This is a genomic window from Lacibacter sp., from assembly GCF_057361365.1.
In genome coordinates, this window is the sequence record NZ_JBMQSG010000022.1 from 230,687 (window position 1) to 682,279 (window position 451,593).

Here is a 451,593-nt window from a genome sequence, read left to right on the forward strand (position 1 = left end):
GCTTTCATCGCCGCTCAACACTACTTCTTCCTTCACAGGCTCAACAATCTTTGATTCATCAATCACTGGCTTACCTTCTTCGAGGTAATCTTTCAAAAACTGGCGAATGGTGGGAATCAATTCCTGCCAATCCGTATCGGGAGTAGAACGTGTAAGCGTTACAAAATTGCTGGCAATAAACACAGCTTTCACGAAAGGAAAGCCAAAAAGTTCCTGCGCCAGCGGCGATGCATCGGCCGTTGCCACTTCAGGAAAATCTATGCTTTTACCAGGATACAACAGCTTGTTGGCAACAAACTTCATTGTTTCCGGGTTAGGGGTCATTTCTGTATAAATACTTATAACGGGGTTGCCTGTTTGTATCATATCGTTGAAACTTTAAGCTGCAAATTTAGCAACAAACAGTGGGTTTTTGAGGGTCTTTTATCATTTTAGCAGTTTTATGACGATTGATTGCCGAAACCCTTCGGTAATCGTAAATTAGAGGTATTAAAACAATAGGTCATGTTAGCACAGAAAATTGAAACGGAACTGAATCAACAGGTCAAACTTGAAGCCGAATCGTCTCAAATATACCTTGCCATGGCCAGCTGGGCCGAAGTAGAGGGTTACAGCGGGGTTGCCGCTTTCCTGTACAAGCATAGCGACGAAGAGCGTATGCACATGCTTAAACTTGTAAAATATATTAACGAACGTGGCGGACATGGAACAATTCCGGAATTAAAAGCTCCTTCCATAAAATACCAAGGCATAAAAGAATTGTTTCAGCAGGTGCTTGATCATGAAATACTGGTGAGCACAGAAATCAACAAACTCGTAGATAGTTGTTTGCAGGATAAAGATTATACAACTCACAACTTTTTACAATGGTATGTGAGCGAACAAATAGAGGAAGAAGCATTGGCCCGCCGCATCATGGATAAATTAAAGCTCATCGGTAACGATAAAAGCGGTATGTATCTTTTTGACCGGGATGTTTCAACGATGGGTGCCGAAGCAGCCAGCGGACGACCAGGGGCTGGACATCATTAATTTTATTTTTTGTTGAAGGATGGTGCTGTTTTCTTGCAGTGGCCATCCTTTTCTTTTACTTTGAGAGAAAGCGATCAGTTTGTTTCTTCACTTTAAAAACCTGCTTCATGCAAAGAGAATTATACGGATGGCACAGCCCCGCATTAAATAAAGAAATGCCCATTGCTATTTACGGTCATTATGGATTTGCGTTGTTAATGGTGCCCACGGCGGCAGCTGACTATTTGGAATATGAACGCTTCCAGTTGATGGATACATTACGTCCTTGGGTTGATGCTGGTAAGCTGAAAATTTATTCCGTAAACAGCATCAACACCGAAAGCTGGATGAATAATGAAATGGAAGGCGCACACAAAGCCATTCGGCAAAACCAGTTTAACGAATATATTTTTAATGAAGTTGTTCCTTTCATTAAAACCAATACATCGTTCGATACACCCATTATTACCTGCGGTGCATCGTTTGGTGCATTGCATAGTATGAATTTGTTTTTAAAACGACCGGACCTTATCAATGGCGTTATTGCTATGAGTGGCGTGTATGATCTTATGGAATACACGAAGGGGCATTATGATGAACAGGTGTATTATAATTCACCAATGCATTATATGCCCAACTTAACTGATCATGCGGTGCTTGAACAAATTCGCCAGAGTAGTCATATTCATATTTTCAGTGGAAGTGGTGCGTACGAAGATCCCTCCAGCAGTGGCCGCTTCGCAAAAATTTTATATGATAAAGGCATTAATTATGAGTTAGACATCTGGGGCGAAGAATGGCCACACGACTGGAATACATGGCGTGCTTTATTGCCGCATTACCTGGAAACAAGATTTTAACATAAGATTTTCCATTCATCAAATGCAATCAACAATCTGTTGGTTGCATTTGTAGTTTTAGTAGTTTTCATTTCCTAAACCAAAACGCATGAGAAAGTTATTGTTTCTTTTTTCAACTACTCTTTCATTACTCTCTGTTACTGCACAACAAAAAGATACCATTAGCAAAGAAGACCTGATCATTGCAGCCAAGGTAATGGGTCTTGAGTTTACTGAACCCGAGCGTGATAGCATGTTACGTAATGTGCGGGACAATCGCATTAACTATAGCAGGATGCGAGCCTTTTCGCTTAATAACAGCGTGCCCATGAGTCTTTGGCAAAGCCCCGTATTACCAGGTATGCAGTTTGAAACCAAACAACTCCCTGTTTTGTGGAATATTCCGTCCAATGTTTTTATGCCAATGAACAAAGCTGATCTTGCTTTCTATAATATTCTCCAGCTCGCATCGCTTATCAAAAACAAAAAGATCACTTCGGTTGATCTCACGAAATTTTTTATTGACCGAATCAGAAAATTTGGTGACACATTACAATGTGTTATTTCTCTAACAGAAGAGATCGCAATGCAGCAGGCAAGAAACGCTGATGCAGAAATAGCGAAAGGAAAATACCGTGGACCCTTGCATGGCATTCCTTATGGTTTAAAAGATCTGTTTGCAGTAAAAGGAACAAAAACTACATGGGGTGCTGCTCCTTACCAGGAACAAATAATTGAAGAAGATAGTTATGTTTATACAAAACTGAAAGATGCAGGTGCCGTGTTAATTGCAAAGTTTACACTCGGTGCATTAGCTATGGGCGATTGGTGGTATGGCGGCCGTACAAAAAATCCATGGAACTTAAACTTTGGTTCATCCGGTTCATCTGCTGGTTCTGCTTCGGCAACAGTAGCCGGGCTTGTTCCCTTTGCTATTGGTACAGAAACATTGGGTTCTATTGTTTCGCCATCAACTGTATGTGGCGCAACTGGGTTGCGACCAACATTTGGAAGTATCAGTCGTAGCGGTGGCATGACGCTTTCCTGGAGTCTTGATAAACCCGGACCTATTTGCAGAAGTGCGGAAGATGCAGCTGTTGTGTTTAATTATATTCACGGAACAGATGGAAAAGATCCCGGTGCAGTGAATATGCCATTTAATTATGGCATGAAAAAAGACATCAAAAAATTACGCATTGGTTATGCAAAAAATTTCTTTGATCGCATTAAAGACACAAGTGCGAACGAATGGAAAGTGTTGAAGGCGTTTGAACAAATGGGCATCAAACCAATACCAGTCAATTTTCCTGATAGCACATCTTACCCATTTGATATTGTTGGTATCATTATCAACGCCGAAAGTGCCGCTGCATTTGATGAATTAACAAGAACAGATATGGACGATAAGTTGACACGTCAAAACAGGAACGATTGGCCCAACTCTTTTCGTACAGCAAGATTAATTCCTGCAGTTGAATACATCAATGCAAACCGTCATCGCTATTTGCTGATGCAACAAATGAAAACATTTTTTGAAACCGTGGATATTGTTATTACACCAACCTATGGTGGAAGGCAATTGCAAATCACAAATCTTACCGGTCATCCTGCATTGGTATTGCCAACAGGTTTTAATCAACGAAATCTTCCAACAAGTATTACGTTTCTTGGTAAGTTATACGATGAGGCAACATTATTACAGGTAGGAAAAGCTTTTCAACTTGCAACAGGTTGGGATGATGTGCATCCACCTATGTTTAAGCAGTAAAAAATTGGGAGCATTATTTGGCTGAAGATAACACCAGTTCTTCTTTCTTCAGCTGCCTGTCATAAACAAAGGTGCCGAGTGGCAACCATGCAGCAATAAAAGCAAAGAGAAATTTTTTGAAAGGCCAGTTGTAATATTCTTTCACATAAAAAGCTAAGCCAACATAAACCACAAACAATAAACCATGTGCCCAGCCTACATATTTTACAGCTAGTGGCAGGTCAAACATATACTTCAAAGGCATGGCAATTAATAACAGTATTAAAAAAGAAATACCTTCTGCAATTCCTGTTTTGCGTAAAAGTTGGAGCGGTTTCAGATTCATGTTATAAAGAAGATCAGTGATTACAATCTGTAGTGTGGCAATGATTCGCTTTTTTGCAAAAACGATGGTTGAGCATATGTGCGGTGATGATCAAAGCAACTGCCGGTATCACAAATACAAATGAAGAATAAGGAAATTTTATAAACTGGTTGAGTGTAAACAACAACATACCTGCTGAGAAAGGGACCAGTGTTCCCCAATGATGATGGTGTTTTTTATAACCATGCCATAACGTAGAGAAACCGATTACAAAGGCCGCTCCTATTAGAACGATTTCCACAAACACGTTATGGATAATGTTGATCCCGAAAAGAGGAAGGCTGGTAATAAACAATGGCACAACAGCACAGTGTATGGCACAGGCTACAGATGCGGCGATTCCCAAGGCTTCCCAGTTAATACGAAAGTTCATAAAGGACAGCAAAAATACATATTTGCAATTATGTTGCAAATTTTATTTTGTTAAGAAATTCGCCTTTGTTCACTTCGTACCTTTGCGCTTCATTTTACAGATATGTCAAAAAAGTTGTGGTTTTACCTGGGTTTCTTTGTTCTGTTAACGGCTGTATTCTTCCTTGCTATTTTCTGGGGTACAGATCTCTGGCGTAAAAAATTGCCCACCATGAACGAGGTAAAAGACTTTGCTTTTGTAAACCAGTTAGGTGATACCATCAGCAACAATAATGTAGCAGGCAAAGTACAGGTAGTCGAATTTTTCTTTACAACGTGCACAGGCATTTGTCCAAAAATGAATACCAACATGGCGGTGATCGCCAAAGATTTTGCTGATGAAGAAGATTTTATCATACTAAGCCATACGGTTGATCCTGATAAAGATTCGGTTGCCCGTTTAAAACAGTATGCTGATTCAATGAAGATTGATCCAAAAAAATGGATGCTACTAACGGGCACTAAAGAAAAATTATACGAAGCTGCCCGCAAAAGTTATTTGCTCGACGATCAAAAGAACGGTCTTGATCCTATTGCCGACCAGTTCATTCACACGCAACTTTTTGCTTTGGTTGATAAAAGCGGCAAACTGCGTGGTATTTATGACGGACTTAAAAAACAGGAATTGACCAAGCTGAATGAAGACATCAGTCTTGTATTAAAAGAGAGCTATAATGGACCACGCTTTGTGAACGGAATTTTTCAGAATAATCCTAATTAAGTAATTTTCAGTATGAGCGAAGCGATCAAAGACTTGTTGAAAAAAAATCACATGAGTGTGACGGATAGCCGGTTGCAGATACTCGACATGTTCTTTAATGCACCGGGTGCTTTGGAGCATGCTGATATTGAAAAGAAAGCAAGTGATAAAATTGATCGTGTTACTATTTACCGCACATTACAAACATTCGAAGAAAAAGGAATCATTCATACAATCCCTACTGCAGACAATTCGGTGAAATATGCTTTATGCAAACACGATTGCGAAGAAGGTCATCACCACGATAACCATGTGCATTTTGTTTGCGACAACTGCGGTAAAACCATTTGCCTCGATGATGTGTTAGTGCCTGAAGTAAAATTGCCGAAAGGATTTCAGCCGCAAAAAAGTAATATGGTAGTGAATGGCTTTTGTAACGATTGCCGTAGCTAGAGCTAAGAGTTCTAAAAAGAAGAAAAGTTTTAAGAGAAGCATGTAGTGCTTCTCTTTTATTTTGTGTGCTTGCTAATTAGCGTAAATCGTCCCATTCTCTTTTACTCTTTTCTCTCTATTCAATTCTTGGCCAAAAAAAATGCCCTCCCGTAGAAACGGCAGGACATGATTAATGTTCTGATTTAGCACTGCAAATATCGGTATTAATTAATTAAGATTGTCCATTTCTGTTTTGGTAAAATCCATGAGCGTTTTAATATGGTTTGGCGAAAAGTCAAATTTCAGCCCTGCAGCTTCATATAACTGGGGTAATGTTTTAGTTCCGCCAAGAGCTAACGCTTCCATATAATGCGTTAATGCTTCTTGCTGATTTTGTTTAAACTGCATCCATAAACCAATTGCACCGAGCTGGGCAATACCATATTCTATATAATAAAACGGCACTTCAAACAAATGCAATTGACGTTGCCATTCATACGGTCTGAATTGTTCAAGTCCTGAATAATCAATCAAACCAGTACTGTATTCATTTGCCAATGCCATCCATTTAGCACCACGTTCTTCGGCGGTATGCGCTGGATTTTCATATAACCAATGTTGAAATGCATCAATACGGGCAATCCACGGCAAAATGGTCAGCACACGTTCAAGCTGTTTGAACTTTGCACGGCGCAACTCGTCCTTATCCTTAAAGAAAATATCCCAATGCTCCATGCTGAATAATTCCATTGCCATACTGGCTACCTCTGCTATCTCTGCTCCATATTCTTTAAAGCCGGTTAATTCAAGATCATGTGTAAGGAACGAATGAACTGCATGGCCACCTTCATGCACCATAGTAGTCACATCATCCAATGTGCCGGCTGCATTCATGAAAATAAACGGTGCACCGGTTTCAGCTAACGGCATATTGTAACCGCCAGGAGCTTTTCCTTTGCGGCTGTCGAGATCGAAACGTTTCAGTTCATTCATCTTACGCAAACAATCAGCAAAGAATGGATTCAGCTTTTCAAAACATTCGATTGTTTTTTCGGTCAATTCTTTTCCATTGCTAAACGGCTGCAACGGCTCGATGCCCTCCGGCTCCGCATCCATATCCCATGGACGTAACTGATCCACACCAATCGCTTTCCGTTGTTCTTCGTAAATAATTTTCACCAACGGAATCACATGTTGTTTTACTGCTTCGTGAAAATTGAAACAATCCTGTGGCGTGTAATCAAAACGACCAAGTTCTTTAAACTTATAATCACGGTAATTGTTGAAATCTGCATTCAATGCTAATTGGTGACGTTTCTCAACAAGCTTATCAAATAATGTATTTAATGCTTCACGATCCTGGTAGCGACGGTTTTGAATTTTCATGTACACTTCTTCACGCAACTTTCTATCAGGGCTTTCCAAAAACTTGCCTGCCTGTTGCAACGTGTATTCTTTTCCGTTCACTTCAACCGTCATTTTACCAGCAATTTGTCCAAACTGTTGCTGCATCACATTCAATTCGCTCATGATAGGAATGTTCGCTTCACGAAAAAGATCAATGCTTTTTTTGATGGAACGCAGGTAAGTAAAATATTTCTCAGCATCAAGTTCTTTGGTGAATTCACATTCAACCAATTTACGGTTGAGTTTATCTGCATAAGGTTGCATCTTGGGTGCAATCTCAATATAGAAATAGTTGAAGGCTTCTTCCAGTTGTTTATTCTCGGTGTCGCAGGTCATACGCACTTGTCGCCAGCAGGCATCTTCGCTAATTACTGCTTCCACTTCACTGCTGTCTTGTAACCACTGCTCGAGTTCTGCTTTACTTTCAATTGGCCGCTCAAGTAATTGTTTGAAATATGGTTCAAGTGTTTCCCATGTTGTGATGGTAAAATCTTTCGGCAAAAACTTTCGCTCAATAGGTTTAATATCTGCTGTGAGTAACATAGACAAGTGTTTTAAAAAATGATGCCGGTAAGTCGGTAAGCATGTAAGAAGATTTACTTCCCGCCTTCCGCCTCACCGGCAAAAATGTATTTCGTAAGAATTAATCTTCTTTCTTCTTCGCTGCTTTTTTTGGAGCGGCTTTTTTCTTTGGCGCTTCTTCAGCAGGTGCTTCTTCAGCTTTTGGTTCTGCTTTCTTTTTAGCAGCTTTTTTTGCAGGTTTAGCTTCTTCTGCCGAAGCTTCTTCCACAACCGCTTCTTCCTCTTCTTCTTCAGCTACCTCACTTAATTTAATTTCAATTCCTTTTGCGCTGATGATGCCAAACCACTTTACCATCTTCTTCATATCGCTTGTGTACACACGCTCAAAATCAAGATCGGGGTACACTTTTTCGAAATAGGCTTTAATGGCTTTTGCATCTTTTTCATCGGGCAACTTGCCCCCCGCAGTTTCCATTGCTTTAAAAATATCGGTAAGGTTTACATTGTCACGAACAGTGTATACTTCAATACTTTCTAGGTGTGAGAACTGGTGCTGACGTGTAGAAGCAAATTTTGTAGAATTATCATCGAGTGAACGCACAATAGCGCCATCGCTTTTGCTGCTAACGAGTTCGAACAAGCCGGGCATTCCGGTAACTGCAATTAATTTTCCGTATTCCATAATTTTCAATTCAAGGGGTGCAAGTTAAAGGTTTTCGTTTAACCTCATTTTAATTTCGCCCAAACAATGAAGCCCCTTTTTCTTCCTTGAATGAGCCCAAATTAAATCCAAATCATACCAATTACGGGCCAATTGGTCATCTTTAACAGGTCTTTTGTAGTACTTTTTATGAAAATCGGCGTTATGGTACACACATTGAGTAAATAGAAGAGGTAAACTATTTATATTCGTTTATAACTTAAAAGCCAAAATCCTAATCTTGAGCTTGCTACAAACAAAGGACGTAAATCTAAATCGAGTTTCCAGTAAACAGGTGGTGTCGTTTATACACGATAACCAGTTGTATAACTTACATGATTTTGCCAGCCTGGAATCTTTCTGTCCTAAATCGAATTGTACAAAAGCCTTTTACAAGCATCATAAAACATTTCACATCCGTGAGCGTATTGATAAAGTGTGGGATGCGTATAAAAACATTCACCCGAAACAAGCATGGTGTGGTAATATGCTGCAATTTGGTATGCAGTACTGCCGTAACAACAATGCCATTTCTTATATCGATGATGAATATGCGGGTGCAAAAGCAGGACAGATTGTTCTTATTCGTGTAAAGGCGTTGGGTGGTTTAGCAAAAGTGGCCGTTGGTCATGAAATTACTGCTGTGCACGAAGAGGAATATTGCCTCGAAACAAGTTACCTCGTAAAAGGAAAATCATTGGGCAGCCAGCGCATTCAATTACGCACTTGTAAAGATGGTTTTACCGAAATTTCGCACCATACCATTTACAAAAGCGGTTCGTGGCTGCGTGATAAACTCATATATCCTTTCTTTCACACAAAGGCCATTCGTGAATTTCACAGCAATATTCGTCGGTCTTTAGGCATCTCCTGATATCATTTTCTCCCATTCTGTTTGATTAGAAGATGGGGCGTATTGGGAAGCCAGAAGAAATTGCAAAAACAGTTGCTTTTTTATTGAGTGATGAAAGCAGTTTCACCACCTGAAGTTTAATTGCAGTTGATGGCGGTTATGTTTGTCAGTAAACGAATGTTTAGGCTATTCATTATTTTTGGGGCTTTATGGAACAGGAATATCATAAGATCATTATCATTACAGCTCCCTCGGGCGCAGGAAAAACCTCAATCACCAAACGGTTGATGAAACATTTTCCGCAGCTTGCGTTTTCTATTTCTGCAGCTACACGCAAACCAAGAGCTCATGAAAAAGATGGTGTTGATTATCACTTCATGACCACAGAAGCTTTCCAGGAAAAAATTCATGAAGATGCATTTATGGAATGGGAAATGGTGTACGAAGGAAATTATTATGGTACACTAAAATCAGAAATGAAACGCATCTGGAACAACAATCAAATTCCGGTGCTTGATATTGATGTAAAAGGAGCCATTCATATTAAAGACCTTTACCCTAAACAAATACTTACCATTTTTATTGAGCCCCCTTCCATTGACGAATTAAAAAGGCGGTTAGAAAGCCGGGGTACAGAAACTGCCGACTCATTACAGGCGAGGGTGAGCAAAGCATCGTACGAAATATCCTTCAAGCATTCTTTTCAACACGTGATCGTGAATGAGAATCTTGAAAAAGCAATTGCAGAAGCCATTACCATTGTTGGCGACTTCATGAAGGCTGACTAATCCACACTTGTAATTCCTGCTAAAAACACTATTTTTAATTACTATGAATTGGGTGCTATTGATATGGATAGGGGTAAGCATGTTATTTGTCGGCTTTTTTGCCGGGTTGCAAACTGCATTTGGTTCACTTAATCGTTTTTCTGTAGAACTTAAAAAAAAGCAAGGTGTGGCAAGTGGCCGCATTCTTAGTTTCTTCATCGAAAATCAAAGTCGTTTTATTGGTGCACTGCTGGTAGCTGTTACATTATCGCTTGTAGTGTTTGTGTTGCTGGTGAATCGTTTTTTTGATCCGCTGTGGAAACAAATGCCCACACAAATCCGTAACTCGGCTTTACGTATTATCATCGAATTATTAACCGCCGGAATTCTTGCATTACTGGTGCAAGTTGTATTTAAAGCCATCTTTCGTAAAAAAAGCAATGCTGTACTGTCGTTCTTTGCACAGTTGGTGAGTTTGCTTTACAGTTTCTTTTCTCCAGTTGCTTCTTTGTTTGTGGGTTTAGCAGAGTGGATTCTTAAATATTTATTTGACGTTCGCATAAGCGATAAGAAGGAAGCATTTACCCGTGTTGACCTGGAGCATTTTATTCAGCAGGGTAAAGATGATAATGAAGAATCACAGGATATCAATACGGAGTTGTTTGAAAATGCATTGTCGTTGCCTGGTGTTAAAGTGCGTGAATGTTTAATTCCACGTAAAGAAATAATTGGTGTGGAAACGTCTGCCAGTATTGAAGAGGTGAAGCAAAAATTTGTTGAAACAAAGCTCAGCAAATTGATCGTGTACGAAGGCAACATCGACAATATTCTTGGCTATGTTCATCAACTTGATCTTTTTCGCAAGCCTGCCGAAATTAAATCAATTTTACTACCCATTCCTGCAGTACCTGAAAGCATGGGGCTTACCGATCTTATCAGTCAGTTCACCCGTGAGCGTAAAAGTATTGCCTGGGTAGTTGATGAGTTTGGCGGCACCAGTGGAATTGTAACCATGGAAGACCTGCTGGAAGAAATTTTTGGCGAGATCCAGGATGAGTACGATACCGAAGAGTTTGTTGAAAAACAGCTGTCCGACAATGAATTTATTTTCAGCGGCCGACTTGAAACAGATTATCTCGCCGAAAAATATAACCTCGACTTTAAGGAAGAAAGCGATGCTGAAACCCTCTCGGGCTATATTGTTGAACACCATGAAACCATTCCTGTTGCAAAGGAACGCATCATTATCGACGACTACGAGTTCGATATTCTCTCCGTAAGTGAAACAAGAATTGAGACGGTAAAAATGAAGGTTCTACGCTAGGTATATTTCTGTAACCAGTTACAATTCGCTTATTCCGTTTATGTAAATCCCCGACATCTACGAAATCTTTATTTTATCTTTTCTTAATAGTTAACAACAAAACAAGAATTATGAACAAGCGTTTCGCAGTAGCCTTATCAGCTGTTTGTTTGTTAATGGGCACAGAAATTTCGGCCCAGGCAAAATCGGGAACCCCCGCTCCCGCTGACACAACGAAAAAGGCTCCCCCAAAACCCGCCGGTATTACCGACAAAGTAAAATCAAGTAAGAAGCATTCCGGTCTGTTTACACTCTACCAGGATACCGTAACAGGCAGTGTACAGATGTACGTAAGGAAAGACCAGTTAAACAAAGATTTCATTTACCAGAGTTTTTCCGTGAGTGGCCCTACCAGTTTATTTCTGAATCAGGGTATGCACCGTGCAACATTGGTATTTAAAATGAAGAAAGCTTTTGACAAGATCGAGTTCTCAACTGTCAACACGAATTTCTATTACGATCCAAAAAATGCCGTAAGCAAAGCCAACAATGCAGATGTGGCTGATGCAGTTTTCTATGCCGATAAAGTTGGAGCTGAAGATGCAGACGGTTACCTCGTAAGCGTTGACCAGTTATTCCTGAGCGATAAGCTTGATCCGGTAAAGCCAATTTTCCCACCAACTATTCCTCCGGGAGCTGTCTTTAATCTAGGCGGTTACAATCCAACAAAAAGCAAGTACAGCAATATCCGTTCATACCCTAACAACAGTGATGTGGTGGTTGATTTGGCGTATGATAACCCGATGCCTTTTAACCAGGGCGGAAAAGATATTACTGATGCACGTTTTGTGCGCATCAAACTCCAGCACTCATTTATTGAAGTGCCGGTGAATGATTACCAACCCCGTTATGATGACCCACGTGTAGGTTTTTTTACACAGGAAGTGGATGATCTTACGAAGAACGAGATTATTAATTACCGTGATATGATCAACCGCTGGCACCTGAAGAAAAAAGATCCTTCAGCAGCATTGAGCGAACCGGTTGAGCCAATCACTTTCTGGGTTGAAAACACCACACCGGTTGAATACCGTGAAATTGTAAAAGCTGCCGGCGAGCGTTGGAACGAAGCGTTTGAAAAAGCAGGTTTCAAAAATGCAGTGGTGATGAAAATCATGCCTGAAGATGCAACATGGGATCCTTCAGATATCCGTTACAATGTGATCCGTTGGGTATCTTCTCCCTATCCTCCTTACGGAGCGATCGGGCCCAGCTTTGTAAATCCAAAAACAGGACAGATACTTGGTAGTGATATCACCATTGAATGGAGAAGCGGTGCTGAAACCGGTTTTCTCGATGTAACTGAAGAGAATACTGCAGCACCTGTTAGCCTTCAACAAAAGATGATGGAAAATATGCCATCGCACATGCGTAAGCATTGGGCATCTTGTGCTATCGGTTCTGAACTTGCACAACAGTACGTTGCAGGTTCAACACTTCTTACAACAGCCGATGCTCCTCCTGCCGAAGTGAGAAAAGCGCATGAGCAGTTTTTATATTATCTCATCTTACATGAAATGGGTCACACTCTTGGTTTGAACCATAACATGAAAGCCAGCCAGATGCTGAGCCCTGCTGAAGTGCATAACACGGCCATCACCCAAAAATTAGGATTGCAAGGTTCTGTAATGGATTATCCTTCAATCAACATCAGTAGCGATAAAAGCAAGCAAGGTGATTACTACACCATGAAACCCGGACCATACGATCTGTGGGCTATTGAATTTGGATACCGTGAGTTTGCTCCAGCACAAGAGCAAGCTGAGTTGAATAAAATTCTCCGTCGCAGCCATGAAGCCAACCTTACATTTGGTAACGATGCTGATGATATGCGCAGCCCCGGCAACGGAATTGATCCTCGTGTAATGATCAACGACATGAGTAACGATATGGTTACCTATGGGGAAGACCGTATCAAATTTGTGAATGGCGCCATGAGCAAACTGTTAAATAAATATGCGAAAGGTGATAAGAGTTACCAGGAAGTACTGATCCGTTATAATGTCCTCAACAACCAACGCTTCCAGATGGCAAATGCTATCAGCCGTTATATTGGTGGTGTACAGGTCGACAGAAGTTTCCCGGGTCAGAACAATGGCGGAAAACCATTTGTGATCACACCCGTTGCTTATCAAAAAAGAGCCATGAATTTCCTGGCAACTTATGTGTTTGCGCCAAATGCATTTGAGGCAGATCAACAGTTATTGCCTTACCTGCAGGTTCAACGTCGTGGTTATAATTTCTTTGGTGCACCTGAAGATCCAAAGCACACTTCACTTGTGCAGAATTTCCAAACAAATATTCTTGCGCAACTGTTGCACCCAACTACATTGCGTCGTATCAACAACAGTGCATTGTATGGTAATACCTACAGCGTGGCTGATGTAATGAATGATATTGCCAATGCGCTTTTTAAAGCAGATGCTGCTGGTGCAGTAAATGTGTACCGTCAAAACCTGCAGACAGAATTCGTGAAAGGTGCAACAGCAATTGTAGCAGCACCTGCTGGCTTTGATAATCCTTCAAAAAGTGCAGCTTACAACACTCTACGCAAAGTGAGAACCATGCTTGGTACAGCCGTTTCGCCTAACGAGCAAACGAGAGCTCACCGTGGTATGCTCATGTTTATGATCGATAAAGCATTAGCTACAAAATAATCAGTTTCGAACTGTTGATTAAAGGCGGCCCGGATGGGCCGCTTTTTTTATGCCTGTAAAACGGAGGACAACCTTTTTTTGCTCATTCATTTCGGGTTACATTTGCAACTGAAATCATTAACCGTGTCGGAAACAAAATCAGAACGTCGATCAATTATTCAACGCATTCGTGGTGCAAGAGGTGAAGAAAAAGCTGAAATGAGTTTTATTGATCACCTCGAGGAACTACGTTGGCATGTTGTAAGAGCAGTGATCGCTATCATCGTTGCATCGCTGATCGTGTTGTTCAATATTGATTATGTGGTGAACAATATTTATATGGGACCGGCTCATGCAGATTTTGCTACCTACAAATGGCTTTGCAAAATTGGAAACTGGCTGCACGTTGATGCACTTTGCCTTGCTGATTTCAGCATCAAGTTCCAGAGTAATGCCATGACCGAACAGTTTCTTACAACTTTCACCGTTGGTTTTACTTCTGGTTTTATTTTAGCCTTTCCTTATGTGTTCTGGGAGATATGGAAATTTATTCGTCCTGCTTTGAGTGATAAAGAACGCAGTGGTACCACAGGCGCTATCTTCTGGATTTCTTCTTTATTCTTCCTTGGTGTTGCGTTTGGTTACTTTGTACTCACGCCATTCATGGTTAATTTTTATTCAACTTATTCACTCAGTCCGTTGATCGAGTTTCGCCCAACGATCAGTGATTATTTTGAAAACCTTATTTATTTAACTGTTGGTGTGGGATTACTATTCCAATTACCGGTAGTTGTAATGCTGCTTACAAAAGTTGGAATGCTTACGCCTATTACACTTCGCCGTATCCGCAAATATGCATTTGTGGTAATTATTATTATGGCGGCCATTATCACACCATCAACTGATCCGTTCAGTCTTGCATTGGTTACAATTCCTTTATATGGTTTGTATGAATTCAGTATTATGCTGAGTATGCGTATTTACAGACGACAAATTAAGAAAGAAGATATTGAAGAATGGAGTTGAGTGGAAGCCGAAAGCCGGTAGTGTTGAGTGAATAGTTGCAGAGAGATGCTACCTTTGTAAAAGTAATTAGCCGTTATCATTTTTAAACTGTTCGTTATGCAAATTTTTGATATGAGTAAACCCGTGGCAATTGGTTGCGATCATGCAGGGTTCGACTACAAAGAAGACCTGATCTCTTTTTTGGAAGGAAAAGGAATTATGTTCAAAGATTTTGGTACTTACTCAAAAGAGAGTGTTGATTATCCCGATTTTGCTCATCCCGTTGCATCGGCAGTTGAAAATGGTGAAGCTGCATTCGGCATTTTATTATGCGGCAGTGCCAATGGCGTTGCCATTACGGCCAACAAACACCAGGGTGTGCGTGCCGGTCTTTGCTGGGGCGAAGAAATTGCACAATTAGTGCGTGCACATAACAATGCCAACATCATCTGCATTCCTGCCCGTTTTGTGCGTGAAGGCGATGCAGAGAAAATGGTGAACACATTTATGACCACCGAATTTGAAGGTGGCCGCCATGGTTTCAGGGTGAATAAAATTGCCTGCGCTTAATAAATTCCGGTTCACAACCGCTCATATATCTATCCCGCCAATGGCGGGATTTTCTTTTATATTCGGCCTTCTAAAAAAAAATGCATGAGGACATTCTTCTTGGCAGCACTTAGTTTGCTTGCTTTTTCTGCATCGGCCCAAAAGAAAAATAAAACGGCCGAGCAATTTTCAAAAACAATCACACAACAGGATCTGAAAACGCATTTGTACATTCTTGCCGGGCCAGAAATGGAAGGTAGAGAAACAGGTACAGCAGGTCAGCGTAAAGCAGCTGAGTATTTAAAACAACAGTTTCAACGCATTGGCATTGCTCCTGCTAACAATGGCAACTACGAACAGTTTTATCCATTGTACAAAGACACGCTGAAAGAAGCAACTGTAACTGTGAGTAACAAAAGCTACGAGTTTGGTAAAGATTTTTCTGCGGCACTCAACAGCATCATTACTACGCAACAGTTTTTCAGCGAAGTGCTGTATATGAGCAAGGTTGATACTACAACCGATATTCGTGGAAAAGCAGTAGTGATCGTCGCAAAGAACGGGACACAGCTTCCTGCTTTCAACGACATCAATAAGTTGTATAGCCGCCAGCCAGCTGCCATTTTATTTGTGGTAAACAATATTGATAAACAACCTTCACCCCGTGTTGGTCGTTTAAGTATGAACCTTTATCGGAACCGTCAAAATCCGTTGGTGGTTCGTATTTCAGAAGCAATGGGTGAGGCATTATTGAAAACTGATTTTGCCACTGCAAAAGCAGAAAAGCTTGAAACAAAAACCGTTGCTACCGAGTTAATGCTCAACTTTAAGAAAGACTTTGATGTTACACAAGCATCGAACGTGTTGGGTATGATCGAAGGAACGGATAAAAAAGATGAGTGGATCATTATTTCTGCGCATTACGATCATGTGGGCATTATCAATGGTAAACTTCACCCCGGTGCTGATGATGATGGCAGTGGTACAGTTGGTGTGCTTGAAGTAGCGGAAGCATTTGCAAAAGCAAAAGCAGCTGGCAAAGGTCCACGTCGCAATATTTTATTCTTAGCTGTGAGTGGCGAAGAAAAAGGTTTGTGGGGAAGTGCTTATTATGCTGATCATCCTGTTTTCCCGTTAGAGAAAACAAGTATTGATATCAATATCGATATGATCGGTCGTAAAGATGATAATATCAAATCACTCGATACAAACAATCATGTTTACTTAATTGGTGATGATAAACTCAGCAGTGAGTTACCACGTTTTGTTGACAGCATCAACAACATGTACATCAAAATTATTACCGACAGAAAGTACAACGATCCAAAAGATCCGAACCGTTTATACTACCGAAGCGACCATTACAACTTTGCTGCGAAAGGAGTTCCTATTGTTTTCTTCTTTGATGGTATTCATAAAGACTATCACAAGCCAAGCGATACACCTGACAAGATCAATTATGATCTGCATGAAAAACGTACCAGACTCGTGTTCTTCCTTGCATGGGATGCTGCTAACCGTAACAATATGTTTGTAAGAGATATTCCATTGAACGTTCCTCCGAGATAATAACATTGACTTGAAATAAAAACAAACCCCGGCATTACTGCCGGGGTTTTTGGTTTTTCAACCTATACATCATCAATAGTAGACTTTTTATTTTCCTACTTGTCAGGAAAGGAAGAGAATCAACAGTTGTGCTGCAATAATCCGCAAGATCATCGTTAATGGATAAACCGTTGCATAAGTAACAGATGCAACTTCATTCTTTGCTAATTGTGCAGAGAACGCTAATGCGGGTGGGTCGGTACTGGCGCCTGAAAGCAAACCACACACTTCAAAAAAAGTTTTACGAAATACATAGTGTGCGATCATACCAACGATCAACAATGGAACAATGGTAATTGTAAGTCCCATTACTATCCACAGCCAGGCATTGTTGCCGCTTAATGCTGTTTGCAGATTTGCACCACTGCTTAATCCAACACTTGCAAGGAATAAACTGATGCCTAATTCACGCAGCATTAAATTGGCACTGTAAGTTGTGTATTGATTCAAATAAAGCTTGCCACCATAGCGGCTCAACAACAAGGCGATGATGAGCGGACCACCAGCCAACCCAATTTTCACCGGTACAGGCATGTTAAAAAAGAACATGGGGATACTACCAAGCAACACACCAGCTACAATGCCGATAAAGATGGGCGCTAGATCAGGCACATCTAAACGTTTCAATTGGTTGCCGATTGTTTTGGTCACCATATCAACACCTTCTTTAGTACCAACTACTTTTAACTGGTCACCCAATTGCAATACGATATCACCATGTGCTACCATTTCCACTCCTGCACGACTTAAACGTGTTAATGTGAAATCGTGTTGATGCAAGGCAGCAATATCGCCTAGTCTTCTATGTGTAACATCGGCCTGCGTTACCACAACAATGCGGGATATCAATTCGCTTTGCGGCACTTCTTTCAAATTCATTTTACTTTCTTCGCCAATGATCATCTTCAACACTTCCAACTGATCTTTATGCGCTACAACTAACAGCACATCATTTTCGCCTAGATGTGTTTGTGGTGTTGGCGTAACAACTGTTCCGTTATGAAATAACCTTGAAACAACGATGGGTTCTTTCAGCAATTCAAATATGGTACGTAGTGGTTTACCGATGAGTTGTTTATTCTGCATGACTAAATGAACAGAAACCGGTTTGTTCGATTTCAAAACATCAAGTTTGCGATGGAGTTCCCGTTCCTTTTCAAGGTTAACACGAAAAATCAGTTTTAGAATAAGGATAGCGCCAATAATTCCAAACACACCAAACGGGTACACCACTGCATATGCTAAAGTGATAAACGAAGTATCTTCTGCAGCGAGATGCAGATCTTTTGCAGCCGCTTGTGCTGCACCAAGTCCTGGAGTATTGGTTACCGCACCACTCATTACCCCGGTAAGCGTGGCAATAGGTTGTTGTAGCAAGTAATAAAACACAACAACAATGAGTACACCAAGCGCAACTACTAATGCGGCTAACCCATTCGTTACAGCTGCATTTTTCTTCAATGATGAAAAGAAACCTGGCCCTACCTGCAAACCAATGGAGTAGACAAAAAGGATCAATCCAAATTCTTTCAGGAAATGTTCAGTCTCTTTATTGATGTGTATACCGAAATAAGAAACTGCTAAGCCCATAAATAATATCCAGGTAACACCTAATGAAATGCCGAAAATTTTTAAACGACCGAGCCAGATGCCGAGTGCGATGACGATACCGTAGATGATGACTGTTTGGGGAATGCTTTCTTCGGTAAGAAGTTTGATAAACCAGTTCATAGAAATGAAATAAGATGCGTAAAACTAAGGTTGGTAAAAAAAACAAATACTAATCACAATCACAGTTGAAACTTTTTTTAAACATATTCTGCTGAAAATGCAGCTTAATTATCCTGTACTGTCATGCTGTAAGTCCAGCTGTCGTGCCACATTAATCCGCCAAAAAACACACTGATAAATTCAAAAGGAACTAAACGCAAAAGCGATCGTACAAAAGCTTTTCTATATCCAAGAGCTGAACCATCTACCTGTACAACTTTTGTTTTAGTGAGGAATTTGCCCAATGTTTTTCCTTTTGCTCCTTCCAACAGGGTATAATATAAAATGTATGATGCAACAAAGGCCAACAAAAAGATCAACTGTACAGCACCACCCGGTAAACTTTGCTCATTAAATTTCAACAGGTAAGCGAATGACCCTGCCACTAATCCAAGGAAAAGATTTACTAAATAAAACGCAACAAGGTCAATTGTAAAATTTAGTAATCGTTGCCCAATCGTCGCAAATTTGACCTTTGGTTCCGTAAAATCTGAAAGCAGGTTTGCTTGTTCCATAAGTTTTGTTTGCGATGATGCATTCAAATTAATCCTTTCTTTTTGCTTAAAACAAAAAAGCCGCTCTGTAAAATTCTACGGAGCGGCTTTATGAAGTTTCTTTTTATTCTTATTGACCAAGTATCCATGCAAAGATCAATGGCGCCACAATTGTTGCATCGCTCTCTACAATAAACTTTGGTGTATTGATATCTAGTTTGCCCCATGTAATTTTTTCATTGGGCACCGCACCACTGTAAGAACCAAATGATGTGGTTGAATCGCTGATCTGGCAGAAATAACTCCAGAACGGAACATCATGCCATTCAAGATCCTGGTACATCATCGGCACAACACAAATTGGGAAATCACCGGCAATACCCCCACCGATCTGGAAGAAGCCAACACCTTTTCCCCCGCTGTTCTGGCGATACCAATCGGCCAGCCATACCATGTATTCAATACCATTCTTCACTGTGCTTGCTTTCAGTTCATTCTTGATCACATAGCTGGCGAAAATGTTTCCTGTTGTGCTGTCTTCCCAACCTGGCACAACAATCGGAATATTTTTTTCCGCAGCAGCTACAATCCAGCTGTTCTTGGGATCAATTTCATAATACTGTTTTAGATCACCACTCAATACAGTTTTGTATAAAAATTCGTGCGGGAAATAACGTTCGCCTTTTTCTTCTGCTTCCACCCATTGGCGATGCAAATGTTTTTGCAAACGACGAAAAGCTTCTTCTTCAGGAATACAGGTATCGGTTACACGATTGTAATGGTTCTCTAACAGATCCCACTCATCCTGTGGTGTAAGATCTCGATAGTTAGGCACACGCTTGTAATGACTATGTGCAACAAGGTTCATGACATCTTCTTCCAGGTTGGCACCGGTACAACTAATGATCTGTACTTTATCCTGGCGAATCATTTCTGCTAAACTTAAACCAAGCTCAGCAGTGCTCATGGCTCCTGCCAGTGTGATCATCATTTTACCACCTTCGTTCAGGTGTGTTTCGTATCCTTTGGCAGCATCTATTAATGCAGCAGCGTTGAAATGACGGTAATGATGTTGAATGAATTGTGAAACGGGTCCTTTGTTCATTTTTTAAATTTTAAAAGTGACCGCCTTCAGATCCCGACCCAAGTGCCGGGAGACTTTGCGAATCCCGATTTTTATCGGGAGCGTAAAAATAAAGATTCTAAAGTTTTACCCTGATTAATTTATCCATAAAAAAAGCCCCCCGATCAGTACGGGAGGCTATTCCAAAACAACACCTGTAGTGTATTAATTTTTCTTTTTTGTTTTACTGATTTTTGAATAATCACCGTAGGTTGACACTTTGTAAATAGCAAAGCATTTTGTTTCATCCGTTTTTACGAGATAGAACAATTCACCTTGCTTGCTTATTTCAGCAATATTTAAAATTTGTTTGTCTTTTGTTAGTGCTGTTACAGCTTCTGCTGCCAGGAAAGTCATTTGTTTTAACTGGATAGAACGATGCACCGCTTCCACTGCCCCATCAGCTGTGTACCATGCCAGCATACGATCTTCATTTAATTTGAAAGTGGCAAGATAATAACCGTCTTTTTCTGTCCAGCTAACCTGTGTGGCATCAGCGAATTGCTTTTCGAACGCTGCCATTACTTTTTCATTTTCAACAGGAGAAGGTGAGGCCCAGGCTGATGCAGCGATGACTACTGCACACAGCATTGCAAATACTTTTTTCATAATTTATATTTTAAGGTTTAATGATTAATGACTCTTTACAGAAATCATTGAAGAGTCAAATGTAGTTGGCGCCATATAGTAGTGCAACCTAATCTTGACAAAAGGCTGTTAACACATCCTTCATAGTGATGAACGGATGCAACAAGTGTAACACGGACATGCCCAAATAGTAAAATCCTTTACAGCAAAGGGTTTCAACCACTCTTAAAGAAATGGTAAATGCCGAGTGCACGGTTAAATGGTAAAAGCGCAAAGGATGAATGGAAACGACTTTACTGTTTTTTACATAACTCCAGCCAATCTTTTACACCCTGTACAATAGCTGCTGCCATTTGTTTTCGGTAAGTGGGATCAAGTACATTGGCTTCATCTTCCGGATGACTGATAAACAAGGTTTCTACCAGTACATTAGGGAATTCAGTAAAACCATTAAGAATAAAATTGAAATTCCCGACATTACCATACTCACCTAAACCTATATCAAGCATGCGTTGCAAAATTGTTTTGGTGAGCAGACGATAACCGATGTGTTTATAGTAAGTGCTCACGCCTTTTATGCGTACAGGATCGGCGCTGCTGTTGAGATGAATGCTGATAAGCAAATGAGGATTTGCATGCTGAAACACCGTATAGCGGTCATGGTTATCGTAGGTAGTGTCTCTCGTTCTTGTTGTAACCACTTTTGCTCCTTCTGCTTCCAATGCAGTTTGCAATTCTTTGGCAATAGCAAGCGTCATATCTTTTTCCATCACACCCGTTAACCCAAAAGCACCTTTATTACTACCACCATGACCTGCGTCAATTGCTATGATGAGATTATTGAGTGAAAGGATCGGAGGTTGACGTTTAATCCTAATAACAAGATTGTTGCCATTGTAATAAATGCGATGACCCCAATGTTGTGTATGTTTCAGATCGATACTGATGCGAAAAATATCGCCGTCGATTTGCTGGTAAGAAACATCATCGATCTCTTTAGTGTTGCCCATTTGTGTGATCCAGTTGGTATTTGATGTTGCGCCAAATACATCCACTACGATCTTTGATGGATTTACTTGCTGAAATGTTTGATAAGGCAATCGTTCAGTTAATGCAAGAGATACATAATCAAAACTACTATCGCCCCAAACACGCATATTAGCTGTAAGTGATGAAGGCGTGTAATTATGCTCAAGCACATTCACATGTTCGTCTTCAATATACGCCTGCCTGTTTTTACTCAACTGCACACAATATTTATTCCCCACCTTACTTACTGCTTTCAGCTTCACAAGCGAATCAACATAACCCATCTTTGTTCCGCCCAACCTGTCTTCACCAAGCCCGAGAAGAATGTAGGGTATCTTTCCTTTTGTCTCCAACAACAAGCCATTTGAGGGCATCATTGCAAAATTGCTCTTACTCGTTGCTTCAATCGGATCGTTTACAGCTTTTGCCCAAACCATCAATTTCAATTTCGCTGGTTTATCAGCAAACAGATCATCTTTTTCTTTCACCACATATTCCATTTGGTAAATGCCTTTCACAGCATTTGAATCTTTCACATAGATTTCTTTGAATGCAGTTCCGTTTTCAAGTTGCACTACAGAACCAGGCAGGGCTTTAACCGTCATCTTTAATTTATCTCCGGGCTTAACTAATAAATGATCAGCCTGGGGCTCTATCCGCCAATAAGCAACGGTATTTGTTGTGAGTGTTTTTTCTTTTTCCGGTAATTGATAATTAAAAAAGATGCGCTTCGATTCTTTTGCTCCCTGAACATTTGATGCTTCCAATAAAAAACTGGTATCACCTTGTTTAAGATTGAGCTCAACAGCAAATGCACCGGTCGGCCACACTTTGGTTTCGGTACCGTTTACTGTAAGTGTACAGCCTTTGCAGGTAAGTCCGGTTATAAATTGTTTTGAACCCGTAACAGCGTTCTGCGTTTTTGATGGCGTAACGGTACGCAAAAAAACCTGCTGCGCACTTGTTGTATAAAAAAGCAAAAATGATATAGTAAATAAAAGAAGACGCATAATGTAAGTTGAAATAAAAAATCCCTTGCAAATTAGCAAAGGATTTTTAAAAGGATGTGGTAAGTCATTTTATCGAATGACTTACCGGTGTGTACAGTGTTACAACGGATATTTTCCGTCGTTTCTCAGCTTGGCTACGATTCGCCTTCTAGCTTCTTTAGTATTATAAGGATCAACTTTTGTAAAACGTTTCAGACCCAGTAACATCATGCGATGTTCATCGCCTTCAGCAAATGAGTTGATGGCATCTTTTCCAAACTTGTTGATACGATCGGCAGCATCATATAGATAGGTATGCATCATATCCAACTCGAACTGGCAGGCTGTTTCACCTTTTTCTGCAACCATTTTTGCTGCACGCAATAAGGCACTCTCCGCATTAAATGTTTGAATGGCCATATCAGCAATATTCATCAATACTTCCTGCTCATGTTCAATTTTCATCATGAATTTCTGCACAGCAGCTCCTGCTGTTAACATGATGGCTTTTTTGAAATTAGCGATGGCTTTAAATTCTTTGGCGAACGGTGTTTCATCTTCACTACCGAAATCTGGAATGCTCATTAATTCTTTCTGCACATTCATAGCTGCATCCATAATTGCCAAACGACCTTTCATTGCACGCTTCAACACCATATCAACGGTGAGGAGTCGGTTGATCTCGTTTGTTCCCTCGTAGATGCGGTTGATACGACTATCACGGTATGCTCTTGAAATATCATATTCATCACTAAAGCCATTACCACCGTGAATCTGCACCCCTTCATCCACCACGTAATCCAGCACTTCACTTCCATCTACTTTCAACATGGCACATTCAATTGCATATTCTTCAGCAGCACCAAGCAACGCTTCGTTGAAAGGTTTGCCCGAAGCTAAAAGTTCATGCTCCATGTCGTCGATCCACTTACTGGTGCGGTACAACGCACTTTCACAAACCCAGATACGGGTTGCCATTTCTGCCAATTTGTATTGAATTGCACCGAAGTTGATGATAGGTGTTTTGAATTGCTCACGTGTTGCTGCATAAGTTAGTGCAATGTTCAACGAACGCTTAGATCCACCTAAAGCAGCTGCCGCTAATTTCAAACGACCAATGTTGAGAATGTTGAAAGCGATCACATGACCTTTGCCTCTTTCACCTAATAAATTTTCAACCGGCACTTTGCAATCCTGGAAATACAATTGCACAGTTGATGAACCTTTGATACCCATTTTATGTTCTTCCGATCCCTGTGTAAAACCTTCCATGCCTCGCTCAACAATAAAGCAGGTGAAATCTTTGCCATCGATTTTAGCGAACACAGTATAAACATCAGCAAAGCCACCATTGGTGATCCAGCATTTTTGTCCATTCAGAATGTAATGCTTACCATCTTCACTTAATACAGCTGTTGTTTTTGCACCAAGTGCATCACTACCGCTGTTTGGCTCCGTTAAACCATAAGCTCCTTTCCATTCACCGGTTGCTAACTTGGGAATGTACTTTGCTTTTTGTTCGGGTGTGCCGAAATATAGAATAGGTAATGTGCCAATGCCTGTGTGTGCGGCAACGGCTACTGAAAAAGAATAACCACCACCAAGTCCTTCGTTTACCAATGTTGCTGTGATAAAATCTTTACCTAAGCCACCATACTCTTCCGGTGCTGATGTTCCGAGTAATCCCTGCTCACCAGCTTTGTCCATTAGCGAAGGCATGAGTCCTTGTTCCATTTTATCAAGGCGGGCAACAAGTGGTAATACTTCGGTATCAAGAAACGTTGCACACATTTCTTTTACCATCACTTGTTCTTCGTTAAAATTTTCAGGCGTAAATACATCCTGCGGAGAACTGGCTTTGATTAACCATTCGCCTCCTTTTAATGTTGTTGCAATCGTTGCGGTACTCATATCAATAGTATTTAAGATTTAGTGATTGAATAACTACTTCAAATTATCATACACGATCTGTAACACTTCTTTACAGATATCAACTCTGTCGGCAGGCACACCAATTAATGCTTCGTTCAATGTGTTGTTGGCCACGTTCATTGTTTCCTCTTCAAGCTTTCTTCCTTGTTCAGTTAAAAACACCTGGTTAATGCGACGATCATTTTTACTGGCTACACGTTTTACCAGTTTAAGCTTTTCAAGATTATCAACTAAACGGGTAATGCTGGGTTTATCACGAAACGTTGCGTTGCACAGATCCTGCTGACTTAATCCGTCGTTCTTCCATAAATGATAAAGAACGCTCCATTGCTCAACGGTAATTTCAATTCCGCCCTGCTTCATGTTTTTCTGCAAACGGCGAGCTATTGCCGTGCTGGCTTTGCCGGTCATGAAGCTGTATAATTCGCCTTTTTTAAATTGGTTGTTTGGCATATAGTTGTTTATGCAACTACTCAAATATAATAATACTTCCCGAAAGCTGGCAACTTTTTTATTTAAAGAGTATCTTAATGTTTACTTCCCCTCCCTGCGCAAAGCTGTTCCCATTTTTTACCACCAAAACCAACCCAACATGACCATCGATCAGGCCGCTCCTGTTTCGCAGGAAGAGCGTATTGTAATTCTCGATTCTCTGCGGGGAATTGCTATTCTCGGCATTTTATTAATGAATATTCCCGGATTTGCCCTGCCAGACCCTGTTTACCACGACCCATCAGTCCTTAACGAGTGGGGCAACATCAACTTCAAAACATGGTATTTTATTGAATGGTTTATGGAAGGAAGTCAGCGGGCATTATTTTCCATGCTATTTGGCGCAGGTATAATTTTGTTTATCAGCAGGCAGGAAAAAAAGAATGAGGGTCTCTGGCCGGCAGATTATTTTTTTCGCCGCCAGCTGTGGTTGCTTGTGTTTGGCCTCTTCAATGCATTTGTGCTGTTATGGTTTTGGGATATCCTTTTTCATTATGCCTGTATTGGTATGATTGCCTTTGCATTCAGAAGGATGACTCCAAAGGCGCTTATCATTGCTGCAATTATTTCTCTTGGCTTACAAACAGTAAGAGATAATGTGGATGCATACCGTGATCGGAAAATGATAGCAAAAGGAGAAATGATCGCTAAGATGGACACAACCATACACAAACTGAGTGATAAGCAAAAAGATGAACTGGGTGAAATGACTGCTTTCAAAGAAAAAACAACCGAAAAAGCCCGCATCAAAGAAATGAACAAGAACCTGGCTATTGTGAGAGGTGATTATGCGGGTTTTTATGATTATCAAAGTGCAAGAAGTTTAAGAGGTGAGTTGCATTACACCTACTTTGGTATATGGGATATTTTGATCTTCATGTTTTTAGGGATGGCATTTTTTAAGTCAGGCATTTTAACCGGGCAAGCTTCCACAAAAATTTATTGGGGCCTTTTTATAGGAGGACTTGGTATTGGTTTGGTGCTTTCTTACTTCCGATTACAACCCTATATAGATCATACCTTCAACGAATTTGATTACCGTAAAAATGTGCTGTTTGAATTCTATGAAATTTCACGGGTGTTTCGTTCTATTGGAATTTTTGGATTGATCATGTTGTTATACAAATCGGGCTGGTTCAAATGGTTCTTTGCTTTACTCCGACCGGTAGGGCAAATGGCATTTACGAATTACCTGATGCAATCTTTTCTTGTTGGCTTATTTTTTTATGGTGTTGGCTTTGGTATGTATGGCAAACTAAGTCGCTTCGAAATGTATTATGTTGTTGCTGCAACATGGTTGTTGCAAATTGTATGGAGCCATATCTGGTTACGGTTTTTCCGCTTTGGTCCGCTTGAATGGTGCTGGCGCAGTTTAACGTATTGGAAGAGGCAGCCGTTTCTGAAGTAATTGATAAAAGCCTGTTGTTAATTCAGCAGGCTTTGCTGTTTATTGTGCATTTATTCAGATACTGCATTTGCAACTATCTTTGCTCCTTCAATGCCGCAATTACACCGCAACGATATACTTAACCTTTTTTCGAAGATCACTCCCCGTCGTGCATGGAACATGACGAAAGTATGGAGCAGCTACCAATTGAGCCGCTTTCTGCAAAAGCCCGTGCAATGGGGTTATCCTATTTCCATTTCGTTTGAGCCAACTACAAGCTGTAATCTGCGTTGTCCTGAATGCCCCAGCGGCTTACGTGAGTTTACAAGACCTACAGGTATGTTGCAGAAAAGTTTTTTTGAACAGACCATTGATGATATTCATAAGGACTTACTCTATCTCATCTTTTATTTCCAGGGCGAGCCTTTTCTGAATCCTGAGTTTTTGCCAATGGTGAAATATGCGGCGCAGAAAAAAATTTATACGGCTACGTCTACCAATGCACATTATTTAACCGACGAAAAAGCAAAACAAACTGTTGAAAGCGGTTTGGATCGTTTGATCATTTCGATTGACGGCACAACGCAAGATGTGTATCAGCAATACCGTGTCGGTGGCAAACTTGATAAAGTTTTGGAAGGTGCAAAGAATATTGTAAAGTGGAAAAAAGAACTCAACAGTAAAAAGCCATTTGTTGTTTTCCAGTTTTTGGTGGTGAAGCCAAACGAACATCAACTGGAAGAAGTTAAACAACTGGCGAAAGAGGTAGGCGTTGATGATGTGTGGTTTAAAACTGCACAGGTGTACGATTATGAAAATGATCCGAATCAACTTATTCCAACGCTCAACAAATACAGCAGGTATAAAAAGAATGCTGATGGGTCTTATTCTCCAAAAAACAAATTACAAAACCACTGCTGGAAACTCTGGCATGCAAATGTGATCACATGGGATGGTTTAGTGGTTCCATGTTGCTTTGATAAAGATGCAATGCACCAGCTGGGTAATTTAAAAATGCAATCGTTCAAACAAGTGTGGCATAATGATAATTACAAACAGTTTCGCAGGGAACTAATGACCAGCCGCAAGAACATCGACATCTGCGCCAACTGCAGCGAAGGTTTAAAAGTGTGGGAAGAATAACCTTCACGATCTTGCGGCAACTATTTCACCTCATTTCTTTTCTCACTCATCTCATTCTCTTGCTCCAGGCAACCTGCTGAGAGTTTTTGCCGTGTATACTTGTTCAGAGTACAGCTATTCACTAATAAGTATAAAACTATTCAAATGAGAACGCTAGTATCACAATCAGCAACGCTATTGATTTGCGCAGCATTTCTTTTTTCCTGCAAAAAAGATAAAAATGATGGACCAAAAGTTACAACAGTAAAAGAGTGGACCCTTCCGTTAAGTGCAAAAAATGAAAACCCTGCACCAGCTGGCCGAACTGAAACAGGCACGTTTATATTACGTGTCATGAGTGATAATTCTGTTCAATATAATATAACGGTTAATGGTCTTGCCGCAGGCGATGCGTTAACGTTGTCACATATCCATACAGGCAATCCGGGAGTGAACGGCGGGGTTATTTTAAATTTTGCTCCAACATTTAGTGGTAGCACTGCTTCGGGCTCGGTGGCAAATGTGCGCCAGACTTTACTCGACAGTTTAACCGGTGGCACTGCTGAATTGTATGTAAATGTTCACTCAACACAAGTTGGCAGTGGCTTAGTGAGATCGCAGATAAACAGCACCATTCAATGGGCACAAGATATTGTTCTTTCCGGAGCGAATGAAATGCCTGCTGTAACAACAACTGCAACAGGTATTGCACGTTTTCGTTTAACTACTGACGGTAAATTGTTTTATGTTGTGAATGTGACCGGTTTAGGAGCAGGCGACGGCACACTTACAGCCGCACATATTCATAACGGTGCTGTGGGTGCGAACGGATCTGTGTTAATTGGATTAGCAACTAGTGCTGCAGACTTTGGTGTAGATAAACAGCGGCAACTAACTGACGTGGAAAAAGCCGGCATCGATGGCACAGGCGCTTTATATGTAAATGCTCATTCTAGTATTTATACCGGCGGCATTGTAAGAGGCCAGATCAGGTAACAAATTTCATTTCAAATTTAAACCGGGCTAGGCCCGGTTTTTTTATGCCTGGAATTGATTGCTGTTTTTATTTGTAATTTCATTTCATGGCATCATTCAGTAACCGTTTACGACAGATCATTCTCTTAGTTGTTCTAATTGCTCTCGGTTTATTACTTGTAAGAGAGCTTTATATTTTTCTGCCGGGTTTCCTTGGCGCTATTACTCTGTATATTCTCAGCCGGGGTTGGTATCGTTATCTTGTTAATGTAAAAAAATGGAACAAAAGTTTAGCGGCCACAACTTTTATGCTCGGCTTTCTGGTGCTGTTTGGATTGCCGGTGTACTATATCATCAATTTACTTTCGCCAAAAATTACCGAGATATTTGGTCATTCCGATGAAGTAGTGCAAGGCCTGAAATCTGTTTCAGCACAAATAAAAGAATGGACCGGCCAGGAATTATTTACTGATCAGAATGTTGCTGAAATGCAGAAACGTGTGGCGAATTTTTTCCCTGCGTTTTTGAACAGTACTGCTATGATACTTTCAAACCTGGCCATGATGTTGTTTGTTTATTTCTTTATGCTCACGAATGGCAAAACAATGGAAGCATCGTTTGATTATTTTTTGCCGCTGCATGAAAAGAACATTGATATACTCGCCAAAGAAACAATCAGTGTTGTTAGAGCAAATGCTATTGGTATTCCGTTGATCTCTTTTATACAAGGCATATTTGCTATGCTCGGTTACTGGATATTTGGCATAAATGAATTTGTGTTATGGGGTTTTATTACAGGCGTGTTCGCCTTCTTTCCCATAGTTGGTACAACGTTGATTTGGGCGCCGCTGGTAGTGTTCCTGTTTTCGCAAGGACATACAGGGCAAGGTATAGGTTTGCTGATTTACAGTTTACTCATCACTGGTAATGTTGATTATTTCGCCCGTATTACGTTAATGAAACGATTGGGTGATGTACATCCTTTGGTTACAGTGCTAGGTGTAATTGTTGGTTTAAGTTTATTCGGATTCTGGGGTTTTATCTTCGGTCCGCTACTCATCAGTTATTTTATGCTGTTGTTTAAAATTTATACCAATGAATTTGGATCAATTAATCCGGAAGCAAATCCAAAAGATATTGAAAGTACTGGCTAAGAGTTTGAAAGAAGGGAAAAGAGATGAAAGAGAAAACACCAATTTATTTTTGTGCATATCGATGAATTAACTAACCTAGTAATTAATCTCTGTATTAAAATTCATTCACGCATTGGGCCGGGTTGCTTTGAAAAAGTTTATGAAGAGATTCTCTACTACGAATTATTTCAAGCGAATATAAAAGTTGAACGACAACTGTTGTTACCTATCATATATGAAGAACTAAACATCAAAAGAGCATATAAGCTCGATCTATTAGTTAACGACATGCTCATCATTGAACTAAAATCTGTACATCCGCTTCCACCTGTTTATTTCAATCAACTCCAGACGCATCTTGTTCTCACCAACTTAAAACATGGATTACTGTTAAATTTTAAGGTGCCGCTCATGAAAGATGGTATACACAGGATTTTTAATAACAAAGGGCGTGAAGCCATATAAACCTTTTTTCTTCTCTTTTACTTTTTTCTCTCTTTTAACCTCCTAGTTCTGCATTTCTCTGATCCATTTTGAGATCAATGCCATTCCTTCTTTATGAATACGGTTGCGGCCAAGTTCAGGCATAGCAATACCTACATCAGTACTATTCATGCGATACAATAAAAATGATTGATTGGGTTTACCCGGTTCAATAGCATATTTCAAACTGCCACTTCCTCTTCCTGCAGCAACAGGTGTTTTAAAAATGCCAAGTGCTGTTTGATTTGTTGTGTGAATATCGAGGAACATTCCAGAAGTGCTTGCCGGACCGTTGGCGTTATGACAATGTCCGCAGTTGATATCAAGATATGCTCTTGCACGATCGTTAACTGTGCCGCTTTTTTCATCATCCCATTTTGCATTAGCAGGAATTCTTGTAGAAGGCAAATCGATCATGTTATGCTGTTGCCAGTATTGTAATTGATTTTGTTTACCGCTTTCATAAACGTAATCACCATTGAGGTGCCGTGCAGCAATGCCAATCGGTACAATCGTATCTCTGCGGCTATGGCAACCTTTGCATTGCGGTTGGTTGGGAACTACGTATTTCGATTTTATTTTCTTTCCAGCTGCATCAATGTATTCAATCGTTGTAACATCGCCGATGGGTTCAAACAGAGCCTCCGTTTGTTGTTCGTTCCAGAGGTATTGATAAGTATGCCAACCATCCTGCACATGCACCAGCAAACGTGTTTCAATGATTCGTCTTCCAAGTTCCGGTTTACGAACGTCATGATAGAAATAAAAATTCTTGATCAATACTGTACCCAAGGGCATTTCAAATACATTGTTTGCATTATAGCTGATCTTTTTACCTGCAGGTAATTTTATGAATCGTACTTTCTCAGCATAGTCGCTAAACAAAGGAGTAATAAGATCGTATAGAATAATACCGTCTACAGGTTGCAGTTGTTTGAGTTCACCTTTGAAGAAATTGTATTCGCTGAGATTTTCATGAAACTGAAAATAAGGATCGCTCTGTTTGTTGTTGAATGCCAAAACAACAAACATGCAGGTTAACACAACTACAGTAACGATCAGTTTCTTCATGGTTCGAAAGTAAAATATTTATCCTGTCACCCCGACGAAGGAGGGATGTGCCCGGCTTTATAACACTATTCAACAGATTCCTCGTTCCCCGGAATGACAAAAACAATCATCAATTCTTCAACTCAACCTTTGGCACAGCACTCAATGTGCAATCATGCTTTGATGCATCACGACTGATATTCTTAAAGCCATTCTCTGCATCAAGGTTAGCAAAGCTTTGATTGTTATTGTTTCGTATACAAATCTCAGCGGGGTTTTTTATATCAACAATGCCATCGTATTGAATATGAGGTACGTTCTTTCCGAATCTTAATTTGAAACGGTACATCTTTCCCATCCTGCCTTTGCCCGTTGCCCTCACAGCTTCACGTTCATAACTGTTATTAAAAATATTGATCTGCGTTGGATATGGATAATAACTGCTGTCCTTAATTGGATTTTCAGTGATGTAATAACTCACAACAGCTGTACTTGCAGTGATGTTGTTGATGATCTTATTCTCAAACACATCAACATGATTTGTAGCAAGGATCATTACACCAGTTCCCTGTGGCACTTTGCCCACAATATTTCCCTTTGGTGCAAAGTTGATATGATTGTTGTGATGTACATTGTTTCTGAACACACGCACATAACCGCCTTTCTTTTGTACAAGATCAGGCAGGTCAAAAATTAAAATACCTCCTGTGTTATTGGTTGCTTCATTGTCATACACATCAGCATACAACGAATTTTCAATTTCAATACCGGCAACATTTTCTGTTGCTTTTGAATTACGCACAATGATATGGCTGCTTTGTCCCACATAAATACCGGCATCACTTGCTCCACGTGCTTCGCAACCGTCGATCAATACATTAGTGCATTGCACTGGATATAAACCATAAGCACCATTCTTACTGTTGGCACCTCTGGTCCATTCTGCTTTTACATGTTTAAAAGTTATTCCATCAACATATTGCGTTTTTACTGCATCACCTTTGGTATCCTGCACAGTTACATCCTGTATCGTAATATTTTTTCCATTGGTCACTTTTATTCCTTCGGCACCACTTACCTGGTTGGTAAAGTTGAGAATGGTTTTATCCATCCCCCTTCCTTTAATGGTTACATTCTTTTTTCCATCGAGCCACAAACTCATGTTAAGTTGAAAAGTTCCTTCCGGCAATTCTATAACAGAGTTGTCGGCTGCGGTTACAAACTGTCGTTGCATTTTCTTTTCTTCTGTGTCCTGGGAGAAAGCAGTTGCAGTTGAAACCAATAAACAGGCAGTAGATAAAAAGCGTAATTGGCGAAGCATAACAAGTAGATAGGTTAAAGACAAATTACAAATTCTTTTCACTGCATGAATGGCTTTCGCTAACTTTCATTTCCTAAATAATTTGCTATGTCATTCAACGGAAAAACAGTTTTTATTACCGGTGCATCAAGAGGCATTGGTAAAGCCATGGGTTTAAAACTGGCGAAAGAAGGTGCCAATGTTGTAGTTGCTGCAAAAAGCGTGGAAGAAAATCCAAAACTCGGCGGCACTATTTTTTCAGCTGCTGATGAAATGACTGCAGCAGGTGGCAAAGGACTAGCCATTCAACTTGATATCCGTTTTGAAGAACAGATACAGGCAGCCGTTGAACAAACTCTGTCAACATTTGGTGGTATTGATATACTCATCAATAACGCATCTGCAATTTCTCTAACACCAACAGAACAAACAGAAGCAAAACGTTTTGATCTGATGCACAGCATTAATGTTCGTGGTACTTTTTTAATGACAAAGGCTTGCATTCCGCATTTACGCAAAGGAAAAAATCCGCATATACTTACGCTTTCTCCTCCTGTTCATTTAAAACCAAAATGGTTGGCGGGTCATATTGCATATACACTTACCAAGTTCAATATGAGTATGATGACGCTTGGCTGGGCCGAAGAGTTGAAGAAAGATGGTATTGCTGCAAATGCTTTGTGGCCTCGTACAACAATTGATACTGCCGCTGTTCGTAATTTATTAGGTGGTGAAGCATTAGCGAAGATGAGCCGTACGGTTGATGTATTGGCTGATGCTGCACATCTTATTCTCAGCAAACCATCAAACACATGCACCGGCAATTTATTTATTGATGAAGATGTCTTTGCTGCGGAAGGTATTACCGATTTAAGCAAGTACAGTGTTGTGCCGGGTGGTAAGTTGTTTACGGATTTATTTGTTGATTGATGCCACAAAGACACGAAGACAGAAAGAAACACAAAGAAAACTGATTTTTGCTTTTCTCCTTTGTGCTGTTTTGAGGCTTAGCGTCTTCGTGGCAAAAAAATGAAATACCTATTAATACTTCTGTTATTCGCAGCCTGCAAAACAAAGCCTGCTATGCAAAACGATGCAGTTAAAATACATGCCTTCCGATTAAAGCCTGGACAGGATCTGAAACAGGAGATTATTTCTTATGTGCAAACACATAAGATCGAAGCTGGTTGGATCGCTACTTGTGTAGGGAGTGTTACCCAATACAATCTTCGCTTTGCCAATCAGCAGGATGGTAATAATGCAACCGGTCATTTTGAAATTGTAAGCCTTGTCGGAACTGTAAGCATCAATGGCTCGCACCTGCATATGAGTGTGAGCGACAGTACAGGTAAAACAATCGGCGGGCATTTACTCGACAGCAATCTTGTTTACACTACTGCTGAAATTGTTATCGGCGAAGGAAAACAATTCATCTTTACAAGAGAGAAAGACGGCAGCACGCCATGGGAAGAGTTACAGGTAAAACCGAAACAGTAAACATGCTCAGCCGTTTGCAATTCATCAGTCTTTTTTACACTGCAGCATTATTGCTGTTTACAGTTTACTGGGCAAATTATTACGATGCATACAGTGGACACTCAAAAGGTGAAGAGTTGTTCACTGCATTGGTCGTGTTTGTATTGATTACATTTTTCTATTTCGTGGTGTTGCAAGTTTCCGTTAATAAAAACAACTGGGCACTAGCCCTGCTTCTTCCTGTCATTAATGCTATCATTACCTTTCTTATTACTGTAGTAGTATTGTGGCTGGGTTCTTTTGATGGAAATCCGAAAGAAGATATTTTGATATTCGGAATTGTTTATACGTTGCTTTCTTCAGCGATAGGATTGCTATTGTGGAAGAAAACAGAATAAAAAAAACCGGAGATTATCACTCCGGTTTTTTATTATACATCTCATTCATTTACTTCATCACATCCTTCGGAACTTCTCTTTCCAATAAGTTTTTATAAATAAACAGTGCTATTTCATTTTGCGAATGAAGATTTTGATTTCCTCCCCAGCCATGTCGGCCACCGGGGTAAAGCATAAACTCAAAATGCTTTTTCTTCTCTTGTAATTTCTTTATCAGTTGCATACTGTTTTGCATGTGCACATTATCATCCATTGTACCATGATAAATGCGCAACAGACCCTTGTACTGATCAAGATAAGTATACACTGAAGAAGATTTGTAACCTTCAGGATTTTCTTTCGGCGTATCCATAAAACGTTCGGTGTAATGACTGTCATACAAACTCCAGTCCGTAACGCTTCCACCTGCTAAACCATGTGTAAAATAATCGGCGCCATAAGTAAGTGCATAAGCACTCATATACCCACCGTAGCTGAAACCGCTGATGGCAACTTTGTTTTTATCAACGCCTGCATTTTCAATTAGCCATTTTACAATGGTGATCCAGTCTTTCATTTCCCAGTAGCCAAGGTTGCGGTGCATATAGTTCACACCTTCTTTACCAAAGTGGCCGCTTGCACGGTGATCCATCGCCACCTGTATCATCCCTTCTTTTGCCCACCATTGTTGTTGCATATTCAATGCCCAGCCATCAGTTACAGTCCCTGCATTAGGACCACCATAAATGCTGATCATTACAGGATACTTTTTATTCTTGTCGTAGTTCGCAGGCCATACAATACGTAATGGCAGATCGTATTTGCCATCTTCACTTTTAACACGCAGCAATTCGGTTTTTGCGATTGTAGTTGTAGCAAATGCCTCACCGGCTGCAGTTCCTAATTCACGAACTACTTTGCCTTTGTTGTTCACCACAGCCATCACATCAGGTGTTGACACATTTGAATAGCTGGTAACAAAATGTGTACCCATTGGCGATACACGAATATTACGATGTGTGAATTCACCAAATGTCAGGCGCATTAAACCACTGCCATCAAATTTTACTTTGTACAGATCAAAACGGGCGCTGTTGTCTTTACGGCAAGTGAAATAAACAATTTTGTTTTTTTCATCCACAAGATTTACAGCAGTTACAGTGTAAGCACCGGTTGTGATAGCGTTGATGCGCTTACCGCTCATCTCATGCAAATACAAATGATTCCACCCTGTGGCGTCGCTTTGCAAAATGAATTGCTTGCCATTTTGCAAAAACGTGATTCGATTCTGGTCGTCAAGATCAACCCATGTTTTTTGTGTTTCATCATAGATTACTTTCTTACTGCCATCAGCCAAATTCATTTCATACACTTTCAGGTTATCCTGTGTGCGTGGCATCCATTGGATCCACAATGCACTGCCGTCGGGTTTCCACAAAGGCATACCAAAATACTGATCATCCTTTTGGTTAAAGTCGGCCCACACCGTTGCACCACCATCAGGATTTACCACACCAACTTTTACTTCCGGATTTTTATCGCCTGCTTTGGGGTAGCGTGTGCGTTCAATAAAACCATGCTGTCCTTCTTCGCTGTAAATCGGGAACATTGGCACTTCATGTTCATCCATCCGCATGTAAGCGATCTTCTTGCTATCAGGACTCCACCAAAAACTTTTATAACGGCTTGCACGACCAAGAATTTCTTCGAAATAGACCCAGCTTGCATAACCATTTAAGATCACATCACTACCGTCATTGGTGAGCTGTGTTTCTTTTTTTGTATTGAGGTTGATGCTGTAAAGATTATTGTTGCGTGTAAAGGCCACGTATTGTTTATCGGGCGAGAGAACAGGATTTTTCTCTTCATCATTATTATTGGTCAAACGTGTTTCTTCGTTTGCCATTTTTAAAAACAGGTCCTTTTCTTTGTAAATGATCTCAGGCACCACCACCATGATATGCATATCGGGCGCTTTGTAATCAGTTTCTTTTCCTGTTTTAATGTCGTGCACATATTGTTTTCCTTCTCTCCGGATGACGAAACTGTTTTCGCCTGCCCATTCTACAAATTGTGGCAAGGGTTTCGTGACTTTTTGTGCTGCTCCTTTGAGCATTTGTTCAGTAGTTAAAGCTGTTTGTGCCGATGCAGCAAATGCTGCTGCTATAAACAGCGCAAGAAATCCATTTTTTCGCATGCGTGATTTTTTTAAGGGAATGAAGATAATTTTTTTGTTGAGAGTTTATTACTCATTTGGATGAATGGAATAAAAAAGCCGCAGCTGAAATCAACTGCGGCTTTGAAATGAGTTATCGACTATTTTTTCTTCCCGAGATTCACCTGTACACCAAAGTTGAGATTAAGGCTTCCCTCTGAATGCTTGATTTGTTTCAAATCTCTGTTATAAGTTAGTTGTGAAAACAGGCCGATTCTCGGCGATACAAACCAGATAATGCCTGCTCCTCCACCAGCATTCCAGATTTCAGAATTGTAACCTTGTGTATTACCATTAACAAATTTTGTTTTTTCAGATATCCAAGTATGTGAAGCCTCTAACGTCAGGTATGGTCTAACAGATTTTTTGCCAATATAGTACTTCGAATATGCTTGTATTCCATAGCGGTTGGACATGCCCTTTGTAATATAACCGGACATTCGACTTCTTGTCATTCCAAATAAAACACCTGCTCCAACTTCCCAATTGTCTATTACAAAAAATCCAACATTAGGATTGACTTCTATAGAGAAGCTCTTGATTAAACCGTTTGAAATATTGCTGTGCTGCCCGCCACTATTACTTCCAAATAATCCATTAATGTTAATCGTTCCTTTTTCTGTTTGTGCATTAGCTGCAGTCCACAATGATAGTAGCAGTGTTGTTAAGTAGAATATTTTCATGTGTTATAATTTTTGAGCAAAGAAACCTGCAGACACTGTTATAAAAAACCAAACATGATGAATGATGATTTCTTTTAACATATGTAAAATAAAAAACCGCAGTTGTTCCCAACTGCGGCACACTTATTTGAATATTGTAGTTCCCAAGAATAAACTACAAACCATAAATTGAATACTATTCAGCTGTCTTCTCCGGTCTCATCATGGGGAATAACAATACATCCTGTATAGAAGGTTGATTCGTCATCAGCATCACCAAACGATCGATGCCAATACCAATACCACTTGTTGGCGGCATACCATATTCCAGTGAACGTAAGAAATCATAATCAATGAACATTGCTTCATCATCGCCACGTTCTTTCAACTTCACCTGGTCTTCAAAACGCTCACGCTGATCAATAGGATCATTCAACTCGCTATAAGCATTCGCTACTTCTTTACCGTTGATCATTAATTCAAAACGTTCTACCAGTCCGGGTTTGCTGCGGTGCTTTTTTGTAAGTGGACTCATCTCGATCGGGTAATCAATAATGAATGTTGGCTGAATACATTTTGCTTCACTTGTTTCACTGAACAATTCGTCAATAAGCTTTCCTTTACCCATGGTAGCATCAACATGAATATTGAGTTGCTTGCAAACTCCACGCAAACCTTCTTCATCCATTTCGCTTACATCAATGCCTGTGTTTTCTTTAATTGCATCAAAAATAGAAATGCGTTTGAACGGTGCTTTAAAGCTGATGGTTTTATCGCCCACCTGCACATCGGTTGTACCGTGCAATGCAATGGCAATACGCTCTATCAATGTCTCCGTTATATTCATCATCCAGAAATAATCTTTATAAGCCGTGTACCATTCGAGTACTGTAAACTCTGGATTATGTGTGCGATCCATTCCTTCGTTACGGAAGTTGCGGCTGAACTCATACACCCAATCGAACCCACCAACAATCAAACGTTTTAAATACAACTCATTTGCAATTCGCATGTACATGGGTACATCCAATGCATTATGATGTGTAGCAAACGGACGGGCAGCCGCACCACCAGGAATAGTTTGTAAAACCGGTGTATCAACTTCCAATGCACCGTGTTCATTTAAATATTCACGAATGGTGTTGATAAGAACAGTACGTTTTACAAACGTGTCCTTCACCTGTGGATTAATAATAAGATCCGCATACCGCTGACGGTATTTGAATTCAGGATCAGTTACAGCATCAAAAGTTTGACCTTCTGCCTCTTTCACCACCGGTAAAGGTTTCAATGATTTTGTAAGAACAGTGAGTTCTTTTACATGTAAACTGGTTTCGCCGGTTTTAGTAGTGAACACATATCCCTTCACGCCAATGATATCGCCAATGTCTAATAATTTTTTAAACACCACATCGTACAATGTCTTGTCTTCACCGGGGCAAATATCATCACGACGAACATACACCTGCAAACGACCATGACTATCCTGTAATACAGCAAAGCAAGCTTTACCCATATCACGCACACTCATAATACGACCTGCAATGCAAACATCTTTGTACTCTTCTTTGGATTCTTCGTTAAATCCAGCTTTAATAGCGGTTGAATAATGCGTAACCGGATATAACGGTGCCGGATATGCATCGATGCCCAGTTTGTTTAATTCAGCTAATTTTTCTCTGCGGATAAGTTCCTGTTCGCTCAAATGTGTACTCATAACGATTTGGTTGCTGTGAAGTCCTGTTGTTTGGCTTCGTTTTAACAGCCCGCAAAATTACCGTAAGTACAGCAGATGAGCAAAGCAAGTATCTTCGGCACAGAATATGCAACGTTTTGCATTGAAAAACCGTTTAATAATGAAAACAATCCAACAGATGAAGCGAATTGTCCTCTCCCTTACCCTTGCGGTATTCCTGTTAAGTTCATGCGAAGTTTTAAGTCAGTTACCAAGCGGCATACCCGGCGCAAGCGGTGTTACTGAAGCCGAAGCCGGCCAGGGTATTAAAGATGCGTTAGGCCAGGGGCTTGGTCGTGCGGTGACCAATCTTAATAAAACCGATGCTTTTTTTGGAAACGACTTTTACAAGATTTTACTGCCACCTGAAGTACAGAAGGTAGAACGTACGCTCCGTAATATCGGTCTGGGCAAAACAGTAGATAAAGCCATTTTGCAGATCAATCGTGGTGCAGAAGATGCGGTAGGTTATGCTACACCCATTTTTGTAAATGCCATTAAGCAAATGACCATTACTGATGCAATCAATATCATCAGGGGACCAAAAGATGGCGCAACGAATTATTTTCGTCAAAAAACAACAGAGCAACTGATCACTGCGTTTTCACCTGCAGTTAAAAATTCATTAGATAAAGTAGAAGCAACAAAATATTATGGTGACCTGGTGAATGGTTACAACCGCTTGCCCACAACACGCAACAAACTCAACCCCGATCTTACAGCTTATGTAGTAGGCAAAGCAGTTGATGCATTGTTCGACCAGATAGCTAAAGAAGAATTAGAGATACGTGAAAACCCTGTGAAGCGTACAACAGAAATTATGAAGAAGGTGTTTGGTGCTGTATGGAAGTAGGATGATAGTTTAGCAATTAAAAGAGATAAAGAGAGGGGTTGCAGTTTTTGCAGCCCTCTTTTATTATGTATTTTCTATTGGCAAAACCTGGCTTAAAGAAAAACGGGCAATCCTAATTCCAAATTACCAATTTCTTTTTTACTCCTTCCTCTCATTCATCTCTTAGCTCTGTTTTTTACCTCGTCAAACTTCTCCTCATAATCTTCTCTCATTGTTCCCATCAGCCGATCCCAGAATAAAAAGTATAAGCCATAGTTTCCAGTGAAGTATTGGTGATGTTGATTATGTGTTACAGAAGTGTTGATCCATCTGCCGATCCAGGTGCGTTGAAAATTCTTAGGAAATAACTCCCACCCTAAATGGCCGTACACATTGTAAAACATCTGAAACAAAAAGAAAAAAAACAAATGTGCTTTTGTAACAGGAATTGTATAAATAAGTACGATCAGGATGCTTACTTCAAGTACAGCCTCTAACGGATGAAAAGAGAATGCTGCCCATGGCGAAGGATTTGTACTCTTGTGATGTATAAGATGAAAAATGCGGAAGAGCCTGGGATGATGCATGAGCCGGTGTATCCAGTAAAAATAAGTATCATGAATAAGCAACATCAATGGAAAAGCCAGCCAGAAATACAATTGCCTGTGTTGATTGATGTCTTTATAAAACGTAGTTGTCTTTCTTATTTCTGCATGACCAAGAAAAAACCATGGGATAAAAGCAAAAAGAAACATGGTAAAAAGCGAAAAAGAAATTTCACGTTGATAATCCTTTCCTGAAGGAAAACGCAGCTGAATTTTTTTAAACGAAATATGCTTGCGAAGTAAAACATACCACACTAAAAAGGCGAACCCGGCAACAAGAATATAGCGCACCGCAATTACAAGAAAATAACTGATCCATGTACCATCTGGCTGAAGCATAGTATAAAGTTAATGCTTGCTTTATTCGGAATCAGAATAGTTCCGTTTAGATAGTTGATCCTTTTATTTTGATCGGCGCTTTTTTTCATGCCACTGTTTATATTTTGCAAAACGTTCCTTGTCGCCATTAATAACGTATCGCTTTCGTTTGAAAATCTGAAAAAGACTATACCCAAAAAACAATGGTGAAAGCCAGATCAAAAAATTTGCGTCGCCCAAGCCATTATTGAATATGGGTATTACACCCGTAACCATTAAATAAATGACGGCCATTCCTGCAAGTCCCAGTATCAACCCTATCCAGTTAAATTCCCGGTAACGGATGGAAATAATATCGGAGTAAGGTATTTCCAGGGGTTCATAATAACGGCCTTTTCTTGATTCCTTATTTGTTCCTGGCATTACATGAATGGAGCTGTCAGTTATATATTGCAATTGACCCAGTATTATTTTTCCTCCTTTTGTGATCACTTTCACCATGGGGAACTCATCCCTTTCATTCAGGAATGTTGCAGCGGCATTACTTTTTATTACTGCAAGTAAAAAAAACAAAAGGAGCAACTTCGGTTTCATAAGTCGATCGATAACTTGATTGATGGAACGCTAACACGGCTGATGCTATTCTTTTGCATTTGCTGAATCACCTGATTATATGCAGAGAGGGTAAGCGCTTTCTTTTTATTTTTTGCAGAAGAAATAAATAAGGGAATACTTGTTATTGCTGCGGCAGCTCCTACCAACAACAATACAGTGCCGGTATTAATGTTCTTATTTGTTTGATTGCTGACGCCTTCCCCGGTTATACGTGATACAATTATTTCAGCCGTTCCTACGGTAGCACCAGTTACAACCATTGCCGCTCCTGCAACAGATAAGATGGTGCCTCCTGTTAAAAAAACGATTGCTCCTGTTAACTGTCGTTTTCCTTTTAGCTGAAATTGTTGTTTTGTAAGATCAGGAATAGTATCTGCCTGGATGGAAGCGGCAGAAACAGTGTTTATTGCTGTTGCAACAAACAACATGAGAAGTAGCTTTTTCATACACTGAGAGTTGATAGTAGTTGATGATATAACACGGGTTTTATACCGCATCATTTTCAACAGCTAAGCTATTTCGGGTATGAAGCAATTCCTAATCGATGTCTGCCTGAAGCGGAAAGAAGGTTTGCAGTTTTTGCAGAATAGAGGCCAAACGAAAGATCTTTTATGAAAATATGCAATCAACTATCGGCCAGTAATACCTGCCAGGCTTCATTTACTTTTCCGGCATCTAATAACTCCTTTGCATATTTATGCAATTCCTTATCCATCTCATCGGGGTTGATGGAAAAATACTGGATGATATTTGTCAATCGTTCATCGTCAAATGTGGCATCAACTGTTGGATATTCGTGTACGTTAGCCAGTTGACCAAGATTGTTTCCAGTAAGAACGGAACTATTTCGAACGGTTTCAGGCAACGCATCAATACCAATGCCGAGTTGGGTGTTGGGTTTGGCAACGTGAAACAAACTCTGCTCATCAACCTTGCAATACCAATCGCCGCCGAGGCGTGCAATATGATGCAGCTTGCGTTGATCGATCATGCTAGCCTCTGCGTTGAGAATGCTGTCATCCACATGCATGCGCACCACTTCACAAATGACTAAGTTGCCGGCACCACCTTCGCTACCCAGCGGTTTTACTTCCACCACTTTGCATTCCATCTTTACTTTGCTTTCTTTCACCATGGGCGGTTGCACAAGAGTTGCAGCTTCCTGTGTAAAACCTGCTTTCACAAATTCATTAACCTCTTTTGGAAATTCGCAACTGCTGAGACTTACCTGTTGCACCATATCATAATCAACAATGTTGATGACTACTTCCGGAACTTCAAGCACATTTTGTAATGTATGCTTCGTTGTATTATCTCTCACTCTTCTTGCCGGCGAAAACACAACAATCGGCGGATTGGAAGAAAATAAGTTGAAGAAACTAAACGGGCTGAGGTTTACATTTCCTTCTTTATCTATTGTTGATGCAAAACAAACAGGCCGTGGTGCAACAGCATGTTGCAGCCATTGTTGTTTTTGCATGGGAGGCAGTTGTTGAAAGTTGATTAACACAGTTATGGGTTAAAGGTTATGAGTTACGGGTATGAACACCCGGCTGTTTTTTGATCTGTACTTTTTCTTCGGTTAACCTTGTTTTTACTTTTTTCATTAGCTCGCCTATCTGGCCGCCTAACAACCTGGCGTCATCACAAAAAGCTACACCTTCCTTTTCGTCAATAAATTTCATTCGAACTATGAAACAACCATTATTTCCTATCTCATCGCAAGAACCTTTAGCCATTCGAAGAAAACGATAAAAGTCAGGATTGTTGTTATATTCAAATCCTTCAGCAATATTATCCGAAACAGACAAAGCAGCGCTACGTAGCTGATCTTTTAAACTAAAGTCTTTTTGAATAAACTTGTTTGACTCTGCCAGGTTGTAAATCTTTTCAGCAAGGTCTTGTGCTTTTTGCCACACAATCAAATCTTCGAAAAAGGTAATTTTTGCAGTCATAAGTTATGGTTTGGATAACAGGTCATACAAATTAATCAGCACGATTGAATTATACAACCCTTAACCCATAACCTTTAACTCATAACTTCTTCTTAGCGAGTATCGAAAAATCATCTTCCTCTCTCACAATTGTATTACTCAATCGCCCTAAGCCATCAATTTCCATTTCTACAATATCACCCTCCTGTAACCATTGTTCAGTATAATTCGGATCGTTGAGTTTGCCCGTGCCGTTGAGTTCTAAGAAACAACCTGTACCAACAGTACCACTGCCAATTACATCACCGGGAAAAAGATCAACACCATAGCTTGCACGTTCAATGATCTCTGCGAAGGTCCAATCCATATCAGCTACATTACCTGCACTCACCTGTTTACCATTCACCCAGCATTTCATGTTCAGGTTCCAGTTCAACCCAACATGATTTTCTTTTGCAGGTACTACATATTCTTTCAGTTCATCCAATGTTACCAACCACGGACCAATGGCAGTTGAAAAATCTTTACCTTTTGCCGGACCAAGATTCAGCAGCATTTCTTCCATCTGTAAACGGCGTGCACTGATGTCGTTCATGATCATCAATCCACCAATGTATTCATCGGCTTCTTCTGCACGAATGTTACGGCCGTGTTTACAGATAACGATGGCAACTTCTAATTCAAAATCGAGTTTTTCAAAATGATCGGGCATGCAACGCACATCACCGGGACCTTGAATGCTATGATGATTCGTAAAATAAAAAATGGGGTATTGATCAAACTCAGCGATCATATCAACCTTTCGGTTTCTTCTCGCTGCTTCAACGTGCTGACGAAATGCATAACCATCCCTGCAACTCGAAGGCATAGGCACAGGCGCCAACAATTGCGCATCAGCCACCGGAAAAACATTGCCCGGCATTAAACGTCCTTCCTGCACAGCTTTTAAACTTGCATTGGCCAGCTCAAGATATTCATCCCAGTACTGTAAAAACATATTCATGCTTGTTGGCAGATCGGGATGCAGTGTGTCCATATCATATACCATTCCGTTATGAAGAGCCGCTAACTGTTCGTGTTCATCTTTTAAGTAGGAGATCAGTTTCATATTGTCAATCGTTTTGTTCTGATGTGAAGAGGGCAAAGGTAGATAAATCAACAGCACAGAAAATTCATTAACTTGATTGCATGAAGAAGTTTGTTTCCATTGCCTGCATCATCATTGCAATCGTTGCCTTGCAAAACAAACCCGAGCCTGAAACAGCATGGATACGTATCAATCAACTTGGCTATTTACCCAATGGAACCAAAGTAGCAGTTTGGTGCAGTAAGGGTGAGAAGGAAATTAGTAATTGGGAATTAGTTGATGCAGCTACTAATAAAGTTGTGTTTAAAGGAACAGCCGGGAAGAACTTCGGCGCTTACGGACCATTTAAAGAAACACATCGACTCAACTTTTCTGCTTATAAAAAACCCGGGACCTATTATTTAAAAAGCGGTGCAACAAAATCACCAACCTTTAAAATAGCCGATGATGTGTACAAAGGCTCTGCTGATTTTTGTTTACGATACATGCGCCAGCAACGCAGCGGCTTCAATCCTTTTTTGAAAGACAGTTGCCATACTCAGGATGGTTATACGTTGTACGGAGCGGCTGCTGGCTTACCCGACAGTACATTTATTGATGTGAGCGGTGGCTGGCACGATGCCAGTGACTATTTGCAATACTCAACAACAAGCGCCAATGCCACGCATCATTTGCTGATGGCTTACCGTGATTTTTCAAATGTATTTACTGATGAAAAACTGGCGAATGGATTAGATGGAAAAAATAATTTGCCTGATGTTTTGGATGAAGCGAAATGGGGATTAAACTGGCTGATGAAAATGCATCCTCAACATGACTGGATGTTTAACCAGCTGGGCGATGACAGGGATCATATCAGCATGCGCATTCCAAAAATGGACTCACAATACGGAAGAGGTTTTCAACGTCCCGTTTATTTTATCAATGGCGAAAAACAACAGCGTGGAAAATTTTTGAACAATACAACAGGAACAAGTTCAACTGCTGCAAAGTTTGCAAGTGCATTTGCATTAGCACATAGCTTACTGCAGACAGATAGTTTGTTCAGAAAGGGCAGCGACAGGAAAAGTTATTACGATAAAGCGTTTGATGCGTATAAATTCGCTTTGCAAAAACCCGGTGTTACACAAACTGCATCTGTTAAGGCGCCTTATATCTATGCAGAAGATAATTGGGTGGATGATCTTGAACTTGCAACTGCATCCATACACAATATGGTCATTCAATCAAAAGCCGTTGACAATGGTTATTATCTCGTGCTTGCTGTTGGTCATGCAAAAAACGAAAAGATCACACCTTGGCTGGGTGCTGATACAGCAAGTCATTACCAATGGTATCCGTTTATCAATCTTGGTCACTATGAAACCATCAAACAACTGAAAACAAAAACACACGGACCGGGTGCTGGTTACTATAAAGAATTTGTAGAAAGTTTTTGGAACAACAGTGATAGTCTCACCGGCTTTTACAAGGAAGGTATCAACCGTGTATGGAACAAAGCCAGACAAAATGCATTTTACCGTGGCGTTCCTTTTATCTGGTGCAGCAATAATTTGACGGTAAGTTTTGCCATGCAATGTTACTGGTACAGGCAGTTAACCAACGATCAGCAATTTGCAGAACTGGAACAGGCGAATATCGATTGGCTCTTTGGTTGCAATCCATGGGGCACAAGCATGGTGTATGGTTTACCCAATTGGGGCGATACTCCTGTTGATCCGCACAGCGCATTTACGCATCTCAAAAATTATCCTATTGATGGCGGTTTAATTGATGGCCCGGTTTATACCAGCATTTTCAAAAGCCTCATTGGGCTAACACTGTACCAGCCCGATGAATACGAACAGTTCCAAAGTGAGTTAGCTGTTTATCACGATGACTATGGCGACTACAGCACCAACGAACCAACAATGGATGGCACTGCATCACTCATTTACTTATTGGCAGCGATGGAGGGGCAGGCCAGGCCAAAAAAGTAAATGCCTCCGCAGGAGGCTTCCGGTACGATCGTGCTGCAATTATTCGTGGTGATACTACAAAAAAAGAACTCGCCATAGTTTTTACGGGTCATGAGTTTGCAGATGGAGGAACAAGTATCCCGCAAACATTGAAACAACAAAATGTAAAAGCATCGTTTTTCTTTACGGGAGATTTTTATCGCAACAAAAAATTTCAACCCATTATTCAACAGTTAAAGAAAGAAGGAAATTATCTCGGCGCACATTCTGATAAACATTTATTGTACAACGATTGGACCAAGCGTGACAGCCTGCTTGTTAGCAAGCAAGAATTCAAAGAAGATCTGTTGCAGAATTATGCAGAGATGAAAAAGTTCGGCGTCAGCAAAACAGATGCGGCTTTCTTTCTACCGCCTTACGAATGGTATAACGATTCCATTGCTGCATGGACGAAAGAAATGGGTTTGCAACTTATCAATTATTCGCCGGGAACTAGATCAGCTGCTGATTATACCTGGCCGGAGTTGAAGAATTACCAAAGCAGTGAAGTTATCATTCAATCCATTCTCAACTATGAGCAAACAAAACCGGCTGGCTTGAATGGTTTTATTCTTTTGCTGCATATTGGTACTGATCCAAAACGCACCGATAAATTCTATCATCGTTTACCTGAATTAATCCAATTATTGAAAACCAGAGGTTATCAATTCAAAAAAATAAATGAACTATTGAATTGATCTCTGCGAAATCCTCTGCGCTCTCGTTTCTCTCCCGGTAGCTATCGGGATAAATGCGCTTAAAAATTCCGCTTACATTTGCGTTCTATGATTACTTCTATCAACGATTTCAAGAACGTTTTCTTTATTGGCGTAGCAGGAACAGGCATGAGCGCCATTGCACAATATTTAAAAGGCATTGGTAAAGAAGTGAGTGGCAGCGATCGCTATTTTCATCCTGGCGAACCAAATGAAACAAAAGAAAAACTGGAAGCAGAAGGCATAAGTTGCTTCTTACAAAACGGGAAAGGCATAACTAATGAAACAGATTTAGTAGTTGTATCCACTGCAGTAGAAGATACGGTTGAAGAAGTAATCAAGGCCAAGCAACTCAATATCCCGATCATAAAACGTGCAGAGTTACTGGCCATCATTGCAAGAAGCAAAAAAACAATTGCCGTTGGTGGCACCAGTGGCAAATCAACTACCAGTGCTATGTTGTTCGATATATTGCAGCATGCAGGTATACAACCAAGCATTATCAGTGGTGCAGGTTTAACCAGTATTATTAAAGAGGGAAAGATTGGTAATGCTAAAGTAGGTGCAGGTGAGTGGCTGGTAATTGAAGCCGATGAAAGCGATGGCAGCATTGTTAACTATACACCTGAAGTTGGATTGCTCATCAACATTGATAAAGACCATAAAGAGATCGATACACTTATCGAAATTTTTGAGCAGTTCAGAAAGAACACTTCGCAGTTTTTTGTGGTCAATCAATCGCATGCACTTGCAAAAAAATTATCTGCTAATCCTGCACATAATTTTTCTGTTGATGTAACTGATGATGCAGCGTATCATGCAACCGACTTCCTACAAGATGGCTTCAGCATTTCATTTGAAATTACAAATAGCGGAAACTCTACTCACCACTCACCATTCACCATTCACTCTTTGGGCCGCCACAACATGGAAAACGCCCTCGCTGCTGCAACCGTTGCCAACCTTATTGGTGTTCCGTTAAGCACTGCAGCCGAAGCGTTGAAAACGTACGAAGGTATTTATCGCCGTCACCAGATCATTGGACAAAAGAACAATGTATGGCTCATTGATGATTATGCACATAACCCAGCCAAATGTGCGGCGAGTATTGAAGCCTGTCAGCCTATTGCAGAAAAAGTAATCGCCTGGTTTCAGCCGCATGGCTACGGACCAACAAAGTTCCTACGTCATGATTTTGTGGAAGAGATCAGCAGAGCACTTCGTCCGCAGGATGAAATATGGATGAGTGAAATTTTCTATGCCGGTGGTACAGCTGTAAAAGATATTTCGTCCAACGATCTCATCAACGATCTGAAAGCAAAAGGTGTAAATGCTTTTTTTGTTGAAGACCGCAACAACCTGGTTGAAAACATGCGTCCTCATTTTACGGAAAACTGTGTGCTGTTGCTCATGGGTGCCCGTGATCCTTCGCTGGAGCATTTTGCAAAATCGGTTTGGGAGAAGTTGTGACGGATGTGTGATTGGGGAATTGGTTTTTTGATCATGCCTTTTTTTCTTCTGCCTTAAGCCTTATGCCCTTCGCCCTCAGCATTCTCCTAAAATTCTGTTGCATCTGACAACCATCAGCCTTTACTGGCTTGCCGTTCCCCGAATTGGCCTAAATTTGTGCCGCTTACAAAATTTGTAAAAAGAGGCAAACATGAAGATGAATATCGATACGCCAATTCCTATCATTGACGGAACAACAATTACACGTAAAGAGTTTACGGAAAAATATCTGAGGCCACAGAAACCTGTTATTCTCCGTGGTTTGTGGAAACAATATCCTGCTTATGAAAAGTGGACGATGGATTACTTCAAACAGTCCATGGGCGATATAAAAGTGAAATTATTCAGCACCAAGAAAGCCAATCCTAGCGAAACGCTGAGCGTGGCACATGCTGAAATGAAATTCAACGAATATCTTGATCTCATCGAAAAAGAACCCACCGATCTGCGTTTGTTTTTATTCCCCGTATTTAAACACAAACCTGAGCTGCTGAAAGATTTTGGATATCCTAAGATCACCGGCCGCTATATCAAGATACCGTTCATGTTCTTCGGACCGAAAGATTCCGTTACCCGTATGCACATGGATATTGACATGAGCAATGTGTTTCTCACACAGTTTACAGGCAAACGTCGTGTGGTATTGTTCCCTCCCGATCAAAGCGACTTTTTATATCGTCTGCCATTCAATGTGCATGGTTTGGTTGATATTGATAAACCCGATTTTGAAACTTATCCTGCCATGCAATATGCAAAAGGTTATACCGGTTATCTTGAGTATGGCGATACGTTGTATATGCCAAGCGGTTACTGGCATCATATTGAATATGCAGAAGGCGGTTTTGGGTTATCTGTTCGCACTATTGGTGCAAGTATGGGTACTATCTTGACTGGATTATGGAATGTAACCCTCCAGCGTAAGTTCGATGATATCATGTTTAAGATCCGTGGGCAAAAATGGTTCAACTATAAAAAGCAACTGGCTATGAGGCGTGCAGAAAAAGCGATGCAAAAGATACAAGCCACCGCTTTGCAATAATTGCAGATCATATTCTTGAAGAAGGGCGCTGATGCGCCCTTTTTTATTAGCATTGTTTGAGAAAGAAGGTTATTTTTATCATCACTTCAACCATCCACTATGCCCCGTTACGAAAACGGTAATCTCACAATTACGTACACTATCATCGCTATCAATATTGTTGTGTTTATGATCATGGGCTTACAGGGAGCAGGTGTTTTTGAACCCAATGGCTTAGTTCATCTTCGCTGGGGAAGCAACTATGGCCCGCTTACAACCAGTGGCGACTGGTGGCGTTTGTTAACTGCAAGTTTCCTGCACTTCGGTGTTTTTCATCTGCTGTTTAATATGTATGCCTTTTTTTCGGTTGCTGTATATCTTGAACCGTTGCTGGGCAAATTAGAATATCTCAGTATTTATGTTTGTTCTGCCGTGCTTGCCAGTATTGCAAGTTTGTATTGGCATAACGAACCGGTAAACAGTGCCGGTGCTTCGGGTGCAGTGTTTGGAATGTATGGTGCGTTCCTGGCATTGCTTAGTTTGAAATTGATTCCTGTAAAAACAAACCGCTCTTTCCTGCTCAGCATTTTGCTTTTTCTCTTGTATAACCTCATTTCCGGAATAAGGGGTGGAATTGATTTAGCAGCGCACGCCGGTGGTTTACTTAGCGGTTTGGTAGTTGGATACCTGTTTGCATTTGGTATAAAAAAGCAAATAAAGAAAGCAACATTATGGATGGTGCCAGCGGCTATGCTTGTAACAGCTTTTATTGTCGGATTGTACCTGCAACAAAATAAAGTATCAGCAGAAGATCGTTCTCAGCTTCTTCGTGAAATAAAAAATGATAGTTATCCTGATGTAGAGCAATTTCATAATTTGTATGAACAGTTTGTGGCGGTGCAGCACGATGCCTTACAGATCTATCATGAATATGGCGATAATCTTTCAGGTTTATCAAAACAAACACAGGATCAGTTTATGCTGAAACTGGAGCAGGTAAACAGTCTTGCGGACAGAATGCTGAAACTGAATGTAGGTGATGAAATGAAAGAACAGGCAGCCACAGTAAAGCGTTATGTTGATCTACGCAAAAAGGAAATGGAGCTTACTATAAAAATGTCGGAACAACCTGCTAAAACAGATACACTGAATTTGGCAAGAAACGAGGTAAAGAAAAAAATAGATAAGGAACTGTTGAAGCTTGAATAAAAGTAAATAGGGCGGCCATGGCCGCCCTATTTACTTTGAGTGCAATGTTTATGCTCCTCTTTGTGCACCGCCAACATGCTTGCCGGCATTATTTGAACTTTTTGTGTTCGCCTTACCGCCACCCTTTGGCGCAATAAACATCGATGATTTATTACCTGCAGGTGCGTTCTTCTTTTTATCTTTTTTATTCTTTCCCGTATTAAACAACGACATAACAAAAAATTTTAGTGAGTGATGATCCTGTTGCTGGCAACAGGAATGTGAATATACCAATTCTTTGGTTAGTCAAAAATAAGAGAAGTACAATGAAAAGCTAATATCCTTGTTTATCGGAATCGAAACGCAAATCATAAATCCATCATCCGTAATCAGCAATCTCTTTTACTCTTTCCTCTCCTTCAATCTCTTAGCTTATCTTCGTAGGAATGGTAGAAGTTGGTCAATACAATCGTCTTATCGTAAAACGTTTGAAAGATGCAGGTGCCTATCTTGATGATGGCGCTGAAGGAATACTGTTACCTAAGCGTTTTGTGCCCCGTGGTACAAGAGCCGGTGACGAGCTGACTGTGTTTGTTTATCATGATGGGGAAGACAGGTTGATTGCAACTACACAACATCCTACAGCAGTAGTGGGTGATTTTGCATTGATGAAAGTGGTAGGCACAAGTTCGCATGGTGCTTTTTTAGATTGGGGTTTGATGAAAGATTTGTTTGTTCCCAAGAGCAAACAAATTTCCGCTATGCGTTTAGGTGGTGAATATTTAGTGCATGTGTATATTGATGAACAAACGGGCCGTGCTGCAGCCTCGCAATACATTGAACATTTACTCAGCAATGAAGAACTGACAGTAAAAGAAAAAGATGAAGTGGAACTCATCATCTATCGTCAAACTGAGTTAGGCTGGTCGGTGATCATTAACAAAAAACACATTGGTCTTTTATTCTTTAGTGATGTGTTTCAACCGCTCAACATCGGCGACAAAGTAAACGGCACCATCAAAACCATTCGTGAAGATGGAAAGATCGATGTTACCATTGGTAAGCAAGGTTACCAGCGGGTGGAAGATGAGGCAGAAAAAATTCTGCGCCTGTTAGAAAACAGTAACGGCTATCTTCCCTACCACGATAAAAGCGATCCTGAAGAAATCTACAATTTCTTTGGCATGAGCAAGAAGGCCTTTAAGATGACGATTGGCAAGCTCTACAAAGAGAAGAAAATTGAGTTGACGCAGACGGGTATTAAAAAGGTTGAAGAATAGTTTATAGAATTGTCAATTTAACTGCCTTCAATGTTTTCTGTTGCCCGGTTTTGATCACCAGTACATAGTTCCCAGCCTGTAACCTGTTGCTGAATCGTATTTGCTTTGTTTGTCCGGGATTCCACATTAGCAAATTACTTTCTATCAATCTTCCTTCTGTATTATACAAGAGCCAATGATAGCGACCTGCATCAGTGTTACCGAGATCAATTGTCACCATATTAGAAAGGACAGGATTAGGGAATAATTTAAACCCTTCAATCCTTACTGGTTCATCAACTGAAGTAACAACGCCGGTTTTAAGAAGCACGGTTTGTATGTATGCGTTTTCATCAAGATCGTTTAATTCTACACCTGAATTTCTTGCAGCTAGTCTTCCATTAATAAATACAGGCGAGCCTTGCGACGTATAGGCGAAACTGATAATCGAGTCCTTGTAAATGTCAGAACCAAGCATTGTTTCGTTGAAAGGAGAAGCCACCCTGAATACTTTTTTGGCGACAAAATTTGTGTCGAACTGGACAGTAATAGCATCCGACAAACCAGCGTGTGCAACATTTACCGTGTCAATTAAAACGGGGATAAAACTACTTCCTGAAGCATAAAGCATTTTGTTATACGACTTAATAGTAGTAAATGCAAAGTCGGGTTTGTTCTCATTTTTAGAATATAGAATCCGGTGTTTATAATAGTTTAAAGCCGTGTCAACCCCCAGCATAAAACGAACCTGGCTATTACTGTCAGGAATGATCAGGCTGTTGTTGAAATAAATGGAGTCTTTCGAATTAACTTTTCCAAGTAATAAAAACAGCTTATTACCTACTTGTGCACTTGTTCGGTTAATGCTGTTTAATGGACCAATGGTTGCAGAACCAAGCACACTGGTAAAGTTTGTGTTTGTGGCTAATAAGTATAGCTTACTGTTTATATTCGTTTGTTGTGGGTTGATGATGGAATAATTGAAGGCAGCATTTATTCCATTATTAAAAAGAAACGAATTTCCTGACGAGCCCTGGCTGATGTTGCTTATCCATAGAACTCTGAAGCTTTTGCTTAACGTATCAGCAATAACATCGGTGAGTGACGAGAAAGAGGTATTTGTCGACGCTGAAAACTTAACGGCATCCATAATAGTGCCCGAGGTGTCAATTCGGGCCACATAAATTCCTCCAGCGTTGGTAAATGATTTGCCGGGAACAACAAGGCTGATCGAAGTTGCTGCACTTACTACAGCCATGCTTCCATCAGAAAAAACATCGAACATAGGTGCTGCACTGAAAGGTGGAGGGAGTAGCAATACCTTAAACTTCCCGTTTTTATCAAAGATCAAAAATCCAGTGCTTTGTGGCGGAACAGCATTAATAAAATAAACACTTGTGTCAATACGCATGTAATTGTTTGCACCGCTGTTTCGTGGACCTACTAATGCAAACGAAACATAAATCTGTTCGTTTCTTGATGTAATTTTTTGAATCACAAAATTCGCAAAGCTGTGATTTAATCGCTTATACCAACTCACCTGTTCTTTGTTGTTCATGCCAACAAAAAACAGATCACTTTTTGCCAGGTTGCTTACAATGTTTAGCGAATCGATATCCAGAGCTGTTCTTCCTTTTGCAAGACCAACAATAGCTTTACTGCCGTCAGAAAAATATTTTACATAGTTGGTGGTTTCGCCCCTGTCTGCATTCGTTTTCATTGCCCCGCTTAGTATATTGAGTGAGGTGTCGATTATCCATGGATTCCAGATATTATCTGCCAGGTGTAGAAAATAAAGCTTGCCTTTTTTATTCGTAAAAAAAGCAGGCGTTACAGTGGGGCTTTCATAAGGCGTATGTTCACCCAGCCACACAACTTTGCTTTCACTTAAATCTTTTCTTGTTTTAATCACAAAGCTTTTGCTCGGCTCGGCGATATCAATTTTTTCTTTCAACCCATATACTAAATCAACCTCCAGAGTTTGAGGAGTAATGCCCTTTACAGGCAAAGCATTATTAGCTCCGGTAATGCGGCCACGGAAATAATAATAATTACTATCTGCTGTTGCATGACTTAAACCCACTCTATGAACGAACCCGCCTATTCGCTGAATATTCAAAGGCTTCACCTTGGCCGTTACGAAATTTGTGTCCATCACTACCAGCACACTCTGATCGCCAACGGGGACATTAAAACCATCAACATTATAACTTCCGGTATTACCTGAACCCGCCAGAATCATATACAGGGAGTCGCCTTTTTCAGATATGGCAAACCCATTGTTTTCAATCCATAAGTTATAACCATAGCCTTCCCCATTTGGATTAAGGAGTTTATACTGAAAGTTTGAGAGTGAAGTGTCTGTTTTTATTAGTATTTGATAATTCGAGCGCACAGGAAAATTAATTACTTGCGAAGCAACCTGTATGCTTTCGGTGGTAACTGTGTTCAATAAAAAGATCAATTTGTTGTTTGCAGCAGGTGCAGAACTAATTAAGGTAAATGTAGTTGAGCCCGGCGGTAAAGAACTCAACGTTTTATGCCCTTTAAAATTTCCAGCGGCATCGATAAAAAGAAATAATGTTCTATTTAATGCGGCAGCATCATCTACCAATGATTCTTCGAAGTAAAGTGCATTGGAAATGTTGGAACTTTGTATACCGCTAACATAAAGAATATCTGACGAGGGCATAAGCTTTGGAAACGGGAGAGAGTTTTTTCGCACCCAATTAATTCCGCCTGCGATGGTATCGATCTTTAAAATAAGTGATGTAGGGGTTGTTGAAGAATAAATATTATAGGTGACATCATCAATTTCTGTTGTTTGATAGATCATCATGCTCAAATAGAGTGATCCTTTATGAAACACAAAGCTTGAAAAAAGCTCGGACCCTACGTCTCCAATTTTTTTGCTCCATACTACTTGGCCATCGGCATTCGTCTTTACGACAAATACATCCTCACCTCCATTACTTGTGAAAATTGTTTGATTGTTGATTACAAGTGCACCTTTAAATGTGCCGGCATAATAAATATTCCCGGCACTATCTGTAGCCTGCGCCTGCATTTGCGAGAATGGCTCCTGGTAGCCCAATAGTTGATTCGATAATGTTTGGCTGAAAACTGAAACAGAAATAAAAAAAGTGGCAATAAAAAGGGTCAACTTCTTCATGGAATCGGCTTATGGAATACTAAAAGTAAACCATTCACAAAGAAAAAAATGGATCATGAGATTCAAAAGCTCAACCTGCAACCTGCATTTTTTTTTCTGCAGATTTTAAAAAACTGTACAGTAACACAGTTGTTGAAACGGGCACTCATTTATAATTAAAATCTGCACACTAAGAAAGCGTCAGTCTCAACTCAACTAATCTAAATGCCCGAAAAAAATATTGAAAATTTTAAAAAAAAATTTAGCAACAGTCTTACACCGCTGCCGATTCACACACATAAGTAGGCACAATACCCGTTGCACGAATCCTTGTTTCCGCATCATCGGGCAAAGTGTTACCCGATAGTACAAGTACTGTATCCAATCCGAATTTATTTCCGCCCAGTATATCGGTATGCAAAGTATCGCCCACCATTAAAATATCTTTTTTGCTGATGGGTGTTTTGTTTCGTTCACGCAACATGTCGTAAGCGAACATAAACATCTGCGAATCGGGTTTTCCAAAGCGAATGAATTTTTTGCCGACAATACTTTCAATCATGGTAGCTACACCGCCAATTGCAATTGATACATCGTTACTTCCAGTAACAGGATAAATATGATCGGTATTGGCAACAATGGCAGGAATAGTTCGCTTACGTAAAAGATTCACCGTGCGGTTCAGATCATCAAACCAGTTAAAGCCTTCATCATCCAATAACACTAATGCATTTACTTCATTGATGTTGTATTGCGTGATAGCACTTACGGGCAATGTATGCAACCCTGAACTGTCAATATAATGTGCAGAGCTTTCAGTACCGAGGTAAGCAACAATACCATCATTCACTTTCAGATCAAGATATTCTTTCGCCAGCATGCCCGATGAAATGATACGATCGTGTTGAATAATATCTAATCCTATACGGTGATAACTTTCGGCCAGCTGCATGGGGCTTCTCGACGCATCGTTTGTAACAATAAAATATTCTTTGCCTTGTTGCTCGAGATATTCGAACGTTTTATCCATGCCGGGAATCAAGCCATTATAACTTTTAATTACGCCAAAGGCGTCGAAAAAAATTATTTTGTATTTATCCACCACCGATTTAAAGTCCTGAACCGAAAACATGCCGTTGTTGATTTTAAGTGTATTGCTTGCTGAGTTTCTTAGTCGGTGTTTCTTTTATTTTCAATGCCTTGATCAGTTTATCAGCATCAAAATCACGATCAACTGATGGGAGATAAATATCAAAAGCTTCTGCTCTTAGTTTTTTTGCATACTGTTCGCTGAAAAAATAATTACCGTCTTTGATCACATAATTCAATACAAAAAAGCGATAGCCTTCCTTCAGGAAACGAAGTTCATCAGCCGTTAATGGATTTACCTTATGATATTCTTCAAGGAAGATGATAAAACGATCTTCCATCATGGTGTTGATATAATAGCTGAACACTGTTCTGTCGCCTGCATCACTAACTACCCGACTGAAGAAATAAAAATCCATCATACGGCTGCTCATGCGGAACCAATCATAATCCCAACGTGAATACAACTCGAGTTTGTCGGTAACGGAAAAGTTGCCGATGTTCCAATCGATAAAAACAGGAATCGTTTCAAAGGAGGCAGCATTTGTTTTCAACCGATTCTTTAAAAACAACTCGCAATGGTATTTGATCATGTCGGCCTGTGCCCTTGTGCCAAACTGTTTTTCATCTGCTTCCACCTGCTCCATCAACGTATAAATATCGGTGCGAAGTGTTTTGGATGATTTAGGTAAATTATTCCGAAGCTTCGAACAGGCTTTATGAAATCGTCCGATCTGTTGTCCAAACCTTCGGATCAGCTTTTCATCTAATCGTTTGGGCAATCGTTGCATTACACGAACAGGATTATAAAACACCACCCATGCATCTGTTTTCTTCGTTCGGTAATGATAAGTGTAAACCCGGTTGTTTTTTAATAACGATTTTGCCAGCAGGTTTTCAAAAGGATATAACAGGTTGTTTGAAAGCGTATGAATAATGCGATGATCTTCCTTAAAATGTTCGTATTTACCAAAGAAAGAAAGCTTGGCGATCACAATATCTTCATCTTCGAATGTGATACGGTAAACATGATTGGTACTTACCATTGCACTGATCTCTTCGATATGTGCAATCTTTTTAGTTACATCATATCCTTCCCAGGCTTTATGAATAATTTTTAATGTTTCAGTCATAGTTGTTCTGCAAATTTTGCCACTAAGGCGCTAAGCCGCAAAGATATAAGTCAGGCAACAAGGCACAAGAACCAACATCATAAATCCTGCATCCGAAATCAGACATCCTCCTTTTCTCTTTCTCTCTTTCAACCTCTTAGATAATTTCAAAATATCTCTTCAACTCCCAATCAGTTACCTGTTTATTGAACTGCCTGCATTCCCACAAACGGGTTTTTGTAAAATGCTCCACAAACTCATCGCCAAATAAATCTTTTGCAACAGAAGAATGTTGCATATGGGTTGCTGCTTCTTGTAACGAAGAAGGCAATACACCATTTTCTTTATCGGCATAACCATTTCCTTTTGTTGCAGAAATATTCAACGGCAACTGATGTTTAATACCGTACAAGCCTGAGGCGAGTGAAGCAGCAATGGCTAAATAAGGATTGGTATCGCTGCCGGGCACACGCATTTCAACTCTTGTATTTTTTATAGTTGGATGCAATACACGAACTGCAGTTGTTCTGTTATCAACTCCCCAGGTAAGAGTTGTTGGTGCCCATGCGCCTTCTACCAAACGTTTATAACTGTTGATGGTTGGAGCATACATTGGTAACACATGTGGCAGGCAATAAAGCAACCCTGCAACGTAATGTTTCATGAGCTCACTCATGTTATCTGCATCTGATTCGCTATAAAAAATATTTTCTTTTGTGGCGGGGTTCCAAAGACTTTGATGAATATGCCCGCTGCAACCCGGCAACTGTTCATTCCATTTTGCCATGAACGAAGCCATGATACCATGTTTGTAAGCAATTTCTTTTACCGCCGTTTTAAACAACACCGCTTTATCAGCTGCAGCCAATGTGTTGTCATGTACTATTGCTGCTTCATACACACCCGGACCGGTTTCCGTATGAATACCTTCAATAGGAATATGAAATTTGTTGAGCTGATCAACAAGATCAAAATAAAAATCACTTTGCAACGATGTACGCAACACAGAGTAACCGAACATACCTGTTGTAAAAGGCTCCGGTTGTACAAACTGTTTTTGTTGCAGGCTGTGCGGACTCTCGTTAAAATTGAACCATTCAAACTCCTGCGCAAATTCAGCATGATAGCCAAGATCATCGCATTGTTTTATTATTTTCTTCAACAAGCTGCGACTACAGGCTGCAACATTCGCTTGACTGAAATCGGCTAAAAAGAAAGGAAGATTATTTTGCCAGGGAATGGTACGAAGTGTGGACAGATCAATATGCGCCTGCCTGTCGGGGTAGCCAGTGTGCCAGCCCGTTAGTTGCACGTTATCATAAGCAGCATCTTTACTATCCCAGCCAAACACCACATCACAAAAACCAATGCCGCTTTCCAATGTATCGAGCAATTTTTGCTTACTGATCACTTTGCCACGCAATACGCCATCAATATCAGCAAATGCAAATTTCACCTGTTCGTGATTGTGCTGCTGCAGATAGGCAATCAATTCCTGTTTCGTCATGTAGTTATCGTTTATGCTGTTTACAAAGTTGTAGTTTCTGAAGGGTATTTCAAAGTGAAAAGATTGATACCAAAAGCTTGTGCATAAGGCTGGCCGGGGATTGAAAGTTTGGGAACGTGATTATTATTGATGGAACTGAACTTTCCGGTTTCTTTATACGTAATTAGTGATATGAAATTGTTGCAATACTGCATACTGATCCTTTCCTTTTTTGCCTGCAGTAAGAAAGCGACCAATACTACAGTAACAACACCTCCTTCGTCAACAACAATAAACACATGGCTGGCGCTTGGCGATTCGTATACTATCGGACAAAGCGTGTCAGCAAATGAACGATTTGCAAACCAAACAACAGCACTGCTGTTGCAACAAGGTATACAGGTTCAAACGCCCACATATATTGCCACAACGGGCTGGACGACCACAAACCTTCAGGCATCCGTCAACTCAATCAACCCTGGCAAACACAGCCTAGTGAGTTTATTGATTGGTGTAAACGATCAATACCAGCAACGGGATACAGCAGGTTACCGCCAGCGCTTTACCGGGCTTTTGATAAAAGCCATTGAACTGGCTAACGGAAAAAAACAAAACGTGTTTGTATTATCCATCCCCGATTATAGTGTTACGCCTTTTGCAGCTTCATATGATACTGCACAGATCAGCAAAGAAATTGATTGGTTCAACAACATCAACCTGCAGGTAACACAGCAGTATGGTTGCCCATATCTTGATATTACTCCATCATCACGTGAAGCCCGTTATAACAGTAGTCTCCTTGCATCTGATGGGTTGCACCCTTCAGGCACGGAATATAAACGCTGGGCCGACAAACTTGCCCCCATGGTAGCGCAGGTATTGAAATGATTAAGCATGTAAGCCTCCGTCTTCTTCTCACATCGAAACCATAATGGCTAACTTACATACCAATGAAGTATTTCAGGCACACTCTTCGTTATACTTAAGCATGGCCAGACCAACACATCGTTACAGCACAAGGAAACAAACAGGAGATTCAAAAGCAAAGATCTCCAAAGAAAGTCTTCGTGAAGCACTTATCCTGTTTACTTATTTAAAACCTTACCGTGGCAAGTTCACGCTTGCACTGGTGTTTATTGCAGTATCAGCATTTACCACCAGCCTGTTTCCATTTCTATTGGGAAAAATGATCGACACCGCTTCACCCGGCGCTGATGTTCCCGGCATCAACACTACTTCGCAATTTGGTTTTAATTTAAAAGATATTACGCTCACGTTAAATCAAACATTGCTACTCATTTTTGCACAGCTTAGTTTGCAAACAGTTTTTTCATTCATGCGTGTGTACCTCTTAACGGCAGCAGGAGAAAATTCACTGGCGGATATGCGCAAAGATGTGTACAGCAAACTCCTCACCATGCCCATGAGTTTTTTCACCGAAAAAAGAGTGGGCGAATTAAGCAACCGCATTTCAAGTGATCTTTCGCAGATACAGGATGCCATATCGTTTACGTTGGCTGAATTTCTTCGGGGCGTTTTTACACTCGTCATTGGTTTGTTTTTTATTTTCTGGATCAGTGCAAAACTTGCACTCATCATGTTAGCAGTTGTACCTGTTATTGCAGTGTTAGCAGTTGTGTTTGGTATGCGCATACGTAAGATGGCACGCAAAGCACAGGATCAACTGGCAGATAGCGGCACCATTGTGCAGGAAACATTTCAAGGCATTTCCATTGTAAAAGCATTCACCAGCGAGTTTTATGAAATTGGCCGGTATGTAAAAAGTATTCAATCGGTAGTGGCTACGTCTATCAGCAACTCACGTTATCGTGGTGCGTTTATTTCATTCATGATCTTTAGTGTGTTTGGCAGCATTGCATTTGTGATGTGGGTAGGTGTGGGCATGATCCATTCAGGAGAGCTCACGTTGGGATCACTCACTATGTTTGTTATTTTCTCCATGTTTGTGGGAGGCACATTTGCAGGCTTTGCCGATATGTTTTCGCAATTGCAAAAAACATTAGGCGCCACGCAAAGTGTACGGGAAATTCTAAGATCAGAAGGTGAACCTGTTGCATTAACCGATATTGAAGTGGAACCGCAACATCGCCTGCAGGGAAATGTTCGGTTTGAAAATGTGGCCTTCAGTTATCCCGGTCGTAAAGATGTGCCCGTGTTAAAAGATCTTTCACTGAGTGCAACCAATGGTGAGCAGATCGCTATTGTGGGACCAAGCGGCGCAGGCAAATCAACTATTGCTTCCTTGCTCTTACATTTTTACGAACCCGATCAAGGCACATTGTTTTTCGATGAGCGACCGGCATCATCCTTTCCTCTTTCGCAACTACGCAGGCAAATGGCTTTTGTTCCGCAGGAAGTATTGTTGTTTGGCGGCAGCATTAAAGAAAACATTGCCTATGGTAACCCGCATGCAAGTGAGGAAGAAATTATGGCCGCTGCTAAAAAAGCCAATGCGCATTTATTTATTCAGCAGTTTCCCGAAAAATATGAAACCATCGTGGGTGAAAGAGGAATTAAACTGAGCGGAGGGCAACGCCAACGTATTGCCATTGCACGTGCCATTTTAAAAGACCCGGCTATTTTAATTTTAGATGAAGCCACATCATCACTCGATAGTGAAAGTGAGCAACTGGTACAGGAAGCATTGGATAATCTGATGAAGGGCCGCACTTCATTTGTGATTGCACATCGTCTTTCCACCATACGCAATGCCGATAAAATTGTACTGATCGATAAAGGTATTGTGTCCGAAAGCGGCACGCATGGTCAACTGATGGCACATAATGGTCTTTACCGCAAACTCAACGATATGCAGTTTGAGTTTGGCATTGTTACACAATCGCCCCCCGTGCAGGAAGAAGAAATGGAAGAGGAAGAATAAGGTCGGCCGGGCTTCGACGGTCTGACTACAGCTCGATTATGCGGTGATTACAATCCGCATTCGCCGCATAGATTGCGGCGAATAATAGCTGATGCGGCGAATAAATCGTATATTCACCGCAAAACACGAAATGGCGGTTTATATTCACCAGTTGACCAATTGGCCACAATTTACCTGGGCCGAGGAGCAAATCAGTCCGTTACTGGTTGAAGCACGGAGACGTCAGGATCGCCTTCTTGGTCGCATGCAAGGATTGGGGTTCAACTTTCAAACCGAAGCAAACCTTCAAACTCTTACCCTCGATGTTCTCAAAACCAGTGAAATAGAAGGCGAACAACTCGATGCAGAACAGGTTCGGTCATCAATAGCCAGGCGGCTTGGCATTGACGTTGCCGGTCTTGTGCCAACAGATCGCCATGTTGAAGGCATTGTGGAGATGATGCTGGATGCCACCCAACAATTTTTTCAGCCGCTATCAGAAGAAAGACTATTCCGATGGCACGCTGCTCTGTTTCCCACCGGTTATAGTGGCATGTACAAAGTCAAGGTTGCGTCCTGGCGGGATAATACAAAGGATGATCCCATGCAAGTTGTATCAGGTGCTGCAGGAAAAGAAACAATACACTTCCAGCCTCCTGATGCAGAGCGGTTGCCACATGAAATGAAACAATTTATTCGATGGTTTAATGAGCACACAACTATGGATCCTGTACTCAAAGCCGGGCTGGCACACATGTGGTTTGTAACTGTCCATCCCTTTGATGACGGGAACGGTCGCATTGCCCGTGCCATTGCTGACCTGCAATTGGCCCGGGCCGACGATTCCTCCAAACGTTTTTACAGCATGAGTGCTCAAATAAGAAAAGAGCGCAAAGAATATTATCATGTGCTGGAAACAACACAAAAAGGATCGCTGGATATTACAACATGGCTACGCTGGTTTATCGAATGTTTTAACCGATCCCTGCTGGCAACTGACGAAACGCTTGCGGCCGTACTTCTGAAAGCACGCTTCTGGGATAAATTCAGCAGTACAGAATTAAATCAACGGCAGCGTATGTTGCTGAATAAATTACTCGACGGTTTTGAAGGAAAACTGAATAGTTCCAAATGGGCGAAGATCAGCAAAACCTCATCCGACACAGCATTGAGAGACATCCAGGATCTTCTTCAAAAAAAGATATTAGTAAAAGAAGTTGGTGGAGGCAGAAGTACCAGTTATATATTGAATGAATTTTAAAGCATCGCTTACTTCTATTCAGGTTGAAATTAATGCACCCCTTCCTTACTCCAGTCCAAAACAGTTTTATCGATCTCAAGATCAATATGGCAATCGTTGCAGTTGTTGATGAGCAGGCGGTACGATTCAACCGCAACCGGAAAATTATTTTTCTTTAATGCCTTACGAATATCATTAATGGCGGGCGCTAGTTCTTTGTTGTATGATTGTTTAAAAGGTCTTACCAGTTTGCGGTGTTCATCAAACTTTCCGGTGAGTACCTGCAGGGTACTGTCCATCCCTTCAAGCAACCAGAGGGCATAGCTTGAGTCTTGTTTTCGCAGGTACAATCCAAGGTTGTCGCTGTACATGGCAAGATCGATCATGTTTTCATCCAGGTCTTTATTATTCGCCACTGCATGGTTGCATTGTACAAACAAACAGGCCGAAACCACAATCACACATACTACCAACAGTGCTTTCATAGTATGAAAATAAAAGCTCTGTTTCAAACAGAAAAACAGTGTTGACTTTCTTTTACCGCCTTTCTTTTCTGCACATCATTCAATAAAAACAAACGGCCCTTAAAAAAGAGCCGTTGCGTTATACTATACCTTCTCGATCATCCTTAACTGTTTTTAATAATCCGGAAGTTTGCCATCATACCCATATCCTCGTGTTCTAACTTATGACAATGCAGGAGGTATAAATTATCCATGCCCGTCATATAGTTCGCTTCACTGTCAAAACGAATCAGCACTTCCACTGTTTCTGCATCTTCCAGTAACACCGTGTCTTTCCAACCGGCTTCCCATGGATATAAACGACCACGACCTCCCGTTCTGCTGATCACCTGGAACGAATTACCATGTATATGCACCGGATGGGGAGCATTGCCATTTGTTTTAAAACGCCAGAGTTCTGTTTCGCCAAAGGGCACTTCCCAATCAACACGGTTCATATCAAATTCTTTTCCGTTGATCTTTGTCATACCGTCAAAACTAAACTCCCGTTCACGCACAGGGTTGCTTAATGGAGTAATAGTCGATAAGTTGGGTGATGGAAAAGTATAATCCAGCACATCATTGCCTGTTACACGAAACTCCAGCAGATCCCAGCCGGCTCTTAAATCACGCAACATGAGTTTGCTTCCATCGCTCAATGTCCGGAAATCAACCAATACATCGAGCCTTTCTGCCGGTGCAATATCCATTCTCGTTTGCTCTGTCATCGTAGCTAATAATCCACCATCATTACCTATCAATTTCATGGCAGTTCCATTACCAAGCGCCACGCCGAAAATGCGGCTATTCGCTCCATTGAGAATGCGGAAACGATACACAGCCCTCTTCACTTCAAGGTATGGACTGCGTGTTCCATTTACCATTGGTATCTGCCCGTTAAAACCCCCAGTTGTTGGCTTGTAAGTAAGGTTGCCGTTTTTATCAAGTGTTGCATCACGCAGCACCAATGGAATTTCAAATTCACCAGCCGGTAAATGAAGATTTACTTCTTCTGTATCACGAATAATAAACGCACCCGCCATACCAAGGTTCACCTGTTTACCTGTGAGCATATGCGGATGAGGATGATACCAGTTTAACGCAGCTCTTTGTTGCACCGTGAAGTTGTAATGATGCGAACCTCCTGTGGGTACATGCAACATCGGTCCGCCATCATTCATGTGATCAACGATCATACCATGCCAATGCGTAATGGTTTCCTCCGGGAGATGATTGATCATCGTTATGTCCACATTGCTGCCGCTGGACGCAACCAACGTTCTTGCCGGGTAATCGCCGTTATATGTCCACACATTACTCAGTTTACCGCCCCCAATATCAGTAGTGGCCGTTTTGCAATCGAGCACTTGTCCGTTAGCGGCAACAACAGCCGGCACTTTCAGTGGGTAACGGGTTACAACCACGCCGGGTTTTGCCAATAAAAAATCAGCACGTTCTGCCATAGGTTCAACAATGTCTTTGCGACATGACCACAACACGGTGGCACCCAGTGAAGCAGAGAAAACGGAAACAAAATCTCTACGTTTCATAATTGTAAGTTTAGTATCAGCAATTGCTGCTGTATAAAAAAGGGGGATAGTAAGAGCCGGTAAAATAGAGAGCAATGCGGCACAGGTCAATGAACAAGGTCAAACTGTAATGTGACTGATGTCAGAAAAAAAAGCAGGCATTAACATTTGCCCAACGCTCTTGTGTTGCTTGAAAGGAATAATTAATTTTATTCAGATGCTTCGCTTATTCATCACATCCTTTTTACTCATCATACTGCAGCAATCACATGCACAAAAACTCATGCAGCTGCCGGCCACTATTGATCAGCTGGCCGAACCGCTGCAGGTGAAACAAAAAGCCGGCATCGGTTTTATGCGTTTTGAATTTGGCGCCTATCGTTTGCTCAACAGCAGGAAAGGATGGACCGGCAAAACCAACACAACAGTTGAACGACAGGATATAATCTCCCGGCTTTTATCGAATGTGAAAGAGGTAGAGCAAAGCATAAAAGAACAACGCTCGTTTAAACTTTTACGGAATGATACTGATACAGCCATTGTAAACATGGCTACCGCCAGCACGCTTTATTACAGTCAGCCCAAGAACAACATCTTTGGCCGCAACGAAGGCGATGCAACCTACAACCGGGGCAACACAGATCTTTTCACAACCATCCTCGGGGCCGATACCAGCGACTGGATCTTCAGTACCTCGCAACAGCAAACGGCAGGCATCATCAATGTGTCAAAAGAAGCAATGGGCATACTCACCAACGGTGTGCGTGAAATTGAACTGGTACCGGTCGATCATTATGCCGATGGTAAGAAAGCCATGTATGTACTCGGTTATCTGTTCATGGAAAACAAGGTGCCCATTGCTGCCCTGCAATTGCGTGGCTTACCACTCATGGCGCATAAGCAGATGTTTGTGTGGTTGCCAAAGAACGAAAGCAACCAAATGCAGTTTGTAATTGCCGCTGTTGCAACCGCATTAATGGCTGTGGCGCAAGAATCCGTTGCCGCAGGCGGCTAAGCATTACAACAAACCGGCAATAATAATAAGCAACAAAAAACATCCTTTGCTTGCAATTTGCTGGGGAAAGCCCTACCTTCTCCTGTTGTAACCATATGGCAGATGCCGGTTACAATTCTTCCCTCCCTTCTTCACATCATTTTTTTAAACCCAAAACCAATTGTACATGAAACAGATCTTTGCATTTTTTTGTCTCCTCTTTGTATTCGCCTCCTGCAACAATGGCGGTACCAAAACTGCCGAAACAACAACTACAACAGAAGCACCCGCTGCTGCCGAAGTAACATTGCCTTACACATTGTCATCACCCTACAGAAACTGGAGCATCGGCAGCAACGAAAATGTAGCTGCTGCTATGAACGGGTTAAAAGCGTTTGTTGATAAAGATTTTACCGCACTCGCCGCAATGGTTGGCGACTCTATTGAACTCGATTTTGATAATTACCAGGCAAAACTCAGCCGTGATAGTGCGATGAAGTTTTTTACGGATGCCCGCAACATGTACAAAGAAATTACCATTACCATGCATGATTATGTATCGGTAGTTTCTGCCGATAAAAAAATGGAATGGGTAACACTCTGGTACAAACAAAAATGGGTCGACAACAAAGGTGTCACCGACTCCTCAAATATCATTAACGACATCAGGCTCGAGAATGGAAAGATGGTGGAGCTCGATGAAAAAGTAAGTAGGTTTCAGAAGAAGTAAATGAAACTTGATGTTATAAAAAGCCCTCCGGTTGCGGAGGGCTTTTTTGTGAAGTATCTTTTTTGATACCAGCTTTTGTGCAGGCAAGGCATCACCTGTTGCGTCGCAATCCTTTCAAAGTTCCGTTTTCATGGCAACAGGCCCATTCATACAAACATCATTTACAGGAAAATATTTTTGGATAATGCTATCTATACATCTGCACGCTGCCACAGGGAATCGCAACAACAGGATATTTTAATGGTATTGGGCAACCTCCGGAAGGCTGGTTGGAATAACGGTAGCCTTGGCTGCTGCGTACAACATACCAATTTTCCTGGTGCCAGGCGGGGTTGTAAACATTTGGAGGGTTACCGTTCGCAAACTCTTCTCGTGTAACAAGCACTCTTCCACTGGCATCATAAGTTTTATATTGTGTTACCGAGGGGTTGCCGGCCCCATCCAACGTTACTACTCGCCAATCGCCAACGATATTTGCTTTGTATATCTCAGTTGAATCAATCTCCGGCTTAAACACGCAAGAAAGGTTTTTTGTAAATTCAGTTCCGTCAAGATCTCTCTTAAATCCAAGGTTAATATCAAATGTAAATTCCTGCATTGAAGTCGACGTTACTTTGATCATCCTGTTGCCCCCTGCTAAGGAAGTAGTATAATTGATTCGCCCATCGCTCACAGATTTTATAATAATGTCATCACCCTCTGCAGGAACAATATCTGTAATCAAAGGATGTTTTCCCAGGGACGATACATAAGGTTGATAAGGTTCTTTCAATTTAGAAGTATACTGTGTAGCCTTTGCATAAATCTTCCCCACTTCCTGATCCTCCATTGCTAATTCATTTTCCGCTTCAAAGGCATTGTTTAAATCAGCGTGAAGATTCCTGTCCGTTGTTTTTATATTTCGATATTGAACGTTCATGAAAATCGCCTTTTCCGTGTTGTTGTAAAATTCATTGGCCATTACACGGTACGTGTTAACATCTGTTATATACTCAACGATTCCCGGTAGTGAACCAATAATTTGCACTTGCCTGATCACTGCCTCTCTCAAAAGTATAAAACTGATAAGCGAGCCCGCAAGGATTAATGCCGACACTGGATTTGGCGCCACGAGCAGGGAATACAAACTGCCAGCGATAATTGGTATTTGCACCAGGCAGGCTATTTCAAGTGTCACAAACTTTCTCGCACTGGCCATTAGTCTTTCAGCTGCATCACTTAAGCCCAAACCCTTCGTCAACATGTTTGTTGATTTTCTCAGGCTTGGCGAAAAATCCGAAGGTTTCGGCATAATTCTCTTGAGAATATAGGCGAGCTGTCCTTTATCATTTGCCTGCAATTTCGCAAACTGTTCATCCCACTCCTGTTTTAGCTGGTTAATGATCAACAAGGTTTGTGGCGAAATTTGATAATTACTTCCGGTAATTGTTTTGGTAATAGAATCTATGCAGCTGTTCCGCTTGGTAATAAACTCAGTGATCACTACTTGGGCATCAGCAATGGGCGTATAGTCTCGTACAGTAATTGACAAACTGTTTGAATTCTTGATAGATGGAATCGTTACAGTTGTTTTTCCGGGAGCAATTGCAGGCAAAAAGAAAACATACCCCGAATCACCATCTGCATAAGCTTTAGCTTGTATAGAACCCAGGTTTATCGTTACTTCCTGCTGTGTCAGCTTCTTGTTTAGTTTGATCTTCAGAGCATCACCAGGTAATGCAAATGATGAATCTATCGTAAGGGTGGTGGGTTCTGTAACTTCTTCAACTAATTTTTCTTTTTTCTTGCAGGAGTAAACGATCATCACAAAAAGAGCCAATAACAAATAAATGCAACGCTTCATAACGCAGAGTTTTGGGTACAGCAATTTATTTCATAATCTGTTCCCCGGCAATACCGCCAAAGGAGTATTTTCCCCGTCCCCTCTCTGATACAATTCGTGGCCTCTTCTATACGTCAAACAAACATGAGTGCAGCGAATGCTCTTCCAACTTAAAACTTAGAACTTAAAACTTGCAACCTTCATCTGCATTAAGCACGCCGCATTAAGCATTAAGCACTCCGCATTAAGCACTCCGCATTAAGCTTTCCGCCTTCGTATCTTTATCACATGTGTTACTACAACCAATGCAAAGTCACACGTGCCGAATACATACGCCTCATGGCCATCGAAAAAGAGATCAAAAATCTTCTCTTTTTAAATCGTCCTGTGCAAAGCGGTTTCGATTACAGCGATTGGCCCGTCATTGTCCCCATACATAACGGAACGGATATCGACATCCAACTCATGCATTGGGAATACATACCTCCATCCATTCACGATGCCGATGAATTAATAGCAGCACGCAAAAACTTCACCTGGCTCAATGCAAAAGGAGAAAATATCTTTGTCAATGAAAAAGGCCGTGAGTCCATGTATAAAGAAGGTGCCGAATCAGGACGTATTCTGGCATTATCTACCGGCTTCTATGAATGGCGGCACATCCCTAAGATCGGCAAACGTGGCCAGCCCTTAAAAGAAACAGAAAAGATTCCCTATTACATTACTGTTGAGGGTAATGATGAATACTTTTTCATGGCAGGTGTTTCCCGTGTATGGCACAATGTCGAAATGAACCAAAACGCACCCACCTTCAGCATCGTCACAACAGAAGCAAATGAGCTCATGCAAAAAGTTCATAACACAAAACGAAGAATGCCACTCATCCTTCCGGCCGAACTCGCCTGGGAATGGATACAAAAAGACACACCATTGGAGCGTGTCGCAGAGCTGGCAAAGTATCAACTACCCACTGCAAAAATGAAAGCATGGCCCGTCGCAAAAAACTTTTTACATAGCGAAACACCTGGAAAGGAGTTTCAATATGATCATCTTCCACCCCTATGAACATCAGCGATACTTTCCATATCGAAGTCACCACACCCAAAGGAAAATTCCGCATGGAAGTAGAGCATTATTACGGCAGCCCGCAGGTCCAACGCTTTAAGATCAAGGGAAAAAACGATCGTCACATCTTAATGGAAAAACGCCTGGAACTAAAACGCCAGCCTTGGAAAGTAACCAAGGTTGATATCAGCACCGGCAACTACCAGGAAGCTGCCATGGCTTTAAGAGATATGCAGGATGCCATCGACAACTACTTAAATCGCCACAACCAAAAACCGGCCTTTAACGTCAAGCCATATAAAAGATAAAAGCGTAATGCTTACTTTTTTTGCCAGTCTTTGAAAATGATCTTCATCAATGCTCTCGAAAGTTCGTTAAAGCTGTTGGGTTTTTGCAGAAAGTAAGCTGCACCCAGTTGCAATGCATTCATCATATCTTCTTTTTCATACGAAGTTGAATAGACAATCACGGGGATCTCTTTAAGCGTATCATCGTTCTTTAGTTCAATTAAGCATTCCTTCCCGCTCATCTTGGGCATATTCAGATCAAGAAATAGCAAGTCGGGTAACAACAGGCCATCCCTGAGTTGATGAAGTGCGTCTTCCCCGTTGCAGGCCATTTGAAAAGTAAAATGTTCATCAATTTCCAGCAATGCATTTACAAACAATTCCTGGTCATCTGCATCATCGTCAACAATAAAAAAACGTTTGACCAATCTCACCATAAATATTAAAAATATTAAACATACAACATTTTAGCCAGGTACAAAATGGAATCATTTCAATGCTCATGAAGTTTAGGGGATTGCTGGTCTTGCAGCAGTTCATTTCCGCCGCTCATCTGCGCCCTCGCCTGCAACCACAGCATAAGTGTAGCGCAGAGTCCAGCAACTACAGAAATTCAGAACCCTTGAACTCCGGAACCACGGAATTATAGAATTAAAGAACTAAGGAACTACACAACAATGATCAGGGAGGTAAGAAAAAAACATATTACAATAGCATGGCATCATTTTTTAAGCATATCGATTGCAGAAATAAAAAAATTGCAATGCCTAAGAAGTTAATGAAAATTGCCAGCTATAATGTTAACGGCGTCAACGGCCGCTTGCCCGTGCTTCTTCGCTGGTTAAAAGAATCATCGCCCGATATTGTTTGCTTACAGGAGTTAAAAGCTCCCGATGAAAAGTTTCCGCAAAAGGCCATTGCAGATGCAGGGTATAAAGCCATCTGGCACGGACAAAAAGCATGGAACGGCGTAGCCATTCTTGCCAGGAAGACTTACGACCTGCAGGAAGTGGGTAAAGGTTTGCCCGGTGATCCACTCGATTTACAGAGCAGGTATATAGAAGCCATAGTGAACGGTCTTCTGATCTGTAACCTCTATCTGCCAAATGGCAATCCTGCTCCGGGGCCAAAGTTTGATTATAAATTGGCCTGGTTTAAGCGCCTTCAAAAAAGAGCAAAGAGTTTGTTGAAATCAGGAATGCCGGTGATTTTGTTGGGCGATTTTAATGTCATTCCTACCGATCTTGATGCCCGCAAACCCGAAAGCTGGGTCAAGGATGCGTTGTTCTTCCCGGAATCAAAAAAAGCTTATGCGGCCCTGCTGAAACAGGGATGGGTCGACAGCTTAAGAGTATTATATCCCGGGGAAAAGTTGTTTACCTTCTGGGATTATTTCCGCAACGCTTTTGCAAGGGATGCAGGCATACGTATCGATCATATTCTCTTAAGCCCTGCATTGAAAAAAAACCTGGTCTCGGGAAATGTCGACCGTCAGGTGAGGGGTTGGGAAAAAACCAGCGACCATGCGCCGGTTTGGATCGGGTTGAAACGTTAGGTCATTTTCCTTCGCACCGAAATATGATCCCTTCTACTTCAAAACTCCAGAACTTCATAACAAACCAACTGTCGTCTGCCCGGAGTCTTCCTTAGGAGACTTCGGGATTCAATTATCTGTGTTCATTCATCTCCATCCGTGGTTTTATTCGTGTCAATTCGTGTAATTCGTGGTTAAACTATTCGTCATGGCCCTCACTAATAGTCTCATCAGTAGTCCTATAACGTGACTCAAACACAAATACAACCTCCCTTATTCAACCTAGCATTGCATCTATGAAATCAACACAACCCCTCGAAATCTTCTTAATGAATGATCAACCTTTCACCTGCCCTCATTGCGGAGCACGATGTGAAACGCTTGCAGATTTTTATCACACAAATGCGAAAACGTTTATACAGGCTTGCCTAAAAAGCGATTGCACTTTTACAGTCTTTGAAGAAGAAAATAATGATTGAAGAATCGAATTAGTAAGGAGCTATTTTTAGCCTTATAACATTGTGCTTCGATGCTTTTCTAAATAGAAGTCGTTACCCTGAGTTAATTTTCTTATGTGCTCAGTACCACTCACGCCAATTAAATGTAAGTCTGTTTTTCTCAACGTGTCAGAAAGAATAATTTTTCCTTTGCTGTCAAAAGAGATAAGCTTTTGATCAAACAATGCATCATATGTGGGAGATAGAAGTATGCCATTATCTACATCTAATCTCTCTTCATTTGTAGCATCTTTCCACGGTAAAATATGCGAAGCAATAAGAATTTCTTTTTTTGTGTATTCTGTAACAGCACATTTAAATTCCCAGCGAAACAAAATACTTTTTCTATACGCTCCTTGTCCCACTCTTGATTTCACAAGTCCTCTCCTTTCGGTTACATCGGGAATATTAATCCCGTATGCGGCTTGCTCATCTTGCACAACATTAAGCTTAAGTTGATCCGAAGGAATCAGTAAGTGCTTACCAACTCGTTTAAAGAAAAACTTAATGGCAGTTCGTTCTTTACCCTCTCTGTCAGGTCCCTGAAAAAAGTCAAAATCTACAAGCTCTAATTCTGCATCAAAACGCACCAATCCTTTCGCAACATAAATAAACAAGAAAATCCTTCGGCCATTCTTTAGATGATCTTTAAGAGCTAAGTTTCCTCTTATAAACGACATATCATTCACTTGCCCTTCACCTGTATAAGAAAAGATATCATCATTCTCCCATTGATCTTTATATCCATGTTGATGACCGGCGTCTCCAGAGAAAATAAAAATATAAGGCACACTTGCAGAAGGAGATATACCACTTTGTCTCGACCCTCCATATTCGTCATGAATAGCAGTGCGTTTATAAATCTGGTTTAATATAAAGGGGGTTGTCTTCAATGTGGCCTATAATCATACAATATAGCTAAAAGACAGATTACCGAAGTTTCTGCCTTCATTATGATAAATAAATCTTACCCCTTAATTTTAAATCGAAACAACACTTCTTTTACCCATGAACCCCTATCGTAGGCAGCGACTCGCAAGCACAGCTGAAGCATTTTGCAAATTCTTTCATGACCCGGCAAAACCGGGTTTTAAAGGCTCAACAGATCTCGAGAACTTATCAGAAGAAGAAAGCTTATATTTTAAGCAGATAGTTGAAACACTATTACAGAAACAAGTAGCACCAACGGAGTGGCTCAAAAATTGTTTAGAAGACAAATCCCTTGATCATCTAGCACTGTTCCTAATTGGCTCGGATACATTTGCTCCCGATTTAAAAATTTCTGTGAATAGTAACACAGCATTTACATTAACCGTTAAGCATGGCATAACTCTTAACGACAAAAAAGACTTCATGCGCTCTTTGCAGCTTCTTTACAAAAGAGGTTACCAAAGTCAACCCGCCGATTTACAATATTTAAAAACAAGCTACGATCAATTAAAAAACGAATACCAATGTTTGGCCTGGAGTCTTGCACGCTTTGCGTATAAATTGAACGACGCATCATTAATCGAAAAAGCATTCCTTTATCATATGCCCTTGCTTACTATTGCATCATTTAAAATGGGTCGCCCTTTTGGTATTAACTATCACAATCTGTTGGGTATTGCAAATAATGCACTGCAACATTACCGTTCCCATATAGAACTCCTCATTCATGCTATGGATACTTACGATGTATTCTACGACATCGAAAAACGGGATCATAAGAAAACGTTTAAACAGCGTATGGAAGATTATTATCAAACAATACCTGCACAAGACCCCGATATTACACAAGTGGCATTCCTGTTATTTCCGGAGTTGAGTGAAGTAACCGACACTAGTCCCTCTTAAGAAACTCACCACAATTACGACAGTACTTATCTCTTTGTCCCACTTCGGATTGACACTTACCGCAAACTGTAATGGGTTGTATAATATTTTTAAACTCGATCGCATTAACCGCATAAAACTCATTCGGTATTTCAGCAATAAATCTTGACTCGCTACCTAATTCTGTAATAAGATACAGCTCATCTTTTGCTCGAGTAAGCGCTACATAAAACAATCGTCGTTCTTCTTCCATCAACATATCATGCTTCACATCTTTCACAACCCGAAACACAGCATCATCCAGCCATATATCCGGGAAGCCGCCGCTGCCATCAGTAAGACCGATGATAAAAACAACCTTTGCTTCCAGTCCTTTCGATGCATGAATAGTCTTGGCAGTTACTTTCAGCCTTGCATGGTATAACGCATCACGGTAAGGCTGGTACATTTTGCTGCGGCGGTATAACACCAATATATCTTCAGCACTCATACCTTCCTCCTGCAGCTGTCTTACTTTGTTCACCAGGTATTCAACACCATCATCATCCATTTTTTTACTTCGGTAAATTTGTATTTTACTCGGCGTTTGTTTAAAAGCCCGGATGTCTTTATCAATCTGAAACTTATTGTTCCTGATTACTTGAGTACTCGCACCAACAATCGTTTGAGTGCTTCGGTAATTCACCTCAAGCTGTATCAATTCCGATCCCGGGAAATGCTTTTGAAAATTCACGATATAATCTACCTCCGATCCTCTGAAGCCATATATACTTTGCCAGTCATCACCTACGCAAAAAAGTTGCGTCTCTGGAGTAAGTAACAACTCAAGCAGTTTCACCTGCAAGCTGTTCACATCTTGGAACTCATCCACCATTACAAATTGATACTGCTCATGATAAGCGGTTCTTAGTTCAGGGTTATTTTGCAATAGAGCTATCGTCTCAAGTATCAGATCATCAAAGTCTAAATAAGAACGGTTAACACAATACTGTTTATGTGCCTTCAACAGTGGTATCGCTAGTTCATAAAATACACGAACACGCTCATGCTGATGTTTGGCTGCCCGTAACAATACATCATCTTCGCTGATCGCATCTGCTTTCAGCATCGATTGTACCCGCATCACCATTTTCAAAAACTCTTTTATCTTATCCTGGTAGCTCTTAAACTCTTCTTCATAGTTCAGGGCAGCAATCTGCGAAAGCTTGTCAGTAATCTTGCCCATCACAATACGTTCGAGTGCAAGGTTAAACAAAGTCGAATCATGTGTCATTGCTTCAAACGTTTTCACACAATTGCGTCCTGCAATTTCAAACTGCTCTTCTTTGTTGATTGTTTTATAGCTTTTATCGCTGATGTGCTCTAAGTAAAGATTGGCTTGTGGAATATAGAAATCCGGTTGAAACGGGAAATCCTTCATATTTACAACCGGCTCATAGTGGTACTTCACGTTATGCCGAAACAGCCAGTCGGCAATATCCCTTTCCGATTTCGATTTCACCTTTTCCCCTTTCAGTGTGGTATAAGTAATATGATTGGTAAAAAGTTTACTCTTAATTGTTTTGTCAACATAAGATTTGTCAACATAAAAATCCAAGATATACCGCTTCAGCTTAAGCAGGTATTGTACATGTTTACACTGCTCCAGCAGCATCTTATGAAAAATATTATAACTATTTTCAGGCGCAATGGTTTTGTGTTCTTCGCCTTCTTTTAGTTCATCCGTTTGTTCCTCAATCAGCAGCCTGAACTTATTGTCAAAACCGGCACCACCACTGTTTTTTAAAATCTGGTAACAAAGTGAGTGAAAGGTCCGTACGGTTAAATTGGCAATCCACCCTTGTTTGCGGTTACGCCGTTCCTTTTCAATCGTCTCTTTTGTTACATGTTTGTCATTAATGAATGCTTCGTAACTGCCTGTTGCATCACCTGAAATGATCAACCGGTCAATCATTTCATTGGCGGCATTCTTAGTAAATGTAATGGCTAGTAGAGAAGAAGGTTTTACCTGCTTTTCGCCAATAAGGTAAAGCAGTTTTTGTATCAGTGTTTTGGTTTTGCCTGAGCCTGCTCCGGCCAGCACCAGCAGGCGCTTACTCTCCGAAACAACAGAGCTCTTTTGTTTTTCATTCAGGTTCGATAAGTGTATCATGCGAATTAGGGTTAATAGTAATTCGAAAGATAATGGATTTTACATAGTAGGAATAGTAAAAAAAGTACTTATTAATTCGAAGGTTGATCTAATTTTCGTCTAATAACAGAGTGAGTTTTGTCTACCTAATTATCTTTCAAAACACTAATTATCAATAACTTATATTTGTTCTTGGTCTAATAGTTCGTCTAGTATTCGTCTAAACTTCGTCTAGTTTATCTGGGCTATCCGTAACCCAAAATCGGCCCTCATTTAACTTAATACGCCCTTCGGCTTTCATCGCTTGTAACAGGTTCTTTATTGTGCATACGGTTGAATCGCCAATAAGCCAGATGCGTATTTTCTTTGGCGGCGTTGCAAAGAGAAAGCAAATAACACAGAAGATTAAAATGTAAAGACGGCTTTGTTTCATACTAGAAATTAATGAGCAATTAACAAAAGGCAAAACCAATAAAGACTTGTTTAGATGAAGGAAGGCACCTAATTCCTGAATCCTGGTTCCCAATTCCCCGCATCCTACATCCTGGATCAGAAATCAGGCATGATCAAATTATTTCCACGGATCCCAGCCACTAAGTATTGTAATTGTATTCAGCTTATTTACTTCTTCAGCAGTTATCGTTTTTGCCCAGCTTACACGATTGGTTGTAGCGGCACCTTCACCCTTGTTACCATATTCAGCAAATGTTGTGGTGCTTTCGTTGGCAGCATTACCCCAGTTATCCCATCCGGATTTATTAACGATTGCACTAAGCTCACTATTTATGATCAGCACTTTTGCATATGGTCGCCATGGCCTGCCAAGATAAAATGAACCAGTTGCAGCATTTCCGGTAAACCTGCAATTGCGGAATACGTAACCAAAGGTTTTTTGTTGGGGTGTTGATGCTGCTGTGAAATAGCCGCCTCGTTTACCATAGATCACACAACTATCAAATAAGGCTGTTGATGATCCGAAAATAAAATCAACGGTTCCTTCAATATAACAATCGAAATAATATTGGCGGCTTTCGTTACCATGTGTATAGAGTGTATCCTGGAATCCTAAAAAGCGGCAATGAAAAAAACGTGCTTTATCGGCAGTGATGCGTACAGCCACAGCCTGCCCCACAGGACCTGCTTCATTTTCGAACGTGATGTATTCTGCAGTAAAGTTGTTACCGAAAATAAAAAAGCTCGATGAACCTGATGTGCCGATCTCTTTTCCTGTACTGTCTTTGCGTTGTGCATAATCATCAAACGTAAGAATGGTGTTGTTCAGTTCTTCACCAATCATGTGCACATTCATTTTTGCTTCGGGCAAACGGAGCTTCTCTTTATAAATTCCTTTCTTTATAAAAATAACTGTTACGGTATTGCCTGAATCAGGAACGGCATTGATTGCTTCCTGTACAGTTGTATAATCGCCGCTGCCATCTTTAGCCACAATAATTTTTTTCTGTTGCGCATATACTTGTGCAGTAGCAAACAACAACGAAAGGAAAAAAACAAAACGCATCATCATCTGTCTGTTTATTGGTTTAGTTAACGGCAGGCTTAATTTAAAACCTTCTGCAGGAAAGCCGCTGTTACATCAACAGTTTCATCAACCCATGGGTGAAATAACCAGAACGGATGCACCATTACATCAAATTTATGCACCTGTGTATAGATCTTCCACTCGTTCATCATACCAATTAATTCATCCTGTCCTGCATGAAACCGTGAATAACCACTGTTTAAAAAAAGTATGGGCAATGCTGTTGCCTGTTTGGCCCAGTAAATAGCCGATGCTTCTTTCCAGGTCAACGGATGTGTTTCAAACGAACCGCCCAGCCATTCAATATCGGGTGAATTTGGTTTGCGTACAAGGTTAAGTGATGATGGTGCAAGAAAATCAAGCACACCATCAATATCAACAATTGCTTTTACTGTACTGCTTGTTCCTTTGTTTCCATGGTCACCTTCAAACTGCGGAAGATTGTTCGTCATACCAACCAGTGATGCCAGTTGTCCGCCAGCCGAACAACCGGAGATAGCAATGCGGTTTGTATCGATATTATATTTTGCTGCATTTGCTTTTACCCAGCGTATAGCTGATTTTATATTGAACACTGCTGCCGGATATTTTGCTTCAAGCGATAACTGGTATTCAACCGGTATGGTTACAAAACCTTTTGCTGCCAGCATTTGCGCCATGGGCACCTGCATACTTCTTGTGCCCGATCGCCAGCCACCGCCATGTATCATAATGAGTGCAGGATAAGTTCCTTTTGCAGCCGGAGTAAACACATCTAGATGTAAGTCTCTTTTACCAAATGCGGTTTGTGGCAAGGTTGTATAAACAAGATTACGATGTGCAATAACATTTGCAGGCAAACTATCTTTTGCAGGAACAGCATACGGAAAGTCTTTATGAATTTGTTTGTACACATTGGCCACACTGTAACTGCTGTCGACAGGTATAGGTTTTTGTTGTGCCTTTGCACATGTACATGCAACAACAAAAAGTAACGTTAGCTTATACATTTTTAGTTTCATTGTTTTGTGTTGAAAGAGGAATAAGAAAGAACGGGACTGTGGAAACAGTCCCGAAACTCAACTATTGATTACTCGAATGCTTGCCTAAACATCTTTATTGATAACCTTCATTTTGTGCAAGGTTAGGGTTTGCTTTACGTTGTTCGTTTGGTATGGGATACAGCTTGCGGAAGTCGGCAGTAACCGTTGTTTTAAATGCCCATGTGCCGGTGAAGAATGAACCAAAGCGGATCATATCTGTTCTTCTGCAACCTTCCCATAAGAATTCCCGTACACGTTCGTCTTCCAGTATTTTTAATGTGATAGCTGAAAGCGTGCTTGCATTGCTGCGTGCTCTTACCTGGTTTACTAAACCCACTGCTTCTGTTGTAGAACCCGATAAGCGGAAGATGGCTTCTGCTTTCATAAGTAATACATTTGAATAGCGTTCCAGTATGAGATCATTATCTGCATTAAAGCCCGACCATTTTGCACCAATGGGTGTGTACTTTAATACTTTGTATCCTTCATTATCCTGTGCGGCCACAATATCCTGTACGGGTATCAACACCAGTTGTGTTCCGTTCGGATATTTAAGTGGCGTACCATCGAGATAAAACTGCGGACCATACTGGATCATAGTTTTGCGTACATCCTGGTCTTCGTACCTGTCCAATGCAGCCTGCGTGGTGCTGTAACCATTTGCCGGACCAAAAGGCAGGTTGTATTTCAAACGATCTAAACCATTTTGTGTGTAAAGAATAAACTGGTTGTTACCTGCATTTTGCGTGGGGTCTTTTGTAAACGCTGAAATAATTTCCAGTGAACCCGCCTGTGTTGGTGATGCAAAGTTGTCGATCACTTTTGGCGTAAGGCTGTAAGCACCTGTGTTGATCACATTATTACACATGTCAATTACTTTCTGCCATTGTGCTGTGCCGGTGTACACCTGTGCATTGAGATACATATACGCCAACGCCGTGTAAATTGATTCTTTGGTAAAGCGTGGATAATAAGAAGCACGGTTTACATCTTTCACCGAAGGAAGATCAGCAACAGCTGCCAGCATTTCTGTTTCAATGAATTTATATACTTCTGCTCTTGCTGTTGTTTTAGGGAGATCTTTCGGATCGATACGTGCAACAGTTACCAATGGTACATTGCCCCAGTTATCCATGGCAAAGAAATAACCATAAGCACGCAATGCTCTTGTTTCAGCAATCAGTGCTTTCAGTTTGTCTTTGTTAGGCGATGCCTGCAAACTTTCCATTACAGCATTGGCCGTTCCAATTTCCTGGAAAATATTTACCCATGCACGTGCAATGGTTTTGTTATCGGCATCCTGTTTATGATTGGTGAGATCAACATTCGCCTGGTCGTACCAACCACCGCTTGCACGGCCGGGCACAATAAATTCATCGGTGCTGAATTCTTTCATGCGCCATGGATCACCTATATCAACATTCAATGAAAGCAGTTGATAAACGCCCACTACAGATGATAATGCGGCTTGTTCATTCTGGTAATAATTGTCGGGCGACAGGCTGCCGAATTTTTCTTCTTCGAGTTTTGTGCAACCTGCAAGCAGTGTACTTATCAGCAGGCCTGCAGTAATTATTTTGAAACTTTTGATCATCGTTAAAAGTTTAGTTGTTCATTAAAAGTTCATGTTAAATCCAATGCTGAAACTGCGTGCTCTTGGATAGCCGAGGTAATCAATACCTAATGGTGCAGTTCCTGTTCTTGATACTTCTGCATTTACTTCGGGATCAACACCGCTGTATTTGGTGAAGAGCAACAGGTTTTGTCCCGATACAAATACATTAGCTGATGAGATGAAAGTATTCTTTACTTGAATGTTGTAGCTAAGGTTTAAATTTTCCAGTCGTACAAAACTTCCATCTTCAATCCAGCGTGATGAATATGTTTTTGGTGCATCACGGTTCAACCCACTCTTCAGTGCCGAAGCCAACACATTTTTACCAGGCAGGTTACTGAGGTAACTCATGTTTGCTGCTGTAAGATTAAATACATCGTTGCCCACCGACCCCCTGAAGAGAAAATTTAATGTCCATTGTTTGTAACGGAATGTATTTACCAACCCAAAGATGAATTTTGGTTGTGCACAACCAATGATGGTATCGGCACCTGTAGACAACACTTCTTTTCCGTCTTTAATGCCAAGAAAACGTGGACCCCAGAATGTGCCCAAAGGCTGTCCGGGTACAATCAGTTGCGCATACTTGCCAAGCGATACAGTTCCCTGCAATGGTGCCATCAAAATATTGGTGCCACTGAACTGTTCATTGGAAAGGCTCAATACTTTGTTCCTGTTAAAACTGATGTTGAAGTTTGACTCCCATTTGAACGTGTTTTTATCAATGATCTTTCCTGTTAATTCAATTTCAACACCTTTGTTTTCTACACTACCCACATTTGCAAGTTGTGTACTTACTGCAGTTGGTGATGGCACAGGTATGCGCAACAACAGGTCGGTTGTTTTCTTTACATAATAATCAACTGTACCACGCAACCTGTTATCAAACAACGTGAAATCAACACCGGCATCAAACTGTGCTGTTTGTTCCCATCTTAAACCGGGGTTTGCATATTGCTGGGGAAGTACTGTTGTAATGCGTTGTCCGCCCACAATATAACCTGCTGATGTTGCACCCAATGTTTGTTGCGATGCAAGGTTGCCAATTTCCTGGTTACCGGTAACGCCATAGCTCACACGAAGTTTCAGATCATTCACTGCTTTTACATTAAAGAATTTCTCTCTTGAAATTCTCCATGCAGCAGAACCGGAAGGAAAGGAACCCCATTTATTACCGGAGCCAAAACGGCTTGAACCATCACGGCGTAATGTACCTGTCAACAGGAAACGATCATCGTAATTGTAATTTGCTCTTGTGTAAAAAGAGATCAGCGTATTGGTTCCTTTAAATGTATTTACACTGGTGATATTGCTTGCAGCCTGTAAGCTGTACCATTTAAATTCATCCGATAAAAATCCTGTAGCACTTGTGCGGTTGCCTTCGCTTACAAAATATTGGTAAGAATAACCGGCAATTGCTTCCACGCCATGTTTGCTGAATTGCTTATTAAAGCGAAGCAAGGTTTCAAGCAACTTACTATTGTCTTCCAGTCGTTGCACGTTTGCGTAACCGTTAGTGCCCTGCCCAATAAGATTTGCTTTGCTGATGTATGAATTACGGTTGATGTTTTGATTGGTGTAACCAAGATTTACATTCACACTTAACGGATCCATGATCTTTAACGTTGTGGAAAGATTGCCAAGGAATCGGTTATTGGTTAACTGATCAAGTATCTGGTCTGAATAAGAAACCGGGTTTACCCTGTAAGGCGGAACGAAATAATAATTTCCGTTTGCATCACGAACAGGATATGTTGGGTTAAACACCAATGCTTCATAATTCATGCTTGTTCCAAACTCACTACCTACGGTATTTGATACCGGTGCCTGTTTTGAAAATGTTTGTCCGTAGTTAATACGCATATCAAACGTAAGCCGGTCGTTCAACGCAGAGTGGTTAATGTTTACCCGTGCATTTGTCCGGCTGAGTTCTGATGCAAGCATTACACCTTGCTGTTTACCGAAACCAATAGAAGCACGATAGGTTGTTTTATTTGCACCACCCGACATGGAGAGATAATGATCCTGCGAAAAACCTGTTCTGTAAATGAGATCCTGCCAATCGGTATTGGCTCCTTTATCATCAATGGCTAAACCAAGTGATGCAACACCTTTGCGGTAATCGGCAGCTGAAAGCACTTCAAGTGTTCCTGCAATTTTTGATATAGCTACTGATGAACCAACAGAAATTTTTGCTTTACCTGCAGATCCTTTTTTGGTCGTGATCACGATAACGCCGTTTGCTGCCCTTGCACCATAAATAGCTGTCGCTGATGCATCTTTCAACACTGTTACCGATTCAATATCATCTGGGTTCAATGTCATTAATGGATTTGTAGGTTCCTGGTCGAACACATCAATACCATAGTTATTGATATTGGCCTGGCCTACACCAGCACTGTTTGAAATAGGAACTCCATCAATTACATACAACGGATCGTTCGATGAAGTGAGTGATGTACCACCACGCACTCTTACTGTATTTGAACCACCGGGCTTACCACTATTGGTTGAAATATTTACACCGGAAACTTTACCCTGTATACTTTGTTGCGGGCTCAACACCATTCCTTCATTAAAATCTTTATTGCTGATGGATGACACGGCACCAGTTAAATCTTTCTGGCGTTGCGTACCATAACCAACCACAACAATTTCTTCGGTTGTTACCGGTTTTAATTTTAAGGTGATGGTGAGGTTACCGCCATTGCCAATATTTACTTCCTCATTTTCGTAACCCACAGAACTGATGACAAGTGTCTTCTTCCCATCGGCAATGGATAAACTAAACTCTCCATTGGCACCTGTTGTTGTACCAATGTTGCTTCCTTTAACGGTAACGGAAGCAGAGCTCACCGGTTCGCCTTTTTCATTTACAACCCGTCCTTTTATTTCAACAGGAGGTGGTGGTGCCGGAGGCAAAGGTTTCAGATTGATTTGCGGTTCAGCTTCTTTTGCTTTCACTACAATCACTTTGCCTACAATACTCCAGGTAAAGGGTTGGTTTTTAAAACAAAGCTCAAGCACTTCGTCCAGGGGTTGATTGTTAGCAACCACCGTCACCTTTTCGCCTTTGGCAAGCAACTGGTTTTCGTACCAGAAGTCATAACCGGTTTGTTTTTTAATGACCTTGAAAACTTTTTGCAGTGATACGTTTTTCTCAGACAGACTGATGTTCTGGGCATCAGTTTTTGCACTTACATGTAAGCAAAATGCAAACATCAGAAAGGCAATCAGTTTCATAATCCGCAATGTTTTGGTGAAGCCCCGGGCACTGCACTGCCGGAGCATGGGAGCAAACAATTTCATACTTTTGTTCGGTTTGGGTTAAACAATAAAAAGTCTTACACGATTGAATTACTGGCTTAACCTGAATTTCTTCCGCTCCGGCTGCAACCCGGGGCGGTTTTTATTTTTGGTAGCCTTGTCTCAGATGTTTTTCTTCAGTTGCAACGGAATGTTTTCATGGCATAACAGTGAGCTTTCTGCCTTGCAGCAGAAAATGAATTTTGTTGAGTTCAAGTATTTTTAAAAATTCTGAGAGGTTGGTGTTGCGTGAAAGATCGGCAGTGAATGTGCGTTTGGGTACTGCACCTGCATAATGTACATCCACATCGTACCACTTGCTCACCTGTCGCATAATAGTTTCGAGGTCGGTATCATTAAATGAAAAACGGCCGTTCTTCCATGAAAGAATTTCTTCCATATCTGCATCGTTGTTTACCTGTAATGTGTTGGTACCTGATGTTTGTGCCTGCTGCCCCGGTTTCAATATTCCTTTGTTGGTTCCTTTGCTGATACGCACGCTACCTTCCACTAAAGTTGTTTTAACTGCTGCTTCGTCGTCGTACGCATTTACATTAAAGTGTGTTCCCAGCACTTCTACGGTTGTGCTGCCTGTTTGTACAATAAACGGTTTGGCTTTATTCTTTGCTACTTCAAAATATACTTCGCCTGTTATTTCCACTTTACGTTCGTTACCGGTAAATGCAACGGGGAAACGAATAGAAGAAGATGCGTTCAACCAAACCTGTGTTCCATCCTGCAAGGTTAATTTGAACTGGCGGCCACGGGGTGTTTCAACGCTGTTGAAACTGTTGGCAGCAGTTGCCCCCGCTTGTGTATAATTGAGCTGACCGCCTTGTTTCATTGCAACAGCATCGCCCAGATCGGTAAGCATACCATCCTGCATAGTATCAAGTACGATCGATGAATTATCAGCAAGTTTTAAAATTGCTCCGTGAAGAGCAGGAGCAATATCACCTGCCTTATCGATCGCCGTTTTTACAACTGAATTTGTATTCTCTGCAGATTTGTTATTGCTTGTAAAAAAGAAGACGGATAAAATAAGAAGTGAGACTACAGAAGCAGCTATAGCAAAGCGTTGAAGAGTTGTGCTTCGTTTCCATAACGATAGTTTCACTGCTGGTCGTTGCTCTAATATGGATTGAAAGATTTGCTCAGCTTTTTCTTCATTCAGCTTAGTCCCGGGTTGAACCTTATTCCACTGTTCACCTAAAAAGGATTTCAGTTCCTCATCATGAGTTCCCGAATTGATCAATTGATAAAATTCTTTTTCCTCAGCTGAGGTAAGTTTATGCGATAAGTATTGCGCAAGCAAATAATGCAATCGTTCTGTTATCATGGCAAAATAGTTCGGACCGGAAAACACAGTCCCTTATTATGCAGACAACCGCCAGGAAAAAAAGGATTAGATGATTTAGAAAAATTTTTTGATCAGGCAGAGCAGGAGCATGCCGGCTGCCGAATATCCCTCCACGTAGAGTCTTATCTTCCGGAGAGCATTTGCCAGGTGAACCTTCACTGTGTTATTTGAAATGTTTAATGCTTCGGCAATTTCTTCTTTACGCAGGCCCTGCTCTTTGTTCAAACGATAAACTATTTGTTCTTTGGGTGTAAGTTGTGATGAAGCTTCGTGGAGTTTTGCCAACAGGTCTCTTTCGTCAATTTGTTTATCCATTGAAACGAGCAATGCTTCCTGAAGCCCGGGTTTTAATTCCACACATTTTTCACGGGCCGTTTTTTTCAAGGCATTAAAGCAACAATTCCTTGTGATGGTAATAATCCATGCTTCCGTGTTTTCGATTTTCAACAATTCTTCTCTTTTGAGCCAGAGTTTTAAAAATACATCCTGCGTTATATCCTCTGCTTGTGTAACCGTGTGAGTAATATGAAGGGCATAACCATAAACAGCATCCCGGTACCGGGAAAACAAAAGCTGGAATGCCTTCTCATTTCCCTGGGCAACATCCCGGTTCATTTCATGATCGCTGTATGGCAATGAATAACGCATTTGTATTGGCAGATCGTTTTGTTGAATCGGGTAACTCGTTGCCTGCGTGTATGGTCGCTTTCAATGCGGTTTACTACAAGATGTAGCTATGGCAGAAAAGTCTGTTTGTGCAAGCAATTCGTTTGATTAACAGAACAAGTGTAATCAGATTTCGGAAGAATTGAAACGAAGCTTCTGTTTTTTATTTACGCAATCGTTTTCGTAAATGCTCTTTAAAACGTATTGAATGATCCTTTTTCAATTAACGAAGCAGCTGTTTTTACCTCCTGTAGGCAGGGCTACTTTACTTGTATTTTATCCAGCATGTTGTTTGCATGTATAAAATATATACTAACAGTAGTTATAGTTCTTACTGTAAACTTTCTGTAAGAACATCTGTTTAACTCTTGTTTACATTTATTAATGGCGTTTCTTTGCGCCCTCATTCGGAGGTTATTAATTATGACAGCGATTATTCTTTTCTTCACTATCCATTGGTTCCTTAGTTTGTTTTTTCATTCCTTCTTTCTTCATCGTTATGCATCCCACCAGATGTACACGGCTAAACCAGGTTGGGAAAAAACATTTTACTTCTTAACATGGTTTGTGCAGGGTTCTTCTTTCCTGGTGCCACGTGCTTATGCTGTGATGCACCGCATGCACCATGCGTATAGTGATACAGAGAAAGATCCGCATTCACCACACTTCTTTAAAGATATCTGGCAAATGATGATGCACACAGCACGCATCTTCAGTGGCTTTGTTACCGGTAAAAATATTCCCGATCCTGAATTTACACGTGAGTACCTGCCTGTTTGGGATAAGCTCGATAAGTTTGGTCATAACAATATCACTCGTGGCTTCTTCGTACTGGGCTACATCGCTTTCTATTATTTCTTTGCACCAGGCTGGTGGTGGTTCTTATTATTGCCTGTTCACTTTTTTATCGGGCCCATACAAGGTGCTATTGTAAACTGGTTTGGTCACAAGCTCGGTTACCGCAATTATAAAATTGAAGACCACAGTAAGAACACAACACCATGGGGTGTATTGATGATGGGCGAACTGTTTCAAAACAATCACCACAAGGATAAAGACAATGCCAACTTTGCACGTAAGTGGTATGAGTTTGATCTAACCTTTGTGATCATGCGTATCATGCATGCGTTGCGTATCATTCGTTTAAAACCTGTACACCTGCCACAGCAGAAACAAAAGAACTGATCTTTATAATTTCATTTTGAAAAGCCATCGGAACATCCGGTGGCTTTTTTGTTTGTGTGGGATGACGTCTGTGCTTTTCTGTGTTCATCGGTGTTAAAAAAAAAGAAGTGTGCACATTGCGTTATTTGTTGCATCAGCATTTGCTAATAAACCGTTAATGTGTTTCCGTGATAAGCGGAAGCCGCTCATCATCTATTCATTACAGTTTTGTACATCTGTTTTCTAATTTGCCTTCGTGCAACACATTGAGTTTGTTCATAGCGATCATTTCGAAACTAACTACCACCGGCATCACGTGTCGGGACCGTTATCTTTATTTATAGAATTTTTCTGGCAAACAAAGTTTGAACATCTTTGGCAAAAGTACCCTGAAGGTTTCAGCGATGTGTTGTTTCCCAACCTTGGCTATTCCTATCTCATTAATTTAGGTACGCCTTACGATATGCAGATAGGTGATAACCGTCAGCAGATGCGTGGCGATGGTTTTTTGCCAAGACTCAATAATATTGAAGCTTTTCATCGTCCGGGAAATTCTGTGTTCGGTATCAAGTTTAAAGTAAGCCCGGTGATCTTTGAAAAGAAAGTAAACTTTTCCGAATACAGCGGCACTATGTTTCCATTGAGTTATCTCATGGATCAACAGCTCATCAACGGCATTAAACATTGTGGCAGTTTTGAAAAGCGTGTACAAATACTTACTACGCATTACGAAGATATTATTGAACAATACCGTGGTTCGTTACAACCGATCAATATTGTTACAGATATTCTGCAGAAAGCAGTGATCAATAATAATTTCAATACAACTATTGAAGATCTTGCTGCACACTTCAGTATTTCCACCCGCACATTACAACGCTATTTTGAAACAGGCACAGGTGTAAGCAGTAAACAGGCTTTACAGGTACTACGTATTAGAAAAGCAGTAAGTCATATCATCAGTCGCCCGCAAACATTTCATTACGGCGTGTATGGCTATTACGATTATAGTCACTTCCACAAACATCTCCGGCAGTTTTTACAGAAAGACAGCCTGGTGCATTTACAACCTCACTTACAGTTATTGCAGATCGCAAGAAAGAAAGAGTTACGTTAGTTTCGCCACAAAGTCGCTAAGACAGAAAGTATCACGAAGAAAACAAGTTGAATTGGCAATGGGCAATTGTTAATAGGCAAGACCAATTTGCTTATTGCATATTGTGTATTGCCTGCTTTTTTCTTTGCGATCTTTGTGCTTCCGTGTCTTCGTGGCAACCAAAAAAAGAGGGCCGATAAGAATACCAGCCCGTTATCAACATGAGAAAAAATGTAGACTTTCTCTCAAAGTCAGTGTTGTAACTGTCTTTGAAAAATTATGTTATTGCGCACGTTGGCGCTCTTCTTCAGATGCAGTTGTTCTTTTTCTTGCCTGTGCCACTTTATTACTACCAAAGCGATATGTGAAACTGAGATTGGCTACTCTTGATTCACGGTATGCTCTCCATATTTCAACATAGTTATTATAGGTGATGGTTGCTCTTGGCAAATTGGTCCAGAAAATATCAGTGATGTTGAAACGCACCTGGCCTTTTCCTTTCCACAACATTTTTTGCACACCGGCACCCACACCCCATTGCGGACGCATAGCCATAAAACCGTATTGACCACCGGAATTATAGTTACCAAACAATTCACTTGTCCATCCTTTTCCAAATGTGAACGTATGATTGCTGCTGAGGTTAACAACTACTTTACCATTGTCTAGTGTTGTGCCGGCAAGGCTTCCGTTGAAGTGATTATAAAATACGTTGGCGTTGTTCATCATGTTCCACCACTTATTCACACGCACAGGGGCAGCAACGGTTAAACCATAGTAATCCGATGAAGAAAGATTCACTGGTATCTGCACAGTAATGTTATCATCGCTGGGGATATTCGGGAACGCATCTTTAAATCTTGTGATCACAACATTCTGGTTATTCTTTGTGCGGCTGTAACCAAGTGTGAAGTTGATGTTCTTTACGGTGTAGTTTAATTCATAACTCCAGGTAAACTGTGGCAATAGGTTTGGATTACCGGTTGAGTAAGTGGTTACATCAATCAAAAATAAGAACGGGTTGAGTTGAGAGTAATTTGGTCTGTCGATACGACGACTAACTGATACACCCACAGTTTGATCTTCTTTAAGTTTATAATTAAAGAAGGCGCTTGGGAAGAGTTGGGTGTATGATGAATCCCAGGTAATGTTTCCTTTAACCTGTTTTGTTTTTACATTGGTATTTTCTGCACGCAGGCCGACTTGGAAATCAAACTTCTTATATTCTTTTTTAAAGTTGCTGTAAGCCGCATTGATGTTTTCATCGTAATAAAAATGATTGGTTTTATTTTCATCATCAACAGGTGAACCACTGCTCACATCAAAGAAACGTGCATCATTATCGGCATGTACCAAACTGGTTTTAAAGCCAGCTTCAAAACGACTTTTGTTTTTCAGGGGTTGTGTATAATCAGCCTTTGCAGTTGCAAGACGAAGGTTGCCTTTCTGGAAACCATCGAGCGTATAATCAGGTTGCAGTTTTGTTCCGTCAAGCTTGTAGTATTGAGTTGCTATTCGGGAATTATTATCTGATCCGAAATACCCCATATCAATATCAGCTGTTAATTCTTTTCCGGTGCTGTCGAATGTGTGTTTGATGTTTACATTGGCAACAGCATTCTTGTTTTGGTTTTGACTACTGTTTTGTGTGCGGAAGGTGAACATCGGTTGCTTGGAAGCATCGCTTACAACAGAGCTATTATTATTATATGGGCGTATAAAATTCATGTTGCTGTTTACAACAAAACCGATCACTGTTTTTTTAGAAGGAAAGAAATCGGCACCAATTCGTAACGTGTGCAGATCTAATGGGATTTTTGTGTAGTTATTTTTTTCATCTTTTCCCGTAAACACTCCCGCACTGGTAAAGAAATTACGATCGAGTAAGAGATGATTCAGATTCATCCGGTAAGCATAGTTATACCCACCAAACAAATTCATCTTTTTATTGCGGTGATTGAAATTGATACCACCGTTTGCTTTGGGATAAACACCTTGCCCGTAACCTGCAGTAATTGTTCCATTAGTTCCATAACGCTGATCTTTTTTCATGCGGATATCAATGATGCCTGCATTACCCGCCGCATCATATTTCGATGATGGGTTAGTGATGAGATCAATCCGTTCAATAGCATTTGAGGGAAGGCTACGCAGATAGTTAACAAGATCAGCTCCACTCATGGGTGATGGTTTTCCATCGATCATAATGATGACGCCGCTACGGCCACGCATGCTGAGATTATCATTTGCATCAATTAAAATTCCGGGCGAGCGTTCCAGCACATCAAAAGCCGAACTACCTGCATTTACCACGCTGTTGTCAACATTTACTACAATACGATCACCGAGCCTTTGAATAAATGGCTTCTTACCACTTACTTCAATTGTTTTTAATTGTGTAGCGGAAGGTTGCAGTACAACATCAGCAACAGATGCTATTGTTTGATTTTCTGAAATAGTAACTACAGATGAAAATTGTTTCTCGTGGTTGATAAAACTTGTGCGGATGATGTAAGAACCAAGTGGAATGCGATCAAACTCTACTAAACCTGCTTTATCAGATAAGGCTGTTTTAACCAATGAAGAATCTTTGATTCTCAGTAATTCTGCTGTTGCGTTTTCAACAGGTTTTTTATCCTGGCTAAAAATAATTGCTGTTATTTTTCCACGTACAGATGTTTGCGCAAAGGAGAATGCTGCAAAAAAAAGGATGATAAGGCTTAATGTAATTCTCTTCATTTGTTCAAGTGTTATACACCCGAATCAATGGTAACTTGTTTAGTGTGCAGCAATCTGCAAAGCACTATGATGATTCGGTTTACACAAATGTTGCTTAAAAACGAATTACATCGTAGTGATTAGTGACAGAGTGTTAAATAAATGATTAAATGGAGTTAACGATTGTTAAGCTCTGTCAGTATTTTACCAAAGTGAATATATAAGAAAAAAACGTCGGCTATTAACGACCCATGTAAACCATAAGTATTTGTACATCACTAGGGTTTACACCTGATATACGTGATGCTTGTCCTAATGTACGTGGTTTAATTTTTTTAAACTTCTGCAATGCTTCTGTACTTAAAGAAGAGATTTTATTATAATCGAAACTGTTTGGTATTTCAAGATCTTCCAATTGGCTCATGCGTTGTACCAGTTCTTTTTCTTTTTCAATGTACACATCATACTTCACCTGGATTTCTGCCTGCTCCATTACTTCGGCGGTAGGCGTTCCCGTTAGTTCCTGCAGGGTTGGAGAAGCTTCGATCAGTTTATTTAATTGTATGCCCGGGCGAAGTAAAAGCTGTAAAGCTTTTTGCTTTTGTGTGAGCGGAGCACTATTGTTAGCCACAAGAAACTCATTGATCTCTTCAGGAGCTAATGAAACATCAGCAAGTCTTGATTTTATTTGTTCCACCGCTTCTAGTTTGCTGCGGGTTTTGTCCATACGTTCCTGCGAGGCAAGACCCATTTTATAACTGAGTTCAGTTAAACGCAGATCAGCATTATCCTGTCGCAACAGTGTTCTGTATTCTGCACGACTGGTAAACATGCGGTAAGGTTCATCGGTTCCTTTGCTGATAAGATCATCGATCAATACACCGATGTAGGCGTCACTGCGTTTCAAAATAAACGGATCTTGTTCCGTTGCTTTTAAATGCGCATTGATGCCTGCCATCAAACCCTGGCAAGCCGCTTCCTCGTATCCAGTGGTTCCATTGATCTGGCCGGCAAAGAATAAATTCTGTATTTGCTTTGTTTCGAGTGAATAGGTCAATTGCGTTGGAGGGAAAAAATCATATTCTATTGCATAACCTGGGCGGAACATGCGTACGTTTTCAAACCCCACCACATTACGAAGTGCTTCGTATTGCACTTGTTCTGGCAATGATGTGGAAAAGCCATTTACATAAATTTCCACTGTGTTCCATCCTTCAGGTTCTACAAAGAGCTGATGACGATCCCTTTCTGCAAAGCGGTTGATCTTATCCTCAATGCTCGGGCAATAGCGTGGGCCTGTACCTTGAATTCTTCCCTGGTACATAGGACTACGATCAAACCCAGTCTTCAAAATATCATGTACATTCTGGCTCGTATATGTAATAAAGCAGCTGCGTTGTTGTTCCGGTTTTATCACCGGTACATCCATGTAAGAAAAACCAGTGATTTCTTCGTCGCCTTTCTGTTCTTCCATTTTGGAATAGTCAAGACTGCGGCCGTCGATTCTTGGCGGGGTACCTGTTTTCAATCGATCGCTTTCAAAGCCGAGTTCAACTAACTGCTCCGTTATCCCTGTTGCCGCTTTTTCGGAAATACGTCCACCTCCCAATTGCTTTTCACCAATATGAATAACGCCATTCAGAAAAGTACCACTGGTAACCACTACGCTCCGGGCTTTGATCTCATGACCTAACCCAGTTATAACACCGTAACAGCGACCATCCTTCACCAGTAATTCTCTAACCATGTCCTGATAGAAACCCACATTAGGCGTTTGTTCCAGCATTTCCCGCCAGGTCGTAGCGAAGAGCATCCGATCATTTTGAGTGCGAGGGCTCCACATGGCCGGGCCTTTTGAACGATTCAGCATCCTGAACTGGATCATACTTTTGTCGCTAACTATTCCGCTATATCCACCAAGGGCATCAATTTCCCTTACGATTTGTCCTTTGGCAATTCCGCCCATGGCTGGGTTGCAGCTCATTTGAGCAATGGTCTGCATATTCATGGTAATAAGCAGAACCTTACTGCCCATATTTGCTGCCGAGGCGGCAGCTTCACAACCGGCATGGCCGGCACCCACAACTATCACATCGTATTCGGGAAACATAATAAGCTTTTGAGCCTGCAAAGATAACCTCTAATTAGGTGAGAAGAGAAGCTGTTTCACGTGGAACATCAGGGACATGCAAAGTCCTGAACTAATAATCCTTTGCCTCCTGCTGCCAGGAACGACACTCCCATACGTCCAAATTTTGGATCGAGAAGATTCATCCGGTGACCTTTGTCAGGAACTCCATTATCAATTAACAAGGTAATTAGAGCTTCCAGCCCGTTAAAAGAACCGACATATACGTTTTCCGCTCCGCAGCTGTATTTTCCAGCTTCCTGTAATCGCTGAACAAACGTTTTACCGTTTGAGGAAGTGTGAGAAATAATGCCACCCCTTTTAACCAGATCATTAGCATGAAACCGGGAAGAATTTAAAAGACCGTTATCTGGCAAAACAATTGGCAGAGTTAATGGAGCTTTCTTTATATCCGTTTCCAGACTTTTGCTGTAAGCCGACTTAGCCTCCGGAAACTGAACCAAAAAATCCGCTACAATTGTCTCCCAAAACCTTCTAGGGTTTTGCCGAAAGTAATTAGTCCAGTAAAACAACTCCTTTTCCGAGGTAGACAATCCGGTATATAAACTATTCGTCGCCAATTGGCGTAGCAGAACTGAATCGTATTCATGTTTTAGTTGAAAAGCTTTGTCTTTCAATGTTAAAACACCTTGACCGAACCCCGCTAAAATCTGGAGCATAAATAAACTAAAAAGTAATCTTTTCACGTGGAACATTTGTTATTTCAGGAAGTATAAACGCAAATAATGCTCTTCCCGTTCCCTCATCTTCTTAATTTGTTGTGAAGACTTATCTCCATAGCCTGTTAGATGGAGGCATCCGTGAAAAATAACCCGATGTAGTTCCTCCTTAAATGAAGTTTTAGTCAGCCGGGAATTGTCTCTTATCCGATCAATACTAATATATAACTCTGCTTGAATTGCATCGTCCCTTTCATTAATTGGAAACGTGATGATATCGGTATAATAGTCGTGTTGAAGAAAATCTCTATTGATTTGCAAGAGAGCTTCATCCGTGCAGAAAATAACATTTACATATTCAAGCCGACACCCTTCTTTCAAAAACAGCTGAACCAGGAAATCCTTTAATCTGCGCCGATCGGCAAATGAAAACTTTACGTCCTGGTAAAAAAAATTAACAGCGGCTTTCTGCATAACATCAAAATTCGGAAAAGTTTGACTTCAGGAACCAATACTTTTGCATCTGAATATGAAAAGATTATCTGAATTGCAACCGGGGCAAAAGGCCGTCATAATATCTTTTGAAAATGACGAAATTTTTCTCAAGTTGATGGAAATGGGATGTGTACCTGGTGAGGAAGTGTCTATGGAGATGCAGGCCCCTCTCGGCGATCCGATTAGCATAAAAGTGGCGGGTTATAGATTAAGTTTACGAATTGAAGAAGCCGAAAGCATCGTGGTTAATCCACTTAACTAATTATAAATCAATTGTTTAATGCAAATAGGATTGTACTTTGGTTCTTTTAATCCTGTTCATACAGGGCATCTTATTATCGCTCAACATATTCTTAACGAATCTGATCTTTCCCAAGTTTGGTTTATAGTATCTCCCCAAAACCCCTTTAAGCAACAAAAACAACTCTTAAATGAGTATGACCGATTACATCTTGTAAACCTTGCTATTCAAAAAAGTCCGTTGCTTAAAGCTGTAGACATAGAATTTCGATTACCGAAACCATCTTACACCATTACTACTCTCACGTATTTAAAAGAAAAATATCCCCAGCACTCGTTTTCCATCATCATGGGAAGTGATAGCTTGCAAAACCTGGAGAAATGGAAAAACGCTGAACACATCATGCAAAACTTTCCCATCTACGTTTATACAAGGCCCGGCTTCACCGTTGCCAATCATCAGGTTAAAGAATTGCACACATTAAATGCTCCTCTCCTGGAAATTTCGGCTACACATATCCGTGAGTTGATTGTCCGTGGAAAATCTATTCGTTTTCTTGTTCCCGATGTTGTGGCAGACGAAATAGAATCCGCAGGTTATTACAAGCTAAAAAATCCATCCTAGCAGCAAACACACTACTGCAATAATTGGAGGTGGAATTTTCGAAATTGACAGAAGGATTGTTGTAGAAAAGATAACAATCAGGTTTAAATAACTGATCGCATTCATTTCAAGGATAGAAATATCTCTTGCCACGTAAAAGGCAGAAGCTGCCATTAACCCCACAGTAGCAGCATTAATTCCCTCAAGTGATCTATAGACAACTGCATATTTTTTCAAATTGTTCCAGATCGGGAAAAAAAACAAGACCAATAATAAACTCGGAAGAAATATCGCCACTGCGCCGATGATTGTACCAACCACCTGACTTTCTTTTCCAAGATCACGCATGGCCATTCCCCCGGTGTACGATGCCATTGAAAAAACGGGACCAGGAATCCCTTGTACAAAACCTGCACCAGTCAACAGTTCTTCACCCGTCATGTATTGTGTTTTTTCCCTTATCACATATTGCTCGTACATCATTGGAACAAGCACCTGTCCTCCACCAAAAACCAAACTTCCAAAACGGTAAAAATTTTCAAAGAGATTGAATGCCCTCCTGTTTTCCCATTGTTGTTTTCGTGCTGTTTCACTCAGAAACCCGGCAAGCACAAAAACGAGAGCAAACATCCAGATATTTCGCCATTTTATTTTTTTACGAACCACCTCATGTTGTGGAATCCGTTGCTTATGAAAATTGGTAACAACACCAGCAAAAGCAAGAATTATCGGAAACACCCACGGTGTTTTAATAAACAGGTATACCGCTATTGCGGCCACGATCATGATAACCCGGGTAATTGTACTTGTGACCGCTGTTTTATAAGCATTCCATGTAGCATAAATAAGGAAGCCCACCGCCATGGGTTGAAGAAATTTGAATATATCGGTATGTAGCGCCCGCTTGTCGAGGTAATGCACAAAAAAAGACAAAGATCCCATAATAAAGCACGCAGGAAAAATCCAGATAAACAAGGTCATCACAGCTAAGGGCAGACCTCCTCTTTTGTATCCAATTAAAGTAATGGTTTGTGTAGAGCTGGCGCCGGGCAAGAGTTGACAAAAAGAAATAATTTCAGTGAGTTCGTGCTCAGTTACATCACGGCGCTTCTTTACAAAAATTTTCATCAACATCCCGATATGACCTTGCGGGCCGCCGAAAGCGGTAAGCGTATAAATTAGTACCGCTTTTAAAAAAGGGATGTGTCGGATAAATTTCAGGTCGAAGGATTTAATGTGTTATTTCTTTAAACCAATTTCCCGTAAACGTTCATCAAGATATTCACCCGCCGTGGCATCAGGATAATGTTTCGGGTTCTCGTTATCAATGCAACTATCCAAACAGGCCAAAGACATGTTGCCTTTAGGGTGAAGAAAAAAAGGAATAGAAAACCTTGATGTATGCCACAATTCTCTTGGAGGATTAACAACACGATGAGTTGTTGACCGTAATTTATTATTTGTGAGACGTTGCAACATGTCACCTACATTGACAACAATCTGCTCCGGTAACGATGTTACGCCCACCCAATCATTTTGTTTGGTTAGTATTTGCAGGCCATCGGCAGATGCGCCAACCAACAATGTAATCAGATTTATGTCTTCATGTTGCTCGGCCCTTATTGCACTCTTCGGTTCGTTCGTAATCGGTGGATAATGTATTGCCCTTAATATCGAGTTTCCGTTTCGCACCCAACTATCAAAATAAAATTCATCAAGTCCAAGGTACAAAGCGATGGCTTGCAATAATTTTTTTCCCGACTCCTCAAAGGAACGATATGCACTGTGAAAAGTAGGATTGAATGCAGGAATTTCTGAAACCTTCACATTCTCCGGGTATTCCTCAGGCACATATTCCTCTCCTTCTGCTTTTTGTCCATATTGAAAAAACTCCTTCAAATCGGGAGCATCACTACCTTTTGCATGTTCCTTTCCAAAAGATGTGTATCCACGTTGACCCGCCAATTCCGGGATTTCATATTCTCTTTTCTTTTCAAGGGGAAGAGAAAAAAATTGCTGCACATATTTATATAGATCAGCAATCAGATGATCGGGAACGCCATGGTTCTTTACAGCAACAAAACCAACTTCTTCATACGCCTTCCCTAGCTCGTTAACGAACTTCTGTTTCAAAACCGGGTCACCACTTGTAAATTCGGCAAGATCAACTACTGGAATTGTCATAATTAAAGTTTTTAATTATAAAGTATTGGTGTATTTCAATTAGGTTTGGTTTGCAAAAATTACAAAATTGATTGAATCAACGAAAGGTTTTTTCCTTGTATTAATTTTCACCCAGTTTTTATTCACTGCGTGCAAGCCATCCTTCCTCTCACATATTCAGGAATACGAAAAAGAATTTACCAATGCCGACAGCATTCCTGATTATTCACAACTGCGATTCTGGGCTGCTCACCCATTCAAAAAAGATCCTTCCGATAGTATACCAAAACCATTACTGACAGAACGCAGAGATAGTTCAGCAGATGTGTTCTTTATTCATCCCACGACATTAACATCAAAAGAATTAGCTGGCACTGTTTGGAATGCACAGTTAAACGATGCTTATCTAAATACAAAAACGGATTATGGGTCTATACTTTACCAGGCAACCGTCTTTAATGGAAGTTGTCGTGTGTTTGCACCTAGATACCGACAAGCACATATCTATTCCTTTTTCTCAATTGATTCTCCTCAGTCAAAAGCCGCTTTGGAACTTGCGTATGCTGATGTGAAAAAAGCGTTTTCTTATTATCTCGCAAACCACAATAACAACAGGCCCATCATTATTGCGTCGCACAGCCAGGGAACCTATCATGCAGGAAAGCTGTTAGAAGAATTTTTTGAAAACAAGCCCCTAAATAACAGGCTTGTTTGTGCATACATAATTGGTTTGGGAGTGCCTGAAAATTATTTTTCAGTTTTGCAGCCCTGCCAAACACCTACACACACGAATTGTTTTGCTACATGGCGCACATTTCGGGAAGGATATATTCCTGACTATGTGCAAATAGAAAAGGGACAAATCAAATCAACAAATCCATTGACCTGGTCGCAGTCTGATTCAGCTGTTTCAAGAAAAGAAAACAAAGGAGCTGTCTTATTTAAGTTTAATAAACAATACAAACATACAAATGGCGCAAGAATTCATGAGGGAGTTGTATGGACAAACAGACCTAGATTTTTCTACGGCATTTTTATGCGAACGAAAAATTATCATGCAGGTGACATAAATCTCTTCTATTATTCAATACGGAAAAATGTGAGAGAAAGAATTGATGCGTATCGAAATTCCAACAGCCTTTAAAGCAGTTATTCCAATGACTATAACCCGACAGCTGCAAATTGTAATACTGGTTGCCTTTATAATTCGTCTTCTTCTATTCTATTTCTTTCCACTTCATATGACCGATTATATGCTGATAAATTCAGCAGCGCAAAATCTCATAGATGGGCATGGAATGGGTTTTATCAAATCAACATCCGAGGATTTGTCAAACTTCTATTTTGAGGGATTACGTTTGTGGCCCCCCTTGGTGACCTCCCTTACAGCACTCTTTTTAAAACTTACTGGCGGGCACCCCGCAACAGAATTTTTAATGATGACGCTCGTTCTTGTTGCGCTTGTATCGATACTCTACTTGCTCTGTAAAGAAATTGGCTTAAAACCCGTTTACATCATATATATTTTTATCGTACTCGCCCTTAATCCGGAATTAATCAAACGGCCCGGCTTTAGCGACCTAACAGCTGCTTTTTTTTCCATATGGGCAACATTCTTCATGGTAAAACAGCTAAACAATCACAACTTTGTCGGAGCCTCTCGAGTCTTATTGGGCTCATTCATATTTTTTTTACCTTCTGCCTTTCGTTATCAATATTATCCTATTAGCCTCTTTTACCCCTTATATTTAGTTGCATCAGCATTGTATCTTAAAGACAAAAATCTATTAAAGCGCTCGACACTATCGGTATTCCTGGTTCTTCTATTCATATTTATCCAAGAGGCGTTCCTTTCTGTTTACACAGCTCAACCAATTAATCAAGCCGTTGCTATGGACAAAACAGGCTTTTTCCCTTTTAACCTTCAAAATACCTATCCTTTCTTTTTTAAAGCATTTATCAATATTTCATATATAGAAAACACCTGGAAAGATATTATTTATCCGTCCCGGTTTTATTATTTCACCTTTTCTGCAACCTGTCTCATTGTCTTTGTGACTTTCGCTTTGCGAATATTGCTTTCTACTCTACGAAATCAAAAAAAACAGGAAAATCAACAGCAGCAAAGAAAAACCCTCTCTGTCCTTTCATTCATACCATTATTACTACTACCTGTTTTGATTTTAGTAGCATTATCATTAACCCACAATAGTCGCTCAGGAGCACCAAATGGGTGGACTTATGTTAATGAAGGGAGATATTATATTTTACCGAGCCTATTATTATTATTGCTTATGTTCTGGACGGTGCAGAAAATATGGCCAACCGTGTCCATTACTTTTAAGACAACATTTAAAACATTGTTTATCATTATAATGATTTATAACCTCGGTCTTACGTTGAAATTTGGTTACAACGTAATAACTAACAATATTCCAGACAAAGAATTAAGTAACAGACTTGACAGGGCTGCAGTATATAACTATCTCTGTACCTTATCCAAAGATGAAATGCCTACCGTGGTAACTTATAGCGAACCCTATTTTTCGTTTTTTCCTTATCTCAAAAACGTAGCAATTACAAACAAAATTGACCAGATCACTGATGTTAAGTTAAAAACTAGGAAAAAAACACGTTTACTTATCATCTGTCAAAAAGAAAAGTCAGAACAAGAAGCAGCCTTTTTGCAAAGCTATAATGCCACACCTATTCTTTACAGACCAAACTGTATTATCTATTCCACTATCATCAATCCTGAATAGTCTATAAACAGCACCGTCTTATTTATCTTTATCATCTAATATGAGCAGCTCCGCAATATTTATCATTATTCCATCCTTTAATGAAGAAGCTGTACTTCGCTCCACTATAGAACAGCTTTTATATAAAGGCTATAATCTAATCGTTGTAGATGATGGCTCACAAAATAACCAGTCAAAATTTATTGCCGAGCTTCCCATTACTTTTATTCGTCATCAACAAAATCTTGGACAAGGCGCAGCACTTGAAACGGGAACGCAATATGCTTTAGGAAAAGGTGCCGACTACATTGTGCATTTTGATGCAGATGGTCAGCATAATTCGCACGACATTGAACATTTACTCCAGCCAATTTTAAATAACAAAGCTGATATTGTCTTTGGTTCCCGCTTTCTCTCAAAACAGTCATCATTACCTTTCGCCCGTTCTATTCTCCTTACCTGTGCCCGTTACGTAAATTTTATTTTTACAGGACTTTTACTTACAGATGCACATAACGGCTTGAGGGCCTTTAATAGAAAAGCAGCAGAAGTAATTCGCATTACAGAAAACGGAATGGCGCATGCATCTGAAATATTATTGTTGGTTAAAAAACACAAGCTAAAATTTACAGAAGCGCCTGTTGACGTGCAGTATACAAATTACTCAAAAGCAAAAGGTCAATCGGCCTGGAACAGCGTTCGTATCCTTTTCGATTTACTTTTACATAAACTATTGCGATGACACCCATACAATTCATACTCATCATCGGATTCCTCTTTACGGGATTATTTTACTTTGTTCGTCTACGTAACCGAATTGCAGATGTATTGCTGCTCTTTATTCTGGTAACTGCAGCCGTATTATTCATTCTATTCCCCGATTGGACAAGTGTGTTGGCTAAAAAGCTCGGAGTTGGCCGTGGTACCGATTTGGTGCTATACATCGGTATTGTGCTGTTCTACTTTGTAATATTGAAATTATATGCACGTATGCGCAAGCTGGAACAGCAGATCACTGAACTGATCAGAAAACAGGCCATAGATGAAACTGAAAATCTATTGAAGAAATAATTTACTTAATCACAAACGTTTCAAGCTTGGTCTGTGTATCAACATTCACTGCAAGCAAATCAAATTTCACTCGAACCTTATTTGCAATCATTCCTACATTTTTTGCAAACAAATACCAAATATCATTTTGCTGAAAAGGAAAGCCTATGTCTGGATTCACTTTGATTCGAATACAATCTTTAAAAGTATTTCCATTAAATGAAGTATCAAACTTATTACTAACTATCGTATAAGTTACATTTACAGTAGCTGGGTTTCCGCTAACCGTAACATTCTTTGTTTCACTCCAGCTCGCACCTGCACTCAGGTTATCCTTTAAATATAAAAGTTCAACTTGATTCGTTAAGGACGCCAACGACGATATCCTTGAATAATCATTCCCAACCTTTACATAATATTCATTTGCGCCAGCAGAATTTGTAAACACTCTGAATGTTTTGCCATTTGAAATACTGTCTTTTGAGGTAGCTTTAAGTGTATAAGTCCCATTTGCAGAACCGGAAGCAGTTGTCCCAGTTGTAGTATAATTCCATTCACTGCCAGTAGTAGTTGGCTGATAAGTAGAAGCAGGTGTGGGATCAGGAGTTGATGGCTTCTTACAATTACCGGCAGTAAGAACAATAAACAGTATCGTACAGATAAAAAGCGTTTTTTGCATGGTTCAGGTTTTGTATAAAGATAATAAAACGCCTTTGAGCGCTGCTTGTTGCTTAAAACTCACAGTTCTTCGGCGTACGAGGGAAAGCGATCACATCACGGATGTTACCCATACCTGTTACAAATTGCACCATGCGCTCGAAACCTAACCCAAAACCTGCATGTGGCACTGTACCAAACCTACGTGTATCGAGATACCACCATAATTCTTCAGCAGGCACATGCATTTCTTCCATACGCTTCATGAGCTTATCCATGCGCTCTTCACGTTGTGAACCACCAACAATTTCACCAATGCCCGGTGCAAGAATATCCATGGCGGCAACCGTTTCTTTTCCTGGTTCGCAACCATCATCATGTCGCATATAAAATGCCTTAATAGCGGCAGGGTAATTTGTAACGATAACAGGTTTTTTAAAATGCTTTTCAACGAGGTAGCGCTCGTGTTCACTCTGCATATCAATACCCCACTTCACTTCGTATTGAAACTTCTTCTTTTTATATGCAGGTGATTGTAATAATATATCGATCGCCTGGGTGTAAGTAATACGCTCGAAATCGTTGTTAAGTACAAACTCAAGTTTTTCGATCAAACCAAATTCACTGCGCTTGTCTTGTGGCAATTGCTTTTCTTCATCGGCCAAACGTTGTGCAAGAAACTCAAGGTCTTCCCTGTTATTTTCCATTGCATAACGAATGATGTATTTGATAAACTCTTCTGCAAGATTCATGTTGTCTTCCAGATCACAGAAAGCCATTTCTGGTTCTATCATCCAGAACTCAGCAAGATGGCGGGCTGTATTTGAATTCTCTGCACGGAAGGTTGGACCAAATGTATAGATCTCACCAAACGCTGTTGCGCCCAATTCACCTTCAAGCTGCCCACTTACAGTTAAGTTTGAAGAGCGTCCAAAGAAATCTTCTTTGAAATTTACGGTACCATCTTCATTACGTGGAGGATTATCAAAAGGCAATGTTGTTACACGAAACATTTCACCTGCACCTTCTGCATCACTTGCAGTAACGATCGGTGTATGCAGGTAAACAAACCCCTTTTCATTATAGAATTTATGCACTGCAAATGCTAATGCATGACGAAGACGAAATACCGAACCAAATGTATTGGTGCGAAAACGTAGGTGTGCTATCTCACGCAAAAATTCAAGACTATGCTTCTTGGGTTGAAGCGGATATTTTTCAGCATCACTGTCTCCCAGTATTTCCAAAATGCTTGCCTTCACTTCCAGGATCTGACCTTTGCCCAATGAAGGAATGACTATTCCTGTTACTTTCAATGATGCAGATGTGGTAATTCTTTTCAGCAATTCATCATCAAACTTGCCCAACTCAAGCACCACCTGCAGGTTGTTATTAGTGCTGCCATCATTCAACGCAATAAACTGGTTATTGCGAAACGTACGCACCCAACCCATAACCGTTACTTCCTGTTGCTGTGGTTCCTGGCTAAGCAATTCTTTGATTTTAACCCTTTTGTTAAACATAAACGCTGAAATTTTGAGCGGCAAAGATAATTATTGACCATCACTAAGCTTTCATTTTCTGTCGTATGACTCACATTCTGATTTTTGTTAAAAGAAACTGCGCCTGTAATTTTTTTTCCTTTTTTCTGATTTTCCCGTAACATTGCATTGGATTCCGACTGATATTTACAAATCCGATCTTCCAAAAGCTCATCAAATTCGGTCGCTCCAGGTTCCCTTAACTTATTTCAATACATACTTTCAGATCTAAAAAAAAGTCCAAGACTTTACCATTCCGTGTTAATGAATTAATCTTTTATGTACGACATTCTCCAATTGAACGATATGCTCGTTCCTGAGTTGCTGGACGTGGCCGAACAATTAAAAATTGCTGGTGCTAAAAAACTCGATAAGCAACAACTCATTTATAAAATACTCGATAATCAAGCTGTTATGGCAAGTGAAAACAAAGGCACAGACGAAAAAAAGCGCAAACGTATTGTAAAGACAACTACCGCCTCAGGCACAGAAGAAGCAGTTGTTGAAAGTGGCGATAAAGATGTTGCACCAAAAACCCGTAAAAAGAAAGAAGAAGCTCCGGCAGCTGCGCCAAAAAAAGTGCTTAAAAAAGCTGAAATCCCTCAACCTATTATACCACCAGGTTTTACCTTGCCAGGTGAAGATGATTTTGTAGCCGGTCCGCCAGAGATGGAATTAGGCGAGCAGTTAGCAGAATCAAACCAAGAAGCTGAAAATCCTCAACCGAATGAGCGCCCCCAAACGCATCAACAACAACGACAATTTCCGAATAAACGTGAACAGGCTTTCAACATTGAGTTTGATGGTGTAATACAAGGTGAAGGTGTATTGGAAATGATGCCCGATGGATATGGCTTCCTCCGCAGCAGTGATTACAACTACCTGTCGAGCCCCGATGATGTTTATGTTTCTCCGTCTCAAATAAAATTATTTGGATTAAAAACCGGCGATACGGTTTATGGTTCCGTTCGTCCTCCAAAAGAAGGTGAAAAATATTTTGCTTTATTAAAAGTTGATACGATCAACGGAAAGCGTCCTGATGAAGTGCGTGACCGTGTTCCATTTGATTATCTCACACCGTTGTTTCCATACGAGAAATTAAATCTTTCTACTACTTCTAACAACTACAGCACACGTATCATGGATCTGTTTACCCCAATTGGTAAAGGCCAGCGTGGATTGATTGTTGCCCAGCCAAAAACTGGTAAAACAATGTTGTTGAAAGAACTTGCAAATGCGATTGCGGAAAATCATCCCGAATGTTACTTGATGATCGTATTGGTTGATGAACGTCCTGAAGAGGTAACCGATATGGAGCGTAGTGTAAAAGCAGAAGTTATTGCCAGCACATTTGATGAACCTGCAGAAAAACACGTGAAGGTTAGTACCATCGCTTTACAAAAAGCAAAACGTTTGGTTGAGTGCGGTCATGATGTAATTATTCTCCTGGATTCTATTACACGTTTGGCACGTGCACACAATACAGTTGCGCCATCAAGTGGTAAAGTATTGAGTGGTGGTGTTGAAGCAAATGCAATGCAAAAGCCAAAACAATTCTTTGGTGCTGCACGTAAAATTGAAAATGGCGGATCGTTGACCATCATTGCAACAGCACTTGTTGATACAGGTAGTAAAATGGATGAGGTGATCTTTGAAGAATTTAAAGGAACAGGTAACATGGAATTGGCTCTTGATCGTAAACTTGCCAACAGACGTGTGTTCCCTGCAATTGATATCGTTGCTTCAAGTACTCGTCGTGATGATCTATTGCTCGATAAAGACACATCAAAACGTATGTGGGTGTTGCGCAAACATTTGGCCGATATGAATACGGAAGAAGCCATCAATACGTTATTACAACACATGCGTGGTACAAAGGATAACAACGAGTTCCTCATCAGCATGAATGGTTGATAACTTTAAAACACTTATTATGAAATACTTTTTTCTTTCAGCATTATTATTTGCAATGATCGGTTGCGGCGATTCGCAGCGATCAGATAATGAAAAACAAAGCAGTGAATCGAAGATTGAGATCAAAGGCGATTCTGGTGAAATAAAGATCAGCGAAGAAGGTATCTCTATTAAAGGAGATGATTCCGGAAGTATAAAGATCAATTCTACCGATGGTATTAAGATTGAAGGGAAGGATGGAAAAGTTGAGCTTAAAGCCGGAGATGGTGGAAAGATAAAAGTGGAGAAGAAGGGAAAAGAAGTAAATATCCAGATCAAAGAAAACTAAACATACCAAAGTCCTGTAGAAAACTGCAGGACTTTTTACTTTGTACTATGCTTCAAAACTTCGGTAATATCAGCAGGGCATTCGGCATGCTTGCATTTCTTGTGATGTGCTACGCCTGGTTTTTTACCAGCAACCTGCAACTCTTTCAAACTGCCAAACAACTTACAATAGTCTTCTTCTGTATTTCTCTTTTGCTTTGGCTTATCTCCATTGTTGTGGCCAGGCGAAATAAATAAATTAGCGTGTTGTAGTTATGGCTCTCCAAAAAATAAATATCGACGAGTTTTTATCTCTTGCTACTACTTACCCGGTGTTGGACGTACGCAGCCCGGGAGAGTATAAGCATGCACATATTCCTGGAGCACATTCATTTCCCTTGTTCTCTGATGAAGAACGTAAAGTGGTAGGCACTGCTTACAAACAACAAAGCAGAGAGGAGGCAATCAAGATCGGTCTTGCCTATTTTGGCATGAAGATGCGGGGCATGGTGGAAGAAGCAGAAACAATAATTGCCAATTGGCAAAAAGCAAGAGGCAAGGATTTGCCTGTTGATAATTGCATATTGGTTCACTGCTGGCGTGGAGGCATGCGCAGCGGAGGCGTTGCCTGGCTTCTGGATCTTTACGGATTTAAAGTGTATACACTTGCTGGTGGATATAAATCGTTCCGCAGATGGGCGCTTGAACAGTTTGAACAAACTTATTCCTTTCGCATACTGGCAGGTTTTACGGGCTCGGGAAAAACGCCATTGCTGGAGAAACTCGGAAAAAGCGGTGAGAATATAATTGACCTTGAAGGGTTGGCACATCACAAAGGTTCGGCTTTCGGCAATTTGGGTATGCCGCAACAACCATCGCAGGAGCAGTTTGAAAACAAGCTGGCACTTGCCCTATCAGCTGCACGAAAAAAGGCTGATCCAATTTGGCTTGAGGACGAAAGTCAGCGTATTGGCGATGTAAATACTCCCATCAACATCTGGAAACAAATGCGCACATCACAGGTATATTTTATTGATATCCCTTTTGAAGAGCGCCTGCAACATATTGTAGCTGAATACGGAAAACATGAGCGTGAGCGACTTGTAAATGCCATCATTCGCATTAAAAAGAGGCTGGGAGGGTTAGAAACCAAGGAAGCGATCAATGCACTTGTTGAAGACCGTGTGGAAGATTGTTTTCGTATCTTACTCACCTATTACGACAAGTGGTATTCAAAGGGTTTGCATAATAGAGAGGGCCTTGAGGCGTTATTAATAAAGATACCCTGCGAAACCGTACAGGAATCCAATATTAAACAACTTTTACAGCTGCAGGCTTAGCTCAAAAACCAGGTCATGAAAAACTTTTTACTTCTTTTCCTTTTTTGCTTCTTTTCATTCTTTGGCAAATCGCAAGTTGTAACGGGCGTGTACAAAGGAAAGATGGTTTCCGATAGTTTAAAATACACGGTTGATTTTGAACTTACACTTAAAGAAAAAAACGGCGAACTGTATGGTTACTGTCAGCGCCTGTTTTTGATCGACGATGTATTGTACTATAATCTCGTAAAAGTAAAAGCCAGGATAAAAGACAACGTGTTGATCGTTGAAGATGAAAAATCCGTTTCCAACAATTTCAAAGAAAAAACAAAGGGCATTAAAACTGTTTATATGTTCAATGTTCAAGACATTGTTGATACAGCATCCGTCTTACATGGAGAATGGAGTACATCGGCGTGGCGAAATAATTATGCATTGCCGGGTTCATTGATTGTAAACAGGGAACGTAATTACTTAGCAACACAATTATACAAACGACTGGAAGAAAAGCAGCTCTCAAAAGAAATGTTGTTTGATGAAGCTAAACCTGTGTATGTATCAACACCGACAAAACCGCAACCGACAGATGTGGTTACAAATCAGCCGAACAACAAGCCAACAGTTAATACAACAACGCAAAATAAACCAGAAGTAGTAGCAACAAAAGATTCCTCTGCGAATGCTGTCGTTGTTACTAAGCCGCAGGAAACAAAACCCAAGCCCAATGATGTTGCAGTAAATCAAAACACAACAACGATTTCTCCTCAGAACAAACCTGTAGTTACAACACCGAAGGATACAGTAAACAAAACTTCTGTTGCCGTAAATAATCCGCAGTCGTCAACCACTAAACCGGTTCAAAACTCAGCAACTGGAAATACAGCAAAAGATACGGTGAATAAAACCTCTGTTGCTGTGAACAACCCACAACAACAAACCACAAAACCAACTACTGCAGCAGCCAATCAGCCAATTAACAATAAACCACCAGTGGTTACACCAACCCAAAACCAGGCTATCGCAAACAATACAAACAAACCAAACAACACTGCTAACAACAGCGTTGTAACACAGCAGCAGAATAAACCTGTACCAACAAAAGACAGTATCACTAAAACATCGGTCGCAACTAATAACCCCCAGCAACCAACAACAAAACCACAACAGCAACCAGTTACAACAAACAAGCAAACTGTAACGCCACCAACACAAAACCAGTCAGCTGCTGCTAGCAATAACAAACCTGCAACAACGACTCCACAACCAACCGGCTCAGTTGCTTCTAATAATAAACCAACCTCCAACACTGGTACAACAAATAATCCGCCACAGAATTCAACAGCGGCCACAACTAAACCCGCAGAACAAAAACCAACCACACCTGTTGTAACAAATCCCGTTACAACCAATCCAAGTCAATCTGGAATTTCAACAATAGGCAATGTTGCAACGGGCAACGTTACCGACAAACCACAAGTTGGAGATGGCAAACCACCCGTTATCAACAACCCTGTAATTGTAAAACGCCAGGTTGAAATTATTGAGGCACTTGAAGTATCTGAAGACAGTGTAGTGTTATCACTGTATGACAATGGTGAAATAGATGGCGATACCGTGAGTGTGTTCCTGAATAATGAACTTATTGTACCGAAGGTTGGCATTAAAGCAAGCGCATACAAAAAAACGATTGCTGTCAAAAAAGGAGAGGTGATTCAGCTAACACTTTTCGCAGAAAACCTCGGAAGCATTCCACCAAATACCGGTTTGCTGATTGTTACTACCGGCAATGAACGTTACCTGGTGAATTTTACTTCAACGCTTAATAAGAGTTCTTCCATTGTGTTGAAACGAAAAGAATAACAGCATAATAGCAATTGAATCTTTTTCTTTGTAGTATGAAATTCGCTCTTGCAATCGGCCTGCTCTGCTGCACTCTTTTTTCATCGGCGCAAAATATTGCTGGCCTATGGCGTGGGCGATTCACAAGTGATCATCCGTTACAACAGGGTACTGACTACAAATATGAATTACTCCTCTTCCAGGAAGGGAATTCAATCACAGGTTATTCTTATTCCACACTTGTAAATGGTGAATACTATGCAGTTTGTGAAGTAACCGGCAATCTATTTGATGGCTACATGGTTATTACCGAAAGAAAAACTATTTACCAAAATCCGCCGGGGCCAGGCGGTGTGATGCAAACACATATTCTCTTTTTGAATTCAGAATTGAAAGAAACAAGCGGGGAGTGGAAGCAGGCAAATAAACGACAGACGCAATTGTTTGAAGAAAGCGGAAAAACTTTTTTGAAAAGAGAAGAAGATCCATCGAAGTCGGGTTTATTAAAAGTGTTGAATGAAAAAGGTGCCGTGCAAATGGAAAATTCTTCAGCTCCTAAACAAGAACATTTACTCAATAACGACTCCGTTAAACTTGCATCAAGAACAGTTGAAATTGTAAAAGCAATCGAGACAGATGCTGATTCTGTTTTAATTGAATTGTATGATGATGGCTTAATTGATGGCGACAGTGTTTCCGTTTTTAATAACAATCATGTTTTACTGAATAGCATTGGTCTCACCACAAAGGGCATTAAACAAACCCTTGCAGTTCCGGGAACGCAGGAAGGTTTACTGCTAACATTGTTTGCAGAAAACCAGGGAACTATTCCGCCAAACACGGGTGTGTTGGTTGTAAAAACAGGAGGCATGGTTTACGAGATCAGGTTTAAATCAGATAACAAGAAAAGTGCTGCGGTTCGCATTACAAAAAAGTAACAGGATCTGGTTTACATTTGCGCATGCATTCAGAAACGATAAGACTCACTAAATTTTCACGTGGTGCCGGTTGCGGATGCAAGATTGCACCTGCAGTACTTGAACAAATACTTCAATCTTCATTATCAACCCTAACCGATAAAAATTTGCTGGTTGGCAACAGCAGTAAAGATGATGCAGCAGTATATGATCTTGGCAACGGAATGGCCATGATCTCAACAACCGATTTCTTTATGCCCATTGTTGATGATGCATTCAGCTTTGGCCAAATAGCATCAGCAAATGCTATCAGTGATGTATATGCCATGGGTGGAAAACCATTACTCGCCATTGCCATACTCGGCTGGCCCGTTGAAAAATTACATGCTGCTATTGCCCAACAGGTATTAGATGGTGCACGCACAATTTGTAGTGAAGCAGGCATTACTTTAGCTGGTGGGCACAGCATTGATTCACCGGAGCCATTTTTTGGTCTGGCAGTAAGTGGAATGATTCAGGTATCACATCTCAAGCAAAACAACACTGCCCAGGAAGGAAACGTATTGCTGCTAACAAAACCAATTGGCGTGGGCGTGCTTAGTACCGCTGAAAAAAGAGATGCGTTGAAGGAAGAACACAAAGGAATTGCTTCAACACAAATGAAACAACTGAATAATGTTGGTGAACTACTTGGTAAACTTGATGCTGTTACTGCCATGACCGATGTAACAGGTTTTGGTTTGCTCGGTCATTTAATTGAAATGTGCGAAGGCTCTGGCGTTTCTGCAGAGTTATCTTATCAACACATACCATTCATTGCAGCAGCAAAGGAATATGCTGCCCAACGTATAGTGCCTGATGCTACTTACCGTAACTGGAATAGTTATAGCAACAAAGTTGGCTTTGGTTCGGGTGTAAATGTGATGGAAGCGTTTAATCTTTTACCCGATCCGCAAACCAACGGAGGATTATTAATTGCTGTAAAAGAAAAACAGCTAAATGAAGTGCAGAAAGTTCTTGCTTCAAATAACCTGGCTGTGTTTACACAGCCCATTGGTCGAATTATACCGAAAGCAGACAAGGTTGTGCAGGTTTTAGCCTAGCGTATTGCAATAACAGCACCCGATGATTATATTAGTTGCCTGTAAACAACTTAAACCAACTTTATTATGGACGCAAAAACGATAGCCTGGGTAAGCTATCTTACCATTATTGGCTGGATCATCGCCTTTGTTTCTTACGGCAACTTAAATCCTAAAACATCACTTGCTACATTTCATTTACGACAAAGCCTTGGAATCATTTTATTGGGTGTAGCATGTTCAATTCTTTTCAGAATGCTATTTTGGGGCTTTGCATTTATTGGCTTTTTATCGCCGATTGTGTGGATACTTCTTGTTGTACTTTGGGTGCTGGGTTTGCTGGGGGCTATTAATGGAGAAGAAAAACCAGTGCCGGTGTTAGGCCCTTTGTTTCAGCAATGGTTCCAGTTTATTAAATAAGAATTTGTAATTCGTAAAACGATCTATAAAAGCTTGTCGATGCGTTCGGCGAGCTTTTTATCTTTTGCGGTCACCACGTCGCCGGCATCGTGTGTACTGAGCCAAACTTCAACTTTATTCCACACATTGGTCCAGAGCGGATGATGATTCATCTTCTCTGCTTCCATTGCTACACGTGTCATAAACGCAAAGGCTTCTGAGAAATCTGCAAATTCAAATTTGCGATAGAGCTTATTGTCTGTTTCTGTCCACATATGCTTTCAATTGAACGAGGTTATAAAATAAGGTGTTGCTTGTTCTTTATTTTTTCGTTGGTTAACTCAACCACCAGTTGCACACCGGGAATACTTCTTATATCACTAATCAACTTTTTCTCATCTTCTGCTCCCGGTAAATCGCCTTTTGTTAACCACAAATAATCAAGATGCTTAAACTCCGGGAGTAAGTATTCTCCATCAAATTGATTTTTATAGAGATAATACTCCAGTACCATATTCGGTTCTTTGTATTCGAATACAGAAAAATAATATTGCCTGTTCTTCTTTGCTAATTGAATTTCAATATCATCATTCAACCTGAAATCGAAACGCATTGATTGGTTTACCTGCCATACAAACTTCTGGCTCTCCATAGGAGCCATTACACCAAGCAGAAGCGTGTCTTCAAAAAATTCTTCTGCCAGCAGTTCGTTATCGATTTTGAGTTTCATGTAACCGAAGCGCTATAATCTTCTATTAAAATACGATATCAAATTCAAGTTCATCAATTCCACGCTTCACTTTCACCTTCGTTGCGTCGCCCTTTTTAAATTTACTTAATACCTGCATATAAGCTTCAACAGAGCTCACATTAAATTCTCCAAGCTTCGTTACAACATCACCTGCTTTTAATCCTGCCTTCTGTGCGGCACGGCCTTCACTCACACCATCCACTTTTACACCATTTCCGCTAAATGTATAATCGGGCATAATTCCCATACTAACTGTAAAACGGGCAGATGTGGTTGTTTGCTGCTCCCTTGTTTTTGTAAACGCCAACTTTGGTTCCTTGCTGCTTCGGGCTACTAAACGTGTGATATATTTTACAACCAATAACTGGCCATTGTAATTGATCTTATCAAAGTCATCACTCGGCTTATGATAGTCAGTATGCAAGCCTGTAAAGAAAAATAAAACAGGAATATCCTTCCTGTAAAAAGAAGTGTGATCGCTGGGACCTGTGCCGCTGCTGTCAATCTTAATCGAGAAGACAGGTTTCTTTTCATTGATGAGCGTACTCCATGTAGGTGACGTGCCAATGCCTCCAACAGTAATTGTTTTTGCTGTATCGTTAAAACGGCCAACCATATCCATGTTGATCATGTAGTTTACCGTGTTTAAAGAAATAGTAGGATGATCAGTAAAATACTTTGATCCATATAAACCCAACTCCTCGCCGCTGAATGCAATAAAAAGATAGTTGTTGGTTTTAATACCTTCTGTTTTTAATAATCGGCTTAGCTCAAGCAAGGCAGCTGTGCCGCTTGCATTATCATCAGCGCCATTATGTATAGCTGCGGCACCGGTGTTTCTTGAATTATTATCTTCTCCATAACCTAAGTGATCGTAGTGTGCACCAATGATGATGGTGTTTGCAGCATTGTTATTGATGTAACCAACAACATTATGCCCTTTCCTGATCTTATCGCCTTGCTCCACCTTAAGTTTAATATCCTGCATAGCCGATGGATCAGCAGATAATTTATCTGCAATACGCTTGTTCAGCCAAATAACAGGAATGGTTGATAAAGCAGATCGGTCCTTTACATCATATTTCAAACCCGTTTCTTTACTGCCGCTGTTGAAAAGGATCAAGGCTGTGGCTCCTTTTTGCACCGCATCTTTTTCTTTTGTACGGATTGCGTTCACTAAATCGAAATGCGGATTGTTTTCATTCTCGGCAAGCAACTCTTTGATGTCCCAAAACCAGGCGCCACCATTTTCATGCAAACTTGGGGAAGCCATTGCTTCTGTTTTTCCATTGGCACTCCAACTGAATGGAAAGAAGTCTTTATCAACCTTTAGATGTTCGTCGTTAATAATAAAAAAGCTTGATGGCAATATTTGCTTTCCTTCATTTATTTCAAATGGCTGAAGGAACCCGTTCTCGCCTTTTGCTTCAATTCCGTTTTGCTCAAATTGCTGAACAATGTATTTGTATGCAAGTTCTTCGCCTTTTGTTCCGGTTCTTCTTCCTTCCAGTTTATCATCGGCCAAAAAACTTGTGTGGTTGCGAAGATTAGTCAAGCTCAACTTATCAGCTTTACTTTGCTTTTGCGCAAATGAACCAGCAGTAACCAAAACAAATAACAAGAGCGAAAGCACGTTTTTCATGTAGTAAAATAATTATGGGGTCAAAGGTAAAAGATGCAAGCCATCCGTGTAAGGTTGCTCAGAAATTTAAACAGCATTTCACAAGGCATGCTAATCTTTCCAACTTCGTAAATGGCTCAATCTTTTTGCACCTACCTTTGCAGCTGCTTTCATGACCACAAACAAAATTCATATTGCATTAGTTGGCAACCCCAACAGCGGCAAAACCTCGTTGTTTAACAGCCTCACCGGTCTTAACCAGAAAGTGGGCAATTTTCCCGGCGTTACAGTTGATAAAAAAACAGGCGAGCTGAATTTAAGCAATGGATTTAACGCAGAATTGATCGATCTCCCCGGGTCTTACAGCCTCTATCCCCGCCGTGCAGATGAATGGGTGAGCTACCGGGTGCTGATGAACCAGGACGAAGAGGTGAAAGCAGATGTGGTATTGATTGTAGCCGATGCCAGTACATTAAAGCGCAACCTTCTTTTTGTATCGCAGATCATTGATCTGAAAATTCCTGCCGTGCTGGCACTTACCATGATGGATGTCGCCCGTAAAAAAGACATCATCATCGATCTGAAAGGTTTAGAGCGTGAGTTGGGTATTCCCGTTGTTCCGGTAAACCCGAGGAAGAATAAAGGAATCGACATCCTGAAAAAAACGGTGGAAGCAACTGCACGACATCAATACCGCCCGCCGGCTTTCGATTTCATTCCAAATAAAAACCTGGCCGCTGAAGCCGTAGGCGAAGTAAAAGAGATCTTACCCCATCTCAGTGATTATGCCGCCATTCATCACCTCATTAATCATGAATCGTTTTTGTTGAGTGCAGACATGCAGAACAAGATCGAAAGCATTGAACAACGAAACAAAGTTCAGCATACACGCATCCAGGCCGAAGAGATCATGCAGCGTTACCAGCGCATAAAGCAAATTGTTCAAACAAGCATTACCGAAGAGTCGCCTGTAAAAAAACAATTGATTGCAGAAAAACTCGATCGTGTATTGTTACACCGGTTCTGGGGTTATGCCATTTTACTTTCGGTACTTTTTCTTTTGTTCCAAAGTATTTTCTGGGTAGCATCATACCCAATGGATATTATTGAATTGTTTTTCCTGAAAGCTTCAAACTGGTTTAGTAGTTGGCTACCGGCTACATGGCTTACCGATCTGTTTATTAACGGTGTGCTGGCGGGATTAAGTGGCATTTTTGTTTTTGTTCCGCAGATCATGATCTTGTTTGGTTTGATTACTATCCTTGAAGAAACTGGTTACATGGCACGTATTGGTTTTCTCACCGATAAGATCATGCGTAAGGTTGGATTGAATGGAAAAAGTGTGATGCCAATGATCAGTGGCTTTGCGTGTGCAGTGCCAGCCATAATGAGTGTGCGCAACATTGAAAATCAAAAAGAGCGTCTACTAACCATATTGGTAACGCCACTTATGAGTTGCAGCGCACGTTTACCCGTGTACACTATTCTTATTGCATTGGTGATTCCTAAAACATATTATCTAGGCTTTTTGAGTTTGCAAGGGTTAGTGATGATGGGGTTATATGTATTTAGTGTAGTAATTGCATTAGTAGTTGCGTACGTGGCCAAGCGTTTTATTAACCTGAAAGAGAAGAGTTTCTTTATTCTCGAATTGCCTTTGTATCGTCATCCACGTTATAAGAATGTTGCCATCACCATGATCGAAAAGGCAAAAATATTTGTGTTTGACGCCGGTAAAATTATCATGGTCATTAGTCTTTTATTGTGGGCGTTGAGTTCTTACGGTCCGGGTAACAGAATTGAAAAAGTAAATACGGAATATGCTCAACGTATTCAGGCAAATCCCACGCAAGCCGAAACTTTAGAAAAAGAAAAGCAAACGGCCTTACTTCAAAATTCATACGCCGGTGTAATGGGTCAATACATTGAACCGGTTATTAAACCACTTGGGTATGATTGGAAAATTGGTATTGCGCTAATCACTTCATTTGCCGCACGTGAAGTATTTGTGGGAACAATGGCCACGCTTTATTCTGTTGATAGTGATGGTGCCGATGAACAAACGCTTCGTCAGAAAATGCATGCTGCTGTAAAAGCCGATGGAACAAAAGTGTATACGCTTGCAACAGGTGTTTCGCTAATGATCTTTTATTTGTTGGCCATGCAATGTATGAGTACGCTTGCAATTGTAAAACGGGAAACCAGGAGTTGGAAATGGCCCATCATACAGTTGACGTATATGACAGGCCTTGCTTATATTTTAAGTTTGATTGCTTACCAGCTATTGAAATAATTCGGGTTGCTGAACTTACGCAACGCATAACTCCTAACTACTTTTCCTACCAACTTACGGTGCTTCGTATCCTGCTTACAAGATTGCTGTAAATACGTTGCATCATTTCAGCCATAGCTTCTTCTTTTGTTGGTATGCGTTGATTGCTGCCACGATTGATAAGCGCAACGTCGCCGCTTTCCAATGCACGCTTGTCACCACTGTATTCAGCGTATTCATAAACATAACGATATTCGGATGGTAACTGATCCCATTTAATTTGATTGCGACTCACAGCATCGGTAATGATCACATTCATATCGGCATCAGCGTTCAAAATTCGTTTTGTTACACGCACTGTTGCTGTTACTGTTGAATAGATAGGGCGACCGGAAGTATCTTTTCCTGTTTCCACCTGTTTGCTACGGTTATAATTGCGTGATTGATCAAGCGGCTGATCAAAACGAAGATTACGCCAAACAAGGTCTACCACAAGATCAGGGCCAGCATTCATGCTACGCAACTGGTATTCATCAAAAAAACGTGCAGGGTTTGTTGTTGAATTTTGTCCGCCGAGATCACGAATAATATTTGCCTGGTGTTGACGATCACGTGAACCGTATTGATTCCAACCCCAGTTATTGCCTCCCATGCCAAACTGATCATATTGAATCTGGTTGATGAGTACGTTTACAACACTACGGTCGAATGCTTCTTTCATTTGAAGTTTGGTGTCACGATAGTTGGGAACATATTGCTGTGCACGTTGAAATGCGTAGTAAGCTTCTTTGTTGTTTTCTCTTGTATTTAAGTTCAGTTGTTCAACACCTAATTGGTAGTAATCGGCAGCAGCAGAATCCTTTGTTGAAACAAGACGGGGATAAACGTTTGCCGGTTTTAATAATCGAACAGCGTATGCACTCTGGCTAATAGTTTCGTACATACGGTGAAGTCCTTCCAGTTCAGGAATGATCTTATTCCATTTTTCAGGAGCAGCATCGTATTGATAATTATTGAGGCGCTGCATTGACTTGGTGTAAGCATTGTTATACACCTGTTGCAGATCGGCCACGATCTTATCATCTGCACCTTTTTTATTTAACCGGGAAATGAGAGTCGAGAGATCTTTTTCATCGCTATAACTTGCAGAACGGCTTCCCCTGCAAGCAGAAAATAGGATGGCAATAAAAACAATGGGTAAAATTTGTTTCATATGTGGATGGTTTTTCTATTTACATTCAAAATAAATACCGTCTCTTGCGTTCAGGTAATGTTTAACAAATATATACGGATATTAAAATTCTATCTTAGGTTCAAAGTATCGCCACAATAACGAAGAAAGCTTGCGGGTTAGTGTCCATGCTTCGTTGTTTCTGTTCCAGCTCTCATCCTTATTATTTTTAGTAATAATACATACCACATAGGGATGATGGGGGGCGTTCACCAACATCACTTCGCTTCGGCTGGCGTTTACTGCACCATTCTTACTAAATACTTCTACTGTTGGTGGAATGGATGATAACCCTTCTTCATCCCAATAATTTCGCCCCAACAAACGCATCATGGCAATGCAGCTACTATCGTTAAAGATTTCCTTTTTATAAATACGCTCAAATATATTCGCCATTTCAAAGGGAGTAGTTTGTCCCCAACCATACATCGTTCTGTTTTCTTCCCGGCCTGGGGTTCGTGAATTAACTCTTGTGTTTTTATAACCAAGCTCCTGTAATAGTTCATTGATGCGGGTGCCTGTGCCAGCTAAACTCTGCAACCACAAGCTGGCAGTATTATCACTGGTGGTAAGCATAAGCATCATCACCTTCGAAAGATCTATGGCCTCATTGCTTTTGTATGAACCAAGTATATCGACACCTGCATAAAGCAGTGAATCTTTGTAAACAAGCGATTGATGATAGTTCAATTCTCCCTTGTTGATTTTATCCATAATACCGATGAGTATCGGCACCTTCACCATGCTTGCAGTTGGAAAAACTGTATCGGCATTTATAGCTACAACTTTCCCGGTCTTTAAACTCTTCACGTAAATTCCAATGTCGCCATTGAAACCTCTGATCGCTTCTTCTATCTTCTTCTTTAACTTATGATCGGTTTTTTGCGCATAGGATATCTGCATTCCTAACAGGAACGAAAAAAGAATAGCAACAACTCGCATATATTTTATTGAACAGATGAGGGATCGAGTTTCCAATCCTTAAAATCCCTGGTATTCCAGGCGGCTGGCCTTGCATGTACGCCGGGCGTAAAGTCGAAGTGCACATAATTCACGCCTTTTGTTTCAAGTAAGTTGAGTGCAGCAAATGAAAGATATTGTTCAGCCCCGGAATTGCCCGCCCTGTCGGTTAGCCAGGTGGCTTCAGGAATTTTTATGTAGAGCGTATCGTTTGATATGCGATCGAATTGCATTTTAATTTCGCTGTACGTTTTGTTTACACCATTTACAAATGCCTGTGGAACTGTAACGGAATCCTTAGGAGCAAATATCTTCTTCTTCTCTCTTGCTTCGGCACTGCAATCCCAAACTATTACAGTATCTGTTACAAACCATTGTTGTGGCGGCTCAGCATCTGCTGCAGCTTTGTTTTCGTTGGAGGCTTCGTTGTTGCAGGCCACAACTAATGCAACAAGACAAAGGGCTAAGAGATATCGAATCATATCTTAAAGCTACATAACACTTGTGAAGATGCGTAATGAATGTTTAAATTCGTTTAAATTTTCATTATGGGTAAACGGAGTTCCTATTTAGACCTGGTATTAAACCCCTTTAACCTCTTACGTACAAAACGTATCCTCAACGTAAATCCCACCGTTACTCCCGAACGTAAAGAACCCGAACACATAAATTTATACGTGTACGATTACGATTTTGAAAATCTCCATCAAGAGAAACTGGCTGAAGCAAAGGATTGCTTTCGCTACAAACATTCAGCCAGTGTAACCTGGATAAATGTGGATGGTATCAGGCGAAAGGATATCGAGGATATTTGTAACCATTTCAATATACATTCATTGGTGTTTGAAGATATAATGAGTATCGGACAGCGACCTAAAATGGATGATATTGATGGTACCATCTTTTGCCTGTTGAACATGCTTTATTTTAATGAAAAAGATGCCGTTGTTGAAACAGAACAAATATCGATTGTGTTTGGTAAACAGTTTGTAATCAGCTTCCAGGAAGATGCTTCACGTGATGTGTTCAATCCACTGCGGGATAAACTTCAATTCAGAAATAACAAGATCAGGCAAAGCGGAACTGATTATTTGTTCTACTCGCTTATTGACATGATCGTTGATAATTATTTTGTGGTAATGGAAAAGTTGAGTGATAAAATAGAAACACTGGAAGAAGATATCATCCGTCATCCAAATAATCGATCATTGGCAAAGATCAATCACCTCAGAAAAGAAATGATCGTATTAAAACGAAATATCACGCCGGTTCGTGATATGGTGAACGGCATTCTTAGAAGCGAAAGTCCATTGATAGAAGAACGAACGGAGAAATACTTTAAAGATATTTACGACCACATTGTTCAGGCAAATGATCTTGCAGAAAACTACCGTGATATGATGATGAACTTGCATGATCTTTACTTAAGCAACGTAAATCTCAAGATGAACGAAGTGATGAAAGTTATGGCCATCGTAACTTGCTTGTTGGCACCTGCAACTGTTATTGGAGGTTTGTTTGGGATGAACTTTGATGTGATTCCGTATGCTCACCATCGGTGGGGGTTTTATATAGCATGCAGCCTGATGATCCTGATTCCACTGGCGATGCTCTATTTTTTCCGTAAACGAGGTTGGTTCTAATTTTCACAACAAAATTTTTGTATGAAATTATTAACTGCATTATTGTTTGCTTTCTCTCTTGTGAATGTGACTGCACAACCTGTAGAGGAAAAGATCAAAGCATTGGGTTTACAATTACCAGCAGCCAGTAAACCAATCGCCAATTATTTAAAGTTTGTACGTTCGGGTAATCTTATTTTTCTCGCCGGACATGGACCAACAAAAGCTGATGGCACAAACATCACTGGTAAAGTTGGAAAGGATCTCTCTATTGAACAAGGTTATGAAGCAGCAAAGATTACAGCATTAAGTCTTATTGCAACATTGAAAGATGCACTTGGTGGCGACTTATCTAAAGTAAAACGAATTGTGAAAGTAAATGGCTATGTTAACTGTTTGCCTGATTTTACAGAACAACCGAAAGTGGTCAATGGCTGCAGCGATTTACTGGTTCAAATTTTTGGAGACAAAGGAAAACATGCAAGAGCAGCCATGGGTATGGTGGCATTGCCTTCGAATATTGCTGTTGAAATTGAAATGATCGTAGAAGTAGAGTAGTACTATTAAAAATGCTCCATGCTTTTGAGCATTTCATATTCTGTTTCGAAACTACGATGTTTGAACCAACCAATAATACCACCACCACCAAGCCAGAAACAAACTTCCATCACTAATAATAACACACCCATTGCAGTAAAATAAAAACCAGTGAATGCCTGGGGATCAAATACAAATTGTAATAGCTTAATAACAAGCATAGATATCAATCCCTCTCTCAACACACCGTGATAGAGAATATATTTCCACTTGGGAATCGTTCTGCGCTTTTCCCATAGCTTCAAAAACTTCCTTTGCCTTTGAGTAAGCCTGTAAGGATGATAATTACGAAAGTCGTTAAGTGGCACCGAGGTTTATACAGTTGGTTTTGGTTGTTTAAAAATCGGAACAGTGCTGCAGGGTTCTCCGTACATAATGCTTTTCGCTATAGGTCTTAATTTATTCGTGATCTCCAGGTAAGCCGCTTCAGGTATTGGTTCGTCACCACATCCCTTTACTACTACACGTTGATCTTTATAAACAGTTGTATCAAGCGTTGCAATTGCTTCCATCAGTTTTTTCTTCTTCCATTCTTCTGCCGATCCCAAAAACAACTCCCTTGCTACAGGTTGTAATAACGATGCTACCAGCATATAAGCCCACATGGGAATAATGGCATCGGCACTGCAACTGATCAATACAACTTTATCTTTATACGCACTTGTATCTGTTTGCTGAAGGGAGGCCCTGAATTCTTTTTCTTTGATGATCAGGCCCATGAAGAGGAAATCTTTCAGATCGAATAACACAGGCTCTTCCTTCGGTATCCAGGCTTCCAGGTCAATGGTTTGCAATGCACTTTCAGCTACTTTATTTACTATCACTTCGCTCATATCACTTAATTGAGATAGTAAATTTACTCCAAATATGCAATTTCCTTTTTTACCATTTCAGGGTATCGTATTTTTTCATGGTTACACTCGTAAAACTACTGTGCATAAAAATGGGCATAACTATCGTTATGCCCATCGACCTATTTGAATCCGTTGACTATTAATAGAATTTAATTCTCCTGTCTTTTACTTTAGCTGCCTTGCGCAAAGCTTGTAATGCCGCATTTGCTGCGTTTTGTTTTAAGCCGGCTTCCATTTGTAAACGACGATCGTTATAAGCGGCGTTGCCGGCTGGCTGTAAACCTACATTTTCAGTACGAATTACAAACACCGCTGTGCTACCAGCGATTGGTTCGCTGCTTTTTCCTTTTACAGCAGGGTTAAAGGCTGCGCCAGTCACTTTTGGCTCCATACCTACTCCCGGAATAAACGGAGAGAAAAATGAAATACTATCGGCACGTAACACATTTGTCTTAAAGCTTGTTGCAATCTGGTTCAGATCACGGTTGTTACCGATCTGTCCAATAATTTGCGCAGCTTTCTTTTGATTGCGTACAATACTTTCAACCTGGATGCGTGCAGTTTTTGCATCAGGCGTACCTTCTTCTTTTTCTTCAGCAATTAATGCTACCACCACTTTATCACCAAGTGTTGTTGGTTCTGATACATTCCCTACTTTATTTTCATATACCCATTTTACGAGGTTGCGTGCACCACCTAATCCGATAATTGAATAGTCAGTAGGACGAACTTCCGCAACACGTGGTACTAATTTCTTTTTTGTAATTGCTTCGTCAAACTGATTTGCATTACGAGCTTCCGATGCAAACTGTGCAGCAGCAGTGCTAGCAGTGCTGATGGTTTCATCACTTGGTTGAATTGCACGTGAGAAATAAGCAATTTTATATGCAGGCTCAATTTTCTTTTGCTCAAGAATTTCAACAAGGTGATAACCAAAACTTGTCTTCACCACTTTTCTTTCACCTGGCTTACCATCAAGCATAATGAATTGTGCAAACTCTTTTGCAAAAGTCGTAGGATCTTGAATTTGCATTGAAGCAAAAGTCATTTCACCATTGTTTTGGCGACTACCGTCAGATAACGGATTATACTTCTGAACCAATTCACCCCAATTTGCTCCGCCGCTTACAGCATTTTTAATACTATCAATCAATTTAGATGCAGCGCTATCGGTTCTGATTGCCTGGCCTGTTTGCTGATCCATTACCCCAACAAGAATGTGACGACATTTAATTGAATCAGGCAGATCACGCTTTGCAATCATTTTTGCAAGCACATAATTATTACCATCTTGGTACGGTCCAAATACGCCACCTACAGGAAGGTTACGGATAGAATCAGCATTGGGAACCTGTAATGCAGATTTCAAAATATAACCATCGAAATAAGCAGTAGCCGAACTGTTTGCCACTACAAATTGCGCAGGATCGGTTGATGTAGCAAAAGCCGATTGCTGTTTATTTACTTCCGTTAAAGCAAAATTTGAATCAGCAGTGCTGGGAGCAGCATCAAAAATTACATAAGAGATAGAACGGCTTTCTTCCTGCTTAAATTCATTTTTATGTTTACGTACATACGTATTAATATCTTCATCAGTAACTTTTACTGCACTATCACTGATGGTTGTATAAGGAACAGAAACATAACTGATAGATGCAATACTGCTCTGATCGTTAAGATCTTTATCACTTAACCATTTTGGATAAAATACACTGCCTCCTAAAAGAGCACCATATTTTGTGCGCAATCCATTTTGTACAATATAATCGATGATGTTCTTCTCAACATATACACGTTGAGGATCGTTTGCTTTCTTACTCTTTAATGAATTGATAAACTGGCGTGCAGCATTTGCATCATAAGCACCTGTTTGCTGATCCCGGAATTGCTGAGCCAATGCAGGCGGAGGATTACTTCCGTACAATGCTTCATTCATATCCGCAGAAGAAAACGTTAATCCTAATTTTTCATATTCAGCAGTAAGAATGGTTTCTTCAATTTCATTACTCCATAACATTTCAATGAGTTGCTGACGCATTTCATCATTTACATCCATTCCTTGTGCACGGTATGCATTTTCCATTTCTGTTAAACGATCGCTGAAAACATTTACATCAATATCTTTCCCGTTAACAGAACCAATAGATGTAGGTTGCGATCCGGCACCACTTCCACGGCCGGCAAAGTAGTCAGTTAGAATAAATCCGATAAGGCTCAAAGCAATCACAGCAATACTCACGGCTGCATACTTTTCACGAATCTGCTGAATAATGGACATAATTATATATTGTACGTTATAAAAGTGAGCGGCAAAAATAGGGGAAAAAGAGGTTTGAACAAATTGTGGAAAACTCCCGTAAACAACACAGGACAAGGGTTTTAGCAAAATGACGTGCTGTTTTCGAAAAACCTCATTTCTGTAATCCCCAATGGGCTGTTGATAAACGCTTCACCCTGTGGATTTCATCGAAGTTAAACGGGGATAAGTTCGTGTATGTTTCGTTAGCAGAAATGAAAATGGAAGGGTGGCTTGCTGACTACGTTAAAAACCTCCTCTTTATCCTCGTTCCGTTAACAGCAAATTTCTATGAAACAGGATAGTGAGTTGTACAAGGGTTTTTGAATCCCCAAATGTGTATAAACCAGCTCAATCCTTATTGCTGCTTACTTTCCCACTGTGAATGAGTTGGGAATAACTGTGAATAAACCAGGCTTCGTTAAATTTGCAAAAGAAAATCACCTGTAGATATCCACGAATTCACATACATAATAGTAATAGATTATTAAATAAATAAGTATCTATTAAGACATATTACGGTAAAACAGCTAACTTTTTTTATCCTAGTTTCGATTCAAATTTAAACAAAGCCAGATGAACACAATGCTTGTAACTGATCCAAAGATAAACGTTGAAAAAAATGGATTTTTAAATATTGAGGTAGATCCGGAATTAGATTTGTTCGCCGAAATTGAGCGCCTCAAAAAAGAAAAAAATGCCATCATCCTCGCCCACTACTACCAGGAACCGGATATCCAGGATGTTGCAGATTATATCGGCGATAGCCTTGGTCTTGCGCAAAAGGCGGAAAAAACAGATGCTGATATGATCGTTTTTGCCGGTGTGCATTTCATGGCCGAAACGGCAAAGATTCTGAACCCCAGTAAAAAAGTGGTGATCCCTGATCTGAAAGCAGGTTGTTCGCTGAGCGATAGCTGCCCTCCGCCTTTGTTTGATCAATTCAAGCAAAAACATCCTGATCATCTCGTGATTTCCTACATTAACTGCAGTGCAGGCATTAAAGCATTGAGCGATATTATTTGCACCAGCAGTAATGCACAAAAAATTGTGGAAAGTCTACCAAAAGAACAAAAGATCATTTTTGCGCCCGATAGAAATCTCGGAGCTTATATCAACAAAGTGACAGGCCGTAATATGGTGCTGTGGAATGGAGCATGCATGGTGCATGAAATATTCAGCGTTGAAAAAATCACCAAACTAAAACTCCGGCACCCAAATGCAAAAATTATTGCACATCCTGAGTGTGAAGAACCCGTTTTAAGAATGGCCGACTATATTGGCAGTACAACCCAGTTACTCAGCTTTACGGGCAAGGACAGCAGCCAGGAATTTATTGTGGCAACTGAAACAGGCATCCTGCACCAGATGATCAAGAATAATCCCCACAAAACCTTTATTCCGGCTCCTCCTGATAATTCCTGTGCATGTAATGATTGTCCGCACATGAAGCGGAATACACTCGAAAAAGTTTACTTGTGTATGGAATATGAAATACCTGAAATTACAATGGATGAAGAATTGAGATTAGCAGCGAAGAAACCAATTGACAAAATGCTGGAATTGAGTGCGCAGTTTGGTTTGATACAAAAGGACTAAAATAAAAAAGGGGCCAGATAGAAATCCTGCCCCGTTTTAAAATCCAATATCCTATGAAAAACCGAGTGTAAGATAAACACGTTTTCGAGAAAGCGAAAGACTTTTGCTTATTTTTTTTAAACAATAGCTGTTTTTGCTTATAAAAGCTGTTTTGCCTTCTCTAAATCGGCCGGAGTGTCGATGGAAACGCCAACAGGCTCAGTTACAGACATCCGAATGCGATAGCCATTTTCTAAAAGACGGAGCTGTTCAAGTTTTTCAGTTTGTTCAAGTTGCGAAGCAGGGAGAACTGTAAACTTCAACAAAATATCTTTCCTGTAACCATACATACCGATATGCTTATAGTAGACCACGTCGGTTGAATTATCTCTTTTGTAAGGAATAACGCTGCGGCTGAAGTAAAGTGCATCCATCTGGCTGTTCACCACCACCTTCACACAATTAGGATCGTTGATCTGTTGTTCTTCAGCGATGATATGCATTAGTGATCCAACCTGTACAGAATTATCCTGGAAGATGTTGCATAATTTTTCGAGTGAAGCTCTTTGCACAAATGGTTCATCGCCCTGCACATTGATCACTACATCCACATTTAATTCCTTAACGGCTTCTGCAATACGGTCGGTTCCGCTTTCATGTTCTTTATTACTCATGACCACTTTACCTCCGTTCGATTGAATCTCATGGAAAATAATATCACTATCGGTTACAACTATCACATCCGTAAACAAACCGGTTGCTACTGTATTTTCATACGTGTGACGAATAACCGTTTTATCACCCAGCATCTGCATCAGCTTGGCAGGAAATCGTGTGGCCGCATAACGGGCAGGTATAACAGCAATAATGCGCATGGAACAAATGTAAACGAACTTCAAACAATGCTGCCTAAATGAAATGAATTAATACATTTGTTGAGCAAATTTTTAAACCCCCGGCCATGCGTTTTCTCAGAATTACAGCTATTTTATTTTCTACAGTTGTTTTACTATCCACAACAAACAAAAAACCAAAATGGGTTTCGTTGTTTGATGGAAAAACACTCAATGGATGGAAAGTTGGAGCCAATGCTGAAACATTTAAAGTTGAAGACGGAGCAATTGTGGTAAATGGAAAAGTGGCCCATTTGTTTTATGATGGAAAAGCAGGAAACCACGACTTTAAAAATTTTGAATTAAAGCTTGACATCATGACTATGCCCGGATCTAACTCCGGTGTATATATTCACACACAATACCAGGAAAGTTCATGGCCAAAGAAGGGTTATGAAGTGCAGGTGAACAATTCACAAAGCGACTGGCGACGCACAGGTGGTTTATATGCCATACAGGATATAAAAGAACCACCCGCAAAAGACAACGAATGGTTTACGCTGCACATTGTTGTGAAAGACAAGAACATCAACATTTCAGTGAACGATAAACAACTTGTTGATTATACAGAACCAGAGAATGCAGTACGAGAAAAAGGGATGGAAGGCCGTTTACTCAGTAGTGGCACTATCGCTTTACAAGGTCACGATCCTAAAAGCAAAGTATTGTATAAAAATATTAAGCTGAAAGTGCTAGACTAATTACTCTTCGTAAAATTCAATCGGTAAACCGTCAGGATCGGCAATAAACGTAAATCGTTTGTTGGTAAATTCATCAACACGAATTGGTTCAGCTTCTACATTGTGTTGTTCCAAATGTTTTAATACTGGTTCAAGATCATTTACTGCAAATGCTAAATGACGTAAACCTTGCGCTTCCGGTCTTGATGGCCGGGCCGGCGGTGATGGAAATGAGAACAACTCAATGATATATTCGCCATTTAAAGCAAGATCGAGCTTATAAGAATCTCTTTCCTTGCGATACACTTCACGTATAATTGTGAGTGGAAGAACTTCGGTATAAAATTTTTTCGAGCGTTCATAGTCCGAACAAATGATGGCAATATGATGAACCCGTTTGATCATTATTTAATAAGTTATAATTTGATCTTGATACCGCCATTTACAACAAACCCATCAACAGGTGCATAAATATCACGGAAGGTTGGGTTGTTGATGGAACCGGTATAGATCGTGTCAAATTTTGTTTGTCTTGTATTTAAGAGGTTTTCGAAATTGATAAAGACGGAAAAACGTTCCCAAAGTTTTTCTGCCATAAAACCACAGATCCAGTAAGGCTTACCAGTGGCACCATCATTCAATAGCTGTTTGCTGAAATAATAAGCTTCTAAACCCAGCTTTAATTTTTCTTCGATCTCGTACATCAATACATTATTCAACCTATGTTTTGCAACCAAAGGAAATGTCGTACTGTTTCCGTTATATCGTTGCTGCACATCAGCCAATGTATAACCTACGAACAATTTAAAATCGGCATACGATATTTTCACATTTGCTTCGATTCCCTTTGTATCAATAAAACCATTGGGTTGTTGAAAACGATAGACACTATTCACATCACGAACAAGCACCAACGGGTTATTTACTTTGGTGTAAAAGAAAAGTGTGTTGACAGATAATTCAACTTCTTCACCAAGTTTTGTTTTGTAATTGAGATCAAGATTACCGCCAATCGATTCTTCAGCTTTTGTATTTGCCACATCAATAGGCATTACATTACGAAAATGGATACGCTCAGCATCTTCAGTAAACACTGTGGGCGTTTTGTAACCAAGACCGCCACCAACACGCAGGGAGAATTGTGGAGTGAATTTAAACAACGCAGAAATTCTTGGCAATGCAAAAAAACCATATTGATTTTGATAATCTCCACGCAAACCTGTTTCCAAAATAAATTGTTCGGTTGCGTTCCATGTGTTTTGCACAAACAAGCCAACAGTAGTGTGTGCATAATTTACTTTAGAACCAGCTGCAGGTTTATTTTGTGTAAACTGATCGGTCCACAAATTCATACCGGTGATCCACTCCAGTTTTTCATTTTCATGACGATAACTTGCTTCGCTGAAAGATGCAGTTTGTAAACCGGCAAACTGAAACCCAGGAACCGCAATACTGCGATCGTAAAAACTTACACTGTTCTTTAATGAAAATTTCGATTGCGGATTGATGTTGTAATCATAACCAGCCTGGGTGCTGATACGTATTGTTTTATTTTCTTCGAAATAAAGATTGCTGTTTGCGGCAGGGTCTTTTATATAATTCAGATCACCACCGATCCTGTCTTCAATGGTTCCATTTACACCTAAATGAAGCGTGCTGCGTTCATTTAAATAGAAAAACAATTTAGGATTGATTGTATATCGTCTGAATTTTGGAATGGCTGTTAAACCAATGTCAGCAGGATCATAAGCCGTTCCTAAATTGAATGAAGCAAACAAAGTGGTACCAACTTTCTTAAACTTCTGCGAATAGAAACCACTTGCATCTAAACCCAGTGCAGAAGTTCCGTTTAATAAAAAGTTGAGCTGACGTTCTTCACCGGGTGTTCTTGAAACAAGATTCACCAAACCTGCAATAGCACCGCCTCCATACAAAGTAGAGGATGCGCCTTTGATCACTTCCACTTGCTTCAGATCAAGCGGAACAATTTGTAATAGACCAAGTCCGCCTGAAAAACCGGAGTACAACGGAAAACCATCACGCAGCAATTGCGTGTACTTTCCATCAAGACCTTGTATGCGTATGCTGGAGTTATAAGATGTAGCAGAAGTTTGCTGTGTTTGTATACCGGTGCTTTCATTCAGCATCATGCGAATATCACCCGGCTTCATATTTCCTTTTTCTTCAAGCTCTTCACCGGAGATGGTTTCAATACGAGTGGGAATATTAGCAATATACCTGCTGGTTCTGGTGGAAGTGATGATGATCTCTTCTTCCTCTTCATGATCCTTTTCTTCAAGTACAACAATAAGTATATTATCACCACTCATCGGCAACTGAACAGAAACGGTTTTGCTTTCATAACCTACATGCGAAAACATTACTTCATAAACAGCAGCAGGAAGATTTTTTATTAATACCACGCCATTACTATCTGCAACAGCAGACTTGTTCAATTGCTTAATAATCGCTGTTGCTGCTGCAAGTGGCTGATCACTTTCATTTTTTACCAGCGCTTTTAAATTATGCTGGGCATTAACGGAGAAAGACGACAACAAAAGAATAGAAAGGAAGAAAAGCAATCTGAAGACTTGCATAAAGTTGATGAAAATTTGCTGCGAAGATAAGGTGCAGTAAAGTAAGCGGCGAAATGCAGGGAATAAGTAGTAATTAGATAAAAAATGTCGAATGAATAAAATTGGATTGTACTAACAACAATACAAAAAGTATAACGTTAAATTATTGGTTTTCAATTCGGAAATTTTAAACAGTCAGCATCTTATATCATATATATTTGTGTTGTGTGTAACCATAACCTTCAATGCAAGTACTCTACATAATTTTTACAATCTTAATAATCATTGTCCTAATTCGACTGCTATTCCGAAAAGTATTTGACTTGCCAACTTATTCAGGTAAACTCTTGACAGATAATTCAACTGTTGACAACCTAATGCCAGAAGAATCTTTTTGTCAGATAGTAAAAATGACAAAGGATAAGAGTAAGAATAATTATCAAATCCAATGTCAATTGCTGACAGACTATCTAAGTGGTTTAAGTGGAAAGGAAATTATTCAGTTTGACAGAACCTTTACTTTACTTATGGCAAAGTCATACAGTTTTAGATTGTGGGAACCAGCTTACTCCCTAAACGGCGGTTGTTCTGACGATGCTTTTGAATATTTTCGTTCGTGGCTAATTGCACAAGGGAAGAACAAATTTTATTGGACAATTAAATATCCTAGACTGTTGCTATTTGTTGGTGTGAAAGAATTAATTGAAAACTATGAAGGCATTGCTTATTGTGCTTACGAAGCATATCACCAAAAAACTGGACTTGAGATTCCCCAAAGACAAGACATTGAATATGCAGATGGTGGACAAATGTTTAAGGAAGGTGAAGCATTCCTTCGGTATCCAGAACTTGCATTATTAGCTTGGTGACAAATGGCTACATACAACATTGGGTTTTATGCAAGTTGGGCATGACCTGCAAACATCAGCCAATTGAAAATCCAGGCTGTGGTTCGGGCAGGACGAATAAAACTCAACTTTATATTTTCTATCAGCAGCGGTTGTCGGCGGACGGAAAACTAATTCCCAACCTGCATAAAGCCCTGCCCGTTGTGCGTAATATTTGCTCAATGCTTCGACCATTCTTTACAATTTTAATTTTCATTATTTATTTATCGGTTGGTGTCCTCACCAACCGAAATTGACAACACTAATCACAGTACATTGCTTACGATACACACCAACACCAAAAACAAAAACGCCTGCCACTCGGCAGGCGTTTCTTAATAATTGAAATAATTAGTTCTTTGGTTTCACAGGAGTTGAATAAGCCGGTGGCTTTATCTCCATCGCCGGCAGTTTCTTCAACTGCTCCATCAATTCTTTTACAGCACGCTCGAGTTGCGGATCACGACCATCCTGTAATGCTTTTGCATCCTGTCGCACTTCAATATCCGGTGGCACACCTTCATTTTCTGCTACCCACTTTCTGTTGATGGGATCGAACACTGCATTATCCGGCGCCGTTAGAGCGCCACCATCTACCAATGAATAATGCACGGATGATTTCACCAATCCACCCCAGGTGCGTGCACCAATGAGCAAACCTGCTTTCTGCTGACGGAATACCCATGGGAAGAAATCACCACCTGAACCAGCCTGTTCATTGATCAACAAAACTTTGGGACCAAGAATACCCGCTGGTAATTTCATGGGCTTGCCATTCGGCACTTCGTTGGTGAGTGATGCACGGATTGTACGTGTCATCAAATCAACCATATAATCATCTAACAAGCCACCGCCGTTAAAACGCTCATCTATCACTGCACCCAGTTTATCCTGCTGTGCAAAATAGTAACGGTTGAAACTGACAAAGCCGCCACCACCGGTGTTAGGCACCCACACATAAGCAAGTTTACCACCCGATAAACTATCTACTAACCTGCGGTTATCCTCTACCCACACACGTTGACGCAATGCATTTTCATTACGCAATGGTTTTACAATTTCTTTCCAGCTACCTTCAAACGTTGGTTTATTGTTGATGTGTAATAACGTTTGCACATCGGCTGTTCCATCCAACATTTTATAAGGATCATCGTTTGCTGTTAACTCTTTTCCATTGATACCAACGAGGTAATGACCGTTTTGAATATTTATTCCCGGACGATCAAGCGGACTGCTTAAGCCGGGGTTCCAGCTTTCAGTAGTATGGATGCGTGCAATTTTCCAACGACCGTTTTCAGCAACAAGATCGGCGCCTAGTAATCCAACACTTGGAGCATCCACTTCAGGAAAATCACCACCAAAAACAAAACTATGTCCCACACTCAATTCGCCATTTACCTGGTCGAGAATGTAAGTAAGATCTGCCCTGTGTTTGATGTAAGGAATAAGTGGAGCATAACGTTGATACACTTCATTCCAGTTGCGACCATGCATATTGGGATCGTAGAAATAATCACGCTCATAACGCCACGCTTCTTCAAACATTTGTTTCCATTCTTCACCACGATCCAGTTGCATGCGCAGATCGGTCTTTAAATTTTTTCCGTCGTTTCCATTTGGTCCACCTGTGTTGATCACTTTCCAGGTACCCATTACACTTGCCAGCATTTTCTTTCCATCATTAGAAACAGAAACGCCGTTAGCGCCGGTTAAAAACTCCTTCGCTTCTTTTGATTCCAATGTAAACTTGTGCAATACAGAAGGGCGGTTAGCGATGCGCTCATTGATGAAAACAGTACCTGCAGGTCCTGCAATCACATCAAAGTAATTTCGTTTGGGAATGGGCAATGGAATAGTACGACGATCGATTCCATCAAAATCAATTACTACTCCTTTATCATCTTTTGGTTTCTCGGTTGCTGGTTTCGTTTCTTCCTTCGGTTTCTCTTTTCCGTTTTCTTCCGGTTTTGCTTCTGTTTTTACTTCCGGTTTTGGCTCGGGCTTCACTTCTTCTTCATCACTTGTTGGTTTAAAGGGTGATTGATCGCTCTTACGCAAATTGATCACATAGGCTTCGTATTCTGGTCGTGCATTTTGAGAACTGGTATTGGCCCAACCACTACCTAATGCCACTTCTGTACTTGCAAGAAAATAAAGATGTTTGTTGTCTTTATCCCACGCCGGGCAAAACGCATCTGCAAAATTATTGGTGAGTAATTTTATGGTTTTGTTTTTTACATTATACACGCTGATGTTCCGCAACATATTGCTGCTGGTTTTGCAGTAAGCAAGCCATTGCCCATCAGGGCTCCATGTTAATCCCATTCCGCCACGTTCAAGGTTCATACCACCAACGTCGGCGGTTGTAACAGTACCGGTAGCAAGTTCTATTATACGAACCCGTACATCATCATCTGCAAATGCAATGAACTTTCCATCAGGACTCCAGGTTGGTTCCCATGCCATTTTTGATTCACCAATGGAAATGCTGCGGTTTTTGCCCATGCCATCCTGTGATGTAATGATTAATGCATAGCCTTTTCCTCCCGCATCTGAAAACCACGCCAGTTCGTTGCCCAATGGTGACCAGAGAGGAACACGATCAGCAGTACCAGAGCTTTGTGTGATGTTTCGTACATCACCATTTTCCGCAGGTGCTGTAAAAATTTCACCTCTTGCTTCTACAATTGCACGCTTGCCGGTTGGTGAAAGCGAAGCCCATGAAATTCGGCGACCCACATTTTCCCAACGAGGCGTTGCCCATGGAAAGTCGCCGACAACAGTTATATCGATCTGTTTATTATTACTGCCGTTTAGATCCATGCGGTGCAACCAGCCCTCTCGTTCATACACTAACGTAGAGCCATAGCCGCTTAACCATTTTACATCGGCACCAGTAAACTTAGTCAACTGTGCAAGTGTGCCTGCTCCCGGGGTATAACTCCAGATATTTGAAACGCCGCCATTGCGATCGCTCATGAAATAAATTTTATCGCCAAGCCACAAAGGTTGCAGATCGGTACTGCGTTCGTTGGGCAATAGTGTTTCACTGAAATCAGTAAGGTTGAGAATTATGAGTGGCGTGTTTTGTCCACCACGATAGGCCCGCCATTCTACATCCCAGCGATCCATTTTATCGATGACCATACGTTTTCCATCTGCTGAATAACTACCATCGAAACCCCATTGTTTAGCCAGCAATGTTGATGGTCCGCCTGCAACAGGCACACTCCATAAACGCATATAGGAAGTTGGTGCTGTTTCCCGTTCGGATGAATATAATACCTGTTTACCGTCGTTGCTCCAGCCACGTGCAGCTGAAGCTGATGGGTGCCATGTAAGTCTTGTTGCTTCACCACCTTTGGCTGATACCGTGTACACCGCCTGGCTTCCGCTGCGGTTGCTTGTAAAGGCAATCCATTTTCCATCGGGAGAAAAATGCGGATCGGTTTCTACTGCAGGCGTGCTGGTTAAACGTAATACATTCTGGCCGTTGAGATCGGCCACCCACAGATCAGCGCCGTAGATAAATGCAATTTGTGTGGCACTAACTGCTGGCTGACGTAAGAGCCGGGTGCTTTGTGCATGAAGTGTTTGTACCGATAGTAACAACACGCATACGAAGAGTGTAAAGCGTTGTTGTTTTACCAACGCAACACTGCTTTTGGATTTCAAGTAAATCATGAAATGAAATTTGATGTGAATTGAAGAGACGGTAATAAATATAAGTGCAAAAAATCGTGAAAGCAAATAAGACTAAGCAATAAAAAAGGAAGTACAGTTTTGTACTTCCTTCGTGTTTTTGCGTCTTCGTGGCAAAATTTCTAACTGAACAAATACTCCACATCTTCCCTGCTCAGGCTCTTCACAAATCCATTATCATCGGCAATCAAATCACGGGCAAGAGAACGCTTGCGTTCCTGCAGTTGTAATATCTTATCTTCAATGGTATCCTTACAGATCATTCGATATGCAAAGATGTTATTGGTTTGACCAATACGGTGTGTACGATCAATAGCTTGTTGTTCTACAGCAGGGTTCCACCACGGATCAACAATGTACACATAGTCAGCGGCAGTTAAGTTCAAACCCACACCACCGGCTTTTAATGAAATAAGGAATACTCTTGTCTCTTCATTGTTCTGGAAATCCTGTACTGCTTTTTCACGATCAGCAGCTGATGTACTACCATCAAAATACACAAACGGAATATTCAACTCTTCGAGTTTTTCTTTGATCAATGCAAGCATACCAAGGAACTGTGAGAACACCAAAGCTTTGTGGTTACCCATGTTCTCTTCAAGCTCACGTACCAACTCATCAAGTTTAATTGAATGATTCGGCAACTTCTCTGCTTCATTTAAAATGAATGGAGAATCACAGATCTGTCTCAACTTCATCAACCCTTGTAAGATGGTTAATTGCGATTGACCAATACCCACCTCTTCAATGGTGCCAAGAATTTTTGAACGGTATTCGTTTCTGTATGCATCATAAATTTTGCGTTGCTCAGTTTCCATTTCGCAATACAAAATGCTTTCTGTTTTTTCCGGAAGATCTTTTGCTACCTGTTCTTTTGTACGGCGGAGAATAAACGGAAACAACAACTTGCGTAAATGATCTTTCTGTTCCTTCTCACCAAACTTATCAATAGGTGTTGCAAAATCGTTACGGAAATGTTCAACCGTACCGAGCATACCCGGGTTGAGGAAGTTCATTTGAGCATAAATATCAAACGTGTTATTCTGCAACGGCGTACCACTCATACACAAACGATGTCTGCTTTTCAGCAAGCATGCTGCCTTTGCAACTTTACTATTCGGGTTTTTGATGGCCTGGCTTTCATCGAGCACTACGCAATCAAAAGCCTGTTCACTTAATAATTTAATATCGCTTCGGAGTGTACCATAAGTTGTGATCACTACATTGAACTGATCAAAAAATGCTTTATCCCGGTTGCGTTGTGCACCGTGGTGGATATGATAGGTGAGTGTTGGTGTAAACTTTTTGATCTCATTTTCCCAGTTATACATCAGCGTTGTGGGACAAGCCACCAATGCTTTCAGTTTTCCATTTTTTGTATGCGTATGTTGTAAAAATGAAAGTGCCTGTATTGTTTTACCCAAACCCATATCATCAGCAAGTATTCCGCCCCAGCCAACTTCACTTAAAAAGTTGAGCCAGTGAAAACCACTTTCCTGGTAAGGACGAAGAATAGGTTGCAGGTGTGCAGGCGGATCAACTTTTTGAATATGCTTGAATTCACGCAGCCGCTCATACTTTTCTTCGAGCTGAATCATTAACTCTTCTTCATTCCTGTTTTCATATAGTTCATCGATAACACTGATATGATATTTTGATAAACGAAGCTGATCTTGTTTGTTTTCCCCAACACGGAAAAGCATGGAGTAACGCTTGATCCATTCTTCGGGCAACACACCCAATGTTCCATCCTGCAATTGCACAAGTGATTGTTTATTGGCCAATGCTTTTTTCACTTCTGCAATGCTTACACTCTGATCGCCAAATACCACTTTCACTTTCGCATCAAACCAATCAACACCATTGCTGATGTAAATTTCAGTTTTTGGTTTCGCTGTATTGAAACGGAAATTCTTCAGTACTTCCCAACCTTCAACCGGTACTTTCATTTCCTTCATGGCATCTACAAACAAAAAGAACCAGTTGTTCTTTAATACTTCGGCGCCTTTCAATGCGAGCTGTGCACCACCTTCGGGTTTTATAAATTGAGAATGAAGTTTCTCAACCTTTTCAATAAACTCATTTTCTTTTTCACGGTTGCGGCTTACAATAATCAATCCTTCATCACCGGGAAGAATAATTTCATCTTTATCGGTCGGTCTTACTTTATATCCTTTGTAGCTGAATGTTGGCAGCATCACCAAATAATCACCACGTTCCTGCAATTGCAACGTAATATCAGGCTCTCCCGATTTTACTTCTTTGATCAATGCCTGGTCGAACTCCACATGATAATCACGTGCAATTTTCAAGGCTTCTTTTTCAAGAAACGTAGAAAGATCACCGTTGCTGATCAACCTGTTTTTGTTTGATGCAAAATCAATCACCAATTGTGCATCTTCCTGTTTCTCCCATGTGCGTGCTTCGTTATTGAATAGAAAAATGAGCGGACTGTTCCAGTCATTTTCATGCACATCCATTGCCACACTGTTGATCTTCACTTTGCAACTCCACTCCCATTTATTCTTTTGTTGCTTTAATTCAAAGAATGGTTTCAGGAATGTGCCTGTGGTGGAAATGGGAACAAGATTTTTTGTTTTGAATTCTTTTCCTTTCGGTAACAACAACACCGGAGAATTTGTTTCTGCAAATAACTTTTGAATGCGGGGTAATAAATACTCCAGCATTAATGTTTTTGTATCTTCAGGAAGATCATCTTCTTCATGATGAATAATGTTTTCCCAAATACCGGAGAAAGGAGAATTGCGATTTACAAATTTGCTGATTTCAGCCGGCTGTAACCTGCGCAGCAATTGTAACAACAGTTTATCATTTTCAGAAAGATCGTCTGTTTCAATAAACTTGCTGACATCTAATTTTTCAACTGTACCAGTGAACTCGGCACCATCATCATCCACTTCGCCTTTCACCACCTCAATACTGAAGTAAGGAAATTGTTTTGTGTTATTGTTGAGCACAACGCCAAGTCGTACGGTTTGTTTTATTTCTTCAGCTGTTTCAACTTCTGTTTCCGCTTCAGTACTTACAGCAACAGCTGCAACAGGTTCTGGTTTTTTTAAAGTAGATGGTTCAACACGTTTTACTGCCGGATCCAGTACACGTAGAAAAGGTTTCCCGTCTTTATAAATGAATTCAAATTTTTCCTGCCAATTGTCGTTCAGGGAATAACCATAAATACCCAACAGTTTTCCTTTTTCTTTATCCATATTCCTGATACTGTCGAAATACATTGGGCCGTGTGCATTCAGGAGTTGAATAAACACAATGGCCTTATGTTCACAAATAGCATGTGCATTTTCGCCACAAGTGCAGGAAGTATCGAAATTACGCTCATCGTTTTTCTGAATAGTAACCGGCCAGGTTTCACCATTCATTTGCAATTCTGCTTTTACACATTCATCTTTTGCGGAGAGAATAGATGCTTTTTTGCTACGTAAAAAAACTTCGGCATCATCTAAAGCAGCAGCTGCTGTGAGTGTACGGATGGTTTTGAGCTCAATATTTTTCATCTTCACCACCGTATGGCGCTGATCGTATTGCAGATCTTTAACCCCAAGGATATTTTTATCGATGAGATCCTGTAGTTGAAACAAAGAAGCCACTTCGTGCCGGCAAATATCACCCAGATTGTACGGGCAGCTGCAACGCACATTCATGGCGTTAGCATCTTTGTACTTCTGTATATACACTTTGTAAAAAGTAGAGTAAGAATCATCACGTACACGAAAAACAACCGTGCCCATAAGTTCATCATGCTCTACCAGTTCAGCAAAACCAATAGCATGAATTTTTTTTCCTCTACGGATCACTTCTTCGGTACCGTGATTATAAGCGAACTTCAACAAATGTGGTAAAGCCAAGCGAATTAATTTACAATTTCAGAATACGATTCAGTTTCGCCTTTCGTGAAAAAACGGGGTCGTTCAGAAAAGGGTAATCTGCAAAAGTAAAGGCTTTAAATGCACATTTCCCGTTAAAAAAGGAAAGAAATATCAACAGCAGCCATCTGATTGCTGAACAGGAAAAGCTGCTTATCTTTACAGGTTTTGTTTTTGCGAAACAGGAAACACGAATTATAAAAAAAGAGAAGAAAGAGAGTCGCTGATTAACACGAATACCCCAGACCCATTTGATAGTTGCCTGTTGATTTCTTATCCTTTCATCAACATACCTTCGTTGTACAATGGCAGCACGTTAGCTACATCGGGTGTCATACAAAAACGAATGTCTTCAATTAAACCAAAACGGTCAACCAAACGATGATAATGCGTAAGCTTTGGCGCAAAGCCATGCAGGTCATCTTTTACTTGCTGGTATTGCAATTCTGCAGTAAGTGAGCTATCGCAATGAATAGTGAAGTTGTCTTTAATGCGGCTGATAACTGCACCGGCAAATAATGTATCTTCTAAATTGTAACGGTCTTTCCAGCCGGCACAACCAAGTACCACATTTTTATTTTGTTTGATAAGGAAATCGCACACTGCACTTAGGTTGGGAAACGAACCTGTGATGATTGTATCCGCTTCATTATCCAATGCCATCTGCAACAAACGTGTTCCATTTGTTGTGGTTAGCACCAACGTTCTGTTCTCAATAAAATCACGACCGTATTCAAGAGGCGAATTGCCATGTTGCAAGCCTTCAGCAATTTGTCCATCACGTTCGCCGGCAGCAATGCTTCCCTGGATGTTTTTGCTAAGAGCAATTGCTTTCGCTACTTCATCAACAGGAATTACACATTGTGCTCCATTGTGTAATGCAGAAGCAATGGTGGACGTTGCACGAAATACATCAATGATCACTACTACTGCATTACGCAGTTCATATAGATGTAATAATGCAGGTGAGAGACAGGTATAGAGCGTGGGTTTATTATTTGCCATGGGCGGCAAAAATAAGAAAGAGCAGTGAATGCTGCCCTTTCAGATAAGATTGTTATTTGCGAATGTTTTAATGGCCAAGTACGAGTTTTCCTGAAATTGTTTGATCCGCATCAATAACACGATAACTGTAGTAGCCTTTGCGTAAATAAGAAAAAGAAAACTGTGCTTTACCGTTTGTTACTGTTGTTTTGAAGATGAGCTGTCCCATTGCATCGTACAACAGGAACTGGGCTGTTCTGTTTTGAGATTCTTTATTATATAACGAAAGGTTGTTGCCATCTTCATTGCTCCATACTTTCCATTGTTTACTTTCTTCACCCTTTACAAATACAATAGACGAACTCACCTGGTGATTATCGAGATCCTTTTGAATTAAACGATAGTACCAACCGTAAGGGCCGGCATTGTTATCAGCAAAATTATAGGTCTGTGGTTGAAGTGAAAATTCTTTGCCTTTTATAAAACCAATGCGCTGAAAACTTTGAGTTGTTTCACCACGCTCAACGACAAATCCATCGTTATTTAACTCCTGTATTGTATTCCAATCTAATTGCACCAATCCGCTGTTCATTCGTTTGGCTTTTAACTCGCCGAGCGTGATGGGTAAGGTTACACAACTGCCAGAAGCAACTGTTTGCATTTCAGTACCTGAGTTCGGAGGATTGAAACATGTGGCATCATCACAATAGGAAATTTTATCGGCGCCAGCTGCAATATCATTACTCGACAAGGTTCTTGAAACAGCTCCATTTGCTATAGCATAATGCATCACGCTGCCGGGTGCAATTACATGACCCAAACCGTGTGCATGACCAAGTTCATGAAGCGCCACCGATTCAAAATCAAACTCACTGCCCGAAGGTGAAGTTGCTGCAAAATTCCAGGTAAAGCCGGTAACAGGTACATCACGGAATTGAATATCCATATCTGCAAGCCACCATACAGTATTGGCTTGGTTGCAACCTGCATTTGCGGCCGCACTAAAATTGCTGGTACACACACCCAGTGTACCGGAAGGAAGTGAAGAGCTGAGGTAAACAGCATTAACACCATCGTTAGCGGAAGCGGCTACAGATGTTGTACCACTTGCACGAAAGCCAACGCCTGTGGCACAACGCCAGCTTATCAATGCCCGGTTAAAGGACGCAACAGCATCGGTATTGGCGGCAAAGCTTGTATTGAATTGAAAAGTATAACCACCAATACCATCGAGATTGCGGAGGTAATAACGCTGACGTGTAGCTGAAGCAAAGCCCGAGAAATTATTGTTGATATCGATGTGGCTGTACTGAACATTTAAATTAGAAGAGGATGTGCTGCTGCCATTAATATTAATTGGGCCAGTACCAGCACCTGATGGAACTTTTACCGTAATACTGTTATCGCTCCATGAAATAATATCGCTTGTTTGTGATGAAGAGATGAATGTAGCACCTCCATCATCGGCATTACTGAAGTATACATCGCCTGGTGCTGCTCCAAACCCGCTTCCATTTATGGTAATTTGGTCGCCGGCCACAACAGTTCCCGCTCTTGATGTGCCTGGAGAAAAAGAAGTGATCGCCATTGTTCTGTTGGCAATAGAGGTTACAAGTGCAGGATTATATTTTTTTCCTTCGGGAGTTACTGCATCTGTTTTGCTTATCTGTTTAATGCGGCCGAGTAATTCTGTTTCTGTCATCCTTTCATTCTTCACTGCATCAACAAACAAGTTTTGTTGTTGAATAATTGCACCCTGTGCGCCTGCATATGGTATGGTTTGTAAAGCCTGCGGATTTCTCTTCCTTAATTGATTGCTTTCTTTTTTGCTTGTTGCTGTTTTAAGAAACAAAACATACTGCATGTTCTGTTGTAATTGCAGTGAAGGATAAACAACGGTTGAGCGATTTTGATAAACACCACCTTCAGTAATAACATACACTGTTGGTAATGACCGCTGGTTTTTTAGCCAGGCAATCACCGTTATTTTGTTAATGGTATAAACCTGCATATTGGCTGAATCAATAAAGCTTTCTTTTTCACTCACTACTCCACTGATTACTACATCAGACGATGATACTCTTTCCTGTAAAGAAACAGGCAGCATTAAACACTGCGAAAATACTGGTGAAAAAAAATTAGCGAAGGATAAAGCAATAAGCAATAGGCGCATTCTTGCTGGTTTCATCAGGGATACGATTTATGTTACAAGTATAACCAATAAAGGTTATTTGCACAAAATATCCACGGGAGGGAAACACTTAAATTATAATAATGCCTGCCATTTCGTGCTTTCCGCATACTCACGAATCGTATTGTTTCGTTTCTCGATGAGTAGTTTCATATAATTGCTGAGATAAATACGACTGAAGATTTTTCCAACCGAACCATAAGGAGCTTCAAAGTCAATTTTGTCGATCATGATGGTGCCGTTGTTCACCTCTTTGAAATGATGCTTGTGAGTATAAGAAATAAAATCGCCTTTCTCCATAATGTCTTCAAAGTAGTCGGGACTTTTCATTTCATTAATCTTCACTGTCATGAACCTTGTTTTAAACAAGTGCTTCGCTTTCCATGTAACAGATTCACCTTGGTTGATAAGACCCGAAGTAACACCGCCAACAGCTTCCTCGTTATTATCCTGTTGCGAAATTTTATGCAAACCAATGTGCCTGCTTAGATCAAACACACGATCAATGGGCGCAGCAATAAATGTGGTAACGTGAATGGATGGCATAGAATATTGATGATCAGTTTTGGTTGATTCGACCGCTTATTAACAGCAAGAATAATGCCTTACGTTATCTGGAAGCCTTTACAGGAAAGGAATTTTCACCACTTTTGCTTTCAGCAGTTTATCTCTTACTTCCACGTATATCTCTGTATCAAAGTTTGCGTGGGCTGTTGCAACATAACCAAGACCGATTGCTTTTTGCATGGAAGGTGATTGCGTACCACTTGTTACTTTACCAATTTCATTACCATCAGCATCTTTGATCTTATAATCATGACGGGGAATACCACGATCGATCATTTCAAAACCTACCAGTTTACGCTTTACGCCATCGGCTTTTTGTTTTTCTAAAATATCTTTCACTGTAAACTCTTTGCTGAATTTTGTGATCCAACCTAGCCCGCCTTCTAATGGCGAAGTGGTATCATCAATATCATTGCCGTACAAACAAAAACCTTTTTCTAAACGCAGTGTATCTCTTGCACCAAGACCAATTGGTTTAATGCCTGATGCTTTGCCTGCTTCAAAAATGGCATCCCAGATTTTTTCAGCAGCACCGTTACTATCTTCAAAATAAATTTCAACACCACCTGCACCGGTATAGCCCGTTGCACTAATCAAAACATTTTCCACACCGGCAAAAACACCTTTTGCGAAAGTGTAGTATTTCATGTTCAGAATATCAATATCAGTAAGGGGTTGCAGAATTTTGGTGGCGTTAGGTCCTTGTATCGCCAGCAAACATGTTTTATCGCTGATATTGTGCATCTCAACATTGCTGCTGTTAAACTGTTGTATCCAGTTCCAATCTTTTTCAATATTACTTGCATTTACTACCAGCATGTACACTTTATTTTCTTCAATGCAATACACAAGCAGATCATCAACAATGCCGCCTTGTGCATTTGGTAAACAACTGTACTGTGCTTTTCCTGCTGTTAATTTTGAAGCATCATTACTGGTAACCCGTTGAATAAGATCCAACGCTCCTTCACCTTTCAATATAAACTCACCCATATGGCTTACATCAAACACTCCTGCGTTATTACGCACAGCAGCATGTTCATCATTAATACCGGTATAAGAGATGGGCATATTGTAACCGGCAAATTCAGCCATTTTTGCACCAAGAGCGATATGTTTCTGTGTGAAGGGAGTTGATTTCATTTTTCTCATGTATAGTGGGCACAAAAATAAAGGAAGCAATAGATTGACAACAGAAAACTTTTAAAAACTGAGGTTATGCGCAAACGGTTGAATGTATAATAAAACAAAAAAGGAGCCATTGGCTCCTTCTTAAATTCCTTTTTTTGAGATCAACGTAAGTAACCCAGCATCCAGAGAATGCCATAAATTATTGCTACTATAAAGAGACAAATAAAAATGGTTTCGCTGATCTTTTTAATTCTTGACATCATGATAAGGAGTATGTATTGATGCAACAGGAAAACCTCTTGCAACAATGATGATAAGGTAATTGCTAACAGGGCTTTTAATGATCTACGCTGATGATACGTGTCACCTTCCAGCCCTTGTCTGTTTTTTTCCAGGTGTGAATGAATTTAAATACACCGCAATCCATCTTTCCATTTTCTTTATGACAGAACCTGTGTTGTGCGATCTGCACAATACCATAATTTGGAATAACGTATACTTCCATCGTCTCTGGCAGTAGTTCCCTTGTAAGGTCCGGTGTGGCAGTTTTCATTCGTTTGAACGCAGCAACATTATCAGCATAAGAACTAAGCCCGCCTTTATCATGGTAAAACTCCAGGCTGGTATCAAGATAACTGCTAAATGAATCAATGTCTTTGTTAAAGTGTGAAAACCAGCTGCTGTCGAGTTTAAGCACAAATGCAAATAATTCTTTATCCTGGTGTTTTTGATTGGCCTGCTGTGCATGTGCTGCACCGAAAATTAGAACAGCAATTAAAAAGAGCGTGATGAAACGAAGTAGTCGCATAAAAAAGGGTTAATGGTAATGATGATGATTTTGTGCGTCTGAAAAAAAGCCCCTCCGTTTTTTACAAAACTTCGGGGCCGTTGGCTGTTCCAACTTTAACCGAGGTTACAATGCGTTAATGGTCATTGGCTGAATGATCACTGATTCATTGTTAGGTGTTACTATTCGTTCAACAATTTGTTTTGACGGTGTTGCCGGAGCTTTAATTGTATCGGGGCTGTAACGGTAGCGTAAACTGTCATTCTCTTTTTTCTGGTTCTTCAACTTCTCTTCACGCTCCTGTAATTCTTTCTTTTCACGTTCGATACGCTCAAGTTCGCTTTCGATATTGTCTTCTTCACGTTCAACCTTTTCAATTTTATCTTTGCCATCAACACGCTCCAGGCCTTCTTCTGTCATTAAGTATTCCACGTTTGTATCGTTCCAACCTGAGTGGCTCCACCTGTTATCATCTTCCCACTCCCAATCGCCACCACGACCATTAAACGTAATGTTGTGCCACTCTAAACGATCAACACTTCTGTCGATGTAAATTCTCTTTCCTACCGGAACCTCTATTGTAACAACAACACGTTGGTTGCGGAATTTTGATTCTTCACTAACGGTGAAACCTTTGTCGAGTGAAAGCACACTGTCTTTAAAATTCACACTATATTTAATTGATTGTGCATTTGTAAGTGCTTTATCTCTTGATGCACCTGAACTACGTTTATCATATCGCACATGATAAAGACTGTCGGTACTCTTTACGATGCGAAGACGAATGTTGTTGATGTATAAACTATCGCCATCCATGCTAAACACTTCATCCATACCAAATCCACGTCCATACACTTTTACTTTTGCTGTTGGAACTTTCACAACCATTTTACCTGAAACAGGTTGAGCTATTTCAACTGTTTGCTGCTCTTGAGCTGAAACACGGAAGTTGTTGAAGAATGAAGAAATAAGTGTGATGAAGCAAATCAATCCAACAAACCAAAGGAAGCCAAAGGTGTAACCTAAATAAGGGTTGCGGCTTTTTGTACCAATGATCTTACGGATAACCCAGGTTAACAATGCAACTACAGGTACAAGTAAGAACAAGAGTAGCGTGCCCCACGCAGCAATATTTTGCCATGTGCCTTCTAAAAAGAATCCTTTGAATGGAAAGGCAGCAACACCGCCAATAACGGCACCTATTAATAACATCAGCAACACAAAGGCAATAGTTCCTGCAACAAATAAGAAGAATGCTTTGAACAATACACCAATGGCGTGACCAATACCGCTTGTTGTGCTGCGCACGATGGGTTTTGCTTCAACTGCAAAGGCTTTGCTTTTTGTACCAAGTTCAGAGCCCATTTGTTTTGCCCCTTCTGAAATAGTTGCACTTACACGTTGTGCTCCTTCCTTTAATTCTTCGCCCATTTGTGCAGCTCTTTCTTTAATAGTTCCGCCTCCGGCCAAATCTTCCTGCACAGCATTTTTAATACTGTTCACATCAATTTTTTCACCACGCATCTGCAATTTATCTGTTGCACTGCTTGCCATAGGCAATACGATCCAAAGGATAACATAAATCACAAACAGAGTACCGCCAAAGCCGCCGAAAATGATGTTCGGTTCAAAATCAAAATCGAACATGGCGTTACGGAAAATAACAGAGATGATGCTAAGGATTAATGGTAAGCAGAATACCACACGTGGTACCCATACCGGTATATTAAAATAGTTAGCTAAACCGCTTGCAACACCACCGAGGACTTTATCATCGGGGTTGCGAAACAAACGCTTGCGGATGTTTGATTTAAGATCTTTCAACGGTAATACCGCCCAAAGTACAATGTAGATAAGTACGCCTGTACCAAAACCACCAAAAGTGATCAGCGCAAAGAGAATACGAACTACTGTAGGATCGATCTTTAAATAATGAGCCAAACCGCTACACACACCACCTAGAATTTTATCGTTGGCGTTACGGCCAAGACTTCCACGAGGCTCATCCGCTGCTGTGTACGCTGTTGATGAAGTAGATGATGAGGTTGAACTGTAATTAGAAGAATTAGTTGCGCCAGTTTCACTATCCATCTGCTCAAAATCTTCAATGCTGCCCATGCTGCTGCAAATAGTTGCAACATTTTCATCGGTAATGCAGGTTGCGCCTTTCTTTAGTTCTTCGTTGAACAATTCAGCAATACGATCTTCAATATCATTGATGATCTCATCACGTCCTTCTTCATTAGCGAAGTAGCGGCGCAGGCTTTCGGTGTATTTCTGCAATTGCTCAAAAGCCGATTCTTCAATGGGTATCACCCGGCCTTTGAAATTTATATTGATTACCTTTTTCATTTTAATAACAGTTTAATGGTTAAAGTGGGCTTTCAGCAGATGGAGGATGAACCTGAACGCTTTCGCCAGTAACTACCGCATTAGCACGGCCGTTCTTCTTGGTTACGGCTTCAACCGAGCTGGACATTTCGTTCCAGGTTTGTTCCAGCTCTTTGTAAAAGGTGGCTCCTTTGTCTGTTAGTGCAAAATATTTACGGGGAGGTCCACTGCTACTTTCTACCCATCGGTAGGTAAGCAGGTCGGCGTTCTTCAATCGGGTAAGTAGTGGATACAGGGTTCCTTCGAGGATGTTAAGGTTTGCCTTTTTCATTTCCTCAATAATATCACTGGGGTACACTTCGCCCCGTTGGATAACGGAGAGAATGCAAAACTCCAGGACTCCCTTGCGCATCTGGCTTTGTGTGTTCTCGATATTCATAACCTGAGGAGTTTGTTTTGTTGATGTGTAAAAGTGTTTCGATTTTGGAGAGCTCATCCTTAATCGCTCTTATACACAGCTTAATTACATTGACAAAACAAAACTAAGTGAAATTTCAGTACTATGCAACACAAAGTACCATCTTTTTTTTAGTAGCTGGCAGATAATGATAGCATGCAAAAACTAAACTGTTGAAAAACAGCTATTTAATAAATAAATAAATTTCGAAGAAAAATAGAATTTCTTTGAAAAATCAGAAGAAATCGGAGAAAATGGTCGTATTTAAGGCTACTCTTCCAGCTTTTTGAATGGCTTTGCCATGAGTTTCATCACATTTTCGTCTTTATCGGCAGGATAGTAACGATCGAGACCATATTTAATATCCTTTGTATCGAGGCTGGAGAAAGTTCCCAGTAAACGGTCCCAGATGGAGAACACAGCTCCGTAATTAGTGTCGGTATAAGGTTGTTTCCAGTGATGATGCACTTTGTGCATATTCGGTGAAATAAGGAACCAGCTCAATGCTTTATCAAGTTTTGTGGGAAGGCTGATGTTGGCATGGGTGAAGGCCGTAGCCAATACCACCAGTGTTTGATAGATCATGACGCTATACATTGGTGCACCTGAAATAAAAATAAGCAAGAGAAAAAACATGCCTCTTAATAAACTATCTCCCGGGTGATGACGCAGACCGGTGGTAACATCCACATTGGTATCGCTATGATGCACCAAATGAAAGCGCCACAGCACTGGCACTTTGTGCATGACTAAATGCACCAGCCAGCTGCTGAAATCAAGTGCAAGAATGCCGATAAGAATTGTTACGAGAACATTGGCATTTGTCCAATAGACCAAGCCAAATTCTGTTGCCGCACACCAGTCGCTTAGTTTAATAATGAGGATGGCAAGAAAAGTGTGTATGATCAAATGAATGACTGTGAAAACAAAATTGACACCTGCATGGCGAAGCTTGTTTCGTTTGTACTGCAGTTGAAAAAGAGGAATGGCTCCTTCAATGATCCAGAATAATAATAAGCCTCCTACAAGGATGGCCATCCGTTCGAGCGGACGATGTTCAAGTGTTTGAAAGTATTCGAGGATCTGGGTCCACATGGCAGAGGTATTTCAGCCATAAGGTACGAAGGAGAAAACGGATGCGAAAAAATTGTTTGTTAATCATTGGTCCCTGTCTCAGAAGTTTGATCTTTTACCTCTTCAAATTCTTTTCCGCAACTAAAACAATGATAGGCTTGTTCACCCGCCAGAGGATAGCCGCCAACGAGGTAGGTGAAAATGGCACTTAGCCAGTTTGAGGCTTTTCGATTACTTACAATGTATTCTACGTTCAGAGAACCGCAGTAAGGGCAAGCCCGGTTTTCTTTTGCTTTATTTATGATTGTTCGTAATAACTCTTTCGCCCTTTCGTGCTGCGTTTCGTGCACCATCAGTTTTATGCCGCCAATGGCATTGGTCAACAATGGATCGATGGTAACGGTGTTTTCATCTTTCAACCAACAGTTCAATCCTTCTTCCTCCAACTGCAGCAGGTGAAGATTTGCATCGATGTAGTTATTGTATGTGTTAAGAAGAATGTAGCTCATCGTTTAAAAATACAATGAAAAAGATTGATTATTTTGAGAGTGATAAATATTAACCATGATCATATTTACTACGGATGAACCGCTAACAAACAGGAAGTTCTTTTTATCGTTAATTCCGCACTTGTATTTCTTTTAATTATTTCTGTTGTCCTTTATTTCTATTCAGATGAAGAGAAGAGAATAACAGGCTATATCGTGTATACTGTCCTTGTTTTAGCTAACGTGATCGGCTTACTGCAATTAGACAAACTTGAAGAGGTAAGATTTGATGAAGAAAAAAAAGAGCTGCACTTTTATTCGAAAGGCTATTTTTCAGATCTTCGAAAAGTAAAAACTTCGTTTGATGGGTTAACTGTTAAACAACAAAAAGACTTTCTAAAAATAACAAAAGGGACAAGAAAAGTCTTCACCGTTGATCGCAATGATGATTCCTTTTCAGAAGAAAAATTGAATCGAATCATCGCTACATTTCAAGCAAACAATATTCCAGTAAAATAAAAAATCCCGCCTTTACTAGCGGGATCAAGTGATTAAAAAACATCATCAATTATTTTCCTAAAACTATTTCAGCACCAATTTGAAAACTTCGGGGTAACGGAGTTTTGTACGGCGGTTCACTTCCTTCCGGCGCAGAACGAATAGCCGGGATTAAACCAATATGTCCACCCGCAAGTAAACGGATCACTCCCATTTTCTTTACAGTAAAATTTAAACTGATATTCCCCAACAAGCCCGCATAACCCAAAGGCTTTTCATACTTATTGCCGAACTCGTAATCAACTGCACCTGTTTTTTTGATAGTGCCTTTATATTGTAAAGGCACGGCGAGATAACCTCCCACATTGATACCAAGCGGCAATACACCAAAAAAACGTCCATAACCGCCCACAGTTACAGGTAATTCAACCGAAGATATTTTAAGCTGTGTTCCTGAGTATTGCCCTTCTTTAATATTGATGTTGTTTGAACGAAGCGCCAAACCAATTGTTTTGTACGAATGAAACCCGAGGTTGTTACGACCAATATATGACTGCCTGCTGAGCTGCACATAAAATCCTTGTCGGCCCATATTTACCTCGCCAAAATCTTCTCCGCTGAATGTGGCATTTTGCACGGCGATCGCTACCTGAATGCCAATGCCTTTTCCAAAATCATCCTGGGCAAAAACGAAATTGATGCAAAAAATAAATGATAATACAAAAGTGGAACAGTGCTTTACAAGATTTTGCATAATGGGGTTTTGTTATTTGTAGCGCAAGATATTTGCTGGTTGCAGCGGTGCTATACCCTGCAACGGGTATTTCAGTAGGCAACAAAAAAAATCCCGCCTTTGCAAGCGGGATCATCAGCAGTTAGTATTGGTTTATGTAATTACTGATTTAACATTAAAGGCATCACGAGCATCAACACATCTTCACCTTCGTTTTGCTCGGTTGGTTTAATAAGACCAGCTTTAGTTGCTGTGCTCAATTCCATTTTTACTTCGTCTGTTTCAACTGCGTTCAGCATTTCCACTAAGAACTTTGCATTAAAGGCAATTTGCATATCCTCACCATCGTATTGGCATTTCATTCGTTCATTACCCTCAAAACTAAAATCAACATCCTGTGCCGCTAATTGTAATGAACTACCCCCAATGCTCAACACTACCTGGTTGGTACTTTTGTTACTGAACACACTAACACGGCGCAATGCACCCGCCAACTCATTACGACCGGCGATCATGCTATAAGGATTATCAGCAGGAATTACCACTTTATAATCAGGGAAACGTGCATCAATCAAACGACACACAAGCTCTGTTGTGCCATGGATCACAAACAGGTGGTTGCTGTTGTAAGAGATTGTGATCTCATCGTCATTATCAGGCAACGCTGTCTTTAATAAGTTCAACGGTTTTTTTGGAACGATAAAGTTTTCGCTCTTAGGACAACTTACATCGGTACGTTTGTAACGTACTAAACGATGAGCATCAGTTGCAACAAAGGTCAATCCTTTTTTATCGAGTTCGAAGTATACACCCGTCATTGCCGGGCGTAAATCATCATTACTTACTGCAAACAATGTTTTGTTGATGGCAGTAACCAATGCTGAAGATGTTGTTGTGAATGAAGTGGTATCATCAGCAACAGGTTCTTTCGGGAAGTTGTCGGGATTTTCGCCCATCACTTTATATTTACCGCTATCGCTGGTAATTTCAATACCAAAGTTCTTATCAATATTAAAAGTGAGTGGTTGATCAGGTAAATTCTTCAACGTATCCATGAGGATGCGTGCAGGAATACAAACACGGCCATTGTCTTTGGCTTCAATATCCATGTGGATCTTCATCACGGTTTCAAGATCAGTAGCAACCACGGTGAGTTTGTTCTTGTTGATCTCAAATAAAAAATCCTCCAAAATGGGTAATACGGTGTTGGCATTAATTACACCATTGATCTGCTGCAGTTGTTTCAGTAAAGCCGATGACGAAACGATAAACTTCATAACGCTGTTCAAATTTAATAACGGGGAAGGTAAGGCATTTTTGCCTCATGAGGCTGCAAGATAAGGGTTAAATTATCAACTTATTTTTAGCCTTTTTGCAGGTAGATGAATGCCTTCAAAACAACATACTTTGCAGCAAAATCATTGTAAATTCGACCCTTATAATTAACAGAAGATGCTTGATAAACTATTTGGCTGGACAAAGAAAAAACAAAGCCCGGAAGCTGTAACACCGCCCATTACGTTTGGACGTTACAGCGATAACAATAAAACGTTGGCTAAAACCAAACGCTGGACCGATGCGGAAAATCTTTTCAAAGAAAAGAATTATCACCAAAGTATCGAAGCCTTTTTTGATTATATGCGGGATGATGCATTGCAAAACGTGCAGACATCCTCCAGTGGAGCAGAAAAAACTTTTACGTTTTACCAGGGAAGTAAGTTGGTGCGTGGTCGGTACAACGACCAGGATCTTTCTGCCGAAGTAACGTTAGCCAAAATGCAACAGCCTTCGGTACCTGTTATGCGCCGGTTACTTGAACATAATTTCAATCTTTTTTACAGCAGGTATGGGTTAGATGAAGACAGGGTATGTATGTGTTTTGATACCGAAATGAATACCGCCAACCCCAATAAACTTTATTATGCATTTAAAGAATTAGCAACTCGTGCCGATAAGCAGGATGACCTGTTGTTGCACGATTTTCAAACATTGCAGCCAATAGATACCGAGCACATTGAACAAATTCCGGATGCGGAAAAAGAGGTAAAGTATAATTATCTTATTCAATGGATAAGAGAAACATCAACTACAATTGAGCAACTTGATCCGGATAAGATGAGCGGTGGTATTTCATATTTACTGCTGAACCTTGCCTACCGCATCGACTTTCTGCTTGTACCCGAAAGCAAACTCTTATTCGAATTGGAAGATCTTGTGTCGCATTATTTCATGAAAGATGATAAGCATGCAAGCGAAAAGAATAAAGCTATGTTGCAGGGTCTTTTAAAAATGCTGACGAAAACAAAAGAAGATGTTTTCCCAAGTTTTTTTCGCAGCAAACACAGCTTTGCCATTACGCAACCCACGCAACAAAAAACAATTGCTGATTCTATTTTTGGAGCAAACCAAAATACGGCCTGGTTCAAGGATAATAATCATCCGTATGTAGCACAACAAATCAGCGAATATGGCCTGGGATACTGTCAATATAATTTTAGTTTGCCCCGGCCGGTAACTGACCTGTATCTTATTTTAATGAAGGTTTCTTATTCTGATTTTTTTCGTGACCTCGGTTTCACTGAAGAATTGTATAATAGCCAAACAAAGCAATTCAATAGTGAGTTGATCGTTCAAAAGATCAACAGCATTATAGATAGCTGGCGGGAGAAATATACGCAGCTGAATTTTAAAACCGAAAACCTGAAATATGATTCGCTGCTCAGTTTTACGTTATCGTTTACAGCGGAAATTGAATTTATAAATATTGAGACCAAGTAATCATCATCATTATTAACATCAAAGAATAATCAATGCCATCAACGGTCGAGATAGTTGAATCTTTCAAGGATACCATTATACAAATTGCCACGCAAAGTGGCACCGGCACTGGTTTTTACCTGCGTCACTACGATCTTATTGTTACCAATAATCATGTAATAGACAACAATGCAGAAGTGACCATTGCGGGTAAACAGTTTGAGAAAACATTAAGTCGTGTGTGGTACACCGATCGTAAACATGATCTTGCTTTTTTGCAGGTACCTCCACAAGTACAGTTGCCCGAAATAAAATTAGGTGAGTACGCAAAATTGAAAGATGGTGATCCGGTAATTGCTATTGGCCATCCTTATGGATTAAATTATACAGCAACGCAAGGAGTAATTTCAAAAGTTGATCGTGTGCGTGAAGGATTAAAATATATCCAGATCGATGCGGCCATTAACCCGGGCAACAGCGGCGGTCCTTTGGTTAATATGAATGCTGAAGTGATTGGTGTAAACACGTTCATCATTCGTGGTGGCGATAACTTGGGTTTTGCGTTACCTGAACAATACCTGCGTACGGCTTTAGATATTTATATGCCGTTCAAAGGCAAGCCATCAACCCGTTGTCATGCTTGTGAATTTTTGGTGTTGCCCGATAATATTGATAATGGAAAATATTGTCCATCCTGCGGCAGCGAAGTCAAACTTCCTGAATTACCAATCGAAGAATATGAACCGGTGGGTGTAAGCAAAACGATTGAAAACATTTTAAAGGCGTTAGGCAAGGATATTAAACTGGCACGTGAAGGTGTAAATACGTGGAGTGTAAAAGAAGGCAGTGCAAAAATTGTGATCCGCTATAATCCTGAAAATTATTTTATTGCCAGTGATGCATACCTGTGCCTGCTGCCTTCAGATGGAACAAGGATAAAACCATTGTATCAATTTTTGCTGAAGGAAAATTATCATAATGATGGTTTAGTGCTCAGCTGTCAGAATCAAAATATTGTGTTGAGTCGTATTGTATACGACCTGGATCTTTCACAGGACAATGGTGAGTTGTTATTTCGCCAGTTGTTCCAGAAAGCTGATGCGTATGATGATATATTGAAAAAAGAATATGGCTGCCTCAATCGTGTAGAGGAGTAAACGGTTTGAGTACTATCAGGAAACGAACAGTTGATTGTTTTTGCCAGCCTTACCCTACTTTTGCGCTTTCTTAAAATTACAGGTATGAAGCTTTCTCATCTTGCTGAAACATTAATAGGTTCTGAAATTGTAAAGCTGGGCAACCAGATAAAAGAACGCATTCGCCAGGGCGAACATATTTACAACTTTACCATTGGCGATTTCGATAGCAGCATATTTCCCATACCACAGGAACTGCAAGACGAAATAATTGAAGCTTACAAACATCATTTTACAACTTACCCCGCTGCAGAAGGAATTTTGGAGCTGCGCCAGGCCGTATCGCAATTTTTAAAGGAGCGGGAAGGGTTGGACTATGGCGTGAATGAAATTCAGATTGCTTCCGGTGGCCGCCCGTTGATCTATGCAATTTTTCGTGCTATTGTTGACAAAGGCGATAAAGTAATTTATGCTGCACCTTCCTGGAATAATAATCATTACACACATTTTAATGAAGCTGAACATGTGGTGATCGAAACAACTGTGGAAAATGATTTCATGCCAACAGCCAACGATATCAAACCACATATTAAAGGAGCAACGTTGTTGTGTTTGTGCACACCACAAAATCCAACAGGCACAATGATTCCTAAAGCAGAACTGGAAAAGATCTGCGATATGATACTGGAAGAAAACAAATCAAGAACTGAAGGTGAAAAGAAATTATTCCTGATGTTCGACCAGATGTACTGGACATTAACGTTTGGCGGCAACGAACATAGCAACCCCGTTACACTTCGTCCTGAAATGAAAGATGTCACCGTTTTTGTTGACGGTATCAGTAAAGTATTTGCAGCAACAGGTGTTCGTGTTGGTTGGTCTGTTGGTCCGGAGTTAATCATTTCAAAGATCAAAGCGATTCTTTCGCATGTTGGTGCATGGGCGCCAATGGCTGAACAAAAAGCAACAGCAAAATATTTATTACAGAAAGAAAATATCGATCGTTACCTCGACAATTTTAAAAATGAGATCAGCTATCGTCTCGATGAAATTTCAAAAGGATTGCTGCAACTAAAATCGGAAGGGTTTAATGTTGATGTGGTTGCACCGCAGGGCGCAATCTATCTTACCATAAAAGTTGACCTGGTTGGAAAGAAAAAAGGGGATGGAACAGTTTTACAAACACAGGCCGATGTAACACAATATTTACTGGAAGAAGCCAAGCTGGCCATTGTGCCTTTCACTGCATTTGGTGCAAGTAAAACTTCACCATGGTATCGTTTGAGTGTTGGCACCTGCCATAAAGAAGAAATTCCAGAATTTTTAGGAAAGCTGAAAGAAGCGATGCAGAAGCTCAGCTGAGAGTTTATAAAATAAAACGAGAGCGGTTAATTTGTTTCAACCGCTCTCGTTTTATTATCTGTGAAAACAAATTAATACCTGAAGCGAATAATTTTTTCGTCATTCGCAATTAACAGTTTGCCTTCATGGCGAACTTCAACGGCTGTACGAGCACAACATTCATCTGCACAAAACTTTTTCACCAACAAATATTGCAGAGCTTCATTTTTAATTTGTAATGCCATTGTATCGTTTGCCTGCAAAGTAAATAAACGCTTTTTGTTATTGTCAACCAGTAAGGGCACTTCGGTGTAAGGCGAATTTTGCTTCCTGTACAATTTAATATCAGCTGCAGTTAGCGTAGGGTTTGCTCCGAATAACAGATCTGCACCAGTTGCTTTGTCAACAATAGTAAAGTGCAGGTTGCTCCAGTAAGCCACGCAAACAACAGCGGGGCAAACAAGATCGTTTTTACATTGATAACCTTGTTCTGATTTCTTCGTGCAGGAAACAAACAAACTGAGGACTGAAATGATGATAAGTAGATGTTTCATGTATGGTTGACAACAAAAGCAATAATTTCGTTGCAGCAACTTTCTTAATATCAGCGTATGAATATTGAAACCATCCGGGATTATTGCCTGAGCAAGCCCGGGGCTGAAGAAACATTACCCTTCGGGCCACATACAATTGTATTTAAAGTAAACAACAAAGCATTTTTGTTATTACCACTTGATACAGATGATCTCCGGTTCAATGTAAAATGCGATCCGGATCTTGCTATTGAGCTGCGGGAACAATACAGATCGGTATTACCCGGCTGGCACATGAATAAAAAACACTGGAACACGATTATAGCTGACGGAACTATTCCATCAAAACTTATTCGTGAATGGATCGATCATTCCTATGACTTAGTCAACAAGAAAAAGAAATAATCACTACACTTTTGGAAGTTGGTAACCGTTGTGGTATTGACTCAGCAAATATTTTTGATTGACTGCTTCATCTGTAAAAGCTCCTTTTGCTTTATTCCACAATAATTTCTTGCCGCTTCTGAAAGAAATGTTTCCCATTTGTGCAACGGTAGCAACATGCGCCCCTGCCTGAATGGAACAGTTTAGATCTTCAGCTTTGCGTGACTTTACTGCATTAATAAAATTCACCCAATGCTTATCAAGTCCATTGTCTGAAGACTTTTGAAAAGGCATGATCACTTTATTTTTACTTTGTCGCTCTTCAATTACTTCCCAGCCACCACGGTTTAAAATAAGTGTTCCGTTATTGCCGATAAACGCAATGCCATGATCTCTGCCGTAAGAACCATTATCAATACCCATTGCTGAATCCCACACCATATTGAATTTTTCAAATTCGTATAGCGTAGTTAATGTATCAGGTGTTTCTTCGTACAGATCAGGATAAGCAAATTTTCCACCTAACCCTGCAATACTGATTGGTAATTCTGCTTTCATTCCGATCAAAGCGTAATCTAACAAATGCACACCCCAGTCGGTCATCAATCCGCCGGCATAATCCCAAAACCATCTGAAATTAAAATGAAACCTGCTGCTGTTAAATGGTCTTGTTTTCGCCGGGCCAAGCCATTGTTTATAATCTACTCCTTCAGGTGGTGCAGAATCAGGAACAACAGGTCCGGGCTTCATCCATCCCTGGTAACACCAAACTTTTGCGGTGCGGATATTTCCTAATTGTCCGCTATGTACAAAAGCAACTGCATCTTTAAAATGCTGCTGACTTCGTTGCCACTGACCGGCCTGTACAATTTTGTTATAACGTTTTTGTGCGGCTACCATTCTGTTACATTCAATAATAGAATTGCCTACCGGTTTTTCAACATATACATCTTTGCCTGCTTCACATGCATGGATCATCATGAGCGCATGCCAATGATCTGGTGTGCCGATGATGACTGCATCAATATCTTTCTGCTCTAGCAGCTTGCGATAATCACCGTAGACTTTTATTTTGGAAACATCATTATTGTTCTTGCTCAACTCACCAAGACGTTTATCGATAACAGTTTTGTCAACATCGCAAACGGCAACAAGATTTACACCCGGAATCTTTAATGCCGACATTACATTACTCCATCCCATTCCTTTAATTCCAATGGCACCAATATTTACCTGATCAGAAGGCGAATTACGGTTGAAAATAGAAAAGGCTTTGGACTCAAACGCAGGTAAGATTAAACCACCTGCTGCAAGAAGGGTTGACTGTTGAAGAAATTTACGGCGTGCATTCATCGTTGAAATATTTTTGGAAGAGGTAAGATAAGTATTTAACCGTTTAACATATGTAAGTTATTGCCGGAAAAGTTGTGAGGAATATTTCGTGATCAAACAATTCATCTTCTTTACTTTGTAGTTATGCAGATCAAAAGCAAACTTCCTAATGTTGGCACTACTATTTTTACGGTGATGAGTGCTTTGGCCACAGAACATAAAGCAATTAATCTGGGACAAGGCTTTCCTGATTTTCCTATGAATGAAGAACTCACTGCAAAAGTTGCAGAAGCGATGCGGAATGGGCATAATCAATATGCACCTATGCCGGGGATAATTGGTTTGCGTGAAAGTCTTGCAGAGAAAGTTGAGTTCCTGTATAAAACAAAAGTGAATCCCGATACCGAGATAACCATTACTCCCGGCGGTACCTATGCTATTTATTCATCGTTGACAACCATTCTTCAACCGGGCGATGAAGTAATTTTATTTGAACCTGCATACGACAGTTATATTCCCAATATTGAGATCAATGCTGCAAAAGCAGTTCCGCTTCCATTAACCTATCCCGATTATAAAATTGATTGGGAACTTGTCCGTTCGTCCATCAATGCAAAAACAAAAGCGATCCTTATTAACTCACCCCATAACCCAACTGGAAGTGTGCTCGATGCAAATGATATTGCTGAATTAAAGTCGGTTGTTGCTGGTACCAATATTTTTATTGTAAGTGATGAAGTGTATGAACATTTGATCTATGATGAACTGCTACACGAAAGCATGTTGAAATATCCGGAACTATTTGAACGAAGCTTTGTGAATTTTTCATTTGGCAAAACCTATCATTGCACGGGTTGGAAGTTGGGTTACTGTATTGCACCGGCGGCATTCACAAAAGAATTCAGGAAAGTACATCAATATAATTGCTTTAGTTGTTTTACTCCCGCACAGGTTGCGTTAGCGGAGTATTTAAAAAATAAAGATGCTTACTTATCACTGCCACGTTTTATGCAGCAAAAGCGTGATTATTTTATTGAGTTGATGAAACAAACAAAATTTGATCTGTTGAACACAAGCGGAAGTTATTTTATTTGTGCCAGCTATGGCCGCATTAGTGATGAAGCAGATAAAGACCTTGCCATTCGATTAACGAAAGAAGCAGGAGTTGCAACTATTCCGCTTTCTGCTTTTTATCATAACCAGAAGGATGATAAGGTGGTCCGTTTTTGTTTCAGCAAACAAAACCGAACATTGCAACAGGCAGTTGAGAGATTGATGAAGATTTGATTTAGTTTATTCTACCTGCGCTTACTTTCCTTATACTTACCATGTACAACCTGCTCCATGGTTTTGTTGTACACTTTACTCTCCGCCCAGGAAATAATATCTAGATATGCAAATGATCTTGTCTGGAAGCGATTTTTTTCCAGGTGTTTGATATCCTGCAATAATTTTTCCAATGCCTTTTTTATTTTGTCAGGAGATTGAGTAAAGCTTGTCTTCAAAAATTTAAATACCGCTTCTTCAACAGTAGTCAAATTTTTCATCTTCTCCATAAAACGATGAACCGATTTGCTGAGCGAATCAAGAATTTCATAATTACCTAATTCGTAGTGACTCAATAAATGCATCAAACGTGAATAACATTGGAGATCAATACGCATATCCATTGGCCCGTTGATGATGCGGTGCAAGTAGTCAATTGCTTTTTCATAATTGCCATTTCCAAAATACAGCGAAGCAATTTTATAGTTGAACACCAATATACGGTGTTGATCTACGAACAAAGAATACTCGCTTAACTTTTCTTCAATCAGCGGCACAAGTTTCAAGCCTTCTTTAAAAGTTCCTTTCATCAGGTGGCCATTCACTCTTGAACTATTGATATAAATAGATGTGTGCGTTCGGAAGTTATCGTGCAATTGTGCTTCCGGTGTTTTCTCGTATGCTTCAAATTCTTTTAACGTCTCTTCAAATTTTTTAAAATTGCGCAGATCAAAATGTGCATTCAACAAGGCCTGCATTCCTTTAATGTAATGACCTGTTTCGATATTTTTCAAATGCGGTTCTTCCCTGTAGAGATTTACCCATTTCTCTGCATAACGATAGTACATTAAAAAATCCTGGCGAATAAATGCATACCAGCAATAACTCTGGTACAAATAAAGCTCTTCATAAAAGCCATTGATAAGACTTAGATCTTTCGGCAAGTAACTTTTGAAGAATGCTTTAATATCAATTTCGTCTTCTTCGTTGCGTGCGTGTCCGTTCAATACATACCAGCGATATAAAAGCAATGCAAGATTTGATAAACGTGTTACACGATCAATATGGCTGCTGATCTGGAATGCCTCCTCAGCCATTTGTTCTGTTTTATCTGTAGTGCTGCGGGTAATGTGTAATGTTTCAATTTTCTTTTCAAGAGATATCAACTGAACAAGCGTATTCATTTTTTGATTTGTACGGGCGAGTTCCTTCGCCTTTTCAATAATGCGTAAGCTTTGTTGTTTTAATCCTTTGTTGTAAAGCAAACGGGCATTGTCCAGGTGTTCACTCAATTGAAGATCTACATTCTCGCCAGTTTTTAATAAACGTAAACTGGCAAGAACTTCCCTGTATAAATGTGTTTTAAGATTGGCAAGTTTTGTTTTGCTGTTATCGGTGAGTTTGCGCAGCAAAATTTGCTCATCGTATTCCTGCATTTTATCTAATGCATCAAAAAGCTGGATGATCTTAAGGTCTTCTTTTGAAGAACTACGCTTTATGTAAAGTTTGAAATGCCGTTTTTCGGCTTTTTCGAGGGAGTGAACTAATTGAAATAATGTATCTGAAAACCTGTTGGCCATAATATTTTTTTTTCCTGAAACCCTTGTCCTGCCTGTGTTTCAATGTCTTTCCCCGACTTTGACGTCATAAAAAGACCCGTTATTTGATTTGAAACACAAAAACAACAGGTTTATTTTTGTCTCGGATTCGGGCGTAAAAAGTATATGGCAGGCAATCGTTAAAGGGGAAGCATCGTAAACGGCCAAGAATCAAACCGCTAAAGCGGTCGATAAAGATACAGAACTATTTTTTTATATGGCAAGCAATCGTTAACGGTCAGCTGTTTCTACAGGTGACCTTTTTCTTTTAAAAGGTTTGCTAAAATAATGTAAAATTCATTCCAGAAAAGTTTTTCTTTCACTTTTTTCTTGTACAGGTAATACTTTTTGGCTTTCGTACATTCGGATCGTAATTAAAATGTATGAAAAATTTTATTTTTCTTCTTCTTACACTCACATCTGTTTGTTTTACTAACGCACAAGTCTTGTCCATGCGTGAACAGGCAAAAGTGATCGATGAAATTCTTGCAGATCGTTTTAATAACCTGTTACCGGTTTTAATGGAACGTAACGGTATTGATATGTGGGTGATTGTTTCAAGAGAATACAACGAAGACCCGGTGATACGCACCATGCTTCCTTCAACATGGATATCTGCACGCCGCAGAACCATTCTTGTTTTTTATAATAATCCCGAAAAGAAAATTTTTGAAAAGCTTGCTATTGCAAGATACAATGTGGGTGAGAGTATAAAGGCTGAATGGGATATGCAGAAGTTTCCTAACCAGTGGGATGCATTGATTAACATTGTTACATCACGCAATCCAAATAAGATAGGCATTAACATGTCGACAAATTTTGGACATGCAGATGGACTAGATCATACAGAGTATAATGAACTGATGCAAAAAGTGCCTGCTGCTTTCAAATCAAAAGTGGTGAGTGCAGAAACACTTGCGGTGAATTGGCTGGAAACAAGAACAGAACGTGAAATGCAGATCTATCCCCAGCTTGTGTATGAAACAAGAAAAATTATTGAAGAAGGATTTTCAGAAAAAGTAATTACGCCGGGAGTAACAACAACGGATGATTTGGTGTGGTGGTTTCGTGAAAAGATCAGGGCAAGGGGTTACAGCACTTGGTTTCATCCATCGGTTTCTGTTCAACGAAACGATCCGCAAAGCTTTGAACATCTAAGAAGTTTTTCAAACAGACCGAAAGATGATGTGATTAAGCCAGGTGACCTCTTACATGTGGACATTGGCATTACTTACCTGCGATTGAACACTGATGTGCAGGAGCATGGTTATGTATTAAAGCCCGGCGAAACAGAAGTGCCAAAAAGTATTCGTGATGCGTTTGCAAAAGCAAACCGCCTGCAGGATATCCTCACATCACAATTCAAAAAAGATAAAACAGGTAACCAGATTTTGGCTGATGCCTTGGCACAAGCAAAAAAGGAAAATATTGCTGCCACCATTTATACGCATCCGTTAGGTTTTCACGGACACGCAGCTGGTCCGCCCATTGGACTTTGGGATCAGCAAACTGGTGTACCCGGCGCTGGTGATTTTCCAATGAACTACAGAACAGCTTATAGTATAGAATTGAATGCGGCAAGCGATATTCCTGAATGGAAAAAGAGCATTCGTATTATGCTGGAACAGGATGGATATTTTGATGAGACTGGATTCCGTTACATTGGCGGAAGACAAAAAGAAATTTATTTAGTACCGAGAGTGAATAAAAATGTTGGCGATTAGAACTTGAATATTTCTCCAACATATCGTGGCGTTTTCTTCATGTTGCTGGCAGCACTTGGTTTTTCTGTTATGGGAGGTGCAGCCAAAATGTTGAAAGGAAGTTTTAATGCTGGCCAACTTGTTTTCTGGCGCAACATTGTGGGTTTGCTGGTAGTGATTATTAGTCTTCTCAACCGTGCTCCCGTTCATACAGGTGGCAAACTTCGCCGACTTATCTTTCGTGGGCTTATGGGTACTTCGGCAGTTTACATGTTGCTCTACTGTATTTTACATTTGCCATTGGGAACAGCGATGAGTTATAATCTTACTTCTGCTTTGTTCATCGCAATATTTTCATTCCTGTTGTTCAAAGAATATGAAGGCCGATGGGTGTTGCTGGCTGTGCTGCTTGGTTTTGTTGGCATGCTGCTCATCTACAAACCAAATATTCACTTTCCCTGGTACTATCATCTTGCAGGATTGCTCAGTGGCATACTCTCTGCCATTGCTTATTTAACAGTGGGCCGGCTCACCAAATATTACGATACAAGGGTGATCGTTCTTTCTTTTGTTCTCACGGGAGTGCTGGTACCGTTACTTTTTACATTCATTCGTTACATATTACAACTTCCTGCCGATGAAATTCTCTTCATCAACTGGCGATGGCCGCAGCAGTCAGAATGGTTTCCCGTTTTGCTCATGGGGTTATCGGCACTGTTCGGTCAGTATTTCGTAACCAAAGCATACGGTGCCGATAAAGCAGGAATTGTATCTGCCATCAGTTATGCAGGCATCATCTTCAGCATTTTCATAGGCATGATGTTGGGCGATGCATTTCCCGATATGATTTCATCGTTGGGTATTGTCTGTATCATCATCAGTGGCCTCATCATTTCATTCATTAAGAAACAGAACGACGCCAAACGTATAAATGCTTGAGCATCATGCTTCCGCTAACAACCGTTCTTAAACCTTTTTGAAAATTTTATGTTCATCTTATAATTATATCAATTACTTTTGTTCCTCAATTTTATTAAGCAATTGACAAACGCAAATACATACAACACAATTGAAGTAAGTGCCAACAACAGCACTTCTAACTTCTATGTATTTTCCCCACGACCTCGACGCATCGTCTGATAGGACGAGCCCTTCACCACGGCCCCTGTCAGTGAACAACCTCCCGGTAATACTCTTAGGATTGGTCATCCCGGTTTTGTTAAGCTAATTCAATCATGGACAATCAGGAAATTATTATACGTGTAGCCAATAGTGGCGATACTCACTATTCTGAAACGATCACCAACGAAATGGAGCAAAGTGCCAAAGCAAGAGGCACAGGTATTGCCAAACGTAGCCCTGAATATGTGGCGAATAAAATGAACGAAGGCAAAGCAGTGATCGCTCTCACAAAAGATGGCACATGGGTGGGCTTCTGTTATATTGAAACATGGAGTCATGGTGCTTTTGTTGCCAACAGCGGATTGATTGTGTCTCCTGCTTTCAGAAAAAGTGGAGTTGCAAAACAGATCAAAGAACGCATCTTCAAATTGTCAAGACAATTATTTCCTGAAGCCAAGATCTTTGGTTTAACAACGGGCTTGGCAGTAATGAAAATTAATTCTGATCTCGGTTACGAACCTGTTACCTATAGTGAGTTAACGCAAGACGAAGAGTTCTGGAGTGGCTGTAAGAGTTGTGTCAACTTCGATATCCTCATGAGCAAAGAGCGCAAGAACTGTATGTGCACCGCTATGCTTTACGATCCTAAAGATCATTATGAGCCGGAGGAAACAAAGCAATATTTCGAAGAAAATAAAAAAGGCTTCGAGCGTTTGTTGCGTTTCAAAAAATGGAAACTCCTAAAACCATTCCTCCGCAAAGACAAAGATGATAAAGGAGCTGGTGGTGAAAGCAAAGCAAAAAGATTCTTACAATATTTTTTTCATTTATAAAATGGGTGTAACCGGCAACGGTTCCTTGGTTGATCTGTTGTTGCGTCACTCTCTTGTACGTTCAATAATTCTATTCAGCAATGGCAAACAAAAAAATTGTACTCGGCTTTAGTGGTGGATTGGATACTACTTACTGCGCCAAATATCTCAGCGATGAAAAAGGTTATGAAATTCATTCGGTGATTGTTAATACCGGAGGTTTCAGTGAAGAAGAATTAAAAAAGATTGAAGCACATGCTTACAACCTTGGTGTAAAATCACATACAACTGTTGATGCAGTAAAAGGTTATTACGATCGCATTATTAAATATCTCATTTTCGGAAACTGTTTAAAGAACAATACCTATCCACTCAGCGTAAGTGCTGAGCGTTTAAGCCAGGCCTTGCACATTGCGGAACATGCAAAGAAATTAAATGCTGATGCAGTTGCTCACGGTAGTACCGGTGCTGGTAACGACCAGGTGCGTTTCGATATGATCTTCCATATCATGATCCCCGGTGTTGAGATCATCACACCCATTCGTGATATGAAGTTGAGCCGTGAGGAAGAAATTACTTACCTCAAGAGCAAAGGCGTTGAAATGAATTTTGATAAAGCTGTTTACTCAATTAATAAAGGTTTATGGGGTACAAGTGTTGGTGGTAAAGAAACCCTCAACAGCAAAGGCATGTTGCCCGAAGAAGCATGGCCTACACAGGTAACCAAAAACGGAAGTGAAGAAGTAAAACTTCATTTCGAAAAAGGTGAACTGAAAGCAGTGAACGATCAGCAATTTGATCATCCTGTTGATGCCATTAATCATTTGCAAACAATTGCCGGCGCTTACGGTATTGCAAGAGACATTCATGTGGGCGATACCATCATCGGCATTAAAGGCCGTGTAGGTTTTGAAGCAGCAGCACCAATTGTGATCTTGAAAGCACATCATGCATTGGAAAAGCATGTGCTCACCAAATGGCAACTGCAATGGAAAGATACATTGGCACAGTTCTACGGTAACTGGATGCACGAAGGACAAATTCTTGATCCTGTAATGCGTGATGTTGAAGCATATTTCACCAGCAGCCAGCAAAATGTTACCGGAGATGTATTTGTACAACTGATGCCATACCGTTTCCAGGTAATTGGTATCGACAGCAAGTATGATTTGATGAGCGCTAAGTTTGGTAAGTATGGTGAAATGAATACTGGCTTTACCGGTGATGATGTAAGAGGCTTCTCAAAAATTTTCGGCAATCAAACTTCTATCTGGACTTCGGTACAGGAAGAAAATAAAAAATAACAAATGAGAAATGAAGAATGAGAAAGTAGTTGAAGCGTTGGTCTTCACTTTTTCATTTCACATTCTTCATTCTTCATTCTTAATTTTTCATTATGAGCATTAGAGTAGGAATAATCGGTGGTGCAGGCTATACAGGTGGCGAACTCATTCGCTTACTGGTGAATCATCCAAATGTTAAATTAGCATTTATTCATAGCAGAAGCAATGCAGATCAACCTGTATATAAAGTACATCAGGATTTGTTTGGTGAAACAGATTTGAAATTCGCCGGTGAGCTATCGAATGATGTGGATGTGCTGTTTCTATGTCTTGGTCATGGTGAATCAAAAAAATTCTTGGCTGAGAATACAATTGCAGAGAATATCAAAGTAATTGATTTAGCAAACGATTTCAGGTTAAGTACTTCTTCACAAATTGGTAGCCGCAGATTTGTTTACGGGTTACCTGAGTTGAACAAAGAACAAATAAAAAATGCAAACAACATTGCCAACCCCGGTTGTTTTGCTACAACATTGCAACTTGGTTTATTGCCATTGGCGAAAGCAGGTTTGTTGAGTGATGTTTATACAACAGGCATCACCGGTAGCACAGGTGCCGGACAAAGCTTGGCAGCTACTTCTCATTTCAGCTGGAGAGCAAATAACATCCAGGCATATAAAACATTAACGCATCAGCATCTTGGTGAAATTGGTGAATCATTGCTGCAGTTACAACCCAACAGCGATGTCAAGGTGAACTTTGTTCCATGGCGTGGCGATTTCACAAGAGGAATATTCATCAGCTCACAATTGAAATGTGAAAAAAGTCTTGATGAATTATACAAACTCTACGAAGAGTTTTATGCCAGTGCTGCCTTCACACATGTAATTAAGGAAGCGGTTTTCTTAAAGCAGGTAGTGAACACCAATAAATGCTTGATTCAACTGGAGAAAGTAGGCGATATGCTGGTGGTACATTCAGCAGCGGATAATTTATTGAAAGGTGCCAGCGGACAAGCGGTACAGAATATGAACCTGTTGTTTGCACTTGATGAAGCTGCAGGATTAAAATTGAAAGCAAATTATTTTTAATAACGCAGAACGCAGAATGCTTAATGCAGAATGCGCATTAAGCACTAAGCTTTCCGCACTAAGCATTAACAAATGAATTTATTCGACGTTTACCCCATCAACCCCATCACCATTACAAAAGCCAAAGGCTCTTATGTATGGGACGATCAAGGCGAGCAATACCTCGACCTTTACGGCGGACATGCCGTGATCAGTATTGGACACACACATCCGCATTGGGTAAAACGAATTGAAGAGCAGTTGAACAAAATTGCTTTTTACTCCAACTCTATTAAAATTCCGTTGCAGGAAGAACTGGCTGCAAAGCTGGGTAAAGTCAGTGGTAAAGAAGATTATCAACTCTTTCTTTGCAACTCAGGTGCAGAAGCAAACGAAAATGCATTGAAGCTGGCAAGCTTTCACAACGGTCGCAAAAAAATTATTGCGTTCAATAAAGCATTTCATGGCCGCACATCTTTGGCGGTAAGTGCAACAGATAATAAAAATTATATCGCACCGGTGAATGAAACCGATAATGTGATCTTCCTTCCTTTCAACGATGAAGCTGCATTGGAAGCTTGTTTCAAAAAACAAGGCGATGAAATTTCATCAGTGATCATTGAAGGTATACAAGGTGTTGGCGGTATCAACGTTGCTGATGTTTCATTCCTGAAAAAAATCCGTTCACTCTGCGATCAGTATGGAGCAGTTTATATTGCTGATAGCGTACAGTGTGGATTTGGCAGAACCGGTAAATTCTTCAGTCATGATTTTGCAGGTGTTAACGCCGATATCTACAGCATGGCGAAGGGTATGGGTAATGGATTTCCGATCGGTGGCATCATCATTGCGCCGCACATCAAACCAAAACATTTCCAGTTAGGCACAACCTTCGGCGGTAATCACCTTGCTTGTGTTGCTTCATTAGCCGTATTGGAAGTAATGGAAGAAGAAAAATTGTTGGGCAACGCTGTGATGATCGGTAAATATCTCCGTGAAGAGTTGGAGAAGATCGACGAAATACAAAATGTACGTGGTCGTGGCTTAATGATTGGCTTTGATGTACCGGAAGAGATCAAAGACTTGAAGAAGAATTTATTGATGAACCACAAGATCTTCACGGGCGAAGCAAAACCGAATGTGATCCGCTTGTTGCCAAGTCTTGGTTTGAAGAAGAGAGATGCAGAAATGTTTATTGATGCAGTGAAAGAAGAGATTGAAGTAATGCAAAGTGCATAAAAAGTGATTCATAAAACAGGAGTTGCCATGTTATGCATTCAGCACTCCGCATTTAGCATAGAATGAAACAGTTTATTTCCGTTCATGATGTAGCAAACATCAACGCTCTTGTAGAAAAGGCGTTGGCGTATAAAGCAAACCCGCTTGCTGATAATGCACTTGGTGCAGGAAAGCGTATGGGATTAATTTTTCTTAACCCCAGTTTGCGCACACGTTTAAGTACACAGATCGCTGCAGAAAATCTCGGTATGCAGCCAATTGTGTTCAACGTGGGTAGCGAGGGATGGACATGGGAGTTTGAAGAAGAAGCCATCATGAGTGGTACAACAGTGGAACATGTAAAAGATGCAGCGCCTATTCTCGGAAATTATTTCGATGTGCTGGCCATTCGTACATTTCCATCGTTGCAGAATAAAAAAGATGATTACAGCGAACTGTTCATAAAGCAGTTTATTAAATATGCAGGCGTACCTGTGGTGAGTTTAGAAAGTTCGACATTGCATCCATTGCAATCGCTGACAGACATCATCACCATCACGGAAACATTTAAAGAAAAGCGCAAACCAAAAATTGTGCTAACATGGGCACCACATATTAAGCCATTGCCACAATGTGTAAGCAACAGTTTTGCGCAATGGATCAACGCATGGGGCGAAGCTGATTTTGTCATTACCCATCCTGAAGATTATGAACTGGATGAACAATTCACGAAAGGTGCAACCATCACACACAACCAGGATGAAGCATTGAAAGATGCAGACTTTGTGTATGTAAAAAACTGGAGCACTTATACTGATTATGGTCGCATTTATTGTAACGATCCTGCTTGGATGTTGACAGAAGAAAAACTGAAAACAACCAACAATGCCAAAGTGATGCATTGCTTACCTGTTCGCAGAAATGTGGAGTTAAGCGATGAAGTACTGGACAGTAACAACAGTATTGTTACCCAGCAGGCGAGTAATCGTGTATGGGCAGCACAAACAGTGCTGTCAGAAATTCTGAAAGCAAATGGATAAGCTCATTGTCATAAAGATCGGTGGTAACATTGTAGATGATGAAGCAAAGCTTTCATCATTCCTGCAAGATTTCGCCTCGGTGTCTGGTCCTAAAATCCTGATACACGGCGGCGGAAAAGTTGCAACCAAGATCGGCGAATCACTCGGCATTGAAAGCAAGTATGTAGATGGCCGACGCATTACCGATACTGCAACAATTGACCTGGTGACGATGGTGTATGCAGGGCTTATCAATAAAAAAGTAATTGCACAATTGCAGGCACTCAACTGCAATGCAATTGGTGTTACCGGTGCAGATGGCAATTTAATTCCGGCCAGCAAGCGACCTGTAAAAGAAATTGATTACGGTTTTGTGGGCGATGTAAAATCGGATAAGATCGATGCGCAAAACTGGAGCAGCCTGCTTGATCATGGTTTTACACCAGTTGTTGCTCCTATTACGCACGATGGCAATGGTCAGTTATTAAACACCAATGCCGATACCATTGCGCAGGAAGTAGCGAAAGCAATGAGTAGCCTATATGAAGTAAGCCTCATCTACTCTTTTGAAAAAGCGGGCGTGTTGCTCGATGCAAATGATGATGCAACTGTTATCAGCAAGATCGATCCATCATCGTACGAACAATTAAAAGCAGAAGGAAAAATATTTGCGGGCATGATCCCCAAACTCGATAACGCATTTGCTGCATTAAAGAGTGGCGTAAAAAAGGTAGTAATTGGTAAAGCAGAGCATTTGAAAGATCTGATAAATGGAGAAAGCGGAACATCCATTACAAACAGTTAAAAACATTATTATGGCAAACCAGGACATCAGCCAACTTCACACCGAGGCTGTAGAATTGCTAAAACAGCTGATCGCCACGCCGTCTTTTTCAAAAGAAGAAAACGAAACCGCAGAAATTCTCATTCACTTTTTTGCACAAAAAGGAATTGAACATTTTCGTGTAGGCAACAATGTGTATGCAAAGAATAAATTTTACGATGCATCAAAACCATCTGTATTACTTAATTCTCACCATGACACAGTAAAGCCCAATGCGAAATACACCAGAGATCCATTTGAACCGGTAGTAGAAGATGGAAAATTATTTGGCCTCGGCAGTAACGATGCCGGCGGATGTTTAGTGAGCCTTATTGCAACGTTCCTTTACTATTACGAGAAAGAAAATCTTTCACATAACGTTGTGTTTGCTGCCAGTGCCGAAGAAGAGATCAGCGGTGTAAACGGTATTGAGCTGGTGTTGCCTTATCTCGGTAATATCAACTTTGGTATTGTTGGCGAACCTACCAAAATGGATATGGCTGTTGCAGAGCGTGGTTTGATGGTGATCGACTGTATTGCACAAGGCAAAGCCGGTCATGCTGCACGAAAAGAAGGCATCAACGCCTTGTACATTGCAATGGATGATATTAACTGGATACGCAATTACAAGTTCGATAAAGTAAGTCCGTTGTTAGGCGAATCAATGTTGACGGTTACCGTGATCGGTACAGAAAACCAACAGCACAATGTGGTACCACCGCAATGCAAGTATGTAATTGATGTACGTGTGAACGAGCTTTATACATTCGATGAAATTCTAGGTGAATTGAAAGAAAATCTCAAGAGTCAGTTCAAACCACGTACCACAAGAATGAAATCAACATCTATCCCGATGGATCATTCGTTGGTGAAAGCTGGTATTGAGTTAGGTCGTGGCTATTATGGATCACCCACAACAAGTGATAAAGCACTAATGCCGTTCCCTGCATTAAAGATGGGTCCCGGTGATAGTGCAAGAAGTCACACGGCTGATGAGTATGTGTATGTTGATGAGATCAAAGGCGGCATTGAATTGTACATTCAGCTGTTAAATAAAATTCTTTAAACGCAGAATGCAAAACGCTTAATGCAAAAAAGCATTAAGCAGTTGGCATTAAGCATTAAGCATGTAACATGAAACTCTGGAGCAAAGAAAACAGCAGCACATCTGCATTGGTTGAACAGTTTACTGTTGGTCGTGACAAAGAATTTGATTTACTGTTGGCAAAGTATGATGTGCAAGGTTCCATTGCGCATGTAACCATGCTGGGTGAAGTTGGTCTGATGACAAAAGAAGAGGCTGAGCAAGCAGTAGTAGGACTTAAAGAAATAGCAGCAACAATTGACCATTCACAATTTACCATTGACGAAGGGATTGAAGATGTCCATTCACAGGTTGAATTTCTGCTCACGCAAAAGATCGGCGATGTTGGAAAGAAGATTCACAGCGGCCGAAGCCGCAATGATCAGGTTGCCGTTGATATTAAATTATACCTGCGTGCAGAGATCAATAATATAAAAGACGAAGTAAAACACCTGTTTGATCTGTTGATCAAAACCGGTAATGATCATAAGAATACATTGCTGCCCGGCTATACACATCTTCAGATTGCAATGCCTTCATCGGTTGGTTTATGGCTGGGAGCATACGCAGAAAGTTTGGTAGATGATGTTGAATTATTATCAGCAGCCTACCAGGTAGCGAATAAAAATCCACTGGGAAGCGGCGCAGGTTATGGTTCTTCTTTTCCACTCAATAGAAAACGCACGACAGAATTACTTCAGTTTGGTACACTTAACTGGAACAGTGTATATGCACAAATGAGTCGTGGTAAAACAGAAAAGGTAACCAGCATTGGTATGAGTTCCGTTGCAGCCACGCTTAGCAAACTCGCAATGGATTGTTGTTTGTACATGAACCAGAACTTTGGTTTCCTTTCGTTCCCCGATGAATTAACGACGGGTAGCAGCATTATGCCGCACAAAAAAAATCCGGATGTGTTCGAACTCATTCGTGCAAAGTGCAATCGCATTCAATCAATTCCGAATGAGTTGACATTACTCATCAATAATCTTCCTTCCGGTTATCACCGTGATATGCAGTTGACCAAAGAAATTTTGTTCCCTGCTATTGAAGAACTGAAAGCTTGTCTGCAGTTAATGCAGCTCATGCTCAGCAATATGAAGGTGAAAGAAAATATTCTCACCGATGAAAAATATAAATATCTCTTTAGTGTAGAAGCTGTGAATGATTTGGTGAACAAAGGTGTTCCGTTCCGTGAAGCTTACCAGCAGGTAGGCAATAGCATTAACAAAGGAGCGTTTGAATACGATTGGCAGCAGCTGCATCATACACACGAAGGAAGTATAGGCAATCTGTGCAACGAAGAAATTACAGCTGAGATGAACAAAGTGCTGACGAAGTTTTAAACTTACATATGTAACCGTAACAGCAACAGTTACGGTTTTTTTATAAAAAGCCTTTATGAAAAAACTTATTCAGTCTGTTATTCTCTTTCTTGTCATTGGCCATGTTAGTTATTCCCAAGAGAAAGGATCTGCTTCTGTTTTTGTTGAGCGTGTACCTGACACTGACAGCATCTGGATCACGCTGCAACAATCAGCATTTGTAAAGGCGGGAACATTAATGGTGGTGGTAAAGGCGGTTGAAGCAAAAGTTACTGACACTCTTTACTATCCTGCAATTGACACAGTTAACAGTTTTCTTTTAACAGTTCCCGAAAATTACCAGAACAATAAGATTATTATTTCAACATTTTATTACCCTGGTTTGCGACAGGTTACCGGGATACTCAATAATAGTAAGATATCCTCCTCCATAATGATGTTTGTGTTTGGAAAAGATATTCAGAACTACAATAAAGTATTAGAAGTAAAAGAAGACAAGCGCTTTTTCTTACCCAAACTGGTTTTTGAAAATAAGGCTACAGTATTTTTTAATTTTGTTGGCACTAAGCGAAAACAAAAGCCAGATATCAACATTGAATTAATTCCCAAACCGAAGGATTACGACTCTGTCAGCTCTACCGTTTTTAATTTTGCAGCTAATCTTTTTACATCGGCAGAATATGACTCATTAAAATTGATCAACAAACTTCCAGCAAATGCTATAAGAGTTGAGGGCAAAGGAAAAGAACTGAAGGAAGTTGTTGTAACCGGCACTCGCAAAACAAAACTGGAAAAGTATAAAGAGGAATACTCATCCACACTTTTCAGCAGCATTATGGAACGTGAATTCAACTTTCTTGATAATGATGATATATTGACTTACCAGGATTGCCTAACCTATTTGTTAACAAGGATGCCTGGCCTTACAATGTCAAACGACGGATCAACTGGTGAACAAGCTTTATTCTGGCGAAAAGAAAAAGTGAGGGCTTATTTTATTGATGAAATGGAAGTTGATTTTTACCAACTGCAATCAATGGATGTAGGCAGCATTGCTTACATGAAATTTTTGCCTACCGTTTTAGCTGGGACTATGAATCCGGGAAATGGCGGTGCAGTATTAGTATATACAAGAAAGGGAGAGTTTCTTCGCCCGGGATCAATTCAAAACAATTATATCTTTTCTATTAAAGGATATACTCCTTCAGATTACATTTTGTTTTCGGGAAATAAATGATTGGAACAACCACATAAAAAAAAGCCATACACTCGCAGCAGTAATGGCTTTCATGGGTAAAATTCATTCATATTATTCAGCTACATAACTTTTCCAACGTTTAAATTGCTTTGTCTGTGGTGATTCAAAAGATTCCACCAGCAAATGAACAATCTGTTTAATAGACTGAAGTACAGAAGAGCTTTTACGTACGGAAGGGTTCTTTTTCATAACACTTGGATTTAAGGCTATAAAAATATTAACAGTCCATTTATTTTGCAAGCGTAGAAACAATGTTTTTTCACCTGTTATTTTTACGGGTTTCTGTGTAATAATCCTACTACATTCGTAAAATGGTAGTGCTGCTTTTATTATGGGCAATATATTTTTTCCTGCATAGCTTTTTTGCCGATGAGCGCATAAAGCATTGGATGCAAAGGGTTTCCGGACTTACGGTCCAAACCTACCGCATATTGTATAATGTGTTTAATCTCTTGTCACTGGCGTTTATCCTTTGGCTTCACGAGAAAACAATATCAGCATTGCTCTTTCCCGGAAACCTCTTCAGTGCCGTTGCCGGTGTGGTGATCATTATGGCGGGACTTGTTTTGATGATCATGTCGGCAAGGGAGTATCATCTTCCATCATTCTTTGGTTTGAAGAAAGAAACATATATGCCTCTGCAGATTGGGGGCTTGCATAAATATATGCGCCATCCTTTATATAGTGGTACACTATTATTCTGTATAGGTATTTGCATTGCATTTCCGTATTATAAGAACTGGCTTGTATTATTCTTGATGATCGTTTATCTCTTTGTTGGTATGTGGCTTGAAGAAAAAAAACTGTTACATGTTTATGGTGATGAGTACAGGAATTATATGAAGCGAGTAAAAAGACTTATACCTCGCCTACTATGACATAAAGATTTGTTTCACTATATTGCAATCAAATCTCTATCCATGACCAAAAAACTACTGCTATCATCAGCAATTATTTCGATTGCTTTCTTTTCATCTGCACAAATAAAGAACAGCTTCACCACCATCCGACCGCAACTAGAAAAAGTAATTAACGATTATCCTAATCAGTTTGCACTAATCAAGGGTACACAAAATCAAGGCGACCCTAGCGTGATTGAATACACTTCTAAAGTGGAAATGAAAGGTGCTGTTGAAACAAAGATTCTGGGTTACCCTGCAAATAAAAAGATTAACTGGCTTTGGGAAGCAAAACTTCTGGTAACCGAAGAAACCAAAGAAATGCAAAAGCAGTACAAATTATATTATAATGATATTTTAGGCAAATCGCTTTTTAGTAAGGGTGCAAACAGCAGTATTACTGCAAGCAACACTTACAGTGCCCCATCGGAAGAGTTGCGTTTATGGAGTAACCAGTTTCATATCAGCGATGTTACGGGCGAATTTAGTAAGCTGGTGATCGACCTGGTTGCAGAATATCAAAACTTTGAATGGACGATTTACTTGCGTGTGTATGATAAAGAAAAAGATGAGGAAATGCGCCCAACAAAAGATACCAATGACCCATGGCGGTATGGAACAAACAGGAACTAACTAAAACGTCGCACTGAAAAGTGCGACGTTTTTTTATCTGGCTGGTTGAATGGCTAGATTGTTTCTTTTTCGCCCCAGGTAATTCCACACCCACATAATAGTAAAGCTGGGAACAAAGTCGGTCCAAGGTAACAGCTCTTCCACAAAGTTAAATGCTGATCCGAAGGCACCTTTCCAACCACCAAACGTGCGGAAAAATATAAGAGCAGAGATTGGTGCCCAGATCAAATCACCAAACTCACCCAGGAACGGAAACGCATAGGTTGCATAACCCAAGGCATCCATCGCCAGGCAAAACAAAAGTGATGTTTGTTTGTTCATGTTTAGTTGCTGTTTGAAGCATTATTGAGATGGCAAGTAGGGTGCCAACGTTGCATCTGCCACAAATTTCGCACGCTTATTGATTCGTTTACGGTCAAGTAAAAAAACGCAAAGACGCAAGCATTATTTATGAATCTTACAACAGGCTATCCATATGCACTTATCAGTAACGGCTTGCCGGCCAATTATCCAAAGCTGGAACAATCAATAAAAACAGATGTGTTGATCATCGGTGCTGGTATTTCAGGTGCACTAAGTGCGTATCATCTTGTAAATGCAGGTATTGAATGTGTACAGGTTGATGCCCGAACCGTTGGGCTGGGCAGCACTTGCGCCAGCACATCGTTTCTTCAATACGAATTGGATAAACCGTTGCATGAACTGGCAAAACAAATTAGCTACTCTAATGCGGCACGAGCTTACAACATGTGTGCTGAATCGATCGACGGGTTAGAAACAATAGCAAAAAAAATTGGGTTCAACTTATTCGAGAAGCAGCAGTGCTTATATTTTGCAGCATACAAAAAAGATAAACAGTCGATCGAAGAGGAGTTCGCTATACGAAAGAAAGCTGGTTTTGATGTGCAGTTGCTGAGTGATGAACAAATCCTGAAACAATTTGGGTTTACGGCACCGGCTGCAATTCTTTCTGCAAAAGGCGGCGCAACAGACGCTTATTTGTTTACACATGCTTTATTAACAACAGCAATTAAAAAGGGACTTTCTGTTTATGATCGAACAAATGTGGTAAAGATCAGGTACAATAGGAATGGAGTAATTGTAACTACCGAAAACGGGCACAGCATTCATGCAAAAAAAATTGTGAACGCAAGCGGTTATGAAATAACAGAGTTTATAGAAAAAAAAATTGTTACGCTACATTCTACCTATGCATTTGCATCGGAACATCTTCAATCATCATTGCCTCTTTGGAAAAATAAAACAATGCTCTGGAATACGGCCGATCCTTATTTGTATATGCGGGTGACAAAAGATAACCGCATTATGGTTGGTGGCCGGGATGAAGATTTTTACAGCCCGGCAAAACGAGATCGGCTTATTAAAAAGAAAACAGCACAGTTGAAAAAAGATTACCTGAAACTTTTTCCCGCAATTGATTTTAAACCGGAGTTTAGCTGGGCTGGTACATTTGGTTCAACAAAAGATTCATTGCCATACATTGGCACTTACGGTAAAACACCACATACCTATTATGCGTTGGGTTTTGGAGGTAATGGAATTACTTTCAGTTTTATTGCGGCGCAGATGATTACTGATATGATACAGGGAAGAAAAAATAAAGACACAGAGTTGTACGCCTTTAATCGTTAGTACTTTTTAAGCAAGATCTTTTTGCATACATAAGCTGATCTCTACTCCAACATATTGGCCGTAGTTAGGTATACGTTTATATCCTTCACGTTCATATACCCGAATAGCTTCGGGTTGCTTTACTGCGGTTTCTAGGATGCAGCTTTTATACCCTTCGTCTTTTGCCCATTGCTCTAATGCAATTAAAATTTGTCCGGCAATTCCTTTGCCACGATGGAATGGTTTTACATACATGCGCTTGATCTCAGCAACGGCGAGTTCATATTCTTTAAATGCTCCGCAACCCACCGGCTTACTGTTTTCGTAAGCAACAATTACATGATGAATATGATCAAGTTTATTGAATTGCGAAAAGAATGATTGCTGTTCACCATAGCGTTCCTGCAGATCGGCATCAAGTAATGCAACCAATGATCGAAAATCGCTGCTGTCGGAGTTTGTTTTTATGAGGCTTAGCATGTGGAATGATTTTCTACAAGTTAAAAATCTTTATGATACCTATAAAAAATCCCCTCGGTTAAGAGGGGATTTATATTCTAAAACTTATGATGGTCGTTTGTAACGCACCGGAGGTGCTGGTTCTTTTTTCAATTCTATTCCTTCGGTCTTCAATAATTTCAATGCTTCCTGCACTGCTCTGTCAAGTTGGGGATCTCTTCCTTCAATGAGTGCTTTCGGATCGTAAAAAACTTCAATATCCGGAGCAATACCTTCACCTTCAACAGCCCACTTACCATCGGTATCAAAGAAACCACCACGTGGTGCCACCATTCTTCCACCATCAATAAATGGAGGAGTATCCCATGTGCCAACCAATCCACCCCAGGTGCGTGTACCTACTAAAGGACCAAGCTTACTTTTCCTGAACATATAAGGCAACAGGTCTCCACCCGATCCTGCATTTTCATTAATGATCATCACCTTTGGTCCCCATATGCCAGCCATTGGTGTGGTGGAAACTTTATGACCTTCAACCCGGTTGTTGAAATATCCTTGCAGTTTACGTCCCATCACATCGATCATATAATCGGCTGCGGAGCCGCCACCATTATTTCTTTCATCGATCACCGCACCTTGTTTATCCTGCTGCGCAAAATAGTAACGGTTGAAAGAAGTGTAACCCGGGTTTCCTGTATTAGGAACATACACATAAGCCAACTTGCCACCTGATAATTCATCTACTTTTCTTCTGTTATTTTCAACCCATGCTCTTGAACGTAAACCAGCTTCGCTTGCAATAGGTACAACAGTAATTAATCTTGCACCTTCAGTTGATGGTTTATTGTTTACACGAATTTTAATTTGCCTGTTTGCCGTTCCTTCAAACAAACTATACAAATTCATATCTGCAGTTAAAGGCATGCCCTCTACTTCAACGAGATACTCACCCTCTTTTACATTCATACCCGGGCCGCTCAACGGAGAACGCAATTCAGGATTCCAGTTTTCGCCTGTGAATATTTTTGTGATTTTAAAGAAGCCTTTATCAGCTGCATAATTTGCGCCCAGTAACCCAACAGGAATTGTTGGTACTTGTGGAAAATCACCACCCGATGTGTAAGAGTGACCAACTGCAATTTCTCCACCAAGAATATCGATAATGTAATTCAGATCAGAACGATGCTTCACATGCTTTAACCATGGTTGATACCAGTCATACACTTTGTTCCATGGTGCACCATGTGTATTGTTCACATAAAGAAAATCACGTTGATAGCGCCATCCTTCTTTAAAAATCTGCTCTGCTTCTTTTGATGGATCAACATACACACGCATACCATCTGTTGATAAACGACCATCGCCTGGTCTCGGTGCTGCTGCAGCAGCGTTTACAATAAACCATGACGGGCCACTGCTGTACAAAAGATTTTTTCGATCAAAGCTTGATGTTGCAAATGAAACGCCCCTTATAAATTCAATAGACTTGCGATCTTTAATACTATAACGGTGAAGAATAAGCCCGTTTTCGTTTGCAATAGCTTCTGCAATAAACACATGTCCATCGGGTCCTGCAACAAGGTCCTGGTAATCACGTACAGGCATGTTTACAGAAATGATACGTTGATCAATTCCATCGAAATCGATCTTTACTTTTACACCACTTGGTTTTGTAACAACAGGTTTTACGGTATCACCAGTGTTCTTGGTAGTGAGCACTGGTTTTTCTTCACCTGGTTTTGAAGGTTCTTCATCACTTTTTGGTTCAAAAGGATTAGCTGTTTCTTTTGAAAGAACAGCCATGTATAATGCACGTGTAACAGGATAATTATAACTGCTCATATCGAGCCATCCTGTGCTTAACGCATAGTCTGTGCTTGCAAGAAAGTATATATATTTTCCGCTTTCATCCCATTGCGGACTGATAGCATCACTCAAACCATCAGTAATAGCTGTGCTTTTATTCTCATCAACATTATACACTTTCACAGCTTTGAACTGGTTCTCCATGATCTGCACATAAGCGATCCATTTACTATCGGGGCTCCATACCGGATGCATTGTTCTGTTAGGATGTGCAAGCTTATCTGTAGCAACGAGGGTTGTTTTACCACTTGCAAGTTCAAGGTTCCAGATATTGTAATCTGTATCAGTAAATGCAATGTATTTTCCATCAGGCGACCATGATGGATAGTAATAGAATTTTTTATTTGGGATGGGATATGCTTTCGGTTTTGCCAAACCGTCCTGGCTGGCAACCATTAATTGATATTCGCCACTATCATCAGAAAACCAGGCGATCTTTTGTCCATCGGGCGACCATGAAGGATAGCGATCAGCGGCGGATGTACTACGTGAAATATTTCTCCATTCACCATTTTCTTTTGGCACAGAAAAAATTTCACCACGATGTTCAAACAAAGCACGTTTGCCTGTTGGAGAAAGACTCGCATTAATAAGTTGTGCGCCCGACACATTGTTCCATCTTGCCCGGCCCCAGTTAAGATCACCATTTGCATTAATGATCAAAGGCTTTGTTTTGCCTGTTGCTATATCATAACTGTGTAAACGTGCGCCTTGTTCATAAACAAGCCCTCCGTTGCTGGCCGATAAATTCTTTACATCATAATCTTTATGAAACGTAAGTTGTTTTTGTGCTTTTGTTTTTGGATTATATGACCAAACATTATTTGCATAATCCTGTTCAGATAGAAAATATAAAATGCCATTTTCCCAAACAGGTGCAGTGTGTCGTTCTTTATCTCCCTGAATTGTTTTTATTGTTTCATAGGTTTTCATATTGAAGATCCAGATGGGTTGTGCCTGCCCGCCACGATAATTTCTCCATTCAGGATCCCAGAACGAATAAGGTTGATAAGCCATCATACTACCATCATCACTCATGCTTCCAACAAAACCAAATGGAAGTATCATTGGCTCGGGAGTACCTCCTGTTGTTGCAACCGTATAAAATTTTGTATTTGCAGTGGGATAACCCATGCGTGATGAAGTGAAAATAATTTTGCTGCCATCGGCCGTCCAGCCTTGCACAATGTCAGGATTAGGATGCCATGTAAGACGTTTCGGATCTCCACCATCAATCGATACCAGGTAAACATCTGTGTTACCATCGTATTGACCGGTAAAAGCTACCCATTTTCCATCGGCACTGATGCGTGGATTGTTTTCTGCACCAATAGCAGTGGTCAATCTTCGTGCATCACCACCGTCTCGTAGCACCACCCACAGATCATCGCCATGCACAAATACAATATGTTGTTTGCTGACGGAAGGTTGTCGTAACAGTAATGTTCCCTGCGATGATGTTGATAGAAAACTAAGTAACGTGCACGCAAACAGCAGTACACGAAACGTGATTGTATTTTTTCTCATACGAAGTTGTTTGGTTAAAAAGGTAAACAAAACCGCTGGGCTTTCCAAAAAACTGCAACAGGTTTTAGAATGCACTCACTTTCGCAATTCATACATCAGAAATTTCAATTGATGCAGTTAGCAAAAAATCAACCCAATAACCATTTCTATTTTTATATTCTCAAATTATCATCAAATGAAAACACTGTTTATAATTATTGTTTTTTCTATCACTGCATTGAAGGGGGTTTCACAAACAAACCCTGCAATGCCCGATGTAAATAAAATGATGAAGATGAGCCCGGCTGAACTGGAAGCATACAAAAAAGAAATGCAGAAGAAATACAGCACGCAGGCAAAAGAAATTGCACAACAGGCAAATTTTAAGTTAGATGAAATGACGCTGCCTGATTTTAAAGTACAACTGCCGGCGAAAGATGTGAAGCGTCTTTCACTAATTCCAATACAACCACCATCGTTAATTCAGCTGAGTGATATGCTGCGTACAACAAAGCAACAAATTGAAACTGTTGTAAAGCCCTCCGTAGTTCAGGAAGTAAAGAAAATTGTTACAGGGCAAAATGCAGAAGCGCTTCAGCAATCAGCAATCGGAACTTTTTATGCGGACAAACCCGAGCAATCACTTCTTATTGCAATAGAAGCTGCTTTGAAAGATGTGAACGATCAAACAGGTTGGAACAATGTAGCAGCAATTATGAACATGACAGGCTTTCAACACAAAGCCATTCCTATTTTGATGAATCAATTGCAAGGCGATCCCAACAATAGTATGATGCTGAATAATATGGGGCAGGCTTATCTAGGTCTTGGAGACATTGGTATGGCTGAAATGTTTTTAAAACAATGTTTGCAATACGATCCGTTAAACCCGGAGGCAAACCGCAGTATGGGTATGATCAAATTCTACTATGAACTGTACGAAGAAGGCATGAGGTATTTTGAAAAAGAATTAGAAGTAGCATACCGCAGAAGCACCATGGCTTTGCTTCGTGGCAAAGACAAAGCATTCAACATTTATCAACTTCGCAAGAAGCGTAATGTTCCAGGTCGTAATTATTTTGGTGAATTATCGTTCCAGAATTTTAAAATACCTGCCCTGCCCGAACGAACAGATGAAACAGCAAATGCAAAAATTAAAGGCGAATCATTTAGTAAATCAGTTGCCGATGAAATGATGTACTGGAACAGCAAGGCGCAACTTTCTCCAGAAGAAATTAAACGAGACGGCGAACAGATGCCAAGTATTTATGCTGATTATGTGGAAGCCCTGCTTAAAGATCTGCATGAAGTGTATACATCAGAAGAATTGTTATTTTTCAATGAACTCGATATCAACCATATTGAACAATTACTCAATAGTTACGGCGCAAAAATGATGGCCGTGCAATGCCCGCAGGCACCGGCGGGTGCAACCCATGGTGAGTATGAAGCTTACATTAAAAAATGCTGCGACATTAAAAAACCCATCATGGATGCTTTTGTTGCAGAGTACAATGCCTTTGTTACAAAAAGAGCTAACAGGGCCGTAGGCATCTGGCGGGAATACCTCAACGATCTCATCAATATTGTTTCCCTTGATCCCAGCGCAGGAAACAGAATTATGGTGTATCGTAACCTGCAACAGTATTTTGTTGTGCTTGCACAATGTTGGGGCAGCGGACAATTTTTAGATCCTCCAATGGAATGCAGTGTTGTTCTTACTACTGCAGAAGCTGATAGTTTAATTGCTTCATCACGCAATCTTGATCTCAGTTGCCCGCAGTGGTTGAATATTGAAGTTGATGTGAAAGTGGCCAAGATAAAAGCCGATTGTAATAAATACGCACTTGAAGTAGGTAAAGTTTACCAGGCCAGCTATGAACATAATTTCAGAACAGGAACTACCACACTTGCAGCAGGTGTTGGTGCCAAAGCAAAGTTTTTTGCAAACACTGGCGGTGCCGACATAAAGGCAATGGTTTATATTTCCTTTGATAATAATAATGAGTTTAGCGATGTAGGCATCATGGGTAAGGCGTCAGTAAAAATTGGCGATACTCCTTTTGTACTCGCAGGTGGAAACGGAAGTGCCGGTGGCACAATTGGCGGTACTGAAGGTGTGGTGAAATATGGTTTGAATTCAGGATTTACATCGGGGGTAAAAGGAACAGGTGCATTGGCAGATGTGGTGAAGATTGATAAATCGTTGTGATGACAAATCTGTTTCGGTTAAAGAAGAAATCCCACATAAACAAACAGCCGATGCATCGCATCGGCTGTTTGTTTATCAGTATTTCTATCAATTATCTCATCAATAATTCACCACCTGTTCTTCAATCACATTCGGTAATTCTCTCCATTCGTATTGCTGGTTGCGGAGCTGTGGTTCAAAACCTCCATCACGAATTGCTTCCTGTATAGATTTGTATGTAAAGCGATGTGGCGCACCTGCAGCACTTACTACGTTTTCTTCGAGCATGATGCTGCCAAAATCATTGGCGCCTGCATGCAAACAAAGCTGTGCAGTTTGTTTACCTACTGTTAACCAGCTTGCCTGTATGTTCTTTACGTTTGGTAACATGATACGGCTCATAGCAATCATGCGAACATATTCTTCTGCGGTAGTTAAATTATGTACACCACGAATTTTTGCGAGCAATGTATCAACATCCTGGAAGGTCCAGGGAATAAATGCAAGAAAACCTTTTGCTTCTTCCGGTTTGCGGCTTTGTACTTCACGTATTTTTTCCAGGTGTTCAAAACGTTCACGTAAGGTTTCAACATGACCAAACATCATCGTACCACTTGTTGTGATATTTAATTTGTGTGCTTCGTGCATAATATCGAGCCATTCCTGTGCACCGCATTTTCCTTTGCTGATCAAACGACGAACACGATCGATCAATATTTCAGCACCAGCGCCAGGTAAAGAATCCATACCAGCCTCTTTCAATGCTTTCAACACTTCATGATGCGTACTTTTTTCAAGCTTGGTGATATGTGCCACTTCGGGTGGCCCGAGCGTGTGCAGTTTAATGTTGGGATATAACTCTTTCAGTTGTTTGAATAGTTTCACATAAAAATCCAAACCAAGTTCAGGATGATGGCCGCCCTGCAACAATAACTGATCGCCACCCCAACGAATAGTTTCATCGATCTTCTTTTTATACGTTTCAATATCGGTGATGTATGCGTCGGGGTGCCCGGGGATGCGAAAGAAATTACAGAACTTACAATTTGCGATACACACGTTTGTGGTGTTTACGTTCCGGTCGATCTGCCAGGTCACTTTTCCATGGGGCACTTGTTGCTTCCTTAATTCATCAGCTACAAACATTAATTCCGTTAACGGTGCATGTTCAAACAGGAACATTCCTTCCTCAACCGTTAAAAATTCGAAGTTCGAAGCTTTCTGATAGAGATCGTTGAGATTCATATGCTGGATTTTCAATGTTGAATAAACTGGGCAATTGGCAAAATGCAAAGTGTTGATATTTGTTTGCCTGTTCCTTGTTGCCGATTTGCAAATTTACGTCCGGATATTTTACCAACCACGAAGCGTTCATCCTATTTCGGTTGTCTTTCCGGTTAGTTTCCATTAATATTGAAAGGTGAAGTTGACCAAAACGATATGCTTGCTGCTGCTTTGCTTAAAGCTTAGTGCCCAAAACAACGAAATGCCCCCCGCCAGGCTGCTCACAAGCTTTCAATTTGAGCAATTGACAGGCGGTATCATTATCCTGCACGCCACCCTCAACGATTTGCCCGATACACTCAACTTTATTTTAGATACTGGCAGCGGTGGTATTTCACTCGATACCACAACAGCAGTTTATTACCGGCTTCTGCTTGAACCCAGTGAACGGACAGTAAGAGGAATCGGCGGATCCAAAAACATCAACTATTATAAAAATGGCACGCTGCATTTTCCGGGGCTTGATGTAACTGGTCTTGATTTTCATATCAACGATTATCAAATACTTACGGAAGTGTATGGATTGAGAGTTGATGGCATCATCGGTTTTTCTTTTCTGCGCAGGTATATTGTAGCACTTGATTACGATAAACATGTAATGAGTGTGTACATGCCGGGTCATTATAAGTATCCAAAACGTGGCACATTTTTAAAACCTGCGTTTGCCTCTATTCCTATTACACAGCACGTGGTGCAGGATGAACGCAGTTACCTGCTGAATTTTTATTTTGATACAGGTGCTGGATTGTCGTTGCTACTCGCCGAGCAGTTTGTAAAAGACAGTGTGCTCATCAGTAAAACAAGAAAGTCTGTAAACACGCAAGTGGAAGGATTAATTGGTAAGATAGGTATGCGGCTTACTACGGTGAAAAAAGCAAATATTGGTCCGTATAAGTTTAAAAAAATTCCTTTGCACGTTTATTCCGATTCCACGAATGTATTGGGATATCCTGCTGTAAAAGGATTGATTGGCAGTGATCTGTTGCGGAGGTTCAATATTGTGCTTAACTATCCTGAACGTTTAATTCATCTTACGCCTAATACACATTTGCGTGATGCATTCGATTATTCATATACTGGAATGAATTATTATTTTATCGATGGAAAAATAATGGTCACTGAAGTACAACAAGGTTCACCTGCTGAAAAAGCAGGCATCATTCCGGGTGATATTATTTTCGGTATTGAATCAAATTTCAGCAACAGCATCAGTCAATATAAAGCCTTGTTGCAAACTCCCGGACAAAAAGTGCGTATTCTCATCTTCCGCAATGCGTTACCACAAATGTTTGAGTTAAAAATTGGCAGTATTTTAAAGTAAGCTGCCCCATCAATTGTTTTTTACCGAATTTTACCAACTTATTTATTTTAGAAGAATTGAATTATGATCAAATTTGAACGTTATATACTTTCCAACGGTTTAAAACTGTTGATCCATAAAGATCTTGCAACACCCATGGCTGTGGTAAATGTGTTATATGATGTGGGTGCACGTGATGAAGAAGAAAATCGTACTGGTTTTGCTCACTTGTTTGAGCATTTGATGTTTGGAGGTTCTATCAATATTCCTGATTATGATGAACCATTGCAATTAGCCGGGGGTGAAAACAATGCGTACACTACAAACGATCTCACCAATTATTATTGCCAGTTACCTGCAGAAAATATTGAAACTGCTTTTTGGCTGGAGAGTGATCGTATGTTGAGTCTTGCTTTCAGTGAAAAAAGTTTGGATGTACAACGCAAAGTAGTGAGTGAAGAATTTAAGGAGCATTATCTCAACAAACCTTACGGCGATGTATGGCACAAAATGCGAGAGATGGCTTATAAAGAACATCCATATAAATGGATGACCATTGGTAAAGAGTTAAAACATATTGAAGAAGCACAATTGCAGGATGTAAAGAATTTTTTCTTTAAGCATTATACACCTTCTAATGCCATATTGGTGGTAGCTGGTAATGTTGAAACAGAGAAAGTGTTACAGCTTGCAGAAAAATGGTTTGGTTCAATTCCTGCAGGTCACAAATATGTTCGGCAGTTGACAAAAGAACCTGCACAAAAAGAAGCACGACGCATGGAGATAAAAGCCGATGTTCCGCTCGATGCTTTTGTGAAAACATGGCATATGGCATCAAGACTGGAACGTGGTTATTATGTAACTGATCTTATCACTGATATTTTGGGTGGTGGAGCAAGCAGCCGTTTGTATGAATCACTGGTGAAAGAAAAGAAATTTTTCAGCAGTATTGAATGTTATCACTTTGGAAGTATTGATACCGGATTGCTTACAATTGAAGGCAAGCTGGTGAAAGGCGTTAACATTGAAGAAGCTGAGAAAGCAGTGAATGAAGAAGTAGAGAAAATGAAAACAGAGTTGGTTGACGACAAGGAATTGCAGAAGGTGATCAATAAAACAGAAAGCACCATTCTGTTCGAAGACATGAGTGTAATGAGTAGGGCAAACAGTCTTGCTTATTATGAATTGCTGGGTGATGCAGAGTTGATGAACGATGAATTGCAACGTTACCAAAGTATTACCGCCCAGGAATTGCTGGAAGAAAGTAAAAAGATTTTTGATGAAGGGAATAGCAATACGCTTTATTATTTAAGCAATAATTAAGAACATGAGTGTAACAACAGAACAGCTAAACAGAAGCATAGCTCCAATAATAAAAGACGCTACAGAATTTGATCTTAAACTAAAACCTTACGATAAATACGTGCTTGATAATGGCGTGGAAGTTTACGCCGTTAATGCAGGAACCCAGGAAGTACTTAGCCTTGAATTGGTATTCAGCGCAGGCAACTGGTTTGAGCAGCAGAACAATGTGGCTGCAGCTACCAACTTTCTAATTAAGAACGGAACAAAAAATAAAACAGCTTTTCAACTGAACGAACATTTCGATTACTATGGTTCTCATTTAAGTCGTGGTTGTTACAATGAAAACGCAAATATCGTTTTGCATTGTATCGACCGGCATTTTGCAACACACCTGCCGGTTATTGCTGAAATGATCACCGATGCTATCTATCCGCAACACGAACTGGATATTTACAAACAGAATATGAAGCAGCGGTTGACTGTGAATTTAAAGAAATGTGATTTTGTTGCGGGACGACTTATCGATGAATATGTGTTTGGAAAAGATCATCCTTATGGTGTATACAGTAACAAGGAAGATTATGATGCGTTGCAACAGGAACAGCTCCAGGCCTACTATAAAAAATATTATACCGAAGGTAAGTGTATCATTTTTGCAGCCGGAGTATTGCCTGCCGATTTTGAGCAGGAGCTCAACAAAACAATTGGTCAGTTACCACTGAATCAGAAAGAAATTCCAACCATCATTCATCCGTTTGCACCTGCGGCAGAAAAGAAATACAGGATAGCAAATGATCCAAATGGTGTGCAAGGTGCCATTCGTTTGGCGCAACCGTTTCCTAATCGTCATCATCCCGATTTTCAACCGATACAAGTGTTAAACACATTGCTTGGTGGCTTCTTCGGGTCACGTTTGATGAGTAACATTCGTGAAGACAAAGGTTACACGTATGGTATTCATAGTTACATTCTCAACCATATTGGCAACACAGCATGGATGATCAGCACCGAAGCAGGAAGAGATGTGAGTGAAGCAACTATTACAGAGATATACAATGAAATGAAAGACCTGCGTGAAGAACTGGTGGATGATGAAGAACTGCAGTTGGTAAAGAACTACCTTATCGGTACCATCCTAGGCGACCTTGACGGTCCGTTTCATATCATTGGCCGATGGAAAAATTTGATCTTGAATGGTCTTGATGAAAACTATTTTTACAAATCCGTCAATATCATCAAAACCATTTCGGCGAAAGAATTGCAGGAGCTGGCTAATAAATACCTGCATCCTGAAAAGTTTTACGAACTGGTAGTGGTATAAATAATTATTGTTTTATGTTAGCGAAAGCATTTTACGTTTTGTGGAATGCTTTCGTTTTTTTACGCATGATCTTCACCGGTACCTGGACAACATCATTCAAAAATAAATAGCCATCGGCATCTTTTTTCGGCGATTAATGCTTAAATTTCATATAGCAAATGATCGCTTCTTAGTTCTGTAGAACCACCCCTCCTGAACCCTCTTCTGTTCGCATTGTTACTCGTTTTTTGTCAAACTAAAACATATGCTATGAGCAAGAGAATCTTCTATGTCGTTCTGTTATTTCTACCCATCTTTTCTGCGGCGCAAAAAGTAATTACCGGTACAGTAAAAGACGACAAAACAAAACAACCACTGCAAGGGGCTTCTGTTCTTGTAAAAGGCGGTACAGCAGGTACCACAACCAACTCATCGGGCGAATTTTCGTTGTCAGTTCCATCACAGGCAAAATCAATTACTGTAAGCTATGTTGGCTATGAAAGCAAAGACATTGTTATCGGTAATAATACAACAGGCTTGGAGATATTGTTGCTGGCAACAGATCAGTTAACCGATATTGTTGTGGTGGGCAGTCGTAACCTCAGCAGAACAAGAACAGAAACACCCGTTGCAGTAGATATCATTCCAATCACACAAATTGCCAACCAGGTAGGCCAAACAGATCTTAACCAGATACTCACCTATGTTGCGCCCTCTTTCCAGAGCAGCCGGCAAACCATTGCCGACGGAACAGATCATGTGGACCCGGCCCAGTTAAGGGGATTGGGAACTGATCAAATACTGGTGTTGGTGAATGGTAAACGTCGTCATCAAAGCGCTTTGGTAAATGTAAACGGTACAGTTAACCGTGGACAGGTTGGAACCGATCTTGGTGCCATTCCTGTTACAGCTATTGAACGTGTGGAAGTGTTACGTGATGGGGCAGCTGCACAATATGGAAGCGATGCAATAGCTGGTGTCATCAATATTGTATTGAAAAAAAATACAGGTGTACTAGGTGGTAGTGTTTCTTACGGACAAAACGTAACGAAGTATCCAAAAGATTATGCATTGTATAAAACAACCAACAGAGGAGACGCTCCTGATCTAAAAGTAAATGATGGTGGTACTTTCCAGGCCGGCCTGAATTATGGATTTGGATTTAAAAACAATGCATACATCAACTTAAGCGGTGAATATAACCTTCGTGATTTTAGTAACCGAACCGGAACATATACTGGCCAGATTTATCCAACAGTTGGTGGGCAAATAAAAGACGATAGTATTATGGCTGCAAGAGGTACCACCCGAAATACATTTGATATGCGTATTGGTAATTCAAGAATTGCAGGCGGTTCGGTGATGATGAACAGCCAATTTCCTTTGGGTAACGGCTGGAACCTGAACATATTTGGAGGCTATAATAAAAAGAATGGTGAAGCTGCAGGCTTTTATCGTTACCCCAATTCAATATTTTTACCTACTGGCGCAGGTCCAACCTACAGAGGCGAAGCATTAGAACTTTATCCTGAGGGATTTCTTCCTCTCATTCAAACAAACATCCAGGATTATTCTATATCTGCTGCTTTTGAAGGAAAGGTGGGTTTATGGAATGCGAGCTTTAGCGAAACGTTTGGTGTAAACACATTTGGCTTTACAATTGATAATTCTGTCAACTATTCACAATTTGCTATTCAAACTCCTACCAATGCACAAACAAAATTTGATGCGGGTGAATTGAAATTTCAACAGATCACTTCTAATATCGATTTCAGCAGAAATTTTAATGTGCTCCATGGAATGAACCTTGCATTTGGTAGTGAATTGCGGGTTGATCAATACGGACAAAAAGCAGGTGAAGAATCATCTTATAAAAATTATGACATACCATCTGCAGCGGCAGCAGGTGCACAAGTGTTTGCTGGATTTACTCCACCCTTTGCCGGCACATTCAGCAGGAATAATATTGCCTTGTATGCAGATGTTGAACAGGACTTCACCCGTGCATGGATGGTAGAAGCTGCATTGCGTTTTGAAAACTACAGCGACTTTGGAAGCACATTAAATTACAAACTTGCTTCACGTTATAAGATCGCTGATAAATTTACTATTCGTGCAGCAGCAAGTTCAGGATTTAGGGCACCAAGTATGCAACAACGTTTTTATGCAAAAACAAATACATTATTTGTATCAACGCCGGGTGGATTGGTAGCAACAGAAAGTGGAACATTTCCCAACGGAAGTGCACCAGCAAAAATTCTTGGTATACCTGAGTTGAAAGAAGAAACAAGCAGAAACTATAGTGCAGGTATTACAGCAAAACCATTTACAGGTTTAGAAATTACGGTAGATGGTTATATTATTGAGATCGATAACAGGATTGTACTCTCCAACAACTTTACAGGTGGTAATGATCCTGCTTTGCAGACATTGCTAAATGCAGCAGGTGCACAAACAGCAAACTTCTTTACCAATGCAATTGATACACGTAATAAAGGAATTGAAGCAGTGCTTAATTATTCATTCAATGTAGCCAGAGATCATAAGTTTCGTTTTACTGCTGCTGCAACGTTTATTGATAATGAAGTGCGCAAAGGAGCTGATGGAAAACCAGTCATCAAGGCAAGCCAGATATTGATCAACAGTGGCCAGTTAGGTAATTATTTTAATCGTGAAGATCAGAGCCGGATTGAAGTGGCTAATCCAAAATCAAAAGCAAGCTTTATGTTGAACTATAAGTTCAAAAAATTCGGCGTGATGGTGCGCACTGCTTATTTTGGAAAAGTAATTTATCTTGATCCAACAATAAACCCTGCTAACCCGGGAGCATTTCCAATGAATGCATTTAACAACAACCAACGTGAAACACTTGACCAGGAATTTTCACCCAAAACAGTAACAGATCTTTCGTTGAGTTATGAAATCGGAAAATTTTTTACGGTGACTGTTGGTGCTAATAATATTTTTGATGAATACCAGGATCTGCAGAAACATTCAAGTAATATGTCGTTAGGACGATTCATGTATAGCCGTCGTGTGCAGCAAATGGGTTTTAACGGCCGGTACTTATTTGCACGTATTGGGTTCAATATTCAGTAATACTATTTTAACTACTAGCAAACGGCTTGTTCATTCCCGGACAAGTCGTTTTTTCATGTTCAGATAATTTGGAATATCAATTATAGTAAATAGTATCTTTAATTTTCATTCTGAAAGCATCAACGTATGAAGTTTGTTTTAAAAGTTCTTATCACTGCTGTTAACGCCTTTGTATTGGCCTACCTGTTGCCGGGCATCAGCATCAATCATTTTTTTACAGCTATTGCAGTTGCGTTTGTATTGGCCTTGCTTGATGCTGTTGTAAAACCTATTCTTGTTTTATTTACATTACCCGCCACCATATTCACCTTAGGTTTATTCCTGTTTGTCATCAACGCCGGTATCATTCTGCTCGATGCATATTTTGTAAAAGGATTTATTGTGGATGGTTTTTGGTATGCATTGCTCTTCAGCATTTGCTTGTCCATCATTAATTCTATTGTGCACAAAATGGTATTGAAAGAAGAAGCGAAAGAAAGGTAGATATATTACCGTACCATTACCCTGGCGGCAAAGCGTTGAGTGCGATTTTCCAACACACATTGATAAATGCCTTTAGGCAAATTGCTGAGAGAAATGCTAGTTGTTTCCAGTCCCTCATCAACCATTACCGCTTTCACCACTGCTCCACTGCTGTTCGTGATTTTTAATGCCGATCTGAATTGTATGCGTGGGAAAGCAAATTGCCAATTGTTGCCCTGCAGTTTTACTTTTAATTCAGTAGCTTTAAAAACAACCTTCTTATTGCTACCATCAACAGGTTGGTCTTGAGCCATACTGGTTAATGGAAGCTGAAGGGCTACGGTAAACAGTGCAAAAAGAATTTCCTTTTTTAAACGAAACGAAACCTGAACTTTGTTTTTCATGTGAGGATATTAAATTGATTTTAGCCACATGTTATTCGCCATAAAAGAATCGCTACCTGTCACGATAATTTTATGGCTCATTTCATGTGAGGATTTTAAATTTTTTAATTTGCCACATCGAATTCACGCCGGAACGGTTGCTTTTATCATAAATCATAATTTCTCGTTTCCGACATTCATTTCATCAGACATTTAATTTTAAAATGCTCTTCGAACGCAAAAACCTTACCAACACTGAATTAACGGGGATTTATAAAAGCTTGCTATACCCCAGATTAATCGAAGAAAAGATGCTTTTATTGCTCAGGCAGGGAAAAATTAGCAAATGGTTTAGTGGAATTGGGCAGGAAGCAATAGCTGTTGGTGCCACCTTAGCACTCGACTCCGATGAATGGATCATGCCGTTGCATCGTAACCTCGGTGTATTCACCACACGTAATATGCCGCTGCATAAACTCTTTATGCAATGGCAGGGCAATAAGGAAGGCTACAGCAAAGGAAGAGAACGAAGTTTTCACTTTGGCAGCAAAGAACATTATGTGTGCGGTATGATTTCACATCTTGGACCGCAGCTGGCCATTGCTGATGGTGTAGCCTTGGCACATAAACTTAAACAGGAGCAGAAAGTGTCATTAGCATTTACGGGTGAAGGTGGTACCAGCGAAGGCGATTTTCACGAAGCATTGAATGTAGCAGCAGTTTGGGATCTGCCGGTAATTTTTATCATTGAAAATAACGGTTATGGGTTAAGCACCCCCACAAACGAACAATACCGTTGTGAAAGTTTGGTAGAGCGTGCAAGAGGCTATGGCATGGATGGAGTGAAGATCGATGGTAATAATATTTTGGCGGTAATCGATACTATAAAAGGTGTACGTAATTATTGCATTGAACATCAGAAGCCATATTTGATCGAGTGCATGACCTTTCGCATGCGTGGACATGAAGAAGCCAGCGGAACAAAATATGTACCCAAGCATTTGTTTGACATATGGGAAGAAAAAGATCCTATTAAGAACTTTGAAAACTATTTGTTGCATGAAGCGGTGTTAACGGAAGATGACGTTACTGAAATACGTACTGAATTAAAAACGTTGATCGATAGCGAGCTCCAATTGGCAAGCCAGGCCAAAGCCATGGAAATTGATACGGAAAAAGAATTGGATGATTTGTTTGCAGAGTCGATAGTCGATAGTCATCAGTCTTCGGTACAGAAGCTCGATCATTCAGACATCACTCATTATTCATCCTTCACTACTCAGGACAAACGTTTTGTTGATGCCATCAAAGAAGGTCTTCACCAAAGCATGATGCAACATTCAAATCTTGTATTGATGGGACAGGACATTGCCGAGTACGGAGGAGCGTTTAAAATCACTGAAGGGTTTATCGAAGCGTTTGGTAAGGAGCGTGTACGCAACACACCGATCTGCGAAAGTGCCATTGTGGGTGCAGCTCTTGGTTTAAGTCTTGAAGGTTACAAAGGATTGATGGAAATGCAGTTTGCCGATTTTGTAACAGTAGGTTTCAATCAAATTGTAAACAACCTGGCGAAGATCCATTACCGTTGGGGACAAAATGCTGATGTGGTGATACGTATGCCCACCGGTGGTGGTGTTGGTGCTGGGCCTTTTCATAGTCAAAGCAATGAAGCATGGTTTACAAAAACTCCAGGATTGAAAATTGTTTATCCATCAACTCCATTTGATGCAAAGGGTTTACTGATCGCTGCTATTAATGATCCTAATCCTGTTTTATATTTCGAACACAAAGCATTGTATCGTTCAGTAAGTGGTGATGTGCCGGAAGAATATTATGAAGTTGAAATTGGTAAAGCAAGACATGTACGTAGTGGTGATGAAATGGCGATCATTACTTATGGTGCTGCTGTGCATTGGGCAGAAGATTATGCAGCAGAGCATCCCGAAATTTCCATTGATATTCTTGATCTGCGTTCGCTTGCACCATTGGATTATGCTGCGATCCGTGCAGCGGTGCAACGCACCGGTCGTGTTTTGTTGTTACATGAAGACACGCTGGTTGGTGGCATTGGCGGTGAAATTGCAGCATGGATCGCAGAGCATTGTTTTGAATTACTCGATGCACCGGTGATGCGTTGCGCAAGTTTGGATACACCGATACCATTCAATATTGAACTGGAACAGAATTTCATGGCGAAAGCAAGGTTGAGAGAATATGTTGAGAAGTTAATGAGTTATTAAGCCGATAAATTCAGTTAAATAAAAAAGCCCCACAAATTAATGTGGGGCTTTTTATGACCATCAATTCTCACAATTTAATTGGGACTTATAATTTTCCCTGTTGCAACTTGCTTACCAATACTAACCTTGTAGAAGAGTATTGCATAATTCATGTTGCTATACTTCACTGTATTTCCTTTGCCTTTCACAACATTTGCTTTACGCTCACTTAGTTTTTGCCCGGTAACTGTAAACATTTCAACTGTTGCCACACCATCTTCCGGCGATTCAATGCTTAGAGTAAAGTTGCCGTTATGTGGGTTAGGATATGTATAAGCGCTTAACATTGTCACGTTTACTATTGGTGGTAATATTTCTTCACGTGAATCCGCAGCTGCACTGGTAGTTTCAATGGGCTGCAATGCACTTACGTTTAAATTGTAACATACAAAGGAAAGGTTGGCGGTTGTTATGCTTACAAAGTAGGTAGTACCCGCTGCAAGCTGGTAATGTTTCTCATTATTTCCGATGACACTTACCGGAGTAATGGCAGGTGTATTGTTACCCGCAGCATAAACATTAAAGCTGTAGACCGATGCCGGGTGCGTGATCTTAACACTGTACAAACCTGTTGTACTTCCTGGTGCAGTAAATTTAAACCAGTCGGCAACATCATTGGCAATTGCTAATCGTGCGCTTACCTCAGTACCAACAGGTATTATTTTTGCCTGGTTCTTACTGTTATTTCCTTCAAATTCATCAGCACCACTATCTGTTATTGATACAAGCTTACTAGTTGTACATCCATTTGCATCTGTAACAGTCACTGTATAATCTCCTGCATATAACCCACCGATACTGTTTCCATTGATCAAATTACTATTTACACTGTATGTATAAGGAGCAGTACCACCGCTACCTGTTGCAGTAATAATACCGAGGCTGCTACAACCAAGCGCATTGGTTTTGGCTGTTGTAAGAGCTAATGCAGAAGCAGGTTGCGTAACAATATAAGGTTTGTTAATAAAGCAACCGCTTCCATTGTCGGTAATTCTGACACTGTAATTACCTGGTGCCAGGTTGCTGATAGTTTGTGAGGTTGAACCAGTATTCCATAAATAACTAAAGCCTGATGATGAGTTAGAACCTCCACTTGCATTGATGGAAATGGAACCATTAGCTGCTCCACGACAGGTTACATTTTTTATAGTTTCACTTACATTAATAACATTGAAACTTGGAACTGTTACCTGCAGTTCATAAGTGCAAAGATTTTTATCTGTAACGACAAGTTTATATTTATCTGCAGCAAGACCACTAATGTTGAGTTGTGATGAAGTGAATCCGCCGCCGTCTCTTGTCCAGCTATAACTATAAGCAGACACACCACCACTAACTGTAACGTTTATTGCGCCTGTACTTGCCCCAAAACAAGTGCTTTGAATACTGCCGACAGTTGCAATAAGCTGCGTTGGCTGGGTTATAACTTTTTCAACAAAGCCAACACAACCGCCAGCGTCCTTAACTGCTATATTGTAGGTTCCTGGTGCAAGGTTGTTGAATGTAAACGGTAATGAACCCTCAACAAAGTTTATTCCACCGTCTTTGCTGAACATGAACGGAGCAGTTCCGTTTGCATTGGTAACTGTAATAGTACCATTCGCTTCACCAAAGCACTTAACATTTGCAACAGAAGCTGATGGATTAAATGCTTCCGCTACTGTTAATGTAACTGTTGCAGTAGTTACACAATTGTTTGCGTCTTTTACGGTGACAGTGTAACTACCTGCCGGTACACCACTGATATTTGAAGATGTTGAACCATTACTCCACAGGTAAGTATAACCTGGAGTGCCGCCACCTGCATTTACGGTTGCTATGTTAGAGCATGCGGAAGATTGGTTGGCTATGTTTGCAGTTAATGCAGTCGGCTCTGTTATGGTCACAGTAATAGTGCCCGGGCCATTTGCTTCCGGATCGGTGATGTAAATGTTTGCACCATTACCATCCAGTATTGCCAAATGATAAATACCCGCCAACAACCCAGTCGGGTCTTCATCATGCGAAACAAAATTGGCGTCGTCTTCTTTGGTCCACGTATACGTAAATGGAGCTTTGCCGTAAGTGGTGGTAATGTTGATACTTCCATTGGCAGCACCATTGCATGTTGCATTGGTTGATCCGTTTAATTTTATTAATGTTGGATAACCATCACATGTATTAGGAACCGGTTGAAAACCTGTGGCTGCATCATTATCAGTGCCATTGGTTAGCCAGGGCGCAAAATCCAGATTAGCAGTTAGAGGAAGTTTGTTGATAAAATCCTGTGCTGCTGCGGAACCGTACCAATTGCAGGAAGCATTCACTACCTCTCCTACATTGCTATGGTTAATACTCATAGAGTCTCCGGTGAAACTGTTGTTATTTACGTTTACAGTAGCGCCGAACGGAAGATTACCAAAACCTACATATGGATCTGCTCCAGCTACAGCATCGAATACAACAAAGGAATGTTTAAAACCATGTACTTTATTGTTGCGAATATTAACAACAGAGCCGGTTTGTAAGAATGAAAAGTTTCCGTTATCTGGATGCAAAGTAATTGCAGGACTCACAGGCAAATCAATTCCTTCTGTTTTTGGTTGCTGATTGATTCCTGTTAAATTGATTTCATTTTTTTCAACCACAGCATTTAACAGGTTACCACGAAGCATAATAGGACGAATGAGATGCGCCGGTACCGAACTTAAATCTCCACTAAATGATATTTTATTATTCCGTATTGTTAATGAAGGGTTTAAAACACTGTTCATAAAAATTAAATTCATACTGCCCAGTATGGTTGTAGTGCCTACAATAGCCGTACCCGTAATACTATTACCTTCAACTGTAAACGATGATGTAGCGCCAACCGCATTACCGCCTTGTCGGTTGTATTGAACAAAAGGAACAATGCCACCACTACCATCTAGTGTATTATTGTTAAATTCAATTGTGGACATTTCCGCAAATGAATTATTTCCATTGAATGCAAAAATTGAATTCTTGAAAACATTCTTATTTATATAGGTGTAATATCCAACGCTATTAGCAAAGATTGCGGAAGCTGCCCTGTCAAAAATATTATTATTGATATTTAGGTAGGCTACAACGCCTACATTACCAATTGCAATACTGTTTTGTGTACGCTCTGTACTACCTGTTACCACAAATGAATTATTATTAATATTCACACCGCCAAAACGGTTTACCCGCACTGAATTTCCAGAGGAAACATCTTCTTTTTCAAATCTGTTTTCATTTATTGTCAATCCCCAGTTAACAAGGGAAGAAATACTTGTGCCGGTACCTGAGCCAAGGAAAACGAATGCAGGGAATATGCTGTTTAATTTTACCCGGTTTCTGCTCAAAGTAATACCTCCAAAAGATGCATTATTCAAAACAACAGCATTACCGGTTGGGGTAAAGGTTAAACCCGTAATGCTTATGCCATCTGCACCAATGTTCCATGTTGAGTTATCGATGATTGATTCTGCATTACGTACCGGATTAATCAGTAAAGGATCAGATGAACTATTGGGCGATGCATTATAATTTGTTCCAATAATTTGAACCTGTTTACCTATCGTCGTGTTTTGTATTGAATAGGTTCCTGCATCTATATAAATGGTAGCGCCCGGCGATGCTTTTGTAAGCGCTGCATCAATTGTTGCTAAAGGAGCTGTGGGCGTGGTACCTGCATTCGCATCATTACCAACTGCAGTTGTAAAAAGATCTCCTGAGGTGCTGTTGTCATTTACATAATAAATATTACTGCTTGCTCCGCATGTTTCATTATGCTGAAATCCGGGTTGGCTACTGGCATCTGTACCATCAATAAACCACGGATAGTATGTAACACCGGTATTTACTTTTGTAAGAATAGAGGTTGGATTAGTTGTACCATACCAGTTACAGTTGGCAGTAATATTAGCTCCACCTGTTCTGTTAATTGCCAGCGCTCCCGTGCCTGTAAACGCATTTTGTGTAATACTTGCATTGGATGCGGAGATTTGTATGCCACTGGTAACGTATTTATTGAATAAATTATTGGTTGCCGTCAATCGACCTATTGGACCAAAATCCATCCCGGCCCATAGGCCCGAAGAGAACCCTGCGTTATTTGCAGTGATTGTGTTATTATTAAGTATTGCAGTAAGGTTTGTTCCTTCCACATTTACTGCTATATATTCTGCATCAATGGAGTTGCCTTCAATCATAAATGTCTTTGCAGCAGGGTTGGTAGCAGGATCAATCCTTACAAATAAGCCCTGATTTCCGCCTTGCAGTTTACAATTACGCACACTTCCGCCACTTTGTATTATGATGGGTGTTACTCCTACATTATAATTACCGGTTACAGACACATCTTTGATATTTACATCGCCGATATTTTGTGCTGTTTGTATTACGCCCTGTTCAGTAAACGGACCAGGAGGCGCAACTGTTGTAGCAGGTTTCAAAATAGAAGTGAGGGTTTGACCTGCACCTATAATTGTAATTCCTTTTGTAATGGTCACCTGTTCGGTATAGGTTCCCGCATCTACATAAATAATATCATCTGCAGCGGCAGCGTTTACGGCATACTGTATAGTAGCAAATGGTGCAGACGGAGTTCCTGCGTTGGCGTTATTGCCAACAGCAGTCGTAAATAAATCACCACCTAAACTGTTATTATTTACATACCATGTATTACCCGGAGGGCAGGAAGCGGTTGGTTGAAAACCTACGTTGCTGCTACCATCAGTTCCACTGGTTAGAAAAGGTGTATAGTTAACCGTTCCAATTATTTTCGATGCTACAGTTCCTGCATCAGAGGAACCAAACCAATTACACGTAGCAAGTAATGTATTGCCACTGTTTCCATTTCGGTTGATAGCAATACCTGCGCCTGTGAAACTATTCTGGTTAATCGTGCCATTATAACTGGCTCCTGAAATTCCAATGCCATATGAAGCATAATTATTAATGATGTTGTTTGTAACCGTTAGTGACGGCAGTGGCCCGAAATCAAGCCCTGCAAAAATGCCGGAATAAAATTCTGTAGTATTTGTAATGGTATTGTTTTTTATAAGTGCTGTTAGCCCCGCTCCCTGGCAATTAATTCCAATACCCTGCGGCTGAATAAAGTTGTTTTCAATAACTGCTGTTTTTGTTGCAGATTCTATACGGAAGAAAATACCCTGACCTCCTTTTAGTAAAGTGCAATTCTTTACGCTGCCACCGCTTTGTATAACGATGTTTTGTGAAGCATTATTACTGTTTATAGAAAGACCGGAGATATGCACATCGCCAATATTCTGCGTTGTTTCAAATAATCCTATTTCGGTAAACGGCCCGGGTGCAGGTACTAATGAAGAGGTTGGTGGCGTAAAAAAGGTAAGCGTTTGCCCTGCACCAATAATAGTAACTCCTTTATCAATAATAACCTGTTCTGAGAAGGCGCCTGCATCTACATAAATAACAGCACCGGGAGCTGCTTGCGATATTGCATATTGCAAACTTGCATAGGGCGCTGCTGCTGTACCTGCATTGGCGTTATTACCAATGGCGGTTGTAAACACATCACCTGCGGTGCTGTTATCGTTTACATATAACTTGGTCTTTATATTCTGAATACCCCCCGAGTTATCGTATTTAAATACTTCAAAGCCATTCACTCCGTTATTTGCTGCAAAATAAACCGGGTTGCCGGGTGTTAGTAAATTTGGTAAAGAAGAACCGGAAATATTTATATCTGCCGCTAGTTTAGTATTAGCAGCAGTACCATCTGTAATCCACAATTCGTTACCTGTTAAACCATTTGTTGCCTGAAACAAAATGGTTCCATTGGATTCAACTAAGAAAGAAGGGTTGCTGCTGCCCGATCCCGGTAAAATATCTTCCACCATTGTAGCAGCGGAACCGTCATATTTCCATAATTCAGTTCCATTTGTTCCGTTGTTAGCAGAAAAATAAAGAGCGTTATTGAAAACAGTAAAATTAATCGGGTTAGCACTTGCTGCACCTGGATTAATATCTGTTAAGCGAACTGTGCCCGCTTCGGTACCATCTGTTTTCCAAAGCTCTCTTCCGTTGCCGTCTTGTCCCGCAAAGTATAAGGTAGAACCCATTCTGGCAAAGGCAGGATAAGTATAGTTGTTGCCTGTACCTATTAGTTTTAAAGGAGCAGTACCTGCAGCAGTACCATCACTTTTCCATAATGTATTTTGACGCACACCGCTAACAACACTGCCAATGAGAATATAAAAAACATTGCCTGCCGGCATAATAAATCCTTCGACGAAAGCAGCAGTTGTAAAATTATAAACCATGTATGTGCCGGCAGGAGTACCATCACTTCTCCACAATTGATCGACTCCCGTACCTCCTGCATCATAAACGATGAAATAAAGAATATCGTTAACCGGGGTAAGAAAAACTACATCTGGTACTCCGTTAAATGCACTGAAATCATACACTAATGAAGTGCCTGCTGCTGTTCCATCTGTTTTTCGTAAATAAGCATGGTTGAGGTTATCAACCGGGCTTTTACTGATAACGCTGTAATAAGAATAAGCTCCCATTGAGTTTATCTCTACTACGGGTATCTTGTTGTTGACAGGTTGAAATCGTTCGATAGCCACAGTTCCCGCCTGCGTACCATCGCTTGCCCATATTTCGCCATAACCAGCAATATTGTCGCCAGCAAAAACAGTTTTATTTGCCAAGGGGGTAAGCTTATCAGCTTTTGTACTGATATAACCGGGATGGGTAAGATTTAGTTTAATAGTACCTACACTTGTTCCGTCTGTACGGTACAAACTTCGGTCGGTAGGAGCCCCACCATCGTTTTGATTAAAAAAAGTATAGTTACTTGTTTTAACTATTTGCTGTATACTACCGCCGGCAGAACCGGGAGCAACATCTTTCAGCAATAGAGGGTTTTGAGAAATGGCGGCCATGTAAGCACACAGCAATAGAGTGCAGAGAACGACTTTTTTCATAAAAGCAGTTGATAGTTATGCAATATGGTTTGGGTTACAGGAGTGATCCTGTTGTTTGCAGAGGGTTGATCAATTATTCCTTTGGCTATTCAGGGATGGATGGACACAGTATGCCTTTTAAGCATATAGAAGTCGCATTGTTTTGAATTTTTTTAACTGTAATTATCCGGAAGGTAAATGATTGATATAAGGCCGTCATTATTACTGACGTACATTAAAGAAAGATAAATTTCTAATGAAATGCAATACCTCCTAAGGGGTATTTTTCCCGTAAGACCAATGAACCTATGATTAAAAATAAAAATGAATAATTGTTGTTATATACAACTTCAATTATAATCAAGCTGTTTGATAAACAGATTATTTAATAAGTTGATAGGTTATAGCTGAAAACTTTTTTCGGTGATACACAACCGTTAGCCTGCTTCTTCAATTTCATCCTCGTCTTCATCAATAGCCGCCGCCATCGTCTTCCGTTCGCCAATCTGTTGGCGCCACATGGCATAGTACAATCCTTTGTTGGCCACCAATGCATCATGATCGCCTTGCTCAACGATCTTTCCTTTTTCTAGTACAAAAATCGCATCGGCATGCATGATAGTGGAAAGACGATGTGCAATAAGAATAGTGATCTGTTGCTTTAAACTGGAGATCTCACGAACAGTTTTGGTGATCTGTTCTTCCGTAATAGAATCTAAAGCAGAAGTTGCTTCATCAAAGATCAGTAATCGTGGTTTCCGTAACAAAGCACGGGCAATCGATAAACGTTGTTTTTCTCCCCCTGATAGCTTCTTACCACCTTCACCCAATAGAGTATCTAAACCCTGGTCCTTACTGTTGATGATGTTAAGTGCTGATGCTTTCTCTAAAGCCGAATAGATCTCTTCATCTGTTGCATCGGGTTTTACAAACTTCATATTATCACGAACGCTGCCGGAGAATAGTTGTGTTTCCTGTGTAACAAACCCCAATTGTTTGCGCATTCGGTTGTAACGTATGTCTTTCGATGACACATCATCATACAAAATATCACCATTAACCGGTATGTATAAGCCCACCAATAATTTTACTAATGTCGACTTACCTGAACCTGATGGACCAACAAATGCAATGGTATCTCCAAGGGATGCATCAAATGAAATACGTTCCAATGCATTGGTTGTGGCTGTGCGATGCCGAAAGCTAACTTTATCAAAACGCAGGTGTTCAATTTCTCCCACGTCAACCGGTTCTTCAGGACGATACTCGGTTTGTTTCAACATTAGTTCATTAAATAATTGCAATGAAGCTTCTGCTTCACGATAAGAAAGAATAATACTTCCAAGATCCTGCAAAGGTCCAATGATGCCGGTGGAAATAAATTGCATCGATATCAATTCACCCGGCGATAACACTTTACGGAAGATGAGCCATAGTAAAATGAACAGGATCGATTGTTTTAGAATGATCAGAATACTGCCTTGAAAAAAAGAAAGTGAACGGATCTTTTTCACCTTTTGCATTTCAAGATCAAAAATTTCCTGCGTGTGTTTGCGAAGACGTTTTATTTCGGGATAAGTAAGCCCAAGACTTTTCACTAATTCAATATTGCGCAAGCTTTCTGTGATCGTTCCACTCATTTGCCTGTTCTGACGAATAAGTGAACGCTGTAAAACTTTAATGGAGCGACTAAGTATACTGGTCAATCCTCCTAATAGAACTACACCTATCAAAAATACAGGGATCAATGCCCAATGTTTTGTAAATGCATACCAGATCAAAAACCCAACACCAACAATAGAAGAAAATAAAATATTGATGAATGAGGTAATGAATCGCTCCGTATCGTTTCTAACTTTTTGCAGTATCGATAAAATTTCACCACTGCTTTGGTCTTCAAAATCCTGGTAAGGCAAACGCAGCATTTGTTTCAAACCATCATTAAAGATCTGCATACCAAATTTCTGCACAACTAATCGCATCACATAATCTTTAAACGACAAAAACAGCCTGGCTGCAAGTGCAATGATCAAAGCAATGCCCAACAAAGTCAACACACCACGAACAAGTTCTTGCTCTGGTTTGCTTTCAGGACTGAGCGTATACTCATCAATGATTCTACCAAGAATGATTGGATCATACAACGAAAGTATTTGCGCTATGCCTGCAAGAAGCAAAGCAGCAAGTACAAGCTTGCGGTATGGTTTTAAATATTGCCAGAGTATTTTCATAATAGTAAGCCGACGAAGTTACAGAATGATTGTCCGCTGTGTTTCAATAACAGCTATTTGATTTGTTTGTTTAGTGTTGTAACTTACAGGAACAAGTTCTTTACCGTTTAATCATGCCCTGTAATTGGTTACTATTAAAAAATCAGTGTATGTTTAGCAACTATCAACTTCCGCAGTTCATCTCCGCCATTCGGCAAAATACAGTTGGGTTGATAATGATCTTACTCATCCTCACTTTTACAGCAACAGCACAAAACCTGCCAAAGAAACCCACCCTCCAACAACTTGCAGGTTATCATCAGCAGCAGCAGATCAATTGGCAGCAAAAGCAATTGCCCCAATCATCGGTTACTTATAAATTCACAAAGAACTATAACCAGCCCCAACCAACAGTTATAGGAAAAGTTCAACCGGTGGCGATTATTCCGGTAAACTACGCTGTACCGGCAGCAACAAAACAACAAAAGCAAACTTCTTCGTCTCCTTTGCTCCACACTTTACTAATACAGGAACGTAAAGATTATTTGCAATGGCAAAAGCAAAGCTGGTGGAAAGATCCCAATAAGTTAAAAGGTGCTGAGTTGCTGCGTGACTTTTATATCAGTACCAGGAAAAGCTAAGCACCTGCAGATGTGCTGGCCGATTGTTGTTCGAGTTGGAGAAAACGTTGATATAGGTCTGCAGTGATGGCTCCTGTTTTGCCATCAGCGATTTTGTGACCGTTTACAGAGAAAACCGGCAGCAGTCGTTTTGTAGTGCTGCTCACAAATACTTCTTTTGCATTGAGCACATCATTTAGTGTCGCCTCTTGTTCTCCTACTTCCATAATTGATGATGCCAGTTGCAGAATATATTTTCGGGTAATGCCATTCAATACATATTCATTCGGAGTGATTAATTTATTATCTGCTGTAACAACAAATACATTTGAACGTGGCAATTCACTGATGCATCTGTTCTTAACATATAGTACATCGCCTGCACCTGCATTTTTCACTCTTTGTTGCAGGTAAACACCCATAAGGTAATTGATCGATTTTACGGTTGGTAGCTCACGCACATATTCTTCGGTGATGAGATGTATGCCTTTGTTCTCGTCAAACCCCTCATCCATTATTAACGGAGCTTGCGTGATGATGATATTCGGTGTGCTGATGGTGTAGGTATCAGCCGCATAACCACCAGTTACTGTAATACGAATTCCTGAAGTCGAAAGATCATTTTTGCCGATAAGTTCACGAATAATTTTTTTCAACTCTTCGTTGCTATACGGAAGCTGTAAACCTAAGACGGAAGCAGAGTGATTCAAACGTTCAAGATGTTGATCGATAAACAACGGAACCTGGTTAACTGTGCGAAAGAAATCAAATACGCCATAACCTCGTTGCACAGAAAGATCGCTCACATGCAAAGTTGCTTTTTGAGCTTCTATCCAATTTCCATTAATGAATGTCCACATAATTTTTTATTGTTGATAACCTGGCCCTTTTAGCGACCGACCGCTTCTTGTGCCATTGTGTTTTCCTTCTTCAACCACAACTTGCCCGTTCACCAATACAAATTGAAAGCCGGTTGAGTATTGATGCGGTTGCTCAAAAGTAGAATTGTCTTTTACTGTTGCAGCATCAAAGATCACAATATCAGCAGCCATACCTTCTCTTAATAAGCCACGATCTTTTAATTGAAATTTTTGTGCAGGAAGCGATGTCATTCTTCGTACGGCTTCTTCAAGCGTCAATATTTTTTCATCACGCACATATTTACTCAGCACTCTTGCGTTAGTACCATACCCACGTGGGTGTGGTACGCCGCTTCCAAATGCACGAATGCCTGCATCACTTGCAAACATATTGAAGGGATATTGCATAATGCGTTTTACATCATTCTCACTCATGCCATGAAATACCATTTGTGCGCCACCGTTGATCACCATTTCAACAATGGTTTCTGCTTCAGCACTTGCTTTGTGTTTCTTTCCCTTAATAAGATTTACCTGCTCAATACTTTTTCCATTCAAGGTTGTATCGAAACGATAATTGGCAACAACGGGGTAACTGAAATGTTTCAGTTTACGTTTCTTCAAGCTTTTCAACATTGATGCAACAACATATTTTCTTACATCAGGCCGGTTCAATCTTGCAACAATAGAATCTTGTCCATCAGCTAAAATTTCATCAGGTATCAATGTGCCGAGTGAAGTGCTGCTGGCAGTATATGGATATTGATCAATGGTTACATCCACACCTTCTCTTCTTGCAGTTTCAATCATGGCAACAGTTTCTTTACTTCTTCCCCAGTTTTGCTGTCCACTGACTTTAAAGTGCGAAATTTCAACAGGCATTTTATTCAGGTAACCGATCTGTATTGCTTCACGAATGGCAACGGCCACGCTATCGCCTTCGTTGCGGATATGACTTGCATACACGCCATTGTATTTTGCAGCAGCACCAGCCAGCTTTACCACTTCATCTGTTTTAGAATAAGTGCCTGGTATATAAATTAAACCAGTAGAAAAACCAACCGCCCCGTCTTTCATTGCTTCTTCAACGATCAATATCATCTGTTTCATTTCCGCTTCTGTTGGATCTTTCATGGCACGACCAAGTACTGTTCTGCGAACATCATTATGTCCAATAAGTGCAGCAATGTTGATGGATGTTTTTAAACTATCGATGAATGCAAAATATTTTTTCATATCCACCTGTGATGATCCGCAGTTGCCTGTGATAACTGTTGTAACACCATCATAAATAAAATTTTCAGCCGTGGGAGTTCGTTTTTCTTCGCCTTCGATATGCGTGTGTACATCAATAAAGCCGGGTGCAACTATTAGACCCTTTGCATCGATCACTCGTTTTGCATCCTGTGGTATTAATTTTCCTATGGCAATGATCTTTCCATCTTTTACGGCAAGATCCGCATAGTACCAATGGTTACCGGTACCATCCAGAATTTTTCCGTTAGCGATCAATATATCATATTGCTGGGCACACACCCACAGTGGAAGTAAAAACAGGATACTTAGAATTGATCTCATGCTGTCGATATTATAGAATTGAAGAGAGTGATGACAAGTTAAAACTTATTCGCCGGGATGATAACTGCGTTCTACATGCTTCAATACATCTTCTTTATAAAACAGCACATCTTTAAATTGACCCTTCGTGTACATCTCCAATTGATCGGTGAAATGTTTGCTGTTGGGGTCTCCACTATTACCACCGGCCAATAATGATTTAGCTTTTACTTTTTCACCAAACTCCACGGCACAAACAAAACTATTACCATGAAAGCCGTACCGTTTTTTTGTACCGGGAAAAGGCTCACTTCTATACGATGGCAACATTCCCCATAGCGAAGATGCAAACGGAACAGGATAGCTTAGCTTGCTATCATCAAATTTCTGAACAAGATCATTACTGATGCGTTGATATCGATTAACATCGCCCCACGGAATTTCCCATGTACCGAATTGTTGTTGTAGTTGCTTCAGCGCTTCATTCAATGGAGCCAGTAATTGCAAAGGAATAGCGGTTGCGGCAAAACGTTTGGTAGCTGTTACCTGGTCATCTTCTCCATCTTCAATATAAATTCTGCGAATAGATGCATTTAAACGTTGCACCCATTCAACAGCTAAGGTGGTGGCAATGGAATGATTGGAAGAATAATAATTCCAGTTTTTTAATACAGCAATAGGTGCCGCCAATGATCGGTGTAAACTGTCACCAGGTTGTACACCTTTTTCATACGCTTTGATCAATGCAGGTATCAACACTTCAAATGCAGAAAGATAAGTATCATAACCGGCAGCGATTGTTTTTTCAATAGTAAACTTATCTTCTCTACCTAATAGTCTTGCTGCATTGATGCCACGAAAGTTTTCTCCATCCGGTGCCATGTAAACCGGATAATCTTTTTTCTTCGGGCTTGCTTCGCCGCTCACTGTATACGGAGTAGAGTTGCAATTTTGTATCCATCCGGTTGAGGGATTGATTACCTGCACGGTTTCAGCCGCTTCATGCAATCCCTTCCATTCCGTTGCTGTTGTTGTTCCATTAACTACTTTACTCCAATTAAATTTCGTATCTCTCTTTGGAACATAGTTGCCATGCCAGTAAGCAATGTTTCCGTTGTTATCTGCAAATACAGTGCTGTTGCTCGTATTACCCCGAAGCGCCATTACTTTTTTGTAATCTTCGAGTCCTTTTGCTTTGGTGCGTTGCCAGCTTTGCAGCAATCCATTGATCATACGATTGCTTGAACGTACGCTTATGTACTGACCATTGCGTTTTGCCATTACAGGTCCATGATGTGTTGCATAGGTAGTAAACGTTTTTGTAACGAGTTTGTTTCCGTTTTTCACTTTGATGCTGATCTGTTTTTGTTTAACAGCACGTTGTTCATTGTTATATTCATACATCATACTCTTGCCACTGCCGCTGATTTTTTCAGCATACATATCAGCCACATCAACATTTGCACTTGTATGCATCCATCCACAATATTCATTGAAGCCCTGGTACACAAAAAACTGTCCCCATGTAACAGCACCGTATGCATTCAATCCTTCTTCACTTACCATATGCACTTCGGGCCTGAAATAAAATGTAACATGCGGGTTGATGTATAAAATGGCCTTTCCATTTTCTGTTTTTGAAGGGGCAATAGCAAACCCATTTGAACCGCTGTTGTTATCAACAAACTCTTTCGGATGGTATGCAATTGCAGCGGTTGTATTACCATATAAACTTTTCACATCTTCTGCTGTAACGTCACCTGTACTGATTGCTCCAATACTTCCATCGGTCCACAGTAACTGGTACCATGGCTTGAAGCGTGTGAGCAAAGCCGGTTTTACTTCAGGATGCGTGTAGAGATAATAATTAATGCCATCGGCATGAGCCTGCAATAATGTTTTTAACCACTGCGGAGCTTTGTTATAATCTGCAACAGCTTCTGCACTGTCGATCACCAAACGCAGGTAAAGATCATTGTACAAATCAGCTTCACCCGAAAGCTCGGCACGCCGCCCAAGCTTTTCAATATAGTTCGCTTCCACACGTTTAAAATCATCTTCGCATTGTGCATATAGTAAACCGAACACAGCATCAGCATCTGTTTTTCCGTACACATGTGGAATGCCCCAATTATCACGAATGATTGTTACACGTTGTGCCTGCTGTTTCCAGCGTTTTATCTCGGTTTGTGAAAATGATTGTGCAACAATTTGCAAGGGAAGTAAAAACAAGAAAAGCAAATACTTCATAACTCATGCTTGATTGGTCAATACACTAAGCTAAGTATTCGCTGCGTGCCGGCAAAAAGGAATACAGCAGCGGTTAACGAGCTGCAGTTGCAGCTGGTAAATTTTTCTTGCGGAAATCGGGTTGCCAGTAAAAGAACAAACGAATAGTTTGATTACGGTTGTACTGGTAACCACTCAACCGTTGTTGCCATACATGCATATAGCCGAAATCGGCTGAGAGTGAAGTAGTGATCTGCTGTTTAACACCTCCGAACAAACGGTTTTGATCAAAATTGTTATAGATAATATGTTTACCGCATTGCATCATCAGTTCATCAGACAAAGCAAGCGATGGAACATATTTATTTTTACTGATAGGAATATTTAATGCTAACTGGTAACGGAAACGGGTGCTGTACTTATACGTATCGCTGAGTTCGCTGTTAACGACGTTTTGAATCCATCGTTCTTCAATACGCAACCTTTGCGACAATTGTATTTTGCCCACTGGTTGGCTGAGTTGTAACTGCTGCACCAACCTGTTTTCATTTACAAACAACTCGGTAGTAGCAGTTTTGTTTGCGAGCCACATATGCCCTCCGGCAAGTGCCACACTCAGATTTTTAGTGATATGATAAGCCGCTCCAACCCTTGTGTAATAAAAATTATTATTCTTTAGATAGTCAGTACGGCGTATGTGAAAATCTGCAATAACCGACCATTTGTCTGCCACCTTTGCCTGCGTATTAACACTGGTCCAGAAATGATGTTGTGTTTGCACCTCTCGGGTACGTTGTGCAGAACTGGCGGTACAAATACTGGTAAGTAAAACGAGAAAAAGAATATGCTTCAAACAAATAAAATTTTTCAATAGCAAAACTAAGGTAGATATTCTTGTTGTTAAGTGAACTTAGTCACATAACAAGCTGATAGGCGTTTGAAATCTATTTTCTTTTCTTGAAATAAAAATAAAAGAACACTCCACTTGCCACGAGCAATAATCCAAAAAAGGATTGCTTGGGCTGTGTAATAACTGTATTGATGATCAAAGCAATGGAGAACAACAGGATAATAGCGGGTATAACAGGATAGCCGATAACCTTTGTAGTAATTGTTCCGTTTCTTTTCATTTTAAAGAGAGCAACGCCAATCATTCCATAAAAAAGGAAACCTGCAAAGATCACCATGTTGGTAAGCATATCGAATGTGCCCGACATTACCAGTATGCAACTCCATACCATTGTATATAGTAAGGCAACTGCAGGCGTACGATGTTCAGGATGAACTTTGGCTGCATTCTTAAAAAAGTAACCACCTTGTGCCATACGGTAATAAACTCTTGCATGAGAAAGTATGATTCCATTAAGTGTACCAAACACAGAAACCATGATAAGCGTTACCAATAGTGATTGACCAACCTTACCAAGTATTGTTTCTGCAACAACGGCTGCACCTATCTGGTTTTGATCAACCGCTCTTAATTTCTCCAATGGCAACACATGCATATATGAAAGGTTCGATAGTACATACAGTGTCATGGCAATAGCTACACCACTCATGATGGCAATGGGAACATTTCGTTTTGGATCTTTTATTTCACCGGTGATAAATGAAAGATTACTCCATCCTTCATATGCCCAGAAGGCACTGAGCATTGCAGCTAATACGGCACTTATAAGTGCAATGCCTTCCAAAGGAGCTGCTGCTGTTGTTGTAACTACTTCTTCATTCTGTATAGGTGAATACGTTAAACCGAGTATGATGAGCGAAAGAATACCAATGATCTTGGCTGATGTAACAATATTGTTGATAAGGCCGCCATGCTGTATGCCACGGTAATTGATCCAAGTAAGCAAGATGATTGTGGCAATAGCTAATATCTTGATGCCTCCTTCAGCAAAAGGAAAAATAAAACCGGCAATGCCTAAATGTTCAAATGAATGAAACGGATTACCCAGTGGAATAAATACATTCACTGTTTGTGCAAAAATGAAACCCAATGCTGCTACCGATGCGCAACCCATGATGGCGAAATCCGTCCATCCGAAAATAAACGAGAAGAAATTGCCGAATGAAAGTCGCAGATATTCATACACGCCTCCCGATTCTTCAGTTAACGAAGAAAGCCCTGCTAATGTAAATGCACCAAACATGGTGATGAGGCCTGCACCAACCCATGCTGCAATAATCCACCCTTCACTAAGGCCCGTTTGCGCCATAGGAATAATCTTTTTAAATACGCCGGAGCCTATCATCATTCCTGCAACTAAAAGAATAGCTGTAGTTAAACCAAGCACACGCTTGAGGGAGGGTTGATTGTCGGGGGATGCATTTGTTTCGATGCTCATGATGTGGAGATGTGGTTATACTAATATAATCAGCATTTTTAACAAGCACTAGTGTTTTATCATTTCTTCTTTGCCGGCTGCTGTTGTGTGCTGCAATGAATACCTCCGCCGCTCCAGTTTTGCATGATGGCATCAATAAACACGATCTTTCTGTCGGGAAACTGTTCTTCAAAGATCTTTTGAACCTGCGCTTCTTTTTCTTTTGATGAACCATGCATTGTGTAAGTGGGTAACAACACTGTTTTATTTGTAACCAGGTAGTTCATATAACTTCCGGCTGGTACACGAAAAACACTATCACCAACAGTTGGTGCTTCTCCCGGTACAAAACTTTTCATATCAACATCAAAGGTTACTTCAAGCGAATCGATCTTTTCTCTTGCTTTTATTTTCTTTGTAATCAGATCGGGCAGCGGAACTTTAATGATGCTGAATGAATTTCCATCCTGGTCTTTTGCATTTTTGAGAATGTTGTAATTCTCATTCAGGCGTTCATAATTGATTTGATTGATTGGGTTGAGATATTTTTCTTTTTCATCGACCCACGCAAGCAAAATAGTGGTTGGGTTTGCAAACCGCACAAACTCATCGGTATGACCGCCGGTGCCGCCACCGTAGTAGTTCGCAGTAATACGTCGAAAGAAATTTTGCGGATCATCAGCCAAACCTTTTTTCACCCAAATGATATTTGTAACGCCAAGCACACGTTTGAATTCTGTTTCGATATATTCTTTTTTCAGATCAGGGTTACGTTGAAACACAGTTGCCTCACATAAGATGAGTGTGCCTTCGCCGTTTACTTCAATGGCGCCGCCTTCATGTTTCACATCCGTTTTTAAAATAACAGCGCCTTCAGCAACAGCCATCTGGCTATCAACTAATGCTGTTTTTATGCGAAACTCTTTGCGCAAATTGAGGTAATGATTTACACTGTCTTTGTTGCCACTGTATTTAACTTTTAAAAAACCGGGATAACCATAACTGTTCCATGCAAAATCAGCCACACCTAATTCTCCTTTTCCATTTACTAAAAAAGCTGCACCATGATCCCTGATCCAGTAACGTTCACCCGGCATGATATAGGTTTTGTACATGCTGCTGTCAATTCCCTGCGAAGCCAGGTAGGCTTTTGCTTTTTGTCGAAGCGTATCATTATTGAATGCAATCTTTACCGTAACATTTGATGACAATGCTTTAATGATGTCCGCTACAGCAGGATAATAACCACGCAAACTATCTTTTTCCCAACCCAGCCAAACAGCATCATGCTGTTCCCATTCGGCCGGCATATAAAATGTTTCAGCTGCACGTTGCTGTTTGTTGCTTTTGCAGGAGAGGAAAACAATAGCAGTCATTAAAAAAGCAAGCAACTGTTTCATATTTGATAAAGTGTTTTATTGTGATCACTCAATACTCTTCTTCATCGAATTTGCTTTCACCTGTTTCATTATAAAATAAACAAAAGAGAAGAACAAGATAAACAGCACAATCCCTGTAAGCTCAGCTCTTGATAAATTCGATAATAACCAAACAATACCGCCGGCGGCTGCTAACGGAATAAGTATACCACCGGGAACACGAAATGTTTTTTCGCCGTTAGCTATATTTTTTTTTCTGAGTTTTACAGAAGCGAGAACCACACCCAGGTAAATGATGAGTAATGCTGCACTGGCAATCGTGGCTAATTGTTTGAACCCTCCCGAAATTGCCAATAGTAAACCGAGCGAAGCATAAAATGCAATGGCAACATAAGGTGTGAAGTAGCGGTTATGCACTTTTGCCAATGGTTTAGGCAATAATCCATCTCTTGCACCTGCAAATAGGATACGTGGAATGGAAAGTATTTCTCCGCCCAGTGCGCCTAACATGGAAAGAGCTGCCGCTGCAATGATAATGATGGCACCTGCTTTACCAAAAGCAATTCCGGCTACGGCAGCTAACGGTGCATCTTTATGTGCAGACATTGTTGCACCTAATACTCCTTGCGTTACAAGTTGAATAGATAAATACAATAACAACACTGTACCAATGCCGAAGAAAATACCAAGTGGTACCGTTCGTTTCGGATCTTTTATTTCGCCACCGTTGCTTAAAGGACCATCGATACCAATGAACGCAAAAAATAAAAGTAAGGATGCAGCTCCGAGATTGCTGATAGTTGGTTCAATTGTAAAACGCAAATTTCCGGGTGATATAAAAGCGGCGCCTGCAACTACTACAGCAATCAGTGGAATTAATTTACCAAGCGTGGCCAATTCAATTAGACGAACACCATTTTTTACACTGCGTATATTCAATAAGGCAATCCCGGAAAATATGATTACCAGAAAAAGTACCCGGTATAACTCTGTTCCTAAATAAGGGAAAACGTATTTCAATGTATCAACCAATGCGTTTGCAATAGCTGCATCCGATACAATGCATCCTCCCAGCCAATAAATATTGTTTGCCAAAAATCCTGCATAAGGACCAAATGCATTTTCAATATAACTATACACACCACCGCTTACCGAAGTTTTAGCGCCCACTTCTGCAAAACAAAGCCCAATTAAAAAGATTAACGCACCGCAAACCAGGTAAGCAAGAATGGCCGCTGCAGCAAGATCCTGTGCAATGATAGCCGGGATAACAAAGATGCCCGAGCCTGCGGTTATGTTTACAATCGCCAGTGCCAGTGACCGAACACCGATTTCACGTTTAAGATTTTCTTGTTTTGAAACCGGTTTCATGTGGCTGGTTAAATGTGATTATTTTGTGTCAATTGATTTTATAACAAGACTCATCATTTCTGCAACTTTTGAATCATCCATCCAACGTGTGACAACAACGAGATCGTGTTCTTTATCAATGATGATATAATTGCCGCCGAAACCTGCAGCGTAGTATACTTTCGGCGAAATGCCTTTCCAGCTTTGATCTGTATTTAACCACCAGAGATAACCATAATTTTTATTTGCAGCAGAAGGTTGTTGTGCAGCAGTTATCCATTTCTCAGATATCAATTGCTGATTTTTCCATTTGCCATTGCGCAGAAACAATAAACCAAAACGTGCATGATCATACGTGTTGATGAAAATACCTCCGCCATGATGCCCCCCCCCACTTACAGATTGTACTGTATACCCATCCATTGTTACATAAGAATTTTCATAACCAAACCAACGCCATGTACTTGATGCACCAATAGGATCCATGATCTTTTCTTTAAACACAACTGGTAACGGTTTACGCCAAACCTGCAATAGCGAATAAGCCAGCAGGTTTACACGTACATCATTGTATTCATAATTTGTTCCCGGTTCAAGAAGCTTGCGGTTTTTCCAATCATCAATTGTTCCATCTCTTGGAGGTCGGTCGGCCCAATCATCTAATCCAAACAAATTGCCGCTCCAATCACTTGATTGTGTAAGCAAGTGATCCCAGCTAACTTTCGAATTGTGTGGCCCTTCAAATAAATCGCCCCAAACATATTGACCAACTTTATCGCTTACATTTTTTATTAATCCATTGTCAATAGCTAAACCAGCAACAGTTGATAGATAACTTTTGGTTACACTGAATGTCATATCGACACGATTGACATCACCCCACTGTGCAACAATGTACCCGTTCTTAATAACCAATCCTGCAGGGCCGCCTCTTTCTTTCATGGGCCCCACAATTTTATAACCAGGTTCTCTGGAATAAGATTTCATATTGGCAATACGCAGATCACGTTCGACTTTGTTTTCATTTTTTAATGCAAAGCTTACGGCACTATCAAGCCATGCTTTGTTCATCTTTAACTCTTCCGGTTTTTTTGTTTGCCAGTCAGCATCAGGAAAATAAGGTTGTTGTGCATGAACATTAAATGCGTAAACACTAACAACAAAAAGCAAAAATTTTTTCATCATGATCTCTATTTCAATTTATTTTTTGTTCATCTCTAAATAATCAAACACAAGATTGCAGAAAGCACTCATGCCGGTGTTAAAGGCAGCATCATCAATCATAAATTCAGCAGTGTGATGCGATGCTGCTGTTGCAGGATCTTTTCCTTTTGGTAAACCTCCAATATAAAAGTAAAGGCCGGGTACCTTTTGCGCAAAAAAAGAAAAGTCTTCTGAAATTGTTTCAGGAGCTACGAGCAACACATTTTCTTTACCAACTTCCTTTTGAAATGATGGCAACATCGCTGCCGTTAATGCTTCATTATTAAATGTAACGGGGTAATGTGCGGAATAGGGAACCTCCACAACAGCAGTTGCACCGGCAGCTTCTGCTGTTTTTTCAACGATCTGTTTTATGCGCCCGAACACAAACGCTTCATCCGATGAACTTAAAGTTCTCACAGTGCCGGTCATTTCAACCTGGTCGGCAATAATATTAAAACGTGTACCACCATGAATGGTACCAATGGTAACCACCGCTGCGTTTTCTGCAATGTTCACATTTCTACTCACAATAGTTTGAAGACTATTTACAATTTGTGATGCCACAACAATAGGATCAATTGATGACCATGGCTTGGCGCCATGCGCCGGTTTTCCTTTCACCGTAATTTTCATATCGGCCACGCCTGCAAACGTACTGCCGGGTCTGTATGTTATTTTACCCACTTCCACCTGTGCATTCATATGCAAACCAAAGATCACATCTACTTTCGGGTTTTCTAAAACGCCTTCTTTCACCATTAACTCTGCGCCACCGTCTTCACCTTTTTGTGAACCTTCCTCTGCCGGTTGAAAAATGAATTTGATTGTTCCTTTCAACTCTTTCTTCATACCCGATAGAATTTCGGCAACGCCCATGAGTATAGCTACATGTGCATCATGACCACATGCATGCATCACGCCCACTTCCTGTCCATTATAAATTCCTTTTGCTTTTGATGCAAAGGGAAGATTTGTTTTTTCTGTAACAGGTAAGCCGTCCATATCGGCACGCAGACCAATAACTGGTCCGGGCTTATCGCCTCTTAATATTCCAACCACCCCTGTTTTGGCAACATTGGTTTTTACTTCTATTCCTAACGATTGCAAATGTTTAGCGATGATAGCTGCTGTACGTGTTTCCCTGTTGCCTAATTCTGGATATTGATGAAAATCATGTCTCCATGCAATTACTTTTGCTTCAATTTTAGAGATAGCGTTGTTGATTGCAGCACTGTGCGTTGTTTTTTGTGCAAAACTATTTTGAATAGTAACTAAGAATAAGAACATCGATAAATGCCGCATGTAGTAATGTTTAGTCATTTGCTGAAGCATAAAATTTATAGATAGCTCAGCCACTTTTTTTCACGATGATTGGTTTTATACGTATCGTACCATTTACATAATGGATACAATGCAATAACAACAGCGAGCCAGATAAGATAAACAATGCCCAAACTATAACCTTCGCCGGGTACTGTAAACATGAACGGAAAATTGGGTAAACCCTTCATGCCTTCTGCAAAACTGTGACCTCTTGATAAATAAGCAAAGATGTGTAACAGGTTTAGTAAATAGAAATGAAGGATATAATAAAAGAACGGCACACGTCCGTAAACAATAATGATCTTGGCAAGACGGTTATTGGTTGACCGAACAGTTGATAAAAAGAGTAAAGCACCACCGATAGTTGCACACATGTATAATAATGATGGTGGATACTTCTGCACATTCATAAAAGCAAAGAATGTTTTGAGACCTGTTTTTTGTTTCGCCCAATCAAACGTATCGCCGTAAAGATTGGTGAAACGCAGCGCTACAAAAAACAGCAATAAGCCTGCACCTAAGCGAAAAAAAATCCTGTTTAGTTTACTGGGTTCTACTGTTGTAAAGAGTTTTCCAAAGCAATAGCCCAGCATCATTAGCCCGATCCATGGAAGAAAAGGATAAAACACGCCAACAGAACGACCCGCACCAACAGGAAATACAGTTGGCAGGTGAAGAAAGTTCCACCATAACGGAACATTGCCTTTGCGTGCAGCTTCAGCAAAATCGAGACTATTATGTCCCAGCACAATTAAAAGACCTAACGCTAATATGAATTTGAAGGGAAGACGTATACCAATGCCCAGCACAACCATACTTATGCCAATGGACCAAATGGTTTGCAAAACAAAAATGCGGAATTGAACATCGGCAGTTATACCAAATGTGACAATAATGATCTCGACCAGTATGAGCCATACACCACGTGTGATAAGAAACCAGCTAAGCTCTTTAGTAGTCTTGCGTTGATGTTGCAACCATGCCGATACACCTGAAAGAAAAACAAACACGGGTGCACAAAAATGAGTGATCCAACGGGTGAAGTACAAAGCTGCTGTTGTTGTTTCCGGATTGAGCGGATCGCCGGTGAAAGCTTCTCTGTGAAAAAAATCTCTCGTGTGATCGAGTGCCATAATGATCATAACAAGACCACGAAGCAGATCGATGGATTCAATGCGTTTGGATGATGATGATAGTGGTTGCTGCATAATGTTTACTAAACTGATTTTATAAATAACTCAACCACCATTTTTGCTTGTGATTGATTTTATATTGATCGTACCATTTACATAAAGGATAGAGTGAAACGACCACGATTGCCCATACGAGGTAAACTATTTCCAATGAAAATCCGTAGCCTTTTAATTTTTCCGCAAACCATAATGGTTGTTCTAGTATCCATACGGTCCAGCCATATTCGGTAAACAGACCTGCTGCCAACATAGCTAACAGATGCACCAGCAGAATGTGTAACAGGTAATAGAACATGGGCACCCTGCCATAAACTGAAATTATTTTCGAAACATTGTTACGCAGGTTTTCTGTAAATGCAAGAAACAGGATCGATGGTCCAAGTGTGAGCAGAATATACAGTAATGATGGTGGGTATTTGTTCACTTTAATAAAGGAAAGGAATGTATATAATGGAGAAGATTGTACGCTCCATGGAACAGGATCGCCATACACATTTATAAAACGTATGATGATAAATAATGCAATGGCCGAACCACCGATGATCAACAACCATTTTTTTCTTTCTTGCACACTGTAGGCCGATGTAAATAAACTGCCAAAGGCATAGCCAAGAGCCATTACACCTATCCACGGGAGAACAGGATAGCCAACAAGAATATTTTTTCCCTGCCATGAAAAAAACATTTGATCATGCAACAATGCCCAACCGAATGCTTTAATGGTATTGCCTTCCACATGAACATTGTCAAGTAGATTGTGTGCGCCAATGAGAATAAAGCCAATGAGTACAATCAGGTATTTGGGCAGGTGAATAAATGCAGCAAGAAAAACCATGCTGATGCCTAACGTCCAGATAACAATAAAGTAAATGTTGTGAAAAGCAATATCGAAATTCCAAAGAAAGTTGATGAGTGTTAATTCAAGTAAAATCAACCATGCGCCACGTTTTAAAAGAAAGGTCGATAATTCTTTTTTTGATTTTTTTTGACCGGTAAGAAAGGCAGAAGTGCCTGCAAGAAAAATAAACACAGGCGCACAGAAATGGGTGATCCAGCGTGTAAAAAATAAAGCCGGAGTTGTTTTTTCAAGATCCAGCGGATCAAACATAAAAGCCCCTGCATGAAAATAATCCCGAACATGATCAAGCGCCATGATGATCATCACAAGACCACGAAGCAAATCGATTGATTCAATGCGTTTTGGTGATAATAGTGGCTGCTGCATAGTTTTGGGTAGTTGAAATAAAATTGCCGGCCTGTCTAGGTCGGCAGTTGAAATTAGAAAGAAGATTTGATGTTTGCAATAAAGATCATTTGGTACTGTTTGCCTCAAACACTCTTATAAAATTGCCACCCAATATTTTGCGGATATCTTTCTTACTGTAACCTCTTTTCAACAAAGCTTTTGTAATAAGCGGATAATCTTCCACGCCATTTAACTCTAATGGTGGCGACTCAATGCCATCAAAATCGCTGCCCATGCCCACATGATCAACACCAACCAACTTTACAATGTAATCAAGATGATCGAGCAATATTGAAATGGATGGACGGATGTTCAGCAGTTGGTCTTTGTATTTTTCTGCAGTGATGATGCGTGCATAATCGGGCTGCATATTTGTTTTGATGAGTGAATCGATCTCCGGCTGGTACTGTTTCAACAGCCCATCCCGTTTTGCTTCATACGTACTATCAATAAAACCTCCATAAAAATTAAGAAAGATCACACCGCCGCTTTTTGCAATGGCTTTGATCTGATCGTCTTTTAAATTGCGACGGTGCTTGCAAAGATTCCACACACAGCTATGCGATGCAATGATGGGTTTGGTTGAAACAGCAACCGCATCCCAAAAAGATCGTTCACCTAAATGACTTACATCAACCATTACACCCAGTTCATTCATGCGTTTGATGACAGATCTTCCAAATGCAGTCAATCCCTTTTTCCCTTCGCTGTTTACTGCGCCGCCCAGTGTCGTTTCATCGGCTGCACTTGTTGCCCAAGGCGTGGAGTTATTCCAGGTAAGGGTCATGTAGCGCATGCCTCTTTTATGCAATGCTTCCAGTTTTGTAAGATCGTTCTCAATCATGTGCCCGCCTTCAACGCCAAACATCGTCGCCAGCTTTTTTTCCTTGATGGCTTTTTTAAAATCAGCAGGCGTATACGCCAACATCATCTTCGAAGGATTGCGTTGCACCCATGCATACACGCTGTCCATTTCCTGGTTGGCAAAGGCAAAAGGTTCTTTTTGCTCACCACCGCAAAAGATGGAAAACATTTGTGCATCGACACCTCCGGCAAACATGCGGTTGAGATCAGAATGTGTTTTCCCTTTCAGGTCGGTATCAAACGCTACTTTCTTTTCAATGGCAGATGATGGAATATCATTATGTGTATCGACCAATACAGCGGCTTTATGGATATTTTTATACTTCTGCGCAAAAAGCAATGATGGTAACAGCAGGAAAAAAAGAATTCGTACTAACATGAGCAGCTAAGATTGTAAGTTTGCAGTTAAGGTATACAAAAATGACGGAGTTAATTTATATACAGCAGGAAGGTTGGCTGTTGGATGAGGTTAGAAAGCTGTTTCGGGAATATGAGATGGAGTTAGACGAAAATCTTTGCTTCCAGAGTTTTGAAGACGAGCTGAAAAATCCACTGAAAAAATATGGCCCACCGAGAGGACTGATCTATTTAGCCAAATGGAATAATGAAGTGGCGGGTTGTGTGGCTTTACATCCTTTAAAAGAAAGAGGTGCCTGCGAAATGAAGCGATTGTATGTAAAACCTTTTTACCGTAAACATAAGATCGGGAAAGTGCTGGTGGAACAAATTATTAAAGATGCACAGATGCTGGGCTACAGCAAAATGAAACTCGACACATTGGAGAAGCTGCAACCGGCTATTGGTTTGTACAAACAATATGGTTTTGTGGAAACCACTTCTTACTACGATAATCCGCTGGATGGTGTGGTGTATATGGAGAAAGAATTAGCGTAAGATTTTGATAATATTAAAACGCCTCCGTCAAATTTGAAGGAGGCGTTTTTGTTTTGAGATATTGGACTTTGATTGTATGTATATTTAGGTTTTGCTTGTTTCACTATTGCACAGATTCAAACTATAAAATTAACATATGAGCTTAGTTGCGATACCCTTCGCTGTAAACATCGAAAAAGTGAAAAGTGTCTTTGGTTCAAAAGACCGGGAACTTTTTGAGAATATTAAAACTGCTGACTTATACGATAACTATGCCAGTCAAAGCGAAGATTCTAGTGAGGCCAAATACAATTACAATTTTGATCACGCTTTAGAGGATATTATTTTTCAATACGTGAAACCGAATGATAGAAAAGTGACGAGAAGTTTTTTCGGATTAAAGAAATCAAAGCCAGCTTCCGGTTTGCATGAAAACATTGCTCATGGTTATGGATATGTTTTGCTCGTCATATGTGATTACATAGGGACACATTTACTTCCACAATGTGACGGTTTTTATTACGGACGAAATTTTGAAGAAGCAGTGAACATCATGAAACAAAACGGTTTGCAGTTAGACTTGGGCGATATGTTTGAACAACACGACGTGTTTGATATTCCAAAGAATAATGACTTCCCTGCTATTAAGCATTTTACTAGGGATGAGATAGAACATATCAACACTGTAATGGACAGGGTAAAAGTTGATGAAAGCAAAATAAATTTCGATAGCGAAGATTTCGACGAAGTGCAAGAAATGCTGCTACATATTCGTGACAGTTTTAGAACGTGTAGAAGCAGAAATATTGAAATGGTGACATTCACTCATTGAAACTGCTTTTAACAATGGATCAAACAACTTTGAATAGAATATCTGCAGAATTATTAGGCGATAAATCAGTGTATCTAGAAAACTGTAAGAATAATTACACCGAGTATGTAACCGCCGCACAAATTCTTTTTCCAGATTATTATAGCTTACTTAATCGTTTTGATTCGTTATCCCCTTTAGTTCAAGAATCAATTGTAGCAAAAGGAAATAGCAACACCGACTTAGAACTTAATCTACTTGAAAGGCTGACGGATCTAAATGTTGATGTTCCTTATGTATACGAAAGACTTGCTATCATCTACAGCAGAATTAAAGAGTACAAAAAAGCTCAAACTATTTGCCAAAAGTGGTTTAGTTCAATTTACTGGAAGATTCCTAACATGTCGACGGGTAGTCTTAAATTATATAAGAGACTGCAAAAATTGAATTCAAAGCTCGCCACCTGAGTTTTAAGTATGCCATATCTACATCAACCTGCATAGATATGGCATATCTACCGGCAGCTTACTGTATCACCTTCACAATTCCTGCTCCATGATATGAGTGATATTCACCATTGTACATCGCATCGGCACTAACAGGTCCCATGCGGTATTGCCCCGGTGATACTGCACGCACTGCATAATAATAAGTTTGTCGGCCACTGTTGAGATCAACAAAGAAATGTATACGGTCATCACGCACATCAAGAGCTGTTGCTGTAGCCGCATCTTTTATCCAATCCATGCCCGGTAATTCTTTGGTGCGTGGGTTTTCAATTTCAAAACCTGCAGGTAACAGATCAGTGATCACCACATTCTCAACACTTGTAGCAAAACTTTTTTCAATGGTTACTTTCACAACGATCAGTTCGTTTTGTTTAAATATATTTCCCAAAGCCGGCTGACCATAACGATTGTAAAACTGTCGGCGCACTTTTAAATAACTGTCTTCTTCTTTATACTCACCGGTTGCACTTACACCTTCTGCCACCCAATAATAATAGATGCGTCCGCTTCCTTTTGTTGTAACCTGTATGTTGGATGATCCTAATTGTTTTGCATTCAGCTTCAGATCTGTTCCGTTAAGTTTACCAACTGTTTTACCGTTGGCAGTAACATCGGCTGCTACATTACTCTTACCAGCAGTGCGTGCAAGTTTACCCAATGCTAAAAATCCGAATGCACGTTCCTGTGTACTTAACCAGCGGCGTTCTTTTAAATATTGCGATACATGTCGTGCCATCAACGGTATTTGTGCATTGCCCGGATCAACATCCATCAAGGTATTGAGTGCAATGGCTTCATCACGCACATCACTGTAAAAACTTCCTCCCGTTTGCGGCATACTTACTTCACCACTGAAAGATGAAGGCAACATGGCTGCATAACTTTTCTTATCGCCACTTAATGCATAAGCAGCAGATAGCAGATAACGACTATCAAGTGCCAGCATACCTTGATTGGCTTTGTAATAATTCATAACGCTAATCTGTGCACGGTTGCCCAATGCCAGCACATACAGACTATACGCTACCTCTTTCGGCGCAATTTTCTTTTTCTGATTGCGGTTATAATAATAGTCGATGGTTTCTTTTGTTTTTAAACGGGTGATGAGATAACCCATCATTGTTTCCAGCAAACTATTGTCAACATCGTAACCGGCTTTGCGTGCTTCCAGTAAAAAGTGTGCAGCATAAATAGTGCTCCACCAATGCACCGTTCCTTCATCATCCCACAACGTAACGGCACCATTATACAATTGGCGCATTTTTATTTTACGGATGGCTTCGTTGATGTGCGCAACAGAAGTGGACGATGCTCCTTTGTTTTGTTTGAGTTGATCGGCAAGATCAGCATAGTACAACTGTGGAAACGCAGCCGATATGGTTTGCTCGGTGCAGCCATAAGGATATTGCACGAGGTATTTTAACTGATCGCTTAACTCCAGTGCCGGTGATTTACTAATGATGAGTTGATAATCGGCACTACCCGGCATAAACCTGTTAACAGGAATATTGATGCTTTGTGTTGTACCTGCATTGATACTGCCGCTGCCACTTTCTTTTTGCAACGTTGATGGCGGACGAACAGTGATCTGTGTTTCATCAAAAAATGTTTCGCCCATTGCTTTTACTTCAATACGAATGCGGCCTGAATCGATGCGTTGTTGTGCCACCACCTGGAACACGGCCCTGCTTTCTGCATTGGCAGGCAATGGTGCCTGTTGATTACTAACACCAACAACCTGCAACGGTCCGCTTACATTTATTTTTACACTCGCACTGCTTGCATTCTTCGTTGTGTTGCTGAGTGTAACAGGAACAAGCACAGTATCACCCGGACTTAAAAAGCGTGGCAACCCAGCACTGATCACAACAGGATCAGCTACTGTCATGTTTTCTTCGGCTGCACCAAACTGTTCGTTCTTATAAGCAACAGCCATCAAACGAATTTCGCCACTGAACTGTGGCACATCAAATTCAAAATTTGCTTCACCGCTGCCATTTGCTTTTTGCACACCACTCCAGTAGCTCACAATTTTAATGCGCTTGTTGGGCATTGGGTTGTTGCGTTTTTCCATATCGCTGCCATCACCACCCGTGCTGCTGAGGCGTGCACGCAATTCAGGAAACAATAACGGGTAGAGATCAAATGCATTTACACCCAGCTCTTTCTTTTGATAGAAATAATTGTAAGGATCAGGTGTTTGCATATTGCTCACCTGCAACACGCCATTGTCAACTGCAGCGAGTGTAACATAACTGCCTGGTGCTGCTTTTACTTTTACTTTTTGATGAGTGCGGCTGCGTGTTGATTTGTTAGCTGTAATCTGCACATCGATCTTACGACTCTTCTCGTCAACCTTCAATGATTGAAAACCATGCGCCACTGTTAAAGGAATATCATTTGTTGTGTGTGGCTTAATGAGAGTTGCTGTTACAAACACATTTGGTAAATGTTCGGCAGCGATGTTCAGATCTAGGGAAGCTGAACGGTTTTCTACATCGATGTATTGATATGATATTACATGATCTGTTTCACAAGTCACCAACAAACGTCCGCTGAAAGGTGTTTTGAATAACAACTTTGCTTTTTCACCAGTTGCATATTCTTTCTTGTCGGTTTCAATATCAATTTGTCCTTCAGTGTTTACTTCAAACGAACTGTTATCGCCACCCCAGCTGCCATAACTGTAAAAACTACGGCTCACATAAGTATCAGCATTCGGTGCATATACTCTTATTTCATAATCGCCGGGCTGACGAGGCACAAATGCATAATTTGTTTTATCGCCCATGATCGTCACCACATCTTCTTTCACCACCCTATCTTCTTTCTGCGATTCGTAACGGAAATAATCGCCGCTCTTGCTCAACACTGTTCTGTACTCATGTTTTATCACCTGCACACGTGCTTGTGCGTTCACAACTTTTTCATCTTTGTTCAACGCAATTAATGGAAACTTGATGCTTTGATTCAATGGATAATAATAGTAGCCATCGTACCCCAAGCCATAAAATACTTTTTGTGTAAACACATCGGCTTTGGTGAGTTTACTTACCGGCCTGCCTGTTTCATCGAACACCGTTGTATAAATATCTACCTGTAGCAAACCACGGTTGTTGTATAGAACAGGAACGCTCACACCTTCTGTAGCATTACCATTTGCATCCGTTGTTCCTTCTTTCACTACTTTATCGAAGAAGGAAGTTTGATTGCTTAATGAAAAGGTGTAACGTTCGAATTTATCAGGTGAGAAGTAGGCCTGTTTGAATTGTATTTCTGTTTCGTATTTGCGATTAGCTGCAGGTGGCCCGAAGAAATTAGCGGCATTGATACGCAGTGAAGCAGAATCACCCACGTTTAGAAATTCTTTGCTGAGTAATGCGGCCACTTTAATACGATCTGGTACAAATTCTTCAATGCTGAATGATTTGCTGCTGAGCAATACATCGTTACCGGAATATAATTCCAGTTGATAACTACCGGTGATAGCAGCAACAGGCAGATCAATACTTACTTCAGCAGAACCTTGTTCATTCAGCATCTTGCGGAAGCTTTTCATTTCTTTACCATTCGGCATAATGAACTTCAGCTTTACCGGTAATTCGCCGGGAGTTTTCCAATCGTTGGTGCGTAACACAACGTTTGCATTTACTTTTTCACCGGGGCGATAAATATCACGTTCAGCATAAATAAACGCATCCATACCTGTTGTGCTCCATGCTTTACCGCCCACATCAAAGCGACTGGTATTTACTCTTGTAGTTTGAAAAGGTAAGTAGTTGAAATCATCGGCTGTTTTAGCAATCACCATCGCCGGTTTAAAACCACTGTATTCTTTACGGGCATAGGTTACTTCTGCAACGCCATCATTGTTAGTTGTGCCGGTGCCAAGCAATTGGTTATTGCTGCCATACACCGTTACATTCACGCCGCTCAATGACGCTGCCGATTTAATAGAATTAGCAAACACCAGCATTTTTTCACGGCCTTCTTTGGCAATGATACCAATATCACTGAGTGAAATAAATCGTTGGTCGCTGATCCAGTAATCTTCGGCTGACTGTATTTGCAAATGATAAATACCATTGAAATCTTTTACACGGTCGGAAATGTTGAAATTAAATAAACGACTGCCGCCGAGTTTTGGCAAGCTGCGTGTGTCAATTTCTTTTTCATAGATCACATCGCCTAATGTTGCATCGCCAGCTCCTTCATCGTAATAATAATCATCGTTGCTGTTTTTAGGATAATAGCCATACCTGTGTGCAGCGAGTAAGTTACTCTCATAAATTTTTGAAACAACCACTTTTACCTTCGGCACATTGCTGATCCTTATCTCGATATTTTTATTTCCCTGCGAAGAAAGATAAACGGATTTGCTGTTACCAAATGAAATGCCTGGCTCAAGCTCACCAAAGGCAACTGTTTCTTTAAACTCTTCTTTTAAGGTGCCGCCGAGTTTTCCACGAAGGCCCTTTGCTAATAAAAGCTCGTAGGTCTTGTCAACATCAAACGCATCACCACTGATGAGGAAACCATCTTCTTCCACTTCCACATCATATTTTATAGCAGGGTTAAGTTTGATATATTGATTTAACAAATCAGCCACCGGTTGTTGCGATGTAAACACTTTTATGGTTGCAGATAATCCATCGTGTCTTGATTCTGTATTGGTAATGGTGAGTGTATAAGGCGAAGGAATGGTAAACTTTTCTTCGATGGTTTCTTTGGTTGCATTCTTTCCACCATCAGGCACCAAACCTTTATCGAGCGTAACAGTTGTGTTGTAATCCCGGTCTTCGGTTTTTACATTCAGTAAACGAATGGAAACCTTGCGATCATTGTTGATCGTTTGAACACTGTAATCTTTTTCCTGTTCATCCAGTTTCACTTTCAGCTTATCTTTTAACGCTGCAGGAGTAACGATATAATTAAAATAAAGATCAACCTGCGGAATAGCTTTGTTGGTTGCATCGTCCAGCACCCAGGTAATGTTGGAGTTCTCCAGTTTGAGTTCGGGAGTATAAAATTCAATTGGATCAGCAACCGATACTTTATTGTATTCAGTAAATGCCAACACATCCTTATTAATGCTTGCTTTATAAGTAGTGGCGGGTAAAAGCGGTCCTGATGGAGAAAAGATCAGCTCATCTCCATGTTCCCAGCGAAAACGTCCGCTGATCTTTGGTTCAAACTCTACGTAAGGAATCGAATCCCAGCGGTTGAGCAAAGAATCGGGCACCAGGTTTTTTGAAAAATGAAAGACGAGGTTTTGTAATTGCTGAATTTCGCCTTTGGCATTGGTGTCGGTTAGTTTTACGGCATTACGGTTACATGAAAGCATACAGGTGACTGCTGCTGTAACAAACAGCAGTTGCAGATAGCTACGCATAAAGTTTAAAATTGAAAGACGTTTGAAGTGGAGATAATTTGAAGTTGAATTTAATACAATCGTTATCACATTTCCAAGAGTTATTTATTAAAGAATTGCAAATGCTTGCAAAATATTTTAAAGCACGAGTGCAACTGTTTATTTACATCCTACATTTATATCGGTAATTACTACCACAAACATGAAGCTCCCCAAACCGGCATGGAAAAAACTCTTTAAACGAACAGGCATATCTGTTCTTGGTTTCATCGTTTTGTTTTTTCTCCTTCATTTCATTTTTCCTGTTCCCGATAAAGTTGAATACTCCACCATTATTACCGATGATAAAGGCGAAGTGATCCACGCTTATCTTACCGGCAATGAACAATGGCGCATGAAAACCGAGCTGGAGGAAATTTCACCGTTACTACGTAAAACCATTGTTCAAAAGGAAGACAAGTATTTCTATCGCCACTTTGGTATAAACCCAATTGCAGTTGGCCGTGCTTTTGTAATGAATGTTTTTACGGGAAGGCGAACATCGGGCGCCAGCACCATTACCATGCAGGTGGCAAAAGCTTTGGAACCGAAGAAACGTAACATCGGAAATAAGCTCATTGAAATGTTTCGGGCTTTGCAGCTGGAAATGAAATACAGCAAAGATGAAATTCTGCAACTCTATCTTAACCTCGTACCATATGGCGGCAATATTGAAGGTGTAAAGTCGGCTTCTATTTTATACTTCGGGAAAAATCCTGATCATTTATCGCTGGCGGAGATCACGGCGCTGTCCATTATTCCTAATCGTCCATCTTCGTTAGTGATAGGAAAGAATAATGATGAAATTGTAAAGCAACGCAACAAGTGGCTCAGCCGTTTTGCGAAAGAAAAAATTTTCACCGCCAAAGAAATTGAAGACGCATTATCCGAACCCTTAACAGCAAAGCGTGGCGAAGTGCCGAAGCTGGCGCCGCATCTCGCCTATAAACTCAAACAAAGCGGAGGGCCGATCATTAAAACCAATCTTCAGCTGAACACACAATTTAAAACCGAGAAGCTGGTGGAAGATTATGTGCGTACACTTCGTTTAAGTAAGATCCGCAACGCAGCCGTAATGATCATCGATAACGAAACACACAAAGTGATTGCTTATGTTGGCAGCGGCGACTTTGCTGATACAACAGATGGCGGACAGGTAAACGGTGCAGCAGCTATTCGTCAGCCCGGCAGTACATTAAAGCCGTTGCTGTATGGTTTATGTTTTGATGAAGGATTGCTTACTCCCAAAAAAATGATGAACGATGTGCCGGTGAATTATGCAGGTTATGCACCGGAGAACTATGATAAAAATTTCAACGGCCCTGTTACGGTTGAATATGCATTGGAACATTCGCTCAACATTCCTTCCGTAAAAGCATTGAACATGCTGGGCAAGGATAAAATGATCCAGCAGTTAGGCAGCATGGGCTTTAAACAGATCCAGCAAAAACAAAAAGCCCTTGGTTTAAGTTTGATCCTGGGCGGATGCGGCGCAACGTTGGAACAACTCACGGGTATGTACAGCTGCTTTGCGGCAGAAGGTTTGTATTACCGTCCGTTGTTTGTGCAGCACGACGCAAATTCAAAACCGCAACGCATTTTATCGTCCGATGCCAGTTATATGGTCACAGATATTTTGAGCCGCATCAACCGGCCCGATTTTCCTTTGCATTGGGATGCAACGGCACACCTTCCAAAAATTGCCTGGAAGACCGGTACTTCCTACGGACGAAGAGATGCATGGAGCATTGGTTATAATAAAAAATACACGGTGGGTGTTTGGGTGGGGAACTTTTCAGGTGAAGGAAATGCAGAACTCAGCGGTGCACATACAGCAACGCCTTTGCTCTTCCGAATTTTTAATACACTGGATTACGATGCTGATCGTGCATGGTTTACGCCACCAACAGAACTGGAGCAACGAAAGATCTGCAGCGAAACTGGATTGCCGCCGGCTGCATATTGTACCAATCTTGTGCTTGATTATTTTGTTCCGGGTATTTCATCAACCCAAACCTGCAACAATTTTGAAGAGATAGCAGTGAGTGCTGATGAAAAGATGAGTTACTGTAAAAGTTGTGAACCTGAAACAGGTTTCAAACGCAAGGGCTATAAACTCATTGCATCCGAAGTTCAAAACTGGATGCAGGGAAATGGTATGGCAGTTGAATCAATTCCTCCACATAATCCGCAATGCGAAAAGATCTTTGCTTCTGGTGCCCCGCAGATCAAATCTCCGGTGAACGGAACAGAATATCTCATTAGCAAAAAAAATCCAGAGCCACTGCAACTCGTTTGCGAAACAGGGAATGATGTGGCAAAAGTATATTGGTACGTCAACAACCAGTTTTATAAAACAACCGATGCCGGCATCAAACAATTCTTTTTACCAACCGAAGGCAATATTAAAATTTCCTGCACCGATGATAAAGGCCGTAACAGGGATATTACGATCGTGGTGAAGTATGTTGATCTTTAAGTCCAAAGCCATTGCCTGGGTTGAATTGTAATCATTCCGTCACAGTTTTTATTTATGATTTGCCTCATAATGCATGTCTTTAGACGGAATTAGTTTTGTTGCACAAATTCTATCAATCATGAATGCAACACAAGAAAAAACAGTAGCCGAACTTGTAACAGAAGATTACCGTACGGCAGATGTATTTAAAAAATTTGGTATCGACTTTTGCTGCGGTGGTAAAGTAACAGTAGAAGAGATCTGCACAAAAAAGAATATCTCTTACGAAGAGCTTACGGAAGAACTGAACCGTATTGGTCAGTCAACTCCAACCACGGATACAAACTTTAAAGAATGGCCTTTAGATAAACTGGCAAACTATATTGTGGAGAAACATCACGGTTATGTAACCAACAATCTTGAACTCATCCGTCAGTATGCAAACAAAGTAGCATTGGTGCATGGTGGTCATCGTCCTGAAACAAAAGCCATTGCTCGTTTATATAATGAAGTGGCTGATGAACTGGCGCATCATCTCGAAAAAGAAGAGATCATTTTATTTCCCTATGTAAATCAATTGGCCGCTGCCAAACGAAACAATGTAAAAATTCAGGCACCACATTTTGGTACCGTAAAAAATCCAATTACCATGATGGAAGCCGAGCATGAATTTGCAGGCGATCATTTTCATGAAATTGCAACGCTCAGCGATCAATACACTGCACCGCCTGAAGCATGTAATACCTATCGTGTGTTGTACGCTAAGCTGAAAGAGTTTGAAGATGATCTGCACACACATATACATCTCGAGAACAATATTCTTTTTCCAAAAGCAAAAACACTGGAGCAGGAAGTGATTGCTCAGGCACACTTGTAAATAACGATTTGAATTCACTACCGGTTCGTGAAAATCACATGAGGAAAAAATAAAGGCCGCAGATTTGCGGCCTTTCTCTTTAATCTTCTTTATTACTTTTTTCGCCCACAAACCACTGCTCTTTGTTTTTGAACAATACATTGAACGTAGTGAGCGAACCATAGCAACGGGTAATGTATTGCTGAATGTTTACTTTTTCTTCGTCGCTAAGTGTTTTGTTGCTGTTGATGTTTTGTTCCAACACACGCAAACGATCCCGCAACATCACAATTTTGTGAAAGAAATCTTCAACCGGAATTTCTTTTGGTTTCAGTGATTTGTCTTTTGGTTGCAGCAGCATTGTGCCACCTTCCCATTTTTCGCCGAGAGGAACCACTTCGCTCACACCATTCCACAAACGTAAAATTTTCAACAACGATTTTTCCACTTCGCTGTGCGTTTCAATTTCTGCGGTTACATTTTCAGGAATGATTTCATCGAGTGCGGTATCTGTTTTGTCAATTTCTTTTACGCCGCTGTGGATGAATGAAATTAAATAAATGGCGTAACGGATACCAACAATCACACCCGGACCGTGTTGTGTATGTTGCAGGCGTGTGCCAATGCCAAGGTTTGTTTGTTCCATTTCAAAAAATTTGGGAAAGCAAAGTACAACAGAAATGGAAATAATAGTATGTTGCTAGACTATCAGGATTTTTTCATTTGCTTCAACGGCGGTCCAATATGTACAAATCCATGAGCAATTCTGGCTTTATCTTTTTCTTCCTCCGTCATCTTTGCAACAACACCTTCGTGTACAAGATTAAACCATTGCTCCATTTTGCCCGCAGGTTGAAACAGCATAATGAGCTTGCTTTCGGCATCACCTACTTTTGCAAATGTATGTGGCACACCTCTTGGCCCAAATACACAATCGCCTGCTTTCGCATTAAACAGTTCATCGCCTACTTTTATAATGTACTCTCCGGAAATGATATACCACCATTCATCCTGGTCGGGGTGATAATGTAAGGGCGGACCACCTTCCTTTAAACGTGTTGAATCAAAAATATACAGATCACCATCGGTATCTTTTGAAGACACTTTGCAATAAAATTTATCCCCTTCAAATAGTGAGAGAGGTTTGTTAAAACGATCGGTTCCGTTACTTACCAAAATTCCTTTTTTCACCCGTTCTTTACGCTTGTTTTTTGCATCGAGCTGAAAAGGTGCGGTGGTCATGCCTGCAATTGCCAAACAGAACTTTAGAAAAGAATCCCGTTTCATAAATTAAAATTTTAGTTAACGAAAGGTGCTTCTTAAAGCTACTGTTTTCTTTTTGATTCGGAAAGAAGCTCGAATTTTTAAACGGTCGATTCTTCTTTCAATCTTTTTTCTTCTGCTTCTACCTTTCCTGCATAATATTTTTTTACTAAGCGCATGAGTAAAGGAATAAAAGGAGGGACAATAACGGCAAAAATCGGCGCAATTAAATAAACAAGCAGAATGCTTATAAAGATCAGTGGCACTACAATGGTTCTTGCTGAATAATAGTTCACCATCATACGATTTTCTAAACCCTCCGATAATTTTTTTGCAGGGTTGCTGATATGTTTCCAGATGAGAAAATTAAAGAAGCCCAACAAAGTAATGTTGCCGATATACATCAGGAAGGGTGAAAGTTTTAAATGCCTGATGTACTCGCTGTAAAAGCCGGTGCTGAAAGGCATGAGCGCTACAAACAACAGGAAGATGAGGTTTAACCACAACAGTTTATTGTCGTAGTTCACCACAAATCCAAAATGCCGGTGGTGCACCGTCCAGTATAAACCAATAACAAGGAAACTGATAATAAAGCCGATGAACTTAGGAATTAAATGCGCCAGTGCTACCAGCAGATCCGTTTCAGTAATTTCTTCTTTATGTATCTCGGGGATCTTGATCTCAATCACCAGTAAGGTTATAGCGATGGCAAATACCGCATCGCTGAAGAGAATCAAGCGTTCGAGCTGAAACTCACGTTTCAATTCGCTGTGGAGTGGGTTGCTCATAAATAGTTGTTTGCTTAAAACTAGTCCTGAAAAAAATGGTATGCAAATTCTGGTGAAAGAGTTTTCAAAATCGTGGATCATTTTTTTGAGCTGCTGAAGATGCAATTTTCAGCAAACTAATTTCTTTCTCTTAAAAGGATTTATCTTGCCATGCGGGGTCAAATGAAAGACATGTATAATTAATGCGGGTAACACTTTACAATACCGGGTTCTTACTTCGTTTAAAGCGATTGGTAAAAAAATTACCTCTTGTGTTTACAAAAAATCAACAGTACGATAACCAGACAAAAGAAATCATACGTAAGGTTTGTACTTCACATAGTAATACTGTTGACGTTGGTACGCATCAAGGTGAAATACTGGATGTGCTATTACAACAATCGCCCCACGGCTTACATTTTGGTTTTGAACCATTGCCGGGTTTTTATCAGTCGCTTCAATTAAAATATCAGCAGCAGAAAAACATTGTGTTATATGATGTAGCATTGAGCGATGTAAATGGAAACAGTAGCTTCAATCACGTAACAAGCAATCCTTCCTACAGCGGCATTAAAAAACGCAACTACGATCGCAGCAACGAAACGGATGAAATGATTGAAGTGAAAACTGCTAGACTAGATGATGTGTTACTATCTCAAAATAAAAAAATCGATTTTATAAAGATCGATGTGGAAGGAGCTGAGCTGGGGGTATTAAAAGGTGCAGTACAATTAATAAAACGTGACCGACCCGTTATCGTTTTTGAATGCGGGTTAGGGGGCAGCGACGTATATGATACAACTCCTGCTGAACTATTCAATTTCTTTACTGATCTTGATTACAGCATTTCAACGCTCAAGAATTACCTGAACGAAGAACAGTCGCTCAGTCAATCTTTATTTGAACAGCACTATTATCAAAAGTTGAATTATTATTTTGTTGCATTACCATAAACAGCGCAATGCTCTCACCGAAGAATAACAGCTAGCCTTTCGTCTAAAACCCTTTCTCTTTCTGTAAAGATTTTGCCGCCGTTTGTATGTATTGATAGAGTTCAATATCTAACACCTGTGTGAGAATATCATACTCCGGCCGGTAACGTTGCATAAACTCATCGAGCAAAGGTCCCTCTTTCAAAGTGGTTAAACGTAGTACAATCGTTTTATTGAAACGATAATCGATATATCGATTCTGTTCTTCACGTATCAATCGTTCCTGGAAACGGGCCATGCTCCGGTTACGCCTGAAACGAAATACGTTGATGAGAGCATCAAGATCAATACCCGCACTCATACCTGCTTCGGGGTTGGAGCCGGAAAAGCGTACACCACCTTTATCGAAATTGAATACCTTATCGTATTGCACACGGTTATCAATAGAATCCTGCTTTCGGTTCTTACCATAAACAATAATTTCTTTCAGTTGCTTATAACGACCGGGCACATGCATTTGTATAGAAATATCAAAGGCTGTGTAATCTCTTATAGAAGCAACAGAAAATTTTTGTGTTGGGCGGTTACTGAAGAAAAAGAATACAGAATCTTTTGCACCCACATAAATAGAATAATTACCTGCACTATCGGTAAAGCTCATCGTTCCACAGGTACAGATCACCTGCACACTCATTACCACATTTCGCTTGGTGCTGTCGTAAACAGTTCCTGTTAATTGTATTTGGGCTGCAGCAGTTTTTGCAAACAGGAAAACAATGATATAAAGGGTAAGTTTTTTCACAACTGCTGCAATGTTAATTGCTAAAACTGAAAAAAGCTGTAGTTGAAATTATTTTAGGATGGTTTTACGAAACTAACTCTTCAATCACTTTTGCATAATGCTTGTGCTCCAGTTCATGAATGCGGGCTGCCAGTAAATCGGGTGTATCACCGTCCTTTACTTCACACTTTGCCTGGAAAACAATTTTACCATGATCATATACTTCATCAACTATATGAATACTGATACCGCTTTCAGATTCTTTATTAGCAATGACGGCTTCATGTACAAAACTTCCATACATGCCCTTACCGCCATATTTTGGCAAAAGTGCCGGGTGAATATTGACGATCTTTTCAGGATATGCATGAATCAATGCATTGGGCACCTTCCATAAGAAACCAGCCAAAACAATAAAGTCGATATCATCGGCTTTAAATTCGTCAACATAAGCATTACCACGAAAAAACTGTTCTTTGTCGAGAATAAGGGAGGGGACGCTGTATTCGTCAGCAATATTTAGTACACCTGCCTGCGGTTTATTGCAAACAATCAATTCAACCCGTATTTTTGGATGGTGGGAAAAGTGCTCAATTATTTTGCGGGCATTGCTCCCTGCACCTGAAGCGAAAATGGCTATTCTTATCATCTGATTATAAAAATTGGTTTTGGTCGGATGTAACCTCGCAATAAAATGTTCTCTTGCGAGAATGCATGGCTCGGTTTCAATTCGTGCAAAAATGTAACTTTCTCCAATGCAAAAGTTGTTTCTTTTTTGTACCCTGATGATTTCTTTTCATCAACTCCATGCACAATACAGCACTTGTAATGGCAAAACTTATCCTGCGCCTGTTTTTCCCGATTCAGCTTTGCAGAAATTAAATGCCAACCTGCAGATAGCCAAAACGAATTACGAAACTGATAGCGGCAATGCCGACAACATTATCTGGTATGGGCGAAGGCTTGCTTACCTGTCACGTTATGATGAAGCGATAGCCGTGTTCAGCAGAGGAATTGCTCTTCACCCAACCGATGCAAGAATGTACCGTCATCGTGGCCATCGCTACCTTACCACCCGGTGCTATAAAAAAGCCATCGCCGACTTTGAAACAGCGGCGGAGCTCATCAAAGGCAAAAAAGATGAAGTAGAACCCGATGGCATGCCCAATGCGCAAAATATTCCCACCAGTACGCTGCAATCAAACGTTTGGTATCACCTGGGGCTTGCTTATTTCCTCGAAAAAGATTTGGAAAAAGCAGCAGCTGCTTACAAACAATGCATGAAGGTTTCCAAAAACCCCGATATGCTGGTGGCGACGGCCAACTGGTATTATATAACATTGTGGAAGCTTGATAAAGTAAAAGAAGCCGAAGCTGTGCTCAGGAAAGTGCAGAAGAAAATGAAGATTATTGAGAACGCCGACTATCATACTATCTTATTAATATATAAAGGAGTACAAAGTCCTGCTGAAATCAGGACAAAGTTTTTGGATGATACCAGCCCTCTCTCAAATGCCAGCATTGGTTTTGGATTGGGCAACTACTATTTAAGCATTGGCCATGCTGCGGAAGGGGTCGATATTCTCGAAAGAGTAAAGGCCGGGCCACAATGGGCGAGCTTTGGTTATATGGCCGCTGAAGTGATACTTCGGGAACTAGGTCATTAAGCGTTAGGGCGTTTTACCAGCCCCATCCGCTGCCCCATCTTTTTTAAATACCCGGAAAAAAATCTAAACTGGCCGAAGGGTACACTAATCACCAACACCATAAATGGCCAGATCAGGGTGATCAGGACAATATAAACAGGGATGTAAAGCCAGGGCGCTTCAATGCCAAACCATGGCATGATGCGTTTGCCTAAAAAACCGGTAAGGCTCCCGCCGATGGCAAAGGTGCACAGGATGAGCGCCAGTTGCAGCGGACCAACTTTCCATTTGTTACGCAGTTTTTCAAACATCACACAAAAATCGGGGAAAACTTTGTTTAACGATAACACATATTAGCAAAAACAGGACGCTGTAAAGCCATTCAGTTTTTTCAGTATGAATTGAAAGGTTGAAGACGCAGCAATTTGTTCATTCTCAAGTCACAACTGCGTAAAATTTTTTTTGAAACTGTGGATATTATGTCAGTATCCTCCCCTATTTTTGCAGCCAGTTAAAAGGATATTCTTCCTAATCACAATCGGTTCCAGAACGTTATGAATCAACCAAAATTACTACTCCGAAAGTCGTTCACGCTCTGTTTGGTCTTAGTTTCATTATTGATTACTGAAAAGTTGTTTGCTCAGGATGGAAAGGCATTGTTCCAGGCCAATTGTGCAAGCTGCCATGCAGTTGGCAAGAAGCTGACCGGGCCTGCACTTGCAGGTGTTGAAGGACGTGGTCCCTGGAGTGATCGTAAGAAATTATATGCCTGGGTGCACAACCCGGCTGGTTTTGCAAAGACTGACGCATACGCTGCTGGTTTGATTAAAGAATTCAATGGCGTTTTGATGACCGGGTTCCCCGGTTTGGCGGAAGCTGAGATTGATGCGATCATCACTTATATTAATGCAGAAGCAAGTAAGCCAGCTCCCGGTGCAACTCCTGGCGCAGTAGCAGCTGATGCTCCAGCTGAAGATAATTCACTTCTCTTCGGTATCCTTGCGCTGGTATTAGCCATTGTTACCCTCATATTATTACAGATCAACAGCAACCTGAAGAAATTAACGGATGAAAAAGAGGGTGTTGTTCGTGGTGAGCCAATTCCTTTCTGGAGAAACAAGGCTTACATGTCAACCCTCACTATTCTCTTCTTTATTGTTGCGGGTTACTTCTTTGCACAAGGCGCCATTGGTTTGGGTCGCCAAACAAATTATCAACCAGAACAACCAATTTATTATTCGCATAAAGTACACGCCGGCATTAACCAGGTTAACTGTTTGTATTGTCATGGTAGTGCTATGGAAGGCAAGCATGCGAACATTCCAAGCGTGAATGTTTGTATGAACTGTCACATGGCTATTAATGAATATAAAGGTGAAAAGATTGTTCGTGAAGATGGTACAGAAGTAAACGGAACGGCAGAAATTCAGAAGTTATATAAATACGCAGGTTGGGATCCAACTGCAAATAAATATACTGGGCAGGGCAAACCAATCGAGTGGATTAAGATCCATAGCCTGCCTGATCATGTATACTTCAACCACTCACAACATACAAAAGCAGGTGGCGTACAGTGCCAAACCTGTCATGGTGAAATTCAGAACATGGGTGAGGTTTACCAGTTTGCTAACTTAAGCATGGGCTGGTGTATCAACTGTCACCGTGAAACAAATGTGAAGTTTCAGGACAATGGCTTTTACAGCATGTACGAGAAATTCCACAACGATATCAAGAACGGCAAAATGGATAGTGTGACCGTTGAAAAGATCGGTGGTACTGAATGTCAAAAATGTCACTACTAATCGTCGTAGTCTGATTTTAATCCTGAGCGAAGTCGAAGGAAAAATTTTTCAAATTAGCTATCTAACAAGCATATGAGCAAGAAAAAATATTGGCAAAGTTTCGGAGAGCTGAACAATACCAAGGCATACATCAATGATGCGGAAAATGAGTTCAAAGAAGAACTCCCGTTTGAGATGGATGATAACGGAGCCAAAACGCCACGCCGTGATTTCTTAAAATATCTAGGTTTCAGCACGGCTGCCGCTACCTTGGCTGCCAGCTGTGAAATCCCTGTAAAAAAGGCGATTCCTTTTCTTAATAAGCCTGCTGATATTGTTCCCGGTGTTGCTAATTATTATGCTACCACCTTTATACAAGATGGTGATGTAGTACCTGTTTTAGCGAAAGTTAGAGATGGTCGTCCAATCAAATTGGAAGGAAACGAAATGGGTTTTACCAAAGGTGGTACATCACAACGTGTACAGGCTTCTGTACTTAGCTTGTACGATACTGCCCGTGTTCGTTATCCAATGGAAAAAGCCGGCGACGGATTTAAAGAAGCTCCAACGTACGAAGCAGTTGATAAGAAAATTGCCGCTGCTTTAGCAACTGTTGGAAGTAAACAAATTGTTTTATTAAGTTCTACATTGAATTCTCCTTCTGTTGCTGCAGTAATTGAAGAATTCAAAGCAAAATATCCAACGTTCAAGCATGTTACATACGATGCTGTTTCTTACAGCGGTATGATACAGGCGAACGAAGCATCATTTGGTCAACGTGCACTGCCTTCTTATCATTTCGACCAGGCAAAAGTGATCGTAAGCTTTGGTGCCGATTTCCTCGGTACATGGTTGAGCCCGGTTGAATTTGCAAAGCAATATGCAACAGGTCGTAAGATCGATGAGAAGAACCCAACCATGAGTCGTCACTTCCAGTTTGAAGCGATGTACAGCATGACGGGTGCAAGTGCCGATGAACGTTTCACACACCGCCCAAGTGAATTGGGAGCTGTGTTACTGAATTTATATGCAAAAGTTGGCGGTGCAGTTACAGCTCCTGCTATTACTGATAAGCGCTTGGCTGCAGGTATTGATGCTGCTGCAAAAGAATTATTAGCTGCAGGTGGTAATGCCTTAGTGGTAAGCCGCAGCAATAATGTAAATGCACAAATACTTGTAAATGCCATCAACGCTCAGATTGGTGCATTAGGTAAAACCATCAACTTTGGTACAACAGTTAACTACCGTAAAGGCGTTGATGCTGATATGGAACAACTGATTGCTGATATGAATGCCGGCAACGTTGGTGCTGTATTGGTACTTGGTGCAAACCCTGTATACACTTACAACGACACTAAGAAATTTGTAGCTGCATGGAAGAAAGTGGTACTCACTGTTTCATTCAACGAACGTGAAGATGAAACAACTGCTGAATGTAAATATGTTCTTCCTGATCATCATTATTTAGAAAGCTGGGGCGATGCTGAAGCAAAAGCAGGTTACCTCTCTTTCATTCAACCAACTATTCATCCGTTATTTAAAACAAGAGCTTTCGCATCTTCATTATTGAAATGGAGCGGCAGCACTGTTGCGGATTACGAAACATATTTCAAGAATTACTGGATCACAAAACTTGGCGGACAAACTGCTTTTGATAAAGCATTGCAGGATGGCATAATTGAACCAGCTGCTCCGGTTGTTGCAGGCGCATCATTCAATGCAGGTGCATTAACTGATGCTGTTGCCAAACTTACTGCTGCTAAAAAAACAGGTAAGTACGAATTAGTGATCTATCAAAAAGTAAGTATTGGTGATGGCAAAATGGCCAACAACCCTTGGTTGCAGGAAATGCCTGATCCGCTTACACGTGCATGCTGGGATAACTACGCAATTATTTCTCCTGCATTGCAGAAGGAATTGTTCCCCGACATGAATCTTGATACGTACGAAGTAGAACCTCCTAAACCGGTATTAAAAATTACAGTGCCTGGCAGAGAAGCAATTGAACTTCCGTTGCTGATTGTTCCGGGAACACAGCCAAACACCATTGCTATTGCAACGGGTTATGGCCGCAGTGAAAAAGTAGGGCGTGCTGCAAAAGGTGTTGGTAAAAACATTTATCCGTTTGTAAACTTCAACGGACAAACATATAGTCATGCTGCTTTCGATGTAACAATCGAAAAGACTGGTAAGATGTATGATATTGCTCAAATGCAAACCCACAGCGAATACGGCAACCGTATTGAAGTGGTGAAAGAAACAAGCCTGGCTGTTTTCAAAAAAGAACCAAAGCATTTCATCAACGAACGTATGGCCGAATTGAAAGATTACGGTGGTACGGAAGGTTTGGAAGCGGAAGGAACTTTGTATCCTGTGTTTGATAAACCAGGTATTAAATGGGGAATGAGTTTAGACCTTAATCTCTGTAATGGTTGCGGTGCTTGTGTGGTTGCTTGTAGCGCAGAAAACAACGTTTCTGTTGTGGGTAAAACGCAGGTGGCGAAATATCATGACATGCATTGGTTACGTATCGACCGTTATTTCAGCGGCGATATGGAAAACCCTGATGTTGTGTTCCAGCCGATGCTTTGCCAACATTGTGATAACGCTCCTTGTGAAAACGTTTGTCCGGTGGCAGCAACAAACCACAGCAGTGAAGGTTTGAACCAGATGACGTATAACCGTTGTATCGGTACAAGATATTGTGCTAACAACTGTCCTTATAAAGTTCGTCGCTTTAACTGGCACGACTGGAATGGTGCTGATAGCTTTAAAGACAATCAGCAGCCATTGATCGACTACGGTCGCATTAACGAAGTAACATTGGATATGAATGATGATTTAACACGTATGGTGTTGAATCCTGATGTTACTGTTCGTAGCCGTGGTGTAATTGAAAAATGTTCTTTCTGCGTACAACGTTTACAGGAAGCTAAACTCACAGCGAAGAAAGACAGCCGTCCAATGGTTGACACAGATATTAAAACTGCATGTCAGCAGGCTTGTCCTACAAACGCTATCGTGTTTGGTAATGTGAATGATAAAGAAAGTGCTATCCGCAAAATGCGTACAACTGAAGGTGGCAACCGTACTTACTATGTGTTGGAACAATTGCACGTATTGCCGAACGTAAGTTACATGGCAAAACTGCGTAACACAGAACGTACAGTTGGCAACCACGAAGAAGAAGGCGGACACGGTGAAGTGCATTCTGAAGCAAAAGAAGCAACAGCACCGGCAGCACATTAAGTAATGTGTTGACTAGTTGAACAGAATTGAAAAAGTTGAAGAGTGCGACGCAACAGAAGATGAACAAACATTCTGGAGCTAAGTACAAAACATAAAAACCAAAGCCAACAGCGAGAGCTGAAAGCTAAAAGCGAAAACAAGTATGTCATTATTAAGGTACGAATCACAGGTTAGGGAACCATTGGTTGATGGTCACAAAACCTACCACGATGTTACAGAGGATATTTGTAAGCCGGTGGAAGCTGCTCCCACACGTTTGTGGTGGATCGGTTTTATTATTTCGGTTGCCCTCCTGTTATTTGGTGTAGTGAGCCTTTACAAAGAAGTGGTGTATGGTACAGGTATGTGGAACCTCAATAAAACCATTGGATGGGGTTGGGATATCACCAACTTCGTATGGTGGGTAGGTATTGGTCACGCCGGTACGTTGATCTCTGCCATCTTGTTGCTCTTCCGCCAGGGATGGAGAACAGGTGTAAACCGTGCGGCAGAAGCCATGACCATCTTTGCGGTTATTTGTGCGGGCCAGTTCCCGATATGGCACATGGGTCGTGTATGGATGGCCTTCTTCGTGATGCCTTATCCAAATACACGTGGTCCTCTTTGGGTGAACTTCAACTCACCATTGTTATGGGACGTATTTGCGATCTCAACTTACTTTACTGTATCTCTTTTATTCTGGTATAGTGGTTTGATTCCTGATTTGGCTACACTCCGTGACCGTGCTAAAAAGAAATGGGCAAAAGCATTTTATGGTGTTGCTTCTTTCGGATGGACAGGTTCAACCAAACACTGGCAACGTCATGAAAGTTTATCATTGGTGTTGGCCGGTTTAAGTACTCCGCTTGTATTATCAGTACACACGATCGTATCTTTTGACTTTGCCACTTCAGTAATTCCTGGTTGGCATACAACTATCTTCCCACCTTATTTCGTTGCTGGTGCCATCTTCTCAGGTTTCGCCATGGTGCAAACATTGATGTTGGTTACACGTAAGATCATGAACCTGGAAGATTATATTACTATCAGCCACATTGAAAATATGAACAAGGTTATTGTATTAACCGGTTCTATTGTGGGTTGTGCTTACTTAACTGAATTGTTCATGGCATGGTATAGTGCTGTGAAGTACGAACAGGACATTTTCTTTAAATACCGGATTGCTGGGCCTTACGGATGGAGCTACTGGTTGATGATGACCTGTAACGTAATTACTCCGCAGTTGTTCTGGGTTAAGAAACTTCGCCGCAACATCGCCTTTACTTTCTTGATGAGTATCGTGGTGAACATCGGTATGTGGTTCGAACGTTTTGTGATCATCGTATCATCATTGTATCGTGACTATCTTCCTTCTTCATGGTCTGTGTACTATCGTCCAACAATCTGGGAAGTTGGTTTCTATCTCGGATCATTTGGTTTATTCTTTACCTGCTACTTCCTTTTCTCGAAATACTTCCCTGTAATTGCTATTGCAGAGATCAAGCATATCCTGAAGAAGAACGGCGAAAGCTATAAAGAACAAATGGATGGTATTGAAGCGCAAAACGTTGAAGAATTTGCTCACGAGCAAGCGCATGCACATTAATTGAATAAAAAGGAAAGCTAAAAGCTAAAAATATGTCTGTAAAAAAATTCGTAGTTGGCTGTTTCGATGATGAAAAAACGCTGTTTCCTGCGGTGAAAAATACCCGCAAAGCAGGTTACAAGATTCATGATGTGTATACGCCTTTCCCGATTCATGGTTTAGATCATGCAATGGGTTTGCGTGACACCAGCTTACACACTGCCGGTTTTATTTATGCTATGACGGGTACTACAACTGCCTTAACATTTATGAGCTGGGTGTTTACCAAAGACTGGCCAATGAATATTGGTGGTAAGCCACACTTGCCTTTACCTGCCTTTATTCCTATTGTGTTTGAATTAACGGTATTATGTTCTGCAGTAGGTATGGTGTTGACTTTCTGCTACCTCTGCCAACTGGCACCGTTTGTGCGCAAAGATCATTTTCACCTGCGTGCAACAGATGACCTGTTTGTAATGCCAATCGAGATCACTGAAAAAACAAATATTGAAGAAGTAAAAGCATTTTTCCAAAATGCAGGTGCAGTAGAAATATTTGAGAAAGAAGCAGAAACAGGCTGGTGGCTTGGTCGTTACGACAAAACAAGAAAAGCATTTGAAAAAGAAGAAATCGTTACAGCATAAACATATTGAAATGCGTTCAACACAGATTGTTACAATTGGATTGGTTACAGTAGTATTGGCAGCAGCAGCCTGCAATAACGGTCCACGCCGTGATCCAGGCAAAATCTACATGCCGGATATGGCTTACAGCCGTGCAGTAGAAACATACTCTGACCATAGCAACTTAAAAGATGCCAATATTTACTACGATGCAACACCGGTTGCCGGTACAGTAAAGCGTGGCGATGTTGCTTATTTTCCATTAGCAGCTGATAAAGCTGGCGACACAGCAAATTACGTTTCATCAAAGCAGGTATTGAATCCATTGCCAAAGCTGAGCGATAAAGAAATTATTGAAGCAGCAAGATTATATAAGGTCAACTGTGGTATTTGTCACGGCGAGAAATTAGATGGTAACGGTCCTTTATACAAAGGTGGTGATGGTCCATACCCTGCAAAACCCGCTACATTGGTTGGTGATGCAAAGTATGAGAACATGCCCGAAGGCCAGATGATGTATTCTGTAACCTATGGTAAAAACCTGATGGGTAGTTATGCATCGCAGCTTAGCACAAAGCAACGCTGGATGATCATTCGATACATTAAACAAATGCAACCAGGTGGAGCAATCATTTCTGCTCCGGCTGCAGATACAACTGCGGCTCCTGTTGCTGATACAACTAAAGCATCGAAATAAACATTACCAAACTAACATTCAACTATAAACGAAGTTCAATGGCACTGAAAGAACAATTTGTAATACCGGCTGGTTTAAAAAAATGGAGTTATGCATTGATGGGTGTGGGTATTCTTACACTTATCCTGGGCGTTATATTTCTGCATCCATTTTCCGCCGGTCATGGTGAGGGAGCTGAGGCATATGGTGCAACCAAATTCTGGATGGCATTAATGCAAAACAGTATCTACTGGTTATTAGTAGTGGCATCGAGCTTCTTCTTTGTTGCGGCTACTACGCTGGCACAGGCTGGTTTCCCATTAACCTTTCGTCGGGTACCTGAAGCAATCTCAGGTGGAATGAATGTGCTGGGCCCAATTACACTTGTTATTTTATTAGCTTATGTCTGGATTTCTGATGATCATAACATTTATCATTGGAAAGATGTTGAACACGTAAAGCACGATGAAAAACTATTACATAAAAGCGGGTTCTTAAATCCTGTTTTCTATACGGTATTATCATTAGCAGCTGTTGGTTTGTGGATTTGGTTCCGTAACTGGTTCCGTAAAAATTCATTGGCTGAAGATCTTGCTGGCCAGGGCGATCGTTCTTTTTACTGGAAATCATTAAAGATCTCTGCTGCATTTCTTGTTACTTACGGTTTAACAGTGTTGAGCACTTTACCGTGGATGTGGTTGATGAGCATTGATGCTCATTGGTATAGCACCATGTACAGCTGGTACACCTTTGCCAGCTCATGGGTTGCAGGTTTATCACTCATCATGTTGTTCGTGGTCTACCTGAAAAATCATGGTTACCTCGAATTTGTAAACGAAGAACATATTCATGACATTGGTAAGTTCATGTTTGCCTTCTCTATCTTCTGGACATACCTGTGGTTTTCACAGTTCATGTTGATCTGGTATAGTAACCAGCCGGAAGAAACTGAATACTTTATTAATCGTTTAGGTTTTGGTGGTAAAGGCGATGGTCCATACAGGGCAATGTTCCTGCTCAATTTGATCATCAACTTCCTTGCTCCATTGCTTATCCTGATGCGTCGTGGTTCAAAACGTAACTATACAGTAGTAACATTGATGTCGGTGATTATCATCTTCGGTCACTGGTTAGATTTCTATCAAATGGTTACACCTGGTCCGTTGAAAGAATTGGGTAAAGATTCAAACCCTATCAGCCATTTCATTTACAGCTTAGGTATTGGCGCCGGTTTCCTTGGTTTAGTGATTTACCTTGCAGCACAACACTTAACAAAAGCACCGCTGTTACCAAAGAATCACCCGTTGGTGAAAGAAAGTATTATTCACCACACTTGATAATTGAGTAGAGAAAAAACAATTGACCAACTATAAATAATTTGCGCAAGCTATGACTACTACAACATATCTGATTATTGCAGCTGCCTTGCTGGTGTTCATTGTTATCTTCCAGATAGCAAAGGCAAGCGAGTATGTGAGTGTATTAAAAGGTGAAGAAACATCACGCAAACAAAACAACCGTATCAACGGCTTTATGCTGCTTGGCTTTATGATTGTAGGTTTCATTGGTGTATACTTCTGCAATAAGCTGTTGTATAAAACAACATTGTTTCCACAAGGTTCTGCTTCTGTTGAAGGTGAAAAGATCGATGAAATGTTCATGATTACAACTGCAGTTACCGGCTTGGTATTCATCATTACACAATTCCTGTTGTTTTACTTTGCCTGGAAATACCAGGAGAAAGAAGGCCGCAAAGCATTCTTCTTCCCGCATAATAACAAGTTGGAGTTGATCTGGACAGTTGTACCTGCGATCTTCTTAACCGTGTTAGTTGTGTTTGGTTTGCGTTTCTGGTTCCGTATTACATCTGATGCTCCTAAGGGTGCATTGGAAGTGGAAATAGTAGGAAAGCAATTCGGCTGGATGATGCGTTATCCGGGAAAAGACAAAACATTCGGTAAAACATATTTCAGAGTTATCAGCGATGCAAACAGCAATCCTTTTGGACAGGTTTGGGAAGATAACGCTGATCTGAAATTAACGGCCGATAAAACCAACTTTGATGATGTTGTAACTACACAAACCATGTACATCGTTAAGGGCCGCCCCGTGAAATTGATCATTGGCAGCCGTGACGTAATTCATGATGTTGGTTTAAACCATTTCCGTTTAAAGATGGATGCTGTACCGGGTATACCAACCACGCTTTGGTTTACACCTAAGTATACAACTAAAGAAATGAGAGAGCGCACTGGCAATCAAAATTTTGCTTTTGAAATTTCATGTGATCAGATGTGTGGTAATGGTCACTATTCAATGAAAGGTATTATTGAAGTAGTAACGCAGGAAGAATTTGATATCTGGATGGCAAAGCAAAAGCCGAACTATTACACTGCTTTTCCCGACAGGGATCCATCAGCTGTAAAACCTGCTGCTGATACAACAGCAGCTACACCCGCCGCAGTAAAAACAACTGTGGCAATGAGTAAATAATTGTATCGTCAAACGAACTGAATAAATTAGAGAATATGAGCAACGAGACATCACATGTGCATTCTTCTACCGTAAGCGTTCCGCATGAAACGCATCACGAAGTGCATCATGATCATCACCATGAAACATTCCTTACAAAGTATGTGTTCAGCCAGGATCATAAAACTATTGCAAAACAGTTTTTGATCACCGGTATGTTCTGGGCTTTGCTGGGTGGTTTGTTCTCAGTTATTTTCCGTTTACAACTTGGTTATCCTGATGCAAAGTTCCCCTGGATGGAAACACTCCTTGGCGAATGGGCTAAAGGTGGCCAGCTGCAGGCTGAAGCTTACTATGCATTAGTAACTATGCACGGAACCGTACTTGTGTTCTTTGTGTTGACGGCAGGTTTGAGTGGTACGTTCTCTAACTTCCTTATCCCTTTACAGATTGGCGCAAGAGACATGGCTTCACCTTTCTTAAATATGCTTTCGTACTGGTTTTTCTTTACAGCCAGTATTGTAATGCTGTCTTCTTTATTTGTTCAAACTGGACCTTTCAGTGGTGGTTGGACAGCCTATCCTCCATTGAGCGCCTTGGGTGAGGCATCACCTGGTTCGAAAGTAGGTATGGACCTGTGGCTTGTAGCAATGGCCTTGTTCGTGGTGTCATCTTTATTGGGCGGTTTGAACTATATCGCTACAATTTTAAACATGCGCACAAAAGGAATGAGCATGACCAGGATGCCGTTAACTATGTGGGCATTCTTCTTTACAGCAGTTTTGGGTGTATTATCATTCCCTGTATTATTTTCTGGTTTCATCTTATTGATCTTTGATCGTCACTTTGGAACGAGCTTCTATTTAAGTGACATCTATATAAACGGCCAGGCTTTACCAAACGAAGGTGGTAGTGCAATTCTCTATCAACACTTGTTCTGGTTCCTGGGTCACCCAGAAGTATACATTATCCTATTACCGGCCATGGGTATGGCGTCGGAAATCTTGTCGGTCAACAGTCGTAAACCAATCTTTGGCTACATGGCCATGATCGGATCTCTGTTCGCTATCACAATTCTTGCGTTCCTTGTATGGGCACACCACATGTTTGTTACGGGTCTTAATCCGTTCCTCGGTGCGTTCTTCGTGTTGTTAACATTGTTGATTGCGGTACCAAGTGCCATCAAAGTATTTAACTGGTTAACGACTATCTGGAGGGGTAATATCCGCTTTACGCCAGCTATGCTTTTTGCATTAGGCTTTGTAAGCTTGTTCATCTCTGGTGGTTTAACAGGTATCTTCCTTGGTAACTCATCATTAGATATTCATCTTCATGATACCTACTTCGTAATTGCGCACTTCCATATTGTAATGGGTGTGGCAAGTATGTTTGGTATGTTTGCAGGCATTTATCATTGGTATCCGAAAATGTATGGCCGTTATCTCAATAACACACTTGGCTATATTCACTTCTGGGCTACAATGATTGGTGCTTACCTCATCTTCTGGCCAATGCATTATCAAGGTTTGGCAGGTGTACCACGCCGTTATTACAAGTTTGATATCTGGGAATCATTTAAACACTACGATGGATTGAACAAGTTCATCAGTATCGTAGCTATCATTGTATTCCTTGTTCAAATACTCTTCATCTTTAACTTCTTCTACAGCATCTGGAAGGGAAGAAAAGTAACAACACAAAATCCATGGGGTGCCAATACACTTGAGTGGACTACACCAATTAATCCTGGTCATGGTAACTGGGTTGGTGAAATTCCTGAAGTACACCGTTGGGCTTATGATTACGGTAAAGATGGAAAAGAATTCATTCCGCAAACCACACCGGTTAGCGCTGATGAAAGCAAGCATTAATTGACAGACACGTTGTGTCATTATGATAAAATATCTTGAGCAGTAAACAGGAAGATAAGAAACAGCAGAAGTCGGGAGTGAGAGGCAAGGTTGAAGATTATAAGCAGCTCATTAAGTTTACGCTCAGTTTTACAGTGGTGTTCAGCAGTGTAATTGCATACATGCTTGCACCAAATGTAATAGAATATGATTTTATAAGTATTCTGTTGTTATTGTTGGGAGGCATGCTTGTTACAGGTAGTGCCAATGCAATAAACCAGATAACGGAAAAAGAAACAGATGCAGTAATGAAGCGAACAGGCAACAGGCCTGTTGCGAGTGGAAGAATGAGTGTGCAGGAGGCAACGGCGTTTGCTTTTATTGCCGCAATAATTGGTTCTTTGATTTTGTGGTTGTATTTCAGTTGGTATGCTGCATTGCTGGCATTGCTGAGTTTATTTATCTACGGATTTGTTTACACACCGTTGAAGAAAGTAAATTCCATTGCTGTTCTTGTTGGTGCAATACCCGGTGCTTTGCCCTGTCTTATTGGATGGGCCGCAGCTTATGATGATGAAGGCTTTTCATGGACTGGCGGATGGATCTTATTTGCCATCCAGTTCCTTTGGCAGTTTCCACATTTCTGGGCTATAGCATGGGTGGCACATGCAGATTACAGTAAAGCAGGATTTAAATTGTTGCCTTCACAACAAGGACCAACGAAATTTACAGCCATTCAAACAGTAATCTATTCTTTGTTGATGATTCCTGTGGGGTTGTTACCGTTCTTTTTTGATATGAGCGGTATAGTGAGCATGTGGATACTCGTTGCAGCTAACCTGTTTATGGTTATACAATGTGTACGGTTGTATTTCAACATGGATATAAAGAGTGCAAGAAGAGTCATGTTCAGCAGTTACATTTATTTGCCAATTGTATTGCTTGCATTACTGGCCGATAAAATTGCACAGTAGTATTGAAAGATTTCTGTTAAGTGAGCAATAATAAAAGTGTTTGAAAGATGGAGAAGGTTATGAGCAGCGAACAAAAAATGCATCCGCATAAATTTACTTTGTGGATTGCCATTGGAAGTATTACAATGATGTTTGCCGGTTTTACCAGTGCATACATTGTGAAGAGTAACCAGGCAGGTTGGGATCCCGTGCAAATGCCTAAGATCTTTTATTTATCAACTGCAGTAATCATTGCCAGCAGTGTTAGTATTTACCTGGCGCAAAAAGCAATGGCAGCAAGGGAAATGGCACGATATCGTTTGCTGATTTCAGTAACAGCAGTTTTAGGTTTAGCATTTGTAGCAACCCAATTCATTGGTTTTTCCGAATTGTGGGCGAGCAAAATAACGTTTAAGGATAGTGTAGCAGGATCGTTCTTTTATATTATTACCGGGGTACATGCATTGCACGTAGTTGGCGGTATTGTTGCATTAGTGGTTTTATTTTTACGTGCATACAATACCAAAACCAAATTTTACAGCAATGCTCCTGTAGAAACAGCCGGCTTGTATTGGCATTTTGTTGACCTCTTATGGATTTACCTCTTTGTATTTTTCATATTGGTATCATAAGAGAAAATTTGAGAACAATTAAAAACAGATAAATGGCACAAACAGTAGCAGCAAACACAAAATGGTGGAGTGGCGGTAAAAGCCCCTTCAATGTGGAGTATGGCAAGTTGATGATGTGGTATTTCTTAATGAGTGATGCGTTTACTTTCGGGGCATTCCTGATTGCGTACGGTACTGTACGTGTATCAAGCATATCATGGCCCGATCCTAACCACGTATTTAATTCACTTCCGTTTGCCGGACATGCAAATCTTCCGTTGGTGTTTGTGAGCTTAATGACATTTATCCTCATTGTAAGTTCTGTTACAATGGTGCTTGCTGTACACGAAGGCCATCATGGGAATAAGAAAGGCGTAGTAAAATGGATGGTCTGGACAATCATTGGTGGTCTTGCATTCTTAAGCTGCCAGGCATGGGAATGGAATCACTTATATCATCAAGGTGCATGGTGGGGTCGTAATCCGTTTCCTAATGCAGATGGTACTGTTGCTTCAAGCAATTTCGCCAACTTCTTCTTTACTATTACAGGTTTCCACGGCTTTCACGTTTTATCGGGAGTAGTGATAAATATTATTGTAACACTCATGGCATGGCGTGGCGTGTTTGAAAGAAGAGGTCATTATCTCATGATCGAGAAGATCGGGTTGTACTGGCACTTTGTAGATTTGGTATGGGTATTCGTATTCTTATTCTTCTACCTCGTTTAACAATCGTTCAATAAAAACATTCTGAAATAATTTATATATGGAACATCAAACATTTGGCGGCGAAGTAACAATACCACATCATGCACCCGGTGATGATTCGAAAAAGAGGATCTGGAAAACAACCTGGATTCTTTCAGGGATCACTATTGTGGAGTTGATTCTTGGTTACGTTATTTACAGCATGCACAAAGGAACAGATCCGAACCATAGCTTGATTTTTGGTATCAAAGGATTTATTATTATTCTTTCCTTAGCCAAAGCATTTTATATCGTTTCTATTTTCATGCACCTTGGCGATGAGATCCGTAATTTGATCATGACCATTGCTGTACCGTTAGCATTGTTCATATGGTTCATTATTGCGTTTTTATGGGATGGTGTTTCATGGAAAAATCTCAGAAATGAGTATCGGCCAAAAGATGCCATCAAATATGAGCAAAAAGCAGAACCGGCACATGGTGGTACTCATGAGGGTGGGTTGAAATAATTATCTTATCTGATTCAATATTCGTCCCGGTTTTCCTTCATGGAGTATCGGGACGATTTTTTTAGCAGCGAATGAAAAGTGTATGAGCAAAAAAGGGATTTTAGGTTTATTGCTGGCGGTAGGTATTCCTGTTACGGCTTACCTAATTGTAAAGTATAGCAGCGAAGGGATTGTGGATATGCCACGTCACTATTTTTTCGATTCTGTAACAGAAAAAACAGTGAAAGGAAAGCTAGAGAAAGATACCATATGGCATAAGGTAGAAAACTTCAGCTTTACAAATCAGCTGGGCAAAACAGTAAGTGTTGATTCGCTAAAAGGAAAAGTATTAGTGGTGGATTATTTTTTTACCCGCTGTCCCAATCCATGCCCCACGCTTACTCGTAATATGAAAAAGATGCAGGATGCATTTTTGAAAACAGATTCGCTGGTGCATTTTATTTCTTTAACTGTTGATCCGGCAAGAGATAGTGTTGAAGCATTGAAACGATATGCTGATAAATATAAAGTACGTCATAACAACTGGTGGTTTTTAACGGGCGATAAACAAACCATTTACAAACTTGCTTATGATGAATTTAAAGCAGCAACCATTGATGGTGGAGAAGTTGACACGGCTTTTCTTCATACCAATAAATTTTACCTGCTTGATAAAGATCGTGTGATAAGAGGCTGGTACGATGGAACTGATTCGGTAGCCATGGCCAAAATGGCAAGAGATATCGGGTTATTGTTTTTAGAAAAAGACAAGAAGAAAAAGCGAAACCTATTTCGTAAATAAACCTTACAAGACAAAACAACTATGTCCTACAGCCGAGAACACAGAAGAGGAAAATTACCCCCTGCAATTGAAAAGAATGATAAGCTGGCGTATATCCTGATTTTTACAGTAAGTATAATTGTTTTTGTTGCTGTTGCTTTTCTCAGTCGTGTAGAGCTGAAAGTAAACCTGGGATTTGACAAACATATTTTTGCACGACTGAATGCTTTGATCAACACTTTTGTTGCTTTGTTGTTATTGGGTGCATTGTTCGCCGTGAAAGATAAACGCTACCGCACGCACAAGAAATTAATGCTTTGGGCAATTGGTTTTTCTGTAATGTTTCTCGTGTCTTACATCTGCCATCATTTATTTACGGGTGAAACAAGTTATGGTGGTTCAGGTCTTATTAAAATTGTCTACTACCTTATTCTCATTACACATATTATTCTTGCAGGGTTAATTCTTCCATTTATATTATTTACGGCTTACAGAGGATTAACGGCAGAGTTTCACAAGCACAAAAAACTTGCACGTATTACCTGGCCGTTGTGGTTGTATGTTGCTATTAGCGGAGTGCTTGTGTTTTTAATGATAAGTCCTTATTACGGGTAAAGGTTTTTTTTCGCCATCTTCTACTTCATATTTTATTTATCTGCGAAACTCGTAATTATCAGCGTGTATATAGGTTAGTTAACTGTGATAACAGCAGTTTGAAAAAGTATTTGCTGCAAAGCTGTTCTACGCTTTTTGAATATGAAGAGTACGTTTTTTCGTGTTGGCGACACCGTAAGTAGAAACACACAATTTTTAAGGAAAAATACTGTATCCGTTTAAAAATAGTATTGAATGTGTTATGTTTATGCGTTATTTCTCCGTATTAACCTGAACTAACAGCTAAAAAATGAAGCCCAAAAATCCAATTTCCTTTGCAGGAACATTACTGTTTCTGTTAATTTCTTTCTTTTCCAATGCCCAATCGTTAGGAATATTTGCATCTGCAACCAGCATCAATCGTAATGAAATTGATCATCACGTAATTGCTTTTACCCGAAGCGTTGCTGGTAATGAAAACTCAATGCTGTTTGCATTTAGTAATGCCTTTTTTGCTCCAAGTCTTTCGAGTTCAAATCCGACCACTTGTAATGGCACTGATGGTTCGGTAACGATCAATGGATTAACTGCAGGTACAAGTTATGATGTTAATTATACTGATGATGGAAATGCAGTTGGTCCTGTTACAATTGTTGCTAACGGAGCTGGACAGGTGACCATCACCGGGTTGAATGCCGGTGTATATGCAGGGTTTACAATCACAGAAAATGGAAATACAACTAATCTATTTTCCGGGGTCATCTTATCAAACCCAATTATTGTTCCTTCATTTACAGCTATACCTGCTTTTTGCGCTGGAACAACAGCACCGGTATTACCAACAACATCAAACAATGGTCTTACGGGTACATGGAACCCTGCAACAGTAAGTAATACAGCAAGCGGCTCATATACTTTTACACCATCAGCCGGACAATGTGCATTGCCAACAACAATTAATATTACAGTTACGCCACGTACAACGCCCACGTTTAGTTTTGCAACAAGTATTTGTAATGGAGCAGTTGCACCAACATTACCTGCAACTTCTAATAACGGCGTAAGTGGTACCTGGAGTCCATCAACAATAAGTAATACAACAAGCGGCTCTTATACATTTACACCCAATTCAGGAGTTTGTGCAAACCCTGTAACTATTAATGTAACGGTAAACCCAATACTTACCCCAACATTTAGTTTTGCAACAAGTATTTGTAACGGAGCAACTGCACCCACATTACCTGCAACTTCAGGTAATGGAGTTACAGGTACATGGAGTCCAACTACAGTTAGCAACACAGCAAGCGGTAGTTACACCTTTACACCAACAGCCGGCCAATGTGCTGTGCCAGTTACAATTAATGTAACCGTAAATCCAATTCTAACGCCCACGTTTAGTTTTGCAACAAGTATTTGTAATGGAGCAACTGCACCTGCGTTGCCTACATCATCAGACAATGGTATCACAGGAACATGGAGTCCATCAACAGTGAGCAATACTGCAAGTGGAAGCTATACATTCACGCCAACAGCCGGACAGTGCGCCACACCTGCTACTATTAATGTAACGGTAAATCCAATTTTAACGCCCACGTTTAGTTTTGCAACAAGTATTTGTAATGGAGCAACTGCACCTGCATTACCTGCAACTTCGGGTAACGGCGTAAGTGGAACATGGAGCCCATCAACTGTGAGTAACACAGCAAGTGGTAGTTATACATTCACACCAACAGCAGGTGAATGTGCTGTGCCCGTTACTATTAATGTAACAGTTAATCCGATTCTAACGCCCACGTTTAGTTTTGCAACAAGTATTTGCAATGGTGCAACTGCACCAACATTACCTGCAACTTCGGGTAACGGAGTTACTGGTACATGGAGTCCGTCAATAGTTAGCAACACAGCAAGCGGTAGTTATACATTTACACCAACAGCCGGGCAGTGTGCGGTACCAGCTACCATCAACGTAACAGTAAATCCAATTCTAACGCCCGCCTTTAGTTTTGCAACAAGCATTTGCAATGGAGCAACAGCACCAACATTACCAGCAACATCAGACAATGGTATTACAGGCGCATGGAGTCCATCAACAGTGAGCAATACCGCAAGTGGAAGCTATACTTTCACGCCAACAGCCGGACAGTGTGCAACACCTGTCACTATTAATGTAACGGTAAATCCGATTTTAACGCCCACGTTTAGTTTTGCAACAAGTATTTGTAATGGAGCAACTGCACCTACATTACCTGCGACTTCTAATAACGGTGTAAGTGGAACATGGAGTCCATCAACAGTGAGTAATACTGCAAGTGGAAGTTATACATTCACACCCACAGCCGGACAGTGTGCAACCGCAGTTACCATCAGCGTAACAGTGAATCCAAACATCACTCCCACGTTTAGTTTTGCAACAAGTATTTGTAATGGAGCAACAGCACCAACATTACCCGCAACTTCAAACAACAGTATCACGGGAACATGGAGTCCATCAACGGTTAGTAATACTGCAAGTGGAAGTTATACATTCACCCCAACTGCCGGGCAGTGTGCTGTACCAGTTACCATCAATGTAACGGTGAATCCGATTCTGACACCAGCCTTTGGTTTTGCAACAACAATTTGTAGTGGTGCCACGGCACCAACGTTGCCAACCACATCAACCAATAGCATTACTGGCACCTGGAGTCCATCAACAGTAAGTAATACTGCAAGTGGAACCTATACATTTACACCAACAGCGGGACAGTGTGCAACACCTGTTACCGTTAATGTAACGGTAACAACGAATATTACTCCGGCCTTTAGTTTTGCAACAAGTATTTGTAGTGGAGCAACTGCACCAGCATTGCCAACAACATCAACCAATGGTATTACTGGTACCTGGAGTCCGTCAACTGTGAGTAATACTGCAAGTGGAAGTTATACATTCACGCCAGCAGCGGGTCAATGCGCATTACCGGTTACAATCAATGTTACAGTGAATTCAAACATTACACCCACCTTTGGTTTTGCTACCAGTATTTGTAATGGAGCAACAGCGCCAACCTTACCAACAACATCAACTAATAATATTACAGGTACATGGAGCCCGTCAACTGTGAGCAATACAAGCAGTGGTGCTTATACATTTACACCAACAGCTGGTCAGTGTGCACTGCCTGTTACGATCAACGTAACTGTCAATCCAATACTTACAACCACATTCAGCTTTGGTGGTTCATTAAGTATTTGTAATGGCGCAACTCCTCCTGCATTGCCAACAACATCAGGCAACGGCATCGTTGGTACATGGAGCCCTGCAACCATCAGCAATACAACAAGTGGTACCTATACCTTTACCCCAAATGCCGGGCAGTGCGGAACAAGTGCAACATTGAATGTTACTGTTGTTGCGAATACAGTTCCAACATTTAGTTTCGGTACAACATTAACTATTTGCTCTGGCGGAGCCGTTCCTGCTCTACCGACTACTTCAGATAATAGTATCAATGGTACATGGAGCCCTGCAACTGTAAGTAATACGGCAAGTGGTACCTACACGTTTACTCCAACCGCTGGTGTGTGTGCAACAACACAAACATTTACTGTAACCGTTAACCCGATTCTTACACCCACATTCAGTTTTGGAACAACAGCTTCTATTTGTGTAGGCGCAACCGTTCCAACACTTCCGGCAACGTCAGCGAATAGTGTAACCGGTACCTGGAGCCCAGCCGCAGTAAGCAGCGCAACTACAGGAACAACCGTGTACACATTTACCCCAACAGCTGGTCAGTGTGCTGTTCCGCAAACCTATACGGTTGAAGTAAGTACAGTACCAACTGTAACGGTGCCAGCAAATAGTACAGTGAATGATGGTGCAGTGGTACCTGCTACCAACTTTACAATTACTCCTGCGGGTGCAAGTGTAACATGGACAAATTCAAACAATGCTATTGGTTTAGCGGCATCTGGTACAGGCAATGTGCCGCAGTTTACTGCAACAAATCCTGGTAACAGCGATATCACTTCAACGATAACAGTTACACCACGTAACAATGGTTGTGTTGGTACGCCAAGAACATATACCATTACAGTGAAAGCATTGGACAAAGGCGTATTTGTACCAAACGTGTTCTCACCTAATAATGATGGCAAGAATGATAAGCTGATCATCTATGGTAATTATATCAACAAGGTTGAAATGCGCATCTTTAACCAATGGGGCCAACAAGTTGCCTTCCTTAATAGTCAATCACAAGGTTGGGATGGAACACATAAAGGCAAGCAACAACCAGTTGGTGTTTATGTGTATGCATTGCGTGCAGTATTGACCGATGGACGCACTGTTGATCTTAAAGGTTCAATCACACTTGTTCGATAAAATACTATAACCTGATAACCACATTTAAAATCTTATATCTGTTCATAATGAAAAATAAATTCATCACACAACACGGTTTGTTTACAGCATGTCTCTTTATGCTTGGCATGCTTCAATCGGTTGCCCAGACAGATCCTCATTTTACGCAGAATTACACCTACCCGATGTATACCAACCCGGCAATGACAGGTGGAAGCGATGGCGATTACCGTGTATCGGCTGTTTACCGTAACCAATGGGGAAGTGTAACTAATCCTTACAGTACAACTGGTTTGTCGTTTGATACTCGTACAAACAAAAACATTGCAGTTGGAATAAACCTCATGAATCAAAAAGCAGGTGATGGTGGTTTTAACTACTTCAATGCTTATGGTTCGGTTGCATACACTGGTGTAAAGTTTGGTACCGATGATAATCATCGTTTAGTACTTGCAATACAAGCTGGTTTGATCAATCGGAAAGTCGATCAATCAAAATTCAAATGGGGTGATCAATGGAATCCCATCACTGGTTACAACGCATCAAATTCAACAAGTGAATCGTTTGCCAATACAAGCTCTACCACGTTTGATGCAGGAGCCGGTGTATTGTATTACGATGCAACACCTGATAAAAAAACAAATGCATTTGCAGGTCTTTCTGTATTTCACATCAATCGTCCAAAAGATCCGATCATTTCAGCACAAAGTGTAAGTCTTAATACTATTCCGCTTCGTTACGTATTGCACGGTGGTTTAAGTTTTAATTTATCGGAACGCACCAGCATAGTACCGCATGTGTTGTATATGCAACAGGGTACAGCCATGGAAGCAATGCTAGGCACTTATGTACAATTGAACATAAATGAAGAAACTGACTTTATGTTCGGTGGTTACTATCGTTTGAAAGATGCGGTGGCACCGTTTGTTGGTGTGGACTGGAGAAATTTTATTGTTGGGTTAAGTTATGATGTGAACGCATCAAAGCTTGGTTCAATGACAAGAAATGTAAACAGTTTTGAATTAAGTCTTTCTTACATTAAACGCAGCGGCACAAGAAGCATTTTTGACTGGATACGTTGCCCACGTTTATAATTGTAATGAAGTGAATGATAAACCCAAAGAATTTAAAATGAATCCCAATATCTCTCTTCAACAAAAAGCTTCTGCAATGAATAATGTATATAAAGCTGCAGGTAAAATTGTACTTTCTGCAATAGCCTGCACACTATTTGTGCAAACACAGGCACAAGACAAACGAATTGTCCAGGCGAATGCTTATTACGCCTCCGGTGACTATTATACAGCCGCACAGCTGTATGAACAATTTTTGAAACCTGATGTGAAAGAAAAATCCAAAGCCGATTTTCCACTGAATGCCAAGCGTAACAGTGAAGGAAGCGGAATGGGTAAAGGCGTTACAAAAAATGATATCATTTACAAACAGGCAGAAAGTTTTCGCCTGGCCAATTATTTTCCGCAGGCAGCTGAACGTTATAAAGCGGTTGCAGAAAATGATCCTTCAAAATATGCAGGTGCATTGTATTGGTATGCTGTGTGCCAACGTAGTCTTGGTAAGTATGATGACGCCGAAGAAAGCATCAATCGTTTTCTTAGTAACGTCACTGCAAACGATCCATTGAAAGCAGCAGCCGAAAATGAATTGCAGACGTTGAAATATATCAAAGGACAACTGGTTCGTCCTGATACAGTCATGTATACGTTACGTAAAACAACTTTGTCTGGCGGAAATGGTAAAGGTGTATTTGCTGCAGTTCCCTTAAGCGGCAATCAATTTTTGATTACAAGCACTGAAACTGATACAGCGGCAACTGCCGGAGTAAATCCTTATCATAGTCGTGTATTTGCAGCAACATTAGAAAATAATGAATTTAAAATTGGAGAGAGCGTTTCGTTGCCAACCAATGATGCAGTAATTAACCAGGGAGCAGCAAGTATAAGTGCCGATGGTAATCGTATTTATTTCACCCAATGGAAGCAAAGCAGCGGCAGGAAGGATGCTGCTATTTATCTCGTAACCAAACAAGGTGAAGGATGGAGTGAACCTGTGGCCTTGGCATCAGTAAATGCAGATGGCTACAGCAGCAAACAACCTTATGTTTCTACTGATGGAAAATATTTATTCTTTGCATCTGATCGCCCCGGCGGTGCAGGTGGTTTTGATATTTGGTATGCGCCTTTGCAGGTTGATGGTTTAACAGGTGAAGCTGTTAATACGGGCACTGTTATCAATACTGTAAAAGATGAGCAGGCTCCTTTTTATCATAGCTATAGCAGCACACTTGTATTTTCATCAAACGGAAAACAAGGAATGGGTGGCTTTGATCTTTACACGGCTAAAGGTTGGGAAGCTGCATGGAAATCGGTAGAGAATATGGGACACCCGGTTAACTCAATCAGGGATGATGTGTATTATCATACCAATGATAAATCATCAGTCATAAAAAATGCTGTGTTTAGTTCTGATCGTGGATCAGAATGTTGTTTAGAAACCTATACTGTAAGTAAAGCTCCAAAGAAAAAAATACTTACAGGTTTAGTGATTGATAAAAAAGATAACCAACCCGTGGGTAATGCAACGGTATTAATAATTGCAGGCGGTAAACAACAAAAAGTAACTACTGATGCAAATGGCCGTTATACAATTGAAGTGGATACAGATGTAACAGGCAATGTAACGGTAACAAAACATCGTTACAGCGAAAAACAAACCGACATTTCTATTGTAAATACCGATGAAACCAACTGGAGCACAGATAAGTTTACGAATAAAGACATTGTACTCGATCGGAAAATTATTCTTACACCTGAAACAGTTGTAACGGTGTATTTCGATTTTGATAAACACAACATTAAAGATGATGCGGCATTCAGGCTTGATTCCTTGTATGACATACTTGTGAAGCATCCCGGTGCTGTTGTACAGATTAGTGGTTACACCGATGGTTTGGGTTCAGTTGAATACAACAAGGCGCTTTCTGATAAACGTGCAAAAGCTTGCGCTGATTATTTAATGGCGAAAGGTGTTGATTCAGCCCGCATCAGTTTTGAATCGTTTGGTGAATGTTGTCCGCTGGAGATGGAAATCATCAACGGTCGTGATAATGCTGATGGCCGTGCGAAGAACCGGAGAGGATTGATCAATATCAGCTATCCACCTAAAGAAGAAGAATAACAGATTTAAATAAACAAAAAGCCGCATCATTTGATGCGGCTTTTTGTTTTATGCGATTTGGTTTTATTATTTTTTTGCAGCAACAGTATAAACGCCTGCTTCGGATCCATCGTCTTTGAGCATAAGAACATCAAGCTGCTGTTGATTTGCTTTTACTTTAATGAGAGTACGTTTACCTGGAGTAGGCCCGCCACCAATGATAATGGGGTAACTATGTTTACCTGCAACCGGAGGATGTACTCCGTAAGTATGTGTATGACCACAAATAAGCAGATCGATCTTGTATTTATCAAACAATGGGGAAAACAACTCTCTGCAATGCATTACACCATGTGCGTCTCCTGAATAAAACGGTGGAATGTGCATCATCACAACTTTATATTTTGCTTTCTTGTATGCTTTTGTTTTTAATTGCTGTTCAAGCCATGCAGTCTGCTGAATGCGAAACTGGTCGAAGTCGACAATGCCAGCATACACAGGATGTGTATCTTCTTTATCTTCTCCGGTATCAAGTGCAATGGTGAATACCGGTCCAGATTGAAAAGAGAAATACGCTCCATGTGGTGCTGCAAAATAATTTTTCAACTGCCGTGCATATTTTCCTCTTGTTTCGTGATTACCCCGCACAAACAACATTGGTTTTTGTGTAGCAAAACAACCGGTGCAGGGAGTAAGCAAATGATCAATGATCTGCTGTTCGTTTGTTTGATAGTCAAACATATCTCCATTCAGGAAAACATAATCATAAGGATCGTTACCATTTAGTTTAATCAGATCGTTAAACGATGCAGGCCGGTCATGAATATCGTTGAGTACCAGCCATTGCGTTTGTTTTGCAGCGGGGTTATATGTTGTGAACGAAAAAGTATCACTATTGATCGTCTCTCCGTAGGCGAGTTTATACGGTTGAAAGTCTTTGATCTCTTTTGCTACAATTTTATATTGATAAGTAACACCCGGTTTTAAACCCTTTAGCTTTATTTCATGCACCCTACTGTTTGCATTTACCAACCCATCAGAAATGGAATGTGCTTTATGAACAGATTGACCAGCTTCATTGTATTCTATCCAGCAGTAGGAATTTTTATTGGTGATCCAACGAACGTCCATCCTACTGTGTTCAAGACTGTGCAGGTAAGGTTTCGTTAAAAAAATATGTTCTTCACCTACTGCAGATTCTTGTGGCACTAATGCATTTGCAGCAACAGGAATACCTGTAAGGCTAACCGAACCAATAGCAGCTGCTTTGCCGATATTGTTAAGAAAATTCCGGCGGCTGACGGTTGAAATTTCTTTATTCATACAATGGTTGGTTGAAGTAAATTCTATTTAGCAGAGTATTTCTTTTTCAATCCTGCTTTATGTCCGCTCACGGCAAAATACAATATGTATAAGTAGCACGGCAATACGGCAACGAAGTAAGCCAATTGAAAATCGAGTTGAAGATTATCTTTTAGATAAGCATAGATCATGGGCCATATAGCTCCACCTGCAATACCCATAATCATAATAGCAGAACCAGTTTTTGTAAACTTGCCGAGATGACTAATACCCAAAGGAAAAATAGCTGGCCACATCAACGAGTTAGCAAGGCCTAGCAACGCTATAAAAGTAACGGCTACATAACCACTGCTGAAATATGCTGCAATGCTAAACACAATACCGAGCAATGCACAAATGCGTAGCGCTTTTTGTTGTGTTATATATTTGGGAATTGTAAGAATGCCGATAAGATAACCTACCAGCATACCGCCCAACGTAAGCGACGTAAAGAATTTTGCAATATCGGCACTGATGCCTAGTGATTTTCCATACACCCCAATTATATCACCAGCCATTACTTCAGCAGCTACATACACAAAAATGCAAAACGCACCCAGGAACAAATGCGGAAACTGGAAAATACTTTTATGATGAATTACCTCGCCACTTGTTTCATCTACAACGTCTTCTTCTACCTGCACTTCCGGTAAATGTGTGAACTTAATGAGCAATGCAAACAGGAAAAAAATGATGGCGAGTACGATATAAGGTGTGTTTACCCTGCTTAAAATTTCCTGGAGCAGCTGTTCTTTTTGTACGCCCGAAGCAGATTCAATTTGCTGTTCAAGCCCGGAAACGTTTTTCAGAAACAATGTGCCCATTATAAGTGGAACAATAATACCTGCCGCTTTATTACAAATACCTGCAAAGCTGATGCGCCTTGCGGCACTTTCAATGGGGCCAATAATAGTGAGGTACGGATTCGCTGCTGTTTGCAACAAAGCCATTGATGAACCTTGTACAAATATCCCGGTGAGAAATAATGCAAAAGAATTTGCTTTTGCGGCCGGAATAAATAATAAAGAACCGGCGCATAAACCGAACATACCAACAATGAGCCCGTTTTTAAAACCAGTCTTCTTTAAAATCCATGATGATGGCAGGGCTAAAAAGAAATACGCCATGTAAGAAGAGAATGTAACAAGAAACGCCTGGGCATCAGTTAAACCAAATGACAATTTAAAGAATGGAATGAGCGGACCATTTGCCCATGTTACAAACCCGAAAATGAAAAACAACGCACAGATCATTACCATCGGCAAAAGATTGCTTTCTTTTTTAGAAGCTGTCATTTGAATTACATCCTGCATACATTCATTTTAATTGATTGAAAATACAGGAAACATTACTGACGGCCGAGGGCAAACGGTTGCACAAACAAAAAGCCGCATCAAGTGATGCGGCTTTTCTACGTGTTCATATTTTTTATCAAGGTTTATCCCACCAGACTCTTGTATTTAAACCATCGGTCCCCCCATGAGGAAAAGATGCTACTGCTGCATTGTAATTTTTTGTATTGTTCGATTGTTCGATCAATGGATAGGCTTCTCTTCTCGGAATAAGATCGCCATTTGCACCAGGAGCAGCAACCAAAGCAGGATATCCGACCCTGCGCCATTCGGCCCATGCTTCGTATCCATGTAAAAATAAATGGACCCAACGTTGCGTAGCTATCTGTTGAATTGCAGTAACAGGATCGTAGACCACACCGGTCTGTGCAGTGTATGCAGCCACAGTAGTTGTGCTGCCTGTCCATTGAAGAATGGAATTTTGTATTGCAAGATCGTAATTCGCTTTTGCCGTTACATCGCCGCCGGCAATCCAGCCAAGCTTTGCAGCTTCTGCTCTTGCAAAAAGAGCCTGTGCATAGGTAACAAGAAAAACAGGAGAGTTCTGTAAACGTATACTTGAACCAAGTAATGAAAAATTATTAATGACAACTGTAGTTGAACCCGGCAATCCGTAAGCCAGACCAACGTAGTTGCCAGCTGTGTTTTTATTGGCAAATATGGGTAGACGTGGATCACTTAATGGAAGCATGTAATCCACCATGGGCTTGCTTACAGCATACCAGTTTCTACCCAGGCGTGTAAACTGGTTGTACCAGAAATTTTCATTCGCCGCATCGGCAAGATGATTATAAGCAAAATTATCTGTGTTATTTGCCATCACCCCATTCGTTACAGCTTTATTAAACTCTGCGGAACCTTTTGTCGGGTCAATTTTGCTCAGTCGTAATGCCATCAGCATGTGAATGGTATTGCCCAGGCGTTTCCATTTACCAATATCGCCTCCATACATAATGTCGTTCTTAATATTGCCGGTAACAATAGCAGCGTTTGCGTCATCGAGGAGTTTAAAAAGACTGTCATAAATATCTTTCTGCTTATCATATTTTGGAGTAAAATTCAATTTCCCTTTTAACGCTTCTGAATAAGGAACATCACCCCAACGGTCTGTAACATGCCAAATGAAATATGCTTTGAGAATTTTTGCAACTGCTATCTGGTTTGCTATGGGCCCTTCGTTGGCATCAAGCGGCGAAGTAAGAACCGTTTCCAGATCCATTAACGGACCAGTATACCATCCGGAAAAATTAAAATTGATAGTTGTATACCTTGAATTATCGGTAAACGAAGTATTTGATAAATGTTGCGGATAATGCACACCGAAAGGCGATGAGCTTATATCCGGTAACGATCGTTGAGCATTGGCAATGAGTTGTGTTCCCGAAGCCTTTGTAGGATTGTTGGGATCAATATTCATGCTGCCATCAAACTTTTTACAACTTGCCAGCAATACAACAATTGAAAGCAACGTGTAGATTGTGTTAACTATTTTCTGCATGATCAATAAGTTTAAAATGATAAGTTGATGCTTACGCCGTAAGAACGTACAGTTTGAAATTCACCTTTTTCCAGCCAGCTGATGGATCCACTTCCGTAAGACAACTCAGAAGGTTCTAATCCTTTTGGTGCTTTTTGCCAAAGCATTGCAGGGTTGCGTGCAATGAAAGCAAACTTTGCTGATTTAAACGGTGTCTTTTTTAATAGCTCTGGTTCCAATGAATAACCGAGGCTTACTTCTCGCAACTTAATGTAAGAGGCATCATATAACCATTCTTCATAAATACGTGTGCCGATTGTATTTCTGAAATAAGAACGTGCATCTACATAAGCTGTTACTTTTTGACCAGTGGCACTTGATATACCGTCAACCCTTACGCCTCCACCATTTGCCAACGGTTCACGCACATTAAAACCTTTATCGTTCATTGCCGCTGTTTCAGCTGCCTGTCCCGATTTTACAGCAAGCATTTTCGACCAACTGAAAAATTGACCGCCCGATTGAAAGTCGATCATAGCAGAAAGATCAAACTTCCATATTCTGAAATTATTCAGAAACCCACCTGTGAATTTTGGTAGCACAGAACCAAAATTATAATTGGTTTGATGTATAGGCAGGTTAGAAGCGTCAAGCATGATCATACCTGTTGCAGGATCACGCATATAAGCTTGGCCAACAAGGCTGCCAAATGGTTTACCTACCTCTGCATTCAGAAAAATAGAAACGCTAGAATATGTATTGGCGTCCAGTTGATAAATATCGATGCCTGGATAGAGTTCTTTAACCTTGCTTTGATTGCGGGCAAAGTTTAAGGTTGAAGTCCAGCTGAATAGTTTTCCAACAAACGGTTTTCCGGTGAGCGATAGTTCGAACCCTTTATTTTCAATCAGACCTGCATTTACAACAGTTGAAGAATAACCACTGGCACCTGGCACATTAAGCGAGATGATCTGGTTCTTATTTTGTTGCAGGTAATAACTAAAATCAATACCAATGCGGTTGTTGAAAAAACGAAGATCGATGCCCGCTTCATACGCATTTGCAAATGATGGTTCGATATCTGGATTGTTTAAATTATTAGGAACCGTAATGGGATTAATTGAACCTGCAGTTGCTGTGTATGGTGTACCAAGGCTGAAACTTGTTCCTGTTTGATAAGGAGCAAGATCAGAACCTGCAACAGCGTAGCTGGCTCTTAACTTACCAAACGACAAGGCCTTCCAATTCAAAAGTTCACTAAATACCATACTTGCAGAAACAGAAGGATATGAATAAGAGTTTTTATTCACGGGTAGCGTAGAAGATACATCGTTACGGAAGGAAGCGTCTAAAAAATAAATATCTTTATAGCCAAACGAAGCCATTGCATAAACACTTCTTATTTCTTTTTTTCTGATGGTGGAAAAAACATTGGGCCGGTCTCTTGATCCTGACAAGCTGTAAAAGGCCGGGCTTACCAATCCGCCAACAGTATTACCGCCAACGCTTGTAAAATCTACCGTGTATTTATTAGCACCAACATTTAAGTTCATGGAAACATTGCCCAACTGTTTTGTATACTGCCCAAGAAGTTCATAGTTAAATTCTTTGCTCTGGTATTTTGCAGTAGAAAAGCCTTCATCAAGCCTTCCTCCTAATGCTTCTTTATGTGAAATATGTTGTGCGTATATATCTGCACGAAGGAAGGTGCTTAGTTTAAGACCGGGAATAACCTGGTAACTTAAGTTCACATCACCAAAAACACGATCACGACTATCTTCGTTACTATTTGCAAATGCATCAAAGTACGGATTGTTCCAATCGCTTGGCCTGTTATTGGTGATGATCCCAGTTGTTGTATTTGGATTTACATTCCAGTTCATAATTGTTCCATCTGCATACCGGTAATTTTTTAAACGGTTCATGTCAATGTTTCGTTGAAACCATTGCACATGGCCTGTTGCCGTACCCTGGTATCCTTGCGACGGACGTACTGCCTGGTTATTCGCAAAATTTACATTTACACCGGCAGTCAGTTTTTTTGTGATATCTAAAGAGGTATTTAGTCCTATGTTATTTCTTTTTAACGAAGTGCCTGGCATTACACCTTTGATAATTGCATTGGTATAACTTAAACGGAAGGTGATGTTTTCGTTACCGCCTGCAACTGAAAGATTGTTATTGATTGTGTGCCCTGTTTCAAAATAATCCTGCACGTTTGTAGGATGTGGTACAAATGGAGTAAGCTTTCCAAACTCCGCATCTTGCGGGTAAAAGCTGAAGTACATTCTTACAGGCGTACCATCCATTTTTGGTCCCCAGCTTTCATCATTACCATTTACATATTTGTCGCCATTCGTTAATGTTAGAAAAGTCTGGTTATTGCCAACACCATAAATATTCTGCAAAGGCATGAAGTTGCCGGCCTTTTCCATTGAGAAGGCAGAGCTATACTGCACATCAATTTTTTTAGGACCCTTTTTGCCTTTTTTTGTTGTGACAAGTATTACACCATACTGACCTCTTATACCATATAAAGCAGACGCAGCTGGTCCTTTTAATACCGTTACGGTTTCAATATCATCCGGATTAATGTCCTGTGAAATATTACCGAGGTCAGGTCCATTGCCTGTGGATCCTGCAAAGTTTGAATTGGAGATAGGCGTACCATCAACAACCATGAGCGGTTGATCATTACCATTGAGGGAATTTACGCCACGAATTTTGATTTTTTGTGTTCCACCCATACTTGCGCCCGATGCACCAACAACCTGCACACCAGCTATTTTGCCAGCAAGCGAACCAATAACATTTTGTTCTTTGGTTAAGGTTAAATTATCTCCATTCACCATTTGTGTGGAATAACCCAGCGATTTTTGTTTACGTGTAATTCCCAAGGCTGTAACTACTACTTCACCTAAAGAAGTACCAGCTTTGAGCGTTACATTTATTTCATTGCCTGATGAAACATCAACACTTATATCTTGAAAGCCTGCTGAGCTGATAAGTAGTGTTTTTTGATTTGCAGTAAGTTCGATTGTAAAAACGCCATTGACATCCGATACCACTGCTTTGGATGTGCCTCTCACTGAAACCGTGGCAAAAGAAACCGGCTCGCCTTGTTCATCCAAAATTTTACCGGTTACTTTCCTCGTTTGCGCCTGCATGCACAATGGAATGAGGAAAAACAAGCTAAATAATAGCTTGAGAAGTTTGAATTTTCTCATGTGTTGTTTTGTTTAAGGGATGATGACTAAGAGATATACAAGGTATAAGTAAAAACACTTTTTTAAAAGACCTTATAAAAAAATTTTGGTCACCATTGGATAAACAAATTGATAAAGGTTGCTTTATTGGAGTGAATCTGTAAAGCAGCTAACATTTAACTACAAAAAAACCCCATCTCATTTTGATGGGGCTTTTGTTTATTCAGGGCTTATTTTTATTCCTTCACTTCTGTTGTTACTTTCGGTGCTGTCTTCGTCCAGCTACCGGCATCCATTTTACGTGGCGTGGGATATATTTCATCCAAATTATTGCCATCATACAGCCTTCCGTTCTTCACTACATAGCGAATGGTGTTCGTATTGCGGATGTTCTGCAATGGATTTGCATCCATGATCACAATATCAGCAAGTTTACCTTCTTCAATACTGCCGAGCTCTTTATCAAGACCTAATGCAGTTGCACCAAGAATAGTTGCGGTGCGTAACGCATTAAGATTGCTCATACCACCACTGGCAACACTCCATACTTCCCAATGATAACCGAGCCCTTGTAACTGACCATGACTGCCAATACCTGCAAGTCCACCTTGCTGAACCACGCCATTCACTGATTGTGCATGTTTTTTAAACACATGATCTTCAGGTGTAAACCATCCACCCAAACCACCTGCGCGACGACGGGATTTTGCACTCATCTCTTCGTAAGGTGTAAAGAAGTTAAGCTTCTTATCGTGAACAGGACTTTCTGTTGTATAATAATAGTTTTCAGCCCAAGGTCCGCCATATGCAACAAGTAATGTTGGTGTGTAGGCCATTTTACTTTCGGCAATTGTTTTTGTTACATCATTATACAAGGGGAAAATAGGAATAGCATGTTCATGCCCCGGATAGCCATCAAACAATTGTGTCATGTTTAATTTATAATCGAGGCCACCTTCCGTTGTTGGCATCAGCTTTTGTTCTTTCGCAGCCATAATTACCCACTGACGATGCTGCCTGTTACCTACGAGATACATCTTAATGTATTGTGTGTTGTAATACTTGCTGTATTGTTTCAACACACTACGAGTTTGATCAAGACTTTTTAAATTATACATCCAGAAACCAACACCAGGACCAGTGCTGTACACACGTGGGCCAGGCATTTGTCCTGCTTCCACCATATCACTCCATGTTAATACATCAGTAACTGCTGTTTGCGGATCTCTTGTTGTGGTAACACCATAAGCAAGATTGGCTGCATAGATCCATGATGTGTTTTTATGCAAACCCCAATAAGTCCACATGTGCGAATGGGTATCTACAAAACCTGGTGTAATAGTTTTGCCACTGCAATCAATTTCTTTTGCACCGGCTGGTACAGTGAGTGTTCCGGTTTTACCAACGGCTTTAATACGATTGTTAACAACAAGCACATCACCATTTTCAATTACTTCTTCGCCTTTCATAGTAACAATGCGTGCATTTTTCAACAGCATTGTTCCTGTTGGCAGATCTTTTTGATAATACACTTTCACTTGCGTTTCGGCAGGCGAATATTTTTCTTTCTTCTTCAATTCTTCTTTAGCTAATGCCTCACGTTTTGCACGTGCAGTATCTGTCTTTAAAATGGCAGCAATTGAGTCTGCATTTTTCTTTGCTAAAGAATCAGCCAGTTTTTTTGCATCTGGTCCAAGTGCAAGTAACGCTTTTACACTGTCGGCTGCTTTTTGTGTTTCGATCTTCTTTGCAGCCTTCACTGAGTCTTCAACAAACTGTGCACGATCAACATCATACACCCAATGACCATTACCTAAACTCCAATGTATTTTCTTTCCATCAGCTTCCCATGCAGGAAACTCGCCACCAATTTCTGTAAGTTGTCTTGAAGGAAAATTGCTGAACGAAGGATCAGCAACATTAATAGTTGGCAATTTTCCTGTTTGCGGAATTGTAACGACGTACACATTGTTGTTTACTTGTGCCAATGCTCTGTTACCTTCAGGTGCCATAAGAATAATGGCTGCAGATGATGGCAGGTTTTGTGGTTCACGGTTGCTTGCACCTTCGGGCAGCATGCAATAATTCACCGATGTTGTTTTCATGATCGGCTTACCCATTACATAGTTAACATCGTTTGCGGTGCCTGAAGAATGTTCATGGTTTGAATGATCATCATCCGCATCTGCAACAGTGCCGTAAGTTGTAATTCCCGTAACACGCACATGTGTTTTAAGATCGGTTCCATCCCAACGGCAGGAGATCAATGTGCCGCCACCGCCATTCAAATAAATACGATCTGTATTTTTAGTGAAGTGAATATTACCAGCGTTAACGGTTAAGTCGACTTTCGTTAATGGCCCTCCTGTTGCATTCATCCAAACAATATCTGCTTCTGCACCACTGTAAAAAGGATCTTCTGCATCCTTAAATAAACGCATGGGCGCTTTAAAAAATGCAATGCGGTTGTTATAACTCCACGCCGGCTGCATATAAAAGCCCGGCTCTGTTGTAAGTTTTGTAATGGTTGGTTTAGCACCAATCGTCGCTTTGTATAAATTACCTCCTTCCGTTTCGTTCCATGTTACAAACACAAGCTGCGTTCCATCAGGACTCCATGCAGGCATTGCTTCTGTGAAATTGTTATTCGTTACACGCTTCGGCGTTCCGTTTGGATAATCCATCACGTATAAGCGATTGAGCACAGTAAATGCAAATTTCTTTCCATCAGGACTAGGAACACCATCACGAATTTGAGTAGCCATTGCAGCGCTCGTATCTTTTACCGCATAATTGAAATATAAACGGGGGCCCATTTCTAAAGCGAGGTCGGCTTCAAATGCAATCTCCGTTGCTTTGCTTCCATCAACTGGTATGCGCCAGATCTTACCACCATAACTTGCAACAAGAAACTTACTATCAGGTGTAAACGCCATGCCGGGTAATACACCTTGTGGTGCAATACTTTCCTGTTCATCACGCTGCACTGGATATGCAAGCCAGCGCTCATCGCCATTTTTCATATTGCGTATAACAAGACCAGTTTTATCCTGGTAACGACTACCATACACCATCCACAGTCCATCTTTACTAAGTGTGGGCGTAAATGCAGAACCATAACGGGTGGTGATGGTATTTGTAATCCCTTTTTCACGATCGTATGTGCCGATCTGGTATTGAGGTAACAATGCATTATAATTCCATGAACCATTTCGTTGACTGTAGTAAACATATTTACCATCGGCACTTACAAACGGATCAATAGTCTTTGCTGTACCATCGTAGATCTGTGTACCGCCGCCGCCATCTTTATGATACAACCAAAGCTTTGGAATACGACGACCTTTACTTGCAATAATATAATTACCATCGGGCGTCCAAATAGCTGCAGGAAAATCTTCTGTTGGATCTTTTGTCAACTGCACCGTGTCCTTCTTCTCTGTATCGATGTACCAGATATTGTCACTACCACTTCTGTCGCTGGTGAAAAGAATTTTCTTTCCATCAGGACTAAAACGTGGATGTGTTTCATAAGCAATACCTTTTGTAACAGCTGTTGCTTTACCACCAGCTGCAGGCATTGTATAAATATCACCCATCAAATCAAAAGCAATGGTTTGTCCATCGGGGCTAACATCTACACTCATCCATGTGCCTTCTTTAGCGGTGAACTTAATGGTACGTTCGGGTTTGAGAGGAAGTTTGGCGAATGCCGTGTAAGGCATTGTATCTTTTTTAACCGTGTCTTTTGCCGGTTGTTGCGCAGCAAGTGAACCTGAAATGCCGAGGATGGCAAACAGGCATGCAGTCTTTCTCATACTTTGTAAGGTTTTGAATTTGGAAGGTAATATAAGGCAGTGAAATTTGAAAGGAATTCTTGTTTGATGGTTTTTAAGGTTGATGATATTAATAAATAATCACTCTATCCGGTTTACGTTTATCAAGCAAATGCAAATCTCTTTCAAAAAGATATTTCTCCTCGCTCTTTTTTGGGTAAATGGTTTTTTGTTATTTTCTCAATCTAAACCTGATACCATTGCTATTTCAAATTACATTGTTAAACATGGAAAAATTCATAGCTTTTTTGAGCCTTACCTTGGCTATGTTAACCCTGTTCAGTATATAAAAATCCTAACGGATACGATTCTGTTTTTAGGGGGTATTGTAAAAAGCTTTTTTAAAATGGATGAATCAGACTTTGTAATGATTGAGTCAAACGAAGCATGGTTTACTTATGGTAATATTGATATTTCAGGATTAAGAAAATCGGAGAAGGTCAACAATGGTAAATTTCTGGGAGTGGTTTCAAAGTACTCCAAGAATGAAAATGAAATAATTTTTGCTATTTGTTTCAAAGAGAAACAAAGAACAAACTGTTTAAATTATATCGATTTATACGAATATCTAAAGAAATATAGAAAGTAGTATCATCCCAATTCAACAGCAGGATCCCAAAACCTCTTTTCAAAATCAACCACTATATCATTCTTTACAGTAACACCATCTTTCTTCAATAATTCTTCCATATGAGTAGGTGTTTCGAAATGAGCTTTACCACTTAACATGCCATTGCGGTTTACTACACGTTGTGCATGCACTTTCGGTTTTACCTTATGTGCGCCATTCATTGCCCAGCCCACCATGCGTGCAGAAAGTTTGGTACCGAGATAGGCAGCAATAGCGCCATAAGATGTAACCCGACCTTTTGGAATTTGTCGCACTACATCATATACATCCTGGAAAAAAGAATATTCTTTGGCTTTACCTGTTTTTGGAAGTTGCGGTTGTTTTCTGGAAGGCATCGTTGCGTTCTTTTATTGCCAAGGTACGACGTGGTTCCGGAACTGCTTCATAGTCGTAAGGACAATGCCTGCAACCCTGCCCGCAGCAATAACCTTTATCGAGATGGTATTTTGCCGTCAATACAATGTTGTCATTTTGGTCGTAATAGAAATCCACCTCTTCCTTCAAGTTTTTCATGTGTTTGCTATTAGCGTAATACAGATTAACCATCAGCAAAGGAATTTGTTGAAACTAGTTTAAGAAAAAGGGAAACCGTTCAGTCTTTCTCGGTATCAAACACCCACTGTTTTAACAAGGCATCGCTTTCAACAGGTAGAGGGGTTGTTGGTAAACTGAATTGCAGGTAATGAATGCGGTTGCTTTGCGCAATATCCAAACCCTCGTAATGCGTTTTGATCTTTAGTTCATCGCTTATGTTTTGTTCTTTATACAGATCATCAGTTGAAGAATGAAGTGGCAGATCAAATAAACGGATCACTTCTTTGGTGAAATTATAAAGCACCGGTGAATCTGTTTTCAAATGAATGAGCCTACCCGGCTTTAGCAATTGTTGGTAGGCACGTAAAAATTTGGGATGAGTTAAACGCTTTTTATGTTTTGATGCACGAAGTTGCGGATCGGGGAAGGTGATCCATATTTCACTTACTTCGCCAGTATCAAAATAGTTTGTTACCTGGTCTATTTGCGAACGTACAAACGCAACATTGCCTAAGTTTTCTTTCAACGCTGTTTTTGCACCCACCCAAATGCGATTGCCCTTGAGATCGATACCAATAAAATTCCGTTGTGGATATAAGCGGCCCAGGCCAACTGCATATTCGCCTTTACCACAAGCCAGTTCAAGCGTAATGGGCTGATCGTTCTTAAAAAAATCATTCCACTTTCCTTTCATATCCTGCGGATACTGCAACACATTGGGGAAGGTTTCTATTTCAGCAAAACGGATGAGCTTTTTTTGTCCCATAGCGGGCAAAGGTAGGGCGTGAGGGAAAAACAAATACGAAAGGTCCAAAAACAAAAGAGTCCTTTGTAAACGAATATTATTTAAACCTTCACCAAGGCATTCACTGGACTTTGCAATTAATTCCTTTCATGTATGAAGCTAAGGAGGAGTTAAGTCAAAGAGAAGCTGCTTAGCCAAACAAACAGGGTGCGGCACCTGTTTGAAAAGACCGCATACTTTTTTATCTTGCCTATAACAGATCAAAGTTGATAAACCCAAAAACACTTGTATGGACACAGAATATTTAATCTTATGTATCTTCCTCAGCATTATTGCGCTGATTATTTTTTACTACATCATTAAAGGCGCAGCAGGAACGAAGACCAGAGAAAAGCAGTTAAGTCTTCAGAACCGCATTCTGTTAAACATAGCTGCAAAATCAGGCGTTGACATTCATCTGATTAAAGAATTGGAACAAATCAATCAAGAGATAACTGAAGAGCCACAGGCCCAAGACAATAAGATTTAGGACCGGTGCCAACAACGCCTGGTACTTAATGCTAATTTTTATGCCACTGGAATCTGCTGAACAATAATAGTAACTGTGGTATTGTATGGTTGCACATCCCCAACCTCAACAGTTCTAATCCCAATGTCATTTTGCGGAAAGTAGGTTTGTTGATGAATTACAATAAAGAACTTGCAAATTCTGTATTTCACGTTATTAATTGTCACGTCTTCGCCCACTCGTAGAAAATGCTCGTCAAATTCTTTGTTGAGAGGAGGGTTCACGCTGCGAAGGTGATCATGTTGGTAGGTTATGAAGAGTAATTCGCCTTCTTCATTTTGAAATTGATAGCGAGATGAAATGCCCATGTTTTTTTCTTTTTAATATAATTTATGTTTTAAGAATGTAAATGCTGAATCTAAAAGTTTAATCAGAATTGCTGGATTAAATACTGAAAATCAACGTACATCTACCCAATTATATAGAATTCACATCGTGTAGATATCTTTCCTATCGTTGAAAGGGAACAATTGTTGTAGTATTACGTTTGTAAAATAAAAGGGAGCTCAAGAATCCCTCTTGAGCTCCCAGTCGGCTTAGCCTCGGTTAATCACTCCGAGGGAACACCTGCTTCCTTATTTGTTCTTTTGACAGTCACAAACAAAAAAGTGAAAGAATTCGCCACTTTTAGGGAAGTGGATCTTTCCTTTCCATCTTCTGAATCTACAGAAGACTTCTTTTGTTTTTGGGTGACCGCAATGAGAACAAACTGACGGGTTTCTGGAAACCATAGTTTTAACTTTTGCGTTTGGTGAATGATCGGGGCATTTCACAGCAGCCCTGGTTGCTTAATGGCATTACAGCCATACATTTAAATTTTTGAGTATCGTAAAAACAAAAGCCCCAGTTGATTAGACTGAGGCTTAAAAATTTACTTCTTGCCGTCTTCACATTTCCGATTGAGAACGTGACGCCTTCTCGAAGTGAAACTATAAATTTCCAGAATTTCAAAGTAAAGAAATCCTTTCCATTTAAGCAAATGCAGTCTAAACAACCGGCTTAATGCTGGTTTAAGCGGTTTATTAACAAAATGTGAGAAAGTGAAGAATTCGACCTGGAGTAACGAATGATATCTGTTCGTATCATTGTGCCGTTAAGTGCGTTATCCAAAGTAAATTTCTTCGCCCTCATTTGACCGATGAGGGCTTTTACTTTTATACACCTTGTGTATGTAAAAGAGCTGTTTCGTTAGACGAACGAATACAATATTACTTTTTCAAACAATACACTCACAGTCTGAGATATACACAGACTGTGTAAATCAGGTGCAAACGCAATACAGACAAGTGTTTCCGTGTGGATTATTAGTTTTAAACCTGACAAAAGAGCAAAAGTTGTAAAAAAAAAATTTGACATCTATTAGTAAAACCCTTTACCCTGTTATATTTGAGTTTCAGAGTTCACACATGCGAAAATGTCACTAACCGGGATCAACAACCGAAGTGAAGCTATTTTGCTTTTTTTAATTAAGAATGGTCGTTCACTTTCTCAATCAATATGTCAAAGAACAGGATTTGGCACCTTCACATAGTTCATCTCGTCATTCATGGCATAATTTCTCAACCGCTTCTGCAGGGTGGCCAAGATCAGTCGCTGGCTTTTGGACCAAGACAAAAGTCTTACTTCATAACCCACTACCCTCATTTTTCGTCAACCTCTCAACCATAAATAGGTTAGATGTCTTCGAATGATCAGCAACCGATTGTCAAAAGAAACAAATCGGTTTCAAACGGGAAAGGACAGGCGACCGGGTGTAATTGCGACAACAAATCTCACTCCTACCTGATTGCTTATTTCAACAATTATTCAACTATTAAGGCCGGTGTTATTCGTTTAGAGATCAAAGAAACCACAGCCATTCTAATTCAAAAAGGACAAAAAATTGACCCATTTATCGAATAACAATAAACAGAAAAGAAGTCATCCTGTTGCAGTCCTGCCTTTCTGAATTTTTCATCAACTGCCTCCTGACAATCGGATGTAATACTTCATACCCTAAAAAGAGGGATGGTTTATTTGTAGTAAAGGAAATTTGTGAAAAACAATATGAACCAATTACGTTTTAGAATGGATTTCCCTTACAACGGTAACATGCATCGCATTGATGTTTACTATGAATCAACTAAAAAACCAACTCCTACACACGGAGCATATACTTTCAAGGTTCAGGATCAAATACCTGGTTTACCTAAAAAGTTTGTGATTTCAATAGATCACAACCCACAAAGGGGAGATTTCGAAATTGATTCTGTTTTTGATGAAACAAATCTTCTTTACAGAGAAATAGTGGCTGCTGCTGAGAACCATTTGACTTATGGCAGTTGCGGATATGACTGCATCAATTCACAAAGGGGGGAATTCTAAGGAATCGAGTTGATAAGGCCAACTAAACGGCCAACTACTGAAAATTAGGGAAGTGATTTTTTGGGAGAATTTCCCGCTTAAACAGTGACTTTGTAAAACGAAAAAAGAGAAGATATTAGCCGAGTGATAATTTAACGTAACTGATTGGTACTAAAACGAAAGAGCCCTTTGTAAAAACAAAAGGCAATCGTAAAAAAAGCATGAGAAAAATCTGTACGGAACAGAGTTGATCGGTATGGTAAGCAACCGAAAAAAAGCTGTAGGGGGAGGGATCGAACCTCCACGGAGCAGTTAGTTGTAGCACAAAGTTCAGTGGTCGACCCTGGTCGAGTGGTTATTGCTAACCAAACGGCTCTATGCTATATTTATCCTGTTATCTCCACCCCCGAGACAAGAGGGCATGTCTGCCAAAAATTTCATCACCCCACAGTGTAAAAAGAACTACTTAAAAACCACCAGATCAAAATCCATAAGCAATGGTTTTGTATCTTGAGTTTGTTGTTGCTGTAGAGGGAGGGGTCGAACCTCCACGGAGCAGTTAGTTCCGTTGCCGGACTTTATCCTGTTATCTCCACCCCCGAGACGAGAGGGCATGTCTGCCGAAAATTTCATCACTCCACAGTATGTTGTTCAAAGAACGATTACAGTGCAATATTAAAGCATATTCGCAGTTTATTGAACAATTTCAAACAAAAATTTTAAAACTTTTGACAGTTTTCAAAATGTTATTCTTAATATTGAAATTATTTTAAAACAAGATGGTAATATGGGCGCTAAATTGAATCTTGACAAACTCGACCTCCAGATTATATCGGAAATGATGGAAGATGCCCAGATATCTTATGCCGATTTGGGTAAAAAACTATTTGTATCGGGCGGCACCATTCATGTACGCATCAAAAAACTGCAGGAACATGGTATTGTAAAAGGAACCAAATTGAATGTTGACCTGAAAGCCTTAGGGTATGACATCACTGCTTTCGTGGGAATTTTCCTTGAAAAAAGTTCGTTGTATGATACGGTTGCAAAAGACCTCAGGAAAATACCAGAAATCGTTCGGCTCAATTATACAACAGGTAACTATAGTATGTTTATTGAAGTGGTGTGTAAGGATATCAATCAACTTCGTTTTGTTTTGCATGATGCTTTGCAAAAAATAAAAGGGATTGAACGTACCGAAACATTTATTTCCCTTGATGAAAGTTTTAACCGCAAAGTGGAAGTGGTTCGGGATATTGCCCAATCTTAATCGTTCTATATTTTCTTTTGAATCTACTGCATATGAATTTAGATATTGTATTTGATGTACTCCGTAAACGTTGGATGCAGTGTGTGCTGCTGGTTGTTGTTGCTACCTTGCTTACTGGTGGCATTCTTTATTTTAAAAAACCGTCTTACCTCAGTACGGCGGTATTTACAGCAGCTAATCCTAATCTTGGAGATCGTTCTAATATTTACCGCACGCAGTTTTGGGAGGAATATCTATATTATGGTGGCGAGTTGGACAACGAACGATTAATGGCGCTTGCCGGTACCGAAGAAATGAACCGGTTTATAGTCGATAGTTTTGATCTCATAAAACACTATGAAATAAATTCAACCCACGAAAACGCTAAATATTTAGCGACTACTAAATACAAGAAAAACACCCGCATCCGCAAAAATGAGTTTGGCCATGTAACTATAAAAGTTTGGGACACGGACAGCAAGCTCGCAGCTAAAATGGCCAATGCTGTTGTGGCGAGAATAAATGCAAAGAGTATTGCTTCGGTAAATAATATGAAGCTTGAGATACTTCGCAAATTGCAACACGACCTGAATGTACAGAAAGATAGTCTTCAGCAAACAGAACTACAGTTGCAGGCAAAAAATGATGCTTTGTCTATTGCACGTAAAGCTGATGCGATAACCCGCATGAATGAAACAGAAAAGTTAATGCAGCAATTTAATACCAGCATTAATGAAGTAAGTGCTTTGTTTGAAATTGAAAAAGCACTCCCTGCTTTAACGAAAGATAAACCGAAGGTGCTGGCAGGAATGGCCATGGCAGCCGTGCTCTCCTTTATATTTTCAGTTCTGCTTTTGTTGTTTATCGATTGGCGGTCACGAAAAAAGATGAGCTGACATGCAATTCTCTTTTTCAAAACAGGATTTTATGAGTTGGTGGTTACCAGCTATTGTAGCATTGCTTTGCTTTGTTGCAGGTATTGTTCTTGATGAAATAGTTCTGTTGTTGTTACCTTTTGCTGCACTGGCTATATTGGTCTTTGCAAGAAATCTACGCTACCTTTTTTTTGCATTGCTCTTTTCCATTCCACTATCAACAGAGTTTTCCATTACCGATACACTCTCTACTGACCTGCCAGATGAACCCATGATGCTTATACTTGCCGGATCATTAGTGCTGTTGTTAATTTTAAAACAAAACCTGCTGCCTAAAGAGCTATTAAAAAGCAGCATTGTGTTGTTGTTGTTACTGCAACTTCTATGGCTGCTGGTGACGATTTTTTTTTCCCACGAAATTTGGCTGAGTATAAAATACAGTCTTGCAAAAACATGGTTTCTTTTAGCATTTGTTATTGGCGGATTAATTTTTCTTCGCACAAAAGATGATTTCAAACTAGCATCAAAAGCGTTGATCTTTTCCATGCTGATCCCAATTATAACAAGCTTGGTACGTCATGCAGCAAAAGATTTTTCATTTGAATCAATTAACTCAACGCTGGATCCCTTCTTTCGTAACCACGTGAATTATTCGGCACTAATTGTTTGCCTCTTCCCCATTTTATTAATGTGGTATTATTTTTCTTTAAAAAAGTTGCGCAGTTGGATAATCGCCTGCATCATTGTTTTTCTAATTGCATTACTCTTTGCTTATTCACGGGGGGCATGGCTTTGTCTTATCACGGGACTGATAACATGGATTGCAGTTAAATATCGATTTTTATTAACGCTGATATTTACAGCTCTATTAATAACTGCTGCAAGTTTATTCTGGTTGATGCAAAATGATAACTATTTAAAATTTGCACCCGACTTCAATACCACTACCCAACATACAGAGCTAAATGAACACCTGGAGGCTACCTATACATTAAAAGATATGTCGACGATGGAACGATTCTATCGTTGGATAGCCGGGTTTAAAATGCTGAATGAAGAAAAGATACACGGCTTTGGACCTAATAGCTTCACTACTTACTACAAATCATACACTACATCTTCTTTTAAAACATGGGTAAGCAGTAACGAAGAAAGATCCTCGGTGCATAATTATTTTTTACTGGTTGCTATTGAACAAGGTTTGCCCGGGCTGATTATTTTAATGGGGTTGTTTATTTACATGTTTGCTATTGCAGTAAAGGCCTACCATACCTTGCAGGATCCGTTTGAACGATCACTTGCTATGTTGTGCGCCGTGGTACTAAGCATGATTGTGACACTAAACCTGTTGAGCGATTTAATAGAAACAGATAAAATAGGGAGCATCTATTTTTTAATAACAGGATTGTTGATCAGGCTGCGGGTGAAAGTGAATGAGCAAAAGAAAAAGACCGAAGTGTTATAAAGAGCCACCATCCACAAAACGGGAACTCACATATATTTCTTTCGCTTCTTCTTTCCCTTGTAAACATTGCATCATTCGTTCGCAGGCAAGTTTGCCCAACCGATAGCCGCTTGTTTCAATGTAAGTGATCTCCGGGTAATACAATGTTGGGAAAAAGCCATCACTCAATGTGATAATACTTGTTTGTTGAGGTACATCGATCTTTCGTTTTTGTATTGTTTTCATTACGCCCATCAGTATTTCATCACTCATACAAAAAACAGCATCGGGTTGTTTCTTTAACTGGAAATAGCTGTTTGCAATTGTTTCTGCCTCTTCAACATTGCCCGCATGTTGAATTGAAAGAGTAGCATTTTTATTAGTAGTGATTGTTTGCTCAAACGCTTTCAGCCTGCGTTTGGTAATTGATATATGTGCATCGCCAAAAATACCCAGTATATTTTTTTTGTTCTTTTTTAGTAACGCCTCTGCAGCCATTACCGCTGCCTCTTTGTCTGCAAGACAAACCCTGTTGTAACTATCATCATCAGGCACTTTGTCAAAAAAAACAACCGGTATGTCCGCATCTTTCATTTTATGAAACGCCTCCATGTTTGTTGTTTCTTTAGCCAGACAAATAAATACACCACTCACCCTGTTTTGCCGGTAGATTCTTAGATTCTCAATTTCAACTGCTGGGTCATCACCACTTTGAAGAATCATCAGAGAGTAACCCAGCTGTTTTCCTTCTTCTTCTACTGCATCAATAAACGAATCGTAAAAATTGTTGGTAATGGAGGGAATCATAATGCCCAGCACCTTTGTGTTCTTGCTGCGGAGGTTCACCGCCACGGCGTTGGGCTCATATTCGAGTGTTTCGGCAAGCTCCATCACCTTTTGCTTTGTTACCTGGGATATATCGGGATGATTTTTCAGGGCCCTTGATACAGTAGAAATACTGATATCCAATACCTGGGCTATCTTTTTAAGTGTTGCGTTTGCCATGTTGATCGTTTAGGGTCGATAATTTTTCCACCGCAATTATTTTCGCAAACGATTGCATCATTTATTACATAAACTTAAGCCGTTTTGTTCGAACGATTTAGCAAAAACTTCGTTTAAATTCACAGAAGATTAACAGCCTTCCGATTGCATGTTTGCCATAAGTATGGTTCAGGACTAAGTCTTTCATCTCAAAAACTGAACCTTCCCCACAGGTATTTCCTGCATAGACTGCTGTGGTCTATAACCCTCAACAATTTAAAAACTACTGATTATGATCTTGACGAAACTTGCAAGGGGCGTTCTCACCATGCTCAGTCTGTTTGTATTGGTGGCCTTTGCCTCAGCACAAACCAAAACCATCACTGGTAAGGTAACAGACTCAAAAGGTGAAGCGGTTCCCTCTGCTACCGTACTTGTAAAAGGTACAAACGTTTCCACCACCACCGGTTCCGACGGAGCTTTTCGTTTAACCAGTGTTCCCGCCACAGCCAAAACATTGGTTATTTCTTCTGTAGGTTTTACAACCCGGGAAGTAGGCATTACAGATGGCGAAATTTCGGTTTCACTTGAAACACAGAACGCAGCCCTTAATGAAGTGGTTGTAATTGGTTATGGAACCCGCAAAGTAAAAGACCTTACGGGATCCGTTGCCAACATCACCACAAAGGATTTCAACAAAGGACAAATCGCAACGCCTGATCAATTACTTCAGGGTCGTACACCTGGTGTTTTAGTTACACCTGCAAGTGGCGAACCAGGATCGGCCGCAACTATTAACATCCGAGGTACTGCATCAATTCGTGGTAACCAGGAACCACTGTATGTAGTAGATGGTGTGCCTATCGCAAGTGGAGGTACTTTAGGAAGTGCCAGCGGCGTGGAAGGTAGCTCAACCCCACGTAACCCGTTAATGTTTTTAAATCCTAACGACATTGAAAGCATTACTGTATTAAAAGATGCATCGGCTGCAGCCATCTACGGTTCAAGAGGTGCAAACGGTGTTGTATTAATTACTACTAAAAGCGGTAAAGGAGGCAAAAAAGGACAAATAACTTTAAGCGCATCAACCAGTATTGCTAATACTGCAAAACGCTATGATCTTATGAGTCCGCAGGATTTCCTGCTTGCAGCAAAAAAAGCAAACATTGACGGTGGTGCCGATCCTACTGCAGCCGGCGCAGCTGTTGCCCTGCTGGATAAAGGAGGAAATACTGACTGGCAGGATCAAATATTTCGTACCGGCGTTTCTCAAAACTATAATCTTGGATGGGGAATTAATTTAAGATCGACCAATGTGCGATTAAGCGGTTCATACGACGACCAACAGGGTATTATAAGAAACAGCTCATTAAAGCGTTTAACTGCCCGTGCAAATATTTCTCAAAAGTTCCTGAAGGATAAATTGAAGTTTGATATCGCTTCTACTTTCTCGAGCACAAAAAATCAGTATCCCCCATTAAGTAATAATGCAGGTTACCAAGGTAGTTTGCTTGGCGCTGCATTACAGTTCAGCCCTACTTATCCAATTTACAATGCTGATGGTTCTTTTTATCAACCAGGAGATCAACGTAACCCATCGCAAATGTTGGCTTACTTCGATGATAATGATCGGGTAACACGTTTCCTGAATAGTATTTCCGGTACATGGAATATCACTAACGGACTTTCTTATAAAGTTGTGTTAGGTCTTGATAATATGAAGAGCGAACGTATAGCATTTGCTGATCCACGCCTGAGTTCGAATGCTTACGGTGGACAAACATCACTTTCCACTCCTAATGGTATTAGTGTTAAAACACACAACAATCCCATTCAAAATAACGGACGTACAACAAAACAAAATCTTGACCTGCGTTCTACACTTGTTGAGCATTACCTCACCTATGATAAAGATTTCGGTAAAAGCAATTTCAATATCGTAGCAGGGTTCTCTTACCAAAATTTTATCACAGAATATAATCAGCGTATTGGCTGGGGATTAAGCAAACCGGTTACTGCTCCAACTGATGTCTTTATTAAAGACTTTAATAATTTCACGACTTATGCTGATTTATATCCAGGGTATGACAAGAATGAATTACAATCATACTTTGGTCGTGTGAACTATTCATTTAATGACCGTTATTTCCTTACTGCAACTGTTCGTGCGGACGGTTCTTCAAAGTTTGGCGCAAACAACCGCTATGGCGTATTCCCTGCCTTTGCGGCAAAATGGAAACTGATCAATGAAGACTTCGTTAAAAACAGCTTTATCAATACATGGTTTTCTGAATTTAGTTTAAGAGCTAACTACGGTGTGCTTGGTAGCCAGGATGGTTTGCCATCATATGGTGCTGTTAACCGCCAGTTTAATTATAAAGATGCAAACGGTGCCGATCAAAATACATTGGTGCAAACAGGCAACCCTGATCTTAAATGGGAAGAAGCGGCAACAACCGGTGCTGGTATTGATCTTACAACTGCTAACAATCGCCTGAATATTACAGTTGATTATTTCTATACTAAGCGTACAAACATTCTGTTTAATGCACCAACCCCGGGTGGCTTTGCGCCAACATCAAACTGGTTCATTAACCTTGATGGGTATGTGGTAAATAAAGGTTGGGAAGTGAGCCTTGGTTACAAAGCTATTAAAGGAGTTAAATTCAGCTGGGACATCAATTATAATATGACATTCGTTAAGAATGAACTCCGTGACATGCCGGTACCTGTTATTACGGGTGGCGTAAGCGGCCAAGGTTTAACAGGAGCGTATGCACAGGTGTTTACAAGTGGACAGCCATTGTTTACATGGTCAATGCCGGTATTCCGTGGATTTGATGGTAACGGTAATGCCCGCTATGAAAATGGTGCGCAAAACCAATTGGTGGGAACTGCAATACCAAACTTTTTTGCGGGTTTAACCAACAACTTCTCATTAGGTAACTGGAGCTTGAGCGTGTTTATGAATGCAGTAACAGGCTTTCATGTTTACAACAACACTAACAATGCATTATTCCTGAAAGGAAGTTTACGTAACGGACGTAACGTAACTTATGTAGCAGGTACAAGTCCCGAAAATCCATTTAATCCGGGCAGCGTTTCAACTCGCTTCCTTGAAAAAGGTGACTTCATCCGATTATCAAACGTGAACCTCAGTTACATGTTCGATATTCAAAAGAAGAGCTTAGTTAAAACATTGTCAGTTTATGTTTCAGGTCAAAATCTTGCGTTGTTTACCAAGTATTCGGGTATAGATCCTGAGGTGAACGTAGATAAAAGTATCAGCGGTGTTCCATCACGTGGATTCGATTATACAAATTATCCAAGACCACGAATTGTAACAGTTGGTGTAAACCTCGGATTCTAATATTAACTCACTAAAATGATTATAATGAAAACAAGTATTAAAAGATATGTTGCCGGTGTTGCTGCTGCTTTTGCTTTGTTTACATCTTCTTGTACAAAGCTGGAGCCGGAACTGGGTGGCCAGGAAACGATTGGTGAAGTGAAAGGTGATGGCGCTCCTGCTGCTCCTACCATTTCATCGGTTTACGGACAATTAAACCAATTGGTAAGCCAGGAAAACTGGTTTGCAATGAACGAACATAGTACTGATGAAATTCTTGGTCCAACCCGTGGTACTGACTGGGATGATTTTGGAACATGGCGTCGTCTTCATTTACACACATGGGGCCCGGATCATAACCAGATTAACAATGTATGGAATGGTTTAAATGGAGCGTTGTTTCAATCTACTCTGGCGGCCGAACTGTTAACAGGACAGGCGCAGGCAGAAGGTAAGTTTCTCCGTTCTTATTTCCGTTTCTTAATGATTGATGCATATGGGCAAATGCAAACCCGTCCTGCAACTGCAGCAGCGAGCAGCATTCCTAATGTGGTACCACGTGCACAAGCCATTGATACGATCATTCTTGAACTCGAATCAGCCGTTGCAGCATTACCTGCGTTTACAGGAACAAACAGGCATCTTGCAACAAAAGAAGCAGCTTGGGCATTGTTAGCAAAACTGTATCTCAACAAAGCAGTATATAAGGCCGATCCAACTGCTCCAGCTGGTCCCTATACATTTGCTGCTGCAGATATGAATAAAGTGATTCAGTATTGTAACAACATTGCTGCAAATGCAAACCTTGCTGTTGAAACGAACTATTGGGACAACTTTGTGTGGACCAATAACACCTCATCTTCTGAAAACATCTTTGTAAGAAGAAATACAGATGGTATTAACGTCGTATGGGCAACTTGTATGGGTGGTCACTATAACCAGGCACCATCGGGTTGGAATGGTTTTGCAACGCTTTCCGATTTCTATGACAGCTTTGAAGATAGCGATGTACGTCGCAGCACAACACTTGCAGGATTTTCTGATCAGGTGGGTACAAAAGCTGGTTTGAATGTTGGCCAGGCAAGAGGTCCGCAAGGCCAGCGCATTGGTAATCCATTGGTTGATTTGAAAGATCGTAGTGGTAATCCATTGGTGTTTACAAGAAACGTAAGTATTTTCTTTAATGGCGAGGCAAGTGGTATTCGTACAAATAAGTTTCCGCTTAATCCTGCTACAATTAATGATGGTGGTTGGGCAAGTACAAACGACTTTGTATTTCTTCGTTTATCTGATGTTCGCTTAATGAAAGCAGAGGCTATTTTAAGAGGTGGTACAGATGCTCAAACGCCATTGTCAATTGTAAATGATATCAGGAGCAAACGTGGTGCAACCAATCTTGCTTCTGTTACTCTTACATCATTATTGGCTGAACGCAGTCGTGAATTATATCTCGAAGGTTGGAGAAGAAACGATATGATTCGTTTTGGCATATTTAATAAGCCAGTTCAGGAGCGTGCACAGGAATCAGATCCAACTCGTGTTATTTTCCCGATTCCTTCTATTGCACTTTCTTCAAATCCTAATTTGAAACAAAACCCAGGTTATTAGTTTTTATCATAATCAATAGGGAATGAGGTCGCTAATTTTGGCGGCCTCTTTTTTTAACTACCTAAACAGTTTTAACTTGTAGCAATATTGTATGCCGGTAACCATGATCTTAAAAAAGAATGTTATTTCCTTATTGTCAATGCTTTTTTTGTTTGGTTGCAAACAACAGAACAAAGCCACACTATTTACCGAAATAACCAATAGCGGTATTATATTCGAAAACAATCTTACAAACGATAAAGACTTCAACATTTTCACCTATCGAAATTTTTACAACGGTGCAGGTGTTGCCACAGGTGATTTAAATAACGATGGATTGCCTGAAGTGTTTTTTGTTTCGAATCAGGGCAGCAATAAACTATTTCTTAATAAAGGCAATCTTCAATTCGAAGATGTTTCTGCGAAAGCAGGCTTCAAAGAAAAAAAACAATGGAGCACAGGTGTTGTATTAGTTGATATTAATGCAGATGGATGGCTGGATATTTACTTGTGCAATGCAGGTAACATGTTCGACTCTTCGTTACGGCGTAACCAACTTTTCATCAACAACCGCAACTTAACGTTTACCGAAAAAGCTGCAGAATATGGTTTAGATAATGATGGCTACAGTACACACGCTTCGTTTTTTGATTATGATCTCGATGGCGATCTCGATTGCTTCATTATTAACAACAGCCCAATTCCAGTCAACACACTCAACTATCCCAGTCTGCGTGATCTGCCAGCCAACCAATGGCAAGTGGCCGATTTTTTGAAACCCGGTGGTGACCATTTCTATCGAAACGATAATGGTAAGTTTAAAGAAGTAACGAAAGAAGTAGGTATACATGGCAGTTTAATTTCATTAGGACTTGGTGTTACGGTTGGTGATGTTAACGAAGATGGTTATCCTGATGTATATGTGTCGAACGATTTTTTTGAGCGTGATTATCTCTACATCAACCAACGCAACGGTAAGTTTAAAGATGAGCTGGAAGAACGCATACAGCACACCAGTCTTTCATCGATGGGTGCAGATATGCAGGACATTAACAACGATGGCAGTCCTGATATTTTTACAACTGATATGTTGCCAGGCGATGATTATCGTTTGCGTGCAAACTCATCGTTTGAAAGTTATGATGTGTTTAATTTAAAAGTGAAGCAGGGCTTTTATTACCAGTACACACAAAATGCATTACAGGTAAATAACAAACAAGGAAAGTTTTTTGAAACAGCATTCTTCAGTGGTGTTGCAGATAGTGACTGGAGCTGGGGCGCACTGATGTTTGATGCAGACAATGATGGCAAAACAGATATTTATGTGTGCAATGGTATTTACTACGATGTAACTGATCAGGACTTCATCGACTTTTTTGCCAACGAAGTAGCACAGCAAATGGTGAAGACGGGTAAGAAAGAAGAAGTGGGTACCATCATCAACCGTATGCCTTCCAATCCTATTCCTAACAAAGCATACCGTAATACCGGTAATTTAAAGTTTGCAGATGCAGGCGAAGATTGGGGTTTTACGAAGAAAACATTTTCGAACGGGGCTGCCTACGCTGATCTGGATAATGATGGTGATCTCGATCTTGTTATCAGCAATGTCAACCAGCCGGCGCTGATTTATAAAAACAACAGCAGAGAGCAGAATCAAAACAATTACATTAGTGTACAGCTGAAGTACGAAGTACAGAATGTATTTGGTATTGGCAGTGTAATAAAACTGTATCAAAAAAACCAGGTACTTACACGGGAACTTGTTCCTGCGAGAGGATTTGAATCATCTATTGAATACAAACAAACTATCGGCGTTGGTAAAGAAAGTGTTGATTCAATGCGCATCATCTGGCCCAATCAATCTTTTACAACCGTTGTAAATCCGGCAATCAATCAACTGCATTCAATTCAATACAATGAAAACAGTGTAAATAAAAATGTTTGGTCTGCTTATCCTCCAATCGATTTATATTTTGAAAAGCAAGACAGTTTGTTTGCAGCGCATAAAGAAGATGAACATGTGGATTTTTTTTATGAACGCAATATTCCATTCATGTTGTCAACACAAGGACCGAAAGCAGCAACTGCCGATGTAAACAACGATGGATTAATCGATGTGTATATTGGTGGCGCAAAAGGACAAGCCGGTGCATTGTACCTGCAAACAGCAAATGGTTTTCGTTTAGCGGATGTATCCGACTTTACAACCTATGCGTTTAACGATGTAACAACAGCACTGTTTTTCGACTGTGATAAAGATGGTGATATGGATTTGTTTACCGGGGGTGGGGGAAACTTTTCTGCAGCAGCAGTTGGTGGTTATCAGAACCAGTTATTCATCAACGATAGTAAAGGTAATTTCAGTTTGAAGCGTGGAGCTATTCCCATGTTCAATACCAACTGCGGAGCAGTAGTTGCGTTTGATTATGATGCGGATGGATTTATGGATCTGTTTGTTGGCAGCAGAAACGTGCCACAGAGTTACGGTGCAACACCTGAAAGTTATTTGCTGCACAACGATGGTTCAGGAAACTTCAGTGATGTAACAGCAACTATTGCTCCTGTATTTTTAAAAGCAGGAATGATTACTGCTGCTGCAGCAATTGACATCAACAACGATAAAAAGAATGAACTGGTGATAACTGGCGAATGGATGAATGTGAAAGTATATGCATTCAACGGTAAACAATTTGCCGAACAAAAAACCGGCATGGAAAACTACAAAGGCTGGTGGCAAACAATGAAAGCGGCTGATGTAGATAAGGATGGTGACGTTGATTTGATTTTAGGTAACCTTGGCGAAAACTTTTATCTGCAGGCAGGAGCAGAAAAACCAGTGAAGATCTGGATGAAAGATTTTGATGCAAACGACATTGTTGATAAAATGATTACACGCACGTACAATGCTACCGATGTGCCGGTGTTTATGAAGCGTGAAATAACCGACCAGGTTCCATCTTTAAAGAAACTGAATTTGAAGCACCAGGATTTTGCAAAGAAAACCATACAGGATTTGTTTGGCGATGGATTGAAAAACGCAGAACAGAAAGAAGTGAACTATGCATCGTCCTGTATTGCATACAACGATGGCAAAGGAAACTTTACTGTGAAAGCATTGCCCTGGCAGGTACAACTTTCAAGCATTAATGCGATACAGCTGATCGATGTAAACAAAGATGGTTACGACGATTTGGTAACTGCAGGTAATTTCTTTAACCTGTTGCCGCAGTTTTGCAGGCTCGATGCAAGCTATGGTGAAATACTACTCAACGATAAGAAAGGGAACTTCAACATTGTGCCGGCAGTACAAACAGGCTTAAACCTGTACGGACAAACAAGAGATATTGTGCATTGGAACAGAAACAGCAGCGATTATCTTCTTTTCCTTGAAAACAATGCAACACCTGTACTGTATAAACTCAACTCAAAGTAAGCAATAAACGAATGACGCAGAAGAACGGACGCATACCCTACTCCTTTACTGCTTTGCTTTTTGCAATGTTGTTATTAACGAATGCCTGTAAAACAAAAAAGCAAATTGAAAATCCTTTGTTTGAAGTGCATACAAGTACAGCAACGGGATTGAATTTTACGAATCAATTAAAACCAACGCCGGAATTTAATTTGTTTTCTTACATGTACTATTACAACGGTGCGGGTGTTGGTGCCGCCGATTTTAATAAGGATGGATTGGTTGATTTGTTTTTTGCTGCCAACCAAGGCGAGAACAAATTATTTTTAAATAAAGGTTCGCTGCAGTTTACCGATGTTACTGCCGCTGCAAATATTCCACAGGATGGTAGTTGGAGTACAGGAGTTTCTGTTGTTGATATTAACAACGATGGACTGCTTGATATCTACATCTGCAGAGTTGGTAATTACAAAGTGCTGAAAGGAAAAAATCAGTTGCTTGTTTGTAAAGAGATCAACAAAGATGGTGTTCCCGTTTTTGTTGATGGAGCAGAAGCGTATGGTTTAGATTTCTCAGGCTTTAGTACACAGGCTGTATTTTTTGATTATGATGGGGATGAAGATCTTGATCTGTTCCTGTTGAATCATTCAGTGAACCACGATGGCAACTATGCACCACGTAAAAACTTTCTCAATACATATGATTCATTAGCTGGTCAGCGCTTATACAGAAACGACTTAATTACAAAACCCGGTCAAAAACAACAGGCTGTCTTTACGAATGTAACAGCAACAACAGGCATCAACGGAACAAAAATCGGTTATGGCTTAGGTGTGGTGGTGAGCGATATAAATGTTGATGGCTGGCCCGATATTTATGTGGGCAACGATTTTCATGAGAACGATTATCTCTACATCAATCAAAAGAACGGAACGTTTAGTGAAGAAACCACAAAACGATTGATGCACACCAGCCAGTTCAGCATGGGTGTAGATGCAGCCGATGTTACCAACGATGGTTTTCCGGAAATTATTTCGATGGATATGTTACCGTACGATCCGTACATGATCCGGCGTTCGCTGGCAGAAGATGATTACAACATTTTTCAAAACAAGATCAACTACGGATACAACTATCAATATGCACGCAACAACCTGCAGTGGAACAGAGGCAATGGTTTGTTTAGTGAAGTTGGACAATATGCAGGTGTGAATGCAACCGACTGGAGCTGGGCTGCCTTGTGGATGGATTTTGATAACAACGGTCGTAAAGATCTGTTTGTTTCGAACGGCATTCCCAAACGGATGAACGATATCGATTACATCAACTTTGTATCGAACGAAGAGCTGCAACAAAAAATGCGCAGCGGAACTGTTGAAGATAAAGACATGGTGCTGGTGAACAAGTTTCCTGAAATAAAAATCCCCAACCGTTTCTTTCGCAACAAGGGTAACCTGCAGTTCGATGATGTAACAGATAGCATCGAAAACAATTTGCCGACTTTCTCCAACGGCTCGGTGTATGCCGATCTGGATAATGATGGCGACCAGGATCTCATCGTTAACAACATCAACGATCCGGTGCTGTTGTACGAAAACAAAACAAATTCAACAGTTGTAAAACCATCAGCATCAATAACACTCAAGGGTGCTGCACAAAATCCGAATGCGATTGGTTCAACAGTTGTGTTGTTTGCAGGCAACGAAATACGTACGTATGAATACAACCCGGTGCATGGATTTTTATCGAGCATGTTGGAGCCAATGCATATAGGTCTGGATGCAGCAACAATTGATTCAGCTTTTCTTATCTGGCCAGATCGTTCGTATCAATCCATCAACATCAAACCCGGCAAACAGGAATTTGTATACGCAAAAGGATTGCCTTTGTTTGATTACAAGAAGATCAGCAGCTTTCATCCGCCAACAGTGCATGCGTTGGAAGATATTACTGCAGCAACAAAGCTTGATCATCGCCATATTGAAAATGTATTCAATGAGTTTGCAAGAGAACCCTTGCTGCCGCACATGAATTCAACTGAGGGTCCGGCATTGGCAGTAGGCGATATTAACCACGATGGGTTGGAAGATGTGTTCATCGGTTCATCCAAAGGTTACCGCAATGCAATATATGTGCAAACTGCAGCAGGTACGTTTAGTTACAAACCACAGCCTGCTATGTGGCTCGATAGTATGACGGAGAATGCCGATGCTGTATTTGCAGATATAAACAACGATACACATGTTGATCTGCTAATTGCTGCAGGTGGCAACGAATACTATGGAGAAGATGCACACCTGTTACCGTTGTTGTATCTCAACGATGGGAAAGGAAACTTTACAAAGAAAGCAGATGCATTCAGCAATATTGTTGTTACGCAAAGTAAAATGGCAGTGTACGATTTTACAGGCGATGGGTTTGCAGATATTTTCCTTCCCGGCAGAACAGAGCCATGGAACTTTGGTATTAAGCCTCGCTCTTACCTGTTAAAAAATAATGGTAACGGAACATTTACAGATGTTACAACTACGTATGCAAAAGAATTGGGACAACCCGGTTTGGTAACGGATGCGCAGTGGACAGATGTAAATGCAGATGGGAAAAAGGATTTGTTGCTTTCCTACGAGTGGGGAGGTATAGATGCATTTATATTTAACAACAAAACATTTACCAAGCAAACCATTACTGCAAAAAAAGGTTGGTGGACGTTTGTGCTGCCATTTGATGCAGATGGAAATGAGGAGCTCGATTTTATTGCAGGCAACTTTGGATTAAACAGCCGTTTGAAAGCATCAGCAGAAGAACCGCTCTCGTTATACATCAACGATTTTGATGCCAACGGAAGAAACGAACAGGTGCTTACGTATTATCTCGGTCATAAAGAAATTCCATTTGCTACCAAACAGGAGCTGGAAAAACAATTACCGCTGTTGAAGAAGAAGTTTTTGTACGCAGAAGATTTTGCCAAAGCATCGCTCAATGATTTATTTGGTGCTGATAAGTTGAAGAAAGCACAGAAGTATTCAGTTGATTATTTAAGCAATGCGTTATTGCTGAATAAGGGGGATAAAAATTTTGCTGTTACAGCTTTGCCTTACGAAGCACAATTAACTACTTATCGAACAGCAATGGTTGTACAGGCAAACAATGACAGCTTGCCCGATATATTACTGCTCGGTAATTATTACGATAATAATGTGGAGATCGGAAGGCAGGATGCAGACTTTGGTTCGTTGCTCATCAACAAAGGTTCCGGACAATTTGTGTATGCGCCGCTCAATGGCTTAACCATTAACGGACAGGTCCGGAACATCAAATCAATAACCATCAATAGTAGACAGGCTTATATTCTTGCAAAGAATAACGATGCTGTGCAAATCATCCGCTTCAAATAAAGTTAATACAGTACAGGATAATAAATGCGGGTGATCCACTTACTGGTATCTTTTTCCTGCAATCGATCTGTAATGAGCGATTGAAACGGAATTGCTGGTGCAGTTTTCTGATGATCGAAGGCATAATCGGCCATACGCTTTTCTGCTGCGGCAACAGTAGCCATGCCGCCTTTAACATCGCCCACCAAAATATAACCAAGAATCATTTTTTTGCGTTTGAACGGCTCCTGCTCTTCCACATCTGTTTTTGTAGGAATACCCACCATCACATCGTACCGGTTATCTGCAACAGAAAAAATATTCAGCATCGGTGCATTGCTTTCTTCACCACCTTTTGTTTGAATGTATTTTTTTACATCCGTAATAAGGCTATATACATCTTCTGTTGTAGGGTAATGGTCAAATGTTTTCTTCAACGAAATGAGCGTGGAGTCTTTCACCCGTTGTGTTTCAATCTCCATACCATACGTATTCTTCTCATTTTCAAAAAATGGTTTTGCTGCTGCAAGAAACTGTTTGAAATCTTTTTTCAATGAACGCAGCTGCAGGTATTGTTTAATTTTTGTAACAGGGTTGCTGCTGTATGCAAATACATAACTCCATTCAAAATGAGCCGAATCAATATTGTAAGGAAACACCTGGAAGAAAGCATTTACAGAGTCGTTACCAACTGATGTAATTGTTTCAACACCAGGAAGTGTCATGTTTTGAAAACGATAACTGCGGTTATTGAAACTATACACCGTGCTGCTTTGTTGCGTACCAGCCCACCAGTTTTTCCATTGTGTACTGTCGTGCAAAAGACGAATAGCTGAATTATTCGTACACTTGAATGCAATTCGGTAACTGTATGTTTCTTTTTGAGGAATACGTAAATACAGAACAACGCCAGAAACAATGATCAATACAACAACAAGCAGCAGCAATCTTTTCATTAAGTAAATCGTTTGAACCATCTGCAATTTAAGCGAAATTGTGCTGTAGAAATGAAGCTTTGTTTTTGATTTGAAAGAAATAATCCATAGCAAACGTTTGCAGATTGCATTTGTAAATTCAAGCCAATTTCTTTGTGGTTTACTGGTTATCTTTCCTGTACGAATTACTAAAAACGGTTGCCATGAAACAATTGCTGTTCTTCATCTTGCTCTTTGTTACTGCTTCAACAAAAGCACAAACAATTGATCCCTGGAAAATTGCTGCTACCAATTTCGATCCGTCCAACTACTACGGTATTACTGTAGCAAACGGCATGATTGGAGTCGTATCATCGCCGGAGCCATTCAAGGTAAAAGATGTGGTGCTTGCCGGTGCTTACGATTTGTATGGCCGTGGCCGTGTAAGTAATTTCTTAAAGAGTTTTAATCTGCTCAACAGTTACCTCGAAATAGATGGCAAACGCATCGATGCAAAATCAGCTTCGAACATGAAGCAGGAGCTGGATATGCAGCATGCAGCATTTACTACTTCATTCGATTATGCAGATAAAGCAACTGTTACATACACGTACTACTCACTTCGTCACTTGCCTTTTACAGTGTTGATGGATATTACCATTACACCGAAAAAAAATATCAATATCACCGGTGCCAGTGTAATGGAAGCACCTGATGCATTAAAAGATGTACAGAATTATTACAATGAAATTGATCGTCCGCATGTAACCATGAGCTTGCTCACATCATCAGCAAAAAGCCCTACCGGTAAATTGTTGATGTGTGCCAGTAATACATTTTTATTTTCTGAACATCATGGTAGTGAACCAAGAGTGATCCACGAAATGTGGGATAACAATATGCATCTGCTCAAATTTAGTAAGCAACTCAAAACAGGTGAAACCTATCGTTACTCTATCGCTGGTTCATCCATCACTTCTGCGCATCACGATGATCCGTTGAATGAAGCTGAACGTTTAACTATTTATGCCAAGCTGGAAGGCAGAGAACGTTTGCTGCAGTTTCATAACAAAGCATGGGATGACTTGTGGAGCAGCAGAATTATTATTGACGGCGATGCAACGGCAGCGCAGGATCAGCAAGATATCAACAGTATGCTTTATCATTTGTATTCGTTTACAAGAGAAGGCACTGCATTATCACCATCACCAATGGGATTGAGTGGATTGGGTTATAACGGTCATGTGTTTTGGGATACGGAGCTGTGGATGTATCCGGCATTGCTTGTGTTGAAACCTGAGTTGGCGAAGAGCATGGTGGAGTATCGTTATCAACGATTAGATGCTGCAAAGCGCAACGCTTTCAGCAAAGGATTTAAAGGAGCGATGTTCCCTTGGGAAAGTGCTGAAACAGGAGTTGAAGAAACACCGGTGTGGGCATTGAGTGGTCCGTTCGAACATCACATCACTGCATGCGTAGCCATTGCCGCATGGAATTATTATTGTGTAACACAGGATAAAGGCTGGCTGAAAGAAAAAGGTTATCCCATCTTAAGCGCAACAGCCGATTTCTGGGCAAGCAGAGTTGAAAGAAACGGTCCCGGTAAATACGATATTAAGAACGTTGTTGCTGCCGATGAGTGGGCCGAGAATGTAGATAACAATGCATTCACCAATGCGGCAGCAAAAGCCAACTTACAGTTTGCAACAGAAGCCGCAAAATTGTTAGGTGTTACACCCAATGCCGATTGGATGAATGTGGCGAATAATATTCCGGTATTGAAATTTCCTGATGGCGTTACAAAAGAACATGCAACCTACAATGGTGAAGGTATTAAACAAGCTGATGTGAACTTGTTGGCCTATCCGTTGAAAGAAGTAAAAGAAGCCACTGCCATTCACAAAGATTTAGAATATTACGAACAACGTGTTCCCAACGAAGGAACACCTGCAATGACACAGGCTGTGTTCACTACCTTGTATGCACGCTTAGGTGATGCAACAAAAGCGTATCATTGGTTTAAGGATGCATATATTCCTAACCTCAATCCCCCGTTCCGTGTAATTGCAGAAACAAAAGGAGGAACCAACCCTTACTTTGCAACAGGTGCAGGTGGCATTTTACAAAGTGTATTGATGGGCTTTGGCGGTTTGGAAATTACAGCAACAGGTATCACACAACTTAAAACAATATTACCTGCTAATTGGAAGAGTGTAACGATTACTGGTGTGGGTGTACAGAAGAAAACGTTTGTTAATAAGAGGTGATCGAGATGTTTTTTCATAGAGCTGTATTAAACATAGCAGTTAGTTGACAATAGCCAGAAACAACAGCTTTATTTTTGCAGCATGAACAAAACCTTTCTGTTCGATCTTGATGGAACATTAATTGATACCATGCCCTGGCATTTCAAAACATGGCAAATGGTGGTGACTGAAATGGGCAGTCCTTTGCAAGGCGATGCATTAATGAATGAATTGTATGGCAATGGTGCTGAGCTCATGAACCGATTAGTTCCTGGACGAATATTTACTGAAGAGGAAGCAAAAGAAATTGTGGATGCAAAGGAAGAACGTTATCGCCAGCTTTACGGAAAACAAATAACGGTGCTGGAAGGTGCAAGAGAATTTTTGCAAGAAGCACAAAAGCAAAACATACCTATGGGCATTGGTACTGCCAGCAACCAGGCCAACATCGATTTCGCATTGGATCAGTTACAGTTGCATGACTACTTCAATGCGATCGTAGGTGCTGATGATGTTGAGCTCAGCAAGCCTCATCCCGAAACATGGCTGAAATTAGCCGAAGCATTAAATAGCCCGCCACAACATTGCATTGTATTTGAAGATGCACCTAAAGGGGTAGAAGCGGCGAAGAAAGCTGGTATGAAAGCCATTGCCATTACCGGGCATTATTCTGCAAACGATTTCGGTGACTATGATAATATTTTAAAAATTGTTCCGTCGTTAAATGCGCTACAGGTAAGAGATTTGCTTTATCTTTAAAGCTGCCAAACGAATTGCTGTTGCGTATAATTGCTTCCATATTTTTTCTTAGTATACTCCTGTTTAACTGGTTTGGTTACCGTATTGTAATGGGCCTGGTGCAACAAAAAGCCGATACTCATTTTGAACAAAAGATCGATAACAAAGAATACGATGCAAGTGCATTAATTGAAGTGCGTGCACCAGTAAGTCTTCCCTATCAAACCGATTGGAAAGAATTTGAACGTGTAAGTGGTGAGATCACAATCAATGGTATGCACTACAAATATGTAGAACGCAAACTCGAAGGCGGAGAAATGATCTACAAATGTATTCCCGACGAAGGCAAAGCCCGTTTGGTAAATGCAAGAGAGAACTTTTTCAAACTCGTGAATGATTTGCAAAGCCAGCAGGAACAAAAATCGGGTAAGCAACCTGCACCTTCTTACAAAACTTTTTCATTTGATTATTGCGAACAGTTAAACAATTGGTCGCTGAATGCATTGGATAAACTGAAACAACCATTTAACCAAACCTTCTCAGCAACTCCACTTTCTGCATTTATTCCCCAAGCAGAACAACCTCCGGAAGTAACAGCTTAATTGCTTTGTTACTCATTTTGTTTCTTCATACATCATGATCGATAAGTCGGCTACTGTTGCAAACACGGTGAGGGTCGTGTACTGCGGCACTTGCAAGCTTATTAAGAAATGAGTAACAAAGCTCAAACGTATTCCTCTTTGAACGCCTGCCTGAATGACAAGGTCGGGCACGAAGCATCGCCAATGCAGTTGCATAGCGAAAAAAAACCACTACTTAAAAAATTGTAATTCAGAAATGAAACATGTTGTATTCGCAGCAGTCGTTGCAGTATTTATGATTGCGTGCAAACCCAAGGGAAATTATAAGGCGTTTACCAATGATCCTTTGTTATACAGTAAAACGGTAAAGAAGCTCAACAATGTTGTATTGGAAAATAATTTTCCACCAATGATTGCGGCACGTAATTACGTATATGCAAATATTGCAGCGTATGAATGTGTTGCAGCCGGTGATAAAAATTACAGAAGCATTAGCGGACAAATTAAACATATGCCCCCAATGCCAAAGCCCGATACAAGCAAGGCGCCTATTGATTTTTCTTTAGCTGCTTTACTCGCCTTTACAAAAGTTGGTAACGCTGTTACATTTCCTGAAGGAAGTATGATGGAGTATTACAATGATTTGAAGGAAAAGGCTGATTCAGCCGGGATGCCTTCCGATATGTTGGAGAATACTATTGCTTTTTCTGATACAATCGTGGCTACCATACTTAAGTGGAGCAAAGGCGATAATTATGCTGCCACACGTGGTGCTGAAAAATTTACCGTTCGTGAGGAAGATGGCCGTTGGCTACCTACACCACCTATGTATGCCACTGCGGTTGAGCCGCATTGGTGCAAAATTCGTCCGATGGTGCTCGACAGTTGTTCACAGTTTGAAATTCCACGTCCGCCGGTATTTGATGTCAAAAACAAAAACAGCATCTATTGCAAGGCAATGATGGAGGTAAAAAACATTGGTGACAGTTTAACGGAAGAGCAAAAACATATTGCAGATTTCTGGGACGACAATCCGTTTAAAATGAATGTAAGCGGGCATGTAATGTTTGCTACCAAGAAGTTTTCGCCTCCCGGGCATTGGTTGAATATTGTGGGCATAGCTGCAAAAGAAGCAAAGGCCGATTTTAATTCAACTGTTGGTGCATACGCAATAACTTCTATTGCATTTTTCGATGCATTTATTCGTGGATGGGAAGAAAAATACAAAAGCAATTTTGTACGTCCTGAAACGGCCATCAATAAATACATTGGCCAGGAATGGCGCCCTTATATTCAAACACCACCTTTTCCTTCTTATGTAAGCGGACATGCAACAAATTCTGCAGCTGCTGCAGAAACAATGACTTCGTGGTTTGGCGATCAGCTTTCATTTACTGATACTTCATTACTGGAGTTCGGAATTGCCAACCGCCAGATCAAATCATTTCGTGCCGCAGCAGAAGAGGCAGCTATGTCGAGGTTATATGGAGGTATTCACTACCGTTTCGATAACGATGCAGGATTAAAGGCAGGAAGACAATTAGGCGAACTGATCGTGCAGCGTATTAAACTAAGAGCTAACTGATCAGCTCTTCGATTACAATCACAACCAAACTATTATTGAAATGAAGAAAATATTTTTATTACAATTTTTACTTACTGCATTCCTTTTTATGACGGGTAAAAATGTAACGGCGCAAGGTTGCGTTGCTGTGCGAAGCAATGGAGCCATGTGCACTATGAGTCATGCTGATTCAGAAGATGATCACAAATGGCAATTAACAACAGGCTATCGTTACTTTCATTCGTTCCGTCATTTTGTAGGAACAGAAGAACAAAAACATCGTGTAGAAGAAGGCACCGATGTGCGCAACTGGCAGCATGCACTTGATCTTACACTGGTTCGTAAACTTAATAAGCGCATGTCGCTTGCAGTAAATGTTCCTGTTATCTCCAACCGTCGTTCTTCTATGTATGAGCACTATGGTAATACCAGTACTAATCCAAACGCAAGAAGAGAAACAACTTCGTTCGGCTTAGGTGATGTGCGTATTACCGCATATCGTTGGATGCTTGATCCTGTAAAAAGCAAAAGTGGAAATATACAAGTGGGATTAGGATTAAAACTTCCTACTGGCGATTATCGTTACAACGATTTTTTCTGGAAGAATGATTCAACAAAAGTGCTGGGTCCGGTTGACCAATCCATACAATTGGGCGATGGCGGCACTGGAATTTCACTTGAGCTGAATGGTTATTATGTTTTCACAAAAGCATTAAGTGCTTACGGAAACTTTTATTATCTCAGCAATCCACGTGAACACAATGGTGTATCAACAGCAAGGGGCGGAACAACTTCCGCAACAAATATTCTTTGGGGAAGCAGTGTTATGAGCGTACCTGATCAATACATGCTTCGTGGTGGATTAAACCTGATGGCTGGTGCTTTCTCCGCTTCAGCAGGTGTACGTTTAGAAGTAGTTCCTTCTGAAGATATTATTGGGGGCAGTAGTGGTTTCCGTCGCCCCGGCCGCATTTTTGGTGTTGAGCCCGGCGTTGCTTATCAATTTAAAAGAGCAAGCTTGTTTGCAACTGTTCCTTATTGGTTTAGCAAAAACCGCACACAGAGTTATGCCGATAAACAGCGTACAAAAGCAACAGGTGTGTATGCGCAAGGTGATGCCGCATTTGCTGATTACTCAATAAATATTGGCTGTACCGTAAAATTCTAATTGTAAGCAAGCGATACCAAACAATCATTACATGAAATCAAGTATAAAATTATTATTGTTAATGCTGCTGGGCATTGCAGCTAAGCAATCATTTGCTCAAACCGACATTGATGCCATTATGATGGAGAAGAATGCATTTTGCGTTGGCCCCGGTTACTCTTACAGCAGCTGGAAAAATTATTGGGAGGGAACAAAGAAGAGAGAGAACCTGAATCTCGGAACAGTATCAACACAAATGTTTGCTGTAATGGGTAACTACGGAGTTACCAACAAGCTGAATGTGTTATTCAATGTACCGTACGTAGTTACAAAAGCAAGTGCAGGAACTTTCAGGGGGCAACGTGGTTTCCAGGATCTGAGCCTCATGTTGAAATATCGTGCCATCAACAAGAAAATCTATAACAGTCGTGTTGCTTTAATTGGTTTGGTGGGAGGTTCTATACCGCTGAGTAATTACACAGCCGATATGTTACCACTGTCCATTGGTATGCAAAGTAAAACAGCAATGGCAAGATTGATGCTCGATTATTATTACGATAATAAATGGTTTGCAACAGCATCAGCAACTTATGTATGGCGCAGTAATGTTACGCTCGATCGTGATTCGTATTATGCCGATGAGTTTATTCTTTCGAACGAAGTGAAAATGCCTAATGCAACAAGCTATAATATTCGGGCAGGTTACCGCACTCAATGGATCATTGCAGAAGCTGTACTCAACAACTGGACAACAAAAGGTGGCTTTGATATCACACAAAACAATATGCCTTTTATCAGCAACCGCATGAATGCAACTTCGATGGGAGCTAACATCAAGTATGTATTCAAGAATCTTCCGCAGCTTTCTTTAACAGGGGGAGCCAGCCAGGTAATTGCGGGAAGAAACATGGGGCAGAGTTTCAATGTTAACGGTGCTGTATTTTATGTTTTCAACCTTAATAAAAAAGAAAGGAAAAACAACAGCGGAGTAAATTGATCTAACACGAAAAAACGAAATCATGAACATCAACATAAAACAAATTGCGGCTGCTTTACTATTGTGTGTTTCAGTAGCATCGTGCAGTAAAGAAATTACTGAGCGAACAAAGAATGCGACTGCGTTGAATCCTGCAAACACCGACGCAAATGCAGGTACATGGAAACCGGTATTACTTACAGCTCCCGATGAGTTTGCAGTAGCTGCACCCGGTGCTGCAAGTGGGCCGGGTTATACGGCTGAGCTGAATGAAATCAAGAGTTATCAGAAATCAATGACGGGTGAACAAAAAGAACGCATGAAATACTGGAGCGCCGGTGCGGTATTTCGCTGGAATGAAATTATGCGTGGACTGATTGCAAAATATAATCTTCCGCCTTTTCAAAATCCTGATGGCACTTATCCGGTTCCCGATGCAAATAATCCTTTTAATAACCCGCAATTTCCTTTTGCGAATCCTCCTTACGCATCACGTGCCTATGCTTATGTAAGTGCTGCGCAATACGATGCCTTAGTTGCAGCGTGGCATTACAAAAAACTATACAACCGCTTAGCTCCGTATAAAATCAATAATACAATTACAACTTTATTACCGCAATCTGATCTGCCCTCGTATCCAAGTGAAGATGCCGCTGTTGTTGGTGTGATGGTGGAGATGTTGAAATTATTTTTTCCCGGTGAGCAGGCAACTATTCAGCAACTAGCCACCGAACATAAAAATGCAAGAATAATGGCAGGCTTAAATGTGCGAAGCGACATTGAAGCGGGTGAAGCATTAGGAAGATTGGTTGCACAAAAATTTGTTACACGTGCAAGAGCCGACAGAGCCGGTGCTGCAGGTGGTAATGCAACTGTATGGCAACAGATGGAAACGCAAACCGCTGCAACAGGTGAAATGCCGTGGATCAGTATGGAATCACCAAAGCGTCCACCGATGTTACCATTGTTTGGTCGTGTGCGTACGTGGTTGTTTGATTCTTTAACAATGGTAACAACTATTCGTCCTGGTCCTCCGCCATCAACCAAATCAGAAAAGTTTAAACAGGAAGTAGCCGAAGTGTTGCACTACAGTAAGAATGCAAGTCGTGATGAACTAGCGCTGGTTCATTATTGGGCCGATGGTTTGGCAACACATACACCTCCCGGTCATTGGAATGCAATTGCTGCCGATGATTTTATTGAACAACGTTACAGCGAAGTACGTTGGGCACGCAACCTGGCTTTACTGAACATGAGTATGATGGATGCGGCTGTTGTTTGTTGGGATGCAAAATTCTTTTACTTTAATCCACGTCCTTCGCAAGTGAATCCTGAAATAAAAACATGGACTGGCTTACCAAACTTCCCAAGTTACATGAGTGGCCACTCAACCTTTAGCGGTGCCGCAGCCACTATACTGGGCCGCATATTGCCCGCACGTAAATCAGCTTATGAAGCGATGGCAAGAGAAGCATCGCTTTCAAGATTATATGGTGCCATTCATTACCGTAGTGATTGTGAAGAAGGATTGAAATGTGGTAATGCAATTGGCGGTTACGCTATTGCACGTGCAAACCTTGATGGTGCAAATTAAACGAGTATTATTTTCAGTAGTATAAATTGTGCCTCCCTTGTTTTTACAAGGGAGGTTTTTTTTATTCTTATGTCAATAACATCACAGCGACTTTTACTGGAATAATGCGAACTACTTTATAAGTGCAGATTTTATAATAAACAACAAAGAAAAAATGTAATTACTACAATTATAAAATACAAAACACTTTGTGTTAACCGTGGTTTTTCTTTGCTGCAAATGGAAATCATTTATCTTTAACTGGATTAACATGAGATTTCCAGTACCAAAGAATATTGCATGCAGCAAAGTACATTAAAGAAATTGTCCGAAGCTCTTGGCATCAGCATATCAACAGTATCACGGGCATTGAAAGATCACCCAGATATTTCGGCAGCTACTAAAATAAAAGTGAAAGAGTTGGCTGCAGCTATGGAGTATGAACCCAACAGTTATGCTGTGCAGTTACGTACAAGGCAAAGTAATGTGCTTGGCTTGCTTGTTCCCTCCATCGATAATTTCTTTTACGATTCATTTATTGCCGCTGTTGAAGATGAAGCACGCAAGTTTGGATATTCGGTATTGATCATGCAATCGAGAGATGACGTTGAAATAGAAACAGCCAACCTCAATATCTTCCGCAAGAACATGGCAATGGGTGTGTTTGCAACCGTATCAATTGCAACCGAAGATATGGCCCCGTTTCACAAACTGGAGGATATGAAAATACCGGTGATCTTTTTTGATCGTGTACCGGAAGAGAACGGTTTTCATACAGTTTGTTTATCGGATGCTGATGCAGCAAGACTTGCAGCTGAAGCAATCATTGAAAAAAAGAAAAAGAATATACTTGCGTTGTTTGGCCACCCGCATTTAAGTATTTCAAGAGTGCGTAGCAAAACATTTGTTGATACAATAAAACAACAATCACCATCTGCAACAGTAACACTTGATTTTCCGGAACAACCTGAACCATCAAAAGAAATTGCATTAAAAGCATTGCAATCTGCAAATCCTCCTGATGTTATTTTTTGCATGGGCGATCTTATTCTCATAGGCGTCATGCGTGCAATTCATGAGCTAAATTTAAAAGTACCTGAAGATGTTGCAGTCATCAGCATCAGTAATGGCTTTATTCCTACTATGTATAATCCTGTCATCACTTATGTTGAAACAAGTGGTTACAAACTTGGCAAACTCTCTTTTTCTCAAATGCTGGGACGTTTAAAAGGAGAAGATGTTAGCGAAAACGTTTGCGTTGAATCAATACTGGTAAAAGGCGGTTCTTTATAGACAAAATGCTTTGGTAAATGATAGGTAACGGGTATATTTAATTACTCATCCATCACTTGCCATGACCAACTTTCGCATTAAGCTTTCACTCTTTCTCAACTATTTTGTTTTTGCCATTCTGCTTAACAGTGTAGGCACTGTTATATTGCAGGTGCAGGGAAATTTTGACATTTCAAAAGGCTCGGCCAGTATACTCGAAGCTTTTAAAGATCTCAGCATTGCCATCACATCTTTTCTTATTGCTTCTTATGTAAACAAGATCGGTTATAAAAAAACAATGCTCATTTCATTGGGGTTGATCGCTGTAATGTGTTTGATCATTCCATCGGTCAGCAGTTTTTTTATGACCAAGATGTTGTTTGCAGCAGCGGGTATTGGTTTTGCATTGATAAAGGTGAGTGTGTTTGCAACCATAGGCCTGGTTACTAAATCAAAGAATGAGCATTTAAGTTTTATGAATTTCCTCGAATCATTTTTTATGGTTGGGGTATTAACAGGTTATTTCTTATTTGCTTCAATGGTTGATAATAATGACCCAAAATCAACCACATGGTTCAATACCTATTATATTTTGGGTGCACTAGCTGTAGTTGCATTTTTATTATTACTCAGCACCAGGCTCGATGAATCAAGTATAAAACAGGCAGAACAATCAAAATCGGCTTCTGATGATTTTGTTGAAATGCTCCAACTAGTACTGTTGCCACTTGTGCTTGTATTTATATTCAGTGCGTTCTTTTATGTATTGATCGAACAAAGTATCATGAGCTGGTTGCCAACATTCAACAAAGATGTATTACAACTTTCTACAAGTCTCAGTATACAAATGGCGAGTATTTTATCAGCATCAATTGCCTTAGGCCGTTTTCTCGCAGGGTTGATCTTACGAAAAGCAGATTGGCTGATGGTATTAGTAATTTGCCTGCTTGCTGCCGGTGCATTGGTATTGCTTGCTGTACCATTAACAAAAAATATAAGCGGCACCAGCATCAATAGTTTAGCTGATGTTCCGTTGGTGGCATTCATATTTCCTTTGATTGGTTTATTCCTTGCACCAATTTATCCCGCCATCAACTCGGTGATATTAAGTAATCTGCCAGCACATCGTCACGGATCAATGAGCGGATTGATCGTTGTATTCTCTGCTTTGGGTGGTTCAACAGGTTCCATCATTACAGGGAATATTTTTGAAGCGTATGGCGGACAAACAGCATTTTATTTTTCACTTGCCCCTATTGGTATTTTGATCATACTGTTATATGTATTCAAACGGCTGCAGCCAAAATCAGGTGCAGTTGTTGATATAAAAATGAAAGGAGGTCATTGATCGTGAAACAGAAGGAAATTTTTGAATTGAGTCCTTTGTTTGAGGATGTGCAGATGCAACAAGTGTTCGAAGATGGAAAAACATTTGTCGATTGTACAGCAAAACAATCACCGGAACTTATTCTTCAAAAGTATAACGAGGAAAAACTAAAACCCAACTTCGATCTTCGTTCATTTGTAACAACACATTTTCAACTTCCGCATGTATTTGCCAGCGATTACCATTCCGATGCTAAAGAAAATGTAACTGAGCATATTCATGCGTTGTGGCCTGTTCTCACACGTGAGCCTGATACAGTTCAACAAGGTTCGCTCATTCCATTACCAAACCCATATATAGTTCCTGGCGGCCGTTTTGGCGAAGTGTATTACTGGGATAGTTATTTCACCATGCTTGGTTTAAAGGAATCGGGTATGAATGACATGATCGAAAACATGGTGAATAATTTTACGCATCTCATTAATACCATCGGATTTATTCCAAATGGTAATCGCACCTATTATCTCGGCAGATCACAACCACCTTTTTATTCGTTGATGGTTGAATTGATGATGGAGATCAAAAATGAAAATGTACTTATCGATTACTTACCTGCTTTAGAAAAAGAATATCAATTCTGGATGATGGGTGCTGATGAGATTTCTGCAGAACATCGTTTTGAAAGGCATGTGGTATTGATGGAGGAAGGTGAATTGATGAATCGCTATTGCGACGCTTATCATACTGCAAGACCTGAATCTTATCGTGAAGATGTTGAACTGATGCATGCAACCAAACAACCGACAGAAGCATTGTATGCACATTTAAGAGCCGGTGCAGAATCAGGCTGGGATTATAGTTGCCGTTGGTTTAAATCGGAGGATGATTTTTCAACTATTCATACAACAGAGATAGTACCTGTTGATCTTAACTGTTTGTTGGTTCGTTTGGAAGAAACCATTGCAAAAGGCTATCAGTTGAAGCAAGATGAAAATCTTGCGGCGAAGCATAAACAATCAGCTGAAAAGAGGAAGCAAGCCATTTATAAATATTTCTGGAACGAAGAGCAGAAGTTCTTTACCGATTATGATTGTGTGGATCATGCGCAAAAGCAGGTCAAGACACTTGCAGGCGCCGCACCTTTATTTTTCAAAGTGGCCACCCAACAACAGGCCGATGCAGTTGCAGCTTCACTTGAAAATGAATTTTTAAAAGACGGCGGGTTAACAACAACATTAAAAACAACGGGTCAGCAATGGGACGCACCTAATGGCTGGGCTCCATTGCAATGGATGAGCATAGTGGGGTTGGAAAATTATGGTCATCATCAGTTAGCTGCAACGATTGCTAAACGCTGGATACAACTTAACAACGACGTGTATGAGCGCACGGGTAAGTTGATGGAGAAATACAATGTTGTTGAAACGCATCTCGAAGCTGGCGGTGGCGAATATGCCGGACAAGATGGATTTGGGTGGACAAACGGAGTTTTATTAGCTTTAATAAAGAAGTATGGATAATACCCGCCTGGATAATACATTCACTTTTTCAGTTGAACCGTACAACGGCAAACTTCGTTTTGTTGTCAGCGACCAAGGGAAGGAATCTGTCTGTCGTATTGAGCGAAAAAAAACAATTGAATCTTTTTTACAGGCAAGAAACAGCAGCATCTTTAAAGGCCGCCTACAGCTGCACAAGTTGAATAATGACATTGCTGTGGAAGTAAAAGGAGAAGTAGTTGGTAACGTATCAGTTTCTTCGTTTCAAAAGTTGATCAGCTAGGATCATCCTTCCAGCAGCGCAAAACCATAAGGCGGCAGTACAAAAAATTCATGATCCTTTCCTACCTCGTGAGTTTGCCCACTCCAATGATCGGTTAAAGTTGCAGGTGGATTTCCTTTTTCCTTAAATGCATACCAGGTTAAGAAGGCTGCTTCATTGCTGAAGTTGAAAACGCAGAACAGTCGGTGCTCTTCTTTTTGACGAATGTATCCGGCAATATGAACATTATGCGGTGTAAGCCAGGTAATATTGCTACGATCGGCAACCATCGGCAACTCTCCTCTTATTTGCAATAGTTTTTTTGTAGCGCTGAAAATAATTTCTTCTACTGTTCCTTTTTCTTTCGCTTTCTTATTCTTGTTCCAATCAATAACGGGACGATGCATCCATCGATTATCATAACTCTTGCCTTCATCTTTCAGATAAGAGTAATCATTCGTGTAGCCAACCTCGTCACCATAAAATAACATGGGCACACCACCAAGGAAAAAACTATGCGCCTGCATCATGAGTATTTTCTGTATTGAAAGATCAATGGCTTCTTTATTATTTTCTGTAATAGCTTTTTCCAACCCGCACAACGAAGCAAGCGAACCACTGATACGTGCATCACCTGTTTTAGGATTACTTGAAAACAGTGCACCAACAGCTGGCGAACCCTGATGAACCCCGGAATAATAATCCTTCAGGTATTTGCGGTGAGCAAATGAGTTATACCCTGCCTGCTCTATCATACTATCATCATAACCTAAACCAATATCATCATGACAACGTGTATAAGTGATCCACGATGTACCATATGGTTTTTGTAAAATATCATGTTGTGCAGCCAGCATTACTTTCGTATCACCAGTTGCAAGCATATCCCATTGCAAAGCCATATGCGTTGCATTGTAAGCAAAATCACATTCACGTGCCGTATAGTTATCAGTGCCAAAATATTTCATGATCTCTTTGGGAGCAACAATTGCTTCACCAAGCAACGCCATTCCCGGTGATGCTACCTGTACACATTGTTTGATCAAACGCAACAACGTATGTGCCTGTGGTAAATTCTGACAGGTGGTGCCAAGTTGTTTCCAGATGAAGGCTGGAGCATCAATACGTAGAATATCTACACCCAGGTTGGCGTAAAAGAAAATGCTGTCAAGCATTTCAATAAACACTGAGGGGTTGGTGTAATTCAAATCCCATTGATAATGATGAAACACCGTCATCACCCATTTATTGCATTCTTCTATATATGTGAAACTGCCGGGTGAACTTTCGGGAAATATCTCGGGCATTGTCCGTTCATACTGATCAGGTAAACTTCGGTCGTGATAGAAATAGAAATAATCCTGGTATTTCTTTTCACCTGCTTTTGCCTTTAAAGCCCATTCATGTTTGTGTGATGTATGATTGAGCACAATATCGATCATCAGGTACATATTGCGTTTGCGCATTTCTTCCTGTAAGTGCAAAAGATCATCAAGCGAGCCAAAACGTTTATCCACCTTTCTGAAATTGGAAACAGCATAACCTCCATCGCTTTCATTTGCCGGACTTTCAAACACCGGCATAAGGTGCAAAAAGTTTATGCCAAGTTCTTCGAAGTAATCAAGTTTTGTTTCGAGAGTTCTGATGTTGCTGCAAAAACGATCGACATATAAACTCATGCCGTTGATCTTATTGCTGAGAAACCAATGTTCCTGCTGAAGTTTGTGCAGATCACGTTGCTTTAATACAACTGAACGTTGCTTGTAAGCTTTGATGATCGTTTTGATTAACTCATCAAGATATGTTTCTGCTGATGGATAATGCTCATACAACTGCAAATACAATTCAAAGATGGCAGAAGTATCAGCAAGAAACCTTGTGTAGAAAAGATTGTCTTCTCCTGCTACATCAATTCCATGTTCTTTTAACAAGGCGTTTATATGTTCATGTGCTCCGAAGGTGTACATACGGTCAATTGAAAATGGCGTTACTTAAATGTTTGAAGGCTTCCATGGCACCAAGGTATTCACAGGTGCGTGCACCGGCTTTGTTTGCGTTGGCAATAATTAGTTTCCAATCATCCACACTTATCGACTTGATCTCCTTTTTTGATCTATTACTCAACTGGTATAACACAGCACCGGTAAATGCATCGCCTGCACCGGTAGTATCAACTGGTTTAATGGCAATGCTTGGAATGATCATGGTTTCATTATTCAATCCAAGCAACGTTCCATCTTTTCCCAGGGTAATGGTGAACACTGCATTTGTTCTTTGCAGGAAAACAGCTGCTGCTTCTTCCACAGTCACAGTGCCGGTGAGCATCATTGCTTCTTCATCGCTTACTTTAAAGAAATGACAGTGCTCAAGAAAATACCATGATTGATTTATGAATGAAGCTGTATTATTCTGAAATAACAGGTGCCGGTAATTAGGATCGAAGCTGATGAAGAGATCATTAGCTGATGCTTTATTCAACAAACCGATATATGCTTCCTGCAAAGGGCCCGGTAAAAAACCTGTAGCTGAACCAAAATGTACAAGTGCAAACGAATCAAGATCAATTGTATCAACTTCTTCTTTTGTTAATTGGCCATCGGCACCACGGTTGAAATAAAAATCACGTTCGCCGTTTTCCATTAATGATACAAAAGCAAAAGTGGTAAAGTAATGTGCATCCTGTAGCATGTACTTGGTTGATACACCAAAACTTTTCATAACGGCAATAAGATGATCACCAAAAGGATCCACACCAACTTTGGAAGATAAATCTACTTGTCCGCCCAATGCAGCAATAGCAGCTGCAACATTCGTAGGGGCGCCGCCGGGTTTCTTCAAAAAATTTTCACCGGCGCTTAATGCTTTGCCTTTGTCGGTACAGATCATATCGATCAAGGCTTCACCGATGCAAAGAATTTTATTCATATGTTCATCTTAAAGTTCAAAAATGGTTGCTTCATAAGGTTGCAACGTGCCATTCACAGAAGCTTTACTGTAATTACTGATCGACAGTTTTGCTTTGCTTACATCAACACCAGTTGAAACAGCTGCTTCCTTATTTCTGAAATTCAACAACACTAAAAATTTCTTTCCTTTTAACTCTCTTGTAAAGGCAAACACATCAGGATTGTCTGCATCAACCAATGTAAACGATCCGTAAATCAATGCTTCATTATCCTTTCTCAACTTGATCATTTGTCGGAAGTAATTGAGGCAGCTGTTTACATCTTTCTCAGCAGCAGCAACATTTACTGTATTGTAATTGGGATTAATTTTTAACCATGGAGTGCCTGTTGTAAATCCTGCACCTGCAGTGCTGTCCCATTGCATGGGTGTACGCCCATTATCACGTGAAGAAATTTTCATGCCTTCAAGAAAGCGGTTGAGATCACCGCCTTTTGATTTTACCTGCGCATAGTTGGTGAGTAATTCCACATCATTATAATCTTCCACCTTATCAAACTTGATATTGTTCATACCAATTTCATCACCAAAATAATAATACGGTGTCGCACGCATGCTTAAGATAAATGTCGTCAGCATTTTAGATGATAATTCCCGGTACTCCGGCGAATCATTTCCCCAACGTGTAACCATGCGTGGCTGATCATGATTCCCGAGATACATCGTGCCCCATCCTTTTTCAATAAATGCACTATCCCATTTTTTATAGATGCCTTTCCATTTTACCAGGTCCCATCCTTTTGGATCGGGCATTTTATATTCATTGGGCAGGTAACCAAAATCTATTGCTTCAAAATTGTAAGCCATGTTCAGTTCGTTGCGGTCTTCATCAACAAATAATTTTACACGTGGCACATCACCCATTGCTTCTGCAACGGTAACAAGTTTATAAGGCGTTAATACTTCTCTATTCATTTCCTGTATATATTCATGCAAATGCGGACCACTTGCATAATACAAAGGCCAGTTGCCATTGTATTCAGCAGGCAGTGCAGGCCAGGTAGTGTCTTTTGAAATAAAAGCAAACGCATCCATACGAAAACCATCTACACCTTTTGTTGCCCAGAATTTCATCATGCTGTAAATATCTTTTCGCAACGCAGGGTTTTCCCAATTAAGATCAGGTTGAAAATCGCCGAAGTAATGCAGGTAGTAAGAATTGGTTGGCTTATTAAATTCCCAGCCATAACCTTTATCATCGAAAATGCTGAAGCGATAGGGTGGTTCGCCTTTTTCAGCAGGCCACCAATGAAAATAATTATAGTAGGGACTGCTGCGTGATTTGCGGGCTTCTTTAAACCATTTGTGTTCATCGCTGCAATGGTTTAACACAAGATCCATCATTACTTTAATACCACGATCATGAAAGCCTTTCAGCAACACATCAAAATCATTCATGGTTCCAAACTGCTTCATGATGTTTTGATAATCGCTGATATCATAACCATTGTCTTTATTCGGCGATTCATACACAGGATTTAACCACACAGCATCAATGCCCAGCGATTTAATATAATCTAGTTTTGAGATGATGCCTTTGAGATCACCAACACCATCTCCATCACTGTCTTTAAAACTACGTGGATAGATCTGGTACACCACAGCCTCTTTCCACCATGTGCGTTTTGTATCGATAGCATCAGATGACTGATCATCTTTTGCTTTTTCATTTGTGCATGATAAAAGAAAGAAGCATCCCAGGATATAGAAACTGATTTTTTCCATACACATCTGTTTAAATTATATTAATGACCGGCACCGCCCACCATTGCAATATCATCTGTGGGTTTATCAGCTTTAATTAGTAACGTAAGCAATGCAGCAATCACCAGGAATACGCCTGCAAAAGCAATGGCATTACCAGGGTCATTATTCAAAAAGTTTTTGAGAATAAAACCAAATGTTGTGGTTTGAATGAACATAGGAATAACGATCATCATATTGATAACACCCATGTACACACCATAACGTTCTTTTGGAATTTTACTTACCACAATGAGATAAGGAATACCCATCATACTTGCCCAGCCAATACCAAAGCCGGTGATAGCGGGGAACAGTAAATATTTATTTTCAATAGAAGGAAAGAATAACAAACCAACACCGGCAATTATGAGGCAACCAAAATGGACCAGCTTGGGAGAATATTTTTTTGCGAAGTACACCAAACCGAATGCACACAGGAACGTAACAATATTGTACCAGCCGTTTACTAAACCAGTCCAGCTTACTGCTTTTTCATACAGTTCAGCATTTTGTTCTGGTGTTGTATTCCAAACTGAGAGAGCAATACTTTTTGATGAGTTTTGCCAATAACAAAACAACGCATACCACTGAAACAAATAAACAAGTGCAAGCTGCCACATTACTTTGGGCATGGTGCTGATGGCATCGACGATTTCAATATTCTGTGCAAAAAGAATTTTAAGTGTAGGGTGCCTTTCGGTATAGTTCAATACACGTCGCAGCAAACCTTTTACAAACAAAGAAGGAATTAGTAAGATGATGATAATAGTGTAAGCAACAACAGTAGTGATGATGGAAAGAAAAAACTGAACGGCAGGATGTGGCATGCCCTTGTTCTTTTCCTTGATTGCATTCAATTCATCTTCACTCGGCGGTATTTCAGGTGTTGTGCGGATACTCCACAAGATGGAACCAATGGAACAAACTGCACCAAGAAAAAACGAAGCAAATACCCATGTTGGAAGTTTACCTGTTTTCCCAATAAAGATCAACGGGAAGATGAACAATGAAACATTGGCCAGTGTTTGACCAAAGCCTGTAAAGAAACTCTGCGCTTGAAAACCTGTTGGTTGTTGTGATGCATCAAGCTTGTCGGCAATAAAAGCACGATAAGGCTCCATGGCTGTGTTGTTGCCTGCATCAAGTATCCACAGTAAACCGGCGGCCATCCACAATGCACTGCTGAACGGAAAAAGGAATAAAGCAATGCTGCAGATCATGGCACCAATAAAAAAATAAGGTGTGCGTCGGCCAAAACGTGGATGCCATGTTTTATCGCTCAATGCACCGATGATGGGTTGAATAATTAAACCAGTGAGCGGTCCTGCTAAATTGAGCCATGGAATTTCATCGGGCTTTGCTCCTAAGAAATCGTAAATAGGGTTCACTGCACTTTGCTGCAAACCAAAACTATATTGAATGCCAAAAAAGCCAACATTCATATTAATGATCTGCCAAAAACTCAAATGGGGTTTGGAAATGGACATGTGCAGTTAGTTGAAGGGGCAATAGTTGGTTTAAGTCATACGCACAACTGCACGCAGCAGCAATCGGTATGAAAGATAAACCAAGTTTTTTATGCCTCTATCCTGCAAACGGTTGATGTTGGGAAATCAATGGTTAGGTAGGCCATACTTATAACAGTACAAACAAAGCTTAACAGGCAACGGAAGTAGTTCAAACCTATTTAAGTCCGTAATGGTTCATCAGCCAATTACAGGTACGCTTCACCGTTTCGTCAATGGGAGTGTACGCAAAACCGGGAAGCAAACGCTCAATTTTGGTAGCATCGTAAATGGAGATGCTTTGCGCAGCATCAGCGGTTTCTTTGGTGAGCAATGGTTCTTTATTGCTGAACATTGCTTTCAATGTTTCCATGCGCCAAACCAGTTCGCCCATCCAAGGCTTGGCTAATTTTTGCGGAGCTTTTTTATTGAAGCCCTTGGCTACTTTGGTAAATAAATGCTGAAAACTGAGATTCTCTCCGTTAAGGATAAAACGTTCAGCGCTGATATCGCTATTCATCAAACTCACCATGGCATTGGCAACATCCTTTGCATCAACAAAACCTTTTACACCGCCGCTGTACCAGGGAAATTCTTCCCACATTTTTTTGAAAATGGCAACAGATCCGTTCTCCCAATTCGATTCACCCAAAATAACAGATGGATTAACAATAACAGCATTCAGCCCCTCACCAATGCCACGCCATACTTCCATTTCCGACAGAAACTTTGTTTTGCCGTAGTGGGAGTTGTTGGTTTCTTCTGTCCATTCTGCTTTTTCGGTGATAGCTTGCCCATCGGCAGTTTTACCAACAGCAGCAATTGAACTAACATGCACAAACTTGCGGATATTATTTTCCAGCGCCATGTTCACCATGTTGGCGGTACCTTCAATATTGATCTTGTACATCTCCGGCCGGCGACTGCTGTGATACGATACAACTGCAGCACAGTGATATACTTCTTTACAATGCTGCATTACTTCATCAAGCAGATTTACATCCAGCACATCGCCTTTTATCCATTCGATCTGTTGTTTTTCTTCTTCGCTCAACACCAGCGGCATCGACGTACGGTACAATGCCTTGATTGGTCCTTGCTTTTCCTGCAACAACTGTTTTAATAAAGCCGAGCCAACTAAACCTGCGCCGCCGGTAACGAAGATCATGCGAAGTAAAATTTACGAGGTACGAAGTACGATGTTTTCATGCAAGTATTCAATATTTATAGTAGCCTTCACCGGTCTTACGACCAAGCTTATTGCTTTCTACTTTTTCTTTTTGAATTGATGAAGGTTTCAAACGTTCGGGTTTGCCGAGTTGCTCATACACGCTGCAACTAACTGCATAGTTAATATCGTTACCAATAAGATCCATGAGTTTGAACGGTCCCATTTTAAAACCACTTGCTTCCATTAATGCATCAACGGTTGCAAAATCAGCAACGCCTTCTTCAACTAATCGCAACGCCTCGATGTAATAAGGCCGTGCAACACGGTTCACAATAAAGCCGGGTGAATCTTTGCAGATCACCGGTGTTTTATTCATTTGCTTTGTTAATGCAACCAATGCATCAACTACTTCTTCATTGGTTTGTTCGCCACGCACCACTTCCACCAACTTCATGATAGTTGCCGGATTAAAGAAATGCAGACCAGCTACCCGTTGTGGTTTGTTGATTGATTTTTGTAACAACGAAATAGAGAGTGATGAAGTGTTGCTGGCGAAGATGGTATCACCATGATTGATCTCTGCCAGTTGATTGAACAGTGCAATTTTCGCATCCGGTTTTTCAATAATGGCTTCAATGATCACATCGGCAATACAACCATTGATGTCACTGATGAATTGAAGTTTACCGCTGCTGTTCCTCCGCTGCTCCTCCGTTATTTTTTGTTTCTGTACTAATGATTCCAGATTGTTATTGATGGAGGCTTCTGCTTTTTGCAATACTTCTGTGTTCAGATCGAAAAGTAATGTATAGATACCGCTTTGTGCAGCAGCCTGTGCAATACCGCTACCCATTGTTCCTGCACCACAAACGCATAAAGTCTGAACCATGATTTGGGGAGATGATTAAGATTGGGAGGAAATTTTACTCAAATACAATTTTACTTCTTGATTCAATATCGGTTCGTTGGTCGAAAACAAAATCAACAAATTTTGCTTCACCCGCTTTACCACTTACTGGTATAGATGTGCGTCCATATTCTTTATGATCAGCATCAAATACTTTTGCTTTGATTGTTTGATTAAAGTCTTTTTCAAAGATGAGGTAAACAACGGCTTTGTTAGCTGTTGCGCTGTCTGATTCAATACTGAACTTGCCTGTACTTATTCCTTTTCCGTTGAGATCTTTTGAAACTTCCAGGGTACAGTCAAATGTTTTGGTGACACCTTCTTTCAATCCATCTGCAAATTCAGAAACGCCTTTACCAACGGTTTCGCCCGTTTTATTAATGGCGTCTTTCGCTTTTTCTTTTGCACGGTTACATGAAAAACTTAAAATCGTAATGGACAGAAGAAACAAGGAAAAAACTTTATTCATGAAATGTCATTTAAAATTTCTTTCATCTGGTTTATTCTTATAATCCACCTAAATCATGGTTCAGACAATTGTTGACTAGAATTGCTGAACGTACATGAGTGACACAACAAAAGCTAAATAGTAGTGCATTCGTTTGTAACCTAAAACTTACAACTCAGAACTTAAAACTGTTTTACACCGCTCCCGTAAACTGTTTCAAAAACCGCACATCATTCTCACTGAACAGGCGGATATCTTTTATGCCATACTTCAGCAATGCAGGACGTTCGATGCCCATACCAAATGCAAAGCCTGAATATTTATTACTGTCGATGCCGCAGTTCTCCAACACTTTCGGATGCACCATGCCGCAACCAAGAATTTCTAACCAGCCTGTTTTCTTGCACACACTGCAACCTTCGCCGTTACACAACAAACAACTGATGTCCATTTCAGCACTGGGCTCGGTGAACGGAAAGTAAGAAGGGCGGAAACGGACTTTCACATCTTTACCAAACATTTCCTGCACAAAGAAGTAGAGTGTTTGTTTGAGATCGGCAAAGCTCACTTTCTCATCCACATACAAACCTTCGATCTGGTGAAAGAAGCAATGACTTCTTGCACTGATGGTTTCGTTACGATACACACGACCCGGTGTAATAATGCGGATGGGCAATTTGCCTTTCTGCATTTCATGGATCTGCACATTGCTGGTGTGCGTGCGCAGGAGCCATGCAGGATCGGTGCTGATATAAAACGTATCCTGCATATCACGGGCAGGATGATTTTCGGGCAAGTTAAGAGCAGTGAAGTTGTGGAAATCATCATCGATCTCCGGTCCTTCAGCAACAGAGAAACCCAGGCGCTGGAAAATATTCACCATGCGATTGCGCATAAGACTGATGGGGTGACGGCTGCCGATTGGCAACGCATCGCCGGGCAAAGTCAAGTCAACTTTAGCTGTTGTATCATCTGTGCCGTTTCCTGTCAACGCTCTCCACTCTTCGTATTTCGCTTCAGCAAACTGTTTGAATTCGTTCATGCTCTGGCCAAACGCTTTCTTCTGCTCGTTGGCCACATTTTTCATTTCGCCCATGAGCGCTTTCACCAACCCTTTGGTGCCAAGAAATTTAATGCGGTACTCTTCCAATGCCTTCGCACTGTCGATCTGCAAGGTTTCAATTTCTTTCTTAAATGTTTCAATCTGTTGTAACACCTGTTCCATGCCGCAAAGATAAGGTCTGAACCACGATTTGGGTGGATTTGAGTGATTTGGAAGAAGAAGAAAGGATTTGGATTTTCGCACTTCTTACTTCGTACCTCGTACTTCTTTTTGTTATGTTTGCCACCGAAACGAAAACACATGAGTGATTCACAGATGATTGAAGATTTTTTGCAGCCGGTTGATCTTTCAGCAGTATTGGGCGATGAAGAGTTGAATGAGGCGCAGCTGGGCCGGCATATCCAAACCTATGCATTTCTTTTTCCGGATCTTGAACAGGTGGACCTGGTGATACTGGGAATAACAGAAGAACGGGGAACAGGAAATGGTGTATCATCAAGCGATGCTCCAACAGTTATCCGTAAGAATTTATATCGTTTATATAATTGGCATCCTGATGTAAAGATCGCCGACATTGGTAATGTTGCAGCGGGAGCTTCCTTAAAAGATACTTATGCTGCTGCCAAAGCGGTGATCAAAGAATTAGTTGATGCAAAAAAGACGGTACTTATTCTGGGCGGCAGTCATGATCTTACAATGGCTCAGTATGGAGCTTATGTGCAACGCCAGCAGATCATTGAAGCAAGTTGTATTGATGCGTTCATAAACCTGAGCAACGAAACACCATTGCGAAGCGAAAACTTTTTGATGGAAATGCTGACGGGTGAACCAAACTTCATTCGACATTACAATCACATGGCCTTCCAGAGTTATTATGTGCATCCGGCCATATTGCAAACAATGGATCGCCTGCGTTTCGATTGTTTTCGTGTGGGTGTGGTGAAAGATGCATTGGAAGAAATGGAACCGGTGATCCGCAGCAGCGATATGCTGAGTATTGATATTACGGCGATGGCCAATGCTTATGCGCCTGCCAACCGCACTTCACCCAATGGGTTAAACGGACAGGATATTTGTACCCTCACCCGTTATGCAGGCATGAGCGATCAGCTGAGTACGTTGGGCATTTATGGATACAATCCAAAGCTGGATGTGGATGAATTAACAGCCATCCAGATATCCCAAATGATCTGGTATTTTATTGATGGGTTGAGCAAAGGCAAAACAGAAGCGGCTTTGGAAGATCGTCACCAGTTCAGCGAATACCACACCACGATCAACGAAGCGGATGTATTATTCTTACGTAGTCATAAGACAGGTCGTTGGTGGATGCAGATGCCGAATAGAAAGTTTATTGCGTGCAGTGCCAGCGATTACCAGTTAGCGATTCATAGTGAAATGCCGGAACGTTGGTTGAGAGCGCAGGAGAGAGATTGATTTTGTTGATCACTAGTTTGCCACGAAGACATAAAGACAGGAAGCAGCACAAAGAAGGCAGAGCATAGAGCAGATAAGAAAACTTGTTGTCAGAGATAGTTTCTACTTTGTGTTCTTTGCGTTTTCGGGACTTAGTGGCAATGCAAACTATTCCACCTTCAGAATGCTATAGTCAACATTATTAAAGCTAAACTCTTCGCCAACTTTCTTCATAAGCATTAATTTTCCCAAAGGTGCTTCAGGGGAAACTGCGAATACAGTTGCCTCGTCTACTTTCAGTTTGCCTAAACCAAGACTGATATAAAAGATTCCGTTGTTTGTATGAACAAGACTTCCACGAACAGCCATTTCATTTTGTATTGAAGCGTCGAGTTTTTCGAGTATTGCTTTTTGCTGCAACAGTTCTTTTAATTGCCGACTGTTATTCTCTTGTTCAATCTGAAGCATAGCAAGTGCAGTTTCATGTTTATCGCCCGCAGTTCGTTTGGTTTCATTGCCGGCACTATCACTTAAATCGTGCAGGTTTTTTTGTACTGCATCGATCTTTTGCTGTACCAATTCACAACAGGCACGATATGTTTTTTCTTTCAATGTCACAGTGTGCAAGGTATGCCATACTTATTTCGGTTAGAGCAAAATTATCAATAGGCATAAGTAGGGCATTGCTATTCCGACCCAACGAAACAATGTATATTTATCCTTAAATCATATGCGGATGTTCTCTATTTCGAAATGCATGAATTTTCTTTTTGTGGCTGTGTTCCTTGTTTCATGTACTGTACAAAAACAGGCAACAGTTTCACCATTACAAAAAAAACTCATTAATGATTCTGCATTGACCAACGCATTTGTGGGTATTGCTGTTTACGATGCTGAAAGCGGTAAATATTTATATCAACATAACAGCAACAAATATTTTGTACCGGCGAGCAATACAAAGCTGCCAACCTTATATGCTGGCATGAAATACCTGGGAACACAGTTACCCGGTCTGCAATACAAAGAAGAAGGCGACACCGTTTACATACAGGCAACAGGCGACCCAACATTGTTGCATGCTGATTATAAAACGCAACCGGTAGTGGATTTTTTAAAGAAGCAAACAAAGCCCATCGTTATTAATAACCGCAACTGGAAAGCCGAAGCGCTTGGTTATGGCTGGGCATGGGACGATTATCTCGGTTATTATATGACAGAACGTAGTCCGCTTCCTGTATATGGTAACTACATAATATGGATACAGCAGCGCAATGTGGAAGAACGTGAGGGTAAGATGGATACATCGGGAATTGTCTTCACTGATCCTGAAATAAACTGGGATGTGCAATTTAAAACAGGTAAGGTTGCTGCGTTTGATGTTACAAGGCCACGTACAGAAAATAAATACACGATCACCGAAGGAAAAGAATTGAAGAAAGAATTGGAAGTGCCGTTTGTAACGAATGGTTTGCAATCTGCATTGGAGTTGCTGAAAGATACCGTGCATCAAACCATCACTACCGAAGGGTTTAAAATTTCGAATCCTGAAATCATTTATTCCCGGCCGGTTGATTCGATGTATAAACCACTGATGTACCGCAGCGACAATTTCTTTGCCGAGCAAACATTGATGATGGTGAGCAACCAACTGTTTGGTGAAATGGATGAACAAAAACTCATTGCACATTTGTTGAAAAATGATCTGAGTGGCTTTCCCCAAAAACCAAAATGGGTTGATGGAAGCGGGCTCAGTCGTTACAATTTATTTACACCCGAAGATTTTGTGTGGCTGCTGATGAAGATGAAAGATGAATTTGGATTGGAAAGATTGAAGAGAATTATGCCAACCGGCAACACAGGCACGTTGCGTAATTATTATGTGGACGATGCCGGTTTCATCTTTGCAAAAACAGGATCACTCACCGGGCATTTGGCTTTGAGTGGTTATCTTATCACGCAAAAAAATAAGTTGTTGGTGTTTTCTGTTATTGTCAACAATCATAATACCTCAGCAACGGCAGTGCGTAGGGCAGTGGAGATGTTTGTAAAGGGGTTAAGGGCTGATTAGGCAGCAACAGCAATCAATTTTCAACAAATATTTTCGAAACCATTAAACCTGTGGTGGATAAATCCGTCACAGCGTTTAGATTGTTCACCCATATCCGCCGATTTCCTTCCTGATGCGGACCCAAAACGTTGTATTATGAAGCAGTTATTTTACTCTATCATTATCCTGTTGATTGCATTTACATCCATGGCGCAGGATAATCCTTGTAAAGGCAAAGCTGCTTTTCAGTATGTGATTAATGGCAATACCGTCAAATTCACTTCAGCTACAACAACTAATTCACCACTGGTACATCAATGGCGATTTGGCGATGGCCAGGTAGGCGACGGAGCCAGCCCCTCGCATACTTATCCTGCAGGTAATTACCGGGTCGTGCATTATATAAAGGATACAGTCCTGAAATGCTATGACTCTGCTGTTAAGGAATTCAGCATAACCGCAACACTCTGCGATTTTGTGAGAGCGCAATTTGAGTGGCGAAAAGATTCTGCAAATCCATCTAAAGTATTTTTCATTAATCAATCGCAGGGTAACTCTACCGGCGCAGCTGTTATTTATAAATGGAATTTTGGCGATGGTACGTCCGGCAATGATGTTAACCCTGCTCATGTTTATGCAAAAGCAGGTGTATATAAAGTTTGCCTTGTCGTGATGGTAAACAATACCTGCATTCGGGAGATTTGTAAAGAAGTACGTATAGGTGATTGCAATTTCGATGCTGGCTTTACCTGGGTGATGGATAATGCGCATCCGATGCGTGGTGTCAAGTTCAATCCATTCCCCTCGCCACTAACACTTGCACCGCTTAGTACAAAATGGAGTTTTGGTGATGGCACTTACAGTACAGAATATAGTCCGTTGCATCTGTACCAGCAACCCGGCACTTACAAGGTTTGTTTGCGTATTGAATATTTTGCTGGTTGTGTGAAAGAAGTTTGCAAAGAAGTAACTCTTCTTCCTTATGAAAGTTGCGAACCTCTCAGCAGGTTTACAATTCATCAAACCAGTTCGAGTATAAACACATTTTATTTTAAAGCCGATACGATTAATACGAATATAAAATATACCTGGTCTTTTGGTGATGGTACAGGTGCCTTAGGTGCAAACGCCACCCATAAATATGACCGGCCCGGTACATATAAAATTTGTTTAACTGTGTATCGTGCAGATAACTGTGCTTTCACTACTTGTAAGGAAGTTGTTATTGGTGTATTGAATTGTGACCAAACAACCTTGAAGTTTGAAATGCAACGCATGAACCCACCAAACAACAATGCGGTGAAGTTTACTGCTGTGGGCAATCAACCAATTACATCACAAAGCTGGACGATCTGGAGAAACAACTCAACTACACCGATCAAGATCAATACAAATGACCCAATATATATTTTCCAGGATACTGGCTATTACAAAGTTTGTCTGCGTGCAACAACTGCAAACGGATGCGTAAAAGAAAATTGCGATTACGTTCGTATTACTTATGTTCCGAGGGAATGTCATCTGCAAATAACGCCTAATCCTGCTATCACAAACATTCAGTTTAAAGTGCAGGTTGAAATGCCGAAGCCAGTTGTAGCTTCGATACTTGATATGACTGGTATGCGCAAAGCCATTTTTTACCTGAATGCAGTACCGGGTGTAAATACGTTTACTTTACCCGTTACCACATTAGCACCGGGTTATTATACACTCGAAGTGAAAGTAGGTGACCAGGTTTGTACCAGTAAGTTTCAGAAAGTGAATTAAAGAGATTGCTGAAAGAGAAGTAATATTAAAGAGCAAGCTTTCGGCTTGCTCTTTTAATATTTTGTATCTCGACTATCGCTCGATATAAAACACCACACCCTTTGACTTCGCCCAGGGTTGTTATCGCCCAAACATTTTCTCCAACTCATCTTTTTTAATTTCCATATATACCGGAAATCCATTTGATGTTGCATTTGGCTGGGCACAGTTGAACAGATCTTCTACTAATTGTTTCATTTCTTTTTGCGTAAGCGAACGACCGGCTTTAATGCTATGTTGCTTCGCCAATGAGCGAATGAGCTTTTCACGTTTGGAAAACTTCAGATCACTGGTGTAATGCTTGAACTGTTCTAATAATAGTTCGATCGCAATTGCTTCATTACCCTGGTCTACATCAGCCGGGGTGCCTTGAATAACAAATGTATCTTTTCCAAATGGCTCAATGAGATAACCAAGTTGCTTTAGTTCATCACTCAATTCACCTAACAATACTGCATCTGCAGTTGAAAGATGAAGCGTGGCTGGAAACAAACTGCTTTGTGCAGCAATTGCTTTTCCATCGGCAGCAGCAAGATAACGTTCATACAGCACACGCTCATGTGCATTTTGCTGGTGAATGATCATCATACCCTTTGTTGTTGCAGCTAATACATAGGTTTGATGAAGCTGCGTAAAATCCTGGTCGGGCAAAACAAATTTCGGCTGACTGTTGTGCAATGAAATATCCGCTGCAGAACCAACAGTCGTCTGTTGTCCATGGTCTGTGGTCTTTGCAGGCTCATAAAATTCACGCCAATGTTTCAGCTCACTCTTTTGCTGCGGATCAATTTTATGTGCAGCATGTTTTTGTGTGAACGTATTGTATAGAGAAGAAGAAGAAGCCTGTGATTTTTGCTCACTGGTAAACGGCTTGCTTACTGCATCGAGTTGTTGAATGGTTGGGTCAAGATCAAAATCAAGTGTTGGTGTAATGCTGAACTGTGCCAATGCGTGTTTCACTGCCGATTGCACAAATGCATACACGATCTTTTCATCTTCAAATTTTATTTCCTGTTTTGTTGGGTGGACATTAATATCTACCTGCGCAGGATCAAGGTCAATAAACAATACATACGTCGGAAAACTATCAGTAGCGATCATTTCCTGGAAAGCACCAGCTACAGCATGGTTGAGATATGCACTCTTTATAAAACGATGGTTCACAAAAAAGTATTGATCACCTCTCGTTTTCTTGGCTGTGTCGGGTTTACCAATAAAGCCATAAATATTCATGTAATCGGTTTGCTCTTCAACCGAAACCAGCTTTGCATTGTATTGATTGCCGAGCAACTGAACAATCCGTTGTTTCAACGTGCCTCTGTCGAGGTGAAACATCTGCTGACCATTTGCACTAAGCGAAAAGAAAATATCAGGGTAAGCCATGCTCACACGAATGAACTCATCAACAATATGACGCATTTCGGCTGCATTACTTTTCAAAAAATTTCTGCGTGCAGGAACATTGAAGAATAAATTCTTCATGGCAATGCTGGTACCATTGATGGTTGCAACAGGTTCCTGCTTTTTTACAACACTGTTTTCAATTTCAATATAAGTGCCTGCACTATCTTCCGCACGTTTGGTTTTTACTTCCACTTGTGCAACAGCTGCAATGGAAGCTAGTGCTTCACCACGAAAGCCCATTGTTTTAATGCGGAAGAGGTCATCAATTTCTTTGATTTTGGAAGTAGCATGTCGTTCAAAAGCCATGCGTGCATCTGTTTCACTCATGCCGCCGCCATTATCAATTACCTGCAACAATTGTTTGCCGGCATCGTTAATGACCAGTTGTATTTCTGTTGCACCTGCGTCAACTGCATTTTCCAATAATTCCTTCACTGCACTGGCAGGGCGTTGAATAACCTCGCCTGCTGCAATCTGGTTCGCAATATGATCGGGCAATAATTGAATGATATCCGGCACGTACGCTTCTGTGTTTTGAAACGGCAAATTTACGTTACTTCAACCAACCGTCGAAGGATAATTCGTTACCTTTAAGCGGATCGAAAAAAGCAGAAAACTTACATGAAGAAATTAACCTTGGTACTCTCGTTTGTGATCGCTCAGCTTGCCATAACCGCACAAACAAAAGAAGAAAAAGCAAAGCGTTGGGCCGATAGTGTGATGCAAACCCTGAACAACGATCAGCGTATTGCTCAGCTCATGATCATTCGTGCACACAGTAATCTTGGAGCAGCGCATGTAAAACAGGTAACTGATCTTATCCAGAAATATAATGTGGGCGGACTTTGTTTTTTCCAGGGGGGTCCTGTTCGCCAAGCTAACCTCACCAACTTTTATCAAAGCATCGCTAAAACTCCCTTGATGATCACCATTGATGGTGAGTGGGGTTTGGGTATGCGTTTAGATAGTGTTGTATCGTTACCACGTCAATTGATGTTGGGCGCTGTGCAGAACGCATCACTTGCATATGATTATGGAAAAATTTTAGGCGAGCAATGTAAGCGCATGGGCATACAGGTAAATTTTGCACCAGTTGTTGATGTAAATAATAACCCCAATAACCCCGTGATCAATGATCGTTCTTTTGGTGAAGACCGTTACAAAGTTGCATTGTTTGGCACAAGAGTAATGCAAGGCATGCAGGATATGGGTGTGATGGCATGTGCAAAACATTTTCCGGGTCATGGTGATACTGAAACAGATAGTCATTACGATCTGCCAATCATCAACAAAACAAAACCACAATTAGATTCATTAGAGTTATATCCTTTTCGTGAGTTGTTTGAAAATGGTGTGGGAAGTGTAATGATCGGGCATTTATATATTCCCGCTATCGATAATACAAAGAACCAGGCAACATCATTATCGTATAACAACGTAACAAAACTTTTGCGTGAAGAACTTGGATATAAAGGACTCACATTTACAGATGCGTTGGAAATGCAGGGCGTAAAAAAGTTTTATCCTGACGGTGCTGCAAGTGTTCAATCATTGATCGCCGGAAATGATCTGCTTTGTTTGCCTTCAGATATTCCTGCAGCTATTAAAAAAGTAAAAGCAGCTGTCAAAAAGAAAAAACTTAGCTGGGATGATTTGAACAGTCGTGTGCATCGTGTGCTGATGGCAAAATATTTATACGGTCTTGGTGATTTAAATCCCATCGATACAAACAATCTTGTTGATGATCTTAACCGCAGCACCGATGCTTTCCGAAAGCAAGTGGCGCAACGTTCTGTTACATTGGTAAGGAATGAACAAAAGTTATTGCCACTTTCATCTGCTGCATTATCGTTCATGGGGAAAGCAACGCATACAGAGAAGAAAATTGCTTATGTGGCTATTGGTATTACAGCTTCAAATGTTATTACGCAAAAGATGAAAGATGAGCTGAAAGCGGATGTTTTCTTCTTCTCTTATAAAAATGATGCAGGCAGAATTTTATCGTTAATTGAATTGATCAAACAGAACTACAGTCATGTAGTGATTGGTTTGCATAATTACAGTCGACGTCCCCAAAATAATTTCGGCATCAGTTCATCGGCATTGCAGTTGGCAAATAAACTGGCGGAATTACCACAATCAGCTTTAGTGCTTTTTGGAAATCCTTATGCATTAAAGAATTTTTGCAACGTAAAGAACAGTATTGTTTGTTATGAGGATGATTCGTATACACAAGCCGCCGCATTTGATGTCATCGTTGGTAAACAACAGCCGATGGGCAAACTTCCGGTAACAGTTTGTGAGAACATCAAGTACGGTATCGGCCTGGAATATGTGTTGCCTGCAACAGGTGACCTTGAACGCAACTTGTTGCCGGAAACAAAATTTGCAACAGTTGATTCTATTGTAGCCGATGCCATTCAAAAAAAAGCTATGCCCGGCTGTGTGGTGCTTGCAGTGAAAGATGGGAAGATCATGTTTGAAAAAGCGTACGGCCATTATACTTATGATCAACTCGAACCAATGACTTTGGAATCGGTATTCGACATGGCATCTGTTACCAAGATCTGTGCTACCAATATTTCAGTCATGAAGTTGTATGAAGAAGGCAAGCTTGATCTCAAACAAAAACTCGGTTATTATTTACCATGGGTGAAGGGTACGAATAAACAAGATCTCATCATTGAAGATATTTTGCTACACCAGGCAGGATTAAAATCGTGGATACCTTTTTTCAAAGAAACAATGGACACAGTTACGGGTATCCCTACGGACAGCTTGTACACGAGCGGACCCAGTGAAGATTTTTCAATTCGTGTAGCCGATACTTTTTATATGCGTAACGATTGGCGTGATACCATGTATCAACGCATTTTACAAAGTGAAATGGGGCCAAATGGTAAATATGTGTACAGCGATAATGATTTTATTTTTCTTGGGAAGATCGTGGAGCAACTCACCGGAATGACACTGGATGAATATGTACGCAAAACATTTTATGAACCACTGCATCTTGATGCAACAGGATTTCTTCCGTTACAACATATACCCATCAACCGCATTGTGCCAACCGAACGTGAAGTGCAATTCCGCCGGCAATTATTACGTGGCGATGTGCATGATCCCGGCGCTGCTATGTTTGGTGGTATTGCCGGTCATGCAGGTTTGTTCAGCACAGCTTATGAATTAGCAGTGATTATGCAGATGCTGAACAATGGTGGAACAATTGGTCAGCAAACATTTTTTAAACCAGAGACCGTACAAAAGTTTATTGCTTACGGTAGTGCCAACAGCCGACGTGGTTTAGGTTTTGATAAACCGGAAAAAGATAATGCTACACGCAAAGAACCTTATCCGGCATTGAGTGTGTCGCCTTCTACATTTGGACACACCGGTTATACTGGCACTGGTGTATGGGCCGATCCTGAGAATAAGATCGTGTACATTTTTTTAAGTAATCGAGTTCATCCCGAAGGCGGAACGAATACAAAACTATTAACGATGAATGTGCGGGGGAAGGTGCAGGATGCGTTGTATAAAGTGTTGTTGGAGAAATAACGACCAAGACGCTTTATGCGACCTGAACGAAATAGTGCATTCAAGCTTTTCAAAATACAGCTTAAATTAAAGTAGTGCCTTAAAAAACAGTAGCATGAATTTTATAAAAGTAATTTTGGTATTTACAATTTTATCACACGCTTCATGTGCAAGTGTTTCAAAAAAGAATTCAAAAGCTGGATATGCTTTATTGGCATACCCAAAGGATAGTTCAATACTTGTGTCAAGCAGTCAATTTAGTTCTTACCAAACCATCTTTTTTAATAACATCGAATTTCAATTTGTAGGTAGTAAAAGTGATACCCAATATCTTTCAACGAGAAGTAAACAATTTCTCACTCCAGAAGGGTACAGTGTTGGAATGAGTTTAGGAGAAGTAGATAAAATTTTGCGAAAGGATATTACAAAAGAACCTGGGTGGGGGTATTATATTCAACTTAAATCCGGATGGAGTCTTGCTTTTTGTGAAGGTAATTCCTGTACAGATCACCTCCCTCAGGACTTGTCAACAGTCGATTGGATTTTTAAAAGGAAGTAGCGGTATTTAAGAAGTAACTCGCCTGCTCTTGCGTATACAGTTCAGGCCGCTTCAGCGTCCCGACCCTCTTCTCACTTTAACTTCATCAACAACTCCACAATCTCTTTCTCTCTCGTCCACACAATAAAGTGATTTTCCTTTTCGAAGGTGGTAACGAAAACTGAATCTGTTTTTGTTAGCATCTTTTGTGTGTAGGCCACATTGCTGTAAGGCACCAGCATATCTTTATCGCCATGCAGAATATAAACCGGGCAGGTGATCTTCTCAAAATCTGGTTTCATATCAACGAGATCTTTTTTTAAATACCACAGCTCTTCATTGCTTGGGCGCATGGCACCTGGCACCAGATAATTCAACGGAGTTTTAAACAAAACAGGCCTCCACTTTTCGGGTTTCTCGGCAGCAGGATCTTGTGAACCTGCAAGTATCACCAATGCTTTTGTGTATTGTGGTCGTGAAGCAGCAAGTTTTATAATGAGCGGCCCGCCCATACTGTGACCGATAAGAATTACCGGTTTGTTGTTATTGATCGAATCCATCCATGCGGTAATGATCTTTGTTTGTTCTGATAAGTTCATGGCATTGCCAAAATCACTGTAACCAAAACCCGGACGATCGATCGAGATAATTCTATAATGCTGCAACAATTCTTTATTGCGGAGATACGATGCAAATGCATCCCAACTACCGGGCGTACCATGTACAAATAACAACGTTGGTAAAGTGTCACTGCCGGTTTGTGCATAATGCAACGGAAATCCCTTGATCTCTTTTGTTGCAGTCTTTAACACAATACCTGAGTTGCTGAATTCTTCTTTGGCTTTACTATCGCTCATGCGCATTTTCATACAGCTTTGAGCCATGATGAGCCAGAGCAATAGAATAATTCCCAGAATAAGAAAGGAGCGTTTCATCCAGCGGGGCATATAAGGAAGTTACGAAATGTTGCAAAGGGATCGCTTATTCAAAACTAAACCAATAGTCAAACCAAAACAAAACCCCAACTTTCGTCGGGGTTTATTTGCTTACGCATTATCATTTGTTGGCGGTTGATCTTTTTTCTTTTCGATCTGCGGCCTGTTTTGTTGTTGCGGTTTATTCTGTTGTGGCGGACGTTGCTGCTGCGGACCACGCTGTTGTTGAGGTGGTCTGTTTTGCTGCTGGGGTCTTTGTTGTTGCGGTGGACGTTGTTGTCCTTGTCCACCCTGTTTATTTTGCTGTCCACCTTGTGATTGTTGCGGACGCTGCTGTTGTGGTCTTTGTTGTAGCGGCGGACGTTGTTGTTGTCCTTGTCCACCCTGCTGTTGCGGACGTTGCTGCTGTTGTTGTGAGCGTTCTTTGTCTTTACGCTTTTTGCTGTTACGCTCCAATGCACGTAAACTGATCTGACCCACCAACTCCACATGTGCATGTTCCTTTTCTTCCGCTTTTGCCGGAGAAAGTTCAATGGCGCCCAACTCATCGGGACGTTGACCTTTTACATTCATGAACCTGATCTCCTTCACCCGCTCAATAGGCACAGGATATTGTTTGTTGCTATCAGGCAACACATACCACATCAGGTTTTTGAAAATATCTTTTTTGATCAGCTGTGCAGTTCCTCGTGTCAGCTCGAGGGTATCGGCATTGTTGGGGAACTGTTGCAGCGCATCTAAGTAAGTATCCAGCTCATAATTCAAACAGCATTTCAAACGACCACACTGGCCGCTGAGTTTTGTTTGATTGATCGTAAGATTCTGGTAACGGGCAATGGTTGTGGTAACGCTCTTGAAATCGCTGAGCCAGCTACTGCAGCAAAGTTCCCTTCCACAACTGCCAATGCCACCAATCTTTGCCGCTTCCTGGCGAATACCGATCTGTTTCATCTCCACCTTTATCTTGAATTCGCTTGCATAAATCTTGATGAGCTCACGAAAATCAACACGGTCTTCAGCAGTATAATAGAAAGTCGCCTTACGTCCATCGGCCTGAAATTCCACCTCGATCAATTTCATATCCAGCTTCAGTTGAATAATGATGGCCCTTGCCCGAACCTGTGTTGGCTTTTCACGCTCTTTGGTTTCTCTCCATTTTTGCAGATCCATTTCATTGGCCCGGCGCATGATCTTTTTCAGATCAGGGTTATCTTCCTTTACGCCTTTTTTCTTCATCTGCAAACGCACCATTTCACCGCTGATGTTCACCATGCCCACATCAAAACCACTTACACCTTCCACCGACACCATGTCGCCTTTGGTGAATGTCTGCAAGGTATTGTTGCGGTAAAATTCTTTTCGGCTTCCGTTATTGAAGGTTACTTCAACAATACGGCAATCACTATCCGGGTCGCTGAATGGCAGGTTCGCCAGCCAGTCGTGCACATTTAACCGGTTACAGCCACCTGTGCTGCAGCCACCGTTGCTTTTGCAACCGCCCGGTTTACCCGTACTACAAGTTGTACAACTCATTATTATGAGAGATTAATAGTTAATAATAAGAAGAGAGGGATGGGCAAGCTGCGGAATGTCTTAGAAGCTTTGGTTGTGTCACTCACTTGTACGCTTTGTTCGCTATGCAGCTGTCAAAGCCTGAGATTCAGTAGATATGTTGAAGATCATTGCCAAAAAGCAACGAACAATCAAGTACAAGAGTCGAGACGATTCTGTCTCGATGCAGACTGCAACGTCTGCATTCGACGCAACAAAAACGATCATTAATTCAAAAGCTTACTCACAAAATCCTTCTTCACTTGTTGACCCATTCAACGCTCAAATCCTTTACTACAGGTCAATTCCATCAAAAATAAGGATTTATCGGGAAAGCTAACAGCAATAAGGATTGATGGCAACACGGTGAGTTTCCCAAAGGCTGGCTAAGCGGCTTAGTGAAGAGCTATCATCTCGACTTCGCTCGATGAAAGCAGGCAACATCCTTCGACTGCGCTCAGGACTCCCGCTCACTCAGGGTCTAAGTCCTCACATCCAACACATCCCTCAACCCGTTACCCAGTAAATTGAAAGCCAGCACCAGCAACATAATGGCAATGCCCGGCGCAATGGCCAGCATGGGATTGTTGGTAATAATAAAGTTGTAGTTCTCTTTGATCATGAGCCCCCAGCTTGGTTGCGGTGCCTGTACGCCAACGCCCAGGAAACTCAAGCCGGCTTCGATCACAATGGCGCTTGCAAAATTGCTGGCCGCAATTACGATCACCGGGCCCATAATGTTTGGCAGTATATGTTTAAAAATGGTTCGGGCATTTGAAAAGCCCATGGCCTTGGTGGCTTCAATGTAATTGAGTTCACGAATGCTGAGGACCTGCCCTCGAACCAGCCTGGCCACGTTTACCCAAAGCGTTAAGCCAACGGCAATGAACACCTGCCAGAAACCTTTGCCCAAGGCGAGGGTAATGGCGAACACCAACAACAAAGTAGGGATGCTCCATACCACGTTGATGAGCCAAAGAATGGCTTCATCGATCCAGCCACGAAAATAACCCGCCACGGCGCCTAGAAAAATACCAACGGTGAGCGAAATGGCAACGGCAATTAATCCAACTCCTAAACTCACACGCACACCAACAATAAGCCTGCTTAAAATATCCCGGCCAAATTTATCAGTGCCCAGCCAAAAGGTTTTGCTGACAATGCGATCTTCTGAACGTTTGCTGTTGAACTTAAAAGTCATGGGTTCACTCACACCGTCATCAATAAATTTTTCTACATCGTACCTGTTGCCGGTTTGTTTGTGAGAGCTGATGGGAATGTATTGGTAACTATCATCCTTGCCAAAGAATAGTTTGCTAAATAATGAAGTATTGGTCTTCCTGTCTTTTTCGATCTTGATGAACTGTTGTTTATACCCTGGTTTTTTTGCAGCGATCTCAACAATAATTCGATTTGCATCCGGAGTAGCATCAGGCGCCAGGATATATGCAAGAACAGCCGTAAGCAATGCCAGCACGATAATACTTAAGCCAAACACAGCGCCTTTGTTGCGGCGGAGTTTTTTCCAAAAGACTTTTGAAAAGGAATATTCTGTGTTGGACATTGATTAAAAATAAAACTTTGCGGCCAGTTCTGTCATCTACTTCACTGTTCTTCCTTTCCATTCATACTTACCAAATTTACCCAGCCATCCGGCAATAACAGTGTACAGAATATGAAAAGGCTGTGCAATCGGGAACCATAACAATAACAATTCTTTTTTGAAGAAGCCGGCAACAGGTAAAAGAAAAATAAGTTCAACAGCTGTTTTAAACAGCAGGCTGTTCACCAGCAATATCCATAAGCTGCTGTTGAAACAAGCTGCTATAAAAAGAATAAGCAAGAATGCATTCAACAGGTACACGAGCAGCAATACTGAAAAAATGCGTTTGTCATCATATTTATCAGCTTTACTCGCCCAACGTATCCGTTGACGGAAAAACTCAGCGATCGTATCAACCGGATTCGTAAGCACAATGCTATCTGCAGCTTTGCAGTAATGCACTTCGTTTGGAAATTGCTTGTACAATTTATGCATCAGCAGCATATCATCGCCACTGGCAATATGGTCCACTCCTTTAAATCCATCTACTTTGTAAAATGCTTCTTTACTGTAACAAAGATTGGCACCATTGCACATACTGTGAAAGCCTGCGCCTACCGATGCAGCAGTAATTCCCTGCAGACTTAAAAAATCAAGCGACTGAAATAATTTAATAGCTGAGCTTTCTTCTTTCATGGCAACAGGCGCTGCAATAAAAACAGTCGGCTTTTGTTGAATGATATAAGCAAAGTTGCGAAGCCAGTTCACTGGCACCGTACAATCTGCATCGGTAGTAACAATGTAATGGCCCGTTGCTTTTTCAACACCCACTTCAATTGCTTTCTTTTTATATGAGTTGATCTTTTCTTTCAGCTGATCTTTTAATTCAATTACCTGCACACCTGGAAATTGTTTCACGACTCCAACTGTTCTGTCATCACTGAAATCGTCGATCACTATTACCTGCAGCAATTCTTTCGGATAATTTAACTGCTCAATACTTTGTAAACAGCCGCCGATGTTTTGTTCTTCGTTACGGGCAGGAATAAGAATGGTAAAAGTTGTAGTGGCTGTAAACGAATCGGGAACAGTAGTCGTTTTTAATTTGCCCCACCAGCGGCGATACAATAACAACAGTATTGCGTAAGGGATCAACAATATGAATGTAAGCAGCAGCCACAGCATGCTGCAAAATAAGAATGCTGCAGCAAACATAAAGCGAAAAGATAGTTAGCGCCGTAGTGGCAATCCTTCCCAATAAAAAATTAAAAAGCGTTGTTCATTCCGTTTTTCTATTTGTTGAAATTAGATTTGCAACCGAGTATGGCCCGAAAGAAAAAGAAATCGCTTCGCTATCTTCCTGTTTTTATCATAGCTGTTGTTTTTGCAGGCGGTGGTTTTTTAGTTGTGCGTAACTGGTGGCTCGAACGGCAGGCTGGTATGATCCGTTACCGTGAGTTTGGTATTCCTATTCCCACAAAATATTCGGTGCATGGCATTGATGTCAGTCGCTACCAGCAGATCATTAACTGGGAGGCAGTAAAAGGAATGAACGTGGAAGGTGTGCAGATCAGTTTTGCATTTATTAAAGCAACAGAAGGCAATGGCAGTGTTGATTTGCATTTTAGACGCAACTGGCGCAAGACAAAGGAAGCAGGCATGACCCGTGGAGCATATCATTTTTTTATTGCCACAAAAGACGGAACAGCACAGGCAAAGAATTTTGTAAAGTGCGTGAAGCTGGAACAAGGTGACTTACCACCCGTACTTGATGTGGAGCAAACTTATGGTGTAAGTAAAACCATTTTACAGCAACGTGTAAAGGCTTTTTTGTATGCTGCAGAACTTGCTTATGGTGTAAAGCCCATTATTTATACCAATGCAGATTTCTACAGGCAATATTTAAAAGATGGCTTTGATGAATATCCTTTATGGGTGGCGCATTATCTCCGGCCATTGGCTCCACGAATTGAACGTGACTGGCATTTCTGGCAGCACAGTGAAAGCGGTCGTGTAAACGGCATTCCTGGTAAAGTTGATTTCAATGTATTTAGCGGTGACAGTACGCAATTTGAAAATCTGCTGGTGAAATAACTATTTTTGCAACGCTGGTAAATGCAATGTATCCTTAAGATCAGTTAATAAAAAAATCATCAGATGAAAAAAATCTTACTCTCTCTTTTATTTGTAGCATCTCTCAATTTTGTAATGGCACAGAACAGTACTGCAAACAGTGACACATATAAAACTGCTATTGGGGTGAAAGTGTGGGCAGGTGCGGGTGTGTCAATCAAAACATTTATAAAGGAGAATAATGCCTTAGAACTTGTCGGTTATTTCGACCGGTATGGAACACGCATTACCGGCTTATATGAATTTCATGGTAACCTTAGTACGGAAGGGTCGCTGAAATGGTATGTTGGACCTGGTGCTCACGTAAGTATATACAAACGTTCTACAGCAGTGGGCATTGATGGTGTTGTGGGGGTTGATTATAAATTCAGTAACATCCCGTTGAACCTTGCTCTCGATTGGCAGCCCGCTTTTGAATTAGGGGGTGGGGATCGTAATGGGTTTTATGGAAACTGGGGTGGTTTTGCCATCAGGTTTACGTTGTAACTAACCAAAATCATTTCAATGCTGTTGCACAAACTGCAACAGCATTTTTTATGTTCGTAACTTTCGGTAAAATTTAATTTCTATGAGTGGCATGGAACCCGAAGCCCAGGAGTTTTTAAAACGGATCGTTCAAACCGTTTCAGTTGGTATGTTGTTCCTCTTGTTGCACATGACCTTTGGCTTATATCTTAACTGGGCTTTTTTTGAAGGAGCACCTCGCCTTGGAAACATTATTTACTACATTATTTTTCTTGCCTCGTTTGCAGGGCTGATCTATTTCTATTACAGGTTATGGAAGGGAAAGATGTGATCAACTACTATGATCTGCCACAATCACCCATTCATCTTTTATTTTTTTAAATAGTAAGGTATAATGTCCTCCCACATCGCCCACTTTTTCTCTTGTTAAATACCACTTGCCAACAACAAAGTAGGCATCAGCAGATATCTTTTCTACTTTAAGAATATTGAACTTAAGAATACCCATTGCATCTCTTGATGGATATCCTTTCTTGTAATTTTCTAACGTGTTGTTGTAACCATAAGTAACCCCACTCTTACCAATGAACATCAGTGAATCACTTTTCCAATAACCCTTCATGAAATTTTCAAGATCACCCGCATTCCAGTATTTGGTTTGTGCATCAAGGATTGCAAGAATTTGTTGTTCGTTTTTATCCTGGGCATTTGTAGATGCAGTTGCTATCAGAAAGAAAAGAAAGAATAACTTTTTCATACAATGAATGTAATAAAAAAAGCACAGGCGTTTTACCTGTGCTTTGTATTAAGGTGAGAAAAAATCAACTGTTGCCCCAGTTTTTCTTTTTCATGTAAGCGATACTTTTCTTGATACACTCTTCTTCGGGCATTGTGTAGGCTTCCTGCTCTACATATGCATACCGAAGACCAGCTTTTTTCTTATGCTCAAAAATGCTGGTGAAGTCAATAGTGCCATCGCCAACCTGTGTACTTTCTTTTTGCCCTTTTGCATTAACGGTTGAATCCTTTACATGCCATTGCGTAAAGCGACCCGGATATTTGTTAAACCATTCAACTGCATTTTCATTCATGAATGAACTCCAGTAAATGTCCAGTTCAAAGTCGACCATTGATGGGTCAGTGCCTTCAAGCAATACCTGCAAAAACGATTTGCCATTATCTAATTTTTTAAATTCAAAATCGTGGTTATGATAAGCGAGTTTCATACCTGCAGCTTTGGTGAGCTCAGCAGCTTTATTCACCAGGTCAACAAGTTTAGGAAGTGTATCTGCTCCACGTTGATTGGCATCTAACCAGGGAATGGTCAAGTATTCGTTGCCCATCACTTTACCTGCTTCAATTACTTTCTTCCAGAAATCAAGATTGTTTGCAGTTAATACTGGACCAAAATTGTAGTGACCACTTGGTGAGGTTAATTTCAAACCATCAAACATGGTTTTAAACTCTGCCGGTGATTTTCCAAAGAATGTATTGCCATCAAACCCATATAATTCTATTTGTGAGTAGCCAGCTTTTGCAACATAATCTAATGTGCCGGCCAGATTTTTTGCTACATCATTACGCACTGTGTATAACTGTAAACCATACTTTTTTGTATCAGCCAAAGATCTGTTGGCACATGAAACTAACGGTAACCCAGCCAGCGAAATACCGGCGGTTGCTGCTACCGATGTTTTTAGAAATGATCTGCGATTGTAAGCCATTTTTTGAGAGATTAAAACTTCCGCTAAACAAAATGATTAGCGGAAGCGTATGTTTAAAGTAAGCGTTTGCTGCTGAAAGACGATTGCAAAAATTGAACCGATGCTTTATTCGGCCCAGGCTTTATCACCTTTTGCATAGGGAAACTCACCATCAAACTTGCCAGGGATAGGAACGTGACGAAGTGTTTCTGTCATTCCTGTTTTTGATGTAAAAAAGCCAGTAAGTGTCAGCTGCTTCATCATTGTATAATAATGGCTCGGTGAACCTTCAAAGTCTTTTTGATCTTTCCAGGGCAAAGCATCATTCTTTCCTTTATATTCTTCACGCAACACCTTATCCGTTTCATCACGTTTGGTATTAAAGGTTTTTGCTTCTTTCTCAAGACTCACTAAAAAGTCTTTGCGTTGCTGTGCACTGCACTCCATGAATGTTTTGCCTTGCATCTTTTTACAAGCTTCGTCCAGTTCTCCTATGCCGCTCATGAACGCATCCTGCTGGCGTTGTGTATAGCAATCGCTCACCATCACTTTCATAAACTCGCCCACCTTGGCTGCTTTTGCACCCGGCGTTGATGTAGCAGGTATAATTGTCTCAGCAACTTCATCGAGCAACGAAATAGTTTCAGGTGTAAACTCCGCAACGGTTTTGGGTCCCGTTTTACAGCCAGCTAAAAACAGTTCGCCACCAATAACTGCACCACCTGTAAGCAATGCTATTTGTTTTAGAAGATCACGACGATTCATAAAAGTTGATTTAAAAAATTGTTTAATAGTTTGTATTAAATATTTCCCTTTTTTAATTCTTTCACAGCAAAATCGGCAGCACGTGCTGTTAATGCCATGTACGTTAACGATGGATTTACACAGGATGAACTGGTCATGCATGCACCATCAGTAACAAAAACATTTGGCGCATCCCATACCTGGTTGTTGCCATTAAGCACTGATGTTTTCGGATCACGGCCCATTCGTGCTGTCCCCATTTCATGAATACCGTGACCCATGGCATGGCCTGAATCATAAGTATGCATGTTCTTTACTCCAGCTGCTTCAAACATGGCAAGTAAATCTTCTTTAATATCCTTGCGCATGTTCATTTCGTTTTCTTTCAGCTCTGCATCCATCGATAAAACAGGTAAACCCCATTTATCTTTTGCTTCTTTATCGAGCGAAATTTTATTTTCATGATAAGGAAGTATCTCGCCAAAACCTGTTGCTCCAATCTGCCAGCCACCAGGTTCAGACAATGCTTCTTTTAATTCGCTGCCAATGCTAAGCTCAGCAACAACTCTTCCCCAACCTTGCCTGCTGGCACTTCCCTGGTAACCATAACCTCTTGTGAAGTTTCTTTTTTTATCACCGGGTGTGTTGGCAAAACGACTGATATAAAATCCTGCGGGACGCCGGCCATATTCTGTTATGTTTTCATAACCTTCCACTTCGCCACTTACACCAAGGTTATAGTGGTGGTCCATTACATTATGACCTAGCTCGCCGCTGCTGCTTCCTAATCCGCCGGGCCATATATCAGTAGCTGAATTAAATAAAAGCCAGGTAGAATTTAATGCTGATGCACAAACGAAAACAATCTTTGATTTAAACTCATAGGTTTTATTGTCCATGCTATCCAACACCTCTACACCTGTTGCTTTCTTTTTGTCTTTATCGTAAAGAATTTTTGTAACGATTGATAATGGTCTTACAGTTAAGTTATTTGTTCTTACTGCTGCAGGTAAAGTGGAAGATTGCGTACTGAAATAACCACCAAATGGACAACCTTCCCAACAACGGTTACGAAACTGGCAACCCGGTCGTTCATTGTGAGGCACAGTAATATTTGCCACACGACTGTTGATCAGATGCCGCTCGCCTTTGTAAAATGCTTTGATTTTTGCAGCAACATCTTTTTCCACCATGTTTAATGGAACAGGAGGAAGAAATTGACCATCGGGCAAATAAGGCAAACCTTCTGTTGACCCACTGATGCCTGCAAAACGTTCAACATGATCGTACCAGGGAGCAATATCTTTATAACGAATGGGCCAGTCGACACCAAACCCATCTTTTGCGTTTGCTTCAAAATCAAGTTCACTCCATCGATAACTATGTCGGCCCCATAAAACAGAACGTCCACCCATCCGGTAACTGCGCCACCAGGTAAAAGGTTTCACTTCTGTGTATGGTGAATCTTTTTCGTTGGCCCAGGCATCCATTACTCGTTCGTTGGCGGCCCAGCCTCTGTGAATTACAGGATAATCTTCTTTCTGTTGTTGAGTTGTTTTTCCTTTGTGATCAAACTCCCAGGGCATTTTTGTTGCAGTTTTATAATCGGTGATATGCTTATGCTCAGCACCACGCTCAAGCATGAGCACTTTCAACCCTTTTTCACAAAGTTCTTTTGCAGCCCAGCCTCCGCTGATGCCCGAACCAATTACAATTGCATCAAATGTATTATCTGCCATAGCTGTATTAGAGATTTCCTTTCTTTAATTCACTCACTGCAAAATCAGCAGCACGTGCTGTTAACGCCATATAAGTTAACGATGGGTTTACACACGATGCTGATGTCATACAAGCACCATCGGTAACAAACACGTTCTTTGCATCCCATACCTGGTTGTTGCCATTCAGTACAGATGTTTTTGGATCACGACCCATGCGTGCTGTACCCATTTCATGAATACCCATCCCTGGCGCATAACCCGCATCGTACGTACTTACATTCTTAACACCGGAAGCTTCAAGCATTTCTTTGGCATCATTCATCATATCAATGCGCATCTTTTTCTCATTGTCCTTTATCTCCACATCAAACTTCAACACCGGTAATCCCCACTTATCTTTTACATCTTTATCAATTGTTATTTTATTTTCATGATAAGGAAGCATTTCACCAAACGCCATAATACCCATGTTCCAGTTATCACTTGCAACACTTAATGCGTCTTTTAAATCGGCACCAATAGTTGCTTCTGCCACATCAATTCCTCTTCCACGACCGGCACTACCCTGGTAACCAAAACCACGCAGGTAATCACGCTTATCGTCATAAATATTGCGGAAGCGGGGAACATAAATACCCGTTGGCCTGCGACCATATTCATATTTATCGCTGAAGCCTTCCATGGTTCCATTGGCACCCGCACGAAAATGATGATCCATTACATTGTGACCCAACTCACCACTGCTGCTACCTAAACCACCTTCCCAAACATCAGTTGCAGAGTTCATTAATACCCATGCAGAGTTTAATGCCGATGCACAAACGAAAACGATCTTTGCTTTGTACACATAGGTTTGATTGGTTTCTGCATCAAGTATTTCAACACCTGTTGCTTTCTTTGTATTCTTATCGTACACAATTTTTGTAACGATAGAGAATGGGCGCAATGTTAAATTACCTGTTGCCATGGCTGCCGGTAAAGTTGCAGATTGCGTACTGAAATAAGCACCAAACGGACAACCTCTCCAGCAACGATCACGGTACTGGCAATTGGTACGGTTATGATGCGGCTGCGTAATGTTTGCACTGCGGCCAATAATAAGATGACGCATGCCTTTATAATGTGCCTCAAGGCGTTTCTTCACTTCTTTCTCAACACAGTTTAATTCCATAGCTGGCATAAAATCTCCATCAGGTAACACTTCAAGACCGTCTTTGCTACCTTGAATACCTGCAAATTTTTCAGCGTAGCTATACCATGGGGCTACGTCATCATAACGAATGGGCCAGTCAATAGCAATACCTTCTTTTGCGTTTGCTTCAAAATCCCATTTGTTGAAACGGTAACTCTGGCGACCCCACATTAATGAACGACCACCCACGTGGTAACCTCGATACCAGTCGAAACGTTTTTCTTCAGTGTAAGGACATTCTTTATCCTTCACCCAATAATCCAATACCATTTCATTTAGCGGATAATCACGACGCAACACTGGGTAATCATTGATCATTTGCTGCGTTCGGTTGCCACGGTGTGGAAGATCCCATGGTTCTTTCGCAGCATTTACATACCCTTTGATATGTTCAATGTTGCGACCACGCTCAAGCATGATTGTCTTCAATCCTTTTTCAGTGAGCTCTTTTGCGGCCCAGCCGCCGCTGATTCCTGAGCCAATTACAATGGCATCATACTCATAATTATCCGGCATGTTGTATTATTTGAGTGGTTATTGTTTATATGAACTAAGCTTCTTTGTTAATGGTCAATTGTTAATGGTGAATAGGAAAACGTTTTGCAAATTGCCTGTTGACTATTGCCATTCGGTTCCTACACATCACATCTCTTCACCGCATCTTTTAATGCCGCCAGTTTTTCTTCTTTTGTTTTTCCTGTTGGAATATATTCCTGTGCTACATATCCTTTGTAACCTGTTTCAACGATCGCTTTCATAATGGCAGGGTAATACAATTCCTGGTTTTCAATGATCTCATGACGACCGGGTACACCAGCCGTATGATAATGACCAAAGTATTGATGGTTCTGTTTGATGGTATGAATAATATCGCCTTCGCTGATCTGCATGTGATAGATATCGTACAGAATTTTGAAGTTGGGTGAACCAAGTCGCTTACATAATTCAATTGCCCATTTTGTATTATCGGCCATGTAATCTTTATGATCCACTTTACTGTTGAACACTTCTATCTGTATAATGACATTATGCTTTTCTGCCAGTGGCATGATCTGTTTTATTCCTTCCACCATGTTTTGTAAACCGGTTTCATCATCCATGCCGTTACGGTTGCCACTAAAACAAATAAGATTCTGGTAGCCTGCTTCAGCCACCAAAGGAATAGCTTCTGTAAAAGCAGCAATCAATTGTGCATGATTTTTCTTGTTGTTCCACCCTTCTGTTAAACTGATCTTTCCATTTGTATAACACATGGAACAATGGATGCCATGTTTTTTGGCAGTGGGCCATTCGCTTGGTGTAAGCAGATCGATAGCTGTAAAGCCCATCTTCTTCACTTCAACACATAATTCATCGAGCGAAAGAAAATCATGTGTCCATTTACAAACGGAATGATTGATGTTGCCTTTTAATTTATAATTGTCTTCTCCCATAACTCTTTCTATTGTGCCTGCGCTCACGGCATTGCCCGCAGTGATGGCTACTGTAGCTGCTGCAAACTTTTTAATGGCTTCTCTTCTCGATGATTGTTTTGACATGTATACTTCTCTTATATATTTAAAACATTAAGCGGCCTTGTTTGTTTTCTCATCTCTAAAAAGCAGGGCAAAAATGAGGAACACTGCAAATGCAATACCTGCCGGGATAAGCCAAACCATTTTATAATCTAATGTTCCGTCGGCTAACTTGTAACTGTCAGTGATTTTTCCTGCTACTGCAAAACCTATCAACATACCCAAACCATAAGTAGCTAATGTAATTAAACCCTGTGCTGCGCTTTTGTGTTGTTCGCCTGCTTTTGAGTCGGTGTAAATTTGTCCGGATACAAAAAAGAAATCGTAGCAAATACCGTGCAGGGCAATACCTATTAATAACATAAATGTGAGATCGCCTGCATTACCGTATGCAAACAATACATAACGTACGGCCCAAGCAAGCATGCCTACTAAAATTGTTTTCTTAAACCCAAATCGGTTGAAAAAAACTGGTAGCAATAACAAGAACAAGACTTCTGATCCTTGTCCAATGGTCATTTTACCCGTTGGATTTTCAACACCAATGCTTGAAAGAAACGAGTTTGTATTTTGATAATAAAAAGCCAGGGGGATACAAATGAGGATAGACGAGATAAAGAAGATAAGGAAGTTTTTATCCTTCAATAGTTTTAATGCATCCAGTCCAAGAATATCATTTACTGTAACCTTTGTGCCTTTTCCTTTCGGTGGCGTTTTAGGTAAAGTAAAACTGAATAAGCCAAGCACTAGTGATGCAGCACCCGAAAGCAGGAAGGTATTTTTTAATAAACCTTCTTTAGTTCCTTCGGCCGAATCCCAATGAAATAAAAAGCTGATCAATAAACCTGCTGCAATCCAACCCAAAGTACCAAACAAACGAATTACTGAAAATTCCTTTTCTGGATTTTTCATTTGATTGAAAGAAACAGAATTTACCAATGCCAATGTAGGCATGTAGCAGATCATATATATTAATACGTAGGGATAGAACACCGCAATATTATCGGCGCTGTACATCTGGTACATTAATACCGCACCAATAAGATGCAATATGCCAAGAATTTTTTCTGCGTTTACAAAACGATCAGCAATTAAACCAATAATAAATGGAGCAATGATTGCACCCCACGATTGTGTAGAAAAAACCTGCCCCGACTCTGCTCCTGTTGCAGATAAGTTATTGTTTAGAAAAGTTCCCAATGTTACAAACCATCCTCCCCAGATAAAAAACTCCAGGAACATCATGAAGGATAATTGTAAGCGGGTGGTCGAGGACATGCGCAATCGGTTTAAGTTGGTTGTTTATAACTCAACAGCAAATAGCGTAATTGCCGGCGCTGTTTATTATTATCAGATTTTAAATTTAACGTATTTGCTACTCATCGGTATGGCCACCGGTTATTTTTAATTCGGTTGATCAGCGTATGCGGTTGTTAACGTCTGTTTGCTTTTACCCCGCATGTACATGTATAAACCTGCGAACGCAACAATTAATACAATAGGAATAACCAGCGTTGCATTTATTATTTCAGGACCCGCTGTAACTTTTGCCTGTGCCAATGCCTTACCCATTTCAGAATCGGCGGCGGCGGCATTGTAATCAGCAAGGTTTGCATTTGCAGGAAGTTTGGCAATAAGTTTTTCGTCGTAAAACTTACCCATAAACATCATATAAACAGAAACAGCAAACATGCCTGCGCCGCCCATGAGGTTTAATCCCACAGCACCTGTTTTCGGTAAATACTCTGCAACAAAACCCAACATTGTTGGCCAAAAAAAGCAAACCCCCATCCCAAATACAATTGCACCTGCAAACAATGTGTTACCACTGCTGTGCCCCAGTAAATACAAACCAGCAGCAGACAGAATAGCTGAAATAAGTAACACCCCTGTTGGGGAAAGACGATGAACAATCGGTTCGGCAAAGCCACGTCCAATCACCATTACCAGTGTTGTTACAGTAAGGATAAGAATGGCATTGTCGGTTACATTGCGTAACAATACATCGATCCACTGCCCTGTAAATAATTCGGTAATAGCAGTACCAAACATGCAGATGATCATAAACAGGAATAATGGATTTCCCAATGATTTATACATCTCACTTGTACTTACGCCTGCTGCCACACGTTCTGTAACAGGAAATTTCAATTTTAAAAACAGGAATCCATAGATCAATGTAGGTATCAGCATAGTGCCTACCTGTACCTGCCACCCGATATTAAATTTCGAGAAATAAAAACTGATCAACGTGCCAATAACAATACCACCCGGAAACCATAAATGGAAGTGATTAAGCTTGGTGGTTTTTTTATCGGGGTATAAAGTTGTTACTAAGGGATTACATGCAGCTTCAACTGTACCATTAGCTATACCAATTAATAATGTTGAAAAAAACAAACTCCAGAAACCACCAGCGAAAATGGTAAGTAGTATTCCGCCAAGGTGAAAGAAAAACGCCATTTCAAGTAAGCGTTTCATTCCAATAACATCAACTACTAAACCTCCCACAATTACAGCCAGCGGAAAACCCCAGAATGCTGTTGCTGCAATTGTGCCCAGTTGTGTAGCGTTCAAATTAAAATCAGTTCCAAGTTTACCAAGAATACCGGCTCTTATACCAAAAGAAAGTGAAGTGACTAATAAAGCAAGACAACTTCCTACAAATAACTGGTTACGGTTGATCGAATTCATAATGCAATCGTTATGGTTGGTTTTTATAATGCATTTTGTTTGCCTTCGCAATCGAGGTTTTAAATTTAGGGTATTTATCTTTAGAGGGAGTCGTAAATTTTTTAAAATTCTATTGCAATCGTTTGAAATGTTAATGAATATCAAACTATTGCTATAATCATTAATACTATTTTACCTTTCATTGCTATTTTAATTAATAGCGATATTGAAGTACGTAATTTGAATTTGTTGTTTTCATTAAGTCATTACCTTTAGAACCTTCAAACCAATTGCATGTCATGGGAGATTTCCAGGTAAAAGTTCAGCCCAAAACTTACGATGTTGTAATAGTAGGCTCTGGCGCAGGTGGCGGTATGGCTGCCTATGAATTAAGTAAGGCCGGATTGAAAGTGTGTTTGCTCGAAGCAGGCACCATGTATGATCCGCAAAAAAATATCACTCAATTAAAAAATCCCTGGGAAAGTAAACGAAGAGGCGCAAGTACCAAGTACAGACCGTTTGGCGACTTTGATGCATGCTATGGTGGCTGGGAATTAGATGGCGAACCATATACAAAGGAATCAGGCACACAATGGGATTGGTGGCGTGCACGTATGTTAGGTGGACGTACAAATCACTGGGGACGTATCTCCTTACGTTTTGGTCCAAAAGATTTTAAACGCAGAAGCATTGATGGTTTAGGCGATGATTGGCCAATTGGTTACGATGATGTAAAACCTTACTACGATAGAGTTGATAAACTCATTGGCATATTTGGTACTAACGAAGGTTTGGAAAATGATCCTGATGGATTTTTTCTTCCACCACCTAAACCACGCTTGCATGAACTGTTTATAAAGAATGCTGCAACAACTGCTGGTGTACGAGTTATTCCTTCACGCTTATCTATCCTCACAAAGAAAATAGAAAGTACAACTGAACGAGGTGTTTGCTTTTATTGTTCGCAATGCGGACGTAACTGCAGCATGGCGAAAGCCGATTTTTCATCAACCAACGTATTAATATATCCTGCACTTAAAACAGGAAATGTTGATGTGATCGCTAATGCAATGGCTCGTGAAGTTCTTACCAATAAAGAAGGACTTGCAACAGGTGTGAGTTATGTAAATAAAGATGACCTGAATGAATACCAGGTAAATGGTAAAGTGGTGATACTTGCTGCAAGTGCTTGTGAAACTTCAAGGTTGTTGCTCAATTCAAAATCTCCTCGTCATCCAAATGGTTTAGCCAACAGCAGCAATGTAGTTGGTAAATATCTGCATGATAGCACAGGTGCAGCACTGGGTGGTGTATTGCCTCAACTCTTCGGGAGAAAAAAATATAATGAAGATGGTGTAGGCGGTATGCATGTGTATTCACCATGGTGGTTAGATAATAAGAAACTTGATTTTCCTCGTGGTTATCATATTGAATATTGGGGAGGCATGGGTCAACCGGCGTATGGCTTTGGCATGAATATTCAAATGATGAATGGAAAATATGCTGTTGCAGGCAAACAAAAAGAAGCAGGTGGCTATGGCGCTTCTTTAAAAGAAGATATGCGTTATTTCTACGGAGCAAATGTGGGGATGGCTGGTCGTGGCGAAGCAATTCCAATAGAAAGTAATTATTGTGCAATTGATCCTGAAGTGGTAGATCAATATGGTATTCCTGTGTTGAAGTTTAATGTAAAATGGAGTGAGCATGAAGTGAAGCAGGCAAAACACATGAAAGAAACTTTTAAGGAGATCATGCATAACATGGGTGCTATTATTACATGGGGTGGCGATGATACTGCAGAAAACGATTATGGATTAGAAACACCGGGAAAAATTATTCATGAAGCTGGGACTGCACGCATGGGCAACGATCCTAAGAAAAGTGTATTGAATAAACATAACCAGGCACACGATTGCAAGAATTTGTTTGTAGTAGATGGTGCTGCTTTTGTTTCGCAGGCTGATAAAAATATTACCTGGACGATATTGGCATTGAGCATGAGAGCAAGTGAATACATTGTTGATCAACTCAAAAAAAATAATCTCTAATCTCAATACTATAATATGAAAAGAAGAGATTCCATAAGAGCCATTTTAGTTGGTACAGTAGCATCCTCGGTATTGGTTGATGCCTGTAAAAGTGCTGATGAAAAAGCAAATGTACCTGCTGATTCATCTGCAGAAAAATCTGCGAGTACAATCGATCGAACGAAAGTAGAAGCAGAGATCGAAGCTAAGCTGATGGCAGAAACTTTCTTTACAGCACATGAAATGGCCACCATCACTATACTTGCCGATATTATTATTCCAAAAGATGAAGTGAGTGGCAGTGCAAGTGAAGCTGGTGTGCCAGACTTTATTGAGTTTATTGTAAAAGATATGCCTGCAAACAAAACGCCTATGCGTGGTGGTTTGCGCTGGCTCGATCTTGAAAGTAGTAAACGTTTTCAAAAAGCGTTTAAAGATTGCAGTTCGCAACAACAGATCGCAATTGTTGATGATATAGCTTATCCTGAAAAAGCAAAACCTGAAATGAAACAAGGTGTTGCATTTTTCAATCTTATGCGCAACTTAACAGCAACTGGTTTTTATACATCCGAAATTGGTGTGAAAGATATTGGCTATGTAGGTAATCGTCCTAATCAATGGAATGGTGTACCTGATGATGTGTTGAAACAATACGGATTGGCCTACACCGAAAAGGAATTGAAAGAATGCATCTCCTTCGACACGAAAGCATAAAATTTTCTTGATCTATAAACAACTACTATGAGCAAAAAAACAAGACGGGATTTTTTACGTACCGGCTCTATTGCAGCAGCAGGTTTTTTTATTGTACCACGACATGTGTTAGGTGGCCCCGGCTACATTGCACCAAGTGATCGTTTAAACATTGCCGGCATTGGTGCTGGCGGTAAAGGTGCCAGCGATCTTGCAGAGTTTGCAAAAAGCCCCAAAGCAAATATTGTAGCGTTTTGTGATGTTGATGAAGCACAAGCTGTAAACTCAGTGAAACGTTTCCCGAAGGCGAAATTCTATTACGATTTCCGTGAAATGCTGGAGAAAGAAAAAAATAATATTGATGCAGTATCTGTATCAACACCAGATCATACACATGCTATTGCCACGTTAGCGGCAATGGAAATGGGCAAACATGTGTACGTGCAAAAGCCATTAACGCATGATATTTACGAAGCACGTATGCTTACACAAGCGGCAAAAAAATATAAAGTGGTTACGCAAATGGGTAACCAGGGTGGTAGTGGCGATGGCGTGCGTTTAATGAAAGAGTGGTATGATGCCGGACTTATTGGAAAAGTAACGAGTGTAAATGCTTGGACCAATCGTCCTGTGTGGCCGCAAGGTTTGGCAAAACCCAGCGGTACACATGCAGTTCCTTCAACAATGAAATGGGATTTGTGGATCGGTCCATCAAAATATGAAGATTATAATCCGGCTTATCATCCATTTAACTGGAGAGGTTGGTGGTCGTTTGGTACAGGTGCATTAGGCGATATGGCTTGTCATATCATGGATCCTATCTATCGCATCTTACCTATTCTATATCCCAATGAAGTAGAATGTAGTTTGCCAAACCAGTTTACCGGCGCATGGACAGAGGCGGGATATATTGATAGCTGTCCACCGGCTTCAATCATTCATTTGAATTACCCACGTACTGATGGTAAAGGTGAAATAAAAGTTACCTGGATGGATGGTGGATTATTACCAAAGCGCCCGGAAGAATTGTTGCCTGAAGAAGAAATGGGCAACTGGGATGGCGGTGTAATCTTTGAAGGAACAAAAGGAAAAATATTAGCTGATTGTTATGGTGCGAATCCAAGATTATTACCTACTAAACGCATGAAAGAAACAACATTGCCCAAGCAAACATTAAAGCGTGTGCCTGAAGGTCACTATGTGCAATGGGTGAATGCATGTATCGCCGGTTATGGTAATGGCGAAACAAGTTCACCGTTTGAATATGCAGGTCCTTTTACAGAAAGTATTTTAATGGGTAACCTTGCAATCCGTTCATGGATGATCAAGAACCCGAAATTGACAGGTTGGGGTGATAAATATCTTGGTCGCAAAAAGTTATTGTGGGATGCTGCTAACATGAAGATCACCAACTTTGATGAAGCCAACCAGTTTGTAAAACGTGAGTACAGAACGGGATGGTAGATGGTGAATAGTCAATGGTCAATGGTCAATAGTGAATAGGAAATAAGTTAATGCAGTATCATTCACAATTCATCATTCACGATAGATAATTATTTTTCATTTCAGAACGATTGATATTATGAGCAGAAAATTAAGAATGGCCATGATCGGTGGCGGCAAAGATGCGTTCATCGGTGCTGTACATCGCCTTGCTATGAACATGGACGGACAAGCTGAACTTGTTGCAGGAGCATTAAGTGTAAAACCTGAAATCGCAATTGAATCAGGAAAGATGTTGTTCCTTGATGAAGAACGTATCTATACTGATTATAAAACTTTGCTTGAAAAAGAAGCAGCAATGCCTGCTGACAAGCGTATCGATTTTGTGAGTATCGTTACACCAAACTTTGTGCATTTTGAACCGGCCATCATGGCGCTTGAAAAAGGATTCAACGTGGTGATTGAAAAGCCCATCACTTTCACACTTGATGAAGCGAATCAATTAAAAGCAAAAGTTGAAGAAACAGGTTTGAGTTTATTGCTTTGTCATACGTACACTGGCTACCCAATGGTGAAACAGGCAAAACAATTGCTGAAAAGCGGGGCATTAGGAAAGATCAGAAAAGTTTATGTGGAGTATCCACAAGGTTGGCTTAGTACCTTACTTGAAGCAGCAGGAAATGCACAAGCCAGTTGGAGAACCGATCCTAAAAAAAGTGGTAAAGCAGGTGCAATGGGCGACATTGGTACACACGCTTTCAACCTTGCAGAATATGTTACCGGGTTAGAAGTAACACATCTTTGTTCCAATACGAATATTGTTGTTGAAGGAAGGATGCTGGATGATGACGGTGCTGCATTTTTAAAATTCAACAATGGTGCAACAGGTGTGTTGATGGCAACTCAAATTGCAGCAGGTGAAGAAAACAATGTAAAGATCCGTGTGTACGGTGAGAAAGGCGGAATAGAATGGAAACAGGAAGATGCAAATACATTGCTTGTAAAATGGCTTGATAAGCCAACAGAAATTTACAGAACCGGGGCTGGCTACAACAGTTCATTTGCTGCTCATAATACACGTGTACCTGCTGGTCATCCGGAAGGTTATCTGGAAGCATTCGGTAATCTCTACCGTAATTTTATCTTAACTGTTCGTGCCAAGATGAATGGTGAGCAGCCAAAAGATGAATGGCTCGATTTTCCCGGTGTAAATGAGGGTGTTCGTGGAATGGCATTTGTGAACAATGTTATTGAAAGTGGCGAAAGTGATGTAAAGTGGAAAGAGTTTACACTCTAAATGCTTTGATCTTTAAATTTGAAACTCAACTGCTGAAATTTTATTCAACAGTTTATTTAAAATAACCAAAAGCAAAAAGCCCCTTTAGGGGTTGGGGTATGAAAACGATTAAAGGACCGGCCATATTCTTAGCCCAGTTCATGGGCGATAAAGCTCCATTCAACAGTCTTGAATCAATTTGTGAATGGGCAGCATCATTAGGTTTTAAAGCAGTGCAAATTCCCACCTGGGAAAAACGATTGATCGATCTGGAACTGGCAGCAGAAAGTAAAACCTATGCTGATGAGTTAAAAGGAAAGATCAACAGTTATGGTTTGGAAATTTCTGAACTCAGTACACATTTACAAGGTCAGCTTGTTGCAGTACATCCTGCATATGATACCATGTTCGATGGATTTGCTGCAGATGAAGTAAAGAACAATCCAAAAGCGAGACAGGAGTGGGCTGTTCAACAGTTAATGTATGGAGCGAAGGCATCACAAAACTTAGGCATAACAGCACATGCAACGTTCAGTGGTTCGTTGTTGTGGCATACGTTTCATCCGTGGCCTCAACGTCCTGAGGGATTAGTTGATGAAGGGTTCAAAGAATTAGCGAAACGTTGGTTACCTATACTGAATTACTTCGATGAATGCGGTGTAGATGTTTGTTATGAAATTCATCCCGGTGAAGATCTCTTTGATGGGATAACTTATGAAATGTTTTTAGAAAAAGTAAACAATCACAAACGTGCATGTTTACTGTATGATCCATCGCATTTTGTTTTACAACAACTCGACTATATCGAATACATTGATCTTTATCACGAGCGCATTAAGGCTTTCCATGTAAAAGATTCTGAGTTTAATCCAAGTGGAAGGCAGGGAACCTTCGGTGGTTATCAAAGTTGGTTGAACAGGGCAGGTCGTTATCGCTCACCGGGTGATGGACAGGTTGATTTCAAAACCATCTTCAGCAAGCTCACTCAATATGGTTACGATGGTTGGGCGGTAATGGAATGGGAATGTTGTATTAAACATCCTGAAGATGGTGCACGTGAAGGCGCAGAATTTATTAAAAACCATATTATTCGTGTAACTGATAAAACATTCGATGATTTTGCGGGTAGTGTTAGCGATGTTGCTACCAACCGTCGTATTTTGGGACTTGATTAAATTATTATTGTAAACTTTAAAACAATACATCATGAAAAAGATTTTATTTACCTCCGCAGTTATGCTTGCATTAATCGCTTGTGGTGGTGCAGGTACTGAAAATAAAGAGCAGCCAAAAGAAGAAGTAAAAGAACAGGCAGAAGCAACACCTCCTTCGCCAACTGATAATCCTGATTATGAAAAAGGATTGGCGTTGGTTGCAAAACCAGAACATCTTTGTTTAACCTGTCATAAGATCGATGAAAAAGTAATTGGACCTGCTTATCGTGATGTTGCAAATAAATATGAAGCAACAGAAGCAAATATTAAAATGCTTGCTGAAAAAGTAGTGAAAGGCGGTAGCGGTGTGTGGGGCGATGTAGCAATGCCGCCAAACGCTGCAGTAAATATTGCCGATGCAGAACAAATGGTGAAATATATTCTTTTACTTAAAAATAAATAAATATGATGCGTTCTCTTTTAATGATTGCAGCCGTGGGATTATTTGCGTCTTGTAACAATGAAGGCGAAACTTCAAACACTAATGACACATCCACTGCAGAACCGCCTGCAGCAACAGCAACTTTATTAACTGATGAAGAAGTAAAAGAAGGATGGGTTTCTTTATTCGACGGACAAAGCACCAAAGGTTGGCATAAGTATGGGGGCGCACCTGTTGGTGCTGCATGGAAAGTTGAAGATGGTATGCTGCGTTTAGATGCAAATCAAAAAGAGGACTGGCAAATAAAGGAAGGGGGTGATATTATCACTGATGAAGAGTATGAAAATTTTCATCTTAAACTGGAATGGAAAATTGATACATGCGGTAACAGCGGTGTAATCTTTTACATTCATGAGGATACAGCCAAATACGAATGGCCATGGATGACGGGTCCTGAAATGCAGGTGCTCGATAATAAATGTCATCCTGATGCGAAAATCGTAAAGCATCGTGCTGGTGATCTTTACGATTTGATCACATCATCACCTGAAACAGTGAAGCCAGCTAATGAATGGAATATTGCTGAAATCAAATCTGAAAACGGGCAATTAGAATTCTATCTGAACACCGTTAAAGTTGTATCAACAAAAATGTGGGATGAAGGTTGGAAACAAATGATTGCAGGAAGTAAGTTTAAAGACATGAAAGATTTTGGCACCTATAAAAAAGGGCACATTGGATTGCAGGATCATGGCAATAATGTTTGGTTCAGAAATATTAAGATCAGGAGATTATAATTTATAGCGCAAAGGAAAGTTTTTAAAAAGCTCACTGGTTAACAGTGAGCTTTTTTTGATATTGATACAACACAACAAATAAATGATGGAAATGCCGTTGTCAGCAATCGAATTTTTACTGTCTCTTTCCGTTTTTTAAAATTTTTCATTAGTAAAAACCCGCTTACGCATTCATAACCGTGTTGATTGTAGTAATATTTGTTGAGAAATAGGTGAAGCAATTTTTTTATTTTTTTCTTTGTCTCTAATCTCTTTTTTTTGTGCCTCCAAAAAAATTCACATGAAAAAGAAAACAATCCTTGTACTCCTTACAGTACTAACCCTGTCTCTCAACTCTTTTGCTCAATCAACAGCTTACACTCCATGGCAAGTCGATTTTATGGGTGGCTATGCAGCTGCCAGTGGTAAAGGAACTAAAGGTGGTGTTGCACTTTACCTTGAACCTAAGTATCACATCAACGACAATTTAAGTGCAGGTCTTCGTCTTGGTGGCGCATTAACAGCAAAATTTACTTTAAACGATGCTGGTGACGAAGTTGGTGAAGCATCAGTAGCTGTAGTTGCTTCTTACCTTGCAACTGGTGATTACTATTTTCAAAAAGAAGCTGGTGCAAAATTCCGTCCTTTTGCTGGTCTTGGTTTAGGTTTTGCAACCGCAGCCGGCGCATCAGCCACAACAGTAGATGCTGAAGCTTCGGAAACACAAACAAAAAATGGTTTCGCCGGAATGCTGAGAGCTGGTTTTGATGTTAGTCATTTCCGTTTCAATCTTGAATACGATGTAAACCCTAAAACAGGTCGTATTTCAAACAACTACTTCGGTGTAAACCTGGGTTTTTATATCGGTGGTGGTTCAAAAAACTAAAAGTATATTCTCTCTAATAAACAGCCGATGGATTATCCATCGGCTGTTTTGTTTTCAATAGGCCATCTTTCAAACCCTTTCCCTCCCTGTTTTCCCGTAACTTTGCCGCTTCAAAAAATCCCTCACAGGTTACGCAGAAATCAACGCAGAGTCAACCTCTGTGAAAATCAGTGTTATGTGTGAGCAACAATCACAACTATGATCAGTGCAAGAAATATAACCCTCTCCTATGGTAAGCGGGTGTTGTTCGACGAAGTAAACATCAATTTCGTTAAAGGAAACTGTTACGGAGTAATTGGCGCCAATGGTGCCGGCAAGAGTACCTTTTTAAAAATCCTTAGCGGCGAAATTGAACCCAACAAGGGAACAGTTGATATTAGTCCCGGCGAACGTTTGGCGGTATTAAAACAAAACCACTTTGAGTTTGATGAGCAAACGGTGTTAAACACTGTATTGATGGGCCACAAAAAAATGTGGGATGTGATGCATAAGAAAGATGCTATTTATGCTGACCCTGAAGCAACTGAAGATGACTACATGAAAGCTGGTGAGCTGGAAGCAGAGTTCGGTGAAATGGGAGGTTACACTGCAGAAAGTGATGCTGCAACTTTCCTGAGCAGCCTTGGTATAAGGGATGAATATCATCAAATGCTGATGAAGGATATTCCGTCGAACTTAAAAGTTCGTGTCTTATTGGCGCAGGCACTTTTTGGTAGTCCCGATATCCTTCTGCTAGATGAACCTACCAACGGTTTGGACATTGAAACAATTGGCTGGTTAGAAAATTTCCTCGCTGAATATGAGAATATTGTATTGGTGGTGAGCCATGATCGTCACTTTCTTGATGCCGTTTGTACGCATGTGGCGGATGTTGATCGCTTAAAAATTAAAGTGTTTACCGGTAACTATACCTTCTGGTATGAAAGCAGCCAGTTAATGGCACGCCAGCTGGGCGATAAAAACAAGAAAACAGAGGAGAAGCGCCAGGCGTTGATCGACTTTATTGCCCGATTCAGTGCGAACGCCTCAAAAAGTAAACAGGCAACTTCAAGAAAGAAAGCGCTTGAAAAGTTGACCATTGAAGAAATTGAACCATCAAACAGGAAATATCCCGGTATTATTTTTCAGCCATTACGTGAAGTAGGCAACCAAATTCTGAATATCGAGAATCTAAAAAAATCTGTTGACGGTCGTGTGCTTTTCGATAAAGTAACCTTCACTGTTAATAAAGGAGATAAGATTGCTGTTGTAAGTAAGGATCCGCTGGCTGTTACTCATTTCTTCGACATTATAAATGCCGAAGAAATTGCAGATCATGGCGCATACGAATGGGGGTCTACTATTACAAAGGCTTATTTGCCAGTTGAACACAATAGTTTCTTTACGCAGGGATTGAATTTAATGGAATGGTTACGTCAGTATGTTCCGAGTCATGTTACTGATGCTGATGAACCCTTCCTTCGTGGCTTTTTAGGAAAGATGTTATTTAGTGGTGACGATATTATGAAGAAGACAAACGTATTGAGTGGTGGTGAAAAAGTACGTTGCATGATCAGTAAAATGATGATGCAGAATCCGAATGTAATTGTATTGGATCAACCAACAAACCATCTTGATCTTGAAAGCATCCAAAGTTTCAACGAACAATGTATCGAATATAAAGGTGTGGTGTTGTTGACATCGCATGATCATACGTTCATGCATACAACTGCTAATCGTATTATTGAATTAACACCAGGCGGTATCATCGATAGACTTACAACATTTGATGAATATTTAGAAGATGCAAGAGTAAAGCAGTTGCAACAGGAATTGTATGGTGAAGCAATAACTGCATAAATTCTTCTTTAAATAATAACAGAAAAGCCCCACATATATAATGTGGGGCTTTTTCTTTAGATCAGTCGGGCTGGAGTAGAAACTTCTGCCCTCAGATCCGTACCATAAGAGAACCTAGAAATTATTTTACAAAGCGGTGTACTTCAGAAGTACCATCGCTGTTTATGATTTGGAGAGCATACACACCCACAGGCAGATTGTTTACATCTAAAACCTGTTGTTGTTGAGAGCTGCTCATTTGTTTGATAATAATACCACTGTTATTCACGATGCGGAGGTTACGCTTGTCATCGCTGAAGAATTGAACGACAATTTTGTTGCTTCCTAAACCACCAACCAATGTTTGTTTACCACCGTTACCTTGCTTAATGATTGAAGAGTAGTTGATGTTTCCGTCAACATCCACCTGCTGCAAGCGGTAATAGTACATAGAACCTGTAGCATTTTTGTCGTTGAAAGCATAATCAGTTGCTAAAGGAGTTGTGCCTTGCGCCATCACCATTCCAATTGTACGGAAATGGATGCCATCTTCAGAACGTTGAACATTATAATGTGAAGCACTTTGTTCCTGGATTGTTCTCCACTGTAATGCAATAGCAGAACTGTTTACACGCTTGCCAGCAAAACCACCCCAAACTACTGGAAGAGCACCTGGAGCAGCAGCAGAATTAGCAAAACCTAATTCAACCAGCTGGGCTTCGTTACCCATTCCCATTGTACCGGCCATGGTAACAATTCCTGTTACAATAAACCCGTTTGACAAGTTTGATGATGGGATATACCAGTTTGATGTACCCATTGAATTGCTACGTCCGTAGCTTCCTGTTACAGGTACGCCATCAATTGTAATATCTGAAACTGTAATTGTATTGTTATTCGCACTCTTAACTGTAAGTGTCATCAGGTTAATGCTGCTCGCTAAAGCCGTTTTTCCGTCGTTAGTTAACTTGCTTGACACGTTTGTTAAAATGTTGCTTACAGGTATTCCGCCAATTGTAGTTACAGTGGTGAAAGTATTTGTAAGGTCATCATACGTGATGGTGAAAAGATAAGAACCACCAGTTCCGTAAATCAGATCGGCATCGGCACGTGAATTAAGACGGCTGCTGTTAAGGTCAGGCACTCCTGAATAAACGGCGCCACTTTGGTTTGAGTTGTTAACACTCATTTTACGGTAACGAACACCTAAAAGCGATTCAGAAGTTCCTGGGAAGCTGCCGGCAATTAAGCCAGATTGAGCGTTAACACTAGTTGAGAAAGTTAGGGCAAAAAGAATTGCGCAAATTACGAGGGTAAAATTTTGTTTCATGGTACGGGTACGTTTAGTTTTCTAGTAAATACCCTATAAAGTGCGATGGTAATAAAACAGCTGAGAATTAGCTATTTAGATATGTATGTATCGTTCTCTAAGGGTAAATGCTTAACAAAAGTATAAGGTAGTTTTAAATAATCCTAATCTTTTTCAGTATTTTTCTTAGATAGTATCGTTAATCTACGATTCAGGGTTCGTATTAAGCGCAGCTAAGCAATTGTGGTTTAATGCATTAATTGAGACCAATTAGCCGAAAAATTTTTTTTAAAAAAAAGTGTAAACTGGCCTCGGAAAGAACATTTACGCAGCTCCGGGAGTAGTATCCCCTTATCTTTGCGCCGTTATTTTTGAGTTATACAGTGTTTTGTAAGTGAATCGTATTATCTGCTACGCACAATCTGCTAATAGTTAGTCATCTTTTACGCCCGTATTTTCTCAGACTTTATTAATTCAATGTTTAATTAACAACATGAACATTTATGTTTCTAACTTAAGTTTCAACGTAACTGACGATGACTTAAGAGGTTTTTTTGAAAGCTATGGTGAAGTAACCAGCGCTAAAGTGATCAATGACAAATTCACAGGCCGTAGCCGTGGTTTCGGATTTGTGGAAATGAGTGATGATGAAGCTGGTAAAACAGCTATCAGCGAGCTCGATGGTGGTATGGTAGAAGGCCGTGCTATTAAAGTAACAGAAGCTAAACCACGTGAAGAACGCAGCAACAACGATCGTCGTTCTTTCTCTGGTAACAGAAGCTTCAGCAGTAACCGTTACTAATTTAGTTTAGATACCAATCTCAAAACCCCGCCCACAGCGGGGTTTTGCATTTACCGACAAACTCAATCAAATATCTTTGCCAAAAAAACTATGAGCAATCTTGTACAGGAGTTTAATGACTATCGCACTAAAATGAATGACGTGATCCTCGGTAAGGATAACCTTGTAATAAAGCGCCTCTGGAATCTTGACACAAATACATATGCTGAAGGTGCACTTTCCACCCAAACCAAAGAAATGCTGGGTCTTGTAGCAAGCATGGTTCTCCGCTGCGATGATTGCATTAAGTATCACTTGGGTAAATGTCACGAAGAAGGTATCACGACTGAGCAGATGTATGAAATTTTTGCCGTGGCCAATATCGTTGGTGGCACTATTGTGATTCCTCATACGAGGAGAGCCGCCGAATACTGGGAAGAATTGATGGGAGGGTGATCAATAACAGTCGTTTAAAATGCTGTGCAGTTAATTTTCTGCGTAAATTTGAGGCAATATAATTCTATGAGTGAAGTAACGACCGCCCCTGCCCTTACCGCTAAGGATTTTGCAACCGACCAGGAAGTTCGCTGGTGCCCGGGTTGTGGTGATTATTCCATTTTAGCACAGGTACAGAAAGTGATGCCAACACTTGGTATCCCCAAAGAAAATATTGTGATTGTAAGTGGTATCGGCTGCAGCAGCCGTTTCCCTTATTATATGAATACGTATGGTATGCACTCTATCCACGGTCGAGCAACTGCTGTTGCAAGTGGATTAAAAGCTGCAAGACCTGAATTGAGTGTGTGGATAGTAACAGGCGATGGAGATAGTTTGAGTATTGGTGGTAATCACACAATTCATTTATTACGTCGCAATTTTGATGTAAATATTCTTTTGTTCAACAACCAGATCTATGGTTTAACAAAGGGCCAGTATTCACCTACATCTGAAGAAAAAAAGGTGACTAAGAGTACACCAATGGGAAGTATCGATCATCCATTTAATCCTTTGGCTTTAGCAATGGGCGCTGATGCAACATTTATTGCACGCAGCATGGACCGTGACCCTAAACATTTACAGGAAACTCTTATCCGTAGCCAGCAACATAAAGGTGCTTCGTTTCTTGAGATCTATCAAAACTGTAACATCTTCAATGATGGTGCGTTTGAAGTTTTCACTGAAAAATCAAGCAAGCAAGACGAAACTTTGTTCCTTACACATGGTGAACCTTTAGTATTTGGTGCAGCAAAAAATAAAGGAATCAAGCTTGATGGCTTTAGTCCGGTGATTGTGAGTTTGGATGAAGGATTTACGAAAGATGATCTTTGGGTTCACAATGAAAAAGACTTTTACAAAGCACAAATCCTGGTTCGTATGTTTGATGATCCACGCATTGCTGGTCATTTACCACGACCTTTTGGTGTGTTTTATGAAACAGAACGTGCCTGCTATGAAGATGTAATGCAACTTCAGATTGATGAAGCGATTGGTACGAAAGGAATTGGCAATCTCGATAAGCTGCTTCGTGGAAATGAAGTATGGGAAATCATGTAATCGATCTATACAGATATAGTGAAGGGGCGAAAGCCCCTTTTTTAATTACTATTCGCAACGGTTCTTTTTGCAACAGTTACAATTCCTTTCTATTTGCTAACTTCCTCTAAAATTGTTTGTCACATGATTCGTAGTAAAATTGCAGGCATTGGTATGTATGTACCTTCTAAAGTTGTTACGAACAACGATCTGACAAAATACATGGATACCAACGACGAATGGATCCAGGAACGCACCGGAATTAAAGAGCGACGATATGCTCATCGAACAGAAGAAACAACTACCACCATGGGTGTTGAAGCTGCAAAAGTTGCTATTGAACGTGCGGGTATTACAGCCCAGGATATTGATTTCATCGTTTTTGCTACGTTAAGCCCTGATTATTATTTTCCCGGTTGTGGCGTATTGCTGCAACGTGCAATGAAAATGAAACAGGTTGGTGCCCTTGATGTGCGCAATCAGTGTAGTGGATTTGTATATGCTGTTTCTGTTGCCGATCAATTTATAAAAAGCGGTATGTATAAAAACATATTAGTTGTTGGTGCGGAAAAACATTCATTTGGATTAGACTTCAGCACCAGGGGAAGAAATGTGAGCGTGATCTTTGGTGATGGTGCAGGTGCGGTTGTTTTACAACCAACCACTGATGAAAATCGTGGTATCCTCAGTACACATTTGCATAGCGATGGAACAGATGCTGAAATTTTGGCCATGTTTAACCCGGGTACACATGCTAACCATTGGAAAGAAAATGCGGCCACATTTAATGAAGCCGAATTAGCCGATATGTTTATGAGTCATGCAATGATCGACAATGCTGAAAATTTTCCAAACATGGATGGTCCGGCTGTGTTCAAAACTGCAGTTGTGAAATTTCCGGAAGTGATCATGGAAGCACTTAGCACTAACGGTTACCAACCATCCGATCTAAAACTATTGATACCGCACCAGGCCAATTTGCGTATAGCGCAATTTGTTCAACAGAAATTAAAATTACGGGACGACCAGGTTTATAACAATATTCAGAAGTATGGTAATACTACAGCAGCATCGGTACCTATTGCATTATGCGAAGCCTGGGAAGCAGGAAAAATCAATGAAGGAGATCTTGTATGCTTAGCCGCTTTTGGCAGTGGCTTTACATGGGCCAGTGCATTGCTGAAATGGTAACAGGGTTAGTTCTCTGAATGAGAGTTGTGCGTCAGCCGAATTGAAGCAGCATCACCGTTTTGTTTTGAAAGCAACATATATCCATTGATCGAAAGAACAACAGCCAGTACGATCAAAATGATCGCATGCGTTCTATGATGTCCGAGTAAGGCTTTGTTTCTGTCGGTATAGTTAGCCGAACCCAGAAAAATAAACAGCAGTGATTGTACAATGAGGAAAAAACGTTCATCTCTGCCCAGTTGTAAAATAAATATCAGAGACAGGAAGGCAAATGCAGCAACCATAAGTAACACTGATAGGGTAATACGTAAGGTTGTGTGCTTCATTTAGTAAAGAAAGTTTCGGCAAAAGTAAGGGAACAGCATCAAACCAACAATCGGTCAATATTAAACTGAGGTTATCAATTGATTGTTAGTTTCAGCACCGGCAATACTTTCGATCATCCATAACCGAAATAACATTATACTTTTACGAATGATCAGGACATTCATTTGTTTCATGTTACTTTTTGTTATAACAGCGGCGAATGCACAACTTAACATCGATTCACTTCGCCTGCAGTATAATCAAAAAACATTGCGATTAAACAATCGTATTACTATGAACGGTTCGTTGCTTGAACCTCAAACTGTGAAGAACCTGATGCTTATTTCGCCTGAGGCAACAAGCTACTATAAGCAATATGTTAAAAACAAACGTATTGGCACTGTATTGCCTTTGATTGGCAGCGCTGCAGTAATTACCGGAATAATTGTGGCACAAAAAAACCGTACACCGGGTTATATTACTGTAGTTACAGGCAATACCATTCATCTTATTGGTGCTTTATTTCGTCGCAGGGCCGGTGGTTATCTGCAAGATGCTATCTGGTCGTATAACAGGGATGTATTATATCCAAAGCGTTGAGCTTTTTTACCCCGTTAACTTTTTCACGTGTAGTTTTGTTGCCTCATGCAACGTCGCTTCGTCTTTTTATTCAATCCTCATTCAGGTGTGCAAACGGGAAAATCTCTTTCAGAGGTTATTACCGAACGTTGCCAGCAGGCCGCCGTGCAATTCAGCATTGAACATAGCAGGGCCGATGGCGATTATTCTGCACTAAAAGAAAAGATTAAAAATGAATTAGTGACGGATGTTGTTATCGCCGGAGGTGATGGTACAATCAGTACGATTGTTGCAGCCATCAAAGATCTTCCTGTGAACATTGGCATTATTCCACGTGGTTCAGGAAATGGATTAGCATTGGCGGCAGGTATTTCCAAAGATGTAAATAAAGCCATTGATATCGTCTTCAATGGAAATGCACAGCCAGTGGATGCATTTCTTATTAACGATAAGTTTTCCTGTATGCTTAGTGGTATTGGGTTCGATGCACAGGTGGCACATGAGTTTGACAGGCAACAGAAAAGAGGCTTGAAAAAATACATTCAGCTTACACTAAAAAATCTTCAACGGATAAAATCTTACAGGTTTTCCATCAAAGCAAAAGAAGTTGATCTGCAGCTGCGTGCTTACTTCATCAGCGTTGCTAACAGTAACCAGTTCGGTAATCAATTTACAATTGCACCAAAAGCAAGTTTACAGGACGGCTTACTTGATATTGTAGCTGTAGAAAAAACAAATCTCTTTTTTGTGTTGATGCGCATCTTGTGGCATATTCGTTTCGGCACATTTACAGCAGATTTTACAAAGAGGAGAGGTATTACTTATTTCCAAACTGCTGAATTAACGATCAGCAATGTTGACAAAGCGCCACTTCATATTGATGGTGATGGGCAGCCCAGTGCAACTTCATTTCATATTAAAGTATTGCCCGCTGCTTATTCTTTATTGATACCCTGAGCAAGCTGAACAGGTCGCTGCGTTTGTTGCAGGCGCATTAGCTCTTGAATGGTATGTTCATTTGTTTGATCAAACACTGCCCGGGAAATGTCCTGTTTTTCTCTTTCGGTTAAATGAAAACTAAGTGCAGCTCCCTTTTTATTAACGGAAGGCTGGTACATAAACATAAAACGGTTGATGGGCAGCGCTTCTTTTGAATAGCTGAGCATGCTTTCCTGCATATAGTCCTGCACTTTATAAAAATTATTCTGTAGCGTAGTAACAGGTTTGTAAAGAATATCACCAACACCAGGCTCACGCAAATCATCATGCCACTCGCCTTTTTTTCGATCACGTATTTGAATAAACACGACACCTGAAGTATTTTCTTTTATCCAATCGGAAAATGCATGAACAAAACGCAACGTTATTTCCTGGCCGAAGTTATCACGTAAGCCGGCATCCATCACATCCACAATAGGTTTGGTGGGCAACCACACATTGGGCAACACATAAGGAAAGGTTGCATTCATGCGAAGTGCAGTTAGCATGCGAAGATTGTATGGATCAAGGTCCTTAAAAAAAGCAGTGTAATCAATAGCATCGGGTTCAGCAGTAATTCCCTTTGTGCTATCAAACCGTGGACGCATTAAAAAACTAACCGGCTGACTACAGATCATCAGCTTACGTCCATCTTGCGAAACTGTTGAACTAAAAATGCCCAATGGAATTTTTGCATTAAACTCATCAATGCGATAGTCAGTTAATTGATCAGTTAAAATATTTCCGGTATTAAAGTTTAACTGTTGCTCAAAGGCATAACCCCTGTCTTTTACAAAACGGTAATGCCCCACTTTAAATTTTTGAGCGGGTGTAACAAGATCTCTCGTTACATAGGCCGAAAAAATAGGATTAAGTAAATCTTTAGAGATGTTGGCTGAAATGGTTTCATTTGTAAATGAGAGTGGAGTGCCTTTCACTCTTTTCCGGTATAATTCCCTGTAGTAAGTTAATCCTAACATGCCGCCTGATGCACCTGAGAATAAAGCTGTTTTTTGCATCAGTTGACCATTCATAAAACTATCGAGCCTGCATAGCATGTTTACGGTAAAAGTTGCAGACCGATTTCCTCCGCCACTTGCATTTATTACATAGAAGAAAGGTTTTTCTTCTGCCTGGTTTTGTTTCCAGTTTTCAAGCAAACGAATCATGTTCAAACTATCTTTTTGCATTTGCTCAGGCGTGCACAGTTTTACCATGGATGCAAGCGAATAAACAGGACGTTTGTTTCGATCTTCATAATTCAACCCAAAAGCTTTATTGCGTATGTCGATGTATTCGTATTGAAATAAGAAATGAAAAACCAAAACAAGCAAAATTGAAATCGGGATGCTCCATGTATCGAGCCAATGCGCCAACGCACCCGATGCGCCAATAAGAATGGCAAAGAAAACAAAAATGCTTGCAGCTGCAGGAACCTGTAATGAGGGTCTGTCAAGAAACAAACCATAAATCATCAATAACAGGAATGCAAGAATGATGGCCAGCACTGCTGAAAAATGATGACGTTTAAAGATTACATCTAAAAACAAGCGACTGTAATGCGTTACATTTCTTGTTTTCCGGTAACTGAGAAAGCTGGTTAAAAAATAGTGTACCTTGATCACCTGTTGATGATCTTCCGCTTTATGATGCGGTTTAAATTGTTGTTTGAATTGTTGCGGATCACGCAGCACCGGTTGCATATCACGGAGGATTGCTTTTTCGGATCCATAAAAATATAACATGGAAAAAAGCAGGAATAAAACAAGCCCTCCAATAAACCCAAACATGATCAACAGAATTTCGCCATTACTCATTAACTCTTTGTATTTACCAAACCTAACAAGCTGTATAAAATAGTTAATGATAAAAATGACAGGTATGCCAGCGTTATTGATACAATATTTTAAAAATGGTTTTGAGGTGGTTGCTAAAAATTTGAAATAACTGCTGAAGAGAATGAATGTGGTAATGTTCCAGCTCATGACAAAGCCACCAAATGCTAATCCCACAAAAAATCCACTGAAAAAATTTACCTGGCCCAGGTATTCCGGCGAAAGGAATAATGAGTTAGCACCATAATCACTCATAAATCCACCGCTTGCTGCACTCATCAATAATACCCAGAACAATAACATGAGCTGATACTTTCTGAAATGCAGAAAGATCAGTTGAATTGGGAACGAATACCATATGCCAAGCAGGTATTTCTTCATGGGACAGAAGTTACGTAAAAGAAAACGATTTACACAAGAACGCTGCTTGGCCTTGAATGTTATACCGGTTGTTTTCTTCTTACTAAATAAAGTATCCAGGTAAAACTGAGCAGTAAAAACATGCCGAACAGTTGATGTAGTTGAGCCATCCACTCAAACAAACCCCAGCGATTTGGAATTATTTGAGGCGATGTAAGTACAGATGCAATACCTAATATCACCTGTACAATTACCAGGAACAACGGAAGGAAACGTGTTACCTGGAACAAGTCGGAACCTTTTACTTTTGCAGCTTTGTAATACCACACAATGATAAGTGCAGTAAGTAAGTAAGCCAAACCACGATGCACAAAATGAATGGTGATCTTGTTCTCAATAAAATTGATAAGCAAAGGAGAATCTTTAAACAATGCTGCGGGTATCCATTCGGTATTGATCAACGGCCATGATGGTGCTGCTGTTGCAGCTTTGTGCCCGGCCATTAATGCTCCAAACATTAATTGAATAACCAGCAAGAACAATAACCACACAGTGAAATTATGAATGTAGCGGTGATAAGTGATTTGCTCTTTCTTTACACGCAATTGTAATGCAAACCAAAACGTGTAACAAAGCAAACCCATGGCTAAAATAAAATGAAGTGCCAGTCTTGTTGGTTTTACATACACAGCATCGCCCACCAATCCACTTGCCACCATGATCCAACCAACAGCACCTTGTAATGCACCGAGTAAAAACAAAATAAGTAATGGCTTTACCATCTCCTGTTTAAAGTACCTGCGCACAAAAAAGTAAACAAAGCCAACTGCAAACACCATCCCCATTAATCTTGCCCATAAGCGATGAAACCATTCCCAGAAAAAAATAAACTTGAAATCCTTGAGTGTAAAATCGGTATTGAGTATTTGATATTGTGGCGTTGCTTTATACTTAGTAAATTCTTCGAGCCACTTTGTTTCGTTCAACGGTGGCAAGGCTCCGGTAACAACATCCCACTCAGTAATACTTAAACCGCTGCCGGTTAAGCGGGTGATGCCACCCAGTAATATTTGCACGATAAGCATGAACACACCAAAGAGTAACCAATTAGCAACAGCTTTGTTTGAAGTGGAAGTTTGCGTCATAACGCTGGCAAAGGTAGGCGAGGAAAGGTTTCACCTGTTTATTGAGGAATAAGAAAATCCTCTAATTCATTGATAAGTTTTGTTTGTTCCGCTATGCAGGTTTTCCATAAATAGTAGCCGCCTGAAAGATTGGCTACATCATCAAATCCGTGTTGACGAAGTATGCGTTGCGCAAGGTAGCCACGTAAACCAGCTTCACAATAGATATAAATGTTTTTGTGTCGTGGAATTTCATGGAGCCTGTCCCGCAACTCATCAACAGGTATATTAATCGCCCCTGCAATATTACCCGCATCAAATTCATCTTTACGACGAACATCAATTAACAGATCACACAGTTTTAGTTTGTCGACTTCATTCCAATAAAACACACGAAGCCGATCAAGTAAAATATTCTCCGCCACAAAGCCAGCCATGTTCACAGGATCTTTTGCTGACGAGTAAGGCGGTGCATAAGCATGTTCAAACTCAATTAAATCGTAAATGGTTTTTCCTTGTTTGATGTAAGATGCAAATACATCAAGGCGTTTATCAACGCCATCATAGCCGGCAATCTGCGCACCCAGCAACCTGCCACCCTTTGGCGCAAATACAATTTGTATTGTCATTTGTTTTGCACCTGGATAATAGCCTGCATGTGATCCATTGTGTGTGGTTGAAACAATATGCTCAATACCTGCAGCTGTTAAATGTTTTGAAGCAACTCCGGTTGCGCCAACCGTCATGTCGAACACTTTTACAATGGCTGTATTGATGGAACCTTTGTATGAGCGAACATTGCCCAACGCTACATTATCTGCACAGATACGACCTTGTTTGTTAGCCGGACCTGCTAAGTATGTAACCGTAGATTTATGTGTGATGGGATTTTCAAATTCAATGGCATCACCTACTGCATAGATATCAGCATTCGACGTTTGTAAAAATTCAGTCACCAAAATACCTTTTGCTGAACCAAGTTGTAAGCCAGCTGTCGAAGCCAGCCTTGTATCCGGTCGAACACCTATGGAAAGTAAAACAACATCGGTAACCAACACCTCCCCATTATCTAATGTCAATTCAATTTTTTCACCTACTTTAATAAAGGCCGTAACGGCTGTATTTAAACGCAGGTGAATTCTTTTCGAGCGGAGATGTTGTTGCACAAATGCTGCAATGGGGTAATCAACTGGCGCCATCACCTGCTTCGTCATTTCAACAACAGTTATATCCAAACCAAGCTGATGAAGATTTTCCGCCATTTCCAAACCAATAAAGCCAGCGCCAATAATCACGGCCTTGCTTACATGGTTTTGCTGAACATAGCTTTTTATATAATCAGTGTCCTTGACGTTTCGTAAAGTAAAAATTCCTTTGTGGTTAATACCAGGCAAGGGCGGACGAATAGGTTCTGCACCGGGAGAGAGTATGAGCTTGTCGTATGTTTCTTCATACGACTCACCTGTTAACTGGCTAACAGCCGTAATGGTTTTTGCAGAAGGGTTGATGTTGGTTACTTCAGTTTGTACACGCACATCAATATTGAAACGTTGATTAAAAGCAGCGGCCGATTGAACAAACAGTTTGTTGCGGTCTTTAATGACATCACCGATATAATAAGGTAATCCGCAGTTGGCATACGAAATATATTCACCCTTTTCAAAGATGATGATCTCAGCATGCTCATCCAATCTTCTTAATCTTGCAGCAGTACTGGCTCCACCTGCAACAGCGCCCACGATGATATATTTCATTATTAACTCCACTTTGTTCAAGCCAAAAGTAGAGTAAGCCTTGCGGTCAGCAGGTGATCTAAATCATAAGAAAGACTGCTATTGAAAAGGCAGAACTGTAGCAAAAGTCACAGAAATAATGCAGGAGCTGTTAATGAGATCAGTTTGCCTTAATATAACTCCAGCCTTCTTCCTGTTTTTTCACCAATTCGAGGATGGCAACGGGAACAATTACAGCTTCAGGAATAACACGATCAGTTTTAATATTCCTGTTCTTCAACGCATTGTTGCAAACAGCCATAGTAACGCCTTTTTTATGAAAGCCAATAATTTGTTCTTTGAAATAACCGGTATCTTTTAATAAACCAAAGACAGCATTGCCATGAAATACAATTTCAATTTTTGTTTCGGGTGCAGCTGCTAGTACGTTAGCAACCTGGCGGAATAAAATTCGTTGCTGGGCTGTATCGCCCGATGCCATTTCCCAAACAATTTTTGATTGTGCTTTTATTAACGATGAACTCAGAAGAAGAAAGGTTACGAATAAAAATTTTAATGGCTGCATGAATTGATTTTTTAGTACTAAAAATAAGGGAATGCCTGTTATTTGGCAGCAGGAGCTTTTTTCTGCTTTTCTTTAAACTCTTTAATAGCAATAAAGGGTCCGTACTTGTGTTGTTGCTCTGTAAATGTATCGGTGTAAGGACCAAAAGGATAATCAACGGGTTTCTTCGAAACATCCGGCCAATCACCGGTGAGATCTTTTGAAGGGCGGGGTTTTGAGTTAACGAATGCAGCAACATCCCATGCTTCTTCATTGCTAAGTATGGGGTTGTGATAGTTGGTTTCAAAAGGCATATTATTTTTTACATAACCAGCAAATCTTGATAAGCGAAATAAACCTGCACCCACATTGTAACTATCCTTTCCCCATAACGGAGGATAAGTGTAGGCAATACCATCGCTGCTCAGCTGACCTTCGCCGTTAGTGCCATGGCATCGTTGACATATTTGAGTATATACAACCTGGCCTTTTACAGGATCGGCAGCACGATTGAGATAGGGAAGTTCCAAAATACCGGAGCCCTTTGGTCTTTCACCTTTCTTTACATCTTCGCCCAACCATTTCATGTAAGCATAAATTGCTTTTATTTCAGTTGACGTTGTATCAAGTGCGGTTCCATTCAAACTGCGTTCAATGCAATCGTTAATGCGTTTATAAATTGTTTCAATGCTCCCGGAACGATCCCTGTATTTTGGATAAGTTGAATAAACTCCTCCGTAATTGTTGCCCCATGGCTTGGTACCTGCTTCCAAATGACAGTTCTGGCAATTCATTCCATTAGTGATTTGCATCACGGAACCTTTTGGACCTAAGTATTTTGAAGTGTTTGCTATCAGTTGATGACCATACCAAATCAGTTTTCCATCTTCTCTTGAATAATATGGAATCTGATTGGCTGGCGGACCCGCCCAAACTGTTTGCTGAATGGTTGAATCAACTACGGCTGGTTCTTTTTCACCTGGTTGGTTGCAGGAAAGCTGTGTTAATAGGATTAACAGCAGAAGTGAAATGAACAGCAATATCGTTTTACCGTTACTCAAGTTTTGGAAAAGAAGTTTAATGTGGCAATTGTTCCCTGAATTTACCATAAACCCACGTACCGGCAATTGCACTTAACAGCGTTATTGCAATAACTGTTGCTCCATTGCCTATTTGTGCAAATAAAGGTCCCGGGCATGCTCCGGTAATTGCCCATCCCAGGCCAAACAAAATACCTCCGTAAATCTGTCCTTTATGAAATTTCTTATCAACAAACATGATAGGTTCACCATGAACAGTTTTGATCTTAAATTTTTTAATCAGCCAAACGCTGATGATGCCCACTATAATTGCTGAACCGATAATACCATACATGTGAAAACTTTGCAGGCGAAACATTTCCTGTATACGAAACCATGAAACAACTTCAGCTTTTACAAACAGGATTCCAAACAACAAACCCACAAAAGCGTATTTGAAATTATACCACCACGGATGTTTCAATTCCGATTCATTTACGCTGGCATCAAGTGAACGCATTTCAAAATCTGTATTCTCATTGAGAAAAGCATGGTGTTTCTTTTCCTTCACTATATTATCTTCAGTTCTATTCATTTGTTGTTTCATTGTCAGAGTTTAAGAATAACAGGAAGAAGAAGATTGGCCATTAAAAATCCACCAATCATAAAACTGATTGTTGCAATCAAAGAAGGCCATTGCAAAGTAGAGATACCCATGATGGCATGACCGCTGGTGCACCCACCCGCATAGCGTGTTCCAAAACCAACAAGAAACCCACCGATCACCATCATGATAAAACCACGAACCGTAAACAAGCTGCTCCAGTTAAATACTTCAGTTGGAACAAGATTATTATAATCGGTTATGCCATAAGTTGCAAGCTCTGCACTCAACTTTGGATCAACGATCATGGGTTCAGGATTCTTCAGGAACAGAAATGCAATAAAACCTCCCAATGAAATTCCGCCTACAAAGAACAAATTCCATAATTCTTTTTTCCAGTCATATTTAAAGAAGGAAATGTTTGAAGGAAAACAAGCTGCACAAATATGTCGTAGTGAGGAAGAGATGCCAAAGGTTTTATTACCAATGATGAGTAACGTTGGCACAGTTAACCCGATCAACGGGCCGGCGACATACCATGGCCACGGTTGCCTGATCAATTCAATGAGGTTCATGAGTTGTTCTGTTTATTGTTTGCTATTGGTTGAAAATACAACTCCGGGATCAGTTGGTAAACTGCATCCTGAAGGTACACAAGATTATAAGGATTCGCTAGTCGTTAGGGGCAGATTGATCCGCTTGTTTTTGTTGAGGTTTGAACATATTATTGACCAATGCTCCCATTGCAGAAAAATAAAGTATGCTTTTTAGAGGGCTTGAAGTAATAAGACAGGTGCCATTGCAACCGTAGAATTTCCAGTAGAAAAAACCGGCAACAGCGCCAATTATTAAGCCGGGCAATATCCATTTTAAGTTTGATCGTTTCAGCATCAGTTTAACTTGTTATTTAGTGATACCCAGCCTCCTCCATTGTATGCTTCAATGCCAGCCTGTTTAAGTAATGATGTGGCCGATCCGCTACGCATACCGCTTGCGCAACAGGTAATAACCACGTTTTGCTTTTTTTTAATGTCGTTGATCTTTAAACGAAGATTATCCAAAGGAATATTGATGGCATCGTTAATATGCCCGGCACTAAACTCTCCCGGGGTACGCACATCAATAATCACTGCTCCGTTATCTTTTAATTGTTTAAAGTCAATTGCAGAGCCAAATAGTTTTTTAAGTATGTCTAACATTGTATTTATGAAGTTTATAAAAGTGAAGTAGGGCACACATAATCTGTGAGGTTGAACTGGCCACTTTCTTTAATTGCTTTAAAGCCACCTCGCACTTCAATAAGATTATCATAACCACGTGCACGTAAAATAGAAACAAAGATCATTGAGCGGTAACCGCTGGCACAATGCACGTAGTAAGTTTTGTTTTTATCGATCTTTAACATGCTGTCGTTAATAAAATCCAATGGTGCATTCTCCACGTTCCATAAATGTTCACTCTGGTATTCACTTTCTTTACGTACATCGAGAATATTGGCATTGTTATCCTTTACAACAATATCGGCCAGCTCCTGGGCGGAAATACGTTGAACATGATCGATGTCTTTACCAGCTTCTTTCCAGGCATTGAAACCTCCCTTTAAATAACCGATTGAATGATCATACCCCACACGGGCTAAACGGGTAACCACTTCTTCTTCACGTCCTTCATCCGTGATCAGCAATAGTTCCTGTTTTATATCAGGAATCATACTTCCAACCCATGGAGCAAAGCTGCCATCAATGCCAATGTTAATGGAGTTGGGTATAAATCCTTTTGAAAATACTTCGCCATCTCTTGTATCAAGAACAAGTGCACCCGTTTCATTAGCTGCAGTTTCAAATGCTTCCGGACTTAGCGCTTGTGTGCCACGTTTTATTACTTCATGAATACTATCGTATCCGTGAATATTCATCATAACATTTAGAGGAAAATATTGCGGTGGTGCAACAAGCCCCGTTGTGACTTCTTTAATAAATTCTTCTTTGGTCATGTTGGCACGCAATGCATAATTAATTGCCTTTTGATGACCAAGTGTATCAGACGTTTCTTTGCTCATATTTTTACCGCAGGCACTGCCTGCACCATGTGCAGGATAGATGACCAGGTCGTCCGCCAAAGGCATGATCTTGTTGCGAAGTGAATCAAATAAATGCCCGGCAAGTTTATCCTGTGTTAGATCAGCTGTTATTTTTTGTGCGAGGTCAGGCCGGCCAACATCACCAATGAATAACGTATCACCGGTGAAGAGGGCAATATCTTTTCCATGCTCATCTTTTAACAAGTAGCTAGTGCTTTCCATTGTGTGGCCAGGAGTATGCAGCACTTTGAATGTTAACTTACCTACTTTCAACTCTTCACCATCTTTTGCTGAGTAAAAATCAAAGTCGGGTTGGGCATTTGGACCGTACACAATCTTTGCTCCCGATTCTTTTGCCAGGTCAATATGACCACTTACAAAATCGGCATGAAAATGCGTTTCAAAAACATACTTGATCTTTGCGTTGTTACGTTTTGCTTTTTCCAGGTACGGTCTTACTTCACGAAGGGGATCAATTACTACTGCTTCTTTTTCACTCTCAATATAATATGCACCTTGTGCAAGGCATCCCGTGTAGATCTGCTCAATTTTCATGTGTTAATTTTATTGTTTTTAGCCACATAGTATTCGCCATAAAATTTTATGGCTCATTTCATATGCTTTTTTAATTCGTAAGAGAATACAGCAAAGTTGTGAGTTCTGAATGGGGTGAACTATGACTTTAGTCACACATGAGGTCCGGCTTTACTGGCTTGATAATTCTTTAACAATAATATAGATGCCCATGATCAGCACAAACCAGCCAAACCATTTTTTAAGATTATCGCCTGGTACTTTTTTACTGAGTCCATTACCAATGAAAATTCCTGCAATGGCCAACAAGGTAATGATGAGAAGTAATTTCCAATCGATAATGCGATGACCAAGATCTCCTAAAAATCCAATCAAAGATTTTGCAGCAATAATGAGCAGCGATGTACCAACAGCTTGCTTCATTGGTAACTTGCTGAGCAGCACCAATGCCGGAATGATAAGGAAGCCACCGCCAGCACCCACTAAACCAGTAAGAATACCAACCACTATGCCTTCAACTATGATCAATGGATAATTAAATTGCTGTTCAACCTGGTCACCGTTTTCTTCTTTCCTTCCCTTGATCATGGAGAGTGCTGCAAACAACATGAGCACTGCAAACAACAACATAGTTAACACAGGCTTGGTTATTGTGAAACCAGCAATGTTGAACAGCTCATGAGGAATGGCGGGTACAATAAATTTTCGTGTAGCATATACAGCTGCGATAGCCGGTGCGCCGAATATGATTGCGGTCTTGGTATTTACGAGTCCTTGTTTATATTTTGGAAATGCGCCAACTAATGAAGTAGAACCTACAATAAACAACGAATAAGCGGTTGCCAATACAGGGTCGATGCCAAATAAATACACCAAAACAGGCACAGTTAATATAGAACCACCTCCGCCTATAAGACCAAGCGTAATACCTATAACAACCGAAGCGAGATAGCCAATTATTTCCATGCTGCAAATGTGGGTGCAATTTCAGAAGCTGAGCGTGATGCAAATCACATAGCTAAAGGTTACAAATTTTTTAGTTCAATTGCGTTTCGTTGTAAACCAACCAATCCTTTTTGCTCCATTTTCTTGAGTAAACGTGATATTACTTCCCGTGATGTATTCAGCTCCTCGGCAATTTCCTGGTGGCTGATGTTGAGAATAGTTGTTTGTTGCGCTTCTTTTGCACGTTTGAGATAAAATTCCAAACGTTCATCCATGCTTCTGAAAGCGACATTATCTAAAGTCGTCAGCAGTTCATCAAATCTTGTACGGTAGGTTTCAATAACAAACTGGTACCAACTTTTGAATTTACTCATCCATTCGCTCATATTTTCAACCGGAACCATCAATACTTCCGTTTCCGTAACTGTTTTGGCCATGATGGGACTTGCTTCATGTTTAGCCGCACATACAAGCGACAAAGCACATGCTTCACCCGGTTTTAAATAATACATCAGGAACTCGTTGCCATCATCATCTTCCCTGTAAATTTTTATGAGTCCACTCAACACCAGCATCGTGCTGCGAATGTATTGTCCTTTGCGCATCAGTACTTCATGTGCCGGAAAGCTATTGAATTGTGCCTGTTGTTCAATTTCACTAACAAGCTGATCTTCAAACAGAGGATAATTTTTGCGAAGAAGATCATCATGAACCTGTGGGGTAGCCATATGCAAATGTTGAAAATTATTTTTATAAAAGCACTGGCCATTTTCAAACCACCGCCGGTATCTTTGAGGCATGCCTCTGCTTTCTTTTTACCAGGATGAACTGCTTGAAGCCGGCTGCGATGAAGCAGGCCGTGGTTGTTATGCCGGGCCGGTTTTTGCGGCAGCCGTTATACTGCCGAAAGAATTTCATCATCCTTTATTGAACGATAGTAAACAGGTAAAAGAGGAAGACAGGAACGCATTGAGATTAATCATTGAAGAAAAAGCAACGGCCTATGCTGTTGCAAAAGTGGAAGTGGAAGAAATTGATCATATTAATATTCTGAAAGCATCGTTCAAGGCAATGCATCTTGCATTGGATCAGTTAAAACAAAAACCACAGTTGTTACTGATCGATGGTAACCGCTTTATCAAATACAAACGTACACCGCACCAAACATTTGTAAAAGGCGATGGTCGTTTTGCCTCCATTGCTGCAGCGAGTATTCTAGCTAAAACCTATCGTGATGAATACATGCAGCATTTGCATGCTCAATTTCCACATTATAACTGGGAGCGAAACAAAGGTTATGGAACCGAGGAACATCGCAAGGCCATAGAAGTGCACGGCTTATGTGAGCACCACCGCAAGTCATTTAATATTGATCCGGTAAGAATGCAGGAATTGTTTTGAGCTACGAGGTGAAGGAGAAAAAAGGTAAAGAAGATAATTTCGTGAACCGATCCCACTCTCCTTTTACTCCTATTCCTTTTTAAACTCTTAGCCTAACCAACCCACTCACCCAGGCCTTCTCTTAATACTACCGGCACATCATCGGTGCAATCAACAATTGTCGACGGAGTCATTCCGCCAATACCGCCATCAACCACCAGGTCAACCAGTTTTTTAAAATTTTCATGCATGTATTCAGGATCTGTATATTCTTCAACCATATCCCCGGGTAACGAAGCACTGAGTATAGGGTGACCTAACTCCTCGATAATAGCACATGCAATTTTATTATCAGGCACACGTAAACCAATAGTGTCTTTTTTGCTCTTCAGGATCTTTGGAACCTCACGACTGGCAGGCAAAATAAAAGTATACGGGCCGGGAAGGTATTGCTTCAGCATACGGTAAAGAGGTGTCGAAATACTTTTTGTGTAAGTGCTAAGATCACTCAACCCATTACATATAAAGGATAGTTGTGCTTTCTGCGGATCAACATTTTTGATTCGGCAAATACGTTCAATGGCTTTGTGCTGAAAAATATCGCAACCCAAACCATAAATTGTATCAGTAGGATAAATAATAATACCTCCCGATTTCAAACAATCAACAACTGTTTTGATCTGTCTCGGCTGAGGATTTTCCGGATGTACATGAAGCAACATAGTTAAAAGTACGTTTGAATTGAACCAATTTTATCAGGAGCCGATCAATTATCTGCAATTCAGTTATATTTGAGTATCGCATCATCGGCCCCGATTGTCTATGCAACTAAAACCTGTTGATACATTTGATACCATCAGCCCGGAACAGTTTCGTCGGGACTATTACCTGCCAGGCAATCCTGTTGTTATTAAATCACTCGCAAAAACGTGGCCAGCTTATAATAAGTGGAATTGGGATTTTCTGAAACAAACGGCAGGGCATCATAAAGTTGGTATTTATAATAATATCAAAAGTGATGCATACACACCCATTAATACTGCCGATGATTACAAAACCTTTGGTGAATATGTTGAAATGATCTCGCAAGGCCCGGCTGGCTGGCGAATTTTCCTCTTCAATATTTTTGATCACTCACCTGAGCTTACAAAAGATTTTACCTGGCCCGAAGAGTTTATGAAAGGCTTTGTAAAAAAGTATCCCATGCTGTTTGTTGGTGGAGCTACGTCCATTACTCATATGCATTTTGATATTGATTTGTCGCACATTTTGCACACCCAATTTGTGGGTCGTAAGCGGGTGCTGCTTTTCCCTTATCAGGAGCAACATAAGTTGTACCGCAAGCCATTTGAAGTATTAAGCCTGGCCGATTTTAGTAACTATCATCTCCAGAATGGCAAACCCGATTACAGTCAATTCCCTGCCATCAAACAGGCAAACGGTTATGAAGTAATTCTTGACCATGGCGACACGTTGTTTATGCCCGCCGGTTATTTCCACCATATGGAATACCTCGACAGCGGTTTTGCCATGAGCCTGCGTGCAATGCAGGAAGGCATTGCTCCCAAGTTACAGGGTGTATGGAACCTTTTTGGCATGCGTAGTATTGATACTTTGTTGAAGAAAACTGCCCCGCAATGGTGGTATAGTTATAAAAAGAAGAAAGCTTTTGCCGACGCTGAAAAAGAATTGATGTAGCAGGAAAGAAGAGTTTCGTTTTTCTTGCATATTTCAAAAGACTGGTCTATATTTATCTCGTTACTCTGGTCCCCCGTCCAACCCAATTCCAATTTTCCTTACAAAGCTCTGGCATTCCATAATATCCCGCTGATGAACAGTTAGTTCCTCCCTACAACTATTTATTATTATTATTTACAAGTTTGTACTATAGCAACACAGGTTGTTGTAACTCTTTCTGAACATACAAGATCTATTTTTTTGTGGTTTCAGAGGTAAGCAAAAGGGCCCACGATTTCTATCGGGGCCCAACTTTTTACCTTCGACTTTCAGATCTATTTCGTCAATTATTTTGAAGAGGCATTTTCAACACCTCTGTCATAAACTTTGTTATTTCAACTTCCACTGTTTGATAGTCGTTCGATTTAATGTATCCGCCAATCACATGATCACCGGTGTTGGGCAGAGCAAGTTTTCTTTTTTGTGCCGATGACGTACCAAGTTCATCATACATTTTCAGCATGGCACTCACTTTCACCACACTATCCTGGTGCACATCATCTTTATAATAATACAACATGAGTGTGGGCTGTTTTACTTTTTCAAAAGTTGCCGGCACCATGGCTGTTTCTAAATATTCCTGCAGGCTAACCACGGCCTCAAGCCGGTAGTGCGAATACCAATACGCTTTATAAATATCACGTTGATCTTTTGTATCAACATAATTCGATTTTTTAACCAGCCTTGCAATTTGCAAGCCCCAGGGATTATTTGCCAGCCATGCATTGGGATCATTAATAGCAATGTTTGGCGAAAGCAAAATGAGCGATGCTATTTCAGGAAAGTTTGCCCCCAACTGTATTGCATTGCTGCCGCCGGTAGAAGTTCCCATGATGATAACTTTATTGCCGAGATGCTTGCCAATGGCGTATGCCTGCTTTACACTTTCCCAATAGTTTTCCGGAGTGAGATGTAACATTGCTTCGCTGGTATCAACACCATGCTCCGCCAAGCGGGCTAAATATAAATTACATCCGAATTTTTTTGCAATGGCTTTATGAACCGGCGCACCTTCTTCCTGTGAAGCCGAAAAGCCATGGAGATAAACAATTGCGTATTCCGTTTTTTGTCTAGCAGAATCATTGTACCAAACAATACGGGCTTCATTTTCCGGTTTTATCTTATGACCGGCTTCATTGGAACGAATATAATTTTCCAAAGACTCAGCTTCATCAGGAACACTGGGTAATGTGTTTGTATAAACCGGTGTAGATGGATTAGGGCCGACGAAATAAATAACTGTAATAACAAGTAGAATGATGGCAACCCATTTCAACAATCGTTTAAAAAATTTCATGATTCTTTTATAAGTTGATTTTTAAATTAACGGTTTCGGTTTTATGAACATTGACAGAGTCAACGATTGAACAGCAATTTTTACCAACGCTCAGCTCCTTCATCATCTCTGCTGCCAGGTTTGTATTCGCTTTTAAATTTAATTTTTTCCAATTGCCGGTCAATGATAAGTCTTGCAATCAACTGGGCTGCATTTTCGCCCCCTTGCTGTTGCAGCAATTGTTTCATTTTTGTTTCGTTTACATCAATACGATAGAGATAGTAAATAAGTTTTTCAAAATCAGTATTGATGAGGTGATTGATATGAAGGGTCAGCTGTTGTTCCAGTTCATCCATGGCTAATTGCTCAGAAAGTTGCAGCGACAGTTCTTTGTTAAGCGATGGAATAATATCCGGGTTAGGCTCATTCACCTTCCTTGTCCTTCTTTTTATTATAAAACGTAAAAAGTACCGTTAACACAATGGAAAGAATTGCACTTTTAACCAGTACGGAATTAATGGTTGTATCAGGTTTGTTGGCAATCCAAACCAAAAAAGCATAATTGATTAAAGTAACGATGACAAAATTTGCTATAAGCAGGATAAAAAACTGGATGAGCTTAACGGGGTTCATGTTGAATTGCTTCTAAAGTTTATTTTCCATTACACCTGTTCCGAATAATGCAAAATCATACTTCACCGGGTCGTTCCTATCTAAGATACGCAGATTAGTTGTGAGTTCAAGTGCTGCTTCCCAATCATCTTGTTTACGATGTAAAAGATCATATTGTCTTGCTACTCTGGACACATGTACATCCAGCGGACAAATAAGATCAGAAGGGTTAATGTTTTTCCAAATGCCAAAATCAACTCCTTTGTTATCTTCTCTCACCATCCATCGTAAATACATGTTCAGGCGTTTGCAACTTGATTTTTGTTTTGGTGATGAAACGTGTTTTTCTGTTCTTTTCAAATGTTCGAATGAAAAGAAATAATTTTTAAAGTAATTCAATCCTTCTTCTACCGTCATTCCTTTGGTTGGAAAGAAGGCAGTTTCCAATGAATCCTGTTTGCTATAATGTTGATGAAAGAATTCAATAAAATAATAAAGGTCGTCGGCGGTAAATGTTCGGTGCTTAAATGCGCTTAACTTTTTTAGAGCGCCCGATGTATGGTTCAAACAAAAGTTATGGGGCTGCATATTCATGAGCTGCATCAACTCTTTGCTTTTGTTGATGATGGTTGTGCGGTTACCCCACGAAAAAATGGCCGCAAAGAAACCGGCGATTTCGATGTCTTGCTTTTTTGTGAATAGATGAGGAATGCAGATAGGGTCATCTTTAATGAAAGAAGGTTGATTGTAGAAATCAACCTTCGTATTGAGAAACTTTTTTAGTTCTTGTGGTTTCATTATCCAATCGCTTTCGCCAGGTCGTCAATCAAATCTTCTGCATCTTCAATACCAACACTCAAACGAATCAGTGAATCATTTAAGCCGTCTTTGATTCTTTTCTCTCTTGGGATACTAGCATGCGTCATACTTGCCGGGTGATTGATCAAACTTTCCACACCACCCAAACTTTCAGCTAATGCAAATAAATGAGTTGATGATAATACTCGCCTTGCTTCTTCCACGCTATCATCTTTCAGTTCAAAACTGATCATGCCGCCAAAATCACGCATTTGTTGTTTTGCAATTTCATGGCCGGGATGATCAGTAAAGCCGGGCCAATAAACTTTCGCCACTTTGGGATTTGCTTTCAACCAATGAGCAATTTTTGCACCGTTGGCACAATGGGCTTTCATACGTACTGCCAATGTTTTTATGCCACGCAACACAAGAAAACAATCCATGGGGCCCGGAACAGCACCACAGCTCTTTTGAATAAAATATAATTTTTCACGAAGATCTTTATCGTTCACTACTAAACAACCTTGTATCACGTCACTATGACCGCCAAGGTATTTTGTGGCCGAATGCATCACGATATCTGCACCAAGATCCAACGGGTTTTGTAAGTAAGGAGAAGCAAAGGTATTATCAACACAAAGCAAAGTGCCGGCTTCTTTGGAGATAGCAGCAATTGCTTTTATATCGGTGATATTCATCAATGGATTGGTGGGTGTTTCAAGCCAGATCAGTTTTGTATTGGCGGTAATGGCTGCTTTTACATTTGCAGGATTTGTAGTATCAACGTACACAAACTTCAACCCAAATTTTTCAAACACTTTCATGAACAAACGATACGTACCACCATACATATCACTTGCAGCAATAATTTCATCGCCTGGTTCAAGCAATTTGATCACGGCATCAGTTGCGGCCACACCACTGCCAAACACCAAACCAAACTTTCCGTTTTCAATTACTGCAATTGCTTCTTCCAATGCAAAACGGGTTGGGTTCTGACTTCTTGCATATTCATAACCTTTATTAACACCGGGAGCTTCCTGCACATAAGTACTTGTTTGATAAATGGGCGTCATAATAGCACCGGTCGAAGGATCAGGATGTGAACCTGCATGAATCATTTTAGTATCGGGTTTCATAATCTGATTATTTATTTCGTCTGATGAATGATTTGATTTTTTTGCCTGTCGGACGATGTCGTCAGACAGGACTGCAAAGATGGTGAATTACAACAGATACGACGCACAGAAATAACGCCAGTCATCATTCTTAACAGCATGCGCGGCTTGTGCACTAACTGGCTGTTTCAGGATATCTTTCTTCAATATATTTTCCTGCACCAGTTTATTACGGCTGTTTTGTATCAATTCAGCAAAGCCAGCCGATTGCATCCACTGTTGTTGCGGCGGTTCGTAACCTATCTTATCAGTACGGTAAACAATAGAAGTGGGCAAACGATCTTTCATAGCTTCACGCAGAATGTATTTTGTAAAACCTTTCTGCAATTTGTATTGCGATGGCAATGAAAAAATAAACTGCACCAATTCATGCGATAAGAAAGGTAACCTTACTTCCACTCCGTGTGCCATACTGTTCCGATCTGCATAACGTAACAATTCTTCCAAACCATTACGCATGGTATTATAATACAGCAAATCGTTTAGCTTATTTACGGTTGGTTTGAAAATACTTTTCTTGTTAAAATGTGTTTTACGGTAATTGTTTACAATGAATTTATTATTCAGGATTTCTTTATTGGCTTTGTTTTCCAATTGCACAGCTGCAAAATCGGGAAACCGTGCAGCCAGTTTGTTTTTCCAGCTCCAGTTAACAGCAATATTGTTGCGGTCAAATGCCTCTGCTTCTGCCTTCAACCTTCCGCCTTTTGCTATTTCCTGTAAAAACCAATGAATGTATTTATGATAGCCAGCCAAGGTTTCATCAGCCCCTTGTCCATCAAGAATCACTTTTATACCATGTTGTTTCGCCAGCTCGTATACTTTGTATTGCGCATAAATACTTGAAGATTGAAATGGTTCTTCCTGCTGATGCATTAAACGTTCAATATCGTTCAACAATGTTTCTGCTGTTGGAGTAACAAGATGTTGCTGCAATTGAAACTGATCGGCTACCTGTTTTGCATAAGCCGCTTCATCTTTTTCAAATCCCGGAAAGGAAGCGGTGAAGGTCTTAGATTGTAAGTTTTGAGTTGTAAGCTCACTAATTGTAGCAACTATTGAAGAGCTGTCTAAACCACCACTCAGCGATGTTCCTGTTGCCACATCACTTCTTAATCTTCTTGTTATTGATGTATTGAAAAGTTGCTGAAATTGCTCAACAGCTTCGGCTTCACTTAGAGTTGATTGTGTTTCCTTGTCTAAATCCCAATATTGTACTATTTCATTTTTGCCGTTACGCATATCCAGTTTGAGATAATGCGATTGGGGTAAGCTGTTGATATTTTTATAAAATGTTTGCGACAGATCAGCCGGGTTCTTTACCCAACCCAACCCAATATAGTTGAGCAGCATGCTATGATCAACCTGTTTCTCAACACCTGCTGCCCACAATGCTTTCATTTCGCTGCCAAAAACAAATTGCTCCCCATCAAAAAAATAATAGAAAGGTTTTTCGCCGAAACGATCCCGTGCAGTAAACAATGTTTGTTCTTGATCATCCCAGATAGCAAAGGCAAACATACCATCAAATTGGTGCAGGCATTCTTCTTTCCAATGATCGTATGCAGCAAGAATTACTTCTGTATCGGTGCTTGAAAAAAAAGGATAGCCTTTTAACTTCAATTCCTCCTTCAACTCAAGATAATTGTAGATCTCACCGTTGTATGTAATGCTGTAACGTGGTTTTTCTCTTGGCCCTCTGACACTACTATCGCCGGAGCGTGTTTCGCCTGTTGGAAAAGGATAATGCATTGGCTGCATACCCGCTTCACTCAAATCAAGAATGGCCAGTCGCCTGTGGCCAAACCCAACTGTTTTGTTTTCATTCAGCCAATAACCTTCTCCATCAGGTCCACGATGCGCAATAGCATCAGTCATTTGTTTCAACCTTTCGGCCGTGACATGATTGCTGTTCATTGATATTATTCCGGCAATACCACACATCTGTAAATATTCAAATTTCAATGCACAAAATCCAAATAAAAAAAGCCCTGCAATTGGGCAGGGCTTATCACTATGTCAAGTGGCTTATTTCGTACTTCTAACTTCGTAACTCGCACTGATCACTTACCAACTGATCGGCATCTTCACCATCACTTCATCCCAATCCATTACAAGGTTGATGCTTTTATCAGTAGCCTTTTCAAAAACCATCGTGAACGATTCTGTTATATCCGCCGTTTTGGTAACAGGGCAATCAACACGAACCACATCTTTGCTCGCATCATATTTAAATGCACCCCACACATCAATATCCTTGTTTATAATAATAGTCCATTTTGCCGCACTTTCTAAGGCATACATTGTGTAACGTCCTTTCTTCACTGTTTTGCCGCCGATTTTTACATCACGATAAAATTCAATTTCGGTTGCTTCGTTAGCACCCAGGCGCCAGATTTTTCCATCTTCAACCAATTCGCCAAAAACCTTACGACCACTCTTTGAAGGCCGACTATAGATAACACGGGCAATTAACGGCTCTGCTACTTTATTTGGCTGAATTCGAAGCACAGGATAATTCACAGGATAATAAGACATATCCATCGGAGATTTATCCAGTGGTGGTAATTTGCTTCCGTTCTGTGCCGCTGCCGTAAATCCTGCAGCAACAAATAATACGATCATCGATAGCAATTTCATACGTTCTACTTTTTAGTTTCTTTTTAAGGTAATGATAAGTATGACTGATTTTTTTCCTCAAGGGTTGTTTCGAGAACGCAAATTTAGCTGAAACATTGCTGCCTGTAATCACCATTTATCCTGTTTGTTGGCAGTTTCAAAAGTAGAGGGACATTTTATTTTTGCATTCTAATCGTTCGTTTTATGTACAGGCACATACATTACCAATCAGTTGAACAGGCGCTATCCGTTATTCAAAGTGGGCAGCGTGTGTTTGTTCAGGGCAGTGCTCAAACACCTCTGTATTTATTGCGTGAACTTGCTAAGCACGCTCATCGGCTTCAGCAGGTAGAGCTGGTTTTCATTACCGTGCATGGCGATATTACAGTTGACCGTCCCGAGTATGAAGGCATCTTCAACATCAACTGTATGTTCGTAAGCAATAGTGTGCGTCAAGCTGTGAATGAAGGAAGGGCCGATTTTATTCCTGTATTCTTAAGTGATATCCCCGATTTGTTTAAGAAAGGATATATGCCCATTGATGTAGCAATGGTGCAGGTATCGCCTCCCGATAAACATGGCTATTGTTCATTGGGTGTAAGTGTTGATATTGCCCGCTGCGCTGTTGGTACGGCCAAACATGTTATTGCGCAGGTAAACCCTAATGTACCCCGTACACATGGCGATAGTTTGATACATACTGATCGTTTTACTTCAATGCTCTATTGCGATGAACCCTTACCTGAAGTTGATTATGGTCTTAAAGTAGGTGAAGATGAACTGAAGATCGGCAAATACATTGCGGGCATGATCGAAGACGGCAGCACCCTGCAAATGGGCATCGGAACAATTCCGGATGCCGTATTAAAATCGTTGCACAATCATAAAGATCTTGGTGTACATACTGAAATGTTAAGCGATGGTATCATTGATCTTGTTGAGAGCGATATTATTAATAACGCCAAAAAGAGAATTCATCCTTATAAAAGTGTAACCGGTTTTGCAGTGGGCACACACCGCTTGTACAACTATGTTAATGATAACCCTGCATTTGCTTTTCTTGATATTGATTATGTGAATGATCCGCATGTTATTCGTCGCAACCCTAAAGTGGTGGCCATTAACAGCGCTATTGAAGTTGATATTACCGGTCAGGTTTGTGCCGACAGTATTGGCACCACACAATACAGCGGCATTGGCGGACAAATGGATTTTATGCGTGGCGCTGCATTGAGCGAAGGCGGTAAACCAATTATTGCACTTACATCACGCACGGCAAAAGGTATAAACCGTATTGTGCCATTCTTGAAACAAGGTGCTGGTGTGGTAACAACACGTGGGCATGTCCATTACGTGGTTACAGAATACGGTATTGCACATTTATATGGTAAGAATTTACGACAACGTGCAAAAGCGTTGATTGATATTGCACATCCTGATGATCGGGAAATGCTCGAACGTGCGTGCGTTGAACGCTTCAAGCAATTCCTTGTGTATGATTCTTATGTTCAGTAAACTGATTTAATGATACGTATGCCATGCGCCGGTAAGTTTTTGGTTAGATCATACCGGTTAGGCGTGGCATACGTATTTTAATTATTTTCTTCTATCCACTTTTTTGCTAAAGCCGTCATCTCGGGAAAGAAAGCGTTGTAACATTGCTGCAAGGTTGAAAAATGTTCTTCAAACAAAGCAAATGCTGTAGCACTTTCTGTGAGGTAAGTGGCACGGCGAACCACACCATGCAGGCTGTTTTCAATACCCCATTTATTGCTGTAGTTAAAAAGCCAGTTTTGCGTTTTCATATAAGGAAACATACGGGCAAACCGTTCAGGGAAAACAGCGCTGTATGGTTCAAGCATGGTATATGTATCAGCAGCAAACTCTTCCAGTGAATCTTTAGTAAAGATCGTTGGATCGATGGCGAGATAATGATCATAAACCACATCAACAAAAGCCCCCGCATAGAGGCGGTAATGCGGTCTGAAAATTTCCTTGGCTTCTTTGGTGGCCGCATGTTCATCTGTAAATGAATCGATGAGGCGGTGTAATTCAATTCCCTTTTGAATGCCAGGCGAAAAATCAAATTTCTTTTTGCCTTTCACATAATCGCTGATCATATTACCCACGAGCAGTTCGGGCTGGCGAAAGGATAGGTAAGCGTGGGCTAAATAATTCATTCAAAATTTTTTTACAAACGGCGTAAACTTTTTTGCAGGTTGTCGTCAAACTCTTTTCAAACTAAAATTTATTACAATGAAAGTACTCCAATTTTTATTCCTTTTCATCTGTGTGGGTGCAATGGCACAGGCACAACCGCCCGCCGATACTTCAAGAGGCAGAGGTCCACGTGTTGACATGTACAAAGACCTGAACCTGAGTAAAGACCAACAAGAGAAAGTGAAGGGCATCCAGGACAAGCAACGTGAAGAAGCGGAAGCAGTTCGTAACAGTTCACTCGGTCGTGAAGAACAGCGTACCAAGATGATGGAGATCCGTAAGAAATACAGCGAGCAGATTGATGCTATTCTTACCCCAGAACAAAGAGAAAAGTTAAAAGCCAAACAAAAAGAAATGCAGGAGCAAATGGAAAAGCGTAGAAGAGATGGTGGTGGCCCCGGCGGACAAGGCGGAGGAAATAATAACAACAATTAATTGTAAACCGGCGAAAGCCGGTTTTTTTATGCTAACCAATGATTTGGTGAAAGATAAATAACTACCCATGGCTTAAAATGACTTCTAACAATTCTTTGTGAAAAAATCATTAAACGCAGGAATTTATTTGACGTCTTAATAACCATATTCATTATTTTAAAACACCCACAATTATGAAAGTATTTAAATTTTTAATGTTGTTTTTAGTAGCTGGTGCTGTAGCACAGGCGCAAACAGCTCCAACCGAAAAGAAAGAAAAAGTTCGCACAGAAGGCAAGCAGATGCATAAACAAATGCATGGTGAGTTAAATCTCAGCACTGAGCAGAAGGCGCAGTTGAAAACGATCCATGAAAAGCAGAAAGCAGAAATGATGGCGATTAAAAACAACAGCAACATTTCGGCCGAGCAAAAGAAAGAACAGTTCAAAACCCTGAAGCAGCAATACCGTACTCAACGTGAAACCGTATTTACTCCTGAGCAAAAAGAAAAAATGAAAAAGTTTCATGAACAACACCCGAATAAAAAGGGAATGAAACACAAACGTAAAACCCACGAAAAGAAAACTGTATAATGTAAAACCGGCGAGAGCCGGTTTTTTATTGCGTATAAACAATAAAATAGATCAAAGGCTTGCACTTAACCTACCCTATTTACAGATCAACAACTAAACCTAACAGTTCCTAACTTTACCTATGCCTTTTCAACTTCATTCACCTTATTCGCCTTCCGGAGATCAGCCGCAGGCTATTCAACAGTTAACCGAAGGAATATTAAGCGGAGAAAAATTTCAGACCCTGCTTGGTGTTACAGGTAGTGGTAAAACATTTACTATGGCCAATGTTATTCAGAATGTGCAACGCCCAACCTTGGTGCTTACACATAACAAAACATTGGTAGCCCAATTGTATGGCGAGTTCAAACAATTTTTTCCTGATAACGCAGTGGGTTATTTCGTGAGCTATTACGATTATTTTCAACCGGAAGCCTACCTGCCTGTAAGTGATGTGTACATTGAAAAAGATCTCAACATTAATGAGGAACTTGATAAACTTCGCCTGCAAGCCACCAGTGAATTATTGAGTGGACGAAGAGATATTATCGTGGTGGCGAGCGTGAGTTGTATCTACGGTATGGGCAACCCAATTGATTTTGAAAATGGAATCGTTCGTATTCAAAAGAAGCAAATTCTTTCACGCCAGGGCTTTCTTCATTCATTGGTGAATAGTTTGTACAGTCGCACGCAAGGTGATTTTACAAGAGGGACATTTCGTGTAAAAGGCGATACCGTTGATATCAATTTGCCGTATGTTGATTTTGGTTACCGCATCAGTTTTTTTGGTGATGAAATTGAAGAGATTGAAACCATTGATGTGAAATCGGGCAAGAGAATTAACAAAGTTGAGAATGCTGCCATCTTTCCCGCCAATTTATACATTGCTCCAAAAGATCAGATGCAGCAGATCATTTATGAAATACAGGATGAAGCTGCAGCACAGGTTGAATATTTTAAGCGTGAAGGAAAATATATTGAAGCACAACGTTTGAAAGAACGAACAGATTATGATCTTGAGATGATCCGTGAGCTGGGCTATTGTAATGGCATTGAAAACTATTCCAGGTTTTTTGATCGTCGCTCACCCGGCACAAGACCTTATTGTTTGCTCGATTATTTCCCGAAAGATTATTTAATGATCATTGATGAAAGTCATCAAACCATTCCGCAGGTGAGTGGCATGTATGGCGGCGACAGGAGTCGTAAATTAATATTGGTTGATTATGGTTTTCGTTTGCCAAGTGCAATGGATAACCGTCCGCAGAACTTTCATGAGTTTGAAAGTTTGTTGAACCAGGTGGTGTTTGTAAGTGCCACACCCGATGATTATGAATTAGAAAAAACCGGCGGTGTGGTAGTAGAACAAGTAGTGCGCCCCACAGGTTTGTTAGATCCTCCCATTGAAATTCGTCCAAGTGTAAACCAGATCGATGATCTCTTAGATGAAATTGATAAACGTGTGAAGAAAGGCGATCGTGTATTGGTGACTACACTCACCAAACGCATGGCCGAAGAAATGGACAAGTATTTACATCGCATCAACATCAAATCCAAATACATCCACAGCGAAGTTGATACATTGGAACGTATTGAAATTTTGCGTGATCTGCGCCTCGGTGTTATTGATGTATTGGTTGGCGTGAATTTATTGCGTGAAGGATTGGATTTACCGGAAGTTTCATTGGTGGCTATACTTGATGCTGATAAAGAAGGCTTTCTTCGCAATGAAAAAAGTTTAACGCAAACGGCCGGTCGTGCTGCACGTAATGTTGATGGCTTAGTGATATTTTATGCCGATAAGATGACAGAGAGTATGCGTCGCACCATTGAAGAAACAAGCAGAAGAAGAGAAAAACAGGTGCAGTATAATATTGAACATGGCATAACACCACGTACTATTAAGAAAAGTATTGAACAGGTGATGGGCCAAACGGCAGTGCTGGATATTAAAGGATATGATCCAGCAAAAGCCTATGCACTTGCTCCCGATGGCGAATTAGTAGAAGCTGCAGAAGACCAGGAGGTATATCAAACCATTCCGCAGATGGAGAAAGCAATTGGCAGAATTAAAAAGCAAATGGAGAAGGCAGCACGTGATCTCGATTTCATGGAAGCGGCAAGGTTAAGAGATGAAATGTTCCGCTTGCAGAAAGAACTTGACGCAATGAAAAAATAAATTACCCAATTGGAGGTACGTTTCTGTTTTCAATTGATACTTATCTTACCGGCATGAAATCCGTTGTACTCTTGTTTTTGTGTTTGCTGCTTCTGCAACCAATATTTTCACAAAATCCAAGATTGGTATTACCTGTTGGTCATCCGCAAGGTTTAACAGATATACAATTATCTGCCGACGGTAAATTCCTGTTATCAAAATCATTTAATGATATTGGTACAAAAGTGTGGGACACCCGAACAGGTAAGCTATTGCACAATCTTACTCTTCCTGACGGATCTTCCTTAATGCGAGTGAGTCCTTCCGCAAGCCATGTGTTATTGGGCGGAGAGTATGATTCGAGTTTCATTTTTAATTTAATCACTGGTGAAATTGATGCTGTAATTGCCCGTTCTTTTGATGGAGCAATGTATTCTTCTAATGGTGAGTTGTTGCTTACTTCGAAAGTAAATGAATTGCAACTTTGGGAAGCTGCAACGGGCGCATTGCTACAAACCTACCAGGTAGAAGATACAATTACCTTGTTAAGTTTTATAAATCAGGACAAACAGGTATTGATTGAACGAAAGCAAAAAAACAAAGTTGTATATAATGTTTTGAATAAAGATTTGAAACAGCCTCGCCCATTAATAATTCCCGGTAATACCCAAACGCATTTTTCCGAATTCAGAGACACTTTGTATGCAACAGGTTTCGATGGGCAACAAGCCTATGTTCACCAAATATCTTACGACAGTTTAAAAATAACCAGCACCATTACGTTTGATAGCATTTATCAAAAGCCCTTGATGATTCGTGAATCAAATGAAAATTTATTGGTGGCAATGGAAGATAGTAGTTTGTACCTTATTAATATATCAGAGGGCATGATATACCCGTTTAATAAATTTGAATACGGCATCGCACAAATAGGGTTTGTTGATTCAGGAAAGCATTTTATGGTAAGCGACGGTTTTGCAGCGTACTGTTTTAATACAAAGACAACTGAATCGGTGCAGTTTTTTGTTATATCCGATCAAAGTCGAAACCTGAAAAACGTGGAAGCTGGAATTGCTGCGAATGACCTGGGCAAGAAATTTTATTTTGTATTGGCTGATAACGTGATCAGGGAATATAAAGTTACCGGCGACAGCAGTATACTTTCTCAATCTTTTGCAGGTCAAACACAGAACATCAGCACTTCTATTTTTCAGGCAGGCAATATGGTTATTGGGGATGGAGAAGGTTTTGCCAAGTCTGTTGATATAAATAAAGCAGAGGTTGTTTCCAGCTTTGAAACGCATCTTGATTTCCTGAGTAGTTTAAGCTTTTCATCGAGACAACAATCGCTCGTCTCTTCATCCTGGGATTCTTCTGTAAAAATGTGGGACCCTGTTACTAAAGCCCTTTTGAAAAAAATTCGGAGAAGGTATCCTTTTGTCAATGCAGCAGTGAATGATCAGCAAAGCCTGCTTGCCATGATTTACAGACCGGATATAATGAATTTCGATGATGTGGGCTGTGTGCTTGAATTGTTCGATTTGAAGCGAAATAAAACAGTCAGATCTTTTAAAACAAAAGAAAGGCTCGTGGGAGCAAATTTTAGCAGAGATGGCGAATTCTTTTTTTATTGCAATCAAACAGACAGTACGGTTATTGTGAGCGATCTCAATATCAAACAACTTAAAAAAATAAAAAGCACTGGCTGGGTATTTGAAGCCAGGCAAACAGAATCGGGCAAATACATCGAAGTGCTTACCAACAAAAGCGTTGAGTTATACGATTATAAAACATTGAAATTATTCAGAAGCTTTCCCATCAACAATATGTGGGGCTACCATCGGTCGTCTGTTTCAAAAGATGAAAAATATTTTGCAGCAGGAACTGAAAGAGGACTGATGAGTATGTGGGATTTGCAATCGGGACAGTTGCTTTACACCGTCAAAGTTCACTCATCGGGTGTTATACCTTCTTTTGTAAACGACTCTTCGCTTATCAGCAGCTCAGAAGATGGAACAATCAATTACTGGCACTATAACAGGCAGCAACTGCAATTGGTTTATCAAACAGTGCCCTTTAAACAAAACGAATATATTTCCACGATTCCTTCCGGTTATTACAAAGGTTCGCAACAGGCAGCGAGGAAATTACATTATGTTACTCATGATGCAAGGATCATTTCATTTGAACAGCTGGATGTAAAATACAACCGCCCCGACAAAGTTTTAGAAGCCATCGGTAACAAGGATACCATGTTGATCAATTCTTACAAACGGGCTTATTACAAACGCATTAAAAAACTGGGGATCGATACAACACAGTTCAGCGATGGTTATAGTGTTCCTGAAGCCGGGTTTGAAAACAGGGACAATATTTCATACGAACAAAAGAGTGAACAGCTGACTTTAAGAGTGAGTGCAAAAGATAGCAGTTACCTGCTCGATCGTTTCAATATATGGATCAACGAAGTGCCGTTGTTTGGGATGAAAGGTATTTCCATTCGTCAGCGCAACAGTTATTCGTTTGATACAACTATCAGTATTCAATTATCACAAGGCGAAAACCGTATTGAAACATCCGTTACCAATGTAAACGGTACGGAAAGCTACCGTATGCCGTTGTATGTAAAATATGATGCTGTGCAACCTGTAAAAGAAACTGTACGATTTATTGGAATTGGTATCAATGAATTTGCAGATAGTAAACGAAACCTGCAGTGGTGCGTGAAAGATATTCGGGATCTTGCCTTGAAGTTTAAAGAAAAGTATGGCGGTGATATTGTGATCGACACATTATTCAACCAGAATGTTACGCTCCGCAATGTGCAGGCCATCAAACAAAAATTACTGAATACAAACATCAACGATAAAGTGATCATTGCTTATTCAGGTCATGGCCTTTTAAGTAAACAATATGACTATTATTTATCTTCTTATAATGTCAACTTCAAAAATCCTGAACAGGATGGCATTGCTTATGAAGAAATAGAGAACCTGTTGGATGGTATTCCTGCAAGAAAGAAGTTATTGTTGATCGATGCCTGTCACAGCGGCGAAGTGGATAAAGATGAATTGCTGGCCGTACAGACTAACCAGGTAAGTAAAGGCAATAAAGGGCTCATCATGCATCGTGGATCGGAAGACGAAACAGTAGAAACAAAAACAGTTGGTCTTCAAAACAGTTTTGAACTCATGCAATCTCTGTTTGTAAATGTGGGCAAAGGAACTGGTGCCACCATTATTTCGGCAGCAGGTGGTGTGCAGTTTGCCCAGGAACGGGATGACCTGGAAAATGGCGTGTTTACCTTCAGTTTGCTGGAAGCAATGCAGCAAAACAGTACCATTAAAGTTTCGGAGCTAAAGAAATATGTGGGCCAACGGGTGGAAGAACTCACCAAAGGCCTGCAAAAACCCACCACCCGTAATGAACTGAAGGATTTTGACTGGACAGTTTGGTGATAAATTAAAGGGCTTTTCTTAACTTGAAGCTCCTCAAAAAAATCAGCCAATGTTCACGTTTGCTTTGTTCAACCTCAAAGGAGGTGTTGGTAAAACTGCCAGTTGTGTAAACTTTGCTTATCTCGCTGCAAAAGATGGTTACAAAACATTGTTATGGGATATTGATCCGCAGGGTGCCACTTCCTTTTATTATAAAGTGAAGCCAAAGCAAAAAGTATCAATGAAAGATGTTGTTGGAAAAGATGCTGAATTAGCCGACAGCATCATGGCAACGGAATACGAAAACCTGGATATTATTCCTGCCGATATTACTGCAAAAGCACATGATATCATGATCGATGAAATGCAGGCATCGAAAAAAAGATTGGCAACCATATTAAAGCAATTGAAAACGGAATACGATTTTGTATTCATTGATTGTCCTCCCGGTTTAAGTTCACTGGCAGAAAATATTTTTAATGCATCTGATGTTGTGTTGATGCCTATTATACCCACCACACTTTCCGTTCGAACCTACCACATGGTGAAAGATTTTTTCAAAGAGAAGAATATCGATCAGAAAAAAATGACTTGTTTCTTCACCATGACCGATCTGCGACGCAACATGCACAACGAAGTGATGGAAGAATTATACAAAGACAAACGCTTTTTTGAAAACTATATTCCTTACTTAAGTGATGTAGAAAAAATGGGTGTTCACAAAGCTCCTTTGGAGGAATTTGCACGCAGCAGTTACGCTGCACAATGCTACCGTGACCTGTGGGAAGAAATAAAGGAAGGAGTGCTGTAACTCAATACAGTAGCGGTTTTCAGCCCACCGTAATTTTACCGGTTTGGCTTTAAGTACTAACACTGAATTTTACAAAATAGATTTCTAAGTGTTGTATAATTCAAAATGAGTTTCTACATTTGAACTGTCCAATTCTTTTGAAAAAACTAAATCCAAATGTCATGAAAAAGCCATTGCGTTTCTTCTCATTCGTATTTTTCCTCTTCGCTATTTATCTCAACGTATTTTACAAAGAAGATTCTTTCCTGGCACGTGTCGTTGCAGGCAAATCTGAAGTTGCAAAACAGCAAACAGCTCAAAAACAATCTACAAAGGAAGCAAAGCCTTTAGAGAATGAGCTCGCTGAAAATAGCGGCAAATAATTTCACAATACATATTGTGCATCAACTATTTCGTTAAGCAGTCAACGAACCGGCGATCCGTACCCTATATTTTTATTTGCTGCCGGTGTTGAATTTTCTCATAATGTAAGTTTTGCGGAGGTGGTTTCCACCACCTCCTGTTTTTTCTTTGCTTACTAAAAAACCACGTTGAAAAACGGGGCTTTTGTCGTTTATAAAATTTTCTGTTTTTCTCTTTGGCAAGGATGCTAACTTAGCGGCATGGCCAATGATAAAAAAGTTTTCCTGCTCGATGCGTTTGCTCTCATCTTCCGTGCATATTATGCGCTCATTCGTAGTCCACGTAGTACATCAAAAGGCAAAAACACCAATGCACAGTTTGGTTTTACCAATGCATTGATCGAACTCATTACAAAGCAAAAGCCATCGCACATGGCAGTTTGTTTTGATACGGAAGCACCCACTGAACGTCATACCGATTTTGCAGAATACAAAGCCAATCGCCAGGAAGCTCCTGAAGATATTTTACTTGCCATCCCCGATATTAAGCGCATTATTAAAGGTTTCAATATCCCTGTAATTGAAAGTGATGGTTATGAAGCCGATGATGTAATTGGTACACTAAGCCGGTTGGGCGAAGCAGCAGGTTACGAAGTATTTATGGTAACACCAGATAAAGATTATGGCCAGCTGGTAACAGAGAAAGTGAAAATTTACAAACCTGCTTACCAGGGCGGCGATGTTGAGATCATGGGACCTGTGGAAGTTTGTGCAAAGTGGGGAATAAAAAATGTGAGCCAGGTTATTGATATATTAGGAATGATGGGCGACGCTGTTGATAATATTCCGGGTATACCAGGTGTGGGCGAAAAAACAGCAGCTAAATTATTAGCCGAGTATGACACGTTGGAAAATGTATTAGCAAATGCCGGCAACATTAAGGGAAAGATGGGTGAGAAAGTGGCAGCAGGAAGAGACCTTGCCATCATGAGTAAAAAACTGGCAACCATTATTACCAATGTGCCTGTTGAATTTCATGAAGAAGATTTTCGGTTGAAAGAATGGAACAAGGAAGAACTTGCATCGGTGTTTGCTGAACTGGAGTTTAAAACTATTGGCAAACGCATTTTAGGTGAAGACTTTAATGCGTTTGGTTCAGCTCCTGTGGGCGTGCAGAAAGATCTTTTCGGGAATGTCATCGATACAACAATGGGCGAAGTACGGAAAGAAAAGAAAGCACCAGCAAAATCGCAGCAAACGGAAATATTCCCTTCAAGTGAGTTAAACGAAACAGAAATAAGTACCGAACAGGAAGCTGATAAAGGGTTTATAGACTTTGGAGCTGCAAAAAATATCAGTAACACAGCCCATGAATATATTTCTGTTACAACTGAAGAGGCAATGAAACAACTTGTTGCTGAGTTAGCCACACAGAAAGAAATTTGTTTTGATACAGAAACAACCGGCATTGATGCAAATGATTGTGAAATTGTTGGCATGAGTTTTTCGTATCAGCCTTATAAGGCATGGTATGTTCCTTGCCCTGCCGATCAGGAAGAAACAAAAAAAGTTCTTTCTATTTTTAGACCATTGTTTGAAGATGAAAATAAAACATGGATAGGACAGAATATAAAGTACGATCTGCTGGTGTTGAAATGGTACGATGTTGAATTGAAAGGTCCGTTGTTTGATACCATGCTGGCGCATTATGTAGTAGAGCCTGATGGAAAACGAAGTATGGATGATTTGAGTGCACAATTCCTCGGTTATGAACCGGTGCATATTGAAGAGCTCATTGGTAAGAAAGGAAAAACGCAAGGAACGATGCGTGATGTAGAGTTGGAAAAAATCACGGATTATGCTGCAGAAGACGCAGACATTACTTTTCAATTAAAACAATCATTGTTTCCTTTGTTGAAGGAAAAGGAAGTAGAGCGTGTATTTTATGAAGTGGAAAATCCATTGGTAAAAGTGCTCACCGATATGGAGTTTGAAGGAATAAAAGTGGATGTTGATTTCCTGAACGATTATTCAAAGCAATTAGACAAAGACGCAAAAGAAGCAGAACAACGAGTATATAATTCATCCGGATTAAAATTTAATCTGGCTTCGCCCAAACAACTGGGTGAAGTGTTGTTTGATCATCTCAAGCTTGATCCAAAAGCGAAGAAAACTAAAACGGGGCAGTATGCAACGGGCGAAGATGTGTTGCTGAAACTGGCGCATACAAGCCCGATTGTTGAAGATATTCTGGCCTTTCGTGAGTTAACGAAATTAAAATCAACTTATGTTGACGCCTTGCCCCAACTGATCAATCGTAAAACAGGAAGAGTTCATACAACCTATGGACAAGCGGTTGCTGTAACCGGGCGTTTGGCAAGCAACAATCCGAACCTCCAGAATATTCCTGTGCGTACAGAACGTGGAAGAGAGATACGTAAAGCATTTATTCCAAGAGATGAAAATCATGTATTGGTGAGTGCCGATTATTCACAAATTGAATTGCGCATTGTAGCTGCTATCAGTGGCGATCCGGCCATGTGCGATGCATTCATTCAAGGGAAAGATATTCATACAGCCACTGCTGCCAAAGTGTACAAGATCGAAGAGAAAGATGTAACCAAGGAAATGCGTTACAAAGCAAAGAGTGTAAACTTCGGTATCATTTACGGGCAAGGTGCATTTGGATTAGCCGATAATTTAGGCATCAGCAGAACAGAAGCAAAAGAGATCATTGATAATTATAAAAGGGAGTTTGCAGGCATTCAAAAGTATATGGATGATACAGTAAACTTTGCACGGGAGAATGGCTATGTTGAAACCCTCATGGGCCGCAAGCGTTGGTTGCGTGATATCAACTCAAGCAACTTTACGGTGCGTGGTTATGCCGAACGAAATGCGATTAACTCACCCATACAGGGAACCGCAGCCGATATGATCAAGTTGGCCATGATTAAAACACATGAGGCATTAAAGAAAAGTACATTCAAAAGTAAAATGATTTTGCAGGTGCATGATGAATTGGTGTTTGATGTATTAAAAGAAGAAGCAGACGACATTAAAGCATTGATCATCGAATGTATGCAAACAGCAATGCCATTAACACATGGTGTTCCTGTAATTGCGGAAGCAGGAACGGGAACAAACTGGTTAGAGGCACACTAATATGAAATCGGATATTGACAATAGAAAGAGTCTTGAGTTGTTGATGGAAACGTTTTATAACAAATTGCTGGCCGATGCATCGATCAGCTATTTGTTTACCGATGTTGCTAAAATTGATTTGCCAAAACACTTGCCTGTGCTGGTCGATTTCTGGGAGTCAGTATTATTTCAATCGGATACTTACCGGAAGAATGCAATGAAAATTCATACCGATCTGCATCAACAATCGCCATTGAAGCCGCAACATTTTAAAACATGGCTTGGTTACTTTCATGAAACGGTAGATGAATTGTTTGAAGGCGATAAAGCTGAGCTGGCCAAACAGCGTGCAACCAGCATTGCAACTGTTATGCAAATAAAATTAATTGAACAGGATAAACAGGAATAGTAAATTACAGTTGCCCTTGAACCGATAAAGAATCTTTCGCTATGCGTTTGCTTTTGTTCATCATTTTTTTGTTGCTTACCACAGGGATAAATGCCCAAACAAGATCTATTCACTTCGTTAATGGTCAATGGTTCAATGGCAAAGAATTTACCGCCAATGATTTTTATAGTGTAAACGGTGTACTTACAAAAACCGCACCCTCAACTGTTGATACAATTGTTGATCTTAAACAGCAATATATCATTCCGCCATTTAGTGAAGCGCATAATCATTCTCCTGAAACCGACCAGGATATTGATGTGTTTATTGAACGCTATTTGTCCGATGGTATTTTCTACATCAAAAACCCAAACAGTATTCCGTTTGCCACCAATAAAATAAAAAGTAAGATCAATCATCCACGAAGTGTTGATGTATTGTATGCCAATGGTGGCTTAACAGCAACGGGCGGTCACCCCACAACGTTGTATAATTACATGCTGGGCACCACGTATAAAAAAGCACTGCCCGGCTGGACCAGCAAAAGCTTTGAAGGTGAAGCATACTGGCTTATTAATTCAAAAGAAGAACTGGAAAAGAAGTGGCCATTTATTCTTTCACAAAAACCCGGCTTCATTAAGTTCTATCTTATTTTTTCAGAAGAGTATGAACAACGAAAAGACGATACGATTTTCAACGGGAAAAAAGGAATTGATCCAAAGCTGGCAAAACTCATCACAAAAAAAGCACACGCTGCAGGATTGAAAGTGAGTGCCCATGCAGAAACACCCAATGATCTGAAAGTTGCATTGGCAGCAGGAGTTGATGAGATCAATCATTTGCCCGGCTACCAGGTACGTTGGAGAGATGGCTATACAGAAGCTTATTACAAGCTTTCGCCCAAACTTGTAAAGAGCATGAAAAAAAAGGGGGTGCATGTTGATCCTACTTACTCTTTGTTGCAAACAGAAATTAAACCGATGAGTAATCAGCAGCGGGAAGCACAAACGAATGTGCAAAGAAGCAACCTGTTGTTATTGAAAAAATATAAAGTTCCTGTAACGATAGGTTGCGATAGCTATAATCTAACAGGTCAAACAGAAATTGAGTACCTCCGTAAAATGAATATTTACAGCAATCTTGAATTATTAAAGATGTGGTGTGAGATTACCGCCACTACAATTTTTCCAAACAGGAAAATTGCAAAACTGCAGGAAGGCTATGAGGCAAGCTTTCTTGTCCTTCAACAAAACCCATTGGAAAATTTTGATCATGCATACAATATTGCGCTTCGTGTAAAGCAAGGAGTACTCCTTTGGTAAAATAGGTTGTGAAGAGATTGATCAGGGGAAAGCTGAGGTCTGGGTTCAGCTCCCGGGAAAACGTATTGCCACAATCTGCATTTACCAGCCTGATAATTGTCATCTGATTCATTCGCTTTTTATTATTTTTCTGGCTTTAACTTTGCCCCTTAATTTACACTATGCAACCAATTTTGATTTATTGTTATGATGCATATTGTGGCTGGTGTTACGGTTTCAGTCCTGTTATCAAACAAATAAGTGAAGTATATAAACAAAAACTCCATTGCGAAGTACTCAGTGGCGGTATGATATTGCCTGAGCAACCAGTTCATATTCGGGTAACTGCAGGCTATATCAGCGAAGCTTATAAAACAGTAGAAAATCATACCGGGATAAAATTTGGTGAGGATTATCTCTGGCATATCAAAAATCCGGAAGAAAGTGATTGGTTTCCTAATTCAGAAAAACCTGCTATTGCTTTATCTATTTTCAAAGAACTGTTTCCCGAACAACAAGTACAATTTGCTTCTGATCTGCAATACAGTCTGCATTATGAAGGAAGAGACCTTACCGATAATGAAGCTTATCGTCATCTCCTCGAAAAATATAATATTGATACAGATGATTTTTACAGCAAGCTTCAATCAGATGAGTACAAAGAGAAAGCGCATTATGAATTTCAGCTTTGTAAACAATTGCAGGTAACCGGTTTTCCGCAGGTGCTGATTCAAATTACCGAGACAAAATTTCATTTGCTTGCCAGGGGTTATACCGATTATGAAACACTTTCCAAACGTATTGATCTTGTATTAACGGAAATTGAAAACCATTCTTATAATTAATAGCATACTAACACATGATACTTACTGTAACCCTGAATCCTTGTATTGACAAAAGTTCACAAGCCGAAAAATTAAAACCTGAAAGTAAACTCCGTTGTACAGAAGTGGTGAATGAGCCGGGTGGTGGTGGTATCAATGTTAGTAAGGCATTAAAGAAACTGGAGACAGCATCTGTTGCACTCTTTCCTTCGGGAGGACATAATGGCGATATGCTTTGTTCTTTATTGAGAGAAGAAGCAATTGAATTTCACGCAGTAGATACAAAAGTGGAAACAAGAGAGAACTGGATCGTATTGGAAACGTCAACCAACAATCAATTTCGTTTTACATTTCCCGGTCGTGCCGTGCATCAGGATACAATGATTACACTGGTAGATCATATCCGCAGCTTTTCTCCGTCTTATGTTATTGCAAGTGGTAGTTTACCTCCGGGTCTGCCCGATTATTTTTATGGCTTGATTGTTAAGAATGCAAAAGCTGTTGGTGCACGCTGTATTGTTGATACAAGTGGTCCGGCATTGCAGGCATTGCAAGGCAAAGGAGCATACCTTATTAAACCCAATATTGGCGAGTTATGCAAAATGCTGAATGTAGAATGGCTCGACAAAAATGAAGTACCCGACGCAGCACAACAAGCAATACGTGATGGCTTTGCTGAACTGATTGCTGTGAGTATGGGGGCTGATGGCGCCTGGCTCATCAGCAGCGATGAAAAGCATTTTGCTACTGCACCAAAAGTTGAAAAGAAAAGTACGGTGGGTGCCGGCGATAGTATGGTGGCAGGTATGACGTTTATGTTGCAGCAAAACCGACCATTGAAAGAAGTAATTGCATTTGGTGTTTCCTGCGGAAGCGCCGCAGCCATGAATGAAGGCACGCAACTCTTTAAGAAGGCCGATGCTGAACGATTATTTGCAGCGATGGCGTAATCTTTATCCATCCATTTTTCCGGTTCATCTTTTTCCTCTTGCAAAAGGGGAGGAAACGCTGTAATTTATTGTTCCTAAAAACAATAAAATTAAACACATGAAACGAATTGCTTTCTTTCTCTCGTTGATTGCATTCGGTTTTACATCCTGCAACAACGATAGCAAAACAGAAACAACTGCAACAGATACAACTGCTGCCCCAACAACAACAACTGAACAAACTGCGCCTCCAATGGATTCCGCAGCAATGGCAAAAGCCTGGCAGGATTTTGCTAAACCCGGCGATATGCACAAATGGATGGCCAGCCACGCAGGAACATGGGAGGCCGAAATAACATCGTGGGGTGGTGGGCCGGAACCATCAAAATCAAAAGCTACAGAAACAGTAAAGATGGTGATGAACGGTTTGTACCAGGAAGGCAATCTTTCGGGAAATATGATGAATATGCCATTTGTAGGAAAAAGTATCCTCGCTTATGATAATGCAAAAAAACAATTTGCACTTTCATGGATCGACAATATGGGATCCGGTTTAATGATGATGACCGGGGAGTATGATGCAGCAACAAAAACACTAAACCTCAAAGGAACTCAAACCGATCCCGGCACTGGAAAAGATATGAATGTGCGGCAGGAGCAAAAATTTATTGATGATGATCATTATGTATTAACCATGTATGGCGATGGACCCGATGGAAAAGAAATGAAGTTTATGGAAGGAACATTTAAACGGGTAAAAAAATAGAGGCACCGATAACTCCGATTGAAACGATGTAAACGATTTGTTTACCCTTGAATATTGCATTATTTAGAAACAGGGCAGCCGATTTTAAAATCGGCTGCCCTGTTTTTATCTGTGTAATCAGCGATTCTGTCAATTACCCTTCCACTCAGGCATACGTCCCGGTGTATAAGGTGCACCATTCTTTTCTAAAATATCTTCCAAGCGTTTTATCTCTGTTGCAATAGCTTTTATTTCATTGTAAACAGGTGTAAATTGTTTCGATGCAATTTGATAGTTGTTGATCTGCGTTTGTGTAGGTGCGGCCGTTGTATTCCACAATGAACCTGTGATGTAACCAATACGACCGTTCACGGAAGGCGATGTTTCAAACTCTCTTCTTGCTATGGATGCATCGCCATTCATTTGGCGGTTCACTGCATTTAAACGTTTCTCCACATCTAATAAAGCTTTTGAAAGATCAAGTGATTGCTTGGGTGTTTCAATAATTGCCTGTTTCAGGTAACGCACTTTTGTAACCAAATCGCTACGGAACTGATCGGTTGCTGCAACTACCCGACTTAACTCCCCGATTTTTTTAGAGAAATCGTCTAATGCTTTTTTGTCTGTTGCAGGAAGTGTGGCTGAATTTAACGCCATTGCTTTAAATGTTTGTGGCGCTGTTAAATCAGTATACACACCGTCTTCAAATTTACTCAGCGAAACTTTGTAAGTGCCCGGTAATGCAAAATAACCTTGATCAGGTGAACTGAAAGCAAATGATTCATCAAACGGAGTAAAATCAATTGGTCCGAACGCTGCAGTCCGGAAATCCCAGACAATGCGTTTCAATCCTTTTTTCGCAGGCGCTTTTAAACGACGAACAACATTACCAGCTTCATCTGTTACAGTAAATAATAAATGCGGAGCAAGTTGCTCATCTTCCAAGCGCAATGAATCAGGCGATGGATAAACAGGTGATTCACCTTTCTTTATTTTTTCTGCTTCAGCAGCTCTGCGTTTTTCTTTGATGGTTTTAATATCATCTTTTAAATAGTAAGTAAACACAGCGCCTACTTTTGGATTAGGCGTAGTAAAGAAACTTTCGCCCTGGAAACCTTTGCCTCTTACACCAAGCGGTTGCGATTCAATAAACATCCATGCATCTTTAACCGGGAAGATCACTGCAGCTTTATCGAGATCTTCTCTTTTTAAATGACGTAGCGGTGTATAATCATCTAACACATAAAATCCACGACCGAAGGTTGCAAGTATCAGATCGTTTTCACGTTTTTGTATTTCAAGATCTTTAACTGCAATAGTGGGCAGGTTGCCTTTCATCTGCACCCATTTGTTACCGCCATCGATTGTAACAAACAAGCCAAACTCTGTTCCCACAAAAAGTAAATCTTTATTTACATGATCTTCAGCAATGGTGTAAGAAGTACCACGCTCAGGTAAATTATTGGTGATGGCTTTCCATGTTTTGCCCCCATCACTTGTTTTATAAACATAAGGATGAAAATCGCCGTATCGATGATGATTGAATGTGGCATACGCTACATTCTTATCGTGCTGTGATGTGATGATATGATTTACATAAGTGCGTTCAGGCACACCGGCAATATTATCAATCTTCATCCAGTTTGCACCGCCGTCCGTTGTTACCTGTATCAAACCATCATCTGTACCAACATAAATGGTATTCTCATCAAACTTCGATTCTGCAATAGTGGTGATGTTTCCATAAATATCTGTTGAACCATTTTTTGCAACCGCATCCATACTCCACACTTTGCCCATTACCGGTAATTTGTTGCGATCAATTTGTCGGGTAAGATCAGGGCTGATCACTTTCCATGTATTACCACGGTCATCGGTACGAAAAACTTTGTTAGCTGCATGATAAAGCCGCTTGTTATCATACTTCGAAATCACCAGTGGTGCATCCCAGTTCCAGCGATAGGCTTCGCCTTCCGGTTCCTGTGGTTGAATAAATAAGAACTCACCACTTTTTCTATCATAACGTGTAACTGCACCATACTGTGCCTGCGAAAAAACAATATCAGGATTTGTCTGATCGATCTGCGATTCATAACCATCACCCAAGCTGGTGAAGTACCAATCGGAATTCATGATGCCATTCGCACTTAGGGTTCTTGATGGTCCACCTAAACTAAAGTTATCCTGAGTGCCACCATGAATATGATAAAAAGGAAATGCATTATCGGTTGCTGCTTTGTAAAACTGTGTTACCGGAAGGTTGGCTTTAAAATTCCAGTTGCTTCCTTCATCATAACTTTCATACACACCACCATCACAACCAACTAAATAATGCTCAGTATTATTTGGATCGATCCAGATCACATGATTATCGATGTGTTTATTTTTCTCACCTAGAATGGAAAAATTCTTGCCGCCATCTTTACTAACACCGAGATACACATTGATCACGAATATTTTATTGACATCATGTGGATCGCAAAATATTTTCTGGTAGTAGTTGCCCGATGTGGCATAACTGCTTTGCTTTTCCCAGCTTGCACCACGATCAGTACTTTTAAACACACCACCTTTGCCTTCAGGTGCTTCCACAACGCAATACAATACATCAGGATTAACCGGCGAATAATTCAAACCAATTCTTCCGATATCACCAGCAGGTAATCCACTCATCATTTTATTCCACGTAGCACCGCCATCTGTACTTTTATATAAGGCGGATTCAGGACCACCACCAATATAAGTAAACACTTTCCGCTGGCGTTGATGCGCTGCGGCATATACAATGTTTGGATGACGTGGATCAACCATCACTTCATTAAAACCTGTGTGCTCACTTACGTTCAACACCTGCTTCCATGTTTTACCGCCATCGGTTGTTTTATAAATACCCCGTTCGCCACCGCTATTCCATACCGGACCATATGCAGCTACATAAACGATATCGCTGTTTTTTGGATCAATGGCAATGCGACCAATATGTTCTGAATTTTTTAGTCCAACATTCTTCCAACTCTTACCGCCATCTTCACTTTTGTACACACCATCACCATAACCAACCACACGCTGGTTATTATTTTCACCACTGCCCACCCAAACTACATTTGTGTTTGTTGGATCAATGCTTACACAACCAATCGAAAATGCACCTTCCCCATCAAAAATGGGTGAATAGGTAATACCGGCGTTATTTGTTTTCCATACTCCACCTGCTGCTGATGCAACATAATATTCACTTGTGTTGTTGGGATTAACTGCAATATCTGCAATGCGCCCTGAAGTGATAGCGGGGCCAACACTGCGGAATTGCAAACCGCCCAGCAAGCCGGTGTTGAAAATGTCTTTCGGTTCTTCTTTTGCAGGTGCTGTTGTTTTCTTCTGTGCCTGAATATTAAATGCGGAAACGATCAGCAAACAAGTGCTGAAAATTTTTAAAGGGCTCATAACAGTTGGTTTTGAAAATGGATAAGAAAGATAATAAAAAAGTTGACCAGATAATTGATCAACTTTTGAATTGAAAAAAGAAAGAGCTATTAGAATAATTTTTCATTTGGCGGTTTAACACCCACTAAACGGATATAGATGGTTGTTTGTCCACGATGATGTGTTTGATGTTCGAATGCTTTGTTTAACCAGTTTAACCGTGAGAACATGAAATTTCCTCTTCCAGCCTGCTCTGTTAATTTGCTCAGATCCATGTTACGGATGTTTTCGATCGCATAGTCATAACTCATCATTACATAATGAATAACGGAGTCAGCTGACTGTGCTGTTGCACGTTGCTCTACGTTTTGTCCAAGTGAAATGCGTTGCGCCCCTGTACCATTTGCGATAAATCCAATAATGCCTTGTGAAAGATGCAGCATCTGTTGGGCAAATGTGCGGATGCTGTCCTGTGCACGAAAGCTGTATTTATCTTTCGGCATTGCATCAAGATATTCTTTGGTATAAACTTTTGCCCGCTCCCAATCTTTCACATACCAGGCTTTTATTGAATCGGCCAGTTGTGCTTTTACACCTGCAAAAGCAATTAGCATTAGTGCAAGCATGAATATTTGTTTTCTCATTTGTCGTTTGGTTTATTAAGATGAATATTTAATCCTTTTTTGTTTTTTCCATGGGAAGATGTTGAAGCCTGCTCCATTCCTGCAATGAACCATCATACACTTTCATATTGTAGCCAAGAATGCGGCCGGCCATGTACACCACACTTGCTGTTTGTCCAATAAAGCAATAAGCAACTACTTCTGTTTTTTTATCGGGAACAACAGGTTGAAAGTAGCCGTTGAGCTTATCAACTGGTTTAAACATGAAGGAAGAATCGATAAGATCAGGATAAGGAATATTTTTTGCGCCGGTGATGTGACCGTCTCTTGGGTTGCCTGTTGCATCACCATCATAAAAACGTTTTAGTCTTGCATCAACCACAACTGCTGATGGCGATTGCAGTGAATTGGAAACATAATCTTTATCGACGAGTACTTTTTCAACATTTGCAACAAAATCTCCTTTCTTTACAACAGGTAATTCTTTTGTAACCGGATAACCTGCTCTCTTCCACGCTTCAAGGCCGCCATTGAGAAAATGCACCCTGCCTTTTAAACCGAGATATTCTAATGTAACAAACATGCGTGCTGTTACAGTAACATCGCCTCTTGTATGATATAGAATAATGTGAGAGTTTTTATTTACACCAAGTTCCTGCAACACTTTGGTAGCAGCTGCAGCATCTGGTGGATTAAAATTCCCTTCCGGTGAATTGGCAGCCAGCCAATCGGGCCACAAAAACTTTGCGCCGGGAATATGTTCTTCCTGGTAATCGAGGCGTAGAAAATTAACCTGCAGCAAAACCAATTCAGGATCGTTCTTATTTTCATTCAGCCATTCTGCAGAAACAAGCAAAGGGATTTCTTTTGCATCTGCTTTTGCTATGGGAAAGGAAAAGATGATGAGTAAGATGATAAGTTGTTTCATAACAATTGCTTTAGGTGAGCAAAGCGGTAATAAGTTACTTTATTAGTAAAGCATAGAAAGCCAGTTTGTGACAAACGGTGTGAGCCACTGTTTACCTGGTTCATTTTTTACAAATACCCTCGTTAAGTATGAAGGTATTTGTTGGGAACATTAGGTGATGTGTAATTGGTGTTATATTGATGCTTCAATAAAACAGCGATTACATCATTGATGGTTTGTTCACTTCTGTGCATTTGTGGCAACAAACCCATCATTGCATAACTGATTGGGTTAACGGAAGGAATAAATGTTTCCCATGGATAACCTTTTCCCCAAATGATGCCTTTTACTGTTACATCAAGCTTTGCACCACGATCGATCAGGAAATGCATCATGGCTGCTGATTGATGATTGTTTTGATTGACCGTATGAAAGATGGGAGTTTGTCCGCCAAAACCATGTTGATCTGTTCCTGCTGCTGCGTTTACATCAGTACCATGTTTCACCAATACTTCCGCACAGGCAACGTGATTGAACTCCGCACACACATGCAACAGTGTGGCTTCTTCAATTGCTGTGTAGGCCGCTTTAAAGGAAACTTTACTGTTAACAAGCGATGGATCTTTTTGTAACTCTTCCTCTAACATTACAGCATCGTTCAGTAATACGGCCAGCAATGATTTGTTTTCAAATTGCAAACCGGCATCAACAAATGCTTTTACACAATCTTTAAAACGGGGACTTCTTGTGTATTCACTCAGCAATTCATAAATGAGTGGTTTACTGTTGTGCAAACTGTTTACATCAACACCTAAAGCAAAACAATTACGAATGCCGTCGGCGGCATGTAGCTCTATCAGTTCAATAATATCGTCAGCAATATTATTCATACTGTTTTTGAATAAGCATCAGCGCATGTCTATTCACATTTATTAATAGCCACGGCGTAAGGTACCACCTTTGCCAGCATGATCTTATTTTTTACTGCAGGATCATCCTGCATAAATTGCGCAGCTTCTTTTTCATCCTTTGCATAAAAGATTACCAGGCCCATCATGCTTGCATCTTTCAGATCGAGCATGGTACGACCAGCCAGGATCACCACGCCCTCATTTTTCAACTTCACCAGGCGTTGAAAATGTTCTCCGGTAATGGCTTCATCTTCTTTACTCCAGTTTTTTTGTTCTTTGTATTTTTCAGCAAGTGTGAGAATACCCAGCCATTGGGGCGTTTTGGTTTTTTCCTGTGCACTAAGTTGCAGGGTAAAAAAAATGCAAAGGATCGTAAGCAGTGGCTTCATGTTTTATCGTTTTAAGTTTTTCTCGTAAAGGGCTATCCATTCATCGGCCGATATTTTACCGGCGAGTTCACCAATGAGTTCAATAGGAATATCCTCCGGCTTTTTATACCTGATACAGCTTTTGCCCATATCCAGTTTTTTGGGTGAAGCTTTTGCGTGTGCTTCAGTAAACCATTTTAGCAATTCAGGACTGGCGTATATACCCATATGGTACACGGCAATAAAATTCTTTTGCGAAGCAATGCTCATAAACGGCAATGGGTCTTTTGGGTTGCAATGATAACCGGCCGGGTATTTCGAATGGGGTACGCTGTAGCCCAGCATGCCGTAACCCATTGATTCCTGGAACCCGGATGACAGGTTTTTCTTGATGGCTGCCCGGAGTTTCTTGAAAGCCGCTTGCCGTTCAACCGGCATTTCGGCAATGTAGTCGGCGGCAGATGTTGCAGATGATTGCATGTTTATTTTGATTTGTTTAAGCTCATAAATTAAGGTTTTATAGGTAAGCCTGCGATCGCTCTATAGAATTTCTACTACACAAAAACTATTAAAAACAAGTACAAGCTAATACGCAAAGGTTCTATTTTATGCGGCTTCCGGCTGTTGTTACTTTGCATCATCAACGGTGATAGTAAGACAGCGAAAAACCAAATATAAAATGAATTGATCCCAATGAAAAACTGTTTACCCGTGTAGCCAACAACAACCAATTCCTGTTAGAAGACCCGATTTAGCCCGTTCCCGTTTACCCAAAAACCACATAAAACCAACGTTAAAAGGTCGTTTACCCTATACCGCATTGCCAATATCCACAACGTGAAAACCAATAACGGACCGTTACGACATGTAGAGCCATAGTTTCCGGAAGTTCCTGAATGATGATGATTGACAAACAAACCGTGAAACTATTTCCCGAAACCCAAATGCCAACAATCAGCTATTCGTTTCCACGACTAGCTTTTTTTATTTTATACCACACTAACTGATCACCATTTTTGTGTCGCATTTTTCAGTCTTCAATTTCTCCCGCTTGTTCAATTCAAACAGTTGCTGCCGGACAAACATTGCAGCTTACCGAATTTCAACTACAAGTCAACTACAAAACATGTACGGTTTAATCGGTTCCTGTACTATTTTTTCCGGCTCCTGGTGGTTGTTACTTTGTATTGTCAATAACAAAAAACCCAATCACTATAAAACAACGATCCGTATTCTTTGTTAGAACTACCACTGAAACCAATATCTAAAAATCCAAACCCTTGTAAAACCAACAATTGATCCGTACTACTAAAAAACTTACCGCTAAAACCAGATTTTGTTACACGCACAAATCCAATTCTAAGAAAGACCAGGCCAATCCGTGCCCGCTGCCATGAGCAGTAAGTTTCATGATGATTAACGTTACAGGGCACCCCGTTTTTAATCCGATTTTTTGAAAAAGCCTTTTTTCCTGTCCTTAATAATTATTGTATGGAAAATCAGTTTGCACTGAAATTACTTGTTGCCAATGTTGCGCAATCAATTTTACCCACTGCCGTAAGCCGCCGTAGTTTTTTTCTAAACGATATTGCTCCCGATCTGCATGTTTCTACAGATAAAGAACTACTGGCTTCCCTGCTGAATAACCTCTTAAGAACTGCCGTATCCCAAACCGAAAGTGACTGTATTCGTATATCAGCTTTCGAGCAACAGCAAGATGTGTTTTTGCAGGTAAGCGAAAACGGACGTTGTTACAATGCAAACATTTTACACGAAATGGAAGAACTGATGCCAATGGCTGCCACGCTAGGCGGCACGGTTGCCATTACCCCGGCAGACAAAGGCCTTGAGCTGGCGCTGCGTTTTCGTACAAAGGGTTAATCTTTTCACTGGTTAAAATTTCAGGATCCGGAAAAACTCCGGCCAGGGCCCCATCTCCCCGATATACTGTTTGGCCATTACTCTGGTGACCTGCGCAATATGTGTAAGATCGTGCACCACCCAGGTTGATAATAAATTCCGCAAACTCACTTCACCCAACACAGGATGCATTCCTTTTCGTTCAAGATCATTTTCTGTCAATTGACAGGTATGTAACCAGTCCATATTTTGTTTTCTTACTTCTTCAAATTCATCCAGTAATTGCTGTAAACTTTTTCCTTTACTCTCTTCGTACTGTGCAAAGCGATCGTAAGTATCAAATGGTTTGCTTAGGCCATGCTGCAAAATGATTTTTGCTCTCACTACCCAATCTGTTTTTTCACCATGAATCAAATGACCCACTACATCGTAAGGCGAAAAGGTTTCAGGACCTTCGTTGTTCATCACCCACCCATCGCTGATGCCGGTAAGCAGGCTTTTTAAAACAGCAGGCGTACGTTCCAGTATTTCGATGGCTTGTTCTTTTGAGTACTTCATTTCTTTTTAGCTGCTTTCTTTTTCTTACTTGACTTTGCAATTTTATTGTAATCCAGTGCAAGCTGAACCCAGTAGTTGAGTTGTTTTTTTGTTTTCAAAACATCATCGCTAACAAAATAATAACCTTTAATATCCTTCCCTCTCATTTGCATGGCTTTGCAGCCCGGCATTTCTTGTACTTGCTCATCCGCTGCCGGATCAATACGCACCATAATTTCATCGGTATGCACAGCCACACACATTTTATCATCCACCATAAAACACAATCCCTTAAAAATTTCTTTCTCTTCGGTTATGGTGTGTGTTAGTTCAACAAGATCACGAACCCGTTGAGCCAGTTTATCGTCGTAAGCCATTGTATGTTTTAGGAATTGATGACATCCTGAATGCGTTCATCTTTATTGCGCAGATCAACACCACCTTCAAACATCGATTTCATATTGGCGAGGTAAAATGTCCAGCCCGTTTTACACCCAATATGCCACATCTCCTTTGCTTTATCATCGGTTGGAATATTGTCCTGCATCAATTCAACGATGAGTTCATCCTGTTCGGGATAAATACGAACGCTGCAATTACCAGCTTTGCCAAAACGAAATTTGAAAAAATCTTTTCCGTTGCATTCAAGTATTTCACCTGTTTCTGTTACCTCGTCGCTATAACCAAACCATCGCCAGCGATAAGTGTCACCGGTTTGTACAGGTTCATCATCGCTGCGTAGTTCGCCATTTGCATTGCTGTATTCACTCATGCGTAAAAACCAAAATTCAATACCCGCCTTTGTTGCCCATGCACGATAAAGCTGCTCAACTGAATGGCTTGTAATGTTGATGCGAACAGTAAAACTGCTCCAGTCGAACGAAGACATGATCAATCTTTTTTACGTGAATAGTAAAAGTTTGATTTCTTTACTGCCAATACAGCGCCATCATCAATCACCGCTTGAATAGAATCTTTACTCACCAATGTGTAACTGATGCGTTTTGGAAAATCATGCTGTGGGTTTTCGGCTACGAATCCAGTTTCACTATACACTGTGATCTTAAATTCTACGGGTTGTTCACCATTCTGATTTTTTACAGTGGGGATATAAAAATAATTGCCGTTACGAAAGGCGAGTTGAATTTTTTCCAACGGAATGTTTGTTCCGTCGGCTTTTGTCATGCTACTTTCTCCTGCCAGTGTGCTGTCGTTAGCAACCGCCCATTTTTCTGTGATGATGCCACGCTTTGTTTCCATTTGCCAGCTGCCTTTCAACCAATGAAATGATTTCATTGATTTTTTTAGTTCGGCTGTTTCAGTTGTAAAGCCGCAAACAGTAAATAGTAAAAACAAGACAATGCTATTCTTTTTCATACCCGTTTATTGTCTGTATTTGGCAGGAACGTTGTGCAATGCAATACGGTTACCTTCCGTATCTTCAAAAACAGCCATATCACCATATTCATCGGAGATAGCAGTTTTGGGCACAAGTATTTTACCGCCTGCTTCTTCAATGCGATCAAGAAAAATCTGAACATCGGGGTTTCCGTTAAGATAAATTAACGGACCATCAGTAGAGGATGGTTTGTAAAAATTAGTTCTTTCCTGCACCAGTGTTCCTCCAATACCTTTCATTGGATCATCAAGGGGAAACATCCTCATTTTTATTCCCTGTAAGTCCATTATCTGCATTTGAAATTTAAACACTGCTTCGTAAAATCGTTGTGCACGCTCAATGTCGGTGGCTGGAATTTCAAACCAGCTGATAGCATTATCCATCTTGTGTAAGTTTTAATATTTATAATGTTGCTCTTGTTTCTTTCAATCCTTTGCTTTGTAAATAATCAACCAGTTCTTTCGCTTCTTCACCTCCACGGTTTGCATGATGCAATAATGTAAAACCATGCGGACCTCTTGCATACAAATACGAAGGATAGGTTTCCATATAGGCTTTTACAATTTGTGTTTTGCCCAGCATTGTTAATACAAACAAATTTGTTCTTGCACCTTTTTCAATTAAAAAGTTCGCAATGTCTTTATTGCCCACATGTCCGGCACCTTCCAGTCCTGTTTCAAAATCGCCGCCACCAAGATCCCATGTTGCATAGATCAAGGTAGGAAATTCGGCCAGCAACTGTTTCACTTTGTCGAGATTATTATGGCCGGCACTTACAAAATCTTTTACCTTTTCAGCAGGTAAGGGGTCGGGTTTTGTTTGCGGAGCTGGAATTGTTTGTGCAAGTAAAAGCGAAGGCAAAGTCATAATACCTGTACCAACTGCTACGTTGTGTAAAAATGATTTCCGGTTCATGATAAAGGCTTTTCTTAAAGTTCCGAAATAGAACAGAAGAATTTACCCCGTTCATCATATGCAGTAAAAGCATAATAAGGATTAATAACCTGGCTGGTTGTTAACGTTATTTGTGACCATCAGCCCTTAACTTTGCGGTTTAATTCATGTGTATGAAAAAGTGGGCTGGTCTTGTTGCGGTATTTGTATTTGTTTTCCTGTTTACAGCTGTTAATGCAGATGCACAATGCTCAATTTGTACAAAAACAGCTTCGCAGTTGGGGGAAAAGCCTGCCAAAGCCCTCAATGGTGCTATTATTTATCTCATGAGTACACCTCTTCTTATAATAGGATTCATCGGCTGGCGCTGGTGGAAAATGCAAAAGAAAAACGAAGAGCAGGCCTGACCATTAATCACATTCCTTTTTTTACATTCCACTCATCCCTTAACTTGTATGCATCAATCAACTGCATATGAGAAAAGCATTATTACTGTTGCTGTTGCTCCCTCTTTTTACAGCAGCACAGAAACTTCCTTCAATTGAAGACAAAACAAACGGCTTAAAAAAGTACGAAGGCTATTTTTCTTTTTATTGGGATGAGAACACAGGAAAACTGTGGCTTGAAGTGGATAAACTGGATACGGAGTTTCTGTATGTAGTGTCACTTCCGGCAGGACTAGGATCAAATGATATTGGTCTGGATAGGGGTTTGTTAGGCGAAGATCGGGTGGTGAAATTTAGCAAAACAGGCAGAAAGTTATTACTCATTCAACCCAACTATAGTTACCGTGCATTATCAAATGATGCAGCTGAACGCCGTGCAGTGGAACAGGCTTTTGCACAAACCACCGTTTGGGGTTTTACGGTGGAAGCAGAAAGCAATGGAAAATATTTGGTTGATGCAACTGATTTTCTTTTGCGTGATGCCATGAAAGTGAGCAGCAGTATTCGTCGTTTACGGCAGGGGAATTATGTGTTGGATAAAACACGCAGCGTCCTGTACCTGCCTCGTACGAAAAACTTTCCACTCAATTCTGAACTGGAAGTAACCGTTACTTACACCAACAGTGATGGTGAAGTGGGCAATTTTGTACAATCAGTTGCACCTTCAACAGAAGCCATCACACTTCGTATACATCATTCATTGGTGCAGTTGCCCGATAATAATTATAAACCAAGAGTATTTGATCCACGCAGCAGTTATATTCCCGTTTCATTTTTCGATTATGCATCACCTGTTAGTGATCCTATTGAAAAGCAGTACATCATTCGCCATCGCTTGCAGAAGAAAGATCCCTCGGCAGCAAAAAGCGAAGCTGTAAAGCCCATCATTTATTATTTGGATAACGGTACACCTGAACCTATTCGCTCGGCATTGCTTGCCGGTGGCAAATGGTGGAACCAGGCATTTGAAGCTGCTGGTTATATCAATGCATTTGATGTAAGAATACTTCCGGATGATGCCGACCCGATGGATATCCGTTACAATATGATCAACTGGGTACATCGTTCAACACGTGGCTGGAGTTATGGCGCTTCGGTTGTTGATCCACGTACAGGCGAAATTATTAAAGGACAAGTATCACTTGGTTCTCTTCGAGTGCGCCAGGATTATCTCATCTTTTCCGGTTTATTATCACCTTACGAAACAGGTATTCCTGCCAATGATCAAATGTTGAAAGCAGCTTTGGCAAGATTGCGTCAATTATCAGCTCATGAAATTGGTCATACCATTGGACTCATGCATAACTATGCGGCCAGTGTAAGCAACCGGGCAAGTGTAATGGATTATCCGCACCCGACTATTCGTGTAAATGCAAATGGCGAAATGGATTTTTCCAGTGTGTATGATGATAAGATTGGTGATTGGGACAAAGTAGCAGTTACATGGGGTTACCAGGATTTTCCTGCAGGTACCAATGAAAAAACAGCGTTGAATAATATTATTGCTGAAGCAAATAAAAAAGGATTGCAGTTCATCAGCGATAGGGATGCACGTGCACCTGGTGGCTTACATCCGCAAGCGCATTTATGGGATAACGGTTCAAATGCAGCAGAAGAATTAAAAGAAGTAATGAAAGTTCGCAGCAAAGCATTGCAACAATTTGGTGAGAAAAATATTATGCCCGGCATGCCCATGGCGATGCTGGAAGATGCATTGGTGCCGGTTTATTTTTATCATCGTTATCAAATTGAAGCGGCTACAAAACTGGTGGGTGGTATGTATTACACCTATGCAGTGCGTGGCGACGGACAGCTCATCACCAAAATATTAGGTAAAGATGATCAACGAAAAGCATTGAATGGTATTATTGATTGTATTGATCCGAAAGTATTGATGATACCTGACCGTATTGCTGCATTAATACCACCACGTCCTTCAGGCTATGGTGCATCAAGAGAATTGTTTAGGAAACGAACAGGTTTATCATTTGATCAACTATCACCTGCTGAAACAGCTGCCGATCTTCCGTTCTCGTTTTTATTTAATAGTGAACGCTTAAGCCGGATGGTGCAGCAGGAAGTAAGTGGCGGATTAGGTGTAGCTGAAATGATTCAACTATTGGTCGATAAAATATTTAAAGCGCCACGCAGGAGCGGTATGGAAGCATTGATTCAACAGCAAACGGAACAAGTTTTATTAACTTATTTGCTTGCAGCATCTGTTGATGAAAACAATTCGTTTGCAGTCCGTGGTATTTTGATAAAAGCATTAAGCGATTTGAAAAAATATATTGAACAGCAAAGCAAAACTGCAACAAGTGTTTATGCCGGTCATTTACAATTGGCGTTGGAGCGTATGAAAAATCCATCAGCTGCGAAACCAACATTGCACAAAGAAGCGCCCCCGGGTGCGCCGATTGGGTGTGAAGAATGATTTGCCACTAAGACGCAAAGTCGCTAAGATAAAAGAGGAGAGCATTGCTCTCCTCTTTGTATTTTCCTTTGAGTTCCTTTGCGACTTTGTGTCTTCGTGGCAATACTATCAATCAAACTTTTTGATAAATCTGTACAAATTAAATTCTCCTTTCTTCATCTCTTCTTCAATTGCAAGTTTCATTTCTTTCTTCAATACATCTTTCATCCGTTGTTGCTGAATGAGATAGTATGCTTTTTCTGCAAGCAGCCAGCTTCGTCTTTCATTTGCATGTGGATGTGAAAGTAAGTGAAGAATATTTTTCAGTAGCTCCTCAGCACCATTTTGTTCAGTAGCTATAGTTTTCACCACTGGTATTTCCTGTGCATGCGTTGCAAAAGCAGGAGCCAGCATCAAACGAAGATTACGAACAAACAGATCAGCTTCGGGCCGGTCGGCTTTGTTCACTGCAAACACATCTGCAATTTCCATTAAACCTGCTTTCATTGTCTGCACTTCGTCACCAGCTTCGGGAACAAGAACTACAACAGTAACATCAGCCAAACCTGCAATCTCAATTTCACTTTGTCCTACACCAACTGTTTCTACAATCACATAATCAAAACCTGCTGCTTTGCATGTATCGGTGATCTCTAAAATTTTTGGATGCAGTCCACCTAATGATCCACGTGTAGCCAATGAACGGATGAAGACATTTGGATGATTGTACCAGTTGCTCATGCGTATCCGATCGCCCAGCAATGCACCAAGATTAAACGGAGATGATGGATCAATGCAAAGCACCGCCACTTTTTTTCCCTGCTTAACCAGTAAACCAATCAAACTATCGGTCAAGGTACTTTTGCCAGCGCCTGGCGGTCCTGTTAATCCAATAACGGGAGTTGAAGATGCAGGCAATGTTTGTAAGAAATGTTCATAGCCTTCCACTTCGTTTTCTATTAACGAAATGCAACGTGCCAGGCTTTTGGTATTACACTGTTCAATTTCTTTTAATAAATCGGCCCACATGGCACAAACCTAATTATAATAAGAATGCGAACAACCATTGGTAAATTGGAACTGTGTATAGTGAAGATCATTTTTTTCACAGTTATCCATAATAACATCACAACAGTGAAAGTGCAATTGTTTTAAAAAGTAATCTTCGTTTATTTGCAATAAGAACCATGACAGCCAGGATACCCACGATACATTTCTATATTTTTTGTACGGGTATACTCTTAATGATGGTTGGTTTCCTCGCAAGCCGTGCAATGCTCAGCATTGGAATGATCACGGTTATTGCTAACGGTTTTTTACAAGCTGATTGGAAGGAGCGATTCAGCGTATTTAAAAGCGATCTTTTATTACCCGGCATTACCTCATTGTTTATTATTCCTTTTATTTCCGGATTATGGAGTAGCGATCTTTCTGCCTGGCGGGAAATGATGCAGGATATGCTGCCGCTGTTGCTGTTGCCATTTGCAATGGCAATACAGAAGGGATTTGAACGAAAACATTTTCAGCTCTTTGGTTTAGTGTGGACAACGCTATTGGTTGTTGGCTCTTTGTGGAGTGCAGTTCACTACTTAAGTGATTATGAAAACTACGATGCACTTTACCGGCTTTCAAAAACAATTCCAACTCCGGCAGAAAATGATCATATCCGTTTCAGCATGGCAATCGTTATTGCATTGTTATTATGGTTGAAACTGGAAGAATGGAATAACTATTTTTCTGCCTTCATCAAATGGAGTTTTCGTTTTGCTGCTGCATGGTTTGTGATTTACCTGCATATACTTGGTGCAAAAACAGGGCTTATGGGTTTGTACCTGGCTGTATTGCCATTCTTCATAGGGCAATTGTATCATACAAAGAAGAAGCAATTGGCCACCGCAGCACTTGTTGCTGTGCTCTGTTTGCCTGTTGTTGCTTATTATAGTATTCCAACTTTCCGAATCAGGTTACAATATGTTTTGTTTGAACAAAGCAATTGGCAACACGAAAAGTTTGCAGGAAACTTCAGCGACGTAAATAGGTTGGCATCGATAAAAAGCGGATGGGATGTATTTAAGAACAATTGGCTTACCGGTGTAGGTTATGGCGATATAAGAGAAGAAACAGGTAAATGGTATGCAGCCAATGCACCGGAAATACAGTCATCACAACAATTCCTTCCACTTAATCAATGGATGTTTAGTGGAAGCGGAGCAGGTATAGCAGCGGTTCTTTTATTTACTGTAGTAGCGCTATTACCTTTTTTTACCAGGCATTGGCAACAGAACAAACAGGCACTCGCATTTGTCTTGTTTATGGCTCTCGTGTTTTTATACGAGTGTACCATTAACGATCAGTTCGGTGTGTTTTTGTTTTGTTTTTTTATATTATATTGGAATTTATCTATTCGACCGGTCAAACTGTAGTATGCAACCTATATCTGTAGTAATTATAACAAAGAATGCCGCCCACTTGCTTGCGCCTACATTGCAAAGTGTAAAATCACTGACCGATGATATAGTTGTTTGTGATACCGGAAGTAATGATGCCACCATTCCTGTTGCAGTAAAAAATGGAGCTTCGGTCATCGAAGAAAAATGGCGGGGGCATGGTCTTACTAAAAACATTGCTAATGAACAAGCCGTGTACGATTGGATATTGCAAATTGATGCAGATGAAATTGTAGATGAAGAATTGTTGGAAACGCTGATGAAGCTTGACCTCTCCAATGACAAGCAGGTATTCACCATTAGACGTAAAAATTTTTTCAAAGAGAAATTGATCCGTTACGGCGATTGGCGGCGTGATGAACCCTTTCGCCTGTTCAACCGCAACCAGGCAATGTGGAACGAAGATTTTGTACATGAAAAACTGATCTATGAAGATGATTGCGTGGTGAAAAAGTTAGCTGGCCATATCCTTCATAAAACTGTTCAATCAACGGAACAGTATGAACAGAAAATGAAGAGTTATGGAATTAAAAGTGGTGAGCAATATTTTAAGGCGGGTAAAAAAGGCGCCTGGTACAAACGCTATCTTTCACCCTGGTATTCGTTCATCAATAGTTACATTTTTAAACGAGGTTTTTTAGATGGCAAAGAAGGCTTGCAAATTGCAACAATGACAAGGCGTTATACCCGACTCAAATACCAAACCCTGTATGATCTTCAAAAGACGGGTAAACAATAAAGTGGTTTCTTCGTTAATTTGTAAACAGAACCAACCACTGCATGACCAATTTCATACCCATCTTTCCTTTAAGTGTTATTGTTTTTCCCGGTGAAAATCTGAACCTCCACATCTTCGAACCACGTTACAAACAACTTATTGCCGAATGCTTTGAACAGAAAAAGCCATTTGGTATTCCAGCTGTAGTAAATAAAGAATTGAAAGACCTCGGCACACTGGTTGAAGTAACTGCTGTTAAAAAAGTGTATGATGATGGTAAAATGGATATCAGCACCCGTGGTGTAAAAGTGTTTCGTTTACTGGAGGTCATTAAAGAAATACCTGAAAAATTATATAGTGGAGCTATTGTTACTTATCCCGATGATCTTGATGATGGCAAGCGTAAAATAATGCAGAAGGTGGTAAAAGGCATTAAAGAATTGCATCGCCTGCTGGAAGTAAGCAAAGACTTTAAAAAGCCCGAAGACGAATTAAAAGCCTTTGATGTGGCTCATCACATGGGTTTAAATATTGATGAAGAATTTGAATTGCTGGGGCTTTTTCGTGAAGCGCAGCGCCAGGAATATTTAAAACGACATTTAGGGAAAGTGATTCCACTTTTAACTGAAATGGAAAGCTTGAAAGACAAAGTAAAACTCAATGGTCATTTCAGGAATTTAGAGTCATTTGATTTTGATCTATAACTTGCACGCATGTCAACAACCATCTGTTTCGATTTTGGCAACACCCGTTTAAAAGCGGCTGTGTTTAGCCATGATCAACTGAAAGAAATTATTATTCTGCCCGACGATAACCGTTCATCTATTGAAGAGATTATTGAAAAGTATAAACCTGAGTTCAGTATTCTTTCATCGGTGGTAAATCATCAAACTGCAGTGGAAGAGGTGTTAGCCACAAGTACTCATTTTCACAAATTGTCGCACCAAACAAAATTGCCTTTTACCACGCCGGTTGGCAAGCCTGAAACCATTGGTGCCGACAGGTTGGCGCTTTGTGCAGCCGCTGTTCATCTCTTCCCCAATAAAAATAATTTAGCCATTGGCCTGGGTACCTGCATCACGTATAATTTCATCAATAACCAAAACCAGTTTTTGGGAGGCAGCATTTCACCCGGGCTGGAGATGCGCTTTAAATCGATGAACGATTATACCGCCAAACTTCCATTGGTAAAAATGGAATGGAATTTTCCACTGATCGGTTACGATACTAAGACCAATTTACTCAGCGGTGTAGCCTGGGGTATGGCCAAAGAAATTGATGGAATCATTGACGCATATGCCGAAAAGTACGGGAACTTTAACGTGCAATTAACCGGGGGTGATACCCTTCATTTTGCTCCTCTGCTCAAAAACCAGATATTTGCAGACCCACAACTAATATTTAAAGGTCTGTATGCAATATGTGAGTTCAATCGGTAAGCGTGTTTCGTTGGTGTTCGTGCTATCGTTATCAGTTATTTTCTCTGCTTTTTCACAGGATAATTCGCCTTGGAGCCGTTACGGTTTAGGCGATATTGTGCCTACCGGCAACGTGGCCACAAGAGGCATGGGACATTTAGGGGCAGCCTATAATGATTTTCAATCGATCAATTTCGTTAACCCGGCTTCGTACAGCCGTTTTGGCTTACAGCGCTCAATTCTTGAAATGGGAATTGATATCAATAGCCGTAAACTGAGTAATAACAGGGGCGATACCTATACTTCTAATAATGCGGTGATTCCTTACCTGGCAGCAGGTTTCCAGATAAAACCCGTAAAATCAAAAGTAAACTGGGGAATGGCGTTTGGTTTGCGCCCGGTTACCAAGGTTAGCTATAATATCCAGTCGGGTGGACGTATGGCTTCAGGCGACAGTACCATTACCCTTTACGAAGGAACCGGCGGTACTTACCAGGCATTTTTAGGAACAGCAATTGGTATTAAGAATTTCAGCATTGGTGTAAATGGCGGCTACCGTTTTGGTACGGCCGATTACACAACAAGAGTAAATATCTTCAACGATACCCTGCCGGGTCGTTACCGCAGTGGTCAGAAAAAGATCCGCAATAAGTTTGGTGCTGCCTTTGCCGAAGTGGGCGTGCAATACATGATCAAATTAAAGGTTGATACCGTTAATCGTAAATCAAGTGTGTTGCATCTGGGCGCTTATACCACCTTGCAAAGCAGCATGCGTTCTACACGTGATGAATTGTTTGAAACCTTCCTCATCAATCAGTCCACAGGAAATGATCAGCAACTCGATTCTATCTCAGAAATCACCGATATTAAAGGCAACATTCTTTTCCCTTCAACTTATGGTTTTGGGTTGATGTATGAGCACGATGGCAAAAGCAGCCTGCGTTTAGGTGCTGATTATGTATTATCGAAATGGGCCGACTACCGTTACAATGGTGCAAGAGATATGCTGCAGGATGGATGGCAGGTGAAAGTGGGCGGACAGTTTATTCCTGATATAACAGGTCGTTCAAAATCTTACTGGAGCCAGGTGATGTATCGTGCAGGTTTCAATTATGGTCTTGAGCCTTACACCGTGAATGGTGATATGAAAACCTACGGCATTACATTTGGGGTAGGCTTACCTATCAAACGTTTCACTTACCAGGAGATCAATAAGAGTAATGTTGTGAATACTGCATTTGAATTTGGTCAGCGTGGTAACCGTACCATGTTATTACGTGAAAACTATTTTAGGTTTACACTTGGTTTCTCCTTGAGCGATATCTGGTTCATTAAACGCAAATATGATTAATACAGGTCGACATATTTTTTCTATAAAAAAAGCAGCAGCACTAATCATGGGCTGCTTTTTTTTCTGGGCTTGTGAAAACGATCTGGAGAAAATACGTGACATGCAACGTACCCGTCTTTCAGTGGATGAGGTGAAAAATGTTACCAGTTACTTAAGCCAGGGCGGCCGGATGAAGGCCAAACTTACAGCACCCCTTATGCTTCGTTTTTTTGATAGCATTCCGAGAGTCGAATTCCCTAATTCATTGCATGTTGATTTTTATAACGACAGTATGCAGATCGAAAGCTATCTTGATGCAAAAAAAGCCTGGTATTACGAACAGCAAAGCCGCATTGTGCTAACCGACAGCGTGGTGGTAATACGGATAGATGGCGATACACTTAAGACCAATGAACTATATTGGGAACAAAATTTGCATAAGCTTTATACAACAAAAGATGTGGAGATCAGGCAAAAGACCAAAACCATCTTTGGTAAAGGATTTGAAAGTGACGAACAGCTTAAGAATGGACGTATCGATTCTATTACCGGTATTCTTTTAGTAGGTGCCTCGAAATTTGCAGGAAATTGATCTGCTCTTCATCCCTCCCCTCTGCTAAAACAAGATCATCAATTGATCAATTACTTACCCTTTGAACTTATTGAGTGAACGGAAGCACTGCTACCGTAAATTGTTAAATGTGTGAGCTGTTCACGGCAAAAACAATTGATGCAAACTAAAATCGTTTCAGTGTACTGTTTTCATAAAATCACGAGCTTATGAGTTTAGAAACGGATATTAAGCAAATACGAAAATTCAAAAACGAACACCACAAGACGGTTGTTAACCTCATCTTTACTCACAACTGGGTTACAGAACAATTGAAGCAAATGCTCGATGAGGAAGATCTCACGCTCCAGCAATTCAATATACTCCGCATCTTACGTGGCAGCGATGCTCCATTATCCACCTTGCAGATACGTGAGCGTATGCTCGATAAAATGAGCGATACAAGTCGTATTGTCGACCGACTTGTTTTAAAAAATCTTGCAAAAAAAACCGTCAGCAAAAAAGATAAACGATTGGTTGATGTGATCATTACGGCTAAAGGAAAAAAACTATTGCAGAAGTTAGACAGCACACAATCATTTATTGATGGTGTCATGAATAACCTTTCAGAAGCCGATGCCAAACAACTCAATTCGCTACTCGATAAAGTGCGTGGTTCTGATTAATTTCGGGTATGGCACGAGCTTGTTTGTTTTTTATTTTCCTCTTATTACAAATTGTTGTGGCCGCTCAGCCAAAACAGGAGTTCAGGGCTGTTTGGATTGCTACAGTTGATAATATCGATTGGCCATCCAGGAAAGGGATTGCAGTTGATTCACAAAAAACAGAATTCATCCGCATACTCGATCTGCACAAAAGCAATGGCATGAATGCAGTGATTATGCAGGTGCGACCTGCAACCGATGCATTTTATCCATCGCCCTACGAACCCTGGAGCGAATGGTTAAGTGGTGTGCAGGGCAAGCCACCATCTCCTTACTACGATCCCCTGGAGTTCATGATCACGGAAACGCATAAACGTGGGATGGAATTTCATGCCTGGTGCAATCCTTATCGTGCCGATTTTAATATTGGGAAAGCATCCATTGCTCCATCACACATCACCCGTTTACACCCACAATGGTTTTTAGATTATGGTGGTAAGAAATATTTTGATCCGGGTAATAAAGAAGCACAGGCATTCGTGGTGGAAGTTATTCGTGATATGACCGAGCGTTACAATGTGGATGCGCTTCATTTCGATGATTATTTTTATCCGTACCGTATTGCAGGGCAGGAGTTTCCTGATTCAGTTTCGTATCAACGATATAAAAAAGGACTTACAAAAGATGACTGGCGTAGAAGTAATGTTGATTCAGTAATTGTGAGTCTGAGTCGCATGATCAAACAAGTGAAACCTTGGGTGAAATTTGGTATCAGCCCGTTTGGTGTGTGGCGCAACAGCGATAAAGATCCCGGGGGAAGTAATACACAAGCCGGGCAAACTAACTACGATGATTTGTATGCAGATATTTTATTGTGGTTACAAAAAGGATGGATCGATTATGTGGCACCACAACTCTATTGGGAGTTTGGACACAAAGCAGCTCCTTATGAGGTGTTGATCGATTGGTGGAGCAAGCACACCTACGGTAAGCATTGTTATATTGGTTTAGGAATCTATCGTGCAGGAAGTAACAATGCATGGAAAGACAGTACTCAATTATTGCGGCAAATTGATCTTTTACGCAACACGCCAAATATGCACGGCATGATCTTCTTCAGCAGTAAAACATTTAACCGCAACCCGAATGGATGGAATGATAGTTTACGATTAAACTATTTTAAAGAACCGGCCATGGTTCCTGAAATGAAATGGTTACCAAAGAAGATATAAATAAAGAAGCCGGGAGAATTTCTCCCGGCTTCTTTTATAAGATGAATGTTATCGGTTTTATTCGCAATGATTGAGCGTAATCCATTCGCCAATACGACCAGCCGCCGCAGCAGCAGCACTATTCTTCCAGCTTTTTAAATTAGAAGGAGTGAGTTTTGGTAAACTGCTTAACCATGTTTCAACAATTTGTACATCGGCCCAAACGGTTGCACCCGCCAATACATTATCGCCACTTAATTTAATAGCAGCAACTTGTAAAAAAGCTTTTTTGGTATCAGCAATACCACCTGCATTCGATGAGTTCCAGATCGCTTTACCTTCTGCTTGTGTGTACACATGTCCACCAACAGTAACGGTACCAGCCCAAACAAGATTTGGTTTTGCAAACCAGTAACCCTGGCTGAAACTGCAGCCTTCTCCTTCCACTACACAGCCAAAACCAGGAAAGCAGAACGTGCCGCATTTAGTTGTTGCACCACTTTTGTAATATGCAGTAACGGCAGGATCAACATCTACATTTTTATTAATCGTTAAGCTGTAATAACTTTTAGCAGAACCCGTGGTTCCAAGATTAAATTTCAAAACATTTACTGTAGTGATATTACAGTTTGGTGTGTTGAAAGAGTTATCTACTTCAAACGTAGGTGTAAATGCAGTCCATTCTGTACCGTTAGTACTGGTTGCACCACTTACTACGTCCGCCATAGTAACACAAGCGCCTAAGGTAATATCCCAGTGACTCAGGTTTTGTAAAGTGCCGTTTGTTCCATTACCGGGGTTGGGATTTGCCACACTCCATGTCCATGTGTAAGTTCCATTGCCGTTGTTGGTAACATTTTCCAATGTAACTGTGTACGGACTTGCACAGGTTGATGCAGCGGTTAAAGGAAGGGTAGCGCTGAGAGTAGCCGAAGGAGCACTCACTTTTGCCAATTCTTTTTGTTCAACGCTCAGGTCCGAATTCTTTTCGCAACCAATAAGCAGGGATACGGCCATAGCCGAAAAAAACAAGATTTTTTTCATTGCTGTTTTATTTGTGATTTGAGTTAATGGTTCGGATAGGAAGAGGGAAGTGTGGTACGTTCAGCAGGATATACGGAGGAGACAGTAAAAATACGGTTGCCGGCCCAAGGCAACAAATGTTTTTTCATTCAGACGCACAACCGGAATATCATTTGTTGTTAACTTAACTTACACCCATTAAATAACCGTCATGAATCATCCGAGTGAGATAAAGTTTTTAGAAGGTCCGCAGAGCCGTTGGAAGGAATTTAAGTTTGCATGGAAAGTATTGCTTGAATTCATTAAAGGATACAGAAGCCTGGCATTTGTTGGCCCCTGTGTCACCATTTTTGGTTCGGCACGTTACAACGAGGGGCACGAATATTATGAACTGACAAGAAAGATGGGCGCCGAAGTGGCGAAGATGGGTTTCACCGTCATGACAGGTGGCGGCCCGGGCCTAATGGAAGCAGCCAACCGGGGGGCCAAAGATGTAAATGGACGAAGTGTGGGTTGCAATATTGTGCTGCCCTTTGAACAGGATCCCAATCCTTACCTTGATCGTTGGGTAAACATCAAGTACTTCTTTGTACGCAAAACATTACTCATTAAATATTCCTACGCTTTTATTTGTATGCCCGGCGGTTACGGAACGCTCGATGAATTGTTTGAATCAATCACCCTGATACAAACAAAAAAGATCAAAGACTTTCCGGTGATCGTAATGGGCAAGGGCTTCCACAAAGAAATGATGGAACATGTGCAACATATGAAAGAGCGTGGTACTATTTCGCCTGAAGATGACAAGCTGTTTATCTTAACCGATTCGGTGGAAGAAGCAATAGCTGTGCTGCAGGAAAGAAGTATTAAACGTTTTGAACTAAAGCACGAAACACAAAGACCTTTTACCTGGTTGTTTGAACGAAAGAATCGGAGGATGGGGACTTAGTTCCAATAGTTATGGAATACCTATCTCACCAATAATTCAATTTGTTGCTGAATAACATTTTTGTAAGACTCAAAATCAGCATCAGTAAAAGGATTTTGATAGGGGAAGTTTGCAGCAATCCTTATTGCATTTTCTATGTTTGCTTTCTCTTGTTTCAGAAATGGAAACAATTGTTGTTGTTGCATATGCTTTGCCAGGTATTCCTGCTCCGGCTGGCCAGGCGTTGGAATCAATACTGCTTTCTTCTTCAAGCGGATTAAATCCATCAGGGTTGTGTAACCACTTCTGCAAATGATGAGTTGAGATGAAGAAATGGCTTCCTGTAATAAAGCCGCAGGCAAATGATTGTGTGCAGTTATGTGCTTTGATAATTGTAAATCTGCAGCATCCTGCTTTGGCAACCCCCTCACCAAAAGAACAGTTCCTGTAAATGATGAAAGTTCTGCTTTGAGTTTTTCTTCCAATATGGTTCGTTGCGGTTCGGGGCCCGATAACAGGATCATCAGATCATATTTCGCTTGATGGCTAACGGCATTCATTCGTGAAAGCAAACCGAGGTGAATGGGCTGCACTAATTGCTTCTGCGGGTGTGCTAATTCGCCTGCAAGATTTGGGTAACCTTCAAGATCGGGCACCCAAACGGCGTTAAAGTTTTTGATATACCGGTGGTGTAGTAGTTGTAACAAACGGTTCACCCATTTTCCTTTTCCTGAATGGATCAACAACTGATGCGTGATATAAACGGAAGGCACCTGCGTACTATAAACACCCGGCCGGTTATCGCTGATGATGAGATCAAAGTGTTCGTTCTTCAATAATTCAGCAAGCCATTGCTGCTCCGTTTTGATACTCCGCAAAATGCCAGGTAACTGCTGCAGCATTGTTCCCACAAGTGAAGAATTTTTACTGTAGCTGATGCCATATCCTTTCAAAGCTTTGATCTCTGTGTTGGGAAATTCACTGCGGAGCAATGCTGCCACGGCGCCATCTGCTGCAAGTACAAGTTCGTGACCGTTTTCCAGTAAAGAACGGACAATGGGAACACAACGGGTAGCATGGCCGAGCCCCCAATCGAGAGGCGCCAGCAGTATCCGTTTGTTTTTTTGACCGTTCATTGAAGAAATGACAATATTTATGGGGGAAAGTAGTTATTTTAGGAATCAACATTTAAACAATTATCCTATGATGCAGAAAAAATTTGTGAGTTTACAGATGCAGCGTTCAACTAAAATTGTTTTTCTATTGTTAGTAACTGTGGCCCTGTTTTTGGGTTCAGGTTGTAGTGCGTCGAAGAAGAACAGTTGTGGCTGTCCGAATAAGAAAGGAATGGTAGGGTATTGACAATTGCACCTGTTACAAACAGAACCAACGATCATCAACCAAATTGAGTAGTAGCAGATGAAAGGGAATCAGCGGCGGGATTTACTTGTGTTGCTCAACAATGAACACCGGAGCAAAGAAGCTATTGATCACGAAGTGGAATGGCTGCACGAAGTATTATACCATGTTGAAGAGCTGGAAAATTTTTGCAAAGCACATGAACTCATCGATCTTAACCGGTATAAAGTGTACACGCAATCAGGAAGAGTAAAAAAAGCAGTATTGCGAAAAGATTTTAAAGCGTTTGAATTTATTAGTAACAGGAACTAAGAGTTTGTAAAAAGTGAAAAGAGATAAAAAGAGAAGAGGCTACAAATTGTAGCCTCTTCTCTTTTTATTTTGAAGTGAAAGTTTTCTCTCTGTCCGATGGGGTTGAACAAATTTGTAAACCTGGCACCGAACCTCTTTTACTTCTTCCACTTTTTAACCTCTTAGCTCTACAGAAACTTCTCTCCCTTATTTCTCTTCACTTCCGCCACATATTCTTTGATCTCCTGCTCTTTTTCTTTTTTGCAGATGAGCAATACATCGGCTGTGTCAACAACAATAAAGTCATCAAGACCTTGCAGTAACACTAATTTTTTATCGGGTGCATGAACTACGTTTTTGGTAGCATCAATGATCATTACATGTTTACCGGCAACAGCATTGGCGAAATAATCCTTCTCCATGTTTTCGTAAGCGCTGTTCCATGTACCAAGATCGCTCCAGCCAAATGAAGAAGGCACTACATACACATTATCGGCCTTTTCCATAATACCATAGTCGATGGAGAGATTTGTACACTGAGGGTAGATGCGTTCAATTGCTTCCTGTTCATTGTCCGTGTTGAAATGTTCTTTCTCCGCCACAAACACTTCATTCATTTCGGGAAGGAACTTTTCAAATGCTTTGATGATATTCTTCACCTTCCACACAAATATGCCGGCGTTCCATAAAAAGTCGCCGCTGGCAAGAAATGTTTTCGCCAGTTCGAGATTGGGCTTTTCTGTAAACGTCTTCACTTTGTACACATGATCAGCCACAGGCATTGCTTCATGCTGAATATAACCATAGCCTGTATTAGGATAGGTAGGTTTTATACCCAATGTAACCAGTGCATTAATGCTGTCCACAAAATCAAATGCATCGGTACAAACTTTCGTAAAGGCAGGCGCATCGAGAATTAAATGATCGGCAGGTGCGCAAATAAGCAAACCATCTTTGTTGATCTGTTGAAGCTTATGTGCAATATACGCCACGCAGGGTGCAGTGTTTTTTCTTGAAGGCTCACACAAAATATTTTCAGCCGGCAAATCAGGTAATTGCTTCTTTACGATGTCCGCATACTCTGATGAGGTAACCACGTAAATATTTTCATTGGGGATGAATTGCAGGTAACGGTCGTAGGTGCCCTGTATCAATGTTCGTCCTGTATGCAGAATATCTAAAAACTGTTTAGGGAATGCCGTGCGGCTCATTGGCCAGAAACGGCTGCCGATTCCCCCGGCCATGATGGCAACATAGTGATTCTTATTCATAGTAACTAGAGAGTGGAGAGTAGTGAATAGTGAGCAGTGAGTTCATTCACCATTCACCATTGACCATTCACCTTTTAGATCAATCCTTCTTTTATTAAATCGTGCAAATGTATAATGCCAAGGTATTGTTTGTTGTTAACAACCAATAATTGACTGATATTATTTTTCCGCATCAGCTCCATAGCATCAATAGCCAAAGCTTCAGCTTCAATTGATTTGGGGTTCATGGTCATGATCTGTGCCGCCGATACTTCATCTAAACGGGTATTTTTTTCCAGCATACGACGTAAATCGCCGTCGGTGATCACACCTAACAATTCATCAACTTCGTTTACAACAGCGGTTGCTCCTAATCGTTTTTTGGAAATCTCGACGATCACTTCTTTCAACAATGCATCAGCCGATACTTTTGGTTGTTCATTATGAATATACAGATCGGCCACACGCAGGTACAATTTTTTGCCCAAAGCCCCACCGGGGTGAAACTTGGCGAAATCCTCGCTTTTGAACCCACGTAATTCCATCAGTGCCACCGCCAACGCATCACCCATGACCATTTGCGCAGTGGTGCTGCTGGTAGGGGCGAGATTATTGGGACAAGCTTCCTTGCTCACGGTCGTATCGAGTAAAAAATTACTTTGTTTGGCCAGGTAAGAATCAATATTGCCCACCATGCCAATAACGGGGTTTCCAAAATTCTTTACCAGTTGTGCCAGCACTTTGATCTCGGGACTTTCGCCGCTCTTGCTGATGATCATTACCACATCATGGCTAAGGATCATCCCCAGGTCGCCATGAATAGCTTCAGCTGCATGCAGGTAAACCGCAGGAGTGCCGGTGGAGTTAAAGGTGGCGACAATTTTCTGGGCGATCACCGCACTTTTTCCAATACCGCTAACAATGAGGCGCCCCTTTGCTTCGAGGATGGTTTGGCAGATCTTGCTGAAATCATTCGTAAGCTGCGAAACCAGTCCTTCAATGGCCCCCGCCTCCAAAGCAATCGTTCGGCGGGCTACATCAAGCGGGTTGTTATGCTGTAATTTTTCCATTGGCGGGGCAAACCTACTGTAATTCAACAGAACAGAAAAACGGCGCCTGTGCAAATCTTGCTGCAGGCGTTCCCGAAAAATCAATTATCTTAAAACAAGGCTTTTTTAGCAGCTTTTTGGCTAATACAAGGGGGTAAGCTGCCCCGTTTTCAGTAACTTCGTGCCCCTTACGAAAAAGCACCTTCGTGCTGAGAATAGTCAACTGCCTGCTGAAAGTCCAGTTTGTAAAACCAAAGAGTGAAGGAAAAAATAGTGATGACAACAGTTAAGAAAAAAGCTACGCCGAAAGCGGCCAAAACAACAACCAGCGAAAAAGAAACGGTAAAGAAAGCTGCAAAGCAAGCCAATGCTGCAGCCGCAAAATCGAACGGTAAAAAGCCGGCCGCTACTCCAGGCATCGACCTTTACGCTGCAGTTCACGAACATTTCGGGTTCGAAGGTTTCAAAGGCACACAGGAAGCGGTGATCAATAACCTGCTTGCCGGGAAAGATACATTTGTAATAATGCCCACCGGTGGCGGTAAAAGTTTATGTTACCAGTTGCCGGCCCTGGTGAGCGAAGGGGTGGCTATTATTGTGAGCCCTTTGATTGCCCTTATGAAAAACCAGGTTGATCTTGTTCGCAGTTACAGCAGCAAAGATGATGTGGCGCATTTCCTCAATTCAACCCTCACCAAAAAAGAAATAAAAGAAGTGCATGATGATTTGCTGGCAGGCAAAACCAAAATGCTCTACGTGGCTCCCGAAACCCTCACCAAGCAGGAAAACATGGACTTCTTCAGCGATCTGAAGATCTCCTTTTTTGCCGTGGATGAAGCACACTGTATCAGTGAATGGGGTCATGATTTCCGTCCGGAATACCGTCGTTTAAAAGAGATGATGGACCAGATCAACCCCGATATTCCCATCATCGCTTTAACGGCAACTGCCACACCAAAAGTGCAGAGCGATATAGTCAAGAACTTAGGTTTACGCAATCCCGATATTTTTATTTCCTCGTTCAACCGTGGTAATCTTTATTATGAAATTCAGCCCAAGATCAAGAAAGATCAAACGGTGAAGAGTATTGTGAAGTTTATTTCGCAGAATAAAGGCAAGAGCGGCATTATTTATACACTCAACCGTAAAACAACGGAAGAGCTGGCCGATATGCTGATGGCCAATGGTATTAAAGCAGTGGCTTATCATGCGGGCTTTGATGGTAAAGTAAGAGCCGACAGGCAGGATCAATTCCTGAATGAAGATGTGCAGGTAATTGTTGCCACCATTGCCTTCGGTATGGGTATCGATAAACCGGATATCCGTTTTGTGATCCATTTCAACATACCAAAGAGTATTGAAAACTATTACCAGGAAACTGGTCGTGCAGGCAGGGATGGTATGGAAGGGAAATGTATCCTGTATTATTCGCATAAAGATGTGAGCAAGCTGGAGCATTTGATGCGTGATAAACCATTAAGTGAGCGTGAAGTAACAGCACAAATGATCCAGGAAACGGTGGCGTTTGCCGAAAGCTCCGTGTGCAGGAGAAAAATCTTACTGCATTATTTTGGTGAAGAATATGGTGAAGAGAATTGCGGCAACTGTGATAACTGTCTGCACCCGAAAGAAAAGATCGAGGCAAAAGACGAAGCGGTGATTGCATTGAAAACCATTAAAGCACTCGACGAACGTTTTGCAACAGAATATGTGATCCCTGTTATTATGGGACGCCTGACACCGCAGATACAAATGTACCGGCATGATCAGCTTGCTGAATATGGCAGCGGTAAAGAAAAAGACATGCATTTCTGGAATTCACTCATACGGCAGTTATTGCTGCATGGGTTTATTCAAAAAGATATTGAAGAATATGGTTTGCTGAAATTCACCAAAGCAGGTGAAGCCTTCCTGAAAAAGCCAAAGAGTTTCAAGATTGTTCTCAACAATTTATACGAAGAGGCAAATGCAGATGATGATGAAGGTGAAGCAGCCGGTGGCGGTGCGTTAGCATCGGACGATAAGTTGTTTGAGATGCTGAAAGACTTGAGACAGAAAGAAGCAAAGAAAAAAGCCTTGCCTCCTTTTGTGATCTTCCTCGAAAACTCATTGCTGGATATGGCTACGCTTTATCCAACTACATTAGAAGAATTAGAAAAATGCCAGGGTGTAAGCAAGGGTAAGGCCATCCGTTATGGCAAACCTTTTGTGGAAATGGTAGCGAAGTACGTAGAAGAAAATGAGATTGAAAAGCCCGATGAATTTGTGATGAAGAGCGTGGTGAACAAGAGCGGTAACAAAGTATTCCTTATTCAGAATGTTGACAAACGGATACCGCTTGAGACCATTGCCAAAAACAAAGGCTGGCGCATGGATGAAATGCTGGAAGAAATGGAAACCATTGCTGCCAGCGGCACCAAACTAAGACTTGATTATGCGATTGACGAATGGCTGGATGAATACGAACAGGAAGAGATCATTGATTATTTCAAGACCTGCAGCACCAGCGATTTAAAAATAGCCCAACAGGAACTGGAAGACGGTGGTTACAACTGGGAGCAATTGAAGATCATGCGCATCAAGTTTTTGAGTGAATATGGAATGTAGTTTGTAGCCGGTAGTTGATAGTGAACAGGCAATGGGCAATAAGGAATAGGCAAGTAGGAAGAACGTCATTGCAGGGCACGAAGCAATCTGCAAACAAGAATTGAATTTGAAATAATGGGGCAAAGATTTCGCTGATATAGCTCAATCATCTATATTTGCAGCCCCGAAGCACAAAAGGCGGATAGGCTTCCACTTACCAAATAGCGTGTTTCAGGAATGGTGCGGTAGCTCAGTCGGTAGAGCAAAGGACTGAAAATCCTTGTGTCGCCGGTTCGATCCCGGCCCACACCACAGTGAAGCAGAAAAGCCTGAACGAAATCTCGTTCAGGCTTTTTGTTTGTCAAGGCTTTTCGCTTCACTGTGTCCTGAAGCGACTGAGGAGGAACGACGAAGTCTGCTTCAGGACACCCCTCCCAAGATATAGCTACCGAAGGATTTGTTAGGAAATCTACTTCAGGAAGGAAATCTACTTTAATTTATCCTGAAGTGATTGACGCTGGGAAATCTACTTTAATTTATCCTGAAGTGATTGACGCTAGGAAATCTACTTCAGGATGCCGATATTTAAGAAAGCACCTTTGTATGAATACCTTACTCCCATACTTCGTTTATATTCTCTTCAGTCAAAAAGATCACCTCCTGTACATTGGATATTCCTCCAACCTCGAAAAAAGAGTTTCAGATCATAACAATGGCAATACAAAAAGCACTGCACATCGAAGACCGTTGCAACTCATATTCTGCGAAGGTTATTTGTATAAAGAGGATGCCATGAAGCGGGAAGGTTATTTCAAAACAACTGCAGGAAAGAAAGCAATCAGGTACATGTTAACAAGCACCTTGCTGACGCTGGGCTATCAACCATTACTGCATAACCTTTCGTTTGAATTTGACAACCAAGAAAGTTGAGGCTTTTTGTTTTTGGAATATCTCGTTTGCCTGGAATAACTCTGCCTTAGAAGTCGACCCGTTGTTAATATTGCATTTGTAAAAACAAGCTCAATAAACAATGCTTAAAGAACTTTTTCTTTCATTGACCGGTCAATATACTGCAGATGTGCAGCTCACGCAGCAATTGTGGATGGAGATAGAAAAGAATTATACCGGCAAAAAAAGACATTATCATAACCTGCATCATTTAGAAAATCTTGTTAGAGAACTATCTGGCATAAAAGAACTTATTCATGATTGGGACGCAGTTGTGCTGGCCCTTTTTTATCATGATATTATTTATAAGGCTCAGAGAAATGATAACGAGGAACAAAGTGCATTATTAGCAACAAAACATTTACTCCAACTGAATTGTAAAACCTATTTCATTGATCGGGTTTACCACTTAATTAGTGCGACAAAGTCGCATCAATTAAATGATGATACTGATATAAATTATTTTACAGATGCTGATTTAAGCATCCTCGGAAACGATTGGGACACATATCATGACTACTGCTCCAATGTTCGAAAAGAATATACTATCTATCCCGATATACTATACAAACCGGGAAGAAAGAAAGCCCTGCAGCATTTTCTTTCAATGGACCGGATTTTTAAAACCGAACACTTCTATAACAAATACGAAACTGCGGCAAGAAAAAATATTGAACGTGAAATTTCAATGCTTTAACTGCAACTGAAGTTGGATAACATTCTTGCTGTTGCATCCAGCCTATGAGATCAACAACCTCTTCCTTTTTGGCCACTCGGATTGCCCCTTGACGGATCGAAAAATTAGAAAAAGGATAAGATAAAAAGTTGCAATAAAAACGGAACGTACAAGTGAGTGACACAACAGGCGATGCCATAAAATACCACTGCCCAGAAAACAATAATTTTTATTGAAGCTGAACAAATAAGTTCCCTTCTTTCTACAAAAAAGTCCTTTGGCAATGGATGGTTTTCATTAAACGTATTGTCCTATTCCCTCACCCTGTTCTGTTCCTGCTGTGCGCTGTTCTGGTTATGTTTTCTTATGTCGCTGATTGTTTTTCCAAAACGCCAGGCAAGGGCAATGGTATACACACGGGTATCGTTGGCATTGCGCCAGTTGGCCTCGGTGTTTGCTAAATTATTAATGATGCCCCGGTTGATTTGTGTGTATAGCAGATCATTCACCGTAGCACGAACAGTGAAGGCTGCTGAAATCTTTTTCGAAACGCCTGCATTCAGCCTTCCTCTTTCAAGTAAAATAAATTGGTTGGAAGTGATGTTGGTTTGATAGAAGCCATCGATCTGCGCACTCCATCCTTTCTTGAACGTAAAACGGAGCGTAGGTTGTATAAACCAATACGTTCCCTGCGTATCGAGATAGCCGGTATAAAAATTTGTTTGAGAATGAATATTGGTCACTTCGGTATAGTAACCAAAGCTCAGCCATTTTTTAATGGGAAGCTCGCCCTGCAAGGATCCGCCGATATTGCTGATCTTACCAATATTGCCGGGGCGACTGTAATAAGTGCCGTCTTTTATTTCAATTGTTTCATTGGTATTGTTGAGGGTGGAACTGTAGCGTAATGCAACTGTGATCTTATTTTTATAACTGTACGATAGCTGTACGTTATGTGTGTAGGCAGGTAATAGAAAGGGATTGCCTACATAATAGGTAAACTTATCCAATGGTGAAATAAAGGGATTAAGATCCTGGTAAAAAGGACGGTTGATCCTTCTTCCGTAATCAAGCGTGAGTATATTATTACCTGCGCTATCTAATTTATAATTGATATAAGCTGTAGGGAATAAACTGGCATAGGTTCGTTTAAACGATGAATCAGGTTTCACCAGGTTGCCTGACTGTTTACCGTCGGAGATGGTGTACTCGGTCCGCAAACCTAACTGCATCGACCAACGCCTGCCTTCATACGAACTGTTGATATAAGCCGCATGAATATCTTCCTTGTAAATAAAATGATTTGTTTTGTCGTAATCGGGTGCGGTTACATTGTTCTTCGTTAAAAAATAATCAGCCACATTATCGGTTCTTATCTGGCTCGATTTTGCACCTGCATCTATTTTCCATCCTTTTTGTAACGGATGTGTATAGTCGGCTTTCAATGAATAAATATCAATGCCTGCAGGAAGATCGCCTGTTAAACGTTCCTGTTGTGAAAGTGTATTGTTGGGCAGGTAGGTATAATTATCAAACAGCTGCTCATTGTCTGAATTGTAACGGATATAATCTGCATCAACTGATAATTCAGGACCATTCTTTCGAAAGGTTCTCCTGAAATTTAAATTCACACCGGCATTGCTAAAGCTGTTGTCTTGTGTATTATGGGCCACAATGGTTGAATCGAGTTGATAAGCCGTATTGATAAAACGACTGCTGTTATCATTATCCCGTTGTCCTTTTCTTGTAACACCGGTAAATACAATACCGAATGTGTTCTTATCTGTGGCATAAAAATCGGCACCCACTTTTCCTGAAAAAGCATTACCCGATGGTTTGATATACGTGTGTTGCAGGAAATCGTAATTGCGGCTGCCATCCGGTTTCTTGAAGTGACGGTTAATAGTGAGATCGGAAAAGTTAGTGGCATAGTTTTGCGTGAGGGTACCAAACGTATTCCATTTACCATTACGGTAATTAAAGTTGAAACTGTTATTGGTCTTTGCATAACGGCCTTGTGTATACGCTGTGTTAAGTGAACCATTAAAACCCTTCGACTTTGTTCGTTTAAGACGGATATTGATGACGCCTGCTCCACCGGCTGCATCGTATTTGGCAGGCGGGTTGGTCATGAGTTCGATCTGGTCGATGGAGGAAGCGGGTAATGAACGCAGGTAATTCTCCAGGTCGGCTCCATTCAGGTAAGTGGGTTTGTCATCAATAAAAATGATCACTCCGTTTTTGCCTTGTAAACTGATAACACCGTTATTATCGACAGATACACCGGGTGAACGTTCCAGCACTTCCAGGGCTGTTGAACCTGCAGCACTGATCATTTGATCGACATTCACGACGGTCCTGTCGATCTTTCGTTCAACAGGCGGCCGCTGTGCCGTTACAGTTATATCCTGCAGATTTTTTGATACAGCAGTGAGTTTGATGTTTCCTGTGTGGTGGATGTTTTTTTCTTCGCTAAGAATGATATTGCTGCTATCCTTTTTAAAACCGCTGATGCTGATGATGAGTTTATAACTACCTGCTTTTATTTTCTCTAAAACAAAAAGACCTTTTGCATCGGTTAAAGCACTTTTTACAGTTGCGTTGCTGGCAGTGGAAAATAATAAAACGGTGGCTCCTTCGAGGGGTTGTTCTAATGAATCAACCACTTTTCCCGACACAGAACCGCTGCTGGTTTGGGCAGCCAGGAATGAACAGCTGAATACAAAAAACAGGAGGGCAAATACAGAACGTAGCATGATAAGGTTTTGATAGGAACGAAAAATAAACAGAATGCTTGTCTTGCATCTGCTGATAATGATAAATGGCGGAAAGGTAGGATGGAACTATGCTGCAAATCTGGTCATGTCCGATACAGATAGCAATTAATCAACCCTGTTCTTTTAAAAACTCTTTGAGCATTTCTTCATACAGCACTTGAAGATCGGTACTTGTATAAGGTTGCCATGCATCCATTAAACGGTTATAAACTTCCGTAACATTCATACCGGGAAATAGCTTGTAATCAAACTTGGTTGTATGCAGACTGATATACCCGGGAAAGAAATAAGTTTTTTGTAAACGAATGGCTTCCTCCAGTTTTAACAACAACAGCACTTTTCCCAAACTGTATTTCTTATAGGCAGGATCGTAAATACTTAAGATACCGGTGAGTGATGTTTCGGCTTCATCATAATAACCGGCGGCAATGAGTTTTCCATTATCACGCAGGGTAAGCAATTGACTTGGAAAAACATTTTCATCACGTTCGCCCAGCAAATAAGCTTTTGCTGAAGGGCTCATATCGAAATCAATTTCATTACGATAGTTTGTAAACAGTTCTTCTAATTCATCAGTGAATTGCAGTGGCCCGATCTGTTTTGTAAACCGGCTGGCTGTTTGTAACAGTTTCCTGCTTTTCTTACTGTGTTCATAATCGGCTAACCGATACCGTAACCAGAACACAGCAAAGAATTCATCTTCCTTTGAAATAAGATCGGTGGTGATGAGCATTTGCTGAATACGATACCAGCCCTTGCTTAAATAAGCATCAAGCAATTCCGGGCTAACTGCTTCAGGGTAAAAATGCTGGTAATAGATCATGAAAAAACAAAACTGCTTCAACAGGAAAGATACTGCAAGCTGCTTTTACTTACAGCTTAAATGGCCGTATCAATTTCCAGCATTACCGTCACCTGTTCATAACCTGCCAGTTTATAATCACCCGTATTCAAACAAAATTCTTTGAGATTATGCGGTGAGTTACTCAGTACATCACTCATAGGTTGCAATTGATACATTTCTACATGTTCAGCATGATCGGCTAATACCAAACAATCGGGTGAAGCAGCAGAATGTGAACGGTCAATGATGCGCCAGCCGATATTGAGCGGTGGTTGATTGGGATCTTTTGTATTAAGCCGTTTGTTGAGTATAGTACAACTTACATATGCTCCTTGAATCAGGAGTTTTACTTCTGGTTGATGAGCGGTGAGTTGAGCGATTAAGATCATGCGTTGTTATTTAGAATACGAAACTAGAAGGGCAGTTTGCAGTGTATTTGAGGAGTGAAAGAAAAGAAAGGATAGAAGTAATCGACTGCTTCGGGGCTTATTCTTGTTTTCTTGAGTCCACAGGCAAAAATATTTGTACAGCTTTTCCTATATTCGGTAATTAACCACTGACTCTTAACACTTGAAATTAGAGAAAAATACTCGAAAGGAAATAATTGAAAATCGCCTCAAACAAGCTGGCTGGATCATTGATGAGCGAACACAAGTCGTGGAAGAGTTCGTCACCGTAAGAACCATAACAATACTCACCTCATCTCATTAGCCGCTTGCAACAACAACGAATCCAACTCTCGTTTACTTAACGAAATACCATATACTTCTTTTATGGCACGTTGTAATCCAACACAACGACAATAGAATTTGGCATAAGTAGTATCAATCTTTTTTCTCTGCAGCAATTGTTTTAAATCATCCGGAATAGCAATTCCAAAACTCTGTAAAGCCTTGGCAGCTCTGCTGTCATAAATAAAAAACAGTTTTGATGCGTGAAAGTGCAGGTATTTCGAAGCAAAGGAACGTTTCTCTAGCTTTGTAATTCGCTTAATTGCTTTTGTCAAATACGCATGTAGTTTTAATACAAATGCATACTGTTCTAACTTAGTAAGCTTAGTGTTTTTTAGAAAAAAAAGTTGTTGATCAAGTGTTGTTTTCAAAAACAAGGGAACTACTTTTTTTAAATAGAAATTATCATTATTTAATTCCTCCTTATTTTTTCGTCGTTCAATGGCAGCAGCATAAATCCGCCCGATAAATAAAACCTTCATGATTATTTTATCAGCCTCTGTATGTAACGGGTGCTTTCTGCAGATATCATACAACACCTTGTTGCTATAGTCCCACGCATTTCCATCTTTTGCTTTCAGTACAAGATTTCTTGAAGGTATTTTCATAATTCATTTGCAGTGGTAAGTCCCAGCTTTAATAGTGTTACTTTTCTTCCTTTTTCTCAATAAAAGTGATAATGCTTACCACAGTAATAATACCCGTTACGCAAACCTCAGCAACATGTCTGTCACTTTCGGTTCTATGAGTAACAGAGTTCGCCAAAGAAATTGCTTTATCCACCAAGCTTATTGCAGATTCTGCAAAACTCCTAAGCTCAAGGTTGCTTTTGCCTGTTAACTCCAGTTCAATATAACAATGCAATCGATTTTTGTATTTATCATTTCCTAAATCAATTGTTTTTCCTGATGGCGTATGTTTCTCTTCTTTAAAAACTAATTTTGCAAGACTTTTTAAAATGCTTCTGGCAGTGTTCCCGATATTTTTAATATCAAATGAATTAGATGTATTACCTAGTTGCTTTATCAACTCCGCTTGTGCTTTATTAATTTCATCCCATTCTGTAAAAACAGGTCTTATCTGAGAGTTTACGATTTCCATTTTTTCATAATCGGGAAAGATCTCTACTTTACCAATAGGTAGTGGCAATAGCGCTCGCAAATCAATAGTAATGACCTTTTTGAAGGAACCTATAAGGTGATAGTTTTTTATGTAAATCTCATGTTCTGTGTGAATAGTTGTATTGTAAACATTTCGAAAACTTCCGAGAAAAAATTCTGTGTCCTCTTTAAAACCGAAAGTTGAATGCTTTACAAGTTCTGAGAAGAATTGTTTTTCAAATGCTTGGCTATATATTTCTTTTAATATATGTACTACCTTGGTTGCCTCCATAAATTAATTAATAATACTCCTTAATATAATCATACGCCCTGTTAAACAAATCCTCATCTTTAATTTGATATTTTGTCCAAAGCACTTTACGTAACTCACGTTTTACTTCTCTCTCACCCACCGTTGAGTTTTGCCAACCATCAAAGCGAACAATTCTTACAATGTCGTCAATGTCGTTTACAATACGTTCAACAATGGCTGGTGTTGTGTCTGTTTTCAGTTCCAGGAACAGTTCTGTAAGTGCAGCTTTAGCACTTTTCAGTTCTTCTTTTGTTTCAATACCTTTTTCAGCTTGCAATGTTTCTTTAGCTATCTGGCAAAGCTCTTTTATAAAATCAATGGAATTAATTAAGCCTTGTTCTGCCTTAGCTCTTAAAGCATCCAGACGCTCACTTAACTTTTTGAATTTAGGATTACCACGATGCCTGTTTAATCTGCTGATAAGAAGTTTTAAAACTCTGTCTGCTTCTTTTGAGTCGTTACTCTTCATCAAACCATCAATCATTACTGCATCCAGAATCACTTCTTCCATGTCTTTGTTAATACCCTTTACATGTACATGCTCATGTATCAATGCAGTTGTTTGCGCTCCCAATGCGTGCCATATCAGTCGGCCATTATCATCAGATGCCGGTTTTACAGAAGTATAAACCTGCGACAACCATTTATAATCTCTTTCAAACTCATTTAAGATTGGGTCTGGCGATAAAGCCTCCCACAGTTTCGACAAACTGCTGAAATCTTTTGCAAACGCATCTCTTTTCTCATTGGTGTTTATGCAGTCTTGTGCAAGCTGTAATCCTTCAAAGCCTTCTATACTTCTGTCGGTTCCATCAAAAGGAAGCAGGCATTTTTCAATCCACTCAGGAAGTTGATCTTTAAGTACCTGAAGATTTGTAATGATATTCTTTACACTTTTTTCATCAAAGCCAAGTGCTTTGGCTGTATCATCGAACACGCCAAAATAATCGACTATTCTTCCAAATGTCTTATTGGGAAATAAACGGTTGGTTCTGCAAATAGCCTGCAAAAGAGTATGATCTTTCAGCGATTTATCCAGATACATTGTTTGCAAAATCGGAGCATCAAAACCTGTTAACAATTTAGCAGTAACAATTAGAAATTTTAAAGGTGAATCAGAATCGTTGTATTTCTCTACAACTTTTTCCTGTTTATCTTTGTCCATTCCCCATTTCTGTTTAAAATCAAAATCATCATTAGCAGTTGTACTGATCACAACTTCACTTGCTTCCTGATCAACCAATTTGTCTAACTCCTCTTTGTATTGAACGCATGCTTCCCGATCGGGTGTTACAATCATCGCCTTTAAACCTTCAGGTTCCACATGTACACGAAAATGTTCAACAATATCTGCAACGATGGTTTTTACTCGTTCAGGTGATTTCAAAAACACGGACATGCTTGCAGCCTTTTGACTTAATTTATTTCTGTCATCATCGGTGAGATTATTCGCCAATTCTTTAAAAGCAATATCCAACGCTTCTTTATCGATATGATAATTGGGTAGTCTTGGTTCAAAGTGCAAGGGCAATGTGGCATTATCCCGGATGCTCTCCTGAAATGTATAACGGCTCATGTAGCCGCCAATGTCTTGCTCTGCACCAAATGCCCAAAAAGTATTTTTATCGGCTTTATTAATAGGGGTTCCTGTTAAACCAAACAAAAAGGCATTGGGCAAAGCGGCTCTCATTTTCCTGCCTAGATCACCTTCCTGTGTGCGGTGCGCTTCATCCACCATCACAATAATATTATCCCGTTTATTCATGTCGGGATAAGCATCACGGAACTTATGCATCATCGTAATAATAATCTTCCGTGTATCCTGCTCCAATAACTGATGCAATTCTTTGATACCATCGGTAGTAATGGTATTGGGTATTTCAGCACCATTAAAGGTTGCAGTAATTTGTGTATCCAAATCGGTTCTATCTACCACAATCAGTACCGTAGGATTTTGCAGATCCTGTTGCTTTCTTAATTTCTGCGCTGCAAAAAGCATCAGGTTTGATTTTCCTGAACCCTGAAAATGCCAGATCAGGCCCTTCTTGATTGTTCCTTCCCGAACACGTTCTACAATGGCATTTGCTCCGTCATATTGCTGATAGCGACAAACAACTTTTATCTTTTTCTTTTTATTGGTAGCATAAATACAGTAATACTGCAAAATATCAAGCAGTGTTGAGGGCTTTAACAAATGCGTTAATTGTTTGGCTACATCATTCAAACCAATAAAATGACTTAATTCATCTTTCTCATCCTCCAAACGCCAAGGCGACCAAAACTCCAAAGGAGTTCTCACGGCGCCAATAAACACTTCTTTACCCTCTGTCGCAAAGGAAAAAACATTGGGCACAAATAATTGCGGAACTGCATTTTCATACACCACATGAACATCGTGTGCTCCATCAAACCACGTAACGGCAGGGCGCACTGGGGTTTTAGCTTCACCCACCACCAACGGAATGCCATTAACGAATAGTACAATGTCAGGGATTTTGGTTTCTCTGGCTCTTAGTTTGAATTGATTACAAAGCACAAAACTGTTGTTCTTCAATTCGTCAAAATCAATCAGCCGAATAGCAACATGTTCATTGTTTTTGCCAATAGGAAGCGTCACTTCGTTTCTTAGCCATTTGGCAAATTCTTCGTTGGCTCTTACCAAGCCCACATTATTTACGGTAATAAGTATGGCCCTGAGTTTATGAATAACTTCTTCAGCCCGTTCAGGATTAGCAGCAATGGCAGGGTTAAGGCGGCAAAGTGCTTCTTTCAATTCCTTTTCTACAAACACTTCAGTAATATCCCGTTGCAATAAATCGGCTTGTATATATTTCCATTTTACTGTGTCGTATTCTACGGCATCTTCTTTTACCACATTGCCTTGAACAGCATTTAAGTTCACCCCGGTGAGTTGATGAATAATAAAATGCTCTACGGTATTTTGTTCGTTGAAAGCCATGAAGAAGATTATGCAAAATTCAATTTGCTTCCATAATTGTGAAGATGCTCCATGGCAATGTTGATGTATTCTTTGGTAACAAGATTTTTCTTTCTCTCATTCCAATCCTGAATTTTTTCAAATAGTTGGTCTTCTGTTAGCTTCGGATTTTCACTTAATAGGAAATGAGCCGAAGAAAGAATTTCCAGTGATAGTGTTGTTTCAAAACCGTCAATAATATTAAATATGCTTTCCAATCTTTGTTTCTGGTCCGAATTCAAATTGGTATTTACATATTTTTCTACTTCTTCATATTTTTTATAATTCAATTGCAACGGTTCAAATGCTCTTGCTTTCATTTGTTCCATTCCAGTTAGATATTTTCCATTCAAGGCATATAAAACTTTTTCTATTGCCTGTGCATAAGGCCCATATTTATATGGAACAAATTGCAGTCGCATTGGCTCCCCACTTTTTTGTAGAAAGTAGGCAAGTTTGTTTGCTGAAAAAATAGTAGCCACTTCTCCTAATTTTTCATATTTGAAAAGAGCATAAAGTAACATGGCTCTTGCAGCGGTCAGCCCCACTTCTTTCTTATTTGCTTCTTTCTGAAGAATTTCTTTTACAGCATCATTCGGCTCATATATTTGAATAGTAATGTTGGAAAAATGCCCAAGGTATTTATCCATCATTGGTTTTACCTTTTCCCATTTTAAACCTCCATTGCCACAGCCTAATGGCGGAATAGCTATACTTTTAATTTGATATTCCTCAATCACTTTTACCAAATCTTTTAACCCATCCTCAATGTAACTGTATTGAGATTTCTTAAACCATTCTGTTTTAGTCGGAAAATTGATGATGAGTTTCTCTCCATTTATAGTGTTCTCCTTAACCACTAACATTTTGCCAACTTGTATTTCACCTTTTTTACAGGCATCTGCATAGATTTTAAAATTCATTGGGAAATGTTCTTTAAACTGCAATGCAATTCCTTTTCCCATTACACCAACCGTGTTTACGGTGTTTACCAAAGCTTCTGTTTCGGCTTCAAGCATATTTCCGGTTATATATTTCATAAGAAATAGTATTCTGTTTTAATTTTAACATTAATAGTTAGGTCAAGGTCTTGAAGTATTTCCTCTACTTTTTCTTTCGTTGGTTGATTAAGTACAGCAATCCCTTTTATATAATCAACCGGTACATGAGCTTTCACCAAAAATTCTGCATGTTTCTTTCTTATTCTGTCTTCATCACCATCAGCATTTTCATCTCTAAAATCGGTTGTTTTAATTGAACGCCAATCAATTTTGTTTTCAATGTTATCTAATTTTTTAAAAAACTTAGATATTGCCTTTGCTGCGTTCCCATTTGTATAGCACCATTGAAAATCATCTGTTGCTAATTCACTCAATTTACAACAAAGGTAAATAATGTCTTTTTGAGGAAAAGGATCAACGCCCACGCCAGTTTTGATATTGTAAAGCATCGGTGTTCGCACCGAAAAGTAAAATGGAACATAATCGTTCACCACCGTATCTGGGTAACATTTTACAATTCTTGTATCTCTTTGAGTAATGATTTCTTTACTGCCAATGGTTACAAACCCCCTATCTCTCTTGCCAGCATTTTTACAATGCAAGCCATTACGAAGAATGTGTTCCAGATTTTGAATCGGAATAATTCTAAAGACCAATATTTTTTCTATATCAATTGGCATTTTTACATTTCAATTTTATGCATTTACCCTAATATCTCATCTAATAGTTTTTGCTTCAAATTCTTCAAAGTTGCATTTTGCTGTCTAAGTTCTTCAACAATTGCCAAAATGCTATCTAAAATATTTACAATATCCTTTTGTGTTTCAAGGTCAGGAATTTGAAAAGAGAAGTTATCTAAATCTTTCCAATTGATGTAAGGATTGGTTGAACCTTTTGAAACACCAATTGAATATTGGGTAAACCTTTCTGATAGCATGATATGTTTCAATAAGTCCTGTAGAAGTAATTTTTCATTTGACCTGATGACATAGGTCGTGTTGGCACAAACACCATCAAAATCTGCATAAGAAACCTTTCTCAAGTACGTTCTTCTAGATCCGTAAAGTATATCTCCTGCCTTAAATAAAACATGAAAGGCTGGGCCTAAATAACCTTCGCCTACTTTTTGCCATGTGCGTATTTTAAAATCTTCGGACTCTAAATTTTCTCCTGCAACAATTCTTTCAATACCGTATGTCAATGGGTCAATTTTTCGCATCAACTTTTCTGTAACGTCACAGTAGTTATAGGTTTTGAGTTTCTTGCCTTTGAGCAGATTACCAAAACTTGGTTTGTCACACACAAATTCATCAATCAATTTTTTCCATAATGCTTTCAAATTCTTTTCCTGCCCATCCATCCGCTCCATGGCCGTTTCTATAGATTGAAAAAGGGCGGCTATTTGCTTTTGTTCTTCGAGTGGAGGAAGGGGGATTTCAAGGGCTCTTATGAAAGAAAGATTTGCCATTTTAAAACCAGTATATCGGCTAAAATTCTTTACATAAAAGCTTTGGCAAGCGTAGAATAAAAATCGTGGAAAAACTCTGCTTTCATCCAAAGGATAAATTCCAGTAACATTTTGGTTGGTTGTAGTTTCAAATGGAACAAATGCGGTCTTTCCTATCGTTGCACCAACCAAGGCAATCAATGTTGTATTCGCTTTAAATAATTTTGCTGAGGACTTTTGAAAACCTAATTCAGAAATATATTCTTCCGCTACTCTTACTACATCATCCTTGCAGGCTTCCGATCTTAGCCATGGAATTGTTCCATTAGACCAATATTCTGCGTTCGCCTTTGAAGGTGTGCCTCCTGAAGTTACCGAACATATTTGCCCAATTTGCTTTTGCTCCCATATTTCTTTCTTCAACTTCATGCTTGAATTCCTAATGTTTCGAATTGAGTAAAAAGGTTGTCTATGGAAGTATTAATTTTATATTGACTAGCTTTTATTTCTGCTATTAATTCCTCTGTGTTATGTTCATTCGTATTAGCAACTTGTTTAACATACAATTGCAAACTCAAATTCCCATTGCTCTCCAACACTTCTTTAGTGCTTATTAATTTTGCAAATCCTTCGGCATCTTTAAATTTCCAATAAGCATCGCTAATCTTTTTTATATGTTGCGGTTCAAGCCAGGCATTGGTGCGTTCTATGCGTAGTTCTTCTTTGGCATCAATAAAAATAATTTTGCCTTTTCTTTCTTTCGGTTTTTTCATACGGCATACTAACAAACAACTCTCCATGCTGCTGTTGTAAAACAGGTTTTTGCCCAATCCTATTACCGCATCTACAAAATCCAATTCTATCATTCTTTTACGTATTTCGGATTCGCTGTCTCTAAACAAAACGCCATGCGGCCAAAGCACTACACAACGTCCTGTATCGGGGTTCAGGCTTTTCATAATGTGCTGCTGAAAAGCATAGTCGGCACAACCCTGTGGTGGTGTGCCCCAAATATTGCGTCCAAAAGGGTCGTTCATCCATTTGCTTTGGCTCCACTTTTTTACACTGTATGGCGGGTTAGCCATGATCACATCAAACTTTTTCAGTTCATCATTCTCTAGTATCTGCGGTCTGTCTAAAGTATCACCCTGCACAATCAAAAACTCATCAACATTGTGCATAAACATATTAATGCGTGCAATGGCAGAAGTAATAAGGTTGAGCTCCTGCCCGTAAAGTTTCAGTGTGCGGTATTCTTTGCCCTGTTCTTTTAAATGCAATGCAGCACTCAATAATATACCTCCACTGCCGCAGGTGGGATCGTAAATACTTTCACTACTGTGAGGGTCAGTAATTTGTGTCATTAGTTTTACAACAGTTCTGTTTGTGTAAAACTCAGCGGCAGTATGTCCGCTGTCATCCGCAAATTTTTTAATCAAGTATTCATAGCCTTCACCCATTAGATCATGAGGCACATTTTCTACAGTTAAATCCATCTTACTGAAATGCTCAATCAGGTCAAGCATTTTTTCATCACTCATCCGGCGCTTATTAGTCCATTGAGCATCACCAAATACATCATGCAGCATTTCAAAATTAGCTTTCTCGATACCGTTTAACGCTTTTTGCAAATAGGCACCTACATCAACGGTTTTTTTTCTAACATCTTCCCAATGGCAGCCCTTGGGTATTTGAAATCGATGGTTCTCGCTTAATTCGGCATAACTGGCATCACCTGCTGAATCAACAAAAGACTGCTCGAATTCTTCATCCCATACATCACTGATTCTTTTAAAAAATAGTAAAGGGAAAATGTATTGTTTAAAATCTGCGGCATCAATCATTCCTCTTAAAATATTGGCAGCGCCCCACAAATGATCTTCTAATTGTTTTTGGTTCATTGTTTGTTAAATGTCGGTATCTGTTTCTTATACTTATTTAGCCGGTGAAGGTACTTAAAATGAAACTTGAATGAAACTTACAGGGATGTTATTCCCGCTTATCAATATTAGTTATTACACATAAATTCTTGCACTTACTACTTTTTCAAATCTAATAACTGTTCCATCATCACTTGTCCACTGGTTGTTATCTTTTGAATGAGCAAAAACTTTCAAAACAGGTTTGGTCAAAGCATTAATCACAATGCAAAGTCTGTGATATGTTTTATCAGCTTCCAGATTTTTAAATTCGTTAGGCGTAATGATCATCTGCGTTTAGACAAACATCATTGGGGAGAGAAGAAAATATCAATCCGAAATCTAATCGTATTGATCAATACAAAACCGAAAGAAGAGTTACAGTATGTAAAGATTTTGACTGTTAATGAGCTTCCTGGTTATGTACACTATTTTAAACCAATATTTTCCGCAGATGAGACTCGGGTATTGCAGAATTCTTATTGCGTATTGATGAACAAAAAAATATTTATACGAGATAACGAACCAAGGCATAGGACCTGTAGTTTTTAACTTCGACTTTTAGTTATAAATTTAGTTTCAGTACCGGGCAGACAGTTGATCAATTCCCCAACTATACCAATCCTTGAACGTTGACGGTAATGCAATTATGGTTCGACCTATGCTTAATTTTGAAAGACATGATTAGAAAACTCTTATTGCCGGCATTGGTTGCACTTTGTGCTTTATCCTGCAAAAAAGATTCCACCGATAGCACATACATCGTATCGGCCCGAAAAATGATTGGTATCAGCAGCAATGAGTGGGGTGCAACAGAACCTACGTTAAGTAGTAAATCAGGCTATCGTTACACAAAATCTGCTGACAACCTCAGTACAGTTATTAAAGCAGAAGTCCATTTGCCGGCTATTGATGACAGCAACCGAACAGCGAAAGGTTCAATTTTGCTCAACATTGCACCCGACAACCGGGTTTTCTACGCTGCTTTTAACACAGAACCGTTCGGCAAAGCCGCAGCGTATGCAATGCTGTTGAATTACAACAATGAAACTCTGCAAACATTATCCGCAATCACTTCTTCTATCGGTGGGTTTGTCGAGAACGGAAATGGAGGAAATACCACCGTAAGCGCCATACTTTCAAAAATCAGCAACGGACAGGAGGCGGACCAATTAGACGTAACGTACAATACGGCACAGGGAAGATTTACAATGGCCGTTTTTCGGCAAAACGACGGTCGTTATATATTCAGCTATAGAGGCAGTCGATAAGGGGAGTGGAGTTATCCGAAATTATTTTCTCAATACGTTTCGTCATACATCGTTGAAGTGTAATTACGCCAGGTGCCTTTCAGGAGACGTGGCTACGAATAAAGACCCCGGGCGGACAGGGTGCTTCCCTCTTACCCATCCTTCAGGAATATCAAAATTTCAAAAACTTGTTTAACTTCCCAGGTGTGACGGCTTGCTGTGAGGACACAGCTGTTCGCCGATAGTGCACAGATATAAATTTCAGCAACTAATCAGCCCCGTTTTTTTCTAAATTACCTTTTTATTATACAGCTTCATTGTAATAATCCTGGCCAATGACCCGATTAACCTTAACCAATGAGAAATAGAGGTTCGCTTTTATCCTGTATTCTTTTCGTTTTTCTCCAGTCTGTTACGGCGCAAACGCCTGCCATTGAATGGCACCGTCTTTACGGAGGCACTTTCGGCGAATATGCTTTTTCACTTGTTCCAACAAACGACGGGGGTTATATTGTTTCCGGTGTTACCGAGGGACCAGATAACGGTGATGTAATGGGCTATCATGGCAATTTCAATATCCAGGACTACTGGGTGATTAAGCTGAATAAGGATGGTAAAATGGAATGGCAGAAATCGCTTGGTGGTACCTACGCTGAAATCGGGGCATTTATTCAACAAACCGCCGATGGAGGATATATTGCAGTGGGCTCCTCTGCATCGGTTGACTGTATGGTGACGGGCAACCATGGCGGTCTTGATTACTGGATGGTGAAACTTACGGCAACAGGCGAAGTGGTATGGCAAAAAAGTTTTGGCGGAAGTAAAAATGAATATGCATGGAGTTTTACTTCAACAGCCGATGGCGGATATATTATTGCCGGAGATACGGAATCGAATAATGGTGATGTGAGCGGCAATCATGGAGAGCGTGATTTCTGGATCGTGAAAGTTGATGCCACCGGCAACTTACTCTGGCAAAAATGCCTTGGGGGCAGCCGGGTTGAAACTGCTTATTCAGTTACCGCTACTCCCGATGGCGGATGTGTTGCTTCCGGCATAACAGAATCAATGGATGGAGATGTTTCCGGTAACCACGGCAAAACTGATTACTGGGTGGTTAAACTTTCTGCAACGGGGAACCTGCAATGGCAAAAATGCCTGGGAGGATCGGAATTCGATGAAGCAAGATCAGTTATTTATACAGCAAACGGAGGCATCCTGGTTGCAGGATCAAGCGGTTCCAATAATGGTGATGTGTCGGGAAACCACCAGGTAGCAGCCCAGAAGCCTACTGATATCTGGCTGGTAAAATTAAACCTTAGCGGTGTAGTTGAATGGCAAAAATGCTATGGCGGCTACCTCAGTGAAATGGCCTACAGCATACGTGAAACAACCGGTGGATACCTTGTTAGCGGCGATGCACAATCGTCTGATGGTGACGTTACCTGCAACAAAGGACAAACCGATATGTGGTTATTCAAAATTTCCGATACCGGCGTATTACAATGGCAAAAAAGTTTTGGCGGGGATTATTTTGACAAGGCTAACTGCGTGGTGCCAACTGCTGATGGTGGTTGTGTTGTTGCGGGCTCAAGTTGCTCCAGCGATTTACCCGGGCTTCATATCAATTACAGCGGCAACGGCATGTGCACTGACTTCTGGATCGTTAAATTATCAGCGGCACAGGCAACCCCACCTGCTCCTGTGGTAAAAATAGATCCAGCCTCTGCCAGCATATGTAGTGGCAAGAATGCCGTGTTTAAAGCAGAAGCAACCTATGCCGGTTTAAGCCCGGAATATTACTGGACAAAAAATGGGGGAGCAGTTGGAGGAAACAGCCCGACCTATACTGCTACAGGACTAATAAACAATGATGTAATTGGCTGCACTGTGGTGAGCAGCAGCGAATGTGGAAATGCCCGCCAGTTTGCAACAGATGCTGTAACCATCAACGTGAATAGCAATCCTGCACAACAGACAGTGCAGGTAAGTGCAAGCCAAACGGTTTTGTGCAGCTGTTCAACCGTTAAGTTTACTGCCAGTGTAACTAACGCAGGAGCATCGGCCATTTATAAGTGGAAACTGAATGGTGTTGTTACAGGAAGAAATGCGGCCATTTTTGAAAGCAGTTCGCTGAAAGGCGGAGATGTTATCAGCTGCGAATATACTGATAACCTTACCTGTACTCCAAGCGGATTCATTCTGTCGAATGCTGTTACAATGACCTCGGGAACTATTTCACCCACGGTAAGTATTATTGCTTCGAAAAATTCTATCTGCTCCGGAGAACAGTTGCAGTTTACAGCTACTCCTGTTAATGCGGGTGCGAACCCAGCATACCAGTGGAAAATAAACGGTGTAAATGCCGGCAGTAACCAGGCTGTTTTTACATCAAGTACGTTAAAAACAAACGATACTGTGAGCTGTGTTATTACAGGTGATCCTTCCTTTACCTGCAGTAATGCACTTAATGCAATTTCAAACAAATTGTTGGTTACCGTAGTTGCTAAAACAAACCCGGCAATAACAATTTCTTCACCCGTAAGCAGTATCTGTAAAGGAACAGCTATATCCTTTACAGCTACAACCGCATTTGCCGGTAATAAGCCTTCATACCGTTGGATGATTAACGGCCTGACTACAGGAAACAATGACTCTGTTTTTACAACCAGCCTTTTGAATAACGGCGACGTGATCAGTTGCGAACTGGGTGTTGATGCGATGTACAGCTGCACAAACAGCAGCACTGCTACTTCCAATAATGTTACCATGGACGTTCTTACCGGTATTCCGGCATCTGTGGCTATTACAGCATTAAACAATACGGTATGTGAAGGGACAAGGGCCCGCTTTCGAGCCATCTCTTCCAACGCAGGCAGCAACCCGTTGTATGCGTGGAAAGTAAATGGGCAGCCGGCAGGAAATAATCGTGATACTTTCAGCATTGCCACTTTAAAAAACGGAGACGAGGTTTCGTGTATCCTTACTCCTGGTGCAGGAGGTTGTTCGGCGTCGCCTGTGAGTTCAAACAGTTTACTGATGACCATCTACCCTTCACCGGTCTTTAGTATCACTCCTGTTGATACATTGGTTACCGTTAACAGCCAGGTACGTTTTCAAACGCTTACGTCGGAATCACCCGCTGGTTTCAGCTGGTACCCGGCGCAGCAATTGGTAGATGCATCGATGTTATCGCCACAAACAATACCACTTACAGACAACAGCAGCTTTACACTGCGTATAACAAATACGAACGGTTGCGAAGCTGAAAAAAAAGTGAATGTGTTTATTTACCAATCTTTACTAATGCCCAATGCCTTTACACCTAATGCTGATGGTGTAAATGATGTATTTGCTATCCCGGCAAATGTGAGGTTACAGCTAAGCGAATTTGTTATCTACAACAGGTGGGGCCAGGTTGTATTCCTAAGCCGAAGCATAGCCAAAGGATGGGATGGTACTATCCAGGGAAAACAGGCTGACCAGGGTTTGTATATGTATTTCATCAAGGGAACGAATGAACAGGGAGTGGTGCGTGTTAATGGAACGGTTTTACTGTTGCGCTAAACGGGGGGCGCAATGTGCACTTAAACCTTTCTTCGCAGAAATGTCTCCCGCAAGGGAGGTTTCGTTATTCAGTGTTGAAGTTTAATTACGCCATGTTCCTTTCATGAGAGGGGGGCTTCGAATAAAGGCCTTTGCCACCCTTAACTTTCATAAATCATAAATCCTACATCCGCCATCTTGCCTCATCCCCCGTACCAACCCCGAACATACCCCGTAGATACTTCGATGCAACAATCCCTTTTGCGCCTTCTCGCTCCCTTTTGAACCCTTTCATGCCTTAAGGTTTCGTTTCGTTCCGTTTTGTTCCCTTTCGTGCCCAAACGGGAAACCGCCCTCCTCAACCGTCGCATCTTGCACTCGGTTTCAAACACAGGTCAACGCCGGCAACCTGCAGAGGAACCACCGGTCAACTGCTTCGGAGCAACACACCGGAAACATTCATTATTATAACCTTAAAAAAACACCAAATGGCAAAACAAAAAGGCATCATTAAGTTAGAAGGTACTATCGGTGATATTACCTTCTTCAAAACACAGGATGGTCCCGTCGGTCCGGGGTCTGGTGCAACCGACTCGCTAAAATGGAAGAAATGAATTGACAACGGCGAGTCCCTTTCAGGTGACTCGCTTGAGAAAGAAGAATTATCTTTTGTAAGAGCTCACTTAAAATTCTATCAGTTCTGCGGTTGTAATCTCCAGGGCTTCTGCCAATGCAATTATCATTGTCAAGGAAGGATTTGTTTCACCCTTTTCAATGCGGTGTATCTGACTAAAATCAACATCAGCGATATCAGCCAGCTTTCGTAAACTCAGCTTTTTTCTTTTTCGGATACTTTGTAAATGCTTTCCGAATTTTTTTAAAAGCTTTTCATTCCTTGTAGTATTCATAGCTGAAAAGTCAATGAATCTGTGAAAAATAATGTAGGATTATTAGCATACATTATGAATTACTTTAACTAACTTTAATTCATTATTTATTGTAAAGCTATTCAATCAGTCAATCATGCATGTTTTATCGTCAACCCCTTCATTTAACGAAGAACAATGGATCAAACTCGTTTTCCTCCTTGCCGATACACAAACATGGATCGATGAAATGAACAAAGAACTGTTCACCTGTCTTCCCGTCACCAATCAGAAAAAATATTTGCGCAAGACCTATTACCTCACACCGGCAGCATTGGCGCATATCATTGAGCGGCATTATTATAAAATCAACCGTCATCCGGCAACTGGTAAGTTTCACATACCAATACCCTGCATCCTCCAGCTCATCAGGGATGCTGCCGATAGTCCAACCACACCCGTAAGCGGCAGCCTCAATCAGCAACGCACTTTCTGCAGCAACAGCAACATCGGCTTCAATAAAAACGGCCACCCCGAAAACAAAATAACCATCATCACTTGTCCCGGCGGCAAGATCATCACCGCCTTTCCGGGCACACTCGAAAGCCCTTCATCCAACAGTTCCCTCGTATCCTCGGGATGACAGCCCTTATGAACTGAAAAACAGCTTTTAATCAAACTGTCATTGTTGAAGTAACCATGTGAATCCCACCGTTGAAGCAACACTAGTGAAACAGTTTTCGTCGGCCCGGGGTCCTCTGCGTGAGACCCCGGGTGTACAAACCACCCTTAACTCATAACCCTTAAACCCAATTCCTCCCACTTACTCAAAAAACCTTCCCACTTTCTCATTGGTGCTGGTACCGGCTTTTAGTACAACATAATTTACATCCGGATTCATTCAAAACCAATCCGGTAAGGTTTTGATCATTTTCATCACGATAAAAAAAACAACAAAATGAAAAAGCTTATTTTTCTTTCACTGGTATTTGCTTCCAGCTATTTAGTTTCTTGTCAAAAGGAATCATTTGAGGATAATACAATAAATAATCAAAATCCTGTTCCATCAAATGCGAAAATGGCAACAGCTTTACCATTCAGGGGAACGTATACAACTTCGTCAGAGATCCTTCAGCCCGCACCTTTTCTGCAAACCAGGATCACCGGTGTAGGGCAGGCCTCACACCTTGGAAAAAGTAGCTTTGTGGCGTTATCTACACTCAATCTTACTACCGCACCGCCTTTCCGTTTAGGAGGAACAGCAACTTTTACAGCCGCTAATGCTGACGAGTTTTATACAACATTTACCGGTACAGCTATCCCTAATGGCCAGGGAGCATTAAACGTATCCATGACGCATACGATCACCGGAGGTACAGGTATATTCAAAAGCGCTACGGGGAGCTTTGAAGGATATACGGTAGCGGTGCCCGGCCATTCGGAAGCCAGCATTGACCATGCAGGTACAATAAGCTATTAATATTAAAGCAGTCTGTAAGAGAATTACCGGCTTACTGTTTAATAGTCTTATATCTCCTTACAATTTTTTAAATTTAGTATAAGCATTTTACCTACGTGTACAGACGGTTCCTCATCTTATTTTTCTTTCTTCATCATACTGCCGGGTATGCCCAAACGCATTCCATCGACAGCATGAGAAGGCACCTTCCGTTGCTCTCAGGCACAGCACGCATCGATTGCCTGAACCGGTTAGGTGAACAGTTTTGTTACCATTGGATACATGCCGATTCCGCCCTTCAATATGCAGATAAAGCTTTTATACAAGCCACTTCAATTGGTTATAAAAGAGGTGTAGCAGAAGCATTGATCCTCGAAGCTGCATTAAAGGGTAAGCTGCTTGGTGAACCGAAGGAAATGCTGCTAAAAAGCAGGAAGGCAATTGAAGCAATAAGAGGTACAAACGAGCAACGGACGCTAAGCCAGTGCTATCAATCCCTTGCTTTAAGCCTGGCTCTGCTTGGTGACTACAAAGCTGCTGTTGATACGGCGATCATAACTTATGAACTGGCGGTGAAAGCAAATGATAAGCAACTAAGGGGATGGGCTGCAGAAACCATTGGCTTTGCATATGCCAAAAGTGGGGAATACTGGAAGGCATTTGAACATCTCATTGAATCGCAGCAAATAGGAAAAGAAACAGGCGATTCATTGTTGACATCAATTTCCATCGCATTCATCGGCCGGTCGTTCAACAGGGTTGGCGATCATGGAAAAGCATTGGAATACTATCATGAGTTTCTGCGCTATGCTCCACCTTTTGTACTGCTATGGCCTCACCTGGAAGATATTGCTTATGCCCATTTGCAATTAAAACAATATGATTCAGTATTGTATTACCAGCAGAAGCACCGACAGAACATTGATGCAGTCACGACAGACAGAACGGTTAGAAAAAAATTTGTTTCTTCCTTATGGGGCTTTTCTACCGACATCCAACTTGTTCAAAAAAAATACGACTCCGTATTGATGCAGGTGTTGCCCGGCATTGAACAGCAACGGCAGAATAAAGACGTAATTCCCTTCATGTATTCTTTGCTTGTTGCAGGAAAGGCTTATTTGGGCAAAGCTGATTATGCGGCCTCATTGCAGTACCTGCGTGAATTATATCAACTGGCATCGAATATAAACAACAAGCAGTTTTTGAAAGATGCCGCAGAGCAACTGGCAATTATTTTCGAACGTTTAAAACGAAGTGACAGCGCCTATGTTTACTTCCGTCGGTATAGCACATTAAAGGATTCAATGGAAATAGCTCAATATGCCGGCAAGGCTGCACTTTACCTCGCCGCATCAACCGCTGATAGTAAGATCAAACTCTTGCAAAAAAACGATGCCCTTCATCAGCAGCAACTGGCGTTCAATAAAAAGGAGATACAACGACAGGTGCAATTGAAAAATATCCTGGTAGCAGGTTTTATCCTGGCAATCATCTTTTCTATCATGATTGGAATTAATCTTATTTTAAAACGGAAGAATGATAAGCTTCGCAACGAACAGGAAAAATCGGCCTTAAGACAGAAAACACTGGAATTGGAGATGCAGGCATTGCGTGCACAAATGAATCCCCATTTCATATTCAATTGCCTCAGCGCAATAGACAACCTGATTCAAACCAATCAACCCGATAAAGCTACTACCTGTCTTTCACGTTTTGCGAAGCTGGTAAGGGGAGTGCTGGACAGTTCTAAAAACAACCTGGTTCCTTTTGAGAAAGACTTTGAAACGATAAAGCTTTACCTCGAGATGGAACAGTTCCGCTGCAACAATAAATTCAACTACGATCTTATGGCTGATGATGAATTGCTGCATGGAGATTACAAAGTACCTCCGTTAATCATTCAGCCATTTATTGAAAACGCTATTCATCACGGACTGCTCAACAAGCCGGATAGTAACAGGCATCTGACAGTAAATGCACACCTCGAGAATGAATATATCATTTACTCCATTACAGATAATGGCGTAGGACGTAAGAAGGCGCATGCCATCAAGCAAATGAATAAGCCCGACCAGCAGTCTTATGGATTAGAAATTACCAGGGAGAGAATTCAATTGCATAACAGGGATGATAAGGATACAGACTTTATGATTTCAGACCTTGAAGAGGCAGGATTGCCTGCAGGCACAGAAGCAGTGGTACGTATCAATTGTTCCTACTAAATAAATTCGATGTTAAGAGCTGTTCTTATAGACGATGATCAAAGCAACCTCAGCGCTTTAAGTGAAAAGCTGGCAAAGCATTGTCGGCAGGTTGAAATCATTGGCCGTTGTGATAATGCAGCAGATGGGATAGAGACAATTGAAAGAGAAAAGCCCGACCTGCTGTTCCTTGATATTGAAATGCCGGTGATGAACGGCTTCGTGCTGTTACAGCAATTGAAGTACAGAAGTTTTGGATTGATCTTCGTAACGGCCTATGACCATTATGCCATTAAAGCGATTAAGTACAGTGCCCTCGATTACCTGGTGAAACCGGTTGAGATAGATGACCTGAAAGCTGCTGTTGCAAAGGCTGAAGCTAACAGCGAAAACCGGAACGCACAATTGCAAGTTGAGCTGTTGCTGGAACATTTAAATAAAAAGCAGCCTAAACGCATTACCATACCTACCAGTGATGGTCTTCAATTCATCAATATTGATAACATCATTTACCTCGAAGCGAGTAATAACTACACACAGATCTACCTGGCTACAGATCAGAAATTCCTGGTAAGTCGCACACTGAAAGAGTTTGAAGAGATGCTGCCTTCCAATCCATTTATACGCATTCACCATTCCACTATCGTAAACAAACATTATGTTGAAAAATATATTCGTGGGGATGGAGGGCAGGTGGTGATGCGCCATGGCAGGGTATTGGATGTCTCTAAAAGAAAAAAGACTGAGTTCCTCCTGGCAATTGGTTATTGAGCTGTACATCACCACCCTTAACTCATAACCCATAACGCTTACCCCTAACTCCCTGCGCCGTTGTTGATTGCCTCACCAATCAACAAGTGCTTTCTGTCTTTCTTATTTCAGGATTGTGCCCTTCCACAAACTTCTATTCCCTGCCGAAGTCTCACCTAAGCGAACGTACAATGAACGAATGCCTGATAAATTCAAATAAAATCGCTCAACTTTTGGTTCTGTGTCAATCCGTCCCGCTTCAGTGGAACGCAGAAGAACGAATAGTTGTGCCTGCACAACATTTTATGCAACACATAACCGTTTCCTACTGGTTGCTTTCCACACCAACCGAAATAAAATCAACAGACCTTCGAATCCTGCCAAATCCGTGATCTTCCGTGAAATCTGTGAGGAACACACTTACCGCCTTCCTGTCTCTCCGGCCCAACTGAATGGCTATTTTAGGACTAGACAAGGTGTCCCGTCCTAAAATAACTATACACAAAGAAGTATAGTATGTCAGTTAAAAACAACACTTCAGCAAGAGTTCAGTTTTCAAAGAAAGTCATCCGTCAGGCTGTTCAAGAAGTAGAAGATGGATCATCAAGAAAAGAAGT

General features: G+C 40.5%; 380 protein-coding genes and 1 tRNA gene (1 of these 381 running past the window's edge). 194 read left to right on the plus strand and 187 right to left on the minus strand.

Going from position 1 to position 451,593, the window contains the following annotated elements; genetic code table 11:
- On the minus strand, nt 1–366 hold the 5' portion of the coding sequence (locus tag ACO1QW_RS19315) for a NifU family protein (RefSeq protein WP_486261024.1). It extends 231 nt beyond the left edge of the window; the window shows 366 of its 597 coding nt (coding positions 1–366); the start codon lies at nt 364–366; the stop codon falls past the left edge of the window.
- 138 nt (nt 367–504) lie between these two features.
- On the opposite strand from ACO1QW_RS19315, the gene ACO1QW_RS19320 reads away from it, so the two are divergent.
- The 3 genes from ACO1QW_RS19320 to ACO1QW_RS19330 all read left to right on the plus strand — a co-directional run bounded on the left by ACO1QW_RS19320 (nt 505) and on the right by ACO1QW_RS19330 (nt 3,618).
- Nucleotides 505–1,032 (plus strand): ferritin, encoded by a 528-nt coding sequence (locus ACO1QW_RS19320; RefSeq protein WP_486261025.1) that lies wholly within the window; start codon nt 505–507, stop codon nt 1,030–1,032.
- Nucleotides 1,033–1,139: 107 nt separating this feature from the next.
- The gene (locus tag ACO1QW_RS19325) at nt 1,140–1,871 is read left to right on the plus strand and encodes an esterase family protein (RefSeq protein WP_486261026.1); all 732 of its coding nucleotides are present in this window, start codon (nt 1,140–1,142) and stop codon (nt 1,869–1,871) included.
- 88 nt (nt 1,872–1,959) lie between these two features.
- The gene (locus tag ACO1QW_RS19330) at nt 1,960–3,618 is read left to right on the plus strand and encodes an amidase (RefSeq protein WP_486261027.1); all 1,659 of its coding nucleotides are present in this window, start codon (nt 1,960–1,962) and stop codon (nt 3,616–3,618) included.
- 13 nt (nt 3,619–3,631) lie between these two features.
- Here the strand turns inward: ACO1QW_RS19330 and ACO1QW_RS19335 are convergent, their stop codons facing one another.
- Both ACO1QW_RS19335 and ACO1QW_RS19340 read right to left on the minus strand, forming a co-directional pair.
- Complete coding sequence (locus ACO1QW_RS19335; RefSeq protein WP_486261028.1) at nt 3,632–3,943, minus strand: DUF3817 domain-containing protein; 312 nt, start codon at nt 3,941–3,943, stop codon at nt 3,632–3,634.
- A 13-nt stretch (nt 3,944–3,956) separates the two neighbouring features.
- A complete protein-coding gene (locus tag ACO1QW_RS19340) occupies nt 3,957–4,355 on the minus strand; it encodes a MerC domain-containing protein (protein ID WP_486261029.1) in 399 nt (132 codons plus the stop codon).
- 102 nt (nt 4,356–4,457) lie between these two features.
- Here ACO1QW_RS19340 and ACO1QW_RS19345 point away from each other — a divergent pair, with 102 nt between their 5' ends.
- On the plus strand, nt 4,458–5,114 hold the full coding sequence (locus ACO1QW_RS19345) for an SCO family protein (protein ID WP_486261030.1): 657 nt from the start codon (nt 4,458–4,460) through the stop codon (nt 5,112–5,114).
- Between the two features lie 12 nt (nt 5,115–5,126).
- Nucleotides 5,127–5,546 (plus strand): Fur family transcriptional regulator, encoded by a 420-nt coding sequence (locus tag ACO1QW_RS19350; protein WP_486261031.1) that lies wholly within the window; start codon nt 5,127–5,129, stop codon nt 5,544–5,546.
- Between the two features lie 207 nt (nt 5,547–5,753).
- Here the strand turns inward: ACO1QW_RS19350 and ACO1QW_RS19355 are convergent, their stop codons facing one another.
- Together ACO1QW_RS19355 and ACO1QW_RS19360 are read right to left on the minus strand one after the other, a co-directional pair.
- Nucleotides 5,754–7,475: a M3 family oligoendopeptidase gene (locus tag ACO1QW_RS19355; protein ID WP_486261032.1), complete on the minus strand. Its 1,722-nt coding sequence runs from the start codon at nt 7,473–7,475 to the stop codon at nt 5,754–5,756.
- A gap of 100 nt (nt 7,476–7,575) precedes the next feature.
- A complete protein-coding gene (locus tag ACO1QW_RS19360; protein ID WP_486261033.1) occupies nt 7,576–8,136 on the minus strand; it encodes a DUF5606 family protein in 561 nt (186 codons plus the stop codon).
- Nucleotides 8,137–8,395: 259 nt separating this feature from the next.
- Here ACO1QW_RS19360 and ACO1QW_RS19365 point away from each other — a divergent pair, with 259 nt between their 5' ends.
- From ACO1QW_RS19365 to ACO1QW_RS19400, 8 genes are all read left to right on the plus strand, one after another.
- Entirely contained in the window at nt 8,396–9,028 is a 633-nt protein-coding gene (locus tag ACO1QW_RS19365; RefSeq protein WP_486261034.1) for a hypothetical protein, read from the plus strand.
- A 32-nt stretch (nt 9,029–9,060) separates the two neighbouring features.
- The gene (locus ACO1QW_RS19370; protein WP_486261610.1) at nt 9,061–9,141 is read left to right on the plus strand and encodes an SDR family oxidoreductase; all 81 of its coding nucleotides are present in this window, start codon (nt 9,061–9,063) and stop codon (nt 9,139–9,141) included.
- A gap of 75 nt (nt 9,142–9,216) precedes the next feature.
- Nucleotides 9,217–9,795: a guanylate kinase gene (gene gmk, locus ACO1QW_RS19375; RefSeq protein WP_486261035.1), complete on the plus strand. Its 579-nt coding sequence runs from the start codon at nt 9,217–9,219 to the stop codon at nt 9,793–9,795.
- 43 nt (nt 9,796–9,838) lie between these two features.
- Nucleotides 9,839–11,098: a hemolysin family protein gene (locus ACO1QW_RS19380; RefSeq protein WP_486261036.1), complete on the plus strand. Its 1,260-nt coding sequence runs from the start codon at nt 9,839–9,841 to the stop codon at nt 11,096–11,098.
- Nucleotides 11,099–11,208: 110 nt separating this feature from the next.
- Nucleotides 11,209–13,794 (plus strand): zinc-dependent metalloprotease, encoded by a 2,586-nt coding sequence (locus ACO1QW_RS19385; RefSeq protein WP_486261037.1) that lies wholly within the window; start codon nt 11,209–11,211, stop codon nt 13,792–13,794.
- 123 nt (nt 13,795–13,917) lie between these two features.
- Nucleotides 13,918–14,799 (plus strand): twin-arginine translocase subunit TatC, encoded by an 882-nt coding sequence (gene tatC / locus ACO1QW_RS19390; RefSeq protein WP_486261038.1) that lies wholly within the window; start codon nt 13,918–13,920, stop codon nt 14,797–14,799.
- 96 nt (nt 14,800–14,895) lie between these two features.
- A complete protein-coding gene (gene rpiB / locus ACO1QW_RS19395; RefSeq protein ID WP_486261039.1) occupies nt 14,896–15,348 on the plus strand; it encodes a ribose 5-phosphate isomerase B in 453 nt (150 codons plus the stop codon).
- An 84-nt stretch (nt 15,349–15,432) separates the two neighbouring features.
- Complete coding sequence (locus ACO1QW_RS19400) at nt 15,433–16,896, plus strand: M28 family metallopeptidase (protein ID WP_486261040.1); 1,464 nt, start codon at nt 15,433–15,435, stop codon at nt 16,894–16,896.
- A 102-nt stretch (nt 16,897–16,998) separates the two neighbouring features.
- Here the strand turns inward: ACO1QW_RS19400 and ACO1QW_RS19405 are convergent, their stop codons facing one another.
- From ACO1QW_RS19405 to ACO1QW_RS19435, 7 genes are all read right to left on the minus strand, one after another.
- Nucleotides 16,999–18,666 (minus strand): putative transporter, encoded by a 1,668-nt coding sequence (locus ACO1QW_RS19405; RefSeq protein ID WP_486261041.1) that lies wholly within the window; start codon nt 18,664–18,666, stop codon nt 16,999–17,001.
- Between the two features lie 104 nt (nt 18,667–18,770).
- Nucleotides 18,771–19,220 (minus strand): RDD family protein, encoded by a 450-nt coding sequence (locus tag ACO1QW_RS19410; protein WP_486261042.1) that lies wholly within the window; start codon nt 19,218–19,220, stop codon nt 18,771–18,773.
- Between the two features lie 109 nt (nt 19,221–19,329).
- A complete protein-coding gene (locus tag ACO1QW_RS19415; RefSeq protein ID WP_486261043.1) occupies nt 19,330–20,304 on the minus strand; it encodes a deoxyhypusine synthase family protein in 975 nt (324 codons plus the stop codon).
- A 183-nt stretch (nt 20,305–20,487) separates the two neighbouring features.
- Nucleotides 20,488–20,931 (minus strand): hypothetical protein, encoded by a 444-nt coding sequence (locus ACO1QW_RS19420; protein WP_486261044.1) that lies wholly within the window; start codon nt 20,929–20,931, stop codon nt 20,488–20,490.
- Between the two features lie 272 nt (nt 20,932–21,203).
- Nucleotides 21,204–22,949, minus strand: coding sequence for an N-acetylmuramoyl-L-alanine amidase (locus ACO1QW_RS19425; RefSeq protein ID WP_486261045.1), 1,746 nt, complete (start codon nt 22,947–22,949; stop codon nt 21,204–21,206).
- A 99-nt stretch (nt 22,950–23,048) separates the two neighbouring features.
- Entirely contained in the window at nt 23,049–24,839 is a 1,791-nt protein-coding gene (locus ACO1QW_RS19430; protein WP_486261046.1) for an acyl-CoA dehydrogenase family protein, read from the minus strand.
- Between the two features lie 33 nt (nt 24,840–24,872).
- On the minus strand, nt 24,873–25,313 hold the full coding sequence (locus ACO1QW_RS19435; RefSeq protein WP_486261047.1) for a MarR family winged helix-turn-helix transcriptional regulator: 441 nt from the start codon (nt 25,311–25,313) through the stop codon (nt 24,873–24,875).
- A gap of 10 nt (nt 25,314–25,323) precedes the next feature.
- Between ACO1QW_RS19435 and ACO1QW_RS19440 the strand changes: the two genes are divergently transcribed.
- From ACO1QW_RS19440 to ACO1QW_RS19460, 5 genes are all read left to right on the plus strand, one after another.
- Nucleotides 25,324–26,760, plus strand: coding sequence for a DUF418 domain-containing protein (locus ACO1QW_RS19440; RefSeq protein ID WP_486261048.1), 1,437 nt, complete (start codon nt 25,324–25,326; stop codon nt 26,758–26,760).
- Nucleotides 26,761–26,850: 90 nt separating this feature from the next.
- A complete protein-coding gene (locus ACO1QW_RS19445) occupies nt 26,851–27,882 on the plus strand; it encodes a radical SAM/SPASM domain-containing protein (protein WP_486261049.1) in 1,032 nt (343 codons plus the stop codon).
- Between the two features lie 144 nt (nt 27,883–28,026).
- Nucleotides 28,027–28,857, plus strand: coding sequence for a CHRD domain-containing protein (locus ACO1QW_RS19450; RefSeq protein WP_486261050.1), 831 nt, complete (start codon nt 28,027–28,029; stop codon nt 28,855–28,857).
- Nucleotides 28,858–28,943: 86 nt separating this feature from the next.
- Nucleotides 28,944–29,990, plus strand: coding sequence for an AI-2E family transporter (locus ACO1QW_RS19455; protein WP_486261051.1), 1,047 nt, complete (start codon nt 28,944–28,946; stop codon nt 29,988–29,990).
- Between the two features lie 51 nt (nt 29,991–30,041).
- Nucleotides 30,042–30,434 carry a GxxExxY protein gene (locus ACO1QW_RS19460; RefSeq protein ID WP_486261052.1) on the plus strand — a complete coding sequence of 131 codons (393 nt, stop codon included), beginning with the start codon at nt 30,042–30,044 and terminating at the stop codon, nt 30,432–30,434.
- A 42-nt stretch (nt 30,435–30,476) separates the two neighbouring features.
- Here the strand turns inward: ACO1QW_RS19460 and ACO1QW_RS19465 are convergent, their stop codons facing one another.
- Nucleotides 30,477–31,523, minus strand: coding sequence for an SO2930 family diheme c-type cytochrome (locus ACO1QW_RS19465; RefSeq protein ID WP_486261053.1), 1,047 nt, complete (start codon nt 31,521–31,523; stop codon nt 30,477–30,479).
- 109 nt (nt 31,524–31,632) lie between these two features.
- The gene (locus ACO1QW_RS19470) at nt 31,633–32,823 is read right to left on the minus strand and encodes a parallel beta-helix domain-containing protein (protein ID WP_486261054.1); all 1,191 of its coding nucleotides are present in this window, start codon (nt 32,821–32,823) and stop codon (nt 31,633–31,635) included.
- Between the two features lie 87 nt (nt 32,824–32,910).
- Between ACO1QW_RS19470 and ACO1QW_RS19475 the strand changes: the two genes are divergently transcribed.
- The 3 genes from ACO1QW_RS19475 to ACO1QW_RS19485 all read left to right on the plus strand — a co-directional run bounded on the left by ACO1QW_RS19475 (nt 32,911) and on the right by ACO1QW_RS19485 (nt 34,676).
- Nucleotides 32,911–33,732 carry an SDR family oxidoreductase gene (locus ACO1QW_RS19475; RefSeq protein WP_486261055.1) on the plus strand — a complete coding sequence of 274 codons (822 nt, stop codon included), beginning with the start codon at nt 32,911–32,913 and terminating at the stop codon, nt 33,730–33,732.
- A gap of 99 nt (nt 33,733–33,831) precedes the next feature.
- Nucleotides 33,832–34,299, plus strand: a complete 468-nt coding sequence (locus tag ACO1QW_RS19480) for a PPC domain-containing DNA-binding protein (RefSeq protein WP_486261056.1) — start codon at nt 33,832–33,834, stop codon at nt 34,297–34,299.
- Nucleotides 34,300–34,301: 2 nt separating this feature from the next.
- Entirely contained in the window at nt 34,302–34,676 is a 375-nt protein-coding gene (locus tag ACO1QW_RS19485; protein WP_486261057.1) for a hypothetical protein, read from the plus strand.
- 49 nt (nt 34,677–34,725) lie between these two features.
- On the opposite strand, the gene ACO1QW_RS19490 is transcribed toward ACO1QW_RS19485, so the two are convergent.
- From ACO1QW_RS19490 to lysS, 3 genes are all read right to left on the minus strand, one after another.
- Entirely contained in the window at nt 34,726–36,852 is a 2,127-nt protein-coding gene (locus tag ACO1QW_RS19490; protein WP_486261058.1) for a S9 family peptidase, read from the minus strand.
- A gap of 119 nt (nt 36,853–36,971) precedes the next feature.
- Nucleotides 36,972–37,553, minus strand: coding sequence for a hypothetical protein (locus ACO1QW_RS19495; protein ID WP_486261059.1), 582 nt, complete (start codon nt 37,551–37,553; stop codon nt 36,972–36,974).
- A 175-nt stretch (nt 37,554–37,728) separates the two neighbouring features.
- Nucleotides 37,729–39,249, minus strand: a complete 1,521-nt coding sequence (gene lysS / locus ACO1QW_RS19500) for a lysine--tRNA ligase (RefSeq protein WP_486261060.1) — start codon at nt 39,247–39,249, stop codon at nt 37,729–37,731.
- A 139-nt stretch (nt 39,250–39,388) separates the two neighbouring features.
- On the opposite strand from lysS, the gene ACO1QW_RS19505 reads away from it, so the two are divergent.
- Nucleotides 39,389–40,120 (plus strand): DUF4197 domain-containing protein, encoded by a 732-nt coding sequence (locus ACO1QW_RS19505; RefSeq protein ID WP_486261061.1) that lies wholly within the window; start codon nt 39,389–39,391, stop codon nt 40,118–40,120.
- 155 nt (nt 40,121–40,275) lie between these two features.
- On the opposite strand, the gene ACO1QW_RS19510 is transcribed toward ACO1QW_RS19505, so the two are convergent.
- From ACO1QW_RS19510 to ACO1QW_RS19535, 6 genes are all read right to left on the minus strand, one after another.
- On the minus strand, nt 40,276–41,043 hold the full coding sequence (locus tag ACO1QW_RS19510) for a sterol desaturase family protein (RefSeq protein ID WP_486261062.1): 768 nt from the start codon (nt 41,041–41,043) through the stop codon (nt 40,276–40,278).
- Between the two features lie 63 nt (nt 41,044–41,106).
- Nucleotides 41,107–41,616 (minus strand): hypothetical protein, encoded by a 510-nt coding sequence (locus ACO1QW_RS19515; RefSeq protein ID WP_486261063.1) that lies wholly within the window; start codon nt 41,614–41,616, stop codon nt 41,107–41,109.
- Nucleotides 41,613–42,083: a hypothetical protein gene (locus tag ACO1QW_RS19520; protein ID WP_486261064.1), complete on the minus strand. Its 471-nt coding sequence runs from the start codon at nt 42,081–42,083 to the stop codon at nt 41,613–41,615. Before ACO1QW_RS19520 ends, ACO1QW_RS19515 begins: the two co-directional genes overlap by 4 nt.
- A 179-nt stretch (nt 42,084–42,262) precedes the next feature.
- Complete coding sequence (locus ACO1QW_RS19525; protein WP_486261065.1) at nt 42,263–43,117, minus strand: flavin reductase family protein; 855 nt, start codon at nt 43,115–43,117, stop codon at nt 42,263–42,265.
- 46 nt (nt 43,118–43,163) lie between these two features.
- Entirely contained in the window at nt 43,164–43,592 is a 429-nt protein-coding gene (locus ACO1QW_RS19530; protein WP_486261066.1) for a four helix bundle protein, read from the minus strand.
- A gap of 79 nt (nt 43,593–43,671) precedes the next feature.
- Nucleotides 43,672–44,679, minus strand: a complete 1,008-nt coding sequence (locus tag ACO1QW_RS19535; RefSeq protein ID WP_486261067.1) for a fumarylacetoacetate hydrolase family protein — start codon at nt 44,677–44,679, stop codon at nt 43,672–43,674.
- Nucleotides 44,680–44,759: 80 nt separating this feature from the next.
- Here ACO1QW_RS19535 and ACO1QW_RS19540 point away from each other — a divergent pair, with 80 nt between their 5' ends.
- The 5 genes from ACO1QW_RS19540 to ACO1QW_RS19560 all read left to right on the plus strand — a co-directional run bounded on the left by ACO1QW_RS19540 (nt 44,760) and on the right by ACO1QW_RS19560 (nt 51,107).
- Nucleotides 44,760–46,637, plus strand: a complete 1,878-nt coding sequence (locus ACO1QW_RS19540; protein WP_486261068.1) for a glycoside hydrolase family 9 protein — start codon at nt 44,760–44,762, stop codon at nt 46,635–46,637.
- A 74-nt stretch (nt 46,638–46,711) separates the two neighbouring features.
- Complete coding sequence (locus ACO1QW_RS19545; RefSeq protein WP_486261612.1) at nt 46,712–47,353, plus strand: polysaccharide deacetylase family protein; 642 nt, start codon at nt 46,712–46,714, stop codon at nt 47,351–47,353.
- An 87-nt stretch (nt 47,354–47,440) separates the two neighbouring features.
- On the plus strand, nt 47,441–48,841 hold the full coding sequence (locus ACO1QW_RS19550; RefSeq protein ID WP_486261069.1) for a UDP-N-acetylmuramate--L-alanine ligase: 1,401 nt from the start codon (nt 47,441–47,443) through the stop codon (nt 48,839–48,841).
- Nucleotides 48,842–49,031: 190 nt separating this feature from the next.
- Entirely contained in the window at nt 49,032–49,919 is an 888-nt protein-coding gene (locus ACO1QW_RS19555) for a cupin-like domain-containing protein (RefSeq protein WP_486261070.1), read from the plus strand.
- 99 nt (nt 49,920–50,018) lie between these two features.
- Nucleotides 50,019–51,107 (plus strand): rhomboid family intramembrane serine protease, encoded by a 1,089-nt coding sequence (locus ACO1QW_RS19560; RefSeq protein WP_486261071.1) that lies wholly within the window; start codon nt 50,019–50,021, stop codon nt 51,105–51,107.
- A 48-nt stretch (nt 51,108–51,155) separates the two neighbouring features.
- On the opposite strand, the gene ACO1QW_RS19565 is transcribed toward ACO1QW_RS19560, so the two are convergent.
- A complete protein-coding gene (locus ACO1QW_RS19565; protein WP_486261072.1) occupies nt 51,156–51,320 on the minus strand; it encodes a hypothetical protein in 165 nt (54 codons plus the stop codon).
- Between the two features lie 212 nt (nt 51,321–51,532).
- On the opposite strand from ACO1QW_RS19565, the gene ACO1QW_RS19570 reads away from it, so the two are divergent.
- A complete protein-coding gene (locus ACO1QW_RS19570; protein WP_486261073.1) occupies nt 51,533–52,366 on the plus strand; it encodes a CvfB family protein in 834 nt (277 codons plus the stop codon).
- 1 nt (nt 52,367) lies between these two features.
- Here ACO1QW_RS19570 and ACO1QW_RS19575 read toward each other — a convergent pair whose 3' ends face one another.
- From ACO1QW_RS19575 to ACO1QW_RS19590, 4 genes are all read right to left on the minus strand, one after another.
- Complete coding sequence (locus ACO1QW_RS19575) at nt 52,368–55,517, minus strand: T9SS type A sorting domain-containing protein (RefSeq protein ID WP_486261074.1); 3,150 nt, start codon at nt 55,515–55,517, stop codon at nt 52,368–52,370.
- Nucleotides 55,518–55,770: 253 nt separating this feature from the next.
- Nucleotides 55,771–56,628 carry an HAD-IIA family hydrolase gene (locus tag ACO1QW_RS19580; RefSeq protein WP_486261075.1) on the minus strand — a complete coding sequence of 286 codons (858 nt, stop codon included), beginning with the start codon at nt 56,626–56,628 and terminating at the stop codon, nt 55,771–55,773.
- 13 nt (nt 56,629–56,641) lie between these two features.
- Nucleotides 56,642–57,718, minus strand: coding sequence for a hypothetical protein (locus ACO1QW_RS19585; protein WP_486261076.1), 1,077 nt, complete (start codon nt 57,716–57,718; stop codon nt 56,642–56,644).
- Nucleotides 57,719–57,854: 136 nt separating this feature from the next.
- Nucleotides 57,855–59,204, minus strand: a complete 1,350-nt coding sequence (locus ACO1QW_RS19590; protein WP_486261077.1) for a glutamine synthetase family protein — start codon at nt 59,202–59,204, stop codon at nt 57,855–57,857.
- A gap of 171 nt (nt 59,205–59,375) precedes the next feature.
- Between ACO1QW_RS19590 and ACO1QW_RS19595 the strand changes: the two genes are divergently transcribed.
- The 3 genes from ACO1QW_RS19595 (at nt 59,376) to ACO1QW_RS19605 (ending at nt 63,325) form a co-directional block, all read left to right on the plus strand.
- Nucleotides 59,376–60,071: an SGNH/GDSL hydrolase family protein gene (locus ACO1QW_RS19595; protein ID WP_486261078.1), complete on the plus strand. Its 696-nt coding sequence runs from the start codon at nt 59,376–59,378 to the stop codon at nt 60,069–60,071.
- Nucleotides 60,072–60,114: 43 nt separating this feature from the next.
- On the plus strand, nt 60,115–62,085 hold the full coding sequence (locus ACO1QW_RS19600; RefSeq protein ID WP_486261079.1) for an ABC transporter ATP-binding protein: 1,971 nt from the start codon (nt 60,115–60,117) through the stop codon (nt 62,083–62,085).
- Nucleotides 62,086–62,215: 130 nt separating this feature from the next.
- Nucleotides 62,216–63,325 carry a Fic family protein gene (locus ACO1QW_RS19605; RefSeq protein ID WP_486261080.1) on the plus strand — a complete coding sequence of 370 codons (1,110 nt, stop codon included), beginning with the start codon at nt 62,216–62,218 and terminating at the stop codon, nt 63,323–63,325.
- A gap of 29 nt (nt 63,326–63,354) precedes the next feature.
- Here the strand turns inward: ACO1QW_RS19605 and ACO1QW_RS19610 are convergent, their stop codons facing one another.
- Complete coding sequence (locus ACO1QW_RS19610) at nt 63,355–63,789, minus strand: hypothetical protein (protein ID WP_486261081.1); 435 nt, start codon at nt 63,787–63,789, stop codon at nt 63,355–63,357.
- A 143-nt stretch (nt 63,790–63,932) separates the two neighbouring features.
- Nucleotides 63,933–65,357, minus strand: a complete 1,425-nt coding sequence (locus tag ACO1QW_RS19615; RefSeq protein WP_486261082.1) for a multicopper oxidase family protein — start codon at nt 65,355–65,357, stop codon at nt 63,933–63,935.
- Nucleotides 65,358–65,553: 196 nt separating this feature from the next.
- Here ACO1QW_RS19615 and ACO1QW_RS19620 point away from each other — a divergent pair, with 196 nt between their 5' ends.
- Complete coding sequence (locus tag ACO1QW_RS19620) at nt 65,554–66,351, plus strand: hypothetical protein (protein ID WP_486261083.1); 798 nt, start codon at nt 65,554–65,556, stop codon at nt 66,349–66,351.
- A gap of 166 nt (nt 66,352–66,517) precedes the next feature.
- On the plus strand, nt 66,518–67,060 hold the full coding sequence (locus ACO1QW_RS19625) for a hypothetical protein (protein WP_486261084.1): 543 nt from the start codon (nt 66,518–66,520) through the stop codon (nt 67,058–67,060).
- A gap of 187 nt (nt 67,061–67,247) precedes the next feature.
- Here the strand turns inward: ACO1QW_RS19625 and ACO1QW_RS19630 are convergent, their stop codons facing one another.
- Complete coding sequence (locus tag ACO1QW_RS19630; protein ID WP_486261085.1) at nt 67,248–68,903, minus strand: hypothetical protein; 1,656 nt, start codon at nt 68,901–68,903, stop codon at nt 67,248–67,250.
- Nucleotides 68,904–69,221: 318 nt separating this feature from the next.
- On the opposite strand from ACO1QW_RS19630, the gene ACO1QW_RS19635 reads away from it, so the two are divergent.
- Complete coding sequence (locus tag ACO1QW_RS19635) at nt 69,222–69,947, plus strand: SOS response-associated peptidase (protein ID WP_486261086.1); 726 nt, start codon at nt 69,222–69,224, stop codon at nt 69,945–69,947.
- Nucleotides 69,944–70,255: a hypothetical protein gene (locus ACO1QW_RS19640; protein WP_486261087.1), complete on the plus strand. Its 312-nt coding sequence runs from the start codon at nt 69,944–69,946 to the stop codon at nt 70,253–70,255. The genes ACO1QW_RS19635 and ACO1QW_RS19640 overlap by 4 nt, the downstream gene beginning before the upstream one ends.
- Nucleotides 70,256–70,266: 11 nt before the next feature.
- Here ACO1QW_RS19640 and ACO1QW_RS19645 read toward each other — a convergent pair whose 3' ends face one another.
- A complete protein-coding gene (locus ACO1QW_RS19645; protein ID WP_486261088.1) occupies nt 70,267–70,671 on the minus strand; it encodes a response regulator in 405 nt (134 codons plus the stop codon).
- A gap of 326 nt (nt 70,672–70,997) precedes the next feature.
- On the opposite strand from ACO1QW_RS19645, the gene xth reads away from it, so the two are divergent.
- Nucleotides 70,998–71,789, plus strand: coding sequence for an exodeoxyribonuclease III (xth, locus tag ACO1QW_RS19650; RefSeq protein WP_486261089.1), 792 nt, complete (start codon nt 70,998–71,000; stop codon nt 71,787–71,789).
- 490 nt (nt 71,790–72,279) lie between these two features.
- Here the strand turns inward: xth and ACO1QW_RS19655 are convergent, their stop codons facing one another.
- Complete coding sequence (locus tag ACO1QW_RS19655; RefSeq protein WP_486261090.1) at nt 72,280–73,158, minus strand: HNH endonuclease; 879 nt, start codon at nt 73,156–73,158, stop codon at nt 72,280–72,282.
- Nucleotides 73,159–73,273: 115 nt separating this feature from the next.
- Here ACO1QW_RS19655 and ACO1QW_RS19660 point away from each other — a divergent pair, with 115 nt between their 5' ends.
- Complete coding sequence (locus ACO1QW_RS19660; RefSeq protein WP_486261091.1) at nt 73,274–74,101, plus strand: DUF7829 domain-containing protein; 828 nt, start codon at nt 73,274–73,276, stop codon at nt 74,099–74,101.
- Here ACO1QW_RS19660 and ACO1QW_RS19665 read toward each other — a convergent pair.
- The 7 genes from ACO1QW_RS19665 to ACO1QW_RS19695 form a co-directional block, all read right to left on the minus strand.
- Entirely contained in the window at nt 74,088–76,232 is a 2,145-nt protein-coding gene (locus ACO1QW_RS19665) for an ATP-dependent helicase (RefSeq protein ID WP_486261092.1), read from the minus strand. The two genes, ACO1QW_RS19660 and ACO1QW_RS19665, sit on opposite strands and share 14 nt — an antisense overlap.
- A gap of 550 nt (nt 76,233–76,782) precedes the next feature.
- Nucleotides 76,783–77,733, minus strand: coding sequence for a pectinesterase family protein (locus ACO1QW_RS19670; RefSeq protein ID WP_486261093.1), 951 nt, complete (start codon nt 77,731–77,733; stop codon nt 76,783–76,785).
- 35 nt (nt 77,734–77,768) lie between these two features.
- Entirely contained in the window at nt 77,769–78,752 is a 984-nt protein-coding gene (locus ACO1QW_RS19675) for an alpha/beta hydrolase fold domain-containing protein (protein ID WP_486261094.1), read from the minus strand.
- A gap of 94 nt (nt 78,753–78,846) precedes the next feature.
- On the minus strand, nt 78,847–80,367 hold the full coding sequence (locus ACO1QW_RS19680) for a RagB/SusD family nutrient uptake outer membrane protein (RefSeq protein WP_486261095.1): 1,521 nt from the start codon (nt 80,365–80,367) through the stop codon (nt 78,847–78,849).
- A 21-nt stretch (nt 80,368–80,388) separates the two neighbouring features.
- Nucleotides 80,389–83,631, minus strand: a complete 3,243-nt coding sequence (locus ACO1QW_RS19685) for a TonB-dependent receptor (protein WP_486261096.1) — start codon at nt 83,629–83,631, stop codon at nt 80,389–80,391.
- 220 nt (nt 83,632–83,851) lie between these two features.
- Complete coding sequence (locus ACO1QW_RS19690; protein ID WP_486261097.1) at nt 83,852–85,033, minus strand: FecR family protein; 1,182 nt, start codon at nt 85,031–85,033, stop codon at nt 83,852–83,854.
- A gap of 75 nt (nt 85,034–85,108) precedes the next feature.
- On the minus strand, nt 85,109–85,702 hold the full coding sequence (locus ACO1QW_RS19695; protein WP_486261098.1) for an RNA polymerase sigma factor: 594 nt from the start codon (nt 85,700–85,702) through the stop codon (nt 85,109–85,111).
- A gap of 441 nt (nt 85,703–86,143) precedes the next feature.
- Here ACO1QW_RS19695 and ACO1QW_RS19700 point away from each other — a divergent pair, with 441 nt between their 5' ends.
- Both ACO1QW_RS19700 and ACO1QW_RS19705 read left to right on the plus strand, forming a co-directional pair.
- Nucleotides 86,144–86,905 carry a fatty acid desaturase gene (locus ACO1QW_RS19700; protein WP_486261099.1) on the plus strand — a complete coding sequence of 254 codons (762 nt, stop codon included), beginning with the start codon at nt 86,144–86,146 and terminating at the stop codon, nt 86,903–86,905.
- A gap of 235 nt (nt 86,906–87,140) precedes the next feature.
- Nucleotides 87,141–88,001: a hypothetical protein gene (locus ACO1QW_RS19705; RefSeq protein WP_486261100.1), complete on the plus strand. Its 861-nt coding sequence runs from the start codon at nt 87,141–87,143 to the stop codon at nt 87,999–88,001.
- Between the two features lie 261 nt (nt 88,002–88,262).
- On the opposite strand, the gene ACO1QW_RS19710 is transcribed toward ACO1QW_RS19705, so the two are convergent.
- The 4 genes from ACO1QW_RS19710 to ybeY form a co-directional block, all read right to left on the minus strand.
- Complete coding sequence (locus ACO1QW_RS19710) at nt 88,263–90,719, minus strand: TonB-dependent receptor domain-containing protein (protein WP_486261101.1); 2,457 nt, start codon at nt 90,717–90,719, stop codon at nt 88,263–88,265.
- Between the two features lie 220 nt (nt 90,720–90,939).
- Nucleotides 90,940–92,808 (minus strand): tRNA uridine-5-carboxymethylaminomethyl(34) synthesis enzyme MnmG, encoded by a 1,869-nt coding sequence (mnmG, locus tag ACO1QW_RS19715; protein WP_486261102.1) that lies wholly within the window; start codon nt 92,806–92,808, stop codon nt 90,940–90,942.
- Between the two features lie 68 nt (nt 92,809–92,876).
- Entirely contained in the window at nt 92,877–93,533 is a 657-nt protein-coding gene (locus tag ACO1QW_RS19720) for a CAP domain-containing protein (RefSeq protein ID WP_486261103.1), read from the minus strand.
- Nucleotides 93,534–93,545: 12 nt separating this feature from the next.
- The gene (ybeY, locus tag ACO1QW_RS19725; protein WP_486261104.1) at nt 93,546–93,980 is read right to left on the minus strand and encodes an rRNA maturation RNase YbeY; all 435 of its coding nucleotides are present in this window, start codon (nt 93,978–93,980) and stop codon (nt 93,546–93,548) included.
- 55 nt (nt 93,981–94,035) lie between these two features.
- Between ybeY and ACO1QW_RS19730 the strand changes: the two genes are divergently transcribed.
- Entirely contained in the window at nt 94,036–94,263 is a 228-nt protein-coding gene (locus ACO1QW_RS19730; protein ID WP_486261105.1) for a FeoA family protein, read from the plus strand.
- Between the two features lie 18 nt (nt 94,264–94,281).
- A complete protein-coding gene (nadD, locus tag ACO1QW_RS19735) occupies nt 94,282–94,866 on the plus strand; it encodes a nicotinate (nicotinamide) nucleotide adenylyltransferase (RefSeq protein WP_486261106.1) in 585 nt (194 codons plus the stop codon).
- Here the strand turns inward: nadD and chrA are convergent.
- Nucleotides 94,849–96,081, minus strand: a complete 1,233-nt coding sequence (gene chrA / locus ACO1QW_RS19740) for a chromate efflux transporter (protein ID WP_486261614.1) — start codon at nt 96,079–96,081, stop codon at nt 94,849–94,851. The genes nadD and chrA overlap by 18 nt on opposite strands.
- Nucleotides 96,082–96,084: 3 nt before the next feature.
- Nucleotides 96,085–97,029, minus strand: coding sequence for an isopenicillin N synthase family dioxygenase (locus tag ACO1QW_RS19745; RefSeq protein WP_486261107.1), 945 nt, complete (start codon nt 97,027–97,029; stop codon nt 96,085–96,087).
- A 67-nt stretch (nt 97,030–97,096) separates the two neighbouring features.
- On the opposite strand from ACO1QW_RS19745, the gene ACO1QW_RS19750 reads away from it, so the two are divergent.
- Genes ACO1QW_RS19750 through ACO1QW_RS19765 form a run of 4 tightly spaced genes read left to right on the plus strand, consistent with a single transcriptional unit; the run spans nt 97,097 to nt 100,820 of the window.
- Complete coding sequence (locus ACO1QW_RS19750) at nt 97,097–98,152, plus strand: DUF3089 domain-containing protein (protein WP_486261108.1); 1,056 nt, start codon at nt 97,097–97,099, stop codon at nt 98,150–98,152.
- Entirely contained in the window at nt 98,124–99,770 is a 1,647-nt protein-coding gene (locus ACO1QW_RS19755; protein ID WP_486261109.1) for a hypothetical protein, read from the plus strand. Before ACO1QW_RS19750 ends, ACO1QW_RS19755 begins: the two co-directional genes overlap by 29 nt.
- Before the next feature lie 40 nt (nt 99,771–99,810).
- On the plus strand, nt 99,811–100,491 hold the full coding sequence (locus tag ACO1QW_RS19760; protein WP_486261110.1) for a glycosyltransferase family 2 protein: 681 nt from the start codon (nt 99,811–99,813) through the stop codon (nt 100,489–100,491).
- On the plus strand, nt 100,488–100,820 hold the full coding sequence (locus ACO1QW_RS19765) for a DUF2304 family protein (RefSeq protein ID WP_486261111.1): 333 nt from the start codon (nt 100,488–100,490) through the stop codon (nt 100,818–100,820). The genes ACO1QW_RS19760 and ACO1QW_RS19765 overlap by 4 nt, the downstream gene beginning before the upstream one ends.
- Before the next feature lies 1 nt (nt 100,821).
- On the opposite strand, the gene ACO1QW_RS19770 is transcribed toward ACO1QW_RS19765, so the two are convergent.
- Both ACO1QW_RS19770 and asnS read right to left on the minus strand, forming a co-directional pair.
- The gene (locus ACO1QW_RS19770) at nt 100,822–101,478 is read right to left on the minus strand and encodes a hypothetical protein (RefSeq protein WP_486261112.1); all 657 of its coding nucleotides are present in this window, start codon (nt 101,476–101,478) and stop codon (nt 100,822–100,824) included.
- A gap of 52 nt (nt 101,479–101,530) precedes the next feature.
- Nucleotides 101,531–102,979: an asparagine--tRNA ligase gene (gene asnS / locus ACO1QW_RS19775; protein WP_486261113.1), complete on the minus strand. Its 1,449-nt coding sequence runs from the start codon at nt 102,977–102,979 to the stop codon at nt 101,531–101,533.
- A 297-nt stretch (nt 102,980–103,276) separates the two neighbouring features.
- Here asnS and rho point away from each other — a divergent pair, with 297 nt between their 5' ends.
- The 7 genes from rho to ACO1QW_RS19810 all read left to right on the plus strand — a co-directional run bounded on the left by rho (nt 103,277) and on the right by ACO1QW_RS19810 (nt 110,794).
- Nucleotides 103,277–104,911, plus strand: coding sequence for a transcription termination factor Rho (gene rho / locus ACO1QW_RS19780; protein ID WP_486261114.1), 1,635 nt, complete (start codon nt 103,277–103,279; stop codon nt 104,909–104,911).
- Nucleotides 104,912–104,930: 19 nt separating this feature from the next.
- The gene (locus ACO1QW_RS19785; protein ID WP_486261115.1) at nt 104,931–105,239 is read left to right on the plus strand and encodes a hypothetical protein; all 309 of its coding nucleotides are present in this window, start codon (nt 104,931–104,933) and stop codon (nt 105,237–105,239) included.
- 253 nt (nt 105,240–105,492) lie between these two features.
- Nucleotides 105,493–106,557 (plus strand): tRNA 2-selenouridine(34) synthase MnmH, encoded by a 1,065-nt coding sequence (mnmH, locus tag ACO1QW_RS19790; RefSeq protein ID WP_486261116.1) that lies wholly within the window; start codon nt 105,493–105,495, stop codon nt 106,555–106,557.
- 15 nt (nt 106,558–106,572) lie between these two features.
- Complete coding sequence (locus ACO1QW_RS19795; protein WP_486261117.1) at nt 106,573–108,396, plus strand: hypothetical protein; 1,824 nt, start codon at nt 106,573–106,575, stop codon at nt 108,394–108,396.
- A 35-nt stretch (nt 108,397–108,431) separates the two neighbouring features.
- Nucleotides 108,432–109,313: a hypothetical protein gene (locus ACO1QW_RS19800; protein WP_486261118.1), complete on the plus strand. Its 882-nt coding sequence runs from the start codon at nt 108,432–108,434 to the stop codon at nt 109,311–109,313.
- A gap of 23 nt (nt 109,314–109,336) precedes the next feature.
- The gene (gene selD, locus ACO1QW_RS19805) at nt 109,337–110,395 is read left to right on the plus strand and encodes a selenide, water dikinase SelD (RefSeq protein ID WP_486261119.1); all 1,059 of its coding nucleotides are present in this window, start codon (nt 109,337–109,339) and stop codon (nt 110,393–110,395) included.
- Nucleotides 110,396–110,461: 66 nt separating this feature from the next.
- Nucleotides 110,462–110,794 carry a hypothetical protein gene (locus ACO1QW_RS19810; RefSeq protein WP_486261120.1) on the plus strand — a complete coding sequence of 111 codons (333 nt, stop codon included), beginning with the start codon at nt 110,462–110,464 and terminating at the stop codon, nt 110,792–110,794.
- 23 nt (nt 110,795–110,817) lie between these two features.
- Here ACO1QW_RS19810 and ACO1QW_RS19815 read toward each other — a convergent pair whose 3' ends face one another.
- Genes ACO1QW_RS19815 through ACO1QW_RS19825 form a run of 3 tightly spaced genes read right to left on the minus strand, consistent with a single transcriptional unit; the run spans nt 110,818 to nt 113,166 of the window.
- Nucleotides 110,818–111,048, minus strand: a complete 231-nt coding sequence (locus ACO1QW_RS19815; RefSeq protein WP_486261121.1) for a 4a-hydroxytetrahydrobiopterin dehydratase — start codon at nt 111,046–111,048, stop codon at nt 110,818–110,820.
- A gap of 20 nt (nt 111,049–111,068) precedes the next feature.
- The gene (locus tag ACO1QW_RS19820) at nt 111,069–111,503 is read right to left on the minus strand and encodes an IPExxxVDY family protein (RefSeq protein WP_486261122.1); all 435 of its coding nucleotides are present in this window, start codon (nt 111,501–111,503) and stop codon (nt 111,069–111,071) included.
- A gap of 25 nt (nt 111,504–111,528) precedes the next feature.
- The gene (locus ACO1QW_RS19825; RefSeq protein ID WP_486261123.1) at nt 111,529–113,166 is read right to left on the minus strand and encodes a M28 family peptidase; all 1,638 of its coding nucleotides are present in this window, start codon (nt 113,164–113,166) and stop codon (nt 111,529–111,531) included.
- Nucleotides 113,167–113,317: 151 nt separating this feature from the next.
- Here ACO1QW_RS19825 and feoB point away from each other — a divergent pair, with 151 nt between their 5' ends.
- On the plus strand, nt 113,318–115,438 hold the full coding sequence (gene feoB / locus ACO1QW_RS19830; protein ID WP_486261124.1) for a ferrous iron transport protein B: 2,121 nt from the start codon (nt 113,318–113,320) through the stop codon (nt 115,436–115,438).
- Nucleotides 115,439–115,484: 46 nt separating this feature from the next.
- Here the strand turns inward: feoB and ACO1QW_RS19835 are convergent, their stop codons facing one another.
- The 3 genes from ACO1QW_RS19835 to ACO1QW_RS19845 all read right to left on the minus strand — a co-directional run bounded on the left by ACO1QW_RS19835 (nt 115,485) and on the right by ACO1QW_RS19845 (nt 118,090).
- On the minus strand, nt 115,485–116,630 hold the full coding sequence (locus ACO1QW_RS19835) for a hypothetical protein (protein WP_486261125.1): 1,146 nt from the start codon (nt 116,628–116,630) through the stop codon (nt 115,485–115,487).
- 81 nt (nt 116,631–116,711) lie between these two features.
- On the minus strand, nt 116,712–117,590 hold the full coding sequence (locus ACO1QW_RS19840; protein ID WP_486261126.1) for a serine hydrolase: 879 nt from the start codon (nt 117,588–117,590) through the stop codon (nt 116,712–116,714).
- Between the two features lie 5 nt (nt 117,591–117,595).
- Nucleotides 117,596–118,090 (minus strand): hypothetical protein, encoded by a 495-nt coding sequence (locus tag ACO1QW_RS19845; protein ID WP_486261127.1) that lies wholly within the window; start codon nt 118,088–118,090, stop codon nt 117,596–117,598.
- Nucleotides 118,091–118,156: 66 nt separating this feature from the next.
- On the opposite strand from ACO1QW_RS19845, the gene corA reads away from it, so the two are divergent.
- Nucleotides 118,157–119,251: a magnesium/cobalt transporter CorA gene (gene corA / locus ACO1QW_RS19850; protein WP_486261128.1), complete on the plus strand. Its 1,095-nt coding sequence runs from the start codon at nt 118,157–118,159 to the stop codon at nt 119,249–119,251.
- A gap of 21 nt (nt 119,252–119,272) precedes the next feature.
- The gene (locus ACO1QW_RS19855; RefSeq protein ID WP_486261129.1) at nt 119,273–119,788 is read left to right on the plus strand and encodes a RidA family protein; all 516 of its coding nucleotides are present in this window, start codon (nt 119,273–119,275) and stop codon (nt 119,786–119,788) included.
- Nucleotides 119,789–119,793: 5 nt separating this feature from the next.
- Here the strand turns inward: ACO1QW_RS19855 and ACO1QW_RS19860 are convergent, their stop codons facing one another.
- The 3 genes from ACO1QW_RS19860 to ACO1QW_RS19870 all read right to left on the minus strand — a co-directional run bounded on the left by ACO1QW_RS19860 (nt 119,794) and on the right by ACO1QW_RS19870 (nt 122,959).
- Nucleotides 119,794–120,072: a hypothetical protein gene (locus ACO1QW_RS19860; protein WP_486261130.1), complete on the minus strand. Its 279-nt coding sequence runs from the start codon at nt 120,070–120,072 to the stop codon at nt 119,794–119,796.
- A gap of 69 nt (nt 120,073–120,141) precedes the next feature.
- Nucleotides 120,142–120,660 carry a DUF2480 family protein gene (locus ACO1QW_RS19865; RefSeq protein WP_486261131.1) on the minus strand — a complete coding sequence of 173 codons (519 nt, stop codon included), beginning with the start codon at nt 120,658–120,660 and terminating at the stop codon, nt 120,142–120,144.
- Nucleotides 120,661–120,820: 160 nt separating this feature from the next.
- Nucleotides 120,821–122,959: a peptidylprolyl isomerase gene (locus ACO1QW_RS19870; protein ID WP_486261132.1), complete on the minus strand. Its 2,139-nt coding sequence runs from the start codon at nt 122,957–122,959 to the stop codon at nt 120,821–120,823.
- Nucleotides 122,960–123,553: 594 nt separating this feature from the next.
- Here ACO1QW_RS19870 and nadA point away from each other — a divergent pair.
- Nucleotides 123,554–124,576, plus strand: coding sequence for a quinolinate synthase NadA (nadA, locus tag ACO1QW_RS19875; RefSeq protein ID WP_486261133.1), 1,023 nt, complete (start codon nt 123,554–123,556; stop codon nt 124,574–124,576).
- Between the two features lie 137 nt (nt 124,577–124,713).
- Here nadA and kdsB read toward each other — a convergent pair whose 3' ends face one another.
- Entirely contained in the window at nt 124,714–125,430 is a 717-nt protein-coding gene (kdsB, locus tag ACO1QW_RS19880) for a 3-deoxy-manno-octulosonate cytidylyltransferase (protein ID WP_486261134.1), read from the minus strand.
- 86 nt (nt 125,431–125,516) lie between these two features.
- Here kdsB and ACO1QW_RS19885 point away from each other — a divergent pair, with 86 nt between their 5' ends.
- Entirely contained in the window at nt 125,517–126,149 is a 633-nt protein-coding gene (locus ACO1QW_RS19885; RefSeq protein ID WP_486261135.1) for a 3-keto-disaccharide hydrolase, read from the plus strand.
- On the opposite strand, the gene gloA2 is transcribed toward ACO1QW_RS19885, so the two are convergent.
- Nucleotides 126,150–126,533: an SMU1112c/YaeR family gloxylase I-like metalloprotein gene (gloA2, locus tag ACO1QW_RS19890; protein WP_486261136.1), complete on the minus strand. Its 384-nt coding sequence runs from the start codon at nt 126,531–126,533 to the stop codon at nt 126,150–126,152.
- 11 nt (nt 126,534–126,544) lie between these two features.
- Complete coding sequence (locus ACO1QW_RS19895) at nt 126,545–128,725, minus strand: TonB-dependent receptor (RefSeq protein ID WP_486261137.1); 2,181 nt, start codon at nt 128,723–128,725, stop codon at nt 126,545–126,547.
- 302 nt (nt 128,726–129,027) lie between these two features.
- On the opposite strand from ACO1QW_RS19895, the gene ACO1QW_RS19900 reads away from it, so the two are divergent.
- Nucleotides 129,028–129,573 (plus strand): DUF4240 domain-containing protein, encoded by a 546-nt coding sequence (locus tag ACO1QW_RS19900; protein ID WP_486261138.1) that lies wholly within the window; start codon nt 129,028–129,030, stop codon nt 129,571–129,573.
- A 369-nt stretch (nt 129,574–129,942) separates the two neighbouring features.
- Here the strand turns inward: ACO1QW_RS19900 and ACO1QW_RS19905 are convergent, their stop codons facing one another.
- The 11 genes from ACO1QW_RS19905 to ACO1QW_RS19955 all read right to left on the minus strand — a co-directional run bounded on the left by ACO1QW_RS19905 (nt 129,943) and on the right by ACO1QW_RS19955 (nt 147,223).
- Nucleotides 129,943–133,275 (minus strand): S41 family peptidase, encoded by a 3,333-nt coding sequence (locus ACO1QW_RS19905; RefSeq protein ID WP_486261139.1) that lies wholly within the window; start codon nt 133,273–133,275, stop codon nt 129,943–129,945.
- 140 nt (nt 133,276–133,415) lie between these two features.
- Complete coding sequence (locus ACO1QW_RS19910; RefSeq protein WP_486261140.1) at nt 133,416–137,174, minus strand: DEAD/DEAH box helicase; 3,759 nt, start codon at nt 137,172–137,174, stop codon at nt 133,416–133,418.
- Between the two features lie 291 nt (nt 137,175–137,465).
- Nucleotides 137,466–138,197 (minus strand): 2-phosphosulfolactate phosphatase, encoded by a 732-nt coding sequence (locus tag ACO1QW_RS19915; protein WP_486261141.1) that lies wholly within the window; start codon nt 138,195–138,197, stop codon nt 137,466–137,468.
- Between the two features lie 67 nt (nt 138,198–138,264).
- Entirely contained in the window at nt 138,265–140,349 is a 2,085-nt protein-coding gene (locus tag ACO1QW_RS19920) for a matrixin family metalloprotease (RefSeq protein WP_486261142.1), read from the minus strand.
- Between the two features lie 93 nt (nt 140,350–140,442).
- Nucleotides 140,443–140,913, minus strand: coding sequence for an SRPBCC family protein (locus tag ACO1QW_RS19925; RefSeq protein ID WP_486261143.1), 471 nt, complete (start codon nt 140,911–140,913; stop codon nt 140,443–140,445).
- Between the two features lie 78 nt (nt 140,914–140,991).
- On the minus strand, nt 140,992–142,077 hold the full coding sequence (gcvT, locus tag ACO1QW_RS19930) for a glycine cleavage system aminomethyltransferase GcvT (protein WP_486261144.1): 1,086 nt from the start codon (nt 142,075–142,077) through the stop codon (nt 140,992–140,994).
- Nucleotides 142,078–142,402: 325 nt separating this feature from the next.
- Nucleotides 142,403–142,873 carry a nuclear transport factor 2 family protein gene (locus ACO1QW_RS19935; protein WP_486261145.1) on the minus strand — a complete coding sequence of 157 codons (471 nt, stop codon included), beginning with the start codon at nt 142,871–142,873 and terminating at the stop codon, nt 142,403–142,405.
- Between the two features lie 105 nt (nt 142,874–142,978).
- Complete coding sequence (locus ACO1QW_RS19940; RefSeq protein ID WP_486261146.1) at nt 142,979–145,204, minus strand: PspC domain-containing protein; 2,226 nt, start codon at nt 145,202–145,204, stop codon at nt 142,979–142,981.
- Nucleotides 145,205–145,223: 19 nt separating this feature from the next.
- Entirely contained in the window at nt 145,224–145,622 is a 399-nt protein-coding gene (locus ACO1QW_RS19945) for a PadR family transcriptional regulator (protein WP_486261147.1), read from the minus strand.
- Between the two features lie 288 nt (nt 145,623–145,910).
- Nucleotides 145,911–146,735 (minus strand): sterol desaturase family protein, encoded by an 825-nt coding sequence (locus ACO1QW_RS19950; protein WP_486261148.1) that lies wholly within the window; start codon nt 146,733–146,735, stop codon nt 145,911–145,913.
- A 59-nt stretch (nt 146,736–146,794) separates the two neighbouring features.
- Complete coding sequence (locus ACO1QW_RS19955) at nt 146,795–147,223, minus strand: putative signal transducing protein (protein ID WP_486261149.1); 429 nt, start codon at nt 147,221–147,223, stop codon at nt 146,795–146,797.
- A 195-nt stretch (nt 147,224–147,418) separates the two neighbouring features.
- Here ACO1QW_RS19955 and ACO1QW_RS19960 point away from each other — a divergent pair, with 195 nt between their 5' ends.
- A complete protein-coding gene (locus tag ACO1QW_RS19960) occupies nt 147,419–147,721 on the plus strand; it encodes a hypothetical protein (RefSeq protein WP_486261150.1) in 303 nt (100 codons plus the stop codon).
- 49 nt (nt 147,722–147,770) lie between these two features.
- Here the strand turns inward: ACO1QW_RS19960 and ACO1QW_RS19965 are convergent, their stop codons facing one another.
- Both ACO1QW_RS19965 and dnaN read right to left on the minus strand, forming a co-directional pair.
- On the minus strand, nt 147,771–148,454 hold the full coding sequence (locus ACO1QW_RS19965; RefSeq protein WP_486261151.1) for a hypothetical protein: 684 nt from the start codon (nt 148,452–148,454) through the stop codon (nt 147,771–147,773).
- A gap of 140 nt (nt 148,455–148,594) precedes the next feature.
- On the minus strand, nt 148,595–149,710 hold the full coding sequence (dnaN, locus tag ACO1QW_RS19970; protein WP_486261152.1) for a DNA polymerase III subunit beta: 1,116 nt from the start codon (nt 149,708–149,710) through the stop codon (nt 148,595–148,597).
- A 175-nt stretch (nt 149,711–149,885) separates the two neighbouring features.
- Between dnaN and ACO1QW_RS19975 the strand changes: the two genes are divergently transcribed.
- The 3 genes from ACO1QW_RS19975 to ACO1QW_RS19985 all read left to right on the plus strand — a co-directional run bounded on the left by ACO1QW_RS19975 (nt 149,886) and on the right by ACO1QW_RS19985 (nt 153,688).
- Nucleotides 149,886–151,211 carry a type III secretion system chaperone family protein gene (locus ACO1QW_RS19975; protein WP_486261153.1) on the plus strand — a complete coding sequence of 442 codons (1,326 nt, stop codon included), beginning with the start codon at nt 149,886–149,888 and terminating at the stop codon, nt 151,209–151,211.
- 32 nt (nt 151,212–151,243) lie between these two features.
- Nucleotides 151,244–152,347: a trypsin-like peptidase domain-containing protein gene (locus tag ACO1QW_RS19980; protein ID WP_486261154.1), complete on the plus strand. Its 1,104-nt coding sequence runs from the start codon at nt 151,244–151,246 to the stop codon at nt 152,345–152,347.
- Nucleotides 152,348–152,431: 84 nt separating this feature from the next.
- A complete protein-coding gene (locus ACO1QW_RS19985; protein ID WP_486261155.1) occupies nt 152,432–153,688 on the plus strand; it encodes a pyridoxal phosphate-dependent aminotransferase in 1,257 nt (418 codons plus the stop codon).
- 71 nt (nt 153,689–153,759) lie between these two features.
- Here ACO1QW_RS19985 and ACO1QW_RS19990 read toward each other — a convergent pair whose 3' ends face one another.
- The gene (locus ACO1QW_RS19990) at nt 153,760–154,221 is read right to left on the minus strand and encodes a hypothetical protein (RefSeq protein ID WP_486261156.1); all 462 of its coding nucleotides are present in this window, start codon (nt 154,219–154,221) and stop codon (nt 153,760–153,762) included.
- Between the two features lie 57 nt (nt 154,222–154,278).
- Here ACO1QW_RS19990 and ACO1QW_RS19995 point away from each other — a divergent pair, with 57 nt between their 5' ends.
- Entirely contained in the window at nt 154,279–154,605 is a 327-nt protein-coding gene (locus ACO1QW_RS19995; RefSeq protein WP_486261157.1) for an MmcQ/YjbR family DNA-binding protein, read from the plus strand.
- 3 nt (nt 154,606–154,608) lie between these two features.
- On the opposite strand, the gene ACO1QW_RS20000 is transcribed toward ACO1QW_RS19995, so the two are convergent.
- The gene (locus ACO1QW_RS20000; protein ID WP_486261158.1) at nt 154,609–155,937 is read right to left on the minus strand and encodes a Gfo/Idh/MocA family protein; all 1,329 of its coding nucleotides are present in this window, start codon (nt 155,935–155,937) and stop codon (nt 154,609–154,611) included.
- Between the two features lie 123 nt (nt 155,938–156,060).
- On the opposite strand from ACO1QW_RS20000, the gene ACO1QW_RS20005 reads away from it, so the two are divergent.
- The gene (locus ACO1QW_RS20005) at nt 156,061–157,203 is read left to right on the plus strand and encodes a methionine aminotransferase (protein WP_486261159.1); all 1,143 of its coding nucleotides are present in this window, start codon (nt 156,061–156,063) and stop codon (nt 157,201–157,203) included.
- 11 nt (nt 157,204–157,214) lie between these two features.
- On the opposite strand, the gene ACO1QW_RS20010 is transcribed toward ACO1QW_RS20005, so the two are convergent.
- On the minus strand, nt 157,215–158,762 hold the full coding sequence (locus ACO1QW_RS20010; RefSeq protein ID WP_486261160.1) for a hypothetical protein: 1,548 nt from the start codon (nt 158,760–158,762) through the stop codon (nt 157,215–157,217).
- 401 nt (nt 158,763–159,163) lie between these two features.
- Between ACO1QW_RS20010 and ACO1QW_RS20015 the strand changes: the two genes are divergently transcribed.
- From ACO1QW_RS20015 to ACO1QW_RS20065, 11 genes are all read left to right on the plus strand, one after another.
- The gene (locus tag ACO1QW_RS20015; RefSeq protein ID WP_486261161.1) at nt 159,164–160,504 is read left to right on the plus strand and encodes a M24 family metallopeptidase; all 1,341 of its coding nucleotides are present in this window, start codon (nt 159,164–159,166) and stop codon (nt 160,502–160,504) included.
- A gap of 3 nt (nt 160,505–160,507) precedes the next feature.
- Nucleotides 160,508–161,422, plus strand: a complete 915-nt coding sequence (locus ACO1QW_RS20020) for a DMT family transporter (RefSeq protein WP_486261162.1) — start codon at nt 160,508–160,510, stop codon at nt 161,420–161,422.
- Between the two features lie 296 nt (nt 161,423–161,718).
- A complete protein-coding gene (locus ACO1QW_RS20025) occupies nt 161,719–162,438 on the plus strand; it encodes a GNAT family N-acetyltransferase (RefSeq protein WP_486261163.1) in 720 nt (239 codons plus the stop codon).
- 80 nt (nt 162,439–162,518) lie between these two features.
- Entirely contained in the window at nt 162,519–163,721 is a 1,203-nt protein-coding gene (argG, locus tag ACO1QW_RS20030) for an argininosuccinate synthase (RefSeq protein ID WP_486261164.1), read from the plus strand.
- A gap of 92 nt (nt 163,722–163,813) precedes the next feature.
- Nucleotides 163,814–164,791: an N-acetyl-gamma-glutamyl-phosphate reductase gene (argC, locus tag ACO1QW_RS20035; protein ID WP_486261165.1), complete on the plus strand. Its 978-nt coding sequence runs from the start codon at nt 163,814–163,816 to the stop codon at nt 164,789–164,791.
- A 72-nt stretch (nt 164,792–164,863) separates the two neighbouring features.
- Nucleotides 164,864–166,009, plus strand: coding sequence for an aspartate aminotransferase family protein (locus tag ACO1QW_RS20040; protein WP_486261166.1), 1,146 nt, complete (start codon nt 164,864–164,866; stop codon nt 166,007–166,009).
- 62 nt (nt 166,010–166,071) lie between these two features.
- A complete protein-coding gene (locus tag ACO1QW_RS20045) occupies nt 166,072–167,028 on the plus strand; it encodes a Rossmann-fold NAD(P)-binding domain-containing protein (RefSeq protein ID WP_486261167.1) in 957 nt (318 codons plus the stop codon).
- Nucleotides 167,021–167,812: an acetylglutamate kinase gene (argB, locus tag ACO1QW_RS20050; protein WP_486261168.1), complete on the plus strand. Its 792-nt coding sequence runs from the start codon at nt 167,021–167,023 to the stop codon at nt 167,810–167,812. The genes ACO1QW_RS20045 and argB overlap by 8 nt, the downstream gene beginning before the upstream one ends.
- Entirely contained in the window at nt 167,778–168,896 is a 1,119-nt protein-coding gene (locus ACO1QW_RS20055; protein ID WP_486261169.1) for a M20 family metallo-hydrolase, read from the plus strand. Before argB ends, ACO1QW_RS20055 begins: the two co-directional genes overlap by 35 nt.
- A gap of 68 nt (nt 168,897–168,964) precedes the next feature.
- Nucleotides 168,965–170,260, plus strand: coding sequence for an argininosuccinate lyase (gene argH, locus ACO1QW_RS20060; protein WP_486261170.1), 1,296 nt, complete (start codon nt 168,965–168,967; stop codon nt 170,258–170,260).
- A gap of 55 nt (nt 170,261–170,315) precedes the next feature.
- Nucleotides 170,316–171,476, plus strand: coding sequence for a hypothetical protein (locus ACO1QW_RS20065; RefSeq protein ID WP_486261171.1), 1,161 nt, complete (start codon nt 170,316–170,318; stop codon nt 171,474–171,476).
- A 72-nt stretch (nt 171,477–171,548) separates the two neighbouring features.
- Here ACO1QW_RS20065 and ACO1QW_RS20070 read toward each other — a convergent pair whose 3' ends face one another.
- Nucleotides 171,549–171,686: a hypothetical protein gene (locus ACO1QW_RS20070; RefSeq protein ID WP_182802916.1), complete on the minus strand. Its 138-nt coding sequence runs from the start codon at nt 171,684–171,686 to the stop codon at nt 171,549–171,551.
- 122 nt (nt 171,687–171,808) lie between these two features.
- Between ACO1QW_RS20070 and ACO1QW_RS20075 the strand changes: the two genes are divergently transcribed.
- Nucleotides 171,809–172,375 (plus strand): methyltransferase family protein, encoded by a 567-nt coding sequence (locus ACO1QW_RS20075; RefSeq protein WP_486261172.1) that lies wholly within the window; start codon nt 171,809–171,811, stop codon nt 172,373–172,375.
- Nucleotides 172,376–172,417: 42 nt separating this feature from the next.
- The gene (locus tag ACO1QW_RS20080; RefSeq protein ID WP_486261173.1) at nt 172,418–173,029 is read left to right on the plus strand and encodes a hypothetical protein; all 612 of its coding nucleotides are present in this window, start codon (nt 172,418–172,420) and stop codon (nt 173,027–173,029) included.
- A gap of 33 nt (nt 173,030–173,062) precedes the next feature.
- On the opposite strand, the gene ACO1QW_RS20085 is transcribed toward ACO1QW_RS20080, so the two are convergent.
- Nucleotides 173,063–173,350 (minus strand): hypothetical protein, encoded by a 288-nt coding sequence (locus ACO1QW_RS20085; protein WP_486261174.1) that lies wholly within the window; start codon nt 173,348–173,350, stop codon nt 173,063–173,065.
- A gap of 129 nt (nt 173,351–173,479) precedes the next feature.
- Between ACO1QW_RS20085 and ACO1QW_RS20090 the strand changes: the two genes are divergently transcribed.
- A complete protein-coding gene (locus tag ACO1QW_RS20090) occupies nt 173,480–174,682 on the plus strand; it encodes an NAD(P)/FAD-dependent oxidoreductase (protein WP_486261175.1) in 1,203 nt (400 codons plus the stop codon).
- Between the two features lie 6 nt (nt 174,683–174,688).
- Here the strand turns inward: ACO1QW_RS20090 and ACO1QW_RS20095 are convergent, their stop codons facing one another.
- Both ACO1QW_RS20095 and ACO1QW_RS20100 read right to left on the minus strand, forming a co-directional pair.
- Nucleotides 174,689–175,141, minus strand: a complete 453-nt coding sequence (locus ACO1QW_RS20095) for a GNAT family N-acetyltransferase (RefSeq protein ID WP_486261176.1) — start codon at nt 175,139–175,141, stop codon at nt 174,689–174,691.
- Nucleotides 175,142–175,225: 84 nt separating this feature from the next.
- Nucleotides 175,226–178,513 carry a S41 family peptidase gene (locus tag ACO1QW_RS20100; protein WP_486261177.1) on the minus strand — a complete coding sequence of 1,096 codons (3,288 nt, stop codon included), beginning with the start codon at nt 178,511–178,513 and terminating at the stop codon, nt 175,226–175,228.
- 175 nt (nt 178,514–178,688) lie between these two features.
- On the opposite strand from ACO1QW_RS20100, the gene ACO1QW_RS20105 reads away from it, so the two are divergent.
- Nucleotides 178,689–180,704: a tetratricopeptide repeat protein gene (locus ACO1QW_RS20105; RefSeq protein WP_486261178.1), complete on the plus strand. Its 2,016-nt coding sequence runs from the start codon at nt 178,689–178,691 to the stop codon at nt 180,702–180,704.
- Nucleotides 180,705–180,803: 99 nt separating this feature from the next.
- Here the strand turns inward: ACO1QW_RS20105 and mqnC are convergent, their stop codons facing one another.
- Nucleotides 180,804–181,928: a cyclic dehypoxanthinyl futalosine synthase gene (gene mqnC, locus ACO1QW_RS20110; protein ID WP_486261179.1), complete on the minus strand. Its 1,125-nt coding sequence runs from the start codon at nt 181,926–181,928 to the stop codon at nt 180,804–180,806.
- A gap of 241 nt (nt 181,929–182,169) precedes the next feature.
- On the opposite strand from mqnC, the gene ACO1QW_RS20115 reads away from it, so the two are divergent.
- From ACO1QW_RS20115 to ACO1QW_RS20135, 5 genes are all read left to right on the plus strand, one after another.
- A complete protein-coding gene (locus tag ACO1QW_RS20115) occupies nt 182,170–183,288 on the plus strand; it encodes an aspartyl protease family protein (RefSeq protein WP_486261180.1) in 1,119 nt (372 codons plus the stop codon).
- A 63-nt stretch (nt 183,289–183,351) separates the two neighbouring features.
- Nucleotides 183,352–184,590, plus strand: a complete 1,239-nt coding sequence (locus ACO1QW_RS20120; RefSeq protein ID WP_486261181.1) for a M16 family metallopeptidase — start codon at nt 183,352–183,354, stop codon at nt 184,588–184,590.
- Nucleotides 184,591–184,594: 4 nt separating this feature from the next.
- On the plus strand, nt 184,595–185,893 hold the full coding sequence (locus ACO1QW_RS20125; protein ID WP_486261182.1) for a M16 family metallopeptidase: 1,299 nt from the start codon (nt 184,595–184,597) through the stop codon (nt 185,891–185,893).
- Between the two features lie 249 nt (nt 185,894–186,142).
- A complete protein-coding gene (locus tag ACO1QW_RS20130) occupies nt 186,143–188,971 on the plus strand; it encodes a TonB-dependent receptor (RefSeq protein ID WP_486261183.1) in 2,829 nt (942 codons plus the stop codon).
- 126 nt (nt 188,972–189,097) lie between these two features.
- A complete protein-coding gene (locus tag ACO1QW_RS20135; RefSeq protein ID WP_486261184.1) occupies nt 189,098–189,454 on the plus strand; it encodes a phage holin family protein in 357 nt (118 codons plus the stop codon).
- 5 nt (nt 189,455–189,459) lie between these two features.
- Here ACO1QW_RS20135 and ACO1QW_RS20140 read toward each other — a convergent pair whose 3' ends face one another.
- On the minus strand, nt 189,460–189,837 hold the full coding sequence (locus ACO1QW_RS20140; RefSeq protein WP_486261186.1) for a hypothetical protein: 378 nt from the start codon (nt 189,835–189,837) through the stop codon (nt 189,460–189,462).
- 203 nt (nt 189,838–190,040) lie between these two features.
- On the opposite strand from ACO1QW_RS20140, the gene ACO1QW_RS20145 reads away from it, so the two are divergent.
- A complete protein-coding gene (locus ACO1QW_RS20145; protein WP_486261188.1) occupies nt 190,041–192,059 on the plus strand; it encodes an alpha-ketoacid dehydrogenase subunit alpha/beta in 2,019 nt (672 codons plus the stop codon).
- A 74-nt stretch (nt 192,060–192,133) separates the two neighbouring features.
- On the opposite strand, the gene ACO1QW_RS20150 is transcribed toward ACO1QW_RS20145, so the two are convergent.
- Together ACO1QW_RS20150 and ACO1QW_RS20155 are read right to left on the minus strand one after the other, a co-directional pair.
- Complete coding sequence (locus ACO1QW_RS20150) at nt 192,134–199,063, minus strand: ELWxxDGT repeat protein (protein WP_486261190.1); 6,930 nt, start codon at nt 199,061–199,063, stop codon at nt 192,134–192,136.
- Between the two features lie 416 nt (nt 199,064–199,479).
- Entirely contained in the window at nt 199,480–201,273 is a 1,794-nt protein-coding gene (locus tag ACO1QW_RS20155; RefSeq protein ID WP_486261192.1) for an ABC transporter ATP-binding protein, read from the minus strand.
- Nucleotides 201,274–201,422: 149 nt separating this feature from the next.
- On the opposite strand from ACO1QW_RS20155, the gene ACO1QW_RS20160 reads away from it, so the two are divergent.
- Nucleotides 201,423–201,893, plus strand: a complete 471-nt coding sequence (locus tag ACO1QW_RS20160) for a hypothetical protein (protein WP_486261194.1) — start codon at nt 201,423–201,425, stop codon at nt 201,891–201,893.
- On the opposite strand, the gene ACO1QW_RS20165 is transcribed toward ACO1QW_RS20160, so the two are convergent.
- The 12 genes from ACO1QW_RS20165 to ACO1QW_RS20220 all read right to left on the minus strand — a co-directional run bounded on the left by ACO1QW_RS20165 (nt 201,890) and on the right by ACO1QW_RS20220 (nt 217,785).
- Nucleotides 201,890–202,732 carry an aminotransferase class IV gene (locus ACO1QW_RS20165; RefSeq protein WP_486261196.1) on the minus strand — a complete coding sequence of 281 codons (843 nt, stop codon included), beginning with the start codon at nt 202,730–202,732 and terminating at the stop codon, nt 201,890–201,892. The two genes, ACO1QW_RS20160 and ACO1QW_RS20165, sit on opposite strands and share 4 nt — an antisense overlap.
- Nucleotides 202,733–202,738: 6 nt before the next feature.
- Nucleotides 202,739–204,310, minus strand: coding sequence for an N-acyl-D-amino-acid deacylase family protein (locus ACO1QW_RS20170; RefSeq protein ID WP_486261198.1), 1,572 nt, complete (start codon nt 204,308–204,310; stop codon nt 202,739–202,741).
- 45 nt (nt 204,311–204,355) lie between these two features.
- On the minus strand, nt 204,356–206,539 hold the full coding sequence (locus ACO1QW_RS20175; RefSeq protein ID WP_486261200.1) for a penicillin acylase family protein: 2,184 nt from the start codon (nt 206,537–206,539) through the stop codon (nt 204,356–204,358).
- 73 nt (nt 206,540–206,612) lie between these two features.
- Nucleotides 206,613–207,371, minus strand: a complete 759-nt coding sequence (locus ACO1QW_RS20180; RefSeq protein ID WP_486261202.1) for a DUF2490 domain-containing protein — start codon at nt 207,369–207,371, stop codon at nt 206,613–206,615.
- Between the two features lie 91 nt (nt 207,372–207,462).
- A complete protein-coding gene (locus tag ACO1QW_RS20185; RefSeq protein WP_486261204.1) occupies nt 207,463–208,866 on the minus strand; it encodes an APC family permease in 1,404 nt (467 codons plus the stop codon).
- 59 nt (nt 208,867–208,925) lie between these two features.
- Nucleotides 208,926–210,245: an agmatine deiminase family protein gene (locus ACO1QW_RS20190; RefSeq protein ID WP_486261206.1), complete on the minus strand. Its 1,320-nt coding sequence runs from the start codon at nt 210,243–210,245 to the stop codon at nt 208,926–208,928.
- Nucleotides 210,246–210,269: 24 nt separating this feature from the next.
- The gene (locus ACO1QW_RS20195; RefSeq protein ID WP_486261208.1) at nt 210,270–211,595 is read right to left on the minus strand and encodes an APC family permease; all 1,326 of its coding nucleotides are present in this window, start codon (nt 211,593–211,595) and stop codon (nt 210,270–210,272) included.
- Nucleotides 211,596–211,613: 18 nt separating this feature from the next.
- Nucleotides 211,614–212,759, minus strand: coding sequence for a serine hydrolase domain-containing protein (locus ACO1QW_RS20200; RefSeq protein WP_486261210.1), 1,146 nt, complete (start codon nt 212,757–212,759; stop codon nt 211,614–211,616).
- A 15-nt stretch (nt 212,760–212,774) separates the two neighbouring features.
- Complete coding sequence (locus tag ACO1QW_RS20205) at nt 212,775–214,082, minus strand: amidohydrolase (protein WP_486261212.1); 1,308 nt, start codon at nt 214,080–214,082, stop codon at nt 212,775–212,777.
- A gap of 35 nt (nt 214,083–214,117) precedes the next feature.
- Nucleotides 214,118–215,311 carry an acetyltransferase domain-containing protein gene (locus tag ACO1QW_RS20210; protein WP_486261214.1) on the minus strand — a complete coding sequence of 398 codons (1,194 nt, stop codon included), beginning with the start codon at nt 215,309–215,311 and terminating at the stop codon, nt 214,118–214,120.
- Between the two features lie 19 nt (nt 215,312–215,330).
- Nucleotides 215,331–216,521, minus strand: a complete 1,191-nt coding sequence (locus ACO1QW_RS20215; protein WP_486261216.1) for an acetyltransferase domain-containing protein — start codon at nt 216,519–216,521, stop codon at nt 215,331–215,333.
- A gap of 85 nt (nt 216,522–216,606) precedes the next feature.
- Nucleotides 216,607–217,785, minus strand: coding sequence for a dipeptidase (locus tag ACO1QW_RS20220; RefSeq protein WP_486261218.1), 1,179 nt, complete (start codon nt 217,783–217,785; stop codon nt 216,607–216,609).
- Nucleotides 217,786–217,826: 41 nt separating this feature from the next.
- On the opposite strand from ACO1QW_RS20220, the gene ACO1QW_RS20225 reads away from it, so the two are divergent.
- The 3 genes from ACO1QW_RS20225 to ACO1QW_RS20235 all read left to right on the plus strand — a co-directional run bounded on the left by ACO1QW_RS20225 (nt 217,827) and on the right by ACO1QW_RS20235 (nt 219,557).
- Complete coding sequence (locus tag ACO1QW_RS20225; protein WP_486261220.1) at nt 217,827–218,300, plus strand: GNAT family N-acetyltransferase; 474 nt, start codon at nt 217,827–217,829, stop codon at nt 218,298–218,300.
- 136 nt (nt 218,301–218,436) lie between these two features.
- Nucleotides 218,437–219,111, plus strand: a complete 675-nt coding sequence (locus ACO1QW_RS20230) for a DUF7691 family protein (RefSeq protein WP_486261222.1) — start codon at nt 218,437–218,439, stop codon at nt 219,109–219,111.
- Between the two features lie 14 nt (nt 219,112–219,125).
- A complete protein-coding gene (locus tag ACO1QW_RS20235; protein ID WP_486261224.1) occupies nt 219,126–219,557 on the plus strand; it encodes a hypothetical protein in 432 nt (143 codons plus the stop codon).
- A 58-nt stretch (nt 219,558–219,615) separates the two neighbouring features.
- Here ACO1QW_RS20235 and ACO1QW_RS20240 read toward each other — a convergent pair whose 3' ends face one another.
- Nucleotides 219,616–224,991, minus strand: a complete 5,376-nt coding sequence (locus ACO1QW_RS20240) for an alpha-2-macroglobulin family protein (RefSeq protein WP_486261226.1) — start codon at nt 224,989–224,991, stop codon at nt 219,616–219,618.
- A gap of 181 nt (nt 224,992–225,172) precedes the next feature.
- Between ACO1QW_RS20240 and pbpC the strand changes: the two genes are divergently transcribed.
- Nucleotides 225,173–227,488: a penicillin-binding protein 1C gene (gene pbpC, locus ACO1QW_RS20245; RefSeq protein ID WP_486261228.1), complete on the plus strand. Its 2,316-nt coding sequence runs from the start codon at nt 225,173–225,175 to the stop codon at nt 227,486–227,488.
- Nucleotides 227,489–227,606: 118 nt separating this feature from the next.
- Nucleotides 227,607–228,344 (plus strand): iron-sulfur cluster repair di-iron protein, encoded by a 738-nt coding sequence (gene ric / locus ACO1QW_RS20250; RefSeq protein WP_486261230.1) that lies wholly within the window; start codon nt 227,607–227,609, stop codon nt 228,342–228,344.
- Between the two features lie 79 nt (nt 228,345–228,423).
- Here the strand turns inward: ric and ACO1QW_RS20255 are convergent, their stop codons facing one another.
- From ACO1QW_RS20255 to ACO1QW_RS20265, 3 genes are all read right to left on the minus strand, one after another.
- Nucleotides 228,424–228,969 (minus strand): hypothetical protein, encoded by a 546-nt coding sequence (locus ACO1QW_RS20255; protein ID WP_486261232.1) that lies wholly within the window; start codon nt 228,967–228,969, stop codon nt 228,424–228,426.
- A gap of 62 nt (nt 228,970–229,031) precedes the next feature.
- Nucleotides 229,032–229,610: a cupin domain-containing protein gene (locus ACO1QW_RS20260; RefSeq protein WP_486261234.1), complete on the minus strand. Its 579-nt coding sequence runs from the start codon at nt 229,608–229,610 to the stop codon at nt 229,032–229,034.
- 77 nt (nt 229,611–229,687) lie between these two features.
- Nucleotides 229,688–230,374: a TMEM175 family protein gene (locus ACO1QW_RS20265; protein WP_486261236.1), complete on the minus strand. Its 687-nt coding sequence runs from the start codon at nt 230,372–230,374 to the stop codon at nt 229,688–229,690.
- Between the two features lie 182 nt (nt 230,375–230,556).
- On the opposite strand from ACO1QW_RS20265, the gene ACO1QW_RS20270 reads away from it, so the two are divergent.
- Entirely contained in the window at nt 230,557–231,306 is a 750-nt protein-coding gene (locus ACO1QW_RS20270) for an FkbM family methyltransferase (RefSeq protein ID WP_486261238.1), read from the plus strand.
- 43 nt (nt 231,307–231,349) lie between these two features.
- Here the strand turns inward: ACO1QW_RS20270 and ACO1QW_RS20275 are convergent, their stop codons facing one another.
- Together ACO1QW_RS20275 and purN are read right to left on the minus strand one after the other, a co-directional pair.
- Nucleotides 231,350–232,087, minus strand: coding sequence for a hypothetical protein (locus tag ACO1QW_RS20275; RefSeq protein WP_486261240.1), 738 nt, complete (start codon nt 232,085–232,087; stop codon nt 231,350–231,352).
- 64 nt (nt 232,088–232,151) lie between these two features.
- Nucleotides 232,152–232,715: a phosphoribosylglycinamide formyltransferase gene (purN, locus tag ACO1QW_RS20280; RefSeq protein WP_486261242.1), complete on the minus strand. Its 564-nt coding sequence runs from the start codon at nt 232,713–232,715 to the stop codon at nt 232,152–232,154.
- A gap of 106 nt (nt 232,716–232,821) precedes the next feature.
- On the opposite strand from purN, the gene ACO1QW_RS20285 reads away from it, so the two are divergent.
- A complete protein-coding gene (locus tag ACO1QW_RS20285) occupies nt 232,822–233,733 on the plus strand; it encodes a tetratricopeptide repeat protein (protein WP_486261244.1) in 912 nt (303 codons plus the stop codon).
- Here the strand turns inward: ACO1QW_RS20285 and ACO1QW_RS20290 are convergent.
- The gene (locus ACO1QW_RS20290) at nt 233,730–234,023 is read right to left on the minus strand and encodes a DUF6787 family protein (protein WP_486261246.1); all 294 of its coding nucleotides are present in this window, start codon (nt 234,021–234,023) and stop codon (nt 233,730–233,732) included. The two genes, ACO1QW_RS20285 and ACO1QW_RS20290, sit on opposite strands and share 4 nt — an antisense overlap.
- Nucleotides 234,024–234,266: 243 nt before the next feature.
- Here ACO1QW_RS20290 and ACO1QW_RS20295 point away from each other — a divergent pair, with 243 nt between their 5' ends.
- The 17 genes from ACO1QW_RS20295 (at nt 234,267) to ACO1QW_RS20375 (ending at nt 257,597) form a co-directional block, all read left to right on the plus strand.
- Nucleotides 234,267–235,514: a c-type cytochrome gene (locus tag ACO1QW_RS20295; protein ID WP_486261248.1), complete on the plus strand. Its 1,248-nt coding sequence runs from the start codon at nt 234,267–234,269 to the stop codon at nt 235,512–235,514.
- Nucleotides 235,515–235,586: 72 nt separating this feature from the next.
- Nucleotides 235,587–238,742 (plus strand): TAT-variant-translocated molybdopterin oxidoreductase, encoded by a 3,156-nt coding sequence (locus ACO1QW_RS20300; RefSeq protein ID WP_486261250.1) that lies wholly within the window; start codon nt 235,587–235,589, stop codon nt 238,740–238,742.
- A gap of 142 nt (nt 238,743–238,884) precedes the next feature.
- Nucleotides 238,885–240,327, plus strand: a complete 1,443-nt coding sequence (nrfD, locus tag ACO1QW_RS20305) for an NrfD/PsrC family molybdoenzyme membrane anchor subunit (protein WP_486261252.1) — start codon at nt 238,885–238,887, stop codon at nt 240,325–240,327.
- A 32-nt stretch (nt 240,328–240,359) separates the two neighbouring features.
- The gene (locus ACO1QW_RS20310; RefSeq protein WP_486261254.1) at nt 240,360–240,950 is read left to right on the plus strand and encodes a DUF3341 domain-containing protein; all 591 of its coding nucleotides are present in this window, start codon (nt 240,360–240,362) and stop codon (nt 240,948–240,950) included.
- A gap of 10 nt (nt 240,951–240,960) precedes the next feature.
- Nucleotides 240,961–241,626 (plus strand): c-type cytochrome, encoded by a 666-nt coding sequence (locus ACO1QW_RS20315; protein ID WP_486261256.1) that lies wholly within the window; start codon nt 240,961–240,963, stop codon nt 241,624–241,626.
- Between the two features lie 38 nt (nt 241,627–241,664).
- The gene (locus ACO1QW_RS20320; protein WP_486261258.1) at nt 241,665–242,942 is read left to right on the plus strand and encodes a quinol:cytochrome C oxidoreductase; all 1,278 of its coding nucleotides are present in this window, start codon (nt 241,665–241,667) and stop codon (nt 242,940–242,942) included.
- Nucleotides 242,943–242,994: 52 nt separating this feature from the next.
- Entirely contained in the window at nt 242,995–244,098 is a 1,104-nt protein-coding gene (locus tag ACO1QW_RS20325) for a cytochrome c oxidase subunit II (protein WP_486261260.1), read from the plus strand.
- A gap of 35 nt (nt 244,099–244,133) precedes the next feature.
- Nucleotides 244,134–245,948 (plus strand): cytochrome c oxidase subunit I, encoded by a 1,815-nt coding sequence (locus ACO1QW_RS20330; protein ID WP_486261262.1) that lies wholly within the window; start codon nt 244,134–244,136, stop codon nt 245,946–245,948.
- A gap of 35 nt (nt 245,949–245,983) precedes the next feature.
- Nucleotides 245,984–246,901 carry a heme o synthase gene (gene cyoE, locus ACO1QW_RS20335; RefSeq protein WP_486261264.1) on the plus strand — a complete coding sequence of 306 codons (918 nt, stop codon included), beginning with the start codon at nt 245,984–245,986 and terminating at the stop codon, nt 246,899–246,901.
- A gap of 47 nt (nt 246,902–246,948) precedes the next feature.
- Complete coding sequence (locus ACO1QW_RS20340; RefSeq protein WP_486261266.1) at nt 246,949–247,512, plus strand: cytochrome c oxidase subunit 3; 564 nt, start codon at nt 246,949–246,951, stop codon at nt 247,510–247,512.
- A gap of 32 nt (nt 247,513–247,544) precedes the next feature.
- The gene (locus ACO1QW_RS20345; RefSeq protein WP_486261268.1) at nt 247,545–248,219 is read left to right on the plus strand and encodes a cytochrome c oxidase subunit 3; all 675 of its coding nucleotides are present in this window, start codon (nt 247,545–247,547) and stop codon (nt 248,217–248,219) included.
- 37 nt (nt 248,220–248,256) lie between these two features.
- Nucleotides 248,257–248,706 carry a cytochrome C oxidase subunit IV family protein gene (locus ACO1QW_RS20350; protein WP_486261270.1) on the plus strand — a complete coding sequence of 150 codons (450 nt, stop codon included), beginning with the start codon at nt 248,257–248,259 and terminating at the stop codon, nt 248,704–248,706.
- Nucleotides 248,707–248,788: 82 nt separating this feature from the next.
- Nucleotides 248,789–249,487, plus strand: a complete 699-nt coding sequence (locus ACO1QW_RS20355; RefSeq protein ID WP_486261272.1) for an SCO family protein — start codon at nt 248,789–248,791, stop codon at nt 249,485–249,487.
- Between the two features lie 21 nt (nt 249,488–249,508).
- Nucleotides 249,509–250,081, plus strand: coding sequence for a DUF420 domain-containing protein (locus ACO1QW_RS20360; protein ID WP_486261274.1), 573 nt, complete (start codon nt 249,509–249,511; stop codon nt 250,079–250,081).
- Between the two features lie 289 nt (nt 250,082–250,370).
- Nucleotides 250,371–254,423 carry a T9SS type B sorting domain-containing protein gene (locus ACO1QW_RS20365; RefSeq protein WP_486261276.1) on the plus strand — a complete coding sequence of 1,351 codons (4,053 nt, stop codon included), beginning with the start codon at nt 250,371–250,373 and terminating at the stop codon, nt 254,421–254,423.
- A gap of 47 nt (nt 254,424–254,470) precedes the next feature.
- A complete protein-coding gene (locus tag ACO1QW_RS20370; RefSeq protein WP_486261278.1) occupies nt 254,471–255,496 on the plus strand; it encodes a PorP/SprF family type IX secretion system membrane protein in 1,026 nt (341 codons plus the stop codon).
- Nucleotides 255,497–255,533: 37 nt separating this feature from the next.
- Nucleotides 255,534–257,597 carry an OmpA family protein gene (locus ACO1QW_RS20375; protein WP_486261280.1) on the plus strand — a complete coding sequence of 688 codons (2,064 nt, stop codon included), beginning with the start codon at nt 255,534–255,536 and terminating at the stop codon, nt 257,595–257,597.
- Between the two features lie 66 nt (nt 257,598–257,663).
- Here the strand turns inward: ACO1QW_RS20375 and ACO1QW_RS20380 are convergent, their stop codons facing one another.
- The 5 genes from ACO1QW_RS20380 to ACO1QW_RS20400 all read right to left on the minus strand — a co-directional run bounded on the left by ACO1QW_RS20380 (nt 257,664) and on the right by ACO1QW_RS20400 (nt 268,770).
- Nucleotides 257,664–258,899 (minus strand): purple acid phosphatase family protein, encoded by a 1,236-nt coding sequence (locus ACO1QW_RS20380; protein ID WP_486261282.1) that lies wholly within the window; start codon nt 258,897–258,899, stop codon nt 257,664–257,666.
- A 23-nt stretch (nt 258,900–258,922) separates the two neighbouring features.
- Complete coding sequence (locus ACO1QW_RS20385) at nt 258,923–260,230, minus strand: sugar MFS transporter (protein ID WP_486261284.1); 1,308 nt, start codon at nt 260,228–260,230, stop codon at nt 258,923–258,925.
- A gap of 118 nt (nt 260,231–260,348) precedes the next feature.
- Nucleotides 260,349–261,767 (minus strand): SusD/RagB family nutrient-binding outer membrane lipoprotein, encoded by a 1,419-nt coding sequence (locus ACO1QW_RS20390; RefSeq protein WP_486261286.1) that lies wholly within the window; start codon nt 261,765–261,767, stop codon nt 260,349–260,351.
- Nucleotides 261,768–261,778: 11 nt separating this feature from the next.
- Nucleotides 261,779–264,973: a SusC/RagA family TonB-linked outer membrane protein gene (locus tag ACO1QW_RS20395; RefSeq protein ID WP_486261287.1), complete on the minus strand. Its 3,195-nt coding sequence runs from the start codon at nt 264,971–264,973 to the stop codon at nt 261,779–261,781.
- Between the two features lie 215 nt (nt 264,974–265,188).
- Entirely contained in the window at nt 265,189–268,770 is a 3,582-nt protein-coding gene (locus tag ACO1QW_RS20400; RefSeq protein WP_486261289.1) for an amidohydrolase family protein, read from the minus strand.
- 130 nt (nt 268,771–268,900) lie between these two features.
- Between ACO1QW_RS20400 and ACO1QW_RS20405 the strand changes: the two genes are divergently transcribed.
- Entirely contained in the window at nt 268,901–269,377 is a 477-nt protein-coding gene (locus ACO1QW_RS20405; RefSeq protein ID WP_486261291.1) for a hypothetical protein, read from the plus strand.
- 2 nt (nt 269,378–269,379) lie between these two features.
- Here ACO1QW_RS20405 and ACO1QW_RS20410 read toward each other — a convergent pair whose 3' ends face one another.
- The 3 genes from ACO1QW_RS20410 to trmB all read right to left on the minus strand — a co-directional run bounded on the left by ACO1QW_RS20410 (nt 269,380) and on the right by trmB (nt 270,719).
- On the minus strand, nt 269,380–269,754 hold the full coding sequence (locus tag ACO1QW_RS20410) for an MGMT family protein (RefSeq protein WP_486261293.1): 375 nt from the start codon (nt 269,752–269,754) through the stop codon (nt 269,380–269,382).
- Complete coding sequence (locus tag ACO1QW_RS20415; RefSeq protein ID WP_486261295.1) at nt 269,714–269,932, minus strand: C1orf53 family protein; 219 nt, start codon at nt 269,930–269,932, stop codon at nt 269,714–269,716. The genes ACO1QW_RS20410 and ACO1QW_RS20415 overlap by 41 nt, the downstream gene beginning before the upstream one ends.
- Before the next feature lie 79 nt (nt 269,933–270,011).
- Nucleotides 270,012–270,719: a tRNA (guanosine(46)-N7)-methyltransferase TrmB gene (gene trmB, locus ACO1QW_RS20420; protein WP_486261297.1), complete on the minus strand. Its 708-nt coding sequence runs from the start codon at nt 270,717–270,719 to the stop codon at nt 270,012–270,014.
- Between the two features lie 268 nt (nt 270,720–270,987).
- Here trmB and ACO1QW_RS20425 point away from each other — a divergent pair, with 268 nt between their 5' ends.
- Nucleotides 270,988–271,227, plus strand: a complete 240-nt coding sequence (locus tag ACO1QW_RS20425) for a hypothetical protein (RefSeq protein ID WP_486261298.1) — start codon at nt 270,988–270,990, stop codon at nt 271,225–271,227.
- Nucleotides 271,228–271,265: 38 nt separating this feature from the next.
- Here the strand turns inward: ACO1QW_RS20425 and ACO1QW_RS20430 are convergent, their stop codons facing one another.
- Complete coding sequence (locus tag ACO1QW_RS20430; protein WP_486261300.1) at nt 271,266–271,574, minus strand: hypothetical protein; 309 nt, start codon at nt 271,572–271,574, stop codon at nt 271,266–271,268.
- A gap of 1,369 nt (nt 271,575–272,943) precedes the next feature.
- Between ACO1QW_RS20430 and ACO1QW_RS20435 the strand changes: the two genes are divergently transcribed.
- The 5 genes from ACO1QW_RS20435 to ACO1QW_RS20455 all read left to right on the plus strand — a co-directional run bounded on the left by ACO1QW_RS20435 (nt 272,944) and on the right by ACO1QW_RS20455 (nt 277,198).
- Complete coding sequence (locus ACO1QW_RS20435; protein ID WP_486261302.1) at nt 272,944–273,168, plus strand: hypothetical protein; 225 nt, start codon at nt 272,944–272,946, stop codon at nt 273,166–273,168.
- Nucleotides 273,169–273,312: 144 nt separating this feature from the next.
- Nucleotides 273,313–273,630, plus strand: coding sequence for a hypothetical protein (locus ACO1QW_RS20440; RefSeq protein WP_486261304.1), 318 nt, complete (start codon nt 273,313–273,315; stop codon nt 273,628–273,630).
- 766 nt (nt 273,631–274,396) lie between these two features.
- Entirely contained in the window at nt 274,397–274,879 is a 483-nt protein-coding gene (locus tag ACO1QW_RS20445; protein ID WP_486261306.1) for an Lrp/AsnC ligand binding domain-containing protein, read from the plus strand.
- Between the two features lie 32 nt (nt 274,880–274,911).
- Complete coding sequence (locus ACO1QW_RS20450; protein WP_486261308.1) at nt 274,912–275,754, plus strand: hypothetical protein; 843 nt, start codon at nt 274,912–274,914, stop codon at nt 275,752–275,754.
- A gap of 31 nt (nt 275,755–275,785) precedes the next feature.
- Nucleotides 275,786–277,198: an O-antigen ligase family protein gene (locus ACO1QW_RS20455; RefSeq protein WP_486261310.1), complete on the plus strand. Its 1,413-nt coding sequence runs from the start codon at nt 275,786–275,788 to the stop codon at nt 277,196–277,198.
- On the opposite strand, the gene ACO1QW_RS20460 is transcribed toward ACO1QW_RS20455, so the two are convergent.
- Complete coding sequence (locus ACO1QW_RS20460) at nt 277,193–278,182, minus strand: LacI family DNA-binding transcriptional regulator (RefSeq protein WP_486261312.1); 990 nt, start codon at nt 278,180–278,182, stop codon at nt 277,193–277,195. The genes ACO1QW_RS20455 and ACO1QW_RS20460 overlap by 6 nt on opposite strands.
- A gap of 271 nt (nt 278,183–278,453) precedes the next feature.
- Between ACO1QW_RS20460 and ACO1QW_RS20465 the strand changes: the two genes are divergently transcribed.
- The 4 genes from ACO1QW_RS20465 to ACO1QW_RS20480 all read left to right on the plus strand — a co-directional run bounded on the left by ACO1QW_RS20465 (nt 278,454) and on the right by ACO1QW_RS20480 (nt 289,907).
- The gene (locus ACO1QW_RS20465; protein ID WP_486261314.1) at nt 278,454–281,531 is read left to right on the plus strand and encodes a SusC/RagA family TonB-linked outer membrane protein; all 3,078 of its coding nucleotides are present in this window, start codon (nt 278,454–278,456) and stop codon (nt 281,529–281,531) included.
- A 24-nt stretch (nt 281,532–281,555) separates the two neighbouring features.
- Entirely contained in the window at nt 281,556–283,118 is a 1,563-nt protein-coding gene (locus tag ACO1QW_RS20470; protein WP_486261316.1) for a RagB/SusD family nutrient uptake outer membrane protein, read from the plus strand.
- A gap of 91 nt (nt 283,119–283,209) precedes the next feature.
- Nucleotides 283,210–286,533 (plus strand): VCBS repeat-containing protein, encoded by a 3,324-nt coding sequence (locus ACO1QW_RS20475; protein ID WP_486261318.1) that lies wholly within the window; start codon nt 283,210–283,212, stop codon nt 286,531–286,533.
- Nucleotides 286,534–286,544: 11 nt separating this feature from the next.
- Complete coding sequence (locus tag ACO1QW_RS20480; RefSeq protein WP_486261320.1) at nt 286,545–289,907, plus strand: VCBS repeat-containing protein; 3,363 nt, start codon at nt 286,545–286,547, stop codon at nt 289,905–289,907.
- Between the two features lie 2 nt (nt 289,908–289,909).
- Here ACO1QW_RS20480 and ACO1QW_RS20485 read toward each other — a convergent pair whose 3' ends face one another.
- Entirely contained in the window at nt 289,910–290,842 is a 933-nt protein-coding gene (locus ACO1QW_RS20485; RefSeq protein WP_486261322.1) for a GyrI-like domain-containing protein, read from the minus strand.
- 182 nt (nt 290,843–291,024) lie between these two features.
- On the opposite strand from ACO1QW_RS20485, the gene ACO1QW_RS20490 reads away from it, so the two are divergent.
- From ACO1QW_RS20490 to ACO1QW_RS20540, 11 genes are all read left to right on the plus strand, one after another.
- Nucleotides 291,025–293,067, plus strand: a complete 2,043-nt coding sequence (locus ACO1QW_RS20490) for a kojibiose hydrolase (RefSeq protein ID WP_486261324.1) — start codon at nt 291,025–291,027, stop codon at nt 293,065–293,067.
- Between the two features lie 81 nt (nt 293,068–293,148).
- The gene (locus ACO1QW_RS20495; RefSeq protein WP_486261326.1) at nt 293,149–293,805 is read left to right on the plus strand and encodes an HAD family hydrolase; all 657 of its coding nucleotides are present in this window, start codon (nt 293,149–293,151) and stop codon (nt 293,803–293,805) included.
- 20 nt (nt 293,806–293,825) lie between these two features.
- The gene (locus ACO1QW_RS20500; protein WP_486261328.1) at nt 293,826–294,386 is read left to right on the plus strand and encodes a hypothetical protein; all 561 of its coding nucleotides are present in this window, start codon (nt 293,826–293,828) and stop codon (nt 294,384–294,386) included.
- A gap of 235 nt (nt 294,387–294,621) precedes the next feature.
- Nucleotides 294,622–295,950, plus strand: a complete 1,329-nt coding sequence (locus ACO1QW_RS20505; protein WP_486261330.1) for a vanadium-dependent haloperoxidase — start codon at nt 294,622–294,624, stop codon at nt 295,948–295,950.
- A 40-nt stretch (nt 295,951–295,990) separates the two neighbouring features.
- Nucleotides 295,991–297,097 carry a transporter family protein gene (locus ACO1QW_RS20510; RefSeq protein WP_486261331.1) on the plus strand — a complete coding sequence of 369 codons (1,107 nt, stop codon included), beginning with the start codon at nt 295,991–295,993 and terminating at the stop codon, nt 297,095–297,097.
- A 31-nt stretch (nt 297,098–297,128) separates the two neighbouring features.
- Nucleotides 297,129–298,073 carry a transporter gene (locus ACO1QW_RS20515; protein ID WP_486261333.1) on the plus strand — a complete coding sequence of 315 codons (945 nt, stop codon included), beginning with the start codon at nt 297,129–297,131 and terminating at the stop codon, nt 298,071–298,073.
- 22 nt (nt 298,074–298,095) lie between these two features.
- Nucleotides 298,096–299,646 carry a vanadium-dependent haloperoxidase gene (locus tag ACO1QW_RS20520; protein ID WP_486261335.1) on the plus strand — a complete coding sequence of 517 codons (1,551 nt, stop codon included), beginning with the start codon at nt 298,096–298,098 and terminating at the stop codon, nt 299,644–299,646.
- 279 nt (nt 299,647–299,925) lie between these two features.
- A complete protein-coding gene (locus ACO1QW_RS20525; RefSeq protein WP_486261337.1) occupies nt 299,926–300,918 on the plus strand; it encodes a LacI family DNA-binding transcriptional regulator in 993 nt (330 codons plus the stop codon).
- 61 nt (nt 300,919–300,979) lie between these two features.
- Complete coding sequence (locus tag ACO1QW_RS20530) at nt 300,980–302,245, plus strand: MFS transporter (protein WP_486261339.1); 1,266 nt, start codon at nt 300,980–300,982, stop codon at nt 302,243–302,245.
- A 2-nt stretch (nt 302,246–302,247) separates the two neighbouring features.
- Nucleotides 302,248–303,744: an alpha,alpha-trehalase TreF gene (treF, locus tag ACO1QW_RS20535; protein WP_486261341.1), complete on the plus strand. Its 1,497-nt coding sequence runs from the start codon at nt 302,248–302,250 to the stop codon at nt 303,742–303,744.
- Nucleotides 303,737–304,006 (plus strand): hypothetical protein, encoded by a 270-nt coding sequence (locus ACO1QW_RS20540; protein WP_486261343.1) that lies wholly within the window; start codon nt 303,737–303,739, stop codon nt 304,004–304,006. Before treF ends, ACO1QW_RS20540 begins: the two co-directional genes overlap by 8 nt.
- 2 nt (nt 304,007–304,008) lie before the next feature.
- Here the strand turns inward: ACO1QW_RS20540 and ACO1QW_RS20545 are convergent, their stop codons facing one another.
- The 8 genes from ACO1QW_RS20545 to pheS all read right to left on the minus strand — a co-directional run bounded on the left by ACO1QW_RS20545 (nt 304,009) and on the right by pheS (nt 313,951).
- Complete coding sequence (locus ACO1QW_RS20545; protein ID WP_486261345.1) at nt 304,009–305,952, minus strand: alpha-amylase family glycosyl hydrolase; 1,944 nt, start codon at nt 305,950–305,952, stop codon at nt 304,009–304,011.
- Between the two features lie 4 nt (nt 305,953–305,956).
- Nucleotides 305,957–306,910: a carbohydrate kinase family protein gene (locus tag ACO1QW_RS20550; RefSeq protein ID WP_486261347.1), complete on the minus strand. Its 954-nt coding sequence runs from the start codon at nt 306,908–306,910 to the stop codon at nt 305,957–305,959.
- Nucleotides 306,911–306,919: 9 nt separating this feature from the next.
- Nucleotides 306,920–308,674, minus strand: coding sequence for a glycoside hydrolase family 13 protein (locus ACO1QW_RS20555; RefSeq protein ID WP_486261349.1), 1,755 nt, complete (start codon nt 308,672–308,674; stop codon nt 306,920–306,922).
- A 20-nt stretch (nt 308,675–308,694) separates the two neighbouring features.
- The gene (locus ACO1QW_RS20560; protein ID WP_486261351.1) at nt 308,695–310,182 is read right to left on the minus strand and encodes an MFS transporter; all 1,488 of its coding nucleotides are present in this window, start codon (nt 310,180–310,182) and stop codon (nt 308,695–308,697) included.
- Nucleotides 310,183–310,378: 196 nt separating this feature from the next.
- Entirely contained in the window at nt 310,379–311,368 is a 990-nt protein-coding gene (locus tag ACO1QW_RS20565) for an NAD-dependent epimerase/dehydratase family protein (protein ID WP_486261353.1), read from the minus strand.
- Between the two features lie 49 nt (nt 311,369–311,417).
- Nucleotides 311,418–312,260, minus strand: a complete 843-nt coding sequence (locus ACO1QW_RS20570) for a 3-hydroxyacyl-CoA dehydrogenase family protein (RefSeq protein WP_486261355.1) — start codon at nt 312,258–312,260, stop codon at nt 311,418–311,420.
- 34 nt (nt 312,261–312,294) lie between these two features.
- Nucleotides 312,295–312,747: a hypothetical protein gene (locus ACO1QW_RS20575; protein ID WP_486261357.1), complete on the minus strand. Its 453-nt coding sequence runs from the start codon at nt 312,745–312,747 to the stop codon at nt 312,295–312,297.
- Nucleotides 312,748–312,919: 172 nt separating this feature from the next.
- Nucleotides 312,920–313,951 carry a phenylalanine--tRNA ligase subunit alpha gene (gene pheS, locus ACO1QW_RS20580; protein WP_486261359.1) on the minus strand — a complete coding sequence of 344 codons (1,032 nt, stop codon included), beginning with the start codon at nt 313,949–313,951 and terminating at the stop codon, nt 312,920–312,922.
- A gap of 138 nt (nt 313,952–314,089) precedes the next feature.
- Here pheS and ACO1QW_RS20585 point away from each other — a divergent pair, with 138 nt between their 5' ends.
- Nucleotides 314,090–315,226 carry a formimidoylglutamase gene (locus tag ACO1QW_RS20585; protein ID WP_486261361.1) on the plus strand — a complete coding sequence of 379 codons (1,137 nt, stop codon included), beginning with the start codon at nt 314,090–314,092 and terminating at the stop codon, nt 315,224–315,226.
- 147 nt (nt 315,227–315,373) lie between these two features.
- On the opposite strand, the gene ACO1QW_RS20590 is transcribed toward ACO1QW_RS20585, so the two are convergent.
- The gene (locus ACO1QW_RS20590; protein WP_486261363.1) at nt 315,374–315,817 is read right to left on the minus strand and encodes a hypothetical protein; all 444 of its coding nucleotides are present in this window, start codon (nt 315,815–315,817) and stop codon (nt 315,374–315,376) included.
- 145 nt (nt 315,818–315,962) lie between these two features.
- On the opposite strand from ACO1QW_RS20590, the gene ACO1QW_RS20595 reads away from it, so the two are divergent.
- Both ACO1QW_RS20595 and ACO1QW_RS20600 read left to right on the plus strand, forming a co-directional pair.
- Entirely contained in the window at nt 315,963–317,273 is a 1,311-nt protein-coding gene (locus ACO1QW_RS20595; RefSeq protein WP_486261364.1) for a D-alanyl-D-alanine carboxypeptidase/D-alanyl-D-alanine-endopeptidase, read from the plus strand.
- A gap of 135 nt (nt 317,274–317,408) precedes the next feature.
- Nucleotides 317,409–319,019: a PKD domain-containing protein gene (locus ACO1QW_RS20600; protein ID WP_486261366.1), complete on the plus strand. Its 1,611-nt coding sequence runs from the start codon at nt 317,409–317,411 to the stop codon at nt 319,017–319,019.
- Nucleotides 319,020–319,139: 120 nt separating this feature from the next.
- On the opposite strand, the gene mutL is transcribed toward ACO1QW_RS20600, so the two are convergent.
- Nucleotides 319,140–320,981 (minus strand): DNA mismatch repair endonuclease MutL, encoded by a 1,842-nt coding sequence (gene mutL / locus ACO1QW_RS20605; protein WP_486261368.1) that lies wholly within the window; start codon nt 320,979–320,981, stop codon nt 319,140–319,142.
- Nucleotides 320,982–321,083: 102 nt separating this feature from the next.
- On the opposite strand from mutL, the gene ACO1QW_RS20610 reads away from it, so the two are divergent.
- Both ACO1QW_RS20610 and ACO1QW_RS20615 read left to right on the plus strand, forming a co-directional pair.
- Nucleotides 321,084–324,020, plus strand: a complete 2,937-nt coding sequence (locus ACO1QW_RS20610; protein WP_486261370.1) for a serine hydrolase domain-containing protein — start codon at nt 321,084–321,086, stop codon at nt 324,018–324,020.
- Between the two features lie 94 nt (nt 324,021–324,114).
- A complete protein-coding gene (locus ACO1QW_RS20615; protein ID WP_486261372.1) occupies nt 324,115–324,558 on the plus strand; it encodes a hypothetical protein in 444 nt (147 codons plus the stop codon).
- A gap of 71 nt (nt 324,559–324,629) precedes the next feature.
- On the opposite strand, the gene ACO1QW_RS20620 is transcribed toward ACO1QW_RS20615, so the two are convergent.
- The 4 genes from ACO1QW_RS20620 to ACO1QW_RS20635 all read right to left on the minus strand — a co-directional run bounded on the left by ACO1QW_RS20620 (nt 324,630) and on the right by ACO1QW_RS20635 (nt 329,751).
- Nucleotides 324,630–325,484 (minus strand): alpha/beta fold hydrolase, encoded by an 855-nt coding sequence (locus ACO1QW_RS20620; protein WP_486261374.1) that lies wholly within the window; start codon nt 325,482–325,484, stop codon nt 324,630–324,632.
- Nucleotides 325,485–325,583: 99 nt separating this feature from the next.
- Nucleotides 325,584–327,005, minus strand: coding sequence for a PSP1 domain-containing protein (locus ACO1QW_RS20625; protein WP_486261376.1), 1,422 nt, complete (start codon nt 327,003–327,005; stop codon nt 325,584–325,586).
- Between the two features lie 499 nt (nt 327,006–327,504).
- Complete coding sequence (locus ACO1QW_RS20630; protein ID WP_486261378.1) at nt 327,505–328,587, minus strand: ABC transporter permease; 1,083 nt, start codon at nt 328,585–328,587, stop codon at nt 327,505–327,507.
- Between the two features lie 36 nt (nt 328,588–328,623).
- Nucleotides 328,624–329,751 (minus strand): glycosyltransferase, encoded by a 1,128-nt coding sequence (locus ACO1QW_RS20635; RefSeq protein WP_486261380.1) that lies wholly within the window; start codon nt 329,749–329,751, stop codon nt 328,624–328,626.
- Between the two features lie 138 nt (nt 329,752–329,889).
- Between ACO1QW_RS20635 and ACO1QW_RS20640 the strand changes: the two genes are divergently transcribed.
- From ACO1QW_RS20640 to ACO1QW_RS20650, 3 genes are all read left to right on the plus strand, one after another.
- Nucleotides 329,890–330,660 carry a glycoside hydrolase family 25 protein gene (locus ACO1QW_RS20640; RefSeq protein ID WP_486261382.1) on the plus strand — a complete coding sequence of 257 codons (771 nt, stop codon included), beginning with the start codon at nt 329,890–329,892 and terminating at the stop codon, nt 330,658–330,660.
- 63 nt (nt 330,661–330,723) lie between these two features.
- Nucleotides 330,724–331,185: a hypothetical protein gene (locus tag ACO1QW_RS20645; RefSeq protein WP_486261384.1), complete on the plus strand. Its 462-nt coding sequence runs from the start codon at nt 330,724–330,726 to the stop codon at nt 331,183–331,185.
- Nucleotides 331,186–331,267: 82 nt separating this feature from the next.
- Nucleotides 331,268–331,495, plus strand: coding sequence for a hypothetical protein (locus ACO1QW_RS20650; RefSeq protein WP_486261386.1), 228 nt, complete (start codon nt 331,268–331,270; stop codon nt 331,493–331,495).
- Here the strand turns inward: ACO1QW_RS20650 and ACO1QW_RS20655 are convergent, their stop codons facing one another.
- The 8 genes from ACO1QW_RS20655 to ACO1QW_RS20690 all read right to left on the minus strand — a co-directional run bounded on the left by ACO1QW_RS20655 (nt 331,496) and on the right by ACO1QW_RS20690 (nt 340,732).
- Nucleotides 331,496–331,921, minus strand: coding sequence for a YybH family protein (locus ACO1QW_RS20655; RefSeq protein WP_486261388.1), 426 nt, complete (start codon nt 331,919–331,921; stop codon nt 331,496–331,498).
- Nucleotides 331,922–331,985: 64 nt separating this feature from the next.
- Nucleotides 331,986–332,888 carry a TIM barrel protein gene (locus tag ACO1QW_RS20660; RefSeq protein WP_486261390.1) on the minus strand — a complete coding sequence of 301 codons (903 nt, stop codon included), beginning with the start codon at nt 332,886–332,888 and terminating at the stop codon, nt 331,986–331,988.
- A gap of 105 nt (nt 332,889–332,993) precedes the next feature.
- The gene (locus ACO1QW_RS20665; RefSeq protein ID WP_486261392.1) at nt 332,994–333,632 is read right to left on the minus strand and encodes a gluconate 2-dehydrogenase subunit 3 family protein; all 639 of its coding nucleotides are present in this window, start codon (nt 333,630–333,632) and stop codon (nt 332,994–332,996) included.
- A 35-nt stretch (nt 333,633–333,667) separates the two neighbouring features.
- Nucleotides 333,668–335,350 (minus strand): GMC oxidoreductase, encoded by a 1,683-nt coding sequence (locus ACO1QW_RS20670; protein ID WP_486261394.1) that lies wholly within the window; start codon nt 335,348–335,350, stop codon nt 333,668–333,670.
- Nucleotides 335,351–335,357: 7 nt separating this feature from the next.
- Nucleotides 335,358–337,040 (minus strand): GMC oxidoreductase, encoded by a 1,683-nt coding sequence (locus tag ACO1QW_RS20675; RefSeq protein WP_486261396.1) that lies wholly within the window; start codon nt 337,038–337,040, stop codon nt 335,358–335,360.
- Nucleotides 337,041–337,159: 119 nt separating this feature from the next.
- Nucleotides 337,160–338,062 carry a hydroxypyruvate isomerase family protein gene (locus ACO1QW_RS20680; protein WP_486261398.1) on the minus strand — a complete coding sequence of 301 codons (903 nt, stop codon included), beginning with the start codon at nt 338,060–338,062 and terminating at the stop codon, nt 337,160–337,162.
- Nucleotides 338,063–338,089: 27 nt separating this feature from the next.
- Nucleotides 338,090–339,316 (minus strand): nucleoside permease, encoded by a 1,227-nt coding sequence (locus ACO1QW_RS20685; protein WP_486261400.1) that lies wholly within the window; start codon nt 339,314–339,316, stop codon nt 338,090–338,092.
- A gap of 126 nt (nt 339,317–339,442) precedes the next feature.
- Nucleotides 339,443–340,732, minus strand: a complete 1,290-nt coding sequence (locus ACO1QW_RS20690; protein ID WP_486261402.1) for an MFS transporter — start codon at nt 340,730–340,732, stop codon at nt 339,443–339,445.
- A gap of 278 nt (nt 340,733–341,010) precedes the next feature.
- Here ACO1QW_RS20690 and ACO1QW_RS20695 point away from each other — a divergent pair, with 278 nt between their 5' ends.
- The 9 genes from ACO1QW_RS20695 to ACO1QW_RS20735 all read left to right on the plus strand — a co-directional run bounded on the left by ACO1QW_RS20695 (nt 341,011) and on the right by ACO1QW_RS20735 (nt 351,247).
- Entirely contained in the window at nt 341,011–342,759 is a 1,749-nt protein-coding gene (locus ACO1QW_RS20695) for a GMC family oxidoreductase (RefSeq protein ID WP_486261404.1), read from the plus strand.
- 15 nt (nt 342,760–342,774) lie between these two features.
- Nucleotides 342,775–343,452, plus strand: coding sequence for a gluconate 2-dehydrogenase subunit 3 family protein (locus ACO1QW_RS20700; RefSeq protein WP_486261405.1), 678 nt, complete (start codon nt 342,775–342,777; stop codon nt 343,450–343,452).
- Nucleotides 343,453–343,479: 27 nt separating this feature from the next.
- On the plus strand, nt 343,480–344,895 hold the full coding sequence (locus tag ACO1QW_RS20705; RefSeq protein WP_486261407.1) for a Gfo/Idh/MocA family protein: 1,416 nt from the start codon (nt 343,480–343,482) through the stop codon (nt 344,893–344,895).
- A 118-nt stretch (nt 344,896–345,013) separates the two neighbouring features.
- Complete coding sequence (locus ACO1QW_RS20710) at nt 345,014–346,171, plus strand: Gfo/Idh/MocA family protein (protein WP_486261409.1); 1,158 nt, start codon at nt 345,014–345,016, stop codon at nt 346,169–346,171.
- 98 nt (nt 346,172–346,269) lie between these two features.
- Complete coding sequence (locus ACO1QW_RS20715; protein WP_486261411.1) at nt 346,270–347,325, plus strand: sugar phosphate isomerase/epimerase family protein; 1,056 nt, start codon at nt 346,270–346,272, stop codon at nt 347,323–347,325.
- 31 nt (nt 347,326–347,356) lie between these two features.
- The gene (locus ACO1QW_RS20720; RefSeq protein ID WP_486261413.1) at nt 347,357–347,767 is read left to right on the plus strand and encodes a c-type cytochrome; all 411 of its coding nucleotides are present in this window, start codon (nt 347,357–347,359) and stop codon (nt 347,765–347,767) included.
- 2 nt (nt 347,768–347,769) lie between these two features.
- Entirely contained in the window at nt 347,770–348,543 is a 774-nt protein-coding gene (locus ACO1QW_RS20725) for a 3-keto-disaccharide hydrolase (protein ID WP_486261415.1), read from the plus strand.
- Between the two features lie 280 nt (nt 348,544–348,823).
- Nucleotides 348,824–349,408, plus strand: coding sequence for a hypothetical protein (locus tag ACO1QW_RS20730; RefSeq protein WP_486261417.1), 585 nt, complete (start codon nt 348,824–348,826; stop codon nt 349,406–349,408).
- 198 nt (nt 349,409–349,606) lie between these two features.
- A complete protein-coding gene (locus ACO1QW_RS20735; RefSeq protein ID WP_486261419.1) occupies nt 349,607–351,247 on the plus strand; it encodes an ABC-F family ATP-binding cassette domain-containing protein in 1,641 nt (546 codons plus the stop codon).
- 121 nt (nt 351,248–351,368) lie between these two features.
- Here the strand turns inward: ACO1QW_RS20735 and ACO1QW_RS20740 are convergent, their stop codons facing one another.
- Nucleotides 351,369–352,556: a T9SS type A sorting domain-containing protein gene (locus ACO1QW_RS20740; protein ID WP_486261421.1), complete on the minus strand. Its 1,188-nt coding sequence runs from the start codon at nt 352,554–352,556 to the stop codon at nt 351,369–351,371.
- A gap of 472 nt (nt 352,557–353,028) precedes the next feature.
- On the opposite strand from ACO1QW_RS20740, the gene ACO1QW_RS20745 reads away from it, so the two are divergent.
- The 4 genes from ACO1QW_RS20745 to ACO1QW_RS20760 all read left to right on the plus strand — a co-directional run bounded on the left by ACO1QW_RS20745 (nt 353,029) and on the right by ACO1QW_RS20760 (nt 356,040).
- Nucleotides 353,029–353,337: an RNA recognition motif domain-containing protein gene (locus ACO1QW_RS20745; protein WP_486261423.1), complete on the plus strand. Its 309-nt coding sequence runs from the start codon at nt 353,029–353,031 to the stop codon at nt 353,335–353,337.
- A gap of 90 nt (nt 353,338–353,427) precedes the next feature.
- The gene (locus ACO1QW_RS20750; RefSeq protein ID WP_486261425.1) at nt 353,428–353,772 is read left to right on the plus strand and encodes a carboxymuconolactone decarboxylase family protein; all 345 of its coding nucleotides are present in this window, start codon (nt 353,428–353,430) and stop codon (nt 353,770–353,772) included.
- A gap of 66 nt (nt 353,773–353,838) precedes the next feature.
- Entirely contained in the window at nt 353,839–354,870 is a 1,032-nt protein-coding gene (locus ACO1QW_RS20755) for a 2-oxoacid:ferredoxin oxidoreductase subunit beta (protein WP_486261427.1), read from the plus strand.
- 123 nt (nt 354,871–354,993) lie between these two features.
- Nucleotides 354,994–356,040: a 3-oxoacyl-ACP synthase III family protein gene (locus ACO1QW_RS20760; RefSeq protein WP_486261429.1), complete on the plus strand. Its 1,047-nt coding sequence runs from the start codon at nt 354,994–354,996 to the stop codon at nt 356,038–356,040.
- Nucleotides 356,041–356,045: 5 nt separating this feature from the next.
- On the opposite strand, the gene ACO1QW_RS20765 is transcribed toward ACO1QW_RS20760, so the two are convergent.
- Complete coding sequence (locus tag ACO1QW_RS20765; protein ID WP_486261431.1) at nt 356,046–356,366, minus strand: hypothetical protein; 321 nt, start codon at nt 356,364–356,366, stop codon at nt 356,046–356,048.
- Between the two features lie 172 nt (nt 356,367–356,538).
- Between ACO1QW_RS20765 and ACO1QW_RS20770 the strand changes: the two genes are divergently transcribed.
- Both ACO1QW_RS20770 and ACO1QW_RS20775 read left to right on the plus strand, forming a co-directional pair.
- Nucleotides 356,539–356,946, plus strand: a complete 408-nt coding sequence (locus ACO1QW_RS20770; protein WP_486261433.1) for a hypothetical protein — start codon at nt 356,539–356,541, stop codon at nt 356,944–356,946.
- A gap of 45 nt (nt 356,947–356,991) precedes the next feature.
- Nucleotides 356,992–357,882, plus strand: a complete 891-nt coding sequence (locus tag ACO1QW_RS20775) for a diacylglycerol/lipid kinase family protein (protein ID WP_486261435.1) — start codon at nt 356,992–356,994, stop codon at nt 357,880–357,882.
- Here ACO1QW_RS20775 and ACO1QW_RS20780 read toward each other — a convergent pair.
- The 11 genes from ACO1QW_RS20780 to ACO1QW_RS20830 form a co-directional block, all read right to left on the minus strand.
- Nucleotides 357,861–360,119 (minus strand): hypothetical protein, encoded by a 2,259-nt coding sequence (locus ACO1QW_RS20780; protein ID WP_486261437.1) that lies wholly within the window; start codon nt 360,117–360,119, stop codon nt 357,861–357,863. The genes ACO1QW_RS20775 and ACO1QW_RS20780 overlap by 22 nt on opposite strands.
- 59 nt (nt 360,120–360,178) lie before the next feature.
- Nucleotides 360,179–361,243 carry a COX15/CtaA family protein gene (locus ACO1QW_RS20785; protein WP_486261439.1) on the minus strand — a complete coding sequence of 355 codons (1,065 nt, stop codon included), beginning with the start codon at nt 361,241–361,243 and terminating at the stop codon, nt 360,179–360,181.
- A 38-nt stretch (nt 361,244–361,281) separates the two neighbouring features.
- On the minus strand, nt 361,282–362,976 hold the full coding sequence (locus tag ACO1QW_RS20790; protein ID WP_486261441.1) for an FAD-dependent oxidoreductase: 1,695 nt from the start codon (nt 362,974–362,976) through the stop codon (nt 361,282–361,284).
- 139 nt (nt 362,977–363,115) lie between these two features.
- Nucleotides 363,116–363,520: a DsrE family protein gene (locus ACO1QW_RS20795; protein WP_486261443.1), complete on the minus strand. Its 405-nt coding sequence runs from the start codon at nt 363,518–363,520 to the stop codon at nt 363,116–363,118.
- Nucleotides 363,521–363,558: 38 nt separating this feature from the next.
- On the minus strand, nt 363,559–364,560 hold the full coding sequence (locus tag ACO1QW_RS20800) for a c-type cytochrome (protein ID WP_486261445.1): 1,002 nt from the start codon (nt 364,558–364,560) through the stop codon (nt 363,559–363,561).
- Nucleotides 364,561–364,576: 16 nt separating this feature from the next.
- Nucleotides 364,577–365,125, minus strand: coding sequence for a DUF6691 family protein (locus ACO1QW_RS20805; RefSeq protein ID WP_486261447.1), 549 nt, complete (start codon nt 365,123–365,125; stop codon nt 364,577–364,579).
- A gap of 2 nt (nt 365,126–365,127) precedes the next feature.
- Nucleotides 365,128–365,697, minus strand: a complete 570-nt coding sequence (locus ACO1QW_RS20810) for a YeeE/YedE family protein (RefSeq protein ID WP_486261449.1) — start codon at nt 365,695–365,697, stop codon at nt 365,128–365,130.
- A gap of 315 nt (nt 365,698–366,012) precedes the next feature.
- On the minus strand, nt 366,013–366,321 hold the full coding sequence (locus tag ACO1QW_RS20815; RefSeq protein ID WP_486261450.1) for a rhodanese-like domain-containing protein: 309 nt from the start codon (nt 366,319–366,321) through the stop codon (nt 366,013–366,015).
- A 14-nt stretch (nt 366,322–366,335) separates the two neighbouring features.
- A complete protein-coding gene (locus tag ACO1QW_RS20820; protein WP_486261452.1) occupies nt 366,336–367,757 on the minus strand; it encodes an MBL fold metallo-hydrolase in 1,422 nt (473 codons plus the stop codon).
- A gap of 150 nt (nt 367,758–367,907) precedes the next feature.
- Nucleotides 367,908–368,702 carry a sulfite exporter TauE/SafE family protein gene (locus tag ACO1QW_RS20825; protein ID WP_486261454.1) on the minus strand — a complete coding sequence of 265 codons (795 nt, stop codon included), beginning with the start codon at nt 368,700–368,702 and terminating at the stop codon, nt 367,908–367,910.
- A gap of 59 nt (nt 368,703–368,761) precedes the next feature.
- Nucleotides 368,762–369,409 (minus strand): Crp/Fnr family transcriptional regulator, encoded by a 648-nt coding sequence (locus ACO1QW_RS20830; protein ID WP_486261456.1) that lies wholly within the window; start codon nt 369,407–369,409, stop codon nt 368,762–368,764.
- 70 nt (nt 369,410–369,479) lie between these two features.
- Here ACO1QW_RS20830 and ACO1QW_RS20835 point away from each other — a divergent pair, with 70 nt between their 5' ends.
- Nucleotides 369,480–370,082 carry a ribonuclease HII gene (locus ACO1QW_RS20835; RefSeq protein ID WP_486261458.1) on the plus strand — a complete coding sequence of 201 codons (603 nt, stop codon included), beginning with the start codon at nt 369,480–369,482 and terminating at the stop codon, nt 370,080–370,082.
- A 92-nt stretch (nt 370,083–370,174) separates the two neighbouring features.
- Here the strand turns inward: ACO1QW_RS20835 and ACO1QW_RS20840 are convergent, their stop codons facing one another.
- Nucleotides 370,175–370,783, minus strand: a complete 609-nt coding sequence (locus ACO1QW_RS20840) for an L-threonylcarbamoyladenylate synthase (RefSeq protein ID WP_486261460.1) — start codon at nt 370,781–370,783, stop codon at nt 370,175–370,177.
- Nucleotides 370,784–370,883: 100 nt separating this feature from the next.
- Between ACO1QW_RS20840 and ACO1QW_RS20845 the strand changes: the two genes are divergently transcribed.
- Nucleotides 370,884–371,759 (plus strand): cupin-like domain-containing protein, encoded by an 876-nt coding sequence (locus ACO1QW_RS20845; RefSeq protein WP_486261462.1) that lies wholly within the window; start codon nt 370,884–370,886, stop codon nt 371,757–371,759.
- Between the two features lie 322 nt (nt 371,760–372,081).
- Here the strand turns inward: ACO1QW_RS20845 and ACO1QW_RS20850 are convergent, their stop codons facing one another.
- From ACO1QW_RS20850 to ACO1QW_RS20880, 7 genes are all read right to left on the minus strand, one after another.
- Nucleotides 372,082–373,095, minus strand: a complete 1,014-nt coding sequence (locus tag ACO1QW_RS20850; RefSeq protein WP_486261464.1) for an alpha/beta hydrolase — start codon at nt 373,093–373,095, stop codon at nt 372,082–372,084.
- Between the two features lie 80 nt (nt 373,096–373,175).
- Nucleotides 373,176–373,505 carry a hypothetical protein gene (locus tag ACO1QW_RS20855; RefSeq protein ID WP_486261466.1) on the minus strand — a complete coding sequence of 110 codons (330 nt, stop codon included), beginning with the start codon at nt 373,503–373,505 and terminating at the stop codon, nt 373,176–373,178.
- Nucleotides 373,498–373,707 (minus strand): hypothetical protein, encoded by a 210-nt coding sequence (locus ACO1QW_RS20860; protein ID WP_486261468.1) that lies wholly within the window; start codon nt 373,705–373,707, stop codon nt 373,498–373,500. The genes ACO1QW_RS20855 and ACO1QW_RS20860 overlap by 8 nt, the downstream gene beginning before the upstream one ends.
- A gap of 12 nt (nt 373,708–373,719) precedes the next feature.
- Entirely contained in the window at nt 373,720–374,484 is a 765-nt protein-coding gene (locus ACO1QW_RS20865; RefSeq protein WP_486261470.1) for a TIGR02757 family protein, read from the minus strand.
- Entirely contained in the window at nt 374,484–375,623 is a 1,140-nt protein-coding gene (locus tag ACO1QW_RS20870; protein WP_486261472.1) for a cystathionine gamma-synthase, read from the minus strand. Before ACO1QW_RS20870 ends, ACO1QW_RS20865 begins: the two co-directional genes overlap by 1 nt.
- 87 nt (nt 375,624–375,710) lie before the next feature.
- The gene (gene asnB, locus ACO1QW_RS20875) at nt 375,711–377,606 is read right to left on the minus strand and encodes an asparagine synthase (glutamine-hydrolyzing) (protein ID WP_486261474.1); all 1,896 of its coding nucleotides are present in this window, start codon (nt 377,604–377,606) and stop codon (nt 375,711–375,713) included.
- Nucleotides 377,607–377,729: 123 nt separating this feature from the next.
- Complete coding sequence (locus ACO1QW_RS20880; protein ID WP_486261476.1) at nt 377,730–378,302, minus strand: DUF2911 domain-containing protein; 573 nt, start codon at nt 378,300–378,302, stop codon at nt 377,730–377,732.
- A gap of 183 nt (nt 378,303–378,485) precedes the next feature.
- Here ACO1QW_RS20880 and ACO1QW_RS20885 point away from each other — a divergent pair, with 183 nt between their 5' ends.
- Complete coding sequence (locus ACO1QW_RS20885; protein WP_486261478.1) at nt 378,486–379,796, plus strand: acetyl-CoA hydrolase/transferase family protein; 1,311 nt, start codon at nt 378,486–378,488, stop codon at nt 379,794–379,796.
- A gap of 77 nt (nt 379,797–379,873) precedes the next feature.
- On the opposite strand, the gene ACO1QW_RS20890 is transcribed toward ACO1QW_RS20885, so the two are convergent.
- A complete protein-coding gene (locus tag ACO1QW_RS20890) occupies nt 379,874–380,461 on the minus strand; it encodes an acyl carrier protein phosphodiesterase (protein WP_486261480.1) in 588 nt (195 codons plus the stop codon).
- Between the two features lie 76 nt (nt 380,462–380,537).
- Between ACO1QW_RS20890 and ACO1QW_RS20895 the strand changes: the two genes are divergently transcribed.
- The 12 genes from ACO1QW_RS20895 (at nt 380,538) to ACO1QW_RS20950 (ending at nt 395,586) form a co-directional block, all read left to right on the plus strand.
- On the plus strand, nt 380,538–380,936 hold the full coding sequence (locus tag ACO1QW_RS20895) for a Spy/CpxP family protein refolding chaperone (protein WP_486261482.1): 399 nt from the start codon (nt 380,538–380,540) through the stop codon (nt 380,934–380,936).
- 173 nt (nt 380,937–381,109) lie between these two features.
- A complete protein-coding gene (locus ACO1QW_RS20900) occupies nt 381,110–381,508 on the plus strand; it encodes a hypothetical protein (protein ID WP_486261484.1) in 399 nt (132 codons plus the stop codon).
- A 121-nt stretch (nt 381,509–381,629) separates the two neighbouring features.
- The gene (gene uvrB / locus ACO1QW_RS20905; protein WP_486261486.1) at nt 381,630–383,666 is read left to right on the plus strand and encodes an excinuclease ABC subunit UvrB; all 2,037 of its coding nucleotides are present in this window, start codon (nt 381,630–381,632) and stop codon (nt 383,664–383,666) included.
- 53 nt (nt 383,667–383,719) lie between these two features.
- Nucleotides 383,720–387,103, plus strand: coding sequence for a caspase family protein (locus ACO1QW_RS20910; RefSeq protein ID WP_486261488.1), 3,384 nt, complete (start codon nt 383,720–383,722; stop codon nt 387,101–387,103).
- Between the two features lie 49 nt (nt 387,104–387,152).
- Nucleotides 387,153–387,893, plus strand: coding sequence for a ParA family protein (locus ACO1QW_RS20915; protein WP_486261490.1), 741 nt, complete (start codon nt 387,153–387,155; stop codon nt 387,891–387,893).
- Between the two features lie 161 nt (nt 387,894–388,054).
- Nucleotides 388,055–388,255 (plus strand): hypothetical protein, encoded by a 201-nt coding sequence (locus ACO1QW_RS20920; protein ID WP_486261492.1) that lies wholly within the window; start codon nt 388,055–388,057, stop codon nt 388,253–388,255.
- A 240-nt stretch (nt 388,256–388,495) separates the two neighbouring features.
- Nucleotides 388,496–391,399 (plus strand): DNA polymerase I, encoded by a 2,904-nt coding sequence (gene polA, locus ACO1QW_RS20925; RefSeq protein ID WP_486261494.1) that lies wholly within the window; start codon nt 388,496–388,498, stop codon nt 391,397–391,399.
- A 1-nt stretch (nt 391,400) separates the two neighbouring features.
- Complete coding sequence (locus ACO1QW_RS20930) at nt 391,401–391,787, plus strand: group III truncated hemoglobin (protein WP_486261496.1); 387 nt, start codon at nt 391,401–391,403, stop codon at nt 391,785–391,787.
- 41 nt (nt 391,788–391,828) lie between these two features.
- On the plus strand, nt 391,829–393,088 hold the full coding sequence (locus ACO1QW_RS20935) for an amidohydrolase family protein (RefSeq protein WP_486261498.1): 1,260 nt from the start codon (nt 391,829–391,831) through the stop codon (nt 393,086–393,088).
- A 161-nt stretch (nt 393,089–393,249) separates the two neighbouring features.
- Entirely contained in the window at nt 393,250–393,912 is a 663-nt protein-coding gene (locus tag ACO1QW_RS20940; RefSeq protein ID WP_486261500.1) for a DsbA family protein, read from the plus strand.
- 14 nt (nt 393,913–393,926) lie between these two features.
- A complete protein-coding gene (locus ACO1QW_RS20945) occupies nt 393,927–394,841 on the plus strand; it encodes a 1-phosphofructokinase family hexose kinase (protein WP_486261502.1) in 915 nt (304 codons plus the stop codon).
- A gap of 97 nt (nt 394,842–394,938) precedes the next feature.
- Nucleotides 394,939–395,586 (plus strand): DUF1579 domain-containing protein, encoded by a 648-nt coding sequence (locus tag ACO1QW_RS20950; protein ID WP_486261504.1) that lies wholly within the window; start codon nt 394,939–394,941, stop codon nt 395,584–395,586.
- A gap of 129 nt (nt 395,587–395,715) precedes the next feature.
- Here the strand turns inward: ACO1QW_RS20950 and ACO1QW_RS20955 are convergent, their stop codons facing one another.
- The 6 genes from ACO1QW_RS20955 to ACO1QW_RS20980 all read right to left on the minus strand — a co-directional run bounded on the left by ACO1QW_RS20955 (nt 395,716) and on the right by ACO1QW_RS20980 (nt 402,277).
- A complete protein-coding gene (locus ACO1QW_RS20955) occupies nt 395,716–399,009 on the minus strand; it encodes a WD40/YVTN/BNR-like repeat-containing protein (RefSeq protein WP_486261506.1) in 3,294 nt (1,097 codons plus the stop codon).
- 89 nt (nt 399,010–399,098) lie between these two features.
- Complete coding sequence (locus ACO1QW_RS20960; protein WP_486261508.1) at nt 399,099–399,632, minus strand: DinB family protein; 534 nt, start codon at nt 399,630–399,632, stop codon at nt 399,099–399,101.
- A 28-nt stretch (nt 399,633–399,660) separates the two neighbouring features.
- Nucleotides 399,661–400,539: a sulfurtransferase gene (locus ACO1QW_RS20965; protein ID WP_486261510.1), complete on the minus strand. Its 879-nt coding sequence runs from the start codon at nt 400,537–400,539 to the stop codon at nt 399,661–399,663.
- Between the two features lie 122 nt (nt 400,540–400,661).
- Nucleotides 400,662–401,408, minus strand: coding sequence for a hypothetical protein (locus tag ACO1QW_RS20970; RefSeq protein ID WP_486261512.1), 747 nt, complete (start codon nt 401,406–401,408; stop codon nt 400,662–400,664).
- 29 nt (nt 401,409–401,437) lie between these two features.
- On the minus strand, nt 401,438–401,818 hold the full coding sequence (locus ACO1QW_RS20975; RefSeq protein ID WP_486261514.1) for a YciI family protein: 381 nt from the start codon (nt 401,816–401,818) through the stop codon (nt 401,438–401,440).
- A 3-nt stretch (nt 401,819–401,821) separates the two neighbouring features.
- A complete protein-coding gene (locus tag ACO1QW_RS20980) occupies nt 401,822–402,277 on the minus strand; it encodes a DUF1801 domain-containing protein (RefSeq protein WP_486261516.1) in 456 nt (151 codons plus the stop codon).
- A gap of 1,011 nt (nt 402,278–403,288) precedes the next feature.
- Here ACO1QW_RS20980 and ACO1QW_RS20985 point away from each other — a divergent pair.
- The gene (locus ACO1QW_RS20985) at nt 403,289–403,678 is read left to right on the plus strand and encodes a hypothetical protein (RefSeq protein ID WP_486261518.1); all 390 of its coding nucleotides are present in this window, start codon (nt 403,289–403,291) and stop codon (nt 403,676–403,678) included.
- A 12-nt stretch (nt 403,679–403,690) separates the two neighbouring features.
- Here the strand turns inward: ACO1QW_RS20985 and ACO1QW_RS20990 are convergent, their stop codons facing one another.
- Genes ACO1QW_RS20990 through ACO1QW_RS21015 form a run of 6 tightly spaced genes read right to left on the minus strand, consistent with a single transcriptional unit; the run spans nt 403,691 to nt 406,508 of the window.
- On the minus strand, nt 403,691–404,215 hold the full coding sequence (locus ACO1QW_RS20990) for a DinB family protein (RefSeq protein ID WP_486261520.1): 525 nt from the start codon (nt 404,213–404,215) through the stop codon (nt 403,691–403,693).
- On the minus strand, nt 404,212–404,571 hold the full coding sequence (locus ACO1QW_RS20995) for a TfoX/Sxy family protein (RefSeq protein ID WP_486261522.1): 360 nt from the start codon (nt 404,569–404,571) through the stop codon (nt 404,212–404,214). The genes ACO1QW_RS20990 and ACO1QW_RS20995 overlap by 4 nt, the downstream gene beginning before the upstream one ends.
- 8 nt (nt 404,572–404,579) lie before the next feature.
- Nucleotides 404,580–405,083, minus strand: coding sequence for an SRPBCC family protein (locus ACO1QW_RS21000; protein WP_486261524.1), 504 nt, complete (start codon nt 405,081–405,083; stop codon nt 404,580–404,582).
- A 2-nt stretch (nt 405,084–405,085) separates the two neighbouring features.
- Nucleotides 405,086–405,571 carry a DUF6265 family protein gene (locus tag ACO1QW_RS21005; RefSeq protein WP_486261526.1) on the minus strand — a complete coding sequence of 162 codons (486 nt, stop codon included), beginning with the start codon at nt 405,569–405,571 and terminating at the stop codon, nt 405,086–405,088.
- 6 nt (nt 405,572–405,577) lie between these two features.
- On the minus strand, nt 405,578–405,976 hold the full coding sequence (locus tag ACO1QW_RS21010) for a VOC family protein (RefSeq protein ID WP_486261528.1): 399 nt from the start codon (nt 405,974–405,976) through the stop codon (nt 405,578–405,580).
- Between the two features lie 19 nt (nt 405,977–405,995).
- Nucleotides 405,996–406,508 carry an ankyrin repeat domain-containing protein gene (locus ACO1QW_RS21015; protein WP_486261530.1) on the minus strand — a complete coding sequence of 171 codons (513 nt, stop codon included), beginning with the start codon at nt 406,506–406,508 and terminating at the stop codon, nt 405,996–405,998.
- Between the two features lie 152 nt (nt 406,509–406,660).
- Here ACO1QW_RS21015 and ACO1QW_RS21020 point away from each other — a divergent pair, with 152 nt between their 5' ends.
- A complete protein-coding gene (locus tag ACO1QW_RS21020) occupies nt 406,661–406,894 on the plus strand; it encodes a hypothetical protein (RefSeq protein ID WP_486261532.1) in 234 nt (77 codons plus the stop codon).
- 67 nt (nt 406,895–406,961) lie between these two features.
- Nucleotides 406,962–409,367, plus strand: coding sequence for a zinc-dependent metalloprotease (locus tag ACO1QW_RS21025; RefSeq protein ID WP_486261534.1), 2,406 nt, complete (start codon nt 406,962–406,964; stop codon nt 409,365–409,367).
- A 108-nt stretch (nt 409,368–409,475) separates the two neighbouring features.
- Here ACO1QW_RS21025 and meaB read toward each other — a convergent pair whose 3' ends face one another.
- A complete protein-coding gene (gene meaB, locus ACO1QW_RS21030) occupies nt 409,476–410,375 on the minus strand; it encodes a methylmalonyl Co-A mutase-associated GTPase MeaB (RefSeq protein WP_486261536.1) in 900 nt (299 codons plus the stop codon).
- Between the two features lie 158 nt (nt 410,376–410,533).
- Between meaB and ACO1QW_RS21035 the strand changes: the two genes are divergently transcribed.
- From ACO1QW_RS21035 to ACO1QW_RS21070, 8 genes are all read left to right on the plus strand, one after another.
- Nucleotides 410,534–411,769 carry an O-antigen ligase family protein gene (locus ACO1QW_RS21035; protein WP_486261538.1) on the plus strand — a complete coding sequence of 412 codons (1,236 nt, stop codon included), beginning with the start codon at nt 410,534–410,536 and terminating at the stop codon, nt 411,767–411,769.
- Nucleotide 411,770: 1 nt separating this feature from the next.
- Nucleotides 411,771–412,532, plus strand: coding sequence for a glycosyltransferase family 2 protein (locus ACO1QW_RS21040; RefSeq protein WP_486261540.1), 762 nt, complete (start codon nt 411,771–411,773; stop codon nt 412,530–412,532).
- A gap of 41 nt (nt 412,533–412,573) precedes the next feature.
- Nucleotides 412,574–413,215, plus strand: a complete 642-nt coding sequence (locus ACO1QW_RS21045; RefSeq protein ID WP_486261542.1) for an LON peptidase substrate-binding domain-containing protein — start codon at nt 412,574–412,576, stop codon at nt 413,213–413,215.
- A gap of 9 nt (nt 413,216–413,224) precedes the next feature.
- On the plus strand, nt 413,225–413,950 hold the full coding sequence (locus ACO1QW_RS21050) for a type III pantothenate kinase (RefSeq protein WP_486261544.1): 726 nt from the start codon (nt 413,225–413,227) through the stop codon (nt 413,948–413,950).
- Complete coding sequence (gene bamG, locus ACO1QW_RS21055) at nt 413,925–415,280, plus strand: BamG family beta-barrel-assembly machinery protein (protein ID WP_486261546.1); 1,356 nt, start codon at nt 413,925–413,927, stop codon at nt 415,278–415,280. Before ACO1QW_RS21050 ends, bamG begins: the two co-directional genes overlap by 26 nt.
- Before the next feature lie 46 nt (nt 415,281–415,326).
- On the plus strand, nt 415,327–415,851 hold the full coding sequence (gene lptC, locus ACO1QW_RS21060) for an LPS export ABC transporter periplasmic protein LptC (RefSeq protein WP_486261548.1): 525 nt from the start codon (nt 415,327–415,329) through the stop codon (nt 415,849–415,851).
- A 188-nt stretch (nt 415,852–416,039) separates the two neighbouring features.
- Nucleotides 416,040–416,495, plus strand: a complete 456-nt coding sequence (locus ACO1QW_RS21065; protein ID WP_486261550.1) for a MarR family winged helix-turn-helix transcriptional regulator — start codon at nt 416,040–416,042, stop codon at nt 416,493–416,495.
- 8 nt (nt 416,496–416,503) lie between these two features.
- Nucleotides 416,504–417,706: a glycoside hydrolase family 10-like protein gene (locus ACO1QW_RS21070; RefSeq protein ID WP_486261552.1), complete on the plus strand. Its 1,203-nt coding sequence runs from the start codon at nt 416,504–416,506 to the stop codon at nt 417,704–417,706.
- A gap of 57 nt (nt 417,707–417,763) precedes the next feature.
- On the opposite strand, the gene ACO1QW_RS21075 is transcribed toward ACO1QW_RS21070, so the two are convergent.
- A complete protein-coding gene (locus tag ACO1QW_RS21075; protein ID WP_486261554.1) occupies nt 417,764–418,729 on the minus strand; it encodes a hypothetical protein in 966 nt (321 codons plus the stop codon).
- Between the two features lie 190 nt (nt 418,730–418,919).
- Between ACO1QW_RS21075 and ACO1QW_RS21080 the strand changes: the two genes are divergently transcribed.
- Complete coding sequence (locus ACO1QW_RS21080; protein WP_486261556.1) at nt 418,920–419,657, plus strand: LOG family protein; 738 nt, start codon at nt 418,920–418,922, stop codon at nt 419,655–419,657.
- 20 nt (nt 419,658–419,677) lie between these two features.
- Here the strand turns inward: ACO1QW_RS21080 and ACO1QW_RS21085 are convergent, their stop codons facing one another.
- Nucleotides 419,678–420,772, minus strand: coding sequence for a glycosyltransferase (locus tag ACO1QW_RS21085; RefSeq protein WP_486261558.1), 1,095 nt, complete (start codon nt 420,770–420,772; stop codon nt 419,678–419,680).
- A 283-nt stretch (nt 420,773–421,055) separates the two neighbouring features.
- On the opposite strand from ACO1QW_RS21085, the gene ACO1QW_RS21090 reads away from it, so the two are divergent.
- On the plus strand, nt 421,056–421,307 hold the full coding sequence (locus ACO1QW_RS21090; protein WP_486261560.1) for a hypothetical protein: 252 nt from the start codon (nt 421,056–421,058) through the stop codon (nt 421,305–421,307).
- Between the two features lie 167 nt (nt 421,308–421,474).
- On the opposite strand, the gene ACO1QW_RS21095 is transcribed toward ACO1QW_RS21090, so the two are convergent.
- The gene (locus ACO1QW_RS21095) at nt 421,475–422,557 is read right to left on the minus strand and encodes a mannose-1-phosphate guanylyltransferase (RefSeq protein WP_486261562.1); all 1,083 of its coding nucleotides are present in this window, start codon (nt 422,555–422,557) and stop codon (nt 421,475–421,477) included.
- 74 nt (nt 422,558–422,631) lie between these two features.
- Entirely contained in the window at nt 422,632–423,606 is a 975-nt protein-coding gene (locus tag ACO1QW_RS21100) for a KpsF/GutQ family sugar-phosphate isomerase (protein WP_486261563.1), read from the minus strand.
- A 237-nt stretch (nt 423,607–423,843) separates the two neighbouring features.
- Here ACO1QW_RS21100 and recQ point away from each other — a divergent pair, with 237 nt between their 5' ends.
- The 4 genes from recQ (at nt 423,844) to ACO1QW_RS21120 (ending at nt 427,816) form a co-directional block, all read left to right on the plus strand.
- The gene (gene recQ, locus ACO1QW_RS21105; protein WP_486261565.1) at nt 423,844–426,192 is read left to right on the plus strand and encodes a DNA helicase RecQ; all 2,349 of its coding nucleotides are present in this window, start codon (nt 423,844–423,846) and stop codon (nt 426,190–426,192) included.
- A 218-nt stretch (nt 426,193–426,410) separates the two neighbouring features.
- Nucleotides 426,411–426,483 (plus strand) — tRNA-Phe (locus ACO1QW_RS21110).
- A 291-nt stretch (nt 426,484–426,774) separates the two neighbouring features.
- Nucleotides 426,775–427,101 (plus strand): GIY-YIG nuclease family protein, encoded by a 327-nt coding sequence (locus ACO1QW_RS21115; protein WP_486261567.1) that lies wholly within the window; start codon nt 426,775–426,777, stop codon nt 427,099–427,101.
- A gap of 100 nt (nt 427,102–427,201) precedes the next feature.
- Nucleotides 427,202–427,816 carry an HD domain-containing protein gene (locus ACO1QW_RS21120; protein WP_486261569.1) on the plus strand — a complete coding sequence of 205 codons (615 nt, stop codon included), beginning with the start codon at nt 427,202–427,204 and terminating at the stop codon, nt 427,814–427,816.
- Nucleotides 427,817–428,106: 290 nt separating this feature from the next.
- Here ACO1QW_RS21120 and ACO1QW_RS21125 read toward each other — a convergent pair whose 3' ends face one another.
- The 11 genes from ACO1QW_RS21125 to ACO1QW_RS21175 all read right to left on the minus strand — a co-directional run bounded on the left by ACO1QW_RS21125 (nt 428,107) and on the right by ACO1QW_RS21175 (nt 441,195).
- The gene (locus ACO1QW_RS21125; protein WP_486261571.1) at nt 428,107–430,551 is read right to left on the minus strand and encodes an outer membrane beta-barrel protein; all 2,445 of its coding nucleotides are present in this window, start codon (nt 430,549–430,551) and stop codon (nt 428,107–428,109) included.
- 130 nt (nt 430,552–430,681) lie between these two features.
- A complete protein-coding gene (locus ACO1QW_RS21130) occupies nt 430,682–431,395 on the minus strand; it encodes a GNAT family N-acetyltransferase (RefSeq protein WP_486261573.1) in 714 nt (237 codons plus the stop codon).
- Between the two features lie 56 nt (nt 431,396–431,451).
- The gene (locus ACO1QW_RS21135; RefSeq protein ID WP_486261575.1) at nt 431,452–431,805 is read right to left on the minus strand and encodes a hypothetical protein; all 354 of its coding nucleotides are present in this window, start codon (nt 431,803–431,805) and stop codon (nt 431,452–431,454) included.
- Nucleotides 431,806–432,110: 305 nt separating this feature from the next.
- Entirely contained in the window at nt 432,111–432,629 is a 519-nt protein-coding gene (locus ACO1QW_RS21140; protein ID WP_486261577.1) for a hypothetical protein, read from the minus strand.
- 163 nt (nt 432,630–432,792) lie between these two features.
- Nucleotides 432,793–433,539 carry a hypothetical protein gene (locus tag ACO1QW_RS21145; RefSeq protein ID WP_486261579.1) on the minus strand — a complete coding sequence of 249 codons (747 nt, stop codon included), beginning with the start codon at nt 433,537–433,539 and terminating at the stop codon, nt 432,793–432,795.
- 7 nt (nt 433,540–433,546) lie between these two features.
- Entirely contained in the window at nt 433,547–436,519 is a 2,973-nt protein-coding gene (locus ACO1QW_RS21150) for a type I restriction endonuclease subunit R (protein ID WP_486261581.1), read from the minus strand.
- A gap of 8 nt (nt 436,520–436,527) precedes the next feature.
- Entirely contained in the window at nt 436,528–437,577 is a 1,050-nt protein-coding gene (darG, locus tag ACO1QW_RS21155; protein ID WP_486261583.1) for a type II toxin-antitoxin system antitoxin DNA ADP-ribosyl glycohydrolase DarG, read from the minus strand.
- Nucleotides 437,574–438,218 (minus strand): type II toxin-antitoxin system toxin DNA ADP-ribosyl transferase DarT, encoded by a 645-nt coding sequence (gene darT, locus ACO1QW_RS21160; protein ID WP_486261585.1) that lies wholly within the window; start codon nt 438,216–438,218, stop codon nt 437,574–437,576. The genes darG and darT overlap by 4 nt, the downstream gene beginning before the upstream one ends.
- 23 nt (nt 438,219–438,241) lie before the next feature.
- Nucleotides 438,242–439,414, minus strand: a complete 1,173-nt coding sequence (locus ACO1QW_RS21165; RefSeq protein ID WP_486261587.1) for a restriction endonuclease subunit S — start codon at nt 439,412–439,414, stop codon at nt 438,242–438,244.
- On the minus strand, nt 439,411–440,886 hold the full coding sequence (locus tag ACO1QW_RS21170) for a type I restriction-modification system subunit M (protein ID WP_486261589.1): 1,476 nt from the start codon (nt 440,884–440,886) through the stop codon (nt 439,411–439,413). Before ACO1QW_RS21170 ends, ACO1QW_RS21165 begins: the two co-directional genes overlap by 4 nt.
- Nucleotides 440,887–441,000: 114 nt before the next feature.
- Nucleotides 441,001–441,195 carry a hypothetical protein gene (locus ACO1QW_RS21175; protein ID WP_486261591.1) on the minus strand — a complete coding sequence of 65 codons (195 nt, stop codon included), beginning with the start codon at nt 441,193–441,195 and terminating at the stop codon, nt 441,001–441,003.
- A 389-nt stretch (nt 441,196–441,584) separates the two neighbouring features.
- Between ACO1QW_RS21175 and ACO1QW_RS21180 the strand changes: the two genes are divergently transcribed.
- The 3 genes from ACO1QW_RS21180 to ACO1QW_RS21190 all read left to right on the plus strand — a co-directional run bounded on the left by ACO1QW_RS21180 (nt 441,585) and on the right by ACO1QW_RS21190 (nt 446,314).
- Nucleotides 441,585–442,175: a hypothetical protein gene (locus tag ACO1QW_RS21180; protein WP_486261593.1), complete on the plus strand. Its 591-nt coding sequence runs from the start codon at nt 441,585–441,587 to the stop codon at nt 442,173–442,175.
- A 336-nt stretch (nt 442,176–442,511) separates the two neighbouring features.
- On the plus strand, nt 442,512–445,721 hold the full coding sequence (locus tag ACO1QW_RS21185; protein WP_486261595.1) for a T9SS type B sorting domain-containing protein: 3,210 nt from the start codon (nt 442,512–442,514) through the stop codon (nt 445,719–445,721).
- A gap of 467 nt (nt 445,722–446,188) precedes the next feature.
- Nucleotides 446,189–446,314: a hypothetical protein gene (locus ACO1QW_RS21190; protein WP_486261597.1), complete on the plus strand. Its 126-nt coding sequence runs from the start codon at nt 446,189–446,191 to the stop codon at nt 446,312–446,314.
- 69 nt (nt 446,315–446,383) lie between these two features.
- Here the strand turns inward: ACO1QW_RS21190 and ACO1QW_RS21195 are convergent, their stop codons facing one another.
- Nucleotides 446,384–446,608, minus strand: a complete 225-nt coding sequence (locus ACO1QW_RS21195) for a helix-turn-helix domain-containing protein (RefSeq protein WP_486261599.1) — start codon at nt 446,606–446,608, stop codon at nt 446,384–446,386.
- A gap of 115 nt (nt 446,609–446,723) precedes the next feature.
- On the opposite strand from ACO1QW_RS21195, the gene ACO1QW_RS21200 reads away from it, so the two are divergent.
- From ACO1QW_RS21200 to ACO1QW_RS21215, 4 genes are all read left to right on the plus strand, one after another.
- On the plus strand, nt 446,724–447,209 hold the full coding sequence (locus ACO1QW_RS21200) for a hypothetical protein (RefSeq protein WP_486261600.1): 486 nt from the start codon (nt 446,724–446,726) through the stop codon (nt 447,207–447,209).
- Between the two features lie 315 nt (nt 447,210–447,524).
- Nucleotides 447,525–448,046 (plus strand): hypothetical protein, encoded by a 522-nt coding sequence (locus tag ACO1QW_RS21205; RefSeq protein ID WP_486261602.1) that lies wholly within the window; start codon nt 447,525–447,527, stop codon nt 448,044–448,046.
- A gap of 173 nt (nt 448,047–448,219) precedes the next feature.
- Nucleotides 448,220–450,247: a tetratricopeptide repeat-containing sensor histidine kinase gene (locus tag ACO1QW_RS21210; protein WP_486261604.1), complete on the plus strand. Its 2,028-nt coding sequence runs from the start codon at nt 448,220–448,222 to the stop codon at nt 450,245–450,247.
- Between the two features lie 9 nt (nt 450,248–450,256).
- Nucleotides 450,257–450,997: a LytR/AlgR family response regulator transcription factor gene (locus ACO1QW_RS21215; RefSeq protein WP_486261606.1), complete on the plus strand. Its 741-nt coding sequence runs from the start codon at nt 450,257–450,259 to the stop codon at nt 450,995–450,997.
- The last annotated feature ends 596 nt before the right edge of the window (nt 450,998–451,593 follow it).

Excerpts from the sequence above, each read along its gene's own strand:
- argC (WP_486261165.1), top strand. The coding sequence starts at position 163,814 with ATGAGCATTAGAGTAGGAATAATCGGTGGTGCAGGCTATACAGGTGGC.
- ACO1QW_RS20255 (WP_486261232.1), bottom strand. The coding sequence starts at position 228,969 with ATGGAACAAACAAACCTTGGCATTGGCACACGCCTGCAACATACACAA.
- ACO1QW_RS20705 (WP_486261407.1), top strand. The coding sequence starts at position 343,480 with ATGAGCAAAAAAACAAGACGGGATTTTTTACGTACCGGCTCTATTGCA.
- ACO1QW_RS20515 (WP_486261333.1), top strand. The coding sequence starts at position 297,129 with ATGAAATCAAGTATAAAATTATTATTGTTAATGCTGCTGGGCATTGCA.
- ACO1QW_RS20660 (WP_486261390.1), bottom strand. The coding sequence starts at position 332,888 with ATGGCTTACAATCGCAGATCATTTCTAAAAACATCGGTAGCAGCAACC.
- selD (WP_486261119.1), top strand. The coding sequence starts at position 109,337 with ATGCATTCAGAAACGATAAGACTCACTAAATTTTCACGTGGTGCCGGT.
- ACO1QW_RS21215 (WP_486261606.1), top strand. The coding sequence starts at position 450,257 with ATGTTAAGAGCTGTTCTTATAGACGATGATCAAAGCAACCTCAGCGCT.
- ACO1QW_RS20070 (WP_182802916.1), bottom strand. The coding sequence starts at position 171,686 with ATGAAAAAGAACCCTTCCGTACGTAAAAGCTCTTCTGTACTTCAGTCT.
- ACO1QW_RS20775 (WP_486261435.1), top strand. The coding sequence starts at position 356,992 with ATGCAACGTCGCTTCGTCTTTTTATTCAATCCTCATTCAGGTGTGCAA.
- ACO1QW_RS20975 (WP_486261514.1), bottom strand. The coding sequence starts at position 401,818 with ATGAAGCCACTGCTTACGATCCTTTGCATTTTTTTTACCCTGCAACTT.
- ACO1QW_RS19405 (WP_486261041.1), bottom strand. The coding sequence starts at position 18,666 with ATGAACTGGTTTATCAAACTTCTTACCGAAGAAAGCATTCCCCAAACA.
- ACO1QW_RS21005 (WP_486261526.1), bottom strand. The coding sequence starts at position 405,571 with ATGAAAAAGAATAGCATTGTCTTGTTTTTACTATTTACTGTTTGCGGC.
- ACO1QW_RS20890 (WP_486261480.1), bottom strand. The coding sequence starts at position 380,461 with ATGAATTATTTAGCCCACGCTTACCTATCCTTTCGCCAGCCCGAACTG.
- ACO1QW_RS20360 (WP_486261274.1), top strand. The coding sequence starts at position 249,509 with ATGTCCTACAGCCGAGAACACAGAAGAGGAAAATTACCCCCTGCAATT.
- ACO1QW_RS20505 (WP_486261330.1), top strand. The coding sequence starts at position 294,622 with ATGAAACATGTTGTATTCGCAGCAGTCGTTGCAGTATTTATGATTGCG.
- ACO1QW_RS20405 (WP_486261291.1), top strand. The coding sequence starts at position 268,901 with ATGCAAATCTCTTTCAAAAAGATATTTCTCCTCGCTCTTTTTTGGGTA.
- ACO1QW_RS21130 (WP_486261573.1), bottom strand. The coding sequence starts at position 431,395 with ATGATCTATTACCAGCATTTTTACCCTGAAGCAGTTAGCCCGGAATTG.
- polA (WP_486261494.1), top strand. The coding sequence starts at position 388,496 with ATGGCCAATGATAAAAAAGTTTTCCTGCTCGATGCGTTTGCTCTCATC.
- ACO1QW_RS20310 (WP_486261254.1), top strand. The coding sequence starts at position 240,360 with ATGTCTGTAAAAAAATTCGTAGTTGGCTGTTTCGATGATGAAAAAACG.
- ACO1QW_RS19680 (WP_486261095.1), bottom strand. The coding sequence starts at position 80,367 with ATGATCAAAAGTTTCAAAATAATTACTGCAGGCCTGCTGATAAGTACA.
- ACO1QW_RS20650 (WP_486261386.1), top strand. The coding sequence starts at position 331,268 with ATGAGTGGCATGGAACCCGAAGCCCAGGAGTTTTTAAAACGGATCGTT.
- ACO1QW_RS20065 (WP_486261171.1), top strand. The coding sequence starts at position 170,316 with ATGAAAAAACTTATTCAGTCTGTTATTCTCTTTCTTGTCATTGGCCAT.
- ACO1QW_RS19345 (WP_486261030.1), top strand. The coding sequence starts at position 4,458 with ATGTCAAAAAAGTTGTGGTTTTACCTGGGTTTCTTTGTTCTGTTAACG.
- ACO1QW_RS20075 (WP_486261172.1), top strand. The coding sequence starts at position 171,809 with ATGGTAGTGCTGCTTTTATTATGGGCAATATATTTTTTCCTGCATAGC.
- ACO1QW_RS21040 (WP_486261540.1), top strand. The coding sequence starts at position 411,771 with ATGCAACCTATATCTGTAGTAATTATAACAAAGAATGCCGCCCACTTG.
- ACO1QW_RS19560 (WP_486261071.1), top strand. The coding sequence starts at position 50,019 with ATGCCCCGTTACGAAAACGGTAATCTCACAATTACGTACACTATCATC.
- ACO1QW_RS20285 (WP_486261244.1), top strand. The coding sequence starts at position 232,822 with ATGCAAAAGTTGTTTCTTTTTTGTACCCTGATGATTTCTTTTCATCAA.
- ACO1QW_RS19575 (WP_486261074.1), bottom strand. The coding sequence starts at position 55,517 with ATGAAGAAGTTGACCCTTTTTATTGCCACTTTTTTTATTTCTGTTTCA.
- ACO1QW_RS19580 (WP_486261075.1), bottom strand. The coding sequence starts at position 56,628 with ATGTTTTCGGTTCAGGACTTTAAATCGGTGGTGGATAAATACAAAATA.
- ACO1QW_RS19490 (WP_486261058.1), bottom strand. The coding sequence starts at position 36,852 with ATGCGAAAAAATGGATTTCTTGCGCTGTTTATAGCAGCAGCATTTGCT.
- ACO1QW_RS19895 (WP_486261137.1), bottom strand. The coding sequence starts at position 128,725 with ATGCAAGTCTTCAGATTGCTTTTCTTCCTTTCTATTCTTTTGTTGTCG.
- ACO1QW_RS20725 (WP_486261415.1), top strand. The coding sequence starts at position 347,770 with ATGATGCGTTCTCTTTTAATGATTGCAGCCGTGGGATTATTTGCGTCT.
- ACO1QW_RS21070 (WP_486261552.1), top strand. The coding sequence starts at position 416,504 with ATGGCACGAGCTTGTTTGTTTTTTATTTTCCTCTTATTACAAATTGTT.
- ACO1QW_RS19475 (WP_486261055.1), top strand. The coding sequence starts at position 32,911 with ATGTCATTCAACGGAAAAACAGTTTTTATTACCGGTGCATCAAGAGGC.
- ACO1QW_RS20475 (WP_486261318.1), top strand. The coding sequence starts at position 283,210 with ATGCCGGTAACCATGATCTTAAAAAAGAATGTTATTTCCTTATTGTCA.
- ric (WP_486261230.1), top strand. The coding sequence starts at position 227,607 with ATGAATGCAACACAAGAAAAAACAGTAGCCGAACTTGTAACAGAAGAT.
- ACO1QW_RS20735 (WP_486261419.1), top strand. The coding sequence starts at position 349,607 with ATGATCAGTGCAAGAAATATAACCCTCTCCTATGGTAAGCGGGTGTTG.
- ACO1QW_RS21200 (WP_486261600.1), top strand. The coding sequence starts at position 446,724 with ATGCATGTTTTATCGTCAACCCCTTCATTTAACGAAGAACAATGGATC.
- ACO1QW_RS20100 (WP_486261177.1), bottom strand. The coding sequence starts at position 178,513 with ATGAGAAAAAATACAATCACGTTTCGTGTACTGCTGTTTGCGTGCACG.
- ACO1QW_RS19370 (WP_486261610.1), top strand. The coding sequence starts at position 9,061 with ATGGGGCGTATTGGGAAGCCAGAAGAAATTGCAAAAACAGTTGCTTTT.
- gmk (WP_486261035.1), top strand. The coding sequence starts at position 9,217 with ATGGAACAGGAATATCATAAGATCATTATCATTACAGCTCCCTCGGGC.
- ACO1QW_RS19855 (WP_486261129.1), top strand. The coding sequence starts at position 119,273 with ATGAAATTATTAACTGCATTATTGTTTGCTTTCTCTCTTGTGAATGTG.
- ACO1QW_RS19615 (WP_486261082.1), bottom strand. The coding sequence starts at position 65,357 with ATGAAACGTAGAGATTTTGTTTCCGTTTTCTCTGCTTCACTGGGTGCC.
- ACO1QW_RS19520 (WP_486261064.1), bottom strand. The coding sequence starts at position 42,083 with ATGAAAAAGCTACTTCTCATGTTGTTTGTTGCAACAGCAATAAACACT.
- gcvT (WP_486261144.1), bottom strand. The coding sequence starts at position 142,077 with ATGAAATCAACTCCCTTCACACAGAAACATATCGCTCTTGGTGCAAAA.
- ACO1QW_RS19415 (WP_486261043.1), bottom strand. The coding sequence starts at position 20,304 with ATGAACAAAGGACCCGTTTCACAATTCATTCAACATCATTACCGTCAT.
- ACO1QW_RS20520 (WP_486261335.1), top strand. The coding sequence starts at position 298,096 with ATGAACATCAACATAAAACAAATTGCGGCTGCTTTACTATTGTGTGTT.
- ACO1QW_RS20435 (WP_486261302.1), top strand. The coding sequence starts at position 272,944 with ATGTCTTCGAATGATCAGCAACCGATTGTCAAAAGAAACAAATCGGTT.
- ACO1QW_RS20920 (WP_486261492.1), top strand. The coding sequence starts at position 388,055 with ATGAAAAAGCCATTGCGTTTCTTCTCATTCGTATTTTTCCTCTTCGCT.
- ACO1QW_RS20225 (WP_486261220.1), top strand. The coding sequence starts at position 217,827 with ATGACGGAGTTAATTTATATACAGCAGGAAGGTTGGCTGTTGGATGAG.
- ACO1QW_RS19935 (WP_486261145.1), bottom strand. The coding sequence starts at position 142,873 with ATGCGACTACTTCGTTTCATCACGCTCTTTTTAATTGCTGTTCTAATT.
- ACO1QW_RS20845 (WP_486261462.1), top strand. The coding sequence starts at position 370,884 with ATGCAACTAAAACCTGTTGATACATTTGATACCATCAGCCCGGAACAG.
- ACO1QW_RS19660 (WP_486261091.1), top strand. The coding sequence starts at position 73,274 with ATGAACCCCTATCGTAGGCAGCGACTCGCAAGCACAGCTGAAGCATTT.
- ACO1QW_RS19835 (WP_486261125.1), bottom strand. The coding sequence starts at position 116,630 with ATGAAACAAATTTTACCCATTGTTTTTATTGCCATCCTATTTTCTGCT.
- ACO1QW_RS20430 (WP_486261300.1), bottom strand. The coding sequence starts at position 271,574 with ATGGGCATTTCATCTCGCTATCAATTTCAAAATGAAGAAGGCGAATTA.
- ACO1QW_RS20480 (WP_486261320.1), top strand. The coding sequence starts at position 286,545 with ATGACGCAGAAGAACGGACGCATACCCTACTCCTTTACTGCTTTGCTT.
- ACO1QW_RS19555 (WP_486261070.1), top strand. The coding sequence starts at position 49,032 with ATGAAGATGAATATCGATACGCCAATTCCTATCATTGACGGAACAACA.
- ACO1QW_RS21175 (WP_486261591.1), bottom strand. The coding sequence starts at position 441,195 with ATGATCATTACGCCTAACGAATTTAAAAATCTGGAAGCTGATAAAACA.
- xth (WP_486261089.1), top strand. The coding sequence starts at position 70,998 with ATGCCTAAGAAGTTAATGAAAATTGCCAGCTATAATGTTAACGGCGTC.
- ACO1QW_RS19985 (WP_486261155.1), top strand. The coding sequence starts at position 152,432 with ATGAAGCTTTCTCATCTTGCTGAAACATTAATAGGTTCTGAAATTGTA.
- ACO1QW_RS19670 (WP_486261093.1), bottom strand. The coding sequence starts at position 77,733 with ATGATGCGTTTTGTTTTTTTCCTTTCGTTGTTGTTTGCTACTGCACAA.
- ACO1QW_RS20325 (WP_486261260.1), top strand. The coding sequence starts at position 242,995 with ATGACTACTACAACATATCTGATTATTGCAGCTGCCTTGCTGGTGTTC.
- ACO1QW_RS19485 (WP_486261057.1), top strand. The coding sequence starts at position 34,302 with ATGCTCAGCCGTTTGCAATTCATCAGTCTTTTTTACACTGCAGCATTA.
- ACO1QW_RS19525 (WP_486261065.1), bottom strand. The coding sequence starts at position 43,117 with ATGCAAAAACAACAATGGCTGCAACATGCTGTTGCACCACGGCCTGTT.
- ACO1QW_RS20080 (WP_486261173.1), top strand. The coding sequence starts at position 172,418 with ATGACCAAAAAACTACTGCTATCATCAGCAATTATTTCGATTGCTTTC.
- ACO1QW_RS19465 (WP_486261053.1), bottom strand. The coding sequence starts at position 31,523 with ATGAAGAAACTGATCGTTACTGTAGTTGTGTTAACCTGCATGTTTGTT.
- ACO1QW_RS21035 (WP_486261538.1), top strand. The coding sequence starts at position 410,534 with ATGACAGCCAGGATACCCACGATACATTTCTATATTTTTTGTACGGGT.
- ACO1QW_RS19865 (WP_486261131.1), bottom strand. The coding sequence starts at position 120,660 with ATGAGCGAAGTGATAGTAAATAAAGTAGCTGAAAGTGCATTGCAAACC.
- corA (WP_486261128.1), top strand. The coding sequence starts at position 118,157 with ATGGGTAAACGGAGTTCCTATTTAGACCTGGTATTAAACCCCTTTAAC.
- ACO1QW_RS20810 (WP_486261449.1), bottom strand. The coding sequence starts at position 365,697 with ATGAACCTCATTGAATTGATCAGGCAACCGTGGCCATGGTATGTCGCC.
- ACO1QW_RS20745 (WP_486261423.1), top strand. The coding sequence starts at position 353,029 with ATGAACATTTATGTTTCTAACTTAAGTTTCAACGTAACTGACGATGAC.
- ACO1QW_RS20455 (WP_486261310.1), top strand. The coding sequence starts at position 275,786 with ATGAGTTGGTGGTTACCAGCTATTGTAGCATTGCTTTGCTTTGTTGCA.
- ACO1QW_RS20400 (WP_486261289.1), bottom strand. The coding sequence starts at position 268,770 with ATGAGAAAGACTGCATGCCTGTTTGCCATCCTCGGCATTTCAGGTTCA.
- ACO1QW_RS20690 (WP_486261402.1), bottom strand. The coding sequence starts at position 340,732 with ATGAATTCGATCAACCGTAACCAGTTATTTGTAGGAAGTTGTCTTGCT.
- ACO1QW_RS20565 (WP_486261353.1), bottom strand. The coding sequence starts at position 311,368 with ATGATCTTCGTTACCGGCGGCGCAGGTTTAGTTGGCTCGGCTTTATTA.
- ACO1QW_RS21100 (WP_486261563.1), bottom strand. The coding sequence starts at position 423,606 with ATGGAAAAATTACAGCATAACAACCCGCTTGATGTAGCCCGCCGAACG.
- ACO1QW_RS20220 (WP_486261218.1), bottom strand. The coding sequence starts at position 217,785 with ATGTTAGTACGAATTCTTTTTTTCCTGCTGTTACCATCATTGCTTTTT.
- ACO1QW_RS19350 (WP_486261031.1), top strand. The coding sequence starts at position 5,127 with ATGAGCGAAGCGATCAAAGACTTGTTGAAAAAAAATCACATGAGTGTG.
- ACO1QW_RS20940 (WP_486261500.1), top strand. The coding sequence starts at position 393,250 with ATGCAACCAATTTTGATTTATTGTTATGATGCATATTGTGGCTGGTGT.
- ACO1QW_RS20545 (WP_486261345.1), bottom strand. The coding sequence starts at position 305,952 with ATGTACACCTTCGGAGCACATGAACATATAAACGCCTTGTTAAAAGAA.
- ACO1QW_RS20640 (WP_486261382.1), top strand. The coding sequence starts at position 329,890 with ATGGCCCGAAAGAAAAAGAAATCGCTTCGCTATCTTCCTGTTTTTATC.
- ACO1QW_RS19785 (WP_486261115.1), top strand. The coding sequence starts at position 104,931 with ATGAAATACTTTTTTCTTTCAGCATTATTATTTGCAATGATCGGTTGC.
- ACO1QW_RS19840 (WP_486261126.1), bottom strand. The coding sequence starts at position 117,590 with ATGCGAGTTGTTGCTATTCTTTTTTCGTTCCTGTTAGGAATGCAGATA.
- ACO1QW_RS20120 (WP_486261181.1), top strand. The coding sequence starts at position 183,352 with ATGATCAAATTTGAACGTTATATACTTTCCAACGGTTTAAAACTGTTG.
- ACO1QW_RS20170 (WP_486261198.1), bottom strand. The coding sequence starts at position 204,310 with ATGAGATCAATTCTAAGTATCCTGTTTTTACTTCCACTGTGGGTGTGT.
- ACO1QW_RS19800 (WP_486261118.1), top strand. The coding sequence starts at position 108,432 with ATGAAATTCGCTCTTGCAATCGGCCTGCTCTGCTGCACTCTTTTTTCA.
- ACO1QW_RS21000 (WP_486261524.1), bottom strand. The coding sequence starts at position 405,083 with ATGTCTTCGTTCGACTGGAGCAGTTTTACTGTTCGCATCAACATTACA.
- ACO1QW_RS20950 (WP_486261504.1), top strand. The coding sequence starts at position 394,939 with ATGAAACGAATTGCTTTCTTTCTCTCGTTGATTGCATTCGGTTTTACA.
- ACO1QW_RS19690 (WP_486261097.1), bottom strand. The coding sequence starts at position 85,033 with ATGATAACAGAACGATTGCATTATTTGCTTGCGCAATACTTATCGCAT.
- ACO1QW_RS21020 (WP_486261532.1), top strand. The coding sequence starts at position 406,661 with ATGAAAAAGTGGGCTGGTCTTGTTGCGGTATTTGTATTTGTTTTCCTG.
- ACO1QW_RS20755 (WP_486261427.1), top strand. The coding sequence starts at position 353,839 with ATGAGTGAAGTAACGACCGCCCCTGCCCTTACCGCTAAGGATTTTGCA.
- ACO1QW_RS20490 (WP_486261324.1), top strand. The coding sequence starts at position 291,025 with ATGAAACAATTGCTGTTCTTCATCTTGCTCTTTGTTACTGCTTCAACA.
- trmB (WP_486261297.1), bottom strand. The coding sequence starts at position 270,719 with ATGGGACAAAAAAAGCTCATCCGTTTTGCTGAAATAGAAACCTTCCCC.
- ACO1QW_RS19820 (WP_486261122.1), bottom strand. The coding sequence starts at position 111,503 with ATGAAACTCAAAATCGATAACGAACTGCTGGCAGAAGAATTTTTTGAA.
- ACO1QW_RS20965 (WP_486261510.1), bottom strand. The coding sequence starts at position 400,539 with ATGAAACAACTTATCATCTTACTCATCATCTTTTCCTTTCCCATAGCA.
- ACO1QW_RS20870 (WP_486261472.1), bottom strand. The coding sequence starts at position 375,623 with ATGAAACCCGATACTAAAATGATTCATGCAGGTTCACATCCTGATCCT.
- ACO1QW_RS20270 (WP_486261238.1), top strand. The coding sequence starts at position 230,557 with ATGCGGGTAACACTTTACAATACCGGGTTCTTACTTCGTTTAAAGCGA.
- ACO1QW_RS21065 (WP_486261550.1), top strand. The coding sequence starts at position 416,040 with ATGAGTTTAGAAACGGATATTAAGCAAATACGAAAATTCAAAAACGAA.
- ACO1QW_RS20210 (WP_486261214.1), bottom strand. The coding sequence starts at position 215,311 with ATGCAGCAACCACTATCATCATCATCCAAACGCATTGAATCCATCGAT.
- ACO1QW_RS20265 (WP_486261236.1), bottom strand. The coding sequence starts at position 230,374 with ATGAGCAACCCACTCCACAGCGAATTGAAACGTGAGTTTCAGCTCGAA.
- ACO1QW_RS20715 (WP_486261411.1), top strand. The coding sequence starts at position 346,270 with ATGAAAACGATTAAAGGACCGGCCATATTCTTAGCCCAGTTCATGGGC.
- ACO1QW_RS19980 (WP_486261154.1), top strand. The coding sequence starts at position 151,244 with ATGCCATCAACGGTCGAGATAGTTGAATCTTTCAAGGATACCATTATA.
- ACO1QW_RS21145 (WP_486261579.1), bottom strand. The coding sequence starts at position 433,539 with ATGGAGGCAACCAAGGTAGTACATATATTAAAAGAAATATATAGCCAA.
- ACO1QW_RS19610 (WP_486261081.1), bottom strand. The coding sequence starts at position 63,789 with ATGAAAGCACTGTTGGTAGTATGTGTGATTGTGGTTTCGGCCTGTTTG.
- ACO1QW_RS21095 (WP_486261562.1), bottom strand. The coding sequence starts at position 422,557 with ATGAATAAGAATCACTATGTTGCCATCATGGCCGGGGGAATCGGCAGC.
- ACO1QW_RS20620 (WP_486261374.1), bottom strand. The coding sequence starts at position 325,484 with ATGCCCCGCTGGATGAAACGCTCCTTTCTTATTCTGGGAATTATTCTA.
- ACO1QW_RS20865 (WP_486261470.1), bottom strand. The coding sequence starts at position 374,484 with ATGAAACCACAAGAACTAAAAAAGTTTCTCAATACGAAGGTTGATTTC.
- dnaN (WP_486261152.1), bottom strand. The coding sequence starts at position 149,710 with ATGAAGTTTATCGTTTCGTCATCGGCTTTACTGAAACAACTGCAGCAG.
- ACO1QW_RS20795 (WP_486261443.1), bottom strand. The coding sequence starts at position 363,520 with ATGCAGCCATTAAAATTTTTATTCGTAACCTTTCTTCTTCTGAGTTCA.
- mnmG (WP_486261102.1), bottom strand. The coding sequence starts at position 92,808 with ATGTTTCCCGAATACGATGTGATAGTTGTGGGTGCCGGCCATGCCGGT.
- ACO1QW_RS20025 (WP_486261163.1), top strand. The coding sequence starts at position 161,719 with ATGGACAATCAGGAAATTATTATACGTGTAGCCAATAGTGGCGATACT.
- ACO1QW_RS19990 (WP_486261156.1), bottom strand. The coding sequence starts at position 154,221 with ATGAAACATCTACTTATCATCATTTCAGTCCTCAGTTTGTTTGTTTCC.
- darG (WP_486261583.1), bottom strand. The coding sequence starts at position 437,577 with ATGAAATATATAACCGGAAATATGCTTGAAGCCGAAACAGAAGCTTTG.
- ACO1QW_RS20995 (WP_486261522.1), bottom strand. The coding sequence starts at position 404,571 with ATGGCTTACGACGATAAACTGGCTCAACGGGTTCGTGATCTTGTTGAA.
- ACO1QW_RS20045 (WP_486261167.1), top strand. The coding sequence starts at position 166,072 with ATGAAACAGTTTATTTCCGTTCATGATGTAGCAAACATCAACGCTCTT.
- ACO1QW_RS19700 (WP_486261099.1), top strand. The coding sequence starts at position 86,144 with ATGACAGCGATTATTCTTTTCTTCACTATCCATTGGTTCCTTAGTTTG.
- ACO1QW_RS20780 (WP_486261437.1), bottom strand. The coding sequence starts at position 360,119 with ATGAAGAAATACCTGCTTGGCATATGGTATTCGTTCCCAATTCAACTG.
- ACO1QW_RS20790 (WP_486261441.1), bottom strand. The coding sequence starts at position 362,976 with ATGAAATATATCATCGTGGGCGCTGTTGCAGGTGGAGCCAGTACTGCT.
- ACO1QW_RS19440 (WP_486261048.1), top strand. The coding sequence starts at position 25,324 with ATGCAACTACTCAAATATAATAATACTTCCCGAAAGCTGGCAACTTTT.
- ACO1QW_RS21090 (WP_486261560.1), top strand. The coding sequence starts at position 421,056 with ATGAAAGGGAATCAGCGGCGGGATTTACTTGTGTTGCTCAACAATGAA.
- ACO1QW_RS20295 (WP_486261248.1), top strand. The coding sequence starts at position 234,267 with ATGAATCAACCAAAATTACTACTCCGAAAGTCGTTCACGCTCTGTTTG.
- ACO1QW_RS20465 (WP_486261314.1), top strand. The coding sequence starts at position 278,454 with ATGATCTTGACGAAACTTGCAAGGGGCGTTCTCACCATGCTCAGTCTG.
- ACO1QW_RS20240 (WP_486261226.1), bottom strand. The coding sequence starts at position 224,991 with ATGCGTAGCTATCTGCAACTGCTGTTTGTTACAGCAGCAGTCACCTGT.
- ACO1QW_RS20635 (WP_486261380.1), bottom strand. The coding sequence starts at position 329,751 with ATGCTGTGGCTGCTGCTTACATTCATATTGTTGATCCCTTACGCAATA.
- ACO1QW_RS21085 (WP_486261558.1), bottom strand. The coding sequence starts at position 420,772 with ATGAACGGTCAAAAAAACAAACGGATACTGCTGGCGCCTCTCGATTGG.
- ACO1QW_RS19355 (WP_486261032.1), bottom strand. The coding sequence starts at position 7,475 with ATGTTACTCACAGCAGATATTAAACCTATTGAGCGAAAGTTTTTGCCG.
- mqnC (WP_486261179.1), bottom strand. The coding sequence starts at position 181,928 with ATGAATCTCAACGATCTCTATCAGAAAGCTTCGAACTTCGAATTTTTA.
- ACO1QW_RS20290 (WP_486261246.1), bottom strand. The coding sequence starts at position 234,023 with ATGTTTGAAAAACTGCGTAACAAATGGAAAGTTGGTCCGCTGCAACTG.
- ACO1QW_RS20805 (WP_486261447.1), bottom strand. The coding sequence starts at position 365,125 with ATGAAACAACAAATGAATAGAACTGAAGATAATATAGTGAAGGAAAAG.
- ACO1QW_RS19515 (WP_486261063.1), bottom strand. The coding sequence starts at position 41,616 with ATGAAACCGAAGTTGCTCCTTTTGTTTTTTTTACTTGCAGTAATAAAA.
- ACO1QW_RS20445 (WP_486261306.1), top strand. The coding sequence starts at position 274,397 with ATGGGCGCTAAATTGAATCTTGACAAACTCGACCTCCAGATTATATCG.
- ACO1QW_RS20610 (WP_486261370.1), top strand. The coding sequence starts at position 321,084 with ATGAAGAAATTAACCTTGGTACTCTCGTTTGTGATCGCTCAGCTTGCC.
- ACO1QW_RS19445 (WP_486261049.1), top strand. The coding sequence starts at position 26,851 with ATGCCGCAATTACACCGCAACGATATACTTAACCTTTTTTCGAAGATC.
- ACO1QW_RS19665 (WP_486261092.1), bottom strand. The coding sequence starts at position 76,232 with ATGATACACTTATCGAACCTGAATGAAAAACAAAAGAGCTCTGTTGTT.
- ACO1QW_RS20195 (WP_486261208.1), bottom strand. The coding sequence starts at position 211,595 with ATGAAACCGGTTTCAAAACAAGAAAATCTTAAACGTGAAATCGGTGTT.
- ACO1QW_RS21125 (WP_486261571.1), bottom strand. The coding sequence starts at position 430,551 with ATGCTACGTTCTGTATTTGCCCTCCTGTTTTTTGTATTCAGCTGTTCA.
- lysS (WP_486261060.1), bottom strand. The coding sequence starts at position 39,249 with ATGAGTACACATTTGAGCGAACAGGAACTTATCCGCAGAGAAAAATTA.
- ACO1QW_RS20700 (WP_486261405.1), top strand. The coding sequence starts at position 342,775 with ATGAAAAGAAGAGATTCCATAAGAGCCATTTTAGTTGGTACAGTAGCA.
- ACO1QW_RS20410 (WP_486261293.1), bottom strand. The coding sequence starts at position 269,754 with ATGCCTTCCAGAAAACAACCGCAACTTCCAAAAACAGGTAAAGCCAAA.
- ACO1QW_RS20415 (WP_486261295.1), bottom strand. The coding sequence starts at position 269,932 with ATGAAAAACTTGAAGGAAGAGGTGGATTTCTATTACGACCAAAATGAC.
- ACO1QW_RS21140 (WP_486261577.1), bottom strand. The coding sequence starts at position 432,629 with ATGAAGGTTTTATTTATCGGGCGGATTTATGCTGCTGCCATTGAACGA.
- ACO1QW_RS21075 (WP_486261554.1), bottom strand. The coding sequence starts at position 418,729 with ATGAAAAAAATCTTGTTTTTTTCGGCTATGGCCGTATCCCTGCTTATT.
- nadD (WP_486261106.1), top strand. The coding sequence starts at position 94,282 with ATGCAAATAGGATTGTACTTTGGTTCTTTTAATCCTGTTCATACAGGG.
- ACO1QW_RS20720 (WP_486261413.1), top strand. The coding sequence starts at position 347,357 with ATGAAAAAGATTTTATTTACCTCCGCAGTTATGCTTGCATTAATCGCT.
- ACO1QW_RS20840 (WP_486261460.1), bottom strand. The coding sequence starts at position 370,783 with ATGTTGCTTCATGTACATCCGGAAAATCCTCAGCCGAGACAGATCAAA.
- ACO1QW_RS20010 (WP_486261160.1), bottom strand. The coding sequence starts at position 158,762 with ATGGCCAACAGGTTTTCAGATACATTATTTCAATTAGTTCACTCCCTC.
- ACO1QW_RS20145 (WP_486261188.1), top strand. The coding sequence starts at position 190,041 with ATGCTCTTCGAACGCAAAAACCTTACCAACACTGAATTAACGGGGATT.
- ACO1QW_RS20495 (WP_486261326.1), top strand. The coding sequence starts at position 293,149 with ATGAACAAAACCTTTCTGTTCGATCTTGATGGAACATTAATTGATACC.
- ACO1QW_RS19905 (WP_486261139.1), bottom strand. The coding sequence starts at position 133,275 with ATGATTTACTTGAAATCCAAAAGCAGTGTTGCGTTGGTAAAACAACAA.
- ACO1QW_RS19450 (WP_486261050.1), top strand. The coding sequence starts at position 28,027 with ATGAGAACGCTAGTATCACAATCAGCAACGCTATTGATTTGCGCAGCA.
- argH (WP_486261170.1), top strand. The coding sequence starts at position 168,965 with ATGAAACTCTGGAGCAAAGAAAACAGCAGCACATCTGCATTGGTTGAA.
- ACO1QW_RS20015 (WP_486261161.1), top strand. The coding sequence starts at position 159,164 with ATGAAAAATTTTATTTTTCTTCTTCTTACACTCACATCTGTTTGTTTT.
- argB (WP_486261168.1), top strand. The coding sequence starts at position 167,021 with ATGGATAAGCTCATTGTCATAAAGATCGGTGGTAACATTGTAGATGAT.
- ACO1QW_RS20750 (WP_486261425.1), top strand. The coding sequence starts at position 353,428 with ATGAGCAATCTTGTACAGGAGTTTAATGACTATCGCACTAAAATGAAT.
- ACO1QW_RS19640 (WP_486261087.1), top strand. The coding sequence starts at position 69,944 with ATGAACATCAGCGATACTTTCCATATCGAAGTCACCACACCCAAAGGA.
- ACO1QW_RS20910 (WP_486261488.1), top strand. The coding sequence starts at position 383,720 with ATGAAATCCGTTGTACTCTTGTTTTTGTGTTTGCTGCTTCTGCAACCA.
- ACO1QW_RS21195 (WP_486261599.1), bottom strand. The coding sequence starts at position 446,608 with ATGAATACTACAAGGAATGAAAAGCTTTTAAAAAAATTCGGAAAGCAT.
- ACO1QW_RS20440 (WP_486261304.1), top strand. The coding sequence starts at position 273,313 with ATGAACCAATTACGTTTTAGAATGGATTTCCCTTACAACGGTAACATG.
- ACO1QW_RS19335 (WP_486261028.1), bottom strand. The coding sequence starts at position 3,943 with ATGAATCTGAAACCGCTCCAACTTTTACGCAAAACAGGAATTGCAGAA.
- ACO1QW_RS19940 (WP_486261146.1), bottom strand. The coding sequence starts at position 145,204 with ATGAAAAAGGTAATCAATATAAATTTCAAAGGCCGGGTGATACCCATT.
- ACO1QW_RS20770 (WP_486261433.1), top strand. The coding sequence starts at position 356,539 with ATGTTACTTTTTGTTATAACAGCGGCGAATGCACAACTTAACATCGAT.
- ACO1QW_RS19795 (WP_486261117.1), top strand. The coding sequence starts at position 106,573 with ATGAAAAACTTTTTACTTCTTTTCCTTTTTTGCTTCTTTTCATTCTTT.
- ACO1QW_RS19825 (WP_486261123.1), bottom strand. The coding sequence starts at position 113,166 with ATGAAAAACGTGCTTTCGCTCTTGTTATTTGTTTTGGTTACTGCTGGT.
- ACO1QW_RS20140 (WP_486261186.1), bottom strand. The coding sequence starts at position 189,837 with ATGAAAAACAAAGTTCAGGTTTCGTTTCGTTTAAAAAAGGAAATTCTT.
- ACO1QW_RS19845 (WP_486261127.1), bottom strand. The coding sequence starts at position 118,090 with ATGATTCGATATCTCTTAGCCCTTTGTCTTGTTGCATTAGTTGTGGCC.
- ACO1QW_RS19625 (WP_486261084.1), top strand. The coding sequence starts at position 66,518 with ATGAAACAGATCTTTGCATTTTTTTGTCTCCTCTTTGTATTCGCCTCC.
- ACO1QW_RS19975 (WP_486261153.1), top strand. The coding sequence starts at position 149,886 with ATGCTTGATAAACTATTTGGCTGGACAAAGAAAAAACAAAGCCCGGAA.
- ACO1QW_RS20200 (WP_486261210.1), bottom strand. The coding sequence starts at position 212,759 with ATGATGAAAAAATTTTTGCTTTTTGTTGTTAGTGTTTACGCATTTAAT.
- ACO1QW_RS19550 (WP_486261069.1), top strand. The coding sequence starts at position 47,441 with ATGATTACTTCTATCAACGATTTCAAGAACGTTTTCTTTATTGGCGTA.
- ACO1QW_RS19595 (WP_486261078.1), top strand. The coding sequence starts at position 59,376 with ATGAAATTGTTGCAATACTGCATACTGATCCTTTCCTTTTTTGCCTGC.
- ACO1QW_RS19570 (WP_486261073.1), top strand. The coding sequence starts at position 51,533 with ATGGTAGAAGTTGGTCAATACAATCGTCTTATCGTAAAACGTTTGAAA.
- pbpC (WP_486261228.1), top strand. The coding sequence starts at position 225,173 with ATGAAGCTCCCCAAACCGGCATGGAAAAAACTCTTTAAACGAACAGGC.
- ACO1QW_RS20930 (WP_486261496.1), top strand. The coding sequence starts at position 391,401 with ATGAAATCGGATATTGACAATAGAAAGAGTCTTGAGTTGTTGATGGAA.
- ACO1QW_RS19620 (WP_486261083.1), top strand. The coding sequence starts at position 65,554 with ATGCTTCGCTTATTCATCACATCCTTTTTACTCATCATACTGCAGCAA.
- ACO1QW_RS20115 (WP_486261180.1), top strand. The coding sequence starts at position 182,170 with ATGCCCCCCGCCAGGCTGCTCACAAGCTTTCAATTTGAGCAATTGACA.
- ACO1QW_RS21025 (WP_486261534.1), top strand. The coding sequence starts at position 406,962 with ATGAGAAAAGCATTATTACTGTTGCTGTTGCTCCCTCTTTTTACAGCA.
- ACO1QW_RS20860 (WP_486261468.1), bottom strand. The coding sequence starts at position 373,707 with ATGAACCCCGTTAAGCTCATCCAGTTTTTTATCCTGCTTATAGCAAAT.
- ACO1QW_RS20345 (WP_486261268.1), top strand. The coding sequence starts at position 247,545 with ATGGCACAAACAGTAGCAGCAAACACAAAATGGTGGAGTGGCGGTAAA.
- pheS (WP_486261359.1), bottom strand. The coding sequence starts at position 313,951 with ATGGAACAGGTGTTACAACAGATTGAAACATTTAAGAAAGAAATTGAA.
- ACO1QW_RS20730 (WP_486261417.1), top strand. The coding sequence starts at position 348,824 with ATGAAAAAGAAAACAATCCTTGTACTCCTTACAGTACTAACCCTGTCT.
- kdsB (WP_486261134.1), bottom strand. The coding sequence starts at position 125,430 with ATGCGCATTATTGCTGTTATACCTGCCCGTTATGCGGCCACACGATTT.
- ACO1QW_RS19710 (WP_486261101.1), bottom strand. The coding sequence starts at position 90,719 with ATGAAGAGAATTACATTAAGCCTTATCATCCTTTTTTTTGCAGCATTC.
- ACO1QW_RS20945 (WP_486261502.1), top strand. The coding sequence starts at position 393,927 with ATGATACTTACTGTAACCCTGAATCCTTGTATTGACAAAAGTTCACAA.
- ACO1QW_RS19340 (WP_486261029.1), bottom strand. The coding sequence starts at position 4,355 with ATGAACTTTCGTATTAACTGGGAAGCCTTGGGAATCGCCGCATCTGTA.
- ACO1QW_RS20885 (WP_486261478.1), top strand. The coding sequence starts at position 378,486 with ATGTACAGGCACATACATTACCAATCAGTTGAACAGGCGCTATCCGTT.
- ACO1QW_RS20530 (WP_486261339.1), top strand. The coding sequence starts at position 300,980 with ATGACCAACTTTCGCATTAAGCTTTCACTCTTTCTCAACTATTTTGTT.
- ACO1QW_RS19760 (WP_486261110.1), top strand. The coding sequence starts at position 99,811 with ATGAGCAGCTCCGCAATATTTATCATTATTCCATCCTTTAATGAAGAA.
- ACO1QW_RS19320 (WP_486261025.1), top strand. The coding sequence starts at position 505 with ATGTTAGCACAGAAAATTGAAACGGAACTGAATCAACAGGTCAAACTT.
- ACO1QW_RS19425 (WP_486261045.1), bottom strand. The coding sequence starts at position 22,949 with ATGCGTCTTCTTTTATTTACTATATCATTTTTGCTTTTTTATACAACA.
- ACO1QW_RS21050 (WP_486261544.1), top strand. The coding sequence starts at position 413,225 with ATGTCAACAACCATCTGTTTCGATTTTGGCAACACCCGTTTAAAAGCG.
- ACO1QW_RS20260 (WP_486261234.1), bottom strand. The coding sequence starts at position 229,610 with ATGAAACGGGATTCTTTTCTAAAGTTCTGTTTGGCAATTGCAGGCATG.
- ACO1QW_RS20645 (WP_486261384.1), top strand. The coding sequence starts at position 330,724 with ATGAAAAAAATCTTACTCTCTCTTTTATTTGTAGCATCTCTCAATTTT.
- ACO1QW_RS19965 (WP_486261151.1), bottom strand. The coding sequence starts at position 148,454 with ATGCAAAATCTTGTAAAGCACTGTTCCACTTTTGTATTATCATTTATT.
- ACO1QW_RS21165 (WP_486261587.1), bottom strand. The coding sequence starts at position 439,414 with ATGAAGTTGAAGAAAGAAATATGGGAGCAAAAGCAAATTGGGCAAATA.
- ACO1QW_RS21135 (WP_486261575.1), bottom strand. The coding sequence starts at position 431,805 with ATGATCTTAATCGCTCAACTCACCGCTCATCAACCAGAAGTAAAACTC.
- ACO1QW_RS20915 (WP_486261490.1), top strand. The coding sequence starts at position 387,153 with ATGTTCACGTTTGCTTTGTTCAACCTCAAAGGAGGTGTTGGTAAAACT.
- ACO1QW_RS20095 (WP_486261176.1), bottom strand. The coding sequence starts at position 175,141 with ATGCTAAGCCTCATAAAAACAAACTCCGACAGCAGCGATTTTCGATCA.
- ACO1QW_RS20655 (WP_486261388.1), bottom strand. The coding sequence starts at position 331,921 with ATGAAAAAGTTATTCTTTCTTTTCTTTCTGATAGCAACTGCATCTACA.
- asnB (WP_486261474.1), bottom strand. The coding sequence starts at position 377,606 with ATGTGTGGTATTGCCGGAATAATATCAATGAACAGCAATCATGTCACG.
- ACO1QW_RS19400 (WP_486261040.1), top strand. The coding sequence starts at position 15,433 with ATGAGGACATTCTTCTTGGCAGCACTTAGTTTGCTTGCTTTTTCTGCA.
- ACO1QW_RS21120 (WP_486261569.1), top strand. The coding sequence starts at position 427,202 with ATGCTTAAAGAACTTTTTCTTTCATTGACCGGTCAATATACTGCAGAT.
- ACO1QW_RS21010 (WP_486261528.1), bottom strand. The coding sequence starts at position 405,976 with ATGGATAATGCTATCAGCTGGTTTGAAATTCCAGCCACCGACATTGAG.
- ACO1QW_RS19585 (WP_486261076.1), bottom strand. The coding sequence starts at position 57,718 with ATGACTGAAACATTAAAAATTATTCATAAAGCCTGGGAAGGATATGAT.
- nrfD (WP_486261252.1), top strand. The coding sequence starts at position 238,885 with ATGTCATTATTAAGGTACGAATCACAGGTTAGGGAACCATTGGTTGAT.
- ACO1QW_RS20550 (WP_486261347.1), bottom strand. The coding sequence starts at position 306,910 with ATGAATAAAATTCTTTGCATCGGTGAAGCCTTGATCGATATGATCTGT.
- ACO1QW_RS20185 (WP_486261204.1), bottom strand. The coding sequence starts at position 208,866 with ATGAGCATCGAAACAAATGCATCCCCCGACAATCAACCCTCCCTCAAG.
- ACO1QW_RS21180 (WP_486261593.1), top strand. The coding sequence starts at position 441,585 with ATGATTAGAAAACTCTTATTGCCGGCATTGGTTGCACTTTGTGCTTTA.
- ACO1QW_RS20710 (WP_486261409.1), top strand. The coding sequence starts at position 345,014 with ATGAGCAGAAAATTAAGAATGGCCATGATCGGTGGCGGCAAAGATGCG.
- ACO1QW_RS20630 (WP_486261378.1), bottom strand. The coding sequence starts at position 328,587 with ATGTCCAACACAGAATATTCCTTTTCAAAAGTCTTTTGGAAAAAACTC.
- ACO1QW_RS20835 (WP_486261458.1), top strand. The coding sequence starts at position 369,480 with ATGCCTCTGCTTTCTTTTTACCAGGATGAACTGCTTGAAGCCGGCTGC.
- ACO1QW_RS20830 (WP_486261456.1), bottom strand. The coding sequence starts at position 369,409 with ATGGCTACCCCACAGGTTCATGATGATCTTCTTCGCAAAAATTATCCT.
- ACO1QW_RS20385 (WP_486261284.1), bottom strand. The coding sequence starts at position 260,230 with ATGCAGGATGTAATTCAAATGACAGCTTCTAAAAAAGAAAGCAATCTT.
- ACO1QW_RS20040 (WP_486261166.1), top strand. The coding sequence starts at position 164,864 with ATGAATTTATTCGACGTTTACCCCATCAACCCCATCACCATTACAAAA.
- ACO1QW_RS19330 (WP_486261027.1), top strand. The coding sequence starts at position 1,960 with ATGAGAAAGTTATTGTTTCTTTTTTCAACTACTCTTTCATTACTCTCT.
- ACO1QW_RS21015 (WP_486261530.1), bottom strand. The coding sequence starts at position 406,508 with ATGAACCGGAAATCATTTTTACACAACGTAGCAGTTGGTACAGGTATT.
- ACO1QW_RS20340 (WP_486261266.1), top strand. The coding sequence starts at position 246,949 with ATGGAGAAGGTTATGAGCAGCGAACAAAAAATGCATCCGCATAAATTT.
- ACO1QW_RS21210 (WP_486261604.1), top strand. The coding sequence starts at position 448,220 with ATGAGAAGGCACCTTCCGTTGCTCTCAGGCACAGCACGCATCGATTGC.
- ACO1QW_RS19385 (WP_486261037.1), top strand. The coding sequence starts at position 11,209 with ATGAACAAGCGTTTCGCAGTAGCCTTATCAGCTGTTTGTTTGTTAATG.
- uvrB (WP_486261486.1), top strand. The coding sequence starts at position 381,630 with ATGCCTTTTCAACTTCATTCACCTTATTCGCCTTCCGGAGATCAGCCG.
- ACO1QW_RS19565 (WP_486261072.1), bottom strand. The coding sequence starts at position 51,320 with ATGTCGTTGTTTAATACGGGAAAGAATAAAAAAGATAAAAAGAAGAAC.
- gloA2 (WP_486261136.1), bottom strand. The coding sequence starts at position 126,533 with ATGATCAAACGGGTTCATCATATTGCCATCATTTGTTCGGACTATGAA.
- ACO1QW_RS19470 (WP_486261054.1), bottom strand. The coding sequence starts at position 32,823 with ATGCTTCGCCAATTACGCTTTTTATCTACTGCCTGTTTATTGGTTTCA.
- ACO1QW_RS20425 (WP_486261298.1), top strand. The coding sequence starts at position 270,988 with ATGGACACAGAATATTTAATCTTATGTATCTTCCTCAGCATTATTGCG.
- ACO1QW_RS20960 (WP_486261508.1), bottom strand. The coding sequence starts at position 399,632 with ATGAGAAAACAAATATTCATGCTTGCACTAATGCTAATTGCTTTTGCA.
- ACO1QW_RS20450 (WP_486261308.1), top strand. The coding sequence starts at position 274,912 with ATGAATTTAGATATTGTATTTGATGTACTCCGTAAACGTTGGATGCAG.
- ACO1QW_RS19635 (WP_486261086.1), top strand. The coding sequence starts at position 69,222 with ATGGCCATCGAAAAAGAGATCAAAAATCTTCTCTTTTTAAATCGTCCT.
- ybeY (WP_486261104.1), bottom strand. The coding sequence starts at position 93,980 with ATGCAGAAAGCCGCTGTTAATTTTTTTTACCAGGACGTAAAGTTTTCA.
- ACO1QW_RS20595 (WP_486261364.1), top strand. The coding sequence starts at position 315,963 with ATGAATTTTCTTTTTGTGGCTGTGTTCCTTGTTTCATGTACTGTACAA.
- ACO1QW_RS19510 (WP_486261062.1), bottom strand. The coding sequence starts at position 41,043 with ATGCTTCAGCCAGATGGTACATGGATCAGTTATTTTCTTGTAATTGCG.
- ACO1QW_RS20165 (WP_486261196.1), bottom strand. The coding sequence starts at position 202,732 with ATGTGGACATTCATTAATGGAAATTGGATAGAAGCTCAAAAAGCAACT.
- ACO1QW_RS20105 (WP_486261178.1), top strand. The coding sequence starts at position 178,689 with ATGAAAACACTGTTTATAATTATTGTTTTTTCTATCACTGCATTGAAG.
- ACO1QW_RS20355 (WP_486261272.1), top strand. The coding sequence starts at position 248,789 with ATGAGCAAAAAAGGGATTTTAGGTTTATTGCTGGCGGTAGGTATTCCT.
- ACO1QW_RS20175 (WP_486261200.1), bottom strand. The coding sequence starts at position 206,539 with ATGAAGTATTTGCTTTTCTTGTTTTTACTTCCCTTGCAAATTGTTGCA.
- ACO1QW_RS19870 (WP_486261132.1), bottom strand. The coding sequence starts at position 122,959 with ATGTCCATTATTCAGCAGATTCGTGAAAAGTATGCAGCCGTGAGTATT.
- ACO1QW_RS20740 (WP_486261421.1), bottom strand. The coding sequence starts at position 352,556 with ATGAAACAAAATTTTACCCTCGTAATTTGCGCAATTCTTTTTGCCCTA.
- ACO1QW_RS19885 (WP_486261135.1), top strand. The coding sequence starts at position 125,517 with ATGCGTTTTCTCAGAATTACAGCTATTTTATTTTCTACAGTTGTTTTA.
- ACO1QW_RS20585 (WP_486261361.1), top strand. The coding sequence starts at position 314,090 with ATGAGTGATTCACAGATGATTGAAGATTTTTTGCAGCCGGTTGATCTT.
- ACO1QW_RS19495 (WP_486261059.1), bottom strand. The coding sequence starts at position 37,553 with ATGAAAATATTCTACTTAACAACACTGCTACTATCATTGTGGACTGCA.
- ACO1QW_RS19995 (WP_486261157.1), top strand. The coding sequence starts at position 154,279 with ATGAATATTGAAACCATCCGGGATTATTGCCTGAGCAAGCCCGGGGCT.
- ACO1QW_RS20670 (WP_486261394.1), bottom strand. The coding sequence starts at position 335,350 with ATGGCAGATAATACATTTGATGCAATTGTAATTGGTTCGGGCATCAGC.
- ACO1QW_RS19360 (WP_486261033.1), bottom strand. The coding sequence starts at position 8,136 with ATGGAATACGGAAAATTAATTGCAGTTACCGGAATGCCCGGCTTGTTC.
- ACO1QW_RS20600 (WP_486261366.1), top strand. The coding sequence starts at position 317,409 with ATGAAGCAGTTATTTTACTCTATCATTATCCTGTTGATTGCATTTACA.
- ACO1QW_RS19540 (WP_486261068.1), top strand. The coding sequence starts at position 44,760 with ATGAAGAAGTTTGTTTCCATTGCCTGCATCATCATTGCAATCGTTGCC.
- ACO1QW_RS20955 (WP_486261506.1), bottom strand. The coding sequence starts at position 399,009 with ATGAGCCCTTTAAAAATTTTCAGCACTTGTTTGCTGATCGTTTCCGCA.
- ACO1QW_RS20150 (WP_486261190.1), bottom strand. The coding sequence starts at position 199,063 with ATGAAAAAAGTCGTTCTCTGCACTCTATTGCTGTGTGCTTACATGGCC.
- ACO1QW_RS20365 (WP_486261276.1), top strand. The coding sequence starts at position 250,371 with ATGAAGCCCAAAAATCCAATTTCCTTTGCAGGAACATTACTGTTTCTG.
- ACO1QW_RS19755 (WP_486261109.1), top strand. The coding sequence starts at position 98,124 with ATGCGTATCGAAATTCCAACAGCCTTTAAAGCAGTTATTCCAATGACT.
- ACO1QW_RS20320 (WP_486261258.1), top strand. The coding sequence starts at position 241,665 with ATGGCACTGAAAGAACAATTTGTAATACCGGCTGGTTTAAAAAAATGG.
- ACO1QW_RS19605 (WP_486261080.1), top strand. The coding sequence starts at position 62,216 with ATGGCGGTTTATATTCACCAGTTGACCAATTGGCCACAATTTACCTGG.
- ACO1QW_RS20970 (WP_486261512.1), bottom strand. The coding sequence starts at position 401,408 with ATGAATAATATTGCTGACGATATTATTGAACTGATAGAGCTACATGCC.
- ACO1QW_RS20570 (WP_486261355.1), bottom strand. The coding sequence starts at position 312,260 with ATGGTTCAGACTTTATGCGTTTGTGGTGCAGGAACAATGGGTAGCGGT.
- ACO1QW_RS20815 (WP_486261450.1), bottom strand. The coding sequence starts at position 366,321 with ATGTTAGACATACTTAAAAAACTATTTGGCTCTGCAATTGACTTTAAA.
- asnS (WP_486261113.1), bottom strand. The coding sequence starts at position 102,979 with ATGTTTAACAAAAGGGTTAAAATCAAAGAATTGCTTAGCCAGGAACCA.
- ACO1QW_RS19675 (WP_486261094.1), bottom strand. The coding sequence starts at position 78,752 with ATGAAACTAAAAATGTATAAGCTAACGTTACTTTTTGTTGTTGCATGT.
- ACO1QW_RS20190 (WP_486261206.1), bottom strand. The coding sequence starts at position 210,245 with ATGAAACAGTTGCTTGCTTTTTTAATGACTGCTATTGTTTTCCTCTCC.
- ACO1QW_RS20090 (WP_486261175.1), top strand. The coding sequence starts at position 173,480 with ATGAATCTTACAACAGGCTATCCATATGCACTTATCAGTAACGGCTTG.
- ACO1QW_RS21150 (WP_486261581.1), bottom strand. The coding sequence starts at position 436,519 with ATGGCTTTCAACGAACAAAATACCGTAGAGCATTTTATTATTCATCAA.
- argG (WP_486261164.1), top strand. The coding sequence starts at position 162,519 with ATGGCAAACAAAAAAATTGTACTCGGCTTTAGTGGTGGATTGGATACT.
- ACO1QW_RS20375 (WP_486261280.1), top strand. The coding sequence starts at position 255,534 with ATGAATCCCAATATCTCTCTTCAACAAAAAGCTTCTGCAATGAATAAT.
- ACO1QW_RS19955 (WP_486261149.1), bottom strand. The coding sequence starts at position 147,223 with ATGAGCTACATTCTTCTTAACACATACAATAACTACATCGATGCAAAT.
- ACO1QW_RS19480 (WP_486261056.1), top strand. The coding sequence starts at position 33,832 with ATGAAATACCTATTAATACTTCTGTTATTCGCAGCCTGCAAAACAAAG.
- ACO1QW_RS20555 (WP_486261349.1), bottom strand. The coding sequence starts at position 308,674 with ATGGAAAAAATCAGTTTCTATATCCTGGGATGCTTCTTTCTTTTATCA.
- ACO1QW_RS19505 (WP_486261061.1), top strand. The coding sequence starts at position 39,389 with ATGAAAACAATCCAACAGATGAAGCGAATTGTCCTCTCCCTTACCCTT.
- ACO1QW_RS20395 (WP_486261287.1), bottom strand. The coding sequence starts at position 264,973 with ATGAGAAAATTCAAACTTCTCAAGCTATTATTTAGCTTGTTTTTCCTC.
- ACO1QW_RS20205 (WP_486261212.1), bottom strand. The coding sequence starts at position 214,082 with ATGCGGCATTTATCGATGTTCTTATTCTTAGTTACTATTCAAAATAGT.
- ACO1QW_RS20990 (WP_486261520.1), bottom strand. The coding sequence starts at position 404,215 with ATGAAGTACTCAAAAGAACAAGCCATCGAAATACTGGAACGTACGCCT.
- ACO1QW_RS21170 (WP_486261589.1), bottom strand. The coding sequence starts at position 440,886 with ATGAACCAAAAACAATTAGAAGATCATTTGTGGGGCGCTGCCAATATT.
- ACO1QW_RS21205 (WP_486261602.1), top strand. The coding sequence starts at position 447,525 with ATGAAAAAGCTTATTTTTCTTTCACTGGTATTTGCTTCCAGCTATTTA.
- meaB (WP_486261536.1), bottom strand. The coding sequence starts at position 410,375 with ATGTGGGCCGATTTATTAAAAGAAATTGAACAGTGTAATACCAAAAGC.
- rpiB (WP_486261039.1), top strand. The coding sequence starts at position 14,896 with ATGCAAATTTTTGATATGAGTAAACCCGTGGCAATTGGTTGCGATCAT.
- ACO1QW_RS19745 (WP_486261107.1), bottom strand. The coding sequence starts at position 97,029 with ATGACAATTCCAGTAGTTGATCTTGCCGAATTTACAAGTGGTGACCCG.
- ACO1QW_RS20055 (WP_486261169.1), top strand. The coding sequence starts at position 167,778 with ATGGAGAAAGCGGAACATCCATTACAAACAGTTAAAAACATTATTATG.
- ACO1QW_RS20850 (WP_486261464.1), bottom strand. The coding sequence starts at position 373,095 with ATGAAATTTTTTAAACGATTGTTGAAATGGGTTGCCATCATTCTACTT.
- ACO1QW_RS19945 (WP_486261147.1), bottom strand. The coding sequence starts at position 145,622 with ATGAATATCGAGAACACACAAAGCCAGATGCGCAAGGGAGTCCTGGAG.
- ACO1QW_RS19420 (WP_486261044.1), bottom strand. The coding sequence starts at position 20,931 with ATGAAAAAAGTATTTGCAATGCTGTGTGCAGTAGTCATCGCTGCATCA.
- ACO1QW_RS19770 (WP_486261112.1), bottom strand. The coding sequence starts at position 101,478 with ATGCAAAAAACGCTTTTTATCTGTACGATACTGTTTATTGTTCTTACT.
- ACO1QW_RS20235 (WP_486261224.1), top strand. The coding sequence starts at position 219,126 with ATGGATCAAACAACTTTGAATAGAATATCTGCAGAATTATTAGGCGAT.
- ACO1QW_RS20390 (WP_486261286.1), bottom strand. The coding sequence starts at position 261,767 with ATGCAGAAAATAGTTAACACAATCTACACGTTGCTTTCAATTGTTGTA.
- ACO1QW_RS20625 (WP_486261376.1), bottom strand. The coding sequence starts at position 327,005 with ATGAGTTGTACAACTTGTAGTACGGGTAAACCGGGCGGTTGCAAAAGC.
- ACO1QW_RS21190 (WP_486261597.1), top strand. The coding sequence starts at position 446,189 with ATGGCAAAACAAAAAGGCATCATTAAGTTAGAAGGTACTATCGGTGAT.
- ACO1QW_RS19685 (WP_486261096.1), bottom strand. The coding sequence starts at position 83,631 with ATGAAACTGATTGCCTTTCTGATGTTTGCATTTTGCTTACATGTAAGT.
- ACO1QW_RS19950 (WP_486261148.1), bottom strand. The coding sequence starts at position 146,735 with ATGTGGACCCAGATCCTCGAATACTTTCAAACACTTGAACATCGTCCG.
- ACO1QW_RS19600 (WP_486261079.1), top strand. The coding sequence starts at position 60,115 with ATGGCTAACTTACATACCAATGAAGTATTTCAGGCACACTCTTCGTTA.
- ACO1QW_RS20300 (WP_486261250.1), top strand. The coding sequence starts at position 235,587 with ATGAGCAAGAAAAAATATTGGCAAAGTTTCGGAGAGCTGAACAATACC.
- ACO1QW_RS21115 (WP_486261567.1), top strand. The coding sequence starts at position 426,775 with ATGAATACCTTACTCCCATACTTCGTTTATATTCTCTTCAGTCAAAAA.
- ACO1QW_RS19455 (WP_486261051.1), top strand. The coding sequence starts at position 28,944 with ATGGCATCATTCAGTAACCGTTTACGACAGATCATTCTCTTAGTTGTT.
- darT (WP_486261585.1), bottom strand. The coding sequence starts at position 438,218 with ATGCCAATTGATATAGAAAAAATATTGGTCTTTAGAATTATTCCGATT.
- ACO1QW_RS20615 (WP_486261372.1), top strand. The coding sequence starts at position 324,115 with ATGAATTTTATAAAAGTAATTTTGGTATTTACAATTTTATCACACGCT.
- ACO1QW_RS20980 (WP_486261516.1), bottom strand. The coding sequence starts at position 402,277 with ATGCAATCATCTGCAACATCTGCCGCCGACTACATTGCCGAAATGCCG.
- ACO1QW_RS20765 (WP_486261431.1), bottom strand. The coding sequence starts at position 356,366 with ATGAAGCACACAACCTTACGTATTACCCTATCAGTGTTACTTATGGTT.
- ACO1QW_RS20230 (WP_486261222.1), top strand. The coding sequence starts at position 218,437 with ATGAGCTTAGTTGCGATACCCTTCGCTGTAAACATCGAAAAAGTGAAA.
- ACO1QW_RS19535 (WP_486261067.1), bottom strand. The coding sequence starts at position 44,679 with ATGAAACTGATCTCCTACTTAAAAGATGAACACGAACAGTTAGCGGCT.
- ACO1QW_RS20760 (WP_486261429.1), top strand. The coding sequence starts at position 354,994 with ATGATTCGTAGTAAAATTGCAGGCATTGGTATGTATGTACCTTCTAAA.
- purN (WP_486261242.1), bottom strand. The coding sequence starts at position 232,715 with ATGATAAGAATAGCCATTTTCGCTTCAGGTGCAGGGAGCAATGCCCGC.
- bamG (WP_486261546.1), top strand. The coding sequence starts at position 413,925 with ATGCAATATGTGAGTTCAATCGGTAAGCGTGTTTCGTTGGTGTTCGTG.
- ACO1QW_RS20510 (WP_486261331.1), top strand. The coding sequence starts at position 295,991 with ATGAAGAAAATATTTTTATTACAATTTTTACTTACTGCATTCCTTTTT.
- ACO1QW_RS20370 (WP_486261278.1), top strand. The coding sequence starts at position 254,471 with ATGAAAAATAAATTCATCACACAACACGGTTTGTTTACAGCATGTCTC.
- ACO1QW_RS20160 (WP_486261194.1), top strand. The coding sequence starts at position 201,423 with ATGTTTAGCAACTATCAACTTCCGCAGTTCATCTCCGCCATTCGGCAA.
- ACO1QW_RS19325 (WP_486261026.1), top strand. The coding sequence starts at position 1,140 with ATGCAAAGAGAATTATACGGATGGCACAGCCCCGCATTAAATAAAGAA.
- ACO1QW_RS20350 (WP_486261270.1), top strand. The coding sequence starts at position 248,257 with ATGGAACATCAAACATTTGGCGGCGAAGTAACAATACCACATCATGCA.
- feoB (WP_486261124.1), top strand. The coding sequence starts at position 113,318 with ATGACCACAAACAAAATTCATATTGCATTAGTTGGCAACCCCAACAGC.
- ACO1QW_RS19915 (WP_486261141.1), bottom strand. The coding sequence starts at position 138,197 with ATGGCAAATAATAAACCCACGCTCTATACCTGTCTCTCACCTGCATTA.
- mnmH (WP_486261116.1), top strand. The coding sequence starts at position 105,493 with ATGGCTCTCCAAAAAATAAATATCGACGAGTTTTTATCTCTTGCTACT.
- ACO1QW_RS20000 (WP_486261158.1), bottom strand. The coding sequence starts at position 155,937 with ATGAATGCACGCCGTAAATTTCTTCAACAGTCAACCCTTCTTGCAGCA.
- ACO1QW_RS19815 (WP_486261121.1), bottom strand. The coding sequence starts at position 111,048 with ATGTGGACAGAAACAGACAATAAGCTCTATCGCAAATTTGAATTTGCA.
- ACO1QW_RS19730 (WP_486261105.1), top strand. The coding sequence starts at position 94,036 with ATGAAAAGATTATCTGAATTGCAACCGGGGCAAAAGGCCGTCATAATA.
- ACO1QW_RS21080 (WP_486261556.1), top strand. The coding sequence starts at position 418,920 with ATGAATCATCCGAGTGAGATAAAGTTTTTAGAAGGTCCGCAGAGCCGT.
- ACO1QW_RS20695 (WP_486261404.1), top strand. The coding sequence starts at position 341,011 with ATGGGAGATTTCCAGGTAAAAGTTCAGCCCAAAACTTACGATGTTGTA.
- ACO1QW_RS19380 (WP_486261036.1), top strand. The coding sequence starts at position 9,839 with ATGAATTGGGTGCTATTGATATGGATAGGGGTAAGCATGTTATTTGTC.
- ACO1QW_RS20005 (WP_486261159.1), top strand. The coding sequence starts at position 156,061 with ATGCAGATCAAAAGCAAACTTCCTAATGTTGGCACTACTATTTTTACG.
- ACO1QW_RS19925 (WP_486261143.1), bottom strand. The coding sequence starts at position 140,913 with ATGCCATCCATTCACGTTACCACATTTATTGCTGCGCCCATTGATCGT.
- ACO1QW_RS20825 (WP_486261454.1), bottom strand. The coding sequence starts at position 368,702 with ATGGAAATAATTGGCTATCTCGCTTCGGTTGTTATAGGTATTACGCTT.
- ACO1QW_RS20330 (WP_486261262.1), top strand. The coding sequence starts at position 244,134 with ATGAGCAACGAGACATCACATGTGCATTCTTCTACCGTAAGCGTTCCG.
- ACO1QW_RS20900 (WP_486261484.1), top strand. The coding sequence starts at position 381,110 with ATGAAAGTATTTAAATTTTTAATGTTGTTTTTAGTAGCTGGTGCTGTA.
- ACO1QW_RS19765 (WP_486261111.1), top strand. The coding sequence starts at position 100,488 with ATGACACCCATACAATTCATACTCATCATCGGATTCCTCTTTACGGGA.
- ACO1QW_RS20680 (WP_486261398.1), bottom strand. The coding sequence starts at position 338,062 with ATGTCAAAACAATCATCGAGAAGAGAAGCCATTAAAAAGTTTGCAGCA.
- ACO1QW_RS20315 (WP_486261256.1), top strand. The coding sequence starts at position 240,961 with ATGCGTTCAACACAGATTGTTACAATTGGATTGGTTACAGTAGTATTG.
- ACO1QW_RS20085 (WP_486261174.1), bottom strand. The coding sequence starts at position 173,350 with ATGAACAAACAAACATCACTTTTGTTTTGCCTGGCGATGGATGCCTTG.
- ACO1QW_RS19410 (WP_486261042.1), bottom strand. The coding sequence starts at position 19,220 with ATGGAACAAGCAAACCTGCTTTCAGATTTTACGGAACCAAAGGTCAAA.
- ACO1QW_RS20880 (WP_486261476.1), bottom strand. The coding sequence starts at position 378,302 with ATGAAATTGCTATCGATGATCGTATTATTTGTTGCTGCAGGATTTACG.
- ACO1QW_RS20575 (WP_486261357.1), bottom strand. The coding sequence starts at position 312,747 with ATGAATAAAGTTTTTTCCTTGTTTCTTCTGTCCATTACGATTTTAAGT.
- ACO1QW_RS19435 (WP_486261047.1), bottom strand. The coding sequence starts at position 25,313 with ATGCCAAACAACCAATTTAAAAAAGGCGAATTATACAGCTTCATGACC.
- ACO1QW_RS20155 (WP_486261192.1), bottom strand. The coding sequence starts at position 201,273 with ATGAAAATACTCTGGCAATATTTAAAACCATACCGCAAGCTTGTACTT.
- rho (WP_486261114.1), top strand. The coding sequence starts at position 103,277 with ATGTACGACATTCTCCAATTGAACGATATGCTCGTTCCTGAGTTGCTG.
- lptC (WP_486261548.1), top strand. The coding sequence starts at position 415,327 with ATGGGCTGCTTTTTTTTCTGGGCTTGTGAAAACGATCTGGAGAAAATA.
- ACO1QW_RS20665 (WP_486261392.1), bottom strand. The coding sequence starts at position 333,632 with ATGAATCGTCGTGATCTTCTAAAACAAATAGCATTGCTTACAGGTGGT.
- ACO1QW_RS21045 (WP_486261542.1), top strand. The coding sequence starts at position 412,574 with ATGACCAATTTCATACCCATCTTTCCTTTAAGTGTTATTGTTTTTCCC.
- ACO1QW_RS20130 (WP_486261183.1), top strand. The coding sequence starts at position 186,143 with ATGAGCAAGAGAATCTTCTATGTCGTTCTGTTATTTCTACCCATCTTT.
- ACO1QW_RS19530 (WP_486261066.1), bottom strand. The coding sequence starts at position 43,592 with ATGACTGCAAAAATTACCTTTTTCGAAGATTTGATTGTGTGGCAAAAA.
- ACO1QW_RS19630 (WP_486261085.1), bottom strand. The coding sequence starts at position 68,903 with ATGAAGCGTTGCATTTATTTGTTATTGGCTCTTTTTGTGATGATCGTT.
- ACO1QW_RS20560 (WP_486261351.1), bottom strand. The coding sequence starts at position 310,182 with ATGTCCATTTCCAAACCCCATTTGAGTTTTTGGCAGATCATTAATATG.
- ACO1QW_RS20135 (WP_486261184.1), top strand. The coding sequence starts at position 189,098 with ATGAAGTTTGTTTTAAAAGTTCTTATCACTGCTGTTAACGCCTTTGTA.
- ACO1QW_RS20525 (WP_486261337.1), top strand. The coding sequence starts at position 299,926 with ATGCAGCAAAGTACATTAAAGAAATTGTCCGAAGCTCTTGGCATCAGC.
- ACO1QW_RS20215 (WP_486261216.1), bottom strand. The coding sequence starts at position 216,521 with ATGCAGCAGCCACTATTATCACCAAAACGCATTGAATCAATCGATTTG.
- ACO1QW_RS20785 (WP_486261439.1), bottom strand. The coding sequence starts at position 361,243 with ATGACGCAAACTTCCACTTCAAACAAAGCTGTTGCTAATTGGTTACTC.
- ACO1QW_RS20985 (WP_486261518.1), top strand. The coding sequence starts at position 403,289 with ATGGAAAATCAGTTTGCACTGAAATTACTTGTTGCCAATGTTGCGCAA.
- ACO1QW_RS20935 (WP_486261498.1), top strand. The coding sequence starts at position 391,829 with ATGCGTTTGCTTTTGTTCATCATTTTTTTGTTGCTTACCACAGGGATA.
- nadA (WP_486261133.1), top strand. The coding sequence starts at position 123,554 with ATGAACACAATGCTTGTAACTGATCCAAAGATAAACGTTGAAAAAAAT.
- ACO1QW_RS19430 (WP_486261046.1), bottom strand. The coding sequence starts at position 24,839 with ATGAGTACCGCAACGATTGCAACAACATTAAAAGGAGGCGAATGGTTA.
- ACO1QW_RS21185 (WP_486261595.1), top strand. The coding sequence starts at position 442,512 with ATGAGAAATAGAGGTTCGCTTTTATCCTGTATTCTTTTCGTTTTTCTC.
- ACO1QW_RS20685 (WP_486261400.1), bottom strand. The coding sequence starts at position 339,316 with ATGTCCTCGACCACCCGCTTACAATTATCCTTCATGATGTTCCTGGAG.
- ACO1QW_RS19645 (WP_486261088.1), bottom strand. The coding sequence starts at position 70,671 with ATGGTGAGATTGGTCAAACGTTTTTTTATTGTTGACGATGATGCAGAT.
- ACO1QW_RS20380 (WP_486261282.1), bottom strand. The coding sequence starts at position 258,899 with ATGAATAAAGAAATTTCAACCGTCAGCCGCCGGAATTTTCTTAACAAT.
- ACO1QW_RS20540 (WP_486261343.1), top strand. The coding sequence starts at position 303,737 with ATGGATAATACCCGCCTGGATAATACATTCACTTTTTCAGTTGAACCG.
- ACO1QW_RS20470 (WP_486261316.1), top strand. The coding sequence starts at position 281,556 with ATGAAAACAAGTATTAAAAGATATGTTGCCGGTGTTGCTGCTGCTTTT.
- ACO1QW_RS20460 (WP_486261312.1), bottom strand. The coding sequence starts at position 278,182 with ATGGCAAACGCAACACTTAAAAAGATAGCCCAGGTATTGGATATCAGT.
- ACO1QW_RS19695 (WP_486261098.1), bottom strand. The coding sequence starts at position 85,702 with ATGCGTTATTCATTGCCATACAGCGATCATGAAATGAACCGGGATGTT.
- ACO1QW_RS19920 (WP_486261142.1), bottom strand. The coding sequence starts at position 140,349 with ATGCGCCTATTGCTTATTGCTTTATCCTTCGCTAATTTTTTTTCACCA.
- ACO1QW_RS20485 (WP_486261322.1), bottom strand. The coding sequence starts at position 290,842 with ATGAAAAGATTGCTGCTGCTTGTTGTTGTATTGATCATTGTTTCTGGC.
- ACO1QW_RS19810 (WP_486261120.1), top strand. The coding sequence starts at position 110,462 with ATGGACGCAAAAACGATAGCCTGGGTAAGCTATCTTACCATTATTGGC.
- ACO1QW_RS20675 (WP_486261396.1), bottom strand. The coding sequence starts at position 337,040 with ATGCCGGATAATTATGAGTATGATGCCATTGTAATTGGCTCAGGAATC.
- ACO1QW_RS19590 (WP_486261077.1), bottom strand. The coding sequence starts at position 59,204 with ATGACGAAACAGGAATTGATTGCCTATCTGCAGCAGCACAATCACGAA.
- ACO1QW_RS20125 (WP_486261182.1), top strand. The coding sequence starts at position 184,595 with ATGAGTGTAACAACAGAACAGCTAAACAGAAGCATAGCTCCAATAATA.
- ACO1QW_RS20895 (WP_486261482.1), top strand. The coding sequence starts at position 380,538 with ATGAAAGTACTCCAATTTTTATTCCTTTTCATCTGTGTGGGTGCAATG.
- ACO1QW_RS20820 (WP_486261452.1), bottom strand. The coding sequence starts at position 367,757 with ATGAAAATTGAGCAGATCTACACGGGATGCCTTGCACAAGGTGCATAT.